This is a genomic window from Natronocella acetinitrilica, assembly GCF_024170285.1.
Lineage (GTDB): Bacteria > Pseudomonadota > Gammaproteobacteria > Nitrococcales > Aquisalimonadaceae > Natronocella > Natronocella acetinitrilica.
In genome coordinates, this window is record NZ_JALJXV010000005.1 from 1 (window position 1) to 338945 (window position 338945).

Consider the following 338945-nt stretch of genomic DNA (forward strand, 5'->3'; position numbering starts at 1 on the left):
CGCCCCTTTCTGGGTCCCGTGGAAAAGCGGTCAAGCTTAGTGGCAACCGGCCAAAGTAGTTGTCGTTAACCGGCCAGAGCAATTGTCGTCGCATACTATCGCAGCCTTTTCATTCAGGCTCGTGGCGTTCTCAGGAAAGAATTGGTGAAGCACCTGCGTTCGCGGCGGATGATGCGCCGCTCACGGCTTGCGAGCACCGAAGGACAGCCGCGCGGCCAGATCATTGATGCGATTTCTATCCGAGAGCGCCCAGCGGAAGCGGAAGATCGCGCAATACCAGGACACTGGGAGGGGGATCTGATCTCGGGGGCGAAGAATAGCCACATCGCCACGCTCGTGGAGCGCCACTCCCGCTACACAATGCTGGTGAAGGTGCAGGGCAAAGATGCGGCCAGTGTCGAAAGCGCGCTCCGCCGCGAGGTCCGCACGCTCCCTCGTGAGTTGTGGCGCTCTCTTACTTGGGATCGAGGTAGCGAGATGGCCAGCCATAAGGCATTTACAGCGGCTACGGATGTGAAGGTCTACTTCTGTGATCCGCAGAGCCCTTGGCAGCGCGGCACCAACGAGAATACCAACCGCCTACTACGCCAGTACTTCCCCAAAGGGACGGAGCTCACCAGCTTCTCACAGACTGACCTCAATGAAGTTGCCATGCGCCTGAACCAGCGACCGCGGAAAACGTTGGGCTTTGTTACCCCGGCAGGTAAGCTCATGGCCACTGTTGCATCGACCCCGTGAACTCACCATTGATTTATTTGGTTCCGGCGAGAGGAGTCGAACCCCCGACCTACTGATTACGAAGCAGGCTCAGCACCAACGATCAAGGAAGGCGGACTTATGCACGTATCTTCGGCAATGTCGTGACGTTCTCGACCCTCATAACTGAACCCTGCCCTTCGATCCAGCCGGCGATGGCGTTCGCCTCGGGCCTTAGATACTGAAGGTTTTCTGTGTCGGTGTAAGCATCGATCGTCACGTCGCCTGACAGCGTGTGATTCATCAGAAGCTTGGTTTTCCAGAGTTCGATGCCACACCTACCGGCCACGGCCCGGAAGGTGCGGCGGAGATCATGCGGGGTTACGCCGATGCCCGTTGCAGTCTCGATCTTACGGAGTGTCGGGCGAGCATCATTCACCGGCTTATCGCTGTTGCGCCCAGGGAACACGAAACGGCCTTTTGGCCTAAGGGCCAGCAGGGCAAGAACGCCATCGGATAGAGGCAGCGTTACCGGGCTTCTGTTCTTCGGGTCTATTAGGCGCAGGGTACCCGCCTTTTTTTCTACGTGCTGCCATTCCAATTCTGCCGCTTCGGACCACCGCAGCCCGGTGAGCAGCAAGAACGCAATGATATCAGCACCGGTGCGGCCCGCCTTGGTCTGAGCCGGATCATGGCGAAGCGCCTGTAATGTGTTCCACCACTCCCCTACCCTCTCCACCGGGACGTAACTGTTCCGGGCGCGAATCTTCTTCCAAAGCTTAGATTCGGAGAGCACGGAAACTGGGTTCTCCGGGAGAATCGTCTCGTCGTCCGGCGTTCGGTAGCGGGCGCGGGCGTAGTTGAGCAATGCCCGTAGGTTGCGGAAAGCCTGATTTGCCTGCGCCGGAGATGATGCGCTGAGTTCCTGGAATCGGCGAGCTACCTTGTCGCGAGTAATCTCCGTGACGGGCTTGTTCGCCCAAGCTTGGAATGTCTTGTTCACATGTCGGCGAATGTCCGCCTTGCTGCGCTCTTTAAGGTCGGTCCGATCCGTTAGGTACCCTTCCATGACTTCCTCGAGCGTGACACTGAGCGCCTGCCCCTTCTTACGTTCCTTTACATGGTCGACACCGTCTGCCATCTCGCCGAGCTTCACGATTGCCCGCTTGCGGGCTTGCTCCGCAGTCAGCACGGTATGGCGGCCAAGAGTCATACGGCGCTGTTTGCCGTTAACGCGACGCTGAACGATATAGGACACGGTGCCGCTGGGAACGACTCGGACCCCAAACCCCGGCAATGCGGTATCCCACACCAATCGCTCGCCAGTCTCTGGCGGCTCCAGCTTCTCTACTGCGGTCTTTGTGATCTTTACCTTCAAGGCTGTCTCCACTTGGTTATTCTTGGTTATTGTTGGTTGCCTGGACCACGATCATCGCGCAAATGCGGAAAAGTCCGCTGGGGTCAGCGCATCAAAGAATAACCAAAGAATAACCACCATTCATCAAACTCGACACAACACCAGCGGATTCCATAGTACGGCAAACCACTGTTATTACAAGGATGATGTGGTTATTTAAAAGAAGAGACAACAAGGTAAAAGGCGCAAGAAATGGACTTTTAATCCGCTGGTCGTAGGTTCGAATCCTACACGGCCCACCACTTCTCCCCTGGTCTGTACCGGATACATGGGTTACAGATTATACCGAGGACATCGGTAACACTTTTGGGCCGAATGGTCTGTCCGCACTCCTGCAGCCACTGTCGATCAGCCCGCGCATGCGGATCTTCGACCAATGGGTGATGTTCGGCTTAGTTGAAGGCCGTGCAGCCCATCATGGCGACGGTGATGCCGCCTGCGGCAATGGCCCTCGTAAATTTCATCGTTCTGCCTTCCAGGGTGGACTGTCGTTCGGTACTCCCCCGGCAAGCGCGGCATCGATCTTGGCCATCAGGTCGGCCTTGAAGCGATCCAGGACATCGGGTTCGAGCTCGAGGTGTTGCATCACATTGGCCTGCTTGATGCTTGCCATGCCATGCAACGTGGACCAGATGAACAAGGCATCCAGATCTGCCTGAATCCTTTGCCCTGGGGCATCACCATGCATCCCGCGCAAGCGGTCGCGCAGAATGTTGAAGGCGTGAACGGCGTGTTTGACGAGATCAGGGTGCTGCGCCGGTTCTGGCCAGGGCGTGCCGAACATCAGCCGGTACTCCAAAGGTTTGGACTCCGCATAGGCCAGGTACGCCTCTCCCATTCCCTCCAGGTCGGAATGCGGTTCCACGCCGGGGGTGCGCTGATCCAGGTGCAGTGCGAAATCGGCGAAACACCGACGCATGATGTCCGCCAACAGATGATCGCGGCTCGCGAAGTGGCGATAGGGTGCCTGATGGGAAATTCCGAGCTTACGGGACACGTCACGCATGCTCAGGCTTTCAACGCCATGCTCGGCAATGACTTCGCGAGCGGCCTGGACACACGCCTCTTTCAAATCGGCTGGCTTCACTTTGGCTCTTGGCATGGCGTGGTTTCTTGCGATGGGAGCATGGTCATCAGCAATCCGATGTTGACAGTGTCTACACACTAGAACAGGATAGTTGACACTGTCAACATCGGGGTACGCCTTGGGCATGTACAGCATGGATGGGCCTATCCCTTCGGGCTTTGTGGGCAGGCGAATCGTCAACGAACTCATGCAGCGACAGCATGTGCTAACGCTCTATGGGTTCGTGATGCTCGCCCTGATGGTGCCTACGCTGGTGCTGCTGGTGCTCGACGCACGCACCATCGGGGATGTTAACGTTTGGGCGAAGCCGCTGAAGTTCATGGCGTCCACGGCGCTGTTTTCCCTCTGCACGGCGTGGTTCATGGGCCTATTGCCCCCGAGTGTCAGGGTATCTCCGGCCAACTGGGCGATGGTTTCGACGCTGATTTTCACCTCCCTGTTCGAAGTCGCCTACATCAGTCTTCAGGCTGCCCTGGGTTCCCCCTCGCACTACAACGTGACCGACGCCTTCCATGCGGCCATGTTCGGACTCATGGCGCTGGCAGCTGTGCTTCTGGTTGCTACCCAGGCCTTTCTCGCCTGGCAGATACACCGAACCGCCGTCGAACGCCCATTACCGGTTTTTCATCAGGCGGTGATTGCCGGACTGATCATGACCTTCGTGTTGTCGACGGCGAGTGGATTCATGCTCGGCGGCAATCAACCGCCCACCGGAGTGGGGTTGCCGCTGGCGGGATGGCATCTGTCAGGCGGTGATCTCCGCCCCGCACACTTCCTGGGTGTACACGCGCAGCAGCTAATTCCGTTGGCTGGCGTGCTGCTCGTCCGTCAAGCGCCATCACGAGCGGGCGCAGCGCTGTTCGCCGTGATTCTCGTCTACACAACGATATGGGTCTTGCTGTGCAAGCTCGGGTTATCTGGACAAGGGGGCTATTGAACATACAACTCGGTACGGGCGTAGGTCATGCGTAAGCCAGGCACTCGATGCTGTCCGCGCATAACCCTTCGCGTTCGGCGAAAGCTTGCAACAGGGTGATGTCTCCGGTGGTTGCAAGGCGCAGTTCCCTTGCGGCGTGAGGGGTCTCATCTTGCGGTGGACGGAGGGTTCCGAGGTCTTGCAGTCGGCGGTTCAACTGCCGTGCCACCGCCGCGCCGGTGTCGATCAGGACAATCTCTGGGGCCAGGCGGGCGGCGATCTGCTGCCGGAGAAAGGGGTAATGGGTGCAGCCGAGAATGATCGTGTCGGCACCCGCGGCCTGCAAGGGTGCCAGATAGCGATCCAGCAGTGCACCGATGCGCTGATCATCGAACTGGTTTCGCTCGATGGCCTCTACCAGACCCGGGCAGGGTTGGGTGATTACCTCGAGGCCGTCGGCATAACGATCCAGCAGGGCAGCAAATCGCACGCTGGCCAGGGTGCCCTCGGTGGCGAGTACGCCGATGACGCCATTGCGGGTGGCCGCAGCCGCCGGCTTGATGGCGGGCTCCATGGCGATCACCGGTATGGGAAACTCGGCACGCAGGGCATCCGCCGCCACCGCCGTTGCCGTGTTGCAGGCAATCACCACCGCCTTGGCACCACTCTCCACCAACTGAGCGGTGAGCCATCGGGAGCGGGCAAGCACCTCGGCGGCGGACCGACTGCCATAGGGCGCGTAGGCGGAATCCGCAACGTAGAGGAGAGATTCGGCAGGCAGCAGCGCACGGACTTCTCGCAATACCGACAAGCCGCCGAGACCGGAGTCGAAGAGACCGATTGGCGCTGTTGCGTCTGGTTGATGCGGCACGAACTTACCCCGAGGCCACTGCTTGCGCCGCTATGATTCCAGAATCAGGCGGCAGCGCCAAATGCCTGAAGTTGACGCAACAGCTCACCACAATCGCCGGCCAGGCGGTAGCTCGCCTCGGCATCGCCCCGGGTCTTGCCACGATTGATGATGGCCACCGGCGTGCCCAGCTCGGCCGCTCTGCGGACGAATCGATAGCCGGACCACACCATCAACGACGAGCCTACGACCAGGAGCAGGCGGGACCGCTCAAGCCGAGTGAAGCACGCCTGCACGGTCTGCCTGGGAACGTTCTCACCGAAGAACACCACATCCGGCTTGAGGACACCACCGCAGGCGACGCAAGGGGGAACATGAAAACCGCCAAAGTCGATCTGATCGATATCCGCATCACCGTCGGGCCGGCTCGGCGCATCCAGATGCTGCCAGTCGGGATTGGCGTCGAAGAGCTGGTGCTGGAAGGCCGCCCGCGTGACGCGCTGGCCGCAGTCGAGACAGCGGACGGTATCGAGCCGACCGTGCAGATCCGTCACGCGACGGCTACCGGCCTGCTGGTGCAGACCATCGACATTCTGCGTGATCAGCCAGCGCAACAATCCGGCACGCTCGAATTCTGCCAGGGCGGCGTGGGCCGTGCCCGGCCGCGCCACCGCCACGTTGCGCCAACCCACCAGGCTGCGGGCCCAGTAACGACGTCGCGCCTGGGCACTGCGCAGGAACTCCTGGTACTGGATAGGCCGGGAGCGCTTCCAGCCGCCGTCGTCGTCCCGGTAGTCGGGTATGCCGCAGGATGTGCTGCATCCCGCGCCGGTCAGCACCATCACTTCACCACGGGCAAGCAGCGTTGCCAGTTCCCGCAATGTCTCCTCCACCGGCAAGCCGGCGTCATTGACCGCCATCGTCATTCCCCCGAGTTTTATCGCCGCCTGAGCACCCCGCGACGCTGCGGTTTGGACCGGAGGCCGGAGCGGAGGTTCTACGCCGATCAGCTGGAAACTGGTGGTCTCGGCAACGGGGTGTAGCGCGTCTCGTCGCGCTCCCATGGCGGTACGGGTGTGAATTCCTCGACCAGAAAGTCCACGAACGCCCGCACCTTTCGGGAAAGATGGCGCCCCTGGGGGAACAGCACGTAGTAGGCAGAAACTTCGTGGGTATAGTCGGGCAGCAAATGGACCAGCAGGCCCTCGCGGATTTTCGGTGCGACCAGCCAGGTGGAGAGGCGGGCCAGCCCCACGCCGGCAAGGGCCGCCTCGTAGAGCGCACCGGCGGTGTTGGCCCTGAAATTACCCGACACATGAATCACGCGCCGGCCACCGTTGCCCATCTCGAATTCCCAGTCGTTGAACCGGGCCACGTTGTACATGGTGAGGCAATTGTGGCGGAGCAGGTCCTCCGGTGTGCGAGGCTCGCCATGGCGGGCGAGATACTCCGGCGAGGCAACGATGATTCGCCGGTTCATGGCCAGACGACGGGATACCAGGGACGGGTCGTCCACCTGTTCCTGGAGCATGATGGCGACATCCACCCCCTCTTCCACCAGGTCTACGGAGCGGTCCGTCAGCTGAATCTCGAGATTCAGCTCCGGATACTTTTCAAGAAAGTGGTTGATACGTGGCAGAACCTCACCACGGGCAAAGGCTGCGGTGGCGCTCACCCGGAGTGTGCCGCGTACCCGATCCTGCAGCGAACTGACCGCCTCCTCCGCCGCTTCGATCTCGGCCATGATCCGTGAGCAGCGATCGTAGAAATCCCGCCCCACTTCGGTCAGGCTGATACGACGCGTGGTACGATTGAACAACCGGGCGCCGAGTCGGTCTTCCAGTCGGCGGATCTGCTTGCTGATGGCCGAAGGGGTCATATCCAGAGCCCTGGCGGCGGCGGAGAAGCTACCCTCTTCCACGCAGCGCACGAATATCAGCATTTCAGAAGCACGATCCATTGCATGCCCGCCTATTTTTGAATATTTGTCACAGATGATATTCCATTTTTCGGGATTTTCCACGGCACCAAGCTGTGTAGTCTTCTATCCATCGCAACGGTGATGCGCTCACCGACTCCGATGAGGCAGTCCTGCGAACCTCTGTGACTGCTCCGGACATTTTGTAATCGTCTCCTCCTCCTTCGTAGCGATACGAAGTTTCGACGGGCCTGGTCTCCAGAGCCCGTCTTTTTTTTGCCCTTCAAACACGACTCCCGAGAAACCTTGGAACCCCAAGCACAGGTCGTATGCCACTCTCGGGGATTATCTCCACAGCAGAGCGAGATAGCCTGTCCGTGAATTCACTGTTGCGACCAGGGAGAGTCGACCATGTTCCAGATCAGCGTTTTCAAGCGCCGGCGGCCCAAGCCTCAGACATCTAACGCGGAAGGCCCTGAACGGCGCGGCTCCGGCGACCGCAGCGACGAGTTCGCCAAGACCATGCGAAGCACGCTGCAGCGATTTCCCTTCGGGATTTAAGCAACCGGCTCGACTGGCTACCCCCGGATGTTTCCATCCGGGGTTTTTTATTTCTGCATGGCGATTAGTGCCCACGGGTCAACAGGGTTGGTCCAGCTTGCGGGATGGCGAGCTCACGGAGCGGACGTATCATAATGGTGCAGCGCAACGAAAGTTGCACCAATGTTGTTCACCCTCATCAAGGAGTCAACCATGAACCGCGAAAGGGCCGATTTTCGGTCCACCCCCGAGAACATCGACTGCATCATCGCCGAGGCGGTTGCCATGCGCAACGCCTACATCGCCGAGCTTGTCGGCCGCGGCGCCCGCCGATTGACCTCCGCCTTCCGCCGTCTCGCCACCCTGGAAGTCGGACACAGCAAGAAAACGGCATCCGCCTGAAGCATCCGGTAACCGCAGCCCTACTTGTCCAGATGGCGCCGCGCCTTTTCCACCTTCGGTGCGACCACCATCTGGCAGTAGGGCTGTCCCGGGTTCAATTCGAAGTAATCCTGATGCCCGTCTTCCGCCGGGTAGTAGTTCTTCAGCGCACTCACTTCGGTCACGATTGACTGGCCATAACGGCCGCTGCGCTGGATCTCATCGATCTTCGCACGGGCCAGGCGAGCCTGTTCATCATCATGGAAGAAGATGACCGAGCGGTACTGGGTGCCAATATCGTGCCCCTGCCGATTGAGCTGGGTTGGATCATGCACGATGAAAAAGAGATCGAGAATCTGATTGAAGTCGACCTTGCTGGGGTCGTAGCGCAAACGGACGACTTCTGCATGGCCGGTGGCACCAGAGCAAACCTGGGCATAGGTCGGATGAGCCCGCTCACCACCTGAATACCCGGACTCCACATCGACGACGCCATCCATTTCCTTGAAGGCGGCTTCGATGCACCAGAAACATCCACCACCCAGGGTGGCTTCTTCCATGCGCTGCTCCGTTTCGGTCATGACTCGCCTCCACTTTCCGCTGCCTTGCGCCGCAGGCGTATTCCAAGCTCCCGCAACTGCGCCTCGGTGACCTCCGCCGGGGCTTCGGTGAGCAGACAGCTCGCCGTCTGCGTCTTGGGGAAGGCCATCACGTCACGGATCGAACCTGCGCCAGTCATGAGCATGACCAGCCGGTCCAGCCCGAAGGCGAGCCCGCCGTGGGGCGGCGCGCCGTATTCCAGCGCATCCAGCAGGAAGCCGAACTTCTCCCGCGCCTCGGCTTCGTGGATGCCCAGCATGGCCAACACGCGTTGCTGCACGTCGGGTTGATGGATACGGATGGATCCGCCGCCCACTTCGGTGCCATTGATTACCATATCGTAGGCCCGCGACAGGATTGCCTCCGGATCGGCCGCCTTCTCCAGGTCCGCTTCCTCCGTCGACTGGGGTGCGGTAAAGGGGTGGTGCAGAGCGTACAGCCGCTTGTCGGCCTCGTCGTACTCGAACATGGGGAAGTCCACGACCCAGAGCGGGCGCCATTCGCTGGCCACCAGACCGCGGTCGTGGCCGAGTCGCACACGCAGGGCGCCGAGCGCCTCGTTGACCACGCGGGCACGGTCGGCCCCGAAAAAGATCAGGTCTCCCGCCTCGGCATCGGTCCGCTCGAGTATGCCCTGGACGGCTGCCGGAGAGAGAAACTTCACGATGGGGGACTGCAGGCCTTCGGCGCCCCGGGTGGGATCCACCACCTTGATATAGGCAAGCCCCTTGGCGCCGTAACGCCCGACGAAGGCCGTGTAGTCATCGATTTCCTTGCGGGTCAGTTCCGACCCGGCCGGCAGGCGCAGCGCGGCGACGCGACCCTTGGGGTCTTTCGCCGGAGCGGCGAATACCTTGAACTCGGTGTCCGCAACCAGATCCGAGACCTCCACCAGCTCCAGCGGAATGCGCAGGTCCGGGCGGTCGATACCGAAACGACGCACCGCTTCGGCATGGGTCATGGTGGGGAACGGGTCGGGCAGGTCGACATCCATGACCTGTCGGAACAGCTCACGAATCATCTCCTCGCTCAGGGCCATGATGCCCTGCTCGTCCATGAAGGACGTCTCGATATCGAGCTGGGTGAACTCCGGCTGCCGATCGGCACGCAGGTCTTCATCCCGGAAACAACGGGTGATCTGGTAGTAGCGGTCCATGCCCGACATCATCAGCAGCTGCTTGAAGAGCTGCGGCGACTGCGGCAGGGCATAGAAGGCGCCCGGGTGGACACGGCTTGGCACCAGGTAGTCGCGGGCACCTTCCGGGGTCGCCCGGGTGAGCATGGGAGTCTCGATATCGAGAAAACCGTGGTCTTCAAGGTAGCGGCGCAGTGCCTGTGTGACCCGCGCCCGGGTCTGGATGCGGCGCTGCATGACGGGGCGGCGCAGATCCACATAGCGATGACGCAGACGCACGTCCTCGCCCACGTCGTCGTCATCAAGCTGGAACGGCGGTGTCTTGGCGGCGTTGAGAATTTCCAGCTCCAGCCCCAGCACCTCGATCTGCCCGGTGGTCATGTTGGGGTTTTCTGTGCCCGCCGGGCGGCGGCGCACGCGTCCGCGAACCCGCAGCACGAATTCGTTGCGCACCCGCTCGGCCAGCGCGAAGGACTCGGCTCGATCCGGGTCGAAAACCACCTGTACCAGACCCTCGCGGTCCCGCAGGTCGATGAAGATCACCCCGCCATGATCGCGGCGCCGGTGAGCCCAGCCACAGAGTGAGACTTCAGTGTCGAGATGACTCTCGGTGACCTGACCGCAGTAGTGGGTACGCATCGCTTTATCCGTTTCCTGGCATGCTGGCTTTACGGGAGTGCACCGAGGGGGTGCAAGGCGTCGGCATCCGAGCAGACAAAAGGCTGCCCGCCTGCGCCGACAGGCGGGCAATGGTAAGTTCTAAGGGGGCACCGATCAATTCCCGCGTTCCTTTCGTACCCCCAAAGAGCCGGCGGCGAGGACGTTTCAGCCGGTTGAGGCCTTGCTGTCGCCCGCGGGCTTGCTAGCGCCGGAATCGGCCTTGGCGGCGGGCTTGTCGGCAGCAGGCTTGCTGTCGCCGCCCTTGGCAGCCTCTCCGCCGCCGGCCACATTGCGACGATTGGACTGTTTGAAATCGGTCTCGTACCAACCAGCGCCCTTGAGCCGGAAGCCCGCCGCGGATATCTTGCGCCGCAGGGTCGGCTTGCCGCAGCTCGGGCATTCCGTCAGCGGCGCATCGCTCATTTTCTGGATGGCCTCCAGATCGTGACCACAGGCGTCACACTGGTACTCGTAAATGGGCATGGATCTGCTCCTCGCAAGAACTGAACGCAGGTTACGCTGCTAAAAACGTGCCGTCGCACCTATATAAGGCTTCGTTAACCGGCACACAAGCCTGGACAACTTCCCTGCCAGGCCGAATTGTCACTCCCAACCGGAGGCATACCCACGATGGGCGAGCAGGAACAACGCGTACTGCTGATTTCGGGCTGTTCCACGGGCATCGGCCAGGTGTCCGCGGTGCGGATGCAGCAACGGGGCTGGCGCGTTTTCGCTGGCGTGCGCCGCGAGGCTGATCTCCAGCCTCTGCGAGAAGCAGGCGTGGAACCGTTGGTGCTGGACGTGGACAACTCCGAGAGCATACACGCTGCCGTCGACACGGTGTTGACCGCTACGGGAGGCCGCCTAAACGCCCTGTTCAACAATGCCGGCTACGGCCAACCCGGTGCCCTGGAGGACCTGGACCGCGCGGCCCTGCGAGCGCAGTTCGAGACCAACCTCTTCGGCGCCCATGAACTGACCTGTGCCGTTCTGCCCGCCATGCGTGCGGCGGGCCGGGGCCGCATCGTATTCAATAGCTCCGTGCTGGGCTTTGCAGCACTGCCATTCCGCGGCGCCTACAACGCCTCGAAGTTTGCCATGGAAGGGCTCGCCGACACCCTGCGCATGGAACTGCGGAACAGCGGCATCCAGGTCAGCCTGATCGAACCCGGCCCCATCGCAACCGCTTTTCGCGCCAATGCTCACAGGCACTTCAAGGCACAAATAGATCCGCAAAGCAGCGTACACAAGGAAACCTATCGGGCCATGGAGCGCCGCCTCACCGCCCCGGATGGCGCTGGCGGCTTCACGCTGCCGCCGGAGTCGGTGGTCAAGCGCCTGATCCATGCCCTGGAGGCACCCCGGGCCAGGCCCCGCTACTACGTGACGTTCCCCACCTACCTGTTCGGCACGCTGCGGCGCTTTCTCTCAACCCGGATGATGGACGCCATCCTGCTTCGGTCCACGGTATCGGAACGACAACTGTCAGCGACGGATCGCAACGATGAGCCGGGCTAGCGGCCTGCGCCTGGCCACGCTGCTGGCCGCGCTGGTCTGGCTTCATACTGCGATGGCACAGGACCCCACCTGGGGCACGCTGACACTGGAACATGAAAACGACCTGTTCGCCGGAGAGGATCGCTACTACACCAGCGGTGTGCGTGTTACCTGGCTTTCACCCGATGACCGTGTGCCAGGCTGGGTGCGCCGTGGCAGCGAGTGGGTGCCCATGTTCAACCCCGACGGCGAACTCAAGCTCAGCTATTCCATTGGCCAGAACATGTACACGGCAAGCGATATCACCCTGGCCGACCCACCCGAAAACGACCGCCCCTATGCAGGCTGGCTGTACGCCACCGTTGGCCTGGGCTCACAGACACCAACCCGCCTGGACAGGCTGCAACTCAGCCTGGGCGTGATCGGGCCGGCTTCCCTGGCAGACCGCACGCAACGGCAGGTGCATCGACACCTGGACGCCCCACAACCCGCCGGCTGGGATACCCAGCTGCGCAACGAACCGGCCGTGCTGCTGACGTATGAGCGGCAATGGCGTGAGTTTGCCGGGCGCACCAGCGACGGCTGGGGATGGGATTTCACACCCTATCTCGGCGGTTCACTGGGCAATGTGTTCACCCAGCTCACCACCGGCATCACCGGACGACTGGGCTGGCGCATGATGCAAGACTGGGGCCCGCCGCGCATTCAACCGGCCCTCCCCGGCTCCGGCATATTCAGGGCCCGGTCAGACCTGGGCGGCTACGTCTTTGTCAGCCTGGATGGGCGCGCCGTGGCCCGCGACATCTTTCTGGACGGTAACAGTTTTCGCAACAGCCGCAGCGTTGAAAAGCGCAATCTGGTGGGCGAAATCCAGGTGGGTATGGTCGTGAACGTGAGCCGACGGGTACGGCTGGCCTACACCCATGTCTTTCCGAGCCGGGAGTTTCGCGGCCAGACGGGCACCCAGGATTTCGGTTCCTTCAGCCTGAGCGCCCATTTCTGAGCAAGGCCGTGATCCCGAATGTGGTCAGCGACCGGCGCGAACCAGGCCGCCCAGCCCCGCTTCCTCCAGCGCTTCGTTCAGCATCAGGCGGATGTCTGCCGGGTGATCCATGGTCAGGGCCCGGTTGGTGAGTTCACGGGCCTGCTCAAGGCTGAAGCTTCGAATCACCCATTTCACACGCAGCAGGCTGGAGACGCTCATGCTGAGCCCCTGCACCCCCATGCCCAGCAGCAGGATGGCAGCCGCCGGATCGCCGGCCATGGCGCCACAGATGGTTACCGGCCGATTCACCGTCCGTGCCTCCCGCACCACGTTGTCCACCACCCGGACCACCGCCGGATGAAGTTCGTCGTACAGGTCTGCAACCCGTGCGTTGTTGCGATCCACCGCCAGCAGGTACTGGGTGAGGTCGTTGGTGCCGATGGAAAAGAAATCGACCCGATCGGCCAGCGCCCGGATCTGGAAAGCCGCGGAAGGGACTTCGATCATCACGCCGATTTCCGGCTCGATGGTCTGTATGCCCTCTTCCTCGAGCTCCCGACGGGCACGCGTCAACAACGCGCAGGCTTCGTCGACCTCGGACAGACGACTGATCATGGGCAATAGCACCTGCAGATTGCCGCAGTCGTTATTGGCCCTGAGCATGGCGCGCAGTTGGGTGAGAAAGATCTCCGGATGATCCAGGGTCAGGCGGATGCCGCGCCAGCCAAGAAACGGATTCTCTTCACGAACGGGAAAGTACGGCAGCGGCTTGTCGCCACCCACGTCCAGCGTCCGCAGGACCACCTTGCGCGGGCTGAAGGGTTCGAGCACCTGCCGATAAACCACCGTCTGCTCGTCTTCGCCGGGGAAGCGCTCCCGCACCATGAATGGAAACTCGGTGCGGTGCAGCCCGATCCCGTCACAGCCGCTGGACAGCGACGAGGTGATGTCGGACATCAGCCCGGTGTTGGCATACAAGCCGACGCGATAGCCGCAGGGCGTCTCCGCCGGCAAGCCCTTGAGTTCCATGAGGTCTTCTGACAGCGCCGCATCTTCCCGCAGGAGGCGCTTGTATTCGCGACGAATCTCGCGCCCCGGCTCGATGTGGATGCGACCGGCGTAGCCATCGACGATGAGCTCCTTGCCCTCAAGCCGCCCCACCGGCAATTCCGCAACGCCCATCACGGCGGGAATGTTCAGCGCACGGGCCAGGATGGCGACGTGAGAGTTGCCGGAGCCACGGGCGGTGACCACCCCGGCAAGCCGATCGGTGGGTATCTCTGCCAGTTGCGAGGCGCTGATCTCTTCACCCACCAGAATCGTGCCCTCTGGCACGGAGCGATCGTCACCACTGTCCACCTGCAGGCGCATGAGGATACGCCGGCCGATGTCGCGGATGTCCTCGGCGCGCTCGCGCAGGTAGGGATCTTCCATTTCGTCGAAGACACTGACGTGCTCGGCGATGCTGTCGCGCAGGGCACCGGAGGCCCAGTTACCGGAGCGGATCCGCTGGATCGTGCCGTCTACCAGGCTTTCGCTCTCGAGCATGCGCAGATAGACGTCAAAGAGGCTGTGTTCGTCCGGCGGCACGGTGTCGGCCAGGCGATCGGCGAGTTCCCGCACCTCTTCGCGAACCACCTGCAGCGCCTTGTCGAAGAGCTGGACCTCCCGCTCCACATCCTCGATCTCACGATCAGGTACGGCGAACAGGTCGGCGGGCGAATAGGCCACCATGACCCGGCCAAGGGCGATACCCGGAGCACCCGGCACGCCCTTGAAGGCGCGTCGCGAGACCTTGGTGCCGCTGAGCACGGGATTGACGCCGCCAGTGGCCTCGCCGTGGGCGATGGCGCCGGCTAGTTGCGCTGCCATGGTGACAATGAAAGCCACTTCTTCTTCGCCGAAACGCCGCCGTGCGGCCTGCTGCACCACCAGCACGCCGAGCAGTCGCCGGAAGTGGATGATCGGCGCGCCAAGAAAGGAGTGGAAACGCTCTTCGCCGGTTTCGGGGAAATACCTGAAGCGGGGATGCGCCTCCGCGTTCTCCAGGTTCAAGGGCTCCTTGCGTTCCCCGACCAGGCCCACAAGACCCTCGTCGAAACGCAGGCGAACTCGGCCAACTGCGTCGGGGTTCAGCCCCTTGGTGGCCATGAGCACGTATTCCTGGGAGTCGGGATCAACCAGGTAGATGGAGCAGACGTCTACATTGGTGCTGTCGGCGACGCGGCGGACAATGATGTTCAACGCCTGGTCCAGCCCCCGGGCGGCATTGACGTCCTGCACGATGCTGTGAAGCGTCTGAAGCATTGGCTCCCCGATGGCCGGGCACTCGTTATCCCGCGGCGGCGCCTGCCACCGCGGAGACCAGGATTAACTGCAGGGGCTAAGGGCGCCGGACTCGCCGCCGACTGCGTTTGTCATGCACAACCACGCATCCTGCGCATGCAGCTTCCGTCAGACTACCGCACTGGCCTCACGCTGTCGCCTGCCTAACTCTGCGCACCGGAGCCCGAACGCCGTGGCGGAGCGACGGGTGGCTCGGGAGCACCATCCGGAAATACCAGCGGCGCAAGCTCATGCAAGGCCTTGCGATAGACATGGCGCTTGAAGAAGACCACTTCCCGCATGGGCCGCCAGTAGTCGACCCATTGCCAGTGGTCGAATTCCGGCTTGGCACAGGCATCCAGCTTCACCCGCTGCTCGTCGCACAACAGGCGCAGCACGAACCAGCGCTGCTTCTGACCGATGCAGACCGGCTTGTGACGGCGCCGGATGAGATGCCGTGGCAGGTAGTACCGCAGCCAGTCCCCCGTGCCGCCGATCAGCTCGACGTCAGCCTCGGTGAGGCCGACTTCCTCGGCCAGTTCCCGGAACAGGGCCTGCTCCGGCGTCTCGTCGACCTTGATGCCACCCTGGGGAAACTGCCAGGCGTCCTGACCCACGCGACGGGCCCAGAAGACACGCCCCTCCGCGTTGGTCAGGATGATACCCACATTTGGCCGAAAGCCATCGGAATCAATCACCTGGCCCAGAACTCCCACAAATTCGCTACTGCTATTTTTCCACACCGCGCCGCATCCCATCAAATGGACTGCGTTTCTCGCTACAATGCTCGCGCAGAGAGGCGGATGGCATGGGAGGCCCGGTGACACTGGCGATTTTCGACCTCGACAACACCCTGCTGAAGGGCGACAGCGACTACCTCTGGGGGCAATTCCTGGTTGATCGCGGGCTGGTCGACCGCGACGCACACGAAGCGGCCAACCGCCGCTTCTATGAAGAGTATGCAGCCGGCACACTGGATATCGAGCGTTATCTGCGTTTCGCACTGGCGCCGCTGACACGGTTCGACGCCGCGCAACTGCACGACTGGCGCAGGGAGTTCGTGCAGGACTATATCTCGCCCATCATCCTGCCCGCCGGAAGGGAGCGGCTCGATGAACATGCCGCGCGGGGTGACACCACCATGATCATCACCGCCACCAACGCCTTTATCACAGACCCCATTGCCGAGCTCTTCGGCGTGGATCACCTCCTCGCCACCCGGCCCGAGCGCATTGACGGCCGCTACACTGGTGACTGGGTGGGAACGCCCACGTTCCGGGAGGGCAAGGTGCGTGCGCTGGACGAATGGCTGCGGGATCAGGGTCGGGGGCTCGATCAGAGCTGGTTCTACAGTGACTCCCATAATGACCTGCCTTTGCTCGAACGGGTACCAAACCCGGTGGCTGTTGATCCCGACGAACGCCTGCGCCGGGTTGCCGGGGAGCGCAACTGGCCGATACTCAGCTTCAGGGATGAATGACGACGGCTGCTGCTGCGGCCCCATGGAGAGACAATGCTCGGCGGCCTGATCGTGATACTGATCTGCCAACTGGCAGGCGAAGTGGTGGTGCAGTTGCTCGGCATGCCGGTGCCCGGGCCGGTCATCGGCATGGTGATGCTGGTCGGCTATCTGGCTGCACGGGGCGGCGTCGACCCCGGCATCAAGACCGTCAGCGACACGCTGCTGCGCTACCTGGCCCTGCTGTTCGTTCCCGCCGGCGTGGGCCTGATGGTGCATTTCGAACTGGTGGCCAGGGACTGGATCGCCATAGCCGCCGCATTACTCGGCAGCACCGTGCTGGCGCTGATCACCACCATGCTGATCATGCAATTCCTCACCCGACGGGGTGAGGGAGAATGACGGAAGAACTCACCGACATCTGGGTCTATCTGTCCGCAAGCCCCCTGCTTTGGCTGACCATGACCATCGTGGTTTTCCAGTTCTGCGTCTGGATCAATCAACGGCTCGGCGGCAGCGCCGTCCTGCATCCAGTGCTGCTGGCCATGGGCCTGCTGATCACCATCCTGCTGATCAGCGATACCGATTACGACACCTATTTCGAAGGCGCGCAGTTCATCCACTTCATGCTCGGCCCGGCGACCGTCGCTCTGGGTGTGCCACTGTATGAGCATCGCAAGCAGATCATGGCCATGGCGATGCCGTTGCTGGTGGCTGGCATCGCCGGGGCCGCCGTGGCCGCCATCAGCGCCGTGCTGATTGGCGCCGCCCTGGGCGCAGACCGGCTGACCCTGCTGTCGCTGGCGCCAAAGTCGGTCACCTCCCCCATCGCCATGGGTGTGACGGAAAAACTCGGTGGCCTGCCGTCCCTGACCGCAGCCCTGGTGCTGATCACCGGTGCCACCGGCGCCATGGTGGGGCCCATTGTGATCCGGGTGCTGCGAATCCGCGACGACGCGGTGAAGGGCTTCGCCCTGGGGCTGGCCGCCCACGGTTTTGGCACCGCCCAGGCCTTCACCATCGGCGCCAAGGCCGGCGCCTTTGCCGGTCTCGGCCTCGGCCTTGCGGGCCTCATCACTGCATTCCTGCTGCCCATGGTAGCCGGCCTGCTCCCACTCTAGCGCCGCCACTCCAGGAGAGAGTGAACATGAGCATGCGAACGGCAATACTGAGACTGCTGATCCGTAATGCGCGCATGTCGTACGCAGACATGGCGCGGGAACTTGATTGCTCCCGCGCCTATGCCCGGGAGCAGGTCCAGAAGCTGGTGGATGACGGGGTGATCGAGCAGTTCACGGTGGTGCTGAATCCGGACAAGCTCGGCAAGACCATTTCCGCCTTTCTCGACGTCAAGGTCACACCCTGGCGTCTGGAGCAGACGGCACGGGAGCTTTCAGACACGCCGGAGGTGGTAAGTCTCTACATCATGAGCGACATGAAGAGCCTGCACATCCACACCCTCACCGACTCCCCGGAGGAACTGGACCGCTTCCTGCGCGAAAACCTGCTGGGCAAGGAGTACATCACCGACCTGGACTGCAAGATGCTGATGTCCCGCGTCAAGCACCGGCGGGGCGGGCCCCGCCTGTGAAGCCGCGTGCAGGGATGGACAGCCGATTCAGCCGGTGATCGTGGTGTAGAGCATGCTGAGGGCGGTCAGGAACAGAAACACGGCGAAGGCCCGCTTCAGCCGCGCGGTGTTCATGCTCACTGCCAGCTTCACGCCCAGCGGCGCGCAGAGCACGGTCAAAGGAGCAATCAAGGCAAAGCCCAGCAGGCTTACGTAACCCAGGCTGAACGGCGGTGTCGCCTCGACACCCCAGCCCGCCCAGATGAAACCGATACAGCCCGGCACCGAGATCACGGTACCGATGGATGCCGCCGTACCCACCGAGCGGTGGATGGGAAAGCGCAGCGCATCCAGGATGGGCACGCTCAGTGTGCCGCCACCGATACCCATCATGGTGGATGCAGTGCCAATAAATCCGCCGATGGCGTGGGGAGCGGCGCCCCCCGGCGGCTCATTGGTGAGCTTGGGCGGCTTGCCGCCGCGGAACATGTTCAGGGACACAAGGATCGCGATCACACCGAAAACACCGGTGAGCACACGACCGGAGACCAACGCACTGAGCGTGATTCCCAGGAGTACGCCGATGAACAGGCTCGGCAACAGCTTGCGCAACATCGGCGTATCCACGGTGCCGTGCTGGTAATGGGACCAGGCCGATCGCAATGAGGTGGGCACGATGATGGCCAGCGAAGTCCCCACCGCCAGATGCATGCGCACCGAGGGATCGATATCCACAAGCGTGAACACGTGGAACAGAACTGGCACGATGACGATACCGCCGCCAACGCCGAGCAGGCCCGCCAGCACTCCAGCCACAACGCCAGTGGCAAGCAGGGCGATTGCCAGAGCGAGCAATTCGCCCCACAGCATGCCTTCCATCAGTCAGTTACCCCGGAAAAACAAAAAACAGCGCTACCGCCGGCCTATTCCCTGCCGACGGCGCAGAAGCACTCAGTTGACACCTGCAACAGCACCGTCGCAGCGCGGATCCGAGGCGCCGATGATACCGCCATCGGCGTCGAGAATCAGCATGCCGGCATGACCCATCATGCTGTTGCATGCGGGTACCACATCCACGAGATGACCAAGCCGGCGCATTCCGTCGATGACCTCGGCGGGCATGTCGTCCTCGATCTTCAGGGAATCGGTACCGCTGCCCCAGGTCCGACCAAGCAGCCAGCGCGGTGCTGCCACCGCCTGTTCGGGCGTGTAACCGTGCAGGATGGCCCGGGTAAAGATGGCCGCCTGGGTCTGCGGCTGCCCCTCGCCGCCCATGGTGCCGTAGACCACAGTCCGGCCATCACCCAGTTGAGCAATTGCGGGATTCAGCGTGTGGAAGGGGCGCCGCCCCGGACCGAGGGCGTTGAGCGCGGTCTCGTCGAGATCGAAGCTGCAACCACGATTCTGCCAGACCACCCCGGAACCCGGGGCAACGATCCCGGAGCCGAATTCATGGTAGGTGCTCTGGATGAAGCTGACGGACCGCCCCTGGGCATCCACGGCGCCAAGCCAGACGGTATCACCGGCACCACGGGACGGTGGCCACGGCGCTGCCTGCTGCGGATCGAACTCCCGGGCCATGGCCGCAACGCGCTCCGCCTGCAGAATGTCCATGGGATCTTCCGGCAGGCGTGACGGATCGGTGACGACACGGTCCCGCACCCGGAAGGCAAGCTTGGTGGACTCCACCAAGGCATGCAGATACTCCAGCGTCTCCGGCTTGTGGGGATGCGCGGCGCTGATTTGCTGATACAGACCGAGAATCAGTATCGAGGCCAGGCCCTGGGTGGGCGGTGGCATGTTCTGCAGTGCGCCCACCGCGGTATCGAGCACCAGCGGACGGACACAGTGTGCCCGGTAATTCTGCAGATCGGACAGGCGCAGCGGGCTGCCCGCCGCCTCCAGGCCCGCGGCGAGCATCGTCGCGATCTCGCCGCGGTAGAAGTCATCGAGGCCTGCGTTGACGAGACGGCGCAACACATCTGCCAGATGAGACTGAACGTAGTGATCACCCGCCTCTGGCAAACGACCATCAATGAGGAAGGTCTCATCGAACTCGGGGCGACCGACCAGCTCATCCTGCTTGCCGGACAGGGTCTCTGCCTGGGAGCGGGTCACGGTTATTCCGCTGCCGGCATGGGCAATGGCAGGTGCCAGCAGGCGCGATAGCGGCATGGTGCCACCCCAGCGCCAGCGCGAGTGATCCAGCGCCTCGCTCCACCCGGCAATGGTGCCGGCAACCGTATTGGCGGCCAGTCCGCCACGATGGGGAATACGCCCGGTCTCGCCACGCTCACGATACCAGGCCGGCGTTGCCAGTGCCGCGGCGACGCCACTGGCGTCGATACCGAGCGGCGGGCGACCTGGCTCCTGGATCAACCAGAAGCCATCGCCGCCGATGCTGTTCATGTGGGGATAGACCACGGCAATACTGGCCGCAGCGGCAACCATGGCCTCCAGCGCGTTGCCGCCCTCCCCCAGCACACCGGCGCCGGCTTCCGCCGCCAGGTGATGGGGTGCGACCACTGCCGCGCGCAGTGGTTGGGTATTGGCTTTCATGACGCAACTCCTCTAGGCGGGACCGGCAGAGCCGGCCCCGGTAATATTGTGATTCTATCTGCCATCTACCAGCCGATAAGCTCGGGTAGCCAGAGCACCAGACCGGGGAAGGCAAGCAGCAGGCCCACGGCAATGACCTGGATCAGCACGAAGGGTATCGCACCGCGATAGATATCCCCCGTGGTGATCGACGGCGGAGCCACCCCTTTCATGAACAGCAGCGACCATCCGAATGGTGGCGTGAGGAAAGATGTCTGAAGCATCATGGCAATGAGTATGGCGACCCAGACCATGGAGATATCGGCAGTGCCCGTCAAGAACGGCAGGAACAGCGGCACGGCAATGAACGAGATCTGAATCCACTCAAGGAAGAAACCAAGCACGAAGATCAACAGCAGCATGAAGATCAGGGTGGCGTACATGCCGCCCGGTACCCAGTCGAACATGGCCTCGATGAGGAACTCGCCGTCCAGCCCACGGAACGCCAGCGCGAACACCTGGGAGGCAATCAGCACGAAGAAGATCATGCAGCTGATTCGGACCGAGGTGCTAACGGTTTCGCTGAACACCGGCCGGGTCAGACGACCGGAAACCGCGGTCAGCAGGAGCGCGCCGACGGCGCCGACAGAAGCCGCCTCGGTGGGTGCGGCGATACCGCCGATGATCGAACCCAGCACTGCAATGACCAGCAGCAGCGGCGGTATGACCACCTTGCAGACGTCCTTGAACAGCTCCAGTCGGTTGATGGTCGAGCGCTCCGCCTCGTCGATGGCGGGCACGTCCGCGGCGAAGAAATAGGCCAGGCCCAGCAGGTAGATGAGGTACATGCCGGAGAGCATGAGGCCGGGCATCAGGGCGGCGGCGAACAGACTGCCCACGGAGAGATTCATGATGTCCGCCAGCACCAGCAGCACCAGGCTTGGCGGAATGATCTGCCCCAGCGTACCGGCAGCGCAAATCGTGCCGCAGGCCACGGTCTTCTTGTAGCCGCGACGCACCAGGGTGGGCAGCGCCATCAGGGTCAGCGTAACGATCGCCGCGCCCACGATCCCCGTGGCCGCACCCAGCAGCACCCCCACCAGGATCACCGCCAGGGCCATGCCACCGGGCAGGCCACCGCAGAGGTGACCGATCACGTCGAGCATGCGCTCGGCAATCCGCGAGCGCTCCAGCATGACGCCCATGAACACGAACAGCGGGATGGCCAGCAGCGTAGTGTTGTTGATCACGCCGTAGATGCGCGAGGGCAGCAGCTCGAACAGCCAGCCGTCAAAGCCGATAAAGCCGAACAGGAAGCCGACGGCGGCGATGGCGAAGCCCACCGGCATGCCGGTGAGCACCAGCACGAAGAAGGCAATGATCATGCCCAGTGCATAGTATTCCAATGGCATGGTCAGGCACCTCGCGCGTAGTGGAAGACGAGACGCCGACCACAGGCCAGCGTCTGCCGCAGGGCCTCGATGGCGACGAAGACGAAACCAACCACAATCAGGCCCTTGGGAATGAAGCGCCAGGGCAGCCCGCCGGAGTTCGGGGAGCGTTCGTTGCGCAGGTAGGACGTCTCAGCAAAAGGCCAGCCGTAGTAGACGATCAGCAGAGCGCAGGGCAAGGCGACGACGATGGCGGTGAGCAGATTCAGCCACAGCTTGCCCACCCGGCTGAAGCGGTAGGAAAAGATGTCCACGCGCACGTGGTCATCGAAACGCATGGCGTAGGCGATGCCCAACATCGCGGTTACCGCCATCAGGTACCACTCCAGTTCCTGGGCCCAGGTGGCGCCAATACTGAAGAGATAGCGACCGAGCACATTGCCGAAGACCAGCGAGACCATCAGGACCATGGCGATGCAGGCAAGCAGGCCCGCGAAACCGGTCAAGCGCCGCAGGCCCCACTCAAGGCGTAGCGTCCAGCGCAGCATAAGGACTTCTCCCGGACGCGCAGCATGGCGCCCTGTTGTTTTGCTGTTGGAGGTATAAACACGGGAAAGCCCGACACCCGGCTTGATGGGGGCGCCGGGCTTCCCGACAGGCGGATGGCGTCGATCAGATCATGTTCTGACCCATGTCGCGCAGGCTGGTCTGGAAGATGGTTTCGCTGTCCTGCTGCCAGCGGTCGTGCTTGATCTTGAAGTCCCAGAAGGCGTCGTTGACCTTCTTCACCAGGGGATCACGGTCGGCCTCGGTGGTGAGGATGTCGCGGGTCGCCTCGAACAGGGCGTTGATGACATCGTCGGGCATCTGCCGGAACTGCACGCCATGGTTGTTCACCAGGTCATCCAGGGCCTCGCCGTTGCGGGCCTCGAGCCAGGTATGGGAGATGACGTTACAGGCGGCTGCAGCGTTGCTGATAACGGCCTGCAGGTCTTCCGGCAGCGAATTCCAGGCATCCTTGTTGATGATGATCTCGCTGGTGGTGGACGGCTCGTGCCAGCCCGAGGAGTAGTAGTAGCTCGCCGCGTTGTGCAGGCCGAGTTCACGGTCCAGGTAGGGGCCGACCCATTCCGCCGCGTCGATGGCGCCACGCTCGAGGGCCGGGAAGATTTCACCGCCGGGCAGCAGGCGGGCATTGGCGCCGACGGCGTTGTAGACATCACCGGCGAGGCCCGGCATGCGGATGTTGAGGCCACGGAAGTCGTCCATGCTCTCCACCGGGTCACGGAACCAGCCCATGGGCTGCACGCCGCTGCAGCCGACGGCAAAGGGCTTGAGGTTGAAGGGCTCATAGACCTCTTCCCACAACTCGTTGCCACCGCCGTGGTACAGCCAGGCGTTGAAGCCCTGGAAGGTCATGCCAAAGGGCACCGTGGTGAAATACTGGGCGGCGAAGGACTGGCCGGCCCAGTAGTAGGAGCAGCCGTGGTTAAGCTGGACCTGGCGACCGCTGGAGGCGGCGTCGAAGCCGTCGAAGGCGGGGATCAGTTCGCCAGCGGCATAGACGCGGATGCGGATGCGGCCCTGGGACATCTCTTCAACGCGGCGAGCGAAGTCGGTGGCACTGCCAGGGCCCGTCTGGTAGTACGGAAGACCAGCAGGCCAGGTGGTGGTCATGCGCCAGTTGAAGGTCTCCTGCGCCTTGAGGATCGCCGGTGCGCCGATGGTGCCTGCCGTGGTAGCAGCGGCAGCGCCGCCCAGCTTCAGGAACTTGCGTCGGTTAAAAGCCATGTTGGTCTCCCCTCATTATCCGGAGGTCATTTCGACTCGCGGCATGCGAATCACTGGGGGAGTTGTTGAGCAAACCTTGTACCAACCGCGGACAGGGTCGGCAATGTACTGTTTTAACGATGTAATTTCTGCCGTGACAGCGCATTGCCTGACTACGCTGGCGCACCACCGTGGAGCGCTGATACGGATGGATCCGGTCGGAACGGGGGGCGGCCCGCCCCTGCATCCGACAAGAACCCCGTAGGAATCCCCTTACAAACGGCCAATTTCGGACTATTCCGGATCGACAAACGTCGGACCCGAAAAGTGCGGACCCAATATGGTGCGCCCGCCCCCTCGTGGTGCGTTTTTTTAGCCTCTTTTGGTGGCTTCAGGTTCGAAACAGTGGCAGGTGGGCCAGCGCGATCACGTCGTCCATGGCCTGCTCGCCCTCGGTGCAGATCGCGGCCACGCCCACCACCTCGGCATGAGCCTGCTCCATGAGCGAACGCATGCCCTCCAGTGTGGATCCGGTGCTCACCACGTCGTCCACAAGCAAGACCCGCCGACCGGCCAGGAGGCGGCGGTCTTTCTCATCCAGATACAGTGTCTGGGTCGACCCGGTGGTAATCGAGACCGTGCGCGATTGTAGTGCATCCCCCATGTAGGACTTGTAGCTCTTGCGCAGAACCACATAGGGGTGGCCGCTCTGAACGGACATGGCATGCGCCAGGGGGATGCTTTTCGCTTCCGGGGTGACAATGAGATCGGGATCGAGCCCGGCGATCCGGCGGCAAAGGCCCGTGGCAGCGGCCTCCACCAGTTCGGTATCCCCCAGGATGTTGAGTACGGCGATGCTCAGGCCCGGCTCAATGGCAAACAGGGGCAAGCGGCGTTCGACACTGTCGATACGCAAGGGGTAAGTGTCGCGGGCTTCGCTCATGCCTGGCGTCCATTGGCGAATGGTGAAGCCTTTAACTTAACCGCTTTGCCATGGGCATTTCCATGCCCGACCCACGATGCTACCAGGCACGCACCAGGTCACCGATCCGCACCATGGCAGCCGCCTCGGGCTCCAGCACCAGCACTGCATGCCGGGGAGACACCGACTCCACCCTTGCCATGCCGATGGGCCGGAAGCCGGTGAGCGGCTGGGCCCGGTCGCTGGGGCGGTATTCATTGGTTGCCACCAAACGCAGGTCATCGCCGCGCTTCAGGCCATCGAGGGCACCGGCTTCCACCAGTATCCGCGCGCCGTCAACATGTTGCACCGGCACGGTCAGCGGCTCACAGAGCATGCTGCCCAGGGCATCCTCCGCCAGTGAGGCTGCGGCCTCCTCCATGGCTGTCCCGTAGCGAGACTGCCAGAAGCCATGGCCCAGTCGCCCGTTTCGCTGACGATTCTCCCCCGCCACCATCACTTCGTACTGGTGGCGGCCGATGAGTCCTCCGTCCACCGCATCGTGGACTTCAAGCTGGACCTGCAGGCGGCGGCGCTGCCCGATGGCAATGCGACGACTGTCCAGCCAGGGCAGTTCCGCCGCGGGCTCACTGACCGAGAGATCGAGAAAACGCCCGGACACCACAAACTGCGCCGCCAGACGATGCCCGGTCTCGCGCACCGTGATCGCCGTGGCCCGCTCGGGCAGGCCCAGCGGCGGCTCATCGACGGACTGAACACGAACCTGGCCGCTGGCCTCCAGGTTGTCCGCCACGCGTTGGGCGAACAGCCCGCCCACGCCCCAGAGGTCGCCACCTCCGGCACCCGATTCAATGGAGAAGGTCGACACCGCAACGGCCTTGCGATATGGCACGAAGCCCGCCGGGCCGACGTCGCAATCCTCGCCTAGCACCGAGCGATCGGCCCCTTGCCACGCCGCACAGCCAGTCAGGCTCACTCCTGCCAACAGCGAGACCAATAGCCACCCCATGCAACGAAGCCCACCTGACACCTGCCGCACCTCCCCACCGTTGTCTCCTTGAGTTAACGGCGGGGGCAGCGGAACCTGAATAGCAGACACCAGCGAAGGCACCAACTCGGCTTTCGCATGCGCCCCCATTAGAGAGACACTGTTGTCTTCCCGTGAAGCTCCGAGGCGAGCAGCCCATGTCCGATGCGCCGTTCTACCGTGAATACCTGGATTACGCTGCCCTGACCCGGCAACTGCAGCATTGGGCGGAACGCCATCCGGACCTGGTGCGACTGCAGTCCCTGCAAACCACGCCAGAGAAGCGGGAGATCTGGCTGCTGACCATCGGGCTGGAACCGGAGAGACCGCGGCCGGCGGTGTGGGTGGACGGCAACATGCATGCCGGGGAGCTGGCCGGCTCCAGTGTGGCGCTGGCCATTGCCGAGGCGGCAATCGCCCTGCACATGGATGACGACCCCCAATGGCCGGATCACCTGCTGGCACAACTCCGTGATGTGCTGTTCCACATTTGTCCGCGTATTTCGCCGGACGGTGCCGAGGCGGTGCTGACCCGGGGCGGCTTTGTGCGCTCGGTACCACGCAATCCCGGCCGACAGCCCCTGGAAGCCTGCTGGGAGCCCGCGGATCTTGATGGAGACGGGCGCTGCCGTTTCATACGCATGGAGGATCCCGCCGGCGATTTCGTCGCCTCCGCCGATCATCCGGGGCTCATGTTGCCGCGGGTTGCCGACGATCCACCACCCTGGTACCGGCTGTTCCCGGAAGGCGAGATCGTCAACTGGGACGGTCGCACTATCCCCGAGCCCGCCTTTCTGCGGCAGACCACGGACCTGAATCGCAACTTCCCCTGGAACTGGGCGCCCGAGCCAGCCCAGCTGGGTGCTGGCGACTATCCGGGCAGCGAGCCGGAATCCCGGGCCATCATCCAGTTCGCCACTGCCAACCCGAATCTCTACGCGTGGCTCAATCTGCATACCTTCGGCGGGGTCTTTATCCGACCGCTGGGCGAGAAGCCCGACAGCGACATGCATGGCGGTGATCTTGCGCTGTACCGCCAGCTCGAAGCCTGGGCAGAGGAGGACACGGGCTATCCCACGGTGAGTGGCTACGAGGAATTTACCTATGAACCGGGCAAACCACTGCATGGTGACCTGACCGACTTCGCCTACCATCAGCGCGGCTGCCTGGCGGAAGTCTGCGAGCTGTGGGACCTGTTCACCCGACTCGGCCTGCCGCGACCGAAACGCTTTGTGGACTATTACGCATCGCTGTCCCGGGAGGACATGGAGGCTCTGGCCGGTTGGGATGCGAAGGAGAACCGGGGACGTATCTTCCGCAACTGGACCGCCATCGACCACCCGCAACTCGGGCCAGTGGAAGTCGGTGGGCAGGATCCGCTGATCGGTCTCTGGAACCCCCCGCCGGAGGCTCTGCCGGGACTCTGTCGCGGCATGGCAAGGTACTGGTTGCGGGTCGCGGCGATGCTGCCCCGGCTAGTCATCGAACGAACCCAGGTCACCACGCTGGACGGCGGCAACTACGCGGTGGAGGTGGACGTCGCCAATCACGGCTACCTGGGAACCTGCGGCATCCCCTCTTCCCGGGACCTGCCCGTCAACCATCCGCTGCGCGCCAGCCTGGTCACTACGGGCTGTAGCCTGTTGGCCGCCGAAGACAACGCCCGGGAGATCGGCCAGCTGGACGGCTGGGGTCGGGGTGTCGGCGACGGCAGCCACATGCCCTGGTTCCAGCGCTCGGTGGGCAACCGTCGCCGGGAAACGCTGCGCTGGATTGTCCGCGGCGAAGGCACGGGCACGGTCCGGGTCGGCAACCAGCGGCTTGGGTGGGTAGAGCGGACGGTGGCGGTGGGTGAAGGATAACGACACATGCCATTGCCGTTGCGGTGCGTTACGCGCTGCGCGCTAACACACCCCACGTTCGGCCGTGCCCGCTGTAGGGTGTGTTAGGCCGAAGGCCGTAACGCACCGACCCGGCGATAGCGATGCCCGCCCCGAGCCCAAGGCACAAACGCCAGTCCGGACAACACGCCACTAAACCCGGGCCCCCGTGCAATCCACCACCGCGCCGGGCCCCACGGCGTAGACCCGGTCGCCTGCTGCGGGCTTGACCGGATGACCGCCGGTGAAGCTGCCGAAGCTGGGCAGCACCGTGCAGCCCGACCGCACCCAGAACACCGGCAGACGCAAGCGATCGGTGCGGCCGCGAAGTCGTAACACCGGGTGCAGATGCCCGGCCAGCACATGCGCTCCCGGTACCTGCATGGGCTCATGGGCGAGCACGAAGGGCCCCAGGCGCTGCTCCGCAGCAGACCAGACGAGGTTCCAGCCCGGATCCGGCGCTCCCGCATGGCGATCGTGGTTACCCACGATGACGGTGATGGGCAACTCCCCATGACACCTGCGCCAACGGGCAAACAAGTCCAACCAGGGTTCGTCCACCTCGGGACGCGCATGGAAGAAGTCACCCAGTATCACTAGTTGCTCTGGCCGAAAGCGCGCAATCAACTCTCCCAGCCGGTTCAGATCATCCTCGGTGGTGCCACTTGGCAGCGGAATACCATGGCGGCGAAACACGCCTGCCTTGCCGAAGTGGGGATCGGCAATGAGTAGGCGCCGCCGCTGCGGCAGCCACAAGGCGCGCTCCGGCAGCAGCTCTGCCGGTTCTCCTGCGATGTTTACGCTTAACATGGCTCGCGATTCTACAACGGTGCGGATTTTAAGCTGAGGTTCAGTTGCACGGCGGCAATCTCCAGGCTGACCCTGAAACAGAAGGAGAAGACCCATGAAACGCATGCTTGCCGGCTTGCTTGGCCTTGGACTGCTGATACCCGGTGCAGCCATGGCCGATCGTCTCAGCGAACGCGCGCTGATCGGGGGTGCCATCGGGGGCGCCGTTGGCAGCTATATCGGTGCCGAGTTCGGTGGTCGCGACGGCGCCATGGTCGGCGGTGCCCTGGGTGGTCTGACCGGGGCCGGGCTCGCCACCCAGCGCTACAGTCACGCGTCCACAACGCATCGTCACTATCATACGGCGCCGTCCAAGCGGCACTACCACTACACACCACCGCGGAAGCATTACCAGCCGCCGCGGCGCCATTACTCCCGTCACGGCCACCAGCCACGTTACGGTCACCGGCATGGTCGCGGGCATCGGCAGCCCCAGACCCATTACCACTACCATTATCACCAAAGCCGGGGCCGCGGCCCGGGTCCGGGCTTTGTGCCGCCGGGTCATCGGCGGTAAAGACCAGGGAAGCAGTTCGTTGAGCAGATGTGTGCGGGTGGCGACCTGGCGCCACCCGCACCCGCTTTCCCGGACTCAGACGTGCTTCTCCAGGCTCTGCAGCATGTTCTCCACGCGTGTTTTCCAGTCCTCGTTGCTGACCTGACTCTGAATTCGGCTGACCCACAAGGGGAATGCCAGAGGGGTCAGCCGTTCCGGCTCGCGCAGGACGATGCGGCGCGTCCCCACGGCCGCCAGAGTGGCTCGCAGCCGCTGCAGTTCGAACTGCCCCTCGAACAACTCCCGTTCGGTTTGCTCGAGCAACAGGTTGTCGGCGTCGTACCGCGCGAAGACATCGAAAATCAGGCCACTGGAGGCCTGGATCTGACGGGTGGATTTGCCGCTGCCCGGATAGCCCTGGAACACCAGCCCGGCGACCCTGGCAATCTCCCGGAAGTGACGACGCGCCATCTCCGATGCGTTGAGACAGGCGCGCAGGTCATCCAGCAGGTTTTCCTCGGAGAAGGCTTCCGCAAGGAGCAGCTCATCGGTGGGCGGCAGCTTACGCGACACCACCTCGAAACCGTAGTCATTCACCGAGTAGGTGTAGGTCGCCGGATGTTGCCGGGTCAGTCGCCAGGCCACCAGGGCGGACAGGCCCTCATGCACCAGACGTCCGGCAAACGGATAGACGAACAGATGCTGGCCCTCACGGGATTTCACCCGCTCCACCAGCAACTCATCGGCACGGGGCAGGCAGGACATGCGCGCCTGCGCTTCCAGTACAGGCCGCACCGCCGCAAGCTCCGGCTCATCGAAGCGGCCCTCGCCGGCAGCCTGCAACAGCGCCCGCACACCATCGGCAAGCTGGGTGGACAGGGGCATCCGGCCACCCATCCAGCGCGGCACCGCCGTGCCCCTGCCCTTGGCCGCCCGCACGGTGGCGGTCATGTCCCTCACCCGCACCAGCTCAAGCAACCGGCCGCTGAACAGGAACTGATCCCCGGGGCGCAGACGGCTGATGAACGTTTCTTCCACATAGCCCAGCGCGCCGCCGCGCTGGTAGGCGACGCGCATCATGCTGTCGGCGGTGATGGTGCCCACAGCCATTCGATGCATCCGCCCGATACGCTGATCGATCACCCGGTAGACCCCGTTCTCCACCACCACCTTCCGATACTGGGGGTAGGCCTTCAGCGTTGCCCCGCCGGTGGTGATGAAATCCAGTGCCCAGTGCCACTCGGCCTCGGTGAGGTCGCGATAGGCATGGGTTCCCCGAATTTCGGCAAGCTGGGCCTGCTCGGTGAAGCCGGGCCCGAGCGCCAGGGTCACGAGGTGCTGAAGCAGGACATCCAGCGCCCGGGTCAGCGGTTTTCGCGCCTCCAGCCGACCAGCCAGCGCCGAGCGCCGCGCTGCGGCGATCTCCACCAGTTCGAAGGCATGGGTCGGGGCGCAGAGCACGGCACTCTCCGCACCCGGCTGGTGACCACTGCGCCCGGCCCGCTGCAGCAGCCGGGCGATGCCCTTGGGGCTACCCACCTGGATCACCTGGTCCACCGGTGAGAAGTCCACGCCCAGATCCAGGCTTGAAGTCGCCACCACACAGCGAATCGTCCCGGCACGCAGCCAGTCCTCGACCCGTTCCCGCAGCTTCCGATCCAGGGAGCCGTGGTGCAGGGCAATCTGTTCGAGCCAGTCCGGTCGCGCCTCGAGCAGCGCCTGATGCCAGAGCTCCGCCTGGGCACGGGTATTGGTGAAGAGCAGTGTGGTGTCGGCTTCTTCCAGCGCGGCGATGACTTCCGGCAACAGCTTCGTGCCCAGATGTCCTGCCCAGGGGAAGCGCTCCATGGCTGCAGGAATGAGGCTTTCGATGCGCAGGCGCTTGGGCAGCACACCTTGAATCAGGCGGCCCGGTACACCACCCAGCAGGACGTCGCGGGCCTGATCCAGGTTGCCCAGCGTGGCGGAAAGCCCCCAGGTACGAAGCGCCGGGCAGAGACCGCGCAGGTGCGCAAGGCACAGTTCCAGTTGCACGCCGCGCTTGCTGCCCAGCAGTTCGTGCCATTCATCCACCACCACGCAGCGCAGGGCGCGAAAGCGCTCATGGGCGTCGCGATAACTCAGCAGCAGGGACAGGCTCTCCGGCGTGGTGACCAGCACCGCCGGCAGGCGTCGGCGCTGCCGGGCCTTGACCGACTGGGCGCTATCACCGGTCCGCCGCTCCACCGTCCAGGGCAGTGCAAGTTCGGCGGCGCTGGCCTGCAGGTGTGCAGTGGTATCCGCGGCCAGGGCGCGCAGCGGCGTGACCCAGAGCACCTGTAGCGGCGGTTCGCCCCGGCCCTGGTCCGGCGGCGTTGCCAGGCATTCCAGTACCGGGCCGAACCAGGCCGCCAGGGTCTTGCCCGTTCCCGTTGGCGCATGGACCAATCCGCTCTCGCCATCCCGGTAGGCGGACCAGGCCTCGCGCTGAAAATCGAATGGCATCCAGCCCCGGGCCTGGAACCATTCCTCGATGGGAACGTCGGTGGAATACATGTGGGCTCCGTATGCTGTAACGGTGGAAAGACCGCTACGGATTGGCAGACGTTCAACCGTGACTGTTCACTCTGGTCATCCGCCCTGCCCCATGCCATGGTGTGGGCAGTTTCGCCAGCCGAGGGTTACCGTGGTCAAGCGATCGTCGATGTGGTTGTTCCTGCTGCTGTCCATCCTGGCGGCGGACGCCCCGGCCAGCGATCGCGCCGTGGCCTTCCAACAGGAGAAGCGCTGGTTCGCCGGCTTCGCTGGCGCCACGACCCAGGCGCGATTCACGGTGGAGGGCGATGCCGGTAGCAGCGTCACCAGCCTGGACGATGCACTCTACTTGCGAGCAGGCCGCTTCGGCCGCCCCATGCGCTACGGAGTCGATCTGATGCGGGTTCGCTTTGACGAGGCGGAAACCTGGACCGTCACCGGCTTTCTCGACTATGTGATCTCCGGCGGCGATCTTCTCAGCGGCTATATCGGTATCACCGCCGGCGGCAGCACCCTGCGCTGGCGCGATAGCGATCCCTTCGACGGCGGCGGCCGCTTCGGCGCCCGTGGCGACCGTGTGAACAGCCCGGTTGCAGGCCTGCGGGCCGGAGGGCTTATCGAGGTGACGGAGATCGTTCAGGTGGAGATCGGCTATCGGTTCCTGTGGACCAACTTCGAGGATGACTTCGATGACGGTACGCTCAGCGGCAGCGTCGAGGGGCGGAACCAGCGGGCCATCCACGCCGGCGTCAATTTCAGGTTTCGCTAACCGTAGAACGCGGACCACGGGGGAGGCATGAAAACACAGTCGCTTGCTGCTGCACTGCTGGTGATGCTGCTCACCGTCGGCCTGCCCGCAACGGCTCAGGCCGACGAGGGTGGCTGGTTCATCGGCGGCGGCCCGGTGCGCTACACCCTGGATTTCAACGTCGAGCGCCCGGAGGGCCGCAGCACCGGCACAGACCGTGAAACCGGCGGCGAGATCCGTCTTGGCTGGCGCGGACCGCGGCACCGATTCCACGGCGGCTTCGGCACTTTCAGCGCCGATGACTACCGGCTGCAGGTAGGCACGCTGAATGCTGACGTCCTCTACCCGGTGCGGAACTACTTCAAGGTGCTGGCCGGCGGCAGCCTGGTGCTGGCGCGACAGAACTGGGACAGCGGGGCAATCGACGATGACACCAGCGCCGGGCTCGGTTTTCAGATCGGCGTGTTGCTGCCCCTGGGACGCCACGTGGATCTGGAACTTGCCTACCGGCAACTGTTCACCCGCTTGCGTACCGACGTGCCCGCCAACGGGGACGGCGACATCCGCTACAACGCCGAGCGCATCGGCAGTACCCACCTGCATATCAACATTCGTTTCTAGGAAAAGCCCGGCCTCGTTCTGACCCCTACCCGCTACCTGCGCCCCATCATGGTGCAGCGCAGGATTGACCGGGGCGCGCATTGGCATTAGTGTATTCGGTATACAGAATGCAGACAAAAGAGACCAAGGAGCACCACTGTATGGAACGCATTGATGCACCACAGCCTTTGCCCATGCTGGTTTACAACGCCATCGTCAATGCCATCTGTGAGGGCACGCTCAAGCCAGGAGAGCGCCTGACGCAGGAGGAAATTGCCGAACGGATGGATGTATCCCGGTTGCCGGTGGGTCAGGCTCTGCAGCGCCTGAAGTCAGAAGGCTTTGTCTGCAGCGCCGGACGGCGCGGCGTGAAGGTGGCACCACTGAACCCTGTCATGGTGCGGGAGCTCTACGAGTTCCGCAGCGGGATCGACATGCTGGCCACTGGGTTGGCTGCTCGGCGGGTCACGGCCAGACAGCGGGCCCGGGGCCGGCGCATTATCCAGGACGGCTGGTCGGCATTGGCCGCCGGTGACGTCGCCATGCTGATCGGTGCGGACATGGACTTCCATCAGCTGATCTACGAGATGTCCGGCAACCAGGTGCTGGTGGACGCCATGGCGTCTCGCTGGAACCACGTTCGCCGGATCATGACCGCAATCATCGACGATACGCGGAACCAGACCCGAATCTGGGAAGAACACACCGCCATTCTGGAGGCCGTGCTCGAAGGCGATGCCGCGAAGGCAGAACGCCTGGCCCGGGCCCATGTAGAGGATGCCGCCGGCTGGCTCGAGGATGAGCTGAGCCGCAGTCAGGACGAACAACTGCAAACCGGCTAGGGCCGAAAAGCCGGTAACAACCGTTATTTTGGAGGAGACAGCAATGAACCAGCCAGTAGCCAATGAACAGAAGGTGATCCGTGTACTGCTTGCGAAGGTCGGACTGGACGGCCACGACCGGGGCGTGAAGATCGTCGCCCGCGCCCTGCGCGACGCCGGCATGGATGTGATCTATTCAGGCTTGCACCGCACGCCCGACGAAGTTGTCGGTGCCGCCATCCAGGAAGACGTGGACATCATCGGCGTCAGCATCCTGTCCGGCGCCCACATGACGGTGTTTCCGAAAATCCTCGACGCTCTCAAGCGTGAGGGGGCCAACGACATCATCGTCACCGGTGGTGGCGTGATACCGGATGATGATTTGCCGAAGCTCGAGGCCATGGGCGTACAGAAGATCCTGCTACAGGACACGCCACCGGATGAGATCGTGAACTCATTCCGGGAACTGGTCGCCGCCCGAGGCGCGCGCTAAAGATCTACCTCGCATCGGTCGCACGCTGACCGTCGCCACGCGACGGATCTGGCGCTATCGGTGACGTACAAGAACAGAAGAGGAGGAGTGGAGATGGAGCAATGGCAGTTTCCGCCCGACTATGACGACAGTTACTTTCCCGGAGCGAACGAGAAATACTGGTTCCGCGAACGGGAAACGATGGATCCGGAGCAACGCAATGCCGCCATCCTGAGTCGCATCCAGGACGTCATGCACTACGCCTGGGAGCATGCACCGTTCTATCGCCGCAAATGGGGCGAGGCGGGTCTCGAGCCCGGCGATATCAAGAGCCTGGAAGACTTCGAGAAAGTCCCGGTGGTCACCAAGCAGGATCTGCGTGCGGCCCAGACAGCGCACCCCCCGTTCGGTGACTACCTGTGCATTCCCGACAGCGAGGTACACCACATTCACGGCACCTCCGGTACCACGGGGCGGCCAACCGCCTTCGGTATTGGACGCCGGGATTGGCGAACCATCTCCAACAACCACGCGCGCATCATGTGGGCCATGGGGCTGCGCCCCGGGGACACGGTGATGGTGTCCGCCATCTTCAGCCTGTACATGGGCTCCTGGGGTGCACTTGCCGGGGCCGAGCGCCTGGGCTGCAAGGCGTTCCCCTTCGGCGCCGGCGCGCCGGGCATGACCAGCCGCGCCATCCAGTGGCTCGGCATTATGCAACCACGGGGGTTCTACTCCACCCCGTCATACGCCTTGCGCATCGCCGAAGTCGCCCGTGAGGAAGGCGTGGACCCGCGCTCCTTCGGTGTTGAGATCATGTTCTTCTCCGGTGAACCGGGGGCGTCCGTACCGGGCATTCGCGACCGCATCGCCGACGAATTCGGCGCCAAGGTGATCGACTGCGGCACGATGGCAGAGATCACCCCCTGGATGAATGCCGGCGGCAGTGCCGAGAGCGAGGGTATGCTGCTCTGGCAGGATATCGTCTACACCGAGGTGGCCGATCCGCAGACCTACAAGCGGGTGCCCTTCGGTGAACAGGGCACGCCGATCTACACCCAGCTCGAGCGCACATCGCAGCCGATGATCCGCCTGGTTTCCGGTGACCTCACCCACTGGGTGGATACACCTTCGCCCTGCGGTCGCACCTATCCCAGCCTGCCCCGGGGTATCTATGGCCGTATCGACGACATGTTCCAGGTCCGCGGCGAGAACGTGTACCCGTCCGAGATCCACGCCGTTCTCAACCAGGTGCAAGGCTACGGCGGTGAGCACCGTATCGTGATCAGCCGTGAAGGCTCCATGGACGAGTTGCTGATTCAGCTCGAACCCACCCGCGAGGCCGCAACCGCGGGCGAGCAGGCCCTGGCCGCCCTGCGCAAGGAGGCGGCGGATTCGCTGAACCGCACTCTTGGTCTCCGGGTGAAGCTGGACCTGGTCGATCCCGGCAGTTTCCCGCGCACCGACTTCAAGGCCCAGCGGGTCATTGACGACCGGGATCTGTTTAGCACCCTGCACAGCCGACTGGGAGAGTGACCGTGGCAGAACGCGTGGCATCAACCGATCTGGTCAAAGACGCAAGAGCCGGCCAGCGACGCGCCATGGCCCGGCTGATCTCCCGTGCCGAAGCCGGAGATGCGGAATGCCGGCCGGCGCTGGCCGAGCTTTATCGCCACACCGGGCGCGCCCATGTGGTGGGCATAACCGGGGTGCCCGGCTCAGGCAAGTCCACCCTGGTACAGAAGCTGGCCCAGGAGATCCGCAAGAGCGGCCGCACGGTGGCGGTGGTGGCCATCGACCCATCCAGCCCCTACTCCGGCGGCTCGATACTCGGCGACCGGGTACGCATGGCGGAGTTGGCCATGGACAGCGGCGCATTCATCCGCAGCATGGCGACCCGGGGCAGCCTGGGTGGCCTCGCCCGGGCCAGCCTGGATGCGGTGGATATTCTCGACGCCGGCGGCTTTGACGTGATCCTGATTGAAACCGTGGGCGTCGGCCAGGATGAGGTGGACGTGGTCAAGGCGGCCCATACCACGGTGGTGGTGTCCGCCCCGGGCCTGGGCGACGACATTCAGGCGATCAAGGCTGGCGTGCTCGAGATCGCGGATATCCATGTGGTCAGCAAGGCAGACCGATCCGACGCGAATCGCACAGTGTCCGAACTCAAGGGGATGCTGATGCTGGATATGACCCCGGGCAGCGGCATCTGGCGTTGCCCGGTCATCCCCACCAGCGCCGAGCAGAGCACCGGTATCACCGATCTGGCCGAGGCGCTGGACCGGCACCGGGACCACCTGGAGAAAAGCGGGGAAATGGAGCAGCGCCGCGCCCAGATCGCCGCCACCCGCACCATCAAGATCGCCGAGGAAATCGTCCGGGAAGATTTCATCCGCCAGCGCGAGTCCCGCATGGCGGAACTGCTCGACAAGGTCACCCGACGGGAAACCGACCCCCATGCGGCGGCGGTGGAACTGTTAACGGCACTCAAAGAGAGAATGAACCATGAGTCAGCGTAAACAATACGACAAGTCAGAGATCGAGCGCATACGCTCGGACAAGGCCGACTGGGAACAGCTGGAACTCAAGGCCTTCACCGACCGCGCCCCGGAAACCCGCAGCGAGTACAAGACCGGTTCCGGGCTGCCGGTGGAGCGGGTCTATACCCCGCTGGACATTGCCGATGACGGTTACGACCAACTCGGCTTCCCGGGACAGTATCCCTTCACCCGCGGCCCGTACCCGACGATGTACCGCGGTCGCAACTGGACCATGCGTCAGATTGCCGGCTTCGGCACCGCCAACGAGACCAACCAGCGTTTCAAGTATTTGCTGGCACAGGGCCAGACCGGGCTGTCCATCGACTTCGACATGCCGACGCTGATGGGCTTCGATTCCGACAACCCCATGAGCGAGGGTGAAGTGGGCCGCGAGGGGGTTGCCATTGACACCCTGGCGGACATGGAGGAGTTGTTCGCCGACATCGACCTGACCAAGATCTCGGTATCCATGACCATCAACCCGTCGGCATGGATTCTATACGCCATGTATATCGCTCTGGCGCAGAAACGGGGCTACGATCTCAACGATCTCTCCGGCACCATCCAGAACGATATCCTCAAGGAATACATTGCCCAGAAGGAGTGGATCTACCCGGTCAGGCCCTCGCTGCGACTGGTCCGCGACTGCATTGCCTATGGCGCCCGCAACATGCGCCGCTACAACCCGATCAATATCTCCGGTTATCACATTTCCGAAGCCGGATCGACGGCCACCCAGGAAGTGGCGTTCACCATGGCCACGACCATCCAGTACGTGGAAGAGGCGCTGAAGGCCGGCGTCACCGTGGATGAGTTCGCACCGAGGCTGTCGTTCTTCTTCGTGAGCCAGGCGGACTTCTTCGAGGAGATCGCCAAGTTCCGCGCCGCCCGTCGCTGCTACGCCCGCATCATGAAGGAGCGCTTCGGTGCGAAGAAGCCGGAATCCTGCCGCCTGCGCTTCCACGCCCAGACGGCGGCCGCCACGCTGACCAAGCCCCAGTACAAGATCAACGTTGTGCGCACGGCCTTCCAGGCGCTCTCCGCGGTTCTCGGCGGCGCCCAGTCGCTGCATACCAACGGCATGGACGAGGCCTTCGCCATACCCACCGAAGAGGCCATGAAGATCGCCCTGCGCACCCAGCAGATCATTGCCCACGAGACCAATGTGGACCAGGTCATCGACCCGATGGGCGGCTCGTATTACGTGGAGAAGCTCACCAACCAGATCGAGGAGGAAGTCTTCAAGACCCTGGACGAGGTTGAAGAGATGGGTGGCTGCATCAAGGCCATCGAGGACGGCTGGTTCCAGCGCGGCATTGCCGATTCCGCCTACGATTTCGCCCTGCGCAAGGCCAGTGGTGAGCGCCCGGTCATCGGCGTCAACTGCTACCGGGAAGAGGACGAAAAGGTGGATATCGAGATCCACCCCCACGATCCCGAAACCGAGCGACGTCAGATCGAGCGACTACATCGGGTGCAGAAAGAGCGTAATAACGCCCGGGTAGACGAGTTGCTGACGGAACTGCAGCGGGTAGCGAACAGTGAATCGGAAAACATCATGCCGGTGACCATCCAGCTGGTAAAGGAAGGCGCATCCATGGGCGAGATCGTGGAAACACTGCGCGAGCTCTGGGGGACGTACCGGGAAACTCCGGTCATATAAAAAGAAGCGTGCAACGCGAGAGGAATTTACGCCGGCTGCATGCCGGCGTTTTTTTACCCGGACCCGGCAACCTGACCCAGTAGCGCTCGCACCTGTTCAAGCGTGTCGGCATCCTGCGGCCCCAGGTCATGGCGCCAGCGGCTGATGCGCGGAAAGCGCACGGCTATGCCCGACTTGTGGCGGCGGGACTCGGCGATGCCTTCGAAGGCGAGCTCGAACACCTGCTCCGGATGGACTGACCGGACCGGCCCGAAACGCTCCACGGTATGGCTGCGAATCCAGCGGTCGAGACGCTCGATCTCCTTGTTATCAAGACCGGAATAGGCCTTGGCCACGGGCACCAGGTCAGCACCATCCCAGACACCGAAGGTGTAGTCGGTGAGCAGGTTGGATCGGCGACCATGACCAGGCTGTGCGTACAGCATCACCGCATCGATGGTGTGGGGTTCTACTTTCCACTTCCACCAGTCACCGCGCACCCGCCCCACCTGGTAGGGCGCCTGCCGCCGCTTGAGAATCAGCCCCTCGGTGCCGAGTTCCCGGGATCGCTCGCGACTTGCAGCGAGTGCGTCCCAGCTGTCCGCGGGCAACGGCTCCGACAGGGCAACCCCGTCACCGGCCTGATCCACCAGTGGGGCCAGCCGCGCACGCCGCCAATCCAGGGTCTGGCTGCGAACGTCGTCCCCGTCGAGCTCCAGCAGATCGTAGGCAAGGAACAGGACCGGTGCCTCACGCAGCACACGGGCCGATGGCTTTAATCGCCCGATGCGATGCTGCAGCACGTTGAACGGCAGGGGGGAGCCATCGCGCCAGGCGAGAATCTCACCATCCAGTACCGTTCCATCCGGCAGCGTGGTGGCGGCCTCCTCGATCTCCGGGAAGCGCCCTTCCATCAGTTCCTCACCCCGGGACCAGATGTAACAGTCACCGGCGCGCCACAGCAGCTGCGCGCGAATACCGTCCCACTTCCATTCGGCCAACCAGTCCCGGCACAGGCCCAGTGTCCCGGGATTGCTCTCCAGCGGCGATGCCAGATAGAAGGGGTAAGGTCGGGAAGCGTCCTCGCCGTGATCCTCCGGGTCCAGCAATGCGCCGAAGAATGCAGGGGTCGGCTCCCAACGGCCCATCAACCGATGGGTGACAACGGCGGTATCGAGCCCGCTGACCCGGGCCAGGGCACGCACCACCAGTCGGCGGGAGACACCCACACGAAAGGCGCCGGTGAGCAGCTTGTTGAGAACAAAACGACTGGCAACAGGAAGTTCCGCCCACCAGCCGGTGACTGCACTGCATCGCTCTTCCGGCGTCATGTGCCGTAACGGACGAATGCGATCCTCCACCCAGCGATGCAGGGGAAGATCGTTCCCTGCGGGCGCATCCAGTTCGTTGTCCACCAGCAAGGCCAGTGTTTCCGCCAGATCACCCACGGAGGCGTAGGTCTCCTCCAGTAGCCAGTCGGGCATGCCGGTAAAAGCCAGCGTCCACTGCCGCAGTTCGGCGGTGGGGACCAGCCGCTTCAATCGACGGCCGGTCAGGAAATAGACCACCCAGGCGGCATCTGCAGGATCAGCAGTCTGGAAGTAGTCCGCCATGGCGGCCACCTTGTCGTTGGTGGCGTTGGTTTCATCCAGGGCCTGATAGAGCGCCGCAAAGCTCTGCATCAGTCGTCAGCCTCGTCACCGAACTCGGTACGCAGGGGCTCCGCCCGTATGCCGACGACTTCATTGAGATACCGCACAAAGACGTCGGTACGGCCGTGGGTGGCAAGCACATGGTCGGCACCGGTCTCGCGAACGGTCTGCAACAGGGACGGCCAGTCGGCGTGATCGGACAGCACAAAGCCGCGATCGTAGCCGCGACGCCGGCGGTTGCCGCGGATACGCATCCAGCCGGAGGCGAAACCGGACGCATGGCGGCGAAAACGACGCATCCAGGGGCTGCCGGCGGCCGACGGAGGTGCCAGCACCAGGGCATTTGACAGATCGGCGCTACGGCCGAGTTCGCTGACAGGCATGGTGGGCAGCATGGCGACGCCGGCCTCCCGATAGGCTTCAACCAGAGGCGTCAGGGCGCCGTGCAGGTAGACGGTGCGGTCGGTATAGCGGCGCAACTCGGCCAGCAGCCGTTGCGCCTTGCCCAGGGCGTAGCAGAACAGCACCGTCGTTCGCCCGCCCTCAGCGTTGTGACGCCACCAATCGTGGATGTCCGCCGCCACCTCGGAAGCCGGTCGCCAGCGATAGATGGGCAGGGCAAACGTGGCCTCGGTGATGAACGTGTCACAAGGCACGACCTCGAAGGGCTGACAGGTGGGGTCGGGATCACGCTTGTAGTCACCCGATGCCACCCAGACCCTGGAGCCCACCTCGACCCGCACCTGGGCGGAGCCCAGCACATGGCCGGCCGGATGCAGGGAGACCCAGGCCTTGCCGAGACGAAAACGGCGGCCGTAATCGACCCCCCTGAGCAGGCTGCCGCGCGCCAGGCGCCGACGCAGCAGGGGCATGCCGTCGTGACTGGCAACGTAAAGATCACTGCCGCTGCGGGCGTGATCCGCATGGGCGTGGGTGATCACCGCCCGGGGCACGCCACGCCAGGGATCGATATGGAAGTCTCCGGCGGCGCAGTAGAGGCCCGCCGGCGAAAGCGTGATCAAGGAGGTCCGACTCATGCAGAGCTTGGTCCCGTCATCGTCGCCCAGGTTCCCCGATTCCACGGGTGCAGGCACGCAACGGTTCATTCCATTGCGTTCTATGGATCAGTTCAATCGTTCTTTTTGTCATCTGTAACCGGAAGTTACCCTGCTTGGCTAGCCTATCGGAGCACCCAACCATGACGCGTATTCGCCAGCATTGCTGCGGCGGCCCCCAGGACGATCAGACTGCGGAAGAAATCCTGGTCAGTCGCGGAGTTGATCGGCGCACCGTGCTGAAAGGCATGGCCGCCCTTGCCGGCCTGGGCCTCGTGCCCGGCGCCGCGACGCTCGCCCAGGCCTCCGGCAGGCGTGTCCGCCTGGCGTTCTGCAGTCAGTTGCTCTGCGTCGTCCCCTACGAGGCCACCCGGGCCGCCGGCTTTTTCGCCGAGGAGGGCCTGGATGTAGAACTGGTCTATACCCGCGGCGGCGGCGCGGCGCTGCAGGCACTCAATGGCGGTGCTGTCGACTACGCCGCGACATCTTTCGATGCGGCGTTAAACGCCTACGCCAATGGTGCCCGCATCACCCGCTTTGCCACAACAGGTCGGCTACCCCTGTTCGCGCTGGCCTCGTCGCCGCGCAATGCCGATGAGATTCAGGACGTGGCTGACCTGCGTGGCAAGACCATTGGCGTCGCCGCACTTGGCACCGCAGATCACGCTCTGGCGCTGTTCCTGCTGAAACAAGCCGGCGTGCCGGCGGACGAAGTCCGTTTCGCCACACTCGGAACCAACCTCTATCACGCCTTGCGGCTTGGCCAGGTGGATGCGGGCATGGTGCAGGAACCCAGCCTCTCCATGCTCACCGAACAGGGTGCCACCATGCTGATGAACGGCATGGATCTGGCCGATGCCGAGCGCTACCTCGGAGGCGCCTACGAATTCATGGGTGTGGCGGTGCGCACTCAGGAAATCGACGAGCGCCGCGAAGAAATGCAGGCCCTGGGGCGTGCACTTCGCAAGGGACTCCTGTTCACCCGGGAAGCCGCCGTGGAAGACCTGGTGGCCGCACTGCCTCAGGAACTGGTTGCCGGCGGCGATATCGACCGGCTCAAGGGCGCCCTGGAGCGCTATCGCGAGTCACTCTATCCCACCGAGGTGAACATCGACCTGGAGGCGGCGGAGCGCGTGGTGCGCTCCCAGATGGATGCAGGAATCCTGGAGCGGCACATCCCGCTTGAAGAAATCATGGATACCACCCTACTGGGCTCCTGATGCTGAAAATCGAACAACTCTCCCTGGCCTTCGGCCGCGACACGCCGGTACTGGAGAACGTGGACCTGGAACTCGCGGCGGGCCGCTTCATGAGCCTGATCGGCCCCTCGGGTTGCGGCAAGAGCACGCTGCTACGCGCTGTCACCGGGCTGCAGAAGCCCAGCGCCGGGCGGGTGCAACTCGACGTCAAGGCGAATGACATCGCGTTTCTGTTTCAGGATGACGCCCTGCTGCCCTGGCGTTCGGCGCGAGACAATGTCGCCCTTGGTCTGCGCAATCGCGGCATGTCCAGGCAGCAGGCCCGGTCAGCTGCGGACGAGTGGCTGTCCGCCGTTGGCCTGGACGGTTTCGGCGACCGTTGGCCCCGCCAGCTCTCCGGCGGTCAGCGCAAGCGTGTCGCCATCGCCCAATGCCTGGCGCTCCGCCCCAAGTTGTTGCTGATGGATGAGCCCTTCGCCTCTCTGGACGCCATCGTCCGGCACTACCTCACCTCGGATCTGCTCAACTGGGTGGAGCGGGAGCAGCTCACCGTGTTGATGGTGACTCACGATCTGGAAGAAGCAATCGCGCTGTCCGACGAGGTGGTCCTGCTCGGAAACGGGCCACGGGCCCACATCAAGGGAAAATTCCAGGTCCCGCTGGAGCGCCCCCGTAACCTGCTTGAGGTACGCGCTGATCCGCGGTTCGGCACGCTGGCCAAGGAACTCTGGGCGGCGCTCTCCGACGAAGTCGCACCACTTACCAGTGGCATCGGGCGTCCGGCGCTCAAGGTGGTGAACCAGTGAACCGCAAGCTCATGGGTGTCTATCTCCGTCGCACCATTGCACTGGTGATCTTCCTGGGCGGCTGGGAGCTGTTGTCACGCAACGGCTTTATCGACCCTTTCTACCTGCCACCCCCTTCCGCAATCTGGGGATGGGTGGCAGGCCAGTTTGCCACCGGCGCTATCTGGCAGCATATGCAGGCCACTTTCGGTGCAGCCCTGATCGGCCTGGCGCTGGGGATCGTCGCCGGCATCTTCCTCGGTTTTTCAGCCGCGCTGATGCCGTATCTGGCGGAACTGCTGGAGCCGGTCATGGCCATGCTGAATGCCATACCAAGGGTGATACTTGCGCCGCTGTTCATCATCTGGCTCGGCATCGACATGAGTTCCAAGGTGGCCCTGTCGTTCATTCTGGTGGTCGTGCTCACATTCTTCGCGGTATACAACGGCATCAAGGACGTGGACCAACGCCTGGTGGAACGGGTGCGCACCCTGGGTGGCGGCCCCCTGGTGCTGGTCCGCGAGGTGTACATTCCGTCGGTGGTGGCCTGGGTCATGGGCAACCTCAAGGTCGCCGTGGGCTTTGCGTTCACCGGTGCAGTTGTGGGTGAGTTCGTCGCCTCCAGCCGTGGCCTCGGGTATCTGCTGTCCTACGCACAAAGCACTTATAACGCCACCATGACCATGGCGCTGATCTTCCTGATCATGGCGTTCGTGATGATCCTGTTCACCCTTGCCGGTGCGCTGGAGCGCCATCTGTTGCGCTGGAAGTACCAGTGAACACCACCACAGGCAGCCCGATGCACTGCTGCGGCGTCGCCATCAAGCCGACAAGTGTCTCGGCCTGTTTCGAGCGCGGGCGAAGCCGTATGCGCCAACCGCTACCGGGGATACCGGGTGAGACGGTAAACGATCACCGCGGCTTGCAAGCGGCCTTTGCCGTACGGGTGGTCGATAATCGTATCCTGGAGATCGGCTTCCGGGCCACAACCTGCATCACCCTGATCGCCTATTGCGAGCGCCTGCGCGAACTGATCCAAGGCAGCCTGCTGGAGGATGCCCGGCGGCTGGATTCGACAGACCTGATCAATGCACTGCCGGGCGTCCCCGCCTACCGGCAGAACACTGCGGTGCTGGCGCTGTTCGCGCTGCGTGCCGCGCTGCTGAGCGCAGAAGGCTCGGCCACCCCCACCGATAACGCAGGAGCAACCGCGTGAAAGTCGCCTACATTTTCGCCACTCAACGCCATAACGTGTCCTATGTACTCGCCAAGATGATCCTGCCGCAGCTCGAGGAGGATCGCCACGGCGTCGAGGTGGTGGGCATGTTCTTCTTCGAAGACAACAACTACGTACTGGTAGACGGAAACCCCATCGGCCAGAGACTGGTGGATGTGGCACGCAATAAAGGTATCGCGCTGATGGGCTGCGACCAGTGCTGCTACGAGCGGGAGATCGCGGATCAGCTGTTTGACGGTGTACCCATCGGCTGCTTCCCGGACCTGTACGGAGCGCTGGCGGGGAACATGCCGGATCAGATCATCACTCTGTGACCAGCGGGCGGAATTAAATGTTGCACTGCGCAAAACAGAATGTTATGTTGCGTTGCAACAGAGCATAAAGGCTCTGATCCCCAGCAGACAGACATAGAGGTTCTAGCCATGTACGACGCAATGTTCAAGAATTTCGGCGCTGATTTCCAGACCGCCTTCGTTCCGATGCAGAAGTTCAACGCGCTGGTGATTGACCAGCTCGCCAAGGTTGCCGAATTCCAGCTGGCCGCCGCCAAGACCTACTCCGAAATGGGCGTTGAGCAGCTCCGCGCTGTCGCCGGCATCCAGGATGCCAAGAGCCTGCAGGCGTTCGTCGAGAGCCAGAACAAGGTTGCCAAGACCCTCAGCGAGAAGCTGAACCAGGACGTCAACACTCTGGCCGGACTGGGCAAGGACTTCACCGCCGAATTGCAGAAGCTGGCGCAGGAAAACGTTTCCGCCGCCAACAAGGCTGCCAAGGCAGCCTGAGCTTCACAGCGGCCCTGAAGCCGCTGCCGACGCTACCCAAGAACCCGGCATCATATTGATGCCGGGTTTTCGCCGTTGCTGCAAACTTGTGACGCAGGACACTGGCAGTAGCCCTTGCGGCAGGATATGCTGACTTGGGGATGAAGCCCCTGCCGGTACCTTGAGGTCACCACTATGATGCATGTGTTCCTTGCTCAGGTAGAGCACGCACTGACGGCGATGAGTCGCAGTCAGATCAACCTGAGCCGGATGTACATGGAGCACGTCACCAGGGTCGGTAGTCTGCAACTCGAAGCATTCAGGCACTGTTTTCAGATGGGCGTTGACCAGGTCCAGGGCATGCAGGCATTCACCTTGCAGGCCGATTTCAGCACAAGACCCGCCCTTCTACCGGTGTTCGCCACCGCCAGCCACGTGGCGCAGCCAAGCGGCGACATGGGGAACATCATCGATTTTGCAGACGCTGCGCGGCGCGCCGAAAGCCGTCTAGGCTGAGGCACCGTTCACCCCAGGGCGGCAGTGACGCTGCCCGGCGGGTCTTCCCCAGCAACCGCAGCACCCGTCGCTAGGATTCTTCGCGATTCTTCCCCGGCACCCAGAGCACGTCGCCGGCGGCATCCTTGTTCACCCATCTGGCCGCGACGAACAGGTAATCCGACAGCCGATTCATGTACTGCAGCGTGAGAGGATTGATGGATTCCTCCTCCGCCAGGGCAGAGATATCCCGCTCGGCGCGCCTTGCCACCGTTCGTCCCAGGTGCAGATAAGCCGCCGCCGACGTTCCTCCTGGCAGAACGAAGGATCGCAATGTTGGCAGATCCTGGTTCATCCGGTCGATGCAGGACTCCAGCCACTGGATCTGCGCCTCGCCTATGCGCAGAGGCGGATACGGTGGATCCTCGATTTCAGGCGTGCACAGATCAGCACCCAGATCGAACAGATCGTTCTGCACACGGGCAAGTTCGCGATCGAGTTCACCGGTGACATGCAAGCGCACCAGACCGACCACTGCATTGGCCTCATCCACCGCGCCATAGGCGCTGACTCGCGGGCCATGCTTGGCAACACGCGTTCCATCACCCAGCCCGGTGGTCCCCTTGTCGCCCGTGCGGGTGTAGATCTTGGTCAGCTTTACCATGGTCAGGCGCTCCGATCGGTGTGAGTCGGCCGGCGGCCGCCATTCATCCGACCAGGCAATTCGGCCATGACCTGGCGGCGCTGATCGACGGGCATCGTGGACCAGCCGGCAATTTCATTCAGTGTACGGCCGCAACCGGTGCAGTGGCGGCGATCATCGTCCATGCGGCAGATGCCGATGCACGGTGACAGAGGATAGGCGTCGGTCATGATGACTCCCGGCTGCGCGGCGCCAGCGCGGCTACCGCCGAATTCAGGCAAGCATTGTCGCGAGCCATCGGCAGAATGGCAAGGCGGTGTGAATACTTCAGCGCTTCCCTAGTCGTTGTCGCGCAGCGCGATATCGAGTTCGGCGGCAATACCGGGCATGGTTTGCATCACCGCCGCCAGACTGCGGGCCTCACCCCGCAACTGCCAATCGAACACCGCACGGAAAGCGAGCAGGCTTTTCACGTAATCCCGGGTTTCGCCGAAAGTGATGTTTTCGATCCACACCGCCGCAGGCAATCCGGCATTGTCGGTTTTCCAGCCTTCAGTGCGGTTGGGGCCCGCGTTGTACGCCGCACCGGCAAGAATCATGTTGCCTTCGAAGCGGGTGAGCATTTCCGCCAGGTACAGGTTCCCAAGCCGTAGATTCTGCGCGGGCGAACGGAGATCATCCGTGGAGGGCGCACCCATGCCGTGCCGTCGCGCCACTTCGCGACCGGTTGCCGGCATGACCTGCATCAGGCCAAGGGCACCGACCCGGGAACGGGCATCGGGGTTGAAGGCGCTTTCCTTGCGAATCAGGGCGAAGACCAGCGCCGGGTCGACACCGGCATGCCGGGCGCCGTCTTCGATGGCATTGCGATAAGCAAGCGGGAAGCGCAACTCGAGATCATCGTGTTGGCCGCCGCGATTGGCGGCGTCCACGGAGCGATCGTACCAGCCCCAGTCACGGGCGAGATGCGCGGCACCAGTCCATGTCTCAGCGTCGGCCCCGGCAAGGGCAGCATGCCATTCACGGCGAGCTTCCGTCGCGTAACCCAGTAGCAGCCACTCCCGCGCCCGCACGACTCCCGGCTTCTGCTGAACCGCAGCAATGACGGCGGCATCCCTGGCTGCGGGGCGATGATTCATCGCATACGGTCGACCCAGTGAATCGGCGGCGAGAAAGCCGTAGTAGTGCCGCTCCGTCGACAGGGTGTCCAGCAGCACCTCGGCCTCGGCCACCTGCCCGACTTCCAGCAAGGCATGCCCGAGCCAGTAGCGCCACTCCGATTGACCACGTTGCTCTTCATCCATGACCTCGATGGCCTGGATGACTTCCGGCCAGTCTTGCCGCCCAACCTTGATCCGTGCAGTCCACTCCAGCACCGACGCATCCCGGGCACCAGACGGCAGGGACTCGAGCAGTTCCCGGCTCTCGGGAGTTCTGGAGTAGGCCGCGCGCAGGGCGATCTGCCGCTGGACGGCTACCGCATCATCAGCGGTAATCCTGCCATCGGCGGTGTAGCGATCAAGCAATCGGCGGGCGGCATCACGGTCGGATCGGGCGAGTCGGTTGAACGCATCCATGACGATGCTGCGACCGCGCTCGGTCGACCCTTCCAGCTGGTCATTGCGCAGCGCCCGTGCCGGGTTGGCAGCAACTTCCAGCCACTGGTCCAGGGCCAGCTGCTGGTCACGCCCCAGACGTGGTCGCAGCGCACGGGCGAGGCCGGTATTGCCGGCAAGCATGCTTTGCTCGATGCGCTGCCAACGCCGTTCGGCGCTCAGGGCACCACGGTCGTAGAGTTCGGCGAAAACCGGATCACAGGCATTGGGCTGAGAGTGGCCAACCGTCCACAGTTCACGAGCGCTCTGCAACCAGGTGTCGTCGATGCCACCGCCGGCGTTTCGCTCGGCACGCAGACGATAGCAGGCCAGCGCGGCTCCACCGCGACCATGGTCAAATTCGAGGAAGGTGGTCCACTCGCCTCGACGACCCAGGCTTGAGAGCCAGCGGTTATGCAACAAGCCACTGACCGGAAGCCCCTCATGGTCATCGAGAAAGCGGCGAACCTCCCGCGGTTCCGCCCGATTGATCCGGTTGTGCAAGTCGCGATAGGCAAGATAGGGGGTCAGCGGGTAGCCTGCCAGGGCGCGTTGCTCAGCCGCCAGGTCGATGGAGCGGCCGGCCTCCAGGCGTTCATAGGCAGCAAGGAAGCGCTGGCGCTGTTCGTCGTTGCCGTCTGCCGCGAGCGTGGAAATGGCACCCCCGAAAAAAAGCAGACCTGCGGACAGGACGGTCAGGATGCAACGGCGCATACGGCGGCTCTCCGCTATTGAATTCGATGCGGCCGGCGACGTCCTTGCAAGCGTCTCGCGGCACCCGGCCGAGCAACAAGCCATGCTGCTCACACCTGGCCTTAGCATGCACGCAAAAGTTACTGAAAAAAAGAGGAAGAGTTCGCATTTGGCGACGCGGTTTTCTCGCCGTCATGAGTTTGCTGTCGCCGTGGATCAGTCTCCCGGCCCACTGTAATCCGGAAGCGCCAGCAACGCCCGATGGTGGGCGTCACGGCGACGATTCGGATCCTCGATCACGTGCGTGCTTTGGATCTGTTGCAGGTAATGAGGCGGGAAGTCATGTCGACGCGCACCGTGCAGGACGATGTCGCGATACCAGCGGAACGGCCGCACCGAATCATCAATGGTGTTCGGCATCGCCACATAACAGAACACCGGCTCGACACTGTCGCCAAGCTCCACGGTCAGGTGTTGCAAGCGGTATCCGACATCCAGATCCTCGGCCCGATCAAGGGCGGGCCGCTCATGGACGCGCAGATCAAACACCACCCCGTACACCTGGTCACTGGCATTCACGGCCTCGACGATGTTGCACTTGGCCGAACCGTCACCCGTGCTTCGCTGGTTGAAGCGCAGCGCATGCCCCGACAGCGTCGCGACACCGACCCGTCGGCAGGACGGGGTACGCTCACGAAGCCGCGCCGGCAACATGTTGGAGCCATAGGCAAAGTAGCGAATCCACTCGGACACCAGGGCTACCTGCTGAGCCGGCCGAGAAAGCGCTGCAGGCGATCCATGGCCTCTTCGAGGTCTTCCCGATGGGGCAGGAAGACCAGTCGCAGATGATCCGGCCGCGGCCAGTTGAAGGCCGTGCCCTCCACCAGCAGCAGATGCTCCTGGCGCAGCAACTCAAGGACCACCTGACGGTCATCGGTGATGTGATAGCGATCGGTATCAAGCTTGAGGAACAGATAAAGCGCGCCCTGGGGCTTGACGCAGCTCACCCCTGGAATCTCGTTGACGCGCTGCCAGGCGAGTTCCCGCTGATCATGCAGGCGACCACCCGCACAGATGAGATCCTGGATACTCTGGTAGCCGCCGATGGCCGTCTGCACCGCATGCTGCGCCGGCACGTTGGCGCACAGACGCATGGATGCCAGGATATTCAGGCCTTCCACGTAGTCCCGTGCATGTTCCTTGGGCCCGCTCAGGAACATCCAGCCGGAACGGAAGCCTGCGACCCGGTACACCTTGGAAAGACCGCTGAACGTCACGGTCAGCACGTCATCACTCAGCGCCGCTGCCGACACATGCTGCGCATCGTCATAGAGGATCTTGTCGTAAATCTCGTCAACGAACAGGATCAACTCATGGCGTCGCGCCAGTTCGATGATCTGCTCCAGGGTTTCGCGGCTGTAGACCGCGCCGGTGGGATTGTTCGGATTGATCACGACAATACCCCGGGTCCGCGGCGTGATCTTGGCTTCCATGTCGGCCAGGTCCGGCTGCCAGTCCCGGGCCTCATCGCAGAGATAATGCACTGGACGCCCGCCGGAGAGCGTCACCGCCGCCGTCCACAGGGGATAGTCCGGCGCCGGTATCAGCATCTCGTCGCCATTGTTCAGCAACGCCTGCATGGCCATGACGATGAGTTCGCTGACGCCATTACCGAGAAAGACGTCCTCCACCCCGACATCGCGTATATCGCGCTGCTGACATTGTTGCATCACGGCCTTTCGTGCGGAGAAGATGCCCTTGGCGTCGGAATAGCCCTGCGCGGTGGGCAGGTTGACCAGCACATCCTTGAGGATTTCATCGGGCGCCTCGAAACCGAACGGCGCGGGATTGCCGATATTCAGTTTCATGATCCGATGACCGTCCTCCTCCAGGCGCTTGGCCTCCTGGAGCACGGGTCCGCGGATGTCGTAGCAGACCTCCGCAAGCTTGTCCGATTTGCTGATGGCACGCATAGCCGGCTTCAATATCACGCAGTGACCAAAGGGCGCTCAGTATAGCGATCTCCGATCGGCCTTGCGATGGCCGGAGTCACCATATCCCCTTGAACCCATGGGAGTCCTTCCACCGTGAACACCGCAAGCAGGATCACCGCCGCAGAGTATGATCGCCTGGGCCGCGCCGGCGTCCCGCTGGCCGACCTGCTGGATATTCGCACCGAGTCACTGCGCTACGGCCAGGCACGCCTGCGCCTGCCCTGGAAGGACAACCTGGTAAGGCCCGGCGGTGTGGTCTCCGGGCCGGCACTGTTCACCCTGGTGGACATGACCATGTACGCCCTGGTGATGAGCGCGGTGGGCGTGCAGGAGATGGCGGTGACCTCGGACATCAGCATCCGTTACCTGCGCGGCGCCCCGGCCGGTGATGTTCTGGCGGAAGGCCGTCTGCTCAAACTGGGACGTCGGCTGGCAGTCTGCGAAGTGAACCTGTATTCCGCGGATGACGACCGCGCCGTGGCCCACGCCACCGGCACTTACGTGCTGCCGGCGATAACGGGGGACTGACGCGCCTGGAGCTACCACGCGGGATAGCCATGGGTTGGCGGCGGGGCTGTCAGGGACCGTATGCGGCATGGACGCCGCATACGAGCTACAGGGACGTATTTACCGCGTGTCCCTGACAGCCCTGCCGCCAACCCATGCCCCCAAGCTCTCCAGGCTCTCCAACCTCAGGCCCCAAGATTCGTCAGCCGCCGGATGCGTGCCTCCAGCGGCGGATGGGTCGCCATCAGGCGGCTGGCCTTCTCGGGGAAGTGCTTGAAGGGGTTGACGATGAACAGATGCTGCGTCGCCCGGTTGGCACCGGAAAACGGCTTGGCACTTTTCGATAACTTCTCCAGCGCCGAGATCATCCCCTGGGCATTGCGGGTCAACCGGACACTGGTGGCATCCGCCAGAAACTCCCGCTGACGGGATACCGCCATTTGCACCAGCTTGGCGAACACCGGTGCCAGCGCCGCGACAAGAAACAGGATCAGTACCGCCACCAGGACCCCGGCATTGCCGCCGCCGCGACCGCCGCTGCCTCTGCCCACCCGGCCGGCCCTGCCGGCACCGGCCCGCCCACTGACGTAGACGATTCGCCAGGCCGCATCCGACACCAGAGCAATCAGCCCCACCAGCGTGCTGACCGCCGTTGCATAACGCATGTCCAGATTGACGATATGGCCCATTTCGTGACCCACCACTGCCTGGAGTTCGTCCCTGTTGAGTCCTTCCAGCAGACCACGTGTAATGCCAATCGCGCTACGGCGGGCACTGAGCCCGGTGGCAAAGGCGTTCATGGCATCGGTTTCCAGCAGGAATACTCCCGGCTTGGGAATGCCAGCGGCGATGGCCATCTCCTCGACCACGTTGTGCAGGACGGGTTCCTCCTCCCGGCTGACCTCCCGGGCGCCGGTCATCCGCAGCACGATGCGATCGCCGGCCTTCATGGCGATGGTGGTCCAGACCAGGCTCAGGCCAAGCAACAGCAGCGCTGCCCAGACACCCCATTCACTGAGGAACCAGATACTGTCCCGCTCCCAGGCCTGCTCGGAGAGAAACAGCTCCATGTTCCAACCAATGACGTAACCCAGCGTGGCACCGATGGCCAGCAACAGCAGGATCAGCCGGGTGGTGGCCTGACGGTTGGCATGGGCGGCGGAGACGAAGTCGGTTCGGCGGAGCAGCTTCTCCCGCACAGCGGGGCGCTGCGCCGCCTCGGCGGACAGGGCCCCGCCGCACAGGCGGCAGGTGGTCGCGCCGACACGATTGTCGGCGCCACACTCCGGACAGGGCTGGCGAGCCACCGTCAGGCTACCTCAGGGAGACCTTGGGCACCGCCCGTTCGTGGGTTTCCACCTCGAAGTACTGGTCCTGACGGAAGCCGAACAGGCCGGCCACGATGTTGGAGGGGAAGGACTCCACCGCCACGTTCTTGGCCATGACGCTGTCGTTGTAGTGCTGCCGGGAGAAGGCAATACGGTTCTCGGTGCTGGCCAGCTCTTCCATGAGTTGCTGCACGTTCTGGCTGGCCTTGAGATCGGGGTAGTTTTCCATCAGCGCGAACAGCTTGCCCAGGGCACCACTCAGGCCCTGTTCCGCCGCCATGGACGCTTCAGGACCCTTGCCTTCGGTTGCCACGGCACGGCTGCGGGCCTCTACCACCTGCCGGAGCGTATCCTGCTCGTAGGACATGTAGTCCTTGACCGTTTCCACCAGATTGGGGATGAGGTCGTGGCGGCGCTTGAGCTGCACGTCGATCTGTCGCCAGCCATTGCGAACCTGGTTGCGCAGGCGCACCAGGCGGTTGTAGATGCTGACCACGTAGCCAATCAGGCCGACGATGATCAGCAGGAAGATGATGGTTCCCAGTTCCATTGTCTTGCCCCCTGTAGACATGCCGGGGAGGCGTTCCCGCCTCCTCAGGGATTGGAGCATGCCCCAGAAAACCGGGTGAAACCATCGAAAAGGTCTCAGTCTGTCTGTTGCTCCCGGGTCACCGCCCGGTGGCCGATGTCGCGGCGGTAGTAGACCCCGTCCCACTGCACTGCGGCGGCCAGCTGATAGGCGCGTTGCTGCGCTTCGGCCACGGTATCTCCCAATGCGCAGGCACACAATACACGACCACCGACCGTCGTCACCTGCCCTGCTGCGTCCAGCGCAGTCCCGGCGTGGAAGATCTTTCCGGCGTCGCTGCCCAGCTCCGACAGCCCGGTGATGACGTCACCCTTCCGATAGTCGGCAGGGTAACCACCGGCAGCCAGGACCACGCCCAGACTTGCCTTCGGCGACCAGCGACAGGTGACCTGGTCAAGACGCCCGTCGATGGCGGCGTCGCAGAGTTCGGTGAGGTCACTCTCAAGGCGCAGCAAAATGGGTTGCGTCTCCGGGTCCCCCATCCGGCAGTTGAACTCCAGCACCCGTGCCTCGCCGTCGTCGCCGATCATCAGGCCGGCGTAGAGGAACCCGGTGTACCGGTGGCCGTCTGCGGCCATCCCCCGCACCGTCGGCTCGATGACCTGCTCCATGATCTGCCGGTGCAACTCCGGCGTCACTACGGGTGCCGGGGAGTAGGCCCCCATGCCACCGGTGTTGGGTCCGGTGTCGCCGTCATCCCGGGCCTTGTGATCCTGGGAGGTGGCCAGGGGCAGGATATGTTCACCGTCGACCATCACCATGAAGCTCGCCTCCTCGCCACGGAGGAATTCCTCGATGACCACCCGTGCGCCGGCATCGCCGAAGGCATTGCCCTCGAGCATGTCGTCCACGGCAGCCAGCGCCTGCTCCACGGTACCGGCGACCACCACCCCCTTGCCAGCGGCGAGGCCGTCTGCCTTCACCACCAGGGGCGCGCCCTGCGTGCGCACGTAGTCCCGTGCCGCCGCGGCATCCGTGAAGGTGCGGTAGGCGCCGGTGGGAATGCCGTGGCGGGCGAGGAAGTCCTTGGCAAAGGACTTGGACCCTTCCAGTTGGGCGGCGCCGGCGGTGGGGCCAAAGCAACGCAGCCCGGCCGCCCGGAAGGCATCCACCACGCCGGCCACCAGGGGTGCCTCGGGGCCGACAATGGTCAGGCCGATACGGTTTTCCCGGGCGAAGGTCACCAACGCCGGGATGTCCGTGGCGGCGATCTCGACATTGCTGCATTTCTGCTCCAGCGCCGTCCCGGCGTTACCCGGCGCAACAAAGACCTGCTCTACCCGTGGCGAACGGGCCGCCGCCCAGGCCAGGGCATGCTCACGGCCGCCGCCGCCAATGATCAGCACATTCATGTCGAACTCCTGGACCTTCGAGACTAATGACGGAAATGGCGCATGCCGGTGAAGACCATGGCCATGCCGTGCTCATTAGCGGCGGCGATGACCTCGTCATCACGAATCGAGCCACCGGGCTGGATCACCGCGACAATACCCGCCTCCGCCGCCTGATCGATACCGTCACGGAAGGGGAAGAAGGCATCCGAGGCCATGACCGCACCGGCCACTGGCAGACCTGCATCCTCGGCCTTTTCACGGGCGATCCGGGCCGACCAGACCCGGGACATCTGCCCGGCACCGATGCCCACGGTCCGGCTGTCGCGACCATAGACAATGGCGTTGGACTTGACGTAGCGCGCCACCTCCCAGACGAAGCGTAGATCCTGCAGTTCCTGCGCGGTGGGGGCTCGTCGCGTCACCACCTTGAGATCGCCATCCGGCACCCGGGCCAGGTCGGCGTCCTGCACCAGCAGGCCACCGGTGACCCGCTTGTAGTCCACGCTTGCGGCGCGTTCGGCGGGCCACCGGCCACAGACGAGCAGGCGCACATTCTTGCGTGCGGCAATGGCGCTGACGGCGTCGTCTGTCGCGTCCGGTGCGATGATCACCTCGACGAACTGGCGCTCCACGATCGCCGCGGCGGTGGCGCCATCCAGTGTCCGGTTGAAGGCGATGATGCCGCCGAAGGCGGAAGTCGGGTCGCACGCGAAGGCGCGATCGTAGGCGGTGAGCAGATCCTCCGCCACGGCGACACCGCAGGGGTTGGCATGCTTGACGATAACGCAGGCGGGCGCCTCGAAGCACTTGACGCATTCCAGCGCGGCGTCGGTATCGGCGACGTTGTTGTACGACAGCGCCTTGCCCTGCAGTTGCCGCGCCGTGGCCACGGAAGGCTCGTCGCTCTTAGCATCGCGATAGAACGCCGCGGACTGGTGCGGGTTCTCGCCGTAGCGCATGTCCTGGAGTTTGTGGAACTGCAGATTCAGCGTGCGCGGATGCGGCGTGGGCTTGAGTTCGGCATCAAGACTGCCGAGATAGGATGCGATGGCACCGTCATAGCTCGCGGTGTGCTCGAAGGCCTTGATTGCCAGATCAAGCCGCAGGCGCCAGTCGGTGCCATCCTGCTCGGCCAGTCCCGCCAGTACCCGATCGTAGTCCACCGGATCGGTCACCACGGCGACGCCGTCATGATTCTTCGCCGCCGCGCGCACCATGGCGGGGCCACCGATATCGATGTTCTCCACGGCGTCTTCAAAACTGCAATCCGGGCGAGCCACCGTCTCGGCGAAGGGGTAGAGATTCACCACGAGCAGGTCGATGGGCAGAATGCCATGGGCGTCCATCACATCCTCATCCACGCCGCGTCGACCCAGCAGACCGCCGTGCACCCTGGGATGCAGGGTCTTCACGCGGCCGGCCATCATCTCGGGAAACTCAGTGAGCTCGGAGACATCACGCACCGTCAGGCCGGCGTCGCGCAGGCGTGCCGCTGTGCCTCCGGTGGACAACAGTTCCACGCCACGGCCGGCCAGGGCGCTGGCGAATTCCACGATACCGGTCTTGTCGGACACGCTGAGCAATGCGCGACGCACCGGTCGCAAACTGGCGCCCATGCAGGCCTCCTTATCATCGTCGGGAGCCCGTCAAGGTGATACAGGAGCACACCGCCCGACGGGCTGCGCGGTGTCCAGGGAGTCTTTTGTTACACGAGGCCGTAGTGCAGCAATTTCTTGCGCAGCGTCGCCCGATTCATGCCGAGCATCTGGGCGGCCCGGGTCTGGTTGTTCTGGCAGTACCGCATCACGGCGGCGAACAGGGGCGGCTCGACTTCCTCGAGCACCAGCTTGTGCAGATCACAGGCGGCGTCGCCATCGAGCTGTGCCAGATAGCGCTCCATTGCGTCCGACACACATGCCCGGATCGGCCCCACGCCCGTATCATCGGGCTCGGTCTGAACAGCACTTCCCCGCATGACCCCACTTGCCTGCTGTTGCATATCGGCTTGCACTGATTCACCCAACGGGATTGGATCGCCCCCCGCGACCCGGAAAGGTTTTCGATGATACCGGAAAGCGCGGACAGTGAAAACGCGAAGCCGACAAGCTGACGCATTTCCCGTTAGCGGTACTCGAAGATGTACTGCTCGGCGCCACCACCCGGGTCCATCAGTTCAAGGCGGACGCTGATGCTGCGACCAGGACTCATCCCGCGTTCCCATTGATGACGCAGGGTTTCGTCCTCCAGGTAATCGCTGGGGTGGAACCAGCGCTCGGCGGTGACCCGCTGGTTGCCATCGAGCAGCGACAGGCGGATCAGGGGATAGGGTTGGCGGAACGGCGCATCGTTGACGATGAGGGCCGCGGCGACCAGTGCGTCGTCACGTCGTGGGTGCTCGGTCACCTGGCCGCGCAGCAATCGCATCTGCTCCCGATCACGCAACAGGGGCAGCTCGCAGCCGGTGACCGCGCAAAGACGCTCCGCCCAGGGTCGCAACTCGGCACTGGCCGCCATGACGTTGCGCTGAGCGTAGGTCACCTGCAGCCCGAACAGCAAGGCGAGTAACAGGACACCCGTGAGCCAGAGCAGGTTGGACGGTCCCGCAGCCGGAATGCCGGCTGCCGCCTGACGCTCGAGTTCCAGCGCGGACTGCAGGTGCCAGTCGCCATGATCGCCCTCTGCGGCGGCAAGGGCATCTTCTCCCAGCGCCTGATAGGCCGCCGTGGCCAACGCCGGTCTGCCGCCACCTGGACGGCTGACGCCCGGCCTGACGGCCCGGCCGGGGACCACGGAGACCGGGCCGGAGGTCCAGTCTATGGCTCGCCGAGCGGGTGGCGCGGGTGTCTCGGTGCGGAGGGGTTCCGGTTCGCTGACCGCCGCCGGCTGCGACGGCGGTTCATCCACAGGCTCAATGGGCTCCGCAGGGTCGACAGCAACATCCGCCGGCTGGTCAGCCGTGGCAGGTTCGACGTCGGAAATGACAGCCTCATCAGGCTCCCGGTCCAGTAACGCCAGGGATTCCAGGGGCAGATGGGCATGGAACGCGGCGGGTAGCGTATCCACCAGTCGGCGCCGGGGATCGAATGCGGTGTGGCACATCCCGCATTGCACCCGGCCGCCCGGGGCGGGCAGCGCGTCCGGCTCGGTCCGGAACAAGGTGGCGCAGGCGGGACACTGCGTGTACATGGAAACCGGGGCCTGTATCCTGAACGCGCTCCATTGTCTGGAGGGTGAGCCCCCTTGTAAAGGAGCGCGGCTCAGACTTCCGACGGGCGCCGCAGCCCGGTCACCAGCGCCCATCCGTCCCGGCCATCATCCGCACGCAGCTCGAAGGCCGAAGTGTAGCTGTCCGTGACGCTGGCGGCCTGTTCATTGAGGATGCCCGATAGAGCCAGATGACCACCGCTGCGCACCCGCCGCGACAACTCCGGCGCGAGCCGTATCAACACCCCGGCAAGTATGTTGGCGACCAGCACATCGGCAATCGCATCGGCGGGCATATCATCAGGACTGGCCAGTTCCAGCCGGCCGTCCACGCCGTTGCGCCGGGCATTCTCGCGGCTCGCAATCAGTGCCTGGGGATCCTTATCGATGCCCAGCACGCGTTCCGCACCCAGCAATAGAGCAGCGATGGACAGTATCCCCGAGCCGCAGCCCATATCGATGACGAAGCGGCCCTGCAGCGGCTGACGATCGAGCCATTCCAGGCACAAGGCGGTGCTGGGATGAGTGCCGGTGCCAAAGGCCAGCCCCGGATCCAGCTTCAGCACGATGGCGTCGCTCGCATCCACTCGCGCGTTGCTGGGGCATACCCACAGACGCCGACCAAAACGCATGGGCACGAAGTCGTCCATCCAGGCCCGTTCCCAGGCGCGATCCTCGAGCCACTCCACCCGCCAACCACGCACGGCGGTATCACCGAGCTCCCGCTCCAGTGCCCGGCGCACCGTATCCACCCGGGCATGCTCGTCGAACAGTGCAAGCACGATGGCACGGCCCCACAGGGGCGCCTCACCGGGGCCGGGTTCGAGTATGGGGTCGCCACCAGGGTCCTGGAGCGTCACCGACATGGCGCCTTGCTCCATCAATACGTCTTCGGCCAGCTGGCAGGCCACCGCATCGAGGTCACAGGATACTTGCAGAAAAGGCATCAGCCGGAGCTGGATACTGGCGCCGGGAGCCGCATCACTCCTCGGCCGCGACGCAATCGGCGGCTTGCTGGCGGGTAAAGAACTGCCCGTCCCGCAGGAAGCCCGCTTCCACAGTGGGTTTCACCGCGCAGGCCGCCCCGTTGCAATCCCGCTGCAAAACGAGATCGTCAGGCAAGCCATCCAGGCAATGGAACGGAACCGGTGACCCGGTGCCACACAAAGAGGGGTAGACCATCCCGGTCGACGTATCTCTGAAGGCGGGCGTAAATCCGCTGCAGCGGTTCTCCTGGCTGACACCACCGGTAAAGCGGTAGGCCAGGTTCTCCCTATGGAGACGCTGCCTCGTCATCACTCGTGCCATGAAGACACCTCGCGACTGCTGCAAAAACGCCCGGAACGATTCATTCCGAGAGCCAGCCTGTGCATCTGCCTTGGGATGGTGCAGTGCACATTGGGGCGTAGTATAGGGCTGCGAATTACGATGTCCAGTAGGACGTCACAGGACTGTAAGAAAACCCGTCACCAGCGCATGTCTACCCGGGACCGGACCCCGCTCACGGGGCCCGAATCCCGTTGACGGACGGGGATCAGTTACCCGCCCGCTTGACGGCGTCCAGCAGTTCCTGGCGCGCCGACTCAAGGCCTTCCCAGCCCTGGATCTTGACCCATTTGCCGGGCTCCAGATCCTTGTAGTGCTCGAAGAAATGACTGATCTGGTCAAGCAGGATCTGCGGCAGGTCCTCCGGACCCTTGACCTTGCTGTAGAGCTTGGTGAGCTTGTCCACCGGCACGGCCAGCAGCTTGGCGTCCTCTCCGGACTCGTCTTCCATCTTGAGCACGCCCACCGGCCGGCAGCGCACCACAGAGCCCATCTGCAACGGAAACGGGGCAACCACCAGCACGTCCGCCGGATCACCATCGCCGCACAGGGTATGGGGGACATAGCCGTAGTTGCAGGGATAGTGCATGGCTGTACCCATGAAGCGATCCACCAGCAGCGCACCGCTATCCTTGTCGACCTCGTACTTGACCGGGTCGGCGTTCTGCGGGATCTCGATGATGACGTTGATGTCGTCGGGAACGGACTTCCCGGCCGGAATCGCGTCGATGTTCATAATGCTGTTCCCCTTTGCTTGGTCTCTGATATCTGACGGTGCTAGCGCAGCGTGAAGGTGTCGCCCAGGCGCCGCGGCACCGATGCATTCTTGAGTCGCACGTAATAGGGCAGGCCATTTCGGTAAGGAGGGTAGTCCTCCCCCTGGATCAGCGGCTGCAGGTAGCGGCGGCAGGCGTCGGTGATGCCAAAACCGTCCTCGCGGATGTACTCCGGCGGCAGGCCACGCTCGCGATTGGCCACTTCCGCCAGGTCCGCGCAGCCGATCTCCCACTGATAGGGCTCGTCGCGCTTGCGTACAATGGTGGGCATCACGGCGTTGCGCCCATCCAGGGCCATTTCCACGGCGGCAGCACCCACGGCGTAGGCCTGGTCAACGTCGGTCTTGGACGCCACATGGCGGGCTGCCCGCTGCAGGTAATCGGCCACCGCGCAGTGGTACTTGTAGCCCAGCTCGCGCTTGCACATGCTGGCGATGATCGGGCCGACACCGCCCAACTGCACATGACCGAATGCGTCGGTGCTGCCACTGTCGGAGAGAAAGCGACCGTCCTCTTCACGGATGCCTTCCGACACAACGATCACGCAATAACCAAAGCGCTCCACGGAGCGCCTTACCGCGTCAAGGAATGGCTGCTTCCTGAAGGGCACTTCCGGCAGCAGGATGACATGGGGGGGTTGGTCTTCCGATTCCGCCGCGAGTCCGGCGGCGGCGGCGATCCAGCCCGCATGCCGGCCCATCACTTCAAGCACGAATACCTTGGTGGATGTCTCGGCCATGGAGCGGACGTCCAGACCGGCCTCCATGGTGGACACCGCCACGTACTTGGCAACGGAGCCGAAGCCGGGGCAACAGTCGGTAATGGGGAGATCGTTATCCACGGTCTTGGGAATGCCAATGCAGGTGATCGGGTAACCCATGCGCTCCCCGAGTTGGGAGACCTTCAACGCCGTGTCCTGGGAATCACCGCCGCCGTTGTAGAAGAAGTAGCCGATGTTGTGGGCCTCGAAAACGGCGATCAGGCGCTCGTATTCAGCCCTGTTCTCTTCCAGACCTTTCAGCTTGTAGCGGCACGAACCGAAGGCGCCGGAGGGGGTATGGCGCAGTGCGGCGATGGCCTGATCCGACTCCAGCGAGGTATCGATAAGGTCCTCGGTGAGCGCACCGATGATGCCATTGCGTCCGGCGTAAAGCTTGCCGATGCGATCGCTGTGGCGGCGGGCGGTTTCTATAACGCCACAGGCGCTCGCATTGATGACGGCAGTAACACCGCCGGATTGGGCATAAAAGGCGTTCTTGAGTGCCATATCGAGAGAGATCCCCGGTGCTTGACAGCCGGCGCGCAACCAGTCAGTTGAACAAGCTGCTTGGAATTTGGGCGGCAAGGATACCGGAAAATACGCAGCTTGCCGAGGCGATAGCGCACCGATGTGCAAGACTGCAGTCTGTGGCAGGCTATGCTTTTCATTTCGGGGAGTGTCGACCCGTGCTGCAGCCGCTGGAAACCCTCTTGCGGGTATGCTGGTTTCGCGCCGGACCGCAGGATCTACCCTACTCGCGGGAGTGGCTGATCCTGTTAGTGGTTGCGGCAACGGCCCTGTCCGTTGTGTCGCTGCAGCTGCTGCCGGAAGAGGACAACGGCTTCGGGCGCGTCCTGCTGCACACCGCGCTGGGCCTTGGCGTGCCCTGGATACTGCTGCAGCTCCGTGGGCGACTGAACCGCTACGTTCAGACGGCCAGCGCCATGTTCGGCACCTCACTGCTGCTGACCCTGTTCGTGCTTCCGCCGTTGTTCGCGCTGGGAGGGTCGCCCGGCGAGCCGGTGGTCTGGGCCGCGTACTGGTGGCTGGCGGTGGTGATCTGGTCGGTGGCCGTGATGGGCCACATCATGCGCCATGCGCTGGACCTGCCCCTGTCCGCCGGGGTGGTGATCGCCTTGCTCTACTATGGGCTCTCCCTGTTTCTCAACCAATTCGTCGGGTAAGCCTGCATGCATGTCCACATCCTCGGTATCTGCGGAACTTTCATGGGCAGTCTGGCTTTGCTGGCCCGCGACCTGGGCTACCGGGTCAGCGGCTGGGATCGCAACGTCTACCCCCCCATGAGCACGTTGCTGGAGAGCCAGGGGATCGCCGTCACCAGCGACGAGGACGCCACGCAGCTCGAGCCGGCACCGGACTGCGTGATCATCGGCAACGCGCTGTCCCGCGGCCATCCGCTGGTGGAGGCGGTGCTGGACCGCGGCCTGCCCTATGCATCCGGACCACAGTGGCTGGCCGAGCACGTTCTTCAAGGCCGCTGGGTACTCGCCGTCAGCGGCACCCACGGCAAGACCACCACCGCCGGAATACTGGCCTGGCTGCTGGAGGATGCAGGGCTCGACCCCGGCTTCCTGATCGGCGGGGTGCCGGGAAACTTCGACCGCTCGGCGCGCCTCGGCAGCACCCCGTTTTTCGTGATCGAGGCGGACGAGTACGACACGGCGTTTTTCGACAAACGATCCAAGTTCGTCCACTTCCGGCCGCGGACGCTGGTCATCAACAACCTGGAGCATGACCACGCGGACATCTTCCCGGACCTGGCGGCGATCCAGACCCAGTTCCATCATCTGGTCCGCACTGTACCCGGTGGCGGACTGATCCTGGCAAACGGCGACCAGACCAGCATCGCCGAGACCTTGCAGCGCGGCTGCTGGACCCCGGTGACCCGCTTTGGAGCCGAACCGGACAACGACTACCGGCTACAGAGACATGGCGATGGCTGGGGGGTAACAGACACCGCCGGCGGCTTGCACCCGCTGGCCTGGTCGCAACCCGGGGAACACAACGCACGCAATGCGTTGGCCGCCCTGCTTGCCGCACGACATGTGGGCGTACCACTGGAGCAGGGGCTTGCCTCGCTGGCAGGCTTCCGGGGCATGAAACGACGCCAGGAGTTGCGCGGCACAGTGGCGGGGGTGCGGGTCTTTGATGACTTCGCCCATCACCCGACAGCGATCAGCGCAACGCTTCAGGCCATGCGCCCAGGAGTGACGGCGGGCCGACTGATCGCCGTGCTGGAACCCCGATCCAACACCATGAAGCTCGGCAGCCACCAGGCCGCCCTGCCAAGCGCGTTAAACGAGGCCGACCAGGTCTTTCTGTTTCAACCCCCGGCCATTGACTGGCGGGTGGCGGACATTGTCGAACGCCTGTCCGTCCCGGGCGTCTGGAGCGACAATCTGGAACAACTGGTGACCGATATCTGCGATAACGCACAACCCGGGGACTGTGTTGTGGTCATGAGCAATGGCAGCTTTGGCGGCATCCATGAGCGCCTGTTGCAGGCCCTTTCGAACAAGGAGCAGACCCTTTGAGCAGCGATCCCAGACACGATCACGTCACCCTCGCCTGGACCGGCGCATCAGGTATGCCCTACGGCCTTCGGCTGCTCCAGGTGCTGCTTGAAAAGGGCATGGGTGTGCACCTGCTGATCTCCGATGCGGCCCGCGTGGTCCTCGGCACGGAGACGGATCTGGGCCTGCCCGGACGCAACCCGGAAGCAGAACGGTTCCTGAGCGATCGCTTCGCGGCCGGTGACGGTCAGCTGAAACTGCTCGGCAACACCCAGTGGACGGCGGCCTGCGCATCAGGCTCCGGCGCCGCCCGCCGCATGGTTGTCTGCCCCTGCACCACCGGTACGCTTGGCGGTATCGCCGCAGGCACCAGCAACAACCTCATCGAACGCTCCGCCGATGTGGTGCTGAAGGAACGCGGTCGCCTGATCCTTGTGCCCCGGGAAATGCCCTACTCCACCTTGCACCTGGAAAACATGCTGACCCTGAGCCGCATGGGCGCGGTCATCATGCCGCCCTGTCCGGGGTTTTATAATCAGCCGCAATCGGTGGATGATCTGGTGGATTTCGTCGTGGCCCGCATACTCGATCATCTGGACGTGCCCAATGATCTGCAGCCCAGATGGGGGCACGCACGCCACACCCACAAGGACTGAGTAATCCGACAGGCGACGACCGTGATGATGCGCATACCCATCTTTCCGCTACGAACCGTGCTTTTTCCCGGCGGTCCGTTGCAGCTCAGAATATTCGAAACCCGTTATCTGGACATGGTCAGCCAGTGCCTGCGGGAGGATCGCGGCTTCGGTGTCTGCCTGATTCAGGAGGGCAACGAAATCGGTGAGCCGGCGCACCCCCACCCGGTGGGCACCATTGCCCGCATTGTCGACTGGGACAAGCGGCCCGACGGTCTTCTGGGGCTGACGGCCATCGGCGGGGAACGCTTTCGCATACGCAGCATGGAACTGGCGAAGAATCGGCTGCTCTGGGCCCAGGTGGAACCCCTGTCGGCAGAGCAGTCTCCACCCCTGCCCGAACAGCCGGCGGAGCTGACCCGCATGCTGGACCAGGTGCTGGCGCTACCCGGCCTGGGCTACGAACACACCCCCCGCGCCGACGGCGATGCCGACTGGTTGTCCTGCCGACTGGCAGAGATTCTGCCGCTGCGACTGGAAGATCGACAGCGGCTGCTGACCATCAGTGACCCGATGATACGACTGCAAAGCCTGCAGTCGGTGATACCCGCCCTGCGCCTCGGCCAGAAGGACGACGCCTGACGAGCCACGCCCCGAGCGCGCTACCGCTTCAACTGCGCGAAAACCCGGGAGAAGGCATTCAGCGTGTCGTCCATCACTCCCTCGTCATGGGTAATGGAGGTAAAGCCGCCCTCAAAGGCCGATGGCGCCATGTAGACACCCTCCGCCAGCATGGCGTGGAAGAACCGCCGGAAGCGGTCCACGTCACAGTTCATGACGTGTGCATAGGATGTCACCGGCGTGTCCTGCTCGGTGAAGAAAACGCCGAACATGCTCCCCACCTGATTGACCTGCAGCGGCAAGCCGACCTCTCGTGCCCGATCCCGGATTCCCTGTGCCAGGTAGCTGGTGGACTGTTCCAGCCGCTGGAACAGTCCCGGACGGGAAATGATCTCCAGTGTCTTGATACCTGCAGCCATGGCCACCGGGTTACCCGACAGCGTCCCGGCCTGATAGACGGGGCCAAGCGGCGCCAGATGCTCCATGATGTCGCGTCGGCCACCGAAGGCACCCACCGGCATGCCGCCGCCAACCACCTTGCCCAGGCAGGTCAGATCCGGGGTGATTTCGTAGTGCGCCTGCGCGCCACCCAGGGCGGCGCGGAATCCTGACATCACCTCGTCGAAAATGAGCACCGCACCATGTTCCGTGCAGAGGCTGCGCAGGGTGTTCAGGAAATCCTGCGTGCCCGGCACGCAGTTCATGTTGCCGGCCACCGGCTCGACAATCACCGCCGCAACCCGCTCCCCCATTTCCGAGAAGGCGCGCCGGGCATCCTCCGGATCGTTGTAGTTGAGGGTCACCGTGTCCTTGACCACGCTCTCCGGCACGCCGGGAGACGTCGGCGTGCCCAGGGTCAGGGCACCAGAACCGGCCTTGACCAGCAGCGAATCCACATGACCGTGATAATTGCCCTCGAACTTGACGATCACATCCCGGCCGGTGAAGCCACGGGCCAGGCGCAGCGCGCTCATGGTGGCCTCGGTGCCCGAGTTGACCATGCGCAGCCGCTCCATGGACGGCACCAGGCCACGAATCGCCTTTGCCATGCGCGTCTCAGCCTCCGTGGGAGCGCCAAAACTCAGCCCGCCCGCTGCGGCCTCACAAACGGCTTCGACCACTTCGGGATGGGCGTGACCCACCACCGCCGGACCCCAGGAGCAGACGAAGTCGATGTAGCGGTTGTGGTCCTCGTCATAGAGGTAGGGCCCCTCGGCGCGGCGAATGAAGATCGGTGTCCCGCCCACTCCCTTGAATGCCCGCACCGGGGAATTCACGCCTCCGGGAAGATACTCCTGCGCCGTCTCGAACAGGGACTGGGAATGATTCATGCCGGGCTAGCCTCCAACAAGGGAATGTCTGTGTGCATTGTGTCCATGGTGCGCAAAGTGTAACAGGCGTCAGGGGACGCGACTCACTGATACTCCCGAGCAGCCTGCATGACCTGGCAGATCCGCCGCGCCGCCGTCGCCGGTTCAGCCGCACTGAACACGGCGCTGATCACGGCCAGGGCATCGAGGCCCAGCGCGGCCAGCGGCGCGGCATTCTCCGCAGTTATGCCACCAATGGCCACCAGCGGCAGCTTGAAGCGCTGGCGCGCCTCGCGCAGGGTATCCATGGATACCTGAATCGCCCCGGGCTTGGTCGGCGACGGGTACACCGCACCGAACGCCAGATACGAGGCACCAGCCCGCTGCAAGGCCTCCGCCCGCTCCAGCGAGTTGTAACAGGACACGCCAATCAGGGCCTCGGGGCCCAGCAGTCCGCGGGCCTGGTCGATTGCGCCATCATCCCGCCCCAGATGAACGCCATCCGCGCCGCAGGCGGCGGCAAGCCGACTGTCGTCGTTGACGATGAAAAGCGCCCCGGCGTCACGGCACAGGCCGCACAGCGCCAATGCCTCCCGCAGCCGTCGCGGGGCGTCATCGGTCTTGTCCCGGTACTGCAGCACCCGCGCCCCGCCGTCGAGCACCGCCCGGGCCCGGTCGATCAGCACCTGCAGGGATCGCGACTGGCCATCGGTGATGACATACAGCCCCGATAGGCGGTGATGGACGTTGGACATGGGGTCGTTTCTCCGTTGCGATGGACGGTCGACGCTTTCGGCACGACGGGTTAGAGTGGCAACCCCTTCAACATACTCATAGGAGGCAGCGTCTTGAAATCCTACATGTGCGTGATTTGCGGATGGGTGTACGAAGAAGCGGAAGGTCTGCCGGACGAAGGCATCAAGCCCGGCACGCGCTGGGAGGATATCCCCAAGGATTTCACCTGCCCCGAATGTGGCGCCACCAAGGACGATTTCGAGATGGTGGAAATTTAGTGTCCTTCGGGAGACTCGGCGATCAGGGGAGGATATCCACCCCCAGGAACCAGATGGCAATACCGCCGAGTGCCAGCAGCAGGGCCACCACCAGCAGACCCTGAGCCAGCTTGCTGAAATGCTGGCCCAGCGAGAGACCGGCCCGGGCCTCTCGAACCGGTTGCGGGCTCGGTGCCACCGGCTTCCTTGCCGATTGATGGGCTTTGCCCGCCGCCGCTGCAGCGTCCTGTTCGTCTTCCAGAAACACGTTGCGGCGGGCCGTCTGCACCGTCTGCCGGGCACGATCCTGGGCTTCCTGTTTTTCCACCTGCTGCTGGAGCCGCTCCAGCTTGCCGGCATCCAGCGAGGAATCCGCCGACATCAGCAGGAATTCCTCGGCGATATCGTCGTCCAGCCCGCCGGAGACGTCGAGGGCCGGAGCCGCTTTTTTCGACTCGGCGTCAACAGCGTTCTGCGCGGCCGCCGCCCGCAAGATGGCGTTGGCCTCGCTCAGATCAACCTGCGTGGGATTGCCGGCACCGGTGTGGAAGGAGCGGTAGACATTGCGGACCTGGGCCGCACCTTCGCTGTCCGCCCGCGCCTTGTCGGTATCCTCGGCTGATTGCTGCAACTCCGACACCTTGCCCTGCATGCCCACCAGTTGCTCGGCGAGACGGACGGTCCGCTGCTGCAGCTGCACGCGACGCCGCTCGGACAGATCCAGCGCCTTGCGGAGGGTCGACAACTCCCCGCGCAGACTGTCGGCCTCGTCCTCATCAACGTTGCCATCCAGCCCTTGCAGGCTGCGCAAGGTCTCCTCCAGCTGACGACTGCGGGAGCGCTCTGCATTCAGCGCCTCGCGCAGGCGATGCATTTCCCCTTCCATGCGTGCCAACTCCTCCTCTGCGCTCTGCCAGGCGCTCTGCGCCGCCGCCTTGTAGCGGGCGACCTCCTCCTGCACGGAATGACGGGTGCTTTCTTCCTGCTGCAGGAACTGGTTTGCCAGCTCATCATACCGCCGTTGCACACGATCACCATGATCGCGTGACTCCCGCAACTGTGCCTCCAGCGTCGCCACCTGGTCTTCCAGCCGTCGCCGCCGCGCGACCTCGGCAGCCTGCTGACGAAGATGCTGCGCCTCGATCTGCTGCCGACTGGTCTCGGCCTTGGCGCGGTGATAGGCGACTTCCTCCTCCAGCCGCTGGCGGACCGCCGCGAGTTCCTGCCGCAGTCGCTCCACCTCGCTGCCCGGCCTGGCGTCCCGCAGGCCGGCGCCGGCTTCACTCGCGCTCATTGACTATGCCTCTGCCCATACGTTTCAGTAGCCCCGCAGGCTCAGGTCCAGGCCTGTTGGTAACCGCTCCAATCGCTCGACCCATGTCTCGACGCCACCATCGGCCTGCAGTCGCAGGTAACGCCAGCCCGGTGCAATCTCGTCGAGGGTGAAATTCCTTGCTCCCGGCAGGAACTGAATACAGGTGGACGGCGTGGCAAGCATTCTCAGGGCGCCGAGGCGTTGATCCACTTCCTGGTGGACATGTCCCCACAGGACGATCCGGGCCTGGGGATGGCGCTCAAGCAGTTCCATCAAGTCCTGGCCGTTGTCGACGCCGATGGCATCGATCCAGGCGGAGCCGACGTCAACGGGGTGATGATGCAGGGCCACCAGGGTGGGCCTCTCGGCATGGTCGCGCAGCGTACGCGCCAGCCGATCAAGCTCATCCGACGACAGATGGCCGCCGGGGGAGCCTGCGATGGTGGAGTCCAGCATCACCACCAACCACTCGCCCAAGACGACATGACCAACCCAGCGAATAGTGTCATGATCGGCAAAGACCGACGCCATGAGGGAACCGTCATCATGGTTGCCGGGCAGAACGTACACCGGCGCGTCGAAGACCTGCAGGTCGTCCATCAGCCGCCGATAGGTGGATTCGCGGTGATCATGAACCAGGTCGCCAGTCACCAGCACGGCGTCGGGCCGCGGCCCACGGCGCTGCACCTCGCTCAATACGCTGTGCCAGGTCGCGCTGGTGCTGACCCCCGCCAGTGCTCCCTGGCCGTCACTGAACAGGTGCGGATCGGTCAGCTGCAGAAGGCAGACGCTATCCCTGGCGTTGCTGGCGGGGCCATCGGTCATGGTTGCATCCTGTCGAATATGATTGCCGCCGAAGGCATTGGCTTCGCACGACGCAGCTTGGTACGCTCGAGCGCACTTTCATTGTCTTCGGTTGCCCCCGCCACCAATGGCGCAGGAGCACCCACCCGGTATGACCATACGTGCGTTCGAGCGGTACGATCTGCCGCCGCCGTCACAAAACGATCCGGGAACGGACATTCACGGTTCCAGCCCGAGACATGCCGGGGCGAGTTTCGAGGACGCAGATCATGACGCGCCGCAGCCTTGCCATGAATGATGCCTTGCAGACCTACCTGCAGGAGATTCAGGCACAGCCGTCGCCGCTGGAGCAGCGCCTGATGTCGGAAACCGCGACGCTGCCGGGGGCGAAGATGCAGATCGCCCTGGAGCAGGCGCGGTTCATGCGGATGCTGGTGGCGATCACCGGCGCCCGCCGTTGTCTGGAAATCGGCACCTTCACGGGCTTCAGCGCTCTGGCTGTGGCGCAGGCTCTGCCTGAAGACGGCACGCTGCTGACCCTGGACCTGAACCCGGAAACCACCGCTATCGCCCGGCGTTACTGGGATGAGGCAGGTGTCGGCGGGAAGATCACCGCGCGAATCGGCCCGGCGCTGGAGGCGGTGGCGATGTTGCTTGAAGACCATGAAGCCGGCTTCGACTTCATCTTCATCGATGCCGACAAGGCCAACTACCCCAGGTACTTCGAACTGTGCGTTGAACTGATCCACCCGGGCGGACTCATTCTGGTGGACAATGTATTGTGGTCGGGACGGGTCGTGGACGGCGACGATCACAGCGCAGACACGGAAGGCATTCGGGCTTTCAACAGACTGGTACGGGACGAGCCACGGGTAGATCATTGCGTGATTCCGCTCGCCGACGGGCTCACCCTCGCCAGGCGATTACCAGGGTGACCCGGCACACCATGAGGACAACGATGGGATTCAAGCATGTCTCGCGGGGCGTCGCCGCTCTGGCGCTTGCCCTGCTGCTCGCCGGCTGCGCCGGCGTCGGCTCAAGCGCGCCCAGCGAACGGTTCGACGAGGGCCGCGCCGCCTGGGAGGCCGGAGACTACAGTCGTGCCTTCGAGTTGATGGTCGCGGAGGCCGAGGCCGGCAATGCCGATGCGCAGTACACCGTTGGCTACATGTATTACACCGGCCAGGGCGTTCAACGGGACGAGCGAGCAGCCATACGCTGGATCCAACGCGCGGCCGGCAACGGCAGCGCGCGCGCCATGCAGGCGCTGGGAGAGCTTGCCAACATCGGCGCGCGCTATCACGGCGACGAAAACGGCGATGATGAAGGCGCCGCAGGCGAGATCTTCGATTAGCCTCAAAGCTGCTTGAAGAACACCTTCGAATTGCGCTTCAGGTTGTACATCTTCCGGCGCTCCACCGGTAGCTCGTCCAATTCGGCGGGCCGGAAACCCCGCTCCTGGAACCAGTGCGCGGTGCGGGTGGTGAGCACGAAGATCGCGTCCAGGCCCTGACGCCGCGCCTCCTTCTCTACATGTCGCAAGAGTTGATCACCACGGCCGCTGCTGCGGTAGTCGCCATGTATCGCAAAGCAGGCAAGTTCACCCAGACCAGCCGCCGGATGGGGTGACAGCGCCGCGCTGGCAATCACCGCGCCATCGCGTTCGATGACGGTGAACTCGCCGATCTGTGTTTCCAGATGCTCCCGCGAGCGTCGCACCAGCAAGCCTTCGCGCTCCAGCGGCTCAATCAACTCCAGGATACCGCCGACGTCATCCACCCGGGCCTGACGGATGGACTCGAACGGGTTGCCGGTGACCAGGGTGCCGACGCCGTCCCGGGTAAACAGCTCGAGCAACAGGTGGCCATCACCACGGCGCTCCAGCAGGTGCACCCGCTGCACGCCGCCCTGACAGGCACGCACGGCACCCTCCAGCAAGCGCCTGAACTCGGCTTCGGCCTCACCGCTCCCCTGCAACCCCTGGGCAACGCGCTGAGCCTGGTGGAGATCCAGCTCGCGCAGCAGTGCGCCAGAGGCATCCCGCGGCAGAGCCTGCTCCACCAGGTAGAGCAGCTTGTCGGCCTGCAAGGCCTGGGCTGCCGCCAGCGCCACCTCTTCCGCCGCGAGATTGAACACCTCCCCGGTGGGCGAGTACCCCAGCGGGGCCAGCAGCACGATGGCTCCCGCGTCCAGCCGCTCGTTGATGCCGGCATGATCAATGCGCCGGACTTCACCGGTGTGGAGAAAATCCACCCCGTCACGCACGCCGAGAGGACGTGCCGTTACGAAATTCCCCGAGGCGACCTGCAGGCGAAACCCCGCCATGGGCGAGTTCGCCACGCCCATGGACAACAGCGCCTCCAGTTCCACCCGCACCGTGCCGGCAGCTTCCTTGACACAGGACAGGGCCAGATCATCGGTAATGCGCAAGCCACCGTGGTAGCGCAGCGAACCGCCGCGAGCCGCCAAGCGCTGCTCGATCTGCGGCCGGGTACCCGCCACCAGGACCACGCGGATGCCCAGACTGTTCAGGAGCGCCACGTCGTGCACCAGGCTGGCGAACTCCTCCGACTCCACGGCCTCCCCGCCCAGGCTGATGACGAAAGTCCGCCCCCGGTGCGCATTGATATAGGGCGCGCTGCGCCGGAACCACTGGACGTAATCGGTGCTCATTGACGGAGGCTCGCCACGGTCTCGTCGACACAGAACTGGCGGATCAGCGTCCGCAGACGATCCACGGTGGGCTGCAGTCGATCCTCCAGCAGGAACTCATCGGGCTGATGCGCCTGGTCAATATCTCCGGGGCCCATGATGACCACGTCCATGCCCAGGTCGCGGAAGAACGGACCTTCGGTGCCGAAGGGTACCGCCTGCGCCTCACTGCCGGTCAGCGCTTCCGTGGCACGCACGATCTCGGCACCGGCAAGGGTCTCCATGGCCGGCAGACCGGGAAACAGTGGTACCACCTCGATCTGCAGCGACAGATCGCCCAGGGCGCGCACCACCCGTTGCCCAAGCGTGGTCCGCAACTCCTCGATGGACATGCCGGGCAGGGGCCGGATATCGATTTGCAGCTCGCAGCTTGCGCAGATGCGGTTCGGATTGTCGCCGCCGTGAATATGCCCGAGGTTCATGGTGGGCACCGGTACCGAAAAGCGCGGATCTATGTGCCGGGACTGCAACTGCTGTCGCCAGGCGATGATATCGTTCAGCACCCGCACCATGCCCTCCAGGGCACTGGCGCCAAAGGATGGATCGCTGGAGTGCCCGGATCGACCGCGAATGCGGATGGACTCCATCATCACACCCTTGTGCACATTCACCGGCTTCATGCCGGTGGGCTCGCCAATGACAGCATGGCGACCCAACCGTTTCTCGGCGTCCACCAGCGCCTTGGCACCGGTCATGCCACTTTCCTCGTCGGCGGTGGCAAGAATCACCAGCGGGCGGCGCATGTCTTCGGGGCGATAGTCGCGGGCCGCTTCAATGGCCAGCGCCAGAAAGGCTTTCATGTCCGACGTGCCGAGGCCGTAGAGGCGACCATCACGCCGGCTCAGTTTGAAGGGGTCGCTGCTCCAGCCCGAGTCATCGAAGGGCACGGTATCGGTATGCCCGGCAAGCACGAGCCCCCCCTCCCCACGACCCAGGGTGGCGATCAGGTTCACCTTGCCCGGGTCACTGGGAACCTGCTGGAATTCGATGGCAAAGCCCAATGGTTCCAGCCACTCGGCAAGGCGTTCCACCACCGGGCGATTGCTCTGGTCCAGGGACGGGTTGACGCTGCTGACCGACGGAATGGCGATCAGATCCTGGATCATGTGCATCAGCGACGGCGTTGCGGCCATGGGTATCCTCCCGGTGTGTGGGCGCGACTTCGCCCTACAGGCTACCCGAACTCCAGCTGTTACGGCGACGCCAACCGAGCTTGGGCAGAATCAGCCCCAGGAGCAGACCGAAGAACAGTACGAAACCGCCCACCAGAAACCAGCGCTGGTCGTTGCGATCCTGTAGCCGGTCGATTTCGTGGGTGAGATCCTGGATCTCGCGCTGCAGGTCAATCACCTGCTTGCGCATTTCCTGGTTCTCGTCGTGGAGTTGCAGACCCTGCTGCGCCTGCTCCACCTGCCGGCCGAGGGTATCCCGCTCACTGGTGGTCTCGGTCAGCGCCGTCTCCAGCATGGACAGGCGTTGCCGTGCCTCTTCCAGATCGACGGTGAGTTCTTCGTTGCGGGCCTGCAACTGGGATGCGTTCTGCTGAACGCGATCGAGCTGCGAGCGGGCGCTGGGGGTATCAGTGAGCAGTCGGGTCAGCACCCAGCCTTCCCGTCCACCACTGAGCTGTACGCGGGTCCAGCCCTGGGAGTCCTCCAATGCAGTGACCGGCGTGCCTGCGGGCACCATCTGCTGAATCCGATACTGGTTGCCTGGCCCGGAGCGCATGTCCAGAGCCAGTTCATCGCTGATGTATCGGGTCTGCTGAGCCTGCGTCAGCCCGGGCAAGAGCATGAAAGCCAGCAACAGCAACAGCAACATAACCAGTCTTGAAGACAACAATTCAAACCCCCTGCACTGCGGGATACCAGGGCTCCCGCCGAAAAAGTGCCTCGATTGTAGCGGCTGCCCGACACCCCGCAAGGTGACGCTGACGAACGACAGACAAACTGTCACCAGTATGCAGGACACAGGTAGACTGTGCGCCCCGAGCTGACCCAGGGACACACCAACATGACCGAGAATACTCCATCCTTGTGGCTGAAGCGCGGCGAGGAACGGCGGCTGCGCGCAGGGCATCTGTGGATTTTCGGCAATGAGGTGGATACGGCGCGCTCGGCGCTGAACGAACTGCCGCCGGGCACGCCTGTGGTGATACGCACCAATGCGGGGAAGGCGCTGGGCACCGGATACGCCAACCCTCACTCGCTCATCGCCGGACGACTGATCAGCCGCGATCCGGAGCGCCTGCTGGACGAGTCGCTGCTGGTACACCGACTGAACCTGGCGCTGGCGGCACGGCGGCGCCACTTCGCCAGCGATCACTATCGGCTGATTCACGGCGATGCCGACGGCCTCTCTGGCCTGGTTATTGACCGTTACGGCGACGTCTGCGTGGTGCAGCCCAACACCGCCGGAATGGAACTGGCGCTGGATGCCATCATCCGCGCGCTGCAACGGGCAGTGGCACCGTCCGCCATCCTTATCCGCGCCGACAGTGGATTGCGTGTGCTTGAGGGGCTGGAGAGCTATGTTCGCTGGGCGGAGGGAGAGCCCCGGGAATTTCTCGAACTGGAGGAGAACGGCTGCCGCTTCCGCGTCTCGGCAACCGAGGGGCAGAAAACCGGCTGGTACTACGACCATCGGGCCAACCGTGCCCGGCTGGCGCCCTACGTGCGAGGCCTGCGGGTACTGGACGTGTTCTCTTATGTCGGTGGCTGGGGCGTGCAGGCGCTGGCGGCGGGGGCGTCTGCGGTCACCTGTATCGACAGCTCCGCTGCAGCGTTGGACCGGGCCCAGGAAAACGCGGCACTCAATGGTGTGGGCGAGGGGCTGACGGCCGTCGAGGGCGACGCCTTCGAGGCGCTGCAGGCCCTGCGGGAAGAGCGCGAGCGCTATGACGTGGTGATTCTGGACCCACCGGCTTTCGTCAAGCGGCGCAAGGATCTGCGCAATGGTCTCGCCGGCTACCGACGACTCAATCAGCTTGCCATGCAGGTTCTGGACAAGGACGGCATCCTGGTCAGCGCCTCGTGCTCATCCCACGTCTCTGCCGACGATCTGTTGAAGGAGGTGCTGGGTGGCGCCCGACACCTTGACCGCAGCCTGCAGATTCAGGAGTACGGCGGCCACGCTCCGGACCACCCGGAACACCCCGCCATTCCGGAAACCCGCTACCTGAAGGCCTGGTACTGCCGGGTGCTGCCGGCCTGGAGCACACCCTAGAAGGGAACCGGTGGTTTGGTGGATCAGGGGTGGGTGAGACGGTCAGAGACACGCCGTAAACCCATCCATGGGGGCTCGACAGCGACATCCATGTCGCTGACGGTCTCTGACCGTCTCACCCACCCCTGATCCACCAAACCACAACCAACCATCCGGCAAGGATATAGGTCTTTCCCCGGGACGCCGCTGCCTCTACCATTGCCAACCATGCTCACCTATCCCGACATCGATCCAGTCGCCATCAGCCTCGGCCCCGTGGCAATCCACTGGTACGGACTCATGTACCTGTTCGGCTTCATTGCCGGCTGGTGGCTGGGCTGGGTCAGGGCAGCGCGCCCCGACACACCGTTGCAACCGCCCCAGGTGGCGGACCTGCTGTTCTACGTGGCCTTCGGCATCATCGCTGGGGGTCGGCTGGGATACATCCTGTTTTACGACACCGCCAACGTGCTGGCCGATCCGCTGCGGCTGATCCGCGTCTGGGAAGGCGGCATGAGCTTCCACGGCGGGCTGATCGGCGTACTCATCGGTTGCTGGCTGTACGCACGGAAGCTCGGCATCGGCTTCATGCAGCTGATGGACTTCGTCGCCCCCCTGGTGCCAGTGGGGCTCGGTCTGGGACGCATTGGCAATTTCATCAACGGAGAACTCTGGGGCAAGCCCACCGAGGTCGCCTGGGGTATGGTCTACCCGCCCCTGGGCGAAGTGGCGCGGCACCCATCGCAGCTCTACCAGTTTCTGCTGGAAGGGGTGGTCTTGTTCACGGTGCTGTGGCTCTACTCGGCCAAGCCGCGCCCGACCATGGCAGTGTCCGGACTGTTCCTGGCGCTGTACGGCACGTTCCGCTTCATTGTCGAATTCGTGCGCCTGCCAGACGCGCATATCGGCTACCTGGCGTTTGGCTGGGTCACCATGGGGCAGGTGCTGTCCCTGCCCATGATCCTGCTCGGCCTGATTCTGCTCGCGGTAGCATACCGTGGGGCAGCATCGGCCAAGGTCTGAGGAAACCATGCAACAGTATCTTGATCTCATGCGACTGGTACGGGATCACGGCGTGCGCAAGGAAGACCGGACCGGCACCGGCACCCGCTCGATCTTCGGTCACCAGATGCGCTTTGACCTGGCCGCCGGCTTTCCCCTGGTGACCACCAAGAAAATCCACCTCAAGTCCGTGATCCACGAACTTCTGTGGTTCCTGAGCGGCGACAGCAACATTCGGTACCTGAAGGACAACGGTGTCAGCATCTGGGACGAGTGGGCCGACGAGAACGGTGACCTAGGCCCGGTGTACGGAGTGCAATGGCGCTCCTGGCCGACACCCGACGGACAGCACATAGACCAGATCAGCCGCGTGGTGGAACAGATTCGGCGCAACCCCGATTCCCGGCGGATCATGGTTACAGCCTGGAATCCGGCGGAAGTCGACGCCATGGCCCTGCCGCCCTGCCATGCCCTGTTCCAGTTCTATGTTGCCGAGGACAGACTCTCCTGCCAGCTCTACCAGCGCAGTGCCGATATCTTCCTCGGCGTGCCTTTCAACATTGCCTCCTACGCGCTGCTGACACTGATGGTCGCCCAGGTGACAGGACTCAAACCGGGGGAGCTCATCCACACCCTGGGCGATGCGCATCTCTACAGCAACCACCTGGAACAGGCGGAACTGCAGCTGTCCCGGGAACCCTATCCGCTGCCGACCATGCATCTCGATCCGGCGGTGACCGATCTGTTCGCCTTCCGGTTCGAGGATTTTCGCCTGGAGGGCTATCAGCACCATCCGCATATACGGGCACCCGTAGCGGTCTGACGGGAGGCGGGATGATTTCTCTGATCGCGGCATTGAATCGAAACCATGTGATCGGCCGGGACAACGCCCTGCCCTGGCACGCCCCCGCCGACCTGCGGCACTTCCGGCAGGTGACCATGGGCAAGCCCATGATCATGGGGCGCCGTAACCATGAATCCATAGGCCGCGCCCTGCCCGGCCGCAAGAATATCGTGCTCACCCGCGACCCACTCTACGTGGCCGACGGCTGCCAGGTGGCGAACAGCGTCGATCAGGCCCTGGCGCTGGCCGAGGGTGCCGACGAGGTGATGATCATCGGCGGGGCAGAGATCTATGCCCTGTTCATGCCCCGCGTCGATCGCATGTACCTCACCTGGGTGGATAATAACGAGGCCGGCGACACCCACTTCCCGCCCTTCGACGCGACGGCCTGGTCCGTCATTGACGAGCGACAAGTGCCCGCCAACGCGGACTCCCCCTTCGCGCTTACATTCCAGACCCTAGAAGCTATTGCAACAGGCAGGTAAAAAACTGATACAATAATTATACACAGTTGCTGAAGCACCGCGCGGTCAAGCTGAGAGGATCGAGCATTGAGCAAGGGCCTTTATCCCATTCGCACCATTTCCGCCATGACGGGCGTGAATCCCGTGACGCTGCGGGCATGGGAACGGCGCTACGGGCTGATCCGCCCGCAACGCACGCCGAAGGGGCACCGGCTCTACACCGAGCGCGACATCGATCGGATTCAGCAGATACTCGTTTTGCTCGAGCGCGGCATTCCCATCAGCCAGGCTCAGCAGGTGCTCGACGATGATGATGTTGTACTGGAAGAACCCCAGGCCGGCAGCGAGTCCGAAGACACCCTGTCCACCTGGGACGAGCAGAGGCATCGCTGGCGCGGAGCCCTCGCCAACCTGGATGAACACGCGCTGGATGCCGCATACTCGGAAACCCTCGCACTGTTTCCCGCCGACCTGGTACATGGCCGATTGCTTCGCCCCTTGCTGGCGGATCTTGCCGCCGAGATCGGCGACGACTCCACAGCTCGGGCCCGCCATCGCTTCCTGACCGCTTTCCTGAAGAATAAGCTCAGCGCCCGTTTTCACCATCAGGCCGGGCGCGCCACCGGGCCCAAGCTGATTGCCGCGACCGCACCCGGAGAATGCGACGATCTGGCGCTGATGCTCGCCGCATGCGGTGCGCAGTCTGGCGGCTATCGGGTGGTGCTGCTCGGCGCATCAGTGGACGCAGAGACGCTGGCCGCAGCCGGCGGCCTGTCCCGTAGCGCAGCCGTTCTGCTATCCGCCCATGCCCCCTCCGCCCCTCCCGGTTTACTCGACGCATTGCGCGGCCTGGAATACCCCGTATTCATGCTTGACGGTGCCGCCCACTGGGTGACCAACGAGGGCGATGGCGGCAACCTCATCCCGGCGCGGGATGCGACACGACTGCTACAACTCGTTGGCCGGCATGTTCCACCGGCCACTGTCGGTCGCCAGCGCAGCGTCGGCTAGCACATGGCCACGGCCCTGATATGGCTGCGGCGCGATCTGCGCCTGGCTGACAATCCGGCGATGATCGCCGCCAGTCAGCACCGTCACTGCATTCCCGTCTATGTCCACAACCCGGCCGACGAAGGCGACTGGGCACCCGGAGCCGCCAGCCGCTGGTGGTTGCATCACAGCCTGAAGGCCCTGTCCGCATCACTGGACAAGGCTGGCAGCCGACTGATCATACGCAGCACTCATGACACCCTGGATTGTCTGCGGGCAATCATCAGCGAAACCGGCGCAGAAGCCCTGTACTGGAATCGGGTGTACGAGCCGGCGCTGATCAAGCGAGATCAGACAATCAAGCTCGCTCTCCGGGAAGACGGTCTGGCGGTGCATAGCCTGAATGCAGCCCTGCTGCGGGAGCCCTGGGAAGTGACTCGCCGCGACGGTGGTCACTATCGCGCGTTCACCCCGTTCTGGCGGGCCCTGAGCGCAATGCCACCTATCGCCCCCGAGCCTGCACCGGAGTTGCCGGCGCCGCCACCGGCCTGGCCCAAAGGGCAGCCTGTCGAGTCGCTTGGGCTGCTGCCAGGCATCCCCTGGGATCGCCATTTTCACGATCAGTGGCGGCCCGGTGAAGCCGGGGCCAACGCGGCACTGGAGACCTTTCTGGAGAGTGCCCTGCAGGGCTACGATGACGCTCGCGACCGCCCCGGCCAGGCGGGGACATCCAGGTTGTCACCCCACCTCCACTGGGGGGAGATCAGCCCGCGCCAGATCCGGGCAGCCGTCACCCGACAACAGCAGGAAACCGTACTCCCCGATCACGACGTCGAGAGCTTTCTGTCGGAGGTCGGCTGGCGGGAATTCGCCCATCACCTGCTGTATCATTTCCCACACATGCCGCAGGATCCACTCGATGCCAGGTTTCGGCATTTTCCCTGGGCTGCGGACACTGCCGACGCCTTGCGCGCCTGGGAGCGGGGCCGCACCGGCATTCCCATCGTCGATGCCGGCATGCGTGAACTTTGGGCCATCGGCTGGATGCACAACCGCGTGAGAATGATTGTTGGCTCCCTGCTTACCAAGAACCTGCGGATTCCCTGGCAAACCGGCGAAGCCTGGTTCTGGGATACCCTGGTGGATGCCGACCTTGCCAGCAACAGCATGGGCTGGCAGTGGATCCAGGGTTGTGGCGCCGACGCCGCGCCCTATTTCCGGATCTTCAACCCGGTCCGGCAAGGTGAGCGCTTTGACCCCGAAGGCCACTATGTCCGCCGTTGGGTTCCCGAGTTGCGCGCCTTGCCGGACAAATACCTGCATAGCCCTTGGAGCGCGCCGGAACAGATCCTGCGAGAGGCGGGCGTGCGTCTCGGCGACACCTACCCCAGACCGCTGGTGGACCTGGCCACATCGCGCAAGGATGCCCTGGCCGCCTATCAGGACATTCGCAGCTGACCCCATTCATTGCCGGCCATGGCCTGCAGAATGAAAAGCGTCCGCGCCTTGATTCCCGACTGGATCAGTGAGTGCCGGGGCACCAGTCTGCGCGACGACCTGCTGGCCGGCACCATCACTGCCGTGCTGCTGGTGCCCCAGGGCATGGCACTGGCCCTGCTGGCAGGGTTGCCTCCGATACTCGGCCTCTACGCCGGCATCCTGCCACCGATTCTCTATGCCCTGTTCGGCTCAAGCCGCACCATGGCGGTGGGGCCGGCTTCCGTGGCAGCGTTGCTGGTGGCGACAGCACTGGGCGGCCTCGGCCACGCGCCGGGCAGTGCCGAGGCGATCCAGGGCGCCATCACCCTGGCCGCGCTCAGTGCGGTCATTCTGCTGGCCATGGGGTTCCTGCGCCTGGGCGCGCTGGCGAACTACCTGAGCCATCCGGTGCTGGCGGGCTTCGTCAGTGGCGCCGCCCTGGTGATCATATTCAGTCAGCTGCCGCAGCTGACCGGCGTGGCATTACCCAGGGATGCTGCCTTGCCGGAGCAGCTGATGGCACTCATCAACGGCCTCGCGGGGCTGCAGCCGCCTCTGCTGCTCATGGGCGGCTGCGGGATGATCCTGCTGTTTCTGGCACGCACGCCGCTGGTTCTACTACTGCAGAAAATGGGGCTGCAAGCCGGGCCGGCAAAACTGTTGTCCCGCTGCGCACCGCTGATGATCGTGCTGCTGGCCACGGGGCTCACGGCATTGCTGGGCCTGGAACGACTCGGCATACCGGTGGTGGGTGATATCCCTGCCGGACTGCCGCAGCCTTCACTGGATTTTCTGCACCTGACCGACTGGCGTGCACTGCTTCCCGCAGCCCTGGTGATCAGCATCATCGGTTACGTGGAAAGCGTGTCCGTGGCCAAGGCACTCGCCTGGCGGCGTCGGCAGCGGATTGATCCCAACCGGGAACTGCTGGCCCTGGGTGCCGCCAATGCCGGCGCGGCCTTCAGCGGTACCATGCCGGTGGCAGGAGGCTTCGCCCGCTCGGTGGTCAACTTCGATGCCGGCGCCAGAACCCAGTTCGCCGGTATCGTCACCGCCCTGCTGGTGGCCCTCACCGCGCTCTTTCTCACCCCACTGTTCCAGTCCCTGCCCCTACCCATCCTGGCTGCACTGATCGTGGTGGCGGTCATTCCGCTGATCGATCTGCATACCTTCCGCGCAGCCTGGCACTACGACAAGGCGGACGGGCTGGCCATGCTGATCACCTTCCTTGGCGTGGTGCTGGTGGACATCGAGATGGGCCTCCTCGCCGGTCTCTGCCTGTCGGTAATCGCGCTGCTCTGGCGCACCAGCCACCCCCACGTCGCCGTGGTGGGACGGGTGCCGGGCACCGACTATTACCGCAACGTGAGCCGCCACGAGGTGGAAACCTGGCCGAACCTGCTGCTGCTGCGCATCGACGAAAGCCTGTATTTCGCCAACACCGCCTATGTGGAACAACTGGTGGGCAACGCCCTTGCCCAGCGACCGGAGGTGCGCCATGTGGTATTGATCTGCACGGCGATGAACCATGTGGATCTCAGCGCCGTGGAGACGCTGCAGGGGATGGCGCTGAATCTCCGCGAGGCCGGCGTCACCCTGCATCTGGCCGGGGTGAAGGGGCCAATCATGGATCGCCTCAGGACCTCCGGCCTGATGGAGGCCCTGGGCGAGGGACATATCTATTTCAATACCGAGCAGGCCGTACTCGATCTCGTGTCCCAAAACCGAAGTCCGGCGCATTTCTGACCGTGCATCCCTCGCCGTTCGGCCATGCAATTGATCGCACGTCCCGGTCGGGCCAAACTACGCCGCGACAGCGTTCACACTGATGGAAGAAAGCAAACAATGACAACGCCCCCTGAAACACTGCACGAGACCAACCTGTCATCCCTGCCACTGCTCGCCCGGGGCAAGGTGCGGGATATCTATGCAGTGGGGGAGCAGCACCTGCTGATCGTGACCACGGACCGGTTGTCGGCTTTCGACGTAATCCTGCCCGACGCCATTCCGGGCAAGGGCCTGGTGCTGACCGCCATTTCCCGGTTCTGGTTTGCCCGCACGGCGGGCATCATCCGCAACCATCTGTCCGACATGAGCCTGGAACAGGCGGTGCCGGATGCAGCTGAACGGGAGCTGGTGCGGGGACGGGCGGTGGTGGTGAAGCGGTTGCGACCGCTGCCGGTGGAAGCCATTGCCCGGGGCTACCTCATCGGTTCGGGCTGGAAGGACTACCAGGCCGACGGCACTGTCTGCGGCATTGAACTGCCCGCGGGACTCCGCCAGGCAGAGCAGTTGCCAGAACCCATCTACACCCCCTCCACCAAGGCCGCGGTGGGCGATCACGACATGAACGTCAGCTATGAGCACACCGTGGAGCTGCTGGGCAGCGGACTGGCGGCGCAGGTGCAGACAGTAACCCTGAAGATCTATGCGGAGGCAGCTGCATATGCCCGCGCTCGGGGCATCATCATCGCCGACACCAAGTTCGAATTCGGTCTCGACGCTGGCGGCCAACTGACCCTGATCGACGAGATACTGACCCCCGACTCATCCCGTTTCTGGCCGGCGGACAGTTACGCAGTTGGCAGCTCGCCGCCGAGCTTCGACAAGCAGTTCGTGCGCGACTACCTGGAAACCCTGGACTGGGACAAGACCGCCCCGGGGCCAAGCCTGCCGCCGGAGATCATCAGACAGACTGCCGAGAAGTACGAGGAAGCCAGGCGCCGCCTCATGGGCGACGCCTGAACCGCGAGGGCTAGCCAGCCAGCTCGGTGGCGCGACGTTCCAGCATGGCCACGGCGGGGAGCGTCTTGCCTTCCAGGAACTCGAGAAAAGCGCCGCCGCCGGTGGAAATGTAGGAGATCCGGTCTTCAACGCCATATTTGGCGACCGCCGCCAGGGTGTCGCCACCGCCGGCAATGGAAAAGGCACTGCTCTCGGCAATGGCTTCGGCGAGCCCCCGGGTACCCGCACCGAACTGATCGAACTCGAACACACCCACAGGACCGTTCCAGACCACCGTACCGGCGCTGATGAGCATGCTGGCGTACCGGCTGGCGGTGTCCGGCCCGATATCCAGGATCAGGTCATCGTCCAGAACCTGGTCCACGGGCTTGGTCTCGGCCGCGGCGTCCTCGGCGAAGGCCTTGGCGGTAATCACGTCGGTGGGCACCGGAATCTCGCCGCCCCGGGCCCTGGCCTGCTCCATCAGGCGGACGGCGGCTGGCACCAGATCTGCCTCGTACAATGACTTGCCCACACCATGACCGGCGGCGGCGATGAATGTATTGGCAATACCACCACCAACGATCAGCTGATCCACCTTGTCCACCAGGGTTTCCAGCACCGTGAGCTTGGTGGACACCTTGGCACCACCGACAATGGCAACCATGGGACGGGGCGGTTGCGCCAGTGCCTTGCCCAGGGCATCCAACTCCGCGGAAAGCAGCGGGCCGGCACAGGCCACCGGGGCATACAGACCCACACCATGGGTGGACGCCTGGGCGCGGTGCGCAGTCCCGAAAGCGTCCATGACGTAGATGTCGCACAGCGCTGCCATGCGCCGGGCCAGTTGTTCGTCGTCCTTTTTCTCGCCCCGGTTGAAGCGCACATTCTCGCAGAGCACCACTTCGCCCTCCGCCACGTCGACGCCGTCCAGCCAGTCCCGCACCAGTCGAACCGGGCTGCCCAGCAATTTCTCCAGCCGGTCGGCCACCGGGGCCAGGGAGGCCTCGGCATCGAAGGCGCCTTCCGCCGGGCGACCCAGATGGCTCATCAGCATGACCCGGGCACCCGCGTCACGGGCATGGCGGATGGTGGCCAGCGAGGCCCTGATCCGGGTGTCGTCCGTCACCCGTCCATCACGAATGGGAACATTCAGATCCTCGCGGATCAGCACACGCCTGCCGTGCAGTTCCAGGTCCGTCATTCGAACAATACTCATGCCGTCTCCTTGACCCAATTGCGGGACCAGCACTCGGCCACGTCCAGCATGCGGTTGGCAAATCCCCATTCGTTGTCGAACCAGGCCATGAGGCGGAGCAACCGACCGGTCACCCGGGTCTGGGTGCCGTCGACGATGCAGGAATGGGGGTCGTGGTTGAAATCACACGAGGCGTGGGGGCGTTCGGTGAACGAGAGCACGCCCGCCAACGGGCCGGCGGCGGCGTTCTGCAGCCGGCGGTTGATCTCCTCGGCGGTGGCATCGCGGCGCAGTTGCAGACACAGCTCCATGGCCGAGACATTCAGGGTGGGCACCCGCAGGTGATGCGCCTGGATACGGCCGGACAGGGCCGGTAGCAGGCGCTCCACACCACGGCCAAGGCCGGTGGATACGGGAATGATGGATTGCAGCGCCGAGCGCGTGCGGCGCAGGTCCGTCCGGTGGTAGCCGTCCTGCAGAGGCTGATCGTTCATCGCCGAATGAACGGCGGTGATGACGGCGGCCTCGATACCAGGATCATCCAGCAACAGGTGCAACAGGGGCACGACGCAGTTAGTGGTACACGATGCGTTGGAAACGATGCGGGCGTCGCAGTGGAGCGCCGTCTCGTTTACACCGTAAACCACGGTGGCGTCAGCCTGTTCGGCATTACGCATGGGGTTGGAAACCAGCACCCGGGGAACACCAGCCGCAAGGAATCGATCAATGCCGCTGCGGTCGGCATAGCGGCCGGAGCATTCCAGCAGCAGATCCACGTCCAGGGCCGCCCAATCCACCGCCTCCGGGGTGTTGCCATGGCTCACGGCGATGGGCTGCCCGTCAATCCGAAGGCCCCCTTCTCTCTCCTCCACCGGCAGATGGAAACGGCCGTGGGTGGAATCGTAGCGTGTCAGGTGCACGATACTCTCGAGATCAGCCGGCTCGTTGATGGCGACCACCGCCATCCGCTCCCGCAGCGGCGACTCATGGAGTGCCCGCAGCAGACAACGGCCGATCCTGCCATAGCCATTGATGGCCAGCCGGAGCATGTTCGGTCTCTCTCCCCTTTCGTGGCGCACTAGCCGAGCAACGCCCGAGCGCGCTCCACCACATTATCGACGGTAAAACCGAAGTGCTCGAACAGCGCCTCTGCCGGGGCCGACTCGCCGAAGCCGTGCATGCCCACCACATCGCCGTCGAGACCCACATAGCGATACCAGTAATCCGCCAGACCCGCCTCGACGGCGAGCCGCCTGGAGACGCCTGCCGGCAGCACGGACTCCCGGTAGGCCGTATCCTGGCCATCGAACACATCCGTGCTGGGCATGGACACCAAGCGGACCGCGACACCCTCATCATTCAGGCGTTGCCAGGCCGCCTCGGCCAGGGGCACCTCCGATCCGGTGGCGATCAGGATCAGCGCCGGCTCACCGGCACAGTCGCGCAGTATGTAGCCACCCTTGCGCATGTCGGCAAGCTGCTCGGCAGTGCGCTCCAGGCAGGGCAGGCCCTGACGGGTCAGGACCAGGCTGGTGGGGCCGTCACTGCGTTCCACCGCCGCCCGCCAGGCTGCCACTGTCTCGACGCCATCGCAGGGCCGCCACAGGCTCATGTTGGGAATCATGCGCAGGGATGCGACATGCTCCACGGGCTGGTGGGTGGGGCCGTCCTCACCCAGGCCGATGGAATCGTGGGTGTAGACCAGGATGTTTCTGAGCTTCATCAATGCCGCCATGCGCACTGCATTGCGGGCATAGTCCGAGAACACCAGGAAGGTACCGCCGTACGGCAGCAGCCCACCATGCAGCGCCATGCCGTTCTGGATGGCGGTCATGGCGAATTCCCGCACCCCGTAGAAGATGTAGTTGCCGTCGCCGTCCTCGGCGGTGACCGGCGTGGCGGCGGACCAGCGGGTGTTGTTGGAGCCGGTAAGGTCGGCAGAGCCGCCAATCATTTCCGGCAGATAAGGGCCGAAACCTTCGAGCACGTTCTGGGACGCCTTGCGGGTCGCGACTTTCTCGCCCGCCTCGACGATGCGCGCCAGCAATTCATCGGCATGCTTGCCGAAGCTCTCCGGCAATTGCCCGGCCATGCGGCGGTCGAATTCATCGGCCATTTCCGGGTGCGCCTTGCGGTAGGCGGCGTAGACGGTCTGCCACTCGGCTTCCGCCGCCTTGCCCCGGGCCCGGGCATCCCAGCCGGCATAGATCTCATCGGGGACTTCGAATGGAGGGTGCGTCCAGTGCAGGAACTCCCGGGTCGCCTGGATTTCATCATCACCCAGCGGCGCACCGTGCACGCCGTGGGTGCCACAGGCATTGGGGGCACCAAAGCCGATCACCGTCTTGCAGCAGATCAGGCTGGGGCGGTCCTTGACCTTGCGCGCCTCGGCCAGCGCCTTGCTCACAGCTTCCGGATCGTGGCCGTCGACATCGGCGACCACGTGCCAGCCATAGGCACGGAAACGCTTCGGGGTGTCATCGGTGAACCAGCCCTCCACCTTGCCGTCGATGGAAATGCCGTTATCGTCGTAAAACACCACCAGCTTGCCCAGCCCCAGGGTGCCGGCCAGTGAGCAGGCCTCGTGGGACACGCCCTCCATCAGGCAGCCATCGCCGACAAAGCAGTAGGTGTAGTGGTCCACCAGCGGATGCCCGGGCCGGTTGAACTGCGCCGCCAGCACCTTCTCCGCCAGTGCCATGCCGACGGCATTGGCCAACCCCTGACCCAGCGGGCCGGTGGTTGTCTCCACGCCGGCGGTATAACCGTACTCCGGATGACCCGGCGTCCTGGAGTGCAACTGGCGGAAGTCCCGCAGATCATCCATGGACAGGTCGTAGCCGGACAGGTGCAGCAGACTGTAAATCAGCATGGACCCATGGCCGTTGGAGAGTACGAAGCGATCCCGGTTGACCCAGGCCGGGTTGGCCGGATTGTGTCGCAGGGCGTCGTTCCACAGCACCTCGGCGATGTCCGCCATACCCATGGGTGCCCCGGGGTGGCCGGATTTGGCACGCTGCACGGCGTCCATGCTGAGGGCGCGGATGGCATTCGCAAGTTCTCTGCGAGAGGGCATAGGTCTCGGTCTCCAGGGTCGCTGCAGGACATTTTTAAGGAGGCTTCGCGGGGTTATCGGGCAGGGCCCCGTCGCGATAAAGGCCGCAATTTTCTCGAAGTTTCCCGGCGCGAGCAAGGGAAGACAAGCGGATTCGGTGGCGGCGGGCGGAAATGCCACCAGCCAACTGTCGTCATCGCGGCCCTCGCCTTGTACAATCCTGCTCCATTCAAATCAATCGCGCGCGCTTGCGCGTGCTGCAGCGACACTGCCAGGAGGTTCGCAGGGTGAGAGATTATCTTTTCACGTCGGAATCGGTCTCAGAGGGCCATCCGGACAAGATGGCCGACCAGATCTCGGATGCCATCCTCGATGCCATACTCGAGCAGGACCCCAAGGCCCGCGTCGCCTGCGAAACGCTGACCAAGACCGGGCTGCTGTTGCTCGCCGGCGAACTCAAGACGTCGGCGAACATCGACTACGAGGAAATCGCCCGATCCACGGTGCGGCGCATTGGCTACACCGATTCCGAAATGGGCTTTGATGCCGCCACCTGTGCGTTCATCAACGCGCTGGGCAAGCAGTCCATGGACATCAACCAGGGCGTGGACCGGGAGAAACCCGAGGAGCAGGGCGCCGGTGACCAGGGCCTGATGTTCGGTTACGCCTGCGACGAGACCGACGTGCTCATGCCCGCGCCCATCACCCTCGCCCATCGACTGGTACAGCGCCAGGCGGAAGCCCGTCGCAGCGGCGCCCTGCCCTGGTTGCGCCCCGACGCAAAGAGCCAGGTGACGCTGCGCTATCGCGACGGCAAGCCGGTGGCCGTGGATGCCGTGGTGCTGTCCACCCAGCACGCTGACAGCGTCTCCGACAAGGACATCCATGAAGGCGTCATGGAAGAGATCATCCTGCCCGTGCTGCCCCGTGACTGGGTCAGCGCGGATACCCGCTACCTGATCAATCCCACGGGGCGCTTCGTGGTGGGCGGACCCATGGGCGACTGTGGCCTGACCGGGCGCAAGATCATCGTCGACACCTACGGCGGCATGTCGCGGCACGGTGGCGGCGCGTTCTCGGGCAAGGATCCATCCAAGGTTGACCGCTCCGCCGCGTACGCGGCTCGCTACGTGGCCAAGAACGTGGTGGCCGCCGGTCTTGCGAACAAGTGCGAGATCCAGGTGTCTTATGCGATCGGAGTCGCGGAACCGACCTCGATCATGGTGGATACTTTTGGCACCGCCAGGATCGACGAGTCCCGCATCGAGGCTCTGGTGCGGGAGCACTTCGACCTGCGCCCCTACGGCATCCTCAAGATGCTCGATCTGCTGCGACCGGTCTACACGAAGACCGCCGCCTATGGCCACTTCGGCCGCGAGGATGCAGGCTTCAGCTGGGAGCGCACCGACCGGGCAGACGCGCTGAGACAGGCGGCTGGCCTATAGAACAGTAAGTCATTGTCATCCTGCCGGCACTGATAGGCGCGATGACAACCATTCGACCCGTCGAGGAGCGTTGCAACAGGGCCCAGGGGCTCTGCCAGGCTCGACAGGTCGCCACAATCGTCACAACGGCGCTCAGCGAAATCGGAGTCTGCAACATGAATGCTGTCGTACAAGCCAATGCTAACGACTACATCGTGCACGACATCGGCCTCGCTGATTGGGGCCGCAAGGAAATCAGCATCGCCGAAACTGAAATGCCCGGCCTGATGGCCGTGCGCGAAGAGTATCGCGATCAACAGCCACTCAAGGGTGCCCGCATCGCCGGCAGCCTGCACATGACCATCCAGACCGCCGTGCTGATCGAAGCGTTGCGGGATCTGGGCGCTGATGTGCGCTGGGCAAGCTGCAACATCTACTCCACCCAGGATCATGCCGCGGCCGCTATTGCTGCCCAGGGCATTCCGGTGTTCGCCTACAAGGGCGAGACGCTGGAAGAATACTGGGACTACTGCCACCGGATCTTCGAATTCGGCAACGGCAAGACCGCCAACATGATTCTCGACGACGGCGGCGATGCAACCATGTTGCTGAGCCTGGGCAGCCGCGCGGAGCAGGATGCCTCGGTACTGGACAACCCCGGCAGCGACGAGGAAAAGGCGCTATTCGCGAGTATTCGCGAGCGCATCAAGGAGCAGCCGGGCTGGTACAGCAAGGCGCTGGCCGAGATCAAGGGTGTCACCGAGGAAACCACCACCGGTGTCAGCCGTCTGCTGCGCATGGAAAAGGCGGGAGAACTGCCGTTCCCGGCCATCAACGTCAACGACTCGGTCACCAAGTCCAAATTCGACAACCTCTACGGTTGCCGTGAATCCCTGCTCGACGGACTGAAACGGGCCACCGATGTGATGATTGCCGGCAAGATCTGCGTGGTCTGCGGCTATGGCGACGTCGGCAAGGGCTGTGCCCAGAGCCTGCGTGGCCAGGGTGCCACGGTGTGGGTGACCGAGATCGACCCCATCTGTGCGCTGCAGGCAGCGATGGAAGGCTACCGCGTGGTCACCATGGAAGACGCCGCCGACCAGGCGGACATCTTCGTCACCGCCACCGGCAACTACCACGTGATCACCCACGATCACCTGGCCCGCATGAAGCACAACGCCATCGTCTGCAACATTGGCCATTTCGACAACGAGATCGATGTCGCCAGCCTCAAGCAGTATGAATGGGACAACATCAAGCCGCAGGTGGATCACATTACCCTGCCCAGCGGCAACAAGCTGATCCTGCTGGCTGAGGGGCGGCTGGTGAATCTGGGTTGCGCCACCGGCCACCCCAGCTTCGTCATGTCCAACTCCTTCACCAACCAGGTGCTGGCGCAGATCGAGTTGCACCGTTATCCGGAGCGCTACGAGCACAAGGTCTACGTGCTGCCCAAGTCTCTGGATGAAAAGGTTGCCGCTCTGCACCTGCAAAAGCTCGGCGCAAAGCTCACCGAGCTGACGCCAGAGCAGGCGGACTATCTCGGCATCGAGCAGAAGGGCCCCTTCAAACCGGGCACCTACCGCTACTGAGCGAGTTCAGCTTGACCCACCGCCCCCGGATTCCATCCCGGGGGCGGTTTGCTGTGGAACGGAGCCCATGACCACAGAAACCAGCACACAACCCGAGTACAGTTTCGAGTTCTTCCCCCCCAAAACGGCGGAAGGCGCGGAAAAGCTGCGTGTCACGCGTGAGCGCCTGGCCGCCCTGGGGCCACGGTTCTTTTCGGTGACTTTCGGTGCCGGCGGGTCCACCCGTGACCGCACCTTCGAGACGGTAATCGAGATCCAGCGGGATTCCGGCATCGACGCCGCACCCCACCTGTCCTGCATCGGCTCCACGCCGGAAAGCATCAGCGAGATCCTGGGTCAGTACCGGGAGGCAGGCATCCGCCACATCGTGGCCTTGAGGGGTGACATGCCCTCTGGAACCGGCACCGGCGGCCCAGGACACTTTCGCTATGCCAACGAGCTGGTGGAGTTCATCCGGGAGCAGCATGGCAACCACTTCCGCATCGAGGTGGCCTGCTACCCGGAGGTGCATCCGCAATCAGAAGACGCCGACACCGATCTGATGCACTTCAAGCGCAAGGTGGACGCCGGCGCCGACAGCGCCATGACGCAGTACTTCTTCAACCCGGACGCCTATTTTCGTTTCGTGGATCGCTGCGCCGACGTGGGCGTGGACATCCCCATCGTGCCGGGCATCATGCCCATCCAGAACTTCAAGCAGCTGGCCCGGTTTTCCGACGCCTGCGGTGCGGAAATCCCCCGCTGGCTGCGCAAGCGGCTGGCCACCTTCGCTGATGACCGGGAGTCGCTGCAGAACTTCGGTGTCGATGTGGTCACCGAACTCTGTTATGACCTGCTCCAGGGCGGCGCCCCGGGACTGCACTTCTATACCCTGAACAGTGCGGCGCTGACGGAGCGTATCTGGAACAATCTGGGCCTCGCGACGGAGACCGAATAGGCTAGACTGACGCCATGCCGAACGACGACCTCGTCCGCCGGGACCTCAACGTCCTCTGGCACCCCTGCAGCCAGATGAAGGACCACGAATGGCTGCCGCTGGTCCCGATCAAGCGGGGTGACGGCGTCTGGCTGCAGGACTTCGACGGCAACCGCTATATCGACGCCATCAGCTCCTGGTGGGTGAACCTGTTCGGCCACGCCAACCCGCGCATCAATCACGCCATCAAGGAACAGCTCGAGGAACTGGAACACGTCATCCTGGCCGGTTTCTCCCACCGGCCGGTCATCGAGCTCTCGGAACGACTGGTGGAGCTGACGCCCGCACCGCTCACCCGCTGCTTCTACAGCGACAACGGCTCGGCGGCGGTAGAGGTGGCCTTGAAGATGAGCTACCACTACTGGCGCAATCAGGGTGCACCGGAAAAGCACCGCTTCATCACCCTGTCCCAGAGCTATCACGGCGAGACGCTGGGCACTCTCGGTGTCGGTGATGTCGCGCTCTACAAGGACACCTACAAGCCGCTGTTGATGGAGGCGATCACGGTTCCGTCACCAGACTGCTTCCAGCGCATCGATGGCGATAGCTGGGCCGATCACAGCCGGCGCAGTTTTGCGCTGATGGAAGCGGCCCTGGAGCGTCACGGGCACGAGACCGCGGCAGTCATCGTGGAACCCCTGGTGCAATGCGCCACGGGCATGCGCATGTACGACCCGGTGTACCTATCCCTGCTGCGCGAGGCCTGCGACCGCCATAACGTCCATCTGATCGCCGACGAGATCGCCGTTGGCTTCGGCCGCACGGGCACCATGTTCGCCTGCGAGCAGGCGGATATCTCGCCGGACTTCATGCTGCTGTCCAAGGGATTGACCGGCGGCTATCTGCCCCTGGCGGTCACGCTGACCACCGACACGGTCTACCAGGCCTTTTACGACGACTACGATACGCTGCGGGCGTTCCTGCACTCTCATAGCTACACCGGCAACCCGCTGGCCTGCCGGGCCGCATTGGCTACGCTGGATATCTTCAAGCAGGACCGGGTACTGGAGCGTAACCGCAGACTTGCGGAAGTCATGGGCCAGGCGGTCAGCCACCTGGCGGATCATCCGAATATCGGCGAAGTTCGCCAGACCGGCATGATCCTGGCCATGGAAATGGTCCGTGACAAGACCACGCGCGCACCCTACCCCTGGCAGGAGCGTCGCGGTCTGCGCGTCTACCAGCACGCGCTGACGCGACAGGCACTGCTGCGCCCGCTGGGCAATGTGGTGTATCTGATGCCGCCCTATGTGATCACGGAAAGCCAGATCGGCCATCTCGCCCAGGTCGCCGAAGAGGGCATCAACCTCGCCACCCGGGACTGACCGAGGTCAGCCGAGATCTCCCCAGAGGGTCTGCATGGCGGCGATCATGGTCATGCCTGCGGTCTCGGTGCGCAATACCCGTGGACCCAGCCGAACCGACCGGAAACCGTGGCCATGCGCCTCGGCGATTTCCCGATCCGATAGACCGCCTTCCGGACCGACCAGCAGGTGTACCGGCCCGGCTGGTTCGCCCAGGTCCTGCAACCGGCACGCACCCATGGGGTCCAGAACCAGGCGGATACCATCGACCAGCGTCGGCCAGATATCCGCCAGGGGCATCAACGGCCCTAATTCCGGCATCGTATTACGGCCGCACTGCTCGCAGGCGCTGTTGATCACGCCCTGCCAGTGCAGCCTGCGCTTCTCGGCACGGCTGTCGTCCAGTCTGACCACGGTGCGCTCCGTGACCACCGGCACGATGGCTTGAACCCCAAGCTCCACTGCCTTCTGCACCACCCAGTCCATGCGATCACCCTTGCCCACTCCCTGGATCAGCGTCAGCCACAGCGGCGACTCCACCTCCACGGCCCGATGGTCGCCCACCAGAATGGACACCTGCCGGCGCTCCACTGCCAGAATCACCGCGGCGTGCTCACCACCGCGACCATCAAACAGGGTGATGGGGTCATCGGGCCGCAGGCGCAGCACACGCACGTGCTGCGCAGCGGTGCCTTCAAGCTGAAGCGACTGGCCGGGGGTTAGCGGACCGGCAACGTGAATGCGGGGGCAACGCATGGACGGGGCTAGTCGAACAGTGCCCGATAGATTTCATCCTCCAGGAATTCCATGTCCGGGATGAAGGCGGGCTCGCCATGGGCCAATACGGCAGCCGCCACGGCGGGGGCATCGTCCATGGGCTCCTCCAGATCCTCGATGCCGTCGGGATGCACACTGACAAGGCGGGGAATGCCCTGGGCAAGGATCGCGAAGTACGGCAGTTCGGGCCGATCGCCAAGAGCCTTCAGCACCATCAGCCGCGCCCGGGTTGCGGGCAGTGCACCGCTGCCGCCGTTGATGTCCTCGAAGGCGACCACCGGGATGCGTTGACCACGCCAGTTGAATCTCCCCAGCAGCCAGCTGGGGTAGTCCCCCGGCAAAGGCTCCGGATCACTGTAGCCGACGACTTCAGCCACCACGGTGCTGGGCAACAGCAGATAGCTGTCCTCCATGGGAATCAGCAGTGATCGTACTGAGGCGTCTTCGGCAACCATGGTTTCCCTCGTCATGATGCTGCGGCTCGATGTTCAAGATAAGCGGCCAGCCCACCGGCCAGTTCCTCCGGGGTTCCCCGGCGACTGACGGCTCCGGTGGCCGCAGCGCAGTCCGGCATGCTGCTCACCGAAGAACTGCCACTGTCCTGCGCCCAGACTTCACCACCGGCTGCGGCGATGGCACGCACACCCAGCGCTCCATCGTCACCCATGCCGCTGAACACGATGGCGCCGGCCCGCGGCCCGTACCGCGACGCCACCTCCTGCATGAGCAGGTCGACGCTGGGTCGACAGCTGCGCTCGGCCTTGTCCGGTTCCAGCCGCAGAGTGCCCTCGGGGCCGATACGCACCACATGATTCACCGGCGCCACCAGCACCATGCCCGGCTCGGCGACATCGCCATCTCGAGCGGGGACCACGCGCAAGGCCGTGGTTCGATTGAGCTGAGAGGCCAGCAGTTCGACGAAACCGTCGCCGATATGCTGCGCCAGAAAGAAGATGGCCCCCGGCGCTCCAGGCAGGGCCGCAAAAAACCGCCGAACCGCCTCGGGACCGCCAAAAGAGGCACCCAGCACCCAGACCATGGGCTCTGCCGGCTGCTGCCCGGCAGGCTGGCGCTGCTCCGACTGCTTCGCCGGCAGCGGTCTCGCCGACGCAGGCGCGGCGACGCCACCAGCCAGACCAGTCAGCTTTGCCGCAAGGCGTCGAAACCAGACGCCAGTCTGCTCGGCACGACCGGACTCATTCAGTACGATGGGCACCGGCGCGTTCTCAAGCAATTCTTCCAGGGCATCGAAGACGGTATCGGAGGCGTCAGCGAGGTCCACCAGCAGCACCTGGGCGCGGGCGCTATCCAGCGCCCGCAGGCCACCGGGCAGCGCCGGCAGCCGCTCGACTTTCAGGCCGCAACGCTCGAGGCCCAGTCGCAGATCCCTGCCCGCCTCGGCGTCGGCCATGAGGCCAACGCGTACGGCAGCGCCGGTCTGCTGCTCACTGTTCGGCTCACCGGATGCCATGACGGTCTTGTAGAAGCTCCCGGAGATTGTCCATGAGCTCGCTTTCCTGATAGGGCTTGCCGAGGTAGCGATCGACGCCAATATCCAGCGCCCGCTGGCGATGCTTATCGCCAGTGCGGGAGGTAATCATGATGATGGGCACCTCACGGAGCCGCTCGTCGTTGCGCATGTGGGTTGCCAGCTCGTAGCCATCCATACGCGGCATCTCAATGTCCAGCAGCATGGCATGGGGAACGTAATCCTGCAGCAGGGCCACGGCGTCAACGCCATCCTTCGCGGTCACTACCTGCATCCCGTTGCGCTCCAGCAGGCGGGTAGCCACCTTGCGCATGGTGATGGAGTCGTCCACCACCATCACGGTGGCCATTTCGTCCAGTAGCGGAGCAGGCTCGCTGGTGACCTGCACCCCATCGGCAACGGCGGCTGACCCCAGGCGTACGAAAGCTCCGACGTCAAGAATGAACACAACGCGGCCGTCGGCCAGAATAGTGGCGCCAAAGATGCCGGGAACACCACTGATCTGCGGGCCCACCGATTTGACCACGATTTCCCGGGCACCGATCAGCGCATCGACCTGGATCGCCAGGCGATGATCACCGGTCTGCACCAGGACCACGGGGGTACGGCGATCGGTGCCACTCACCCCGGCCTCGCCGGTCCCCAGCAACTCCGCAAGGGAACGCACCTGGTAGTCCTGGCCCGCATAGTGATAACGCGCCTGATCACCACGACGGAAATAGGTCTCCAACTGATCGCGGGTCAGGCGAACCACGCCATCGATGGCGGTTAGCGGAATGGCATAGGCCTGTTCGGCGGCCATGCAGAGCAAGGCCTGGTTCATGGCCAGGGTGAAGGGCAGACGGACGATGAACGTGGTACCGAGACCGGGCCTGCTGTCGATCTCGAGATTGCCGCCCAACTGCTTGATCTCCGCATTGACCACGTCCATGCCGACACCACGACCGGAAATCTGGGTGACTGTCTCCGCCGTGCTGAAGCCCTGCTCCAGCACGAACTGCACGATCTCGCGATCGGTCAGCTCGGCGTCCTCGCGCATCAGCCCGCGGCTAATGGCCTTGCGCCGGATGGCCTCAAGGTTCATGCCGCTGCCGTCATCCGATACCCGCAGGACCACGTCGGAGCCTTCCCGGTCCAGGGCGACGGTAATCTGGCCGGAACCGGGCTTGCCGGCAGCCTGGCGGGCATCCGGTGTCTCGATGCCGTGGGCCACGGCGTTGCGCAGCATATGCTCCAGGGGCGCCGTGACGCGCTCGAGCACGTTGCGGTCCATTTCTCCCTGACCGCCCTGCACCCGCAGTTGCACATCACGCCCCAACTCCTGGGCGGTCTGACGGACGATTCTGCGGAGTCGCGGGGCCAGGTTGGCAAACGGCACCATGCGAGTGCGCATGAGGCCGTCCTGCAGTTCCGTATTGACTCGGGATTGTTGCAGCAACAGCGTTTCCGCTTCCCGTGCCAGATTATCCAGCATGCCCTCGATACTGCTGAGGTCGTTCACCGATTCCACCAGGGCGCGGGAAAGCTCCTGCATCCGCGAGAATCGGTCGAGTTCCAGCGGATCGAAGCTGTCGTCGTCCGCGTCCTGGGTGGACTCGGGCTGACGATCAAAGCGATACAGAATCTGCGCCTCGGTTTCTATCTCAAGCGTGCGCAGCTGCTCGCGCAGGCGGCTGACGGTCTGGTCCAGTTCCGCCAGGTTGAAGCGGAATCCACCCACCTGCTGATCCAGGCGAGCACGATAAATGCTGACCTCGCCGGCGTTGTTGACCAGGTTATCAAGCAGGTCCGCACGCACCCGAACCATGTCGGCGGCGGCGGTTCGCTCTGCCCCGGCGTCCTGCGCCGGCGCCTGGGGAGGTGGCGCGACAGCGGGCGGCGGGGGTACTTCCACCGGTGCTTCCACATCGGCATCAGTGGCGTCGCCACGGCGCGCCTCGATGGTCTGCAGCAGCGCGGCCGGCGCTTGCAGCACGGCCCCCTGCGCCGCGTTCTCACGCATGGCGTACAAGTGATCGTGACACTGCTCCAGCAGGTCGAACAGCGGGCGATCAGCACCGACTTCGCCATCTCGTACGCCATTCAGAAGGGTCTCTACGGCATGGGCGAGATCCGCCATGGGCGAGAATCCGGCCATGCGGGCACCACCCTTCAGCGTATGCAACGCGCGCTGAATATCCCGCAGAAGGTTTTCGTCGTCCGGATCATCGGCCCATTGCTGCAAGGCGCCTTCGATGACCTGGAGGACTTCCGCGGATTCCTCCAGAAAGACCTCGACCAATTCCACGTCGCCGCCGGCCTCATCGGCCTGTGGCCAATCGCTCAGGGAGTCGGCCGACTCGCCCGCGGCCTCCCGCCGGACCTGTTCCATGCGTTCCAGCAAGGCGACGGGCGACTCCGTCATCTTGCCGGTACGCGCGGCCAGCACCATGCGGTTCAGGCCGTCGAGGCATTCCGTCAACAGATCGAAACAGGCGTCATCCGCTGGAATCCGGGCAAGTTCCACGTCCACCACCAGGCTCTCGAGGCCATGACAGAGAGTGGCGAAACCGTTAAAGCCCGCGAGTCGCGCGCCTCCCTTGAGGGTGTGCAAGGAGCGGTGCAACTCCGCAAGGGCCGCGCTGGGATCAGCGTCATGTTCCCAGCGAGCGATGGTGCCCTCCAGGAACTGCAGAATGTCCTCCGCCTCTTCCAGGAACAGGGCGACCAGATCCTCGTCCACGGCATCGACGGGCTCGTCCACGAAGGCCGGTGCCGAGACGGCGGATGGTGCCGCCGGTTCGGTGGTTTGCGGCGGTTCCACCTGACGGCGCTCATCGATCCACGACAGCACATCGTCGATACCCGGCATGTCGAGACTGCTGTCTCCGAGGGCGTCCAGCAACTCACGGATGCGTTGCGCACCTGCTTCGAGCAGTTCGTTGTCGGCCTGATCCAGACGGCGGCCCTGATCCTGCCGCAAGCCAGCGAACTGTTCCAGGCTGCGGGCCAGCGTGGCAACCGGCACCACATTGGCCATCCGGGCACTACCGGCCAGCGTATGCAGGGCACGAGTCAGCGACTCCGTGACCTGACAGGTGGCACTCTGGGCGCGGCACCCCTCTATGAATCCGGCCACCGCAGTCAGGTGATCCAGCGTCTCGGCACGGAAGATTTCGTACAGGGCGGGATCGATCAGCGGTGTCGGCCCCGAAGCAACAGGTGCTGCTACGTGGACAGGCTCGACAGCCTCGGCGGCGGGCTCAGCCACATCATCATCCGGAAACCCGAAATCATCCGGCAATTCGGGCTGCTCCGATGATTCGTTCGCCGGCAGCGCACCTTCAAGTTCCTCGAAAACTTCCGGGTCGGGCGTATCGACATCGGCATCGTCGTCGGCTGCAGCGAAATCCTCGACGCCGTCCATGCTCTCCAGATCGGCGAGTTCCTGATCGCTGACCAGCGGCGCCTGCTCCTCCGGCGAGTCCAACGCCTGATCATGCCCGGGTTCCTGGTCGGCAGACGAGTCCTCTCCCACGGGTTCCGCGTCAGGCACAAGAAATTCGACTTCCGAGAATGGATCCTCGGCAAAGGGATCGCTGGACGCGAGCGTCGCATCGTCATGATCATGGTCAGCCTCGGACGTTGCGTCCGATTCTTCCCCGGAATCCTCGGCGTCGGCGAACACCTCGTCCACTGCGCTTTCTGCGGGAGCCTCCTGGACCTCGTCGGAGGTTGCCGGAACCGCGGGCGCGGTAACGACCGGCTCACCATCCGCCGCACCCTGCAGCTGGGCCATGAGCCCGCGAATATCCAGGCTATCGAGATCGATGTCCTCGCCACGCAATTCGGCGGCAAGCGACGGAATACGGTTGGTGGCCTTCTCCACCAGACCGGTCACTTCGCGAGTGGGCAAAACGTTACCCTCGATCACCCGATTGAGCAGGCGCTCGACGGACCAGGCCAACTCGCCCAGCAACAGGGCCCCGGCCAGGCGACCACTGCCCTTGAGGGTATGCCACATGCGGCGCAGTGTCGTAACCGGCTCCTTCTGCTCTGGATCGGCCAGCCATGCGGGCATGTTCTCGCCGATGGTCTCGAGCACTTCGTCGACCTCTTCGAGGAAGATCTCGAGAATTTCGTCGTCCAGCTCTTCGCCCCGTACGGGCACATCCAGGTTGACCGCCGAGGCATGACCAGGGCGACGTATCGGCGGCACATCTGCAACCGACGGCGACTCTGGCGCTTCCATGGGCTCTTCCATGGGCGCGTCCGATGCCGAGTCCACGAGCTCGGGCTCCGACTCCACCACCTGGGCTTCAGGCTGCTCTTGGTCACCGTGGTCTTCGCCGCTGTGGTCAGCATCGGGCTCATCGGTATCAAGTGCTTCCGGCTCCAGGGCAACGGTGGGCGGGAGCTCGGTGCCGACCCGCTCTGGCGTCGCGCCGGTGGACGGCCTGTAGCCCAGAAGATCGAGGCTGCCCTGGGCCACATCCAGGATTGCCTCGCGGCCGCTGCGCCGCTCAAGCACAGCCTCCAGGTAGTACTCCAGGCTGGTGATGGTATCTGCCAGGGCATCCAGGGCTTCCGAACCGGGCACGGCACGGGAGTCCAGTACCTCCTGGCGCAGATAATCGTTCATCACGGAGATCAGGCAGGCGGCCCGTTCGAGATCGATCATCTCGAGTGCGCCCTGGAGGCGCCGCATCACGGCTTCCAGGGAATCCAGCGGCTGCTGGTTGTCCCGCTCGATGAATTGAACGATGGCTTCCTTGATCGCGCCGATATCGGCGATGGCCTCGCGGATCGCCGTTTGATAGACGGTGCGATACTCCAGGTCGAACAAGCGACCGTCGTCGATGCCGACGGCGGCGTCCGCGCCTTCAGGACGGACGAAACCGTCCTCGAGCACGTTGTCGAGGCTGGACTCGACGTAGAGGAGCGTACGGGCCAGTTCCATCAGCGACTGATCACCGACGTCCTCTCCCGCCGCAAGGCGCTGGAAGCCCGGCAGCTGATCGCGTACCACCGTGCGGGCCTCGCCCATGCCCAGCATGCCCAGCGTATCGGCAACGCGGCCCAGGCTCTCGGCAGCCAACCGCAGGCGCTCCGGATCCGCCTGCCCACCGCGCACGTGGAGATCCAGCGCATCCTTGACGCCGGTCACATCCTCCCGCAGCGCACCGGCAACACTCTCCAGGATATCCGCGCCCGGTCCGGCAGCGGGCCGGTCGGGGTCAGCTGGCTCATCGAGTCCGAACTGCCGCCGAATGGCCAGCAGGCGTTCTGTCGGTTCCGGCGCCATCGCCACGTGATAGAGCAGGCTCTTCAGCAGCTCTTCGGGCACATCCTCCACCAGTGCCGTCTCGCCCTCGTCGATGACCCGCTTGAGTTGCCGGTCCACCTGTCCCAGCAGCGTCTTGACCGAGCGCGTGCTCTCCAGCCCACCATGCCGCAAGCCGTCCACCACACCGGCGGCGATCCACCACAAACCGGCGGCGCCATCATCGGGAGAAGCCGCATCCAGGTTGTCCAGCACCTCGGCGATCTTTTCCAGGCTGCGGTCTTCCTGCTGACGCTTGAAATACATCAGCAGGGCGCGCTGATAGACACCCCGGTAACGCCTGGCCAACGCAACAATGGGCTCACCGGCTTCCCGCAGTCGGGCTTCGGCGTCCTGAACGGCGGCCAGGTCCGGCGAGAAAAACAGGCTCTCGTCCAGGGTCTCGGCCGCCCGTGAGCTTCGCAAATCGTTGATCAGGCCAAGCACCACCAACGGGCTGTCCTGCTGGCCCTGCTCGATTTCCTCAAGCAGACGGGCGCAGCGCAGAATGCCGGTCATGATGGTTTCTTCGGCGTCCTCGGGCTGGCCGACATCACCGGCAAGCAACGCCTCGATGGACCGCTCCAGCTCTTCGGCCAGCATGGACACGCCATAGAGTTCAAGCATCTGCAGCGTGCCGTAGACCTGATGCAGGTAGGTGCCGCAAAAGCGCAGCTGCGTCTCGTCGCTGCGGTCTTCGCTGTATGCCTCCAGGGCCTGGGCAGCTTCCTTGAGCGTGTTTTCAAGCTCCCGGCGCACCCAACTGAGTGTGCTGCGATCAAAGTCGGAGGTCGTCATGGCGCAACCGCCCTCCGGGCTGGTTCATCGCTGCGACGGAAGGCAAGCACGTCGTCCTGGTTGGCCAGCCTTGTCATGTGTGGATGAGTCCAGCGCAGGACCTCACCCGCCCCGAGTATCATCACGCCCCCAGGCCGCAGGTGTTTCACCAGGCTGTCCACGATGGCCTGGCGGCGGGTGCGATCGAAATAAATGAGTAGATTCTGACAATAGACGACATCCGCCGCCCGGCCGGCCAGCCCACCAACATCAAGCACATTGATCTGGGCGAAACAAACCCGCCGGCGAAGCTTCCGACTGACCAGGAAGTGTTCCGGATCGGCGGGTTCGCAATAGCGCAGCGCATACTCTTCCGGAATGTCAGTGGCGCGCCTGCGGGAATAGGTACCCGCCTTGGCCGTGGACAGGGACTGCAGGCTGATGTCGGTCCCGGTTACCCCGAAGCGGGCAACAAACCCGGTATCATTGAAGTAGCGATCCGCCACCATGGCAAGGGTGTAGGCCTCTTCCCCGGTGGAGCAACCGACGCTCCAGATGTTGAGCTGCCCGTCCCAACCCGGTCGGGCCACCACCGCCGGCAGCACGGTCTCACGCAGCAGGCGCAACGCTCTTGGATCGCGGAAGAAACGGGTTTCATGAACGGTGAGCCGGTCAACCAGTGCCGTCCATTCGATGTTGCCGGCGAGCCCCGATGTGACGAATTCGTAGTAGGCATCGACGTCGCGGTAGCCGATCTGGCGCATCCGCAAGGCCAGGCTGGTCACGAGGAACGAGCGCCGTTCCCTGGGTAACACCATGCCGGTTCGACGCTCCAGCAATTCGACCCAGCGGTCGAACTGCGACTGCGTCATGCCGGGCAGGCTGTCGGCCATGGACGTGGACGGCTGCACCTCTTGCCCCTCCTCAGCGAGCACCATCGTCACCGGAGAACTCCCCCTTACTCGGGCAGCTTGAAGCCGGCCACGGAGTTCCGCAGGTCGTTGGCGAGATCAGCCAGGTTACCGATGGAGGTCGCCGTCTCGTTGGTACCCGCGGACGTCTGCGAGGTGATCTCCTGGATGACGTTCATGGTATCGGAGATGTTGGCGGCGGCCTTGGCCTGCTGACGGGCCGCCTCGGAGATGTTCTGGATCAGTCCGGCAAGCTGCTGCGAGGTGTTTTCGATCTCGCGCAGCGCATCGCCGGCGTCTTCCGCCAGGCGCGCACCACTGACCACACCGGCGGTGGATTGCTCCATGGAGATCACCGCCTCGTTGGTGTCGGTCTGGATAGTCTTCACCAGGGCTTCGATCTGCTTGGTGGCATTACCCGAGCGTTCGGCCAGTCGCTGGACTTCGTCGGCAACCACCGCGAAACCGCGACCCGCTTCACCGGCCATGGCCGCCTGTATGGAAGCATTAAGGGCCAGGATGTTGGTCTGGTCGGCAATGTCGTTGATCAGCTCGACGATGTTGCCGATTTCCTGGGATGACTCACCGAGCCGCTTGATCCGCTTGGACGTCTCCTGGATCTGTTCGCGGATCACGTCCATGCCGTCGATGGTGCGACGCACGGTGTCGGCGCCCTTGTGCGCCAGGTCCACCGATCTGCGGGCCACGTCAGCCGATTCTTCGGAGTTGCGCGACACCTGGTCGATGGAAATGGCCATTTCGTTGATGGCCGCCGATGCGGCAGTGATCTGGTGCGCCTGGTGATCGGAGGCTTCCGCCAGGTGCATGGCAGTCGCCTGGGTCTGCTGTGCCGCGGAGGACACCTGTACCGAGGTCTCGTTGATGGTGGTTACCAGGTTGCGCAGGGCGTCGGTGGCGTCATTGAAGGCGTCGCCGATGGCGCCGGTGAACTCCTCACCCACCGAGGCCTGTACGGTGAGATCGCCTTCGGACAGACCCTGGATTTCGTCCAGCAGGTCAAGGATCGCCTGCTGGTTCTTCTTCGACTGCTCGTCGGCCTTGCGCTTCTCGGCGCGCTGGGCTTCCACCTCGGCTCGGGCCGCAAAGCGGGTAAAGAAGCCGCGCACCACCAGAAGAATCAGCGCCAGAAGACCGAAAGCAAAGCCGAACCACCACTTCACCGGCCGCTGATCTGAAAGAGCCCGGTACTGGACGAGGAGCTGTTCGGTAGTGGCTTCCAGACGATCGGAATCGGTGAAGATCCGGTCCGCCGCCTCGCGCACTTCATAGAGCTCCGTGCGGTCGCCAAGGATGTCGTTCACCGGTTCACGCACTTCCGACGCATAGATGTTGCGGGCCTCTTCCAGTGCCGTCCGGGCCTGGCTATCGGTAACGTTGCCAACCGGCAGGGGACCCGAGCCAAGCAGGGAGTTGAGAGAGGCACTCAGATTCTGGTCGGCCTGCTCGAGACGGGCGGCGGCGGTGCGATTACCGATGCCACCACGCAGCATTTCCTCGATATTCCGGGTGATCTGGTCGGCGTGGAGCATGGCCTGGGTGGTGGCAAAGACCTGGTCCTGGCTGGCGCCGGCATCAACCAGTCGGGTGGCGGCCTCTTCCAGAAGACGCTGAATACGGGGTACGGTGCCACGGAACTCTTCCGCAGTCTCGTTGATCGTTATGATGCGCTCCTGGTTTTCGAGGATGGTGCCAACCAGGCGGTTCATCTCGTTCCAGGGCTGCAGGACACGCCCCAGTGCCGCGTCGGCAGCCGGTGTTGTCTGAGACGTGGGGGGCAGCCCGGTACGCGGATTGCCCGAGGCAAGGGCATCGGTATTCTGCGCCAGATCCTGCCGTGCCTCACGCAGATTGAAGAAGGCATCGGTCTTGCCGTTGGCAGCTTCGGATGCATTCTTGGCAATTTTTTGCGCCAGTACGCGAATCGCCTCGGAGCGCTCCACGTATTCGGCGTCGAAGTTGCTGTAGTAGTTGATGTAGGCGAAGCTCGCCACCATCAGCACCACGGCGAGCAGAATCAGCCCACTGACGGCCGTCACCGCTGCCGAGAGTCCGCCGAACTGACCCAAGTTCCTCAAACCCTTCATGGTCGTACATCCTCCAGAGCGTACAGGGACCCGGGCGTCCGGCGAGGCACAGGCCTCGCACCGGGCGGCGAAACTAGATCGCCACCTTGATGAACCGGGTCGACTGGGCCAGAGCCCGCATGCTGAAAACCAGCCACTCCACACCCTCGGTGTGGAAGCGACCCGAAATGAACGGTGCCAGGTCCTCCGCAACGTTCTCGGCGGACTGGTGAAAATCGTCGTTCAGAAAATGTCGCATCCCCAGAACCTCGTCCACGAGCAAACCGGCGAACACACCATCGATGTCGATGACAATGACCCGGCTACTACGGGTAAGGCTGGTCTGCACGCCCCCGAGAAAGCCATTCAGATCCATGACCGGCAGCAGATTGCCGCGCACGTTGGCCATGCCCCGCACCCAGGAGCGGGTCCGCGGAATCGGCGACAGCTCGGGATACTTCAGAAGCTCGGTGACCTCCCCCATGGCACAGACGAAATGCTGCGCGCCAAGGCGAAAGCCGACACCCTCCCACACCTCGGCGGGAGCTTCCCGCACAGGCATCTGGGCACCGTGATCACGACCCAGCTGCTCGAGCTGGCGGAGCAAGGCAAAGGGCGACATTTGAACGACCGCAACCATCGTCAGTTCTTCAGGGCGCCCTTGACAGCATCGAGCAGCTGCTCTTCAGTCACAGGCTTGGTTATGTAATCACACGCACCCTGGCGCATGCCCCAGATGCGATCCGTATCCTGATCCTTGGTGCTGATGATGACGATGGGAATCGCGGAGGTCGCCGGGTCCTTGCTCAGCTTGCGCGTCGCCTGGAAGCCATTGACGCCCGGCATCACGATGTCCATGAGAATGACATCCGGCACCATCTTGCGTGCAATCTCGATTCCGCTCTCGCCGGTTTCGGCCACCGCCACGTCATAGCCATGCTTCTCCAGCATGCCGCGCAGCACGTGGGTTTCCGTAGGGGAGTCGTCGACAATGAGTACCCGAGTCATGCAGATGTCCTTTTTCTGATTCGCCTGCGGTTGAAGCGCGCCCACGCCCTCGCCATTCGGCGCCCTGGGGCGCGCCCCCGGTTGGCGTTATGGTCGCCCGAAAGCGCGGCGGGAAACTGTGTACTCCGTCACGCCGCCTGACTCAGGTGTCGCTTGATGGCGCCAAGCAGTTCTTCCCGGGTAAAGGGTTTGGTCAGATACTGCTCGGAACCGACGATGCGGCCTCGGGCACGGTCGAACAGGCCATCCTTGCTGGACAACATGATCACCGGGGTTTTCTTGAACAGCTGGTTGTGCTTGATGAGCGCACAGGTCTGATAACCGTCCAGCCGGGGCATCATGATATCAATGAAAATGATGCCGGGCTTGAGGTCGGCGATCTTGGCGAGCGCCTCGAATCCGTCCGTGGCGGTAATCACCTCGCAACCCTCCTTCTTGAGCAGGGTCTCGGCCGTGCGCCGGATGGTCTTGCTGTCGTCGATGACCATGACCTTGAGCCCGGTCAACGCATCCTGAGTGGTGTCGTTCTCCACCGTCTCCCCCACACTGGCTAGTCCTGAACCTGGCCCCAGACGGTACCGGAGCGAATCCTTTCCGCTGCTGTCCGGACCTATGTAACATACCTGTCTGGCAACATCCACGCACACGCCGGGCCTTGCTCGGCCCCGCCTCGGAGTCACCTGACCATGACCTTGAAACTGGGGGTCGTCATGGACCCCATCGCAGAGATCACCCCCTACAAGGACACGACCCTGGCCATGCTGATTGCTGCCCAGAAACGTGGCTGGACAGTGCGCTACATGACGCTGGCCGACCTGTACCTTGTCGATGGCGAAGCCCGCGGGAGTCAGCATCCTCTGGAAGTGCGGGACAACAATAGCGACTGGTTCACACTCGGCGAACCCGAAGATGCGCCACTTGCCGCACTGGACCTCATTCTGATGCGGAAGGATCCGCCGGTGGACGCCGCCTTCACCTATGCCACCCACATCCTGGAGCGCGCCGAGCAGGCTGGCACCCTGGTAGTCAACCGCCCATCGGCGCTGCGCGACGCCAACGAGAAGCTGTTCACCGCACAGTTTGCCCACTGCTGTGCTCCCACGGTGGTTGACACCGATCCCGGCCGCCTGCGCGCCTTCATAAGGGAACAGGGCAAGACCGTACTCAAGCCCCTGGATGGCATGGGTGGCCGCTCGATTTTCGTGGTGGCCCAAGGCGACCCCAATACCAGCGTCATCATCGACACCCTGACTGCCTCGGGCAGCCTGCCCATCATGGCGCAGCGCTATCTGCCGGAGATCAGTGCCGGCGACAAACGCATCCTGGTGATCGATGGCAAACCAGTGGACTTCGCGCTGGCCCGTGTGCCGCTGGCCGGCGAGACCCGCGGCAACCTCGCCGCTGGCGGTCGTGGCGAGGGCGTCCCGCTGACCGATCGGGATCGCTGGATCTGCGAGCAGGTGGCACCGGAACTGCGTCGCCGCGGGCTCTGGTTCGTCGGACTGGACGTCATCGGCGACTACCTCACCGAGATCAACGTCACCAGCCCCACCTGTGTCCGCGAACTCGACAAGATCTACGGACTCGACATTGCCGGGGATCTGCTCGATCGCCTGTCGCAGCTGCTCGATGAAAAGTGAACTGGAGCACTGACCTGAAGCCATTGTCCAGGCACGATGGTGGATGGTCGCCGACGACTGATTTGCGTAACATTTCGAGGCATCCGATCCGGAGCCCAGTGACGGAGTAGCGAAGAGCGCCCTATGGCCGCCAAGGACACGCATCCCACCGGCTTGACCGACCGAGCGCCGCGCATCGGCTCCGGCGATCGTTTCGGCATGACCCTGTTCCTGTCCATCGTCGTCCATGCGCTGGTGATTCTCGGTATCGGCTTCGCCACCAATATTCCCGATCGCGAACTGCCACCACTCATCGAGATCACCCTGGCCCAGAACCCGACGGACGAGCGGCCCGAGGACTACGACTTCCTCGCACCGGATGACCAGGACGGGGGCGGCACGCTTGACGAAGCGCAACGGCCCAGCGAGCAGGCCGCCCTGATTCCGGACCCCCGCGACATGGACGATCTGGTTCAGGAAGAGGCGACGCCGCCAAGCCCCTCGGAACCGGACACAGTCAGGACCATTCTCGCCGAGGAGTCGCAGACCCGCCTGCCAGACCCCGAAGACCTACCCGAGGAAATTGAAGCCGAAGTCACCGAACTGAGCATGGTGGATCTCAACCTGACCCGGCAGCAGGTTGCGCGGGATATCGCCGACCCCACCCAGACCATCGACTGGGATGCCCGCTACCCCAGCAAGCAGCGCATCAATGCCCGCACGCGCTCCCATGCAGCAGCGGCATACATGCGCGGCTGGATCGAAAAGGTCGAGCGCGTCGGCAATCTCAATTACCCCGACGAGGCCCGGCGGCGAGGCCTGACCGGCCGGCTGATTCTGGAAGTGACCCTGTATCCGGACGGAACCGTGGAGGACGTGCGCGTGCTGGAACGCTCCGATTACGCCTTGCTGGATGAGTCGGCCATGCGGGTGGTCGCCATGGCGGCCCCTTATGCACCGGTGCCCGAAGAGGTGCTGGAGGGCAAGGACCGCCTGGTGATCACGCGCACCTGGGAATTTGTCCGAACCGGCGGCATGGAGATGCGCTGAACCATGGGCATCCCTCATTCCCTGACCAATCATTTCCTGATTGCCATGCCGTCGCTTGAGGATCCGAACTTCCAGCGCACGGTCACCTACATCTGTGAGCACAATGACAATGGCGCTCTGGGGATCGTGATCAACCGTCCCTCGGAGGTCACTCTGGGCGAGTTGCTGCAGCACATGGATCTGAACCCCATCGAGTCAGGCACGGCCGCCCTGCCCGTTTACCTGGGAGGCCCCGTACAGCGGGAACGTGGCTTTGTGCTGCACTCCGCCCGACTGAGCTGGGAATCGTCCTTGCAGGTCTCCGACGACATCGCCATCAGTACGTCCCGGGACATCCTCGCCGCCATTGCTGCCGGAGAGGGTCCGGAACATTACCTGGTGGCCCTGGGTTACGCAGGCTGGGGCGGGGGGCAGCTTGAGGAGGAGATGGCGCAGAACGCCTGGCTGAGCGGGCCGGCTGACCCGGCCATCATCTTCCAGCGGTCCAACGATGAGCGCTGGCAGGCGGCGGCCTCGCTGCTTGGCGTTGATCTGCGCCTGCTCTCAAGCGACGCCGGCCACGCATGAGCCCGGCGACCTGCCTGGGTTTCGATTACGGCACACAGCGCATCGGCATCGCTATCGGCGATACCCTGACCGGCACTGCGCGACCCTTGCGCACACTGCAGTGCCGCAACCCCGGCCAGGTTGACTGGCCGTCGATCGCAGCGCTGATCGACGAGTGGCGCCCCGACGCGCTGGTGGTAGGCCTGCCTTGCAATGACGATGGCAGCCCTGGCGCCCTGGCTCCCCGCACCCAGCGATTCGCCCGGCAACTCCACGGTCGGTTCGGCCTGCCGGTCCACGAGGTCAATGAACACCTGAGTTCGGTGGAGGCGGAACAGCGTCTTGCCGAGCTTGGTCAACGGCGCACTCGCGACGACCCGGGTGCGATTGATATGATGGCCGCGGCTGTCATCCTGGAAACCTGGTTAGCGGCGGACGCCTCATGAGCCATGCCCCTCCGATTGCACCCTTGCTGGATCACCTGACCACTTCATTACGCACGCTGCTCTCGGAGCGCGGTGAGACCTCACCCCTGATGGTGGGCATCCACACCGGCGGCGCCTGGATCGCGGCAGATCTGCACCGCCGCCTTGAACTGACAGAGCCGCTGGGCACACTGGACATCGCCTTCTACCGGGATGACTTCTCGAGCCGCCGCCTGAACCCGCAGGTCAAGCCCTCCTATCTTCCGGTACCGGTGGAGGATCGCTGCGTGATCCTGGTGGATGACGTGATCTTCAGCGGTCGCACGATTCGTGCGGCCATGAACGAGATCTTCGACTACGGGCGGCCGGCGAGCATCGTGCTGGCCACCTTGATCGACCGGGGCGGACGCGAGTTGCCCATTGCGCCGGACGCGGTTGGTGAGCGCCTGGCACTGCCACCCGGGCGCCAGATCAAGCTGCGGGGGCCTGATCCGCTGGAACTGGTGGTCGAGGAGCAGACATGAACATCCAGCTCGATGAGGCAGGCCGACTGCGCCACTTCCTCACCACCGAAGGCCTGAGCCGGGACCTGCTTGAACAGATTCTGGGCACCGCTGCCTCGTTCTCGGAGGTCATCGAGAAATCGGTCAAGAAAGTGCCGCTTCTGCGCGGCCGCACCGTTATCAATCTGTTCTTCGAACCCAGCACCCGCACCCGTACCACCTTCGAACTGGCGGCCAAGCGCCTGTCGGCGGACGTACTCAACATCAACCTGGCCACCTCGGCCACCAGCAAGGGCGAGAGTCTGCTGGATACCCTGCAGAACCTGCAGGCCATGCAGTGCGACATGTTCGTGGTGCGCCATGCGGACAGCGGCACCGCCCACTTCATCGCCGAACACGTGGCACCCCATGTCAGTGTCGTGAACGCCGGCGACGGGCGTCATGCCCATCCGACCCAGGCCATGCTGGACATGTATACGATCCGCCGCCACAAGGGCGACTTCGAACCCTTGCGGGTCGCCATCGTCGGCGATATTGCCCACTCCCGGGTGGCCCGCTCCCAGATCCATGCACTCAATGCCCTGGGCGCCGGCGAAGTTCGCGTGATCGCGCCGCGCACCCTGCTGCCAAAAGACGTGGAAAACCTGGGTGTTCACGTCTATCACGACATCGACGCGGGGCTGCGCGACGCCGATGTGGTGATGAGCCTGAGGCTGCAGAAGGAACGCATGCAAGGCGCACTGCTGCCCAGCGAGCACGAGTACTACCAGCTCTACGGCATCACCCGGGCACGCCTGGCACTGGCCCATCCCGAAGCGATTGTCATGCACCCCGGCCCCATCAATCGCGGGGTGGAGATCGAATCCTCGGTGGCCGACGGCCCACAATCGGTGATCCTCAACCAGGTGACCAACGGCATCGCCACGCGCATGGCTGTGATGTCCATGTGCCTGGAAGGGCGCTCGGTGGTGGGGGAGCCGACATGAAGCGCATCCACATCAAGGGTGGTCGGGTGGTGGATCCAGCGAGTGGTCTGGACGCCGTCACCGACCTCTGCATCGCCGAGAAGCGCTTTGTCGGCATCGGCGCTACACCGGATGGCTTCGTGGCCGACCAGGTCATCGACGCCACCGGGCTGCTGGTGATCCCCGGACTCATTGACCTGGGCACTCACCTGCGCGAGCCAGGGGAGGAACACAAGGCCACCATTGCCAGCGAGGTGACCGCCGCCGCCCGGGCCGGCGTTACCTGCCTGTGTCCGTCGCCAGCGACGGACCCGGTCACCGACACCACTGCCGTGGTGGAACTGATTACCCGTCGCGCCCGGCAGACCCGAATGACCCGCGTCATGCCCATCGGCGCACTGACCCGCGGCCTGGAAGGTCGACAACTCTCTGAAATGGCTGCCCTGAAAGCCGCCGGCTGTGTCGCCGTGAGTGACGGCGGTCGCCCCGTCACCAACACCCTGGTTTTGCGCCGAGCCCTTGAGTACGCAGCTACCCATGACCTCACCGTCATCCTCACGCCCCAGGATCCGGACCTCACCGATGGTTCCTGGATGCACGAGGGTTGGGTCTCCACCCGCATGGGCGTCCCGGGCATTCCGGTCGCCGCCGAGACCGCCGCGCTGGCCCGTTACCTGGCGCTGGTAGAGGAAACCGGCACCCGCACCCACTTTGCCCGTCTGTCCTCCGCCCGGGGCATGACCATGCTTGCCCGGGCACGTCAGAGCGGGTTGCCGGTCAGCGCCGACGTGGCAATGCATCATCTCTTTCTCAGCGATATGGACGTCAGCGGATTCAATCCGCTGTGCCATGTACTGCCACCACTGCGCAACGACGGCGATCGCGCGGCTCTGCGTGAAGCCGTGGCGAGCGGTACGATCCAGGCGATCTGCTCCGATCATCAACCCCATGATCCGGATGCCAAGGCCGGCACCCTGCTGGCCTCGGAGCCCGGCATTTCCGGCATCGACACACTGCTGGCACTGACACTGCGGCTGGTGGAGGACAAGGTGATGGACTTGCGTTCGGCCCTGGCCCGCGTGACCTGCGATGCAGCCGATGTGCTTGGCGTGCCCCGGGGCCGGATCACCGAGGGTCGCTCCGCCGATCTCTGCCTGCTGGATCCGGAGGAGCCCTGGTGGCTGACGTCGGAGAGCATGGCGAGCCGTGGACGCAATAGCCCATTCCTCGGCTGGGAGCTGACCGGCCGAGTGCGCTGGACCTTGCTGGAAGGCCGCGTGCTGCACCCGTCGCCGGAACTCGACGAGAGCGCATGACGCGACTGGTGGGCAGCGTCACCCTGCCAGGTGGCGCGAGACTCCTGCAGGTCGAGGCGGCCGACGCCACCGAAATCAGGCCGGGCCAGTGGTTCCGGCTGACACTGAACGACCAGCCGTTCAGCCTCGCCACCATGGACTACTCCACCGGAGAAGGCTGGTTGGCCTTCGTGCTGCCAGGGGAACTGGCAATCGCCGTCGGCCCCACGGCCTACGGAACCCCCTGTTCGCTGGAGGGGCCGTTCGGTGAAGGGATCTTCCCGGTGGAACACGGCAGGCGGCGCATCCTGCTGGCGGACGATGTCGGGTTGCCCGCCACCCTGCTTGCCGCCCGGGATCCCGGTCTTGAGCTTCATCTGTGCGTGCTTGGCTTGACAGGTACACCAGCGATTCGCATGGGCCCGTCGCGCTTCGTGGTGCATGCTGCCCCCCCAGGCGTCATCGCCGGTGCCACGCCGCTGGAGGAGGCCGGTATTGCCAGTCGGATCGCCCATCCCGACGGGCTGCCCGGCTGTCACCCAGGCACCTGCATGGATTTGCTGTTGGCCTATCTGGCGGGGCAGACGGCTGAATGGCGTTGGGAGACCACGGTGACTGTGCTGGGCACGGAGGCCACCGTGGCGGCTTGTCGTGAGGGGCTGCGGGCACAGGTCGGCGCCATCGATGCCCATACCCTGCCGCCGATCATCGGATAGCGTGCCGGGGCGCGTCAGACGAATCGATTGCGCAACACACCCAGGCCCGCGATTTCGCATTCAACTTCATCGCCCGCCCGCAAGTACTCGGGAGGGTTACGAGCGAAGCCCACACCGTCAGGCGTGCCGGTTGCGATCACATCACCTGGTAACAGCCGCATGATGCCCGACAGCACCGCAATGATCTCGGCCACGCCGAAGAGCATGTTCGACGTATTCGAATGCTGTTTCAGCTCGCCGTTGACCCGACAGCGAATATCCAGGGTCTGCGGGTCGGCGATGGCGTCGGCGGTGGTGATCCACGGCCCCATGGGGCAGGCACCCTCAAGGCTCTTGCCGAGAAAGAACTGCTTGTGCCGGAACTGGATGTCCCGGGCCGAGAGGTCGTTGACAATGGTGTAGCCAAAAACGTGATCCAGCGCATGCTCCCTTTGAATGTGCCGGCCACCGCGACCTATCACGAATGCAAGTTCCGCCTCCCAGTCGAGTTGTTCAGTAACGTCGGGTTCCAGCAGGATTTCCGAACCGGGCCCGGTGACCGCGGTCGTCGCCTTGGTAAAGACGACGGGGTGCTCGGGAAGCCTGGTCTCCTTGCCGCTGGCGCGGGAGGCCTCCGCTGCATGATCCGCGTAGTTCAGCCCCAGACACATGACGTTGCGCCGAGGCTCGGGGATGGGGGCGAGCAGGGTCACGGTATCCAGGGCAACGGTCTCGTCCGTTGGCGCCGGCAGTGCCCCATCGTCGCCCAGAGCGTCGATCAGGGATCCGACACCAAGCCGCACCCGGTTGTTGTCATCCAGTACACCCCAACGCTCAGCGCCATCAACGCGCACGGTCACGATTCGCATGTTTGTCGAACTCCCGATTCCTGGTCTGTCTCAGTTGCCGCCGTGCCGGGGAACAGACCGCCGGGCCAGTTCATTACCCGCCGCATCAACAGCACGCACGGTATCGAAGTTGTCGCCCAAAACGCGCAACAACAGGCACGGCGTGGTCAGGGCCATGGTGACCATGTCATGGGGGCCCGGCTCCATCACCGTCACCACCAGCGTCGCCACAGCCCCCTCCACCACGGCCTCGTCAGCGGCCAATTCAAGGGCATAGCCGCCGGTCGGGCGTTCGCCCATGGCAACCAGCACACCGACATCCTGCCCCTCGGTCAAGACAGTCGTGCTACCACCGGTACGCGCCACCCGGGCAAGATCGTTGAAACCTGCCTGGTCAACGGCGAGCCGCAAGGCATACCCGGCTTCAGTGGTCTCGCAATGGGCAGAGGACTGCAGCACCTCAACCGGCACCTTACTGTTCGTCATATCCCCACCCAGGGTGCAACCACCGGCGAGAGTCACCAGTACCGGGCCAGCGAACAGGCGCCACAACCGTTGCATTCTCATTTTGCAGGGCCATGGTGTTCGTGGCCGGGATTGATACAGCGCTCGCGAATCACCATGGAGGGCGAAATGGGCCAGTCGCAACCTTCGCAGCGCTTGCCTGCACCGGACGACCAGCGATACCAGGCCTGCGCGGCCAGGAAGAACTCGGCAACGCATACCAGTGACGCCAGCAGCGCCACGCCGGCAAGAATGGAAGCCACACTGACGATCACACCGGTGGTGGCAGTGGCCTGCCCCAGCAGCACAGTGGCGAGAATCATGCTGCCTGCGGCGAGCAAGGCCAGCCCGATGACCGGTCTGCACAGTTGACGTAGTACCTCCGTCTTGCCAGGCACGACATTTCCTCCCCATGGGTTATAACTGCAGGACAAGATGGCAGAGAATAACCCGGTCCGCAGCCCGCGTTCCACGATCGGGGAATGGAACGCCGCTCGCATGGTCCGAGACCATGGCACTCCGGATCAGAGGACAGACACGATGCTGAAAGCACCTGCGAAAACGCTGGCGACCGCTATTGCCGCCTGCTCCCTGCTGCTCGGCGCCTGTGCGGCGACACCCCAGGCTGACGCGGAGCTTGCCGGCAACTGGCAACTGCGCGACTTCAAGCTCACCAACTCGAACCAGACGCGGCTGATCGGGCTTGAACCCTTCAGCATGAACCTGACCGGCAACGGCGAAGCCACCGGCCGACTGGACTGCAACACCTGGCGCGGGCGCTATGAGGACGTTACCGATAGCACCTTTGCGCTGCGCGACATGGTGCTGGTGCAGGGTCGCTGCGGCCATCTGGCCTCCAACATCGATATGCTCGAGCGCGTCTTCCCGGAGTTTCTTGAAGGAGAGGCGACCTACACCATCGAGGGCCGGGAGATGATCCTGGAGACCAGCCGCGGGGACCGCTTGCGGTTCGAGGCAACCCATCGCCGCTCCGGGGACTCGTGAAATCGTGACCAGTGAACCGCCATTGCCTGCAACCCTGCCGACGGGACTGGCGGAGCGCATCCTGCAGCGAACCATCGAGGCCGTGACCATCAGCGATGCCGCCATCCGGGTGCTGTGGGTCAACGACGCCTTCACCCGCTTGACTGGCTACAGCCTCGACGAGATGCGTGGCAACAACTTTCGCGTCCTGCGCAGCGGACACCACGACCCCGGCTTCTACAAGCATATCGAGGCATGCATCCAGCGAGACGGCGTCTGGGAAGGGGAAATCTGGCGACGGCGCAAGAACGGCGAGATTTTCCCGGCCATGCTCACCATCACAGGGCTCCGTGACCCGGACGGGGCCATCACTCACTACGTGGACTTCTTCAACGATCTCGGCAACTTCAAGAACCACCAGCAGCGTATCGAATACCTGGTGAACCACGATGCCCTGACCGGGCTGCCGAACCGCAACGCCCTGCAGGAGCGGCTGGAGAATGCCGTATCCCGGGCGCGACGCAATAACACGCAACTGGCGCTGCTGTTCGTCGACCTGGACCGCTTCAAGCGGATCAACGATGAACATGGACACCTGTTCGGCGACCATGTCCTGCGGGAGATGGCAGAGCGTTTGCGCCAGAACGTCCGCGAAATGGACACCGTGGCTCGCCTGGGTGGCGACGAGTTCATTATCCTGCTGGAAGATGTGACGTCTCACGATGATGCCCGGGTCGTCGCTGGCGCCATACTCGCGGGATTTGATCAGCCACTGCTGGTTAACAACGTGCCGACGCCCATCTCCGTCAGTGTCGGCGTCAGCCTGTTCCCCAGGGACGCCACCACCGTGGAGCACCTGATCAACCGGTCCGATGCAGCCATGTATGCCGCCAAGCGTGCCGGTCGCAACCGGATCTGCTTCACCGAATAGACCGACAAGGCGGACATGACAGCATCACTGTTTGATTTCCCCAACTGGGTTTATCTGCTGCGCGAGTTCGATAGCCTCTATCGCAACGGCTCTGCCGGGGGCAGCAAGCCGATCCGTTCGCACCGCAAACGGGTGCGGGACCGCTTGTCGGCGATCATTGACGCCAACCCCGCTTTTATCGAACGCCCCGTCGAGACGAAACCCGTGGTCGAGCACCTGGGGCGGGCGTTCGATCTGGGCGCGGACAATGACCTCTGGCGGCTGAGCAAGGCCTTCGAACGGGTTTGTGGTGGCATTGCCTGGGAATACGGCTACAGCAAGATCCCGCCGAAGTTGGCAAAACGCTACGCCTACACGGAAATTCTGGGCCCAAGGGGTCCGATCCAGGCCGACAACCTGATCCTCGGCTTCGTCCTGTTCGCGCCCAACACCACCTATCCGCAGCACAGCCATAGGGACATCGAAGAGAGTTATGTCTCGGTGGCCGGCACCTGGTCGGAAAACGACTTCGCCACCTACGCCCCCGGCTCCCTCATTCTCAACAAGGCCGGCCACGAGCACCGGATCACCACGGGACAACTGGAGCCCTGCCTGCTTGCCTATGCCTGGGTTGGCACACCCGAGCGCCTGACAACGGTGGATATGCGCTTCACCGCGCCTGCGGCAAGGCGACCCGGTACCGCCTGAGTCTCCGTGGAGACGGGAGAATCAGTCCCGCCCGTCTTCCTCCAGCAGCAACGACATATCGTCGGCGGCGGCCTGATAGCGGTCCTCGCGGTCGTCGGCGCCGAGCTTGGCCTGAAGCCGCACCTCGTTGGCGGAGTCGGCGTAGCGGATGGCGTCGTCGTAGGTGATCAGGCCCTGGCGGTAGAGCTTGTAGAGGTGCTGGTCGAAGGTCATCATCCCCTGCTCGCCGGAACGCTTCATGATCTCTTTCAGCTCGTGCACCTCGCCGTTGCGGATCTTGTCCTGCACCAGCGGCGTACCGATCATGAGCTCCACGGCGGGCACCCGACCACTGCCATCCGGCGTGGGGATGAGCTGCTGGGCAATCACCGCCTTCAGGTTCAGCGACAGGTCCATGAACAGCTGATTGTGCCGCTCGGGCGGGAAGAAGTTGATGATGCGGTCCATGGCCTGGTTGGCATTGTTGGCGTGCAGGGTGGCCAGGCAAAGATGGCCGGTTTCGGCGAAGGCAATGGCGTAATCCATGGTCTCGCGAGTCCGGATCTCACCAATCAGGATGACGTCCGGTGCCTGTCGCAGGGTGTTCTTCAGGGCCACCTCGAAGGACTCGGTATCCAGCCCCACCTCGCGCTGGGTGACAATGCAGCCCGCGTGCTGGTGAATGAACTCGATGGGGTCTTCGATGGTGATGATATGACCGGTGCTGTTGTGGTTGCGGTAGCCGATCATCGAGGCCAGCGAGGTGGATTTACCCGTACCGGTGGCGCCCACGAAGATGATCAGGCCCCGCTTGGTCATGGAGATTTCCCGCAAGGTGCTGGGCAACCCCAGCTCCTCGATTTTCGGGATATGGGTCTCGATACGACGCAGCACCATGCCCGCGTGGTTGCGCTGGTAGAAGGCGCTGACGCGAAAGCGCCCCACCCCCGTCGCGCTGATAGCGAAGTTGCACTCCCGGGTGTCCTCGAACTCCTCCTTCTGCCGCGGCGACATGATGGAGAGTACGATCTGGCGGGCCTGGTCCGGACTGAGCTTGGTCTTGGTCACCGGAGTGACGCGGCCTGCGATCTTCATGCTCGGCGGCGTGCCCGCCGTGATGAACAGATCCGAGGCCTTCTTGTTCACCATGAACTCGAGCAGCGCGTTGAAATCCATTGTCTTGCTCCCGGAGGATCGGCTCTACTGACGTCAGCCTAGTTGAAGAGATCTCGGTTGGTTGCCTTGAGCTTGGCGTCCTGCTTGCTGATCAGCCCCTTGCGCACCAGCTGCTGCAGGCACTGATCCAGCGTCTGCATGCCCAGGGCCTGCCCGGTCTGGATGGAGGAGTACATCTGCGCCACCTTGTCCTCGCGGATGAGGTTACGGATGGCGGGCGTGCCGATCATGATCTCGTGGGCCGCCACGCGACCGCCACCGATCTTCTTGAGCAGGGTCTGGGAGATAACCGCCCGCAGCGATTCGGAAAGCATGGACCGCACCATGGATTTTTCGGCCGCCGGGAACACGTCGATGATCCGGTCGATGGTCTTGGCGGCGGAACTGGTGTGCAGCGTGCCGAACACCAGGTGACCGGTCTCGGCGGCGGTCAATGCAAGGCGGATGGTTTCCAGATCGCGCATTTCACCCACCAGCACCACGTCCGGATCTTCACGCAGCGCCGAACGCAGCGCTTCGGCGAAGCCCAGGGTGTCACGGTGCACCTCACGCTGGTTGACCAGGGACTTCTTCGATTCGTGCACGAATTCGATGGGGTCTTCGATGGTCAGGATATGCTCGTGGTACTTCTCGTTCTTGTAGTTGACCATCGCCGCCAGGGTGGTGGACTTGCCCGACCCGGTAGGACCGGTGACCAGAACCAGGCCACGGGGATTATCGGAAATTTCCTTGAAAGCCTCCGGCGCCTGCAACTCTTCCAGCGTCAGCACATTGGAAGGAATGGTCCGGAAAACCGCACCGGCGCCCCGGTTATGATTGAAGGCGTTGACACGGAAGCGCGCCAGATTGGGGATTTCGAAGGAGAAATCGGTCTCGTAGAATTCTTCGTAATCCTTGCGCTGCTTGTCGTTCATGATGTCGTAGATCAGCGAGTGCACTTCCTTGTGCTCCATGGCCGGCAGGTTGATCCGACGCACATCGCCGTCAACACGAATCATGGGCGGCAGCCCGGCCGAGAGGTGCAGGTCGGAGGCGTTGTTCTTGACGCCAAAGGCCAGCAGATCGGCAATATCCATGAAGTTCCCCTACGTTATCTTGTTTGAATCAGCCCACGGCCCACGCGTCGCGCAGGGCACCCTGTCCCCGGGATTCAGCGTCCAACATTAAGTAAGGCCCGTGCTATTGTCACCCCGACTCGAGCGCAATTGGGACACAGGCCACATTTCCCGGAGGACCACTGCAGCATGCCCACCATCACCGAGCGTCTTGATACCGTTCGCCAACGCCTGCGCGATGCGGAAAGGCGTTGGGGCCGGGAGCCCGATTCCGTCCACCTCCTCGCCGTCAGCAAGACCAAACCCGCGCAAGCGGTGGCCGAGGCGCTTGCAGCCGGTCAGACCGCATTCGGCGAGAATTACTGGCAGGACGCGCAGGCCAAGTTGCAAGCCCTGGCGGATCAGCCAATCGAGTGGCATTTCATTGGCCCGCTGCAATCGAATAAAACAAAATCCGTGGCGACGCACTTTGACTGGGTTCACAGTGTGGACCGCCTGAAGATCGCGCGGCGGCTGAATGATCAACGGCCGCAGGACGCCTCTCCACTCAACATCTGTCTGCAGGTCAATGTGAGCGGCGAGGACAGCAAGTCCGGCATTGCCCCCGAGGCGCTTGCCGACCTGGCCCATGCCGTGTCCGAACTCCCCAGACTGCGTTTGCGGGGCCTGATGTGCCTGCCGGCGCCGGCAGACGGCCTGGACGCCCAGCGCGCGCCCTTCCGGCGCTTGCGCGAACTGCAGGAGACGCTGCAGGCCGATGGGCTGGCGCTGGACACCCTGTCCATGGGCATGTCCGGCGATCTGGAGGCGGCTGTCGCCGAGGGCGCCACGCTGGTGCGCATCGGCACCGACATCTTCGGCGCACGCGACCAGGTGTAAGGCCACCGGCGTGGCATTGCGCTGGGCAAGGTGAGTAAACTGCGGGCTGATTGGATGCCCCCTGACAAGCGCTGTAGGAGCCCGAGCAGCATGGACAACCGGACTATCACCTTCATCGGCGGTGGCAATATGGCCCGCAGCCTGATCGGCGGGCTGATCGCCGACGGCTTTCGCGCCGACGCCATACGGGTTTCGGACCCCAGCGAAGAGCAGTGCCGTTCTCTGGCGCAGCGCTTTGGCGTAACCACCGGCCAGGACAATCTCGCAGCCATCGAGGGAGCCAATGCGGTGGTGCTGGCCGTGAAACCCCAGGTCATGCGCCAGGTGGCCTCCGAACTCGGTGAGGGGCTGCAACGCAGTGGCGCGGTGGTGATCAGCATCGCCGCTGGCATCCGTGAGCCCGATCTGCGGCGCTGGATCGGCGCAGAGGTACCCATCGTTCGTACCATGCCGAATACCCCGTCGCTGGTGCAGACCGGGGCCACCGGCCTGTTTGCCAACAACCTGGTCAGCGACCAGCAGCGCGACCTTGCAGAAAGCCTGATGCGGGCGGTTGGTCTGGTCCAGTGGCTGGACACCGAAGCCCTGCTGGATGCGGTCACGGCGGTCTCCGGCAGCGGACCAGCCTACTTCTTTCTGCTCATGGAGGCGCTTGAGGACGCCGGCAGTCGGGTCGGGCTACCCCGGGAGACGGCGCGCCTACTGGTGCTGCAAACCGCACTCGGTGCCGCCAAGATGGCGCTGGAAAGTGAAGATGACCCACACACCCTGCGGCGCCGTGTGACCTCCCCCGGCGGCACAACGGAGCGGGCGATCAATACCCTGGAAGATGGCGACCTGCGGGCGCTGATCGAGCAAGCGGTGCGGGCCGCCGCCGAACGGGCGGCCGAGTTGGGCGATGAACTGGGAGCGCAGTAAATGACGGGCAATTATCTGGGTGATCCGATGGCCTTCCTGATCAACACCCTGGTCGGGTTGTACATCCTGGCGATCATGTTGCGCTTCCTGCTGCAGTGGTTCCGCGCAGACTTCTATAACCCGATTTCGCAGGTGCTGGTGAAGATCACCCACCCGGTGCTGCGGCCAATGCGTCGGGTCATCCCCAGTGCGGGGCGCATCGATACTGCCTCCATTGTGTTGATGGTGCTGCTGCAATTCGCCGCCCTTTGGCTGGTTTTTTCCATTCAGGGGCGTGTGCCCGGCGCCGGTGCGCTGCTGGCGCTGTCGGCCTGGGAGCTGGTGAACCTGCTGCTGAACGTATTCCTGTTCGCCACCATCATTCGCATCGTCTTGAGCTGGGTGAATCCCGGCGCGCACCATCCCGCGATCAGCATACTCGACAGCCTCACCGACCCACTGCTGACCCCCTTGCGTCGGGTCATCCCCTCCGCCGGCGGTCTGGACTTCAGCCCCATGATCGTGATTTTCGGCATCATGTTCCTGAAGATGCTGTTACGGCCGATCTTCCTCGATGTGGCGCGGATGATGGCCTGACTATCCGGGCCCTCGGCCCCGATATGTTATCCTTACCGGTTCTTGGGGTAACAACCATCAATGCGCGGCGGCATGGCCGCGCCCCCTGGCAGGCACCACGCGGACCTGCCTGCCTCATCACCGGCCGCCCTGCCCAATCCGTGCAGGCGAGGCCGGCAACGCCGCCTTCGGACCCGTCGGCATCATCCCGGCTTGTCCCTACGGCCCATACATCTGAAAGCAGTCAGGAGGTCGCCAATGACGGAGAAGAATCCGGATAAAGGCTACGTGGCCCTGTTGGGTTGGAGTCTCGGCGCCATCGAGGCCGTGGACCGGTTCGATCGTCGCTACATCGTGGTAGCGCCCGAATGGGCCGAGGAATACTGCCAGCAGCACAATATTCCCTACATTCCCTGGAACTTCGAACGGCTGAACGACCGCTCCATGGAAATCGCCGAGCGACTCAAGGAAGAGGGCGTGGATGTGGCGATTCCGCTGTTCGAGGAAACCGTGGAATGGGCCGGTGCCATCAATGCGGTGCTCATGAACAACCCCCGCCTGCACGGCCAGGCGGTGCTGTTCCGTGACAAGGCCCTGATGAAGCGGCGGGCACAGCTCGGCGGCATCCGGGTTGGTATCTTCGAGGAGGCCCACGACAAGAGCGACGTGGTCCGCTTCCTGAAGCGCGTCAACCAGACCCTGCTGAAGCTGGACGGCGACCCGAACGACCCCATCCACCTCAAGGCCTTTGACAAGGCCGGCTGCCTGGGACATCGGGTCATCCGTTCCCCGGACGAGGTGGACCTGATACCCGACGAGGAATTCCCCGTGCTGATGGAAAGCCATCTGGACGGCTGGGAGTTCGCTGTAGAGGCCTGGGTTCACGATGGCGAGATCAAGTTCCTGAACATCTCCGAATACGTGACGCTGGGTTACTCGGTATTCGTGCCTGCCACACCGGAGCTGGAAAGCTGGCGGCCGCTGATCACCAAGGAAATCGAAAAGCTGATCAAGACTTTCGATATCGAGTTCGGGTTCATACACCCGGAATACTTCGTGACCAGCGACGGCACCATGTACTTCGGCGAAGTGGCGTACCGGCCGCCGGGTTTCAAGGTGTTCGAACTGCTCGAGCGGGCCTATGGCTTCAATGCCTACCAGGGCATGGTGCTGGCATTCGACCCCAAGACCACCAAGGAGGAAATCGACGCTTTCTTCCCGAAAGAGGTGGTGGATGCCAAGGGCCACGCCGGCTGTTTCGGCGTCTACCCACGGCGTCGGGTGGTCAGCAAGCTGGAAATTCCGGAAGAAACGGAGAATCACCCCTACTTCGAGTATCACGAGTTGACAGCGCCACTAGAGGAAACCGTCACCAAGCGTACCGCCTTCGGCACGCACTGGGGGCTCATTTATTTCTTCGGTGACGAACCCCACAAGATCCGGGATCTGCTCAAGCACCAGGAAGAGCTGGACTTCTACGTCTGACCTGGCCACACGCAGGCTGTGCACAGGGACGTGCATACATCACCATAAAAAACACCCCGCGCTGCGGGGTGTAAGCGTGTCCGTACGATAGAGGAGAAGTCTAGTCCATTTGGCGCGTAGCCAATCGTGCTTTTGCAGACAACGTGCCAATAGCCTGCATCCCGCCAAAACAGCGACTTGCGGCAGTGACCCCGGAATCGCCAGGTGTTTCGGCTCCAGAGCAGTGCACCCGGCGCCCCCACTCAGTGCACACAGCACCATGGAGGGGCGTCGTTGTTGCCGCCCACCACCCCCGACAGTAGACTTGGCGCTTTCCAAACGCACCGGACTGGCAAAAAACACACCATGAGTCAGGACTTTCCTGCCGATTCCGTGGGCCTCGTGACACCGCGGCAGCAGCATTTCGACCAGCCGCTGGAATTGGACTGCGGCCAGTCGCTCCCGGAATTCGATCTGGTTTACGAGAGCTATGGCACGTTGAACGAGGATCGCTCCAACGCCATTCTCGTCGCCCATGCACTGTCCGGCAGTCACCATGCGGCCGGATACCATGCCGGCGCCCACAAACCCGGTTGGTGGGAAGCCTGCATCGGGCCAGGCAAGCCCATCGACACCAACCGGTTTTTCGTCGTCTGTTCGAATAATCTGGGGGGTTGCCACGGTTCCACCGGCCCGTTATCGACCAACCCCCTCACCGGCCGACCCTACGGCGCCGCCTTCCCGATTGTCACGGTCAGGGACTGGGTGCGCAGCCAGGCCAGGTTGGCAGACGCCCTGGGTATTCAGCGCTGGGCAGCCGTGATTGGCGGCAGCCTCGGCGGCATGCAGGCCATGCAATGGGCCATCGACTACCCCGATCGCATCGCCCATGCCGTGGTCATCGCCGGCGCGCCGAAACTCTCGGCCCAGAACATTGCCTTCAACGAGGTCGCACGACAGGCCATTCTCACCGACCCGGAGTTCCACGAAGGCCACTATGCCGACGAAGGCGTGATACCGCGTCGCGGGCTGGCCCTGGCACGCATGATCGGCCATATCACCTACCTCTCGGATGATGCCATGCGGGCCAAGTTCGGCCGCGAGCTGCGCGAGGGCAAGATCAACTTCAACTATGAAGTGGAATTCCAGGTCGAGAGCTACCTGCGACATCAGGGGCAATCATTCGTCGACCGTTTCGACGCCACAACGTATCTGCTGATGACCAAGGCGCTGGACTACTTCGACCCGGCAGCGAATTTCGACGACGACCTGTCCCGGGCGCTGGCCGGCGTCAAGGCAGGTTTCCTGGTGCTGTCGTTCACCAGTGACTGGCGCTTCCCCCCGAGCCGTTCCCGGGAAATCGTCAAGGCGCTGCTGGATACCGACAAATCCGTGAGCTATGCGGACATCGTGGCGCATCATGGCCATGATGCCTTCCTGATGCCAGTACCCGAGTACCTGGGCATCTTCTCCGCGTACATGGACCGGGTCGGCCGGGAGGTAGGCGCATGAGCCAGGATCTGAGTCCGGAATTCAGGATGATCAGCGACTGGATCAAGCCGGGTTCGAGGGTGCTCGATCTCGGCTGTGGTGACGGGCGTTTGCTCGGCTATTTGCAGGATACACGGCAAGTCACCGGCTACGGGCTGGAAATCGACCAGAGCAACATCCTGCGTTGCGTACAAAACGGTATCAACGTCATCCACACCGACCTGGACGAGGGACTGCAGGATTTCGATCCTGACTCGTTCGACTACGTGGTGATGACCCAGACGCTGCAGGCCGTGCACTACCCGGACCGGCTCCTGGAAGAAATGCTTAGAGTGGGCCGCCAGGGAATCGTGACCTTTCCCAACTTCGCTCACTGGCGGCTTCGTCTTCATCTCGCCCTGCATGGCCGCATGCCCATGAGCAGCGCCCTGCCCCATGCCTGGTACGACACGCCGAACATTCACCTGTGCACCGTTCGGGACTTCGAGGCGCTTTGCGCAGAGCGGCAGATCGGAATCCTGCAGCGGAGCGTGACCACCGCCTATTTCCAGGAGAGCCTGACGGCGCGATTGATGCCGAACTTGTTCGCCTCGGTGGCACTCTATCGTTTCGAGAAGCTGAAACGGTAGGAGATTCACATGCAGCTTGCCCGATTGTCCTTGCCTGCCCTGACCCCCCTGCTAATACTCGCACTGGCGATACCGGGAGGGCTCGGTGCCACCGGCTCCGGCGCCGAGCAACACGGCAAATTCGAGATCAACTACAGCGCTATGCCCACGACCCGGCTGCCGGAGCAGGTGGCGCAGAACTACAATATCCCCCAGAGCCAGGTTCAGGGGCTTATCCTGGTATCCGTGCTGGATGACGGGACTCCGGTGCGGGCTACCGTTCGCGGGCATGCGCGCACCGAGAATGACGAGTCGCTGGAGCTGAGCTTCCGTCGAATCGACACCGGGGGACGGATTTCCCACATCGCCATTGTGCGTATCGAAGACGAGAAAAAGCTGCGCTTCGACCTGAATGTGCGGCCGCAGATGCACGACGACGTTTACGAAATCAACTTCGAAGAGACTTTCTACATCGACTGATGCCGGCTTGCGTCGAACGGTGCCGGGCTGCTGAAATGCCGGGATGACCCTTGTCTGCCAAGCGGAGCGGCACCGATGACAACGCTGCTGTTTACCCACGAAAGCTGTCTCCAGCACGACACCGGCCGGGGCCATCCGGAATCCCCGGATCGGCTGCGTGTCGTGCTGGATCGGCTTCGGCAATCCGAGTTCCATGCACTGGAGTGGCGAGAGGCGCCGCGGGCGACACTGGAACAGATCCGGCGCATGCATGACGCGACTTACGTGGACGCAGTACTTGCCCGCATCCCGAAACAGGGACTGACGCCACTGGATGGCGACACCGTGGTTTCGCCGCAGTCCGGAGAGGCCGCACTAAGGGCGGCAGGGGCGACCTGCGCTGCGGTGGACGCGGTGATGAAAGGGGAGGCCCGCCGCGCTTTTTGCGCGGTGCGACCACCAGGGCACCATGCCGAGCCGGATCAGGCCATGGGCTTTTGTCTGTTCAACAACGTGGCCATTGGTGCCGCACACGCGATGGCGCAATACCACCTCGACCGGGTTGCCATCATCGACTTCGACGTGCACCACGGTAACGGCACCGAGGCGATGCTGCGCGGACGGCGCGGCTATCTGTACGCGTCCAGCCATGAGCATCCGCTCTACCCTGGCACCGGCAGCGGGCCTCTCCCCGGCGTGGACAACATCATCAACGTGCCCCTCGGACGCATGACCGACTCGCTGGAATTCCGCGACCGCTTCCGGGAGGATCTGTTACCCGCCGTGCGTGCCTTCGGACCACAGTTGATCTTCATTTCGGCCGGCTTCGACGCCCACGCCAATGACCCACTGGCCAATCTGAACCTGGAGGCGGAGGACTTCGCCTGGGCCACCACCGAACTGCTGGACATTGCGGATCGCTTTGCCAACGGCAACGTGATTTCCACCCTGGAGGGCGGCTACGATCTGCCGGCGCTGGCCGAGTCCACCGCGGCCCATGTACGGGCGCTTATGGACGCTTAGTGTTACGGGAGACTAGGGGCGCGACTGACGCCTGTAGGCCGCGATGATCGGCCCCATGGGCCGCACGAAATCGGAACGCCCGAGAGCGGGGGCATGCAGGCTTGACATGGAGCCGTCCAGATAGAGGGCGTTGTGACAACCAAGCCCATCCCGGAACAGCCGTGCGAATTGATGGAAATTCACCGGATGCTCGCTGATGGCGAACAGCACCTCGTGACCATTGCGCACCCCCACGCCGTTTCGCATACGCAGGGAATTGCTGTCGGGAATGAACCGATGATGCAACTCACCATCTATGACCAGCATCGGGCCTGACTGTGTGGCCAGGTCCGCCGTCGGTGCCTCGGCAAGGTAGCGCTCGGTGTCCAGCACTGCTGCCTCCCCGGCGCGCACCATGAACACGCCATTGGGCTTCATGTGAAAATTGCCGGGGCCATCGGCGTTGTTGGCGGGACGCAGGACATCCCCATCCTCGATATACAGCCCGGCGGGCCGCAGATCCTCCAGGTACATACCTGCATTCATGGCAAACACGCGCTCAACACTCCCCTGCTGCCGGGGCAGGCGGGCAAAGCTCGCGTAGGGCTGCTCATCCTGGTCCTTCCAGTAAAGCCGCAGGTCATGCATACGCAGATCGATCACGCACACGGTGAAGCGTGAGCCATCGAACTGATAGGGCCGGCAGGGCTCGGCGCCGGCTACGGCAACACATGCCGCCAGCAGACCGAAGACCAGCGCGAGCATCCGCGACCATGTGCCGAAAACCGTCATTCATGACCTCGATTCAGGGAGTTGGGGAGCCTTGACAAGCGCCTGTTTCCATTGGATGTCCACACGCCGGACGCGGCTTTCAGGAACTTGCAGGAAATCGCCGCATTTTTCCCTGAAAAAATAGCCAGGCAGTTTTATTTGTTTGTTTTTATTGAACTTAATAGACATGACGAAAAAGTGACCGAGTTAACGGAAAGCCGTTCACCATGGGAACTTGGGCGTGTTTTTGACCACTCATCCACAGAGTTATCCACAGAAACTGTGGAAAACCATGACTAACGTCGAGCCAGCAGGCATTTAGCCGCTTTCACCTGAGAAACCACTTTAACTTACCCCACTGCGCCCTAGGGTTGACTTGTCCCTCGTTACCAGCCCAGTGTCCCCGGCCCACCCTTGAACGGGCCACGGATGTTTCCCGTGATCCAGCCACCGTAGAAATTGCCCGTTTGTGGCTGTACCCGTTCGTCATCCACGTAACAGGCGTCGACCCGTCCGGCATAGAAGGACACATGGCCGGCGATGTTCGCATGGCTGGCGGTGGGCGTGTCGTAACACCAGCACACGTCAGCCACCAGCGTATCCCCCAGTCGCAGATGCCAGTACCGGGCCACGCCCTTGAACTCGCAGTAGGTCTGGGTGGTGCTCTCTTCCAGACAGGTCCAGTCGATACTGGCAGGGGGCAGGTAGTAGCAGGGCGGATGCGATGTCTCCAGCACCCGGTAACCGCCGCTGGCATCGGCGAGTGTGTGCCCGGCATGAATGACGCGCAATCGGCTCCCGGTGGGTTCCACCCGGGGAGGGCGTGGATAATCCCAAACCGATTCCACCGCCGGACCACTCATGAGGCTGTGGCACCGCTATCAGCGCTCACGGAACGCCGGGTATAGGACACGTCGTCAATCTCCATCCATCCCAGGCGCGTGGCGCGCAACAACTGGCCGTTGGGCATGCAGGGGAACACGCGCCGCCGGGTGGCATGCACGAATCCGGCGAAGGACTCATGCTCCTCCAGCGACTGCCCCACCCGCCAGAAAGCACCGTAAAGATTCGGTGCGTAGTCCATTCGACGCAGCAATCCCGCCGCATCGGCATAGAGGATCTGATCCGGGGAGTACGTGGGCACATCCGCCGGAAACACCACCCGCAGGGCCTGCAGGCGTTCGCCAGCCAACTCCAACGGCTCGAGTTGCTCCAGCTCGCAGCCGCTGCGCAGCAGCGAAAACGGCAGGCAGAGGGCCTGCCAGAGGCTGAGGCCGCAGTAGTAAAGCACGTCGAGTCGATCCCACAGGAACCAGTGGCGGAAGGTGCGAAACACGGCGCCCGGACCACAGCGTTCCTCGAGAACGCCGCCATCAGCGGCCTCGATCCACACCCGGCTGGAGGCAAAACGGCCGGTGCAGCCGGGCTCGGGCCAGTCGGCGATGGACACTGTCGGCATGGACGCCGAAACAGTCACTTCGGCTTCCTGCAGGGGCGAACCCTGCATTCGCGAGGTAAACTCCAGACCGCCCATGGAGACACGGGCAAGCACTTCACCGACGTCACGCCAGCGCTCCGCTCCACCATGGGAATCAATGATTCGGTCAACAAGGGTCTTCACAGGCGCCACCTCTGACCGGGACCGTCCGCGCGCAACCGATAGCCTCAACCCTGCCACCATGTCCGCTTCCAGTCCAGCAGCTTGCGGTCTGCCGCCACCAGTCCATCGGTATCAGACCCGGTGGGCCGAACCCAGGTATTCGGACGAGCGCATCTCGCGGAGGCGACTGACGGTACGGTCGAATTCGAAGGCGAGCCGCTTGCCCTGATACAGCTCCTCAACCGGGGCAGCGGCGGACAGCAGCAGTTTCACGTGGCGATCGTAGAATTCATCCACCAGGCTGATGAAGCGTCGGGCTGATTCGTCACTGTCGCCATCGAGTATCGGCACCCCGGAGATGATCACCGTGTGAAACTCCCGGGCGATCTCGATGTAGTCCACCTGACTGCGTGGTCCCTCGCAGATGGCCTTGTAGTCGAACCAGACCACGTCATCAGCCCGCGCCCGCACCGGGATCTTGCGACCCTCCACCAGTATGCTGCTGTCGTAGCGGGGTTTCTCCGGCGCCAAATGCTCGAACTCTTCCTTCAGCGCCGCGGCGGCGGCCTCATCCGCCGGTGTATGGTAGATCTCGGCCTGTTCCAGGTAACGCAGCCGGTAGTCGGTGCCACCGTCCACATTGAGCACCCGGGTATGGGTTTCCAGCAGGCGAATCGCCGGCAGAAAGCGCTCGCGCTGCAGGCCGTCCCGATAGAGCTTGTCCGGCGGAATGTTGGAGGTCGCCACCAGCGTGACACCCTTCATGAACAGGGCATCGAGCAGGCCGCCCAGGATCATGGCATCGGTGATATCGGAGACGTAGAACTCGTCAAAACAGAGTACGCGATTATCGGCGGCGAAATCTTCCGCCACCCGGGTCAGCGGGCTCTGCTGATCACGCAGTTTTTTCAGTTCGCCGTGCACCATGTGCATGAAGCGATGAAAGTGCATCCGCCGCTTGCCCGGGAAGGGCAGGCAATCGAAGAAGGTATCCATGAGATAGGTCTTGCCGCGACCCACACCACCCCATAGGTAGAGACCCTGGACCGGCTTGCGCACGACGCTGCGCCGACCAAGCAGTTTGCCCAGCACGCCCCTGGCGGGGGCCTCTTCCCGGGGTTGCGCGAGCAATTCATCGTAGAGCGCCTGCAGCGCTTCCACCGCCCGCCGCTGCGCCGGGTCGTCGACGAAGCCGGCGGTTTCCAGATCGCGGTTGTAACGTTCAATGGGGGTCATGTTTTCTTATGTTGCAATGCAATGTCCGGCGCGCATTATAGCGTCGTCAATCAACCCGCGCCGAGAAGGCTCCGCAATTGCTACAATGAGCGCCTTTTCCTGCGACCGGACGGCGAGGGACATGCACCGCGAGCGACCGACACGAGGAGTGGCATAACAATGGCAGACAACAGGCGTAGCAAGGCAGTGACAGCGGGTGTGAAGCGCGCACCGAACCGGGCGATGCTCCGGGCGGTGGGCTTCAAGGATGAGGATTTCGACAAACCCATTGTCGGCGTGGGCAACGCCCACAGCACCATCACCCCCTGCAACATGGGTATCGGACCGATTGCCGCCCGGGCCGAGGAAGCGCTGCGCCGCGCCGGCGCCATGCCACAGAACTTCGGCACCATCACCATTTCCGACGGCATCTCCATGGGCACCGAAGGCATGAAGTATTCGCTGGTGTCCCGGGAGGTGATTGCCGACTCCATCGAGACGGTGGTCAACGGCCAGAGCATGGACGGCATCCTCGCCACCGGTGGCTGCGACAAGAACATGCCCGGCGCCATGATCGCCCTGGCGCGCCTGAACGTGCCCGGTATTTTCGTCTATGGCGGGACCATCCTGCCCGGTCACTACAAGGGCCAGGACCTGACCATCGTCAGCGCCTTCGAAGCGGTGGGGCAGTACTCGGCGGGCAACCTGTCCGATGAAGACCTCAAGGGCGTGGAGAGCAACGCCTGCCCGGGTGCCGGCTCCTGTGGCGGCATGTACACGGCCAACACCATGTCCAGCGCCTTCGAGGCCATGGGCATGAGCCTGATGGGCTCCTCCACCCAGTCCGCCGTGGATCCGGAGAAGGCGGACTCCGCTGCCCGCTCCGCCGAAGTACTGGTGGACGCGATCCGCGCCAACCGCAAGCCCCGGGATATCATGACCCGCAAGGCCTTCGAGAACGGCTTCGCCCTGGTCATGGCGGTGGGTGGATCCACCAACGCGGTGCTGCACCTGCTGGCCATCGCCAACGCCGCCGAGGTGGACTTCTCCATCGATGACGTGGAGGAGATCCGTCGCAAGGTCCCCGTGTTCTGCGACCTCAAGCCCTCGGGCCGCTACGTGACCAGCGAGTTCCACAAGGTGGGCGGGACGCCGCAGGTCATGAAGATGCTGCTGAACAATGGCCTGCTGCATGGTGATTGCCTGACCATTACCGGGCAGACCATCGCCGAGCTACTGGCGGACGTGCCGGATGAACCAGCGGCGGGACAGGACATCATTCGCCCCTTCGACAAGCCGCTTTACAGCCATGGTCACCTGGCCATTCTTCGCGGCAACCTGGCGGAGGAAGGCGCGGTGGCGAAGATCACCGGCCTGAAGAAGTCCTCCATCACCGGCCCGGCCCGGGTGTTCGACTCAGAAGAGGCGTGCATGGATGCCATCATGGCCCGGGAGATCAAGGCCGGCGACGTGCTGGTGATCCGCTACGAAGGCCCCAAGGGTGGGCCGGGCATGCGCGAGATGCTCTCCCCCACTTCGGCAATCATCGGTGCGGGGCTCGGCGACGAGGTCGGGCTGATCACCGACGGCCGCTTCTCCGGAGGCACCTACGGCATGGTGGTGGGTCACGTGGCACCGGAGGCCTACGTGGGTGGCAACATCGCCCTGGTGCGCGATGGCGACACCATCACCATCGACGCCAGGCGCAACCTGCTGGAGGTGGCGCTCTCCGACGACGAGTTGGCCCAGCGGCGCAGCGAATGGAAGAAGCCCGAACCCCGGTATCGGCGCGGGGTGCTGGCCAAGTACGCCAAGCTTGTGTCCTCGGCCCGCTTCGGTGCAGTGACCGACAAGGACCTGGATATCTAGGGAGCTATCCGGGGAGACTCCCGGCGTGCCTGTATGAGCCTGGAACCCATCGTCGTCGCCGGCGTGTTCGCCGCGTTCTTCGCCGGCGGCGTGATCAAGGGCATGGCCGGCTTCGGCCTGCCCCTGGTCAGCCTGCCTCTGCTGACCCTGGTAGTGGATGTGCGCATCGCTCTGGCATTGATGGTGGTGCCCATTGTGGGCACCAACGTCTACCAGACCATACAGGGCGGTCTGGGGCTGTCCACACTGCGCAGTTTCTGGTGGCTGTTCCTGGTGATGGCGCTGGGCTTTCCTGTGGGCGCACTGCTGATCTTCTGGTTGGATCCATCCCTGCTGGTGGGGTTGCTGGGTCTCGCCATCGCTGCCTTCGCGACCTTCAACCTGCTGCAACCATCCCTGACGCTGCCTGCTCGCTTGCATCGTCCGGTGGGAATCGGCGCCGCATTCACCGGCGGCGTGCTGGGCGGGCTGACCACGCTGTTCGGTCCACCCCTGCTCATGTACCTGCTGGCGCTGCAACTCCCGCACAAGGTGTTCATGCGGTTGCTCGGAGCCATTTACCTGTTCGGCGGAGTGCTACTGCTCGTCACCTATGCCGGCACCAGCATCCTGACACCGATCCTGGCGGTCTATTCAACGCTGTGCATCGTGCCCGGCATACTCGGCATGAAAGCCGGGCAGGCTTGGGGCAACCTGGTCGCACCGGCAACCATGCGGCGCCTGACGCTGCTGTTCCTGCTACTCATGGGCGGGACCATGCTGCGCAACTTCTTCTGAGAGAGGGCGTCCCTGTCACACCACCGTGACCTGGATGGCGCCAACACCCGCAATCCGGGCGTCCAGGATGTCACCCCGCGCCACGGCGCCAACCCCCGCCGGCGTCCCGGTCATGATAAGGTCCCCGGGGCACAGTTCGAACAGGGCCGACAGATGCGCGATGATCTCCGGCACTGTCCAGATCATTTGCTTGAGATCCCCTTGTTGTCTTGGCACCCCGTTGACCAGAAGCCGGATATCGCCCTGCTGCGGATGCCCGACCCGGGCCACCGGGGCAAGGGAACCACAGGGAGCGGAATGCTCGAAAGCCTTGCCAACCTCCCAGGGCCGTCCCGCCGCCTTTGCAGCCGCCTGCAGATCACGTCGGGTCATGTCGATACCTACCGCGTAGCCCCAGACACAGGCCAGAGCCTGCGACGCGGAAATGTCGCGCCCACCCCGGGAGAGCGCCACCACCAGCTCCACTTCGTGGTGCACATCCTGAGAGGCTGCGGGGTAAGGGAACACGCTATGCTCCCCGGGCAGGAGGTTGTCCGGGTTCTTCTGAAAGAAGAACGGCGGCTCCCGATTCGGGTCGTGTCCCATTTCCACCGCATGCGCGGCATAATTCCTCCCCACGCAGTAGACGCGGCGCACCGGAAACAGCGCGTCATCGCCCTGCACCGGCAGGACAGTCACGGGTGGGGGGGCAAGGACATAGCGGGATTCGTCGGCAGCGGACATCCGGGCCCCTCCTGATTCATGACGCTGATACGCAGACCTCAAGATACCAGTGTCCGGAACCCAGGGGCCGGTAATCGGTCCATGGTCATTCGGGTTGGCCGCCGGCCGTCCAACCCAGGATTCTCACGACGGGAGGCTTCATGGAGTTGCTGTCCGAGTACGGTCTGTTTCTTGCCAAGACCCTGACCCTGGCTGCGGCCGTGCTGATCGTGGTGGGCACCATCATCAGTATGGGCAGTCGCGGCCGGGATCGCAGCCGGGAACAATTGGTCATCCGCAAGCTGAACCAGCGCTACCAGGACATGGAGCAGACGCTGCGTCAGGCCGTGGTCCAGAGGCCCAGGAGACGGCTGCGCCTGCCCTTTGGCGACCGGAAAAAGGACCTGCCCGACGAGAAGCCGGACCCGGAGCGCAAGCGGGTCTATGTGCTGCGCTTTGATGGCGACCTGCGGGCCAGCAAGGTGGACAGCCTGCGCGAGGAAATCTCGGCGGTGCTCACCTTGGCCCGACCCGGGCAGGATGAAGTGGTGGTAACCATCGAGAGCGGCGGCGGACTGGTGCACAGTTACGGACTGGCTGCCTCCCAGCTTGCCCGCCTGCGTCAGCACGAAGTTGCGCTGACGGCAGCGGTGGACAAGGTCGCCGCCAGCGGCGGCTACATGATGGCCGCTGTTGCCAACCGGATCATTGCCGCGCCGTTCGCCATCGTCGGCTCCATCGGCGTAGTGGCGCAAATACCCAATCTGCACCGTTTCCTGAAAAAGCATGACATTGACCTGGAACTGCACACCGCCGGTGAACACAAGCGCACCCTCACCGTGCTCGGCAAGAACACGGAGTCGGGCCGCCGCAAGTTCCAGCAGGAACTCGACACCACCCACGACCTGTTCAAGGACTTCGTGCATCGCTACCGGCCACAGCTCGAACTCGACAAGGTGGCCTCCGGCGAGCACTGGTACGGGGAGCAGGCAAAGGGCCTTGGCCTGGTGGATGAGTTGCGCACCAGCGACGATCTCCTCATGGACCTGACCAGGGAGGCGGATGTCTTTCAGATCACCTTCCGTCGCAAGGAGTCCATGTCCCGGCGCCTTACCCTGGCGGTGGAGACGGCCATGGAGCGCTGGATGGGGCGCGGCTGACGCTGCCCCCGGCTGTGTCAGTCCTCGCCCTTTTCCACCAGGAAGATGTAGACGCCGTCCTGTTCCCGGTGGCTGAGCATCCGGTGGTTGGTCTTTTCGGTGAACGCCAGAAAGTCGATCACCGCGTGGGGGTCCGTGGCCTCGACGCGAAGCACCTCTCCCACGGCCAGGCGCAGCAGGGCACGCTTGGTCTGAAGAATCGGCAGCGGACAGTTCAGGCCGCGGGCGTCGAGTTGATGCTGGTGTTGGTTGGTCATCTGACATGCAAGCCGTTGGCCGCCATGCGCATGGCTGGCGGGCGTGATCGGGAATGGTAAGATAACGCCCCTTTTGAACGAGGCATATCCCATGAGCAAGAAAGAGCACGACGAAGCCATTGACCCGCGCTCGTTCACCGACAAGCGCATCCTCGAGGAGCACAGCCGCGAGGAAGTGGAAGCCTGGCGGCGCGAGGCACACGCCCAGCATAAGCGCTGGATGGAAGTGATGCACAACCAGTACGGCAAGGACTGACCGGGCTCAGTCAAGAAAACCCGCCAACGCCTCGGCCACTCGTGCCGGCTGATCGTGATGCAGCATATGGCCGGCCTCGGGAATGCGCACGGCCTGCACATCCCCGATAAGCGCCTGACGGCGGCGCAACTCGTCCTCACCACCGAGCATGCCCACCACGCCGGAGGCCTCGCCAATCATCCACAGCGATGGTGCCCTGATCTTGCGCCAGCAGGCCTCGGCCTCGTCCAGGCGATAGAGCACCGGATTCGCCCTCTTGTGCCGGGGGTCCCCCAGCAGGCAGCGGGATCCATCCGGAAGCGGCCGGGTCCAGGCTTCCGCGACGAAAAGCGCACGGTCCTCCGGCAAATGCGGATGGCGCTGACGCAACCTTCTGGCGAGGGCCTCCAGTGAACGCACGCCCTTGTGGTTCGGCGGCGAGGCCTGCTCATCGAGCCATTGCCGGTAGCGGTCCACCGCCTCCGCCGGCACCCGTCGGGCCATGCCGAAACCCTCCAGCAGGACCAGCCGGCGCACCCGCTCCGGCCGCAACCCGGCATACAGCCCGGCAATGTTGCCACCCATGCTGTGACCCACGATATCAACCGGACCGTCATGTGCGATGGCGTCCAGCAGCGCGTCCAGATCGGCGAGATAATCGGGAAACCAGTATCCACCCGGCGCATGTCCACTGTGACCGAAGCCCCGCCAGTCCGGTGCCAGCAGGCGGCGCTCACTGGTGAGGGCATCAACCAGGAACTGCCAGGTGAGGCCGACATCCATCCAGCCATGCAGCAGCACGGTGGGGCGTCCCGTCTCCGGCCCCCAGCAATGCAGGTGGTAGTCGATACCCCGCAGCCGAAGCCTGGTGGAACGCGCTTGACGTATCGCCTGGTATGTATTCAAGAGCGCGCCTTCCAGCGTCGCCGGTGCTCCGGCTCGGTGAATGACCATTCAGCGGCGGCATAGTCCGCCGCTGGGACGTCCAGCAACAACCAGGCGGCGAAGTCGGCCACTTCGGTCGGGTCCTCCAGTTCGCCCCGGGCGTGCAGGTCGAGAAAGCGCTGCACCCGGGGGAACGTCTCCGGCGTCTGGTTACGGATCAGGGCCTGCATGGGCGTATCCACCACACCTGGGCGCAGCGAGCCGACGGCGATGGACGATGCCGCGAGTTCCTCCCGCAGCACCTGATAGATCATGTGCAGGGCAGCCTTGGCAGTGCAGTAGCTCCCCCAGCCCGGATAGGCGCCATGAGCCGCCCCCGACGAGATGTGCAGTACCCGGCCACCGGGAAGCTTGTCCAGCAGTGCCTGGGTAAGAAACAACGGCCCCTCCACATTCACTGCCTGGGCAGCGCGCCAGGCCTCCAGGGAGACGTTGGCCAGGGGGCCGATGGGTTCCAGAACGCCAGCGTTATGGACCAGGCAACGCACCCGGCGATCACCTATGGCATCGACAATGCGCGCTCGGCCCGCCGGGTCGCCGACATCCGCCGATATGGCCTGCATGTGTGCTGACGCATGAGCGCAGGCCTCCTGCAGCAGACCAGCGCGCCGCCCCACCAGCAGCACACCCAGCCCCCTGTCAGCCAGGCCCCGGGCCAGAGCCCGACCGATACCCGTGCCCGCACCCGTCACCACTGCCAGATCCGTCATGTCGCCTTCCCCTCGATCGTGCATTTGCGCGGCCAATAGTCTGGGCAGAGGGGATTGACAGAGCAAGCACGTCGCTCTGGGAACAACCTGTTACCTTAGGGGCATGAGCGGCTGCCTTACGGAGCTGACGGGCGTCGCACCTGCTACAGTCATGAAAAAAAGCGGACACCAACCCGCGCAACGTGGGAGGAGAGAGCATGGCTTCTTATAGGGAACTGTATCGCCGCTCCTGTGAAGAACCGGAGGCGTTCTGGCGCGAGCAGGCGCAGCAGATCGACTGGTTTCAGCCACCGGAAAAGATACTCAGCCAGGACGAGAAAGGGTTCTACCGCTGGTTCGCCGGCGGCAAGCTGAACATATCCCACCTGGCGCTGGACCATCAGATCAACCAGGGGCGCGGTGAGCAGACCGCCATCATCTACGACTCGCCAGTCACCGGGCAGAAGCGCCCCTACAGCTACAACGAATTGCGTGATGCCACGGCAAAGGCGGCGGGCATGTTGCGGGATCTCGGTGTGGGCCACGGCGATCGCGTCGTGATCTACATGCCCATGATTCCCGAGGCCGTCATGGCCATGCTGGCCTGCGCGCGCATCGGCGCGATCCACTCGGTGGTCTTCGGCGGTTTCTCACCTCACGAACTGGCGGTGCGCATCGACGACGCGGCACCCAAGGTGGTGCTGACGGCCAGCTGCGGCATCGAGTTCGACAAGGTGATCCCCTACAAGCCCCTGGTGGACGAGGCCATTCGGCGCGCCACGCACAAGCCTGACAATGTGGTGGTCTATGCCCGCCCGCAGGCGGAAGCCGCGCTCACCGCCGGGCGCGATCTGGACTGGGACACCGAGGTGGCCCGGGCCAAGCCTGCGGACCCGGTGCCGGTGGAGGCCACCGATCCGCTCTATGTGCTCTACACCTCCGGTACCACCGGCAAGCCCAAGGGTGTCATTCGAGACACCGGCGGCTATGCAGTTGCGCTGAATTTCAGCATGGGTGCGGTCTATGACCTGGCACCCGGCGACGTCTTCTGGACGGCGTCCGACGTAGGCTGGGTGGTGGGCCATTCCTATATCGTCTATGCGCCGCTGATTCGCGGCTGTACCAGTGTGGTATACGAGGGCAAGCCCGTGCGCACACCGGACGCCGGTGCATTCTGGCGGGTGATCTCGGAGCACAAGGTGAAGAGCTTTTTCACCGCCCCTACCGCCTTCCGGGCGGTCAAGAAGGAGGATCCCCAGGGCAAGCTGCTGGCCGACTACGACATCAGCTGCCTGCAGAGTGTCTTTCTCGCCGGCGAGCGGCTCGACCCCCCCACCTACGAGTGGCTCAAGGGCCTGCTTCAGCGGCCGGTGGTCGATCACTGGTGGCAGACCGAGACCGGCTGGCCCATCGCGGCGAACCCCATGGGCATCGAACCGCAGCCGGAACGCAGTGGTTCGGCCACCTTCCCGGTAGCCGGCTACCAGGTTGAGATACTTGATGACCTGGGAAATGCCGTTCCCCGTGGCCAGCAGGGCAATATCGCCATCCGCCTGCCCCTCCCCCCCGGCTGCCTGCCCACCTTGTGGGGCGATGACGACCGTTTCCGCAGCTCCTACCTGACCGCCTTTCCCGGCTACTACAACACGTCGGACGGCGGCTATCTGGACGAGGACGACTACCTGTTCGTGATGGGTCGGGTGGATGACGTGATCAACGTGGCCGGTCACCGGCTATCCACCGGTGAGATGGAAGAGCTGATCGGGGGTCATGTCGCCGTTGCAGAATGCGCTGTAGTGGGGGTTCGGGACGAACTCAAGGGCGAGATGCCGGTGGGTTTCGTGGTGCTGAAGAACGGTGTCGAGATCGACCACGGCACGCTGGAAAAGGAGCTGGTGCAGATCGTGCGCAGCGAGATCGGCGCCTTTGCCTGCCTGCAGCAGGTGGCTATCGTCGGAAAGTTACCGAAAACCCGCTCCGGCAAGATTCTGCGCAAGAGCATCCGCCAGCTATCGGTGGAGGAAGACGTGCCGGTGCCATCCACCATCGATGACCCGACCAGCCTCGACGCCATCCGCGATGCGATGCGCGAGGAACGGATCGGTCGCTATGGGGATGCCGCTGGCTGAACCGCACGGTCCGGTCGACGGCGGCCTGATCTGGACGGGAGACCATGGCAAGCCACTACCTGCAGCACTTCTTCGCGCCCTCACGAATTGCCGTGATCGGCGCGAGCGAACGCCCGGGCGCGGTCGGTACCCGGGTGTTCGCGAACCTGCTCGATGGCGGCTTCAAGGGCGACGTCGTGCCAATCAATCCCAATCGGGAAACGGTGGCTGGTCATGCCTGCCCGGACTCGGTGCGCGACATGTCGCCGCCACCCGATCTGGTCGTGATTTGCGTGGCGGCGCGTCATCTGCCCGGCGTCCTGGAGGACTGTGGCCGGGTGGGTGTGCATGCCGCGCTGATCATCGCCGCCAGCCTGATGGACGTCGGCCGCAACCTGAAGCGGATCGAGCAGCGTGCACTGGAGGCGGCACGTCGCCACGAGATCCGCGTCATCGGTCCGGACTGGGTGGGCCTGATGCGCCCACCAGTGGGCCTCAATGCCAGCTTCAGCAAGCATCGCGTGACCCAGGGGCAGATCGCCCTGGTGTCGCAATCCGGGGCAGTGACCTCGTCGGCACTGGACTGGGCCGCTGACCGGGGCATCGGCTTCTCCACGGTTGTATCCCTGGGCGACACCCGGGACGTGGACTTCGGCGACCTGCTGGATTTTCTCGCCACCGATCCCACGACCCGCAGCATCCTGCTGTTTATCGAGGCGGTGGGGGACGCCCGGCGCTTTCTGAGCGGCTTGCGGGCAGCAGCCCGGCTGAAACCGGTGATCGTGATGAAGGCAGGACGACACGATCCCGGCGCATCCGCCGCCCGCTCCCACACCGGCAGACTGGTTGGCCGTGACGACGCATTCACGGCGGCCGTTGATCGCGCCGGTGCCGTGCGGGTTCGCGAAATCGGCCAGCTCTTCTCGGTAGCCGAATTGCTGGCCAGTGGCCAGCGCCTGTCCGGGGATCGCATCGCCGTGCTCGGCAACGGGGGCGGACCCGGCATCATCGCCACCGACCTGTTACAGGATCGCGGCCTGCGGCTGGCGACACTGGCCGCGGACAGTGAACGGGCACTGGCCAGTCTGATGCCCCCCTGCGGAGAGTCGGGCAACCCGGTCAATCTGCTCGGTGATGCCGATGCGGCGCGTTACCGCCGCGCATTGTCCCTGTGCCTGGCCGATGACGGCGTGGATGGCGTACTGACGTTGCTGTCACCCCAGGTCATGACCGATCCGGTCGCCTCCGCCAATGCCGTTAGGGAGGCGGCAGACGGCCAGCGCAAGCCGGTACTGGCCTGCTGGCTTGGCGGCGGTAGCATTCGCACCGCCAGGAAAACGCTCACGGAACAACGCTTTCCCAATTTCGCAACACCGGAAAACGCCGTGGAAGCCCTGTCGGCGCTGGCCCGCTATCGCGACAGTCAGCAACGCCTGCTGCAGGTTCCCGCCGCCGGCGAACGCGCCCAGGAGCCTGACGTGAGCGCGGCGCGGCGAATCATTGCCGAGGCGCAGCGGCGCGGCCAACCCCGGCTGACACCGATGCAGTCGAAACGGGTGCTGGCGGCGTTTCGTCTGCCGGTGATTCCGACGGTGGTAGTACGAAGCGCCGAGGCGGCAGCCGAGGCCGCCGCAGAATTCGACAGTCCCGTGGCAGTCAAGATCAACAGCGTGGCAATTGCCCACAAGGCGGATGTTGGCGGTGTTCGCCTCAACATCACCACCCCGTCGGCGGCGGCACAAGCCTATGAAGACATCGTCGCCACGGTCACCGCCCGCTACGAGCCGGCGCTGCTGGATGGGTGCTCCGTGGAACCCATGCACGCGCCGCAGAACGGTCGCGAAATCATGCTCGGTGCAGTTCGCGACCCGGTCTTCGGGCCAGTATTGTCATTCGGCGCCGGTGGCTCCATGGTGGAAATGATCCAGGATCGCGCCTGCGGCCTGCCGCCACTAAACGATTTTCTCGCCCGGGACATGCTGCAACGCTCGCGGGTCGGCGCCTTCCTCGGCCTGGACGCACCATCCGCTCTGCGCGGGCAACTGGAGCAGGCCCTGCTGCGCCTGTCGGATCTGGTCTGCCTGCTGCCGGAGATCTGCGACGTGGACGTGAACCCGGTGATCGTGGACGCGGACAGCCTGGTGGCCGTGGATGCCCGCATCCACCTGTGTGCGGGGGCACCCCGGACGGACCCCACCTACCCGCATATGGCGATCATGCCATACCCGGCCCATCTGGCACGGCACGAGACCCTTGCCGACGGTGAGCAGATCCTGGTCCGACCCATCCGCCCGGAGGACGCCGAACTCGAGCAACGCTTTTTCGCCGACTTGTCCCCACGATCACGTTATTTCCGCTTCATGGAGCATATCCAGGCGCTCAGTACCACCGCGCTGGTGCGCTTCACGCAGATCGACTACGACCGGGAAATGGCATTGGTGGCTGTGCGGGAGACACCAGTGCAGATCGAGGCGTTGGGGGTGGCGCGTTATATCATCAATCCCGACGGGGTGAGCTGTGAATTCGCCCTGGCGGTGGCCGATGCCTGGCACGGTCGGGGGGTTGGCCGCCGGCTCATGGAGCGGCTCATGGAGACAGCGCGCAGTCGGGGGCTTGCGGAGATCAAGGGTGAGGTCCTGGCCAATAACCAGGCCATGCTGGGCCTGATGACGCGGCTCGGCTTCAACCGCAAGCGCGATCCGGAAGACCTTGCCATTACGCATGTCAGCCGCCCGCTCGCGGAACCCTGATCACCACTACGGTGGGGTCGGCGTCGATCCTGTGCTAACGTCCTCAGGCATCCGGGGCAAGACCCCGACCAGATCGTGAGCACCCCATGGAAACCCTTTACATCCCAGTCACGGTGATCGTGTTACTGGCGGCCATAGTCTGGTACCGCCTTCGGGTGCGCTCCCGGTTCCGCCGTCAAACGATTCGGGTGCGCCCCTCACCAGTGATGGACGAATCCACCGCCCATGCCTATCTCAGCCTGGTCCGTGCCCTGCCGGATCATCTGGTATTCCCGTCGGTGAGCTACAGCGCCTTTCTCCGCCCCCACGGTGACAAGGCCAGGCAGACTGATGGCGATGTCGACGCCCTGCTCCACGCCCATGTGATCGATTTCCTGATTTGCCGCCCCACCACCGAGGCCGTGGCGGCGGTCAGATTGCAGGGCCAGGACGCCTCGGCCACGGAAGCCGAAGCGCTGCTGCGGGAGGCAGCCATTCCGGTGCTGCGCTACGACCCGAAACGACCCATGGACGAAATGGAACTGGCAGAAACGGTGCGGGACCTGGAGTCCCTGAGCACGGTCAGGCTGGAGGATGTGCCCGGCATCGCCACCACGCCCGCTCCAAAGGACGGGGATCGCCGGGCACGGCGCCGCGCGACGGCGGCCCGTGACCGGCAGGAACCACGCCTCTGAAGACTTCGTCAGACCACCACCCGAACCGGCTCACCGTTGCGCCAGCCGCGAATATTCTCGGCAAGCTGTTCACAGATGCGCTGCCGGGCCTCGTGACTGCCCCAGGCCGAGTGCGGCGTCACGATGAGGTTGGGAATGTCGTCATCCAGTAGCGGATTGCCGCTGCGCGGCGGCTCCTCGGTGAGCACATCGAATCCGGCGCCACCCAATCGTCGCTGACGCAAGGCTTCCACCAGCGCCTCTTCATCCACCAGCCCACCGCGGGCCGTATTGATGATGAAGGCAGTGGGTTTCATCATGGCAAGCTCGCGCCGACCGATCAGCCCCCTGGTGTCATCGGTGAGCGGGCAGTGCAGGGTCAGCGCATCCACCTGGGGCAACAGTTCGTCCAGCGGCACCCGGTCCGGCTGCGGCTTGCCGCCGGGGCGCTGCGCCGACAGCACCTCCATTCCCAGGGCCCGGGCCAGTTCAGCGGTGCGCCCGCCCAGGGTCCCCAGCCCCACGACGCCGAGTTTCTTGCCGGCCAGTTCGACGATGGGATAATCCAGCAGACAGAAATGGGCGCTGCGATTCCACTCCCCCTGTTGCACATCCCGGTGGTAATCAATCAGCCGGGTGGCCAGCGCCAGCAGCAGTCCGATGGCATGCTGGGCGACGGAATCGGTGCCGTAGCCGCGGACGTTGACCACGGTGATGCCCAGTTCCTGGCAGGCGTCCAGATCGATGTTGTTCACGCCGGTGGCCACCACGGCTATCATCTTCGGTCTAGCCTGCTCCAGATCCTGGCGCGATACGCGGACCTTGTTGGCAATCACGATCTCGAAGCCGGTAATACGCTCCAGCACCTGATCGGCGCTGGTATGGTTATGGTAGACGATCTCATCCACGGCGGCCTCTGCCCCGCTCAGATCAAGATCGCCCCGGTCCAGAGACTCGCGTTCGAGAAACACTGCGCGCATTGCTTGTTCTCCAGTTTGCGTCAGTCGTGCATGTCGATGGGTCACCGCCCCGCATCCGGCAATCCGGTGCCAGTCTGTGTATTATCCCCTGCTCCGAGAGACTGGATGGCGATGATGCTTGCGATCGGCCCCTACCGGTTCCCCAACAATCTGGCGCTGGCGCCCATGGCGGGTGTCACCGACCGACCGTTTCGCATCCTCTGCAAACAGCTGGGTGCCGGGCTCGCCGTGTCGGAGATGGTGGCCTCGAATCCGGCGCTGCGCAACAGTCGCAAGTCGCGACTGCGCCGCGACCACGACGGTGAGGTTGCGCCGCGTATCATACAGATCGCCGGTGCGGAACCGGCCTGGATGGCGGAGGCGGCCCGCTACAACGTCGCCCAGGGCGCGCAGATCATTGATATCAACATGGGCTGCCCGGCGAAGAAGGTGTGCAACCGGGCCGCCGGGTCGGCGCTGCTCTCGGATCCCGCTCTGGTGCGGGACATCCTGCAGGCCACGGTGGAATCAGTCGCGGTACCAGTCACCCTGAAGTTTCGCAGCGGTCCGTCAGCGGATTGCCGCAATGCCGTGGAGATCGCCGAACTGGCCGAGTCCTGCGGTATTGCCGGGCTGGCGTTGCATGGTCGCACCCGCGCTGACGCCTACCGCGGACATGCGGAATACGACACCATCCGGGCGGTCAAGCAGGCGGTTAGTATTCCGGTGCTCGCCAATGGCGATATCGACAGCCCCGAAAAAGCCCTGGGAGTGCTGGAGCACACCGGCGCCGATGGCCTGATGATCGGCCGTGCCGCACAGGGTCGCCCCTGGCTGTTCCGTGAGATCGCCCACTACCTCGACACCGGTGAGGAACTGGCGGCCCCCACCATGGAGGAGATCGCCGAGATCATGCTGGGTCACCTGCGGGCACTGCACGCATTCTATGGCGAAACCCAGGGTGTGCGAGTGGCCCGCAAGCACATCGGCTGGTACCTGGCCGACCAGCCCGATGGCGCAACAGCCCGGCGGCAACTGGTGCGCATGGAGGGCGCCCGGGAACAACTCGATGGCGTCAGCGCCTATTTCCGGGAGCGGGGCCATGCCCGCTGCGCGGCCTGAAATGCAGCGCCTGCTGCGCTGGCCGCTGGTGATCGGCGGTATGGTGCTGGGCTATATGATGGGCGGGCCCATCGGTGGTTTTGTCGGCCTTGCCGCCGGCTACTGGCTGGCAAAACAGCAGGCCAGACCCGCCAAACCCGCCCTGCCGGACGAGGTACGAGCGGCCTACCAGGCCTTGGGCGTCAAACCCAGGGTCAGCAACGAGGGCGTCCGCGAGGCCTATCGCCGGCTGATGAATCGCCATCACCCGGACAAGCTTGGCCCCGATGCTACAGCCGATGATCTGGACAACGCCCGGCGCCGCACGCTGGAAGTGCGCGAGGCCTACGAGCGCATCCGCCGTCGTCGGGGCATGCCCTAGTGTCCCATCAGGCCCGGCCCTTGCCATTGGGCCAACGCCAGGAACTCCGCCCCCGGGCGATTTGCCAGCCGATCCAGGTGTGCACCGCGAGCGTTACCACGATCAGCAGCCCGCCGGCCACGGTGAGTGACGGCGGCTCCTCGGCGAGCAGCATCCAGACCCAGAGCGTGCCGAGTATGGTCTCAACGAGCAGGAACAGGGACACCTCCGCCGCCGGGATGTAGCGGGTTGCCTCGGCCATCAGCCCCATGGCCAGCGGCATCTGCACCAAGCCCATGATCGCCAGCCAGAACAGGCTGTCCCAACCGATACGCAACGGTTCGGCAAACGGTGCGGCAATCAGGCAGGCGAATAATCCCGCCAGGGCCACCATGGCCATGCGGTCCACACTGCCGTGACGGCGCAGTATGGTCAGATTGAGGCCAAAGCAGAATGCCGCCAGCAGGGCGTAAAGGTCCCCGAGCCAGCCACCCAGCCCGAAGGACCCGGCAAACACGATGATGATGCCGGCGATGCACAGCAGCATGGCCACCCAGGTGCGGCGCGGCACCCACTCACGCAGGAAGATCCCGGAGATCAGGGCGGCGAATAAAGGCGCGGCGGTGAGGATCACCATCACGTTGGCGACCCGTGTGTTGAGGATGGCCATGACGAAAAAGATCATGGTAATGGCGTAGCCGAGCCCGGTGACAAAGGCGGGGATGCCGCCCTCCCTCGCCGCCTGCCAGACCCAGCGCCTGCGCAACAGGCGGCAAACCAGCGTCATGGACAAGGCGATGAATAGCCCACGCCAGAACACCACATCCCAACCCGGCACGCCGGCGAGGCGCACCAGCAGACCGTCGAAGCTCAGGGCCGTCGTGCCCACCGCCGCCAGCACGGTGCCGCGGCGTGTGTCGAGACCCAGTGGATTGTGATTGGCGAGGGCCAAGGCCGCCTCCTGATCGCGCAAACCCGCCAAGGCTACCCGCTGCGGCCATGCATGTCATGAAGGGGGCTGGCGAAACGGGTATCCTCGTCGGCGACTAACGGAGAGAGGTCCACCATTCGTGCTCCAGTTCCTGTTCGCCCTGATTGCGCTGGCCGGTGTGGCCTGGCTGCTGTCACCACCATGGCTGCGCCAGCGCATGCGGGAGCGTGTTCGCGGCATGGGCCTGTGGATCGGGTTGATCGTGCTGGTGCTGTTGCTGGTGAGCGGACGCATGCCCTGGCTGCTGGGTGTGCTCGGTGGTGCGGCACTGCTCGCACTCCGTGTGCTGCCCTTGCTGCGCATGCTGCCCTGGCTCAGGCGCCTGATGGGCGGCGGCGATGCCGGCGCGACGGAGGGCGGCAAGCCGCTGCGGGGGCGCTACATCCAGTTGTGGCTGGAAGAGGACAGCGGCCGCATGGATGGCGATGTGCTGCGGGGCAACTGGCGGGGCTGGCGCCTGAGCCGCCTGTCGCTGGGCGAACTCGAAGCCATCCTCGCCGTCTGCGAGCGGGAGGATGCGAACTCCGCGGCCCTGCTCAAGGCCTATCTGGAACGCAACCATGGCCGCAACACCGGCCCCACCTCCACCGCCATGTCCGAGGCCGAGGCCCGGGCCATTCTCGGCGTGGCGCAGGACGCCGATGCCGAGACCATCACCCAGGCTCACCGCCGCCTCATCCAACGCCTGCATCCGGACCGCGGCGGCTCCGACGCCCTCGCCTCCCGGGTGAACGCAGCGAAACGGGTCTTGCTTGGCAATCGGAGGTAGCGACTGGCACCGTGATCAGCGCCGTTGTGGTGCGTTACGCGCTGCGCGCTAACACACCCTACAGCGGACGCGGCAACACGTAGGGTGCGTTGGGCCAAAGGCCGTAACGCACCAACACGGCGTTGGCCACGCCACCCCGACGCCAAGGCACAAACGGGGTGCGGGTGCGCCGCTCGGAGACCGTATGCGAGAGGGACCTCGCATACGAGCCCCCAGGGAGGGGTTCACGGCGTGTCTCCGAGCGGCGTACCCGTACCCCGTTCCCCGATAATTCTCCCGTAGCGTCTGTTAGCGCGCAGCGCGTAAGGCACCACAGCGGCCCCGAGGTCGGCGCGGGTCGCCGCAGCTGTTAAACTATGGCGTTCTTCTGGTCGCGAGGATCGAGACTGAACATGAAACGGCTGCAGGATATCCCGGTTGTTGTCAGCGGTTCGAAGTTCCAGACCGAACATGGCTTCAGCGCCATCAAGAACGGCCAGAAAAAGCGCAGCGACGTCACGCCCGTGCCCCGGGGCGACAAGCCCGCCTGGCTGCGGGCCAAGGTGCCCACCGGCGCCGGATACACCGCTGTGAAGCAGAATGTGCGCAAGCACCGGCTGGCCACGGTCTGCGAAGAATCCATGTGCCCGAATATCGGCGAATGCTGGAATGCAGGCACTGCCACCATCATGCTAATGGGTGCGGTTTGCACCCGCGCCTGCCGCTTCTGCGCCGTTGATACCGGCAACCCCAGGGGCTGGCTGGATCCGGAAGAGCCCCGAAACACCGGCGAATCCGTACAGCTCATGGGTCTGCGCTACGTGGTGCTGACCTCGGTGGACCGGGACGACCTGCCCGACGGTGGCGCTGCCCACTACGCGGCCTGTGTACGGGCGGTCAAGGAACTGAACCCGGAAACCGCAGTGGAAGCGTTGACGCCGGACTTCCAGGGCCGGCTGGAAGACGTGGAGACCGTGGTTGATTCCGGCCTCGAGGTCTTCGCCCAGAACGTGGAGACGGTGCGCCGACTGACCCATCCGGTGCGCGATCCGCGGGCCTCCTACGAACAGACACTGGTGGTCCTGGCCCATGCCAAGCGCCATCGCCCCTCGGTGCTGACCAAGACCAGCCTGATGCTCGGGCTGGGGGAAACCGACGAGGAAATCCGCGAATCCCTGGAAGACCTCAAGGCCGCCAACGTGGACATTGTCACCTTCGGTCAGTACCTGCGGCCCACCGCGAACCACCTGCCGGTGGAGCGCTACGTGACCCCGGAGCAATTCGCCGAGTACCGGCGCTGGGGCCTGGAGATGGGCTTTCTCGAAGTGGTGTCCGGCCCACTGGTGCGTTCCAGCTATCGTGCCGACCAGGTGCTGGAAAAGAACAATGTCGGGCTAGTGTCCTGAAACGGAAGTTCGTTGCAGGACACTGGACACAGCCAGCGGCCAGTAGCCGCCGGCGGGCCGTCACACCGTCTACAGGAGCGCTTCGGCCGCAACGGCGAGCCGGGAGCGCTCCACATCCTGCAGGGTCACATGGGCCGCGTGCTCCCAGGGCTGGAAACTCTGCACGAGATAGGTCAGCCCCGACGATGTTTCCGTGAGATAGGGGCTGTCGATCTGGTTGACGTTGCCAAGACAGACGATCTTTGTGTTGCGCCCGGCCCGGGTGACCAGGTTCTTCATCTGCTTCGGTGACAGGTTCTGGGCCTCGTCGACGATAAGAAACGTGTCGTTGAAAGTCCGGCCGCGCATGAATCCCAGGGAACGGAACAGCACCCGGCCGGCCAGCATGTCCTTGGTGGCCGCCCCGGCCCAGCTGTCGTCGGTGCGCAGCAGGGCGTCCAGATTGTCCTGTATGCCGCCCATCCAGGGCGCCATTTTCTCTTCCTCGGTTCCGGGCAGAAAGCCGATGTCCTCGCCCATGGGGATGGTTTCCCGGGTCACGATGATCCGCTCGAAACGCCGTTCCTCGTAGACCTGGTGCAGCCCGGCGGCCAGGGCGAGATAGGTCTTGCCGGTACCCGCAGGTCCCGCCAGGGTGACGAGATCGATCTGTGGGTCGAGCAGGATGTTAAAGGCAAAGTTCTGCCGGGAGTTATGGGCGTTTGCGCCCCACACGGCATGGCGCTCGGCGCGAAAATCACGGCAGACTTCCAGCACCGCAGTGTCGTTCTCCACGCTGCGCACCAGCGCCTCGAAGCCACCGCCCTCCTCGTGTTCGCAGACCAGCAGGCCAGGCATCCACTGCTGCACGACCTCACCCTGCACGCGGTAATAGCTCCGGCCGGACTGCTGCCATGATTCGATGTCGGCACCCAGGCGCTCCCAGAAGGCCGAGCCAAGTGCCTGCACACCGGAGAACATGGCGTCGATATCATCCAGCACCCGGTCGTTGCGATAGTCCTCCACGGGGATGCCCAGCGCGGCGCACTTGACCCGCAGATTGACGTCCTTGCTGACCAGAATGACGGTCTCGTCGGCACGGGCCTTCCGGGCGGCACGGGCTTCGGCAATGATGCGATTGTCCGGGACGCCGGCGTCCAGGCCGACGGCACTCTCTTCACCCTCGGCGGGCATCAGGAAGTGAAGCCGACCACCACTGCCATCCCGACCTAGCGGCACGCCGCCAGCCACCTGGCTCATGTCCACCTGATCGAGCAGTGCACTGAGATTACGGGAGGCCTGGCGGGCGCTGCGTGCGGCGTCATGGTTGCCGCGCTTGAGATGATCCAGTTCTTCGAGCACCGTCATCGGGATGATGACGTCATGTTCCTTGAATTTGTACAGGCAGGCTGGGTCGTGGATGAGGACGTTCGTATCGAGCACGTAGGCGCGGCGCGCCTTCTTGTCGATCCTGACCATGGCACCTCCGGGTTACGGGCCGGTTTCCAGCCGGCCTCACGTTGGAGCTTACCCCGCCGTTTTGCATCGCGCCACAACTGCCTGGATGCGCTGGCTGAAGACCGTGTACCGCATCAGACTTCCGTCGCGGCGGGCCGCCGGCGTGGTATGTCGGCCAGCAAGCTGAGTTGCAGCCAGGAGGGAAACGCCTCGCACAAGCGGCGCGGGCCGTGGAGCCTGATTTGTCCGTCGGTGAGCGCCCGGCGCAAGGGAAGGTCTCCGTACCAGACCAGTGTGATGGTCCCGCTATCCGTGGTTACGAACAGGTCGGCATCGAGACCCGGGTCGGTGATGCACAAGTCCACCCCCGAGCTGTCACCGATAATCCAGCGCAAGCGCTTCACCACAGGCTGATCGGTGAATTCGAATTGAATCACCGTGCGTGTGTGCGGCATCCGCTCCAGATGCATCCGCCGGTGCATGTCCCACATCACCAGATCCGGGTCGGCCCTGTCCTCGCTCAGCGTGGCCGGCAGCCGACGCTTGCTCCACACCGCCAGACTCTCCAGGGTCGGGGCCAACTCCGCGCCGGCCTCGCTCAGAACATACTCGGTCCGCCCGCCGCTGCGCCGACGCTCCACGATACCCGCCTTTTCCAGGGTCCTGAGACGTCGTGTCAGCAGCGTGGGGGACATGCGCGGCACGCCACGATGGATTTCGTTGAACCGATGCGAACCGAGCATCAGTTCGCGGATCACGAGGGTCGTCCAGCGTTCTCCGACGATCTCGGAAGCCAGGGCAAGCGGGCAGAACTGACCATATCCTTTCATGAGAAAAACCCGACCAGGATTCAGGGAAATTATTGCCGTGTTTCGATGGTGATCAACTACTACAGATTGTTGAGTTGTTTCCCCAACCAGGAATTGGAACCATTTTCGTGGTCAGCATTGCCGGGGAGGAGGCAGCGATGTCCACCACAGACTGGAGAATCGAAGCGCTGGACTTCACCACCTGCAACTGTGATTACAGTTGCCCGTGCCAGTTCAACGCCAGACCAACTCACGATCACTGCCGGGCGGCGGTGGGATTCCGGATTGAGAGGGGTCACTGGGATACCACGCCCCTGGATGGTGTGATCTTCGTGGGCCTGCTGGCCTGGCCCGGCGCGATTCATGAGGGTCGGGGAGAAGCCCACCTGATCGTCGATCAGGCAACCACTGAAGACCAGCGCCGGGCAGTCAACGCCCTGTTCAGGGGCGAGGAGACCGAACCCGGGGCGACCATCTTCAACGTATTCAGCAACACCATCGACACCTACTACGACCCCATCGTGCGGCAGATCGCGTTCGAGGCCGACGTCACCGAAAGAACAGGACGGATATCCATTCCGGATATTGTCGAGGGAACCGGCGAGCCGATCCGTAACCCCGTGTCTGGCGAGGCCCATCGCGTCCGGGTCACCCTGCCCCACGGCTTCGAGTACCACGAGGCCGAATACGCCAGCTCCACCGTCAAGACACTACAGGCACGCATCCCACTGGAGTGGACCGAGGGCCATGCCCACCTTGCCAGAGTCGTGTGGACGCCTCAGGGTGTCGCCCATGGCTGACGCCCTGAAGAGGCGGCACTGCCGGGACAGGAGCATATCGCTGGTGCTGCTGGTGGGGGTGATCCTGGCCAGCTGGGCCTATCTGCTGGTCGGCGCCGGCATGGGCATGTCGATCCTGGAGATGACCCACATGGTCTACATGGACATGCCCATGTCGGACATGCCCAAGGCATCAATGGCGTGGACCACTGGCCATGCGGTGATGATGTTCTTCATGTGGTGGGTGATGATGGTCGCCATGATGTTGCCTGGCGCAAGCCCGATGATCCTGCTGTTCGCCACGGTGAATCGAGGCCGGTTGAACGACGCCGCGGGCCCCCATCTACCCACCGTGGCATTTACCACCAGCTACCTGCTGTGCTGGGGGGCATTCAGCCTCGCCGCCACCGGATTGCACTGGGCCGTCAACCACGCCGGGCTGCTGACGCCGGGCATGTTCGTCAACAATCAGTCGATCAGCGCCGGTATTCTGCTTGCCGCCGGACTCTATCAGCTGACCCCCGTTAAACAGGCCTGCCTGCGGCACTGCCGCTCACCCGCGCAGTATCTGGCGAACCACTGGCGGCCGGGTGCATGGGGTGCTCTGCGGCTGGGCATGGGACATGGTGCCTATTGCCTCGGTTGCTGCTGGTTACTGATGCTGTTGCTATTCGTCGGCGGGGTGATGAACCTGCTCTGGATCGCCGGGTTGGCACTTTGCGTGCTCCTGGAAAAAGCCATTCCCGCTGGTCACTGGTGGAGCCGCAGCCTCGGAGTTGCGTTGATGGTGGCCGGCGGCTGGCTGCTGCTTACCGGCTAGACCGCTATCAAGGCATCAGCCAGAGCAGCAATAACGGCAGCGTGGCCAGCGAGATCACTGTGGACACCACCACGAGGCCGGCCATTTCCTCCGGCGAGCGCTGGTAACGCACGGCAAACAGGTAGGCGAATACCGCCACCGGCATGGCAGCCTGAAGGATGAAGACGCTGCGGGCCGTGCCTTGCAGTCCGAACAGCTCCGCCACCAGCCAGCCCAGCACCACGCCCATGGCAATGCGCAGCAGGGATAGCAGCACGGCAGGCAGCAGTCGGGTCACCCGCATGCGCGCCAGCGACACCCCCAGGGTCAGCATCATCACCGGAATGGTGAACTCGCCCAGCAGCCGTGTGGTCTCCATCACGGCCACCGGCACGTGCCAGTCCTGCCAGAGGATCACCGCGGCAATCCACACGGCGTGTATCAGCGGCGACTTCAGCAACGGCATGGGTGAACGGCTGCCGGAGTACAGCCAGATGCCAACGGTGAAGTTGAAGCCCATCATCACCGCAAAGATCACGACACCCAGGGCGAGGCCCTGTTGGCCGAACGCGAACAGGCAGAGTGGTAAGCCGATGTTGCCGATATTGGGAAAGATCAACGGGGGTACATAGGTACGCACATCAAGACCGGCAAGCCGCAGCACCACAACGCTGACCATGCTGAATGCAACCAGCAGGACGAGGGTCGCGAGGCCCAGATGCACCAGCAAGCCGCCGTCGAGTTCGATGTTCAACAGGGTGTAGAACACCAGGCAGGGCGCGCCTACCAGTGTCACCAGTTCGGCCACGCCACGGGTATCGAACGGCCGCTCAGTCCACGCCCAGGCCCAGCCCAGTGCAATACAGGCAAGCACGGGGCCGACGACATTGATCAACTGCTGAAGCATGCCTGATGTCCAAACGCGTTAAGATGCGGGGGGTACGGGAGCAAGTCCCCGACCCGGAAAAGCCGCATAGTCTGCCACGTCCTGACACCGGATACCGATGAATTCAGCCAAACCAGCGATTCGCAGGGCCGTCCTGCCCGCCAACCGGCACGGGCGGGACTTCGTGGTGGGCGATCTGCACGGTTGCTATGGACCGCTGGAACAGGCCCTGACTGCCGTTGAATTCGACACGGCGCGGGACCGACTCATCTCCGTGGGGGATCTGGTGGACCGGGGTCCGGAAAGTCTGCGCTGCCTGGCCTTGCTAGATGAGCCCTGGTTCCATGCCGTGCTGGGTAACCACGAGGCTGCCATGCTGGCGCACGCCGGCGATGGCCTGCAAGGCGGCACGCCCCAGGCGGCGCGGCTGCACATGGCCGTCGGCGGTGAATGGCTGGACGCCTGCTGGCCCTGGGCGGAGAATGCCCCGCTGCAGCAACTGATGCGCCGCGCCGCCGGGTTGCCGCACCTGTTGAGGGTGGGCGACGAGGCAGTCGACTACCACGTCGTTCATGCGCAGTTACCGGTGAACCTGCTGGGTAGGCGCTGGACCGACAAGCGCCTGGAGGACGCCTGGACGGAACTGGATCCGACGGTGCTGGTGTGGTCCCGATCCCTGTTCACCCGCAAGCCATTGATCCAGCGCGCCTGGCAGAAGGGCCTCTCACCGGTCTTCTGTGGGCATACGCCCGGCAAGGAGGTCAGGATCAGGCAATCCCACGTCTGCCTGGATACCGGGCTGGTCTACGGCTGGACCGGCGAGTGGAACGAGTCGGCCATTACCCTGGCGGAACCGGGAGCAGGCGGCGTGCAGTATCATCGCTTCGAGCTGCGTCCGAAAACCTGGGTGGGAACAGGCGCCAGCCGTTGAGCAAACCCGCTCAGGGAGCCCGGTGCAACTCCTGCAGGGTGGCGGTAAAGGTCTCCCTGCCGACCCGTTCCTGGCGAACGACGATGGGCATGTATTCAAGCTCCGGGGCAAACCACATGGTGGTCACTCGCCGCCGGGAACCGCCACGCCGCTCGACCTTCACGGCTTGAAAGGTACCCGCAGGCGTGGACACCGACTCCTCTCCGACAACCGCAAACTCGTAGCTGTCGAGTTCGCCGTCACTATCGACAACCGAGAACTCCATGCTGGTCTCGCCGGCACGAACGGCAAGCATCAGGCGAAGTTGCGACAACAGTTCGTCCATGGCCTCGCCCTCGACATCCTGGTCCCAGCGCAGATCCCCCCGGCTCGACACGCGACCGCTGTCCGGGTTGAAGAACAACCTCGCGTACTCATTGTTGCCACCGCGGGCCTGCTGCCGGTAGTAGTACTCGCGGGGCCGCAACGTGCCATCATCCTGCAGGGAGAAGCTGGTCCACTCGGTGATGCGACCACGCAGCACCAGGTCCACCAGGCCAACCGTGCGGCCCTCCGACTGGAACCGGCATTCGCCGCCATCGCAACGCAGGCTGCGCATCAGCAGAGCAGCCCGCGTGTTATTGCGACGCAACTCGTACTCGGCCTCGAACTGCGGGATGTCAGCGGCCGGAGCGGCGTCATCGGCGGCCGGCGCAGTCAGCCACAGCGGCCCCAGGAACAGGACCGCCACAACCGCACCAATCAATCCGTTGCGCATTGAATTCTCCACACTCCGCTGCGACCCACTCCAGGCGGTCAGGGCTGGGCCAGGAAACGCAGCAACTCGTCAGTCAGGAGTCGTTCCAGCCCGCCGGCCAGCGTGGCATCGATGTAGGCGGCGTTCTCCTCGGCGCTGGGCCGACCACTGACCTGGTCGCTGCGGGCATGCCGATTGCGACCGCTGAGGCGGCGGTCTCCGTTACGCGCCTCGAAAGCCAGTTCAACACGGGTCTCGACACGCCTTGGTACCTCGCTGGAGACGCGATGCTCCAGGCGGTTCACGGTAACGGCGAGTTCCCGACGCTGACTGTCTCCCGCCTGAAAGCCACGGCTCTCGATGAGGTCGGCAACAGCCGCCGCCACGAGTTCCCCCAGATCCTGGTCGGTGGTCAGTTCGGCGTCGCCCTGGCGACGGTTTTCGAGCACGCCGAGACGGCTCTCCTCTCGCCCATCCTGCCCGCTGACCGTCACCGTCACGCCGTCACCGACTGCGGCACCCTCGGAGCGGGGCTGGGGGTCCAGCGTCAGTTGCTGGCCCGTCTGCGCACAGCCGGCAAGGATCATGGCGCCCGCAAGGGCAACGGCGAGGGCAAGTCGGTTCATGCGATTCTCCATGTTGTCGGCCATATGGTGCTTACTGTTGGCGTGAACTCCAGTGTAACGTAGCAAGGCTCTTCAGGTGGGGGCTTAGTGGAGTTCGAATGATTCTGGATGCGAACAGCCATCCGATATTCATCGGAATGCCGGGGTCTGGCAAATCGACGCTGGGTCGGGCGGTGGCAAAACGCCTGGGCCGGGCGTTCATCGACACCGATGAGCGGATGGAGTCGACAACAGGCTTGAGCCTGCAGACCTATATGGATACCCACGGTCCGGCGGCGTTCGCCCGTCTGGAGTCCGCCACCGGGCTGGGGCTGTCGCCATCGGAGCCAACACTGGTTGCCACAGGCGGGTCCATGATCTACAGCGACGAAGCCATGGCCCATCTCGCACGACTGGGACCTGTGGTTTTCCTGGACGTGCCGTTGGAGATACTGCAGGCACGGGTGGGCTGCGGGAGTGACCGCGGTTTGCTGCAACGCCAGTCTGGCGGGCTGTCTGCGCTCTGGGAAGAGCGTCGCCCTTTTTACCTGCGGCATGCCGACCTGATCGTGCCGCTAGAGGAGGGGGATCCGAATGCCCAGGCCGAGCACATCGCCAGGCTGTTGAGCACGCGCGAATGATACCCGGCTGCGGCCTACGCGGTTACCAGTGCCGCACCCATGCTCAGCGGCGCACTTCCGCAAGATAGCGCAACTGAGCCTCTCCGCCGGCAGGCACGTTCAGCGTCCAGATTGCACGGCCCGGTTCACTGCGATCCGGATCCTGGCTTGATTCCAGCAGAGTCCAGTCGCCAGGCATCTGCTCGATGATCCGAATGCTGGCGTCGCGGTCGCGGGTGTTACGCACGCGGATCTGCCAACCCTGCTCTTCCGAGCGTTCATCAAGGCGGCGGTAACGGGTCTGCTGGCGGGTGGCACTCAGGTCGAAGGCCATGCCCAGCGAGAGTTCCGCATGCCCGCCCTCGGCGGTGGCCGGCACCCTGTCTTCGCCGAGGAAAATCGCACCGTAGCGTGGATCGGTCTCGTAGACGCGGGCGGTGCCCGCGGGCATGGCACGAGCGATGCCGTCGGGGCCGGTATCCAGGCGCAGGCGCGCCATCACCGGCTGCGCCACAGGCCCGGTCCGCTGCGGTCCCCAGGCATTACCCACCAGGCGGTACTCCCGTTGGGCCGGGATGTTCGCCACCTGGAATAGCGGCAGGTGGACCTGCTCCGAGCGCCCCAGAGTGACCGGCTCCGGCAACTCGTAGAGCCGATAGTCGCCGACACCGACATCGGCCACAGACGCATCCTCAAGGGTCATGCTCCGGGCCACCGGACCAGCGCTACGCGCAGGGTCCCCGGCCACCAGGCGCACGTGGGCATCCGGAAATGCCAGGCCGGTTCGGTTGTCGATCCCTGCCAGGGCTTTTACCGAGAGCTGATCCCCGTCAATGGAAAGCACGTAGTCCGCCTGCCAGCCCAGGCCCTCTGTCAGGTAAAGCAGGCGGCCATCCCGCGAGCCCGCCGTTGCGGACTCGACCTCCAGCAGCAGGGCGGTGCGACCCCGACTCTCAGGCGGCAGACCCGGCACGCGCAAACGCCAGCCGGACGAGGCGGGGATCGGCTCCACGCCGTCACCGTCGCGAATAATGAGCGTGTCGCCGTCCCGGGCGAGCAAGCGCACCGGTCGACTGCGCTGTCCCCCACCTGCAAGATCACGGACCAGCATCACATCCTCACCCAGGTACGCATCCGCAAGGCTGCCGGCGTCGAGGCTCGGCAGCTGCAGCCGGTGGCTCAGCGTCCGCACGCCATCACCGGCTTCCAGGCGAAGGCTCTGGGGCAGGAGCAAGGGGCTGACGTCCTCCATCAGCAGCGTGGTCACTCCGCTCTGCAGAGCGATGCTCCTGCGATCCTCCACCAGGGTGGCGCCATTCTGGTAGAGCGTCAGTGCCAGACCGTTGCGATCGTCTCCATCGCTGTCAATCAGGGCGGCATCCTCTGCAGCGTTCAGAGAGCCCGCCGCAAGACAGAGGAGTACGAACAGGGCACGGGCTGTGGACATGGACGATTCTCCGGTTCAGGCACCTGGGGGCGGCAGTGTCAGCAAGGCCGTTGCCACGGAAAAATAGATCAGAATGCCGCCGATGTCCGCAATACAGGTGATGAGCGGAACACTGGCAGTGGCTGGATCGAGATTCATGCGGCTGAGTATGAACGGCATCAACATGCCCACCAGTGACCCCATGATCACCACCATGACCATGGCCAACGCCACAACCAGGGCGACCTCGGGTCCACCCCGCCAAAGGCCGATCAACGAGACCGCCAGCCCCATGGTCAAACCCAGGGCAACACCCACCACGATTTCCTTCAGCAGCAGGGCGAGCCAGTCCCGCGCCGCCACGTCCCCGGTGGCCAGTGCGCGAACCATGAGTGTGGAGGCCTGCGCGCCGGCGTTGCCGCCGCTGGCCACGATCATGGGCAGGAAAAACACCAGGGCGATCACCGCCTCGATGGTGGATTCGAACACGGCAATGGCCGCGCCGCTGAAGATGTTGATGAACACCAGGGCCACCAGCCACCCCACCCGCTTGCGATACAGCAGGGCCGGGGATGCGTTGCGCAGGCTATCGGTGAAGGCGCCGACACTACCCATCTTCTGGAAGTCTTCGGTGGTCTCCTCCTGGACCACGTCCATCACGTCGTCAACGGTGACGATACCCAGCAGGATACCGTCGCGGTCGGTGACCGGCAGCACTTCAAGATCGTAGTGCTGCATGGCGCGTACGGCGGCCTCCCGGTCTTCGGAGGCTTCCACGCTGACGAAGTAGCCCGGTCGGATGCTGTCCACCAGATCCTCGGGCTCGCCCAACAGGAACGTCTTCAGCTTGATGGCATCGATCAGTCCGTCGTTTTCATCGGTGACCAGGATGGTATTGACGGTCTCGCCCTTGCGGCTCTCCTGCCGAATGTGGGCCAAGGCCTCGGCGATGGCCCAGTCCGGCCGCACCGCCGTATAGTGGGGCGTCATCAATCGCCCGACGCTTTCCTCGGGATAGTTCAGCAGCCGTAGCGCCAGCTTCACATCCGCCGGCGGCAGTAGCTTCAGCAGCCGCTCGGTATCCTCCGGCGGCAGGCGTTCCAGCAGCGCCGTGCGATCGTCCGGTAGCAAATGCAGCAGGATGAATCGCCCTTCCCGATTGTTGAGTCGGAACAGCAGCTCTTCCTGCTGATTGGGCGGCAGGTAGGAAAACGTGGCGACCCAGCGTTCCTTGGGCACCTGGCGGTAGACACGACAGCGGGCGTCGGCATCCGCCTGATCGCCCACCACAAGCGCGATATCCTGCACATGCAGGTTGTCGAATTCCTCGGTCAGGTCGGACCAGGACTCTGCATCGATCAGCTCCTGGAGCGACTCCTTGAGGTCCAGCACCTCTTCACGGTCTTCCATGCGGGCACCCGACTGCGGTCAATACGGAACAGAGCCCGGAACGATCCGGTGCACTGGACGAGAAAGCAGGAGGAAGTGGGCGCTCCGCCGCTCGCGGGAGCGGCGGACCCGAAGTAATGATCAACCTTCGATGGCGAGCAGCTCAAGCGCCTTTTCCAGGGCTTCCATGGCACGGTCATGGTCGCCGTCGTCGTGATAGGCCTCGCCCTGCTCGCGCAGGCTCATGGCCTCGGTCAGCACATCGGCCTCGATGTGGGATTCGACCTCGTCACCTTCCAGCACCGCGTCGATCTCCGACATCAGGCGGGGGCAGGAATGGGCGAACGCACTACCTGCAAACATGATCAGAACGAGGCTGAGCAGGATTTTCTTCATCGATATTGGCTCCAGCTTGCGCGCGTACCGGGACGGCCTGTCCGGGATGCGCGTGGGATAGAACCCGCATCCCTGCAGGACATCGCCTGCTCATTCTAGCAGGCCGCGGAGGAACTCCGCAGGACGTGGTCCACCCACTGTCCGGTAAGGCGGTCCGCAAGGCGATTCTGCTGCTGCCGGGCGGCCAGGTTATCCAGGTCGATCCAGGCCAGTGGCTGATCCTGTTCGGCGCAGGAAAACACAGCCCGGGTGCGCTTGCCCGTCTCGGGGTCGCGCTGCCACTGCAGGCACTGGGAACACACGCCCTTGAGCATGCACTGCATGGGGCTGCCTACGGTACCTACGGCCATGACGTTGTCCGGGAAGCAGTCCTTCAGCGACCCCTCCAGCGCCTGCTGGAACCCCCGTAACAGACCGGTGCCGCCCATGACCATAATGCGGCTCACCTCGGACAGGGCAATGCCGCCTTCAGCCGGGCCGATCCCGCCATCGGCGTAACTCCGCAGCAGCGCCACCATGTCGGTGGCTTCAACTGACACGTCCTGCGGCCGACCTGGAACGATCTGCGGACCGCGGGCGGTGGCCCAGATGACCTGGTCCGCGCCGGCCTCGAGTTCATCCTGGTGATCCACATCGGAAGCCTGGCCGAAGGCAGCGAGATACAGCACCCGGTTCCCCCGGGCCCGCAACTCGGTGCCGATATCATGCATGACCGCCGCACCCCAGCGGCCGGCAACCACCAGCACCGTCTCGCCGTCCGGCATCTCAGTGGCGGCACCGGTGGGGCCCATCAGCACCAGTTCATCGCCGGCCTGCAGGCGCCCGGCAATCCGCGGGGCCGCCCCCCACTGCAGGACCATCAGGCGAATTTCATCACCACGGATGCCGGTGCCGCTGACCGTCATCAACGGCACTTGCAGCCGGGTACCCTCAACCACCGGTGACGTGGTTTCGAAGGTCTGCAAGCGGAAAAACTGACCGGGGCGGAACTTTCGTGCCGCCATGGGGGCACGAACCCAGAGTTCCACCACTGCCGGGTTGGAGCGGTCCACCTCCACCACCGTGGCGGTGAAGAGGTCCCGCATCTGCGCGCGAAACCCGCGATAGCCCTCCTCCGCGCGATCGGGCTCGGAGAGGTGGGACAAGGCCCGCATCACATCGGGGTAGCTGCGCTTGGCCGAGGCAATGGCCTTGACCACGCTGCCGTTGAATACCGGATGCGTGTCGCCGAGGAAGCTGACGGTGCGACCATCATCGGAATACGAGGTGAATGGCCCGACCTCTTCGGATTTCACATGCTCCGCCGGCTCCACCGGCTGCAGGCCCTGGGCATGCTCCACATGGGTCCGGTAGTGATTGCCGTCCATCTCCAGCGTACCCGGGTATTCGTGCTCGTAGATGGTGTTGGGCACGGTACCCGCGGCCACCAGCACCGCACGGGCCGGTATCACCGTTTCCCGGTTGGTTGCGAACCAGCGGCCTTCGCGACTCTCCATCTCGCGGAAAATCACCTCCTTGACGTGACCATGGTCGTCCAGCACGGCGTGGATCGGATCCAGACCCTCCGCGTAGTAGAGACCCTCTTCAGTGGCCTTGATGAGTTCCTCGTGATTGCGCACGTAGGCCGGTGAGGCGTTCATGCCCTTGCGGTATGCCACCGTCACCCCGCCCCAGGATTGCAGCAGGGTGACGAAGTCCGGTGCCCGGCCCTCTGCGGCGGCGTGCTCTCGCTCGGCGCGAACCGCCCGCCCGTGGGCCAGGAACTCGTCCAGTATCTCGCCATCCTCGGCATTCAGGCCCCGGCGAACACTCTCCTCGCCCTGCTCCTTTGCCAGGCGCTCATAGCGATCCAGCGTCTTTTCGACCTGCTTGATGTAGTAGGCCTGGACTTCGGTGGCGGTATCCACACCGGTGAGACCACCCCCGATGACCACCGCCGGCAGGCGCACCTGCAGATTGGCGATGGAGGATGTCTTGCCGGCGCCGGTGAGCTGCAGCGCCATCAGGAAATCGTTGGCCTGGCGCATGCCCCGGGCCAGACTGTTGCCCATGGGAATGACCCGGGGATACCCCGCCCCGGTGGCGATGCAGACATGGTCGAAGCCCAGCTCCCAGGCATCCTCCAGAGTGATGGTACCGCCGAAGCGCACTCCGCCGGCTACCTGGAAGGTGGGGCGGCGCAGCAGCGTCAGATAAATGAGCTTCAGGAAGTTCTTGTCCCAGCGCACGGTGATGCCGTACTCCGCGACACCGCCGAAGCCAAGCAGAATGCGCTCATCCAGGGACTCCTCCAGGCTGCTCCAGTCCCGCACTGGCTGGGACAGCAGTGTTTCCGGCAGCGGCTCGACCTTGAGCCCTTCGATACCCACGACCGCGCAGCCCTCCATGGTCAGGTAGTGGGCCATGGTGAAGCCCGCCGGCCCCATGCCGGCGATGAGCACCCGGCGACCGTTCCAAGGTTGCAGGCAATACTGCTCTGCGCGCAGGGGATTCCAGCGGGTCAGCAAATCATAGATCTCCACACCCCAGGGCAGGGAGAGCACGTCGGTGAGCACCCCGGTCTCGATCTCCGGAATATTCACCGGGTCCTGCTTCTGGTAGATGCAGCCCTTCATGCAGTCGTTGCAGATGCGGTGGCCGGTGGCGGGCACCACGGGGTTATCCACCATGGCCACGGCCAGGGCGGCGATCACGTGGCCGTCACGCTTGAGCAGGTGCATTTCGGAGATCTTTTCTTCCAGCGGACAGCCGGTCAGCGTGACACCCAGTGGGTCAACCTTGTAGCCAAGCTCCGGCTGCTTTTTCTTCTCCGGGAAGCCCTTGGAGCAGAAGTCGCCGTCGTGTTCATGGCAGTAAACGCAGTAGTCCACCTCCGACTGCACGGCACGGCGGCTCATGCGGCGATCGGTCAACTCGAAGCCGTCCCGCAGGCGCCAGCGCTCCGGGCTGGCCCGAAGCCGCGCCGCCTCGCCGCTGTCATCCCGCTGCATGGGCACCAGATTGGCATGATCGATCTTGCCCGGGAGGCGAAAGCTGCTCCACCCAGAAACCGCGGCCATGGCCTGCGGATCGGTCAGTGCCAGCTTGCACCATTGCAGCAATCGGATACTGCGCTCATCGTCGGCGGCTCTGGGGTCAAGCTCACTGGCAAACCGGGCAACCGCCAACTCCCGATCGCCGTCGTCGAGCCCCGACTCCGCAAGGACTCCATCCAGCCAGGACTCCAGTTCTGCGAAGGTCCATTGCGATTCGTCGCGGGACTTCCGCGCACGCTTCTGCACCCACTCCCGCTTGAATGCGAACACCGGATCATGGCCGCGATGTTCGGCGCGCAACGCATCGAGTTCCGCCTCGATCCCGAAAAGTGCTGACGCAAGAAATGCTTCTACCACAGGCGCCAACTCCAGCAGCAGGCCACTGACCTCCAGCGGCCGCCCCTGGACCCCCCCCGCTCGATAACGCAAAAGCCGGCCGTGCAAGGTCGGGGCGGTGGCCTGCAGATGGCCAACAAAGCGGCTATCGAGCTGCGCCACTCCCTCGGCTGTCAGCAGGGCGGAGAATTCCATCCCGTCCAGCGGGGGAAGCTCAGTCATGGTCATGACGCACCTATTAGCAGTGGATCGCCCGCCCCCGACCGGAGGTGGGGCGAGAGGCGTCGCCGGGACGCAGCGGGCGGGCGGGTTTGCGAAGCAAGAATGCCACGTCGCCGACGCGGGAAAAACACAGACCGTGCATGGGAAAAGCAGTTCCCCCCGCCGTTACCATGGGATACCTTTTCAATGAGGTGGGTAGACGAAGCGGTGGAGCAATTGCGCAAGGCATTATGGGCCCTGCCCGTGATCGCCGGGTTGCTGGTGGCGGCGTTGATCAGCGGACTGGTCTGGGGGGTGGAGCAAACCGCGCGCGAGCAGCGGCAGCAGGAGGCGGACTCCCTGCTGCTTGAGCAGTTGGCAACCCTACGGGCGCAACTCGAGAGCGAACTCAATACCACGATCTTCCTGACCTATGGGCTGTCGGCTTACGTGGCCGCCAACCCGTCGTTCAGTACCGACGAGGTCAACCGCCTGGTGGACGATCTGCTGCGGCGCAGCCGCCACGTCAGTCATGTGGCATTCGCGCCGGGCAACGTCATCTCCCATGTGCACCCCATGGCGGGCAATGAGGCCGCCATCGGGCTTGATTTCATGCGTGTGCCACAGCAGCGCACCGCCGTGGAACTGGCCATGGGCAGCCATCAGCTGGTGGTCACCGGCCCGGTGGATCTGGTGCAGGGCGGCCGGGCCCTCGCCACGCGCGACCCGGTTTACTCCCGCGATGGCGAGCAGCCAGTCTACTGGGGTCTGGTCACCACCATTATCCGCCTGGAATCACTGGCCGAGGCGGCCGGGCTTGGCCAGGACAACCGCATTCTGGACGTCGCCGTCAGGGATGAAACCACGGGCCAGATCATTCTGGGGGAATCCAGTCTGTTCAACAGCGACACCCAGCGCCTGACGATTCGGCTACCGGGCGCAGCCTGGGAGATGGCGGGTACACCGGTGGGCGGCGCAACCGCCATGGAAAACAGCCCCTGGGCCGTGCTCGGCTATGCCTTTGCCCTGGTGGCGGGCGGCATGAGCTGGCGCCTGCTGGGCCAGGGGCTGGCCCTGAGGGTCTCCGAACAACGCTATCGGAGCTTCATCCAGAGCCTGCCCGATGGCGTTTGTATCACCCAGGCGGGACAGTTCCGCTACATCAATCCGCGCCTTGCAGAACTGACCGGCCATGCCCCGGAGGAACTGGAAGGGCACGCCATCGTCGAGGTTGTGCATCCCGACGATCGGCCCATGCTCCTTGAGGCCCGGCGCCAACGCATGTCCGGCGAGGCACAGTTCACCGAGAATGACGTCCGCGTGCGTCGCGCTGATGGTAGCCTGTTCACCGCCCGGCTCAACACCAGTCTCATCGAATGGGCCGGGCAACCCGCAGCGCTCACGACAGTCACCGATATCACTGAACGCCAGGAGTTGCAGCGCGCGCTGACCGAGAGCCGGGACCGATTGGCCGCGCTCATGCAGGCGCTGCCGGACGTGGCATTCGTACTCGACCGTCAGGGACAGTGCCTGGACGCGTTCGGCGGCACCCAGAGCCAACTGTTCAGCGATGCCCAGGGCATGATCGGGCGCAATCTCCTTGCCACCATGCGCGCCGAACTGGCAGACCGCTGCCTGGCGATAATCGAGCAGGCCCTGGGTCGAGGTTGCATGCAGACCCTGGTCTATTCGGTGGATGGCCCGGACCACACCCAGCAGTGGGTGGAGGCGCGGGTCGTGCCGCTCGGTCACGACGCCGCGGAGCGGGTCACGGTGCTGTGGCTGGCCTTCGACATCACCAGCCACAAGCGTACCGAACTCAGCCTGCGACAACGCGAAGCAGCCTTTCAGGCCCTGGTGGAGAATTCCCCGGACGTCATCTCGCGCATGGATCGGCAGTTGCGCTTCGTCTATATCAGCCCGGCGGTGGAGAGCTATTCCGGCATCACACCGGAGGAGCATCTAGGCAAGACGGCGCTGGAGGTGGGCGTACCAGCGGACCTGGCCGAGATCTGGGAAGAACAGTTCGCAAGAGTCTTTGCTGGCGAAGGCATCCAGTCAACGGAGTTCCGCTTTGCATCGCCAGATGGCCAGATCCTCTACTTCGAAAGTCGCGCGATCCCGGAGTACAGCGCCGACGGGCAGGTACAGACGGTACTCGTGATCGATCGCGAGATCACCGACCGCAAGCGCAACGAAAACCAGCTCAGACTCGCCGCCAGCGTGTTCCACAACACCTCGGAAGCCATGCTGGTGGCCGACGCCGACAGGCAGGTGGTTCGCTGCAACCCATCGTTTACGCGCCTCACGGGCTATCGCCTGGGCGACATAGTCGGTAGACCCACCGCCTATCTGCGCACCCAGTCGGCGGAGGGTATGCTCGGCGATGACTGCTGGGAACTCGTGCACAGTCGCGGGCACTGGGAAGGGGAAGTGACTGCCCACCGCCAGGATGGCGATGAATTCGCCGCCTGGCTGACCGTGAATGCGATTCGCGATCAGGACAACAGGATCAGTCATTATCTGCTGGTGCTCGAGGACATCTCCCACCGCAAGCGCTGGGAAGAGCAGCTGCGCCACGAAGCCACCCACGACGCTCTGACCGGCCTGCCCAATCGCACGCTGCTCACTGACCGGTTGACCGTGGCGCTGGCCCAGGCGAAGCGCGCCAACCAGACTCTGGCCCTGCTATTCCTTGATCTGGATAACTTCAAACCCATCAACGACGCTCTTGGCCATCGGGCCGGCGATCGCGTATTGCGTATCGTCGGCGAGCGCATGCGGCAATGTGTACGGGAAACCGACACGGTGGCACGACTTGGCGGCGATGAGTTCGTTGTGGTCCTGATGCCACCCACCGACGATGCAGCGGTGGAGAACATCGCACGGATGCTGTTGTCGAAGCTCCCCGAACCCATTGTGATGCAGGACCAGCGTTTCGAAGTCAGCGCGAGCATCGGCATTGCCCGTTATCCCCGCGACGGCGCCAGCGCGGATGTCCTGCTCAATGCCGCGGATGCCGCCATGTACGACGCCAAGTCCCAGGGACGCGCACGCTATCAGTTCTACGCTCCCCTGCCGGACACGAACGTCGGCGAACTGGCTGGCGAAAGCCGCATACAGCGAACGGACGGACCAAATTCATGACCCGCACAGCACTGTTCACGCTCTGCTTCTGCCTGGTGACGCCCCTCGCGGCACAGGCCGACAAGAATCGTGATTTGCAGATACTCGGCTGGCTGGAGAAGGTCAGCCTGGAACAGGCCGACCTGGTGATCGAGGCCAAGCTCGACACCGGCGCAGACACCTCTTCATTGCACGCACCAGAGCTGGAGACCTTCGAACGTGACGATGAAGACTGGGTTCGCTTTACGGTCACCAATGGCGACGGCGAAGCCTACACCTACGAGAAACCGATCAGCCGTACAGTGCGGATTCGCAGCGCGTCGGGTCGCAGCGAACGCTACGTGGTGGAAATGGATATCTGTCTCGGCGGCCGCCGCGCAACCACCGAGGTGAATCTGGCCGACCGCGGCGGGCTGAGTTACCAGATGCTGGTGGGCCGCAGCTTCATGCGGGACGCGATTCTTGTGGACTCCGGCGCTAAATATCTCGCCGCACCGGACTGCATGTCCGACAAGGCAGGCGAGAACGGCGACTGAGCCGGCGCTGGAATGCGGTTACAACCAGCCAGGGCGCCCCGATAGCCGCGCCGCCGGGTCCTGGCGGTAGAATGCGGCAAGCTGGCGATAGACCTCCGGATAATCCTGCCGCAAATTGCCTGGTAACTCGAAGAAAGCCTCACTGGCTACCGAAAAGAATTCCGCCGGCTCCTCGGCAGCATAAGGGTCCAGCGGCAGGCTCTCGTCACCACGCTCAATGCGGGCTTCAAGATCCGCGAAGGCCTTGCTGAAGGCTTCTGCCCAGTCATCGGCGCGCATGTCCCGGTGCAACGGGGGGTAACCGTTGGGCTCGCCATTGAGCATGTCGAGCTTGTGGGCGAACTCGTGAATCACTACGTTGAAGCCATCCAGCCGGCCGGAGTCAGCCACATCGGCCCAGGACAGCACCACGGGCCCCTGCTCCCAGGCCTCGCCGGCCATGGCGGCTTCCTCCTCATGCTCAAGACCGAGTTCGTCACGGTAACGGTGCCGGGCGATGAAATCGCCGGGATAGAGCACGATCGTCGTCCAGCCCCGGTACCAGTCGATACCCAGGTTGAGGATCGGCAATGCCGCCTGGGCCGCCAGCGTGACGCGCATTGCCTCGTCAACGGCGAGATCGGCGACACTGTGAATTTCCTTGTGGTGCAGGAACAGGGTGGCCAGTTCCCGCAGCCGCTGCAGCTCTGTGTCGTCCAGGCCATGGAGCAGCGGCAGCGCTTCGATGGTTCGTCGCCACAGCGGCTCCGGCAGCGCCGCCCGGCGCAGCACCCGCTGTCGTTGCCAACTCCGAAGGCGCGCCACCAGGCCCTGCATGTTCCCCTGCCCCATCACCCCGCCGAGATAACTGCGGCAGTGTCACCCCTAGTGACGGGTGACACAAGACAGCGACTGTTTGGCTCGGCCTCGGGCTTTGTGGATAATCGAGCGCCTGCATCCATCACTGGTCGCGAGGCCGCATGACCGAAACCGCCGCAGAGCAGGGCCCAAGAACGCTGATCGAAGACGCATCGAGCCGCTATACCCTGCTCGGTACCGCGCACGTGTCCCGCGCCAGCGCGGATGAGGTGCGGACGCTGATTCGCTCGGGCGACTTCGACGCCGTCGCCATCGAGCTCTGCGCCACCCGGCACCAGAGCCTGATGCAGCCGGACGCCATGGCGAACCTGGACCTGTTCCAGGTGATCCGCCAGGGCAAGGCGGGCATGGTTGCCGCAAGCCTCGCCCTGGGCGCCTTCCAACAGCGCGTTGCCGAGCAGTCGGGTATCGAGCCGGGCGCAGAGATGCGGGCCGCCATTGAGGAGGCCAGACAAGCGGACTTACCGGTCATGCTCATCGACCGTGAGGTGGGCATCACCCTGCGACGGGTCTACCGTAACGTGCCCTGGTGGCAGCGCTTCACGTTGATTTCCGGCCTGCTCGCCAGCGTGATCTCCCGGCAGACGGTCAGCGCCGAGGAAATCGAGCGCCTGAAACAGGGCGACGTGCTGGAATCGACCTTCACCGAGTTCGCCGAACAATCCGAGCAGCTTTATCAACCGCTGATCGCGGAGCGTGATCAGTACATGGCCCTGCGTCTTCGGGAAGAGAATCCGGACGGACGCTATCGGAATGTACTGGTGGTGATTGGTGCCGGTCACCTGAAAGGACTCGGCGAGCGTCTGCGAGAGCCCGCGCCCGCCGACCCCGACAAGCGCCGCGAACAGCTCGATCAGGTGCCGCCGGGCAGCCGTTGGCTGCGCTTCATCCCCTGGATCGTGGTGGGTCTGGTGCTTGCCGGTTTCGCCATCGGCTTCAGCCGCAATACCGAGCTTGGCATGCAGTTGCTCGGCGAGTGGTTCCTGATCAACGGCACCCTGGCCGCCATCGGCACCATCATCGCACTGGCCCATCCCCTGACCGTGGTTGCCACGTTCATCGCGGCACCGTTCACGTCGCTGAACCCGACCATTGGCGCCGGCTTCGTCGCCGCCGGGGTGGAGATCGCGCTGCGCCGACCCACGGTGGGCCATTTCGCGACCCTGCGCCACGACGTGGCCACACCCAGGGGCTGGTGGCGCAACCGGGTATCACGCACGCTACTGGTCTTCATCCTGGCGACGCTGGGGTCTGCGATGGGTACCTATGTGGCCGGCTTCCGCATTTTCGAACGCCTGGTGGGCAGCTGACAGCCGGCGCATGACCGGCGAGACGGCTCAGTGCTCCCGGGTGGCCATGAAGCGCACGTCCGGCCAGCGCTCCCGGGTGAGGTCCAGATTAACCCGGTTCGGCGCCAGATAGGTCAGGTTGCCCGTCACGTCCTCGGACAGGTTCTCCGCGGCCTTGCGCCGGAAATCCCCCAGCATCTTGCTGTCGTCGCAGGTGACCCAGCGGGCCGTAGCCACGTTGACCGGCTCGAACCTGGCCTCCACCCCGTACTCCGCCTTCAGGCGATGCGCCACCACGTCGAACTGCAGCATCCCCACGGCACCGACGATCAGATCGTTTGTATTCAGGGGGCGGAACAACTGCGAAGCGCCTTCCTCGCACAGCTGGACGATGCCTTTCTGCAGTTGCTTCATGCGCAACGGGTCCCGCAGCACAACGCGGCGGAACAGTTCCGGTGCGAAATTGGGGATACCTGTGAACTTGAGCACCTCGCCCTCGGTGAAGGTGTCGCCGATCTGGATGGTGCCATGGTTGTGCAGGCCGATGATGTCGCCAGGCCAGGCGTCCTCCACGTTACCCCGATCCGAGGCCATGAAGGTGATGGCGTTGGCGATGCGCACATCCTTGCCGATGCGGACATGCTTGAGCTTCATGCCGCGCTCGAAGTGGCCTGAACACACCCGCATGAAGGCGATCCGGTCACGGTGGTTCGGATCCATGTTCGCCTGGATCTTGAAGACGAACCCTGTGAGTGGCTCCTCGTTTGGTTCAACGGCGCGCTGCTCGGCCTCCCGTGGTTGGGGTGGCGGCGCATGCTCGACGAAATCATCCAGCAACTCACGGATACCGAAATTGTTGATTGCCGATCCGAAAAACACCGGCGTCAGTTCGCCGCGCAGGTAGGCGTCCTTGTCGAAGGGGTTACTGGCGCCCTGGATCAGTTCGATCTCTTCCCGCAGTTCGGCGGCCATATCACCGAACAGCTCATCCAGCCGGGGGCTGTCGAGCCCCTGGATGATCTCGCCCTCGGATACCTTGCTGCCGGCACTGGCACTGAACAGGTGTATGGATTCGTTATACAGGTGGTAGACACCCTTGAAGCGCTTGCCCATACCGATAGGCCAGGTAATGGGGGCACAGCGAATCTTGAGAATATCCTCCACTTCATCCATCAGCTCCATGGGCTCGCGGCCCTCGCGATCGAGCTTGTTGATGAAAGTCATGATGGGGGTGTCTCGCAGGCGGCAAACCTCCATCAGCTTGATGGTGCGCTCCTCGACGCCCTTGGCCACGTCAATGACCATGAGCGCGGAATCCACCGCCGTCAGCACCCGGTAGGTGTCCTCGGAGAAGTCGGCGTGGCCCGGCGTATCCAGCAGATTGACCACCCGATCCTTGTAGGGAAACTGCATCACCGATGACGTGACCGAGATGCCGCGCTCCTTCTCCATCTCCATCCAGTCGGAGGTGGCGTGCGCCGCCGCCTTGCGACCCTTTACCGTACCCGCCACCTGGATGGCGCCGCCGAACAGCAGCAGCTTTTCGGTCACCGTGGTCTTGCCGGCATCGGGGTGGGAGATGATGGCGAATGTGCGCCGCCGGGCGGCCTCGTCGGATAGCTTGGTCATGGAATGCCTGGTCACTGGACGGTGCTTGGGAAATCGGCGGATTATACAGGATGGCCCGAGGTGGTGACGAACCGGTTTGCCCGCGCCGCCTGTGGGGGTATGGTGCTCACTGAAGCTCACTCTGCGGTAGCCGCCATGCACGACAGCGAACGTCCCTTCTGGGAAACCAAGCAACTCGACGAAATGACAGCCAAGGAGTGGGAATCGCTGTGTGACGGCTGCGGCCGTTGCTGCGTCCACAAGCTCGAGGACGAGGACAGCGGCGAGATCGCTTACACCGATATCGTCTGCTTCCTGTTTGATTGCGACAGCTGCCGCTGCGGCGACTATGCAAACCGCACGCGCCGCGTACCCGACTGCCTGCAGCTGACGCCCGAACTGGTGCGCAGCCTGCCCTGGTTGCCGCAAAGTTGCGCCTATCGCCGCATCGAGGAGGGCCGCGGGCTGGCCTGGTGGCACCCGCTCGTCTCCGGTAGCCGCGATACCGTTCATGCCGCCGGTGCATCGGTGCGGGGCCGTGTCATCCTGGAGCAGCACGTCCACCCGGCGATGGTGGATGAGCGCATCACCGACTGGCCCGGGGAGGATGTTCCGGACCAATGAACAGGCAGCCCAAACCCTGGTCCGAGGCCTGCGAGCGCAACCGGGACCCGATCCTCTCGGTGCTCCGCGAGGAGTTCGATGGCGCCGGCACCGTGCTTGAAATCGGCGGCGGAACGGGGCAGCACGCGGTCTACTTCGCCGCCGCACTGCCGCACCTTGTCTGGTTGCCCTCCGACCGTGTCGAGTATCTCGACGGCATCCAGGCCTGGATAGAGGACGCGGCGCTGCCCAACGCCCTGGCACCGGTGGCGCTGGATGTTCTCGACCACCCCTGGCCGGTGAGCCGGGCGCAATGGGTGTATTCGGCCAATACCGCGCACATCATGGGCTGGGACGGCGTCGAGGCCATGTTCGCCGGCACCTCCCGGGTGCTCGCCGACGGCGGACGCTTCTGCCTGTACGGGCCGTTTCACGAGAACGGCAAGCCCACCAGCGACAGCAATGCCCGCTTCGACCAGCTAATCAGGGCAAGGGACCCGGCGAGCGGCATCCGCCATCGTGAGGACCTGCAGCAGCTGGCAGACCAGGTGGGCCTGCGCTTCAAGCGTGCCTGCCCATTGCCGGCCAATAACCAGATCCTGGTCTGGGAGCGGACCAGTCGTTAGACGGTGCCGCTCTCCTCATCCAGCTTCCGATAGAGCGTCCGGCGACTCACATCCAGCATGGCGGCTGCCCGTCGCTTGTTGCCACCCACCTGATCCAGCACGTAGCGGATATAACGGTGCTCCAGCTCCGCCAGCGTGGGCAGCATCGGGCCGTCCGACACCTGTCGCATCACCTGGTCCACGGCCTCGGCGGGTATGCCCCGCCGCTCACCGCCGCGAATCCGCATTGGCAGATGTTCCACGTTGATGGTGTCGCCCTGGCAGAACGTCACGGCGCGCTCGACGGCATTCTGCAGCTCGCGGACGTTGCCGGGAAAGGCGTAGTTCTTCAAGGTGGCAAGGGCATCGCCGGAGAAACCCTGGATGTCGCGCTCCATCTGCATGGCGAAGCGGGTGAGGAACAGCGCCGCCAGCAATTCCAGGTCTTCACCCCGCTCCCGCAGCGGCGGCACCCGCAGTGTGAACGTCTCCAGGCGATAGAACAGGTCCTCGCGGAATTCACCGGCTTCAATGCGCTCTTCCAGGTTGCGATTGGTCGCGGCAACGATGCGCACATCCACGGTGTGCTCCTTGCTGCCCCCCACCGGGCGGATGACGCCATCCTGCAGCACCCGCAACAGCTTGGCCTGCAGGGCCAGGGGCATCTCGCCGAGTTCGTCGAGGAACAGCGTGCCGCCGTTGGCCTGATCGAATAGCCCCTTGTGCGCCTTCACCGCGCCTGTAAAGGCGCCCGCCTCGTGGCCGAAGAACTCGCTCTCCAGCAACTCTGCCGGAACCCCGGCGCAGTTCACCGCCTGGAACGGACCAGAGGCGCGATGGGACTCATCGTGCACTGCCCGCGCCACCAGCTCCTTGCCGGTTCCGCTCTCGCCAATCACCAGGACAGGCCCCACGGCCTGGCCGAGTTGGCGAATCTGGTCGTACAGGCTCTGCATGCTGCGGCTCTGCCCCACCAGCCCGTGAAAGTGATCCTCGCTGACAAGGCCTCGGTAGCGCTGGACTTCGCCGCGGAGGCGGCGCGTCTCAAGCAGGCGATTCACACACAACATGAAATGCTCGAGGTCCAGCGGCTTGGTCAGGAACTCGTCGGCACCCTGCTTCAAGGCCTCCACTGCCTGTGAAATGGTGCCGAATCCGGTAATGATCAAAAATGCCGGGCTATCCTGCATGGCCCGGACCTCCTGCAACAGGTCAAACCCGTCACGCCCGGGCAGACGCAGATCGCTGATGATAAGCGCGGGGGCGAACTTGCTCGTTGCGTCCAGTGCGGCCTCGGCGCTTTCAACCGCCGTGACCTGAACACCCGCGTCACGTAACTCATCGGTCAACAATTCGCGCAGACCGCGATCATCCTCCACCAATAGAACCTGCTCAGCTTGTCTGCTTTTCGCCTTGCTGCTCATGGCGCTCCTCTTGGCCAGCATCCGCCGCATGCAGTGGCAGATTGATTAAGAAACAGGCACCGCCCAGGGTCTCGCTGTCGATGACACGAATCTCGCCGCCGTGCTCCTGAACGATGCCATGGACCACGGACAGACCCAGACCGGTGCCTTCACCCACCGACTTGGTGGTGAAAAACGGCTCGAACAAGCGCGGACGATCCTGCTCGGACACACCCGGCCCGTCGTCATGCACCTGCAGCAGCACACCGTCCTCGCCGTCCGGTTCCCACTCCACCCGCAGGTTTCGTGCGCCGGCCTGAATGGCATTGCGCAGCAGGTTCACCAGCACCTGCTCCAGGCGGACGGGATCGGCGAGGACCGGTGGGTCGGGCAATGGCGGGCGCAGATCGAGCACGGCGTCGTGTTCGTTGAAAAGCGGCTCCAGCGCGCCGGCCGCTGCCGCCACCAGAACGCCCAATGTGGTGTCACGCAGGTTCCTGTTGCGGGCTCGGCCGAACTCCAGGAGTTGACGCACGATGTGCTCCATCCGCGCCACTTCCCCACGGATCTGTTTCAATGTCGCGGCGCGGTCATCATCGACGTCGCTGCGGCGCAGGCCCCGCTGGGCCTTGCCGTCGATAACGCTCAACGGGGTACCCAATTCATGGGCCACACCAGAGGCCAGCCGTCCGATGGCGGCGAGCTTCTCGGCCTGACGAAGCTGCTCCTCAAGTCGCCCTTGCGCCTCGCGACGCTCGGCCACCTCACGCTGCGCCTGATCCACCGCATCCAGCATGGTGTTCAGGGCCCGGGTCAGGCGGCGTATCTCCAGCGGGCCATCCTCGTCGGCGCGATGCTTCCGGTCCCCCGCCTCGACTCGGGCCATGTTGCCTATAAGAACCTCGAAATGGCGCCCGATGGCACGACGATGACCGACCAGCACCATCAGGCTCATCAAGCCGCCGGCCAGCAGGATGACCAAGCCGGCCTGCCAGCGCAGGGAGGACACCAGGTTCTGGAAATCACTGCCTCGCCGGGTTACCTGCAACAGGCCGCTGATGCGACCGCCGCTGTCAGACAGTGGCAGGAAATACGAGTACACCTCCTGGCCCTGGATCTGCTGGTAGGCGCCCTGGCGCTCGCCTTCGGCAGCCATGCGCGCCACATCCCGGGTACGCGGTGCCGGATTGACCGCACCAACCGCCGCAACCAGGTCACCCTCCGTGTCGTACACATAGGCCCCGTAGACACGCCCGATGCGGAACACCGACTCCAGCGCCTGCCGCACATCGGCCTGCTGGCCGCGCTCCAGGCTGTGGCTGATGGGCAGCCGTACCGCCCGGGCCACCAGCTCCACATCCTCCTGCAGCCGTTTCTCCAGGGCCACTTCCAGGGTGCGCAGCCCGATGAAAGTGAACACGAGCATCGCGGCCAGCAGTGGCGCCAGAACCTGGAAAATGAGTACCCAGCGAAGACTCAAACGATTGCGCAACAGGTCAAACCTCTGTAGCTGTGTGTCTCATGTGTCATTCTGGCACACCAGAAATCGGCTGTCGGGCGGATGAACCGGCGACACCCCCTGGGCAGGCCGTGTTCACGAGAATGGCTCAATGGTGCGCCCTGACATCGATTCGGCCGCCGTCTGACCCGGTTAAGGCAGCAAATGGCATGCCTTCTGCAAAGACTCCTGGCGAATAGTCACACATGACCAAAGGATGAGGTGAACCAATGAAGAAGTTCAGCACGCGTGCCGCTCTCGTTCCCCTGTTGTCCGGGTTGCTGCTCTCGCCCCTGGCCATGGCACAGTCCACCGACGACGGGATGGACGAGTCCGAACGGGCCATCATGGAAGAGCAGGGTGAAGAGTTCGAAAGCGCCCAGCTGGAACAGTTCGCTGACGCCTACGTTGAAGTTGGCGAGATTCACAATGAGTACTCGCAGCTCTTGCAGGAGGTTGAGTCCACCGAGCAGGCTCAGGATCTGCAGCAGGAAGCCAACGACGAAATGGTCCAGGCCATTCAGGACAGCGGACTCGAGGTCCAGGAATACTCGGCCATCGCCGCCGCCCTGGAGCGCGACCCGGAGATGCGTCAGGAAGTCGTCTCCATGATCGAGTCGCGTCAGTAAGTAACAGGCTTTTCATCGTTCCTCCGTTTGCCCTCCAGGAGGTACCCTTGCCCCACCCGCGCGGTGGGGCTTTTCTTTTTGTACCATGCCGATACGCTCGATCCCGGCGGATTGATCCCGTACACTCCCCCTCGTGTAGCCATGAGCTAATAAACCGTGGCCGTAAGTCGTGGGCGCCACGCGGGCCGGAGCGGCCCTACCCGCACCGAGGAGACCGATGTCGAGCAATCCGCACTATTGCATGAACCACAGCAGCTTCGCCTATGAGGATCTACTGGCCTGCGCGGAAGGGCGCTTGTTTGGCCCGGGCAACCCACAGTTGCCCAAGCCCAACATGCTGATGCTCGATCGCATCACCACGATCAATGATCAGGGCGGCGCACACGGCAAGGGTGAGATTCTGGCTGAACTGGATATCCACCCCGGCCTGTGGTTTTTCGACTGTCATTTCCAGAATGATCCGGTGATGCCTGGTTGTCTCGGCCTGGATGCAATGTGGCAGCTCGTGGGCTTTTTCCTGGGATGGAAAGGCGGCCAGGGACGAGGGCGGGCACTGGGTGCCGGTGAGGTGAAGTTCACCGGACAGGTGCTGCCCGATGCCAAACTGGTGACATACCGAATCGACATGAAGCGTGTCATCATGCGCAAGCTGGTCATGGGCATAGCGGATGCAGAACTGGACGTGGACGGCACCGTCATCTACCGCGCCAAGGATCTTCGCGTTGGTCTGTTCCATTCGCCCGAGGCCATGCAGGGTTAGGGTTCCGCTGCCGATAGTCATGCCGCTGCGCCGGGGGGCGTCGCCGCCTCTCACAGGCAATAGGTGAAGGCTGATCCGGAGCGATCTGGAGTGATAAAACCATGAGACGGGTAGTTATAACGGGGCTCGGCATTACGTCGTGCCTGGGCACCGACCGGGCGTCGGTCATCGACAGTCTGCGTCACGGGCGATCAGGCATCCGCTTCAAGCAGGCCTACGCGGACCTTGGTCTTCGCAGCCAGGTGGCTGGTGTGGTCGACCTTGATATCGAAGGCCGCATCGATCGCAAACAGCGCCGCTTCATGGGCAATGCGGCAGCCTACGCCTACGTCGCCATGGAAGACGCCATCGCCGATGCCGGGCTGACACCGGAACAGGTCTCCAACCCCCGCACGGGGCTGATCGCCGGCTCCGGTGGGGCGTCCACCGAAAACCTGATCAACTCCGTAGATATCCTGCGAGAGCGCGGCGTCAAGCGGGTTGGTCCGTACCAGGTGCCGCGGGTGATGAGCAGCACAGTATCGGCCTGCCTCGCAACCCCGTTCCGCATCAAGGGCATCAACTATTCCATCAGCTCCGCCTGCGCCACCAGTGCACACTGCATCGGCAATGCGGTGGAACAGATACAGCTTGGCAAGCAGGACGTGGTCTTCGCCGGTGGTGGCGAAGAGGAGCACTGGACGCTGACCATGCTGTTCGACGCCATGGGTGCGCTGTCATCGAAGCGGAATGATACGCCTGAGCAGGCCTCACGCGCGTACGACGCCGGTCGGGACGGCTTTGTCATCGCCGGCGGCGGCGGCATGGTGGTGGTCGAAGAGCTGGAACATGCCCTTGCCCGCGGTGCCCGCATACTGGCGGAAGTCACCGGCTACGGTGCCACGTCCGACGGTCACGACATGGTTGCGCCATCCGGTGAAGGCGCAGTCCGATGCATGCAGCAGGCCCTGGCGACAGCGCGTCGCCCCGTCGATTACGTCAATGCCCACGGCACCAGCACACCCGTCGGCGACATCACCGAGCTGGGGGCGCTGCGCACCGTGTTCGGAGAGCAAGCACCATACATCAACTCGACCAAGTCACTCAGCGGTCACTCGCTTGGCGCCGCCGGCGTACAGGAGGCCATCTATAGCCTGTTGATGATGGAAGAGGGATTAATCGCCGCTTCGGCAAACATCGAACAACTGGACGACGAGGCGGCCGGCATGCCTGTGGTGCGCGAGCGCATGGATAACGTCACCCTGAACGCGGTTATGTCCAACAGCTTCGGCTTCGGCGGCACCAACGCCACATTGATTTTTGAACGCTACGAGGATTGATGACATGCCGTTTGTCCGTACCGCGGTATTCACCCTGGCTGCCACTGTCGTTCTCGCCGCCTGTACCACCACCGATCCATACACCGGCGAGGAAAGGACCTCCCGCGCCACCTATGGAGCGGCCATTGGAGCCGTTGCCGGTGCGGTGATCGGTGGGGTCACCGGCTCCAACAGTCGCGAGCGACGTAACCGTGCATTGATCGGTGCCGGCGTCGGCGGGCTTTCCGGTGCCGCGGTTGGTGGCTACATGGACCGTCAGGAAGCCAGGCTCCGCGACCAGTTGCGTGGTACCGGCGTCAGCGTTACCCGCCAGGGCGATGACATCATTCTCAACATGCCGGGTAACGTGACCTTCGGCTTCGACAGCGCGGATCTGCGCTCCGATTTCTTCGAGGTGCTGGATTCCGTGGCCCTGGTGGTTAACGAGTTCGACCAGACGCTGATCGAAGCGGCCGGGCATACCGACAGCACCGGGTCCGCGGCCTACAACCAGCGCCTCTCAGAGCGCCGGGCCGATACCGTGGCGCGTTATCTGCAGAATCGCGGCGTGGATTCCCGGCGTATTGCGGCCGCCGGTTTCGGCCAGGATTACCCGATTGCCGACAACAGCACCGAGGCCGGACGCCAAGCCAATCGCCGTGTCGAATTAACGCTAGTGCCTTTGCGTCAGTAGCAACCAACGCGGTCGACGAAAAAGGCTCGCATTTGCGAGCCTTTTTCGTCGATCGGAAACTTTCGAGTTGCCTGCCTTCAACTCCAGAGCAACTGCACTAGTGGCAGGTAGTGATCCAGTAGCAACAAGCCGAACACGCCCATGAGATAGGTAATGGAATAGCCAAAAGCCTTCATGGGAATCGACGCATCCGCCGACCAGCGCAGCTTGATGGCGTAGTAGAGGAATCCCGCGTTCAGTGCCATCACTCCCACCAGATACATCATCCCTGCCATTTGCAGGGCAAATGGCAGCAAGCTGACTGCGACCAACAACACCGTGTAGAGCAATATCTGCACCTGGGTGAACACGACGCCATGGGTCACCGGCAACATGGGTATGTTGACCTCCGCATATTCCTCCCGCCTGTGAATCGCCAGGGCCCAGAAATGCGGCGGGGTCCAGACAAAGATGATGAGAAAGAGCAGCAAGGCATGGGGATCAATGGAGTTGGTCACCGCAGTCCAGCCGAGTACCGGCGGTGCCGCGCCTGCCGCACCACCTATCACGATGTTTTGCGGAGTCGCTCGCTTGAGGTAGAGCGTGTAGATGAAGGCATAGCCAATAAGAGACAGGAAGGTCAGCCAGGCGGTCAGCGGGTTGACCAGCCACCAGAGCATGCCCAGCCCGAGCAGGCCAATTCCACCCGCAAAAACCACAGCATGCGGTGTATCAATGACTCCCTGGGGCAGCGGTCTACCGCTTGTACGCGCCATGCGCGCGTCCACCTGGCGATCTACCATCTGGTTGATGGCAGCCGCCGCAGCTGACGCCAGCGCAATGCCGATCGACCCGAAGATCAACGCGTTCCAGGGGACCTGGGCAGGCGGCGCGGCGAGCACCATGCCCACGATGGCGGTAAACACCAGCAGTGCCACCACCTTGGGCTTGGTCAATTCGTAATAGTCGCGCCAAGTCGCGCTCACCCGTGCCTCCACCGCGTCGACGAATTCAGCCACTACCACGCACCCCATTGGCGACCGCAGCAGGCAGAGGACGCAGGGTATGATAGAGCGTCAGCACGCTCAACAGCAGAAGTGCGGCGCCCCCGTTGTGGGCGACGGCCATTGCCAGGGGCAGGCTGTACACCACGTTGCCGATTCCGAGCAGCCACTGAACACCCAGCAGCGCCACCATGGCCACGGCGATCCGCCCCGCCAGGGCCTGGAAACCAAGGCGCATCCACACTGCGATGGCGAGTGCCAGCACCGCAGCGGCGATGATCAGTGCGCCGATCCTGTGCGTGAAGTGAATGGCCACACGGGCGGGATGATCGAGTATGCCGAATTCGTAATCGACACCCAGCCCCCGCCACAACACGAAGGCTTCGCTGTAGTCGGCTTCGGGCACCAGCCGCCCATGGCACAACGGGAAGTCGGTACATGCCAGGGCGGCGTAGTTGGTGCTGACCCACCCGCCCAGGGCGATCTGAACACCCACCAGAGCCAGGACAGCCAGTACCCAGGGGCGTAATCGCTCCGCCACTGCGCTAGTCGGCGGCGGTCGCAGGAAGCGTCCTTGCCGGATCGTAAGCCACCACAACAGGGATATTGTGGTCATGCCACCAAGCAGATGCAGGGTGACCACCAGCGGTTTCAACTGCCAGGTCACCGTCCACATGCCGAGGATCGACTGCATGACGATGAGCAGGCCGAGGAACAGCGGCAGACGCAAGGGCTGGGCCGGATCCCGGCGGTTACGCACGGCCATGATGGCCATGGCGAAGACCACCAGGCCGAGGATCCCCGCCGCGTAGCGATGGATCATCTCCTTCCAGGCCTTGCCGATATGGACCGGCCTTTCCGGATAGGCCTGATTGGCGAGTTGAACGGCCTGCTCGGTCTGCGGCACGCCAAGGAGCATGCCGTAGCACCCTGGCCAGTCAGGGCATCCGAGCCCGGCATCTTCCAGGCGCACCCAGGCGCCAAGCAGGATGACGATCAACGTCAGCCCGACCGTCGATACCGACAGCCGGAAAAACCCTTTCCCAGTCATGGATCAGGCGTCCTCCGATAAGCCTTGCAGGCGTTCAAGATCAATATTCGAGAGCCGCAGCAACTTTTTCATGTCCTGCAGCATGCCGTAGGGTTGAAACGGTTCGTCGTAGCGCATCATCCGGTAGCCCCGCGTATCCACCAACGAGGTGGACAGGCCGTCATGGGCCGCGTCCGGCAGCATGGGTTCGCGGGCCCAGTACAGGGCCACGGAATCCTGGCCGCCGGTGGCGAGGCCTGATGGCGCGTTCGCACCTTCGGGCAGAATCAGTACGATGCGTGCCCGGTCCTGATTCTGGGCCAACGCGATCCGGACCTGCTGCAGGGCCGCGATGCGCTCAAGACAGGCGGCATCGCACTCGCCGTCATTGACGACCAGCATGCTCCATCGGCCACGCAGGGCCGAGGCCGACACGTTGTTGCCACTGGCGTCCAGCAACTCGACGTCAAGCCTGTGCGGTGGCTCCACCAGGGTGCCGTGGTTGCTGGTGGATGTCGGCGTCCAGCCAGTGAAAAACAGGGTCCAGGCAATCGCCGCAGGGACGAAGAAACACGCCAGCAGGAGAATCAGCGCCATTCGGCCGTTCCACTTCGAGGGCTTGCTGCTCATGTCAGTCTTTCCCGATACGAGTGAGGTTGACCACGATAAAAATCACCAGCAAGGCGGCGGCCAGCGCAAACCATTGCACCGCGTAGCCGCGATTGCGTTCCGGCCCGAAACCTGACGGGTGATCAGGTCGCCATTGCCGGACAAATCCACCTGGCAAGCTGGCATCCATGCGCAGAACCATGGGCAGCAACTCGTAACCGAGCCGCGTGGACAGTTCGTCGTAGTCGATGAACTGGATGCGTAGCGGCCAGCCCGATTCGCCATCCGCAATCCCACCCAGGCGAATGCCCGTTGGCGGTCCGTGATCCAGGTGGCCGCGTAACGCCGTCGGAGCGCCGCTGATCGGCAAGTCCGGCAGGTCTCTCCGACTGCGCCCGGTGGGAACCCAGCCCCGATCGACGAGAATGGCAGCGTCGCCGCCCTCCAGAAGCAGCGGTGTCAGCACGTGGTATCCGGCTTCCTGCCGATAGACCTGGTTGTCCAGCAGGAGCTGATGGTCGGCGTCCAGTACACCGCGGGCATCAGCTTCGCGGAACAGGTCGTCCACCGGATCGGGTACGCTTGCGTTCAAGGAAATCGGCGCCCGCTCTCCCCGCGCATCGAATGCGGCGAGACTCGCTTCTTTCTGCTGGGCCCGATCCAGTTGCCAGAAACCCAGCGACAACAGGATGGGGAACGTAACCAGCGTGGCCAGTGTCGGTATCACTCGTGGCCTGAAGCGGAAGCCGGGCATGCCTTCTCCTGTCACGGATTGCGTCAGCGGCCAATCGGGGCATACTGAGCGCGCATCGCCCCGCCAAGCTCAACGCGGCGTTTTGCCGCATTCCCGGAATCGGATCACCGACGGCAATTATCCATGACTATTCTGAGCAAAATTCTGATCGTGCTGTTCCTCATCGCCATCGTCGCAAGCCTGGCGTCCGGCGCTTTCTTCCTGATTCGCGACCAGAGCGATTCACGCCGCGTGGTCCGCGCCCTGACCGTGCGTATCACTCTCTCGGTGCTGCTGTTCCTGATTCTGATCGCGCTGGTGTTCTCCGGCGTGATTCAGCCGAACAACCCCTACGGACCTCGCTGAGTCTGTGGCGAGTGGCTGCGGACAGAACACGGGGCCGGTTGACCGGCCCCGTTATCGGACGGGAAAGCGACCGGAAAGTTCCCGGCCGCCGCGGCTGATGTCAGAGCAGGTACACCACCACGTAGAGCAGCAGCCACACCACGTCGACAAAGTGCCAATACCACGCCGCTGCTTCGAAGCCGAAGTGGTTATCCGGCGTGAAGTGTCCACGGATGACGCGGAACAGGATAACCAGCAGGGCAATGGCGCCGATGGTCACATGGACACCGTGGAAACCGGTCAGCATGAAGAACACCGAACCGTAGATGCCAGTGTCAAGCCGCAGGTTGAGGTCGGTGTAGGCGTAGATGTACTCGTAGATCTGCACCGACATGAACAACGCACCCAGCGCGACGGTCGCGGCCAGACCCCAGATCACTTTCTTGCGATGATTTTCCTTGATCGCGTGGTGCGCGATGGTCAGCGTCACACCCGAGGTCAGCAGGATGAGGGTATTGATAGTGGGCAGGGCCCAGGCGCCCATGGGGGTGAACTCCAGGGCACGGAACATCTCCCCCGGTCCGGCGGTAGGCCAGCTCAAGGTAACCGAATCCCAGAGGAAGCGGCTGGTTGCAGGGTCTTCACCGCCAAGCCACGGAATCGAGAACACACGGGCGTAGAACAGCGCGCCAAAGAACGCGCCGAAGAACATGACCTCCGAGAAGATGAACCAGGCCATCCCCTGACGGAAGGAAATATCCACCTGAGTGTTGTATTTGCCGGCGACGCTCTCGTGGATCACATCTCGAAACCACATCACCGTCATGATCAACGTGATGATGGCACCGACCACCATCAGCGGCATGCCCCAGCCAGCGCCGTTCAGGTACCCCGAGAAGCCGGCGGCGAGCAACACCATGCCCGGCACCCCAAATACCGGCCAACGGCTATCGTGGGGGACGTAGTACGCCTGTTGTTCTGATTGACTCATGTGACTTTTCCTCGTTACGGCCCCGAGCCGGCCTGCAGATTCTCTGATCAGCGTGCCCCGACGTGCAGGCTGGCATCGTTTTCGTCGAATTCGGGTTCATCCCCTGCGGATATGTCGAACAAGGTATACGACAGGGTGACGGTCGTGGTGCGATCCGGCAGCGCCGGATCGATGAAGAAGGTGACCGGCATTCGCCGCGTCTCCCCCTCATCGAAGCGTTGCTCGGTAAAACAGAAGCATTCGGTCTTCTTGAAATGGCGTCCTGCCGTTCCCGGCGCGACACTGGGAACAATCTGAGTCACGCCTGCCCCGCCGCGTGCGTTCTCCACCTTGAAGTAGGCCGTGTAAAGCTCACCCGGCTGCACTTCCATGCGGGACTCTTCGGCCCGGAACGTCCATGGATGCCGCTGATTGACGCTGGACACGAATTCGACGGTTACCGTGCGATCCACATTACCGGCACCCGCAGGCCCCTCCGCCGCCTGGGTGGACACGAAACCGTTGAAGCCGGTTACCTCGCAGAACTTCTCGTAGATGGGCACCATGGCAAAGCCGAAAGCGAACATGCCCACCACCAGAAGCAGCATGCGACTGACTACGCGCGTGTGATTGGCCCTGCTCTCACTCATAGCATCTGCATCCCGATGAAGGTCAGATAAAGCCCGAAGGCTACTGCGCCCAGTACGGCGGCGGTCACGTAGACCCGCCGCCGCCTGTGCCGATCGTTGGGATCAGGAGACTGCTCCAATGCACCCCCTACTTCACCACTGGCGGTTGTTCAAAGGTGTGGTAGGGCGCCGGCGAGGGCAGCGTCCACTCCAGACCCTGAGCACCTTCCCAGACCTGATCGCTGGCCTTCTCTCCACCACGGACACACTTGATGATCACCCAGAGGAAGATCAGCTGTGACAGGCCGAAAGCAAAGCCACCGATGGACGAGATCATGTTGAACTCGGCGAACTGCAAGGCATAGTCCGGGATACGACGCGGCATGCCGGCGAGCCCGAGGAAGTGCTGCGGAAAGAACAGGATGTTCACCGTGATGGCGGACAGCCAGAAGTGCCACTTCCCGAGGCGCTCGTCATACATGTTGCCGGTCCACTTGGGCAGCCAGAAGTAGACCGCCGCCATGATGGAGAAGATGGCACCCGACACCAGCACGTAGTGGAAATGCGCCACCACGAAGTAGGTGTCGTGGTACTGGAGATCCACCGGGGCCAGCGCCAGCATGACGCCGGACAGACCACCCACCGTGAACAGGATCACGAAGGCGATGGCGAACAGCATCGGCGTCTCGAAGGTCATGGACCCCTGCCACATGGTGGCCATCCAGTTGAAAATCTTCACGCCCGTGGGAACCGCCACCAGCATGGTGGCATACATGAAGAACAGCTGACCGGAGATGGGCATGCCCACCGAGAACATGTGGTGACCCCAGACGATGAAGCTGAGGAACGCGATGCTCGCGGTGGCATACACCATGGAACTGTAGCCGAACAGCGGCTTGCGGGCGAAGGTCGGAATGATCGCCGACACGATACCGAAGGCCGGAAGAATCAGGATGTAGACCTCGGGATGCCCGAAGAACCAGAAGATGTGCTGGAACATCACCGGATCGCCGCCACCAGCAGCGTTGAAGAAACTGGTCCCGAAGTACTGATCGGTGAGCAGCATGGTCACCGCACCTGCCAGCACCGGCATCACCGCCACGATGAGAAATGCGGTAATCAGCCAGGCCCAGACGAAGAGCGGCATCTTCATCAGGGTCATGCCAGGCGCGCGCATGTTGAGGATCGTGGCAACGATGTTGATCGACCCCATGATCGACGAGATACCAAGAATGTGCACCGCGAAGATCAGGAACGGAAAGGCATCACCCAACTGCAATACCAGCGGCGGATACATGGTCCAACCGCCGGCTGGGCCGCCACCCGGCAGGAACAGGGTCAGCAGCAGCAGGACAAAGCCCGCCGGCAGCAGCCAGAACGCCCAGTTGTTGACCCGGGGCAGCGCCATATCGGGCGCACCGATCTGCACCGGAATCAGCCAGTTGGCCAGACCAGTGAATGCCGGCATGACCGCACCGAAAATCATCACCAGGGCGTGCATGGTGGTCATCTGGTTGAAGAAATGCGGATCAACCAGATTCAGCCCGGGCTGAAACAGCTCGGCCCGGATCACCATCGCCATACCACCACCCACGAAGAACATGATCAGGGCAAAGACCATGTAGAGGACGCCCAGGTCCTTGTGGTTCGTAGTGAACAGCCAACGGGTGATCCCCGGCGGCGGCCCGTGGTGGTGATCGTCGTGGTGCGTGTCGTGAGTCGTCGAACTCATTGGCGTCTACCTCGTTCTGGCAATGGCTACCACGTTTATCTTGCGTCGCGCACATCCGCGGGCTGAATGGCGTCCGCTTCGTTGCCCCAGGCATTGCGTATGTAGGTCAGCACGCCGGCAAGCTCGGCGTCGTCAAGCCGGGGGCCGTAGGCGGCCATGGCCGTGCCCCGAACCCCGTTCACCAGCACATCAGTGACCCATTCGGCGTCTTCCATGACCCGGTCATTGCCGGCCAGGGCCGGGAAGGAACCCATGCCCTGCCCTTCCGCCTGATGACAGGCAATGCACTGGTTGTCGTAGACCTGCCGCCCAACCTGCATCAGTTCGTCTTCATCCATGTCTTCCAGGGCAGCAGTCTCAACATCGCCGAGTTCTTCGTCGTCGGCGGCTTCAACCACGCCGTTCTCAGCGCGCTGCTCTTCCACCCAGGCGTCGTAGTCTTCCTGCTCCAGGGCAACCACCACCACCGGCATGAAGCCATGATCGCGGCCGCAGAGTTCGGCGCATTGACCACGGTAGGTGCCGGGCTCCTGAATTTCGGCCCATGCCTCGTTGATGAAGCCGGGGATGGCATCTTTTTTCCAGCCCAGCTCAGGCACCCACCAGGCGTGGATGACGTCGTTGGCCGTGATCAGGAAACGGATTCGGGTATTCGTGGGCACAACCAGCGGGTTGTCCACATCAATCAGGTAGTGCTCAACGTCCCGCGGACGGATGTCCGGGTTGCGCTGCCGTGCGCGATCACTGTCACGGTCCAGCCGGCTGAGGAAGCTGATGTCCTCATCCAGGTAGTCGTAGCCCCACATCCACTGATAACCAGTGACCTGAATGGTCATGTCATAGTCGCTGGTATCGTCAATCTTGATCATGGTCTGGGTCGCCGGCACGGCGATGAAGAGCAGGATCAGGAAGGGAATGACAGTCCACACCACCTCGACGGTTGTGCTGTGGTGCCATTTGGCGGGAACCGCACCCTGGGATTTACGGAATTTCCAGATGGAATAGAAAATGCCTGCGAAAACAGCGATCCCGATGACGCAGACGATCCAGAAAACCAGCATATGGAGGCTGTAGACCTCCTGACTGATCTCGGTCACGCCCTGCGGCAGGTTCAGCCCCCAAGGGCGCCGCCAATCCGACTCGGGCGCCGTTGCCGCCGACGCGGCGGTGACGAAGAGCATCAGCCCGACCCCCCCGGCGGTGGCCAGGATTCGCAACAGGTTGTTTTTCATTCCACGCGCACTCCCAACTGAGTTTGGCGGCTTGTCGTCGGAAACATCAGGCACGGGAGGCAACACTCCCGCCGGACGCCATGGGGCCGATGGCGGCTTCTAGCTGCCGGGCCAACGAGGCACGATCCTCTTCCGTGAGAAAAGAGCCCAATTCAACGTATACCGCTCCAGAGCGGATCAGCAGTCTCGCCGGGTGCAACCGCCGCCGGGACGGCTGAAGCAAGACTTCTGTCCACACACGTTCGAACTGCCAATGCTGGCTGGGCCCGACGTATCCCTTCTCAATGGATACAAACTGCCCGCTGATCCGAACAACTTCCCGATAGCGCCCGCGGCGGGCCGTGACATAGAGCGCTGCACCAAGCAGTGCCAACTCCAGGCCGGCGAAGGGCAGTACGGGCCAGAAGCCAGCCACGGTAAAGCCGATGGCCACGGTCAGGCACACTGCGGCAAGGAACAGATACACCCTGAGCGTCGTGCGCCAGTAGAGTCCATTGTCCGGCCGCAGTACGAAGCACCGCTCCGCCGCGGTGGACTCGGTCATCGCCATGCGTCACCTCGGCCCGCCCGCAGGACGGACGCAAAATCGCGGGCCCATTCTAGTGGAGATGCCATCCGGAGAAAACCCTGCACCGCCCCTTTTCAACCGCCAGCGAGTAACACGGAAACATCAAGCCGGTTGCACGCGTCTCCACTGAACGACAGCCCTTGCCAGGGAATGGTTCCGAACCGTGGACCCGGCAGACGGGCATCCAGGGTGGCTATCTGCTCGTCCAGGCGCGGCACATCGGCCTCGGTCTGAACCGCTACCCAACCGGCCAGACGCAGGCCGTCACCGACGATGGCCTCGCTGCTCAGCACGGCATGGTTCAGACAGCCAAGCCGGATGGCAACCACCAACACCACGGGCAGACCCAGGCCAGCGGCCAGATTGGCCATGGTATGGCCGGACGACAAAGGAACCCGCCAGCCTCCTGCCCCTTCCACCACCAGACACTCGTCTGCTGTCGCGAGACCCTGCACATGACGAATCAGCCGGGAGCAATCGATCTCGATGCCAGCCTCTGCGGCCGCCAGGTGCGGTGACGCCGGAGCCGGTAGCGCAACCGGGTTGACGTCGCTGTAGGCAATGGCTCGCGCCGATGCGGCTTGAAGAGCAAGAGCGTCGTCGTTGCGCCAGCCGCCAGCGGTGTGCATGCAGCCGGCTGCCACCGGCTTGACACCGATGGCAGGAATTCCCGACTGACGAAGCGCATGGAGCAGAGAGACCGCCACCACCGTCTTGCCGACGCCTGTGTCCGTCCCGGTGACGAACCAGCCCCGCATCAGCCCCCGCCTCGAAGGGTGCGGCGCATGGCCTCCAGGGACACGGAAACTGCGCCACCTTCGTCACGACGCTGATTAACCTCTTGACCGGCCCAGGCGTGGCCGTAGACCACCTCCCAGGTGGCGGGCAGGCGACCCTCCGGATCACGGAACTGCTCGTAAGCCTGCATCATCCGCTGCAGCCGGCGGCGGCCAGTCATGCCCCGGGTTCGCTGCCGGTGCAGATTGCGGGCTCCGATGGCCTTGAGATCCCGCATGAGATCGCCAACCCCGGTGTAGGTCAGCGTCAGGGTTTCCATGTCCATGACCGGGTCGGCGAACCCCTCGCCCACCAACATGTCGCCCAGGTCGTGCATGTCCAGAAACGGACTGACGTGGACGTCGTCATCCGCGGCCGCCCAGCTTGCCCGCAGCTCCCGCAAGGTATCCGGCCCCAGGGTGGAGAACATCAGCAGGCCGCCGGGCCGCAGTACGCGACGACATTCGGCAAAGACGCGCTCTGGCCTTTCGCACCACTGCAAGGTGAGGTTGGAGAACACCATGTCAACGCTGGCATCCGCCAGTGGCAGGCACTCGGCATCAGCACAGACAGCCGGCACCGGACGCAACCAGGTGCCGTGCCGCACGGCCCGTCGCAACATCGCTGCAGAGAGGTCCAGCGCCAGCACCCGGGCCCGCCGGTAGCGCTCGCGCAAGCGCTGGACGCCGAGCCCGGTTCCAGCCCCCAGGTCCACAACAGTACTCGGTGCAAGGCGGATGAGTTGCAGCCGTTCCTGCAAGCGCTCCCCCACCTCCCGTTGCAGCACGGCCGCCTCATCGTAGGTCGCCGCGGCCGCATCGAAGGAGCGACGCAAGGCGGCCTTGTCCAGCCATGTCTCATCGGCAGCCGTCATGGCAGAGGCTCTTGCTGGTGGCAGCGATCAATATGGCCATGCACAAACTCCATCACCTGCTCCGGATGGGAAAGAAAAGGGGCATGGCCGGCTCCGGTAATAATCCCGATGTGGCTGTCGGCAACCAGCGTGGCGCTATCCTTCAGCCCCCGGGGCAGAACCAGCGGGTCGCTGTCACCACCAAGGAATAGCGCCGGCCCATGAAATGCACGCAGACAGTCACGTGCATCCGCCTGCTCAAGCACATCAAGGGCCCCGATGAGCGTATCAGCGCAGGCAAGGGGGCGCGCTGACAGTTGCTCCTGCACCAGTCTGCGGACTCGACGACCGGCAGCACCCGGCACGGACAGCAACCGCAACAGCGCGTCGAGCCCAGCCCTGGGCGAGTCCTGCAGTGCATGGCGAACAGGCGCGAACGCCCCGGGGTCGGCACCACCCGGCCAGTCGGCAGCCCGCAGAAAACGGGGCAGGCCAGCCATCATGACCAGGCCCCGGGCCCGGGCTGGACCGACGGCCATGGCTGCCAGCAAGGCCCCGAGTGACCAGCCGATCCAGACCGCCCCCGCCGGCAGGCTGGCCTGAAGCTCCGCCACCACAGTGTTTGCCTCGAAGGCGAAAGTAGCACTGCCATGACCATGACCGGGCAGGTCGGGTACGTGGACTCGGCCGTACGCGCCCAGTGCGCAGGCCAGCTCCGCCATGACGCCGCCATGGGTGCCCCACCCGTGGAGCAGCACGAGGTCGATTCCGCGACCATATGCCGTTACGTGCATCAATTCCTCCCGCTATCACGAAGCTCCGGATCATCCAGGGCATCCAGCAGACGGTCCAGGTGTTCATCCGCATGCGCTGCGCTGAGCGTGATCCTTAGTCTCGCACTTCCGGCGGGCACCGTGGGTGGCCGGATTGCCGCAACCAGAATGCCGGCGACTTCAAGCCGTCGACTGGCGGCGAGTGCCGCCCCCGCTTCACCGATGATAACGGGCTGGATGGCGGTACCGGAATCACCCAGGGACAACCCCAGCTGTGAGGCACCGACCCGAAAGCGGCGGATAAGCGCAGCCAGTCGCTCCCGTCGCCAACCCTCCGTGCGGACCAGATCCAGCGCCGCCAGGGTCGCCGCGGAGAGCACAGGCGGTGAAGCCGTGGTGTAGATCGCAGTCCGCGCTTTCTGTTCCAGCAGTTCGATCCACTCAGCCGGGCCGGACACGAACGCACCGTAAGTGCCGAAAGCCTTGCCAAAGGTGCCGACCAGCAGCGGGACCTGGAACTGGTCCAGCCCGGCATCCGCCAGGCTGCCGCGCCCCTGCGACCCAATCACACCAAGGCCGTGGGCGTCATCCACCAGCAAGGCGGCGCCGGTTTGCGCCGTGACGGCTGCGATCTCCGCCAACGGCGCGACATCCCCATCCATGCTGAACACGCCGTCGGTGGCAACCAGGCGCCTTCGATACGGCCTGTCCAGGCAACGCTGCAAATGGTCGACGTCCCTATGCCGATAGCGTCGGCAACGCGCGCCGGAGAGCAATCCGCCATCGATCAGGGAGGCGTGGTTGAGGCGGTCCTGCAGCACCAGGTCACCACGACGAGTGAGGCCGGCGATCACGCCGAGGTTGGCCATGTAGCCGGTGGAGAAAAGTAGGGTCCGGTCCCGCTGCAGCCAGTCGGACAATGCCTCGGACAGCGCCTCGTGGGCGTAGCGATGACCGGTCACCAGGTCGGCGCTACCGCTGCCAGTGGGTCCGGACCAATCCCGCAGCACACGACCCAGCCTTGGATCGTTGGCCAGCCCGAGATAGTCGTTGCCGCAGAAATTGAGCAGCCGCCGCCCGCTTGCGTCCACCATGTGCACCGGCCCGTCGGCCTGGTAGACCCGGCGTTGGCGATGGAGATCGGCCGCGCGGATGGCGGTCAGTTCAGTGCCGATGTCCCACACGATCCACGCTCAACGGGGCGGCGGCGGCAGGCCGTTCCCCACGGCCCTGCTCACACGCCGTTTCCGGGCGCAAACCCAAACGCTGGAACAGTGCGTTGTCCGCCGCCGTATCCGGGTTGCCGGTGGTCAGCAAACGCTCGCCATGGAAAATGCTGTTGGCGCCAGCCAGAAAGCACAGCGTCTGCAGTTCGTCACTCATATGGGCACGCCCGGCAGACAGGCGGACATGGGAGACCGGCATGAGAATGCGGGCGACGGCGACGGTGCGCACGAAGTCGAGAGGATCGAGGGACGCGGCATCCGCCAGCGGCGTCCCGGGCACCCGCACCAACTGGTTGATCGGCACGCTCTCAGGGTGCGCCGGGAGGTTCGCCAGGGTACGCAGCATGGCCGCGCGATCCTCCACTGTTTCCCCCATGCCCAGAATGCCACCGCAACAGACCTTCATGCCCGCCGCGCGAACCGAGTCCAGGGTATCGAGCCGCTGCTGATAGGACCGCGTGGTGATGATTTCGTCGTAGAACGACTCGGAGGTATCCAGATTATGGTTGTAGTAATCAAGCCCCGCCTCGCGCAGTTCTTCGGCCTGATCGTCATCCAGCATTCCCAGCGTGGCGCAGGTTTCCAGCCCCAGCTCCTTGACCTCGCGAATCATGGCGGCCACCCGCTCCAGGTCACGGCCCCGGGGGCTGCGCCAGGCGGCACCCATGCAGAACCGCGTGGCGCCAGCCTCGCGGGCGGCGCGAGCGGCCGCCACCACGGACTCTCGGTCCATCAACGGCTCCGGCTCGAGGCCAGTGGTGTAGCGCACGCTCTGAGGACAGTACTTGCAGTCCTCCGGGCAGGCGCCGGTCTTGATGGACAAGAGAGTGCTGACCTGCACCGTATTGGCGGCATGATGACGGCGATGGATAGTCTGGGCGCGGAACAGCAGATCCATGAAGGGCAGGTCGAAAAGCGCCTGGACCTCATCAACACACCAGTCATGGCGTACGTCATCGTCATTGATCGGCATAATGGGGATTCCGTTGCTGGTGTTCTTGGGCTCGCCGGGGAGCCATTGGCCCGCTCTTGCGAAGGCGGAAAACCCGGCAAGCATGCATGGCAATACTGGATGAATCAGGAGAATGGTAACCCGCCGACAGGGACTGTCAACAAAATGCTTATAGAAAAAGTTTACAATGCGCTGGAGCGTTCGCTGGACACCTGTTTCCCACCCCGATGCCGGCTCTGCGGTGATCCCGGCGTCGGTGCGGACATCTGCCCGGCCTGCTACCACGACCTGCCCTGGAACCTGCAGGCCTGCCCGATTTGTGCGGAACCGGCATCCGCTCCCTGCACGCCCTGTGGACGCTGCCAGAAAGAACATGCCCCGTATGATCTGATTCGCGCACCCTGGGTGTACGGCCCACCACTCGACCACCTGATCCAGGCACTGAAATTTCATGGTGACCTGGCTGCCGGGCGCCTGCTCGGTCAACTGCTGACCTGGGCAGTACAAAACGCGGCCACGGATATTGACTGCCTGATCCCGATGCCACTGCATCGCTCCAGGCTTCAGGAGCGCGGCTATAACCAGGCCATGGAACTCGCCCGCCCCCTGGCACGCCAGACCGGTCTGCAGCCAGCGCCCGGTGTTGTGCATCGTTGCCGCGCGACCGCAGCGCAGAGCGCCTTGCCCCGAGAGGCCCGCAAGGCGAACATGCGCCAGGCATTCAACGTGACGGGCATGGTCGCGGGGCGGCGTATCGCCGTGATCGACGATGTCGTCACGAGCACGGCCACCGCCAGGGCGATAGCCGGAGCGCTGCTCGAGGCGGGCGCGGCGCGTATCGAGATCTGGGCTGTGTGCCGCACCCCGCGCGAGACCGACTGACCGTAATCCCGAGGGAGGCAAGGCTTGGTACTGACCGTGATTCTTCTGCTTGTCACTGCAGCGGTATTTGCCGCGATCATCATCCATGCACGGGTGGTTTTCGTACTGCGCATCGACGGGGGGCGGATCACCACGCTCCGCGGTCGACCTCCACCTGGATTTGTCAACGCCTGCGAGGATGTTGCGCGCATGCGGGGTGTGGCGCAGGGGCGTATCAAGGGCGTGCGCACTGGCGCCGGCACGCAGCTGCGCTTCTCAAGTGAGATCCCCGCCCACACGCACCAGGCATTCCGGAACGTCTGGACGCCGCCACCCGGCGGCGGTGGCGGCGGCGGAGCCCGGGCCAGCGGGTAGCCGTTTTCACACCATCCGGCTGCCAGCCCGGCGTGCGCAATACTGGCAGCAGCGGTGGTCGCCAAGTTGCTGGCAGCAGCGCCCCTTGCACGTACACCACCCCTGCACTGAAGCCGCGCTGCGGCACTGGTCCCGATCCTGCATAACCCCCCGGCGCCGAAAGTGGATACACCCGTACGACTCGCAACTATCGGAGACTTGGGCGGGTGGCTCGGTCCAGCCTGGTGCATCAGCTTTGCGCAGACGCCCCGGAACGGTGCAAACTGCGCAAAAATGCCGACAGGGACCCACCGGTAAACAGACAACGGACGATGCTTTCAAGGGGCAGTTGATGGATAAATTCTTCGGCTTTACGGAACAGGGCACATCACTTCGTCAGGAAATCATTGCCGGGGCAACGACCTTCCTGGCGATGGCCTACATCCTCTTCGTCAACGCCTTCATACTCGCCGACGCCGGCATGGATCCCGGCGCCGTGTTCGTGGCCACTGCGCTGTCCGCCGCCGCGGGCTGCCTGATCATGGGGCTGTGGGCCAACTATCCCATCGCACTGGCACCCGGCATGGGACTCAACGCCTTCTTCGCCTACACCGTGGTCCTGGGCATGGGCGTGCCCTGGGAGACGGCCCTCGCCGGGGTGCTGGTTTCGGGCATCATCTTCCTTATCCTGACCGTCACCCGGGTCCGCGAGACCATCATCAACGCCATACCGCTGCAGCTGAAGATGGCGGCGGGCGCGGGCATCGGCCTGTTCATCGCATTCATCGGCCTCAAGAACGCAGGAATCGTCGAAGGCTACGAACCCACCCTCGTCACTCTCGGCAACCTGGGTGCAGCCGGGCCGGCCATTGCCATCGCCGGCTTGCTCATTACCGCATTCTTCCTGGTACGTGGCTTCAAGGGCGCGATTTTCTACGGCATGGTGGTCACCACGGTGGGCGGCATCATCATCGGCGTGGTGGGCGCCCCGGACGCCGTGGTCTCTGCAGTGCCGAGCCTCGCGCCCACCTTTGGCCAGGCCATCATCCACCTGCCGGACATCCTGCTCTCACCGACACTGTGGGTGGTGGTATTCACTTTCCTGTTCGTGGATTTCTTCGATACCGCCGGCACCCTGATGGCCGTGGCGCACCAGGGCGGTTTCCTCAAGGACAACAAACTGCCGCGGGCAAGTCGCGCGTTGGGCGCCGATTCCTCCGCCACGGTTATCGGGGCTGTTCTCGGCACCTCGACCACCACTTCGTACATCGAATCAGCAGCCGGCGTCGGCGCCGGGGGGCGAACCGGATTCACGTCGGTGGTCGTCGCGGCTCTATTCCTGGTAAGCCTGTTCTTCTCGCCGTTGTTGCAAATCTTCCTGGAGCATCCGGAGCTGACGTCACCAGCGCTGATCATCGTCGGTGTACTCATGGCGTCGGCACTTGCAAACATCGACTGGAAGGCACCCGAATTCGCCATTCCCGCGTTTGTCACGGTGATCGCCATGCCATTGACCTTCAGCATCGCCAATGGCATCGCCCTAGGCTTCGTCCTCTACCCGCTGACCATGGTCTTCAAGGGCAAGGCGCGGGAGGTCCACCCGCTGATGTACGCGATGTTTGTGGTATTCATCGTCTATTTCATCTGGGGGCGTTAGATTGGGAGGATGCTTGTATTTGCGCAACGACGGTGTAACGGTGAAGCCACGCCGACACTTTGTGAGGATCAATGACCGACTCTGACTCCGGTACGCGCCTGCAAGGCCTATGCGAGAAGCTGGACAGAGCTGTGGAGGCACTCCACCGCACCAGCCCCTTCGCCAAAGGCATCAAACAGCGGCCGGTGCTCGATCTCGCCCGGAGAATCATGCAGCAGCCGGGCGGGGTTGCGGCCATTTACGATCGCATCGGGGCGCTGGAGGAAGCCGGCATTTTCCATGACAGCGACTGGCAGAACCCCGACAGATTGCAGCCGTGGATGGCGGCCAACACCATTCGTCAGGGCGAGCCGGACACCACCGTACTGGAGGCCCTCAGCGAACTGCGCCTCGCCGCCGTTGCCCGGGGCGCATTACTGCACCCCGGACTGTCGGACGAAGAAGCCGGCCATCTGCTGTCACAGATCCTGGCGCTGAATCTGCCCCTGATCTTTGGTCAACTGAACGAGGCCGAGCGGGTTCACCTGGGCGGTTTCGCCCCGGCGGTGCATCAGCTCTACCAGTTCCTCGCCGGCGAGATCGGGCTGGGTGAGGTGCTGGACCGCCTGATCAACGAAATCTGGCGCATGCTCGACCAGCGCCCCATCGAAGTCGATCACGTCAAGGAGATGATCACCAGCGTCTCCGTCTACCTGGCGGACCCGGAAAGCGGTATCAGCGCCAATTCAAGCCGGGGCGCCGAGCGACTGATCAGCGCGCTGTACGGTCCGACCCGGGGCTGCCAGGAAGACCCGGGGTTTGTTATCTACACCGAGCGGCTGGCCAATATGGATGCGCAGGCCCTGCGGCAGGAGGCCCTGGGCTTCAGTCGGTCCATGCTCGACACCGGCCTGGTCTCGCCCTACCACGCCGTTTTCCTGCGCTATGTGCTGGATCAGCAACCCGACCTTATCGGCGCCGCGCTTGGCCTGAGCAGCACGGGAAATGATGCGCTGCACTGTTACCAGCACCTGGTGCACAACCTGATTGCCGAGGCCGTCTGGCCGGAGACCGCAGAGAGTGTCTACGGCCTTTCCGGCCTGCTCGAGCGGGGCATCCTTTACAACGGACCTCTCGCCCCGGCGCTGTGGCGGCAGATCGGCCTGCCCCTGTCCGAACAGGCGATCCGCATGCTCGGGGTGCCGGCGACGGCTGAACCATCGCCTCGGCAACACCTCCTCGCCGGTGTGCTCTGCGTGCTGGGACAGCCCCTGGGCGTTGGTCAGGGCAACAACCCCACCTGCCAGTCGGCCCGTGCCTTGTCCATGTGGGCCAACAATGATCCCGACTATCTGCTGCAGATACTCACCTGGGCGGCACGAGACGACGACGTGGTGATGCGCTTCGAGGGGCAACTGCTATCGTCCCGCGACCTGACCCGACACACCGGCCTGGCCGTCATCCAGGATGTGGATCCGGTGTCGGCAGTGACTGTGCCGCACCTGGACGCCATTTATCAGGCCATGGGTGTGCTTTGCGCCGACCGGGGGGAGCAGGACCCGCACCAGTGGATCAATCCGGAGTTTCATGGCTGGTGGGTGGGCCGGGGGTTCGCGATCGCCGTTGATGTACCGACAGGCAATCTCACAAACTTCAGCGACTTCGTGAAACGCTTCTACGGCTCGTACCACCCCCTGTACAACGGCAATCAGCTGGTCATTCATCCGCAACCAGCCGGCATCGCGGTCACGGACAGCGCAGCGCGCTTCATCGGCTGGCATGCCATTTCCATCCAACGGGTGGGGCTGGATCCAGGCGGTGAGATGCGGGTGTACTTCTACAATCCCAACAACGACAGCGGACAGCACTGGGGACAGGATATCCAGGTATCCACCAACGGTTGTGGCGAACGCTTCGGAGAATCGTCATTGCCCTTCCCGGAATTCACGTCACGACTGTACATCTACCACTTCGACCCCCGGGAAGTGGTCAATAACCCCGCTGTGCCAGTTGAGGAGCTCGAACAGGTCCTGACCCTGGCGGCGGAGAGCTGGGCAGCTGACCGGAATGCGGAACAAGCCTGGGCCTGACGCGGCCTTGCTGGCTTTTCTGCCGCAGCCTGTTATAGTGCGGCCAGTCGACGCGCACCGGTCCGCGTCGCTCCTCGCGGTCAATCCTTCTAGTCAGGCCTGCCCTCGAACACACTTATCGCCTGGACCGGAGCCGCCAAGAGCGGTAGGCATTCCAGGAGTTCTCATTTGATGTCCTTTACTGATCTCGGCCTGTCGGCCGACCTCGTGCGCACTGTTGCCCAGCAGGGCTACGACAGCCCCACCCCTATCCAGACCAAGGCGATTCCCTGCGTACTATCGGGCCAGGATCTGATGGCCGCCGCGCAGACCGGCACTGGCAAGACTGCAGCTTTCACGCTGCCGCTGCTACAGCGCCTTGCCAGCAGCCCCATCAAGACAGCGCCGCGCAGCGTACGATGCCTGATCCTGACCCCGACCCGTGAACTCGCCGCCCAGGTGCAGGACAGCGTGCGCCAGTACAGCCAGGGGCTCTCCATCGGATCGGCAGTGGTGTTCGGCGGTGTCGGCATGCAACCGCAGGTGCAGAACCTGCGTCGAGGTGTGGATATCCTTGTCGCGACCCCCGGACGCCTGCTGGACCATGTACGCCAGGGCACGGTTGATCTCTCCCGCGTGGAGATCCTGGTCCTGGACGAGGCGGATCGCATGCTGGACATGGGATTTATCCATGACATCCGCAAGGTGCTCGCCGAGTTGCCAAAGCAGCGGCAGACACTGTTGTTTTCCGCGACATTCTCGGACGATATCCGCCGTCTGGCCGATGGTCTGCTACACAAGCCCCAGCGGGTCGAGGTTGCCGCACGCAACTCCGCCGCCGATGCCATCGAGCAGGTTGTGCATCCGGTGGATCGGGTCCGCAAGCGCGAGTTGCTCAGCCGGCTGATACACGACAACGCCTGGCGCCAGGTGCTGGTATTCACCAGGACCAAACACGGCGCCAACCGTCTCGCCACCCAGCTTGACAGTGACGGCCTGCCTGCCGCAGCCCTGCACGGCAACAAGAGTCAGACAGCGCGCACCCGTGCCCTGGCAGACTTCAAGCAGGGCCGTGTCCGCGTCCTGGTTGCCACCGACATCGCGGCTCGTGGCCTGGATATCGACCAGTTGCCCCATGTGGTCAATTTCGAGCTGCCCACCGTTGCGGAAGACTATGTGCACCGTATCGGACGCACCGGTCGTGCCGGACACGACGGGGAAGCAGTCTCTCTGGTCTGTATTGATGAGCAGAAACTGCTGCGAGGTATCGAACTGGTTCTGCGCCGCCAGCTGCCGCAGCTTGTGGTCAGCGGCTTCGAACCGGACCCGACCATTCGCGCCGAACCCCTGTTCAACAAGCCCCAGGGCGGACGACGTGGCCGTCCCGGTGGCGGTTCAGGCACCAAGGCTCCGAATCGTCAGCCCGGCAGCAGCCGCAGCGCAGGACGGCGCGAGTATCGTGGTGCCTGAAATGGCGCGATCAAGCCGTTAGACTGCGGGCAACGCTTGCGGAAGACGGAAGCGCACCATGCCCGGTCGTGTTCGATGCATCCGTCGTTGGTCGCTACCGGCAAGATTGCTGGTAGCGGCACTTGCCCTGGCGGCGGCGCCCCAGTCAGCGGGCATGGAGGGCACCACCTTGCGTGGCGATTTCCAGGCGGCACTGGAGCGTGGCGAGCGGCAAGCGCGCTGGTGGCGTGGCGGCTGGGTGACGTTTCATGGCGCGAACCTGGCGCTGAACGTCCACCAGGGCACCAGCAGCGGCAGCAATGCCGACCGCTTCGATGGTCGCGTCGGTGCCGCCCGCTCCGTAATTGCCCTGGCCGGTGTGCTGGCGACGCCGTCCCCCTATGTCGATGCGCGGGCCCTGTACAACGCGACAGAAGGCGAGGCGGACACCACAGCCCTGAACAGCATGGCCCACTCCACAGCCGCCGTGGAGCGGGCTCGCAGAGCGCCGCGCGCGCAATTGGCAGGTTTACTGGTCAATGCAGCGACCGGTGGATTGATTGGGATTATCGACGACCGGCCACGGGACGGGGCCATCAGCTTTGCGCTGGGAATGGCCGTCAACACGGTTCAGACACGCACCCAGCCAAGAAGCATGAGCCGGCTGGTGGATCGCTCCAGCACCACGGTGCGCGTCTTCCCGCTCTACCAGCCCCGGCTAGACAGCGAGTCTGCTGTCCATGGTGTGGGCATCGCGATGACCTGGTAACTCAGTCCACGTCCTGCAGATAGCGTCGAACCTCGCTCATCAGCTCACGCTGGGGCTCCTCGAACTGCAAACCCAGCAGCAGCCGCCCACCGGCCACCTTGCTGCGCCTTACCGTTGCACTGATCTCCACCGGACCGGGTTGCCCGGGCAGGTGCAGGGACACGGCTACCCTGTTCTGCGCCCCGAGCGCGTCCTCGTCGAGACCGAGCAGATCAACCCGGCAACCGGTCTCGCTGACATCAAGCAGCGCGCCGTCGTGACGGGTACCGTCAATGGTCAGACCACAACCTGCCAGACAGGGGATACGTGGCGCCGCGCGAATCGAATGCTCGGCGACCTCGGCGGGCCACTCCAGATAGAGCAGATGCTCCGGGGTGCGATGCTGGATGAGTATTCTCGCCCTGAAGCCCAGAAGCCCAGAAGCCCAGAAGCCCAGAACGGTGCCGTCCTGTACCATGCGCGCAAGCACCCACTCTCCGGCACTGAAGTGCATGTGCTGCAGGTTATCCTCCATCCTACGACCACCGCGAAAGATCAGGTAGCGGCCGGCGTGCTGACCGACATAGCGGCTGACAATCCGGCTGTTGCTGCCGGCAGCCTGCAACTGCACGTCATGCCCCGGGCGCAAGTCCAGGCGCAGCGCTCCGGACGCTTCACCAACACCATCATCGGGTATGGATTCAGTCCGCTTGTCATTGGCCGAACTCATGGATCACTCCTGGAGGGGGGGTCTGCTCGAGGGACACGCGTACTGGTGAGCTAACCATGCACCGCGCTGCGCCAGCGCTCCACTGCTTCTCCCGACAAGTCCAGCGCGGCCTGGGGTCGGCTGAACAGATAACCCTGCATCTCATTGCACTTGAGCCGGCGCAGCATGTCCAGTTGCGCCTGGGTCTCGACGCCCTCGGCGACGATCTTCAGACCGAGACTGCGACCCATGGAGACGATGGCTCCGACAAGATGCCCTTCCTCACGGCCCTCCTGCAGGCTGCGAACGAAGGACTGATCGATCTTCAGCGTGTGGATGGGCAAGCGTTGCAAATAGCTGAGCGATGAGTAACCCGTCCCGAAATCATCCACGGCGAAGGTAATGCCATGAGCACTGAGCTTGCGCAGAATCGTCACCACCGATTCGAGATCCCGCATCAGCAGGTGCTCGGTGATCTCGAACTCAAGTCGGTGGGGTGGGAAGCCCACCTCATGGAGAATGCGCAGCGTGTCCTTGACGAAATCGGCATGTTCCAACTGCACCGGCGAGAGATTGACCGCCAACCGCGTTCCGCTCTCGCTGCCACCAGGCCAGCGCAGCATGTCCTGGCAGGCGGTACGCAACAACCACTGGCTTATCGGGATGATACTGCCCGTCTGCTCGGCGACGGGTATGAAATCCAGCGGCGAGATCGTACCGAGGGTCGGATGCCGCCAGCGGATCAACGCCTCCATGGCAGTGATGCGCCCGGAGGCCACGTCGATCTGCGGCTGGTAAAGCACATTCAACTGGTTCTGGGCGATGGCCTGGCGCAGGCCGCTCTCGATGCTGACGTGCTGATCCACCCGCTGGCTCATGAACGACTCGAACACCGCAACGTGGCGACGATCGTCTTCCTTGGCGTGGTACATGGCGACATCGGCGTGCTTGATCAGAGCCTCCACGGTCTCGCCGTGCTCCGGACTCTGGGCAATACCGATGCTCACGCCCAGGTAGATCTCCTGCTGGTCGAGATAGAACGGCTCACGCATGGCAGCAATGCATTTGTCGGCAACACTGATGGGATCGCTGTCCCGCTGGATAGCCGGCAGCAGTATTGTGAATTCGTCTCCGCCGAGACGGGCCAGCGTATCCCCCTCCCGCAGACATTCCCGCAAGCGCCTGGCCACGCACTCCAGCAATCGATCGCCGAAGCTGTGCCCCATGCTGTCGTTGACGAGCTTGAAGCGGTCCAGATCGAGGAACAGCACCGCGAGTCTTTCCTCGCTGCGCTGGTTGCGGGCCAGCCCGGCACGCAACCGATCCTTGAACAGTGCACGGTTCGGCAGGCCGGTGAGGAGGTCATGATGGGCCTGATAACGGATCAGCGCTTCGGCGTGCTTGCGCTCGGTGATATCCCGCACCACACCGTAGGTGCCGAGGAACTCGCCTTCCCGCTCCTCACCGCTCTGGCCGTAGATACCCATGGCGCTGACCTCCACGGTGACCGCGCGATTCTCCGGTCGTGCATCACCTGACTTGAGCAGCCGCACTTCCAGGTTACGGGTGGCGCGATCTCCGGTGCGGCGGTCATCCATGCCATGACGCGCCAGGGAAACGTCATCCGGCGAGACGATGACGCTGTAATGACGGCCGAGCAAGGCCTCCGGCGGATAGCCCAGCATGCGCTCCACCGCCGCATTGACGAAGGTGAAGTTACCCTGCTGATCCAGCACATAGATGACGTCCGGAGAGCGCTCGACGATGAAGCGATAAAGCTGTTGAGAGCGCCGCAGCCGGCTCTGGAACCGCTGGTTCTCGCGGGACAGGCGACGGTGCTCCAGTGCATTGCGCAGGGTGAGCAGCAGTTCCTCTGGCGCGTAGGGTTTCCGCAGAAAGTCCCGGGCTCCGCCTCGCAGCGCCCGCACCGCCGCTTCCTGGGAAGAGTCGCTGGTGGCTACCACCACATGAATATCGAGACCATCGGCCCTGATCTGCTGCAGCAGCCGCTGACCGGCCTGCTCGGGATGCAAGAGATCCACAACCAGCACGCCATAGGCACCAGAGGCGAGGTGCGAACGCGCCTCCCCTTCGGTCTCAACCGCATCAAGCGGCAACTCGTGGCCGGCGGCCATCAGTCTCAGGCTGTCAAGCAACCTGGGCTGATGATCCACCACGAGTATGCGCTCGGCCGCTGCCCACTCCTGCATGCCCACCCCGGCTGAATGCATGGTTCGCCGAGTCGTCCGTGACGCGTCGTTGTTAGACGTTAGTTTTATCGTTCGCACTCACGCCACGCGCACAGGGTCTCTACCCATGTCCGCCCATGGCAAGTCACTCATTCCGGGGGAATGAAAATGCGCGGCAGGACTAGCGACGATTCGCTAGGAACCGTCAGGCCAGAGAACCTGCACACGAACACCACGGCCGGGCACCTGTGAGCCCATGACCGCCCCCCCGTGCTCGTCTATCAGGCGACAAGCACCTGCAAATCGCTCATCTGGCTCGAGTATGCCCCAGTCCAGATCGGCGCCGGCAGTTTCCACCAATAATTCGTTATACACCGTTCCGGAGAACTTTACACCCGCCGACGTCTGGATGCGCAAGCCACCACCACGAAGCCGGTCACCGGACAGGCGAAACACGCTGAGAATCAGGGAACGGAGCGCCTCGGTGGGAATTGCACGGCCATTGAGGCGGTCATCGAGCGCGATGTCTATGGAGATTGCCTCGGGCAACAGTTGCGCATCCCGGGCAAGGCGGGTCAGTTCACGTATCAGTTCGTTGATGTCGCCATCTTCCACCGTGGCACTCGCCAGGGCTGGGTCCTCGATGCCATTGAGCAGTTCACTGACACGCTCGACCTCATCAAGCATCGACATCACGCCGGCGCGACCCGGATGCCCGTCGTCCACCTGTTGCTGCAGCACATGCAGGTAATTGCGAATGATGGTCACCGGATCGCCCAGCTGCCTGCGCAGGCGTCGCGAATCACGCTCACGTCGCGCCAGGTTCTCCATGTCATGCTGGCGGCGATCCGCCTGCATCTGTCGGGCGAGCCGCACTACCGCCGCCGCCTCGCCGGCGAAGGCCAGCAACAGGGCCGACTGGTCCAGCAGCGCAGAAGTCTGGGTATGACGCACGCCAAGCGCAAGCAGCCCCTGGGCCTCTCCGCCGGCAACCAGCGGCAGACAGAGCACACCGTCGCCCCCAAGCCGCGCCGCGATCTGGCGATCCACCACCGAGAGCCGGGCCGATTCTTCAGGATCCAGCGTGTGAACGGGCCGACGTTCCAGCAGCGAAGAAGCGAGCAGGGACCGGGCCGGATCCAGCGGCAGGCGCAATCCGTCCAGATCCGCTGCGCCGCGGCCGGCCATGGCTCCGGCGAGATGATCGCCAGCCGCGGACAACTGGAAGCAGGCGACCCGATCCAGCCCGAACAGCAGGGTCAGCCCCCGGGCGATGACGTCCACCGGGTTATCGGTCAGTTCCAGTCGCAGGTGCGGCTGGATACTGCCAAGCAAGGCCTGGTTGCGCACCTGGTCGGCTAGCGGATTCAGCTGTCGCTGGGCGCTGATCACCCCGCGGGGCGCCGCATCCAGATCCAGCGCCTCGACCAGACGATCGCGCTCTTGCCGCGCCCCATGATGCAGGCGGCTTGTCAGGGTGCGGCCAAGGTCAAGCAAGCGCCCGGCGGCGTGAAAGGCTTCGGTATCGGGCTCGGTGGAGGAATGCGCCAGCAGGTTGGCCACGTGAACCACACGCACCAGGGGGTGAGCGTCCACCAGTGCATCTACCGGCTGGTGGTGGTAGCGAATGGCGTCGGCCAGGAAGCCCGGCAGGTGCCAACGGTCTACCATGGCGGCGCCGAGGGTGTCGTGACTGATCCCCAGCCGTTCCTGCTCGGCCCGGCAGGCATCGGTGTCACCGGACGCCACCCCTGCCATGATTGTCTGCATGGCGTCGCGATACAGGACCGCGAGCAGCGGCTGGCCGATGTCGTGCAGGAGGCCGGCAAGATAAGCCTCTTCCGGAGCGGCAAGCCCGCTTTCCTGAGCCAGCGCCCGTGCCGCGGTGGCAGCCCCCAGGCTGTGTCGCCAGAAGTCCTCCAGCCATGGCAGCTCGTGGCCGTCCAGCTGATTGAAGAACTGCACGACGCCGGTGGTGATGCCGATGGTGTGGACCGTGGTCAGCCCCAACAGACGGACGGCCTCGGTCAGGTCTCTCGGCGCATCGCCCCTGGCGAACACCGGTGAACTCGCCACCGCCAGCACCCGCACCGACAGGGCGGAATCCTGGGCCACCAGGCTTTCCACGTCGCCGCTACTTGGCTCGGGTTGCTGACAGGTACGCAGCAGCGCCAGCAGCACCGCCGGGAAGGCGGGCAACTGGTCAAGACGATGAGATTCGCAGAGACTGTCGATTGACACGGACATCCAAGCACTATTCCCAAGGCCGGGTAGCTGGTCAAGCGATAACAAGTGACACCGCCGGACCGATAGTCCGAATTGCGACCTTTTTCACCCTTTGCTGGAGGAAATGACCGAAATGACTGAATTGAATGGGCTTGATGCGACCCGCCTGGGCGAAATGCTGGCTGCCGGCGAAATCTCGGCCCAGGATATACTGGACGCCTCCCTCAGCCGCATCGACGCCCGCGAGGACAGCGTGCGCGCCTGGACATGGCGCAGCCCCACGCCGGACCAGACGACAGCCGGGCAGAGCGCTCCTCAAGCTCCCTTGCGTGGCATTCCGGTGGGCGTGAAGGACATCATGCAGACCCGTGACATGCCCACCGGTTGGGGCACGCGCTATCTGTCCGCCGAGACCTCACCCTGCGACGCCGCCGCCGTCGCCCTGCTGCGCCGAGCCGGCGCCGTGTTGCTGGGCAAGACCGTGAGCACCGAGCTCGCCGGTTTCACGCCGGGCAAGACCCGCAACCCCCATGACCTCAGCCGCACTCCCGGGGGTTCGTCCAGCGGTTCCGCCGCCGCCGTCGCCGACGGCATGGTTCCGGTAGCACTGGGCACCCAGACCGCCGGCAGTATCATCCGACCGGCAAGCTATTGCGGCGTGGTGGGCTTCAAACCCAGTTTCGGCACGGTTCCCATGGCCGGCATCAAGGCCTTCAGCCCGTCACTGGATACTGCTGGCTGGTTCACGCGCAGCGTACGCGACAGCCGCCGCGTCTTCGGCGCGATGACGGCGAGTTCCCTGCCCGTCGCCGCACCACCGACGCTGAGCCAGCTGCGTATCGGGCTGGCTGTGGTCCCTGTCGCAGGCCTTGAGGCCAGCACGCGGCAAGCGCTGGACGCCACCGGCGCGGCCCTCTCGCAGGCCGGCGCCCAGGTGATGGAGGCACCCTTGCCCGAGGGCTTCGATGAACTTGCCGCGTTGCACAAGCGCATCATGGCCTATGAGGCGGCCCGGGCGCTGGCGGACGAATACGACCGTCACCACGCAAGCATCGGACCAAAGGTTCTGGAGGTACTGGATGAAGGCTGGACCATCGGCTACGTCGACTACCGCCGTGATCAGAAAGAGGCTGCGCGGTTGAACGACGCGCTTGCAGGCTGCTGGCAGCAGCTTGACGTCATCATCACGCCCTCGGCCACCGGCGAGGCCCCCATTGGCCATGAAGCCACCGGTGACCCGATCTACAGTCGTGCCTGGACCTTGCCCGGCCTGCCGGCAATCTCCCTGCCGCTGGCCAAAGGCCCGGCAGGAATGCCAATCGGCATGCAGTTGATCGCGCCCTGGGGGCGGGATCTGGAACTGCTGGACATGGCCGAGGCGGTCATGCAGTCGCTGCAGATTTCTGTGCCATTGCCGGCATGAGCCGCTCGATGACATCGAGCAGTTCCGTCTCCTGAAACGGCTTGGTGAGGTATTCGCTGACACCGGCCGCGGCGGCCTGGGAGCGATGCTTCTGCATGGCGCGGGAGGTCAGCATGACCACTGGCAGGGCACGGGTGTCGTCCCGTGAGCGCAGATGCGCTGTCAGTTCCAGACCGTTCATGCGGGGCATCTCCAGGTCGGCGAGAACCAGATCCGGGACCTGAGCTTCCACGGCCCGCACGGCTTCGATGCCGTCGCGGGCCTGACGTACGCTGTAGCCGGAATCTTCGAGGAACTGGCTGAGGGAACGGCGTACGCTGAGCGAGTCGTCCACTACGAGGATTTCACCCAGCGAGGGCATGTCTCCTTCCACCACCGGATCGCCCAGATCCATCCCGTCCATCGCCACACTGCGCTGCAGGGCAGAAAGGTCCAGCACCGGCGCCACTGCGCCGTTACCCAGGATGGCGGCACCCAGCACGCCGCGCAGACGCGGCAGATTGACGCCAAAGCCCTTGATCACGACGTTGGCGCTGCCCACCATGCGGTCAACCCGCAGTGCGCGTACCGAGCCATCAAGTCGCGCCAGCACCACAGGCGGCACGAAATCCGGCTCCAGGGGAGCAGCCACGCGGCCCATGAGGTGCGCCAACTGAAGAAGCTGGTGACGTTGATCACCCAGTTCAAACCAGTATTCCCCCTGTTCGTCCTGCTCCAGGCGACCGGCACCGGGCACCGGAACCTGCACGAGGTCACTGCTGGGCACCGCCACCGTCTGCCCTCCGACCTCCAGCAACAGGACGTGCACCGTTACCAGAGCCGCGGGCAGGCGTAGTCGGAAGCGACTGCCGCCACCCGCCGCCGTACTGAGATCAACACTGCCCTTGAGGGAGCGAACCCGGTCGTAAACCACATCGAGCCCCACACCGCGACCGGACATGCGAGTCACCGTATCGCGGGTGCTGAATCCTGGCAGGAACACCAGCCGCGTCAGTGCTTGTGGATCGTCCGGGGCATCGGTTTCCAGCAGTCCGCGCTCCAGTGCTCGACGGCGCACTGCGTCCAGGTCGACGCCACGCCCATCATCCTCGCAAAGCCATTCGATCAGGTTGCCGTCACGGCGCACGGAAATGGTAACCACTCCATGTCGCGGCTTACCTGCGGCTTGCCGCGCCTCCGGCTCCTCTATACCGTGGTCCACCGCATTGCGCAGCAGGTGGCCCAGGGGGTCCAACAGCCCCTGCAGCAACTCGGTGTCGATCATGAGATCGCCACCTTCGAGTCGCAGTTCGGCCTCCTTGCCCGTGGCCCGGCAAGCCTGGCGAAGACTGCGCTGCAAACGCCCTTCCACAGAGGCGACCGGCACCAGACGTGTGGACAGCACCGAGTCTTCAAGCGCACGGTGCAAGCGACCCTGCTGGCTGACCATGCTGCGCAGGGCGGTGAGTTCGTCATGCATGCTGATGCGCAATTCCCGCCAGTCGGCAATGGCCTCGGCAAGGGCACGGCTGCAGCCGTGCAGCTCGTTGTATTCGTCCATCTCCAGACGATCGAAGTCGTCACCGTCGCCCCCACCACCCTGCAGCTGATAACCAGCGGAGGCGACGTCACGGATGTCGATGAGATCTTCCAGTTCGAACAGCCGCTGCTGGATGACGCGATCCTGTTCAGCAAACCCCTGCTGGATGCGCAGCAGACCACTTACCCGTGCCTCGAGCTGGGCATTGGCAACAGATAGCTCTCCGGCATAGCGGAACAGGGCATCGACGGTGTGGGTGGGCACACGCAGACTGGTCTGGGCCTCGGCTGCCGCAGGGCCTTCCGCAGCAGGCACCTCCGCGGGTTGATCGTCGGCCGCAGTGGCCGCTGGCGGATCGGCCACTGGCGCCTGCTCGGTGAGGAACTGCTCAAGCTCACCCCGATCCATGCGATTGGCGAGATCGAGCACGCTCTGCAACACTGCGACAGCGTTGTCGGGTTCGGCGTCGACACCGCGAACGGCGTCGATCATGGTTTCAAGGCAATCCCCCGCATCAATCAGCACGGACATGACCAGCTCGCCCGGTTGCTGCCCGGTGCGGGCCAGGTATTCCAGCAGGTCTTCCAGATGGTGAGTCAGATTGGCGATACCGGCGACACCAGCCACGGCCGCTGCACCCTTGAGGGTGTGGGCAATCCGTCGTGCGCGGTCCAGTTCCTGGCGTGCGTCACCGCCGCGGGTCAGCGATTGCAGGCACTGGGTGAGGCCCTGACCGTGCTGGGGCGCGTCATCGACGAAGGCCGCGAACACGTCCATGTTGACGTCATCCGAAGGAATGAGGCTGACGTCTTCCGGCAAAGCTTCCTGGCGGCGGTCCGGTCGGGCCGAATCACCCTCCACCGCAGCCAGCAGTTCCGCAAGCAGATCCGCCTCATGCTCTTCCAGCGGCTGCGGCCAGCTGTCGCCTGTCAGGTGCAAGGCCAGCGCGACCACGGCATCCGATGACTGGGGATCCAGCAGGTAGGCCATGACCGTCTCCGGCCAGCCCAGCAGCTGCTCCGCGATCTGGCTCCGCTCGTCGACAGGACTCGCCGGCAACACCGCCAGGTTATCCGCCAGGCGGTCACAGACAAACTCGAGACCGGGCAGGCCACCGGCCTCGGCGGCTACGCGCAGGCAGTCAATCTGTGCGCTTGCCTGCTCCGTGGCAGCAATCAGTGTCTCGTCGCTCTCATCGGCACCCAGCGTGGCGAAGGCCTCTGCCAGGATCGGCAGCCCCTCCTCCAGCTCGGTCCGAAGAAGCTCAAGTACCGCTGGATCGTGCATGGCCTTCGCCACCTGCGGCCACTAGCGGTTGGGCTTCGACGGGAGCCTGTTCGATGGCCCGCTCCGGCAGTTTGAATGTACGAATTGACTCGAGCAGGTTGTTGGAGTTGAGCACCAGAGCCTTGGTCTGGATGGTCTGTTCTTCCAGTCGCTGGCGCGTCTTCTGCGTGCTCAGCTGCACGTTTGCGGCCTTCTGCTGAAGCAGCAGACTGACCTTGGACTGACGCTGTGAGCCACTGGCGATTTCCTGCACCGCCTCCACCAGTTCGCTGGTGGTGCGCTGGGTGAGCAGCATCTGCTCTCCGGCACGCTCGGCCATCCGCGAGCCCTCCACCACTTCACTGATGGTACGACCCATGGTGGTGATGGTGTCTGCCGTCTCAACCTGGATGTTGTGCACCAGCCCGGAGATCTGCGAGGTCGCGTTCCGTGAACTTTCGGCCAGGCGCTGCACCTCGTCGGCAACCACTGCGAAACCGCGACCTGCCTCCCCGGCCGCCGCCGCCTGCATGGAGGCGTTGAGGGCCAGCACGTGGGTGCGCTCGGCGATGGTGTTGATGATATCGACGATGCCGCTGATTTCCTGGGAACGTTCACCGAGACGCTTGATACGTTTTTCCGTTTCGTGCACGAGTTCGCGAATCAGGCTCATACCCTGCACGGTGCCGTTTACAGTCTCGAGCGCCGTGCCGGTGGTCTCGGAGGCCTGGGCGGCCGCCTGGTCGCAGCGCTCGGCCAGCTCGGCGATTTCGGCCATGGTACGGGCCGCCTCGTCGAGTTCGGCAGCCATGGCGTCCACTTCCACACCTTCGTCCTGCGCCATCTGCCGGACCTTGTCCGCCTGCAGCTTGAGCCGCCGGGAGGCCAGACCAACGCGCTCCGCCACGAAGGACGCATCGTTCAGCAGATCACCGATCTCGCTCACCATCTGGTTGAGGGCGTCCGCCACCGGACCGGTCACGTCCTCCGTGACCGGTACCTTCACGGTGAGATCCTGCTGGCTGAGCTGGGACACGGCCCGCAGCAGCTCGATGACGGAGTTGTTGAGCTGTTCGTTCTCTCGTGCCGCCGCCTCGTACTGGGAGATACGTTCATCAAGCAATGAGTCGAAGGCGTCCCCCAGCGTCTGCAGTTCGTCGCCGGTGGTCATGCGTGCGCGAGCCGAGTCATCCCCGGCGGCAACCTGACGCACTGTATTCTCGAGATGCTGCACGGGCCGGGACACGGTTCGCGTGAACAGCCAGCCGGCGGCGCCCCCAAGCACCAGCAGCACCAGGCCCACTGCCGCCGAACCGGCCACCACCGAGTCGCGCAGGGCGAACACCGGAGCCAGGGCTTCCGATTCATCGAATTGGGAAATAAGACCCCAGGTAACGCCGCCGACGGTGATGGGCGCGAAGGCGGTGAATACCGCTTCGCCGCGGTAGTCCGTCGCCTGGGCGAAACCACTGCGACCGGCCAGCGCCGCCTCTGCGGCAGACGTGTTCACCGGCTGGAGCAGCACGCTGCTGTTCACCGCCTCGATTCGATCCACAACGCCAGCGCCAACACCGACGTTACGCAATGCCTGTAGATACTCCGGAGCCTGCTCCACCAGGAAGCGGCTGTTGTTGCGCAGGGTACCGTCGCCGCCCACCAGGTAGGTTTCGCCGGTTTCCCGCAACCCGACTCGGCGCCAGGCGGCGTTACTGGTCATGATGTCGTTGATTCTGGAGGCCGACAGCCGCGCGATCATCACCCCCGCCACCTCGGTTCCGTCGTACACCGGCGAAGCCATGAACGCGGAAGGCGCACCGAATGCAGGCACGTAGGCCTGGAAGTCGGAGAACACCACGTCATCAGGACTGGGGGCGGAAATGGCCCGGCGGTATGCGTCGCCGATGGCTGTCTCGGCAAAGGGGCCGTCGGTCAGCGACGTGGCGAAATCCATGTACTTGCCCACCGAGTAGACGACTTCACCCGACTCGGCGTCCACCAGCAGAAGATCCTCGTAACCCCCGGTACGCGCCGCACCATCAAGAAAGTCGCGAATGCGGGGATGATGCAGTGCATGGGCTTCGCTGAATGCGGAGCCGTCTGTCGCCGCATCCAGCTCCTGACGGAACCCGGCCGGGCTGTCGTTTGCCACCATGTAATGATATTGCAGGGCCAGGCCAGCCTCGCTCAGCGACGAGAGCAACGGCCCTGTGTCGAGCTGGTCACCGCCCCGCCTGCGCAGTTCCCGCAGGAAACTGTCCCGGTAGTACTCACTGACCAACTGGCGTTGCTCCGCCTCGATGGCGCCATTCGCCGACACCGCACGATAGCCCTCGCCCAGGTCCCGGAGCCCTGTGACCAGGCCCGGATCACGGGAGTACGCCCGCAACTGACGCTCTACGAGGCCGACATACTCGGTGAGCTGTTCGCTCTTGAGTTCACCGATGGTGTTGAGCTGTTCACGGGTCTGGTCGACCAGTGACTCCTGGGCAAGCTGCGTGGACATGGTCGACACCAGGCCACCGGTCACGAGCACCGGGAGCACCGCAAGCAGCGACGAGCCCAGGAGAATTTTGTGTCGGAGTTTCATCGGTGCGCGCCCCCCGGCGTTACGGCTTGATAGCCATCCTGTTCACGCGGCCGCTGCCTGTGCGCCGAGCTCCCGCAGGAGTCCGGCGAGATCGCAGTCGAGCAACCACTGTCCATTTTGTCGATAGGCCGCCTTCACCCTGGCGGCCATGGGTTGTTGCAAGCTTGGCGCCGCCTCGGCTGTCAAACCACCATCCAGCGCCTGGCGGTAGGGAAGCCCTTGAATCACGACTGCCCCGGCCCTGTCCCCGTCACCAAGGACGAAAATTCGCGCCTGTTGATCACGGGTCTCATCCGGCGAGTCGCCAAGAAACGGGCGCAGATCGAACACTGGCACCAGGGAACCCCGCATATTGGTTACCCCACGCAGCCAGCGCGGCGCGTTGGGCAGGCGGCAGGGGCTGGTCCACTCGCTGAGCTCACAGCCCAGCGCCGGATCCACCAGCAGCCAGTAACCCCCCACGGGGATGGCCCAACGCTGTTGCACAGCCTCGGCGTCCCGCGCCTCCCTGGGCAGGCTCTCCAACGCCCGGGCGCCATCGAAACGGGTCAGTGCCGCTACCGGCGACAACCAGCCCGCCCCGTCTCCGCGGGGATCGGTTGGCTCGCTGCCAGTGTCGCTGTGCTGGGTCACCATCGTTGGCCAACCTACATCGCGCTGAGCTGCTGAATGATCGCGTCCTGGGAATAGGGTTTGGTGATGAACGCCTTCGCGCCCTGCATCTCCGCCCACACACGATCGGCTTTCTGGTTCTTGCTGGTGACGAAGACCACCGGAATGCTTTTGGTGGACTCGTCCTTGGACAGACGCCGACAGGCCTCGAAACCGTCCATTTCATCCATGATGATGTCCAGGAAAATGACATCCGGCTTCTGGCTGCGTGCCGTTTCCACGGCTTCCTTGCCCGAGCGGGCAGTTACAGTCTTGTAACCAGCGCCTTCGATGATCTGCTGAAGATTCAGCAAATCGGCGGATGAGTCGTCAACCACCAGCACTTTGGTGATGGCCATGGAGTTCCTCCTTTGGCAAAAGTTGTTCAAGAATGCGATGTAGTTCTTCCTGGCCGACCGGCTTCGTCAGATACGCACTACAACCGGCCATGGCGCCACGAATACGGTCGATCCGTGAGTCGCGGCCGGTGAGCATCACCACACGTAGGCCCTTGAGGTCGCGATTGCGACGGATTGCCTTGCATACGGCGTGACCATCGATACCGGGCAGCGTGAGATCGAGGAAAACGATGTCGTAGCTGTGCTCCTGCAATCGCTCCAGGGCGGCTTCACCCGTGGCCGCAAAATCCACGTCGATGCCGAACAGCCCAAGCTCGATGCCCATCAGCTTGCGTACCGGCGCACTGTCGTCCACGACCAGGGCCCGAACGCCGGTGCGGGTCACGCCGCGGGCGGCGCGGGCGGCACTGGCGAGGGCCGTGCCAGTCAGGGCCTCGGGGTTGCCGTCGTCGCGAATGGTCAGTTCCGGCACATAGCGATAATGACGAATGGCAATGGCATCAAGACCCTCGAGCAACCGTTTCACCGTAATGGGTCTGCAAATGCCGGTCTGGTCGCTGTTCAATACTGACGGATCGGCCATGACCCGCAGGGCGGGAAGCGGTGCACCATCGCGCAACGTCTGTTGCCATTCCCGCAGCGCAGCCGGACTGTCCATATCGACGATGGCGATATCCGCCTCGGCCCGCCCCTCGCCGTCGTGAAGGCGGTACTTGCGGCCACGCGCGGCCGCAAGCCGGAGCACGCTGGTCATCACCCGGCGTTCGGTGTCGCTGAAGCCGAAGAGAGCGAGACCGAAAGTACGATTACTCATGCGTGTTCCTCCTCCGCCACTGCACGGGGTGGCGCCGCCGTTGAAGCACAAAAGCGATCAAGTCGTTGCTGGCCGGACTCGGAAAACAGCCTTTCCAGCGCGAGGATCGGAATCACGGTTTCCTGCTGCTTGAAACAGGAAAGCCCCAGGTAGCTCCACACCAGGTACTCGCGCAGACAGTCCTCGGGCAGAGAACAGCCCATATCATCACTCACGCGGGTCAATACCGGCGCCGCCGCAAGTACCAGGGCGCCGAAACGAACGGCCGCATCGGGCCGTTCACGAAAGGCGGCTATGGTGACCCAGCCACCGGCAGTGGCACCGCGCAGACCGAGGGCCAGCCCCAGGTCGAGTACCGGCACATTCATGTCACGCCAACGCAGCGTCCCCTGCAGCACAGCTAGCGCCTGATCCGGCCGCGGTGTCAGGTCTGGCCGAACCAGCACCTCCTGCAGCTCCCGCTCGCCCACAGCGGCGCGCTTGCCGCCGCCGAAATCCAGCAGCCATGCAGCAGCCGACCGGCCTGCCTCAGCGGGAGACGACATGTTCATCCCAGAAAGTATCGGGGGTCGGGGCCCAGCCGACGCGGGTCAGGCTATTGAGATTGACCAGCTGCGAGGCCTGATTGCCGTCACGGGTGAAATCGATCTCGATGCCGCCCAGATCAAAGCGGGCCTGCCGGGCATGGGCCATGAAGTTTTCGCGGGTCAGGTCGCCGTCCATGTCCTCGAGCAGACGCAGCACCATGCGGCCGACGACGTAGCCCTCGAGGGACACGTAACCAAACTCGCTGCCGAGCGCCTGTCGTGCCTCTTCGACGATGGGCAGGCGGGAATCGAGGTTGGGCACCACCTGGGTCATCAGCACGCCGCTGTCGATACCGTGACGACGGAGATCGTCGTGAAAGTTCTCGGCACCGGTAAACGACACGGCGGAGATCACCCAGGCTTCGTGTCGACGGGCATACCGTATGAAGTGCGCGATGTTCTCGTACGCCCCCACCGTAACCACGACCTGACAGCTCGTTCCGGTGCGCTGCTCCCAGCTCTTCAGGGACTGATAGCCTTCCCTGACTTCCGCCGTGTTACGGGGGTAAACGCCCACCGGCCCGATATTGTTGCGCACCGGCTCATCGCCACCACGGGAGAGAATCTCGTTGTAGAGATCGATCAGGTTCTGGGACGCATCATGGCGCAGCATGGCCTCGCGCATGCCAACGATGCCAGCCATGCCATAGGCGTCGTTCTGCACGTAGGCACAGACCTCGTCGGGCCCGAAGCCCCGCCGAATGGCCTCGTCAACCACGGCGCCCACTTCTTCAACGTAACTGGCCCGGTAGTTGAGAATCGGCCCGCCGGAACCCGGCCGCAGGATGCCGGCACCGGTAAAGAAGCCCACCGCGGGGATATAGTGCTCCGCCAGGATGGGTAAGGTCATCACGGCTGTGGGCGTACCCACATTGCCGAGCATCAGGAAGATGCCCTCGTCGCTGTTCACCAGGCGGTTGGTGCTCTCCTGCGCCTTTGCCGGCGCGTAGGAGTCGTCGAGGAAGCGGACCACCACATCCCGCCCCTGCACGGAGCGACCGCGTGTCGCGGCCCGGATGCCTGTGCGCATACCCTGCCCCAGCCCCTGGGCAGGGCCTTCGAGGGCGAGAACCGAGCCGAGTACGATGGTGTCGGAGGTGACACCGGGTTCCGAACTGGATTGGCAGCCAGCCAGCGCTACAAGCAAGCCCGCCATTACGGCGGAAAGACGAAGACGACGACGCGTCATGACCAGCCCCCCTGGTTTTATCCCGTAGTTGTCTCGTACCGCTTCCCTTGCGCGGTCGAGGCGGCTTTCAGCGGTTGGTCGGGCGCGTCGGGTATCCGAGGTGCGCCAGCCCTCCGTCTGAAGCCTTGCGTTCTAGGCGCATTGATCTCATGACGGGGCGAAGGCGAGCGTGAGCCAGTTCACAAAACAGAGGTTTCGACGGGGCTGGGTGTTGAGTCGGAACCGGTTGCCACGACCCGACGCAGGTGAATGGAAGCCTTGACCGCCTGGTCGACAACCCGTCGCAGAGCACTCAAACGATCAAGGGCGGTGACCAGCGCACGCGGCGGCAACTGGCCGGCACCGACGGCCCGCAGCAGTCGGTTCTTGAGATCCGCATAGCGGCTTTCGAACCCCGCAGAAGCGTCGGTCAGAAGCGTGGTTTCGACTTCGTCAATCGGTGCGTCGGCGGCATCGACGATGTCGGCGGCGCCGGTAGTGAGCGCATCGACCTGGTCGCGCAGATCACCCGGGGGAAGGTCGTCCAGCAACTTGAGGCGTGCCAGTTCCAGGGCCCGATCAGCAATATCGAGACGATATTGCACCACGCGAAGAGCCGCAGACAGTGCGTCGGACACCACGGGGTCGGCGGAGCGCCCGCCCAAATCACGGCAGAAGTCACCGATTGCAAGGGCCAGCTCCTCCGCGTCCTCGCGCGCCCGCTGCAGCCGCGTGACGTCAACTGCGGACGTAGACAGCACCGCACGCAGCATATCGCCGGTGGCGCCGCGTATCCGGTGCAGCTCCAGGGACAGGGCATCCAGCGCCAGACTCGGGGCGGCAAGGACATTCTTGTCCAGGTAGCGTGGTCGACTGGCGCTGCTCTCCTGCCCGCGAAAGCACCCCTCGAGAAAGTGAATCAGGCGTGGCGTAAACGGCAGCATCAGGCACAAGCCGAGCAGTTTCGTCGCGGTGTGGAAGAGCGCCAGCGTTGCGGCAACACCTCCAGCGGGACCCAGCTGGGCCGCAATCCAGTGCACCAGGGGCAAAAGCAGCGGCAAGGCGGCAAGGGCAGCCACCGCAGTCACCACGTTGAACAGCACATGGGCGAGGGCGGCACGGCGAGCGGCAGCCGTGGCACCGATCACCGCAAAGGCGGCGGTGGAGGTGGTTCCGACATTGGCACCGATGATCATGGCGGCGGCCATGTCCACCGGTAGCAAACCGCCGGCGGCAGCGGTCAGTGTGACCGCCAGGGCAGCGCTGGATGACTGCATGAGCACCGTCATGACGCCACCGATCAACACGTAAGCGGGGATGCGCAAGGCGCCGTCGGCTCGATCGAATAGAGCGAGCTCCGTGCCCGCGAAAATATCCCTGAGCACGTCGATGCCAAGGAAGAAAATACCAAAGCCTGCCAATGCCTCGCCCAAAGCGCCGCGGCGACTGCCTCCGCCGGTGATTCGCAGTGCCATGCCAACAGCGATAACCGGCAGAGCCATGGCCTGCAGGTCGATGTTGAAGCCCACCAGGGCAACCACCCAGCTGGTCAGCGTAGTCCCCAGGTTGGCACCGTAGATGACACCCACCGACTGCGACAGGCTGAGCACGCCGGCATTGACGAAGCCAATGGTGGCGAAAATGACGGCGCTGGAACTCTGCACCATGGCGGTGATCAGCACGCCGGACCCGAGACCGCGCAGCGGGCTGCTGGTCGCCGCCAACAGGATACGACGCAACACGCCACCGGCGGCCACCTTGAGACCGTCGGTCATCAGTTTCATGCCCAGCAGGAAGAGTCCGATCCCGCCGAGAAAGGCGCCTATGTCGCCGAGGGTCACTGCGCACCCGGGGCAGAGCTGACCTCCATGGCGGCTGGGGCCATTACGGTGACGACCCCATCGGACAGTGCAATAGCACCGGCACACTTGCGCTTCGACAGACCGACTGGGCAACGCCCCCCATGACAACCCGCGCTGCGCCGGTTCTGCCGTGGGTGGTCAGGGCCAGCATGCCGCCGGACAGCCCGGCGGCATAGTCCGTGATGGCGCGGCCGGCGTCCTTGCCGTGCAATGTCTCCCAGTCAGCCGTGATCCCCTTGTCCCGCTGGATCTTGCCGGCGAGACGACGCAGATAAGCCCACTCTGCGGAATCCTGTCCGCGTGGCGTGGCGTCCACCTCGGGATTGAAGACCTGCAACAACCGCAGCCGGGCCCCCAGCTGAAGGGCAAGGCCGGCGGCCGGTTCGAGCAGGCTTTCGGCGAAGGTCGAGCCGTCCAGGCACACCATCACCGTATCGACCCGCGGCCCCCAGCCGTCAGCCAGCGCCGGACCGATCATCACCATGGGTCGACCGCTGTCGCGCAAGACGCGAAAGGCCACGCTGCCCATGATCGTCTCACCGGCTGCACCACGGGCGTGGGTGGCCAGACAGAACAGGCTGTCGACCTGCTCCCGACAGTACTCGGCAAGGCACTCCGCGGGAGACGTATCGGCCAGAACACGCAGCAAGGCCTGCAGGCCCCGCTCGCGCAAGGCACCATTCACGTCGCTCTCCCGCACCGCCCGCAGATCATCGGAGGGCACCACGGACACGATCTCAAGCTCTGCGCCCAGTTGCTCCGCCAGCGCATGGCCGGGAGCGAGCGCCTTCAAGGATTGGCGGTACCAGTCGACAGGCACGGTTACTTTGTTGGTCATCTTGTTCTCCTCCGTCAGCCAAGGCACCGAGGTGCGATCATCGTCCCGGTTGGCCTGGGAAAAGTATGCATAACAACGCAGAAAGCACCGGTTAATCTGGATCAAGAATGCCGGAGTCCGTGAATCGATCATGCTTGACCTGCATCAAAATGCCGACTGAACTGCTATGGCCAAATGCGGTATCGGATCGCCACACCCGAGGCGATGCAGGCCCATCAGAGAAGAAACCACCGGAGGCCCCATGGAGTCACCGTTTCGCACCATCATCGTCCCTGTGGATGGATCACGCTATGCGGCAGCTGCGGTTCGCTATGGCGGGCAGTTGGCCCACGCGTTGAAAGCCCCACTGCAACTGGTTCACGTATTCCCGGCATCGCCCCGTGAAATGCTTGAGCGCCTGGCCAATCGCGCGGAGCGCATCGCCGTCTCATACATGAAGCGGGAACAATTCAACGCCATGCGCGATGCGAGCGCCCAGCGGGCCTTCGAGGCGGCCCGGGAAGCGCTTCCCAAGGGGCAGGCAAGCGCCGAGGAGATCATTGTCCCCGGAGAACCCGCCAGCGGCCTGATTGCCCACGCGCAGCTCAATGAGGCGCCGCTCATCATCATGGGCCGCCGGGGTCTTGGCAGCTTTCGCGAGTTGTTGTTGGGCAGTGTCAGTGAGCGCGTCGTGCACCATGCCTCCTGCCCGGTCACCCTCATGAGTGACAAGGGACCGGATGCATTGCCCAGCGTGCTGGTGGTGCCGGTGGACGGATCCACCCAGGGCAATCGTGCCGCCGTCCACGCGGCGTCAATCGCACGGATCACCGGAGCGCGGATCAAGCTGGTTCACGTGTATCCCCGCTCCAGCGACGAGATTCCCGGCATTGGTGCCGGGATGACCGGCATGGCCGGGATCGCCCCGGAGATGGAGAAACGCTTTGCGGACATGGGCAGGGAAGCGGCTCGGATCGCCTTCGAGGGCGCTCGGGCAGCCATGAATGACAAGGGCCTGAAGATCGAGGAGATCCGTGATGGCGGCAGTATTCACGAGGCAATCCTGGATGCCGCGGCGGAAGAAAAAGACACAAGCGCCATCGTCATGGGCCGCCGTGGACTGAGCCGCATGAAGGAAATGTTACTCGGCAGCGTCAGCCAGCGGGTACTGCACCGGGCCAAGTGTCCGGTCACGCTGGTGAGCTGAATTGCCGCTGTAAAATTCTCGCCGCTCCCTGCCGGGGGCGGCGTTATTCAGATAGGCTCTTCATCGATTTCGCAGTAAAACCAGTCCTCGCTGGCCTCCGCACCATAGAGTTCCTCGAAATTATGCGCCGCGAACTGCCGGGCCTCCTTTTCGTTCACAGCGGCGATGATCATCCCCATCCGGCATTCGCGCGCCGCCTCTGCGCCGCCTGCCTGCTCGATCTCCTGGCCAGCCGCTTCCGATGCCGGCCGGCAGATCCATTCCTTCTTGTCTCCCACGTGCCCTCCGCTCCGGTACAAAACAAAAAAGGGTAGGCCAAGCGCCTACCCCTTATCAGTTAGCATTACCTGGCCGCCGGGTCCAGCCGCAGAAGCGAACCAGTCCGATTTAGAGCGGCATATCGACGCCGAGGCCGATGGCCACATCGGGGCTTGCGTCATAGACGCCAACGGATACGAACGGCTTGAGAATCGCCACCTGCTGGAGATTGAAATTGGCGCCCAGCACCAGATCCATATGGTTTCCGAAGCCCGGACCAGGAAGGTTGTTCGGAGCGGAATCCCCCACCAGTTCCACGTTCAAGGCGAATACCGGCGTGATCCTGTGGCCATACCCGATACCCCAGTTCTGGTAGGTGCCACCGAAGCCATCGTTGTCCTGGATGGTGTAGCCGAACTCGCCGTAGATCTTGCCGTCGGCGCCGACCCGCTGTTCTGCGGCAAGATTCATGTAGAAATCGATGCCGTCCATCGGATAGGGGCCAACGTCATCCGCACCGGCAAGGCGGACACCGCCCTCGACGGAGACATTGTCCACCAGCGCGATCTTGCCGAACAGAACCAGTGCCTCAAGGCCGGCGTCATCCGGATCGTTGTTGCTATCGCCGGAGTTCGAGTTATAGGTGAGGTGCCCACCGATTTCCAGGCCACGAATGACGCCGTAGCGAGCGCCGATCGGACCGATCCGCAGGTTGTCGTATTCGAATTCGCCGGGTTCGCGATTCGATTCGTAAGCCAGATTGCCAAAAAGCTCGAACTGGTCCTGCGGGGTAACCTTGGCGTGCTGGATCTGGATGGGGCGGATGTCAGCGCTGGCGGCGGTCACCCCAAGCAACCCGGCGATTGCGACTGCGCTGGGCATAAGGGTCCGACGGGACAGGGTCTTCAGGTCCATGAGGAGATCTCCTGTTTCTTATGGATTCCGTTGGAAAATAGTAGACTCGGCAGGCGTAACTGCGCTCCGGCGGGCTGGATGCCGCGACGCTGGACGCTGGCGAGAACTGAAAACATTACCAGCCGCCTCAGGCTTGAACCACCTGTCTGCGAACAACGACGCAGCAGGAGTATCAAGCCGAAAGCGGCCCGGTGGGGGACAAGCATGCTGGGGCAATTCTTTCGACGCCTGTTTGGTGGCGGTGACGGTGGCACTACCATCGCAGCGACCGAGGATTACAAGGATTACCTGATCGAAGCAACGCCGCTGCGGGACGCCGCCGGCTGGCGTGTCAGCGGGCGCATCAGCCAGGGTAGCGGCGAGTCCCGGCAGGTACACGACTTCACCCGCGCCGACACTTCGCCCAACCAGGACGACATCGTGGCAATGACACTGCGCAAGGGACGGCAACTGATCGACGAGCGAGGCGCGCAACTGTTCGATCAGCGGCCCTGAGCACTCCGGGCATTGGAGTTGTTCAGCATTTACCCGGGCGCGTAGACTTCGGCAAAAATCGACAGAGGCCTGGCGGCCACATTCACCGAACCACGAATAGGGAAGGAACGTTCGCGTGTCTGACCATCCAAGCATCCGGCGATTCATCCATCTCACACTCCTGGCCATGCTCGCCCTGGCTCTCCTGCCAACCCCGGTTCTGGCCGAGGACGGCGGCCATGAGGAACTGGCCGCCCTGCTGGAGGACGAGCAGGCCCGGGAACGGCTGATCGAGCACTTGCGTGGAGCGGCCCGGGACGACGCTCAGGCAACTGCCGAGGAAGAGGAAGCCTTTTCCCTGCCACGGCAGATCGCCAATATCACCCAGGGAATCGCCGAGGGCACCGTCACCGAGCTCAATGCCGCCGTGGCTGCGATCCGCGACGTCAATCTCGGTGATGGCGACAACCTTGCGGAGTTCGGCATGGCGGCGCTGGACCTGGCCCTGGTGGTCGCAATCACCGTCGCACTGTTCTTCCTCCTGCGGCGTCTATCCGCGCCGCTGTTCCGGCGTGATAGCGACTGGGCCTTGCAGGGCAGCGCCGTTTCCCAGACGGTACGGCGCACCATTGCAGTCGTCCTTGCCGCTGCGCTGGACGTGATCATCGTGGTGCTCGCCTGGGTGGGCGGCTATGTGGTCACACTGCTGTTTGTCGGTGGCACAGGCGAAATGGAAACCCGTCACAGCCTGTTCCTGAATGCCTTCCTGCTGATCGAGGTCTTCAAGGCAGCGATTCGCATGATCTTCTCTTCCCGCTACGAGGGTCTGCGACTGCTGCCCATGTCGGGAGAAGAAGCGGCGTACTGGAACGCCTGGCTGGCACGGCTGGCCGGTTTCATCGGTTACGGCCTGCTGGTCGTGGTGCCATTGACCAACCTGAACTTCGGCACCGGGCTCGGCCGGGTTGCCGGGCTCCTGATCATGCTGGTGGCGTTCATCTACGCCCTGGTCATCATCCTGCAGAACAAGACCCGGGTGCGGGAGCGGCTTGAAGCGATGGCCAGTGAGTCCACATTCGCCTTCACCCGCTTTCTGACCAATCTGGCAGCCAGATTCTGGCATCTGGTCGCGCTTGCCTACTTCGCTGCGCTGGCCGTGGTCACGGTGACCCGTCCCGAGGATGCGCTGCCGTTCATGGCCCAGGCCACAATCCAGACTGTGGTGGCCGTGCTACTGGGATCGCTGCTTGCGGTGGTTCTGACCCAGGTTATCAGCCGGCAGATCAAGGTGCCCGACGAAACCAGAGCGCGCTTCCCTCTGCTTGAGGAGCGGCTGAACTCGTACATCCCCACCGGCCTCAAGATCATGCGGCTCGGCATTCTGATCATGGTGCTCGCGGTGATTGCCGACGCCTGGAGCCTGTTCAACCTGGGGAACTGGCTGGGCTCGGATGCCGGCGCCCGCACGATCGGCACGGTGGTCTCCGTGGCCCTGATCGTCGTGCTCGCGACCTTGTTCTGGATCGGTGTGGCGAGCTGGATCGAACATCGACTGAACCCGGACAGCGATGGTAAGGAGCCCGGGGCCCGGGAGAAGACGCTGCTGACCATCTTCCGAAACGCCATTGCGGTGGCGCTCATCATCATGACCAGCATGATCGTGCTCTCGGAAATCGGCATCAACATCGGACCGCTGATCGCCGGTGCCGGCGTGCTCGGCCTGGCTATCGGCTTTGGTGCGCAGAAACTGGTGCAGGACATCATCACCGGGGTGTTCATCCAGCTGGAGAACGCCATCAACGCAGGGGATGTGGTCACAGCCGGTGGCATCACCGGTGTGGCGGAAAAGCTGACCATCCGTTCCCTGGGCCTGCGGGACGTCTCCGGAACGTTTCATATCATCCCCTTCTCTTCGGTGGACAGCGTGTCCAACTACATGCGGGACTTCGCCTACCATGTGGGCGAATACGGCGTCGCCTATCGGGAGAACATCGACGACGTCATCGTCAAGCTCCGCGATGCGTTTGACGAGCTGATCGCCCACGAGGAACACAAGCAGAAGATCATCGGCGAGTTGGAAGTTCACGGGGTTACCGCTCTGGCCGATAGCTCGGTCAACATCCGGGTGCGCATCAAGACCATCCCCGGCGTGCAGTGGGCCATTGGCCGTGAGTACAACCGCCTGGTGAAAATGCACTTCGACGCCGCGGGCATCGAGATCCCGTTCCCGCACATGACGCTGTACTTCGGCGAAGACAAGGACGGCAGCGCGCCGCCGGCCCACGTCAGCATGGTGCATCGCAAGGCGTTACAGGGTCGCAAGGACGATGGGCGCAAGCGGGTAGAAGACGGTCGCGCCGACGCCAACCCCACGTTCAAAGGGGACTTCGACGATGCAGAGGACTAATGATCCGTCGCCTGTCGCTGACCGGCTACAGATGTTTTTTGTGACGTTGCAACGCTAAGGTGTTGGTTCGTGGCGCCGATTGACCGGCTACACACATCGACGCGAGCATAGCGACGGGGACAGGAGACAGACATCATGTTCGATATCGGCAAGCGCGGATCCGGCTCCCAGAAGGATGAGCAGGACGATACAACCGACTCCCTGCCGGGCGTTGGCATGGCCGGCACAAGCCCGGCCTCTGGTAGCGACCAGACCGCTGGTGTTCGCCGGCGCGAGGCAGCCGTGATCGGCCCATCGATTCATATCGAAGGCACGCTGCGGGGTGAGGAAGACCTGCTGATCGAAGGCCACGTGAAGGGTACGGTACAGCTTCAGGGACACACCTTGACCATCGGCGGCAAGGGCCAGGTCGAAGCCGAACTCCACGCCCAGAGCATCTACGTGGAGGGCACGGTTCAGGGTGACCTGTATGGCACTGAACTGGTCTCCATTCGCAAGTCGGCACGCATATTCGGTAATGTCACGGCGCCGCGGGTCAGTCTTGAAGATGGTGCCAAGTTCAAGGGTGCCATCGACATGGACGTGGAGCCCGCACGGCCAGCGGCAGCCGCTCCGGGCGGTACGTCCAGCGGCAAACCACAGTCCGCCTCCGGCGGCAGTGGTTCTTCCGGCAGCCCGGGAAGTCCGCCCGCCGGGACGGGCGACAAGAAGACGGAAGATGCCACCAAGGCAACGACGTCCAAGGGCAGTGCCACGGGCTGAACCGCCCGCGCAGTCAGCCGCGCGGAACAGGGTGAGGACAGGTGATCACAGCGCCGAGCGATGCCGGCATCAAGGCCACCGACACACAGGCGGCGGATATATTCCGGGCGCCACTGCTGGAGGCGGTCCTCACCGATCTGCGTACGCGGGAGCGCGTCAGCGTGCTGGATGCTGGTCCAGCACGCGGACGCACCCTCGCGTTCTTCAGCCAGGGGAGACATCGGCTGGCCTTCGCCGACGCCATCACCACCCTGGCCGAGGAAGGTTACACGGCTGGTGGAGCGGAGCCCGGGGCGCTGTTACCAGACCTGGGAAACCAGCCCCTGGACCTGGTGTTGTGCTGGGATCTGCCGAACTACCTGGCGCAGAAACAATTTGCCGCCGTGCTCGAACCCATCGCCGGGGCCTCCAGCTCTGCCACGCTGATTCACTGCATCGTTGCCTACTCGGCGCAGCGTATTCCCGAGCGGCCCGGGGACCATGCCATCCTGCCCGACGCGTCGGTTTCACGCCGCGTGAGCGGCGGCGAGCGACCGGCTCCAAAGTATCCCATGGCTGATCTCGACCGCTTTCTGCCGCGCTACGTCATGGAACGCTCGGTGCTGCTACGCAACGGCTTTCAGGAGTGCCTGCTACGCTGCAGACGCCCGGGCGCCTGATCGCGCCAAGGAGACATAGGGTGCAGGCCAGGAGACCCGCCACGGATGATGAATCACGGCCCTTATGATGCCCGGCATCAGATGCGTTTCAGTCAGTCGCGTCCGGCATCGCCTCGCGAACCAGCCGAAACAGCTCCCGCGCCGCCCGGGGCGGTTTGCCGGCCTGGCTTTCGCGACGGGCGTTGCGCAACAGCTGACGCAAGTGCTGCTGGTCAACGTCGGGGTAGTCACTCATGAAGGCGGTTACCGCTTCATCGCCCTCGGCGAGCAGGCGGTCCCGCCAGTGCTCGATGCGACGATGATGCGCCGCAGATCGGGCCGAAACGCCCTTCAATGCATTCAGCGCCTCCTGGATCGGCTCCGGGTCCACCTCGCGCATCAACTTACCGATCAACTGCTTCTGGCGTCGACGCGCTCCGTTGGCTGTCAGACGGTCCGCAAGCGCACAGGCGTCCAGCAGAGCCTCCGACAAAGGCAGACTACGGCGTTGATCCGAAGGCAGGGCCAGCACAGCCTCTCCCAATCGTTGCAAGGCCTCGGCTTCCCGCTTCCGACTCGAGCGGCTGGGTGCTTCAGTGGCGTCTTCCCATTCGTCGTTCATTTCGTCAACCCATGGCACGGCCAGTGTTCGTCAGATCCGCTATCATAGACGGCAAAGAATCCGGATAGGTGAAAGAGGAGGTCTCGACCCCATGGACATGACTCTTGGAAGCATCATCAAGGAGAAAGGCGGCGCCCTGTTCAGCGTCTCGCCTGACGCGACTGTCAGCGACGCGGTCAAGGTCATGGTTGACGGCGGCGTCGGGTCGGTCATCGTGCTTGACCACGGCCACATCAAGGGGCTGTTCACCGAGCGCGATCTGCTCCGCCGCGTGGTGTATGCGGACAAGGATCCAGCAACCACCCCTATCGCCAAAGTGATGACAGCGGACGTGGCCACGGTGTCACCGGACCTGACGGTGAGCGAAGCCATGTCCCTGTGCACCGAGAAGCGCATCCGGCGACTGCCGGTAGTCGAAGGCGACGTGCTGCTCGGCGTGGTGTCCTCGGGCGATCTGACCAAATGGGCCGTGCACGACCAGCAGCACACCATCGACGATCTGACCAAGTACATCTACGGCGAACCAGCCTGAGGTCAATCCTCAGGCGCTGAGAAGGCCTCGCGGTGGTATTCGGCGGCGGCGGCAACTTCCGCCAGCCCGCACTCGCCCACATCGGGCACGGGGCCGCCGGCAAGCACCTGCAGCACGGTGTGCACGCCCCTGGACAGAGACTCTGTGTGGTAACCGCCCTCGAGTATCAGCGCCAGCCGACCCTGACAGTGCCGGTCCGCGATCTCCTGCACCACGCCCGCAAGAGCGGCGAAGCCGTCGTAGCTCATGTTGAGCGCGAGATCGAGGCGGTGTGCGTCAAAGCCTGCCGAAACCAGCACGAGGTCGGGGCGGAACCAGTCCGCCGCGGGCACGAGGATGTCCTGGAAGGCACGGACCAGCGCCAGATCACCCGCTCCTCCGGGCAGGGGAACATTGACCGTGGTGCCCTCCCCGAGGCCCGCTCCCACCTCTTCGAGGACGCCTGACCCCGGATAGAAAGGTGCAGCCCGGTGGGTGTCAAAGAACATGACGTCGGGATCGGCCCAGAAGATGTCCTGGGTGCCGTTGCCATGGTGCGCATCCCAATCAATGATGAGCACGCGCTTGCATCCCAGTGCAGCCTGGGCGTGAGCGGCTGCAACGGCGACATTATTGAACAGGCAGAAACCGCGCGCCCGGACGGGCTCGGCGTGGTGCCCCGGTGGTCGTACCAGTGCAAAGGCACTATTCGCATCGCCATTGACCACGGCCTCGACGGCAGCGATCGACGTGCCCGCCGCCACCTCGGCCGCCTCCACACTACCCGCCGAGACCGCCGTGGTGTCCACGTCCAGCCAGGCATTCTGGCCACGTAACTCGCTGATATCCTCAAGATAAGAAAGGGTATGCACACGACTGAGCTGTTCGCGGGTTGCCTGTCGACCTGGCCCGAAACGCACCCCGGCAATGGGCTCCCTGGCCAGCAATTCGGCGATTGCCGTGAGGCGCCCGGGATGTTCGGGGTAACTCCACTTCACCTGTAGCCCGGAGAGAATCTCGCGGACCCGTCGATCAAGCCGACCTGGCAGAAAAGGGCTGTCGGCATCGGGCCTGTGGTTGAGCATGCGCTCATCGTGCAGCACAAGCACGTCGCGATCTCCGATCATTCATCTCTCCCCTGGTTGGTGGTGTATCGCCCTGTCAGGCAGTTGGCGCGTCTATAGGCTCAACGTAGACTTCCAGCCGCGACGGTATCACCGGCGGGCCGAACTGGCTGAAGACGGCGACATCGGCTGCATCCCGGCCATAACCAAGACACACACGCCCGCCGGTCAGATCCGGCCGGGTCGGGTCGAACGTGTGCCAGTTGCCCCCCACATAGGCTTCGAACCAGGCATGGAGATCCATCGGCTCAAGCCGCTCCAGATAACCCACCACCAGGCGTGCCGGAATGCTCAGGCTACGGCACAGGGCGATACCAAGGTGCGCGAAATCACGGCAGACGCCATTACCGCGCCGTACCATTTCGGTGGCCGACACCGGCTCGGGGTCGGATTCCGACAGGTAGTCAATGCGCTGGTTGATCCACCGGGAAATTGCCGTCACCTGATCATAACCCGGCAGGGCCCCAGCGGTGATTTCGTTGGCCAGCGGTCCGAGACGGTCGGCTTCGCAGTAGCGACTGGGCGTCAGATGAATAAGGGTTTCGGCGGGCAACTCCTCCACCGGCACAAAGGGCGCGCCTGGTGCAGGCTGAGCACCCGCCAGTACGCGGACCTCCGATTGCACCCAGATGGACAAGGGCCCCACCGGCGCCAGCAGGCGCTGACAGAGATTACCGTAGACATCGGTGTACTCGGCAATCGGCAGGTTGGGCAGGACGCGATAGGTATCTCCGGCGACCCATTGATAGAGGCCGCTACGCGGACGCAGCAGCAGGATCATCGGACTCGCCACCGCGTAGGTCATCTCCAACCGGCAACCAACGCGTAACCACCGATGATCCGGAGTGTGCATCTGCTGCTCCCTGGGGCTAATCCATTACACTTGTGTACGGAAACGCATAGCGTGGCGCCATGAGTATAAGCACAGTGTAGCGGAACGACGCTCGCTCTTGGCCGTCAAAAACCACAGCGCCCGTCGCCAGGGCCAGACAAGGGAGATACCCGTCATGCAGCACCACTGTCCCTGCGGACACGATCATGGAAGGCGGCAGTTTCTGATTTACCTGGTGGGTGCCACCGGCACCGTGGCGCTGGCCGGGTGCAGTTCCACCCAGGTTGCCGACAGCCTTGGCGGTATTGCCATGATCTCCCCCGCCGAGGAGCGGGCCATGGGCGAGGCGGCCTGGGAGGACATCAAGAGCGAAATGACGCTGTCCACTAATCGCGACGCCACACGACGCCTGGAAGACGTGGGTTGGCGCATCGTGGACGCGGGTGGCAATCGGGACGAGAACTGGGAGTTCGCCCTGTTCGATGATCCCGCCATCAACGCCTTCGCGCTGCCCGGCGGCAAGGTGGGATTCTACACCGGCATACTCGAACTGATGGAAAACGACGCCCAGCTGGCCGCCGTGATGGGTCACGAGGTCGGTCACGTTAACGCCCGGCATGGCGCACGGCGGGTCAGTGCCCAGCGGGCGTCTGCGATCGGCCTGCAGGCATTGCAGGTAGCCCTGCAGATTGGCGATGTGGCACGAGCCGGCGAGATCGCCGGTGTGCTCGGGGCCGGCGTGGTTTATGGCGTGATCATGCCCTATTCCCGGGCTCACGAACTGGAGGCGGACGAGCTGGGCGTGCGCTATATGGCCCAGGCCGGCTACGACCCGCAGGAATCCGTGCGCTTCTGGCAGTCCATGCAGGCGCAGAGTCAGGGCGGTCGGCCGCCGGAGTTTCTCTCCACCCATCCGGCGGAAGATCGCCGTATTCGCGAGTTGCGCAGGATCATTCCCGAAGTGCAGCCCATCTACGAGGAAAACCGCCTCAGTCAAGCTGACCTGAGGCGGCTTGTAGCGCGCATGATGGGCTGACCGGGGGAGACTAGCGAACGATGCCCTGCTCCCGGGCCATGGCATAGCAGGCCTTGGGGCCTGTCCACAACGATGGTAGCAACACCAGCGACACCGGGATGGCGGTAATCACGATGAACTGCTGCAGGGCACTGATCTGCCCTGCCCCCATGTAGAGCAGTATTGCCGCCATGACCACCATGGCGATCCCCCAGAAGGCCCGCACCGCGGTGTTCGGTTCATCGTGGCCGGACGCCACCATGGAGATGGTGTAGCTCATGGAGTCGCCCGTCGTGGCCACGAAGATCGTGGTGAGCAAGAGTATGGCCAGGGCCATGACCGTGCCCAGTGGCAGTGCCTGGGCCACGGTCAGGGTAGCCACGTCAAAGCGGAAGTTGTTCAACGCCTCCACCAGGTCGATCTGGCCGGTGAGCTGATAGTAGATTCCCGAGCCACCCAGCAGGGTGAACCAGATGGTGGTGGCCACCGGCGCCATGATGCCGACGGCGAGCAGCATCTGGCGTACGGTGCGCCCCCGGGAGATGCGTGCCACGAACAGCGCCATCAGGGGGCCGTAGCCGAGGAACCAGGCAAAGAAGAAGATCGTCCACCATTGCATCCACCAGTCCGGCGCGGTTTCCGATGTCATGGTGGCCATGGTGAAGAAGTTGGTGACATACGCGCCCATACCCTGCAGGTAGCTGTTCACCAGAAAGAGAGTGGGGCCGAAAACGAAGATCACGGCACCAATGCCGATGGCGAGGAATACGTTGAACCGACTCAGGATCTGGATTCCCCGATGAATGCCGGTAATGGCCGAGGTGACGTAGATCGCTCCGAGCACGACGAGGATCAGCAACTGCGTCCCGTACCCGCCGGCGAAACCGAACAGCTCCTCCAGCCCGAAACTGACCTGGGTGGCCAGAAAGCCGATGGGCCCCACCGTCCCCGCTACCACGGCGATCACGCAGACCGCATCCACCACCCCACCGAAGGCGCCGCGCATGACACGCTCGCCAAACACCGGAAACAGCAGGGTACGCGGCTGGAGGGGCTTGCCGTGCACGTAATGGGCCTGGGCCAGCACGATGGCCGTCAGGGTGCCGAGGATGGCCCAGGCCAGGAAGCCCCAGTGCATGAACGACTGGGCAAGCGCGCCAGCCACGGCCTCCGCCGTCCCGGCCTCGGTGTCGAAGGCCGGCGGCGTGACGACGAAGTGATAAACCGGCTCGCCAGCGGCGAAGAACACACCACCCCCCGCGAGCAGGGTGCACATGATGATAGACAGCCACTTGAAGGTGCCCATCTCCGGCTTGTCCAGACCGCCAACCCTGGCGCTGGCCGCGGGCGAGATCGATACCGCCACGGCGATAAAGAAGGTCAGCAATAAAAGCAGCTGAAAATAGGAGCCCAGCACCCGGGCCGTCCACGCGAAACCTGTGCCCACGGCCCCGGAGACCATGTCGATATCGTAAAAGGACAGGGCGATGAACAGCACGATGAAGCCGCCGCTGATCCCCAGCACCCATGGGTCCCCAAGTCCCGCGTTGAAACCGATGCGATCCTGATTGTTGCGTTGCTCGCTCATCGCTGCCCTCTTTTTTCGTTATGCCGCCATCGGCGACGATGGTCGGATCAGGTCCGGACCAGGCTCTGCACCCGGTCCAGCAGCTCGCTTGCCACCGGAATGCCCGCCTGCCGCAAGCGCAGACGGTTATCCCGGCGGCGACGGCCCGGAACCCGTACACCGGGTTGCTCATCCATGGCCGCAATCAGCCCCTGGACGGCGGGCTGGAAAGCCGAACCGGAGAAGCTGTCGGGATCCATCGCCAGGAAGAACTGCCCCGTGCCGGGTGGACCACCCTGCGTACCGGAGAACGGGCTTGCCTGCGTGCCCAGGGCCCCGCCGGCCAACACCGCGGCAAGCACTTCCGTCATCAGCCCACTACCAAAACCCTTGTAACCGCCGGCGGGCATCATGCTACCTGCCAAGGCGGCATCCGGATCCGTGGTGGGTTGGCCGCTGGCGTCCAGGGCCCAGCCGGCAGGTAGCGGCTGTCCCCGGCGCTTGTGGGCCATCACCTCGCTCTTGGCCACCACGCTGGCGGACTGGTCGATCAACAGGGCAATCTCACCGGGATGCTCGCCGGGAACCGCCAGCGAGAAGGGGTTGGTGCCGATCACCGGACGCGTGCCACCCAGCGGTGCAATGGAGGCCGGCGCATTGGTAAATCCAAGGCCGACCAGACCTGCCGCAGCCAGCTGCTCGGTGTGGTAGCCAAGCACGCCGCAGTTGTAGGAACGACGCACCGCCATGCCGGCCACGCCATGACTGCGTGCCGCCTCCATCAGCAAGGGCAGGCCCTTGTCGATGGCCGGATGAGCGAAGCCGTGGTCAGCGTCCACCAGGATTGCGGATGCGGCGGTCGCCTGGGCACGGGGTTCTGCCAGTGGCCGAACCTTGCCGCAACGCAGGTGTTCGCAGTAGGTGGGAATGTAGGCCAGCCCATGACTGGCGATGCCATCCAGTTCTGCGGCCACCACCGCCCGGGCAAGCGAGTCGGCTGCATCCCGGCTCGCACCGCTTGCCGTCAGCGCATCCCGCGCCAGCCCCTCCAGTTCTTCAGGGCTACAGATCCGCTGCCCCATGGCGCCCCCACCCTCACGCAATCAGCCTGTGCTTGCTCATTGTGCTGCAACCTGCGGGCGCGGTTGCTGGGAAATATTTATCACGCAATAAGGCGCCCTCATGGGCGCCAGTGGGCAATGCAGCAGGGGCTGTCTAGCGGAACACCACCGTCTTGGACCCGTTCAGCAGCACCCGGTGCTCCAGGTGCCAGCGCACGGCACGGGCCAGGGCCTGACATTCCAGGGTCTGGCCGATCTCGATGAGATCCTCCGGCTCGTCGGCGTGGTCCACGCGCTCCACGTCCTGCTCGATGATCGGCCCCTCATCCAGGTCCGCCGTCACGTAGTGCGCGGTAGCGCCTATGAGCTTGACGCCCCGCTCATGGGCCTGGTGATAGGGCCGGGCACCCTTGAAACCGGGCAGGAAGGAGTGATGGATGTTGATCACCTTGCCGAACAGGCGATTGGACAGTCCGTCGGAGAGTATCTGCATGTAGCGGGCGAGAACGACCAGGTCGGCGCCGGTCTCCTCCACCAGGCCAAGCAGCTTCGCCTCCTGGGCCGCTCTGGTCTCGCGTGTCACGGGCAGGTGATGAAACGGCAGATCATGCAGTTCGGCGATGGGTCGCGCCGTCTCGTGGTTGGAGACGATGGCCACCACATCCATCGGTATTGTGCCGGTACGCCAGCGATACAGCAGGTCCACCAGGCAATGGTCGAAGCGCGACACCATGATCAGCACCCGGCCACGGACATCCTCACGCTGCACGTCCCAGCGCATGGAGAAGCGTTCCGCCACCGGTTTGAAGAAAAAGCTGAACCGCTCCGCTTCGGCGAAACTGAACCGCACCCGCATGAAGAACTGCCCGGTGCGCAGGTCGTCGAACTGGGAACTCTCCAGGATATTGCCACCGTGCTCGGCAATCAGCCCGGAGACCGCGGCCACGATGCCGGGCCGATCGGCGCAGGTCAGTTTGAGAATCAGGATTGGGGCGTTGGCGTCCATGGTGGCGCGTCTTCCTCGACGAATAGGGGTTGCATGGAAGCGGCGGCCTGCTGCAGCCAGCCGAGAAATGCCTGGGCGTAGCCCGGGTAGACCAGCAGAACAAAGCCGCTCTCCGCGTCCGGGCGGCACAATAACACGCTGATCTCCGCCATCACCGTTTGCCCGGCGAAACCGGGCTCCGCCGTCGCCAGGTCAAGCCGACACTCGCGACCGAGCAGTTCCACCGCATGGCGGCCCGACACGCGGAATGCGGCACGCCCGTGGCTCTGATCGCTGACGTGGCCAATGCCGTCCAGTTTCTGGGCCAAGGCCCGGGCCAGGGCGCCGTCACGCCCCCGGGGCGCGAGTATCATCCATTGCCGTGGTGCCAGCGGTAGCGCCAGCAACTCCCTGGTCATGGCGCCTCGACCCGGCGCAGTCGTAACGTTCAGCGCAGCCTGTACTGCGTCTTCCCGGCCCCGTCTGGCAAAGACCTGACAGCAGGCCAGACCACGAACATGGGCGATACGAACGCCGGGCTCGCCCCGCTGAGCGGGTAACTGCCAGGTACTCAACCCCACCGGATAGCGCAGGTCCTGCTCAGCCACGGAGTCGACTCCCTTGCGGATCAATGAAGCACGGCGAACAGACCTCCACCGGCACGGACTCCCCTTTCAGCGGGAATACCGCATCCAGGCGCTGCCCATGACGCTGGTCGCCGTCGCGCAGGAACGCCAGGGCGATCCACTGTTCCAGGTGCGGGCTGTGGGTCACCGACGACAGCCAACCAAGACTGTTTTCGATGGTCGCGTCGCCGCCGGGCTCAAGCAGGTGAGCACCGCCGCGCAGGCGACCGCCAGGCTCCAGGGGTCGCAAACCCACCAGCCGTGGCCGGCAAGTATCCGCCAGCCCGGGGCGTGCCGCCAGCACCTTGCCCACATAGTCCTTCTTCTGCTTCTCCACCATGCCGGCCAGACCGATGTCCTCGGCGGTGGTGCGGCCATCGAACTCCGGCCCTGCCGGATGACCTTTCTCTATGCGCAGCACACCCAGTGCTTCGGTGCCATAGGGTGAAATACCGAAATCCGCGCCGGCTGCCATGATTCGCCGCCACATGGCGCTGCCGTAGCCCCAGGGGACGCTGACCTCATAGGCCAGTTCGCCCGAGAAGCTGATACGGAAGATCCGAACCGGATACGGGCCGTCCAGCAGGTTGAGGAAACCCATGAAAGGCAGGGCCTCGTTGGACAAATCCGCCTCGGGTAATGCGCGCTGCAGGGTTTCGCGGCTGCGTGGCCCGGCGACCGCCATGGTCGCCCATTGCTCGGTGGCGGAGGCAACATTGACGTCCAGATCGGGCCAGGCCACCTGGGCATGGAATTCCATGTGGGCCAGCACCCGTCCGGCATTGGCCGTGGTGGTGGTGGTCACGAAATGATCGTCGGCAAAGCGCGAGGTGGTGCCATCGTCGAACAGATGCCCGTCAGGCCGCAGCATCACGCCATAGCGCACCTTGCCCACCGGCAACTTGAGAAAACCGTTGAGGTAGATGCGGTTGAGAAACTCGGCGGCATCCGGACCCATGACGTCGATCTTGCCCAGGGTGGAGACGTCGCAGATGCCCACGGAGTGACGCACCGCCAGTGCCTCTCGCCAGGTGGCGGCGGCAATATCCTCGCCGTCCCGCGGGTAGCAGCTCGGCCGCAACCAGTGGCCTGCCTCGATGAACAGCGCGCCTTGCTGCCGGTGCCAATCGTCCATGGCAGTACGACGCACGGGCGCAAACTCCTGGCCGCGACGGTGCCCGGCATAGGCACCCACGGCCACCGGCACCGCCGGTGGCCGAAAGCGGGTGGTGCCTACCTCGGCAATGGCGCGCTGCTGTATCTGCGCAAGGACACCGAGCCCGTTCACGGAGGATGTCTTGCCCTGATCCGTGCCCATGCCAAGAGTGGTGTAGCGCTTCAGGTGCTCGACGCTGTGAAAGCCCTCCTGATCGGCCAGACGGATGTCGTCCACGGTCACATCATTCTGCAGATCGACAAAGGCCTTGCCCGACCCGGGGCAGCGCCAGATTGGCCGAATGGGGGCTTCCGGGCGCACGGCCACCCGCGGCAGAGCCCCGCTTTCCGCAACCGTGAATCCCAGTTTGTGAGCGGCGTCACGACCGGCGTTGTACCCACCGGCCAGACAGTCCGCAAGCGCATAGGCACCGGCCGCCGAACCGGCAGCACTGGCGGACTCGACGCCCCCCGCCGGGCGAAATGCCGCCAGTTCTGCATCCCACACCGGCTGATCGCCGCACTGACTGAGCAGGCTGACATCCGGGCTGAATCCGCCGGAGACCGCAAGGCAATCACAATCCACGGATGCCTTGGGAACGCCATCAGGATCCTGCAAGGCAACGCGGCGCAGTGACTGCCCGCCGATGGCACGGGCGGGGACTGCCCCGGTCAGTACCCGAATCCCCAACTCTCGGGCCTGCTCGGCAACGGCTCCGGGTTCGGTCCGCGCATCCGCGATAGCCGCTACCTCGCAGCCGGCGGCAGCGAGATCGAACGCCGTTCGGTAGGCATCGTCGTTGTTCGTGGCCACCAGGAACCGCCGTCCCGGTGCCACAGCGAACTGGTTCAGGTATCGGCGGACCGCAGTGGCCAGCATGACGCCCGGCCTGTCGTTGTCATCGAACACCAGCGGCCGTTCCAGCGCGCCGGTGGCGGACACCAGTTGTCTGGAGCGAATCACCCACAGCCGCTGCCGGGGCAGATGCTCTGCGGTCTCCGCCAGCGGCGGCACCTGTTCCACCGCGCTCAGCACGCCGTGGTCGTAGACGCTGGTCAGGCTGGTGCGGGTGAGAACGCGCACGTTGTCCATGCCCCGCAGCCGCACTTCCACGGAAGCGACCCAGTCAGCGGCCGGAGCATCATCGACATGCTCCTGCTCCCAGAGCAAGCGCCCACCCAACAGCGGTCCGGCTTCGATCAGGAGCACGCGGGCACCGCTCAGGCCTGCGGCGAGGGCCGCCATCAGTCCTGCCGGACCGGCGCCCGCCACCACCACGTCGGCATGGGCGTGGGCGTGCTCATAGTGATCCGGGTCGGCACTGTCGGCGGCGCGACCAAGCCCGGCCGCGCGGCGGATCTGGCGCTCGTAGACCCGCTCCCAGAAGCTCGCCGGCCACATGAAGGTCTTGTAGTAGAAGCCCGCCACCAGAAAGCGATGCAGCAAGCCGTTGACCGATAGCAGATCGAATCGCAGCGAGGGGAACCGGTTCTGGCTGCTGGCAACCAGTCCGTCGCGGGCCTCGATGACGGTGGCCCGGGTATTGGGCTCACGGCACTGGCCCTCGCCCAGTTCCACCAGGGCGTTGGGCTCCTCGTGGCCGGCGGCGAGAATACCCCGCGGCCGGTGGTACTTGAAGCTTCGCCCGATCAGTTGCACCCCGTTGGCAAGTAGTAGCGAAGCCAGGGTATCGCCGGCATAGCCCTGATAAAGCCGGCCGTCAAAGCGCACCGAAACGAGTCTGTCCCGATCGATATGACCGCCGGACGGCAGTCGCCGCACCTGACCCTCACTCATGGAGGAACTCCAGTTCATCACCGGGCCGGCCCGTAGCAGCAATCCGGTGACTGACGGTATGGCGAATCACCTGCACGAACTGCCGGCAACCGCCCACGTGGTGCCACCATTCCCTGTGCCAGCCCCGCGGGTTGGTGCGAATGTAAACTGCCGACACGGCCGCCTCCGGCCTGGCATCCAGTGCCGGTGGGGCAACGGAGGCATCGCCCTGATACTGGAACTCGGCCTCATCCCGCAGGCCGCACCAGGGGCAGTCAATGCGATGCATGACACTCTCCTTCGGGACTTACTGTATCCATGGGTTTGGCCCCACGCCCTTTTCGTCCAGCAGGTGGCCGCTGCTGAACCGCTCCAGGGTGAAGGATTCAATCAGCGGATGGGGTTGGCCCGTGGCGATGAGGTGGGCAAAGCACCAGCCGGAGGCCGGCGTCGCCTTGAAACCGCCGTAACACCAGCCGCCGTTGAGGTAGAAACCGCGCAGATCTGTGCCGGTGATGATGGGGCTGCCGTCCATGGTCATGTCCATCACCCCGCCCCATTGGCGGAGCAGCCGCAAGCGGCCCATGACCGGCAGGATCGCCATGCCGCCGGCCATGACATGTTCCATGGCGGGCAGGTTGCCGCGCTGGGCGTAGGAGTTGTAGCCATCCAGATCGCCGCCGAACACCAGTCCGCCCTTGTCGGACTGGCTGACATAGAAATGCCCGGCTCCGAAGGTCACCACGGTGTCGAGCAGCGGCTTGACGCCTTCGGTGACGAAGGCCTGCAACACATGACTCTCGATGGGCAACCGCAGCCCGACCAACTCGCCGATCCGGCTGGTGTTGCCCGCCACTGCGGATGCCACCTTGCCGGCGGCGATGAAGCCGCGACTGGTCTCCACCCCGATAACGCGATCGCCGTCACGGCGGATGCCCGTCACCTCACAGTTCTGGATGATGTCCACGCCCCGGGCGTCTGCGCCCCGGGCGTAGCCCCAGGCCACGGCGTCGTGACGCACCGTGCCGCCGCGGGGCTGCAACAGGCCGCCCATGATGGGGAAGCGGGCATTGGCAAAGTCCAGTGCCGGAACCAGCTGTCGCACTTCGTCGGCGTCCAGCAACTCGGCGTCCACCCCGGCGAGCCGCATGGCATTGCCACGTCGGGCAAAGGCATCACGCTGGGCGTCGGAGTGGAACAGATTCACCACGCCGCGCTGGCTCACCATGGTGTTGAAGTTGAGTTCCTGCTCCAGACCCTCCCAGAGGCGCATGGCGTGCTCGTAGAAGCGGACGTTGGGCCCAAGCAGGTAATTGGAGCGGACGATGGTGGTGTTGCGGCCGACATTACCGCCGCCGATCCAGCCTTTCTCCAGTACGGCAACACGGTGGACTCCATGCTCCCTGGCCAGGTAGTAGGCCGTGGCAAGGCCATGCCCGCCGCCACCGATGATGACCACGTCGTAATCCGGTTTGGGCTCGGGGTCGCGCCACATGCGTGGCCAGCCGCGATGGCCGCCGAGCCCCTGCTTGAGTAGTTGCCAGCCGGAATAACGCATGGTTTTCCATCCTGCCCAGTGTATGAGCCCAGCACACCAGACTCCCGTGACTTTAACCATCACGAAATGGACGGCTTTCGTTACGAGTGCGACACTGCTCCCCATGGAGCTGTTCGCCTTCGTCCTGGTTCCACGCTTCTCGCTGCTGGCACTCAGCTCGGCGGTGGAGGCCCTGCGCGCCGCCAACGTCGCCGCCGGTCATCACCTCTATCGCTGGCGGCTTGTGTCGGAGCACGCCGGGGCCGTGGCCTCTTCCAGTGGCCTTACGATGGACGCGCGGGGACTGGACGCCGCGGAGAACGCAGGTGTTGTGGCGCTGTGCGGGGGCGAGCGCTCCCATGACTACGCGCCGCCGAACCTGTTGCGCTGGCTGCGACACCAGGCCAAGCAGGGCAGGATGATGGGCGCGTTGTCGGATGGCTCGTTCCCGGCTGCCGCGGCGGGGCTGTTCGACGCGGTGCCCTCGACAATCCACTGGCATTGCCTTGAAGCGTATCGGGAACGGCATCCCCGGCTGGATATCCGCGCCAGCGTATTCGAACTGTCGGCGTCACGCTTCTCCTGCGCCGGCGGCACCTCAGCGCTTGACCTCATGCTCACCCTGATCCAGCGGCGCCACGGGCAGCAGCTTGCCGCGACAGTGGCCGAGACCTACATTCACGACCGCATTCGCGAGGCCGGCAGTACGCAGCGCCTGAGCGCCCATTTCGAGCTATTGCGTCATTCGAGGCCATTGGCCAGCGCCGTCAGGCTGATGGAGCAACATGTGGACGACCCGCTACCCATCCACGCCATCGCGGCACGGCTGAATCTGTCGGTCCGGCAGCTTGATCGGCTGTTCCGACGGCATCTGCAACGCGCCCCAGCGGCCTACTACCGGTCACTGCGGGTAGACCGCGCCCGCCGCCTGCTTGTCCAGACCGGCTTGCAGGTCGAGACCATTGCCGCAGCCACCGGATTCTCGTCATCGGCTCACCTGGCTCGCTGCTTCCGAGAACTGCATGGCACAAGCCCGCGACGCTATCGGCAGCAGGCCCTGGCGACCACGGATGACACCACAGAACGTCCCGCGTCGGTTTGACCCCTTGCTGCACATGATTCACTCTGGCTGATGATCCAGAGGCTGCCTTGCCTCACATTCCGGCAATCGGCCTCGTCGTCCAACCACATCACCCAGGGGGGAGAACCGTGGCAGAGAACAACACGCAGTCGGGGAACGACGGACCAGTCGTCGCCGAGACGGACTATGAACTCGGCCAGGACAACGTCCAGCCCATGGGGCTGGAATTGCATAATCCAGTCTTCTTTATCACTTCCGTCGGTATCACGATCTTCGTGCTGCTGGCGATCATTTTCCCGGATGTGCTGGCCAGCACGCTGGGTTCAACCCGCACCTGGCTTGAGTCGACCTTCGACTGGGTATTCATGGGTGCGGCAAATATTTTCGTGATCGTCTGCCTGGTGATGATGCTCTCGCCCCTGGGGCGCATCCGCCTGGGCGGGCCCGATGCCGCGCCCGAGTTCGGGTACCTGGGCTGGTTTGGCATGCTCTTCGCCGCCGGCATGGGGATCGGGCTCATGTTCTTCGGCGTACTGGAGCCCGTGTTCCATTTCCAGAATCCGCCGCTGGGCGTCGATGCTTCCGATACCGAGGCAGCGCGCGCCATGGGCGTCGCGGCAACAATCTTCCATTGGGGCCTGCACCCCTGGGCGATTTATGGCGTTGTCGCCGTCTCATTGGCCTTCTTCAGCTACAACTTCGGCCTGCCGCTGACGATTCGCTCCGCGTTCTTCCCGATCTTCGGTGATCGGGTCTGGGGCTGGTTCGGCCACGTCATCGATACGCTCGCAGTGTTCGCCACCATGTTCGGCCTGGCCACATCACTGGGCTTTGGTGCCCAGCAGGCTGCCGGTGGGCTTGAGTACCTCTATGGTATCGAGGCGACCAACACCCTGCTGGTGGTGCTGATACTCGCCATTACCGGCCTCGCACTGGTCTCGGTGATGCTGGGGATCCACGGCGGCGTCAAGCGCCTCAGTGCACTGAACATGATCCTGTTCGCCGCCTTGGGCGTCTTCGTGCTGATCGCCGGGGCCACGGTGGATATCCTGGTCAGCACGGTCACCACCACCGGCGGCTATCTCGCCAACCTGGTTCCACTCAGTAACTGGGTAGGCCGCGAGGATCTGGATTACATGCACGGCTGGACAACGTTCTACTGGGCCTGGTGGATTTCCTGGTCACCGTTCGTGGGCATGTTCATCGCTCGGGTGTCCTATGGCCGCACGGTGCGGGAATTCATCTTCTGTGTGCTGATCATCCCGACCATCGCCGGCATCCTGTGGATGAATATCATGGGCGGCTACGCCATCGATCAGTTCCTGAACGACGGCTATGAGGGCGTTGTCCAGCTGGTCACCGACTACCAGCCGGAACTGACCATCTACGCCATGCTGGAGGCCCTGCCGTTTGCGGCTATCACCTCGGCGGTGGCCATCTTCCTGGTGGTGGTGTTCTTCGTGACCTCGTCGGACTCCGGTTCCCTGGTCATCGATACCATCAGCGCCGGCGGCCTGACGGATGCACCCGTGGTGCAGCGTGCCTTCTGGGTGCTGTTCGAAGGGCTGGTGGCCATCGTGCTGCTGGTGGGCGGTGGCCTGGCGGCCCTGCAGGCGGCAGCTATCGGCCTGGGCTTCCCGTTCAGCTTCGTCCTGCTGGGCATGGCGGGCTGTACCCTGTACGCCATGACCAAGGAGTTGCCGAATCACCCCAGGGCCTGACCGATCCGGGGCTCCGCCATGGCGGAGCCCCGTCACCTTTACCCTATAGTTACCGATCATGCGTGACCCGGCGGACACAGCACTTGATTCCGATACGGACCGGGTCATGGGATCCAGCCTCTGGCGGGGTGTGCCGGGTTCGCTGGTTCGCCGGCTGCTTCGTGACAGCGATCGGCTGTTCATTCCGGCGGGCTCCGCCCTCTTCGACGCCGGCGATGCCTACCGTGAACAGGTCTACCTGCACATCGAGGGGACTCTCGACCACGTCTCGGCGGACAGGCACAGACGTCAAGCCGAACCGGGCAACCTAATCGGACTCGCCAACTACCTGGACGGCGGTGTGTATCGCTCTTCCGCGAGGGCCGTCTCCGACTGCTACATCCGGGCCATCCCCGCGACCACCGTGAAGCGCCTGGAACAGAGCGAGCCGGCATTCTTTGAAACCATCAACAAGGCCCTTGCGGCACGCATGCGCAAAGCCCTGCAGGCGCGGGAAACCGTGCGTGGCACCCTGTCCCGACCGGTGCGACAGTACATGCGCAGCGGTCTGGCTACCTGCGATTCCCAGACCAGCATCGCCGACGCCTGGCGGCTGCTGGAACAGCGGGGAATCGGCAGCCTGGGTGTCATCGATGACGAAGGTCGCCTGCTGGGTCTGACCACGGCGCACACCCTGCTCATGGACGTGGTCGAGCATGATCGCCCCATCGCCACGGCCTTGCACCAATGCGCCCTGCTACAAGGCCACACCGTGCGGCGGGATGCACCGCTGTGGGAGGCGGAAGCGCTGCAGCGGCAGCGTCGTCTGCGCGATGTCGTTGTCGTCGACGACCAGGATCGCCCCGTCGGACTCATTTCCCAGTCCGACATCGTCCAGGCGCTTGCCAACCCGCCTTTCACCCTGGAAGGGGACATTCGGGCCGCGGCCGACCTCGCCAGCCTGACTGCGCTTCGTCAACGCGTTCCGGATGAGGCCAGAGGTGTGCACGAGACGCACCGCAGCGCCGGTCTCGCGGTGCGTGTCATCACCGATGTCCATCTCGCCCTGCAGCGGCGCACGGTGGAACTCGTGCTGGAAGCGCTGCGCCAGGAAGGTCTGGGGGAACCCCCCTGCCCTTACGCCCTCATCATCATGGGGTCGGGTGGTCGGGGAGAAATGCTGCTGCGTCCCGATCAGGACAACGGCCTCATCATTGCCGATGAGGCGGACGCAAGTGCGCTTGCCTGGTTCGAGCGATTTGCCGAACGCCTGAACCCGGCATTGGATCAGGTGGGCTATCACCTGTGCCCTGGCGACGTCATGACCCGTAACGTGGACTATCGCCGCACCCTTGCCGGCTGGAAAGACAAGCTCTCCACTCTGACCCGGAAACCAGGCAGACGGGAGGCGCGCCTCGCCAATATCGTGCTCGATTTTGCGACACTGCACGGTGACGACGACCTCACCACTGCGCTCCGGGACCATCTGAACCAGGAACTTGCAGACGGAGAGGGTCGGAAACTGTTCCAGAGAATGGTGGGCGAAAACGCCCGAATCGTTCAGCCACTCAGCATCTTCAATCGCCTCAAGCCCAGTTCCCGCGACGGTGAAGAAGTCATCGATCTCAAGCGCACCGGGCTGCGTCTGATCGTGGATGCCATGCGGGTTTTCGCGCTGCAGGCGGGAGTCAGCCGCTGCAAGACCCTGGAGCGCATCGCAGCCTTGAGACGGCTTGGTGTATTCGACCCGGACTTCTGCGAGTCCATGCGCATCGCCTTCGAGGAGTTGCAGGATCTCCTGTTGAGTCACCAGCTTGAACAGATACGCCGCGGCGAAGCCCCGGATCCATTGCTGCGCATGGAGCGACTCTCCAGCCACGACCGGGAACGCTTGCGCCTGTCCTTGCGGGCCAGCCGTCGAATGCGCGAGCATCTGCAGCTCACCTTCGGCGTTGTAATGCGCTAGGGGAGCGAGGATAGGCAGACAATGTCCCGAATTCTGTTAGTTGCGGAGGGCACCTTTCACCGCCCGCTGGTCAACACCCTGGCGGTGGTGGCCGGCACCAGCGTCACCCTGCTGATCGGCCTGGCCATCATTCGCAGCGGCCTGCCGACCGTGATTACGCTGCCCATGATCGTTGCCCTGCTGCTTGCGGCGGCCTACATCAATGCACGTTATGGCGGCCCACGGGAGTTCCGGCTGGAGAAGCGTCCGGACGACGAAGCGCTGCGTCTGGTGGGTCGCTTCGACAACGGCGAGCTGGGCTCCGGCGCGCCGGGTCTGCTGCGGGAAGCCCGACTTGAAAGGGATACCCTACGCCTGCTGGTGGAGCGGGATGGTCAGCGCATGGAATATCACCTGACGCCGCCTGGCTTCGGTACACAGGGCATGCAAGCGCTGGAACGGGTCATCGACGCATTGGGCAACCTGTCGCCAGACGAACTGGCACGGCGCTACAACGATGCGGCCGACGGCATCAAGGTCTACAAGGCCAAGGATCTCCTGCTGCTGCGTTTCACGCAGAAGCCCGGCTACGCGATGCTACTGTGGTTGATCGCGGCGGCAACCATGCTCGTGTGGGTGATGATCGGAGCCATGATTGGCACGGGGGTGTGATGGCGTGATCGCGGGGTCGGCGAGCGCCCGGTTGGTGCTACAGGATGCAATGCCCCCCTGAAGCCCGCCGTAGAGTGCGTTAGGCCAAAGGCCGTAACGCACCACATCACCGTTGGCCAGGCCACCCTTACACAGCTGGCACAAACGGAGCGCGGGGGCGCCGCCCGCAGACCGTCAGCCACAGGGATGTCGCTGTCGAGCCCCCATGGAGGGGTTCACGGCCTGTCTGCGGGCGGTGCGCCCGTGCTCCGTTTCCGGACAGAAGGCCAACGTGGCAGCGCGTCGACTCAACGCGCCGACGCACCCCACCACCTCATGCCGGCTCGGCGAGTCTCCCATCCCGGTAATCGGCGAGCGCCTGCTCGATTTCTTCCCGGGTGTTCATGACGAACGGGCCATACTGCACCACCGGCTCGTTCAGGGGCCGTGCCGCCAGCAACAGCAGGTTGGCACCCTGCTCTCCGGCGACAATTCGCACCACGTCGCCATCGGTGAGCAGACCACTGGCCCGTTGCGGCAAGGCCTGCTCCTGCTCCCCGAGACGGGCCTCGCCGTCGTAGAGATACAGGAAAGCATTGTGACCCCGCGGCACCGGGATCTCGGCACGCTCCCCCGCCTGCAGCCGCACGTCCACATAGATGGGGTCGGTCTGCCACTGGCCGGCTTCGGCATTCACCGCACCCGCCAGCGCCTGACCATCCACGCTGATGCGACCGGCAATCACCCGCACCATTCCACCAGCAGCCGTTTTCGCCTCGGGAATTTCATCGGCGGTAATGTCACGGTAGCCGGCAGGCTTCATTTTCTGCGACGCCGGCAGGTTCAGCCAGAGCTGAAAGCCACGCATCCGCCCCTCGGTCTGCTGCGGCATCTCGGAGTGGATGATGCCGCGACCGGCGGTCATCCACTGCACGCCACCGGGCCCCAGATCACCGGTGTTACCCATGTGATCCTGATGCTGCATGTGACCATCGAGCATATAGGTCACCGTCTCGAATCCGCGGTGCGGATGGGCCGGAAAGCCGGCCAGGTAGTCATCCGGGTTGTCGGAAAAGAACTCGTCCAGCATCAGAAAAGGATCAACCCGGGCACCCTGGGCCGAGCCAAGACTGCGCCGCAGTTTCACGCCGGCACCATCCGACGCCGGCACCGAGGGAATGACGCCCCGCAATTCACGAATAATGCCGCTCATGACAATTTCTCCTTCTGCCTGGATGCCGGCTCAGGCTGCCAGCGAGTCGATTCGGTCCCTGGCAGCCTGTAGTGCCTGCTGCTGTATTTCGTCGCCCATGGCCAGACCCTCAGCGTGGATAAACTTCACGTCAGTGACGCCGAGCAGACCGAAGAAATGCTTGACCAGATCTGTCTGGGTGTCCATGGACGTGCCGAGATACTTGCCGCCACGAGCTGCAAAGACATAGAGCGTCTTGTTCTCCAACAACCCGACTGGGCCCTGTTCCGTGTAGCGGAACGTGGTCCCCGCCCGGGCAACATGGTCGAACCATGCCTTCAGGGTGGACGGCACGGAGAAGTTGTACATGGGCAGACCAAGGGCGATGACGTCAGCCTGCTTCAGTTCCTCGATCAATTCATCACCTTCGGCAGCCAGGGCCTGCTGCTCTGCCGTACGCTCCTCGGGCGCGGTGAGACCAGCCTGCAGCCGCTCAGCCGTGAGATGCGGAATGGGCTCTGCAGCCAGATCCCGAACGATGACCTGGCCTTCCGGGTTCTGTTCACGCCAGCGCGCCACGAAATCGTTGGACAGACGACTGGACTGACCTTCATCGGAGAAGAGACTACTGTTGATCTGTAGCAGCGTAGACATGGAAGAACCTCCTGTGATTGACATAGCCGCAGTTCAACATTCACAACCACGATAGAAAAGCGAATAAATTCAGGGGAACCGTTCGATTAAATCGATAGAATGGTTGCCTCTGTCCTTGCCGAGCCCCGCCATGACATCAGATACCCGCATCAGCCTTGATCAGTGGCGCGCCTTCGTCGCGGTGGTAGACGCGGGGAGCTTTGCCGCCGCTGCCGAGCAACTGCACCGCACCCAATCCACCGTCAGTCATGCGGTCAACAAACTGCAGCGCACCCTGGGTGTCGAAGCGTTTGTCCTGGAAGGTCGCAGGGCGGTGCTGACGCCCGTCGGGCGCAATCTTTACAAGCGGGCGGCGGGGCTGCTGGAGGAAGCCGCACGGGTCGAGCGGGCCGCAGCCGATCTGGCACGGGGCTGGGAAGCAGGGATTCGCATGGCGGTGGAGATCATCTTTCCCACCTGGCTGTTGCTGCGCTGCCTGGCACAGTTCGCCGAACGACGCCCCGAAACGCCCATCGAACTCTACGAATCCGTGCTTGGCGGCACCAGCGAGCTGTTACTGGAAGGGCGTGTCGACCTGGCCATAGCCTCTCGGGTGCCCACCGGCTTTCTCGGCGATCCCCTGACCCGGGTGCGGTTCCTGGCGGCAGCCGCACCCTCCCACCCGCTGCATGGCCTGGGTCGTCCCGTAACCCGGGTCGATCTGCGCCGCCATCGCCATCTGCTGGTGAGGGATTCCAGCAGTCGACGCCAGCCGGGCCTGGCCCGGGAAGACACGGAAAGCCGCTGGACCGTCAGCCACAAGGCGACGTCGATTAGGGCTGCCTGCATGGGCCTGGGCTTCGCCTGGTACGCCGAGGGCATGATTCGCGAAGAGCTGGAATCCGGCCTGCTCAAACCCCTGCCACTGGAGCACGGCGCCGAACAGTACGCCGAACTCTACCTGGTCTACGCCGATCCGGAGTCCGCCGGGCCAGGACTGCGCCACCTCGCCGGGCTGCTCCAGGAAGCGGTCAGGGACGGCGCGCCATCATCGTGATCTCGACACGACAGCCGCCGAACAGGCCTGAAGCCCCGGTGCAGGTGCGGGCCGGATAACGGCCGTCGGGAAAATACCCGGCATAGACGGCATCCATGGCGCCAATGTCGGCGATATCCGCCAGGTGTACATCCACCCGCACCACATCCGCGAGGCTACACTCCACGGCAGCCAGCATCTCCGACAGAGTATCCATGATCAAGCGGGTTTCCGCCGGCACGTCGCCCAGCAGGGCATCGCCTCCGGGAATATCCACCGCCTCAAGTCCGGACACATAGACATACCGGTCATCGATGACCACATGACTACCCGGAAACTGCGGTTTCGGCAGACTGGCGTGATTACGGAACTCGGGCATGGAAACACCTCTCTGGGACCACACAAGAAGAACTGACGGCCGGCACGTCGGGCTTGGCGAAGCGATTCGGCTTATGGTACTACCCTCGAACAGCGACGTTCGTCACCACCACGGCACAAAGGCGTACAACGCATGATACGACCATTGGTAACACACCCGGACCCTCGGCTGCGCCAACGCTCGCGCACTGTCGACAAGTTCGATGATGAGCTGCGCACGCTGGTAGACGACATGATCGACACCATGCGGGATGCCGATGGGATCGGCCTTGCGGCCGTACAGATCGGCGTGCACCTGCGCGTGGCGGTGATGGAAGTCGGCGACAGCCCACTTCGGGTCATGATCAATCCGCAATACGAGGCAATCGGCGAACCCATGCCACTGGAGGAAGGGTGCCTGTCAGTGCCCGGTGTGCAGGAAAAGGGCAAGGCGCGGAATAACCGGCTGTGGGTGCGTGCCCAGGACCTGGACGGCAAGCCCTACGAATTCGAAGCGGAGGGGCTTGAAGCAGCCTGCGTTCAGCACGAGTGCGATCACATCGACGGCAAGCTGTACATCGATCGCCTCTCCCCCGTGCGTCGGCAACGCGTGCTTCGCCGCTATGCAGCCCTGCAAAAGAGGGGTCCTGACGAAGACCAGGAGCGGGCGGGCGGTTAAGCGGTAGCAAGTCGTGCGTAGACGTCCCCGGAGCCACCGCTGGCTTGCTCTTTCAGCCACTGATTCATCGCGACCGCATCGCACCACTGGGCCAACAGAAACTGCCGCTGCTCACCGCGCACCACGTTGTATTCGTAGCGGCCCAGCGCTTCCAGCCGCGTGATGCAGTCCGTTGCAACGCCCTCGGCACCCGGCACGAACTCGAAGGAGACTGCCGGAATCGGACGACTCAATCCTGCCAGGACTTCTGCCTCGAACCCTTCGACATCGATCTTGCAGAACACGGGGTCGCCGTACTGAGCGATCAAGGCGTCGAGCGTGGTCACCGGGACGGTGACACGCTCGTCCCAGGCCACGCCGCGAAACCCCTGATTATCCCGTTTCACCGAGTCCACCCAGTCGGTGGACAGGGTGGAGACCGTGGGAGTGGCGGCGCTCAGCAACAACTCCGCCTCCCCCGTCTCGCGGCCGACGGCGCTGGTGAGGATGGTGACACGGCAGAGTTTGCGCGTGACGCGGCGCAGCACCGGCAGCAGTTGCGGCTGCGGCTCCAGCGCCACAACCCGTGCTCCGAGCCCGGCAAAGGCAACGGTGCGGTCGCCCACATGCGCACCCACGTCAAACACCAGATCCCCCGCGCGAACGAACCCGGAGTAAAGCTGGCGCAGCCCGCGCTGGCGGCCCGGCCGCCAGTAGATGCAGATCGAGCGCAGCGTGCCGACAAGGCGGCGCAGGCGGGCGCTTGCCATCAATTGCATGGGTCGGGGGCTCGCGGTGGCGCGGTAAAGCGATGACGACACTGACCCCGATGGCGGTCATCGGTTCCGCCATCGGGCTCAGTACTCTGCAGGGGTAAGACTCAGGCCATGTACTGGCCGCCGTTGATGCTGATGGTGGCGCCTGTGATGAAGCCGGCCTCCTTGCTGGCGAGAAAACACACGGAATGGGCGATTTCATCAGCCTGGCCAAGACGCCCCACGGGGATCTGGGCAACAATCTTGTCCAGCACGTTCTGCGGTACCGCAGCCACCATATCCGTCTCGGTGTAGCCCGGAGCCACCACGTTGACGGTAATGCCCTTGGCTGCGGTCTCCAGCGCCAGGGATTTGCTGAAACCGATCAGGCCGGCCTTCGCGGCGGCATAGTTGGTCTGCCCCATCTGACCCTTCTGGCCGTTCACCGACGCGATATTCACGATTCTGCCGAATCCGCTCTCACGCATACCGGCGATGGCGGCGCGGCACATGTTGAAGGCCGAGGTCAGATTGGTCTGGATCACTGCGTTCCACTGGTCTGCAGCCATCTTGTGAAGCATGCCGTCCTTGGTGATGCCGGCATTGTTGACCAGCACTTCGACGGGACCCAACTCGGCGGCAACCTTCTCGAGGCCAGCCTGGCAGGCATCAAAGTCACCCACATCCCATTTGAATACAGCGATGCCAGTTTCCTTGCGGAACGCCTCCGCCGCCTCGTCATTGCCGTGATAGGTTGCCGCAACCGTGTGTCCGGCAGCCTTGAGACCACGCGAGATGGCACCGCCGATTCCACGCGTGCCACCTGTAACCAGAGCTACTCTTCCCATGGCAGTTCTCCACATTGTTGTGTGTTTGACGGGCTGTACCCGAAACCAAGAATTCAAGTTCTGGCCGCCGGGTTTCCAAGGCCGCCGCCCCTCACTATAGAAGAGGAACGTTCACAACAAGGGCGGCCATCAGCCCCGGCAGGGGGCACATATGATGCCGCAGATAGCCGCGATTCTCAAAAAACCCATATTTAACCGCCGATTACGCCTTCCCGAGCGGCTCCGCCAAACACCCGGGACCAGCGTCTGCTCAACAGATCACGGCATCTCCGCCGTCCTCGATGGCTTCGGCAAGCAGCTTGTCGGCCCGGGAGATCAGCGCACCGGCGGTGTCGCCATCCACCATTTCAGTGACACCGAAACTGCAGGTCATGGGCAGGGAAACAGGCGCGCTCACAGCCGGCAATGCGCCGCGCAGGGCATCGGCGAGCCAGGAGGCCTGGGCAAGGCTGGTGCCGACGCAGGCGATCATCAGCCGGCCACCTTCCACCCGCGCGCGTATGTCCGAAGTACGGGTACGGCTGGCAAGCGCCTTTGCCATCTGCTGCAACGCGGTGTCAGCCTTGTTGCGGCCGTCGTTGGCCACCATGTGTTCGTAGTTGTCCAGCGCAAGAGAAATCAACGTCAATGCGCCGCCGTAGCGTCGCACGCGTTCAACCTCCTCGGCCAGCCGGTGCATGAAGTATTGTCTGTTATAGAGCCCGGTCAGCTCATCGGTAATCCCCAGGACTTCCAAAATCCACCCCCGCCACACAACTGATTTATGGTTATCCCTGGCCGCCGCCACTCACCTTGACACTCCGAGAAGCCAAGCATGCTACAGCGAAGGGGGCTGACGCCAGCACCATCGAGAGGCGCCACAGGGAAGATTCCGGATCGCACAGGACTACCGCGCCCGGAGGAAGTATACTGATGATCAGGTGAGGCCATCAGCCAAGCCTGAAAAGCCGGCTGCGGCCCCAACCGGGCACGCGGCGACCAAGAACACAGCGGTGATCCCGCTGGAGGAGGACTGCCATGACCCCTGCCCTGCCCACACCGGTCGGATAGCCACCGTTCCCATACGCGTTCCAACTCGACCATGCGTCCTGCCGACGCCTGGCCATGGACCCGTTGATCCGGGAGTGAAGCAATGGCGACGACTTCGACAGCAACCCGACGCATCAATCTTGACGACAAGTACAGCGCCGAGCGCGGCGACATTTTCCTGAGTGGACTGCAGGCGCTGGTGCGCCTGCCACTGGTACAGCAACGCCGCGACCGGGCTGCCGGCCTGAATACGGCGGGGTTCATTTCCGGCTACCGCGGCTCGCCGCTTGGCGGCTACGACAAGCTGCTCTGGGCCGCCGCCGACGAACTGGAACGGCATCAGATTACTTTCCAACCCGGACTCAACGAGGATCTCGCGGCAACAGCAGTATGGGGCAGCCAGCAGGTGGGGCTGTTTCCCGCCGCGCGCTACCAGGGGGTTTTCGGCCTTTGGTACGGCAAGGGGCCGGGGGTGGACCGGAGCGGTGATGCCCTGAAGCATGCCAACCTTGCCGGGACCAGCCCCCATGGCGGCGTGCTGGCCGTTGCCGGCGACGACCACGCCTGTAAATCCTCTTCCCTGCCCCACCAGAGCGAGTACGCCTTCATGGCGGCGGGCATTCCGGTGCTCAATCCAGCTGGTGTCGGCGAACTGCTGCACTATGGCCTGCACGGATGGGCAATGTCCCGTTTCAGTGGCTGCTGGGTCGGACTGAAGGCCCTTGCCGAGCAGATGGACGCCTCCGCGACCCTGGCTTTGGATCCGGACGAACCGCGCATCATCCTGCCATCGGATTTCGCCATACCCAGCGACGGGCTCGGCATCCGGCGCAGGGATACCCCATTCGCGCAGGAGGCCCGCCTGCTCGAATACAAGCTGGCCGCCGCCCAGGCCTACGTCCGGGCCAACCAACTCGACACCACGACCCATGACAGCGCCGCTGCGCACCTGGGCATTGTCACCACGGGGAAATCGTGGCTGGACCTGATGCAGGCCCTGGACGAACTGGGGCTGGACGAGCGCAAGCTACGGATGATCGGCATGCGCGTCTACAAGGTCGCCATGACCTGGCCGCTGGAACCCACCGGCCTTAGGGCCTTCGCCCGGGGGCTCGACGAAATCCTGGTGGTGGAGGAAAAACGCGGCCTGGTGGAAGATCAGCTCAAGGACGTCCTCTACGACTTGCCCGACGGTCTGCGGCCTCGAATTACGGGCAAGCGGGATGAACAGGGCAACTGGCAACTTCCGGCAACGCTGGAACTGTCACCGGCGCAGATCGCCCGCGTGGTCGCCCGCCGACTTCGACCCTACTACGTGGATGCGGACATGGAGCGCCGCCTGCGTCAGCTCAATGAGCGCGAGCAGGACGCCGACCGGAGCAACGGCGGTCATGTGCGCGTGCCACACTACTGCTCGGGCTGTCCGCACAGTCGCTCAACCAGGGTGCCAGACGGGAGTCGTGCCCTGGCGGGCATCGGCTGCCACTACATGGCGCAGTGGATCCAGCCGCGCACCGAGACGTTTACCCATATGGGCGCAGAGGGTGCCAACTGGCTCGGCCAGGCACCGTTCACCGACGAGCCCCATGTGTTCCAGAATCTCGGTGACGGCACCTACTTCCACTCCGGCATCCTGGCCATCCGCGCGGCCGTTGCCGCCGGGGTCAACATGACCTACAAGCTGCTTTGGAATGATGCCGTGGCCATGACTGGCGGGCAGGCAGTCGAGGGTAACCCCGACATCTACCGAGCGGTGGCGCAACTTCGGGCAGAGGGTGTGAGCCGCATCGAACTGCTCAGCGACGAATCCGGGCAGTTCGATCGCGGCCGCCTGCCAGCGGAGATCCAGCCGCGGGATCGTTCGGAGCTGGAAACCACGCAACAGCAGCTGCGTGAGACCACCGGCGTCAGCGTGCTGATTTACGTTCAGTCATGCGCCACGGAAAAGCGGCGCCGGCGCAAACGCGGCATGTTGCCGCAGGCACCTCGACGCGTGGTGATCAACGAAGCAGTCTGCGAGGGCTGCGGGGACTGCGGGAGACAATCCGGCTGCCTGTCCATCGTTCCCAAGGACACACCGTGGGGTCGCAAACGCGCCATCGACCAGTCCAGCTGCAATGCGGACTACAGCTGCATGGACGGTTTCTGCCCCAGTTTCGTCAGCCTGCGCGGCGCGGGCCTGCACAGCCCCGAGCGGCTCGATGCGTCGGTCCTCGGTCCGTTGCCAGAGCCGAAGCTACCCTCACTTGAGCGGCCATGGCGCATCCTGATTCCCGGCATCGGCGGCACCGGGGTGGTCACCACCTCGGCGCTGCTCGGCATGGCCGCCCACATCGACGGTCTGGCCAGTCGTACGCTGGACCAGGCGGGACTGGCCCAGAAGTTTGGCGCCGTCACCAGCCATGTGCAGATTGCCGCGCAATGCTCACAGTTACACGCCCCACGGGTCAGCGTCGGTCAGGCGGATCTTGTCATTGCCGCCGATCTGATGGTAGCGACGGGGCGCGACGCGCTGCTGGGCATGGACCCGACCCGCACCAGCGCAGTCGTGAATCACCATGAGTCCGTCACCGGCGCTTTCACCCAGGATGGCGACAAGGGTGTGCCGGTGTCCCTGCTGGAGCGCCGCCTGGGTGAATCCGTCCGCATTCTCTACACCCTGGATGTGAACCGCCTGACAGAGGCGCTGATGGGTGACACGGCGGCGAGCAACGTCTTTCTACTCGGCATCGCCTGGCAACTGGGCCTGATTCCTATTTCACGCAAGGCCCTGGAGGAAGCCATCCGCCTCAATGCCACCGCCGTGGAGCGCAACCTGGCCGCATTTCACTGGGGCCGCCAGGCAGCGCAACGCCCCGCGGAGGTTATGGCCACGGCCGGACTGAAAGAGAACCCCGGGGGCGACGAGGGTCTCGACGAGCGTCTGCGGCGGCATCGTGATCACCTCCTGGCGTATCAGAACGATGCGCTGGCGGATCGCCACGCACGCGTGGTCGACCGGGCGCGGCGCCTGGAGCAGCAACTGGTACCAGGCAGCGAGGCATTCACCATCGCCGTTGCGGAGGGGTATCTGCACCTGCTGGCGGTCAAGGACGAATACGAAGTCGCCCGCCAACTCAGCAGACCGGCATTCATCGCCGATCTGCGGCGGCAGTTCAGCGGTGGCAAGCTGGAGTTTCACCTGGCACCACCACTCATCAGCCGCCGTGATCCGGCCACGGGTCGACCTCGCAAACGAACATTCGGTGCCTGGCTACTGCCTGTACTGCGGCTCGTGGCCGCCGGCAGCAGGTTGCGCAACTCGTGGCTCGACCCGTTCCGCTACAGCACGGACCGACGCCTGGATCGGCGCCTGCTCGCAACCTACGAGCAATGGCTGGAGCGCCTGTTCGCCCAGACCACCACCGACACCCTCCCCATTGCCACGACCATTGCCGCACTGCCGCGGACCATTCGCGGCTTTGGCCCGGTCAGGGAGGCCGCAGCCGACTCGGCCCTGCGCGAGGCGGAACTGCTCTGGAGACGGTTCGAGCAGCCCTGCAGGCCGCAGGTCATCGACGCCAACACCGGCGGCAAGGTTGTTCGTTTCATTGCCCGGACCGGCTGACAGGCGTCGCCGCAGGTCCGCCGCAGTGCTACCGTTGCGGTCTGCATGACCGCAACGGAGTCTTGCCATGAGCCCTGCCCGACGCCTGCTTGAAGTCATGCTGCTCGCAGCCGCGGCGTTGGCGGCCGGCGCATGCAGCAGTCTGCCGACTGCCCACGACGAGACTCCTCGGACGCTTGCCTGTCCGGCTCCAGGGCAATGGACTGTTCCCGGACAGGCCGAACCAGTCAATTTGCCGGCAGTTCTGGACCAAACTGGGAACGCCCAGGTGATTCTGCTGGGGGAGTTCCATGACAGCGAAGAGGATCACCGCTGGCAGCTCCACACGCTGGCCGCCTTGCATGGCCGTCATCCCGATCTTGAGATCGGGCTGGAAATGCTCCCCGCCAGCCGTCAGCCGGTGCTGGATCGCTGGCTGGCCGGCGAGCTGGATGACGCAGCCTTGCTGGATGAAGCAGACTGGTTCTCCGTCTGGGGTTATCCGTCCCGACTCTATCTTCCCGTGCTCCAATTCGCGCGCATGCACCAGCGACCGTTGCACGCCCTGAACGCCGAGGGGGAAACGGTACGACGGGTCAGCCGCGAAGGCTGGGACGCGCTGGAGGACACCGACCTTGAACAGGTTGGACCACCGGCAGAGATTCCACAGGCCTATCGGGATCGTCTTTCGGCGCAGTTGGACAACCACCCCATGCCGCCGGGCATGGACCGGGACGACTACCTGGAGATGTTCATCCGCGGACAAAGTGTCTGGGATCGCGCCATGGCCGAGCGGCTCGCCGATGCAGTGCAATCGGCCGACGGCCCCGTTGTTGCGCTGATCGGTCGCGGCCACCTGGACTATGGGCATGGCGTGCCTCACCAATTACGCGATCTGGGCATCCAGCGCATCGCCACCCTGCTACCCATGCGCGACGATGATTGCCCTGCCGACGGCCCGCCCATCGCCGACGCCCTGTTCGGTGTCGATGGCGGCATGCTGGATACGCGCAGTTCCGCCATGCGGCTGGGTATCAGTCTGCAGGAGAGCGGCGAGGGACTGGTCGTCAGCAACGTCATGGAGGGCGGCACCGGCGACGCTGCAGGACTGAAGCCCGGCGACCATCTCCGACGCGCCGGCGGCCGAACACTGCACCGTCAGCAGGACCTACTGGCCATGCTCGACCGGCAGCAGCCTGGCACGGCGCTGATACTGGTTATTGACCGTGACGGCGAAACACGCACAATCGCCGTGCCCCATCCGCAATGAACAGGCAACGAGAAAGCCGCAAAGACGGCGCCACAATCCGAGGAGAAAACCATGAATCTGACCAGCCTGCTACAAGCCCGCGCCGCCGAGGATAAACCGGTACGCGTGGGAATGGTCGGCGCCGGCAAGTTTGGCTCCATGTTCCTGGCCCAGGTACAACGCACCCCCGGCATGCATCTGCTGGGATTGGCGGACCTCTCCGCGCAACGTGCCCGGGATGCACTGGAGCGGGTGGGTTGGCCCGGAGAGCGCTATGCCGCGGCGGATTTCGCGACTGCGCTCAGCCAGGGAAGCACCCACATCACCGAGGATGCGGATGCGCTCATCAACGCCGACGGGCTGGATGTCCTGGTCGAGGCCACCGGCAACCCCGCCGCCGGTATCCGCCACGCGCGGGCGGCCTTTCGCGCCGGCGTCCATGTGGTGATGGTGAACGTGGAAGCCGACGCCCTGGCCGGACCACTGCTGGCACGCGAGGCGGCCGCCGCCGGCGTGGTGTATTCACTGGCCTATGGCGATCAGCCGGCACTGATCTGCGAGCTGGTTGACTGGGCCCGGGCCACCGGCTTCGAGGTGGTAGCGGCCGGCAAGGGCACCAAGTATCTGCCCATCTACCATCAATCCACGCCGGACACCGTCTGGGGTCACTACGGCCTGTCTCCCGAGGACGCAAAGGCCGGTGGCATGAATCCGCAGATGTTCAACTCCTTCCTGGACGGCACCAAGTCCGGGCTGGAGATGGCGGCCGTGGCCAATGCAGCCGGCCTGACACCGCCGGACGACGGTCTGCTCTTCCCGGCATGCGGTGTCGACGATCTGCCCCACATACTGCGCCCCAGTGCTGATGGTGGACGCATGCCCAACAAGGGTGTGGTGGAAGTGGTCTCCAGCATCGAGCGGGATGGCCGGCCGGTTTTTCGGGACTTGCGCTGGGGCGTGTACGTGGTATTCGAAGCACCGGATGAATACGTGCGCCGCTGCTTTCGGGAATACGGCCTGCACACCGACAGCACGGGGCGCTACGCCGCCATGTACAAGCCCTACCACCTGATCGGCCTGGAACTCGGCATCTCGGTGGCCAGTGTGGCGCTACGTGGCGAACCCACCGGCATTTCCACCAACTGGCGCGGCGATGTGGTGGCCACGGCGAAGCGCGATCTCGCCGCCGGAGACATGCTGGATGGCGAGGGCGGCGCCACAGTCTGGGGCAAGCTGCTGCCGGCGCGGCGCTCGTCGACCCTGGACGCATTGCCCATCGGTCTGGCCCACAACATGCGCATGAAGCGGGCGGTGGGTGCCGGAGAGGTGGTTTCCTGGGCGGACGTGGACTACAACGCTGACGACCCGGCGATCGCCTTCCGCCGGGAGATGGAGAAGGCCTTCGGCAATCAGCGGTAGGCGCTCGGCGTCTCCGCAGCATGGATGAGATGCGCCGCGGCCTGCTCCAGGGTGTCATCCCAGGCAAGCAGGCCGTCCTCGTGCCCACCCATGGCCATGAGATGGTGGCCCGCCGTCGCCAGCGCCGCGATGGCGGCCGCCATCTCCGGCGTGCCATAGGGGATACTGGCGGCGGTCACCGGAATCCCGATGGTCGACGCGGCATTCCAGAGCGCCGGCGCATGAACATGGATGATGCCGCCGGCTCCGGGCTCTGCCAGATAGACAGCGGCGTGGGTCATGGCCTCGGATGAAGGCTCGGCCAGGCCCACCGCAGTCAGGCGGTTGCGGTGCGGCTCCGCCCCGGTGACCAGGGCCAGGTTGGTCATGGCGAGGGTCGGGAGCCCGCCGGTCTGGGTTGCCGAGACCAGAAAACCGTCCGCCCGGCGCAGGCTGATGTTGCCGAACCCAAGCCCCTCGTAACGGCCAGGATCCCGCCCCATCCAGCCACGGCGCAGCATGTCTTCGCGCCAGCGATTGATCTCGGCGAGTGCCGCAGCATCATCAGGCAGCGCTCGCCGGTCAAGGCGACACTGGTAACGGATCACACCCTCGCGTTCGCCACTCATGCTCCCCCTCCTCCGGCAGTGCCGACTATGCGAACGACTCGCGCGATGGGAACAGTCTCCAGACGCAGCGGATCATGCTCCGGGCGCACGGTTACATGGCCACCACGACAGTCATCGACCCAGGCACGATGCGACCCATCACCATCCTGCTCCGCAACCTGCACCAGATCGCGATGGTGCAGCAGGCGCGCCCGCAATCGCGGCCGACACCAACGCCAGGTCAACGGATCGGTACCGCTCATCACCACGGTGGCATAGGCGAAGATTGCGAGGATCATCACCACCATGCGCACGGGCCCATCCAGCAGCCAGTCGATCAACCAGAACGCCAGGCCCGCTTCCACCAGCAGGCAGATGAGCATTCCGGGCAGATCGTGATTGAACAGACCGGTGCGCAACACGGTTAACTCCTCCACGAACACAGAGACACCATGGGCGCCACGTTAACCGACGGTGGTGACGCCGCGCCAGCCGCTATGCTGAAGACAGGCCCGATAGCCGGAGCAAACAGCGTTGGATGGACAAAGGCAGATACTCCACGGGCGGTGGGTCCTGCCCATGGTGCCGGACACTGGAGCACTCCCCGATCACGCGGTGATCGTCGAGGGCGGGCGTATACGGGACGTTCTGCCCAGCCTGCAGGTGTCACAACGTTACCCCGACGGCACCGTCGAACAGCTTCATGCCCACGTGTTGATGCCAGGCCTGGTCAACTGCCACACCCACGCAGCCATGTCACTGTTTCGCGGGCTGGCGGACGATCTGGCTCTGCAGAAGTGGCTGGAGCAACGGATATGGCCCGCCGAACAGCGGCATGTGAGTGAGCGTTTCGTCGCCGATGGTGCACGCCTGGCCTGTGCCGAAATGCTGCGCAACGGCATCACCTGCTTCAATGACATGTACTACTACCCGGACGCCACCGCCACGGTGGCCGCGGAGGTCGGCCTGCGCTGCCGGGTGGGCCTCCGGGTGCTCCCCGGTCAACGGGCCCTGCACCTGGAGCCCGAGGATAGTCTTGAGGGCGGGCTGCGCATCCACGATCGCTGGCGACGGCATCCGCTGGTGGGTACCACCCTGGCGCCCCATTCGCCGAGATCTCTGAGCGGGGCGTTAATGCGAACCCTGGGCCGGCTGTCGCGGGACTATGACCTGCGCCTGCACATGCACGTGCACGAGACCGGGGAAGAGGTGGCGGACTACATGGGTCTGCATGGTGTGAGCCCGCTGCAGCGCATGCACCGTCAGGGGCTGGTCGGGCCGCGGCTGATCGCTGTTCACGCGATTCATCTGGAGCTCGCCGATCGCAGGCTGCTGGCGGAGGCCGGCGCCCACGTGGTTCATTGCCCGCGTTCCAATCTCAAGCTCGGCAACGGGCTGGCAGCCGTGGCCGAGTTACTCAGGCTCGGCGTCAACGTGGCGCTGGGCACCGACGGCGCGGCCTCCAACAACAATCTGGACCTGTTTGGCGAGATGCGCATGGCCGCCCTGCTGGCCAAGGCCGTGGGCAACGATCCAACCGCGCTGCCCGCTTCCGCCGCCTTGAGGATGGCAACCATCAATGGGGCGAGAGCCCTGGGTCTGGCGGATGACATTGGCAGCCTGGAGGCGGGGAAATGGGCAGATATCATCGCCGTGGACGTCGGCGGCATCGCTGCTCATCCGCACTTCGATATCGTTTCGCAACTGGTCTATGCCACGGGCGCCAATCAAGTCACTGACGTCTGGATCGCAGGACGCCGTCTGCTGGAAAAGCGTCAATTCCTGACTGTCGACCAGCAGGCCGTTGCAGCTGCGGTGGACAACTGGCAGACACGAGTCCCGACGTGAATCAATCGCGACCAAGCCGCCGCCGGATCTGCGCTTCCAGCCGGCCTGCCCTCATGCCCGCGTCCCTGGCCACAAAGGTGTAGAGCATGAAGGCCAGGGCCAGTCCCAACGGACTGACCATGGCGAGCCCCCACAATGGTGACTGGGTGCTGCCCAGTTGCAAGGCAAGCACGGTGAGCAGCAGCGGCAGCGCAATGGCGGCAATAACGCCCGTGGCCAGCGCGAGGGTACGTATCTGCTGTTCCACGGACCGGATCAGTCGGTCGGTTTCAACGTCCACATACTCGGCCCGGCTCATGCGAATGGCACGGGCCTGCTTGCGGATTCCGTATTCCAGTTCCAGCCTGCGGCGCAGGTCGTCTCGCAGCGCATCGATGCCGTCGCCGCGCCGGCTGCGGTGCATCGCGGTAAGCACCAGCAGCAGGAAGCCGATGACAGTAAGAAGGATCAGCCAGGCCATCAAGGCCCCCGGGCAATGGGTTGAGGCCGATTACGGTAAGTGCTGCGGGCCGCGATCACAAGCCGCGGCCCGCCGAGCTGTTGCCGGACACCGTCCGCATCAGCTGACGTTGATCGAAGCCTCTTCCCGGGTGGTTTCGCCCTGGTCGTCTTCCCAGGTCATGGTGACCGTGCCGGAACTGCGCGGCTTCACATGGAAGCGCAGGTAGGGATTGGCTGACAGCGAGGGATGCAACTCCACGCGAAAGACGGTTTCACCATCCATCTCCATGACGAAGGACTGGACGATGTGACGGGGAAGAGTCTCGCCATCCGAGCCCTCACGGAACCCTGTTTCCATGGGATGGTTGATCATGGTGAGCACCTCCGCCGCCTCACCGGAGCGCACGGACCCGGGCACCCGGACACGGGCCTGCATCAGGCCACTGCTGTCGTAGGTGCTGTCATCCATGAGGCAACCACTGACCGTGACCCGCGCTTCCTGATGGGCGATGCGCATATCGCCGTTGCTCAGCTTGGCGACGGCGAACACCCGTTGGGACTCGTTGAGGCGAATCCGGGTGCTGACCCGGGCCCGGCCGCTTTGCGGCGTGAAGTGGAAAGCGGCGATCTGCGGATTGGGATTGTCCGGCGCGAACAGATACACGCTCTCTACATAGTCATCGTCGGACATGGGGCTGTCGACACTGACGGTGAGCGGAATACTGCTGCCATCCTCCGAGACGCTGGGCAGTTCCAGCGTGACGCCGGAGGTCTCCGGCTCACGCCCGTCCAGCAGGTTCGTGATGGCGTCGTGCCGGGTCCAGGGCGCTGACTGCGCAAGACTCATCGGGCTCCAGGCCGCCAAAGCAAGTCCGGCCAGCCCCATGCCGGCCAGGGACAGGATCTTGCGGCGGCTCACGGCCAGGGAAAGACTGTTGGTTTCACGCATTGAATAAACCTCCCGCGTCGGATGATCCACGCTGTTGGCTGCATAGACCGCACACCTGACGCAATGTTGCACGGACCCGAATTCGCCTACGCCATCTACCTACAGAGCCGGCGCCCGCAGGGGGCTCTTCAGGGCAATCCACGCGCCGAGGAGTATACCGCTCAGCGCCACCATGGAGCCGATGGCCAGGGTAGACATACCGGTCAGACCCTGACCGATGGAGCAACCCAGGGCCAGGGCCCCGCCAATGCCCATCATGAAACCGCCGGTGATATATCGGACCATACGCTGGGGCGTCGGAAAACCCTGCAACTCGAAACTGCGGGTCAATAACGCCATGGCCAGCGCGCCAAGCACGATCCCCGCCACCACGGTGACACCGAAGCGCAGGCTCAGGCCGGTGCTGAGCATCAGATACTGGATGGTGTCGCCGATGGGAGCGATAAAGGTCAGGGACACCAGGCTGACCGGATCGAAATCGTCATAGCCCAGATGGCCGGTGACAAACCAGCCAGCGGCAACCAGGCTACCCACAACGGCACCTCCGATCAGGTGCCTCGACGAGCGCCGAAAGGCCTCATGGGAAAAACAGAAGACCAGCAGGGCGATGCTCACCAGCAAGGCCGGTATCCACAGCGCCAGACTTCCTCCCAGGCCCACGCTTTCAACCACGCCCACCAGTGAAGCCCGCGGCATCGGCAGGGTCGTTGAAGTCATTCCACTCAGTGTGACGCGCAGGTTGGCCAACACCCCGGTCAGGGTCATGTGCCCGGCGATGCCGATGCAGAACAACACCAGCAGCGAGCGCAGATTACCACTGCCGAGCAGGACCAGCGCCCGGGCGCCGCAACCATTGCAGAGCACCATACCGTAGCCGAACAGGGCGCCGCCCAGCAGGTAGAGCGGCCAGGAGAAGGTGCGCTGCATGTAAATGGAGTCACGCAGGCTTATGTAGCCCAGAGCCTCCAGCGCGTGAGAGGCAAGGATGGCGACGGCCATGGCAAAGGCAAAGGAGCGCAGCATGCGGCCATCGCCGTCCACCCAGGCATGCTTCAGCCCGCGCATCAGGCAAAAGCCGGTACGCTGACCGAAGCCGCCGAACAGCAGACCGATGACAAAGCCGCCCCAGGCGACCAACACGGTGTTGGACATTCCTAGCCGTCTCCAGTGCTCGGGAAACCAGAGTCGCCGGACGCCGGGATGGCGTCCGGCGACATTGCTCAGCTGATGACTTCGCGAGGCATACCGGTGGTGCCCCACGCATCCATGGCGATGGCGTTGTACCAGCGCACGGCGTATTCCACCTCGCGGCGGCGGAAGTCGGCATCCGCATCCCGCGGGCTCAAGCCACCCGAGCCTTCCACCTCGGCGATCTCGCCGTCGATCAGGCGGTAGACCCCGGCAACGGAGATCGCATACTCCGGCGCCAGCACGCTGTAGCAGGTGTTGGTCCAGCTCGGCGGCACCGGGTCATGACCGTGCAAGGACGCGGCGATGGCAGCGGCCACCACCCGGCCCTGGGAATTGGCGCAGAAGCCGGACTTGGGCATGGGTGCCGCGATGGTGGCATCACCCACCACATAGACGTCGTCCACCTGCCGCGATTCGAAGGTCTCCGGCTTGACCGGCACCCAGCCCGACCCGTCGGTGACACCTGCCCGATCGGCAATGAACCCGGCCTTCTGCGGCGCCACCACGTTGAGTACGTCGGCCCGGTGGATCTCGCCGAACTCCGACTCGACGGCCCGCTCATTCCCATCGACACGAATGATACGGCCATCATCGGACTGACTGACCCACTCGATCATGTCGCCGTAGAGCTCGGACCAGCCATCCATGAACAGGCCCTGCTTGGAGAACCCATCCTTGGCGTCCAGCAGCAGGATCTTCGAGCGCGGCTTGTGACGGCTGAAGTAGTGGGCGATCTGAGACACACGCTCATAGGGCCCCGGCGGGCAGCGGAAAGGATTCGCCGGCGCAGTGAGGATGAAGGTTCCGCCATCGTCCATGGCCTCAAGCTGGCGACGCAGGGTGCGGGTCTGTTCGCCAGCCTTCCAGGCATGGGGGATATCCTCGGCCACAGCCTCGTCGTAGCCCTCCAGGGCTTCATAGTCGATATCGATGCCGGGGGAGAGAACCAGCTTGTCGTAGGGCAGCGAATCACCGTTGGCCAAGCGCACCGTCTTGCCGTCGGTATCCACGTCCTCCGCCATTTCGTGAATCACGCGAACCCCGAAACGGTTGCGCAGCTCGTCGTAGCCGTGAGCAATGTGCTGCATCTCCCGCATACCGCCCAGGTACAGATTGCTGAACGGACAGGTGTAGAACTCCCGTGCCGGCTCCACCAGAGTGACCTGCAGACCAGGCGCCATCCGCTTCAGGTACTTCGCCGTGGTTGCGCCACCAAAGCCGCCGCCGACGACGACCACGCGCCCGATATGCCCGGATGCCTTACTGCTGCCGAAGGGCCCGATGGCGGCCAGTGCGCCGCCGGCACCCATCATCTGCAACAGCTTTCTGCGATTCATTTTCACCGAATTCATTGTTCGCCCCCCTGGATTACCGGCTACCGCCGCTCTCGGCCGACAGGCCCGAGAAATACAATGCGATCGCTTCGAGTTCTTCATCTGTGTAGCCCGCCGTGATGCGATTCATCACCGTCGTGTTGGGCACGTTGTCATCTCGAAACGCCATCAAAACAGCGCGCAGACTATCGTAGGAGCGTCCGGCGATGGGCGTGATGCCCTCATCCATCCGGCCGTCGGTGCCATGGCAGGCAAAACAGCTCGACGCCAACAGGGCCGCATGGTTGTAACTGATGCCGTCTTCGGCATGCACATGGGATGCCGTCAACAGGAGTAGTGCTGCCGCAGATGCGGCGAGTAGGGATTTCCCAGGCCTGACCATTATTGCTCTCCTCTAGGGGTCGACTGGTTGCAGAGTCCTTGCGCCCGCGCAGGCGACTCGTACGCCGCCCATCGTGGGTCAGTCTGTTTGATTTTTATATTCGAATCTGCTCTATATTTATTCACATAAGATATATATCGCCGACCCAGGCAGGTCAAATGAAGGCCGTCAGCCAGACTCCACGTTTGCGGCCGTGTTGCGTCATTGAACTGCAAGCAAACCAGAGCAGGAGGCTGCCATGTTGTTTCGTCAGCTGTTCGACGCCGAAAGCTCCACCTACACCTATATCCTCGCATCAGCGCCGGGCCGTGAGGCCCTGATCATCGATCCGGTGAAGTCGCAGCTGGACCAGTACCTGCGCGCCATTCGCGAACTTGACCTGCAACTGGTCACCGCTATCGACACCCACACCCACGCCGACCACATCACGGCCCTCGGTGGCCTGCGCGACGAGACCGGCTGCGTCACCATCATGGGGGAGTACACCCAGGCAGAGTGCGTGTCCCGCCATGTGCGCGATGAGGAGACCCTGTCCATAGACGGCGTGAAGCTCAAGGCCCTGTATACGCCGGGACACACCGATGAATCATTCAGTTTCTATCTGGAAGCTCCCGATACGCCGCGGGCGGTATTCACCGGCGATGTTCTGCTGATTCGCGGCACTGGCCGCACGGATTTCCAGGGCGGCGACCCCGGCAAGTCCTACGACTCCATCACCCAGCGGCTGTTCACCCTGGGGGACGACACCCTGGTCTACCCTGCCCACGACTACAAGGGCTGGACGGTGTCTTCCATCCGCGAGGAACGGTTGCACAATCCCCGCCTGGCGAACAAGTCGCGGGACGCGTACATCGAGATCATGAACAATCTCAACCTGCCCAACCCGAAACAGATGGACATCGCTGTGCCGGCGAATCTGGCATGTGGCCAGGTGCGCAGCATCGCCTGAAGCGTCCTGAACTCATTCACCCGGGCGTGGAACACGCTCGCACTCGTGGAAGATGCGTGCCGTACAGCGCACACAGGTGGGGCGATCCAGGGTCGGGAAAATGGTGGCGACGGCCTCGGCTGGCGTGTGGAAAAAGCTGTTCTCACCGATGTCACGTAGGTACACGGGCTTCTTCAGCAACTCGATGGCCGGGTCCTTGAAGCTGGCAAAGTACAGGCCCCCACCCAGCGCCCGGAAGCGCCTGGCTTCGTGGGCCAGGAGCTCCGCCCCCGCCACATCGATGAAGTTCACGCTTGGCCCGAACAGCAGCACATGGCGATAACCGCTGCGCGACAAGCCCTCCAGCACTGACTGCACATGATCCACCGCGCCGAAGAATATCGAGCCATCCAGACGCAGGACCTTGAGCTGCGGGCACTCCACCAGCCCCCGCTTGGCGGCATTGCGATAGGGCTTACCGCTGCGCTCCTGCACCGGTGCCACCGGCACCATGCGCGGGTGCGCCGTGCGATGCAGATAGATCATCAGCGACAGCAACACCCCCAGATAGATGGCGAACTCCAACGCCAGAATCAGGGTGGACGCAAAGGTCACCACCAGAATCAGCGCCTCCTGCCGACTAACGCCCATGATGGCTCGCCACTGACGCAGGTCGACGAGTTTCCAGGCAATGAGCAAGACGATGGCCGCCATGGCGGGCATGGGCAGGTGGGCGGTGACCCCTGGAACGAGCAGAAGGATCAGCAGCACCAGCGACGCGGCAAAGACCACCGACAGGGGGGTGCGCGCCCCGGCGTGATAATTGGCCGCAGACCGGGTGAAAGAACCTGACCCGGCGTAGCAGGAGAAAAAGCTGCCCACCAGGTTACCCAGACCCTGGCCGACAAACTCCTGGCTGCCATCAATGCGCTGGCCCGATTTCACCGAAATGGCGCGGCCGATGGACACCGCCTCGATGATGCCGATAATGGCCACCGCCAGCGCCCCCGGCACCAGCAATCGCAGCGTTTCAAGGGAAAACACGGGCAGGGTCAGCGGCGGCAACGAGGCCGGCATGGCACCTACCATGTTGATGCCGCGCTCCTCGCCACCCAGCACGAACGCCGCCAGACTACCCGCCAGCATGGCGACGAGCATGGACGGCCAGTTGGGTCGGAAGCGACTCACCAGGAGAGATGTCCCTAGCGTGACGACACCGATGAGCACCACCCAGCCGTTGAATTCCGGCAAGCCCTGCACGAACAGATACACAGTGGTAGCGAAGGATTCTCCGGCGGGCATATCCAGACCGAAGAAATGCCGCAGCTGACTGCTTGCGATCAGGACTGCAGCGCCCGTAGTGAATCCGACCACCACCGTGTGGGAGATGAAGTTCACCAGCCCGCCGAGCCTGGCCAGCCCCAGGCCAAGCTGGATGACACCGGCCAGCATGGTCAACGTGATGACGTAGGGAATGAATTCGGGGCTGTCGGGTGACACCACCCCGGACACCACGCTGAACACCACGATGGAGAGCGCCGCCGTGGGGCCGGACACCAGATGGCGCGACGAGCCGAACAGGCCGGCAATAACTGCGATCACGATGGCGCCGTAGAGCCCGTACTGCGGCGGCAACCCGGCAATCAGCGCATAGGCCACACCCTGGGGCAGCACGATGACGGCGCCGGTGAGCCCGGCCATGAGATCCGCGCGCAGCGCGCGGGGCCCGACCAGGGGCAACCACTCCAGAAAGGGCAGGAAGCGTTGCGGGTTCATCTCAGCACTGCTGTCGCCCGTAGAACAGGTTCACCGTATGCCGCGCCTCTGCAAAAAAAAGCCAGCGCTCCACCAACAACCCACCCAGCAGTAGCGTTACAGCCAGCCAGGCGAATAACAGATGCTCGGTACGCAGCAGGGTGATCAACAACAGGAACGGTACGAAAAAGCCACTGATGTAGACCACCAGGCGCAGTTTGAGGAGGTCCCGGGCACTGGGCTCGAAGCCGAATTCATGATCGAGGAAGCTGGGGCTGCTCTGCCCCGCCTCCAGCAGTCGGGCCCGGCCCCGGGTCATGCCGATGGCCGTGTTAATGGTGGGGCCATGGGGCGTGCCAATCCAGTGATAGTAGACCGCCTTGCTCGCCCCGGCGATGACTACCAGCAACAACGCCACCTGGGCCGTGGCCGTCACGGCGCCACCGACCAGCGATGCGACAGCTGTCAACAGCAGGGCGCCGGAGGCCAGGGCCAGCAACAGGTAGTTGGCAGGCACCAGCGCGCTGTTCCACTGGGGGATAGTGCGCAAGCTGGCGTAGATCATCCCAGTGGTGAACACCGTTGCCAGCGCCAACAGCATCGACAGTAGCGCCACAACGGTGATCCAGGGGCTGGCAGTGAGGCTGCCCTGGGTCCAGAGGCCGAGCAGCATGAGCAGGGTCACCGGGTAGAACAGCACCGAAAACACGGCCTCCCGGGACAGCCAGGAGCTGCGGAAGCGAAAGAAGGCGCGCCAGGCGTTCCGGGGATTCGCCAGGTGCAGGGTCGAAGACAGCAGACCAGCGGTGGCCAGCAACACGCCAACCATCAGCGCTCCAATCAGCCACCCCGTCGACAGACCTGACACACCGCCCAGCAGCTCCAGGGCGATGGTCAATACCACCAGCCCGAAACCCGCGCCGGAGGCAACCGTGAAAAAGATGACGGAAAAGGCAGGATGCATGGTCGGGTTCGTCCTATCGGTTCACGCTGAGGCCGAGCCAGCCCTTGAGGCGCTCGGCAAGACCCGCCGGTGCGCTGCCCTGCTCGCGTTGGGCATGGGGGCGGTTTCGCGGTGGCAGGTAGCGGTTGACCGGGTTGTAGCCAAGCTCCGGCAGCGACTGCTGCCCACCCCGCTCCCGCACCAGGCGGCTGACATGGGACTCCGGATCATCGAAATCGCCAAAGTGGCGGGCGCGGGTCGGGCAGGTCAGCACGCAGGCCGGCTGCCGGTCAGCCTCGGGCAGGGCCTCGTCGTAGATGCGGTCCACGCAGAGAGTGCATTTCTTCATGGTGCCACTGGCCTGGTCCAGCTCCCGGGCACCATAGGGGCAGGCCCAGGCGCAGAGGTTACAGCCCATGCACTTGTCCTGGTCCACCAGCACGATGCCGTCTTCCTCCCGCTTGTAGGAGGCCCCCGTGGGGCAGACCGTGACGCACTCCGCCGTCTCGCAGTGCATGCAGGACATGGGCATGTTCACGGTCTTGTTGTGGGGAAAGACATCCACCTCGTAGGAGCGCACCCGGTTGAAAGCCACACCGTTGGGGTTTTCGCCGTAGGGCTCATAGTCGGTGAGCGGGCCCAGGGTGCCGGAGGTATTCCACTGCTTGCAGGCCACCACGCAGGCCTGGCAGCCGACGCAGGTGTCCATGTCGATAACCAGGCCGAGCTTCATGGCGCTTTCCTCATCAGTATGTCCAGTAGCTTGCGATGCAGCCGCACCGGCTCATGGGTGGTGTAGCGCAGCTGGTCCGGTGCGGGTTTCGTCCCCGGCAGGGGCTGCAGGGTGGGGAAATTCGGCCAGGTGGTACCCGCCTCTTCGGCACTGCAGGGGGCGATGCTGACCCGCAGGTCATACCAGGCGGCCTGACCCGTGATCGGATCGGAGTTGGTCAGGCGGCGCTGGTCGGCGGCCGATGGCAAGAGTTCCGAGATGAGATGATTCATGAGAAAGCCCCGGGTCGCCTCCGGCGCCCTGGGGTCGAGCCCCCAGGCTCCGGCCTGCTTGCCGATGGCGTTCCAGGTCCACACGGTATTGGGTTCGCAACCCTCCATCAGGCTGACCTGCACGCGGATGCGACCATTGTGGGATTCCACCCAGACCCAGGCATCGTCCTCGATACCAATCTCTGCGGCCCGCCCCCGGTTCATGAACAGGCGATTCTGGGCGGTGATCTGGCGCAGCCAGGTATTCTGCGAATCCCAGGAGTGATACATGTGCATGGGACGCTGGTTGACGGCGTGGAAGGGATAGCGGCCACGGTCAATGCCCTGCTCTTCCAGGGGCATGTAGTAGCAGGGCAGCGGATCGAAATACTCCACCAGGCGCTGGCGATCGACACCCTCCGGCGGCAGAGGGCCGTCGTAGAGACCGCGGCCAGCCTGGCGGAAGCGCTGCAGGGTCTCGCTGTAGAGCTCCATGACGATGGGCGTGTCCACCGGATTGAAACCCACCTCCTTGGCCCAGCGCAGATAATCCTGATTGGCGAATCGGTAGAAGCGCATGTGCGGCGGCAACTCGTGCCTGTAGAAACACTGGTTGTCGATGTAGCGCTGCCACTGGTCCGGGTTGGGCTCACCGCGCAGGGCCGCTTCGCCATCCTCCCCGCGGAAACCGCCCAGGAAGCCGATACCGGGCGCCTTTTCCCAACGGGTGATGAAATCGGTGTATCCGCTGTATTTGGCCTGTCCCTGATCGTCGACGAAGGCAGGGAAGCCGAGCCGCCCCGCAAGTTCCACCAGCACCTCCTGCCAGGGGCGCACATCACGATCCACCTCCAGCACCGGCGCGCGAATGGCATCACAGACGGCATCCGGTTCGGAAATGGGCCGATCCAGCAGGGAGATCACGTCGTGGCGCTCAAGGTAGGTGGTATCGGGCAGCACCAGATCCGCGAAATTCACCGTTTCCGAATGGAAGGCATCCACCACCACCAGGAAGGGCAGCTTGTACTCGCCGTCGTCGTGCTTCGCCCGCAGCATGTCCTGCACACTGCCGGTGTTCATGGTGGAGTTCCAGGCCATGTTGGCCATGAACAGGATCAGCGTGTCGATGGGATAGGGATCGCCATTGACCGCATTGGTGATGACCATGTGCATGAGGCCGTGGTTGGCGATGGGTGCCTCCCAGGAGTAGGCCTTGTCGATGCGTAACGGCCGGCCGGCGGCGTCGATGACCAGGTCTTCCGGCGCCGTGGGGAAACCCAGCGGCGGGGCACTGAGGGGCGTGTCCGGCGCTGTGGATCGGGCGGGCTTGATGGGTGGCGGCGTGTGCCGCGGAAACGGTGGTTTGGCGAGATGCCCGCCGGGCACGTCCACCGTTCCCAGAAGCACCTGCAGCAAATGCAGGGCACGACAGGTCTGGAAGCCGTTGGAGTGGGCGGAAATGCCGCGCATGGCATGCATGGCCACCGGCCGGCCGATGAACCGGTCATGCTTGCGCCCGGCCCAGTCGGTCCACTCGCACTCGATCTCGATGGTCTCCCGGAATGCCACATGAGCCATTTCCAGGGCCAGTCGCTCGATGGTCTCGGCGGAGACGCCGCAAATTTCCGCTGCACGGGCCGGGGCGTACTGCTCATCCAGATATTTCTCGGCGATGTGCATCATCACGGTACGGCAACGGCGGCCATCCGGCAGGGTGAATTCTCCGAACAAGGCTGCGTCAGCCCCCGGCGTCATGCCATCCACGGTGCTGCCGGCAGTGCGGTCCCAGACCAGTGGATGCCCCCCCTCGTCACGGGCAATCATGCCATCGTCAGCGTGGCCGGGATGATCAATGACCAGGAAAGGGGCGTTGGTGTAACGCCCCAGATAGGCCCAGTCCACCAAGTCCCGGGACAGCAGCACATGGCACATGGACAGCGCCAGCATGGCGTCGGTACCGGGGCGGATAGCCACCCATTCGTCCGCCACGGCCTGATACCCGGTGCGCACCGGGTTGATGGCGACAAACTTGCCGCCGCGCTGCTTGAGCTTGTCGATACCGAGCTTGATGGGGTTGGAGGCATGATCCTCCGCCACGCCCCAGAGCAGGAAATACCTGGCGCGATCCCAGTCCGGATCGCCGAACTCCCAGAAGGAATGGCCGATGGTGTAGAGACCCGCCGCTGCCATGTTGACGGAGCAGAAGCCGCCGTGCGCAGCCCAGTTGATGGTGCCGAACTGCTGCGCCCAGAGTCCGGTGAGCGCCTGCATCTGATCGCGTCCGGTAAAAAAGGCGAGCTTTTTCGGGTCAGTCGCGCGAATCTTGCGCAGCCGTTCGGTCAGCGTGTCCAGCGCCTCTTCCCAGGACACCTCGACGAACTCGCCAGCGCCCCGCTCCGTGCCGGGCTTGCGCATCAGCGGACGGGTCAGCTTGGCCGGCGACAACTGCTTCATGATGCCGGCGTTGCCCTTGGCGCAGAGCACACCCTTGTTAATGGGATGATTCGGATTGCCCTTGATGAAACGGACCTGGTTGTGCTCGACGGTGACCTCGATCCCACAACGGCAGGCACACATGTAACAGGTGGTGTAGCGCTTCTGCTGCCCGGCGTGGTTTTCAAACGCTGGCATGTCGGAAGATGACGAGGGACGCCCACGAGGAGCGTCCGTGACTGTGTGCTCTGACAAGGCGAACCTCCAGCGAGGCATGACGTCGAGCCACCGACACCGGGTCCTTGTAGGCCGATGGCGACGAAGAATAGTTCTTTTAGTTATATAGATATAATCATATTGAACTAATAGCGGCAACTACCACCCCGATCCCGTTATAACCAAGGGCTTTAAGCACAGGCTCAAACATTCCTTTTCTATGCTGCCGGCAACCGTAGACTAAACGCATTCAGTTGCATTCCGACACGGATTCGAGAGGCGCGTATGCAGACTAACAGCATTCGAAAGGAGAACAGCGATCTCGAGCGGCATATTGCCCATCTGCGCTCGACCCTGTCCGCGCTGGAGAGCAGGCTTGAACAGGATCGTCGAGTCAGCGGCGTGACGCCACCGCAGCACGTTCCCCCGGTTGCAACGGCGGAAACGCCTCTTGCCATTGCTGCAGGCTGAGATCTTCGCCCAAAGTCGACCAAATCGATAGACCATCACAACGAAAAAAGGCCCGGTTCTCTCGAACAGGGCCTTTCCTGTGATGGACAAGATATCGAGCGTCAGAACTGCGGTACTGCTGGCGCGCCGGCATCGTCGGCAGGCTGCCCACCCTGAGGGCCAGCACCCGCCGGACCTGAACCCGGGGCAGGTTGTCCGGCACCCGGTTGTCCCATGCCCGGCTGCGGGGGAGCCTGCTGCCCCCCTTGCTGCATCGGTTCACGCTCCGAGGGGGTCTGCATGCGACTCTCCGGGCTGAAGGGATCCTGACCACTGCGCAGCCCCCGGGGCTCGCCACTTGAGCCGGGCCCTGCCCCCCCCTGCACTGGCGCTTCCCGGGGTTGGGCGGGAACCGCCTGCTGGCCAGGAGATGCCGGCGCCTGCGGAGCTGACTCAGGACCAGGCGGCCGATCCGGGGCAGCTTCACCCTGCGGAGCCTGTCCAGGCTGTGCTGCCCCACCCTGCGCGGGCCCGCCAATCGCAGCCCCTCCGGGCGTCTGCTGACCCGCCGGAGCCTGGGGGCTGGACTGCCCCGGCGCTGCGTCGGGCTGTCCTCCTGCGGGAGCCGTGGACTCTTCCAGCCCGGGTGGCGGTTCTTCCTGCGGCTGGATCTCACCGGCAGGGGCCTCATCGTCGATGGCTGTCTGAGCCAGGGCCGCGCCCGGCAGCAAGGCCAAGCCGAATGCGACCAGCGTGGTGCGTGTCGCGCGCATGATCTTCTCCTCTTGAATCTTCTACTCAACAGGGCCGACAACCCCGACTTCGCTTCGTTCCTGACAGTCGCCTCCGGGAGACGAAAAAAAAGCGCCGGTCCATGACCGGCGCTTCTGGCAGAGCATTGCCGCGACTTACTTGGCGATGCTTGTCACGTTCTTGGCGTTGGTTTCGGCCAACTGCTGCGCCTTCTGCACGAACTCCTGATTCAGCGCGACCACTTTTTCGGCATCGCCCTTCAGGCGCTCACCCAGGTCCTTGGCGACCTTCTGCTGGCTTTCGACATAGCTGCGAAGGCCCTGTGGATCCTTGATGTCGAGCATGGCGCGCACGTGGCTCAGGCCTGCGTCGGCGTAAGCCTTGGTGGCGTCATACTGGGCGTTCAGAAGTTGCTCGGCGTGATCCAGTGCCAGCGTGCTGTAGGCACGGGCCGGGGCGACGAACAGGGCTTCAAACTGCTTGTTGAACTGCTCAAGATTCACGTTATTCATGGCAAAACTCCTCTGGAATGAGTTTCCGAAGGCCCTTTGCCTCCGATGCACTGCACAATAGCAAAACAATTGTTGCAGTGCAACAACTCGTTTCAGAGATCAGGCAACGAGACCCGAAGTTCAGGGCGTAACGGCCCCAGGATGGTGGCGGTGTCGAAGGTCAGAAAGGACACCGCGCTCACTCGTATTTCCGCATCACACCCGCTGGAATGCAAGCCACGCAATTGCCGACGAACGCGTTGAGGCGCGTAAGCAGCGGCATACAGACCAAGAGTCAAATGCGGCTCATAGGGCACGGTGCGGTCTTCCGGGCCCAGGGCGAGTAGCACGTCGCGGAGTCGGAACAGGGCCGGTTCAGGCTGCACCTGCAGACAGGGTGCACCGGCAAGACTGATGATCCCGCCAATGCGCAGCGTGAATGGTGCAGGCCCATCTCTGGCGATGCGGTCAGCCTGAGCGCAAACGGTTGCCCAACTGACGTCACCGGATCGAGTCGGTTCATCACAGGGAAACCCCGAGGCAAACAACGTGACATGGGGCTGCCGCCGGTAACCGCTCAACAGGAAGGGCGCCAGGGCGGCGCGGCCACGGCGGAGCCTGTTGCGGACCTGGAGATGGTCCACTTCGATCGCCCATACCCCGAAACGCGGCCGACCACGATGCCAGGCCACGAAATCCCGCGCCGCATTGGCCTGAGTCCGCTTCAGGGCGAGGAAGCGCTGCCATGCCGCCTCCGCCTCGACACGCTTACCCGGCCAGGGTCGACAAGCCACGCAGGCCTCCCCCGGAGAACAGTCCGATCAACAGCAGGCAGATCACCAGGCCGTAGACGATTCTTGGCATCCAGTCGCTTAGCAGCTGCTCTCGATCCTGCCGACGCTCCCGCAGGTTGGCGGCACGGTGCATCAGCATATCCGGCAAGGCACCAGCCTGCTCCCCGGTGCCCAACAAGGCCCTGTCCTCCGACTCGATCAGACACCCCGCCCCGTTCAGGGCATCAAGCACAGAGGTACCGCGGCCACAGTCGGCAGCCGCCTGATGCAGGCGCCGTCGAAAGCCCTCTGGCACCCCATCAGCACTCATTCGAATGGCCATCTGCGGTTCGACGCCCGCTGCAAGCAAGGTACCCAGAGCACCGAAAAACCGCTCTCGGAAGACTGGTGCCGGCGGCGCCCCCAGCAGCCGTCGCACACCGGCATCGGCCGCGACACCGAGTCTCAGTACGTCCCCAAGTCGGTAAAGCACGATGACCAGACCAAGCAGTACCGCGCAGACCCGCAAGCCATAAGCCACGGCGCTGGTGACCCCGGTCACCAGCGCGGGAAGCGGCAATGCAACGGCGGCCACCAGTAGCACCAGGGCCGGGAAAAGCAGACGCGCCCGCAGGCTGCGGAGGCGCTGGACGCGGTCGTCCAGCGTGTCGGCGACCTCCTTCAAGCCAAGACCGGGTTGGCCCAGCGCCGCCATGGCGTCAACGCGATAGCGCTCGGCAGGAGACAGCAGCCCAGCCACTGCCAATGCCAGTGCCAGGTGTTGCCCGGCGGCCACCGCCCGCGAAGCACGATGGACACGCCGGGCGGCAGCCGGAGGCGCATCGACAGCCGTCATGGACAGCGCCTTGTGCGGATCGATACCGGCCTGCAACAAGCGGGCAAGGCCATGCAAGGCGCCAACGCGGTGTTCATCGGCTACGGGACGGCGGGAATCAGGAACGCTCATGGCAACGAGGATGACATCAGCGCGCGGTTCCCCCGGTGAGACGCAACACCGACGCGGCGCGATCGAACACAGCTTGGAGGACGTCAAAATGGTTCGCGCCGGGAACTTCCCAGACAGCACAGTCGCTGACCACCGGGCCGATCCGGGCGGCAAACGCCCGGGTCTGACGGCGAAACTCTTCGGACTCATCACCACCCACAACCAGCCAGGCCGGTGCTGCACTGGCCGGCATTATCCAGTGCATGGGGGAGGCGGTCCGCGCCGTCGCCTCATTCAGCCGTAGTTCCTGGTTGATGCTGGTGGCGATCAGCGGTTCGAGATCAAACACCCCGGAAATGGCCGTGACCGCCGCCAGCCTGTCAGGCCGGTCGCGGAGCAGGCGCATGGCAAGCTGTCCGCCGGCGGAGTGGCCGGAAACACTGATCCGACGAGGATCGATGCCCAGAGCACGGCGCTGATCCCAGACGAAATCCAGACATTGCAGCGCCTGCAGTTCGATCGTCGCCACCGGGACCGAGGGACAGAGATCGTAATTGGCGACCACCGTCGTCACGCCCTTTGCCACCAGCCGTCGTGCAACAAACGCGTAGTCGCGCTTGTCCTGGCTGCGCCAGTAGCCTCCATGGAAAAACAGATGCACGGGGGCATCGGCACCAGCCGCCGGATAGATGTCGAGCGCCTGATTCGGACCGTCGCCGTAGCGAATATCCGCCTCCACCTGAAGCGTTAACCGCGCCTCATCGGAAGCCGCCTGATAGGCACGAAAGCAGGCCATGGGATCGGCAACGGTGACCCGGGGGTTGTATTCCCGCTCCAGGGTTTCGGCGTCCATGGTTCGCCAGGGCTCGGCCAAAACTAGACTCCCAGGTAACGGCGCCGCAGTTCCGGCTCCGCCCGCAGGGCGCCGCTGGTGCCCTGCCAGGCAACGGCACCCTTGTGAATGATGTAATGGCGGTCGCAAAGCTCGAGCAGCGCGTCGATGTTGCGATCGATGATGAGCAGCGACTGGCCAAGACCCCGCAAGCGCTCAAGGCAACGCCAGATGTCACGCCGTACCACGGGGGCAAGCCCCTCGGTGGCCTCGTCCAGTATCAGCAGACGGGGGTTGGTCATCAGTGCCCGGCCGATGGCCAGCATCTGCTGCTCGCCACCGGACAGGGCGTTGCCCCCGTGGTCCGCCCGTTCCGCCAGGCGAGGAAACAGGGTGTAGACGGACTCCAGAGTCCAGCCCTCTCCCCGTGCTGCAGCCTGCAGGTTCTCCCGCACCGTCAGATTGGGGAAGATCTGGCGTCCCTCGGGCACCAACCCGATGCCGGCGCGGGCAATGCGGAATGCGGCACGCCCGGTGACATCGCGGCCGTCGAATTCCACCCGCCCGGCATGGGGTGGCGTCAACCCCATGATGGAGCGCACCGTGGTGGTCTTGCCCATGCCATTACGACCGAGCAGCGCCACCGCCTCGCCCTCGGCAATCTCCAGGTCGACGCCGAACAGAACCTTGCTGGTGTCGTAGGCCGTCTCCACCCCGTCCAGGCGCAACAGCATCAGGTGGACTCCTCCAGATACGCCGCCTGCACCGCAGCGTCGGCACGTATGGCCGCAGGGTCGCCACTGGCGATCACCGCTCCGTCCACCAGCACGGTGACGCGATCAGCCAGCCGGAAGACCATGTCCATGTCATGCTCCACCAGGAGCACCGCGTAGCGGCTTCGCAATCGCTCCAGCAGAGCGCCCATGGCGTCGGCCTCTGCGGCACCCATGCCGGCCATGGGTTCATCCAGCAGCAGTACCCGGGGTTCGGTGGCCAGCGCCATGGCGAGTTCGAGCTGTCGACGCTGGCCGTGGGCAAGATCCGCCGCCGGCCGGTGGGCCAGCCCTTCCAGCCCCACTTCCCGCATCAGGGCCTCGGCAGGCTTGCGCAGTGTGTCGTCATGACCGGCGCTGGCGAAAAAATGGAAGTGATGACGGGCGCGAGCCTGCACAGCCACGGCGATATTCTCCAGTACGGAGAAATCCAGGAACACCGCCGTCACCTGATAGGAACGGGCAATGCCCAGACGGGCCCGGTGGGGCATGGACAAGGCCGTGACGTCACGGCCGTCGAACACAATGCGCCCGGCGTCCGGCACTTGCTCCCCGGAGAGCTGCGCCAGCGCCGTGGTCTTGCCAGCGCCATTGGGGCCGATGACAGCGTGGATTTCCCCCTGGTAGAGGTCCAGGTCCAGATCGCGCGTCGCCACGAGGCCGCCGTAGCGCTTCTGCAGCCCCCGTGCCTGCAGCAAGGGCTCAACCATGGTGCTGCCCTCCCCGACGACCGCTGAGCGCGCCGTAGACCCCGCCGCGGAAAAACAGCACTGCCAGTATGAGGATGGGCCCGAGGACGATCTGCCAGTGGGGCGTGTAGGCCACCAGTACTTCTTCCAGCATCAGCAGAATCAACGCGCCGTAGATCGGCCCCACCAGGCTGCAAAGGCCACCCAGCAGGACAATCACCATGAGCATGCCGGACCGGGACCAGTGCATGAGCTCGGGGCTGACGAATTCGGTGTGATTGGCGATCAAAGCGCCGGCAAGCCCCACCAGTGCGCCGGAGATCACGAACACCGTGAGTTTGTAGCCGAATGGTCGGTAGCCGAGAGCACGCATTCGCTGCTCGTTCTGGCGACAGCCCTGGATGACCCGGCCGAAGCGCGAGTTGACCAGCCTCGACAACCCCCAGAGCACCACGATGAGCAGACTCATGCATACGTAATAAAAGGTGACCCGGTCTCCCAGGTCCACGCCGGCCAGGGTGTTCCGGGCCCACATGGAGAGACCGTCCTCACCACCATAGGTACTGAGGGAAATGAAGAAGTAGTAGACCAGCTGGGCGAAGGCCAGGGTGATCATGATGAAGTAGACCCCCGAGGTTCGCAGCGACAGCACTCCCACGAACAGGGCGTAGGCAGCGGCCACGGCCATGGCCAGCGGCCAAACCAGCAGCGCCTCGTTGCTGCCCGTCCATCCCGCGATGAACGGATCCATCATCATGTCGTGGGTCGACAGGATGCCCACCGTGTAGGCGCCAAGGCCGAGGAAGGCGCCGTGTCCGAAGCTGACCAGACGGCCGTATCCCATGATGAGGTCCAGAGCCATGGCGGCCAGCGCATAGATGACGGCGCGGTTCACCAGGGTAATGAGGTAGGGCTTCTCCAGCGCCATGGCGACAGGCGGCAGCAGTAGCAGACCGAGCAGGACTGCGACCGTCGCGAAGGTGGCGCGATTGGCTTCAGGCATGGGCACGGAATAGCCCCTGTGGTCGTATGGCCAGGACCGCTGCCATCACCAGGTAGATAGTCATGGCAGCCAGGGAAGATCCGACGCCATCAGCGGTGGAGGCGTCCGTCCACAGGCGCATCAAAGCCGGCAGGTACACTCGCCCCAGGGTGTCGGCGACACCGATCAGCAGGGACCCCGCCACGGCCCCGCGAATCGAACCGATGCCACCGATCACGATGACAACGAAAGTCAGGATGAGAATGTTCTCGCCCATTCCTGCCTGCACGGACATGAATGGTGCCGCCATCACGCCTGCAAGGCCGGCCATGCAGGCGCCGATCCCGAACACCAGGGTGTAGAGCAGATTGATGTTGATCCCCAGGGCGCCGATCATCTCGCGGTTGGAAGCGCCGGCGCGGATCCACATGCCCAGCCGGGTGCGCATGACCAGCCAGTAGAGCGCCACGGTCACTCCGATGCCAACCAGGATCACCAGTAGCCGAAAGCTTGGATAATCCACCCCCGGCATGATCTCGACGGTACCGGACAACCACGTGGGCGTGTCCATGCCCAGCGGCCGGCGCCCCCAGATGATCTGCACCAGCTCATTGAAGAACAGGATCATGCCGAAGGTCGCCAGCACCTGGTCCAGGTGGTCACGCAGGTAGAGGCGTCGCAGCACCAGCAGTTCCAGCAGCATGCCGGTGATACCGGCGGCTACGATGCCAGCCCCGAGAGCCAGCAGAAAACTGCCCGTCAGCGCCATCACCGTCGCACCCACGAACGCACCCACCATGAACAGCGAGCCATGGGCCAGGTTGATCAAATGCATGATGCCGAACACCAGGGTCAGCCCGGATGCCATCAGCAACAGGGTGACGCCCAGCTGGAAGCCGTTCAGCAACTGCTCTAGAAAGAACTGCATGGTATCTCTACGGCCGGCGGGCTAATGCCCCGGGGTGGCGCATCAGCCCGCATCATGGCGATCAGCGCATGGGACACTCGTCGACAAATGCGTCCTGGTGATCCCCGAACACCCGGGCAACGATCCGATTGGTCAACTCACCATCCTCGTTGCGCACCACTTCCCGGACATAGATGTCCTGGATCGGGTGATGGTTGGTGCCAAAGCGGAAGTTGCCGCGCACCGAATCGAAATCGGCGCGGCGCAGCGCCTCACGGAAAGCATCCATATCCGAGATGTCACCCTCAACGGTTGCCAGGGCACTGCCGATCAGCCTGGCGGCATCGTATCCCTGACTGGCATACAGCGTCGGCTGCCGGCCGTAACGCTCCGTATAGGCGGCAACAAAAGCCCGGTTCGCGGCGTTGTCGATGTCCGCGCTCCACTGCGAGGTGTTGTATACGCCCTCGGCAGCGCTGCCCACGGCGGACACCAGGGTGTTATCGAAGGAAAATGCGGGGCCGAACAGCGGGAACCGGTCCGACAGGCCCGCCTGATTGTACTGGCGGGTGAAGTTGACCCCCATGCCGCCAGGCAGGAAGAAGAACACCGCATCGGGTTCCGCTGCGCGGATGCTGGAGATTTCGGCGGCGAAGTCCGACTGCCCGAGCTGGGTGTAGGTCTCACCGGCCAGTTCTCCGGTGTAGTAGCGCTTGAAACCCTCCAGCGCATCGCGACCCGCCGGGTAGTTGGGCGCGAGGATGTAGACATTGTCGTAACCCTGATCGGAGACGTACTGCCCCATGGCTTCGTGGAGGTTGTCGTTCTGCCAGGCGACATTGAAGTAGTTCTCGTGACACATGCGGCCCGCGAGCTGGCTGGGGCCGGCGTTGGGGCTGACAAACATCACCCCATCGCGCATCAGACGCGGCACCAGTGCCATGGCCACATTGGAGAATATCGTGCCCGTCATCAGGCGAATCCCTTCGCTCTCCACCATGCGTGTGGCGATCTGGCGGGCCTGCTCCGGGCTGAGCCCGTCGTCTTCCACCAGCAGGTCCACGGGGATGCCACCCAGTTCACCATTACCCTCCTCAATGGCGAGCTGGAACCCATCCCGCACGTCCTCCCCCAGGTAGCCGCCGGCCGTGGAAAGCGTCGTGATCATGCCGATCTTTACAGGCTCCTGGGCAGCGACCTGCGCCCCACTCATTGCGGCCACCGCGGCAAGCGCGCACAGGGCTTTTATTGCCAGTTTCATCGGGTTCTCCTTGTAGGCGGCGTTCCACGCCGGCAGCGGCGCGTCGCCTTCAAGGCACAGATATTACCTGGGTATACGGAAAGGTCGACCCCCGAAAATTCAAGGGGTCAATGATCGACGGGGGTCAGCTGGATCGACCGCCGCACCCGCAAAGGTCGCGGTCACGCACCTGGCCTACCAGCAAAAAACGGATATTGAGAGCAACAATCTCGCCGGGCGCGGACAGATGGCCGACAACCTCCACGGCGTCCCCTGCCTGGACTCGCGCAGGAATGTCGGACAGGCCACTGACATCGCCGAGCAGAATGGTTTTCGAATCCGCTAACACCCGGAGCCCCTTGAGCCGCAGTTCGATCTGATGCTCACCGAGACTCCTCGGCCTGGCTTGGCATTCACCCTTGACTTGTACCCTGATCACGGTTGCGTCCACTCAACGGCAATCCATACGCACCCTTTTCAGCCTAGACGCTTCACTACAAAATCGCTACATCGTCGGCATTTGGAAAGCAATTCGCGAACGAATATCCATTCAAACATGGGCTTCAGGAAGCGCTGAAGTCGTCACACCCTGCTGATTATCCCCATGTTCTAGTGCGACCGGAAAACCGCACCAAACGCAGCCCACCGCTGCAGCGGCCGATAGCGGAAACGTGCTGCAATGGAAAGTACATACTTGGCCACTGCGCGTCCAGGCGAATCATGCGGAGCCGTCGGCATCAGCCAGTCACAGAGGTCGGGATCGAGGCCACAGGCGATCAAGTCCGAGCGTATCCCGCTAACCGTGGCCGCCCCGTCCTCGATCAACATGCCGATGCATGAGCGCACCTGGGGAATCGACCATTCATCCAGATAGACATAACGACGCGCTTGCGCCCTGGCGGTGAGCCGAATCACCGCGCTCAACCGGTCACGCCTGCCGGGGGCATCAACCAGATTGTTGCGCAGGGCCTGCTCACGACGCACCGCCATGGTCGCCGCCCCCAGTATGCGCGGCCGGCGGCCACCGATCTCGGGCATAGCGGCTTGCGACGCCTGCCAGGCAGCCCATTCAGCCTGCACATCTGCAACGTCTCTGCCTTCCAGGGCCTGCTCCCGCCGCACAGTCTGTTCCTGTACACTCATCATCGCTCCTCCCGCAGACTCTCAGATACCGAGTCGTTGTCGACTCTGCGGAATATGCTCGCCGCCAAAACCGGCGCTGGACAATCGTCCTCACGCACTAGCCGAAAGGCATAGCCCGCAAGGTTGAGGACATCAGGCGACGGGCACCATGCCGATACGCCGCTTCCAGTCCACTGCCTCCGACGCTCGCGTCGGCCTCACCATGACGGAATGGGCGTAGATCACGCCGGGGGCCTCAAGCCGCCCATCCACATCGAAGACATCGCCGACCCGCACCCGCAACAGCAGCGCATCAATGGAATTCACGAGGCCGTCCAGTGCGGTATCACCATCGGTGAGTACCCGCAAACCCTTCAGGCGAAGCTCCAGCCCGCCATCGCACCACACCAATGGCCGGGCAACGAGTTCGCTTTTCAATCGCACATGGATCACTGACTGCCTCCGTCCTGGTAACGCGTGTTCGCGTCAGGGACAACCTGTGAGCGCGAGCGCCGCCAGCCAGCGGTGACACGGCACGACAGGTTGTCCACCCCGTGGATTTACCTCGTCTCACAACTGGACGATAGCAATGCAAATTGACGGGTAAAATAGCGCCGAAGTCTTAAGCCTGGCTGCCGAATGAGCGCCTCATGTAGACCCCGGACGACGGCAGGAACTCTCGCAATCCTCGGCGATTTCCTTTTCTTCTGCTGCTGCCCGGTACCGCTCCTGATCCTGCCGGGCCTGGTCATGCATTTCGTCGACTTTCTCCCGCCGACGCAGCGCATTACGACTGAGACGATCAGCAGTCTGGAGCTCGCGCTCGGCTGACTTCAGCGCTGCCCTGGCCTTGCCAAGCGCCTGTCTGACCGCAGCCTCCCGGGCGCTCAGTCTTGCCCGCTGCTGGCTCTCGAGCTGCAATTCAGCCGCAGAGCGCATAGTGCTCTGTGCCACCCATTGTTCCAGTCCTTGTCGCTCCTCAAGTACCGCTTCGAGTTGTCCACGCAGTTGCCGGTAGGTGGATTGGCACGCCGCATGACGTCGCCCGGCCAGCTGTCGGGCCACGCGGGCCTGGCTCTCGCGCAAGGCGCGGATCGAGCGCATCTGGCGGAGTACCGCCTCATCCATGGTCGAGCAGCGCACGCAGGCTGGCGACGGTGTGGGCGAGACCGACTTTCTCTGCGGAATCCTGTCGCAACAACCGGGTCAGGGGCTCATGGATGGCAACGGCCTGGTCAACGTCCTCATCGGCACCCTTGCGGTACTCGCCCATGCGCAGCAGCAATTCGACCTCCTTGTGTCTGGCAAGCAGGCGGCGAAGCCTCCCGGCATCGTCCAGATGGGTCTGATCGGCCACGGACTCCATCAGCCGGCTACGGCTCTCGAGGATGTCGATTGCCGGATAGTGGTTGGCACTGGCGAGTTCCCGGCTGAGAACCAGATGGCCGTCAATCAGCGAGCGGACCTCGTCAGCCACGGGCTCGGTCATGTCGTCGCCCTCTACAAGCACCGTGTAAAGCGCGGTGATGGCACCCTCGCCGGTTACCCCGGTGCGCTCCACCAGGCGTGGCAGTTCGGCGAACACCGACGCAGGGAAACCGCGCCGCGTCGGTGGCTCCCCCGCAGCCAAACCGATCTCGCGCAACGCCCTGGCAAAGCGGGTGACGGAATCCATGAGCAACATCACGTGCCGCCCCTGGTCCCGGAAGTACTCGGCAATGGCGGTTGCGACATGAGCGGCTCGCACGCGCTGCAGTGCCGGGCGATCCGAGGTCGCCACCACCAGTACCGTGCGCTGGCGAACCGCAGGCGGCAGGCTGCGCTCGACAAAGTCGCGCACCTCACGGCCACGTTCGCCAATCAGGGCAACCACGTTGACGTCTACCTCGGCGTTCCGCGCCAGCATGCCCAGCAGAGAGCTCTTGCCCACGCCGGCGGCCGCAAAGACACCGACCCGCTGCCCCACGCCCAGGGTGGTAAACCCGTCGATGGCCCGCACTCCGGTGGAAAACACCGTGTCGATAGGTGGACGTTGCAGCGGGTCCGGCGGATCCGCCATCACGGAACGCAGTGTGCCTGGCTGGCTACTCCGGGAGCCGTCCAGCGGCCGACCAAGGCCATCCAGCACCTGGCCCAGCAGTTCGTCCCCCATGGCAACCTGGTGGGTCCGTCGTAGCGGCAGCACTTCCGTGTCCGGCGACAGCCCGTCAATCGGGTCCAGTGGGCTGAGAATGGCTCGATCTCTTCCGAAACCAATGACTTCAGCCTGTATCAAGGCCTGCCGACCGTGCCTCGGGCGCAGTTCGCAGATTTCCCCGATCCCGACCCTTGGAACCCGGGCATGCAAGGCGTTGCCCGTGACTTCAAGTAGCCGTCCATAACGCGTCACCGGATCATGCTCCGCCAGGCGCTGCCTGACGGAATCGAGCACGGGCTGGTAGAGATTGCCGGCGTTCACTGGCCACCACCTCCCGAATCAGACTCCGTGGCTTCGACGCGGGGTGTGAGCCCCACGCGTTCCAGCGGACGAATCTGTACCTCGTCACTCAGATCCTCGAATGACAACACCGGCGTGCGAGGCAGGTCGCGGCGCACTGCCTCGCGCAACGGCTGACGAAACTCGCCAGACACCAGGATGACCACCTTGCCCCGTTCCCGAGAGGCCGCCTTGACCGCCTGCTCGAGATTGCTCATCAGTGCCTGCCTCTGGGCTGCGGTGACCTCTCCCGAATGCAGCCGACGCGCCACATCCTCGGCGTCAGGGGCCAGCATTACGGCCATCAGGATGCCGTCCTGGGAGAATCGATGGCTGATCTGACGCTTGAGCGCACGACGGCAATGCTCGGAGAGGAACGAGGGTTCCTTCGATTCCTGGATGAACTTGAGCATGGTCTCGAGAATGATGGCGAGATTGCGGATCGGCACCTGTTCCGCCAGCAGGCGCTTGAGCGTCTCGGCAAGAATCGGCAACGGAATGGTGGCCGCGGCCTCCTTGGATAGCTCCACTGCGTCCGGGATCATCCCGTCCAGCAGCTTCTTGGCCTCCTGAATGCCCATGAGTTCGCTGGCATGAACCTCCAGAATGACCGACAGATGCCGGGCCAGCACCTGGGAATGCGTCAGGTAAGGCTGATCCTTCTCGATCAGCAGGGCACGGTCGGTCTCCCGGACCCAGCAGTACTCCTGGTTCGGCGTTTGCTGCTCGACCGGTTCGATCCCCAGTGCACGGATGGCGGATGGCGGGCGAGCGACCATCAGGCAACCAGGCCGCAATTCACCACGCCCGACGGGCACCTCATGCACGCTGATGGTGTACTGGTACTCGCCGAGACCGTCCACGTAGCGCAGCTGCGCGCCTGCGCCGGGCACCCCCATTTCCATGTACAGGCGGCGTCGCATACCGGCAAAGGCATCGTTCAACGCAGCATGGTCAAGCCGCGCCTGGAGATTCGCGTCCAGCGTCACGAGCAATGCCGAGGCCCGGGGCAGCTCCCGCGGCGACTTCTCGTCCGGGTCATCGGCCTGCCCGGCCCTGGCGCTCAATGCATCAAGGAAGGCACCTTCATCATCGCGATCCCGTCGGGCAACCCGATGCAGGACCAGGCCAACCAGACCCAGCAGGGCCCCCAGGGTCACAAAGACCAGTGTGGGAAAACCGGGCACGAGACTAAAACCGAACAGCAGGCCCGAGGCGATCATCAGCGCCATGGGCTGAGCAAAGATCTGACGACCGATGTCTTCGCCCAGGTTCGTACTGTCGCTGGTGGCGACCCGGGTAACGATAATGCCGGCGGTCATGGCGATAAGCAGGGCCGGAATCTGTGCCACCAGTCCGTCACCGACGGTCAGCACGGTATACACCTGCACCGCCTCGCCAGTGCTGAGGCCATGCTGCAGGGCGCCCACGCTGATCCCGCCGATGATGTTGATGAGGGTAATGAAGATCCCGGCGATGGCATCACCCTTGACGAACTTCATGGCGCCATCCAGGGAGCCGTAGAGCTGGCTCTCCTTTTCCAGGCGCTTGCGTCGCTGGCGAGCCTGATCCAGATCGATGACTCCGGCCCGCATGTCACCATCGATGCTCATCTGCTTGCCCGGCAGGGCGTCAAGGGAGAATCGGGCGCTGACCTCGGCCACCCGTTCCGCGCCCTTGGTGACCACGATGAACTGCACCACGGTGATGATCAGAAAGATCACCAGCCCCACGATGACGTTGCCGCCCACGACGAAATTGCCAAAGGTATCCACCACCTGACCGGCATCGGCCTGCAGGAGAATAAGCCGGGTCGTGGTAATGGACAGAGCCAACCGGAACAGTGTTGTCAGCAGCAGCACCGCCGGGAACGACGAGAACGCCAGTGGTGAGGGAATGTAGATCGCCACCATGATCAGCACCGCGGACACGGCCAGATTCAGCGCGATCAGGGTGTCCACCAACGTGGTGGGCATGGGCAGGATGATCATGCTCACGGTGAGCACGAGCAGGAGAGCCAGCACGGCGTCGTTGCGCTTTAACGCCGACTGCACCAGGGGTTCGACACGATCAAGCGACATGGCCACGCCCCACATCAGTGATGTCGTTCTTCTGACCAACGCCCCGGCAAGGCAGGTGCTGATCGATACCAGTCATGCGCAACTGTCTGCAGACAAGGCTTCCGGGCTCCATCACGAGGAACCGCGGCGTTGTTGTTCGCACCGTGCCGAACTGAAGAAGCACACTCAGGCCGGCGGCGCAGATGACCTCCGGTTTGCGAAGATCGATGACGATCTCTCCTGCCGACTCCGACAACCGTTGCCCAAGCAGGCCGCCCAGGGCAACGGCCTGCTCATGGGTTCGAAGGGTGCGGCACTCGACAACGATCGTGTCACCCCGACGGTCCCAGACAACCGCATGATCCGTTTCGTCCATGGCCGCTGAATCCTGCATGAGCTGCCCCCTACGTGACCTCCAACACACAGTTCACGAGCCTAGGCCGGCAGGCGGGGGAAGGGTATAGAGCGTAAGGTTTAGTGCGAATGGCAGAGACGGTGGCGGCAGGCATGAACGCGCACAACGCCTGACAACGTCGTGCGCGCATGTGGAACCGGAGATCAGCTGTTGGCGTTAACCCCCTGGAAGTTCATCATCTGTGGCAGGAGCGCCATCATGGCCATCAGGGAGAGCATGTTCTGGTCAACACCCTGGCTGTCACCGGACAGCCAGTCGAAGCAACTGCTGATGCCGCAGTTCCCGGCCTCAACGCCATCCATGGCCTGCTCCAGCAACTGGCCCGCCATGCCGAGCAGTGCAGTCGCCATGCCGAGCTGCATCATGGTGTCGTAGTCCACATCCGCCGGATCGGATTGATCGTTGTCGGCGGCGGGCAGGATTTCGTAACCGGCGTCGGCAGCCTGACTCCCGCACGCTTCGGCGGGCTTCTCGGCACTTGCATGGTGTCCCCAGTCACGGGTTTTCACGTCCAGCGTCTCCACCGCCTTGCCGCAGTCGTCGAGCCGATTGAGTTGCAGCCCCTCCATCCAGGGCCGGAGGTCATCGGTTGCCTTGGCGGAGATCTCGTAATCCTGGCCACCAGACGTGAACGCCAGGGTCGAACCATCGGCAATGTTGTCGCCGTTGCGGGAGACATGACCATCCGGACTCTCGTGCAACACATCCATGTCGCGAGTGATGTGCAGTTTCGAGCCATCGTCGAGATGCACGGTCGCGCTGCGGAAACCCACGTCCAGCACACTATCGCCCTTGTCGTTGGCAATACTCAGGTTGCCCTTCGAGCTGTTGCTGACGTCCAGTATGGGATCAGCCTGTGGCTGCATCGCCACGCCGGGGAATCCGCCACCTGCGCGTGCCTGGGCGCTGAGGTTGGCGGCGACACCGCTCAGAGCGGCCTGCGCCAGGGGCATGAAGTTGATATCACTCATTGTCTACCTCCAGTTTTCTACTCATGCTGACCCGTCATCCGATGACGGGCGGTGACCGCTGTCCAGCCGCAACAGAGCGGCTGTGCAGCATTCAGGGAGACGCACCGGCTATAGCCTCTATCCAGGCGTCAAGGTCGCACTCGGCAACACCCAGCGGACCCTCCAGGCGAACCTGGTTGGGGCCCAGGCTCTTGTCCGGACGAAACCGGACTTCTTCCCGATCCTCGGTCAGGCGGACAATTGCAGCGCGATTGTCTGGATGCGCATGAAGCGTGACGCGCTGATCCTCCGCCAACTCGTGGATCAGGGCACTCACCACTTCCGCGAGACGCGACTCCGCGGGCATCTCCGAGGTCAGGGTTCGTACCGCCTCGGCCACCAGGGCCTTTACCGACTGTTCCAGTTCGTAGAGCTGGCGTATGGCGGTCTCGCTGTAGCCGAGCATGCGCTTTGCGGCCTCACGCTCGCCCTTGCGGGTGCCCCGCCGCACGGCGGACGCACGGGTACGCTCGTATTCCCGGCTGATCCGCTGGCGCACCCGCTGAACCAGCTGGCCGACCTCGGCGCGCATGGCGTCCGCCTCGACCCATTGGGCGTACTCCTCTCGCCGAACGATGCGCTGTCCGGGCTCAGGCGTCAGCTTGAGCGTTTCCCTCACCGACATTGCGGTCATGATCGTCTCCACTTCGCAGGATCAGTTGCGTCATTCGCCGGGCACGCCGGGCATCGAGGCTGCTCCGCCGGAATAGCAGTCCCTCGCTCCAGTCTCGTGGCAGCTTGAGCAGAATTCGGTGGTAGATCGCCTGTGGCATATCGGCGCATGCCGACCGCAGCAAGGTCATGCCATTGATCGGCGCCTGCCTGACAACAGCGTCGGCAGAATCGGCAGACGCTTCGGCGACACACAACTCGACGGCAATGGCCCGCCCCTCACGCAAACCGAAGGCATGCACCTGCTGCCCCAGCCCCTGCGCCAGCACCCGTACAGATGGGCCATCCACCAGCGCCGGCAGGGCATGGGCACAGGGCACAATACCGAGCTTGAGCACCAACTCACGCAGTCCAGTGGAGGGAAGCAATCCGATCCTGAGCGGGTCGTCCGCTTCGTTCCAGAGGGTTGCGCCGGCGAGACCGAACTGCCTGATCAACTGGCGCGACAGCCAGGGGCGTGCCCGCTGGCTGCGCTGCATCCGGGCCATGAGTGGCCCGAGCCCCAGGGTCTCGAACCAACTCCGGTCGATGTACTCGGCAGGACGGAAATTGAACTGACAGGTATTGCAGACCTGATCAGCATCAGGCCGCGCGATGGCCATGCTGTTCTTCATGGGCCGCCTCCTGCGTCGCCAGGGCCGTTGTTGCCGACATCGATCCGCGTCTGAGTCGCTGACCGAGCCAATAGAAAGCACCACCCCCGACGATGGCAACGACGCTCATCAGGGATAACCACATCGGTCCGCCAACCGATGCAGCCGCGACGGGCGCTGCCTCAGTCCTGGTAGTCGCCAGCTCCTGGGCGGGCAACAGCACCATGGTGATCCCCTCATAGGACAGGCCCTCGATACTCTTCTGGACGAGGAGCTGGATGTCCGAGCGAACCGCCTGCATGTCGACATCCGGGTGGTACTTGATCAACACGGCAGCCGATGAGGGCCTGGCGTCCTCGGCGAAGGGATTGTTATCCGGCATGACCAAATGCACGCGAGCGGTGATAACGCCATCGATACGGGAAATTGTCTCCGCCACACTCTGGGACAGGGCGTACACGTACCGGGCACGCTCTTCCATCGGAGATGACAACAACCCGCTTTTCTCGAACACCTGCCCGACGTCGGCAAAGCGCTCCCTGGGATAGCCCTGCTCACGCAGCACCCGGACGGCATTGGCGAACTCTCCACGCTCCACGGAGAGCTCATAGCCATCATCGCCACCGGAGCGCTTGGAAGCTGCGATACCGTGGCCGTCCAGCACGGCGATCATTTCATTGACCTGTCGCTCGTCCAGATCCTTGTAGGCCACTTCCTGACAGGCCGTGAGCATCAGCAGCAACAGAACGGAGATGAACAGACGGTTGAATCCAGACATATGCGCTCGCCCAGTGCCTGCAATTACTGACCGCGGATGATCTTGGCCACCGAGTCAGTCGCCTTGAAGGCAACGTTTCGCGTGATGCTCGAGTTGGTGATGGCTGCCATCGCCTCAAGCTGGTTGGCCGCGAGTTCACCCCTGGTCGCGATGGCCGACTCCATCATCGACGCATACGTTGCAAGGGCGTGCTCACTGAAATCCTGAACGCGCTCCACCGGGCCGTGTTGCTGACTCGGCCGCCAGTCGGCCAGGGACTGCAGCGAATGACCGCTCCGCTCAGTCATCTCGGCCAGTGGGCTGAAATCCGTGACACGATCCACTGTGGAAGAGCGTCGCGTCTCCAGGTCACTGAGCGCAGCGAAGACACGATCGGCGACATCTGGCCGGGCCGGTGCCTCCAGTTGCTCGACCTCGCTCAGGACCAGGCGAAACCGCGCCGCATCGGCATCGCTGGGCTTGGTGACGTCTCCGGCGCCCGGCGCCTGCGCCGACTGCCCGGCCGTCCCGCCCTCGATGGTAGGCAGTTGCATCCCGCCAGTAGCCTGAATCTCCATGCGCTCCTCCTGTTCCATGCGGAGAAAGCCCGGCTGGCCACCCACGTGACCAGCCGGGATGTCGACCACTTCAACGTGATCAGGCCACCTGCTGGAAGCCCTGGGACGACTGCGACGCAGACTGGAAGGCCGCACTCGTAATGTTTTCCAAGACGTTGATCGCAGCCAGGGCAGCTTCACCCTGGTTCTGGATCTCCGACATCTTGGCCTTGTGGGCGACGGTCTCGGCGATCGAGTTGGAGGTGTGGTTCTCCAGCCAATCGAACATCTGACCCTGACTGCCACCGAGGCCAGACGCCGCACCAGTTACTGCTCCGAACAGATCCATTGGATAGTCCTCCTATTTCCCAGTGGTCCGGGGCACATGCCCCTCTCGCTGTCTCTGCCCCAATGCTCGTCCGCGGGAGACGCAGGCAGAGATCCGAAATGCCGGCCGCACAAACGTTCTGCGATCGGCGCTTTTCCCCGCGAACAACTCGAAATCAGGCGACGCGCTCTCCCGGAAACTCACGACCGTGGATCCGCGACCAGATAATGGGCATCAGGTCGCGCGCCGCGGTCAGCGCGTCGAGTGTCGCCTTGAGCGTGCGACCGCGAACCAGATCGGTCTCGCGATCCATCTGTTCTTCCAGCTGATCGCAGTATCGGTCGATTTCCGCCAGCATCTCGCTGGTAACAGCCCCGTTTTCGTCGCTGCGCACACGCGCCGCCATTTCCTGCAGATCGCCGGTTCCCGAAAAGCCCATGTCGCTCATGATCGCTCCCTCTCATACCGGGCCACGCGTAGCACGCGGCCGTCAGTTGCCATACTCGTAGACGAACTCATGCCCCTGCTTGGCGACCACCACTGCATCTTCGCCAATGCTGCGGATCACGTAGCCGCCGGGAAGATCGCTGCCTTCCATGAAGCGGCGCCCGTCCGCACCGAGAATGTAAGGAATGGGGCCATGACTGACGGTGCGGATATCCAGGCCAAGCACATCGCGGCTGGATCGCACGCGAGAGGTCAGCGAGACGCCGTCGGGTTTCTTACTTTCGAACGATGCGGCAATGGATCGCCACTGCTGCAGTGCGCCGTCGCCAACGATTCCCACGGCCTGCAGTGAAGCGCTATCCGTGACCTCCAGCGCAATGTCGCTGGCAAGGCCAGCTTCATCCAGCGCACTCTCCAGATCCTCGCGAAGCTGTTCCATGGTCACGATGCGCCCTTCCCGCACCTCACGCACCGCCGGGAGATCGCGCTTCAGGACGGTGAGATAACGTTCCAGGTCCGCTGCAGAGCCGGCGAAGCCACTCACCTCAAAACGCCGGCCGTCGAGGGGCGTGACTTGAAGGGCGGGCGCACCCAGACGTTCCAGCAGTGTCTCTGCCCGACCGGCGATGTCGTCGGCATTCGTCACCCGCAACCGGGTCGCCGTCTCGAGGGAACTGGCGAACCGGCGCAGCGACTGGTAAGCGTCGCCATCGGCGATGAGACCCGACACATGCAGCACACCGTCTTCCCGCTGCACCTCAAGGGAGTCCAGACCATGCTCATCAAGCCAGGTAACGGCACGGCTGTAGTCGCGATCAAGGCTGTCGGAATCTGCGGCGCCGGCAGACATGCTTGTGAAGAGGAAAACGGACCACCCCAGCACGATGGCCACGCCGGCACTGAACATGATCGCCGACCCGATGTAGCGCGCCGATGAGGGCTCCGAATCAGCAACGCCCCCCACCGCAGAGCCGCTCCATAGCACCCCCAGGCGTTGCCCGATTTCCCGATCGAGTCGCTGCAGCGCCGGAAAGCGGGCAGCCAGCACTCCAGGGAGCAGGTTGGGTGCCGCGGTGGGCGGAGGTGATCCGCCATCGGCCGGAGAGTCGACCGCTGCAACGAGACGCAGCGACACCGTGCCCACATCCAGCTGATCACCGACACCGAGGGGATCAGACAACTCGGCATCGGACAGGTAATCACCATTGGACCGAACCGGCCCCTCCAGGGCGGTAGCAGTGATCACCGAACCGGCTACGCGAAGTTTTGCGTGCCTCGGCGCAATACCGCTATCCATGAGCACGACATCGCACTCCGTGGCGCTACCGATCAGGTGCTCTCCATCGTCGAGCGGAACAAGCGCACCCTGATGCATGCCCTGGGCAACATGAAGGCGCAGTTGGGATCGCGAGCTATCGGTCATGCCACTCTCCTGATGAATCCTGCAGCCAAGCGCTATCGGACTTCACGGCCCTGCGGCAGATCAACGCTGATCTGCGACGCCTCGTGGGACTGGGCGCTACCGCGAATCATTTCGTCGCCGGCTCCGTTCGCCTCACTGACTCCGTGTCTCGGCACCTGCACCACATTGGCTTCCACCGAGGCCGGGGGCGTGAACGAACTGATGTGGGTCTGGCCGTGTTCGTCCACCCACTGATAGACACTGTCGAATTTCTGACCGCGGCCATCGACAACCTGGGCGAGTTCGCTGATCCGTTCCACGTAACGCTCCGGCCCACTCACCACGACAACGCCGGCCCCTTCCATGGCACCCCAGTGAAATCGCTCATCGAACACGCCCATCTGCTCGAGTTTTGCCCGAAACGCACTGACGGGAACGGAGTTCAGCTCGATCGTCCGCGTCACTGCGCTCTCCACCGGCTCCACATAGAGCACATGGCCATCGAAGTGCCATTGCAGGTTGTAGGCCTCGACCAGTGTTTCGAAGACGTCCACGGCGCGCATCTGCTGAAATCGGGCGTTGACCGTGTCGGTCGCCGCAGGGTCCACCGACACAGGGATGCCCTCGCGCGTCGCGAGATCGCGGATCACTTCATTCACGGGTTGATCGGACAGGTACAGCGAATAGTCTCGATCGGACCAGGCTGGATCAGCCTGGGCTGTGCCGGCCACGATTCCGAAGGTCAGCCCCATCAGGTACCCGGTAGCGCGCTTCATCGTATCCTCCTGGTGACACGTCGCTGGCGGCAGTGCCGAAATCAGCGGTTGTTTCGTGTTTTCGACCGTAGTTGCAGACTAATCAGCAACCGTCGCCAGGAAAATACAACGGATGTCTAATCCATTCGGATGAGGCGGGTTATTTCTTAGAACGGAAGGATTAATTGCAAAAAAAAAGCGCCACAAAGTAGCGCTGACTCCGAGGAGAGGAGTTCAAGTCAATATCACACGTAATTCAGCCGACGTGGCGTCGAAGGTCGACGTATTTCGGAACGGTTGGAACGGTTTCCGGAGGCTCGAGGGCAAACTTCTCCGCCAGAATTGCAGCCTGTGTCCGATTGGCGACACCCAGAACACGAAAAATAGACATGCAGTGGATTTTGACTGTGCCCTCGGAGAGATCAAGACGGCGCGCAATTTCCTTGTTGGACTTGCCTTCCCGCACCAGGAACAGCACATCCAGTTGCCTTGGCGTGAGTCGATAGCCATGGGCCTCGGGCGGCTCGGGCTCGATGGTTGGCCAACCCCTCGACGCAGCCGACTGTTGCAAAGCCTCCCCGGCGGCATCGCCAGCCTGCTCCTGCACGAACTCCGACAGCAATCCGAGTACGGTGCGTTGCGCCGTATCGACGTCGCTGCTGACGTCGAACAGCACCACCACGGTCACATGGTCATACTGCTCACGCAGCACCTGAACATGGTAGAGGTCCCGCAACTGCGTGGATTGCAGACATGCAATGAGCAGGCGAATGTCGGGGTGCGCATCAAGGATAGCCATGGCGTCGTCCATGGACTCCAGTTCAACGACCGTTCCACTGGGGACGCCTGATGGCAGGAGATCAGCGGCCCCGGCGGCCAACTGATCCTGGAAACCTACGACAAGTGCCCTTTGCCCGTCGTGTCTCCTTGACATGATTCCCTCCGTTTTGGTCCGAGCCATTGGCGGCGTAGTGCTTCCGGATCCCCACCCTATTGTTTCGATCGAGTCAGTCAGAACTGCGGGCCTGGAGCCGTTGCGAGCCTGGCCCAGCGCCGTCTTGTGGTATGGAGCCTCAGCTTCTGCCAGCGTCCAGCCTGTGTCATTACCTCATAAGTAATAAGCATAGTACTACATAACAAGTTGGTGCGCCCCCGCATTCAAAGTCAAGGCCCTTCATCCCCTGCCGTGGCTATGCCCGAGCATGAATTGAACCTCAATTCATACCTTAATTGGAAATAGCCGAATTCAGAAATTTGAAATTGGAATACGAAAGGCATATGCCATTCGTTAAGCCCTCTTGACCTGACAATAGCGCTTCCAAAAACTGGTCTCAGCCGACTGGAATTTCATTAATGGAAGTTTGCTCAATGGACATTGAAACCGGTTTCTCATGGATCGGATTGGCAGAACGATTGGCCATTCTGGACCGCATCGACGACTGGCTACCGATGCAAGCGCGCCTGGCCTCGATACTTGCCCTGCGCCTGCCCATCCAGACGGGCGTCCTGGGGCGTAATCTGCGCCTCGCGTTCGAGCCGCACCCCGTTGGCGACGACGATGTGTGGCACGGCTCTGCGACACTGGTTGGCGACGGAGGCGCCGCCGAGATCCTCTTTACCCGACGTGCGCTCCACGCACTCGATCCGCAGTGCGTTACCCCGGATGTGTTTGCGAGTCTGAGCCCGGCCCTGCGCACGGGCGCACTGCTGGCCGCCCTGGACACGGTACTGGATTGCCTCGAGAAAGCCACGGGGCACGGCTTCACCCTGCGTGACGTCACGATCCACCGCTGGCCACAGGATCCCGGCCCCCTGCAAGTAACCCTGCGGGACGAGGTGGGCGAGAACCTGGGGGCGCTTGCCATCCGGACGACGCCGGCCGGCATCGGGATGCTCGAACGATTGATCGGGGCACTTCCCAGGATGACGCGTCACCACTTCCGCGATCTGCCCTTGGTGCTGTGGACCGGACTTGTACCAATGGCAGTGACCGCCGACGAACTGCGCTCATTGCGCACGGGTGACGTAGTCAGACCGGGAATCAGCAAGGAATCAGGCAACTTCACGGTGCACATGGGGCGGCGGCGCATCGGCACCGCCAGCGCCCGCCGCAATTCCAACGTTCAAATGGAGACCCTGAATATGAGTCAGGCACCCGAGGGACCCACCACCGAGGCAGATCAGGCGGACACGTTCCGCCCCGAGGATGTAGAGATCGAGCTGCGCTTCGATGTCGGCCGCATCAACACCACGCTGGCAACCCTGCAGCAATTGCAGCCAGGTTATGTGTTCCGCGTACACGACTCCGGCACACAACGCATTTCCATTCGCGCCAACGGCGCGCTGATTGGTCGCGGCGAACTTGTCGCGATTGGCGATGAACTGGGTATCCGCCTGCTGGAGCTGTTCGATGGAAGTCGCCGAGACGGTCACTAACCTGCTGGACCAGCTGCCCGGCACGGGCAGCTTCATCGCCATGGCCGTGGTACTCGGCCTGGGACCCATCCTCGCGGTCATCATCACCTCGTTTCTCAAGATCTCGGTGGTGATCATGCTGCTGCGCAACGCGCTCGGCCTGCAGGACGTGCCGTCGAACCTGGCGATCAACAGTCTCGCGCTGATCCTGTCCATGTACATCATGGCGCCGGTGGGCTGGGATATCGCCCAGCGACTCAGCGAGCCCGAGGTTGACCTGGGCGACATAACGAACACCGAGACACAGGAGGCGATCGGCGACAGTCTGGAGGCGATACGCGGTTTCCTGGAGCGCAACGCCCGCGACCAGCACAAGGAGTTTTTCGCGACGTCGGCTCGCAAGCTCTGGGGAGACGAACTCGGGGTTGATGTGCAACCCGACGATCTGATGGTGCTGATCCCCGCCTTCACCACCAGCGAACTCTCCGCCGCCTTCGAGGTAGCGTTCCTGCTTTACCTGCCGTTCATCGCCATCGACCTGATCGTAGCCAACATTCTGCTTGCTCTGGGCATGATCATGCTCTCGCCGCTGACCATTTCGCTCCCATTCAAGCTGCTGTTGTTCGTGGTGGTGGACGGCTGGACCCGACTGCTGCAGAGCCTGATTCTCAGCTACTCATAGGAGTGCGCTCATGCTATCCGTTGAAATTGGCTATCACCTGGGTCGCACGGCACTGCTTGTGCTGATGCTATCGCTGCCAGCGGTTGGTGTCGGCGCATTGGTGGGGCTTTTGGTCGGTCTTTTTCAGGGCCTCACCCAGATCCAGGATCAGACCATCTCGTTCGCCCTGCGCATGCTGGCGACAACGGTCACGCTGATCATGGTGGGCCCCTGGATGGCCAGGGAACTCACCAATTTCGCGGCGGAGATGTTTCGGCTCATGGAACAGGTGTAGTCCATGGCTGGGGCCGATATTTCGCCCGAGCAGGTGCTGTATGCGGCCATCGTCACGCTGCCGCGGATCTTCGTCGCCATGACCGTGCTGCCGTTCCTATCGCCGCAGATCGTGACCGGTACCGTTCGAGGGCTGCTCGGCTTCGCGCTGGTGCTCATCGTCATGCCGTTGACCTACCTCCGCCTCGACGGCCTGACCCTGCAGCCCACCCTGCTGCTTTTCCTGATACCCAAGGAAATCCTGATCGGGCTGGTGCTTGGATTCATCACGGCGATTCCGTTCTGGGTGGCGGCGGGCCTGGGCCGACTCCTGGACGTGCAGCGCGGTTCCATGACGGCGACGATGTTCACACCCTTGTATCAGGATGCTGTCTCGCCCCTCGGCACGTTGTTCGTTCAGGCCCTCACGGTGCTCTTCTTCACCACCGCAGGTGTGCATCTGTTCCTGACAGCGCTGTACGAGAGCTACCTGATCTGGCCTGTCCATCACGTCGGACCCGGCTTCGCCGCCGGCGGCGCCGACCTGGTGGCAGCCCTGTTTCAGAGTGTCTTCTACTGGATTGCCGTACTGGCGGCACCGATGATCATCCTGGTGTTGCTGATCGACCTGCTGATGGGGGTGCTCAACCGGTTCGTGCCGGAAATCAATGTGTTCTTCCTGGCATTTCCGTTCAAGGCCTGCATCGTGCTGTTCGTGCTGGTGGTCTACGCGGACACGCTGATGGGCGCGTTCGCGCGGGAGTGGATTACTCACCCGAACTGGTTTTCGCCGCTACAGCAGATTCTGCGATGAGCGAGGACAAGAGCCAGAAAACGGAGAAGCCCACACCCCACAAACTGCGCAAGGCGCGGGAACAGGGGCAGGTCCCGAAAAGCAAGGAGATCGTGTCCGCCGCGAGCCTCATCATCACACTCGGGGTCACCCTCGCACTTGCCGGCTGGATGGCACAGCAGGTGCTGGCGCTCGCCGGAGCGTTGGTGGACAACATTGATGCGCCATTGGACGAGACTCTGGGCGACGCACTGCAGCTAACCTGGCGCACCGTAATCACCGCCTGCCTGCCGGTGATTGTCACTGCGCTCGCCGTCGGCATCGTGGCCAACGTTGCCCAGTTTGGCGTCATCTTCTCGGCGGAGCCGATCAAGCCCAAGCTGCAGAAGATCAACCCGGTGGAAGGCGCCAAGAAAATCTTCTCGCGTCGCAAGCTGCTGGAGACCCTGAAGGCGATCCTCAAGATCATCGTCATCGCCCTGGTGGCGGTGCTGGTCGTTCGCGACCATCTGCAGGACCTGCTCTACATCAACCACTGCGGGCTGGAATGCGCCTACGGCGTGGCCGGCACGATCGTGGTCAAGGTCATCGGCGCAGTCATCCCCCTGTTCATCATACTCGCGGCCATTGACTACGCCTTTCAGCGGGCGGAATTCATGCGCGAGCAGCGGATGAGCAAACAGGAGGTCAAGCGGGAGTTCAAGGACACGCAGGGCAACCCGGAGGTCAAGCAAGAGCGCAAGTCCCGCCAGCGTGAGCAGATCGAAGGGGATGTTCGCCAAAGCATGATCGACGCGACTGTCGTGGTGACAGACGGGCGCGCCCTGCTGGCGATCAAGTTCGATGAGAAGGACACACCCGTCCCCATGGTGACGGTGCGGGAGTCCGGCAAGCGGGCCATGCAGGCGAAACAGGTGGCGGAACGGCACGAGCGGCCGATCATCGAGGATGCGGAGACCACGGCGCTGCTCATGCGTGAGTGCAAGCGGGGCGCACCGGTACCGCGCAAGGCGTTCGACGCCGTAGCCGGCCTGATCGTGCAGGCCCGGCGCATGCAGCAGCAGGGATAGCCCTGGTGGGTCGCGACGGCGCCGGGTTCTACACCGTCCGTTGAATGGCCAGCAGACAATCGTCGTGAAACCCTCGTCACTGCTACCAATGTGTCACAGACAAGGAGGATGTCATGCCCGAACTCTCGCAACTGGCCGGTTCCGTAGGTGTGCAGCACAACAGCGCCGGGCGCGCGCTCAATTTGGGCCTGCACGGCAATTTCAACCGCGGCGCCGACGATTTCAGCCTGGAGATGCGGGTGGAATCCGCCCCGCAGGACGGCAACGTGGTGGAGACCACCCACACCGCCACCAACCCTATTAACGGTGAGCCGGTCGAGCTGCCGCATATCTACCGGGAGACCGAGGACAACACCAAGGTGGGCGCCGCCGGCCATGCGGAATTCCAGGCTGCGGAAACCGGCCTGGCGACCCCCGGCATTCAAACCGTCACGCCGTCACTGAATGCCGGCGCTGCCGCCAACCTGACCACGGGCGAGTCGATCGTGGGCGCTGAAGTGCAGCTCACCACCGATGGCGGCCTGACGGGCCGCGCGGGCGTTACAACGCACCCCGAGACCGGAGCTGCCGCCCTTGGTCCCGAGCTGAGCCTGAGCCCGGACAGCTCCGACGCCTTCCTGCAGCGTTTGTTTGGCGGCGTCTAGTGTCAGCGGCTGCAAGAATCCTCCGCGGCCACTTTCTGACTGATATGGTCGCGGAGACTGCCAACCGCGCTCTGCACATCTGCCCCGCGAGCTGGGAGGAATTCAAACGCCGCTGGCACAGCCGAGGAATAATTCGTCAACAAAGCTTTGGGCAACACTCGCCTATGCGTGTCCGGACAGGCGAGGAGAATCCTGCTGGTCAAGAATTTCGAGCCGTCCGCTGTCAGGATGAAAGATGGCCGAACGCAGATGCATGCGTTCGGCCAGCCACGGCTCTTCCTCACGCACCAGTCGGGCCGCGAAATCAGCTAGAAAAGCAGATTTCAGCGCTGCCCTGGTGGCATCGAACTCGCCAGCGCCCACGGGCATGGAAGCCAGAAGAAAAAAGCCGTCGTCAGGTATCCGTCCACGCTCCATGTTGCTGCGGATAATCGTCGCTGCCGTGCTGATCGGATGGGACAGATCTGGGTCGTAGGGCCCCACGAGCAGTGCGGTATTGGGCAGGCGCAGAAAATCGAAGCCCCGCCCCACGCCAATCATCCACTCACAGTGTTCTCGATCCAGGTCGCGCTGTTGCTGACGGATCTCGGCGATGTGAGCGACGTTATTGAACAGCAAAGGAAGCAAGTCCCGTTGAATACTCTGCGGCATGTCCGGCAACAGGCGCTGCAGGCTGTCCTGCAAACTCCCAAAGCCATCCGCACCGACAGCCGCCAGATCGAGGCAATCGCCACCGGGAGCGTGCAGAATCAGTGCGTCCTCATCGGTTTCGAAGCCACAAACCAGCGGGTAAACCCGCTCACCGGCGCGACCGAACGCTGACAGGGCCTGCCTACGGAGACCTTCTGCATGCCGCATGGCGGCAGCGCGATCACAATGAAAACCGGCACAGCCTCGAGACCGTGACCCCCTGGAGAAGTGATAGGTCAGCAGCAGCAGCACCCGGCGGCCTTGCGCACCCGCGGCATCGACGCGGTCGGCAAGCAGTTCCGACAAGTACGGCCAGCCCAGATCAAAGATGCCGCCCAGATTGCGGAACGAAACAAAACGGTCCGGCAGGGTGCCCGTCGCACTGGGCAGGTGCAGACGACCATCCATGCACTCGAGGCTGGCCAACACTGTGCTTCCGACAGTGCCGCCGGCATCGCCTGACCGCCCCGCCGCGATCTGGTCGGCATACTGTTGCGCCTGGGAGAATATCCAGGCTATCCGGTCTTCGATGGGGCGGAATCGCATGTCCATGGGGACTGTCTGGGACCTCTGCTGTGGATGCCACACAGAGAGTGTACCCCAGGGGTCAATCCGGCCGAGGCCTTGCGACCCGGAAGTGCGCTGTCACCGGAGCCTGCAGTTCCTACCGACCCCCATCCCAGCTGGTGACATCCCGGCTCTGGATTGTATCGCTGGTGCTTCGCAGTATGACGTTGGCCTTTGCCCCGACGCCGCGGAAGGCGAGCTTGGCCTCAGGTTGAACCTCGAACCCGGAGCGCTGCACGCGCTCATTTATAACCTCCACTCGCCCCCCGGTGGACAGGGACGCAGCGGCGTCCTGAAGATCACCGCGAATAAACCCCGACAGCGCACCCGGCATATCCCGGCCTGGATTCTCGGAGCGCAAAAGAATACGTTGTCGGGCCTGACCCGGGTGCGACCCACTGGCGGCCAGAGCATCCTGGCGAGCCGTCTCGATGCGCAACTCGACCGCATCCGGACCGCCCAACTCTTCGCCGGCAAGGCGATCACCCAACTCTGGCAACGCCCGACCATTAACGGTGGGAGCCGACTGCTGGGGGTCAAACTCCCGGATGAGATCGAGCCGAAGGGCGGCGTTGCCATGCTGCGTGCGATTGTGCAGGTTCAGTGGCGTACCGTCCGGCATGTAGCGCTGCTTGGAGGTCAACTCGGTCAGACCGAACAATGAATAGATCACACGGCCCGCTTCGCCGTCCTGTCCGTACTCGACACGACGCTCTACCCCGCCAGAAGTATCCCAGCGGGCATTGAGCCCGAGTCGGCCGAGGGCGCGATCCAGCGCCGCCCGACCACGGGCATCGAGACGCGTGGCGTAGCCGGTCACATGATCCTGCAGGAACTCGATATCGGCGTCGGGCGGCGCCAGCAGGCCACCAAGGCCGGTGGCAATGACACCCTCGCTCATCCAGTTGCCGCGCTCGTCGAGGATAGGGTTACTGGGTATGAGGCCAATGCCCGGACCTGCGGCGCGCCCGATATCCCGCAGGCTCTCCGCCGCCGCCAGGTCACCGATACTCCGCACCGCCCGCGCGACGTCAGCCTTGTTGTCGAACCGCATGCTGACCTGATCCACTGAGCGCGCTCCCAGTTCTCCGCTGGGTGTCACCAATGCGTTGGGGACCTGCTTGTAAACGGCGCCGAGCAGGCGCTTGTTGAAACGCACCTCATACTGCGGTGCCTCACAGGTGTCGGCCGTGTCCGCCTGCGACCCACCATGCTGAAGCACCACGACCTCGTTGCGGTACTGGCTCTTGAAACCCTTGCCGGCACCAATCTTGACCTCGCCGCCTATCTCGAAGGTCGCGGTATCGCCGTCCCGTCCGAGTGCCTTGATCTGCCCGTCAATGGTGTCCCGTACCGGACTGGTGATCGTATGCACCGCACGGGTGAGCGCTTCCCGGACCCCGGAAAACGGCCCCGGATTCTTCAGCCTGTCAACGTAGCGCCTCTGCTCTGCGGCATCCTCTATCGCCTTTGCGAATTGCGCCTCTTCCGTCGACGGCTGACAGACGGGCTCACGGGACTCGGTGTGCGTGCCGGGTAGGGACTCTGTCCGCATGTCTGCAAATCCTCCTTGAGCAATCATTTGGTGAGAGATACTGGAGGCGGAGGGTGGCGGACAGAGATGACGCGGCCATGACAATCGGCGGGGTTTATGACGTCAGTCATACTGGATTCACCTGGTTTTACGGAGGGACGGGGAAGAAATGTCGATCTGATCGCTGGCTCTCCAGTCAGATCAGGCTTATAAGTAAGGATGGCGATACTGCACTGCAACAGGACACGTCATGAACAGATTCCTCCCACTGCGTCCACGCAATCTCGCGCATCTCTGGCTGACCGGTTTACTGCTTCTGGGTGGCTCCGGCGCGGCAAACGCAGAAGCAAGCGCCCCATTGGCCGAAGCCTCGCTGGACGCCGGCGTGGCCTACCTGCAGGCCGCGAACGCCCGCTCAGGCAGTCACTTCGGCTTTGCGCTGAGTCTCAGTGCCGATGGCCGTACGCTGGCGGTTGGGGCCAACGGCGAGAGCGGTGGCCTGGGTGGAATCAATCCGGCTCGGGCCGGCAAGACGACGAAGACCAATGACACGTCCGCCTTCTCAGGGGCTGTGTACATCTTTGGCCGCACCGAAGATGATGGCTGGCGCCAACAGGCCTATATCAAGTCCCCCAGCGCGGAACCTTGGCAGGAGTTCGGTTTTTCCGTCGCCTTGAGCAACGACGGTCGTCGACTCGCGGTGGGAGCGCCGTTTTCCGCAGGCAGCGGGGATGCCGGGGCCCAAGGCTCCGGTTCAGTACTGATCTATACCCTGGCTGGCGGCGAATGGTCACAAACCGCTGCACTGAAGGCATCGCGGCTTCAGGCGGAAGCCCAGTATGGGTTCTCCCTGGCATTCAGCGGCGACGGCGAAACCCTCGCGGTGGGCGCGGTGGGCGAGACAGTGGCGACTCAGCGTGATGGCCGGCGCGGACCGACCACCCGACTCGCCCGCTACGCCGGGGCCGTCTATCTTTACTCCAGGCACCGGGAAGGCTGGCGGGAACAGGGCGTGGTCACCGCTTCGAATTCGGCGGCAGGCGCGTTCTTCGGTCGCGCCATCGCCCTCAGCGAGGACGGCGACACCCTGGCCGTGGGCGCCCTGGGTGAATCCAGCAATGCCAGTGGCATCAATCCGACAACACGATCAGTGGTGTCGGCAGTCCATTCCGGGGCAGCCTATGTCTTTGTGCGAACTGAAGACAACTGGACCGAGCAGGCTTTTATCAAGGCCTCCAACAGCCGCTCCGGCGACCAGTTTGGCCGAACGGTGGCCCTGAGTGCCGACGGCAATACCATGGCCGTCAGCGCCATTGGTGAAAGCGGCGGTAGCCGTGGCGTCGACGGCGACCAGCGCGATCGCTCCGCGGAGTTCTCCGGCGCGGTCTACGTATTCAATCGCGAGATAAGCCAGTGGGCGCAGCATGCCTATATCAAGGGTTCCAATGCCCGACGCGGCGATCGGTTTGGCGACTCCCTGGCCATGAATGCCGACGGTACCACCCTTGCGGTAGGGGCCTGGGGGGATTCCAGTGACCGTCAGGGCCTGTTCGCGGAGCCTGCGGAGAGCCCCATGCGTTGGGCCGGCGCAGCCTACGTGTTCCAACTGGAACCGACGGGCTGGCGGGAAACCCGCTACATCAAGGCCCCGGACACGGCTGCCGGCGCCTGGTTCGGCGGCGCCGGACCACGGGGTGGCGACGGCCGCACCGTCGCACTCAGCAGTAGCGGTGAAACCCTGGCTATCGGCGCCCCTCGCGCTGCCGGACTGGACGGAGACCATCACTCCGGTGCCGTCTACCTTTACTAGTGTCAACCAAGGGCATTTCTGTTAACGAAGCGCTGAAGGACACCAGGTTTTATTCATCCGGTCGCGACCGGGTAACATGGGGGCATCCAGAACAACCAATCAAGAGGAGTCCACCATGCTGACCTGTCGCGCCGCCGTTGCCTGGGAACCGGGCAAACCCATGGAAATCGAACAGGTCACCGTCGCGCCGCCTGCCGCCGGTGAGGTACTGGTGAAGCTGGTGGCTACCGGCGTCTGCCACACCGATGCCTACACCTGGTCCGGCGCCGATCCGGAGGGAAACTTCCCAGCCATTCTTGGCCATGAGGGCGGCGGCATCGTGGAGGCAGTCGGCCCCGGTGTTTCCTCGGTCAAGGTGGGCGACCATGTGATTCCGCTGTATACGCCGGAGTGTGGCCAGTGCAAGTTCTGCAGCTCGGGCAAGACCAATCTCTGCCAGGCGATTCGCAGCACTCAGGGCAAGGGGCTCATGCCGGACGGCACCAGCCGTTTCAGCGTCAACGGCAAGATGCTGCATCACTACATGGGCACGTCCACCTTCAGCGAGTACACGGTGTTGCCGGAAATCGCCGTTGCCGTGATCGACAAGGCGGCACCGCTGGACAAGGTCTGCCTGTTGGGTTGCGGTGTGACAACCGGAATCGGCGCGGTCATGAACACGGCCAAGGTGGAGCCGGGCGCCACCGTCGCCATCTTCGGCCTGGGCGGCATCGGCCTGTCGGCAATCATCGGCGCCCGCATGGCCAATGCCAGCCGCATCATTGGCATCGACGTCAACCCGGCCAAGTTCGACATGGCCAGGCGCCTCGGGGCCACCGACTGCGTCAACCCCATGGATTACGACGATCCGATTCAGGAGGTCATCGTCGAACTGACAGACGGCGGCGTTGACTACTCCTTTGAGTGCATCGGCAATGTGAAGGTGATGCGGGCCGCGCTGGAATGCTGCCACAAGGGCTGGGGTGAGTCGGTGATCATCGGTGTCGCCGGTGCCGGCGAGGAGATCAGCACCCGTCCCTTCCAGCTGGTCACCGGCCGGGTCTGGCGGGGCAGCGCCTTCGGTGGCGTGAAGGGCCGCAGCCAGCTTCCCAACTACGTCGAGCAGTACATGAAAGGGGAGATACCCATGGACGACTTCGTGACCCACACCATGGGGCTGGAAGACATCAACACCGCGTTCGACCTGATGCACGAGGGCAAGAGCATTCGCTCCGTGGTGCTTTTCAACCAGTGAGGAACGGCAACTCCATGGAATTGATCGATCAGCACCGGGCATTCGACGGCGAACAGCGCCGCTACCGCCACAAGGCCCGAAGCCTGGACTGCGACATGACGTTCTCCGTCTTCCTGCCGCCGAAATGGCGCAGCGAGTCGCCACTGCTGTACTGGCTATCCGGCCTCACCTGCACAGACGAGAACTTTGTTCAGAAGGCCGGCGCACAGCGCGCCGCGGCGGCTCTGGGCCTGGTACTGGTTGCCCCGGACACCAGCCCCCGGGGCGAGACAGTGGCCAATGACGAGGCCTACGATCTGGGCCAGGGTGCGGGATTCTATGTGAACGCCACCGAGGAGCCCTGGAGCAGGCACTACCGGATGGAAGACTACATCGTGGAGGAACTGCCGGCGCAACTTCGTAGCGAGTTGGGACTGCGCGGGCGCAGTGGTATCAGCGGTCATTCAATGGGCGGACACGGCGCCATCAGTCTCGCCCTGAAGCATCCGGAGCGTTATTCCAGCGTCTCCGCCTTCGCACCCATCGCCAACCCTTCGGCCTGTCCCTGGGGCGAGAAGGCCTTCTCTGCCTATCTGGGCAAGAATCGTCGGGAGTGGGAGCGCCATGACAGTGCCGTGCTGCTTGCAGAGCACAAGGCACCCTGGCCGATCCTGGTGGATGTGGGCTCATCCGACGGCTTTCTCGCCGAGCAACTGCGTCCCGAAGCACTGGAACGCGCCGCTCTGGCCTCTGGCAGCGAGGTTTCAGTGCGCCGCCGGGAAGGCTATGACCATTCCTACTTCTTTGTCGCCAGCTTCATGGACGAGCATCTGCAATTCCACGCAGACCAGCTAACCACAAGGCCATAGGCATCCGACCCGAACGAGCAGGGTTGGATCGGTGACGTCAGACGGGATTGGTACTCGCTGTCGCCGGCTGGAGGAAACCCACAGAGAGAAGCGCCGCAAACGTGTCCACGTCCACCGGCTTGGCATAGTAGTAGCCCTGCGCAAAGCGGATACCCAGCTGGCTTACCAGCGCCGCCTGTTCAGCGGTTTCCACACCCTCCGCCACCACCGCGGCACGTCCGTTGTCGTACACGCCGATGTCACGAATCCGGCGCGCCCGAAACTGGATACGGCGCAATTCGACAATGGATTCAAAACTGCAGTCACCGAAGGGCAGGGCTTCGAGCATGTTCAGAACGAGATGGGCTTCGTTCTGGACATCCTCGGCCAGATAGAGGAGTTCTTCGGCAGCCCGCTGACGCGCCTCGCGTTCGCGATTCAACTCCATGGCACTGACGACCGCAGCCGCGGTCAGCCCGGCAATACCGACCACCAGGACGGCGATCGCTAGCGATTTGAATCGGGTGAGCACGGCGAGCAGGCGGGCTCCATCAAAGCCGCAGACGCGGCCTACCACCCCGTTATAGCAACATGCTGCATCTGGTAAAAGGCTTTTTGACCCTGCTCACCCTCGGGACGTCGGCCGGAACATGATGGTCAGCACGTATTGCGCGCCACCCTCCTCATGCACCACCTCAATGGGCGTGGGATCGTTGAGCGGCTGCCAGGTGCGACTACGAAACTGCACCCGCGTTACCTGCAGCCCCTGGATGAAGCTGCCCTCGCGCTCCGCCACCTCGCTACGGTGACTGCCCCGGGGTACGGCGATATCGACTCGGCTTTCCAGATCGAGACGGGCCGCGCCGGAGCGATCACGGCGGGCCATGACATGCAGCGCCACCCGGGGCTGCTCTGCCGGGACCCCTGCCGGACGCATGGCACCAACATCGCCACCGGACTCGACACGCTCGGGGATGCCATCGCGCAGCAATAGCTCACCGCTGGCCAGCACTTCACGCCCCGAGTCATCGACCCGGGCAAGTTCGTAGATTGCCGGATAGGCTTGAATGAACTGATTGCCCGCGGCGGGCAAGGACATCAGCAGCAGAGCAAAGACTAGTGCGAGTCGCATGGCCACCCCCTCGATTCCCTGTGGACCGTTACCGACTCATACCTTGAGCGGTGAACGCCTTGAGCGGTGAACGCGGCTGATGGCCGGGTTTTCGGTGGTCAGCCTCTCTTCAGCATAACGCCACCACGGCAACCCCGCCAGAGGCAGCCCGGATCAATCGGTTGGATTTTTGCCAAACATGATCCGATAGGGATGTGCATCGAACAGGAGCTCCAGCCTCTGAATACGACCGTCGATGACAGTTGCCCATTGCACCAGATCCACCGACATCTTCTCCGAGAGTTGCACGCGGAAATCCAGGAAATGACAGACTTCCGGACCATCGACGAAGACCTTCCGAATGTTGATCCGCTGGACGATGCCGCTGGAGAATGCCGTGTAGGAGAGAAACGCATCCGGATCATCAAAGCTGACAATCGGACTGTGGTAATGAAAACCCTCGTCGGCCAGCAGCCGCCGCATACGCTCTGGCGCATGGTCCTCGATAGCCTTCAGGTAGGCCTCCACAATGGCCAGCGGCTCTGTGGGCTGTGTCGTCACAGGCTGGTCACCACTCCATCGTCAATCGGCAAAATCGGGCTCGATTCTGGACAACACCCGCTTGATGCTCTGCAGATGGGCATTTGCACTTTCGGCGTCACCTCCGCGCATCTGGGCGGCGGTCTTCAACAGGATATCCGCCGGTATGCGCTGTAGAGCACGGCCGGCACTCATTGCCTTCAGCTGCACTTCTGCGGCTCGCTCCAGGTAGTAGAGATCGTCCCAGCAGGCGGCGAGGCTTTCTCCAACCACCAGCACACCATGGTTCTTCATGAACAGGATATCGGCCTCGCCCATGGCGGCGGCCAGGCGGTCGCCTTCGCCGGTGTCCAGAGCCAGGCCCTGGTAGTCCTCGTCAACGGCGGTGCGGCCGTGGAACTTCAACGCCGTCTGACCAGCCCAGGCCAGGGGCTCACCCTCCAGCATGGCCAGTGCAGTCGCATTGGGCATGTGGGTATGGAACGCGGCACGGGCCCTGGGGTGGTGCATGTGCACACGGGCATGGATGAAAAAGGCAGTCGCCTCAGGCTTTCCATCACCCGCCACTACATGACCATGCATGTCGCACACCAGCAGCATGGATGCGGTTATCTCGGAAAAACCATAGCCATAGGGATTCACCAGGAACAGGTCATCACGCCCCGGCAGCATGAGAGAGAAGTGATTGCAGATGCCCTCCGACAATCCGAGCCGCGCGGCCATGCGAAAGCAGGCGGCCAGATCGCGACGAGCCTCGCGCACGGCCGGTGTGTCCAGACCCTCAATCGTTGCGGGTCCCTGAGTCTCGATCTGGAGTTCGTGGGCCATGGGCGCAGCCGGTCCTGTCGGAAACGAAACCGCCATCATACTGCTGGGACAGGCTGTCGTCATCGTCGCTGCACATCATCCACGAATGGCCGTGGGACCGTATCGCGGTGCCACATGAGTCAAATTGACACACTTCCGTCAGCCATCAGGCGCCGCAGCAGCGCCGATTTGCACGGGTTGGCACAGGTCCTGCTTTGTCCGACCACGAACTACTTTCCAAAACGGAGGATAGTCAAATGCAGAGCTCGATCCGTTACCTCGCCACTCTCATTGCCCTCGCAGCGCTGGCTCTGGCCCCCAGCTTTGCCACTGCAGATGACGGACCGGACCTCTACGAGAACGAGGTCGCGGATTCCACCGAGTTGAGCGCAGACGATATCGACGACGATCAGCTGGCGGGCCTGTACATCGCCGCCAACAATATTCAGGAAGTCCGTGCCGAATATGCCGCCCTGATTCAGGAGGCGGACGAAAGCCAGCGGATGGACCTGCGACAGCAGGCCAATGAGGAAATGAGGCGGGTTCTTGTCGACGCCGACCTGGATCCCGATCTCTACCGGGAAATCGCCTACCTGCTCCAGCAGGATGAGGACCTGATGCAGCGCCTGAACGCGGTTGTGGCCAGCATGCGGTAAGGCGCATCACGACGGCAGCGGCGCACCCCGCCAGATGGTGGGTTGCGCCGATCATTGCAATAGCCTCAGGCGCCAGCCGCCACAGGAAGCGCTACGGAGACCCGATCCCTGCCGCCGGCCTTGGCCCGGAACAGTTGACGGTCGGCCCGCTCCAGGCAGGCAGCAGCACTCTCCCCCTCCCCCATGGTGGCCACCCCGATGGAGACCGTGACCCGCAGCTCGTCAAATCTCAACTTCTCGGCGACCCGACGCCGCAGGCCTTCGGCAAGCCGTGTGGCATCCTGCAGCGCCGCACCATGGCAGATGATAACGAACTCCTCGCCGCCATAACGGAACACCTGATCAGCGCTACGGAAATAGCCGCGGATCAGCTCGGCAGCGGCACGAATCACCTCGTCTCCCCGGCCATGCCCATAGCGATCGTTGATCTGCTTGAAGCGGTCGAGATCGCAAACAATGATCGACAGGGCAGGCCGGTCGGCAGCCTCCCGGACCCCAAGCGCGTTCACTTCGCCGTCCAGGGCCCGACGGTTACCGAGGCCGGTCAGGGGGTCGCGACGAGCAAGTTCCAGCAATTCCTGTTGCCGGGTATCAACGCCCCAGGCGAAGGCATACGAAAACGCCATGACGGCTGCCGCGGCAGCCAGGCCATTGATCAGCGTCATGCCAGGCAGGGTCGACCACAAGAGCAACACGGTAACCAGGATGGCACCGCCATTGGTGAGTACCGCCTGATACCGGTTCAGCATGTAAAAGTTGACCAGAATCAGCGGAAACACCCACATGGCGGCCACTGCACCGATAAAGTACACGGGCACCACCGTGCCCACCGTGGCGACAGCGGCGAGCAGCACGTTCCAGGGCCGCACCTGCTGAGCCCGGCTTATGCAGAGCGCTGCCGCGCCATAGATCGAGGCAAGACAAGCGATCCATGCTGCGGATAAGCGGTCGCCGGCGAGCCCGTAGAGCATGACGTAGGGCAAGAGCAGCCCAACGGACACCAAGCAGAACAACACCAGAACCCGGTAATCGATTCGCTGCTCCAACTGTGATCGCCCGGTCATCAATCCATGGTTTCCATGGGCCAACGGTACGCAGCTTGCTGCACCCAAAACAGCGAACGGTTAACAGAACCGCGCCGCGCTCCCCCCGGCACCTGAACTAGACTCCTCGGTATGCTCTGCTGCCAAGGAGGCTTGCGGATGGATCGCCTGGTTCACGTTGTGGACGACAGCGAGGACGTGCGCCGGGCGTTGCTGGAGCTCCTTGCGCTCCACGACCTGGCCGGACGTGGACATGCCGGCGGCGACGATTTCCTGGCCTCTGTACCGAGCAGTGCCCGGGGCTGCGCGGTTGTCGATGTGCGCATGCCCGTGATGAGCGGACTCGAACTGCAGCAGCGGATGCTGGAGGCGGGCTACACCCTGCCCGTGGTGATGGTGTCCGCCCATGGCGACGTCGCGACGGCGGTGCGCGCGCTGAAGGCCGGCGCGATGGACTTTCTGCAGAAGCCCTACGGATCCGACGCAATCATGGCGGTCATTCGCAAGGCGCTGGACCTGGACGCCCGGCGCCATGCAGAGCGGCTGCACAGCGAGACCATACTGGCCCGCCTTGCGCTGCTGACAGATCGGGAACGGCAGATTCTCACACTGGTGACCGAAGGCCTATACAACAAGGTGATTGCCGACAGGCTGGGCCTCAGCGTCTCCACCGTGGAAGCGGACAGAAACCGACTCATGAAAAAGCTGCGGGCACAGTCACTGTACGAACTGGTACAGATCCAGGCGCTTGCCGACGCCGCGTCGCGTCGGCAAGGCCGGATTCATCCCACGTAGACCGTTCAGCCGGTCTGACGCGTCTCGGATACGGTGCTCTCGGGTGAGGCCTTGGGGGGTACGCTTTCCTGCGGCATCGCGGTGGTCGAACCCGTGTCCGACTCATCACCGCCGGTCATGGTCAGACTGCAGCGGCGCAGTTCCTCGGCAAGCCGCAGCGTCCGGTCACTGCCAGCGCGGCCCGCTTCCATCAAGCAACTGAACAGGGCTGGCTGCGCGGAGAGCATGGCCGTGAACGGATCCTGATCCCGGGAACCCTCAAGGATACGGGCCAGGCGATTCATTGTATGCAGACCATCCTGCATTTGCTCCATGGCTGCCTGTTGCAGGCACTCCTGAACATCAAGGCCAAGCCGCTGGAAACGCTCCAGGCGTTGCTCGGCATCCTCCATCGCGTGACGCCATTGGTCATTCCAGTACAGCGCAGCAGCGTCTTGACTGGTGGACGACTCGCGGGTCTGCTTGAGCTGGGTCATTCCTGTACCTCCGTTGGGCGACAGCCCTGCAGCCTGCTGCAAGAAACCGCACCCCACATGTATGTATCGGGTGGTTGCCCACGGACATGGCCAGTGGGCGACCATCAACATAGGCCCGATCACCGAGGTGTGACCATCAGGGTGAGCCACAAAGGGGCTATGGTTTTCCCCCATGGCGAATCAGACAGCTTGCCGGGGCTGTCGCGGCCTGGCGTCAACGCGCGATAACTGGCGCTGATCTGATACGGAACCGACTGTTGCGGGAGTTCTCGAGATCGGCCAGCAAATCCACAGCGATGGCAAGCCTTACCAGCTCAGCAGCACTGGCGACTCCGATCTTTACGAAGATGCGACGGCGATGGACTTCCACGGTCTTTTCGCTGACTTCAAGCCGCTGGCCAATTTCGCGGCTTGAGCAACCACGTACCACCAGTGGCAGCACGTCCCACTCCCTGGGGGTCAATCCCGAGAATCGCTGCCACACGGCAGAGCGCTGGGCGCGGTAATCGATGTCGCGGCGGCTGGCGAGCACCGCCCGTTGCACGGCATCAAGTAACTGCTGATCAGCCACCGGACGCCTGAAATAGTCTGCGGCACCCGCCTTCATCGCGGCGGCGGCGGTGGAGACGTCATCATCATCACTGAGGTAGATCACTGGCAGACGCAGATCAATCCGGGCCATGCGTCCGCTCAGTACCAGGCCGAGCGCTTCCGGCGTTGCCGTATCCGCCAGCAGGCAACCACAAGTACCCGGGTGAATACTGCGCAGACACTGACTGACGGTTGTGAAATGCATTGCATTCAGGGATACCGAGGCCAGCAATTCCGCCAGCGGTGCCATCGCGGAGGGATTCGCGTCAATCACGAATACGGTCGGGTCCGCCAAGGCCATCGCTTTCGCACACCCCTGTGACCGCCCTGCTGCAAGCATAGCAGTCCGCCATCAGGGCAACCCACGAGACGGTCGGGGATTGCCCTGATAGGCGATGTTCGATCGTGCCGCGTAAGGTCATGGCCAAGGGGGGTCATTGGACAGACGGGAGGCACTCCATGGACAGCCAGCACCTCTTTGACAACTGGTTACGATTTGCGCGCACGCTTGACTGGTCGCCCCACCGCCGCGACTCGAGTTGCCAACTTGCCTTTGCAGGCCTCAGGGAAGCGGCAGACCAGGCCCGGCAGACGCGCCTCAAGCGGCTGCCGTGGACCGGCGCCCCGCAGGTCGAGAGCGAGGCACGGCTGGGCCGCTAGGCCATGCGCCCCGCAGGGCTCGCTACGCCGGAGCGTGGATCGATGGATCTGCGCTCCGTGCGCCACATCCAGACCAGCGACACCACTGTGACCCCGAACAGCAGCATGAAAATGGTGCTGGGCACGCCTGTGATATCCAGCAGCAGACCGAACTTGATGGGTAGCAAGAAGCCCCCGACACCGCCGGCAAGACCGACGATCCCGGATACCACACCAATATTGCGATCGAAATCGTCGGAGACATACTTGAACACCGAGGCTTTGCCGAAACCCCAGGCCACGCCCAGCACGAACAGCAGCGCGGTAAACAGGTAGATGTTCACGCCGAAGGCGAACTGCATCTCGCCGTTGAGGGTCTCGACCCTGTATTCGGTGGGTGGATACGACATGATGAACAGACAGATCGCGCTGATCCACATGCACCACCAGGTGACCGCATGGGCACCGAAGCGGTCTGAAAACCAGCCGCCGAGTGCACGGATTACCCCCGACGGCAGCACGAAGATGGTGGCGATCAGCGCCGCGAGCTGCAGCCCCACGCCGTATTCCATGATGAAGTAGCGCGTCAAATACAGTGACAGGGCCACGTACCCCCCGAAAACCACGGAGTAGTACTGGCAGTACTTTAGCAATCGCGGGTCCCGCATCAGGGCCAACTGCTCGCGCAACGACGGGCGATCCGACTCCTTGTCCGGGGCATCCGGTGTCGTGAAGAGCCAGAACGCAACCGCCATGACCAGCATTGCGCAAGCATAAGCCGTGGGCACGAACTGCCAACCCAGGATCACCACCAGCGTGGGCGCCACATAGTTGGTCAGGGCGGCGCCGGCATTGCCAGCACCGAACACGCCCATGGCGAAGCCCTGCCGATCCCGGGGGAAGGCTCGGGCCACATAGGCGATTCCCACCGAGAACGACGCCCCCACCAGGCCCACCAGCAGCCCGAGCATGAGCAACTGCCAGTAGCTGGTGGCGAACTGCACCAGGTAAATGGGGAGTACCGTGGACAGCATCAGCAGGAAGTACACCGTGCGACCGCCATAGCGGTCGGTCAGCATGCCGATGGGCAGGCGCGCCAGGGAACCGCTCAGTATCGGCATGGCGGTGAGTATGCCGAACTGGGTTTCACTCAGGCCGAGTTCCTCGGCGATGGGGTTGCCGATGACCCCGAACATCACCCAGACGGCGAAACAGACGGTGAAAGACAGGGTGCTCATCCAGAGCACGGCCTGGGGCCGCTGTTGCGTGGACTGTAAACTCTTGTCAGTCATCTGCATCCCTTCCTGACGATATCAATCAATGGGCAGGGGAACGCCGCTGGCAACCTGGCGCTCGCGGATTGCCACTGCCGGAAGATCGCTGTCGGCACCTGCCACCACCTTTCCAATAAGGGCAAGGGCCGGGCTCGGCAGATTGGCGTCACGGACCCGCTCGGCGATGTCGGCCAGGGTGCCTCGCACCTCACGCTGATGGCTGGTGGTCCCCTCGGCAATCACGGCGACCGGCCAGTCCGGTGGCAGCCCCCGGCGGCACAGCTCCCGGCAGAAGGCAGCCAGCGGGGCAAGACCCATGTACATCACCAGGGTGCGGTCGCGGCGGGTGTAAGCGGCCCAGTCCGACGGTGTGCAACCTGTCCTGTCCTGCCCGGTGAGAAACAGCACAGAACGGGCATGATGCCGATGGGTCAGTGGAATCCGGGCCGCAGCGGCGCAGCCCAGCGCCGCCGTCACGCCGGGGACTACTTCCGCGGGAATGCCGGCGGCGCGCAGCGCGTCCAGTTCTTCGCCGCCCCGACCGAAGATGAATGGATCGCCGCCCTTCAGCCGGACCACATTCAGACCCTGTCGGGCAAAGTGCACCAGCAGCTCTTCGGTCCGCCGCTGCGGGACATGGTGATCGCCACACCGCTTGCCCACATACACCCGCCTCGGACGCGGGCCGGCAATGGCCAGGATCTCCGGCGACACCAGGCGATCATGGAGGATCACGTCAGTCTGGCGCAGCAGACGCTCCGCCTTGCGGGTAAGGAGTTCGGGATCACCCGGACCGGCACCTACCAGGTATACGGTGCCAACTGCATTGGATGGGGTCATCAGGCGATCCTCCGGTTCACCGGGCGGGCGTGACGGCCAATCAGGTCACGAATCTCCGGCACGCAGCTGCCGCAGTTGCCGCCGGCCTGGCATCGCCGGGTCACGGCCTCCGGAGTCCGACAACCCTTGCGAATGGCCTCGATGATGGTGTTCTCGCCAACACCGAAGCAGGCACAGACGTTGCGGCCGGCATCCTTCTGCCCCGGCGGCGGATTGCCGGACAAGAGCGCCATGCGGTTGCGCGTAGAGACCGGCTCCGCCGTGAACAAACCGGCGAGCCAGTGCCTGCCGGGCAGCGCCGTCACCGCACCCATGAACAGGCAGCCCATCAGCCGCCCGTCCACCAGCCGGGCAGCGCGATAGACGTTGCGCCCCGGGTCGGCCATCTCCAGGCACTCGCCGTCCCCGGGCAACAAAGCCCGGGCCAGATCAGGCATCTGCTCCGCCGACTCGGTACCCGCCAGTTCGTAGCGATGAAAACCATTACCCCGGGCCTTCGCCCACCAGGCGCAGGCCGGTGGGTCAGCCAACGGTTCACGGGATAGCAGAAACCCCTGCCAGGCCACCTCCACGGGGGATACCGCCACCGGCGTGTGCTTGAACTCAGGTTCGCCGGAGTCCGGATCGGTCACCGGATTGACCACCGCATCCACCCGCCCGCGCAGCGCGTACTGATCATTCCAGTGCATGGGCATGAACACGCTGCCGGGGCGCTGTCCGTCGTCGAGACGAACTCGGGCCAAAGCCTCGCCCCAGTGACTGTGGACCCTGGCCAGGGCACCGTCGCCGAGATCCAGTCGGGCGGCGTCATCCGGATGCATCTGCAGGAACGGTGTCACTTCATGCGCGCTGAGGCGCGGGGACTTACCGGTGCGGGTCATGGTGTGCCAGTGATCACGTACCCGACCGGTGTTCAGCACCAGGGAATAGTCGGTATCCGGCGCATTCACCGGCGGCCGCGGCGTCAGCGGGATCAGTCGGGCCTTGCCGGACTCGGTAAAAAAGCCGCCGTCGGCGAATAGGCGCCCTGTATCCCGCCCATCACGAATCGGCCATTGTCGCGGCGCCATCGCCTCATAGCCGGCGTCGTGGAGATTGGCCAACGCGCTGATGTCGAAATCGCGACTGCCGTTGTTCTCGAAGCCGGACAGGGCTGCATGCTCGCGAAAGATCTCCGCCGGTTTCTCGTAGGCGAAGCCATCGCCGAAGCCCAGGCGCAAGGCGACCTTGCAGAGCGCCCACCAGTCCGGCTGCGCCTCGCCGGGTGGCGGAAGAAACGGCCGCTGGCGGGAGATGCGACGCTCGGAGTTGGTGACGGTGCCATCCTTCTCACCCCAGGCCATCGCCGGCAGCAGGACGTCTGCCACCGCGGTGGTGTCGGTACAGGCCATCGCCTCGGACACCACCACCAGTTCGCAGCCGGCCAGGGCGCGACGCATCCTGTCGGCATCCGGCAGGGACACCATGGGGTTCGTTGCCATGATCCACACCGCGCGAATCTCGCCCCGCTCGATGGCCTGGAACAGGTCCACCGCCTTGTTTCCCGGCCCGCTCACCAGGTTCGGTGCCTGCCAGAAGCGGCGTACCCGGTCCACCGTCTCGGCGCTGTAATCCATGTGCGCGGCAAGCTGATTGGCCAGCCCACCCACCTCACGACCGCCCATGGCATTGGGCTGCCCGGTGATGGAGAACGGCCCCATGCCACTGCGGCCGATGCGACCGGTAAGCAGATGACAGTTGATGATGCTGCTGACCTTGTCGCTGCCGGTGGAGGACTGATTGACGCCCTGGGAATAGAGACTGACGGTCCGCTCGGTGGCGGCGAACCAGCGGAAGAAGGCGAGTACATCGGCTTCCGGCAGATCGCACTGGCCGGCAACCGCGGGCACATTGGGTGCCGACGCCCGGGCCGCCTCAATGGCGGCGCCGAAGCCCTCGGTGTGAGCCTCGAGGAACGCGTAATCGGTGTGCCCCTCGACGGCCAGATAAGACAACAGGCCGTTCCAGAGCCAGACATCCGTCCCCGGCGCCAGGGGCAGGTGCAGATCGGCGATCTCGCAGGTATCGGTGCGCCGGGGGTCGATCACCACCACGCGCATGTCCGGCCGTTCGGCCTTGGCCGCCTTGACACGCTGATAGAGCACCGGATGACACCAGGCCAGGTTGGCCCCGGCGATAATCAGCAGATCTGCGGATTCCAGGTCCGCGTAGTTGCCGGGAACGGTATCAGACCCGAAGGCCCGCTTGTGGCCGACCACCGCCGATGCCATGCAAAGCCGGGAGTTGGTGTCCACGTGGGGCGTGCCGATAAAGCCTTTGAACAGCTTGTTGGAAACGTAGTAGTCCTCGGTGAGCATCTGCCCGGAGCCATAAAACGCCACGGCTTCCGGCCCATGCTGATCGATAATGGAGCGCAGGCGCCCAGCTACGGTGTCCAGCGCCTGCTCCCAGCTGGCCCGCTCACCGTCCACCATCGGATGCAGCAGACGACCCTCCAGATCAACGGTCTCGCCCAGGGCGGCCCCCTTGGAGCAGAGCCGTCCGAAATTCGCGGGATGCTGCGGATCACCGGCAATCTGCGCGGCGCCCTCTTCATCCAACATCGCCAGAACGCCACAGCCGACGCCGCAGTAAGGGCAAGTGGTCTTGATCGCTGTCTGCTCTTCCATGATTCGCTCCGCCATTGCCTCAGGTCAGCCCACGGGGTTCGGATCCAGATAGAGCCGGTCACCGTCGCGGTGCACCTCGAAGCGGGGCACACAGCCTTTGTCCGGCGCCTTGGCTTCCCCCTGATCCAGATGGATGTTCCAGGCATGGAGTGGACAGGTCACCAGACGGCCATGGACCATGCCCTCCGACAACGGCCCGCCGCGATGCGGGCAACGATCCAGCAGGGCATACACCTCGTCAGCGCTGTTGCGGAACACGGCCACCGGGCCGTGGGGCGTTTCCACCACCCGTGCACCAAGCACCGGAATATCGTCAAGGTGGCCGATCGCCAGCCAGTCGCTCGTGTTTGCATCCTTGGCGGTTTGCATTGAAAAACTCCTTTGCAGCGGGCGACAGGCGCCTACACTGCGCGCTTGAGTGGAATGAACTTGTCCTGGTGGTTCTTGCTGTAGAGCTTCCACGGATCGTCCTGGGCGCCCTTCTGGGAGGCGAGAAAACGCGCCGCAAGCGCCTCGCGGTTGGCGGCGTCCTCTACCACCTGCTGCTTGACGTAAGAGAGCCCCACCCGCTCGATCCACGGCGCGGTGCGCTCCAGGTAGCGGGCCTCCTCCCGGTAGAGCTGCATGAAGGCGGCGCAGTACTCCTTGACCTCGTCCATGGTCTCGACGCGGCAGAGCACATCCGTGGCGCGGACTTTCACGCCGCCGTTGCCGCCGACGTGCAGCTCCCAGCCGGATTCGATGGCCACCACGCCGAAATCCTTGATGCTGGCCTCGGCACAGTTTCGCGGGCAGCCGGAGACAGCCATCTTGAATTTGTGGGGCGTCCAGCTGCCCCAGGTCATCCGTTCCAGCTCGATCCCACAGGTGGTGGAGTCCTGGGTGCCAAAGCGGCACCACTCGGAACCGACACAGGTTTTCACCGTGCGCAGCGCCTTGCCGTAGGCATGCCCGGAGACGAAGCCGGCGTCGGATAACTCACCCCAGACACCGGGCAGGTCCTCCTTTTTCACACCCAGCATGTCGATGCGCTGACCGCCGGTGATCTTGAGCGTGGGCACCTGGTACTTTTCCGCCACCTCGGCGATGGCGCGGAGTTCCTGCGGACTGGTGACGCCCCCCCAGATCCGCGGCACCACCGAGAAAGTGCCATCCTTCTGGATGTTGGCGTGCATGCGCTCATTGACGAACCGGGCCTGGGAATCGTCCTGGGCAGCCTCGGGCCAGGTGGAGATCAGGTAGTAGTTGAGGGCCGGGCGACACTTGTCGCAGCCATCGGATGTTTTCCAGTCCAGGGTGTTGAACACCTCCCGCAGACTGGTCAGCTCCTGTGCCCGGATGGCCTCACGGACCTGGTCATGGCTCATGTCGGTGCAGCCGCACATGGGCTTGACCGCTGCAGCCTCGTAGTCACCCCCCATGGTGGCGGCGAGGAGCTGCTCCACCAGGCCGGTGCAGGAACCACAGGACGCCGCCGCCTTGGTATGAGCCTTGACCTCATCCAGCGTGAACAGCTGTTCCTTGGTAATGGCCTGAACGATGTCGCCCTTGCAGACACCGTTGCAGTCACAGATCTGGGCGTCGTCGGGCAGGTTGGCAACCTGGCTCACGCCGCCGTGTCCGGCATCCCCCAGGTGGGCCTGACCGAACAGCAGGCTGTCACGGAAATCGGCAACCGAGGTCTGCTCGCGCAGCAACTGGAAGTACCAGGTGCCATCGCCGGTATCGCCGTAGAGTACGGAGCCGACGATTCGGTCATCCTTGACGCAGACCTTCTTGTAGACCCCCGCCGATGGATCCTGATAGACAATGGTGTCCACCCCCTCGGCTTCCTGGAACTCGCCGGCGGAGAACAGATCAATGCCCGTAACCTTGAGCTTGGTGGAGGTGACCGAGCCCTCGTAGAGGCGGAAACCATAGCCCGCCAGATGGTTGGCGCAGACCTTCGCCTGTTCGAATAGCGGGGCGACCAGACCGTAGCACTGACCGCGATGCTGCACGCATTCACCCACGGCGTAGATGCTCGGATCGAAGGTCTGCATGGTGTCGGAAACCACGACCCCGCGTTCGCAGTAAAGGCCCGCCTTCTTCGCCAGTTCCACGTTGGGGCGAATACCCACGGCCATCACCACCAGATCGGCGGCTTCCTCGCTGCCATCCTTGAAACGCACCGCGCTGATGCCGGCATCGTCACCGACGATCTCACTGGTCTCGGCCTCCATGCGAAAACGCATGCCGCGATGCTCCAGCGATTGCTGCAGATAGTGTCCTGCGGTGGCGTCGAGCTGCCGCTCCATCAGCCAGGGCATGAGGTGGATCACGGTTACCTCCATGCCCTGCTGCATCAGGCCATAGGCGGCCTCTAGCCCCAGCAGCCCGCCACCGATGACGACAGCCTTCTTGTGCTTGCGGCTTGCCGCCAGCATGGCGTCCACATCCTTGACGTCGCGATAGCTGACCACGCCGGGAAGATCGTGCCCCGGCACCGGAATGATGAAGGGATTGGAGCCGGTTCCGAGCAACAGGCGATCATACGGCTCAACCGTGCCATCAGCCGCATGGACGCGCTTGCCGATACGGTCGACCTCGATGACCTCCTTGCCCTTGTGCAGGGTAATACCGTGCTCGGCGTACCAGTCCTCACCGTTGATCATGATTTGGTCGAGGCTCTTCTCACCGGCGAGCAGCGGCGAGAGCATGATGCGGTTGTAGTTGCCGTGGGGCTCGCTGCCGAAGACGGTGATGTCGTACTTGTCCGGTGCAATGGTCATCAACTCCTCGATGACCTTCATGCCGGCCATGCCGTTACCCACCAGAACCAGTTTTTCCTTCATGACGCGCTCCCTAGAATCAGGCAAAAAAAAGGCGTTCACCCCACCGCACCCTGGGTGCGATGGCGTGAACGCCTTTGTTCGAGGCTCGGGCCTGTCATAGACCTGTCGCGAGCCCTGGGGCACACGAACGAGCCAACTAACTGCAGTAATCGGTTACAAGTTGCGTGCCATGGCCCGGCGCTTCCTATCAGCCAGGCATCCGGCAAATCATGAAAACCGGCCTTTGCCCAACCACTTCCGATAGCCTGAAACAGAGACTCCATGCGCCCTGCCGGCAGTTTCACGCGCACGTTCCGACAAGAAAGCCGCTGTTTCATGCCCCAAAATGGTGAACAGCCGCATGATGCTGCACCGCAATGATGCAGAACTACGCATGGCCGGCGGCCTTTCGTCCGGCGGACGCCGCCCGGGTCCCGCCGTCCCGCCGGGCCAGCGGTTCCACCTTGCGCTGCTTTTCATAGAGGAAACGCAGCACCGCCTGCCGATACTGGTTGTAGAGTCGGGACTCGGCCAGCATGACGCGATCCTGAGGCCGCTCCAGATCCACCTCCAGCACGTGGCCCACGGTAGCTGCCGGGCCATTGGTCATCATCACGATCCGGTCGGAGAGGAGCACCGCCTCGTCCACGTCGTGGGTGATCATGATGACCGTGTTGCCGAGATCGGCGTGAATCTCCATGAGCGAGTCCTGCAGATGGGCACGGGTCAGGGCATCCAATGCACCAAACGGCTCGTCCAGGAGCAGGACCTTCGGCTCCATGGCCAGGGCACGGGCGATGCCAACCCGCTGCTTCATGCCTCCGGAGAGTTCGTCGGGCCGCTTGTCCATGGCGTGCTCGATATGCACCAGACGCAGGTTGTGCATGATCCACTCGCGCATTTCGGCGCGGGTCTTCCTGCCCTTGAAGACCTGCCGCACTGCCAGTTCCACGTTCTGATAGGCGGTGAGCCAAGGCGCCAGACTGTGATTCTGGAACACGACGCCGCGGTCGGGGCCGGGCGTGTCGATCTCCTTGCCGTCCAGCACCACACCACCCCGGGTGGCCTGCAGCAGCCCAGCGACGATGTTCAGCACGGTGGACTTGCCGCAACCGGAGTGCCCGATCAGCGAGACGAATTCGCCACGCTCGATTTTCAGGTTTACGCCGTCAAGCGCCCGAAAGGGCCCCTGGGGGGTGGGGAAATCCATGGATACGTGATCGATGGTCAGATGTGTCATTGCGTTATCTCCTTCTGCCCGGCAACTGCTCAACGCAGCACGGCGCTCTTGTCCCAGGACAACAGGCGCTGAAGCACCAGCATGGTGCGATCCAGGGCGAAGCCGATCAGCCCGATCACCAGTACGGCGACCATGATGCGGCTCAGCGAGGCGGAACTGCCGTTCTGGAATTCGTCCCAGACGAACTTGCCGAGCCCCGGGTTCTGCGCCAGCATCTCAGCCGCGATCAACACCATCCAGCCGATCCCCAGGGACAGCCTCAGACCGGTGAAGATCATGGGCACGGCACCCGGCAACACGATGCGGCGAACATGGGTGACCCAGTTGAGCTGCAGCACCCGGCTCACGTTGAGCAGGTCCTTGCTGGTGTTGCCCACCCCCACGGCGGTGTTGATCAGCGTTGGCCAGAGCGAGCACAGCGCCACGGTGAACACCGACACCAGGAAGCTGCGGGAGAACATGGGATTGTCGGAGACATACACCGCACTCACCACCAGGGTGATCAGCGGTAGCCAGGCCAGCGGCGAGATAGGCTTGAGCACCTGGATGATGGGATTCACCGCCCGGTAGAGATTGCTGCTCAGGCCGATGAGGATTCCCAGCGGAATGGCCACCAGCGAGGCAATGACGAACCCGGTCATCACCGTCACCAGGCTGGTCTGCACCTGGTCGATGAAGGTGGTGCGGCCGGAATAGCGCCGCTCACGGGGCACAAAGTCCGGATCCTGCTCCAGTCGCCGGGCATTCATTTCATCCAGACGCTGGTAGAACTCCTCGGCCCGGGCCTGCTCGGCCCGGTGTTCGGCCCAGAGGTTTCCGGCCTGCTCATAGACCTGCAACGGCCCCGGCATCTGCCCCAGCGAGGTATTGACCAGGGCGGCACCCTGGGCCCAGAGCAGCAGGAAGGTGAGGATACCAAGCGAGGGGAAGAGCACCGCCTTGAGCTGGGATGATCCGAAGCCGCCCGCTGGCGCGGCGCGCCGCAACGTTGGCATCCAGTGAGAAAAAGTGATCGTGTTTCGCATGATGAAACCTCCTGTGTTTCCCGGCGGGGCCTACAGCCGGTCATCACCCTTGAGCCCGATGTCGAATTGCTCGAGGTAGGCATTCGGGTTGCGGGCATCGAAGGGGATGCCGTCGATGAAGCGCGTTTCACGGTCCGGGGCATAGCGGTCCAGGCTGTCGAAATCAGCGAAGGCATCGGCAGGCAGCAGCCCCTCGCGCACCAACTCCCGGGCGGCAAGTTCATAGACCTCCGGCAGGAAGACCTTCCGGGCGGTATCCATGTACCAGTCGTCGGATCTGGCTTCGGGGATCTGGCCCCAGCGACGCATCTGGGTCAGATACCAGATGGCGTCTGCGTAGTAGGGGTAGCTGGCGTTGTAGCGGAAAAAGACGTTGAAGTCGGGCGCCTCCCGGACATCACCTTTCTCGAACTCGAACACGCCGGTCATGGAGTTGGCGATCACCTCCACGTCGGCACCCACGTAGTGTGAGGCGGCAATCATTTCCGCCGCCTCCTGGCGATTGGCGTTGTTGTCGGCGTCCAGCCAGTAACTGGCGCGGATCAGCGCCTTGACCACGCGGATATGGGTGTTCGGGTAACGCTCGGCCCATTCAGCGGTCACGCCAAAGACCTTTTCCGAGACGTTGTTGCGAATGTCGTAGTCGGTGATGACCGGCACGCCGATATCCCGGAATACCGCCTGCTGATTCCAGGGCTCACCCACGCAATAACCATGGATGGTGCCGGACTCCAGCGTGGACGGCATTTGCGGTGGCGGTGTGACCGAAATCTGCACGTCGGCGTCGAGCGTTCCCGAGGTATCCCCCCGGTGAGGCGCGTAGAAGCCCGGATGCACACCGCCTGCGGCGAGCCAGTAGCGTAGCTCGTAGTTGTGCGTGGACACCGGGAAAACCATGCCCAGTCGGAACTGCTCGCCGTCGTCGTTGTAGGCCTCGATGACCGGGGCGAGGTGGTCGGCGCCGATGGGGTGGACCGGCAAACCATCGTCATCCAGTGCAAGGGTGTCCCGCATGCGCGCCCAGACATCGTTGCCGACGGTGCAGGCGTTGCCGTTCAGGTCCATGGTGAAGGCGGTGACCACATGGGCCTCGGTGCCATAACCGATGGTGGCGGCCAGCGGCTGGCCGGACAGCATGTGGGCGCCGTCCAGATCGCCGGCAATCACCCGGTCAAGCAGCACCCGCCAGTTGGCCTGGGCCTCCAGTTCAACGAACAGGCCCTCGTCCATGAAGTAGCCGCGCTCATAGGCCACGGCCAGGGGCACCATGTCCGTGAGCTTGATAAAGCCGAAGCGCAGATCGTCCTTCTCGGGCCAACCAACCTCGGCGAACACCGGACTCATGCACAGGCTCAAGGCCATGACGCCGCCCAGGGCCGCGCCGGTGCTTCGGAAAACTCGGAAATTCAGTGTCATCGTGGCATCCCCAATTCCAATCATCCTGAGAGGCGCCGGACAGTCGCAGTCTTGCGCCGTCCAGCGGTCAGCGGGGAGGTCACCAAGGGAGGCTGTAGAGCCGTAATCGCTAGCGGCGGTGACATGCAGGCTCCCCGATACGGGTTCCTTGCGCTTTCGCGCAGCATCCACGCCACCATTGGCGATGAGACTACTCGACGTACTCGTACCCGGGGAGGGCCTGGTCAACGTCTGCAATCAAATACAGACAAGATCCATGCCACAAAACAAACCGCAGAAAAATCAGACTGTAAGATCCCGACCACAGCTCCGGAGCAATCCGCCGCGCGACTTCCCGGTGCAGGAACAGGACGCGACGCACACCAATGGTGCGGCGCAAGACGACGCATGACGTCTCTGAAGACCGCTCAGCGGCGGCGATCCGGTGGAGTGGTGTCAGCCGGCCCAACGAAGATATCCGACAGGGCAATGGCATCCCGGGCGACATCCGCCAGGCGGCGGCTCTGAGCCATGGCCACCTCCTGCAGGAAGCGATACGCCGCCTCCTCTTCCAGGCCCCGGTGCTTCATGATCAGACCCTTGGCCTTTTCCACCATTTTCCGCTCGCTCAAGGCAGCCCTGGCCCGTTGCAACTCCTCATTCATGGCTTGCAGCCGGCGGGACTGGGACTGCACCAGTTCCACCAGGGAGCGACCAAGGCGCGGGTTTGCGCCCTGGGTTTCTGCGGCCAGTCGCGTGCCGGACGATGCCGTGCCCGGATCACTCTCATAGAAGACGGCAAAGGCGCCCTGGCCTGCGCTGTCCCGATCCAGCGCGGCAATCAGATCGCGATGGGAAGCCAGATCTGCCCTCGCTTCCTCTATTCGCCTTTCGCAAAGCGCCGCCAGGCTCTGCTGTAGGCGATCCTCGACCTGTCTCATGGCATCAATGCGCAAGGTCACCGCATCAAACCAGACCATGCCCAGCTCCGGATCCGACACAGCCTGGCCAGTCAGGGCGATGCGGCGCAAACGCTCCAGTTCCGCCGTGCACTGTCCGGGGCCGGTTTCCCGCCACAGCTCCAGCGTAGGCGGATCGGCGAAATCCACGAACACCTGGAAGCAGCGTTCCTGGCTGTCGATCAACCGCTGCAGGCGGCTCGCAAGAGTGGCGTCGAAGCCGCCACGGGCGAAGCCCGCCGCGCCGGTGGCCCGCTCCTGCCCCACCAGTTCCTTGCCTTGCACCAGATGAAAAAGCGCGACAAGCAGCCGGGAAATATCCGGATCGCCTGCCGTATCCGCAGCTTCGAACACCACCGACAACAGCCCCTGGACGACCTCGCTGTATCCATCAATGATCTGCTCGGGCTGCAGGCGCAGCGCTTTGACCTTGCGGCGCAGGGATGGCACGGCGGCGATACCGTGCAGCGCATGGGCGATGCGGGTCAGCAGCCGGCTGCCGCCAACCATGGCACCCGGGGTTGTGTCGATCTCGGCGAGGGACTGCCGGAAACCGCGCTCGGCTTGATCCGTCCCGGCCGCGGAGTGAACAAGGCTCTCGGCACAGCAGGTACCGCCGGAGGCGACGAACAGGTTGGACTGCCCACGCTCTCGCTGCAGCGCATGCACCAGATTACTGATGGCCACCACCAGGCGGCCATTGCACAACAACTGTTCGAGTTCGTGGATATCGCACTGCTTCGACGCAATCAGGTAATCGGCAGCATTTCGAGCGTCAGTGTCCTGCGGGTCCATGGTCATCCTCGTACATCCTGTAGCAAGTGTTGCCTCTGCCTCTCCGAAGCAAGATCGGGACCATCGCCGATGGCGTCTCTAGAGATACGGCATCATCAGCCGGGAGACACCGTTACGCAGCTTGATGGGCAGCGGCAGGCGCTGCAGGTCGGAACGGCGAACACGACGGGCGGTCGCAATGCGGGTATCGATACGCGCCGCCAGGCTGGTGGCGAGCTGGAAGTCATAGCACTCCACGTTGAACTCGAAGTTCAGCCGCAGGCTGCGTGGATCCCAGTTGGAGGAACCGAGAAAGGTCCAGTGGTCATCCACCACCACCAGCTTGGTGTGGTCGAATGGCCGCGGGGTCAGCCAGACGCGGCAATCGTAGTCCAGCACCTGGCGAATCTGCGCCATCATGGCCCAGTGCACGAAGGGCAGGTTGCTGTGGCTGGGCAGGACGATATCCACGGACACGCCGCGCATCGAGGCAAGATTGAGCGCGGTCGCCATGGAGGCGTCTGGCAGAAAATACGGCGTCATGATGCGCAGGCTGTGCCGTGCGCTGGCCACTGCCGCCTGCAGCGTCCAGTGATGCTTGAGCAGATTCTCGTCCGGCCCGCCGCGAATACCACGGGCGATGACGCCACCCGCGGGTTGCAGGGGCGGGAAAAAGCCCTCCCCCTCCAGCCGCTCACGGGCGGCGAAGTACCAGTCTTCGTAGAACACGTCCTGCAGGTGCCGCACCACAGGCCCCTGCAGCCGGAAATGGATATCCCGCGCGGCACGGCGGCCGGAATCCATACGGTGGTGGCGACGGATGTTCATGCCGCCGGTAAAGCCAATGCGCCCGTCCACCACCAGCAGCTTGCGGTGATTGCGCAAATTCATGCCGATGATGCGCGCCGGAAAGCGGGGAAAGAAGCGTGCTACCGGCACTCCCCGCCGGCGCAGATGGCCCACCATGGACGGCCAGGTGTAGCGCTCACCGGCATTGTCGATCAGCACCCGCACGGCGACGCCACGGCGCACCGCGGCCTCCAGGGCATCGGCAAACTCCCGGCCCACGTGATCGTTACCGAAGATATAGGTGGCGAGGGTGATGCTGGCCCTGGCATTGCGGATGGCCTCCAGCATGGCCGGATAGGCCTCCTCGCCGTCCACCAGAAAATCCACCTTGTTGCCTGCCACCAGCGGCCGGATGGAGACACGGTCGACGGCCCGGGCCAGGCTCAGCAGGTGCAGGGAGTCGCGATTCAGGGCCTCGGCAAGCTCGGCGTCAGTGCAGCGCGCGCTCTGATCTTCACGGCGCATGGCCGCAGAATAGAGATTCGATGCCCGGACCCGAATCCGATTGATGCCGAAAAGCAGGTAAAAGAGAACGCCGAATACCGGAACCAGCCAGTGCAACGCCACCCAGGTCAGGGCGCTGCGGTGATCGCGTTTGCCCAGGATCGCATGGCAGGAGGCGAGCAACGAGGCCACCGGAACCAGCAGTGCCGCCAGGCTGTACCAGAAGTCCGTGTCCATGATGATCCCGGTGCGCGGATCAGCCGTTGCCGACAACCCCGGGCGCCGGGCTAGCCTCCATAGATGGCAAAGTGGGCGACCAACCCGACGAAGACAATACCGCCGAACACGTTGTTATTGAGGAACGCCCGAAAGCAGTCCTCACGAGACCTGGTCCGCATCAGCCATTGCTGGTAGGCGAACAGGCCCGCCGCCGGCAGCAGACTGATGAAATACAGCCAACTCAGGTCCAGTTGCCGGCCAATGACCAGCAGCGTGACCAGCATCAGCGCCTGGAGCAAGCCGATGATAAGACGATCCAGTTCCCCGAACAGTATGGCCGTGGATTTCACACCGATTCGCACATCGTCATCCCGGTCCACCATGGCGTACTGGGTGTCATAGACCGTCGCCCAGATAACTGCGGCAATGAAGACCAGCCAGGCGACCTGGGCAACGGTGCCGGTCTGGGCCGCGAAGGCCATGGGCACGGCCCAGCCGAACGCAGCGCCCAGGTGGACCTGTGGCAGATGGGTGTAGCGTTTCATGAACGGGTAGGTGGCAGCCAGGACGACGCCAACCACGGACAAGAGAATGGTCAGCCGATTCATGAGCAGCACCAGGCCGAAGGCCAGCAGGCAGAGCACCACGAACAAGGTCAGCGCCTCCCGCTCACTGACCTTGCCCGTGGCCATGGGTCTTGCCCGGGTGCGCTTCACATGACCGTCAACGTTGCGGTCTGCGTAGTCGTTGATGACGCAACCAGCCGCCCGCATGACCAGCACACCCAGCACGAAAACAGTGAGTACCAGCGGGTCCGGCATGCCCTCGGCCGCTATCCATAGCGCCCATAGTGTGGGCCACAGCAGCAGGAAGTTGCCGATGGGCCGATTGAGACGTGCCAGCAAGGCGTATTGCGCAAGGCGGTCGTGTAGCAGCGACCTATCCATCCCAGTCCTCCAGGAGATCCGGCAGAAACACTTCTGCCACCAGCAGCGGGCGCCCGTTGAGACGATGCACGGTCCGCCTCGCCCACAGGCTGCGCCCGAATGATACCGCATCGGCAGCCAGCCGCCGGGTCAGCCAGTCCTCGTCGCGCAAGCGGGCGATCTCCAGCGGTTCCCGAAGCGTGCCCGCGCCAGCGAACAGCAACTCGCCAAGGGGGCGGGTGCCGAGCCGGGTCAACCCCCGGTTGCCGCCCCTCAGGCTGCGCATGGGAATAACGGAACGCGCACGAATCACCGGACGTTCACCGCCGTAAAGCGCCACCTCCCGGACCCAGGCCTTGCGGCCGGGACGCAGTTCGAGACGCCGCGCTTCATCCAGGTAGGGAATGCGCCAGCCCTCGTCGATCAGCCGCACGCCGAAACCCGCACCGTAACGCCGCCGCAAGGCCGTTGTCAGCGACCCGGTGCGCACCACCCAGGCCGCCAGGGGTTCGGGACAGCGGGCGCTGCGGTGCGGTGCCTGTCTATACCAACGACAAAAGAGATGACGCACGGTGTATCCATGGTTCGGCATGGTCGGCGGCAACCATAGCAATGTTTGTGACCCGGGGGCCACGGCGGCACCCGGAAACCGGCACTCAGACACGCCCGTAGCGCTGCGCCTCGCCGACCCATCGGCGAATCAGTGCTTCGGCCACCAGCGGCTCGCGCTTCAGCAGGATGTCCGCCATGGCGTGAACGCGGGGCAGCAGGGCCGCGTCACGGACCAGGTCCGTCACTCGCAGGGCCCAGGCACCAGTCTGGCGGGTTCCCAGCAACTCGCCGGGTCCACGAATCTCCAGATCCTGGCGGGCGATCTCGAAGCCGTCACCGGTTCGACGCAGCACGCCGAGACGCTTCTGCGCTGTTTCCGACAGGGGTGGATGGTAAAGCAGGACGCAGGAACTGGCGGTGCTACCCCGCCCCACTCGACCACGCAACTGGTGCAACTGGGCCAGACCGAGGCGCTCCGGGTTTTCAATGATCATCAGACTGGCATTTGGAACATTCACACCCACCTCGATCACCGTGGTCGCCACCAGCAGCTTGATATCCCCGGCTGCGAAGTCCGCCATCACCGACTCCTTGTCGGCGGATTTCATGCGACCGTGGACCAGGCCGACCCGCAGCGTGGGCAGGGCCTCGGCAAGCAGCGCCGCGGTATCCTCCGCCGCCTGCGCCTGCAGCGCGTCGGACTCCTCGATCAAGGTGCACACCCAGTAGGCCTGACGCCCCTCGGCGCAGGCCTTGGCCACAGCTTCCACCACGTCACCCCGGCGCGTATCGGGGATGGCGACGGTTTTCACCGGTGTGCGCCCCGGCGGCAGTTCATCGATGACGGATACATCAAGGTCGGCATAGGCGGTCATGGCGAGGGTTCGCGGGATCGGCGTCGCCGTCATGATGAGCTGATGCGGCTGTGCGGTCTCACTGTGTCCTTTCTCGCGCAGGGCGAGGCGCTGGTGGACACCGAAGCGATGCTGCTCATCCACCACCACCAGCCCCAGACGGTGGAACTCCACCTGCTCCTGGAACAAGGCATGGGTGCCCACCACGACTCCGCTCCTGCCGTCGCCGACCCGGGCCAGCATCTCCCGACGCACCGACGCCTTGAGCTTGCCGGAGAGCCACGCCACATCGATGCCCAGGGGTGCCAGCCAGTCGCGAAAATTGCGAAAGTGCTGTTCCGCCAGAAGCTCCGTGGGTGCCATGACCGCAGCCTGCAGGCCCGACTCCACCGCGCGCAGTGCAGCCAGGGCGGCGATCACGGTCTTCCCCGAGCCCACGTCGCCCTGTACCAGGCGCAGCATGGGAGCCACACTGGCCATATCCGCGGCAACCTCGCCATCGACCCGCTGCTGGGCGCCGGTCAGCGAGAAATCAAGCCGGGCCATGAAGCGTTCCACCAACCGGCCGGTTCCACGCAACACCGGCGCGCGGGCGCCCCGGCGGGCATCCAGGCGCAATTTGCGCAGTGATAGATGGTGGGCGAGGAGTTCTTCCAGAACCAGGCGCTGCACGGCTGGATGCATGCCGGCAATCAGCGCTTCGCGGTCCACATTCGCCGGTGGCGCATGAACCAGTTTCAGTGCCTGGAGTAGCGATGGCTGTAGTGGATCACTGTCCAGGTGGGGCTGCAGCACATCGTGTAGCCCCCGTTCAGCCATGAGCAGGGCCTGCTCGATCCAACCACGCAGACTGGCCTGATGCAGGCCTTCGGTGGAGGGATACACCGGTGTCAGCCCCTGGGCTGTCTCGTCGTCTGCCGGCTCCACAGATGCCACGATGGTGTGCTCGGGATGGACCATCTCCAAACCGACCGCGCCCCGGCGGGCCTCGCCATAGCAGGCGAGGCAAACGCCCTGGCGCAGGCGCTTGAGCTGGGACGGATGAAAATGGAAGAACACCAGCGTCAGCGCGCCGGTGCCATCACTGATTCGACAAAGCAGACGACGCCGCCTCCCGGGCGCCACTTCGGCGATATCGACATGTCCACGCACCAGCGCTTCCTGGCCCGGCTGAAGTCCGCCGATGGGAACCAGGCGGGTGCGGTCCTCATAGCGCAGGGGCAAATGGAACAGCAAATCCATGACCGTTCGCAGGCCGAGCCGCGCCAGACGTTCAGCCTGGCGGGCAGCAACCCCGCGGAGTTGAGTCAGGGGCTGCGACAGTGCGACGCCTTCGTCGCGGGCAGCCGTCACGGTCAACGCGCGCCCGGCACCAGAATCGCTTCCATTTCGACCTGGGCACCCTTGGGCAGACTGGCGACACCAATGGCCGCCCGGGCGGGATAGGGTTCCTGGAAACGCTCGGACATGAGCTCGTTGACAAGGCCGAAGTTACCCAGGTCGGTGAGAAAGATCGTGAGCTTGACGATGTCGTCCAGACCGCCGCCGGCCGCCTGGCAAACCGCCTCCAGGTTGTCGAAAACCTGTACGACCTGCTTGCGTATATCCCCGCCAACCAGCTCCATGGTCTCGGGATCCAGTGGGATCTGGCCCGACAGGTAGACGGTATCGCCGACACGCACCGCCTGTGAATAGGGGCCAATCGCCGCCGGGGCCTTGTCTGTAGTGATGCTCTCACGCCGCATGAAGTCCGCTCCTGTTGCTCACGCCCCAAAAATAACAGATTCCGATCAGCTAGCGGATGCCCGGGCCGGGCGGTCGGCGAGGCAGACACGGTTACGGCCACCCTGCTTTGCTGCGTAAAGCGCCTGATCCGCGCGGGCCAGCCAGGCGGTGGCTGATTCGTTGCGATCCAGTTCCGCAACGCCAATGGAAACCGTCAAGCGCACACCGTCGGGAAAACGCCGCTGCGCATTGCGGCGGCGCAGATCCTCGGCCACACCACTCGCACGGAGCAGATCGGTGCCGCTCAGCACAATGACGAACTCCTCGCCGCCGTAGCGGAATACGTGATCGATGCGCCGGATCCGCGCCCGCAGGATGGAACCGAGTTCCGCCAGGATCCGGTCACCAACCACGTGACCCTGCTGATCGTTGATGGCCTTGAAGTGATCCACATCCAGCACCAGCAACGACGTGGGCAGCCCGTGGCGGGCAAGTCGTTCGGCACAATCCTGCAAGGTCTCGTCAAGCCGCAGGCGGTTGGCCACCCCTGTGAGCGGATCCACCTCGGCAAGCCGCTCCAGGGCCTCATGGCTCTCCTGCACGTTGCGGGCAAACAAGTAGGTGAAAACGCTGACCAGTGCGAGGGTCACCAGCAGCCTGGAGGAGTGGGCGGCAGGGAGTTGCAGCACCATGACCGGCAGCAGCAGACCCAACGCCAGCACGTTGATCACGACGGCCGGCACAAGGGCGAACAGCAGATAGATGGCCAGTATCAACGGAAAGGCCCAGTACACGGCGTAGATGCCCTGCAACTGCATGGCCACGAGTATGGCCACCAGTCCCGTGATCATGAGCAGGCAGTTGGCCAACCCCACCGAGCGCGTCCACAACACGTAGGCGGCCAGCAGACCAAAGCTCGCAGCGGCAAGACCCACGACCAGAGCAAGATCGAGGCGTTGATTGAGCAGGTGTCCAAGGGCGAACGGGACGAGGGCCACTGCGGCCATCACGAACAGCATCGCGTTATGGCGAAACTCCAGGTACTTGCTGCCTAGTCGCACGCACGCTCCATCGTATTCGGCGGGTCACCGCAAGACAGGATTCATCGGGCCTTGATAAATGGTCGCAAAGCCCAAAAACTGTACTAAGGTTGAACAAACATTCATCAGGAGTGTCTAGACGGCTCTCCATCGCGCAATCGAGAGGAGTAAAGCATGTCTGAAGAGAAATGCAGTGAGACACGTCGCAGATTCCTGAAGACCACAGCGCTGGGTGTTGCGGCGGCACCCTTCGCCAGCATCGTTGTGCACAATCGCTCGGCCCTGGCCGACATGGAGCGCTTGAGCGAGAGTGACGAGGCGGCGCAGGCCGTGGCTTATGTCCACGACGCAGCCGATGCCGACGACCCGGCCTATGAGGAAGGCCAGATTTGCGGCAACTGTGCCCTTTACAGCGATCAGGGAGATGGCTGGGGCGGTTGCTCGGTCTTCCCGGACAAGCTGGTTGCCGAAGAAGGCTGGTGCAATGTCTGGGCCTCTGCCGGCTGAGGGCGCCATCGAACACCCATGAGGCCGGGCGACCACAACGCCCGGCCTCATGGGTGATACGTTTCTAGCGCTTCAGGTCCACGTACACCGGGTCGTGGTCCGAGGACCGAAATGGCGAACCCTGAAGCTCCGCACGCGCCCCGCCCCGCCGATCGTAGGCGAGATACGGTGGCTCATCGGCATTGATGTTCCAGATGCCCACCGACTCCACCCGCTGCCGCGCTGGCGCATTGGCCAGAACGTAATCCAGCGTGCCTGACGCTCCTCTGAAAACATAGGTGTACTGTCGCTCGGCAGGCAACTCGTGGCGTATCAGATTCACCAGGCCGCGTTCTTCCAGATAGCGGATCGGCGCCTCGGCAGCGTAACTGTTGAAATCACCCAGTAGCAGCAGCTGTTTGATGCCGAGCCGCTCTGCCTGTTCAGCCACAAAGTCCGCCAGCGCCCGGGCCTGGGCCAGACGGCGCTCATTCCAGCAGCCCTCACCACGATCCACATCGCCGGAGCGGGGGCACCCCACCTTGCTCTTGAAGTGCACCACCGCTGCGAGGAACGGCTCGCCACCGCCGGTGGGCTGAAAAGCGGCAACCAGGGGCGGGCGATGATGGACCGGGTCGGTATCGGACATGGCCTCACCCAGCAACTCGAGGCGATCGGGCCGATACAGAAAACCCATGGTAATGGCGTCACGACCCATGTCCGGCAGCGAATCCAGCCCTCGATAGGGGCGGTCGGAGATCGCGTTAAGCCGATGCTTCAGATCCACAACCGCCGCACTGTCGTTTTCCAGTTCCACCAGCCCCAGCAGATCGGCATCCAGCCCGGACAACGCCGGCAGTAACCGGCCACGCTGCCGCTCCAGCGCAGCCTCGCTGTCCGCGCCGCGACGCCCCAGGGTCAGGAAGTAGTTCTCCACGTTGCTGGCGGCAACACGCAACACGTCATCGGGCGGTGGCGAGGGCGGCGCGGGCCGCGGATTGACGGCGTGGAATATCGGTTCACGCACGGGATGGAGCCGCCAGGCATCGAACTGGTGCACCAACACCCCGCGCACCCCACTGACCCGGTCGCCGGTGCGGCGGGTGGCGGTATCCGGGTCTAGATACGGCACAGGGTCAGGGTTGGTGGTATAGCTGCCATCGTCCAGAAGCAACTGCTCCACGCCGTCGGCGGGCTCATCGGAGCGACTGCGGAATAATCGTTCGGCGGCGACAGAAAGAGCCCCGTAGCGGCCCAGCTCGAAGTTGCCGGTGACGGTGAGGGCTTCGGGAAAATGCACCAGCACACCGAACAGGGCGTCAAGCGCCTCCTCGGCCACGGGTAGTTCAATCGCGACCGGCGCGGGCTTTCCCGGATTTCCGCAAACAAGGATCTCGTCGATCCGCTGCAGTTGCGGTTGGTCACGCCAGGTACCGCGCCGGCCGCTGAGCTGCAGGCGATGCCCTGGCTGCACGAGGTCCCGCTGGCTATCAGACAATCCGGGCGCGTAGACGAACAGGCCGGCGGGGTCATCCCCGTCATCGCTCTGCAGGAAGAATCCGTCAAGCGCCGTCCGACCGAGGAAAACACCGGTAACGATGCCACCCGTGCGCAGCCGCTGGCCATCTTCGGGCGCACGGCCACTCAGGCCCGAGACCTGCGCAATCGGCGTCTCCAGGGCGACTTCGCAGCGCGCCTGGGCCGACGGCTGACCAAAAGCCAGGTAACCGAGGAACGAGAGGAACAGTGCCGCCGGCCAGATCAGCGGCGTCAGACGTGCGGCCGTGCTTCCTTGCATGGCGTTTCTATCCTTTGACGCGGTTGATTCTCAGTACTGTACTCAGGACACGCAGCCGCCGCATGATGCGCGCCAGATGGAGGCGGCTACGCAGCGAGATCAAAAAGTTGATGGTCACGATCATCCCTTCGCGCTCATCCACCGACACATTGAGTATGTTGCCGTCGGTATCGGAGATGGTCGCGGCCACCTCGGCGAGCACCCCCCGCTGATTGACCACATCCACGCGGATGGGGACGGAAAACTCGCGGTCGATGTGCTTTTCCCATTGCACATCCAGCCACTTCTCCGGGTGCTTCCGGTACTCGTGGAGATTCTTGCAGTCCTGGAGATGAACCACGACACCGCGGCCAGCGCTGGCAAAGCCGACTATCGGATCCCCCGGTATGGGGTTGCAGCAGCGTGCGAAGGTCACCACCGCGCCTTCGGTACCCTTGATGGTCAGCGGATCGCGGCCGCGATCGTCGCGCTCCGGGGTACCGCCATCCTCGACCAGCCCAGCGAGGTGCCGCGCCGCGAGCCATGGCATGGTGCGACCAAGACCGATGCTCTCCAGCAGGTTTTCGACAGTCCCCATGCCCAGGGACTGCACACCGGCTTCCACCGTCTGTTCCGGCAACTCATCCAACTGCCGCCCCAGACCCTGCAGTGATTGATCCAGTAAGCGACGGCCCAGAGTGCCCGCCTCTTCCCGGCGCAGGTTCTTCAACGAATGACGGATAGCGGAGCGGGCCTTGGCAGTCACCACGAAATCAAGCCAGGCGGGATTCGGACGCGCACCGGGCGCAGTAATGATATCGACGGTCTGGCCCGTCTGCAGCTGGGTGCGCAGCGGCACCAGTCGCTTGTCCACCTTTGCGGCAAGACAGGTATCGCCGATATCCGAGTGCACCGCATAGGCGAAGTCCACCAGGGTGGCACCGCGGGGCAACTCCATGATCTCGCCGCGGGGCGTGAACACGTAGACCTCGTCGGGGAACAGATCGATCTTGACGTTCTCGATGAACTCCAGGGGATTCCCGGCGTTCTTCTGCATTTCCAGCAGGTCCTTGACCCATTCCCGGGCCCGGGTCTGGGCCGTGTTCTGACCGGCCTCGCCAGTCTTGTACATCCAGTGCGCGGCCACACCCATTTCGGCGACGCGATGCATCTCCTCGGTGCGGATCTGGACCTCGATCTGCACCCCCTGGGGGCCCCAGAGCGTGGTATGCAACGACTGGTAGCCGTTGCTCTTGGGGATGGCGATGTAGTCCTTGAAGTGTCCGGGCACCGGTTTGTAGAGCCCGTGCATCACGCCCAGCGCCCGGTAGCAGGCGTCCACGTCTGCGGTAACGATGCGAAAACCGTACACGTCGAAAATGGCATTGAAACCCTTGGGTTCGCCACCGAGATTGCGCATCTTGTTATAGATGCTGAACAGATGCTTTTCCCGGCCCTCGACGCGGGTGCTGATGGATGCCGTGCGCAGCCGCTCTTCCAGGGCCTCTCTGACCTTGCCAACCAGTTCGCGCTGGTTCTTGCGGGCCTTGCGCACCTGGGACTTCACCACGCGGAAACGCATGGGATAGAGGGCTGCGAAGGCAAGGTCCTCTAGCTCGACGCGAATGTGGTTGATGCCCAGCCGGTTGGCGATGGGGGCGTAGATCTCCAGGGTTTCGCGGGCGATACGGCGACGCTTGTGGGGCGGCATGACGAAGATGGTGCGCATGTTGTGCAGCCGATCCGCGAGCTTGATCAGAATCACGCGGATATCCTTGGCCATGGCCAGGACCATCTTGCGGAAGTTCGCAGCCTGCGCCTCCGCTTTGCTCTCGAAATGAATCTGCGTCAGCTTGGAGACGCCGTCCACCAGCTCGGCGACTTCAGGGCCGAAATCCTGGGCAATCTGTTCCTTGGAGTTGGGCGTATCTTCGATGACATCGTGGAGAATCGCGGAGACGATGCTCTGGTAATCCAGACGCATCTCCGCCAGCACTTTGGCGACGGCAACGGGGTGGGTGATGTAGGGTTCACCGGAGAGCCGCCGCTGGCCCTCGTGGGCGGAAGCACCGAAAAGGTAGGCATCGTGGACGGCCTTGACCTGTTTCGGCTCCAAATAGCTTTCGAGCAGCGAACAGAGTTCGCTGATCCTGTGGCCTGGGTCCGTCCCGCCCGATGTCTGCTCCTTGGTAAGGGCTTCCGCGCTTGCCACTGGGTGGCCCTCGCTCAGAGTTGCGGCCGCTCTCCGCTGACCTGGGCTTCTTCCACGGCCACATGCATGTCAGTCAGGTCATCCGCAAGGATGGCTGCATCCACGTGGTCGTCGGCAATCTCGCGCAGGGCCAGCACGGTGGGCTTATCGTTCTCCAGCGGCACGAAGGGATCCGCGCCATTGGCGATCTGCCGCGCGCGCTTCGACGCAACCAGCACCAGTTCGAATCGGTTGGCCACCTTGCCCAGGCAGTCCTCTACGGTTACTCGTGCCATTCGGCTTCACTCCAGGTCAGTCAAGTGTCAATTCGCTAACAGACAGACAGTTACCGACCTAGCATACCCCAATTCAGCCGCAGAGTGATGCTCTGCAGCATAGATTTTTCCCGAACACGGTGCAGAAAGCCGAGAGGACGCACTATTTCAGTGCGCTGGAACCAGGTTCAGAGACTGCCAAGCAGTTCCCTGAGTTGCTCCCGAAGACGCACACGCTGGGAGGCGAACCGCAGGCGGCGCGTTTGCAGAATGGCCATCAGTTCGTCCAGGGCCTGCTCGAAGTCTTCGTTGACCAGCAGGTAGTCGTATTCCGCGTAATGGGAAATCTCGTTGACCGCCTCGCGCATGCGCCGCGCGATGACCTCCTCGCTGTCCTGGCCCCGACCACGCAGCCGCCGCTCCAGCTCATCCCGCGATGGTGGCAGAATGAAAATGGTCACGGCCTCGGGCATGGCGTCCCTGACCTGCTGGGCGCCCTGCCAATCGATCTCCAGGATCACATCCTGCCCGGCCTCGAGTTGCATCAGCAGTGGCCCCCTGGCGGTGCCATAGCGATTCCCGAAAACCTGGGCATGCTCGAGAAAAGCGTGCTCGCGGACCATGCGATCAAAGGTATCGGCGTCCACGAAATGGTAGTGCAGGCCGTCCTGTTCGCCGGAGCGGCGCGGGCGGGTGGTGTGTGATACCGACAGGCGGACGTCCGGCAGGCGCTGGACCAGTGCATTGACCAGACTCGTCTTGCCGGCACCCGAGGGAGCGGACACGATATACAGCGTCCCCGTCATGGAAGGGGTCTACTCCAGGTTCTGGATCTGCTCGCGCATCTGCTCGATGAGTACTTTCATCTCCACGGATGCGTTGGTGGACTCAAGTGCGGCGGACTTCGAGCCAAGCGTATTCGCTTCCCGATTCAACTCCTGCATGAGAAAGTCCAGACGACGGCCGACGGGTTCGCGTCGACCCAGGGCGCGGCGAATTTCCTCAACATGGCCGGTCAGGCGATCAAGCTCCTCGTCCACATCCATGCGCTGCGCCATGTAGACCAGCTCCTGCTCCAAACGCCCCGGATCGGCCGGCTGCTCAAGTTCCGCCAGTCGTTGCTCGAGCCGCTCACGCAGTCGTTGCTGTATTGCAGGCAGCTGCGCGCGAAGCCCCTCCGCCAGGGCCAACAGCTTGTCGGCACGCTCGGCGACCAATTGCTGCAGGTGCTCCCCTTCACGCTCCCGGGCGCGTATGAAACCGTCCAGGGTTTCATCCAGCAACTCCAGCGCGGCAGCGGTGACGGGCTCCAGATCCCGGGTGGGCTCCGCCAGCACACCAGGCATGCGCAGCAGGTCCAGAGGGTCCATGCTGGTGGCGGCCAGGCCAAGCTTGCCCTGCAAGCCCTTGCCGGCCTCGATGAGCTTCTCGGCATAGGGCCAGTTGACGGCGACGTCCGACACGCCCACCGACGGTTCAAAGCGCAGGGAACACTCCATCTTGCCCCGGCTGACTCGCCTGGCGACGCGCTCGCGCACGATCGGCTCAATCTGCCTGAGGTCTTCGGGAATACGGGGACTCACGTCGAGATACCGGTGATTCACCGAACGCAGTTCCCAGGACAATCTGCCCCAGGCCTCAACACGCTCCCCTCGATTGAAGGCGGTCATACTCCGGGGCATGGGGCTACCTCTGCGCAATCATGAACGGGCGGTACGTGGGCCGTCATTCTAAGGGCGGGGCGACGCCGGAACAAACACCGCGGAAGCGGCATCGCGACTCCCGGGTAGTATGATAACCTGCGCAGCCCTTGTTACCGGCCGCGGGGCGTCATGCGGCGCCAGGCGCACCGCCGACGCCCCCGACCAATACTACCGGAGTACCCATGCGCCCCAGCGGTCGACAGCCCGATGAACTTCGCCCGATCCGAATCACCCGCCACTTCACGCGCCATGCCGAAGGCTCGGTGCTGGTGGAATTCGGCGACACCCGGGTGCTCTGTACCGCCAGTGCGGAGGAGTCCGTGCCGCCTTTTCTACGCGGCAAGGGCCGCGGCTGGATCACGGCGGAGTATGGAATGCTGCCTCGCTCCACCGGCACGCGCATGGGCCGGGAAGCTGCCCGCGGCCGCCAGCAGGGCCGCACGGTGGAGATTCAACGCCTGATTGGTCGCTCTCTGCGGGCGGCCATCGACCTTCAGGCCCTGGGGGAGCGCCAGATCATTCTTGATTGCGATGTATTGCAGGCGGACGGCGGCACCCGTACTGCATCGATTACCGGCGCCTATGTGGCGCTGACCGACGCCGTGAATCAGCTGCTCAAGGATCGCCGCGTGAAGAAAAACCCTCTGCACGGTCAGGTCGCCGCTGTCTCGGTGGGCATCTATCGCGGCCAACCGGTGCTTGATCTCGACTACCTCGAGGACAGCGAAGCGGAAACCGACATGAACGTGGTGATGAACGAGGCCGGACAGTTCATCGAGATCCAGGGGACCGCGGAAGGTCACGCCTTCAGGATGGACGAGTTGAACGCCATGATGGAGCTTGCCCGAATCGGCGTCACTCGTCTGGTGGCAGCCCAGAGCGAGGCCCTCGCGACCAACTGAAGCCAGACTGATGAGGACGCCATGAACCGTATCGTGTTTGCCAGCGACAATCCGGGCAAGGTGCGGGAAGTCGCGGCGGTACTGCTTCCCACCGGGCTGCAGGTGATTCCCCAATCGGATTTCCTCGTGCCGGCAGCGGAAGAAACCGGCATGAGCTTCGTGGAAAACGCCATCATCAAGGCACGCAACGCCTGTCAGCACACCCGGCTGCCCGCCATCGCCGATGATTCCGGCCTGGAAGTCGATGCGCTTGAAGGTGAGCCCGGCATCTACTCGGCACGCTACGCCGGCCCGGATGCCTCCGATGAGAACAATAACGACCTGTTGCTGGCAGAACTCTCCGGGCTGCCGGCGGCAGAGCGCAGCGGCCGCTATCAATGCGTCATCGTCTATATGCGGCACGCAGCCGACCCGACGCCGCTGATCTGTCAGGCCAGCTGGGAGGGGCGCATCCTTGAACAACCACGGGGCCGCAGTGGTTTCGGCTACGACCCGCTGTTCTGGCTGCCGGACCAGGACTGCAGCGTCGCCGAACTACCGGAGGACCTGAAGAACCGGCTCAGCCATCGCGGTCGGGCGCTCAAGGCGCTGGTGCAGCAACTTGCGGCCACCACCGGTTGAGGGCATGACATGGCGGAACCATCGCCTCCACTGGGCTTGTACATTCACCTGCCATGGTGCGTTCACAAATGTCCCTATTGTGACTTCAACTCCCACGCCCTGCGCGGCGAGTTGCCCCATGACCGTTACACCGAGGCGCTGCTGCTGGATCTGCAGCGGGAGCTGAGCCGGGCGCCCGGACGCTCCATCGAGACGATCTTTATCGGCGGCGGCACCCCGAGCCTGTTTCCACCGGAGCAGCTGGCCCGCATCCTTGCCGCCGTGGGTGAGCGGCTATCAGATAACGCCGAAATCACCCTGGAAGCAAACCCCGGTGCCGTGGAGCAGGGACGCTTTTCGGAGTTCCGGGCGGCGGGGATCCATCGTCTGTCCATTGGGGTGCAGAGCTTTCAGGCACATCTGCTGCAACGGCTGGATCGCATTCATGGCGCCGATGAAGCGCGGCGTGCCGCAGAAACGGCCAGAGCCGCCGGTTTCCAGCGTTTCAACCTTGATCTCATGTTTGCTCTGCCAGGGCAAAGCCTGGAGGAAGCCCTGGCCGACGTCGACGAGGCGCTGGCCCTGCAGGCGCCGCACGTTTCCCACTACCAGCTCACCATCGAGCCGAACACAGTGTTCTACAGGCGCCCGCCCGCGTTGCCGGACGAGGAGCTGGCCTGGCAGATGCAGACCGCCTGCGGCGAGCGCCTGCAGGCGGGGGGGCTCACCCGCTACGAGGTGTCGGCCTGGGCGACCCCCGGTCAGACGTGCCGGCACAACCTCAATTACTGGCGCTTCGGCGATTACCTGGCGGTGGGTGCCGGCGCCCATGGCAAGATCACCGACCCGGCAAGCGGCGAGATTCGCCGTTACCGCAAGGCCAAGGTGCCGGAACTCTACATTCAACAGAGTCTCCGGGGCTCGACCGAAGCAGCCGCCTGGGCCGTTCCGGTGGCGGAACGCCCGCTTGAGTTCCTGATGAATGCGCTGCGCCTCACCCAGGGATTCCGCCTTGATGACTTTGCCGCGCGAACCAACTTGCCTGCGGCGACACTACGCGAGGATCTGCAACCACTGGTTGCCGAGGGCCTGCTGGTGGGCGATGGCGCACATTATCGGGCAAGCCGTCGTGGTTATGATCATCTGGACGGCCTACTGCAACGTTTCCTGCCGGAGACCAGCCCATGATCACCGAATGGACCGTGGAATGTCCCTACTGCTGGGAGCATTTCTCGACAGTGGTGGACTACTCTGCCGGAGAACAGGAATATGTCGAGGACTGCCAGGTCTGCTGCCGCCCCATCGTCCTGACCCTGCGAGTGGGCATGGATGGCGAGTTGACCAACGTCGACGTCTATCCGGAACAGGACTGAGGCGGGGCAAGTTCACGCACACATAACAGCCGAAAAAACGGATGCCGGCGCATGGCCAACGATGACATCAACGACCTGGAGTTGCTGCTCCGCTCCCATGTGCCGCTGATCGCGGTTGAGACGGACGAGGAACAGCGCGTCCGGGAACTGTTCTGCCGCCTGATCCCCCGACTGGGGCGGCCACTGTTTACGTGGAGCATCACCGACGGCCTGCGGCGCCTGGACATCGAGGGACCACCCATGGAGGGCACCTCCGATCCGGGGAATTTCCTCCGCCACCTGCGCAGCAATGCCCAGGCTGGCGTCTACCTGGCGCCGGACTTCCATCCCTATGTAAGCGACCCGATCCATGTCCGGCTGCTCAAGGAAATCGCCCAGGGTTACGGCGACAACCCGCGCACAGTCGCGCTGATCAGCCATCGTTTCGATCACCCGCCGGAACTGCGCAAGTTCTTTGCCCGTTTCGAGCCATCCCTGCCAGACCGCGACGCACTGCTGCGCATCGTCAACGAGGAGGCAACGGAGTGGGCGAGACGCAACGGCGGCCAGCGGGTACGGACGGACCGCGCCACCCTCGAGAAGCTGGTACAGAACCTCACCGGCCTGACCGCCTGGGACGCCCGGCGCCTGGCCCGAAGCGCGATCCAGAACGACGGCGCCATCACCGAATCCGATCTGCCCGGCGTGATGGAGGCAAAATATCGTCTGCTCGATCGCGGCGGCGCCCTGTCCTTCACCTACGATACGGCTCGCTTCTCCGAGGTCGGCGGCCTGACACGCCTCAAGCGCTGGCTGGAACGCCGCCGTCAGGCTTTCACCCGGGCGGACACCCAACTCGATCCGCCCAAGGGCATCCTCCTGGTGGGCGTGCAGGGCGGCGGCAAGAGCCTGGCCGCCAAGGCGGTGGCGGGACTGTGGGGGCTGCCCCTGCTGGGTCTCGACATGGGCACGCTCTACAACAAGTACTACGGCGAGAGTGAACGAAACCTGCGCGAGGCGCTGCGCAGCGCCGAGGTCATGGCCCCCTGCGTGCTGTGGATCGACGAGATCGAGAAGGCCATGTCCCAGTCGGGGAGCGATGGCGGCGTCTCGCAGCGGATGCTCGGCAGCCTGCTCACCTGGATGGCGGAGAACCGTCGCGAGGTGTTCATCGTCGCCACGGCCAATGCCATCGAACGACTGCCGCCGGAGCTGATCCGCAAGGGTCGCATGGACGAGATCTTTTTCATCGACTTGCCCAGCACCGAGGTGCGGCAGGAAATCTTCCGGATTCATCTGGAAAAGCGCGATCTACCGCCGGAGCAGTTCGACCTGCCCCGCCTGGCAGAGGCCTGCGAAGGGTTTTCCGGGGCGGAGATCGAACAGGCGGTGGTCGCCGGGCTCTACCTCGCCCGGGAGCACGACGCGAAACTGACCACGGAGCATCTGCTCACCGAACTCGCCGAGACCCGGCCGTTGTCGGTAGTCATGCGGGAGAACCTGGATCGCCTGAGGGCATGGGCACAGGACCGGACCGTGCCGGCGGACTGATGCAGCCGAGCCTAGAACCGCCAGGCGAGCTGCTCGGCAACACCTTCGGCAGCGGGCGCCAGACCGGAGAGTGTCACGCCCAGCAGCCGCACCGGACGATGGCCCGCCTCGGTATCCGACAGCAGCCCGCTGACCACGCGCATGACTGATTCTTCGGTGCGATAGGCAAAACGGTCCGAGCGGCTGCGGGTAATCTGCTCGAAGTCTGCGTACTTCACCTTCAAGGTTACCGTGTGGGCGACCAGGCGCTTGCCAGCCATGGACGTCACCGCCTTGGCGGCCAGGGGCTGCAGCGCCTCAAGCATGTCCATGGGCCGCACCAGATCGTGGGCGAAGGTCGTCTCCGCACCAATGGACTTGCGCTCCCGGGTAGCCTGCACGGGTCGATGGTCAATGCCCCGGGCGATGTCGTAATAGAATGGCGCGCGCTTGCCGAAGGCCTGCTGCAACTCCTCCAGGGAAAAGCGGAGCAGATCGGCGCCGACGTGAATGCCAAGTGCGTGCATGCGCCGTTCGGTGGCGCGACCCACGCCATGAAACCGGCCGATGGGCAACTCGGCGACGAAGGCCGCACCGGCCTCGGGGGTAATGAGGTGCAGGCCATCAGGCTTGTCCAGGTCAGATGCCTGCTTGGCCAGAAACTTGTTGTAGGACACGCCTGCGGAGATCGTGAGCCCGGTGCCCTCCCGCACGCGACGCTTGATGTCCCGGGCGATCAGGGTGGCGGACCCGCTGAAACCCGGCGTCCCGGTAACATCCAGGTAAGCCTCGTCCAGCGACAAGGGCTCCACGAGGTCCGTGTAGTCACGGAAAATGCTCTGCACCTGCCGCGAAACCGATCGATAGGCATCAAACCGGGGGCGAATGAATACCGCGTCAGGGCAAAGCCGCACGGCGCGGGCGGCAGGCATGGCGGAGTGAATACCGAAGCGCCGCGCCTCGTAGCTGCAGGTGGCAACCACACCGCGACCATCCGGGGAGCCGCCGACGATCACGGGCCGTCCGCGCAGGGCGGGATCGTCCCGCTGCTCGATGGCTGCGTAGAAGGCATCCATGTCGAGATGGAGAATCTTGCGCATTGCGCCTGACCACGACCCTGCGTACCGATAGGCTATTGTACGGGGTGCGCGCGCAACGCGAACGCACCGATCGATCCACGGAGACAGCATGCGGCAGACGTTGAACAAGATCCGGACCCTGCTCGGGCCCGCCGGCTGGGTAGAGACCTCTGCCCATGGTCCTTATCTGAAGGAATGGCGAGGTCTCTATGGGGGCGTAGCGGCTGCCGTGGTCCGCCCCGGCTCCACCGAAGAAGTGGCCACCGTCCTGCGGCTTTGCAACCAGGCGGGGATCGGCGTCGTACCGCAGGGCGGTAATACGGGCCTGTGTGGCGGCGCGGCACCGGATGAGAGCGGCCGCCAGATCATTCTCAGTCTTGAACGGCTCCATCGCGTGCGGGAAATCGACACCGACAACAATACCCTGACCGTTGAGGCAGGCTGCACGCTTGCCGCAGTTCAACAGGCGGCTGCCGACGCGGGACGCCTGTTTCCCCTGAGCCTCGCGGCCGCGGCCCAGACGCAGATCGGCGGTGCACTGGCCACCAATGCCGGCGGCATCAACGTGCTGCATTACGGCAATACCAGGGCACTGGCCCTGGGGCTGGAGGTGGTGCTTGCAGATGGCCGCATCTGGCACGGCCTGCGTGGTCTCCGCAAGGACAACGCGGGCTATGACCTGCGCGACCTGTTCATCGGTTCGGAAGGCAGCCTGGGCATCATCACCGCCGGCGTTTTCCAGCTCTTCCCCCAGCCCGGTCAGCAGGCAACAGCCATCGTGGGCCTTGAGGCCCTGGAGCCGGCACCGGGCCTGCTGGTCAGACTGCGGGAGGCCACCGCGGACCGCGTGGTGGGCTGTGAATTGATGAGCCGCTTCAGCCTGGAGACCGCGCTCAAGCATACCGATGGCTGTGACGAACCGCTGCCTCGGCCCCACCCGTGGTACCTGCTACTGGAACTGGCCGACGCCGCCGAGGGCGTTGCCCTCACCGATCGGCTGCAGGCCGCCCTGGCAGCCGCAGAAAAGCACGGGCAACTGGCCGCTTCCAGAGTTGCCGTCGACCGCGACGACGCAGACGCACTGTGGCGTATCCGCAAGAGCATCCCCGCTGGCCAGAAGGGTGAGGGCGCGAGCATCAAGCACGATATATCGGTACCGGTTTCCCGCATTCCGGCCTTTGTCGAAGAGGCCTGCCGAGCCGTCGAGGAGCGCCTGCCGGGTGTCAGGCCCTGCGCCTTCGGGCACCTGGGCGATGGCAACATTCATTTCAACCTGTCACAACCGCGGGGCATGGACGGCGCTGCCTTTCTGGCCCGATGGGACGAGTTCAACCAGCTCGTCCACGATATCGTCACGGCCTACGGGGGTTCGATCGCCGCCGAACACGGCATTGGTCAACTGAAACGCGACACCCTGGTGAACTACGGCGATCCGGTGGGCCTGGAACTGATGCGCTCCATCAAGCAGGCACTGGACCCTCGTGGAATCATGAACCCGGGCAAGGTGCTCTAGGTGTGATCTCTCAACAGGTTGTCCACGGAGTCCCTCCGATGGATGCTGAGTTTGCGGACTTGGCATTCCAAGAAGGAGAAACCCCGTGGAC

Annotated in this window: 331 protein-coding genes, 1 pseudogene and 1 riboswitch; of the genes and pseudogenes, 136 read left to right on the forward strand and 196 right to left on the reverse strand. The window is 63.8% G+C overall.

What is annotated here, in order from left to right:
• Positions 1 to 96 precede the first annotated feature (96 nt).
• A pseudogene (locus J2T57_RS10770) lies at positions 97 to 738 on the forward strand (IS30 family transposase); the annotation flags it as partial.
• Positions 739 to 835: 97 nt separating this feature from the next.
• Here J2T57_RS10770 and J2T57_RS10775 read toward each other — a convergent pair.
• Positions 836 to 2074: a tyrosine-type recombinase/integrase gene (locus tag J2T57_RS10775; RefSeq protein ID WP_253477859.1), complete on the reverse strand. Its 1239-nt coding sequence runs from the start codon at positions 2072 to 2074 to the stop codon at positions 836 to 838.
• A 499-nt stretch (positions 2075 to 2573) separates the two neighbouring features.
• Positions 2574 to 3215 carry a TetR/AcrR family transcriptional regulator gene (locus tag J2T57_RS10780; protein WP_253477862.1) on the reverse strand — a complete coding sequence of 214 codons (642 nt, stop codon included), beginning with the start codon at positions 3213 to 3215 and terminating at the stop codon, positions 2574 to 2576.
• Positions 3216 to 3333: 118 nt separating this feature from the next.
• Between J2T57_RS10780 and J2T57_RS10785 the strand changes: the two genes are divergently transcribed.
• On the forward strand, positions 3334 to 4137 hold the full coding sequence (locus J2T57_RS10785) for a hypothetical protein (RefSeq protein ID WP_253477865.1): 804 nt from the start codon (positions 3334 to 3336) through the stop codon (positions 4135 to 4137).
• A 25-nt stretch (positions 4138 to 4162) separates the two neighbouring features.
• Here J2T57_RS10785 and murI read toward each other — a convergent pair whose 3' ends face one another.
• The 3 genes from murI to J2T57_RS10800 form a co-directional block, all read right to left on the reverse strand.
• A complete protein-coding gene (gene murI / locus J2T57_RS10790) occupies positions 4163 to 4987 on the reverse strand; it encodes a glutamate racemase (RefSeq protein WP_253477868.1) in 825 nt (274 codons plus the stop codon).
• Between the two features lie 44 nt (positions 4988 to 5031).
• A complete protein-coding gene (locus tag J2T57_RS10795) occupies positions 5032 to 5886 on the reverse strand; it encodes an NAD-dependent protein deacetylase (protein WP_253477871.1) in 855 nt (284 codons plus the stop codon).
• 86 nt (positions 5887 to 5972) lie between these two features.
• On the reverse strand, positions 5973 to 6926 hold the full coding sequence (locus J2T57_RS10800) for a LysR family transcriptional regulator (protein ID WP_253477874.1): 954 nt from the start codon (positions 6924 to 6926) through the stop codon (positions 5973 to 5975).
• A gap of 369 nt (positions 6927 to 7295) precedes the next feature.
• On the opposite strand from J2T57_RS10800, the gene J2T57_RS10805 reads away from it, so the two are divergent.
• Positions 7296 to 7445, forward strand: a complete 150-nt coding sequence (locus tag J2T57_RS10805) for a hypothetical protein (protein WP_253477877.1) — start codon at positions 7296 to 7298, stop codon at positions 7443 to 7445.
• A gap of 192 nt (positions 7446 to 7637) precedes the next feature.
• A complete protein-coding gene (locus J2T57_RS10810) occupies positions 7638 to 7826 on the forward strand; it encodes an RSP_7527 family protein (protein WP_253477880.1) in 189 nt (62 codons plus the stop codon).
• Between the two features lie 20 nt (positions 7827 to 7846).
• Here J2T57_RS10810 and msrA read toward each other — a convergent pair whose 3' ends face one another.
• The 3 genes from msrA to J2T57_RS10825 form a co-directional block, all read right to left on the reverse strand.
• Positions 7847 to 8386 carry a peptide-methionine (S)-S-oxide reductase MsrA gene (msrA, locus tag J2T57_RS10815; RefSeq protein ID WP_253477883.1) on the reverse strand — a complete coding sequence of 180 codons (540 nt, stop codon included), beginning with the start codon at positions 8384 to 8386 and terminating at the stop codon, positions 7847 to 7849.
• A complete protein-coding gene (gene aspS, locus J2T57_RS10820) occupies positions 8383 to 10179 on the reverse strand; it encodes an aspartate--tRNA ligase (RefSeq protein WP_253477887.1) in 1797 nt (598 codons plus the stop codon). Before aspS ends, msrA begins: the two co-directional genes overlap by 4 nt.
• Positions 10180 to 10365: 186 nt before the next feature.
• Positions 10366 to 10683 (reverse strand): FmdB family zinc ribbon protein, encoded by a 318-nt coding sequence (locus J2T57_RS10825; protein WP_253477890.1) that lies wholly within the window; start codon positions 10681 to 10683, stop codon positions 10366 to 10368.
• Positions 10684 to 10830: 147 nt separating this feature from the next.
• On the opposite strand from J2T57_RS10825, the gene J2T57_RS10830 reads away from it, so the two are divergent.
• Both J2T57_RS10830 and J2T57_RS10835 read left to right on the forward strand, forming a co-directional pair.
• Entirely contained in the window at positions 10831 to 11718 is an 888-nt protein-coding gene (locus J2T57_RS10830; RefSeq protein WP_253477893.1) for an SDR family NAD(P)-dependent oxidoreductase, read from the forward strand.
• Positions 11705 to 12700, forward strand: coding sequence for a lipid A deacylase LpxR family protein (locus J2T57_RS10835; protein WP_253477896.1), 996 nt, complete (start codon positions 11705 to 11707; stop codon positions 12698 to 12700). Before J2T57_RS10830 ends, J2T57_RS10835 begins: the two co-directional genes overlap by 14 nt.
• A 24-nt stretch (positions 12701 to 12724) precedes the next feature.
• On the opposite strand, the gene ptsP is transcribed toward J2T57_RS10835, so the two are convergent.
• Positions 12725 to 14989, reverse strand: a complete 2265-nt coding sequence (ptsP, locus tag J2T57_RS10840) for a phosphoenolpyruvate--protein phosphotransferase (protein ID WP_253477900.1) — start codon at positions 14987 to 14989, stop codon at positions 12725 to 12727.
• A 182-nt stretch (positions 14990 to 15171) separates the two neighbouring features.
• A complete protein-coding gene (locus J2T57_RS10845) occupies positions 15172 to 15705 on the reverse strand; it encodes an RNA pyrophosphohydrolase (protein WP_253477903.1) in 534 nt (177 codons plus the stop codon).
• A 122-nt stretch (positions 15706 to 15827) separates the two neighbouring features.
• On the opposite strand from J2T57_RS10845, the gene J2T57_RS10850 reads away from it, so the two are divergent.
• The 4 genes from J2T57_RS10850 to J2T57_RS10865 are packed head-to-tail and all read left to right on the forward strand — an operon-like array spanning position 15828 to position 18057.
• Positions 15828 to 16487, forward strand: coding sequence for a histidinol-phosphatase (locus J2T57_RS10850; protein WP_366519099.1), 660 nt, complete (start codon positions 15828 to 15830; stop codon positions 16485 to 16487).
• A 33-nt stretch (positions 16488 to 16520) separates the two neighbouring features.
• Entirely contained in the window at positions 16521 to 16868 is a 348-nt protein-coding gene (locus tag J2T57_RS10855; protein ID WP_253477909.1) for a CidA/LrgA family protein, read from the forward strand.
• Positions 16865 to 17587 carry an LrgB family protein gene (locus tag J2T57_RS10860; protein ID WP_253477912.1) on the forward strand — a complete coding sequence of 241 codons (723 nt, stop codon included), beginning with the start codon at positions 16865 to 16867 and terminating at the stop codon, positions 17585 to 17587. The genes J2T57_RS10855 and J2T57_RS10860 overlap by 4 nt, the downstream gene beginning before the upstream one ends.
• Before the next feature lie 26 nt (positions 17588 to 17613).
• Positions 17614 to 18057, forward strand: coding sequence for an Lrp/AsnC family transcriptional regulator (locus tag J2T57_RS10865; RefSeq protein ID WP_253477915.1), 444 nt, complete (start codon positions 17614 to 17616; stop codon positions 18055 to 18057).
• A 27-nt stretch (positions 18058 to 18084) separates the two neighbouring features.
• Here the strand turns inward: J2T57_RS10865 and J2T57_RS10870 are convergent, their stop codons facing one another.
• The 7 genes from J2T57_RS10870 to J2T57_RS10900 form a co-directional block, all read right to left on the reverse strand.
• Positions 18085 to 18915 carry a sulfite exporter TauE/SafE family protein gene (locus tag J2T57_RS10870; protein ID WP_253477918.1) on the reverse strand — a complete coding sequence of 277 codons (831 nt, stop codon included), beginning with the start codon at positions 18913 to 18915 and terminating at the stop codon, positions 18085 to 18087.
• Positions 18916 to 18987: 72 nt separating this feature from the next.
• The gene (locus tag J2T57_RS10875; protein WP_253477921.1) at positions 18988 to 20595 is read right to left on the reverse strand and encodes a gamma-glutamyltransferase family protein; all 1608 of its coding nucleotides are present in this window, start codon (positions 20593 to 20595) and stop codon (positions 18988 to 18990) included.
• 65 nt (positions 20596 to 20660) lie between these two features.
• Positions 20661 to 21986 (reverse strand): TRAP transporter large permease, encoded by a 1326-nt coding sequence (locus J2T57_RS10880; protein ID WP_253477923.1) that lies wholly within the window; start codon positions 21984 to 21986, stop codon positions 20661 to 20663.
• 2 nt (positions 21987 to 21988) lie between these two features.
• Positions 21989 to 22513, reverse strand: a complete 525-nt coding sequence (locus tag J2T57_RS10885; protein ID WP_253477926.1) for a TRAP transporter small permease subunit — start codon at positions 22511 to 22513, stop codon at positions 21989 to 21991.
• 124 nt (positions 22514 to 22637) lie between these two features.
• Positions 22638 to 23756, reverse strand: coding sequence for a TRAP transporter substrate-binding protein (locus J2T57_RS10890; RefSeq protein ID WP_253477929.1), 1119 nt, complete (start codon positions 23754 to 23756; stop codon positions 22638 to 22640).
• 370 nt (positions 23757 to 24126) lie between these two features.
• Positions 24127 to 24678: a phosphoribosyltransferase family protein gene (locus J2T57_RS10895; protein ID WP_253477932.1), complete on the reverse strand. Its 552-nt coding sequence runs from the start codon at positions 24676 to 24678 to the stop codon at positions 24127 to 24129.
• A gap of 79 nt (positions 24679 to 24757) precedes the next feature.
• On the reverse strand, positions 24758 to 25666 hold the full coding sequence (locus J2T57_RS10900) for a flagella assembly protein FlgT middle domain-containing protein (protein WP_253477935.1): 909 nt from the start codon (positions 25664 to 25666) through the stop codon (positions 24758 to 24760).
• Between the two features lie 152 nt (positions 25667 to 25818).
• Here J2T57_RS10900 and J2T57_RS10905 point away from each other — a divergent pair, with 152 nt between their 5' ends.
• Positions 25819 to 27546: a M14 family metallopeptidase gene (locus J2T57_RS10905; protein WP_253477938.1), complete on the forward strand. Its 1728-nt coding sequence runs from the start codon at positions 25819 to 25821 to the stop codon at positions 27544 to 27546.
• Positions 27547 to 27717: 171 nt separating this feature from the next.
• On the opposite strand, the gene pdeM is transcribed toward J2T57_RS10905, so the two are convergent.
• Positions 27718 to 28374 carry a ligase-associated DNA damage response endonuclease PdeM gene (gene pdeM / locus J2T57_RS10910; RefSeq protein WP_253477941.1) on the reverse strand — a complete coding sequence of 219 codons (657 nt, stop codon included), beginning with the start codon at positions 28372 to 28374 and terminating at the stop codon, positions 27718 to 27720.
• Positions 28375 to 28468: 94 nt separating this feature from the next.
• Between pdeM and J2T57_RS10915 the strand changes: the two genes are divergently transcribed.
• Positions 28469 to 28930 carry a YMGG-like glycine zipper-containing protein gene (locus tag J2T57_RS10915; RefSeq protein ID WP_253477944.1) on the forward strand — a complete coding sequence of 154 codons (462 nt, stop codon included), beginning with the start codon at positions 28469 to 28471 and terminating at the stop codon, positions 28928 to 28930.
• 75 nt (positions 28931 to 29005) lie between these two features.
• Here the strand turns inward: J2T57_RS10915 and J2T57_RS10920 are convergent, their stop codons facing one another.
• Complete coding sequence (locus tag J2T57_RS10920) at positions 29006 to 31444, reverse strand: ligase-associated DNA damage response DEXH box helicase (RefSeq protein ID WP_253477947.1); 2439 nt, start codon at positions 31442 to 31444, stop codon at positions 29006 to 29008.
• 130 nt (positions 31445 to 31574) lie between these two features.
• Here J2T57_RS10920 and J2T57_RS10925 point away from each other — a divergent pair, with 130 nt between their 5' ends.
• The 7 genes from J2T57_RS10925 to J2T57_RS10955 all read left to right on the forward strand — a co-directional run bounded on the left by J2T57_RS10925 (position 31575) and on the right by J2T57_RS10955 (position 38267).
• Complete coding sequence (locus J2T57_RS10925; RefSeq protein ID WP_253477949.1) at positions 31575 to 32192, forward strand: hypothetical protein; 618 nt, start codon at positions 31575 to 31577, stop codon at positions 32190 to 32192.
• Positions 32193 to 32219: 27 nt separating this feature from the next.
• Complete coding sequence (locus J2T57_RS10930) at positions 32220 to 32792, forward strand: outer membrane beta-barrel protein (protein WP_253477952.1); 573 nt, start codon at positions 32220 to 32222, stop codon at positions 32790 to 32792.
• Positions 32793 to 32932: 140 nt separating this feature from the next.
• Positions 32933 to 33613: a GntR family transcriptional regulator gene (locus J2T57_RS10935; protein ID WP_253477954.1), complete on the forward strand. Its 681-nt coding sequence runs from the start codon at positions 32933 to 32935 to the stop codon at positions 33611 to 33613.
• A 43-nt stretch (positions 33614 to 33656) separates the two neighbouring features.
• Positions 33657 to 34085, forward strand: coding sequence for a cobalamin B12-binding domain-containing protein (locus J2T57_RS10940; RefSeq protein WP_253477957.1), 429 nt, complete (start codon positions 33657 to 33659; stop codon positions 34083 to 34085).
• A 93-nt stretch (positions 34086 to 34178) separates the two neighbouring features.
• Positions 34179 to 35600: a phenylacetate--CoA ligase family protein gene (locus J2T57_RS10945; RefSeq protein WP_253477959.1), complete on the forward strand. Its 1422-nt coding sequence runs from the start codon at positions 34179 to 34181 to the stop codon at positions 35598 to 35600.
• A 2-nt stretch (positions 35601 to 35602) separates the two neighbouring features.
• A complete protein-coding gene (gene meaB / locus J2T57_RS10950; RefSeq protein ID WP_253477961.1) occupies positions 35603 to 36583 on the forward strand; it encodes a methylmalonyl Co-A mutase-associated GTPase MeaB in 981 nt (326 codons plus the stop codon).
• Positions 36570 to 38267 (forward strand): methylmalonyl-CoA mutase family protein, encoded by a 1698-nt coding sequence (locus tag J2T57_RS10955; protein ID WP_253477963.1) that lies wholly within the window; start codon positions 36570 to 36572, stop codon positions 38265 to 38267. The genes meaB and J2T57_RS10955 overlap by 14 nt, the downstream gene beginning before the upstream one ends.
• Before the next feature lie 53 nt (positions 38268 to 38320).
• On the opposite strand, the gene J2T57_RS10960 is transcribed toward J2T57_RS10955, so the two are convergent.
• Together J2T57_RS10960 and J2T57_RS10965 are read right to left on the reverse strand one after the other, a co-directional pair.
• On the reverse strand, positions 38321 to 39928 hold the full coding sequence (locus J2T57_RS10960; RefSeq protein WP_253477965.1) for an ATP-dependent DNA ligase: 1608 nt from the start codon (positions 39926 to 39928) through the stop codon (positions 38321 to 38323).
• Positions 39928 to 40992, reverse strand: a complete 1065-nt coding sequence (locus tag J2T57_RS10965; protein WP_253477967.1) for a ligase-associated DNA damage response exonuclease — start codon at positions 40990 to 40992, stop codon at positions 39928 to 39930. The genes J2T57_RS10960 and J2T57_RS10965 overlap by 1 nt, the downstream gene beginning before the upstream one ends.
• A 104-nt stretch (positions 40993 to 41096) precedes the next feature.
• On the opposite strand from J2T57_RS10965, the gene J2T57_RS10970 reads away from it, so the two are divergent.
• From J2T57_RS10970 to J2T57_RS11000, 7 genes are all read left to right on the forward strand, one after another.
• Positions 41097 to 42173, forward strand: coding sequence for an ABC transporter substrate-binding protein (locus J2T57_RS10970; RefSeq protein ID WP_253477969.1), 1077 nt, complete (start codon positions 41097 to 41099; stop codon positions 42171 to 42173).
• Entirely contained in the window at positions 42173 to 42958 is a 786-nt protein-coding gene (locus tag J2T57_RS10975) for an ABC transporter ATP-binding protein (RefSeq protein ID WP_253477971.1), read from the forward strand. Before J2T57_RS10970 ends, J2T57_RS10975 begins: the two co-directional genes overlap by 1 nt.
• Positions 42955 to 43716 (forward strand): ABC transporter permease, encoded by a 762-nt coding sequence (locus J2T57_RS10980; protein WP_253477973.1) that lies wholly within the window; start codon positions 42955 to 42957, stop codon positions 43714 to 43716. The genes J2T57_RS10975 and J2T57_RS10980 overlap by 4 nt, the downstream gene beginning before the upstream one ends.
• Positions 43713 to 44153, forward strand: coding sequence for an iron-sulfur cluster assembly scaffold protein (locus tag J2T57_RS10985; RefSeq protein WP_253477975.1), 441 nt, complete (start codon positions 43713 to 43715; stop codon positions 44151 to 44153). Before J2T57_RS10980 ends, J2T57_RS10985 begins: the two co-directional genes overlap by 4 nt.
• Positions 44150 to 44488 (forward strand): SaoD/DsrE family protein, encoded by a 339-nt coding sequence (locus tag J2T57_RS10990; RefSeq protein ID WP_253477978.1) that lies wholly within the window; start codon positions 44150 to 44152, stop codon positions 44486 to 44488. The genes J2T57_RS10985 and J2T57_RS10990 overlap by 4 nt, the downstream gene beginning before the upstream one ends.
• 108 nt (positions 44489 to 44596) lie before the next feature.
• The gene (locus J2T57_RS10995) at positions 44597 to 44956 is read left to right on the forward strand and encodes a phasin family protein (RefSeq protein ID WP_253477981.1); all 360 of its coding nucleotides are present in this window, start codon (positions 44597 to 44599) and stop codon (positions 44954 to 44956) included.
• A gap of 174 nt (positions 44957 to 45130) precedes the next feature.
• The gene (locus J2T57_RS11000; protein ID WP_253477984.1) at positions 45131 to 45451 is read left to right on the forward strand and encodes a hypothetical protein; all 321 of its coding nucleotides are present in this window, start codon (positions 45131 to 45133) and stop codon (positions 45449 to 45451) included.
• A 70-nt stretch (positions 45452 to 45521) separates the two neighbouring features.
• On the opposite strand, the gene J2T57_RS11005 is transcribed toward J2T57_RS11000, so the two are convergent.
• From J2T57_RS11005 to J2T57_RS11025, 5 genes are all read right to left on the reverse strand, one after another.
• A complete protein-coding gene (locus J2T57_RS11005; RefSeq protein ID WP_253477987.1) occupies positions 45522 to 46094 on the reverse strand; it encodes a cob(I)yrinic acid a,c-diamide adenosyltransferase in 573 nt (190 codons plus the stop codon).
• A 2-nt stretch (positions 46095 to 46096) separates the two neighbouring features.
• Complete coding sequence (locus J2T57_RS11010; RefSeq protein ID WP_253477990.1) at positions 46097 to 46303, reverse strand: DUF1289 domain-containing protein; 207 nt, start codon at positions 46301 to 46303, stop codon at positions 46097 to 46099.
• A 108-nt stretch (positions 46304 to 46411) separates the two neighbouring features.
• The gene (locus J2T57_RS11015; protein ID WP_253477993.1) at positions 46412 to 48382 is read right to left on the reverse strand and encodes a transglycosylase SLT domain-containing protein; all 1971 of its coding nucleotides are present in this window, start codon (positions 48380 to 48382) and stop codon (positions 46412 to 46414) included.
• A 195-nt stretch (positions 48383 to 48577) separates the two neighbouring features.
• The gene (locus J2T57_RS11020; RefSeq protein WP_253477996.1) at positions 48578 to 49114 is read right to left on the reverse strand and encodes a gamma-glutamylcyclotransferase family protein; all 537 of its coding nucleotides are present in this window, start codon (positions 49112 to 49114) and stop codon (positions 48578 to 48580) included.
• 5 nt (positions 49115 to 49119) lie between these two features.
• Positions 49120 to 50334, reverse strand: a complete 1215-nt coding sequence (locus tag J2T57_RS11025) for a pyridoxal phosphate-dependent aminotransferase (protein WP_253477999.1) — start codon at positions 50332 to 50334, stop codon at positions 49120 to 49122.
• Positions 50335 to 50448: 114 nt separating this feature from the next.
• Between J2T57_RS11025 and J2T57_RS11030 the strand changes: the two genes are divergently transcribed.
• A complete protein-coding gene (locus tag J2T57_RS11030) occupies positions 50449 to 50883 on the forward strand; it encodes a PaaI family thioesterase (RefSeq protein WP_253478002.1) in 435 nt (144 codons plus the stop codon).
• A 164-nt stretch (positions 50884 to 51047) separates the two neighbouring features.
• Here the strand turns inward: J2T57_RS11030 and J2T57_RS11035 are convergent, their stop codons facing one another.
• The 10 genes from J2T57_RS11035 to J2T57_RS11080 form a co-directional block, all read right to left on the reverse strand.
• Positions 51048 to 52169, reverse strand: a complete 1122-nt coding sequence (locus J2T57_RS11035) for a M48 family metalloprotease (RefSeq protein ID WP_253478005.1) — start codon at positions 52167 to 52169, stop codon at positions 51048 to 51050.
• Positions 52170 to 52176: 7 nt separating this feature from the next.
• Complete coding sequence (locus J2T57_RS11040) at positions 52177 to 52740, reverse strand: LemA family protein (RefSeq protein ID WP_253478007.1); 564 nt, start codon at positions 52738 to 52740, stop codon at positions 52177 to 52179.
• Positions 52741 to 52835: 95 nt separating this feature from the next.
• Complete coding sequence (gene purD, locus J2T57_RS11045; RefSeq protein ID WP_253478009.1) at positions 52836 to 54131, reverse strand: phosphoribosylamine--glycine ligase; 1296 nt, start codon at positions 54129 to 54131, stop codon at positions 52836 to 52838.
• Positions 54132 to 54154: 23 nt separating this feature from the next.
• Positions 54155 to 55729 carry a bifunctional phosphoribosylaminoimidazolecarboxamide formyltransferase/IMP cyclohydrolase gene (gene purH, locus J2T57_RS11050; protein ID WP_253478011.1) on the reverse strand — a complete coding sequence of 525 codons (1575 nt, stop codon included), beginning with the start codon at positions 55727 to 55729 and terminating at the stop codon, positions 54155 to 54157.
• A gap of 89 nt (positions 55730 to 55818) precedes the next feature.
• The gene (gene fis, locus J2T57_RS11055) at positions 55819 to 56112 is read right to left on the reverse strand and encodes a DNA-binding transcriptional regulator Fis (RefSeq protein ID WP_253478013.1); all 294 of its coding nucleotides are present in this window, start codon (positions 56110 to 56112) and stop codon (positions 55819 to 55821) included.
• Positions 56113 to 56234: 122 nt separating this feature from the next.
• A complete protein-coding gene (locus J2T57_RS11060; RefSeq protein WP_253478015.1) occupies positions 56235 to 57299 on the reverse strand; it encodes a DUF3426 domain-containing protein in 1065 nt (354 codons plus the stop codon).
• Positions 57300 to 57370: 71 nt separating this feature from the next.
• A complete protein-coding gene (gene prmA / locus J2T57_RS11065) occupies positions 57371 to 58264 on the reverse strand; it encodes a 50S ribosomal protein L11 methyltransferase (RefSeq protein ID WP_253478017.1) in 894 nt (297 codons plus the stop codon).
• Positions 58265 to 58298: 34 nt separating this feature from the next.
• On the reverse strand, positions 58299 to 58613 hold the full coding sequence (locus tag J2T57_RS11070; RefSeq protein WP_253478018.1) for a hypothetical protein: 315 nt from the start codon (positions 58611 to 58613) through the stop codon (positions 58299 to 58301).
• Positions 58614 to 58851: 238 nt separating this feature from the next.
• Entirely contained in the window at positions 58852 to 59379 is a 528-nt protein-coding gene (gene ppa / locus J2T57_RS11075) for an inorganic diphosphatase (protein WP_253478020.1), read from the reverse strand.
• Positions 59380 to 59420: 41 nt separating this feature from the next.
• A complete protein-coding gene (locus tag J2T57_RS11080; RefSeq protein ID WP_253478022.1) occupies positions 59421 to 60686 on the reverse strand; it encodes a 6-phosphofructokinase in 1266 nt (421 codons plus the stop codon).
• Between the two features lie 179 nt (positions 60687 to 60865).
• Here J2T57_RS11080 and J2T57_RS11085 point away from each other — a divergent pair, with 179 nt between their 5' ends.
• The 4 genes from J2T57_RS11085 to J2T57_RS11100 are packed head-to-tail and all read left to right on the forward strand — an operon-like array spanning position 60866 to position 63990.
• Complete coding sequence (locus J2T57_RS11085) at positions 60866 to 61363, forward strand: hypothetical protein (RefSeq protein ID WP_253478025.1); 498 nt, start codon at positions 60866 to 60868, stop codon at positions 61361 to 61363.
• Between the two features lie 6 nt (positions 61364 to 61369).
• Positions 61370 to 62734 carry a UDP-N-acetylmuramate:L-alanyl-gamma-D-glutamyl-meso-diaminopimelate ligase gene (gene mpl / locus J2T57_RS11090; protein WP_253478028.1) on the forward strand — a complete coding sequence of 455 codons (1365 nt, stop codon included), beginning with the start codon at positions 61370 to 61372 and terminating at the stop codon, positions 62732 to 62734.
• Complete coding sequence (locus tag J2T57_RS11095) at positions 62731 to 63369, forward strand: flavin prenyltransferase UbiX (protein ID WP_436262692.1); 639 nt, start codon at positions 62731 to 62733, stop codon at positions 63367 to 63369. The genes mpl and J2T57_RS11095 overlap by 4 nt, the downstream gene beginning before the upstream one ends.
• A 24-nt stretch (positions 63370 to 63393) precedes the next feature.
• Positions 63394 to 63990 (forward strand): LON peptidase substrate-binding domain-containing protein, encoded by a 597-nt coding sequence (locus J2T57_RS11100; protein WP_253478031.1) that lies wholly within the window; start codon positions 63394 to 63396, stop codon positions 63988 to 63990.
• A gap of 20 nt (positions 63991 to 64010) precedes the next feature.
• Here J2T57_RS11100 and hemL read toward each other — a convergent pair whose 3' ends face one another.
• Both hemL and thiE read right to left on the reverse strand, forming a co-directional pair.
• The gene (gene hemL, locus J2T57_RS11105; protein ID WP_253478034.1) at positions 64011 to 65300 is read right to left on the reverse strand and encodes a glutamate-1-semialdehyde 2,1-aminomutase; all 1290 of its coding nucleotides are present in this window, start codon (positions 65298 to 65300) and stop codon (positions 64011 to 64013) included.
• A gap of 83 nt (positions 65301 to 65383) precedes the next feature.
• On the reverse strand, positions 65384 to 66034 hold the full coding sequence (gene thiE / locus J2T57_RS11110) for a thiamine phosphate synthase (RefSeq protein WP_253478037.1): 651 nt from the start codon (positions 66032 to 66034) through the stop codon (positions 65384 to 65386).
• A gap of 93 nt (positions 66035 to 66127) precedes the next feature.
• Here thiE and J2T57_RS11115 point away from each other — a divergent pair, with 93 nt between their 5' ends.
• Positions 66128 to 66292: a rubredoxin gene (locus J2T57_RS11115; RefSeq protein ID WP_253478040.1), complete on the forward strand. Its 165-nt coding sequence runs from the start codon at positions 66128 to 66130 to the stop codon at positions 66290 to 66292.
• A gap of 22 nt (positions 66293 to 66314) precedes the next feature.
• Here J2T57_RS11115 and J2T57_RS11120 read toward each other — a convergent pair whose 3' ends face one another.
• Positions 66315 to 67565: a hypothetical protein gene (locus J2T57_RS11120; protein WP_253478043.1), complete on the reverse strand. Its 1251-nt coding sequence runs from the start codon at positions 67563 to 67565 to the stop codon at positions 66315 to 66317.
• Between the two features lie 24 nt (positions 67566 to 67589).
• On the reverse strand, positions 67590 to 68411 hold the full coding sequence (gene cpdA, locus J2T57_RS11125; RefSeq protein WP_253478046.1) for a 3',5'-cyclic-AMP phosphodiesterase: 822 nt from the start codon (positions 68409 to 68411) through the stop codon (positions 67590 to 67592).
• A 248-nt stretch (positions 68412 to 68659) separates the two neighbouring features.
• Here cpdA and J2T57_RS11130 point away from each other — a divergent pair, with 248 nt between their 5' ends.
• Positions 68660 to 69325, forward strand: coding sequence for an O-methyltransferase (locus tag J2T57_RS11130; RefSeq protein WP_253478049.1), 666 nt, complete (start codon positions 68660 to 68662; stop codon positions 69323 to 69325).
• Positions 69326 to 69348: 23 nt separating this feature from the next.
• Positions 69349 to 69744, forward strand: a complete 396-nt coding sequence (locus J2T57_RS11135) for a tetratricopeptide repeat protein (protein ID WP_253478052.1) — start codon at positions 69349 to 69351, stop codon at positions 69742 to 69744.
• Between the two features lie 2 nt (positions 69745 to 69746).
• Here the strand turns inward: J2T57_RS11135 and argA are convergent, their stop codons facing one another.
• Genes argA through J2T57_RS11150 form a run of 3 tightly spaced genes read right to left on the reverse strand, consistent with a single transcriptional unit; the run spans position 69747 to position 72941 of the window.
• Positions 69747 to 71063 (reverse strand): amino-acid N-acetyltransferase, encoded by a 1317-nt coding sequence (gene argA / locus J2T57_RS11140; RefSeq protein ID WP_253478055.1) that lies wholly within the window; start codon positions 71061 to 71063, stop codon positions 69747 to 69749.
• Positions 71060 to 72235, reverse strand: coding sequence for an acetylornithine deacetylase (argE, locus tag J2T57_RS11145; RefSeq protein ID WP_253478058.1), 1176 nt, complete (start codon positions 72233 to 72235; stop codon positions 71060 to 71062). Before argE ends, argA begins: the two co-directional genes overlap by 4 nt.
• 34 nt (positions 72236 to 72269) lie before the next feature.
• Positions 72270 to 72941 carry a TIGR04211 family SH3 domain-containing protein gene (locus J2T57_RS11150; RefSeq protein WP_253478061.1) on the reverse strand — a complete coding sequence of 224 codons (672 nt, stop codon included), beginning with the start codon at positions 72939 to 72941 and terminating at the stop codon, positions 72270 to 72272.
• Between the two features lie 174 nt (positions 72942 to 73115).
• Between J2T57_RS11150 and J2T57_RS11155 the strand changes: the two genes are divergently transcribed.
• From J2T57_RS11155 to J2T57_RS11190, 8 genes are all read left to right on the forward strand, one after another.
• Positions 73116 to 74327 carry a class I SAM-dependent rRNA methyltransferase gene (locus J2T57_RS11155; RefSeq protein WP_253478064.1) on the forward strand — a complete coding sequence of 404 codons (1212 nt, stop codon included), beginning with the start codon at positions 73116 to 73118 and terminating at the stop codon, positions 74325 to 74327.
• Positions 74328 to 74534: 207 nt separating this feature from the next.
• Positions 74535 to 75329, forward strand: coding sequence for a prolipoprotein diacylglyceryl transferase (gene lgt, locus J2T57_RS11160; protein WP_253478067.1), 795 nt, complete (start codon positions 74535 to 74537; stop codon positions 75327 to 75329).
• 7 nt (positions 75330 to 75336) lie between these two features.
• A complete protein-coding gene (locus tag J2T57_RS11165; RefSeq protein WP_253478070.1) occupies positions 75337 to 76131 on the forward strand; it encodes a thymidylate synthase in 795 nt (264 codons plus the stop codon).
• A gap of 11 nt (positions 76132 to 76142) precedes the next feature.
• Positions 76143 to 76637: a dihydrofolate reductase gene (locus J2T57_RS11170; RefSeq protein ID WP_253478073.1), complete on the forward strand. Its 495-nt coding sequence runs from the start codon at positions 76143 to 76145 to the stop codon at positions 76635 to 76637.
• A gap of 66 nt (positions 76638 to 76703) precedes the next feature.
• Positions 76704 to 77627 carry a MerR family transcriptional regulator gene (locus J2T57_RS11175; protein WP_301289334.1) on the forward strand — a complete coding sequence of 308 codons (924 nt, stop codon included), beginning with the start codon at positions 76704 to 76706 and terminating at the stop codon, positions 77625 to 77627.
• A gap of 3 nt (positions 77628 to 77630) precedes the next feature.
• Complete coding sequence (locus tag J2T57_RS11180; protein ID WP_253478076.1) at positions 77631 to 79064, forward strand: cryptochrome/photolyase family protein; 1434 nt, start codon at positions 77631 to 77633, stop codon at positions 79062 to 79064.
• A gap of 30 nt (positions 79065 to 79094) precedes the next feature.
• Positions 79095 to 80831: a SulP family inorganic anion transporter gene (locus J2T57_RS11185; RefSeq protein ID WP_253478079.1), complete on the forward strand. Its 1737-nt coding sequence runs from the start codon at positions 79095 to 79097 to the stop codon at positions 80829 to 80831.
• 99 nt (positions 80832 to 80930) lie between these two features.
• The gene (locus tag J2T57_RS11190) at positions 80931 to 81830 is read left to right on the forward strand and encodes a phosphoribosylaminoimidazolesuccinocarboxamide synthase (RefSeq protein WP_253478081.1); all 900 of its coding nucleotides are present in this window, start codon (positions 80931 to 80933) and stop codon (positions 81828 to 81830) included.
• Between the two features lie 10 nt (positions 81831 to 81840).
• On the opposite strand, the gene J2T57_RS11195 is transcribed toward J2T57_RS11190, so the two are convergent.
• The 3 genes from J2T57_RS11195 to tkt are packed head-to-tail and all read right to left on the reverse strand — an operon-like array spanning position 81841 to position 86083.
• Positions 81841 to 83028, reverse strand: coding sequence for a phosphoglycerate kinase (locus J2T57_RS11195; protein WP_253478084.1), 1188 nt, complete (start codon positions 83026 to 83028; stop codon positions 81841 to 81843).
• A complete protein-coding gene (locus J2T57_RS11200) occupies positions 83025 to 84056 on the reverse strand; it encodes a type I glyceraldehyde-3-phosphate dehydrogenase (protein WP_253478087.1) in 1032 nt (343 codons plus the stop codon). Before J2T57_RS11200 ends, J2T57_RS11195 begins: the two co-directional genes overlap by 4 nt.
• Positions 84057 to 84085: 29 nt before the next feature.
• Positions 84086 to 86083: a transketolase gene (gene tkt, locus J2T57_RS11205; RefSeq protein ID WP_253478089.1), complete on the reverse strand. Its 1998-nt coding sequence runs from the start codon at positions 86081 to 86083 to the stop codon at positions 84086 to 84088.
• 266 nt (positions 86084 to 86349) lie between these two features.
• Here tkt and metK point away from each other — a divergent pair, with 266 nt between their 5' ends.
• From metK to J2T57_RS11225, 4 genes are all read left to right on the forward strand, one after another.
• A complete protein-coding gene (gene metK / locus J2T57_RS11210; RefSeq protein WP_253478090.1) occupies positions 86350 to 87507 on the forward strand; it encodes a methionine adenosyltransferase in 1158 nt (385 codons plus the stop codon).
• Positions 87508 to 87563: 56 nt separating this feature from the next.
• Positions 87564 to 87648: riboswitch (S-adenosyl-L-homocysteine riboswitch) on the forward strand.
• Between the two features lie 14 nt (positions 87649 to 87662).
• Positions 87663 to 89078, forward strand: coding sequence for an adenosylhomocysteinase (ahcY, locus tag J2T57_RS11215; protein WP_253478092.1), 1416 nt, complete (start codon positions 87663 to 87665; stop codon positions 89076 to 89078).
• Between the two features lie 67 nt (positions 89079 to 89145).
• Positions 89146 to 90015: a methylenetetrahydrofolate reductase [NAD(P)H] gene (gene metF, locus J2T57_RS11220; RefSeq protein ID WP_253478094.1), complete on the forward strand. Its 870-nt coding sequence runs from the start codon at positions 89146 to 89148 to the stop codon at positions 90013 to 90015.
• Between the two features lie 14 nt (positions 90016 to 90029).
• The gene (locus J2T57_RS11225) at positions 90030 to 91379 is read left to right on the forward strand and encodes an adenosylmethionine--8-amino-7-oxononanoate transaminase (RefSeq protein ID WP_253478096.1); all 1350 of its coding nucleotides are present in this window, start codon (positions 90030 to 90032) and stop codon (positions 91377 to 91379) included.
• Between the two features lie 6 nt (positions 91380 to 91385).
• Here J2T57_RS11225 and J2T57_RS11230 read toward each other — a convergent pair whose 3' ends face one another.
• From J2T57_RS11230 to J2T57_RS11275, 9 genes are all read right to left on the reverse strand, one after another.
• Positions 91386 to 92114 (reverse strand): 16S rRNA (uracil(1498)-N(3))-methyltransferase, encoded by a 729-nt coding sequence (locus J2T57_RS11230; RefSeq protein WP_253478098.1) that lies wholly within the window; start codon positions 92112 to 92114, stop codon positions 91386 to 91388.
• Positions 92115 to 92122: 8 nt separating this feature from the next.
• Complete coding sequence (locus J2T57_RS11235; RefSeq protein ID WP_253478100.1) at positions 92123 to 92605, reverse strand: chemotaxis protein CheW; 483 nt, start codon at positions 92603 to 92605, stop codon at positions 92123 to 92125.
• Positions 92602 to 93606 (reverse strand): chemotaxis protein CheB, encoded by a 1005-nt coding sequence (locus J2T57_RS11240; RefSeq protein WP_253478102.1) that lies wholly within the window; start codon positions 93604 to 93606, stop codon positions 92602 to 92604. Before J2T57_RS11240 ends, J2T57_RS11235 begins: the two co-directional genes overlap by 4 nt.
• Positions 93593 to 99724, reverse strand: a complete 6132-nt coding sequence (locus tag J2T57_RS11245) for an Hpt domain-containing protein (RefSeq protein ID WP_253478105.1) — start codon at positions 99722 to 99724, stop codon at positions 93593 to 93595. Before J2T57_RS11245 ends, J2T57_RS11240 begins: the two co-directional genes overlap by 14 nt.
• Positions 99721 to 100641, reverse strand: a complete 921-nt coding sequence (locus J2T57_RS11250; protein ID WP_253478715.1) for a CheR family methyltransferase — start codon at positions 100639 to 100641, stop codon at positions 99721 to 99723. The genes J2T57_RS11245 and J2T57_RS11250 overlap by 4 nt, the downstream gene beginning before the upstream one ends.
• Positions 100642 to 100661: 20 nt before the next feature.
• Positions 100662 to 102719, reverse strand: a complete 2058-nt coding sequence (locus tag J2T57_RS22230) for a methyl-accepting chemotaxis protein (protein WP_301289336.1) — start codon at positions 102717 to 102719, stop codon at positions 100662 to 100664.
• A gap of 73 nt (positions 102720 to 102792) precedes the next feature.
• Positions 102793 to 103338 (reverse strand): chemotaxis protein CheW, encoded by a 546-nt coding sequence (locus tag J2T57_RS11265; RefSeq protein ID WP_253478107.1) that lies wholly within the window; start codon positions 103336 to 103338, stop codon positions 102793 to 102795.
• 2 nt (positions 103339 to 103340) lie between these two features.
• Positions 103341 to 103706, reverse strand: a complete 366-nt coding sequence (locus J2T57_RS11270; RefSeq protein ID WP_253478110.1) for a response regulator — start codon at positions 103704 to 103706, stop codon at positions 103341 to 103343.
• 128 nt (positions 103707 to 103834) lie between these two features.
• Positions 103835 to 104194, reverse strand: coding sequence for a response regulator (locus J2T57_RS11275; protein ID WP_253478718.1), 360 nt, complete (start codon positions 104192 to 104194; stop codon positions 103835 to 103837).
• Between the two features lie 198 nt (positions 104195 to 104392).
• Here J2T57_RS11275 and gshB point away from each other — a divergent pair, with 198 nt between their 5' ends.
• The 8 genes from gshB to J2T57_RS11315 all read left to right on the forward strand — a co-directional run bounded on the left by gshB (position 104393) and on the right by J2T57_RS11315 (position 110825).
• On the forward strand, positions 104393 to 105346 hold the full coding sequence (gene gshB, locus J2T57_RS11280; protein ID WP_253478113.1) for a glutathione synthase: 954 nt from the start codon (positions 104393 to 104395) through the stop codon (positions 105344 to 105346).
• Between the two features lie 123 nt (positions 105347 to 105469).
• Positions 105470 to 106375, forward strand: coding sequence for an energy transducer TonB (locus tag J2T57_RS11285; RefSeq protein ID WP_253478116.1), 906 nt, complete (start codon positions 105470 to 105472; stop codon positions 106373 to 106375).
• A gap of 3 nt (positions 106376 to 106378) precedes the next feature.
• Entirely contained in the window at positions 106379 to 106942 is a 564-nt protein-coding gene (locus J2T57_RS11290; protein WP_253478118.1) for a YqgE/AlgH family protein, read from the forward strand.
• Positions 106939 to 107367, forward strand: a complete 429-nt coding sequence (gene ruvX / locus J2T57_RS11295) for a Holliday junction resolvase RuvX (protein ID WP_253478121.1) — start codon at positions 106939 to 106941, stop codon at positions 107365 to 107367. Before J2T57_RS11290 ends, ruvX begins: the two co-directional genes overlap by 4 nt.
• A complete protein-coding gene (gene pyrR / locus J2T57_RS11300) occupies positions 107364 to 107870 on the forward strand; it encodes a bifunctional pyr operon transcriptional regulator/uracil phosphoribosyltransferase PyrR (protein WP_253478124.1) in 507 nt (168 codons plus the stop codon). Before ruvX ends, pyrR begins: the two co-directional genes overlap by 4 nt.
• The gene (locus J2T57_RS11305; RefSeq protein ID WP_253478127.1) at positions 107867 to 108835 is read left to right on the forward strand and encodes an aspartate carbamoyltransferase catalytic subunit; all 969 of its coding nucleotides are present in this window, start codon (positions 107867 to 107869) and stop codon (positions 108833 to 108835) included. The genes pyrR and J2T57_RS11305 overlap by 4 nt, the downstream gene beginning before the upstream one ends.
• Entirely contained in the window at positions 108832 to 110130 is a 1299-nt protein-coding gene (locus J2T57_RS11310) for a dihydroorotase (protein ID WP_253478130.1), read from the forward strand. Before J2T57_RS11305 ends, J2T57_RS11310 begins: the two co-directional genes overlap by 4 nt.
• The gene (locus tag J2T57_RS11315) at positions 110127 to 110825 is read left to right on the forward strand and encodes a ferredoxin reductase domain-containing protein (protein ID WP_253478133.1); all 699 of its coding nucleotides are present in this window, start codon (positions 110127 to 110129) and stop codon (positions 110823 to 110825) included. The genes J2T57_RS11310 and J2T57_RS11315 overlap by 4 nt, the downstream gene beginning before the upstream one ends.
• Positions 110826 to 110839: 14 nt before the next feature.
• On the opposite strand, the gene J2T57_RS11320 is transcribed toward J2T57_RS11315, so the two are convergent.
• The 3 genes from J2T57_RS11320 to J2T57_RS11330 are packed head-to-tail and all read right to left on the reverse strand — an operon-like array spanning position 110840 to position 112554.
• The gene (locus J2T57_RS11320; RefSeq protein ID WP_253478136.1) at positions 110840 to 111673 is read right to left on the reverse strand and encodes a fumarylacetoacetate hydrolase family protein; all 834 of its coding nucleotides are present in this window, start codon (positions 111671 to 111673) and stop codon (positions 110840 to 110842) included.
• 30 nt (positions 111674 to 111703) lie between these two features.
• Positions 111704 to 112213 (reverse strand): protease complex subunit PrcB family protein, encoded by a 510-nt coding sequence (locus J2T57_RS11325; protein WP_253478139.1) that lies wholly within the window; start codon positions 112211 to 112213, stop codon positions 111704 to 111706.
• Between the two features lie 2 nt (positions 112214 to 112215).
• The gene (locus J2T57_RS11330; RefSeq protein ID WP_253478141.1) at positions 112216 to 112554 is read right to left on the reverse strand and encodes a hypothetical protein; all 339 of its coding nucleotides are present in this window, start codon (positions 112552 to 112554) and stop codon (positions 112216 to 112218) included.
• Between the two features lie 142 nt (positions 112555 to 112696).
• On the opposite strand from J2T57_RS11330, the gene J2T57_RS11335 reads away from it, so the two are divergent.
• The 3 genes from J2T57_RS11335 to J2T57_RS11345 are packed head-to-tail and all read left to right on the forward strand — an operon-like array spanning position 112697 to position 114758.
• Positions 112697 to 113161, forward strand: coding sequence for an META domain-containing protein (locus J2T57_RS11335; RefSeq protein ID WP_253478145.1), 465 nt, complete (start codon positions 112697 to 112699; stop codon positions 113159 to 113161).
• 4 nt (positions 113162 to 113165) lie between these two features.
• The gene (locus J2T57_RS11340) at positions 113166 to 114071 is read left to right on the forward strand and encodes a diguanylate cyclase domain-containing protein (protein WP_253478148.1); all 906 of its coding nucleotides are present in this window, start codon (positions 113166 to 113168) and stop codon (positions 114069 to 114071) included.
• 15 nt (positions 114072 to 114086) lie between these two features.
• A complete protein-coding gene (locus J2T57_RS11345; RefSeq protein ID WP_253478151.1) occupies positions 114087 to 114758 on the forward strand; it encodes a dimethylsulfonioproprionate lyase family protein in 672 nt (223 codons plus the stop codon).
• A 21-nt stretch (positions 114759 to 114779) separates the two neighbouring features.
• On the opposite strand, the gene J2T57_RS11350 is transcribed toward J2T57_RS11345, so the two are convergent.
• Both J2T57_RS11350 and J2T57_RS11355 read right to left on the reverse strand, forming a co-directional pair.
• Complete coding sequence (locus J2T57_RS11350; RefSeq protein ID WP_253478154.1) at positions 114780 to 115913, reverse strand: PilT/PilU family type 4a pilus ATPase; 1134 nt, start codon at positions 115911 to 115913, stop codon at positions 114780 to 114782.
• Positions 115914 to 115951: 38 nt separating this feature from the next.
• Positions 115952 to 116989 carry a type IV pilus twitching motility protein PilT gene (locus tag J2T57_RS11355; protein WP_253478157.1) on the reverse strand — a complete coding sequence of 346 codons (1038 nt, stop codon included), beginning with the start codon at positions 116987 to 116989 and terminating at the stop codon, positions 115952 to 115954.
• A 168-nt stretch (positions 116990 to 117157) separates the two neighbouring features.
• Between J2T57_RS11355 and J2T57_RS11360 the strand changes: the two genes are divergently transcribed.
• The 8 genes from J2T57_RS11360 (at position 117158) to J2T57_RS11395 (ending at position 124365) form a co-directional block, all read left to right on the forward strand.
• Positions 117158 to 117847, forward strand: coding sequence for a YggS family pyridoxal phosphate-dependent enzyme (locus J2T57_RS11360; RefSeq protein WP_253478160.1), 690 nt, complete (start codon positions 117158 to 117160; stop codon positions 117845 to 117847).
• Positions 117848 to 117937: 90 nt separating this feature from the next.
• Positions 117938 to 118765: a pyrroline-5-carboxylate reductase gene (gene proC, locus J2T57_RS11365; protein ID WP_253478163.1), complete on the forward strand. Its 828-nt coding sequence runs from the start codon at positions 117938 to 117940 to the stop codon at positions 118763 to 118765.
• A complete protein-coding gene (locus tag J2T57_RS11370) occupies positions 118766 to 119341 on the forward strand; it encodes a YggT family protein (RefSeq protein WP_253478166.1) in 576 nt (191 codons plus the stop codon).
• A 237-nt stretch (positions 119342 to 119578) separates the two neighbouring features.
• The gene (locus J2T57_RS11375; RefSeq protein ID WP_253478169.1) at positions 119579 to 120805 is read left to right on the forward strand and encodes an ATP-grasp domain-containing protein; all 1227 of its coding nucleotides are present in this window, start codon (positions 119579 to 119581) and stop codon (positions 120803 to 120805) included.
• 345 nt (positions 120806 to 121150) lie between these two features.
• Entirely contained in the window at positions 121151 to 122296 is a 1146-nt protein-coding gene (gene metX / locus J2T57_RS11380; RefSeq protein WP_253478172.1) for a homoserine O-succinyltransferase MetX, read from the forward strand.
• A complete protein-coding gene (gene metW / locus J2T57_RS11385; RefSeq protein ID WP_301289337.1) occupies positions 122293 to 122904 on the forward strand; it encodes a methionine biosynthesis protein MetW in 612 nt (203 codons plus the stop codon). Before metX ends, metW begins: the two co-directional genes overlap by 4 nt.
• A 9-nt stretch (positions 122905 to 122913) precedes the next feature.
• Positions 122914 to 123363, forward strand: a complete 450-nt coding sequence (locus tag J2T57_RS11390; protein WP_253478175.1) for a DUF4426 domain-containing protein — start codon at positions 122914 to 122916, stop codon at positions 123361 to 123363.
• 75 nt (positions 123364 to 123438) lie between these two features.
• On the forward strand, positions 123439 to 124365 hold the full coding sequence (locus J2T57_RS11395; protein WP_253478178.1) for a histone deacetylase family protein: 927 nt from the start codon (positions 123439 to 123441) through the stop codon (positions 124363 to 124365).
• 12 nt (positions 124366 to 124377) lie between these two features.
• Here J2T57_RS11395 and J2T57_RS11400 read toward each other — a convergent pair whose 3' ends face one another.
• Entirely contained in the window at positions 124378 to 125136 is a 759-nt protein-coding gene (locus J2T57_RS11400) for a phosphodiester glycosidase family protein (RefSeq protein ID WP_253478181.1), read from the reverse strand.
• A gap of 21 nt (positions 125137 to 125157) precedes the next feature.
• On the opposite strand from J2T57_RS11400, the gene J2T57_RS11405 reads away from it, so the two are divergent.
• Positions 125158 to 125415 (forward strand): hypothetical protein, encoded by a 258-nt coding sequence (locus J2T57_RS11405; RefSeq protein WP_253478184.1) that lies wholly within the window; start codon positions 125158 to 125160, stop codon positions 125413 to 125415.
• Between the two features lie 86 nt (positions 125416 to 125501).
• On the opposite strand, the gene J2T57_RS11410 is transcribed toward J2T57_RS11405, so the two are convergent.
• The 3 genes from J2T57_RS11410 to zapE all read right to left on the reverse strand — a co-directional run bounded on the left by J2T57_RS11410 (position 125502) and on the right by zapE (position 127951).
• A complete protein-coding gene (locus tag J2T57_RS11410; protein WP_253478188.1) occupies positions 125502 to 125978 on the reverse strand; it encodes a DUF427 domain-containing protein in 477 nt (158 codons plus the stop codon).
• A complete protein-coding gene (locus tag J2T57_RS11415) occupies positions 125975 to 126736 on the reverse strand; it encodes a hypothetical protein (RefSeq protein ID WP_253478190.1) in 762 nt (253 codons plus the stop codon). The genes J2T57_RS11410 and J2T57_RS11415 overlap by 4 nt, the downstream gene beginning before the upstream one ends.
• Before the next feature lie 111 nt (positions 126737 to 126847).
• Positions 126848 to 127951 (reverse strand): cell division protein ZapE, encoded by a 1104-nt coding sequence (gene zapE, locus J2T57_RS11420; RefSeq protein ID WP_253478192.1) that lies wholly within the window; start codon positions 127949 to 127951, stop codon positions 126848 to 126850.
• Positions 127952 to 128110: 159 nt separating this feature from the next.
• On the opposite strand from zapE, the gene ilvD reads away from it, so the two are divergent.
• Both ilvD and J2T57_RS11430 read left to right on the forward strand, forming a co-directional pair.
• Positions 128111 to 129799 carry a dihydroxy-acid dehydratase gene (ilvD, locus tag J2T57_RS11425; protein WP_253478194.1) on the forward strand — a complete coding sequence of 563 codons (1689 nt, stop codon included), beginning with the start codon at positions 128111 to 128113 and terminating at the stop codon, positions 129797 to 129799.
• A gap of 33 nt (positions 129800 to 129832) precedes the next feature.
• Positions 129833 to 130576, forward strand: coding sequence for a sulfite exporter TauE/SafE family protein (locus J2T57_RS11430; RefSeq protein WP_253478196.1), 744 nt, complete (start codon positions 129833 to 129835; stop codon positions 130574 to 130576).
• Positions 130577 to 130591: 15 nt separating this feature from the next.
• Here J2T57_RS11430 and J2T57_RS11435 read toward each other — a convergent pair whose 3' ends face one another.
• Positions 130592 to 131299: a fumarylacetoacetate hydrolase family protein gene (locus tag J2T57_RS11435; protein ID WP_253478198.1), complete on the reverse strand. Its 708-nt coding sequence runs from the start codon at positions 131297 to 131299 to the stop codon at positions 130592 to 130594.
• Positions 131300 to 131439: 140 nt separating this feature from the next.
• Here J2T57_RS11435 and sohB point away from each other — a divergent pair, with 140 nt between their 5' ends.
• Positions 131440 to 132438 carry a protease SohB gene (gene sohB, locus J2T57_RS11440; RefSeq protein ID WP_253478200.1) on the forward strand — a complete coding sequence of 333 codons (999 nt, stop codon included), beginning with the start codon at positions 131440 to 131442 and terminating at the stop codon, positions 132436 to 132438.
• A gap of 17 nt (positions 132439 to 132455) precedes the next feature.
• On the opposite strand, the gene J2T57_RS11445 is transcribed toward sohB, so the two are convergent.
• Positions 132456 to 132695: a sulfurtransferase TusA family protein gene (locus J2T57_RS11445; protein ID WP_253478202.1), complete on the reverse strand. Its 240-nt coding sequence runs from the start codon at positions 132693 to 132695 to the stop codon at positions 132456 to 132458.
• A gap of 91 nt (positions 132696 to 132786) precedes the next feature.
• Between J2T57_RS11445 and J2T57_RS11450 the strand changes: the two genes are divergently transcribed.
• Positions 132787 to 132951: a hypothetical protein gene (locus tag J2T57_RS11450; RefSeq protein WP_253478204.1), complete on the forward strand. Its 165-nt coding sequence runs from the start codon at positions 132787 to 132789 to the stop codon at positions 132949 to 132951.
• Between the two features lie 6 nt (positions 132952 to 132957).
• Here J2T57_RS11450 and J2T57_RS11455 read toward each other — a convergent pair whose 3' ends face one another.
• Positions 132958 to 133884, reverse strand: a complete 927-nt coding sequence (locus J2T57_RS11455; RefSeq protein WP_253478207.1) for an alpha/beta fold hydrolase — start codon at positions 133882 to 133884, stop codon at positions 132958 to 132960.
• Positions 133833 to 134585 (reverse strand): SDR family NAD(P)-dependent oxidoreductase, encoded by a 753-nt coding sequence (locus J2T57_RS11460; protein WP_253478210.1) that lies wholly within the window; start codon positions 134583 to 134585, stop codon positions 133833 to 133835. Before J2T57_RS11460 ends, J2T57_RS11455 begins: the two co-directional genes overlap by 52 nt.
• A gap of 197 nt (positions 134586 to 134782) precedes the next feature.
• Between J2T57_RS11460 and J2T57_RS11465 the strand changes: the two genes are divergently transcribed.
• The 3 genes from J2T57_RS11465 to J2T57_RS11475 all read left to right on the forward strand — a co-directional run bounded on the left by J2T57_RS11465 (position 134783) and on the right by J2T57_RS11475 (position 140096).
• Entirely contained in the window at positions 134783 to 136693 is a 1911-nt protein-coding gene (locus J2T57_RS11465; protein ID WP_253478213.1) for a propionyl-CoA synthetase, read from the forward strand.
• A gap of 44 nt (positions 136694 to 136737) precedes the next feature.
• Complete coding sequence (locus J2T57_RS11470) at positions 136738 to 139422, forward strand: bifunctional acetate--CoA ligase family protein/GNAT family N-acetyltransferase (RefSeq protein ID WP_253478216.1); 2685 nt, start codon at positions 136738 to 136740, stop codon at positions 139420 to 139422.
• Positions 139423 to 139508: 86 nt separating this feature from the next.
• Positions 139509 to 140096, forward strand: a complete 588-nt coding sequence (locus J2T57_RS11475; RefSeq protein ID WP_253478219.1) for a DUF2726 domain-containing protein — start codon at positions 139509 to 139511, stop codon at positions 140094 to 140096.
• Positions 140097 to 140104: 8 nt separating this feature from the next.
• On the opposite strand, the gene J2T57_RS11480 is transcribed toward J2T57_RS11475, so the two are convergent.
• Positions 140105 to 141055: a 2-hydroxyacid dehydrogenase gene (locus J2T57_RS11480; protein WP_253478221.1), complete on the reverse strand. Its 951-nt coding sequence runs from the start codon at positions 141053 to 141055 to the stop codon at positions 140105 to 140107.
• A 105-nt stretch (positions 141056 to 141160) separates the two neighbouring features.
• On the opposite strand from J2T57_RS11480, the gene dusB reads away from it, so the two are divergent.
• Positions 141161 to 142156 (forward strand): tRNA dihydrouridine synthase DusB, encoded by a 996-nt coding sequence (gene dusB / locus J2T57_RS11485; protein WP_436262693.1) that lies wholly within the window; start codon positions 141161 to 141163, stop codon positions 142154 to 142156.
• Positions 142137 to 142517, forward strand: coding sequence for a J domain-containing protein (locus J2T57_RS11490; RefSeq protein WP_253478223.1), 381 nt, complete (start codon positions 142137 to 142139; stop codon positions 142515 to 142517). Before dusB ends, J2T57_RS11490 begins: the two co-directional genes overlap by 20 nt.
• Positions 142518 to 142524: 7 nt before the next feature.
• Here the strand turns inward: J2T57_RS11490 and J2T57_RS11495 are convergent, their stop codons facing one another.
• Positions 142525 to 143448: a DMT family transporter gene (locus J2T57_RS11495; RefSeq protein ID WP_253478225.1), complete on the reverse strand. Its 924-nt coding sequence runs from the start codon at positions 143446 to 143448 to the stop codon at positions 142525 to 142527.
• A 118-nt stretch (positions 143449 to 143566) separates the two neighbouring features.
• On the opposite strand from J2T57_RS11495, the gene J2T57_RS11500 reads away from it, so the two are divergent.
• Both J2T57_RS11500 and lipA read left to right on the forward strand, forming a co-directional pair.
• Positions 143567 to 144256, forward strand: coding sequence for a J domain-containing protein (locus J2T57_RS11500; RefSeq protein ID WP_253478227.1), 690 nt, complete (start codon positions 143567 to 143569; stop codon positions 144254 to 144256).
• Positions 144257 to 144648: 392 nt separating this feature from the next.
• A complete protein-coding gene (lipA, locus tag J2T57_RS11505; protein ID WP_253478229.1) occupies positions 144649 to 145641 on the forward strand; it encodes a lipoyl synthase in 993 nt (330 codons plus the stop codon).
• A 69-nt stretch (positions 145642 to 145710) separates the two neighbouring features.
• On the opposite strand, the gene J2T57_RS11510 is transcribed toward lipA, so the two are convergent.
• Positions 145711 to 147099, reverse strand: a complete 1389-nt coding sequence (locus tag J2T57_RS11510) for a PhoH family protein (protein WP_253478231.1) — start codon at positions 147097 to 147099, stop codon at positions 145711 to 145713.
• A 113-nt stretch (positions 147100 to 147212) separates the two neighbouring features.
• The gene (locus J2T57_RS11515) at positions 147213 to 147908 is read right to left on the reverse strand and encodes a winged helix-turn-helix transcriptional regulator (RefSeq protein WP_253478233.1); all 696 of its coding nucleotides are present in this window, start codon (positions 147906 to 147908) and stop codon (positions 147213 to 147215) included.
• Between the two features lie 137 nt (positions 147909 to 148045).
• Between J2T57_RS11515 and J2T57_RS11520 the strand changes: the two genes are divergently transcribed.
• Positions 148046 to 148687: a DUF1326 domain-containing protein gene (locus J2T57_RS11520; protein ID WP_253478236.1), complete on the forward strand. Its 642-nt coding sequence runs from the start codon at positions 148046 to 148048 to the stop codon at positions 148685 to 148687.
• Positions 148680 to 149486: a DUF2182 domain-containing protein gene (locus J2T57_RS11525; protein WP_253478239.1), complete on the forward strand. Its 807-nt coding sequence runs from the start codon at positions 148680 to 148682 to the stop codon at positions 149484 to 149486. Before J2T57_RS11520 ends, J2T57_RS11525 begins: the two co-directional genes overlap by 8 nt.
• 7 nt (positions 149487 to 149493) lie before the next feature.
• Here J2T57_RS11525 and J2T57_RS11530 read toward each other — a convergent pair whose 3' ends face one another.
• Positions 149494 to 150372 carry an AEC family transporter gene (locus tag J2T57_RS11530; RefSeq protein ID WP_253478241.1) on the reverse strand — a complete coding sequence of 293 codons (879 nt, stop codon included), beginning with the start codon at positions 150370 to 150372 and terminating at the stop codon, positions 149494 to 149496.
• Positions 150373 to 150469: 97 nt separating this feature from the next.
• On the opposite strand from J2T57_RS11530, the gene J2T57_RS11535 reads away from it, so the two are divergent.
• Positions 150470 to 151282 carry a metallophosphoesterase gene (locus J2T57_RS11535; protein ID WP_253478243.1) on the forward strand — a complete coding sequence of 271 codons (813 nt, stop codon included), beginning with the start codon at positions 150470 to 150472 and terminating at the stop codon, positions 151280 to 151282.
• A 10-nt stretch (positions 151283 to 151292) separates the two neighbouring features.
• On the opposite strand, the gene J2T57_RS11540 is transcribed toward J2T57_RS11535, so the two are convergent.
• Together J2T57_RS11540 and J2T57_RS11545 are read right to left on the reverse strand one after the other, a co-directional pair.
• Positions 151293 to 152039 (reverse strand): DUF3108 domain-containing protein, encoded by a 747-nt coding sequence (locus J2T57_RS11540; protein ID WP_253478244.1) that lies wholly within the window; start codon positions 152037 to 152039, stop codon positions 151293 to 151295.
• Positions 152040 to 152077: 38 nt separating this feature from the next.
• The gene (locus J2T57_RS11545; protein ID WP_253478246.1) at positions 152078 to 152644 is read right to left on the reverse strand and encodes a YajG family lipoprotein; all 567 of its coding nucleotides are present in this window, start codon (positions 152642 to 152644) and stop codon (positions 152078 to 152080) included.
• 98 nt (positions 152645 to 152742) lie between these two features.
• Between J2T57_RS11545 and J2T57_RS11550 the strand changes: the two genes are divergently transcribed.
• Positions 152743 to 153264, forward strand: a complete 522-nt coding sequence (locus J2T57_RS11550) for a shikimate kinase (RefSeq protein WP_253478248.1) — start codon at positions 152743 to 152745, stop codon at positions 153262 to 153264.
• A 43-nt stretch (positions 153265 to 153307) separates the two neighbouring features.
• On the opposite strand, the gene J2T57_RS11555 is transcribed toward J2T57_RS11550, so the two are convergent.
• The 4 genes from J2T57_RS11555 to J2T57_RS11570 all read right to left on the reverse strand — a co-directional run bounded on the left by J2T57_RS11555 (position 153308) and on the right by J2T57_RS11570 (position 160053).
• Positions 153308 to 154690 (reverse strand): DUF4139 domain-containing protein, encoded by a 1383-nt coding sequence (locus tag J2T57_RS11555; RefSeq protein WP_253478250.1) that lies wholly within the window; start codon positions 154688 to 154690, stop codon positions 153308 to 153310.
• A 15-nt stretch (positions 154691 to 154705) separates the two neighbouring features.
• Positions 154706 to 156079: a magnesium transporter gene (gene mgtE, locus J2T57_RS11560; RefSeq protein WP_253478252.1), complete on the reverse strand. Its 1374-nt coding sequence runs from the start codon at positions 156077 to 156079 to the stop codon at positions 154706 to 154708.
• A gap of 120 nt (positions 156080 to 156199) precedes the next feature.
• Positions 156200 to 156454, reverse strand: a complete 255-nt coding sequence (locus J2T57_RS11565) for a tetratricopeptide repeat protein (RefSeq protein WP_253478254.1) — start codon at positions 156452 to 156454, stop codon at positions 156200 to 156202.
• Between the two features lie 95 nt (positions 156455 to 156549).
• Positions 156550 to 160053 (reverse strand): FAD-dependent oxidoreductase, encoded by a 3504-nt coding sequence (locus J2T57_RS11570; RefSeq protein WP_436262694.1) that lies wholly within the window; start codon positions 160051 to 160053, stop codon positions 156550 to 156552.
• 180 nt (positions 160054 to 160233) lie between these two features.
• Here J2T57_RS11570 and J2T57_RS11575 point away from each other — a divergent pair, with 180 nt between their 5' ends.
• Positions 160234 to 163173: a sensor domain-containing diguanylate cyclase gene (locus J2T57_RS11575; RefSeq protein ID WP_253478258.1), complete on the forward strand. Its 2940-nt coding sequence runs from the start codon at positions 160234 to 160236 to the stop codon at positions 163171 to 163173.
• Complete coding sequence (locus tag J2T57_RS11580; RefSeq protein WP_253478260.1) at positions 163170 to 163688, forward strand: ATP-dependent zinc protease family protein; 519 nt, start codon at positions 163170 to 163172, stop codon at positions 163686 to 163688. Before J2T57_RS11575 ends, J2T57_RS11580 begins: the two co-directional genes overlap by 4 nt.
• 18 nt (positions 163689 to 163706) lie before the next feature.
• Here the strand turns inward: J2T57_RS11580 and J2T57_RS11585 are convergent, their stop codons facing one another.
• The gene (locus tag J2T57_RS11585; RefSeq protein WP_253478262.1) at positions 163707 to 164519 is read right to left on the reverse strand and encodes a M90 family metallopeptidase; all 813 of its coding nucleotides are present in this window, start codon (positions 164517 to 164519) and stop codon (positions 163707 to 163709) included.
• A gap of 128 nt (positions 164520 to 164647) precedes the next feature.
• Between J2T57_RS11585 and J2T57_RS11590 the strand changes: the two genes are divergently transcribed.
• Positions 164648 to 165856 carry a TraB/GumN family protein gene (locus J2T57_RS11590; protein ID WP_253478264.1) on the forward strand — a complete coding sequence of 403 codons (1209 nt, stop codon included), beginning with the start codon at positions 164648 to 164650 and terminating at the stop codon, positions 165854 to 165856.
• Between the two features lie 27 nt (positions 165857 to 165883).
• Here J2T57_RS11590 and J2T57_RS11595 read toward each other — a convergent pair whose 3' ends face one another.
• Complete coding sequence (locus J2T57_RS11595; protein ID WP_253478265.1) at positions 165884 to 167464, reverse strand: peptide chain release factor 3; 1581 nt, start codon at positions 167462 to 167464, stop codon at positions 165884 to 165886.
• A gap of 135 nt (positions 167465 to 167599) precedes the next feature.
• On the opposite strand from J2T57_RS11595, the gene J2T57_RS11600 reads away from it, so the two are divergent.
• Together J2T57_RS11600 and J2T57_RS11605 are read left to right on the forward strand one after the other, a co-directional pair.
• Positions 167600 to 168067, forward strand: a complete 468-nt coding sequence (locus J2T57_RS11600; protein WP_253478727.1) for a YcgN family cysteine cluster protein — start codon at positions 167600 to 167602, stop codon at positions 168065 to 168067.
• Complete coding sequence (locus J2T57_RS11605; protein WP_253478268.1) at positions 168064 to 168672, forward strand: DUF938 domain-containing protein; 609 nt, start codon at positions 168064 to 168066, stop codon at positions 168670 to 168672. Before J2T57_RS11600 ends, J2T57_RS11605 begins: the two co-directional genes overlap by 4 nt.
• On the opposite strand, the gene J2T57_RS11610 is transcribed toward J2T57_RS11605, so the two are convergent.
• Both J2T57_RS11610 and J2T57_RS11615 read right to left on the reverse strand, forming a co-directional pair.
• Positions 168669 to 170075, reverse strand: coding sequence for a sigma-54-dependent transcriptional regulator (locus tag J2T57_RS11610; protein ID WP_253478270.1), 1407 nt, complete (start codon positions 170073 to 170075; stop codon positions 168669 to 168671). The two genes, J2T57_RS11605 and J2T57_RS11610, sit on opposite strands and share 4 nt — an antisense overlap.
• Positions 170044 to 171534, reverse strand: coding sequence for a sensor histidine kinase (locus J2T57_RS11615; protein WP_253478272.1), 1491 nt, complete (start codon positions 171532 to 171534; stop codon positions 170044 to 170046). Before J2T57_RS11615 ends, J2T57_RS11610 begins: the two co-directional genes overlap by 32 nt.
• A gap of 248 nt (positions 171535 to 171782) precedes the next feature.
• On the opposite strand from J2T57_RS11615, the gene J2T57_RS11620 reads away from it, so the two are divergent.
• The 4 genes from J2T57_RS11620 to J2T57_RS11635 all read left to right on the forward strand — a co-directional run bounded on the left by J2T57_RS11620 (position 171783) and on the right by J2T57_RS11635 (position 174933).
• Entirely contained in the window at positions 171783 to 172181 is a 399-nt protein-coding gene (locus J2T57_RS11620; RefSeq protein ID WP_253478275.1) for a DUF4168 domain-containing protein, read from the forward strand.
• 241 nt (positions 172182 to 172422) lie between these two features.
• A complete protein-coding gene (gene fabA, locus J2T57_RS11625) occupies positions 172423 to 172941 on the forward strand; it encodes a 3-hydroxyacyl-[acyl-carrier-protein] dehydratase FabA (protein ID WP_253478730.1) in 519 nt (172 codons plus the stop codon).
• 101 nt (positions 172942 to 173042) lie between these two features.
• Positions 173043 to 174260 carry a beta-ketoacyl-ACP synthase I gene (gene fabB / locus J2T57_RS11630; RefSeq protein WP_253478278.1) on the forward strand — a complete coding sequence of 406 codons (1218 nt, stop codon included), beginning with the start codon at positions 173043 to 173045 and terminating at the stop codon, positions 174258 to 174260.
• 4 nt (positions 174261 to 174264) lie between these two features.
• Positions 174265 to 174933, forward strand: a complete 669-nt coding sequence (locus J2T57_RS11635) for a YiaD family glycine zipper/OmpA-like lipoprotein (protein ID WP_253478281.1) — start codon at positions 174265 to 174267, stop codon at positions 174931 to 174933.
• Positions 174934 to 175010: 77 nt separating this feature from the next.
• Here J2T57_RS11635 and cyoE read toward each other — a convergent pair whose 3' ends face one another.
• From cyoE to J2T57_RS11655, 4 genes are read right to left on the reverse strand one after another with little or no spacing between them, the layout of a single operon-like run.
• Positions 175011 to 175946: a heme o synthase gene (gene cyoE / locus J2T57_RS11640; protein WP_436262695.1), complete on the reverse strand. Its 936-nt coding sequence runs from the start codon at positions 175944 to 175946 to the stop codon at positions 175011 to 175013.
• On the reverse strand, positions 175924 to 176967 hold the full coding sequence (locus J2T57_RS11645; protein ID WP_253478287.1) for a COX15/CtaA family protein: 1044 nt from the start codon (positions 176965 to 176967) through the stop codon (positions 175924 to 175926). Before J2T57_RS11645 ends, cyoE begins: the two co-directional genes overlap by 23 nt.
• Before the next feature lie 3 nt (positions 176968 to 176970).
• Positions 176971 to 177576: a redox-active disulfide-containing membrane protein gene (locus J2T57_RS11650; RefSeq protein ID WP_253478290.1), complete on the reverse strand. Its 606-nt coding sequence runs from the start codon at positions 177574 to 177576 to the stop codon at positions 176971 to 176973.
• 1 nt (position 177577) lies between these two features.
• Positions 177578 to 178309 (reverse strand): SURF1 family protein, encoded by a 732-nt coding sequence (locus tag J2T57_RS11655; RefSeq protein ID WP_253478292.1) that lies wholly within the window; start codon positions 178307 to 178309, stop codon positions 177578 to 177580.
• 123 nt (positions 178310 to 178432) lie between these two features.
• Between J2T57_RS11655 and J2T57_RS11660 the strand changes: the two genes are divergently transcribed.
• Positions 178433 to 178654: a twin transmembrane helix small protein gene (locus J2T57_RS11660; RefSeq protein ID WP_253478295.1), complete on the forward strand. Its 222-nt coding sequence runs from the start codon at positions 178433 to 178435 to the stop codon at positions 178652 to 178654.
• Positions 178655 to 178754: 100 nt separating this feature from the next.
• Here J2T57_RS11660 and J2T57_RS11665 read toward each other — a convergent pair whose 3' ends face one another.
• From J2T57_RS11665 to bioB, 11 genes are all read right to left on the reverse strand, one after another.
• Complete coding sequence (locus J2T57_RS11665; RefSeq protein ID WP_253478297.1) at positions 178755 to 179624, reverse strand: cytochrome c oxidase subunit 3; 870 nt, start codon at positions 179622 to 179624, stop codon at positions 178755 to 178757.
• Between the two features lie 47 nt (positions 179625 to 179671).
• Positions 179672 to 180253 (reverse strand): cytochrome c oxidase assembly protein, encoded by a 582-nt coding sequence (locus J2T57_RS11670; protein ID WP_253478300.1) that lies wholly within the window; start codon positions 180251 to 180253, stop codon positions 179672 to 179674.
• On the reverse strand, positions 180250 to 180372 hold the full coding sequence (locus tag J2T57_RS22235; RefSeq protein ID WP_301289343.1) for a hypothetical protein: 123 nt from the start codon (positions 180370 to 180372) through the stop codon (positions 180250 to 180252). The genes J2T57_RS11670 and J2T57_RS22235 overlap by 4 nt, the downstream gene beginning before the upstream one ends.
• An 8-nt stretch (positions 180373 to 180380) precedes the next feature.
• On the reverse strand, positions 180381 to 181964 hold the full coding sequence (ctaD, locus tag J2T57_RS11675) for a cytochrome c oxidase subunit I (protein WP_253478303.1): 1584 nt from the start codon (positions 181962 to 181964) through the stop codon (positions 180381 to 180383).
• 35 nt (positions 181965 to 181999) lie between these two features.
• Positions 182000 to 183196, reverse strand: a complete 1197-nt coding sequence (coxB, locus tag J2T57_RS11680; RefSeq protein ID WP_253478306.1) for a cytochrome c oxidase subunit II — start codon at positions 183194 to 183196, stop codon at positions 182000 to 182002.
• 46 nt (positions 183197 to 183242) lie between these two features.
• Positions 183243 to 183740, reverse strand: a complete 498-nt coding sequence (locus tag J2T57_RS11685; protein WP_253478309.1) for a DUF2244 domain-containing protein — start codon at positions 183738 to 183740, stop codon at positions 183243 to 183245.
• A 98-nt stretch (positions 183741 to 183838) separates the two neighbouring features.
• The gene (gene bioD / locus J2T57_RS11690; RefSeq protein WP_253478312.1) at positions 183839 to 184522 is read right to left on the reverse strand and encodes a dethiobiotin synthase; all 684 of its coding nucleotides are present in this window, start codon (positions 184520 to 184522) and stop codon (positions 183839 to 183841) included.
• A complete protein-coding gene (gene bioC, locus J2T57_RS11695) occupies positions 184522 to 185415 on the reverse strand; it encodes a malonyl-ACP O-methyltransferase BioC (RefSeq protein WP_253478315.1) in 894 nt (297 codons plus the stop codon). Before bioC ends, bioD begins: the two co-directional genes overlap by 1 nt.
• Entirely contained in the window at positions 185412 to 186188 is a 777-nt protein-coding gene (locus J2T57_RS11700; protein WP_253478318.1) for an alpha/beta fold hydrolase, read from the reverse strand. The genes bioC and J2T57_RS11700 overlap by 4 nt, the downstream gene beginning before the upstream one ends.
• Complete coding sequence (bioF, locus tag J2T57_RS11705; protein ID WP_436262698.1) at positions 186188 to 187354, reverse strand: 8-amino-7-oxononanoate synthase; 1167 nt, start codon at positions 187352 to 187354, stop codon at positions 186188 to 186190. Before bioF ends, J2T57_RS11700 begins: the two co-directional genes overlap by 1 nt.
• Positions 187332 to 188366 (reverse strand): biotin synthase BioB, encoded by a 1035-nt coding sequence (gene bioB / locus J2T57_RS11710; protein ID WP_253478323.1) that lies wholly within the window; start codon positions 188364 to 188366, stop codon positions 187332 to 187334. Before bioB ends, bioF begins: the two co-directional genes overlap by 23 nt.
• Positions 188367 to 188510: 144 nt before the next feature.
• Here bioB and J2T57_RS11715 point away from each other — a divergent pair, with 144 nt between their 5' ends.
• The 6 genes from J2T57_RS11715 to J2T57_RS11740 all read left to right on the forward strand — a co-directional run bounded on the left by J2T57_RS11715 (position 188511) and on the right by J2T57_RS11740 (position 195483).
• Positions 188511 to 189227, forward strand: a complete 717-nt coding sequence (locus tag J2T57_RS11715; protein WP_253478326.1) for a ComF family protein — start codon at positions 188511 to 188513, stop codon at positions 189225 to 189227.
• 24 nt (positions 189228 to 189251) lie between these two features.
• Positions 189252 to 189581, forward strand: coding sequence for a DUF3634 family protein (locus J2T57_RS11720; RefSeq protein WP_253478329.1), 330 nt, complete (start codon positions 189252 to 189254; stop codon positions 189579 to 189581).
• Positions 189582 to 189912: 331 nt separating this feature from the next.
• Positions 189913 to 191217, forward strand: coding sequence for an NCS2 family permease (locus J2T57_RS11725; RefSeq protein WP_253478332.1), 1305 nt, complete (start codon positions 189913 to 189915; stop codon positions 191215 to 191217).
• A 71-nt stretch (positions 191218 to 191288) separates the two neighbouring features.
• Positions 191289 to 193286, forward strand: coding sequence for a hypothetical protein (locus tag J2T57_RS11730; protein WP_253478335.1), 1998 nt, complete (start codon positions 191289 to 191291; stop codon positions 193284 to 193286).
• A gap of 171 nt (positions 193287 to 193457) precedes the next feature.
• A complete protein-coding gene (locus J2T57_RS11735; protein WP_253478338.1) occupies positions 193458 to 194735 on the forward strand; it encodes a DEAD/DEAH box helicase in 1278 nt (425 codons plus the stop codon).
• 58 nt (positions 194736 to 194793) lie between these two features.
• Positions 194794 to 195483, forward strand: coding sequence for a hypothetical protein (locus J2T57_RS11740; protein ID WP_253478341.1), 690 nt, complete (start codon positions 194794 to 194796; stop codon positions 195481 to 195483).
• Between the two features lies 1 nt (position 195484).
• Here the strand turns inward: J2T57_RS11740 and J2T57_RS11745 are convergent, their stop codons facing one another.
• The 3 genes from J2T57_RS11745 to J2T57_RS11755 form a co-directional block, all read right to left on the reverse strand.
• Entirely contained in the window at positions 195485 to 196192 is a 708-nt protein-coding gene (locus J2T57_RS11745; protein WP_253478344.1) for a PilZ domain-containing protein, read from the reverse strand.
• A gap of 50 nt (positions 196193 to 196242) precedes the next feature.
• Complete coding sequence (locus J2T57_RS11750) at positions 196243 to 198402, reverse strand: putative bifunctional diguanylate cyclase/phosphodiesterase (protein ID WP_253478347.1); 2160 nt, start codon at positions 198400 to 198402, stop codon at positions 196243 to 196245.
• A gap of 153 nt (positions 198403 to 198555) precedes the next feature.
• Positions 198556 to 200607 (reverse strand): HDOD domain-containing protein, encoded by a 2052-nt coding sequence (locus tag J2T57_RS11755; RefSeq protein ID WP_253478350.1) that lies wholly within the window; start codon positions 200605 to 200607, stop codon positions 198556 to 198558.
• Between the two features lie 112 nt (positions 200608 to 200719).
• Here J2T57_RS11755 and J2T57_RS11760 point away from each other — a divergent pair, with 112 nt between their 5' ends.
• A complete protein-coding gene (locus J2T57_RS11760) occupies positions 200720 to 202009 on the forward strand; it encodes an amidase (protein WP_253478353.1) in 1290 nt (429 codons plus the stop codon).
• Here J2T57_RS11760 and J2T57_RS11765 read toward each other — a convergent pair.
• The 9 genes from J2T57_RS11765 to J2T57_RS11805 all read right to left on the reverse strand — a co-directional run bounded on the left by J2T57_RS11765 (position 201969) and on the right by J2T57_RS11805 (position 213660).
• Positions 201969 to 204815: a hybrid sensor histidine kinase/response regulator gene (locus J2T57_RS11765; protein WP_253478356.1), complete on the reverse strand. Its 2847-nt coding sequence runs from the start codon at positions 204813 to 204815 to the stop codon at positions 201969 to 201971. The two genes, J2T57_RS11760 and J2T57_RS11765, sit on opposite strands and share 41 nt — an antisense overlap.
• The gene (locus J2T57_RS11770) at positions 204793 to 207381 is read right to left on the reverse strand and encodes a methyl-accepting chemotaxis protein (protein ID WP_253478359.1); all 2589 of its coding nucleotides are present in this window, start codon (positions 207379 to 207381) and stop codon (positions 204793 to 204795) included. Before J2T57_RS11770 ends, J2T57_RS11765 begins: the two co-directional genes overlap by 23 nt.
• A 42-nt stretch (positions 207382 to 207423) precedes the next feature.
• Positions 207424 to 208017: a chemotaxis protein CheW gene (locus J2T57_RS11775; protein ID WP_253478362.1), complete on the reverse strand. Its 594-nt coding sequence runs from the start codon at positions 208015 to 208017 to the stop codon at positions 207424 to 207426.
• Positions 208018 to 208028: 11 nt separating this feature from the next.
• Positions 208029 to 208391 (reverse strand): response regulator, encoded by a 363-nt coding sequence (locus J2T57_RS11780; RefSeq protein WP_253478365.1) that lies wholly within the window; start codon positions 208389 to 208391, stop codon positions 208029 to 208031.
• Entirely contained in the window at positions 208363 to 209205 is an 843-nt protein-coding gene (locus J2T57_RS11785; protein WP_253478368.1) for a response regulator, read from the reverse strand. Before J2T57_RS11785 ends, J2T57_RS11780 begins: the two co-directional genes overlap by 29 nt.
• Positions 209202 to 209750 carry a chemotaxis protein CheW gene (locus J2T57_RS11790; RefSeq protein ID WP_253478371.1) on the reverse strand — a complete coding sequence of 183 codons (549 nt, stop codon included), beginning with the start codon at positions 209748 to 209750 and terminating at the stop codon, positions 209202 to 209204. Before J2T57_RS11790 ends, J2T57_RS11785 begins: the two co-directional genes overlap by 4 nt.
• Positions 209734 to 210981, reverse strand: coding sequence for an ABC transporter substrate-binding protein (locus tag J2T57_RS11795; RefSeq protein ID WP_253478374.1), 1248 nt, complete (start codon positions 210979 to 210981; stop codon positions 209734 to 209736). Before J2T57_RS11795 ends, J2T57_RS11790 begins: the two co-directional genes overlap by 17 nt.
• A gap of 179 nt (positions 210982 to 211160) precedes the next feature.
• Entirely contained in the window at positions 211161 to 212801 is a 1641-nt protein-coding gene (locus J2T57_RS11800; RefSeq protein WP_253478377.1) for a Na/Pi cotransporter family protein, read from the reverse strand.
• A gap of 43 nt (positions 212802 to 212844) precedes the next feature.
• Positions 212845 to 213660, reverse strand: a complete 816-nt coding sequence (locus J2T57_RS11805) for a universal stress protein (protein WP_253478380.1) — start codon at positions 213658 to 213660, stop codon at positions 212845 to 212847.
• A gap of 241 nt (positions 213661 to 213901) precedes the next feature.
• Here J2T57_RS11805 and J2T57_RS11810 point away from each other — a divergent pair, with 241 nt between their 5' ends.
• Positions 213902 to 214846 (forward strand): universal stress protein, encoded by a 945-nt coding sequence (locus tag J2T57_RS11810; RefSeq protein WP_253478383.1) that lies wholly within the window; start codon positions 213902 to 213904, stop codon positions 214844 to 214846.
• Between the two features lie 47 nt (positions 214847 to 214893).
• Here the strand turns inward: J2T57_RS11810 and J2T57_RS11815 are convergent, their stop codons facing one another.
• On the reverse strand, positions 214894 to 215124 hold the full coding sequence (locus J2T57_RS11815; protein WP_253478385.1) for a hypothetical protein: 231 nt from the start codon (positions 215122 to 215124) through the stop codon (positions 214894 to 214896).
• Positions 215125 to 215233: 109 nt separating this feature from the next.
• A complete protein-coding gene (locus J2T57_RS11820; protein ID WP_253478388.1) occupies positions 215234 to 216019 on the reverse strand; it encodes a hypothetical protein in 786 nt (261 codons plus the stop codon).
• A gap of 204 nt (positions 216020 to 216223) precedes the next feature.
• On the opposite strand from J2T57_RS11820, the gene J2T57_RS11825 reads away from it, so the two are divergent.
• From J2T57_RS11825 to J2T57_RS11840, 4 genes are all read left to right on the forward strand, one after another.
• Positions 216224 to 216514, forward strand: coding sequence for an HlyU family transcriptional regulator (locus J2T57_RS11825; RefSeq protein ID WP_253478391.1), 291 nt, complete (start codon positions 216224 to 216226; stop codon positions 216512 to 216514).
• A gap of 166 nt (positions 216515 to 216680) precedes the next feature.
• The gene (locus J2T57_RS11830; protein ID WP_253478732.1) at positions 216681 to 218900 is read left to right on the forward strand and encodes a mechanosensitive ion channel domain-containing protein; all 2220 of its coding nucleotides are present in this window, start codon (positions 216681 to 216683) and stop codon (positions 218898 to 218900) included.
• A 135-nt stretch (positions 218901 to 219035) separates the two neighbouring features.
• Positions 219036 to 219662, forward strand: a complete 627-nt coding sequence (locus J2T57_RS11835; RefSeq protein ID WP_253478394.1) for a bactofilin family protein — start codon at positions 219036 to 219038, stop codon at positions 219660 to 219662.
• Between the two features lie 41 nt (positions 219663 to 219703).
• Positions 219704 to 220321, forward strand: a complete 618-nt coding sequence (locus J2T57_RS11840) for a hypothetical protein (RefSeq protein ID WP_253478397.1) — start codon at positions 219704 to 219706, stop codon at positions 220319 to 220321.
• Between the two features lie 88 nt (positions 220322 to 220409).
• Here J2T57_RS11840 and yjgA read toward each other — a convergent pair whose 3' ends face one another.
• Positions 220410 to 220922, reverse strand: a complete 513-nt coding sequence (yjgA, locus tag J2T57_RS11845) for a ribosome biogenesis factor YjgA (protein ID WP_253478400.1) — start codon at positions 220920 to 220922, stop codon at positions 220410 to 220412.
• Positions 220923 to 221013: 91 nt separating this feature from the next.
• On the opposite strand from yjgA, the gene J2T57_RS11850 reads away from it, so the two are divergent.
• Positions 221014 to 221454, forward strand: a complete 441-nt coding sequence (locus J2T57_RS11850; RefSeq protein WP_253478403.1) for a CBS domain-containing protein — start codon at positions 221014 to 221016, stop codon at positions 221452 to 221454.
• Between the two features lie 2 nt (positions 221455 to 221456).
• Here the strand turns inward: J2T57_RS11850 and J2T57_RS11855 are convergent, their stop codons facing one another.
• Together J2T57_RS11855 and J2T57_RS11860 are read right to left on the reverse strand one after the other, a co-directional pair.
• The gene (locus tag J2T57_RS11855; RefSeq protein ID WP_253478406.1) at positions 221457 to 222560 is read right to left on the reverse strand and encodes a histone deacetylase family protein; all 1104 of its coding nucleotides are present in this window, start codon (positions 222558 to 222560) and stop codon (positions 221457 to 221459) included.
• A 34-nt stretch (positions 222561 to 222594) separates the two neighbouring features.
• Positions 222595 to 223410 carry a transglutaminase family protein gene (locus J2T57_RS11860; protein ID WP_253478408.1) on the reverse strand — a complete coding sequence of 272 codons (816 nt, stop codon included), beginning with the start codon at positions 223408 to 223410 and terminating at the stop codon, positions 222595 to 222597.
• Between the two features lie 154 nt (positions 223411 to 223564).
• Here J2T57_RS11860 and J2T57_RS11865 point away from each other — a divergent pair, with 154 nt between their 5' ends.
• Positions 223565 to 224425: a M48 family metallopeptidase gene (locus J2T57_RS11865; RefSeq protein WP_253478411.1), complete on the forward strand. Its 861-nt coding sequence runs from the start codon at positions 223565 to 223567 to the stop codon at positions 224423 to 224425.
• 10 nt (positions 224426 to 224435) lie between these two features.
• On the opposite strand, the gene J2T57_RS11870 is transcribed toward J2T57_RS11865, so the two are convergent.
• The 7 genes from J2T57_RS11870 to J2T57_RS11900 all read right to left on the reverse strand — a co-directional run bounded on the left by J2T57_RS11870 (position 224436) and on the right by J2T57_RS11900 (position 233133).
• Positions 224436 to 225992 carry a BCCT family transporter gene (locus J2T57_RS11870; protein ID WP_253478414.1) on the reverse strand — a complete coding sequence of 519 codons (1557 nt, stop codon included), beginning with the start codon at positions 225990 to 225992 and terminating at the stop codon, positions 224436 to 224438.
• Positions 225993 to 226039: 47 nt separating this feature from the next.
• Positions 226040 to 227053 carry an Ldh family oxidoreductase gene (locus J2T57_RS11875; RefSeq protein ID WP_253478417.1) on the reverse strand — a complete coding sequence of 338 codons (1014 nt, stop codon included), beginning with the start codon at positions 227051 to 227053 and terminating at the stop codon, positions 226040 to 226042.
• Between the two features lie 133 nt (positions 227054 to 227186).
• Positions 227187 to 228038, reverse strand: a complete 852-nt coding sequence (purU, locus tag J2T57_RS11880) for a formyltetrahydrofolate deformylase (RefSeq protein ID WP_253478420.1) — start codon at positions 228036 to 228038, stop codon at positions 227187 to 227189.
• Positions 228014 to 228625, reverse strand: a complete 612-nt coding sequence (locus J2T57_RS11885) for a sarcosine oxidase subunit gamma (RefSeq protein ID WP_253478423.1) — start codon at positions 228623 to 228625, stop codon at positions 228014 to 228016. The genes purU and J2T57_RS11885 overlap by 25 nt, the downstream gene beginning before the upstream one ends.
• Positions 228618 to 231596: a sarcosine oxidase subunit alpha family protein gene (locus tag J2T57_RS11890; protein ID WP_253478425.1), complete on the reverse strand. Its 2979-nt coding sequence runs from the start codon at positions 231594 to 231596 to the stop codon at positions 228618 to 228620. Before J2T57_RS11890 ends, J2T57_RS11885 begins: the two co-directional genes overlap by 8 nt.
• A complete protein-coding gene (locus J2T57_RS11895; RefSeq protein WP_253478427.1) occupies positions 231589 to 231864 on the reverse strand; it encodes a sarcosine oxidase subunit delta in 276 nt (91 codons plus the stop codon). The genes J2T57_RS11890 and J2T57_RS11895 overlap by 8 nt, the downstream gene beginning before the upstream one ends.
• Positions 231865 to 231882: 18 nt before the next feature.
• Positions 231883 to 233133, reverse strand: a complete 1251-nt coding sequence (locus J2T57_RS11900) for a sarcosine oxidase subunit beta family protein (RefSeq protein ID WP_253478429.1) — start codon at positions 233131 to 233133, stop codon at positions 231883 to 231885.
• Positions 233134 to 233236: 103 nt separating this feature from the next.
• Here J2T57_RS11900 and J2T57_RS11905 point away from each other — a divergent pair, with 103 nt between their 5' ends.
• The 4 genes from J2T57_RS11905 to J2T57_RS11920 all read left to right on the forward strand — a co-directional run bounded on the left by J2T57_RS11905 (position 233237) and on the right by J2T57_RS11920 (position 238510).
• A complete protein-coding gene (locus J2T57_RS11905) occupies positions 233237 to 234214 on the forward strand; it encodes a GlxA family transcriptional regulator (protein ID WP_253478431.1) in 978 nt (325 codons plus the stop codon).
• Positions 234215 to 234321: 107 nt separating this feature from the next.
• On the forward strand, positions 234322 to 235914 hold the full coding sequence (locus tag J2T57_RS11910; protein ID WP_253478433.1) for a BCCT family transporter: 1593 nt from the start codon (positions 234322 to 234324) through the stop codon (positions 235912 to 235914).
• 58 nt (positions 235915 to 235972) lie between these two features.
• Positions 235973 to 237859 carry a DUF294 nucleotidyltransferase-like domain-containing protein gene (locus tag J2T57_RS11915; RefSeq protein WP_253478435.1) on the forward strand — a complete coding sequence of 629 codons (1887 nt, stop codon included), beginning with the start codon at positions 235973 to 235975 and terminating at the stop codon, positions 237857 to 237859.
• A 21-nt stretch (positions 237860 to 237880) separates the two neighbouring features.
• Positions 237881 to 238510 carry a hypothetical protein gene (locus J2T57_RS11920; protein WP_253478437.1) on the forward strand — a complete coding sequence of 210 codons (630 nt, stop codon included), beginning with the start codon at positions 237881 to 237883 and terminating at the stop codon, positions 238508 to 238510.
• Between the two features lie 313 nt (positions 238511 to 238823).
• On the opposite strand, the gene J2T57_RS11925 is transcribed toward J2T57_RS11920, so the two are convergent.
• Both J2T57_RS11925 and J2T57_RS11930 read right to left on the reverse strand, forming a co-directional pair.
• The gene (locus J2T57_RS11925) at positions 238824 to 239702 is read right to left on the reverse strand and encodes a pirin family protein (protein ID WP_253478441.1); all 879 of its coding nucleotides are present in this window, start codon (positions 239700 to 239702) and stop codon (positions 238824 to 238826) included.
• A gap of 30 nt (positions 239703 to 239732) precedes the next feature.
• The gene (locus J2T57_RS11930; RefSeq protein WP_253478444.1) at positions 239733 to 240335 is read right to left on the reverse strand and encodes an FMN-dependent NADH-azoreductase; all 603 of its coding nucleotides are present in this window, start codon (positions 240333 to 240335) and stop codon (positions 239733 to 239735) included.
• A 130-nt stretch (positions 240336 to 240465) separates the two neighbouring features.
• Here J2T57_RS11930 and J2T57_RS11935 point away from each other — a divergent pair, with 130 nt between their 5' ends.
• The gene (locus J2T57_RS11935) at positions 240466 to 241371 is read left to right on the forward strand and encodes a LysR family transcriptional regulator (RefSeq protein ID WP_253478446.1); all 906 of its coding nucleotides are present in this window, start codon (positions 240466 to 240468) and stop codon (positions 241369 to 241371) included.
• On the opposite strand, the gene J2T57_RS11940 is transcribed toward J2T57_RS11935, so the two are convergent.
• Positions 241346 to 241729: a RidA family protein gene (locus tag J2T57_RS11940; protein WP_253478449.1), complete on the reverse strand. Its 384-nt coding sequence runs from the start codon at positions 241727 to 241729 to the stop codon at positions 241346 to 241348. The two genes, J2T57_RS11935 and J2T57_RS11940, sit on opposite strands and share 26 nt — an antisense overlap.
• A 132-nt stretch (positions 241730 to 241861) precedes the next feature.
• On the opposite strand from J2T57_RS11940, the gene def reads away from it, so the two are divergent.
• Positions 241862 to 242386 carry a peptide deformylase gene (def, locus tag J2T57_RS11945; protein ID WP_253478453.1) on the forward strand — a complete coding sequence of 175 codons (525 nt, stop codon included), beginning with the start codon at positions 241862 to 241864 and terminating at the stop codon, positions 242384 to 242386.
• Here the strand turns inward: def and J2T57_RS11950 are convergent.
• From J2T57_RS11950 to J2T57_RS11960, 3 genes are all read right to left on the reverse strand, one after another.
• Positions 242383 to 243144 (reverse strand): FkbM family methyltransferase, encoded by a 762-nt coding sequence (locus J2T57_RS11950; protein ID WP_253478456.1) that lies wholly within the window; start codon positions 243142 to 243144, stop codon positions 242383 to 242385. The two genes, def and J2T57_RS11950, sit on opposite strands and share 4 nt — an antisense overlap.
• A 101-nt stretch (positions 243145 to 243245) precedes the next feature.
• Positions 243246 to 243968 (reverse strand): acetoacetyl-CoA reductase, encoded by a 723-nt coding sequence (gene phbB, locus J2T57_RS11955; RefSeq protein WP_253478459.1) that lies wholly within the window; start codon positions 243966 to 243968, stop codon positions 243246 to 243248.
• Between the two features lie 250 nt (positions 243969 to 244218).
• A complete protein-coding gene (locus J2T57_RS11960) occupies positions 244219 to 244704 on the reverse strand; it encodes a GGDEF domain-containing protein (protein ID WP_253478462.1) in 486 nt (161 codons plus the stop codon).
• Between the two features lie 396 nt (positions 244705 to 245100).
• Between J2T57_RS11960 and J2T57_RS11965 the strand changes: the two genes are divergently transcribed.
• From J2T57_RS11965 to J2T57_RS11975, 3 genes are all read left to right on the forward strand, one after another.
• Positions 245101 to 248604, forward strand: a complete 3504-nt coding sequence (locus tag J2T57_RS11965; RefSeq protein WP_253478465.1) for an indolepyruvate ferredoxin oxidoreductase family protein — start codon at positions 245101 to 245103, stop codon at positions 248602 to 248604.
• Positions 248605 to 248671: 67 nt separating this feature from the next.
• The gene (locus J2T57_RS11970; protein WP_253478468.1) at positions 248672 to 249853 is read left to right on the forward strand and encodes a ChaN family lipoprotein; all 1182 of its coding nucleotides are present in this window, start codon (positions 248672 to 248674) and stop codon (positions 249851 to 249853) included.
• Positions 249854 to 249904: 51 nt separating this feature from the next.
• Positions 249905 to 251251: an NAD(P)H-dependent oxidoreductase gene (locus tag J2T57_RS11975; RefSeq protein WP_253478471.1), complete on the forward strand. Its 1347-nt coding sequence runs from the start codon at positions 249905 to 249907 to the stop codon at positions 251249 to 251251.
• On the opposite strand, the gene J2T57_RS11980 is transcribed toward J2T57_RS11975, so the two are convergent.
• Positions 251242 to 251859, reverse strand: a complete 618-nt coding sequence (locus J2T57_RS11980) for a class II aldolase/adducin family protein (RefSeq protein ID WP_253478473.1) — start codon at positions 251857 to 251859, stop codon at positions 251242 to 251244. The two genes, J2T57_RS11975 and J2T57_RS11980, sit on opposite strands and share 10 nt — an antisense overlap.
• Positions 251856 to 252260 carry a hypothetical protein gene (locus J2T57_RS11985; protein ID WP_253478476.1) on the reverse strand — a complete coding sequence of 135 codons (405 nt, stop codon included), beginning with the start codon at positions 252258 to 252260 and terminating at the stop codon, positions 251856 to 251858. Before J2T57_RS11985 ends, J2T57_RS11980 begins: the two co-directional genes overlap by 4 nt.
• Positions 252261 to 252372: 112 nt before the next feature.
• Here J2T57_RS11985 and J2T57_RS11990 point away from each other — a divergent pair, with 112 nt between their 5' ends.
• Positions 252373 to 253686 carry a TRZ/ATZ family hydrolase gene (locus J2T57_RS11990; RefSeq protein ID WP_253478479.1) on the forward strand — a complete coding sequence of 438 codons (1314 nt, stop codon included), beginning with the start codon at positions 252373 to 252375 and terminating at the stop codon, positions 253684 to 253686.
• Position 253687: 1 nt separating this feature from the next.
• On the opposite strand, the gene J2T57_RS11995 is transcribed toward J2T57_RS11990, so the two are convergent.
• The 5 genes from J2T57_RS11995 to J2T57_RS12015 all read right to left on the reverse strand — a co-directional run bounded on the left by J2T57_RS11995 (position 253688) and on the right by J2T57_RS12015 (position 257983).
• Entirely contained in the window at positions 253688 to 254146 is a 459-nt protein-coding gene (locus J2T57_RS11995; protein WP_253478482.1) for a hypothetical protein, read from the reverse strand.
• Positions 254147 to 254245: 99 nt separating this feature from the next.
• On the reverse strand, positions 254246 to 255076 hold the full coding sequence (gene soxZ / locus J2T57_RS12000) for a thiosulfate oxidation carrier complex protein SoxZ (RefSeq protein ID WP_253478485.1): 831 nt from the start codon (positions 255074 to 255076) through the stop codon (positions 254246 to 254248).
• 99 nt (positions 255077 to 255175) lie between these two features.
• Entirely contained in the window at positions 255176 to 256228 is a 1053-nt protein-coding gene (locus J2T57_RS12005) for a YeeE/YedE family protein (protein ID WP_253478487.1), read from the reverse strand.
• Positions 256229 to 256296: 68 nt separating this feature from the next.
• Complete coding sequence (locus J2T57_RS12010) at positions 256297 to 257619, reverse strand: NAD(P)/FAD-dependent oxidoreductase (RefSeq protein WP_301289345.1); 1323 nt, start codon at positions 257617 to 257619, stop codon at positions 256297 to 256299.
• Between the two features lie 16 nt (positions 257620 to 257635).
• The gene (locus J2T57_RS12015; protein WP_253478490.1) at positions 257636 to 257983 is read right to left on the reverse strand and encodes a c-type cytochrome; all 348 of its coding nucleotides are present in this window, start codon (positions 257981 to 257983) and stop codon (positions 257636 to 257638) included.
• A 238-nt stretch (positions 257984 to 258221) separates the two neighbouring features.
• Between J2T57_RS12015 and J2T57_RS12020 the strand changes: the two genes are divergently transcribed.
• A complete protein-coding gene (locus J2T57_RS12020) occupies positions 258222 to 258932 on the forward strand; it encodes an MBL fold metallo-hydrolase (protein ID WP_253478493.1) in 711 nt (236 codons plus the stop codon).
• A 12-nt stretch (positions 258933 to 258944) separates the two neighbouring features.
• Here the strand turns inward: J2T57_RS12020 and J2T57_RS12025 are convergent, their stop codons facing one another.
• The 4 genes from J2T57_RS12025 to J2T57_RS12045 are packed head-to-tail and all read right to left on the reverse strand — an operon-like array spanning position 258945 to position 265224.
• Positions 258945 to 260687, reverse strand: a complete 1743-nt coding sequence (locus J2T57_RS12025) for a SulP family inorganic anion transporter (RefSeq protein ID WP_253478495.1) — start codon at positions 260685 to 260687, stop codon at positions 258945 to 258947.
• 1 nt (position 260688) lies between these two features.
• Positions 260689 to 261630: a dimethyl sulfoxide reductase anchor subunit family protein gene (locus tag J2T57_RS12030; protein ID WP_253478498.1), complete on the reverse strand. Its 942-nt coding sequence runs from the start codon at positions 261628 to 261630 to the stop codon at positions 260689 to 260691.
• A 13-nt stretch (positions 261631 to 261643) separates the two neighbouring features.
• Positions 261644 to 262342 carry a 4Fe-4S dicluster domain-containing protein gene (locus J2T57_RS12035; RefSeq protein ID WP_436262696.1) on the reverse strand — a complete coding sequence of 233 codons (699 nt, stop codon included), beginning with the start codon at positions 262340 to 262342 and terminating at the stop codon, positions 261644 to 261646.
• A complete protein-coding gene (locus tag J2T57_RS12045) occupies positions 262339 to 265224 on the reverse strand; it encodes a molybdopterin oxidoreductase family protein (protein ID WP_253478501.1) in 2886 nt (961 codons plus the stop codon). The genes J2T57_RS12035 and J2T57_RS12045 overlap by 4 nt, the downstream gene beginning before the upstream one ends.
• A gap of 303 nt (positions 265225 to 265527) precedes the next feature.
• On the opposite strand from J2T57_RS12045, the gene J2T57_RS12050 reads away from it, so the two are divergent.
• The gene (locus J2T57_RS12050) at positions 265528 to 265713 is read left to right on the forward strand and encodes a kinetochore protein SPC24 (RefSeq protein ID WP_253478504.1); all 186 of its coding nucleotides are present in this window, start codon (positions 265528 to 265530) and stop codon (positions 265711 to 265713) included.
• A gap of 101 nt (positions 265714 to 265814) precedes the next feature.
• On the opposite strand, the gene J2T57_RS12055 is transcribed toward J2T57_RS12050, so the two are convergent.
• The 27 genes from J2T57_RS12055 to J2T57_RS12185 all read right to left on the reverse strand — a co-directional run bounded on the left by J2T57_RS12055 (position 265815) and on the right by J2T57_RS12185 (position 287606).
• Positions 265815 to 266465 carry a hypothetical protein gene (locus tag J2T57_RS12055; protein ID WP_253478507.1) on the reverse strand — a complete coding sequence of 217 codons (651 nt, stop codon included), beginning with the start codon at positions 266463 to 266465 and terminating at the stop codon, positions 265815 to 265817.
• 135 nt (positions 266466 to 266600) lie between these two features.
• On the reverse strand, positions 266601 to 266957 hold the full coding sequence (locus tag J2T57_RS12060) for a phasin family protein (protein WP_253478509.1): 357 nt from the start codon (positions 266955 to 266957) through the stop codon (positions 266601 to 266603).
• Between the two features lie 92 nt (positions 266958 to 267049).
• Entirely contained in the window at positions 267050 to 267730 is a 681-nt protein-coding gene (locus J2T57_RS12065; RefSeq protein WP_253478512.1) for a 2'-5' RNA ligase family protein, read from the reverse strand.
• A complete protein-coding gene (locus J2T57_RS12070) occupies positions 267705 to 268676 on the reverse strand; it encodes a type II secretion system F family protein (protein WP_253478514.1) in 972 nt (323 codons plus the stop codon). Before J2T57_RS12070 ends, J2T57_RS12065 begins: the two co-directional genes overlap by 26 nt.
• Positions 268677 to 268692: 16 nt before the next feature.
• Positions 268693 to 269529 carry an alpha/beta hydrolase gene (locus J2T57_RS12075; RefSeq protein WP_253478517.1) on the reverse strand — a complete coding sequence of 279 codons (837 nt, stop codon included), beginning with the start codon at positions 269527 to 269529 and terminating at the stop codon, positions 268693 to 268695.
• 2 nt (positions 269530 to 269531) lie between these two features.
• A complete protein-coding gene (locus J2T57_RS12080; RefSeq protein WP_253478519.1) occupies positions 269532 to 270221 on the reverse strand; it encodes an ABC transporter ATP-binding protein in 690 nt (229 codons plus the stop codon).
• Positions 270221 to 270970 (reverse strand): ABC transporter ATP-binding protein, encoded by a 750-nt coding sequence (locus J2T57_RS12085; protein WP_253478522.1) that lies wholly within the window; start codon positions 270968 to 270970, stop codon positions 270221 to 270223. The genes J2T57_RS12080 and J2T57_RS12085 overlap by 1 nt, the downstream gene beginning before the upstream one ends.
• Positions 270963 to 271952: a branched-chain amino acid ABC transporter permease gene (locus tag J2T57_RS12090; RefSeq protein ID WP_253478525.1), complete on the reverse strand. Its 990-nt coding sequence runs from the start codon at positions 271950 to 271952 to the stop codon at positions 270963 to 270965. Before J2T57_RS12090 ends, J2T57_RS12085 begins: the two co-directional genes overlap by 8 nt.
• Complete coding sequence (locus J2T57_RS12095) at positions 271945 to 272859, reverse strand: branched-chain amino acid ABC transporter permease (RefSeq protein WP_253478528.1); 915 nt, start codon at positions 272857 to 272859, stop codon at positions 271945 to 271947. Before J2T57_RS12095 ends, J2T57_RS12090 begins: the two co-directional genes overlap by 8 nt.
• Positions 272860 to 272920: 61 nt before the next feature.
• Positions 272921 to 274099 carry an ABC transporter substrate-binding protein gene (locus J2T57_RS12100; RefSeq protein ID WP_253478531.1) on the reverse strand — a complete coding sequence of 393 codons (1179 nt, stop codon included), beginning with the start codon at positions 274097 to 274099 and terminating at the stop codon, positions 272921 to 272923.
• A 124-nt stretch (positions 274100 to 274223) separates the two neighbouring features.
• On the reverse strand, positions 274224 to 274517 hold the full coding sequence (locus J2T57_RS12105; protein ID WP_253478534.1) for a DUF5666 domain-containing protein: 294 nt from the start codon (positions 274515 to 274517) through the stop codon (positions 274224 to 274226).
• A 170-nt stretch (positions 274518 to 274687) separates the two neighbouring features.
• A complete protein-coding gene (locus J2T57_RS12110) occupies positions 274688 to 275224 on the reverse strand; it encodes a hypothetical protein (protein ID WP_253478537.1) in 537 nt (178 codons plus the stop codon).
• 129 nt (positions 275225 to 275353) lie between these two features.
• Entirely contained in the window at positions 275354 to 275653 is a 300-nt protein-coding gene (locus J2T57_RS12115) for a hypothetical protein (protein ID WP_253478539.1), read from the reverse strand.
• A gap of 195 nt (positions 275654 to 275848) precedes the next feature.
• Positions 275849 to 276328 carry a hypothetical protein gene (locus tag J2T57_RS12120; protein WP_253478542.1) on the reverse strand — a complete coding sequence of 160 codons (480 nt, stop codon included), beginning with the start codon at positions 276326 to 276328 and terminating at the stop codon, positions 275849 to 275851.
• Positions 276321 to 277658, reverse strand: a complete 1338-nt coding sequence (locus J2T57_RS12125; RefSeq protein WP_366519096.1) for a FliI/YscN family ATPase — start codon at positions 277656 to 277658, stop codon at positions 276321 to 276323. The genes J2T57_RS12120 and J2T57_RS12125 overlap by 8 nt, the downstream gene beginning before the upstream one ends.
• Positions 277655 to 279757, reverse strand: coding sequence for a type III secretion system export apparatus subunit SctV (sctV, locus tag J2T57_RS12130; protein ID WP_253478545.1), 2103 nt, complete (start codon positions 279755 to 279757; stop codon positions 277655 to 277657). The genes J2T57_RS12125 and sctV overlap by 4 nt, the downstream gene beginning before the upstream one ends.
• On the reverse strand, positions 279747 to 280130 hold the full coding sequence (locus J2T57_RS12135) for a hypothetical protein (RefSeq protein WP_253478548.1): 384 nt from the start codon (positions 280128 to 280130) through the stop codon (positions 279747 to 279749). The genes sctV and J2T57_RS12135 overlap by 11 nt, the downstream gene beginning before the upstream one ends.
• A gap of 164 nt (positions 280131 to 280294) precedes the next feature.
• The gene (locus tag J2T57_RS12140; protein ID WP_253478551.1) at positions 280295 to 281122 is read right to left on the reverse strand and encodes a hypothetical protein; all 828 of its coding nucleotides are present in this window, start codon (positions 281120 to 281122) and stop codon (positions 280295 to 280297) included.
• Positions 281123 to 281213: 91 nt separating this feature from the next.
• Positions 281214 to 281795 carry an HrpE/YscL family type III secretion apparatus protein gene (locus J2T57_RS12145; protein WP_253478554.1) on the reverse strand — a complete coding sequence of 194 codons (582 nt, stop codon included), beginning with the start codon at positions 281793 to 281795 and terminating at the stop codon, positions 281214 to 281216.
• Positions 281752 to 282447 (reverse strand): SctK family type III secretion system sorting platform protein, encoded by a 696-nt coding sequence (locus J2T57_RS12150; RefSeq protein WP_253478557.1) that lies wholly within the window; start codon positions 282445 to 282447, stop codon positions 281752 to 281754. The genes J2T57_RS12145 and J2T57_RS12150 overlap by 44 nt, the downstream gene beginning before the upstream one ends.
• Positions 282416 to 283204 (reverse strand): type III secretion system inner membrane ring lipoprotein SctJ, encoded by a 789-nt coding sequence (sctJ, locus tag J2T57_RS12155; protein ID WP_253478560.1) that lies wholly within the window; start codon positions 283202 to 283204, stop codon positions 282416 to 282418. The genes J2T57_RS12150 and sctJ overlap by 32 nt, the downstream gene beginning before the upstream one ends.
• A gap of 23 nt (positions 283205 to 283227) precedes the next feature.
• Entirely contained in the window at positions 283228 to 283830 is a 603-nt protein-coding gene (locus tag J2T57_RS12160; RefSeq protein WP_253478563.1) for a hypothetical protein, read from the reverse strand.
• A 10-nt stretch (positions 283831 to 283840) separates the two neighbouring features.
• A complete protein-coding gene (locus J2T57_RS12165; protein WP_253478566.1) occupies positions 283841 to 284089 on the reverse strand; it encodes a hypothetical protein in 249 nt (82 codons plus the stop codon).
• Between the two features lie 154 nt (positions 284090 to 284243).
• On the reverse strand, positions 284244 to 284516 hold the full coding sequence (locus J2T57_RS12170) for a hypothetical protein (RefSeq protein ID WP_253478569.1): 273 nt from the start codon (positions 284514 to 284516) through the stop codon (positions 284244 to 284246).
• Positions 284517 to 284558: 42 nt separating this feature from the next.
• Entirely contained in the window at positions 284559 to 285938 is a 1380-nt protein-coding gene (sctD, locus tag J2T57_RS12175; RefSeq protein WP_253478572.1) for a type III secretion system inner membrane ring subunit SctD, read from the reverse strand.
• 32 nt (positions 285939 to 285970) lie between these two features.
• Positions 285971 to 286693 (reverse strand): secretin N-terminal domain-containing protein, encoded by a 723-nt coding sequence (locus J2T57_RS12180; protein WP_253478575.1) that lies wholly within the window; start codon positions 286691 to 286693, stop codon positions 285971 to 285973.
• Positions 286694 to 286928: 235 nt separating this feature from the next.
• Positions 286929 to 287606 carry a helix-turn-helix transcriptional regulator gene (locus tag J2T57_RS12185; protein WP_253478578.1) on the reverse strand — a complete coding sequence of 226 codons (678 nt, stop codon included), beginning with the start codon at positions 287604 to 287606 and terminating at the stop codon, positions 286929 to 286931.
• A 434-nt stretch (positions 287607 to 288040) separates the two neighbouring features.
• Between J2T57_RS12185 and sctQ the strand changes: the two genes are divergently transcribed.
• The 6 genes from sctQ to J2T57_RS12215 all read left to right on the forward strand — a co-directional run bounded on the left by sctQ (position 288041) and on the right by J2T57_RS12215 (position 292528).
• The gene (gene sctQ, locus J2T57_RS12190; protein ID WP_253478581.1) at positions 288041 to 289108 is read left to right on the forward strand and encodes a type III secretion system cytoplasmic ring protein SctQ; all 1068 of its coding nucleotides are present in this window, start codon (positions 288041 to 288043) and stop codon (positions 289106 to 289108) included.
• Positions 289083 to 289769, forward strand: coding sequence for a type III secretion system export apparatus subunit SctR (gene sctR / locus J2T57_RS12195; protein ID WP_301289346.1), 687 nt, complete (start codon positions 289083 to 289085; stop codon positions 289767 to 289769). Before sctQ ends, sctR begins: the two co-directional genes overlap by 26 nt.
• Positions 289770 to 289779: 10 nt before the next feature.
• Positions 289780 to 290043, forward strand: coding sequence for a type III secretion system export apparatus subunit SctS (gene sctS, locus J2T57_RS12200; protein WP_253478583.1), 264 nt, complete (start codon positions 289780 to 289782; stop codon positions 290041 to 290043).
• 3 nt (positions 290044 to 290046) lie between these two features.
• Positions 290047 to 290835 (forward strand): type III secretion system export apparatus subunit SctT, encoded by a 789-nt coding sequence (sctT, locus tag J2T57_RS12205; RefSeq protein WP_253478585.1) that lies wholly within the window; start codon positions 290047 to 290049, stop codon positions 290833 to 290835.
• Complete coding sequence (locus tag J2T57_RS12210; protein WP_253478588.1) at positions 290832 to 291884, forward strand: EscU/YscU/HrcU family type III secretion system export apparatus switch protein; 1053 nt, start codon at positions 290832 to 290834, stop codon at positions 291882 to 291884. Before sctT ends, J2T57_RS12210 begins: the two co-directional genes overlap by 4 nt.
• Positions 291885 to 291997: 113 nt before the next feature.
• Complete coding sequence (locus J2T57_RS12215; RefSeq protein ID WP_253478591.1) at positions 291998 to 292528, forward strand: hypothetical protein; 531 nt, start codon at positions 291998 to 292000, stop codon at positions 292526 to 292528.
• A 162-nt stretch (positions 292529 to 292690) separates the two neighbouring features.
• Here J2T57_RS12215 and J2T57_RS12220 read toward each other — a convergent pair whose 3' ends face one another.
• Both J2T57_RS12220 and J2T57_RS12225 read right to left on the reverse strand, forming a co-directional pair.
• On the reverse strand, positions 292691 to 293770 hold the full coding sequence (locus J2T57_RS12220; protein WP_253478593.1) for a carboxysome shell carbonic anhydrase: 1080 nt from the start codon (positions 293768 to 293770) through the stop codon (positions 292691 to 292693).
• A gap of 112 nt (positions 293771 to 293882) precedes the next feature.
• Positions 293883 to 295340, reverse strand: a complete 1458-nt coding sequence (locus J2T57_RS12225) for a hypothetical protein (RefSeq protein WP_253478596.1) — start codon at positions 295338 to 295340, stop codon at positions 293883 to 293885.
• A 229-nt stretch (positions 295341 to 295569) separates the two neighbouring features.
• Here J2T57_RS12225 and J2T57_RS12230 point away from each other — a divergent pair, with 229 nt between their 5' ends.
• The 3 genes from J2T57_RS12230 to fghA all read left to right on the forward strand — a co-directional run bounded on the left by J2T57_RS12230 (position 295570) and on the right by fghA (position 299211).
• Positions 295570 to 297129 carry an FG-GAP repeat protein gene (locus J2T57_RS12230; RefSeq protein ID WP_253478599.1) on the forward strand — a complete coding sequence of 520 codons (1560 nt, stop codon included), beginning with the start codon at positions 295570 to 295572 and terminating at the stop codon, positions 297127 to 297129.
• Positions 297130 to 297247: 118 nt separating this feature from the next.
• A complete protein-coding gene (locus J2T57_RS12235; protein WP_436262699.1) occupies positions 297248 to 298363 on the forward strand; it encodes an S-(hydroxymethyl)glutathione dehydrogenase/class III alcohol dehydrogenase in 1116 nt (371 codons plus the stop codon).
• A 14-nt stretch (positions 298364 to 298377) separates the two neighbouring features.
• On the forward strand, positions 298378 to 299211 hold the full coding sequence (gene fghA, locus J2T57_RS12240) for an S-formylglutathione hydrolase (RefSeq protein ID WP_253478604.1): 834 nt from the start codon (positions 298378 to 298380) through the stop codon (positions 299209 to 299211).
• Between the two features lie 37 nt (positions 299212 to 299248).
• Here fghA and J2T57_RS12245 read toward each other — a convergent pair whose 3' ends face one another.
• The 4 genes from J2T57_RS12245 to J2T57_RS12260 all read right to left on the reverse strand — a co-directional run bounded on the left by J2T57_RS12245 (position 299249) and on the right by J2T57_RS12260 (position 301669).
• Complete coding sequence (locus J2T57_RS12245; protein ID WP_253478607.1) at positions 299249 to 299767, reverse strand: CSS-motif domain-containing protein; 519 nt, start codon at positions 299765 to 299767, stop codon at positions 299249 to 299251.
• A gap of 48 nt (positions 299768 to 299815) precedes the next feature.
• Positions 299816 to 300322, reverse strand: a complete 507-nt coding sequence (locus tag J2T57_RS12250; protein ID WP_253478613.1) for a hypothetical protein — start codon at positions 300320 to 300322, stop codon at positions 299816 to 299818.
• A gap of 153 nt (positions 300323 to 300475) precedes the next feature.
• Positions 300476 to 300862 carry a nuclear transport factor 2 family protein gene (locus J2T57_RS12255; RefSeq protein WP_253478616.1) on the reverse strand — a complete coding sequence of 129 codons (387 nt, stop codon included), beginning with the start codon at positions 300860 to 300862 and terminating at the stop codon, positions 300476 to 300478.
• A 21-nt stretch (positions 300863 to 300883) separates the two neighbouring features.
• A complete protein-coding gene (locus J2T57_RS12260; protein ID WP_253478619.1) occupies positions 300884 to 301669 on the reverse strand; it encodes an aldolase in 786 nt (261 codons plus the stop codon).
• Between the two features lie 236 nt (positions 301670 to 301905).
• Here J2T57_RS12260 and J2T57_RS12265 point away from each other — a divergent pair, with 236 nt between their 5' ends.
• The gene (locus J2T57_RS12265) at positions 301906 to 302304 is read left to right on the forward strand and encodes a DUF4168 domain-containing protein (RefSeq protein WP_253478622.1); all 399 of its coding nucleotides are present in this window, start codon (positions 301906 to 301908) and stop codon (positions 302302 to 302304) included.
• A 65-nt stretch (positions 302305 to 302369) separates the two neighbouring features.
• On the opposite strand, the gene J2T57_RS12270 is transcribed toward J2T57_RS12265, so the two are convergent.
• Positions 302370 to 303368 (reverse strand): GGDEF domain-containing protein, encoded by a 999-nt coding sequence (locus J2T57_RS12270; RefSeq protein WP_253478625.1) that lies wholly within the window; start codon positions 303366 to 303368, stop codon positions 302370 to 302372.
• A gap of 138 nt (positions 303369 to 303506) precedes the next feature.
• On the opposite strand from J2T57_RS12270, the gene J2T57_RS12275 reads away from it, so the two are divergent.
• Positions 303507 to 304142: a response regulator transcription factor gene (locus J2T57_RS12275; RefSeq protein ID WP_253478628.1), complete on the forward strand. Its 636-nt coding sequence runs from the start codon at positions 303507 to 303509 to the stop codon at positions 304140 to 304142.
• Positions 304143 to 304147: 5 nt separating this feature from the next.
• On the opposite strand, the gene J2T57_RS12280 is transcribed toward J2T57_RS12275, so the two are convergent.
• The gene (locus tag J2T57_RS12280; protein ID WP_253478631.1) at positions 304148 to 304618 is read right to left on the reverse strand and encodes a hypothetical protein; all 471 of its coding nucleotides are present in this window, start codon (positions 304616 to 304618) and stop codon (positions 304148 to 304150) included.
• Positions 304619 to 304832: 214 nt separating this feature from the next.
• Positions 304833 to 305510, reverse strand: a complete 678-nt coding sequence (locus J2T57_RS12285) for a response regulator transcription factor (RefSeq protein ID WP_253478633.1) — start codon at positions 305508 to 305510, stop codon at positions 304833 to 304835.
• Between the two features lie 158 nt (positions 305511 to 305668).
• Here J2T57_RS12285 and J2T57_RS12290 point away from each other — a divergent pair, with 158 nt between their 5' ends.
• Positions 305669 to 305869 carry a hypothetical protein gene (locus J2T57_RS12290; protein WP_253478636.1) on the forward strand — a complete coding sequence of 67 codons (201 nt, stop codon included), beginning with the start codon at positions 305669 to 305671 and terminating at the stop codon, positions 305867 to 305869.
• Here the strand turns inward: J2T57_RS12290 and J2T57_RS12295 are convergent.
• The 15 genes from J2T57_RS12295 to J2T57_RS22425 form a co-directional block, all read right to left on the reverse strand.
• Complete coding sequence (locus J2T57_RS12295; protein WP_253478639.1) at positions 305866 to 307140, reverse strand: MFS transporter; 1275 nt, start codon at positions 307138 to 307140, stop codon at positions 305866 to 305868. The two genes, J2T57_RS12290 and J2T57_RS12295, sit on opposite strands and share 4 nt — an antisense overlap.
• A 21-nt stretch (positions 307141 to 307161) precedes the next feature.
• Positions 307162 to 307962, reverse strand: coding sequence for a uroporphyrinogen-III C-methyltransferase (gene cobA, locus J2T57_RS12300; RefSeq protein WP_253478642.1), 801 nt, complete (start codon positions 307960 to 307962; stop codon positions 307162 to 307164).
• Positions 307962 to 310634: a nitrate reductase gene (locus J2T57_RS12305; protein WP_436262700.1), complete on the reverse strand. Its 2673-nt coding sequence runs from the start codon at positions 310632 to 310634 to the stop codon at positions 307962 to 307964. Before J2T57_RS12305 ends, cobA begins: the two co-directional genes overlap by 1 nt.
• A 21-nt stretch (positions 310635 to 310655) precedes the next feature.
• Entirely contained in the window at positions 310656 to 311000 is a 345-nt protein-coding gene (nirD, locus tag J2T57_RS12310) for a nitrite reductase small subunit NirD (protein ID WP_253478647.1), read from the reverse strand.
• Positions 311001 to 311032: 32 nt separating this feature from the next.
• Positions 311033 to 313465, reverse strand: a complete 2433-nt coding sequence (nirB, locus tag J2T57_RS12315) for a nitrite reductase large subunit NirB (protein WP_253478650.1) — start codon at positions 313463 to 313465, stop codon at positions 311033 to 311035.
• Positions 313466 to 313832: 367 nt separating this feature from the next.
• The gene (locus J2T57_RS12320) at positions 313833 to 314684 is read right to left on the reverse strand and encodes an ABC transporter ATP-binding protein (RefSeq protein ID WP_436262697.1); all 852 of its coding nucleotides are present in this window, start codon (positions 314682 to 314684) and stop codon (positions 313833 to 313835) included.
• Between the two features lie 29 nt (positions 314685 to 314713).
• Positions 314714 to 315709 (reverse strand): ABC transporter permease, encoded by a 996-nt coding sequence (locus tag J2T57_RS12325; RefSeq protein ID WP_253478653.1) that lies wholly within the window; start codon positions 315707 to 315709, stop codon positions 314714 to 314716.
• 30 nt (positions 315710 to 315739) lie between these two features.
• A complete protein-coding gene (locus tag J2T57_RS12330) occupies positions 315740 to 317125 on the reverse strand; it encodes a CmpA/NrtA family ABC transporter substrate-binding protein (protein WP_253478656.1) in 1386 nt (461 codons plus the stop codon).
• A gap of 407 nt (positions 317126 to 317532) precedes the next feature.
• Entirely contained in the window at positions 317533 to 318864 is a 1332-nt protein-coding gene (locus tag J2T57_RS12335; protein ID WP_253478659.1) for a nitrate regulatory protein, read from the reverse strand.
• A 72-nt stretch (positions 318865 to 318936) separates the two neighbouring features.
• A complete protein-coding gene (cls, locus tag J2T57_RS12340; protein WP_253478662.1) occupies positions 318937 to 320367 on the reverse strand; it encodes a cardiolipin synthase in 1431 nt (476 codons plus the stop codon).
• 50 nt (positions 320368 to 320417) lie between these two features.
• A complete protein-coding gene (gene ubiA, locus J2T57_RS12345; protein WP_253478664.1) occupies positions 320418 to 321296 on the reverse strand; it encodes a 4-hydroxybenzoate octaprenyltransferase in 879 nt (292 codons plus the stop codon).
• A complete protein-coding gene (locus tag J2T57_RS12350) occupies positions 321289 to 321846 on the reverse strand; it encodes a chorismate--pyruvate lyase family protein (protein WP_253478667.1) in 558 nt (185 codons plus the stop codon). Before J2T57_RS12350 ends, ubiA begins: the two co-directional genes overlap by 8 nt.
• Before the next feature lie 85 nt (positions 321847 to 321931).
• Positions 321932 to 324034, reverse strand: a complete 2103-nt coding sequence (gene recG, locus J2T57_RS12355) for an ATP-dependent DNA helicase RecG (protein ID WP_366519100.1) — start codon at positions 324032 to 324034, stop codon at positions 321932 to 321934.
• Between the two features lie 2 nt (positions 324035 to 324036).
• Positions 324037 to 324426, reverse strand: coding sequence for a RidA family protein (locus tag J2T57_RS12360; protein WP_253478670.1), 390 nt, complete (start codon positions 324424 to 324426; stop codon positions 324037 to 324039).
• 45 nt (positions 324427 to 324471) lie between these two features.
• The gene (locus J2T57_RS22425; protein ID WP_253478672.1) at positions 324472 to 325467 is read right to left on the reverse strand and encodes a GGDEF domain-containing protein; all 996 of its coding nucleotides are present in this window, start codon (positions 325465 to 325467) and stop codon (positions 324472 to 324474) included.
• Between the two features lie 153 nt (positions 325468 to 325620).
• Between J2T57_RS22425 and J2T57_RS12370 the strand changes: the two genes are divergently transcribed.
• Positions 325621 to 325953 carry a high-potential iron-sulfur protein gene (locus J2T57_RS12370; protein WP_253478674.1) on the forward strand — a complete coding sequence of 111 codons (333 nt, stop codon included), beginning with the start codon at positions 325621 to 325623 and terminating at the stop codon, positions 325951 to 325953.
• 64 nt (positions 325954 to 326017) lie between these two features.
• On the opposite strand, the gene J2T57_RS12375 is transcribed toward J2T57_RS12370, so the two are convergent.
• The 5 genes from J2T57_RS12375 to J2T57_RS12395 form a co-directional block, all read right to left on the reverse strand.
• Positions 326018 to 327730: an ExeM/NucH family extracellular endonuclease gene (locus J2T57_RS12375; protein WP_253478677.1), complete on the reverse strand. Its 1713-nt coding sequence runs from the start codon at positions 327728 to 327730 to the stop codon at positions 326018 to 326020.
• A gap of 7 nt (positions 327731 to 327737) precedes the next feature.
• Positions 327738 to 329921: a bifunctional GTP diphosphokinase/guanosine-3',5'-bis pyrophosphate 3'-pyrophosphohydrolase gene (spoT, locus tag J2T57_RS12380; protein ID WP_366519098.1), complete on the reverse strand. Its 2184-nt coding sequence runs from the start codon at positions 329919 to 329921 to the stop codon at positions 327738 to 327740.
• A 14-nt stretch (positions 329922 to 329935) separates the two neighbouring features.
• Positions 329936 to 330196 carry a DNA-directed RNA polymerase subunit omega gene (gene rpoZ / locus J2T57_RS12385; RefSeq protein WP_301289349.1) on the reverse strand — a complete coding sequence of 87 codons (261 nt, stop codon included), beginning with the start codon at positions 330194 to 330196 and terminating at the stop codon, positions 329936 to 329938.
• A gap of 167 nt (positions 330197 to 330363) precedes the next feature.
• A complete protein-coding gene (gmk, locus tag J2T57_RS12390) occupies positions 330364 to 330981 on the reverse strand; it encodes a guanylate kinase (RefSeq protein ID WP_253478683.1) in 618 nt (205 codons plus the stop codon).
• A gap of 9 nt (positions 330982 to 330990) precedes the next feature.
• The gene (locus tag J2T57_RS12395; RefSeq protein WP_253478686.1) at positions 330991 to 331857 is read right to left on the reverse strand and encodes a YicC/YloC family endoribonuclease; all 867 of its coding nucleotides are present in this window, start codon (positions 331855 to 331857) and stop codon (positions 330991 to 330993) included.
• A 203-nt stretch (positions 331858 to 332060) separates the two neighbouring features.
• Between J2T57_RS12395 and rph the strand changes: the two genes are divergently transcribed.
• From rph to J2T57_RS12420, 5 genes are read left to right on the forward strand one after another with little or no spacing between them, the layout of a single operon-like run.
• Positions 332061 to 332780, forward strand: coding sequence for a ribonuclease PH (gene rph / locus J2T57_RS12400; RefSeq protein ID WP_253478689.1), 720 nt, complete (start codon positions 332061 to 332063; stop codon positions 332778 to 332780).
• Positions 332781 to 332801: 21 nt separating this feature from the next.
• A complete protein-coding gene (gene rdgB, locus J2T57_RS12405; RefSeq protein ID WP_253478691.1) occupies positions 332802 to 333401 on the forward strand; it encodes an RdgB/HAM1 family non-canonical purine NTP pyrophosphatase in 600 nt (199 codons plus the stop codon).
• Between the two features lie 9 nt (positions 333402 to 333410).
• Positions 333411 to 334568 (forward strand): radical SAM family heme chaperone HemW, encoded by a 1158-nt coding sequence (gene hemW, locus J2T57_RS12410; RefSeq protein ID WP_253478695.1) that lies wholly within the window; start codon positions 333411 to 333413, stop codon positions 334566 to 334568.
• Complete coding sequence (locus J2T57_RS12415; RefSeq protein ID WP_253478698.1) at positions 334565 to 334753, forward strand: CPXCG motif-containing cysteine-rich protein; 189 nt, start codon at positions 334565 to 334567, stop codon at positions 334751 to 334753. The genes hemW and J2T57_RS12415 overlap by 4 nt, the downstream gene beginning before the upstream one ends.
• A 51-nt stretch (positions 334754 to 334804) precedes the next feature.
• Complete coding sequence (locus tag J2T57_RS12420; RefSeq protein ID WP_253478701.1) at positions 334805 to 336283, forward strand: AAA family ATPase; 1479 nt, start codon at positions 334805 to 334807, stop codon at positions 336281 to 336283.
• A gap of 11 nt (positions 336284 to 336294) precedes the next feature.
• Here J2T57_RS12420 and dinB read toward each other — a convergent pair whose 3' ends face one another.
• Positions 336295 to 337362 (reverse strand): DNA polymerase IV, encoded by a 1068-nt coding sequence (gene dinB / locus J2T57_RS12425; protein ID WP_253478704.1) that lies wholly within the window; start codon positions 337360 to 337362, stop codon positions 336295 to 336297.
• 88 nt (positions 337363 to 337450) lie between these two features.
• On the opposite strand from dinB, the gene J2T57_RS12430 reads away from it, so the two are divergent.
• A complete protein-coding gene (locus tag J2T57_RS12430) occupies positions 337451 to 338854 on the forward strand; it encodes an FAD-binding oxidoreductase (RefSeq protein ID WP_253478706.1) in 1404 nt (467 codons plus the stop codon).
• Positions 338855 to 338945: the final 91 nt, after the last annotated feature.

Bases quoted from the DNA above. Each gene is read 5' to 3' on its own strand.
- J2T57_RS10780 (WP_253477862.1), bottom strand. From the start codon at position 3,215: ATGCCAAGAGCCAAAGTGAAGCCAGCCGATTTGAAAGAGGCGTGTGTC.
- J2T57_RS10785 (WP_253477865.1), top strand. From the start codon at position 3,334: ATGGATGGGCCTATCCCTTCGGGCTTTGTGGGCAGGCGAATCGTCAAC.
- J2T57_RS10795 (WP_253477871.1), bottom strand. From the start codon at position 5,886: ATGGCGGTCAATGACGCCGGCTTGCCGGTGGAGGAGACATTGCGGGAA.
- J2T57_RS10800 (WP_253477874.1), bottom strand. From the start codon at position 6,926: ATGGATCGTGCTTCTGAAATGCTGATATTCGTGCGCTGCGTGGAAGAG.
- J2T57_RS10805 (WP_253477877.1), top strand. From the start codon at position 7,296: ATGTTCCAGATCAGCGTTTTCAAGCGCCGGCGGCCCAAGCCTCAGACA.
- J2T57_RS10810 (WP_253477880.1), top strand. From the start codon at position 7,638: ATGAACCGCGAAAGGGCCGATTTTCGGTCCACCCCCGAGAACATCGAC.
- msrA (WP_253477883.1), bottom strand. From the start codon at position 8,386: ATGACCGAAACGGAGCAGCGCATGGAAGAAGCCACCCTGGGTGGTGGA.
- aspS (WP_253477887.1), bottom strand. From the start codon at position 10,179: ATGCGTACCCACTACTGCGGTCAGGTCACCGAGAGTCATCTCGACACT.
- J2T57_RS10825 (WP_253477890.1), bottom strand. From the start codon at position 10,683: ATGCCCATTTACGAGTACCAGTGTGACGCCTGTGGTCACGATCTGGAG.
- J2T57_RS10830 (WP_253477893.1), top strand. From the start codon at position 10,831: ATGGGCGAGCAGGAACAACGCGTACTGCTGATTTCGGGCTGTTCCACG.
- J2T57_RS10835 (WP_253477896.1), top strand. From the start codon at position 11,705: ATGAGCCGGGCTAGCGGCCTGCGCCTGGCCACGCTGCTGGCCGCGCTG.
- ptsP (WP_253477900.1), bottom strand. From the start codon at position 14,989: ATGCTTCAGACGCTTCACAGCATCGTGCAGGACGTCAATGCCGCCCGG.
- J2T57_RS10855 (WP_253477909.1), top strand. From the start codon at position 16,521: ATGCTCGGCGGCCTGATCGTGATACTGATCTGCCAACTGGCAGGCGAA.
- J2T57_RS10860 (WP_253477912.1), top strand. From the start codon at position 16,865: ATGACGGAAGAACTCACCGACATCTGGGTCTATCTGTCCGCAAGCCCC.
- J2T57_RS10865 (WP_253477915.1), top strand. From the start codon at position 17,614: ATGAGCATGCGAACGGCAATACTGAGACTGCTGATCCGTAATGCGCGC.
- J2T57_RS10870 (WP_253477918.1), bottom strand. From the start codon at position 18,915: ATGGAAGGCATGCTGTGGGGCGAATTGCTCGCTCTGGCAATCGCCCTG.
- J2T57_RS10875 (WP_253477921.1), bottom strand. From the start codon at position 20,595: ATGAAAGCCAATACCCAACCACTGCGCGCGGCAGTGGTCGCACCCCAT.
- J2T57_RS10880 (WP_253477923.1), bottom strand. From the start codon at position 21,986: ATGCCATTGGAATACTATGCACTGGGCATGATCATTGCCTTCTTCGTG.
- J2T57_RS10885 (WP_253477926.1), bottom strand. From the start codon at position 22,513: ATGCTGCGCTGGACGCTACGCCTTGAGTGGGGCCTGCGGCGCTTGACC.
- J2T57_RS10890 (WP_253477929.1), bottom strand. From the start codon at position 23,756: ATGGCTTTTAACCGACGCAAGTTCCTGAAGCTGGGCGGCGCTGCCGCT.
- J2T57_RS10895 (WP_253477932.1), bottom strand. From the start codon at position 24,678: ATGAGCGAAGCCCGCGACACTTACCCCTTGCGTATCGACAGTGTCGAA.
- J2T57_RS10900 (WP_253477935.1), bottom strand. From the start codon at position 25,666: ATGGGGTGGCTATTGGTCTCGCTGTTGGCAGGAGTGAGCCTGACTGGC.
- pdeM (WP_253477941.1), bottom strand. From the start codon at position 28,374: ATGTTAAGCGTAAACATCGCAGGAGAACCGGCAGAGCTGCTGCCGGAG.
- J2T57_RS10915 (WP_253477944.1), top strand. From the start codon at position 28,469: ATGAAACGCATGCTTGCCGGCTTGCTTGGCCTTGGACTGCTGATACCC.
- J2T57_RS10920 (WP_253477947.1), bottom strand. From the start codon at position 31,444: ATGTATTCCACCGACGTTCCCATCGAGGAATGGTTCCAGGCCCGGGGC.
- J2T57_RS10930 (WP_253477952.1), top strand. From the start codon at position 32,220: ATGAAAACACAGTCGCTTGCTGCTGCACTGCTGGTGATGCTGCTCACC.
- J2T57_RS10935 (WP_253477954.1), top strand. From the start codon at position 32,933: ATGGAACGCATTGATGCACCACAGCCTTTGCCCATGCTGGTTTACAAC.
- J2T57_RS10940 (WP_253477957.1), top strand. From the start codon at position 33,657: ATGAACCAGCCAGTAGCCAATGAACAGAAGGTGATCCGTGTACTGCTT.
- J2T57_RS10945 (WP_253477959.1), top strand. From the start codon at position 34,179: ATGGAGCAATGGCAGTTTCCGCCCGACTATGACGACAGTTACTTTCCC.
- J2T57_RS10955 (WP_253477963.1), top strand. From the start codon at position 36,570: ATGAGTCAGCGTAAACAATACGACAAGTCAGAGATCGAGCGCATACGC.
- J2T57_RS10960 (WP_253477965.1), bottom strand. From the start codon at position 39,928: ATGCAGAGCTTTGCGGCGCTCTATCAGGCCCTGGATGAAACCAACGCC.
- J2T57_RS10970 (WP_253477969.1), top strand. From the start codon at position 41,097: ATGACGCGTATTCGCCAGCATTGCTGCGGCGGCCCCCAGGACGATCAG.
- J2T57_RS10975 (WP_253477971.1), top strand. From the start codon at position 42,173: ATGCTGAAAATCGAACAACTCTCCCTGGCCTTCGGCCGCGACACGCCG.
- J2T57_RS10995 (WP_253477981.1), top strand. From the start codon at position 44,597: ATGTACGACGCAATGTTCAAGAATTTCGGCGCTGATTTCCAGACCGCC.
- J2T57_RS11000 (WP_253477984.1), top strand. From the start codon at position 45,131: ATGATGCATGTGTTCCTTGCTCAGGTAGAGCACGCACTGACGGCGATG.
- J2T57_RS11005 (WP_253477987.1), bottom strand. From the start codon at position 46,094: ATGGTAAAGCTGACCAAGATCTACACCCGCACGGGCGACAAGGGGACC.
- J2T57_RS11010 (WP_253477990.1), bottom strand. From the start codon at position 46,303: ATGACCGACGCCTATCCTCTGTCACCGTGCATCGGCATCTGCCGCATG.
- J2T57_RS11015 (WP_253477993.1), bottom strand. From the start codon at position 48,382: ATGCGCCGTTGCATCCTGACCGTCCTGTCCGCAGGTCTGCTTTTTTTC.
- J2T57_RS11025 (WP_253477999.1), bottom strand. From the start codon at position 50,334: ATGCGTGCCATCAGCAAATCGGACAAGCTTGCGGAGGTCTGCTACGAC.
- J2T57_RS11040 (WP_253478007.1), bottom strand. From the start codon at position 52,740: ATGGAACTGGGAACCATCATCTTCCTGCTGATCATCGTCGGCCTGATT.
- purD (WP_253478009.1), bottom strand. From the start codon at position 54,131: ATGAATGTGCTGATCATTGGCGGCGGCGGCCGTGAGCATGCCCTGGCC.
- purH (WP_253478011.1), bottom strand. From the start codon at position 55,729: ATGGGCGCCAGTTTGCGACCGGTGCGTCGCGCATTGCTCAGCGTGTCC.
- fis (WP_253478013.1), bottom strand. From the start codon at position 56,112: ATGCAACAGCAGGCAAGTGGGGTCATGCGGGGAAGTGCTGTTCAGACC.
- J2T57_RS11060 (WP_253478015.1), bottom strand. From the start codon at position 57,299: ATGTACACGCAGTGTCCCGCCTGCGCCACCTTGTTCCGGACCGAGCCG.
- prmA (WP_253478017.1), bottom strand. From the start codon at position 58,264: ATGCCTTTTCTGCAAGTATCCTGTGACCTCGATGCGGTGGCCTGCCAG.
- J2T57_RS11070 (WP_253478018.1), bottom strand. From the start codon at position 58,613: ATGACGAGGCAGCGTCTCCATAGGGAGAACCTGGCCTACCGCTTTACC.
- ppa (WP_253478020.1), bottom strand. From the start codon at position 59,379: ATGAACATCGACGCGATTCCGGCCGGGAAGTCCGTTCCCGACGACATC.
- J2T57_RS11080 (WP_253478022.1), bottom strand. From the start codon at position 60,686: ATGGCACTCAAGAACGCCTTTTATGCCCAATCCGGCGGTGTTACTGCC.
- mpl (WP_253478028.1), top strand. From the start codon at position 61,370: ATGCATGTCCACATCCTCGGTATCTGCGGAACTTTCATGGGCAGTCTG.
- J2T57_RS11100 (WP_253478031.1), top strand. From the start codon at position 63,394: ATGATGCGCATACCCATCTTTCCGCTACGAACCGTGCTTTTTCCCGGC.
- hemL (WP_253478034.1), bottom strand. From the start codon at position 65,300: ATGAATCATTCCCAGTCCCTGTTCGAGACGGCGCAGGAGTATCTTCCC.
- thiE (WP_253478037.1), bottom strand. From the start codon at position 66,034: ATGTCCAACGTCCATCACCGCCTATCGGGGCTGTATGTCATCACCGAT.
- J2T57_RS11120 (WP_253478043.1), bottom strand. From the start codon at position 67,565: ATGAGCGCGAGTGAAGCCGGCGCCGGCCTGCGGGACGCCAGGCCGGGC.
- cpdA (WP_253478046.1), bottom strand. From the start codon at position 68,411: ATGACCGATGGCCCCGCCAGCAACGCCAGGGATAGCGTCTGCCTTCTG.
- J2T57_RS11130 (WP_253478049.1), top strand. From the start codon at position 68,660: ATGACGCGCCGCAGCCTTGCCATGAATGATGCCTTGCAGACCTACCTG.
- J2T57_RS11135 (WP_253478052.1), top strand. From the start codon at position 69,349: ATGGGATTCAAGCATGTCTCGCGGGGCGTCGCCGCTCTGGCGCTTGCC.
- argA (WP_253478055.1), bottom strand. From the start codon at position 71,063: ATGAGCACCGATTACGTCCAGTGGTTCCGGCGCAGCGCGCCCTATATC.
- argE (WP_253478058.1), bottom strand. From the start codon at position 72,235: ATGGCCGCAACGCCGTCGCTGATGCACATGATCCAGGATCTGATCGCC.
- J2T57_RS11155 (WP_253478064.1), top strand. From the start codon at position 73,116: ATGACCGAGAATACTCCATCCTTGTGGCTGAAGCGCGGCGAGGAACGG.
- lgt (WP_253478067.1), top strand. From the start codon at position 74,535: ATGCTCACCTATCCCGACATCGATCCAGTCGCCATCAGCCTCGGCCCC.
- J2T57_RS11165 (WP_253478070.1), top strand. From the start codon at position 75,337: ATGCAACAGTATCTTGATCTCATGCGACTGGTACGGGATCACGGCGTG.
- J2T57_RS11170 (WP_253478073.1), top strand. From the start codon at position 76,143: ATGATTTCTCTGATCGCGGCATTGAATCGAAACCATGTGATCGGCCGG.
- J2T57_RS11180 (WP_253478076.1), top strand. From the start codon at position 77,631: ATGGCCACGGCCCTGATATGGCTGCGGCGCGATCTGCGCCTGGCTGAC.
- J2T57_RS11185 (WP_253478079.1), top strand. From the start codon at position 79,095: ATGAAAAGCGTCCGCGCCTTGATTCCCGACTGGATCAGTGAGTGCCGG.
- J2T57_RS11190 (WP_253478081.1), top strand. From the start codon at position 80,931: ATGACAACGCCCCCTGAAACACTGCACGAGACCAACCTGTCATCCCTG.
- J2T57_RS11195 (WP_253478084.1), bottom strand. From the start codon at position 83,028: ATGAGTATTGTTCGAATGACGGACCTGGAACTGCACGGCAGGCGTGTG.
- J2T57_RS11200 (WP_253478087.1), bottom strand. From the start codon at position 84,056: ATGCTCCGGCTGGCCATCAATGGCTATGGCAGGATCGGCCGTTGTCTG.
- tkt (WP_253478089.1), bottom strand. From the start codon at position 86,083: ATGCCCTCTCGCAGAGAACTTGCGAATGCCATCCGCGCCCTCAGCATG.
- ahcY (WP_253478092.1), top strand. From the start codon at position 87,663: ATGAATGCTGTCGTACAAGCCAATGCTAACGACTACATCGTGCACGAC.
- metF (WP_253478094.1), top strand. From the start codon at position 89,146: ATGACCACAGAAACCAGCACACAACCCGAGTACAGTTTCGAGTTCTTC.
- J2T57_RS11225 (WP_253478096.1), top strand. From the start codon at position 90,030: ATGCCGAACGACGACCTCGTCCGCCGGGACCTCAACGTCCTCTGGCAC.
- J2T57_RS11230 (WP_253478098.1), bottom strand. From the start codon at position 92,114: ATGCGTTGCCCCCGCATTCACGTTGCCGGTCCGCTAACCCCCGGCCAG.
- J2T57_RS11235 (WP_253478100.1), bottom strand. From the start codon at position 92,605: ATGACGAGGGAAACCATGGTTGCCGAAGACGCCTCAGTACGATCACTG.
- J2T57_RS11240 (WP_253478102.1), bottom strand. From the start codon at position 93,606: ATGGCATCCGGTGAGCCGAACAGTGAGCAGCAGACCGGCGCTGCCGTA.
- J2T57_RS11245 (WP_253478105.1), bottom strand. From the start codon at position 99,724: ATGACGACCTCCGACTTTGATCGCAGCACACTCAGTTGGGTGCGCCGG.
- J2T57_RS11250 (WP_253478715.1), bottom strand. From the start codon at position 100,641: ATGGTGCTCGCTGAGGAGGGGCAAGAGGTGCAGCCGTCCACGTCCATG.
- J2T57_RS22230 (WP_301289336.1), bottom strand. From the start codon at position 102,719: ATGAAGGGTTTGAGGAACTTGGGTCAGTTCGGCGGACTCTCGGCAGCG.
- J2T57_RS11265 (WP_253478107.1), bottom strand. From the start codon at position 103,338: ATGGTTGCGGTCGTTCAAATGTCGCCCTTTGCCTTGCTCCGCCAGCTC.
- J2T57_RS11270 (WP_253478110.1), bottom strand. From the start codon at position 103,706: ATGACTCGGGTACTCATTGTCGACGACTCCCCTACGGAAACCCACGTG.
- J2T57_RS11275 (WP_253478718.1), bottom strand. From the start codon at position 104,194: ATGGTCATCGACGACAGCAAGACCATCCGGCGCACGGCCGAGACCCTG.
- gshB (WP_253478113.1), top strand. From the start codon at position 104,393: ATGACCTTGAAACTGGGGGTCGTCATGGACCCCATCGCAGAGATCACC.
- J2T57_RS11285 (WP_253478116.1), top strand. From the start codon at position 105,470: ATGGCCGCCAAGGACACGCATCCCACCGGCTTGACCGACCGAGCGCCG.
- J2T57_RS11290 (WP_253478118.1), top strand. From the start codon at position 106,379: ATGGGCATCCCTCATTCCCTGACCAATCATTTCCTGATTGCCATGCCG.
- ruvX (WP_253478121.1), top strand. From the start codon at position 106,939: ATGAGCCCGGCGACCTGCCTGGGTTTCGATTACGGCACACAGCGCATC.
- pyrR (WP_253478124.1), top strand. From the start codon at position 107,364: ATGAGCCATGCCCCTCCGATTGCACCCTTGCTGGATCACCTGACCACT.
- J2T57_RS11305 (WP_253478127.1), top strand. From the start codon at position 107,867: ATGAACATCCAGCTCGATGAGGCAGGCCGACTGCGCCACTTCCTCACC.
- J2T57_RS11310 (WP_253478130.1), top strand. From the start codon at position 108,832: ATGAAGCGCATCCACATCAAGGGTGGTCGGGTGGTGGATCCAGCGAGT.
- J2T57_RS11315 (WP_253478133.1), top strand. From the start codon at position 110,127: ATGACGCGACTGGTGGGCAGCGTCACCCTGCCAGGTGGCGCGAGACTC.
- J2T57_RS11320 (WP_253478136.1), bottom strand. From the start codon at position 111,673: ATGCGAATCGTGACCGTGCGCGTTGATGGCGCTGAGCGTTGGGGTGTA.
- J2T57_RS11325 (WP_253478139.1), bottom strand. From the start codon at position 112,213: ATGCAACGGTTGTGGCGCCTGTTCGCTGGCCCGGTACTGGTGACTCTC.
- J2T57_RS11335 (WP_253478145.1), top strand. From the start codon at position 112,697: ATGCTGAAAGCACCTGCGAAAACGCTGGCGACCGCTATTGCCGCCTGC.
- J2T57_RS11345 (WP_253478151.1), top strand. From the start codon at position 114,087: ATGACAGCATCACTGTTTGATTTCCCCAACTGGGTTTATCTGCTGCGC.
- J2T57_RS11350 (WP_253478154.1), bottom strand. From the start codon at position 115,913: ATGGATTTCAACGCGCTGCTCGAGTTCATGGTGAACAAGAAGGCCTCG.
- J2T57_RS11355 (WP_253478157.1), bottom strand. From the start codon at position 116,989: ATGGATATTGCCGATCTGCTGGCCTTTGGCGTCAAGAACAACGCCTCC.
- J2T57_RS11360 (WP_253478160.1), top strand. From the start codon at position 117,158: ATGCCCACCATCACCGAGCGTCTTGATACCGTTCGCCAACGCCTGCGC.
- proC (WP_253478163.1), top strand. From the start codon at position 117,938: ATGGACAACCGGACTATCACCTTCATCGGCGGTGGCAATATGGCCCGC.
- J2T57_RS11370 (WP_253478166.1), top strand. From the start codon at position 118,766: ATGACGGGCAATTATCTGGGTGATCCGATGGCCTTCCTGATCAACACC.
- J2T57_RS11375 (WP_253478169.1), top strand. From the start codon at position 119,579: ATGACGGAGAAGAATCCGGATAAAGGCTACGTGGCCCTGTTGGGTTGG.
- metX (WP_253478172.1), top strand. From the start codon at position 121,151: ATGAGTCAGGACTTTCCTGCCGATTCCGTGGGCCTCGTGACACCGCGG.
- metW (WP_301289337.1), top strand. From the start codon at position 122,293: ATGAGCCAGGATCTGAGTCCGGAATTCAGGATGATCAGCGACTGGATC.
- J2T57_RS11390 (WP_253478175.1), top strand. From the start codon at position 122,914: ATGCAGCTTGCCCGATTGTCCTTGCCTGCCCTGACCCCCCTGCTAATA.
- J2T57_RS11395 (WP_253478178.1), top strand. From the start codon at position 123,439: ATGACAACGCTGCTGTTTACCCACGAAAGCTGTCTCCAGCACGACACC.
- J2T57_RS11400 (WP_253478181.1), bottom strand. From the start codon at position 125,136: ATGACGGTTTTCGGCACATGGTCGCGGATGCTCGCGCTGGTCTTCGGT.
- J2T57_RS11410 (WP_253478188.1), bottom strand. From the start codon at position 125,978: ATGAGTGGTCCGGCGGTGGAATCGGTTTGGGATTATCCACGCCCTCCC.
- zapE (WP_253478192.1), bottom strand. From the start codon at position 127,951: ATGACCCCCATTGAACGTTACAACCGCGATCTGGAAACCGCCGGCTTC.
- ilvD (WP_253478194.1), top strand. From the start codon at position 128,111: ATGGCAGACAACAGGCGTAGCAAGGCAGTGACAGCGGGTGTGAAGCGC.
- J2T57_RS11430 (WP_253478196.1), top strand. From the start codon at position 129,833: ATGAGCCTGGAACCCATCGTCGTCGCCGGCGTGTTCGCCGCGTTCTTC.
- J2T57_RS11435 (WP_253478198.1), bottom strand. From the start codon at position 131,299: ATGTCCGCTGCCGACGAATCCCGCTATGTCCTTGCCCCCCCACCCGTG.
- sohB (WP_253478200.1), top strand. From the start codon at position 131,440: ATGGAGTTGCTGTCCGAGTACGGTCTGTTTCTTGCCAAGACCCTGACC.
- J2T57_RS11445 (WP_253478202.1), bottom strand. From the start codon at position 132,695: ATGACCAACCAACACCAGCATCAACTCGACGCCCGCGGCCTGAACTGT.
- J2T57_RS11450 (WP_253478204.1), top strand. From the start codon at position 132,787: ATGAGCAAGAAAGAGCACGACGAAGCCATTGACCCGCGCTCGTTCACC.
- J2T57_RS11455 (WP_253478207.1), bottom strand. From the start codon at position 133,884: ATGGTCATTCACCGAGCCGGAGCACCGGCGACGCTGGAAGGCGCGCTC.
- J2T57_RS11460 (WP_253478210.1), bottom strand. From the start codon at position 134,585: ATGACGGATCTGGCAGTGGTGACGGGTGCGGGCACGGGTATCGGTCGG.
- J2T57_RS11465 (WP_253478213.1), top strand. From the start codon at position 134,783: ATGGCTTCTTATAGGGAACTGTATCGCCGCTCCTGTGAAGAACCGGAG.
- J2T57_RS11470 (WP_253478216.1), top strand. From the start codon at position 136,738: ATGGCAAGCCACTACCTGCAGCACTTCTTCGCGCCCTCACGAATTGCC.
- J2T57_RS11475 (WP_253478219.1), top strand. From the start codon at position 139,509: ATGGAAACCCTTTACATCCCAGTCACGGTGATCGTGTTACTGGCGGCC.
- J2T57_RS11480 (WP_253478221.1), bottom strand. From the start codon at position 141,055: ATGCGCGCAGTGTTTCTCGAACGCGAGTCTCTGGACCGGGGCGATCTT.
- dusB (WP_436262693.1), top strand. From the start codon at position 141,161: ATGGCGATGATGCTTGCGATCGGCCCCTACCGGTTCCCCAACAATCTG.
- J2T57_RS11490 (WP_253478223.1), top strand. From the start codon at position 142,137: ATGCCCGCTGCGCGGCCTGAAATGCAGCGCCTGCTGCGCTGGCCGCTG.
- lipA (WP_253478229.1), top strand. From the start codon at position 144,649: ATGAAACGGCTGCAGGATATCCCGGTTGTTGTCAGCGGTTCGAAGTTC.
- J2T57_RS11510 (WP_253478231.1), bottom strand. From the start codon at position 147,099: ATGGTCAGGATCGACAAGAAGGCGCGCCGCGCCTACGTGCTCGATACG.
- J2T57_RS11515 (WP_253478233.1), bottom strand. From the start codon at position 147,908: ATGAAAGGATATGGTCAGTTCTGCCCGCTTGCCCTGGCTTCCGAGATC.
- J2T57_RS11520 (WP_253478236.1), top strand. From the start codon at position 148,046: ATGTCCACCACAGACTGGAGAATCGAAGCGCTGGACTTCACCACCTGC.
- J2T57_RS11525 (WP_253478239.1), top strand. From the start codon at position 148,680: ATGGCTGACGCCCTGAAGAGGCGGCACTGCCGGGACAGGAGCATATCG.
- J2T57_RS11530 (WP_253478241.1), bottom strand. From the start codon at position 150,372: ATGCTTCAGCAGTTGATCAATGTCGTCGGCCCCGTGCTTGCCTGTATT.
- J2T57_RS11535 (WP_253478243.1), top strand. From the start codon at position 150,470: ATGAATTCAGCCAAACCAGCGATTCGCAGGGCCGTCCTGCCCGCCAAC.
- J2T57_RS11540 (WP_253478244.1), bottom strand. From the start codon at position 152,039: ATGCGCAACGGATTGATTGGTGCGGTTGTGGCGGTCCTGTTCCTGGGG.
- J2T57_RS11545 (WP_253478246.1), bottom strand. From the start codon at position 152,644: ATGAACCGACTTGCCCTCGCCGTTGCCCTTGCGGGCGCCATGATCCTT.
- J2T57_RS11550 (WP_253478248.1), top strand. From the start codon at position 152,743: ATGATTCTGGATGCGAACAGCCATCCGATATTCATCGGAATGCCGGGG.
- J2T57_RS11555 (WP_253478250.1), bottom strand. From the start codon at position 154,690: ATGTCCACAGCCCGTGCCCTGTTCGTACTCCTCTGTCTTGCGGCGGGC.
- mgtE (WP_253478252.1), bottom strand. From the start codon at position 156,079: ATGGAAGACCGTGAAGAGGTGCTGGACCTCAAGGAGTCGCTCCAGGAG.
- J2T57_RS11565 (WP_253478254.1), bottom strand. From the start codon at position 156,454: ATGAAGAAAATCCTGCTCAGCCTCGTTCTGATCATGTTTGCAGGTAGT.
- J2T57_RS11570 (WP_436262694.1), bottom strand. From the start codon at position 160,053: ATGACCATGACTGAGCTTCCCCCGCTGGACGGGATGGAATTCTCCGCC.
- J2T57_RS11575 (WP_253478258.1), top strand. From the start codon at position 160,234: ATGAGGTGGGTAGACGAAGCGGTGGAGCAATTGCGCAAGGCATTATGG.
- J2T57_RS11580 (WP_253478260.1), top strand. From the start codon at position 163,170: ATGACCCGCACAGCACTGTTCACGCTCTGCTTCTGCCTGGTGACGCCC.
- J2T57_RS11585 (WP_253478262.1), bottom strand. From the start codon at position 164,519: ATGGGGCAGGGGAACATGCAGGGCCTGGTGGCGCGCCTTCGGAGTTGG.
- J2T57_RS11590 (WP_253478264.1), top strand. From the start codon at position 164,648: ATGACCGAAACCGCCGCAGAGCAGGGCCCAAGAACGCTGATCGAAGAC.
- J2T57_RS11595 (WP_253478265.1), bottom strand. From the start codon at position 167,464: ATGACCAAGCTATCCGACGAGGCCGCCCGGCGGCGCACATTCGCCATC.
- J2T57_RS11600 (WP_253478727.1), top strand. From the start codon at position 167,600: ATGCACGACAGCGAACGTCCCTTCTGGGAAACCAAGCAACTCGACGAA.
- J2T57_RS11605 (WP_253478268.1), top strand. From the start codon at position 168,064: ATGAACAGGCAGCCCAAACCCTGGTCCGAGGCCTGCGAGCGCAACCGG.
- J2T57_RS11610 (WP_253478270.1), bottom strand. From the start codon at position 170,075: ATGAGCAGCAAGGCGAAAAGCAGACAAGCTGAGCAGGTTCTATTGGTG.
- J2T57_RS11620 (WP_253478275.1), top strand. From the start codon at position 171,783: ATGAAGAAGTTCAGCACGCGTGCCGCTCTCGTTCCCCTGTTGTCCGGG.
- fabA (WP_253478730.1), top strand. From the start codon at position 172,423: ATGAACCACAGCAGCTTCGCCTATGAGGATCTACTGGCCTGCGCGGAA.
- fabB (WP_253478278.1), top strand. From the start codon at position 173,043: ATGAGACGGGTAGTTATAACGGGGCTCGGCATTACGTCGTGCCTGGGC.
- J2T57_RS11635 (WP_253478281.1), top strand. From the start codon at position 174,265: ATGCCGTTTGTCCGTACCGCGGTATTCACCCTGGCTGCCACTGTCGTT.
- cyoE (WP_436262695.1), bottom strand. From the start codon at position 175,946: ATGGGGTGCGTGGTAGTGGCTGAATTCGTCGACGCGGTGGAGGCACGG.
- J2T57_RS11645 (WP_253478287.1), bottom strand. From the start codon at position 176,967: ATGACTGGGAAAGGGTTTTTCCGGCTGTCGGTATCGACGGTCGGGCTG.
- J2T57_RS11650 (WP_253478290.1), bottom strand. From the start codon at position 177,576: ATGAGCAGCAAGCCCTCGAAGTGGAACGGCCGAATGGCGCTGATTCTC.
- J2T57_RS11655 (WP_253478292.1), bottom strand. From the start codon at position 178,309: ATGCCCGGCTTCCGCTTCAGGCCACGAGTGATACCGACACTGGCCACG.
- J2T57_RS11660 (WP_253478295.1), top strand. From the start codon at position 178,433: ATGACTATTCTGAGCAAAATTCTGATCGTGCTGTTCCTCATCGCCATC.
- J2T57_RS11665 (WP_253478297.1), bottom strand. From the start codon at position 179,624: ATGAGTCAATCAGAACAACAGGCGTACTACGTCCCCCACGATAGCCGT.
- J2T57_RS11670 (WP_253478300.1), bottom strand. From the start codon at position 180,253: ATGAGTGAGAGCAGGGCCAATCACACGCGCGTAGTCAGTCGCATGCTG.
- ctaD (WP_253478303.1), bottom strand. From the start codon at position 181,964: ATGAGTTCGACGACTCACGACACGCACCACGACGATCACCACCACGGG.
- coxB (WP_253478306.1), bottom strand. From the start codon at position 183,196: ATGAAAAACAACCTGTTGCGAATCCTGGCCACCGCCGGGGGGGTCGGG.
- J2T57_RS11685 (WP_253478309.1), bottom strand. From the start codon at position 183,740: ATGACCGAGTCCACCGCGGCGGAGCGGTGCTTCGTACTGCGGCCGGAC.
- bioD (WP_253478312.1), bottom strand. From the start codon at position 184,522: ATGCGGGGCTGGTTCGTCACCGGGACGGACACAGGCGTCGGCAAGACG.
- bioC (WP_253478315.1), bottom strand. From the start codon at position 185,415: ATGACGGCTGCCGATGAGACATGGCTGGACAAGGCCGCCTTGCGTCGC.
- J2T57_RS11700 (WP_253478318.1), bottom strand. From the start codon at position 186,188: ATGCACGTAACGGCATATGGTCGCGGAATCGACCTCGTGCTGCTCCAC.
- bioB (WP_253478323.1), bottom strand. From the start codon at position 188,366: ATGCCGATCAATGACGATGACGTACGCCATGACTGGTGTGTTGATGAG.
- J2T57_RS11715 (WP_253478326.1), top strand. From the start codon at position 188,511: ATGCTTATAGAAAAAGTTTACAATGCGCTGGAGCGTTCGCTGGACACC.
- J2T57_RS11725 (WP_253478332.1), top strand. From the start codon at position 189,913: ATGGATAAATTCTTCGGCTTTACGGAACAGGGCACATCACTTCGTCAG.
- J2T57_RS11730 (WP_253478335.1), top strand. From the start codon at position 191,289: ATGACCGACTCTGACTCCGGTACGCGCCTGCAAGGCCTATGCGAGAAG.
- J2T57_RS11735 (WP_253478338.1), top strand. From the start codon at position 193,458: ATGTCCTTTACTGATCTCGGCCTGTCGGCCGACCTCGTGCGCACTGTT.
- J2T57_RS11740 (WP_253478341.1), top strand. From the start codon at position 194,794: ATGCCCGGTCGTGTTCGATGCATCCGTCGTTGGTCGCTACCGGCAAGA.
- J2T57_RS11745 (WP_253478344.1), bottom strand. From the start codon at position 196,192: ATGAGTTCGGCCAATGACAAGCGGACTGAATCCATACCCGATGATGGT.
- J2T57_RS11750 (WP_253478347.1), bottom strand. From the start codon at position 198,402: ATGCATTCAGCCGGGGTGGGCATGCAGGAGTGGGCAGCGGCCGAGCGC.
- J2T57_RS11755 (WP_253478350.1), bottom strand. From the start codon at position 200,607: ATGTCCGTGTCAATCGACAGTCTCTGCGAATCTCATCGTCTTGACCAG.
- J2T57_RS11760 (WP_253478353.1), top strand. From the start codon at position 200,720: ATGACTGAATTGAATGGGCTTGATGCGACCCGCCTGGGCGAAATGCTG.
- J2T57_RS11765 (WP_253478356.1), bottom strand. From the start codon at position 204,815: ATGCACGATCCAGCGGTACTTGAGCTTCTTCGGACCGAGCTGGAGGAG.
- J2T57_RS11770 (WP_253478359.1), bottom strand. From the start codon at position 207,381: ATGAAACTCCGACACAAAATTCTCCTGGGCTCGTCGCTGCTTGCGGTG.
- J2T57_RS11775 (WP_253478362.1), bottom strand. From the start codon at position 208,017: ATGGTGACCCAGCACAGCGACACTGGCAGCGAGCCAACCGATCCCCGC.
- J2T57_RS11780 (WP_253478365.1), bottom strand. From the start codon at position 208,391: ATGGCCATCACCAAAGTGCTGGTGGTTGACGACTCATCCGCCGATTTG.
- J2T57_RS11785 (WP_253478368.1), bottom strand. From the start codon at position 209,205: ATGAGTAATCGTACTTTCGGTCTCGCTCTCTTCGGCTTCAGCGACACC.
- J2T57_RS11790 (WP_253478371.1), bottom strand. From the start codon at position 209,750: ATGTCGTCTCCCGCTGAGGCAGGCCGGTCGGCTGCTGCATGGCTGCTG.
- J2T57_RS11795 (WP_253478374.1), bottom strand. From the start codon at position 210,981: ATGACGCGTCGTCGTCTTCGTCTTTCCGCCGTAATGGCGGGCTTGCTT.
- J2T57_RS11805 (WP_253478380.1), bottom strand. From the start codon at position 213,660: ATGACCAACAAAGTAACCGTGCCTGTCGACTGGTACCGCCAATCCTTG.
- J2T57_RS11810 (WP_253478383.1), top strand. From the start codon at position 213,902: ATGGAGTCACCGTTTCGCACCATCATCGTCCCTGTGGATGGATCACGC.
- J2T57_RS11820 (WP_253478388.1), bottom strand. From the start codon at position 216,019: ATGGACCTGAAGACCCTGTCCCGTCGGACCCTTATGCCCAGCGCAGTC.
- J2T57_RS11825 (WP_253478391.1), top strand. From the start codon at position 216,224: ATGCTGGGGCAATTCTTTCGACGCCTGTTTGGTGGCGGTGACGGTGGC.
- J2T57_RS11830 (WP_253478732.1), top strand. From the start codon at position 216,681: ATGCTCGCCCTGGCTCTCCTGCCAACCCCGGTTCTGGCCGAGGACGGC.
- J2T57_RS11835 (WP_253478394.1), top strand. From the start codon at position 219,036: ATGTTCGATATCGGCAAGCGCGGATCCGGCTCCCAGAAGGATGAGCAG.
- yjgA (WP_253478400.1), bottom strand. From the start codon at position 220,922: ATGAACGACGAATGGGAAGACGCCACTGAAGCACCCAGCCGCTCGAGT.
- J2T57_RS11850 (WP_253478403.1), top strand. From the start codon at position 221,014: ATGGACATGACTCTTGGAAGCATCATCAAGGAGAAAGGCGGCGCCCTG.
- J2T57_RS11855 (WP_253478406.1), bottom strand. From the start codon at position 222,560: ATGATCGGAGATCGCGACGTGCTTGTGCTGCACGATGAGCGCATGCTC.
- J2T57_RS11860 (WP_253478408.1), bottom strand. From the start codon at position 223,410: ATGCACACTCCGGATCATCGGTGGTTACGCGTTGGTTGCCGGTTGGAG.
- J2T57_RS11865 (WP_253478411.1), top strand. From the start codon at position 223,565: ATGCAGCACCACTGTCCCTGCGGACACGATCATGGAAGGCGGCAGTTT.
- J2T57_RS11870 (WP_253478414.1), bottom strand. From the start codon at position 225,992: ATGAGCGAGCAACGCAACAATCAGGATCGCATCGGTTTCAACGCGGGA.
- J2T57_RS11875 (WP_253478417.1), bottom strand. From the start codon at position 227,053: ATGGGGCAGCGGATCTGTAGCCCTGAAGAACTGGAGGGGCTGGCGCGG.
- purU (WP_253478420.1), bottom strand. From the start codon at position 228,038: ATGGACGCCAACGCCCCAATCCTGATTCTCAAACTGACCTGCGCCGAT.
- J2T57_RS11890 (WP_253478425.1), bottom strand. From the start codon at position 231,596: ATGAGTGAGGGTCAGGTGCGGCGACTGCCGTCCGGCGGTCATATCGAT.
- J2T57_RS11895 (WP_253478427.1), bottom strand. From the start codon at position 231,864: ATGCATCGCATTGACTGCCCCTGGTGCGGCCTGCGGGATGAGGCCGAG.
- J2T57_RS11900 (WP_253478429.1), bottom strand. From the start codon at position 233,133: ATGCGTTATTCCGGCTGGCAACTACTCAAGCAGGGGCTCGGCGGCCAT.
- J2T57_RS11905 (WP_253478431.1), top strand. From the start codon at position 233,237: ATGGAGCTGTTCGCCTTCGTCCTGGTTCCACGCTTCTCGCTGCTGGCA.
- J2T57_RS11915 (WP_253478435.1), top strand. From the start codon at position 235,973: ATGCGTGACCCGGCGGACACAGCACTTGATTCCGATACGGACCGGGTC.
- J2T57_RS11920 (WP_253478437.1), top strand. From the start codon at position 237,881: ATGTCCCGAATTCTGTTAGTTGCGGAGGGCACCTTTCACCGCCCGCTG.
- J2T57_RS11925 (WP_253478441.1), bottom strand. From the start codon at position 239,702: ATGAGCGGCATTATTCGTGAATTGCGGGGCGTCATTCCCTCGGTGCCG.
- J2T57_RS11930 (WP_253478444.1), bottom strand. From the start codon at position 240,335: ATGTCTACGCTGCTACAGATCAACAGTAGTCTCTTCTCCGATGAAGGT.
- J2T57_RS11935 (WP_253478446.1), top strand. From the start codon at position 240,466: ATGACATCAGATACCCGCATCAGCCTTGATCAGTGGCGCGCCTTCGTC.
- J2T57_RS11940 (WP_253478449.1), bottom strand. From the start codon at position 241,729: ATGCCCGAGTTCCGTAATCACGCCAGTCTGCCGAAACCGCAGTTTCCG.
- def (WP_253478453.1), top strand. From the start codon at position 241,862: ATGATACGACCATTGGTAACACACCCGGACCCTCGGCTGCGCCAACGC.
- J2T57_RS11950 (WP_253478456.1), bottom strand. From the start codon at position 243,144: ATGCAATTGATGGCAAGCGCCCGCCTGCGCCGCCTTGTCGGCACGCTG.
- phbB (WP_253478459.1), bottom strand. From the start codon at position 243,968: ATGGGAAGAGTAGCTCTGGTTACAGGTGGCACGCGTGGAATCGGCGGT.
- J2T57_RS11965 (WP_253478465.1), top strand. From the start codon at position 245,101: ATGGCGACGACTTCGACAGCAACCCGACGCATCAATCTTGACGACAAG.
- J2T57_RS11970 (WP_253478468.1), top strand. From the start codon at position 248,672: ATGAGCCCTGCCCGACGCCTGCTTGAAGTCATGCTGCTCGCAGCCGCG.
- J2T57_RS11975 (WP_253478471.1), top strand. From the start codon at position 249,905: ATGAATCTGACCAGCCTGCTACAAGCCCGCGCCGCCGAGGATAAACCG.
- J2T57_RS11980 (WP_253478473.1), bottom strand. From the start codon at position 251,859: ATGAGTGGCGAACGCGAGGGTGTGATCCGTTACCAGTGTCGCCTTGAC.
- J2T57_RS11995 (WP_253478482.1), bottom strand. From the start codon at position 254,146: ATGGCCTGGCTGATCCTTCTTACTGTCATCGGCTTCCTGCTGCTGGTG.
- soxZ (WP_253478485.1), bottom strand. From the start codon at position 255,076: ATGCGTGAAACCAACAGTCTTTCCCTGGCCGTGAGCCGCCGCAAGATC.
- J2T57_RS12005 (WP_253478487.1), bottom strand. From the start codon at position 256,228: ATGTCCAACACCGTGTTGGTCGCCTGGGGCGGCTTTGTCATCGGTCTG.
- J2T57_RS12010 (WP_301289345.1), bottom strand. From the start codon at position 257,619: ATGAATTCGGTGAAAATGAATCGCAGAAAGCTGTTGCAGATGATGGGT.
- J2T57_RS12015 (WP_253478490.1), bottom strand. From the start codon at position 257,983: ATGGTCAGGCCTGGGAAATCCCTACTCGCCGCATCTGCGGCAGCACTA.
- J2T57_RS12020 (WP_253478493.1), top strand. From the start codon at position 258,222: ATGTTGTTTCGTCAGCTGTTCGACGCCGAAAGCTCCACCTACACCTAT.
- J2T57_RS12025 (WP_253478495.1), bottom strand. From the start codon at position 260,687: ATGAACCCGCAACGCTTCCTGCCCTTTCTGGAGTGGTTGCCCCTGGTC.
- J2T57_RS12030 (WP_253478498.1), bottom strand. From the start codon at position 261,630: ATGCATCCTGCCTTTTCCGTCATCTTTTTCACGGTTGCCTCCGGCGCG.
- J2T57_RS12035 (WP_436262696.1), bottom strand. From the start codon at position 262,342: ATGAAGCTCGGCCTGGTTATCGACATGGACACCTGCGTCGGCTGCCAG.
- J2T57_RS12045 (WP_253478501.1), bottom strand. From the start codon at position 265,224: ATGCCAGCGTTTGAAAACCACGCCGGGCAGCAGAAGCGCTACACCACC.
- J2T57_RS12050 (WP_253478504.1), top strand. From the start codon at position 265,528: ATGCAGACTAACAGCATTCGAAAGGAGAACAGCGATCTCGAGCGGCAT.
- J2T57_RS12055 (WP_253478507.1), bottom strand. From the start codon at position 266,465: ATGCGCGCGACACGCACCACGCTGGTCGCATTCGGCTTGGCCTTGCTG.
- J2T57_RS12060 (WP_253478509.1), bottom strand. From the start codon at position 266,957: ATGAATAACGTGAATCTTGAGCAGTTCAACAAGCAGTTTGAAGCCCTG.
- J2T57_RS12070 (WP_253478514.1), bottom strand. From the start codon at position 268,676: ATGAGCGTTCCTGATTCCCGCCGTCCCGTAGCCGATGAACACCGCGTT.
- J2T57_RS12080 (WP_253478519.1), bottom strand. From the start codon at position 270,221: ATGCTGTTGCGCCTGGACGGGGTGGAGACGGCCTACGACACCAGCAAG.
- J2T57_RS12085 (WP_253478522.1), bottom strand. From the start codon at position 270,970: ATGGTTGAGCCCTTGCTGCAGGCACGGGGGCTGCAGAAGCGCTACGGC.
- J2T57_RS12090 (WP_253478525.1), bottom strand. From the start codon at position 271,952: ATGCCTGAAGCCAATCGCGCCACCTTCGCGACGGTCGCAGTCCTGCTC.
- J2T57_RS12095 (WP_253478528.1), bottom strand. From the start codon at position 272,859: ATGCAGTTCTTTCTAGAGCAGTTGCTGAACGGCTTCCAGCTGGGCGTC.
- J2T57_RS12100 (WP_253478531.1), bottom strand. From the start codon at position 274,099: ATGAAACTGGCAATAAAAGCCCTGTGCGCGCTTGCCGCGGTGGCCGCA.
- J2T57_RS12110 (WP_253478537.1), bottom strand. From the start codon at position 275,224: ATGATGAGTGTACAGGAACAGACTGTGCGGCGGGAGCAGGCCCTGGAA.
- J2T57_RS12120 (WP_253478542.1), bottom strand. From the start codon at position 276,328: ATGGATGAGGCGGTACTCCGCCAGATGCGCTCGATCCGCGCCTTGCGC.
- sctV (WP_253478545.1), bottom strand. From the start codon at position 279,757: ATGTCGCTTGATCGTGTCGAACCCCTGGTGCAGTCGGCGTTAAAGCGC.
- J2T57_RS12135 (WP_253478548.1), bottom strand. From the start codon at position 280,130: ATGCAGGATTCAGCGGCCATGGACGAAACGGATCATGCGGTTGTCTGG.
- J2T57_RS12140 (WP_253478551.1), bottom strand. From the start codon at position 281,122: ATGAGTGATATCAACTTCATGCCCCTGGCGCAGGCCGCTCTGAGCGGT.
- J2T57_RS12145 (WP_253478554.1), bottom strand. From the start codon at position 281,795: ATGACCGCAATGTCGGTGAGGGAAACGCTCAAGCTGACGCCTGAGCCC.
- J2T57_RS12150 (WP_253478557.1), bottom strand. From the start codon at position 282,447: ATGAAGAACAGCATGGCCATCGCGCGGCCTGATGCTGATCAGGTCTGC.
- sctJ (WP_253478560.1), bottom strand. From the start codon at position 283,204: ATGTCTGGATTCAACCGTCTGTTCATCTCCGTTCTGTTGCTGCTGATG.
- J2T57_RS12165 (WP_253478566.1), bottom strand. From the start codon at position 284,089: ATGGATCTGTTCGGAGCAGTAACTGGTGCGGCGTCTGGCCTCGGTGGC.
- J2T57_RS12170 (WP_253478569.1), bottom strand. From the start codon at position 284,516: ATGAGCGACATGGGCTTTTCGGGAACCGGCGATCTGCAGGAAATGGCG.
- sctD (WP_253478572.1), bottom strand. From the start codon at position 285,938: ATGACCGATAGCTCGCGATCCCAACTGCGCCTTCATGTTGCCCAGGGC.
- J2T57_RS12180 (WP_253478575.1), bottom strand. From the start codon at position 286,693: ATGAAGCGCGCTACCGGGTACCTGATGGGGCTGACCTTCGGAATCGTG.
- J2T57_RS12185 (WP_253478578.1), bottom strand. From the start codon at position 287,606: ATGTCAAGGAGACACGACGGGCAAAGGGCACTTGTCGTAGGTTTCCAG.
- sctQ (WP_253478581.1), top strand. From the start codon at position 288,041: ATGGACATTGAAACCGGTTTCTCATGGATCGGATTGGCAGAACGATTG.
- sctR (WP_301289346.1), top strand. From the start codon at position 289,083: ATGGAAGTCGCCGAGACGGTCACTAACCTGCTGGACCAGCTGCCCGGC.
- sctS (WP_253478583.1), top strand. From the start codon at position 289,780: ATGCTATCCGTTGAAATTGGCTATCACCTGGGTCGCACGGCACTGCTT.
- sctT (WP_253478585.1), top strand. From the start codon at position 290,047: ATGGCTGGGGCCGATATTTCGCCCGAGCAGGTGCTGTATGCGGCCATC.
- J2T57_RS12210 (WP_253478588.1), top strand. From the start codon at position 290,832: ATGAGCGAGGACAAGAGCCAGAAAACGGAGAAGCCCACACCCCACAAA.
- J2T57_RS12215 (WP_253478591.1), top strand. From the start codon at position 291,998: ATGCCCGAACTCTCGCAACTGGCCGGTTCCGTAGGTGTGCAGCACAAC.
- J2T57_RS12220 (WP_253478593.1), bottom strand. From the start codon at position 293,770: ATGGACATGCGATTCCGCCCCATCGAAGACCGGATAGCCTGGATATTC.
- J2T57_RS12225 (WP_253478596.1), bottom strand. From the start codon at position 295,340: ATGCGGACAGAGTCCCTACCCGGCACGCACACCGAGTCCCGTGAGCCC.
- J2T57_RS12230 (WP_253478599.1), top strand. From the start codon at position 295,570: ATGAACAGATTCCTCCCACTGCGTCCACGCAATCTCGCGCATCTCTGG.
- fghA (WP_253478604.1), top strand. From the start codon at position 298,378: ATGGAATTGATCGATCAGCACCGGGCATTCGACGGCGAACAGCGCCGC.
- J2T57_RS12250 (WP_253478613.1), bottom strand. From the start codon at position 300,322: ATGCGACTCGCACTAGTCTTTGCTCTGCTGCTGATGTCCTTGCCCGCC.
- J2T57_RS12260 (WP_253478619.1), bottom strand. From the start codon at position 301,669: ATGGCCCACGAACTCCAGATCGAGACTCAGGGACCCGCAACGATTGAG.
- J2T57_RS12265 (WP_253478622.1), top strand. From the start codon at position 301,906: ATGCAGAGCTCGATCCGTTACCTCGCCACTCTCATTGCCCTCGCAGCG.
- J2T57_RS12270 (WP_253478625.1), bottom strand. From the start codon at position 303,368: ATGACCGGGCGATCACAGTTGGAGCAGCGAATCGATTACCGGGTTCTG.
- J2T57_RS12275 (WP_253478628.1), top strand. From the start codon at position 303,507: ATGGATCGCCTGGTTCACGTTGTGGACGACAGCGAGGACGTGCGCCGG.
- J2T57_RS12280 (WP_253478631.1), bottom strand. From the start codon at position 304,618: ATGACCCAGCTCAAGCAGACCCGCGAGTCGTCCACCAGTCAAGACGCT.
- J2T57_RS12285 (WP_253478633.1), bottom strand. From the start codon at position 305,510: ATGGCCTTGGCGGACCCGACCGTATTCGTGATTGACGCGAATCCCTCC.
- J2T57_RS12290 (WP_253478636.1), top strand. From the start codon at position 305,669: ATGGACAGCCAGCACCTCTTTGACAACTGGTTACGATTTGCGCGCACG.
- J2T57_RS12295 (WP_253478639.1), bottom strand. From the start codon at position 307,140: ATGACTGACAAGAGTTTACAGTCCACGCAACAGCGGCCCCAGGCCGTG.
- cobA (WP_253478642.1), bottom strand. From the start codon at position 307,962: ATGACCCCATCCAATGCAGTTGGCACCGTATACCTGGTAGGTGCCGGT.
- nirD (WP_253478647.1), bottom strand. From the start codon at position 311,000: ATGCAAACCGCCAAGGATGCAAACACGAGCGACTGGCTGGCGATCGGC.
- nirB (WP_253478650.1), bottom strand. From the start codon at position 313,465: ATGAAGGAAAAACTGGTTCTGGTGGGTAACGGCATGGCCGGCATGAAG.
- J2T57_RS12320 (WP_436262697.1), bottom strand. From the start codon at position 314,684: ATGACACATCTGACCATCGATCACGTATCCATGGATTTCCCCACCCCC.
- J2T57_RS12325 (WP_253478653.1), bottom strand. From the start codon at position 315,709: ATGCGAAACACGATCACTTTTTCTCACTGGATGCCAACGTTGCGGCGC.
- J2T57_RS12330 (WP_253478656.1), bottom strand. From the start codon at position 317,125: ATGACACTGAATTTCCGAGTTTTCCGAAGCACCGGCGCGGCCCTGGGC.
- J2T57_RS12335 (WP_253478659.1), bottom strand. From the start codon at position 318,864: ATGACCATGGACCCGCAGGACACTGACGCTCGAAATGCTGCCGATTAC.
- cls (WP_253478662.1), bottom strand. From the start codon at position 320,367: ATGGACACGGACTTCTGGTACAGCCTGGCGGCACTGCTGGTTCCGGTG.
- ubiA (WP_253478664.1), bottom strand. From the start codon at position 321,296: ATGGATAGGTCGCTGCTACACGACCGCCTTGCGCAATACGCCTTGCTG.
- J2T57_RS12360 (WP_253478670.1), bottom strand. From the start codon at position 324,426: ATGCGGCGTGAGAGCATCACTACAGACAAGGCCCCGGCGGCGATTGGC.
- J2T57_RS12370 (WP_253478674.1), top strand. From the start codon at position 325,621: ATGTCTGAAGAGAAATGCAGTGAGACACGTCGCAGATTCCTGAAGACC.
- J2T57_RS12375 (WP_253478677.1), bottom strand. From the start codon at position 327,730: ATGCAAGGAAGCACGGCCGCACGTCTGACGCCGCTGATCTGGCCGGCG.
- rpoZ (WP_301289349.1), bottom strand. From the start codon at position 330,196: ATGGCACGAGTAACCGTAGAGGACTGCCTGGGCAAGGTGGCCAACCGA.
- gmk (WP_253478683.1), bottom strand. From the start codon at position 330,981: ATGACGGGGACGCTGTATATCGTGTCCGCTCCCTCGGGTGCCGGCAAG.
- J2T57_RS12395 (WP_253478686.1), bottom strand. From the start codon at position 331,857: ATGCCCCGGAGTATGACCGCCTTCAATCGAGGGGAGCGTGTTGAGGCC.
- rph (WP_253478689.1), top strand. From the start codon at position 332,061: ATGCGCCCCAGCGGTCGACAGCCCGATGAACTTCGCCCGATCCGAATC.
- rdgB (WP_253478691.1), top strand. From the start codon at position 332,802: ATGAACCGTATCGTGTTTGCCAGCGACAATCCGGGCAAGGTGCGGGAA.
- hemW (WP_253478695.1), top strand. From the start codon at position 333,411: ATGGCGGAACCATCGCCTCCACTGGGCTTGTACATTCACCTGCCATGG.
- J2T57_RS12415 (WP_253478698.1), top strand. From the start codon at position 334,565: ATGATCACCGAATGGACCGTGGAATGTCCCTACTGCTGGGAGCATTTC.
- J2T57_RS12420 (WP_253478701.1), top strand. From the start codon at position 334,805: ATGGCCAACGATGACATCAACGACCTGGAGTTGCTGCTCCGCTCCCAT.
- dinB (WP_253478704.1), bottom strand. From the start codon at position 337,362: ATGCGCAAGATTCTCCATCTCGACATGGATGCCTTCTACGCAGCCATC.
- J2T57_RS12430 (WP_253478706.1), top strand. From the start codon at position 337,451: ATGCGGCAGACGTTGAACAAGATCCGGACCCTGCTCGGGCCCGCCGGC.